General features: G+C 55.2%; 449 protein-coding genes, 9 tRNA genes, 1 other RNA gene, 2 pseudogenes and 1 other annotated feature (2 of these 462 only partly in view). Of the genes and pseudogenes, 307 read left to right on the forward strand and 154 right to left on the reverse strand.

What is annotated here, in order from left to right:
- Positions 1-610 carry the 3' portion of a DNA helicase IV gene (helD, locus tag FA92_RS05295; protein WP_033782545.1) on the forward strand. Its footprint begins 1,445 nt before the window's first position, so only the last 610 of its 2,055 coding nucleotides appear in the window; its start codon lies beyond the left edge, outside the window; it ends in the stop codon at positions 608-610.
- 1 nt (position 611) lies between these two features.
- Here helD and mgsA read toward each other — a convergent pair whose 3' ends face one another.
- Both mgsA and FA92_RS05305 read right to left on the reverse strand, forming a co-directional pair.
- Positions 612-1,070, reverse strand: coding sequence for a methylglyoxal synthase (mgsA, locus tag FA92_RS05300; protein ID WP_033782546.1), 459 nt, complete (start codon positions 1,068-1,070; stop codon positions 612-614).
- Positions 1,071-1,139: 69 nt separating this feature from the next.
- A complete protein-coding gene (locus FA92_RS05305) occupies positions 1,140-1,781 on the reverse strand; it encodes a DUF2057 family protein (RefSeq protein ID WP_033782547.1) in 642 nt (213 codons plus the stop codon).
- 176 nt (positions 1,782-1,957) lie between these two features.
- Between FA92_RS05305 and FA92_RS05310 the strand changes: the two genes are divergently transcribed.
- Positions 1,958-2,371, forward strand: coding sequence for a CoA-binding protein (locus FA92_RS05310; protein WP_033782548.1), 414 nt, complete (start codon positions 1,958-1,960; stop codon positions 2,369-2,371).
- A 34-nt stretch (positions 2,372-2,405) separates the two neighbouring features.
- Here FA92_RS05310 and hspQ read toward each other — a convergent pair whose 3' ends face one another.
- Positions 2,406-2,723 (reverse strand): heat shock protein HspQ, encoded by a 318-nt coding sequence (gene hspQ, locus FA92_RS05315; protein WP_013357363.1) that lies wholly within the window; start codon positions 2,721-2,723, stop codon positions 2,406-2,408.
- A 58-nt stretch (positions 2,724-2,781) separates the two neighbouring features.
- On the reverse strand, positions 2,782-3,972 hold the full coding sequence (gene rlmI / locus FA92_RS05320) for a 23S rRNA (cytosine(1962)-C(5))-methyltransferase RlmI (protein ID WP_033782549.1): 1,191 nt from the start codon (positions 3,970-3,972) through the stop codon (positions 2,782-2,784).
- Positions 3,973-4,057: 85 nt separating this feature from the next.
- Between rlmI and yccX the strand changes: the two genes are divergently transcribed.
- Positions 4,058-4,336 carry an acylphosphatase gene (gene yccX / locus FA92_RS05325; RefSeq protein WP_013357365.1) on the forward strand — a complete coding sequence of 93 codons (279 nt, stop codon included), beginning with the start codon at positions 4,058-4,060 and terminating at the stop codon, positions 4,334-4,336.
- Here yccX and tusE read toward each other — a convergent pair whose 3' ends face one another.
- Both tusE and yccA read right to left on the reverse strand, forming a co-directional pair.
- Positions 4,337-4,663, reverse strand: a complete 327-nt coding sequence (gene tusE, locus FA92_RS05330; RefSeq protein ID WP_033732189.1) for a sulfurtransferase TusE — start codon at positions 4,661-4,663, stop codon at positions 4,337-4,339.
- Between the two features lie 105 nt (positions 4,664-4,768).
- Positions 4,769-5,422: an FtsH protease modulator YccA gene (yccA, locus tag FA92_RS05335; RefSeq protein ID WP_003850014.1), complete on the reverse strand. Its 654-nt coding sequence runs from the start codon at positions 5,420-5,422 to the stop codon at positions 4,769-4,771.
- 235 nt (positions 5,423-5,657) lie between these two features.
- On the opposite strand from yccA, the gene FA92_RS05340 reads away from it, so the two are divergent.
- From FA92_RS05340 to agp, 3 genes are all read left to right on the forward strand, one after another.
- Positions 5,658-5,745 (forward strand) — tRNA-Ser (locus tag FA92_RS05340).
- 67 nt (positions 5,746-5,812) lie between these two features.
- Positions 5,813-5,900: transfer RNA gene (locus FA92_RS05345), tRNA-Ser, on the forward strand.
- 271 nt (positions 5,901-6,171) lie between these two features.
- On the forward strand, positions 6,172-7,890 hold the full coding sequence (agp, locus tag FA92_RS05350) for a bifunctional glucose-1-phosphatase/inositol phosphatase (RefSeq protein WP_187266173.1): 1,719 nt from the start codon (positions 6,172-6,174) through the stop codon (positions 7,888-7,890).
- Positions 7,891-7,955: 65 nt separating this feature from the next.
- Here agp and FA92_RS05355 read toward each other — a convergent pair whose 3' ends face one another.
- The 3 genes from FA92_RS05355 to wrbA are packed head-to-tail and all read right to left on the reverse strand — an operon-like array spanning position 7,956 to position 10,232.
- Positions 7,956-9,329, reverse strand: coding sequence for an NAD-dependent succinate-semialdehyde dehydrogenase (locus FA92_RS05355; protein WP_033782551.1), 1,374 nt, complete (start codon positions 9,327-9,329; stop codon positions 7,956-7,958).
- 52 nt (positions 9,330-9,381) lie between these two features.
- On the reverse strand, positions 9,382-9,612 hold the full coding sequence (locus tag FA92_RS05360) for a YccJ family protein (RefSeq protein WP_003850006.1): 231 nt from the start codon (positions 9,610-9,612) through the stop codon (positions 9,382-9,384).
- A 20-nt stretch (positions 9,613-9,632) separates the two neighbouring features.
- Positions 9,633-10,232 (reverse strand): NAD(P)H:quinone oxidoreductase, encoded by a 600-nt coding sequence (gene wrbA, locus FA92_RS05365; RefSeq protein WP_013357369.1) that lies wholly within the window; start codon positions 10,230-10,232, stop codon positions 9,633-9,635.
- A 301-nt stretch (positions 10,233-10,533) separates the two neighbouring features.
- Here wrbA and FA92_RS05370 point away from each other — a divergent pair, with 301 nt between their 5' ends.
- Together FA92_RS05370 and FA92_RS05375 are read left to right on the forward strand one after the other, a co-directional pair.
- Positions 10,534-10,707: a general stress protein gene (locus FA92_RS05370; protein WP_013357370.1), complete on the forward strand. Its 174-nt coding sequence runs from the start codon at positions 10,534-10,536 to the stop codon at positions 10,705-10,707.
- Between the two features lie 96 nt (positions 10,708-10,803).
- Positions 10,804-11,718: a DMT family transporter gene (locus FA92_RS05375; protein WP_033782553.1), complete on the forward strand. Its 915-nt coding sequence runs from the start codon at positions 10,804-10,806 to the stop codon at positions 11,716-11,718.
- Here FA92_RS05375 and rutG read toward each other — a convergent pair whose 3' ends face one another.
- The 6 genes from rutG to rutA are packed head-to-tail and all read right to left on the reverse strand — an operon-like array spanning position 11,719 to position 16,655.
- Positions 11,719-13,044, reverse strand: a complete 1,326-nt coding sequence (gene rutG / locus FA92_RS05380) for a pyrimidine utilization transport protein G (protein ID WP_033782554.1) — start codon at positions 13,042-13,044, stop codon at positions 11,719-11,721.
- Between the two features lie 49 nt (positions 13,045-13,093).
- Entirely contained in the window at positions 13,094-13,606 is a 513-nt protein-coding gene (gene rutF, locus FA92_RS05385) for an NADH-dependent FMN reductase RutF (protein ID WP_033782556.1), read from the reverse strand.
- A gap of 19 nt (positions 13,607-13,625) precedes the next feature.
- On the reverse strand, positions 13,626-14,435 hold the full coding sequence (gene rutD, locus FA92_RS05390) for a pyrimidine utilization protein D (RefSeq protein WP_033782558.1): 810 nt from the start codon (positions 14,433-14,435) through the stop codon (positions 13,626-13,628).
- Positions 14,435-14,830 carry a pyrimidine utilization protein C gene (gene rutC, locus FA92_RS05395; protein WP_013357374.1) on the reverse strand — a complete coding sequence of 132 codons (396 nt, stop codon included), beginning with the start codon at positions 14,828-14,830 and terminating at the stop codon, positions 14,435-14,437. Before rutC ends, rutD begins: the two co-directional genes overlap by 1 nt.
- 20 nt (positions 14,831-14,850) lie before the next feature.
- Positions 14,851-15,564, reverse strand: a complete 714-nt coding sequence (gene rutB / locus FA92_RS05400; protein WP_033732201.1) for a pyrimidine utilization protein B — start codon at positions 15,562-15,564, stop codon at positions 14,851-14,853.
- A complete protein-coding gene (rutA, locus tag FA92_RS05405) occupies positions 15,564-16,655 on the reverse strand; it encodes a pyrimidine utilization protein A (protein ID WP_033782560.1) in 1,092 nt (363 codons plus the stop codon). Before rutA ends, rutB begins: the two co-directional genes overlap by 1 nt.
- A 306-nt stretch (positions 16,656-16,961) precedes the next feature.
- On the opposite strand from rutA, the gene rutR reads away from it, so the two are divergent.
- Both rutR and FA92_RS05415 read left to right on the forward strand, forming a co-directional pair.
- Positions 16,962-17,597 (forward strand): HTH-type transcriptional regulator RutR, encoded by a 636-nt coding sequence (gene rutR, locus FA92_RS05410; protein WP_013357377.1) that lies wholly within the window; start codon positions 16,962-16,964, stop codon positions 17,595-17,597.
- Between the two features lie 38 nt (positions 17,598-17,635).
- Positions 17,636-18,610, forward strand: coding sequence for a metal-dependent hydrolase (locus FA92_RS05415; protein ID WP_033782562.1), 975 nt, complete (start codon positions 17,636-17,638; stop codon positions 18,608-18,610).
- Positions 18,611-18,656: 46 nt separating this feature from the next.
- Here FA92_RS05415 and cycA read toward each other — a convergent pair whose 3' ends face one another.
- A complete protein-coding gene (cycA, locus tag FA92_RS05420) occupies positions 18,657-20,051 on the reverse strand; it encodes a D-serine/D-alanine/glycine transporter (protein WP_013357379.1) in 1,395 nt (464 codons plus the stop codon).
- Between the two features lie 286 nt (positions 20,052-20,337).
- Between cycA and FA92_RS05425 the strand changes: the two genes are divergently transcribed.
- From FA92_RS05425 to FA92_RS05435, 3 genes are all read left to right on the forward strand, one after another.
- Positions 20,338-21,033 carry an extensin family protein gene (locus FA92_RS05425; protein WP_013357380.1) on the forward strand — a complete coding sequence of 232 codons (696 nt, stop codon included), beginning with the start codon at positions 20,338-20,340 and terminating at the stop codon, positions 21,031-21,033.
- Positions 21,034-22,218: 1,185 nt separating this feature from the next.
- A complete protein-coding gene (gene sdiA, locus FA92_RS05430) occupies positions 22,219-22,941 on the forward strand; it encodes a transcriptional regulator SdiA (protein ID WP_033782564.1) in 723 nt (240 codons plus the stop codon).
- 122 nt (positions 22,942-23,063) lie between these two features.
- On the forward strand, positions 23,064-23,675 hold the full coding sequence (locus FA92_RS05435; RefSeq protein WP_033782566.1) for an acyl-homoserine-lactone synthase: 612 nt from the start codon (positions 23,064-23,066) through the stop codon (positions 23,673-23,675).
- 33 nt (positions 23,676-23,708) lie between these two features.
- Here the strand turns inward: FA92_RS05435 and FA92_RS05440 are convergent, their stop codons facing one another.
- Positions 23,709-23,933, reverse strand: a complete 225-nt coding sequence (locus tag FA92_RS05440) for a DUF2594 family protein (protein WP_003849983.1) — start codon at positions 23,931-23,933, stop codon at positions 23,709-23,711.
- A gap of 431 nt (positions 23,934-24,364) precedes the next feature.
- Here FA92_RS05440 and uvrY point away from each other — a divergent pair, with 431 nt between their 5' ends.
- From uvrY to FA92_RS05470, 6 genes are all read left to right on the forward strand, one after another.
- Positions 24,365-25,024: a UvrY/SirA/GacA family response regulator transcription factor gene (gene uvrY, locus FA92_RS05445; protein WP_013357383.1), complete on the forward strand. Its 660-nt coding sequence runs from the start codon at positions 24,365-24,367 to the stop codon at positions 25,022-25,024.
- Positions 25,017-26,849 carry an excinuclease ABC subunit UvrC gene (uvrC, locus tag FA92_RS05450; protein WP_033782567.1) on the forward strand — a complete coding sequence of 611 codons (1,833 nt, stop codon included), beginning with the start codon at positions 25,017-25,019 and terminating at the stop codon, positions 26,847-26,849. Before uvrY ends, uvrC begins: the two co-directional genes overlap by 8 nt.
- A 69-nt stretch (positions 26,850-26,918) precedes the next feature.
- Entirely contained in the window at positions 26,919-27,467 is a 549-nt protein-coding gene (gene pgsA, locus FA92_RS05455; protein WP_013357385.1) for a CDP-diacylglycerol--glycerol-3-phosphate 3-phosphatidyltransferase, read from the forward strand.
- Positions 27,468-27,618: 151 nt separating this feature from the next.
- Positions 27,619-27,694: transfer RNA gene (locus FA92_RS05460), tRNA-Gly, on the forward strand.
- Between the two features lie 40 nt (positions 27,695-27,734).
- A tRNA-Cys gene (locus FA92_RS05465) sits at positions 27,735-27,808 on the forward strand.
- Between the two features lie 10 nt (positions 27,809-27,818).
- Positions 27,819-27,905: transfer RNA gene (locus FA92_RS05470), tRNA-Leu, on the forward strand.
- Positions 27,906-28,036: 131 nt separating this feature from the next.
- On the opposite strand, the gene FA92_RS05475 is transcribed toward FA92_RS05470, so the two are convergent.
- Positions 28,037-28,294, reverse strand: coding sequence for a hypothetical protein (locus FA92_RS05475; protein WP_013357386.1), 258 nt, complete (start codon positions 28,292-28,294; stop codon positions 28,037-28,039).
- Positions 28,295-28,511: 217 nt separating this feature from the next.
- On the opposite strand from FA92_RS05475, the gene FA92_RS23220 reads away from it, so the two are divergent.
- Both FA92_RS23220 and FA92_RS05480 read left to right on the forward strand, forming a co-directional pair.
- Positions 28,512-28,584: transfer RNA gene (locus tag FA92_RS23220), tRNA-Lys, on the forward strand.
- A 164-nt stretch (positions 28,585-28,748) separates the two neighbouring features.
- Positions 28,749-29,594: a substrate-binding domain-containing protein gene (locus FA92_RS05480; protein WP_033782568.1), complete on the forward strand. Its 846-nt coding sequence runs from the start codon at positions 28,749-28,751 to the stop codon at positions 29,592-29,594.
- A gap of 32 nt (positions 29,595-29,626) precedes the next feature.
- On the opposite strand, the gene FA92_RS23420 is transcribed toward FA92_RS05480, so the two are convergent.
- Complete coding sequence (locus FA92_RS23420; protein WP_197061484.1) at positions 29,627-29,788, reverse strand: hypothetical protein; 162 nt, start codon at positions 29,786-29,788, stop codon at positions 29,627-29,629.
- A gap of 193 nt (positions 29,789-29,981) precedes the next feature.
- Between FA92_RS23420 and FA92_RS05485 the strand changes: the two genes are divergently transcribed.
- The gene (locus FA92_RS05485) at positions 29,982-30,182 is read left to right on the forward strand and encodes a DUF6404 family protein (protein ID WP_013357389.1); all 201 of its coding nucleotides are present in this window, start codon (positions 29,982-29,984) and stop codon (positions 30,180-30,182) included.
- Positions 30,183-30,217: 35 nt separating this feature from the next.
- Here the strand turns inward: FA92_RS05485 and FA92_RS05490 are convergent, their stop codons facing one another.
- From FA92_RS05490 to FA92_RS05505, 4 genes are all read right to left on the reverse strand, one after another.
- The gene (locus FA92_RS05490; protein WP_033782570.1) at positions 30,218-31,723 is read right to left on the reverse strand and encodes a SulP family inorganic anion transporter; all 1,506 of its coding nucleotides are present in this window, start codon (positions 31,721-31,723) and stop codon (positions 30,218-30,220) included.
- Between the two features lie 138 nt (positions 31,724-31,861).
- On the reverse strand, positions 31,862-32,122 hold the full coding sequence (locus FA92_RS05495) for a biofilm/acid-resistance regulator YmgB/AriR (RefSeq protein WP_033782572.1): 261 nt from the start codon (positions 32,120-32,122) through the stop codon (positions 31,862-31,864).
- Positions 32,123-32,514: 392 nt separating this feature from the next.
- Positions 32,515-32,922, reverse strand: coding sequence for a DUF2000 domain-containing protein (locus FA92_RS05500; protein ID WP_033782574.1), 408 nt, complete (start codon positions 32,920-32,922; stop codon positions 32,515-32,517).
- Between the two features lie 41 nt (positions 32,923-32,963).
- On the reverse strand, positions 32,964-33,812 hold the full coding sequence (locus FA92_RS05505; RefSeq protein ID WP_033782575.1) for an AraC family transcriptional regulator: 849 nt from the start codon (positions 33,810-33,812) through the stop codon (positions 32,964-32,966).
- Between the two features lie 145 nt (positions 33,813-33,957).
- Between FA92_RS05505 and FA92_RS05510 the strand changes: the two genes are divergently transcribed.
- From FA92_RS05510 to FA92_RS23430, 23 genes are all read left to right on the forward strand, one after another.
- Positions 33,958-34,389, forward strand: coding sequence for a MarR family transcriptional regulator (locus tag FA92_RS05510; protein ID WP_013357394.1), 432 nt, complete (start codon positions 33,958-33,960; stop codon positions 34,387-34,389).
- Positions 34,390-34,391: 2 nt separating this feature from the next.
- Entirely contained in the window at positions 34,392-36,077 is a 1,686-nt protein-coding gene (locus FA92_RS05515; RefSeq protein WP_033732217.1) for an MFS transporter, read from the forward strand.
- Complete coding sequence (locus FA92_RS05520) at positions 36,074-37,168, forward strand: HlyD family secretion protein (RefSeq protein WP_033782577.1); 1,095 nt, start codon at positions 36,074-36,076, stop codon at positions 37,166-37,168. The genes FA92_RS05515 and FA92_RS05520 overlap by 4 nt, the downstream gene beginning before the upstream one ends.
- Positions 37,165-38,547, forward strand: coding sequence for an efflux transporter outer membrane subunit (locus FA92_RS05525; protein WP_033782579.1), 1,383 nt, complete (start codon positions 37,165-37,167; stop codon positions 38,545-38,547). The genes FA92_RS05520 and FA92_RS05525 overlap by 4 nt, the downstream gene beginning before the upstream one ends.
- A gap of 269 nt (positions 38,548-38,816) precedes the next feature.
- On the forward strand, positions 38,817-39,203 hold the full coding sequence (locus FA92_RS05530) for a hypothetical protein (RefSeq protein ID WP_033782581.1): 387 nt from the start codon (positions 38,817-38,819) through the stop codon (positions 39,201-39,203).
- A 229-nt stretch (positions 39,204-39,432) separates the two neighbouring features.
- The gene (locus tag FA92_RS05535) at positions 39,433-40,164 is read left to right on the forward strand and encodes a beta-ketoacyl synthase chain length factor (protein ID WP_033782582.1); all 732 of its coding nucleotides are present in this window, start codon (positions 39,433-39,435) and stop codon (positions 40,162-40,164) included.
- Complete coding sequence (locus tag FA92_RS05540) at positions 40,157-40,957, forward strand: lysophospholipid acyltransferase family protein (protein WP_033782583.1); 801 nt, start codon at positions 40,157-40,159, stop codon at positions 40,955-40,957. Before FA92_RS05535 ends, FA92_RS05540 begins: the two co-directional genes overlap by 8 nt.
- 13 nt (positions 40,958-40,970) lie before the next feature.
- On the forward strand, positions 40,971-41,228 hold the full coding sequence (locus FA92_RS05545; protein WP_033782584.1) for a phosphopantetheine-binding protein: 258 nt from the start codon (positions 40,971-40,973) through the stop codon (positions 41,226-41,228).
- Positions 41,229-41,244: 16 nt separating this feature from the next.
- The gene (locus tag FA92_RS05550; protein WP_033782585.1) at positions 41,245-41,499 is read left to right on the forward strand and encodes an acyl carrier protein; all 255 of its coding nucleotides are present in this window, start codon (positions 41,245-41,247) and stop codon (positions 41,497-41,499) included.
- 6 nt (positions 41,500-41,505) lie between these two features.
- Entirely contained in the window at positions 41,506-42,069 is a 564-nt protein-coding gene (locus tag FA92_RS05555; RefSeq protein WP_033782586.1) for a hypothetical protein, read from the forward strand.
- Positions 42,066-43,385, forward strand: coding sequence for an AMP-binding protein (locus FA92_RS05560; protein WP_033782587.1), 1,320 nt, complete (start codon positions 42,066-42,068; stop codon positions 43,383-43,385). Before FA92_RS05555 ends, FA92_RS05560 begins: the two co-directional genes overlap by 4 nt.
- On the forward strand, positions 43,372-43,719 hold the full coding sequence (locus FA92_RS05565) for a hydroxymyristoyl-ACP dehydratase (RefSeq protein ID WP_033782588.1): 348 nt from the start codon (positions 43,372-43,374) through the stop codon (positions 43,717-43,719). Before FA92_RS05560 ends, FA92_RS05565 begins: the two co-directional genes overlap by 14 nt.
- A complete protein-coding gene (locus FA92_RS05570) occupies positions 43,713-45,422 on the forward strand; it encodes a glycosyltransferase family 2 protein (RefSeq protein ID WP_033782590.1) in 1,710 nt (569 codons plus the stop codon). The genes FA92_RS05565 and FA92_RS05570 overlap by 7 nt, the downstream gene beginning before the upstream one ends.
- Positions 45,415-45,828, forward strand: coding sequence for a thioesterase family protein (locus tag FA92_RS05575; RefSeq protein WP_013357406.1), 414 nt, complete (start codon positions 45,415-45,417; stop codon positions 45,826-45,828). The genes FA92_RS05570 and FA92_RS05575 overlap by 8 nt, the downstream gene beginning before the upstream one ends.
- Positions 45,822-46,430 carry an outer membrane lipoprotein carrier protein LolA gene (locus FA92_RS05580; RefSeq protein ID WP_033782592.1) on the forward strand — a complete coding sequence of 203 codons (609 nt, stop codon included), beginning with the start codon at positions 45,822-45,824 and terminating at the stop codon, positions 46,428-46,430. Before FA92_RS05575 ends, FA92_RS05580 begins: the two co-directional genes overlap by 7 nt.
- The gene (locus FA92_RS05585; protein ID WP_033782594.1) at positions 46,417-48,723 is read left to right on the forward strand and encodes an MMPL family transporter; all 2,307 of its coding nucleotides are present in this window, start codon (positions 46,417-46,419) and stop codon (positions 48,721-48,723) included. Before FA92_RS05580 ends, FA92_RS05585 begins: the two co-directional genes overlap by 14 nt.
- Complete coding sequence (locus FA92_RS05590) at positions 48,720-49,292, forward strand: DUF3261 domain-containing protein (RefSeq protein WP_033782596.1); 573 nt, start codon at positions 48,720-48,722, stop codon at positions 49,290-49,292. The genes FA92_RS05585 and FA92_RS05590 overlap by 4 nt, the downstream gene beginning before the upstream one ends.
- Positions 49,289-50,449: a beta-ketoacyl-[acyl-carrier-protein] synthase family protein gene (locus tag FA92_RS05595; protein ID WP_033782598.1), complete on the forward strand. Its 1,161-nt coding sequence runs from the start codon at positions 49,289-49,291 to the stop codon at positions 50,447-50,449. Before FA92_RS05590 ends, FA92_RS05595 begins: the two co-directional genes overlap by 4 nt.
- Positions 50,439-50,915, forward strand: a complete 477-nt coding sequence (locus FA92_RS05600) for a hotdog family protein (RefSeq protein ID WP_033782599.1) — start codon at positions 50,439-50,441, stop codon at positions 50,913-50,915. The genes FA92_RS05595 and FA92_RS05600 overlap by 11 nt, the downstream gene beginning before the upstream one ends.
- The gene (locus FA92_RS05605; RefSeq protein WP_033782600.1) at positions 50,912-51,643 is read left to right on the forward strand and encodes a 3-ketoacyl-ACP reductase FabG2; all 732 of its coding nucleotides are present in this window, start codon (positions 50,912-50,914) and stop codon (positions 51,641-51,643) included. Before FA92_RS05600 ends, FA92_RS05605 begins: the two co-directional genes overlap by 4 nt.
- The gene (locus FA92_RS05610; protein ID WP_197061485.1) at positions 51,640-52,875 is read left to right on the forward strand and encodes a beta-ketoacyl-ACP synthase; all 1,236 of its coding nucleotides are present in this window, start codon (positions 51,640-51,642) and stop codon (positions 52,873-52,875) included. Before FA92_RS05605 ends, FA92_RS05610 begins: the two co-directional genes overlap by 4 nt.
- A gap of 132 nt (positions 52,876-53,007) precedes the next feature.
- Positions 53,008-53,151 carry a hypothetical protein gene (locus tag FA92_RS23425; protein WP_010246429.1) on the forward strand — a complete coding sequence of 48 codons (144 nt, stop codon included), beginning with the start codon at positions 53,008-53,010 and terminating at the stop codon, positions 53,149-53,151.
- Positions 53,152-53,191: 40 nt separating this feature from the next.
- Positions 53,192-53,365 (forward strand): hypothetical protein, encoded by a 174-nt coding sequence (locus FA92_RS23430; RefSeq protein WP_197061486.1) that lies wholly within the window; start codon positions 53,192-53,194, stop codon positions 53,363-53,365.
- Here FA92_RS23430 and FA92_RS05615 read toward each other — a convergent pair.
- A complete protein-coding gene (locus FA92_RS05615; protein WP_033782602.1) occupies positions 53,353-54,516 on the reverse strand; it encodes a hypothetical protein in 1,164 nt (387 codons plus the stop codon). The genes FA92_RS23430 and FA92_RS05615 overlap by 13 nt on opposite strands.
- A 155-nt stretch (positions 54,517-54,671) precedes the next feature.
- Between FA92_RS05615 and FA92_RS05620 the strand changes: the two genes are divergently transcribed.
- Complete coding sequence (locus tag FA92_RS05620) at positions 54,672-56,132, forward strand: phospholipase D family protein (protein ID WP_033782605.1); 1,461 nt, start codon at positions 54,672-54,674, stop codon at positions 56,130-56,132.
- A gap of 168 nt (positions 56,133-56,300) precedes the next feature.
- Here FA92_RS05620 and mdoC read toward each other — a convergent pair whose 3' ends face one another.
- Positions 56,301-57,443: a glucans biosynthesis protein MdoC gene (mdoC, locus tag FA92_RS05625; protein ID WP_013357417.1), complete on the reverse strand. Its 1,143-nt coding sequence runs from the start codon at positions 57,441-57,443 to the stop codon at positions 56,301-56,303.
- Positions 57,444-57,711: 268 nt separating this feature from the next.
- On the opposite strand from mdoC, the gene FA92_RS05630 reads away from it, so the two are divergent.
- From FA92_RS05630 to FA92_RS05640, 3 genes are all read left to right on the forward strand, one after another.
- The gene (locus FA92_RS05630) at positions 57,712-59,247 is read left to right on the forward strand and encodes a glucan biosynthesis protein G (RefSeq protein WP_179291200.1); all 1,536 of its coding nucleotides are present in this window, start codon (positions 57,712-57,714) and stop codon (positions 59,245-59,247) included.
- Complete coding sequence (gene mdoH, locus FA92_RS05635; RefSeq protein ID WP_033782607.1) at positions 59,240-61,792, forward strand: glucans biosynthesis glucosyltransferase MdoH; 2,553 nt, start codon at positions 59,240-59,242, stop codon at positions 61,790-61,792. Before FA92_RS05630 ends, mdoH begins: the two co-directional genes overlap by 8 nt.
- Positions 61,793-61,922: 130 nt before the next feature.
- The gene (locus tag FA92_RS05640; protein ID WP_033782609.1) at positions 61,923-62,162 is read left to right on the forward strand and encodes a YceK/YidQ family lipoprotein; all 240 of its coding nucleotides are present in this window, start codon (positions 61,923-61,925) and stop codon (positions 62,160-62,162) included.
- Here FA92_RS05640 and FA92_RS05645 read toward each other — a convergent pair.
- The 3 genes from FA92_RS05645 to FA92_RS05655 all read right to left on the reverse strand — a co-directional run bounded on the left by FA92_RS05645 (position 62,153) and on the right by FA92_RS05655 (position 64,414).
- Complete coding sequence (locus FA92_RS05645; protein WP_013357421.1) at positions 62,153-62,554, reverse strand: MysB family protein; 402 nt, start codon at positions 62,552-62,554, stop codon at positions 62,153-62,155. The two genes, FA92_RS05640 and FA92_RS05645, sit on opposite strands and share 10 nt — an antisense overlap.
- Positions 62,555-62,684: 130 nt before the next feature.
- A complete protein-coding gene (locus FA92_RS23555) occupies positions 62,685-62,951 on the reverse strand; it encodes a hypothetical protein (RefSeq protein WP_033784541.1) in 267 nt (88 codons plus the stop codon).
- A 539-nt stretch (positions 62,952-63,490) separates the two neighbouring features.
- Positions 63,491-64,414 (reverse strand): Kdo(2)-lipid IV(A) acyltransferase, encoded by a 924-nt coding sequence (locus FA92_RS05655; RefSeq protein ID WP_013357422.1) that lies wholly within the window; start codon positions 64,412-64,414, stop codon positions 63,491-63,493.
- Positions 64,415-64,667: 253 nt separating this feature from the next.
- Between FA92_RS05655 and FA92_RS05660 the strand changes: the two genes are divergently transcribed.
- Positions 64,668-65,717, forward strand: coding sequence for a rhodanese-related sulfurtransferase (locus tag FA92_RS05660; protein WP_033782611.1), 1,050 nt, complete (start codon positions 64,668-64,670; stop codon positions 65,715-65,717).
- A gap of 39 nt (positions 65,718-65,756) precedes the next feature.
- Here the strand turns inward: FA92_RS05660 and FA92_RS05665 are convergent, their stop codons facing one another.
- From FA92_RS05665 to grxB, 9 genes are all read right to left on the reverse strand, one after another.
- Positions 65,757-66,332 (reverse strand): YceI family protein, encoded by a 576-nt coding sequence (locus FA92_RS05665; RefSeq protein ID WP_033782612.1) that lies wholly within the window; start codon positions 66,330-66,332, stop codon positions 65,757-65,759.
- A gap of 1 nt (position 66,333) precedes the next feature.
- On the reverse strand, positions 66,334-66,909 hold the full coding sequence (locus FA92_RS05670) for a cytochrome b (protein WP_033782613.1): 576 nt from the start codon (positions 66,907-66,909) through the stop codon (positions 66,334-66,336).
- Positions 66,910-67,204: 295 nt separating this feature from the next.
- The gene (gene solA / locus FA92_RS05675; protein WP_033782614.1) at positions 67,205-68,317 is read right to left on the reverse strand and encodes an N-methyl-L-tryptophan oxidase; all 1,113 of its coding nucleotides are present in this window, start codon (positions 68,315-68,317) and stop codon (positions 67,205-67,207) included.
- A 94-nt stretch (positions 68,318-68,411) separates the two neighbouring features.
- Entirely contained in the window at positions 68,412-68,666 is a 255-nt protein-coding gene (bssS, locus tag FA92_RS05680; RefSeq protein WP_013357427.1) for a biofilm formation regulator BssS, read from the reverse strand.
- A 246-nt stretch (positions 68,667-68,912) separates the two neighbouring features.
- A complete protein-coding gene (locus FA92_RS05685; protein WP_013357428.1) occupies positions 68,913-69,185 on the reverse strand; it encodes a hypothetical protein in 273 nt (90 codons plus the stop codon).
- Positions 69,186-69,330: 145 nt separating this feature from the next.
- Positions 69,331-69,576 carry a DNA damage-inducible protein I gene (gene dinI / locus FA92_RS05690; RefSeq protein ID WP_003849907.1) on the reverse strand — a complete coding sequence of 82 codons (246 nt, stop codon included), beginning with the start codon at positions 69,574-69,576 and terminating at the stop codon, positions 69,331-69,333.
- A 62-nt stretch (positions 69,577-69,638) separates the two neighbouring features.
- On the reverse strand, positions 69,639-70,682 hold the full coding sequence (gene pyrC, locus FA92_RS05695) for a dihydroorotase (RefSeq protein ID WP_013357429.1): 1,044 nt from the start codon (positions 70,680-70,682) through the stop codon (positions 69,639-69,641).
- Positions 70,683-70,816: 134 nt separating this feature from the next.
- The gene (locus FA92_RS05700) at positions 70,817-71,380 is read right to left on the reverse strand and encodes a lipoprotein (RefSeq protein ID WP_033782615.1); all 564 of its coding nucleotides are present in this window, start codon (positions 71,378-71,380) and stop codon (positions 70,817-70,819) included.
- Positions 71,381-71,495: 115 nt separating this feature from the next.
- Positions 71,496-72,143: a glutaredoxin 2 gene (grxB, locus tag FA92_RS05705; protein ID WP_013357431.1), complete on the reverse strand. Its 648-nt coding sequence runs from the start codon at positions 72,141-72,143 to the stop codon at positions 71,496-71,498.
- 288 nt (positions 72,144-72,431) lie between these two features.
- Here grxB and rimJ point away from each other — a divergent pair, with 288 nt between their 5' ends.
- The 4 genes from rimJ to murJ all read left to right on the forward strand — a co-directional run bounded on the left by rimJ (position 72,432) and on the right by murJ (position 76,259).
- On the forward strand, positions 72,432-73,025 hold the full coding sequence (gene rimJ / locus FA92_RS05710) for a ribosomal protein S5-alanine N-acetyltransferase (protein WP_013357432.1): 594 nt from the start codon (positions 72,432-72,434) through the stop codon (positions 73,023-73,025).
- A 13-nt stretch (positions 73,026-73,038) separates the two neighbouring features.
- Complete coding sequence (locus FA92_RS05715; RefSeq protein WP_013357433.1) at positions 73,039-73,677, forward strand: DUF480 domain-containing protein; 639 nt, start codon at positions 73,039-73,041, stop codon at positions 73,675-73,677.
- Position 73,678: 1 nt separating this feature from the next.
- Positions 73,679-74,599, forward strand: a complete 921-nt coding sequence (locus FA92_RS05720) for a Gfo/Idh/MocA family oxidoreductase (protein WP_033782616.1) — start codon at positions 73,679-73,681, stop codon at positions 74,597-74,599.
- Positions 74,600-74,720: 121 nt separating this feature from the next.
- The gene (murJ, locus tag FA92_RS05725) at positions 74,721-76,259 is read left to right on the forward strand and encodes a murein biosynthesis integral membrane protein MurJ (RefSeq protein ID WP_033782617.1); all 1,539 of its coding nucleotides are present in this window, start codon (positions 74,721-74,723) and stop codon (positions 76,257-76,259) included.
- Between the two features lie 305 nt (positions 76,260-76,564).
- Here murJ and flgN read toward each other — a convergent pair whose 3' ends face one another.
- The 3 genes from flgN to flgA all read right to left on the reverse strand — a co-directional run bounded on the left by flgN (position 76,565) and on the right by flgA (position 78,071).
- Entirely contained in the window at positions 76,565-76,996 is a 432-nt protein-coding gene (gene flgN, locus FA92_RS05730) for a flagellar export chaperone FlgN (RefSeq protein ID WP_033732237.1), read from the reverse strand.
- Positions 76,997-77,001: 5 nt separating this feature from the next.
- Positions 77,002-77,307: a flagellar biosynthesis anti-sigma factor FlgM gene (gene flgM / locus FA92_RS05735; protein ID WP_033732238.1), complete on the reverse strand. Its 306-nt coding sequence runs from the start codon at positions 77,305-77,307 to the stop codon at positions 77,002-77,004.
- 104 nt (positions 77,308-77,411) lie between these two features.
- Positions 77,412-78,071, reverse strand: coding sequence for a flagellar basal body P-ring formation chaperone FlgA (flgA, locus tag FA92_RS05740; protein WP_033782620.1), 660 nt, complete (start codon positions 78,069-78,071; stop codon positions 77,412-77,414).
- Between the two features lie 154 nt (positions 78,072-78,225).
- On the opposite strand from flgA, the gene flgB reads away from it, so the two are divergent.
- The 11 genes from flgB to flgL all read left to right on the forward strand — a co-directional run bounded on the left by flgB (position 78,226) and on the right by flgL (position 88,196).
- Positions 78,226-78,639 carry a flagellar basal body rod protein FlgB gene (gene flgB / locus FA92_RS05745; RefSeq protein ID WP_013357439.1) on the forward strand — a complete coding sequence of 138 codons (414 nt, stop codon included), beginning with the start codon at positions 78,226-78,228 and terminating at the stop codon, positions 78,637-78,639.
- A 2-nt stretch (positions 78,640-78,641) separates the two neighbouring features.
- Positions 78,642-79,046, forward strand: a complete 405-nt coding sequence (flgC, locus tag FA92_RS05750) for a flagellar basal body rod protein FlgC (RefSeq protein ID WP_010246371.1) — start codon at positions 78,642-78,644, stop codon at positions 79,044-79,046.
- Positions 79,047-79,058: 12 nt separating this feature from the next.
- Positions 79,059-79,733, forward strand: coding sequence for a flagellar hook assembly protein FlgD (flgD, locus tag FA92_RS05755; protein WP_033782622.1), 675 nt, complete (start codon positions 79,059-79,061; stop codon positions 79,731-79,733).
- Between the two features lie 26 nt (positions 79,734-79,759).
- A complete protein-coding gene (gene flgE, locus FA92_RS05760; RefSeq protein ID WP_033782624.1) occupies positions 79,760-81,016 on the forward strand; it encodes a flagellar hook protein FlgE in 1,257 nt (418 codons plus the stop codon).
- A gap of 20 nt (positions 81,017-81,036) precedes the next feature.
- Entirely contained in the window at positions 81,037-81,792 is a 756-nt protein-coding gene (locus FA92_RS05765) for a flagellar basal body rod protein FlgF (RefSeq protein ID WP_033782626.1), read from the forward strand.
- A gap of 17 nt (positions 81,793-81,809) precedes the next feature.
- The gene (gene flgG, locus FA92_RS05770; protein ID WP_003849881.1) at positions 81,810-82,592 is read left to right on the forward strand and encodes a flagellar basal-body rod protein FlgG; all 783 of its coding nucleotides are present in this window, start codon (positions 81,810-81,812) and stop codon (positions 82,590-82,592) included.
- A 60-nt stretch (positions 82,593-82,652) separates the two neighbouring features.
- Positions 82,653-83,363, forward strand: a complete 711-nt coding sequence (locus tag FA92_RS05775) for a flagellar basal body L-ring protein FlgH (RefSeq protein WP_033782628.1) — start codon at positions 82,653-82,655, stop codon at positions 83,361-83,363.
- 9 nt (positions 83,364-83,372) lie between these two features.
- Positions 83,373-84,482, forward strand: a complete 1,110-nt coding sequence (locus FA92_RS05780; RefSeq protein ID WP_033782629.1) for a flagellar basal body P-ring protein FlgI — start codon at positions 83,373-83,375, stop codon at positions 84,480-84,482.
- Complete coding sequence (gene flgJ, locus FA92_RS05785; RefSeq protein ID WP_033782630.1) at positions 84,482-85,444, forward strand: flagellar assembly peptidoglycan hydrolase FlgJ; 963 nt, start codon at positions 84,482-84,484, stop codon at positions 85,442-85,444. The genes FA92_RS05780 and flgJ overlap by 1 nt, the downstream gene beginning before the upstream one ends.
- Before the next feature lie 122 nt (positions 85,445-85,566).
- A complete protein-coding gene (flgK, locus tag FA92_RS05790; protein ID WP_033782631.1) occupies positions 85,567-87,216 on the forward strand; it encodes a flagellar hook-associated protein FlgK in 1,650 nt (549 codons plus the stop codon).
- A 14-nt stretch (positions 87,217-87,230) separates the two neighbouring features.
- Positions 87,231-88,196, forward strand: coding sequence for a flagellar hook-associated protein FlgL (gene flgL, locus FA92_RS05795; RefSeq protein WP_033782633.1), 966 nt, complete (start codon positions 87,231-87,233; stop codon positions 88,194-88,196).
- Positions 88,197-88,558: 362 nt separating this feature from the next.
- Here the strand turns inward: flgL and rne are convergent, their stop codons facing one another.
- Entirely contained in the window at positions 88,559-91,987 is a 3,429-nt protein-coding gene (gene rne, locus FA92_RS05800; RefSeq protein ID WP_033782635.1) for a ribonuclease E, read from the reverse strand.
- Positions 91,988-92,560: 573 nt separating this feature from the next.
- Here rne and rluC point away from each other — a divergent pair.
- A complete protein-coding gene (rluC, locus tag FA92_RS05805; protein ID WP_033782637.1) occupies positions 92,561-93,517 on the forward strand; it encodes a 23S rRNA pseudouridine(955/2504/2580) synthase RluC in 957 nt (318 codons plus the stop codon).
- 13 nt (positions 93,518-93,530) lie between these two features.
- Here the strand turns inward: rluC and FA92_RS05810 are convergent, their stop codons facing one another.
- Positions 93,531-94,118, reverse strand: a complete 588-nt coding sequence (locus FA92_RS05810; RefSeq protein ID WP_033782639.1) for a nucleoside triphosphate pyrophosphatase — start codon at positions 94,116-94,118, stop codon at positions 93,531-93,533.
- Positions 94,119-94,258: 140 nt separating this feature from the next.
- Between FA92_RS05810 and yceD the strand changes: the two genes are divergently transcribed.
- The 14 genes from yceD (at position 94,259) to ptsG (ending at position 106,467) form a co-directional block, all read left to right on the forward strand.
- Positions 94,259-94,780, forward strand: a complete 522-nt coding sequence (yceD, locus tag FA92_RS05815) for a 23S rRNA accumulation protein YceD (protein WP_008925931.1) — start codon at positions 94,259-94,261, stop codon at positions 94,778-94,780.
- Positions 94,781-94,794: 14 nt separating this feature from the next.
- Positions 94,795-94,965: a 50S ribosomal protein L32 gene (rpmF, locus tag FA92_RS05820; protein WP_003849870.1), complete on the forward strand. Its 171-nt coding sequence runs from the start codon at positions 94,795-94,797 to the stop codon at positions 94,963-94,965.
- A 25-nt stretch (positions 94,966-94,990) separates the two neighbouring features.
- Positions 94,991-96,031, forward strand: a complete 1,041-nt coding sequence (plsX, locus tag FA92_RS05825) for a phosphate acyltransferase PlsX (RefSeq protein ID WP_033782640.1) — start codon at positions 94,991-94,993, stop codon at positions 96,029-96,031.
- A complete protein-coding gene (locus tag FA92_RS05830; protein ID WP_031376570.1) occupies positions 96,032-96,985 on the forward strand; it encodes a beta-ketoacyl-ACP synthase III in 954 nt (317 codons plus the stop codon).
- 16 nt (positions 96,986-97,001) lie between these two features.
- Positions 97,002-97,934, forward strand: coding sequence for an ACP S-malonyltransferase (gene fabD, locus FA92_RS05835; protein WP_033782641.1), 933 nt, complete (start codon positions 97,002-97,004; stop codon positions 97,932-97,934).
- A gap of 10 nt (positions 97,935-97,944) precedes the next feature.
- On the forward strand, positions 97,945-98,679 hold the full coding sequence (fabG, locus tag FA92_RS05840; protein WP_013357455.1) for a 3-oxoacyl-ACP reductase FabG: 735 nt from the start codon (positions 97,945-97,947) through the stop codon (positions 98,677-98,679).
- Between the two features lie 154 nt (positions 98,680-98,833).
- Positions 98,834-99,070, forward strand: a complete 237-nt coding sequence (acpP, locus tag FA92_RS05845; protein ID WP_003849865.1) for an acyl carrier protein — start codon at positions 98,834-98,836, stop codon at positions 99,068-99,070.
- 85 nt (positions 99,071-99,155) lie between these two features.
- Positions 99,156-100,397, forward strand: coding sequence for a beta-ketoacyl-ACP synthase II (gene fabF / locus FA92_RS05850; protein ID WP_033782642.1), 1,242 nt, complete (start codon positions 99,156-99,158; stop codon positions 100,395-100,397).
- A 91-nt stretch (positions 100,398-100,488) separates the two neighbouring features.
- Positions 100,489-101,304: an aminodeoxychorismate lyase gene (gene pabC, locus FA92_RS05855; protein WP_033782643.1), complete on the forward strand. Its 816-nt coding sequence runs from the start codon at positions 100,489-100,491 to the stop codon at positions 101,302-101,304.
- The gene (yceG, locus tag FA92_RS05860; RefSeq protein ID WP_033782645.1) at positions 101,301-102,320 is read left to right on the forward strand and encodes a cell division protein YceG; all 1,020 of its coding nucleotides are present in this window, start codon (positions 101,301-101,303) and stop codon (positions 102,318-102,320) included. The genes pabC and yceG overlap by 4 nt, the downstream gene beginning before the upstream one ends.
- Entirely contained in the window at positions 102,310-102,942 is a 633-nt protein-coding gene (gene tmk / locus FA92_RS05865) for a dTMP kinase (protein ID WP_033782646.1), read from the forward strand. The genes yceG and tmk overlap by 11 nt, the downstream gene beginning before the upstream one ends.
- The gene (gene holB, locus FA92_RS05870; RefSeq protein WP_033782647.1) at positions 102,942-103,931 is read left to right on the forward strand and encodes a DNA polymerase III subunit delta'; all 990 of its coding nucleotides are present in this window, start codon (positions 102,942-102,944) and stop codon (positions 103,929-103,931) included. Before tmk ends, holB begins: the two co-directional genes overlap by 1 nt.
- Positions 103,932-103,949: 18 nt before the next feature.
- Positions 103,950-104,741, forward strand: a complete 792-nt coding sequence (locus FA92_RS05875; protein WP_013357461.1) for a metal-dependent hydrolase — start codon at positions 103,950-103,952, stop codon at positions 104,739-104,741.
- Positions 104,742-105,030: 289 nt separating this feature from the next.
- Positions 105,031-106,467 carry a PTS glucose transporter subunit IIBC gene (gene ptsG / locus FA92_RS05880; RefSeq protein WP_013357462.1) on the forward strand — a complete coding sequence of 479 codons (1,437 nt, stop codon included), beginning with the start codon at positions 105,031-105,033 and terminating at the stop codon, positions 106,465-106,467.
- Positions 106,468-106,522: 55 nt separating this feature from the next.
- Here the strand turns inward: ptsG and FA92_RS05885 are convergent, their stop codons facing one another.
- Together FA92_RS05885 and FA92_RS05890 are read right to left on the reverse strand one after the other, a co-directional pair.
- The gene (locus tag FA92_RS05885; protein WP_033782648.1) at positions 106,523-107,662 is read right to left on the reverse strand and encodes a glycoside hydrolase family 88 protein; all 1,140 of its coding nucleotides are present in this window, start codon (positions 107,660-107,662) and stop codon (positions 106,523-106,525) included.
- 3 nt (positions 107,663-107,665) lie between these two features.
- On the reverse strand, positions 107,666-109,264 hold the full coding sequence (locus FA92_RS05890; protein WP_033782649.1) for an MFS transporter: 1,599 nt from the start codon (positions 109,262-109,264) through the stop codon (positions 107,666-107,668).
- 360 nt (positions 109,265-109,624) lie between these two features.
- Here FA92_RS05890 and hinT point away from each other — a divergent pair, with 360 nt between their 5' ends.
- The 10 genes from hinT (at position 109,625) to imm45 (ending at position 128,060) form a co-directional block, all read left to right on the forward strand.
- The gene (hinT, locus tag FA92_RS05895; protein ID WP_013357465.1) at positions 109,625-109,975 is read left to right on the forward strand and encodes a purine nucleoside phosphoramidase; all 351 of its coding nucleotides are present in this window, start codon (positions 109,625-109,627) and stop codon (positions 109,973-109,975) included.
- Between the two features lie 20 nt (positions 109,976-109,995).
- Positions 109,996-110,364, forward strand: coding sequence for a DUF1425 domain-containing protein (locus tag FA92_RS05900; RefSeq protein ID WP_033782650.1), 369 nt, complete (start codon positions 109,996-109,998; stop codon positions 110,362-110,364).
- 11 nt (positions 110,365-110,375) lie between these two features.
- A complete protein-coding gene (gene lpoB / locus FA92_RS05905; protein WP_033782651.1) occupies positions 110,376-110,975 on the forward strand; it encodes a penicillin-binding protein activator LpoB in 600 nt (199 codons plus the stop codon).
- A 16-nt stretch (positions 110,976-110,991) separates the two neighbouring features.
- A complete protein-coding gene (gene thiK / locus FA92_RS05910; protein ID WP_081917177.1) occupies positions 110,992-111,774 on the forward strand; it encodes a thiamine kinase in 783 nt (260 codons plus the stop codon).
- A gap of 39 nt (positions 111,775-111,813) precedes the next feature.
- Positions 111,814-112,854, forward strand: a complete 1,041-nt coding sequence (nagZ, locus tag FA92_RS05915; protein WP_013357469.1) for a beta-N-acetylhexosaminidase — start codon at positions 111,814-111,816, stop codon at positions 112,852-112,854.
- Between the two features lie 40 nt (positions 112,855-112,894).
- The gene (ycfP, locus tag FA92_RS05920) at positions 112,895-113,437 is read left to right on the forward strand and encodes an alpha/beta hydrolase YcfP (protein WP_013357470.1); all 543 of its coding nucleotides are present in this window, start codon (positions 112,895-112,897) and stop codon (positions 113,435-113,437) included.
- Between the two features lie 212 nt (positions 113,438-113,649).
- Entirely contained in the window at positions 113,650-114,954 is a 1,305-nt protein-coding gene (locus tag FA92_RS05925; RefSeq protein ID WP_033782655.1) for an NAD(P)/FAD-dependent oxidoreductase, read from the forward strand.
- Between the two features lie 549 nt (positions 114,955-115,503).
- Positions 115,504-117,222: a ShlB/FhaC/HecB family hemolysin secretion/activation protein gene (locus FA92_RS05930; protein ID WP_033782657.1), complete on the forward strand. Its 1,719-nt coding sequence runs from the start codon at positions 115,504-115,506 to the stop codon at positions 117,220-117,222.
- A gap of 39 nt (positions 117,223-117,261) precedes the next feature.
- The gene (locus FA92_RS23225) at positions 117,262-127,737 is read left to right on the forward strand and encodes a hemagglutinin repeat-containing protein (RefSeq protein ID WP_072008948.1); all 10,476 of its coding nucleotides are present in this window, start codon (positions 117,262-117,264) and stop codon (positions 127,735-127,737) included.
- Positions 127,737-128,060, forward strand: a complete 324-nt coding sequence (gene imm45, locus FA92_RS22495; protein WP_081917103.1) for an Imm45 family immunity protein — start codon at positions 127,737-127,739, stop codon at positions 128,058-128,060. Before FA92_RS23225 ends, imm45 begins: the two co-directional genes overlap by 1 nt.
- A 57-nt stretch (positions 128,061-128,117) precedes the next feature.
- Here imm45 and FA92_RS05940 read toward each other — a convergent pair whose 3' ends face one another.
- Complete coding sequence (locus FA92_RS05940; protein ID WP_033782658.1) at positions 128,118-128,348, reverse strand: SymE family type I addiction module toxin; 231 nt, start codon at positions 128,346-128,348, stop codon at positions 128,118-128,120.
- 1,114 nt (positions 128,349-129,462) lie between these two features.
- Between FA92_RS05940 and FA92_RS05945 the strand changes: the two genes are divergently transcribed.
- The 3 genes from FA92_RS05945 (at position 129,463) to FA92_RS05955 (ending at position 131,801) form a co-directional block, all read left to right on the forward strand.
- Positions 129,463-130,026, forward strand: a complete 564-nt coding sequence (locus FA92_RS05945) for an Ail/Lom family outer membrane beta-barrel protein (RefSeq protein WP_033782659.1) — start codon at positions 129,463-129,465, stop codon at positions 130,024-130,026.
- 285 nt (positions 130,027-130,311) lie between these two features.
- Positions 130,312-130,851 (forward strand): hypothetical protein, encoded by a 540-nt coding sequence (locus FA92_RS05950; RefSeq protein WP_033782661.1) that lies wholly within the window; start codon positions 130,312-130,314, stop codon positions 130,849-130,851.
- A 407-nt stretch (positions 130,852-131,258) separates the two neighbouring features.
- On the forward strand, positions 131,259-131,801 hold the full coding sequence (locus FA92_RS05955; RefSeq protein WP_033732285.1) for a glycine zipper 2TM domain-containing protein: 543 nt from the start codon (positions 131,259-131,261) through the stop codon (positions 131,799-131,801).
- A 132-nt stretch (positions 131,802-131,933) separates the two neighbouring features.
- On the opposite strand, the gene mfd is transcribed toward FA92_RS05955, so the two are convergent.
- The gene (gene mfd / locus FA92_RS05960) at positions 131,934-135,377 is read right to left on the reverse strand and encodes a transcription-repair coupling factor (RefSeq protein WP_033782663.1); all 3,444 of its coding nucleotides are present in this window, start codon (positions 135,375-135,377) and stop codon (positions 131,934-131,936) included.
- Between the two features lie 227 nt (positions 135,378-135,604).
- The gene (locus FA92_RS05965; protein ID WP_013357479.1) at positions 135,605-135,814 is read right to left on the reverse strand and encodes a hypothetical protein; all 210 of its coding nucleotides are present in this window, start codon (positions 135,812-135,814) and stop codon (positions 135,605-135,607) included.
- Between the two features lie 247 nt (positions 135,815-136,061).
- Between FA92_RS05965 and lolC the strand changes: the two genes are divergently transcribed.
- From lolC to cobB, 4 genes are all read left to right on the forward strand, one after another.
- Positions 136,062-137,261 (forward strand): lipoprotein-releasing ABC transporter permease subunit LolC, encoded by a 1,200-nt coding sequence (gene lolC, locus FA92_RS05970; protein WP_013357480.1) that lies wholly within the window; start codon positions 136,062-136,064, stop codon positions 137,259-137,261.
- Positions 137,254-137,958, forward strand: a complete 705-nt coding sequence (gene lolD / locus FA92_RS05975; RefSeq protein ID WP_013357481.1) for a lipoprotein-releasing ABC transporter ATP-binding protein LolD — start codon at positions 137,254-137,256, stop codon at positions 137,956-137,958. Before lolC ends, lolD begins: the two co-directional genes overlap by 8 nt.
- Positions 137,958-139,202, forward strand: coding sequence for a lipoprotein-releasing ABC transporter permease subunit LolE (lolE, locus tag FA92_RS05980; protein WP_033782665.1), 1,245 nt, complete (start codon positions 137,958-137,960; stop codon positions 139,200-139,202). Before lolD ends, lolE begins: the two co-directional genes overlap by 1 nt.
- A 146-nt stretch (positions 139,203-139,348) precedes the next feature.
- Entirely contained in the window at positions 139,349-140,182 is an 834-nt protein-coding gene (gene cobB, locus FA92_RS05985) for a Sir2 family NAD+-dependent deacetylase (RefSeq protein ID WP_033782666.1), read from the forward strand.
- A 342-nt stretch (positions 140,183-140,524) separates the two neighbouring features.
- On the opposite strand, the gene potD is transcribed toward cobB, so the two are convergent.
- Genes potD through potA form a run of 4 tightly spaced genes read right to left on the reverse strand, consistent with a single transcriptional unit; the run spans position 140,525 to position 144,309 of the window.
- A complete protein-coding gene (potD, locus tag FA92_RS05990; RefSeq protein WP_033782667.1) occupies positions 140,525-141,568 on the reverse strand; it encodes a spermidine/putrescine ABC transporter substrate-binding protein PotD in 1,044 nt (347 codons plus the stop codon).
- Positions 141,569-141,579: 11 nt separating this feature from the next.
- Positions 141,580-142,353 (reverse strand): spermidine/putrescine ABC transporter permease PotC, encoded by a 774-nt coding sequence (gene potC, locus FA92_RS05995; protein WP_033782668.1) that lies wholly within the window; start codon positions 142,351-142,353, stop codon positions 141,580-141,582.
- The gene (gene potB / locus FA92_RS06000) at positions 142,350-143,201 is read right to left on the reverse strand and encodes a spermidine/putrescine ABC transporter permease PotB (RefSeq protein WP_107320173.1); all 852 of its coding nucleotides are present in this window, start codon (positions 143,199-143,201) and stop codon (positions 142,350-142,352) included. The genes potC and potB overlap by 4 nt, the downstream gene beginning before the upstream one ends.
- Entirely contained in the window at positions 143,194-144,309 is a 1,116-nt protein-coding gene (gene potA / locus FA92_RS06005; protein ID WP_033782670.1) for a spermidine/putrescine ABC transporter ATP-binding protein PotA, read from the reverse strand. The genes potB and potA overlap by 8 nt, the downstream gene beginning before the upstream one ends.
- Positions 144,310-144,622: 313 nt before the next feature.
- Here potA and pepT point away from each other — a divergent pair, with 313 nt between their 5' ends.
- On the forward strand, positions 144,623-145,852 hold the full coding sequence (gene pepT, locus FA92_RS06010; RefSeq protein WP_033782671.1) for a peptidase T: 1,230 nt from the start codon (positions 144,623-144,625) through the stop codon (positions 145,850-145,852).
- Positions 145,853-145,925: 73 nt separating this feature from the next.
- On the opposite strand, the gene FA92_RS06015 is transcribed toward pepT, so the two are convergent.
- The 8 genes from FA92_RS06015 to rluE all read right to left on the reverse strand — a co-directional run bounded on the left by FA92_RS06015 (position 145,926) and on the right by rluE (position 153,778).
- Positions 145,926-147,050 carry a cupin domain-containing protein gene (locus tag FA92_RS06015; RefSeq protein WP_013357489.1) on the reverse strand — a complete coding sequence of 375 codons (1,125 nt, stop codon included), beginning with the start codon at positions 147,048-147,050 and terminating at the stop codon, positions 145,926-145,928.
- Between the two features lie 57 nt (positions 147,051-147,107).
- Entirely contained in the window at positions 147,108-148,568 is a 1,461-nt protein-coding gene (phoQ, locus tag FA92_RS06020; protein WP_013357490.1) for a two-component system sensor histidine kinase PhoQ, read from the reverse strand.
- 2 nt (positions 148,569-148,570) lie between these two features.
- Positions 148,571-149,239, reverse strand: coding sequence for a two-component system response regulator PhoP (phoP, locus tag FA92_RS06025; RefSeq protein ID WP_003849836.1), 669 nt, complete (start codon positions 149,237-149,239; stop codon positions 148,571-148,573).
- Positions 149,240-149,343: 104 nt separating this feature from the next.
- Positions 149,344-150,714 (reverse strand): adenylosuccinate lyase, encoded by a 1,371-nt coding sequence (gene purB, locus FA92_RS06030; protein WP_033782673.1) that lies wholly within the window; start codon positions 150,712-150,714, stop codon positions 149,344-149,346.
- A gap of 44 nt (positions 150,715-150,758) precedes the next feature.
- Positions 150,759-151,400 carry a high frequency lysogenization protein HflD gene (hflD, locus tag FA92_RS06035; protein ID WP_033732295.1) on the reverse strand — a complete coding sequence of 214 codons (642 nt, stop codon included), beginning with the start codon at positions 151,398-151,400 and terminating at the stop codon, positions 150,759-150,761.
- A 42-nt stretch (positions 151,401-151,442) separates the two neighbouring features.
- Entirely contained in the window at positions 151,443-152,555 is a 1,113-nt protein-coding gene (gene mnmA / locus FA92_RS06040) for a tRNA 2-thiouridine(34) synthase MnmA (RefSeq protein WP_033782675.1), read from the reverse strand.
- Positions 152,556-152,597: 42 nt separating this feature from the next.
- Positions 152,598-153,071, reverse strand: coding sequence for an NUDIX hydrolase (locus FA92_RS06045; protein WP_033782677.1), 474 nt, complete (start codon positions 153,069-153,071; stop codon positions 152,598-152,600).
- A 44-nt stretch (positions 153,072-153,115) separates the two neighbouring features.
- Positions 153,116-153,778: a 23S rRNA pseudouridine(2457) synthase RluE gene (gene rluE, locus FA92_RS06050; RefSeq protein ID WP_033782679.1), complete on the reverse strand. Its 663-nt coding sequence runs from the start codon at positions 153,776-153,778 to the stop codon at positions 153,116-153,118.
- A 104-nt stretch (positions 153,779-153,882) separates the two neighbouring features.
- Here rluE and icd point away from each other — a divergent pair, with 104 nt between their 5' ends.
- Positions 153,883-155,133 carry an NADP-dependent isocitrate dehydrogenase gene (gene icd, locus FA92_RS06055; protein WP_033782681.1) on the forward strand — a complete coding sequence of 417 codons (1,251 nt, stop codon included), beginning with the start codon at positions 153,883-153,885 and terminating at the stop codon, positions 155,131-155,133.
- Between the two features lie 120 nt (positions 155,134-155,253).
- On the opposite strand, the gene FA92_RS06060 is transcribed toward icd, so the two are convergent.
- The 5 genes from FA92_RS06060 to FA92_RS06085 all read right to left on the reverse strand — a co-directional run bounded on the left by FA92_RS06060 (position 155,254) and on the right by FA92_RS06085 (position 159,492).
- Complete coding sequence (locus FA92_RS06060; RefSeq protein WP_033782682.1) at positions 155,254-156,387, reverse strand: phage integrase Arm DNA-binding domain-containing protein; 1,134 nt, start codon at positions 156,385-156,387, stop codon at positions 155,254-155,256.
- On the reverse strand, positions 156,362-156,613 hold the full coding sequence (locus FA92_RS06065; RefSeq protein WP_033782683.1) for an excisionase: 252 nt from the start codon (positions 156,611-156,613) through the stop codon (positions 156,362-156,364). The genes FA92_RS06060 and FA92_RS06065 overlap by 26 nt, the downstream gene beginning before the upstream one ends.
- A 117-nt stretch (positions 156,614-156,730) precedes the next feature.
- Positions 156,731-157,960 carry a phosphoadenosine phosphosulfate reductase family protein gene (locus FA92_RS06070; protein WP_072008950.1) on the reverse strand — a complete coding sequence of 410 codons (1,230 nt, stop codon included), beginning with the start codon at positions 157,958-157,960 and terminating at the stop codon, positions 156,731-156,733.
- Positions 157,960-158,358 carry a hypothetical protein gene (locus tag FA92_RS06075; protein WP_033782685.1) on the reverse strand — a complete coding sequence of 133 codons (399 nt, stop codon included), beginning with the start codon at positions 158,356-158,358 and terminating at the stop codon, positions 157,960-157,962. Before FA92_RS06075 ends, FA92_RS06070 begins: the two co-directional genes overlap by 1 nt.
- Positions 158,359-158,856: 498 nt before the next feature.
- Positions 158,857-159,492, reverse strand: a complete 636-nt coding sequence (locus FA92_RS06085; RefSeq protein ID WP_051926463.1) for a S24 family peptidase — start codon at positions 159,490-159,492, stop codon at positions 158,857-158,859.
- Positions 159,493-159,578: 86 nt separating this feature from the next.
- Here FA92_RS06085 and FA92_RS06090 point away from each other — a divergent pair, with 86 nt between their 5' ends.
- The 8 genes from FA92_RS06090 to FA92_RS06125 all read left to right on the forward strand — a co-directional run bounded on the left by FA92_RS06090 (position 159,579) and on the right by FA92_RS06125 (position 165,744).
- A complete protein-coding gene (locus FA92_RS06090) occupies positions 159,579-159,803 on the forward strand; it encodes a Cro/CI family transcriptional regulator (protein ID WP_051926465.1) in 225 nt (74 codons plus the stop codon).
- Positions 159,796-160,284 (forward strand): YmfL family putative regulatory protein, encoded by a 489-nt coding sequence (locus tag FA92_RS06095; RefSeq protein ID WP_033782688.1) that lies wholly within the window; start codon positions 159,796-159,798, stop codon positions 160,282-160,284. Before FA92_RS06090 ends, FA92_RS06095 begins: the two co-directional genes overlap by 8 nt.
- Positions 160,285-160,533: 249 nt before the next feature.
- The gene (locus tag FA92_RS06100) at positions 160,534-160,731 is read left to right on the forward strand and encodes a DUF4222 domain-containing protein (RefSeq protein WP_033782690.1); all 198 of its coding nucleotides are present in this window, start codon (positions 160,534-160,536) and stop codon (positions 160,729-160,731) included.
- A complete protein-coding gene (locus tag FA92_RS06105; RefSeq protein WP_033782692.1) occupies positions 160,721-161,674 on the forward strand; it encodes a helix-turn-helix domain-containing protein in 954 nt (317 codons plus the stop codon). Before FA92_RS06100 ends, FA92_RS06105 begins: the two co-directional genes overlap by 11 nt.
- 13 nt (positions 161,675-161,687) lie before the next feature.
- On the forward strand, positions 161,688-162,533 hold the full coding sequence (locus FA92_RS06110) for a DNA-binding protein (protein ID WP_033782694.1): 846 nt from the start codon (positions 161,688-161,690) through the stop codon (positions 162,531-162,533).
- A gap of 251 nt (positions 162,534-162,784) precedes the next feature.
- Positions 162,785-164,242: an AAA family ATPase gene (locus FA92_RS06115; RefSeq protein ID WP_033782696.1), complete on the forward strand. Its 1,458-nt coding sequence runs from the start codon at positions 162,785-162,787 to the stop codon at positions 164,240-164,242.
- Entirely contained in the window at positions 164,242-165,168 is a 927-nt protein-coding gene (locus FA92_RS23230) for a hypothetical protein (protein ID WP_156105672.1), read from the forward strand. The genes FA92_RS06115 and FA92_RS23230 overlap by 1 nt, the downstream gene beginning before the upstream one ends.
- Before the next feature lie 213 nt (positions 165,169-165,381).
- Positions 165,382-165,744 (forward strand): antiterminator Q family protein, encoded by a 363-nt coding sequence (locus FA92_RS06125; protein ID WP_033782698.1) that lies wholly within the window; start codon positions 165,382-165,384, stop codon positions 165,742-165,744.
- A gap of 23 nt (positions 165,745-165,767) precedes the next feature.
- Here the strand turns inward: FA92_RS06125 and FA92_RS06130 are convergent, their stop codons facing one another.
- Entirely contained in the window at positions 165,768-166,784 is a 1,017-nt protein-coding gene (locus FA92_RS06130) for a hypothetical protein (protein WP_239780513.1), read from the reverse strand.
- Positions 166,785-167,169: 385 nt separating this feature from the next.
- Between FA92_RS06130 and FA92_RS06135 the strand changes: the two genes are divergently transcribed.
- The 6 genes from FA92_RS06135 to FA92_RS06160 are packed head-to-tail and all read left to right on the forward strand — an operon-like array spanning position 167,170 to position 169,841.
- A complete protein-coding gene (locus FA92_RS06135; RefSeq protein WP_033782700.1) occupies positions 167,170-167,556 on the forward strand; it encodes a putative holin in 387 nt (128 codons plus the stop codon).
- Positions 167,553-167,849, forward strand: coding sequence for a phage holin family protein (locus FA92_RS06140; RefSeq protein WP_033782701.1), 297 nt, complete (start codon positions 167,553-167,555; stop codon positions 167,847-167,849). The genes FA92_RS06135 and FA92_RS06140 overlap by 4 nt, the downstream gene beginning before the upstream one ends.
- The gene (locus FA92_RS06145) at positions 167,846-168,268 is read left to right on the forward strand and encodes a structural protein (RefSeq protein ID WP_033782702.1); all 423 of its coding nucleotides are present in this window, start codon (positions 167,846-167,848) and stop codon (positions 168,266-168,268) included. Before FA92_RS06140 ends, FA92_RS06145 begins: the two co-directional genes overlap by 4 nt.
- Before the next feature lie 14 nt (positions 168,269-168,282).
- Complete coding sequence (locus tag FA92_RS23760; RefSeq protein WP_033782703.1) at positions 168,283-168,735, forward strand: lysis protein; 453 nt, start codon at positions 168,283-168,285, stop codon at positions 168,733-168,735.
- 57 nt (positions 168,736-168,792) lie between these two features.
- A complete protein-coding gene (locus tag FA92_RS06155; RefSeq protein WP_033782705.1) occupies positions 168,793-169,377 on the forward strand; it encodes a hypothetical protein in 585 nt (194 codons plus the stop codon).
- A gap of 32 nt (positions 169,378-169,409) precedes the next feature.
- Positions 169,410-169,841 carry a hypothetical protein gene (locus FA92_RS06160; RefSeq protein WP_033782707.1) on the forward strand — a complete coding sequence of 144 codons (432 nt, stop codon included), beginning with the start codon at positions 169,410-169,412 and terminating at the stop codon, positions 169,839-169,841.
- Positions 169,842-170,119: 278 nt separating this feature from the next.
- Here the strand turns inward: FA92_RS06160 and FA92_RS06170 are convergent, their stop codons facing one another.
- Positions 170,120-170,548, reverse strand: coding sequence for a hypothetical protein (locus FA92_RS06170; protein WP_033782710.1), 429 nt, complete (start codon positions 170,546-170,548; stop codon positions 170,120-170,122).
- A 93-nt stretch (positions 170,549-170,641) separates the two neighbouring features.
- On the opposite strand from FA92_RS06170, the gene FA92_RS06175 reads away from it, so the two are divergent.
- The 24 genes from FA92_RS06175 (at position 170,642) to FA92_RS06295 (ending at position 193,424) form a co-directional block, all read left to right on the forward strand.
- Positions 170,642-171,079 carry a ubiquitin carboxyl-hydrolase gene (locus FA92_RS06175; protein WP_033782711.1) on the forward strand — a complete coding sequence of 146 codons (438 nt, stop codon included), beginning with the start codon at positions 170,642-170,644 and terminating at the stop codon, positions 171,077-171,079.
- A complete protein-coding gene (locus FA92_RS06180) occupies positions 171,072-172,325 on the forward strand; it encodes a phage terminase large subunit (RefSeq protein WP_033782712.1) in 1,254 nt (417 codons plus the stop codon). Before FA92_RS06175 ends, FA92_RS06180 begins: the two co-directional genes overlap by 8 nt.
- A 274-nt stretch (positions 172,326-172,599) precedes the next feature.
- Complete coding sequence (locus FA92_RS06185) at positions 172,600-173,907, forward strand: anti-CBASS Acb1 family protein (RefSeq protein ID WP_033782717.1); 1,308 nt, start codon at positions 172,600-172,602, stop codon at positions 173,905-173,907.
- Positions 173,891-174,850: a phage minor head protein gene (locus FA92_RS06190; protein ID WP_033782718.1), complete on the forward strand. Its 960-nt coding sequence runs from the start codon at positions 173,891-173,893 to the stop codon at positions 174,848-174,850. Before FA92_RS06185 ends, FA92_RS06190 begins: the two co-directional genes overlap by 17 nt.
- Before the next feature lie 13 nt (positions 174,851-174,863).
- A complete protein-coding gene (locus FA92_RS06195) occupies positions 174,864-176,141 on the forward strand; it encodes a hypothetical protein (RefSeq protein WP_033782719.1) in 1,278 nt (425 codons plus the stop codon).
- Entirely contained in the window at positions 176,141-176,587 is a 447-nt protein-coding gene (locus FA92_RS06200; protein WP_033782720.1) for a hypothetical protein, read from the forward strand. The genes FA92_RS06195 and FA92_RS06200 overlap by 1 nt, the downstream gene beginning before the upstream one ends.
- A 12-nt stretch (positions 176,588-176,599) precedes the next feature.
- On the forward strand, positions 176,600-177,697 hold the full coding sequence (locus FA92_RS06205) for a major capsid protein (protein WP_033782721.1): 1,098 nt from the start codon (positions 176,600-176,602) through the stop codon (positions 177,695-177,697).
- A gap of 9 nt (positions 177,698-177,706) precedes the next feature.
- Entirely contained in the window at positions 177,707-178,003 is a 297-nt protein-coding gene (locus FA92_RS06210; protein WP_033782722.1) for a hypothetical protein, read from the forward strand.
- 60 nt (positions 178,004-178,063) lie between these two features.
- Positions 178,064-178,465 carry a hypothetical protein gene (locus FA92_RS06215; RefSeq protein ID WP_033782724.1) on the forward strand — a complete coding sequence of 134 codons (402 nt, stop codon included), beginning with the start codon at positions 178,064-178,066 and terminating at the stop codon, positions 178,463-178,465.
- Positions 178,466-178,631: 166 nt separating this feature from the next.
- Entirely contained in the window at positions 178,632-178,982 is a 351-nt protein-coding gene (locus FA92_RS06225) for a hypothetical protein (protein ID WP_033782728.1), read from the forward strand.
- A gap of 1 nt (position 178,983) precedes the next feature.
- Positions 178,984-179,352, forward strand: a complete 369-nt coding sequence (locus FA92_RS06230; RefSeq protein WP_033782729.1) for a hypothetical protein — start codon at positions 178,984-178,986, stop codon at positions 179,350-179,352.
- The gene (locus tag FA92_RS06235; protein WP_033782731.1) at positions 179,349-179,732 is read left to right on the forward strand and encodes a hypothetical protein; all 384 of its coding nucleotides are present in this window, start codon (positions 179,349-179,351) and stop codon (positions 179,730-179,732) included. The genes FA92_RS06230 and FA92_RS06235 overlap by 4 nt, the downstream gene beginning before the upstream one ends.
- Before the next feature lie 59 nt (positions 179,733-179,791).
- Positions 179,792-180,547: an Ig-like domain-containing protein gene (locus FA92_RS06240; protein WP_033782733.1), complete on the forward strand. Its 756-nt coding sequence runs from the start codon at positions 179,792-179,794 to the stop codon at positions 180,545-180,547.
- A 57-nt stretch (positions 180,548-180,604) separates the two neighbouring features.
- Entirely contained in the window at positions 180,605-181,291 is a 687-nt protein-coding gene (locus tag FA92_RS06245) for a DUF6246 family protein (protein ID WP_033782735.1), read from the forward strand.
- A 90-nt stretch (positions 181,292-181,381) separates the two neighbouring features.
- Positions 181,382-182,119: a hypothetical protein gene (locus FA92_RS06250; protein ID WP_033782737.1), complete on the forward strand. Its 738-nt coding sequence runs from the start codon at positions 181,382-181,384 to the stop codon at positions 182,117-182,119.
- A 60-nt stretch (positions 182,120-182,179) separates the two neighbouring features.
- Positions 182,180-185,638 carry a tape measure protein gene (locus tag FA92_RS06255; protein WP_033782739.1) on the forward strand — a complete coding sequence of 1,153 codons (3,459 nt, stop codon included), beginning with the start codon at positions 182,180-182,182 and terminating at the stop codon, positions 185,636-185,638.
- Positions 185,639-185,727: 89 nt separating this feature from the next.
- Complete coding sequence (locus FA92_RS06260) at positions 185,728-186,225, forward strand: hypothetical protein (RefSeq protein WP_033782740.1); 498 nt, start codon at positions 185,728-185,730, stop codon at positions 186,223-186,225.
- The gene (locus tag FA92_RS06265; RefSeq protein WP_033782742.1) at positions 186,225-186,695 is read left to right on the forward strand and encodes a DUF1833 family protein; all 471 of its coding nucleotides are present in this window, start codon (positions 186,225-186,227) and stop codon (positions 186,693-186,695) included. Before FA92_RS06260 ends, FA92_RS06265 begins: the two co-directional genes overlap by 1 nt.
- Positions 186,688-187,107: an NlpC/P60 family protein gene (locus tag FA92_RS06270; RefSeq protein ID WP_033782744.1), complete on the forward strand. Its 420-nt coding sequence runs from the start codon at positions 186,688-186,690 to the stop codon at positions 187,105-187,107. Before FA92_RS06265 ends, FA92_RS06270 begins: the two co-directional genes overlap by 8 nt.
- Complete coding sequence (locus tag FA92_RS06275; RefSeq protein ID WP_033782746.1) at positions 187,067-189,550, forward strand: host specificity factor TipJ family phage tail protein; 2,484 nt, start codon at positions 187,067-187,069, stop codon at positions 189,548-189,550. Before FA92_RS06270 ends, FA92_RS06275 begins: the two co-directional genes overlap by 41 nt.
- A 75-nt stretch (positions 189,551-189,625) precedes the next feature.
- Positions 189,626-189,979, forward strand: a complete 354-nt coding sequence (locus FA92_RS22310; protein ID WP_051926469.1) for a hypothetical protein — start codon at positions 189,626-189,628, stop codon at positions 189,977-189,979.
- Positions 189,980-190,132: 153 nt separating this feature from the next.
- The gene (locus FA92_RS22315) at positions 190,133-192,565 is read left to right on the forward strand and encodes a hypothetical protein (protein ID WP_051926471.1); all 2,433 of its coding nucleotides are present in this window, start codon (positions 190,133-190,135) and stop codon (positions 192,563-192,565) included.
- Complete coding sequence (locus FA92_RS06290; RefSeq protein ID WP_051926473.1) at positions 192,566-192,871, forward strand: hypothetical protein; 306 nt, start codon at positions 192,566-192,568, stop codon at positions 192,869-192,871.
- A 364-nt stretch (positions 192,872-193,235) separates the two neighbouring features.
- On the forward strand, positions 193,236-193,424 hold the full coding sequence (locus FA92_RS06295; protein WP_033782747.1) for a DUF2767 family protein: 189 nt from the start codon (positions 193,236-193,238) through the stop codon (positions 193,422-193,424).
- Between the two features lie 114 nt (positions 193,425-193,538).
- Here FA92_RS06295 and FA92_RS06300 read toward each other — a convergent pair whose 3' ends face one another.
- Complete coding sequence (locus FA92_RS06300) at positions 193,539-194,303, reverse strand: DUF4145 domain-containing protein (RefSeq protein WP_081917107.1); 765 nt, start codon at positions 194,301-194,303, stop codon at positions 193,539-193,541.
- Positions 194,304-194,396: 93 nt separating this feature from the next.
- Positions 194,397-195,362: a hypothetical protein gene (locus tag FA92_RS06305; protein WP_239780514.1), complete on the reverse strand. Its 966-nt coding sequence runs from the start codon at positions 195,360-195,362 to the stop codon at positions 194,397-194,399.
- 860 nt (positions 195,363-196,222) lie between these two features.
- Here FA92_RS06305 and FA92_RS06315 point away from each other — a divergent pair.
- The 9 genes and pseudogenes from FA92_RS06315 (at position 196,223) to FA92_RS06345 (ending at position 201,636) form a co-directional block, all read left to right on the forward strand.
- Positions 196,223-196,579 (forward strand): DUF1778 domain-containing protein, encoded by a 357-nt coding sequence (locus FA92_RS06315; RefSeq protein ID WP_033782749.1) that lies wholly within the window; start codon positions 196,223-196,225, stop codon positions 196,577-196,579.
- On the forward strand, positions 196,566-197,168 hold the full coding sequence (locus tag FA92_RS06320) for a GNAT family N-acetyltransferase (RefSeq protein ID WP_033782750.1): 603 nt from the start codon (positions 196,566-196,568) through the stop codon (positions 197,166-197,168). The genes FA92_RS06315 and FA92_RS06320 overlap by 14 nt, the downstream gene beginning before the upstream one ends.
- A 31-nt stretch (positions 197,169-197,199) precedes the next feature.
- A complete protein-coding gene (locus tag FA92_RS23235; RefSeq protein ID WP_156105674.1) occupies positions 197,200-197,364 on the forward strand; it encodes a hypothetical protein in 165 nt (54 codons plus the stop codon).
- A 185-nt stretch (positions 197,365-197,549) separates the two neighbouring features.
- Positions 197,550-197,789 carry a hypothetical protein gene (locus tag FA92_RS06325; protein WP_033782751.1) on the forward strand — a complete coding sequence of 80 codons (240 nt, stop codon included), beginning with the start codon at positions 197,550-197,552 and terminating at the stop codon, positions 197,787-197,789.
- Positions 197,789-199,051: a translesion error-prone DNA polymerase V subunit UmuC gene (gene umuC, locus FA92_RS06330; RefSeq protein WP_033782753.1), complete on the forward strand. Its 1,263-nt coding sequence runs from the start codon at positions 197,789-197,791 to the stop codon at positions 199,049-199,051. The genes FA92_RS06325 and umuC overlap by 1 nt, the downstream gene beginning before the upstream one ends.
- A gap of 206 nt (positions 199,052-199,257) precedes the next feature.
- A pseudogene (locus FA92_RS22505) lies at positions 199,258-199,425 on the forward strand (isocitrate/isopropylmalate family dehydrogenase); the annotation flags it as partial.
- Between the two features lie 341 nt (positions 199,426-199,766).
- Entirely contained in the window at positions 199,767-199,964 is a 198-nt protein-coding gene (locus tag FA92_RS06335) for a hypothetical protein (protein ID WP_013357527.1), read from the forward strand.
- Positions 199,965-200,127: 163 nt separating this feature from the next.
- A complete protein-coding gene (locus tag FA92_RS06340) occupies positions 200,128-200,328 on the forward strand; it encodes a hypothetical protein (RefSeq protein WP_013357528.1) in 201 nt (66 codons plus the stop codon).
- Positions 200,329-200,625: 297 nt separating this feature from the next.
- Entirely contained in the window at positions 200,626-201,636 is a 1,011-nt protein-coding gene (locus FA92_RS06345) for a glycosyltransferase family 9 protein (RefSeq protein WP_033782755.1), read from the forward strand.
- Here the strand turns inward: FA92_RS06345 and FA92_RS06350 are convergent.
- The 4 genes from FA92_RS06350 to FA92_RS06365 form a co-directional block, all read right to left on the reverse strand.
- Entirely contained in the window at positions 201,630-201,959 is a 330-nt protein-coding gene (locus tag FA92_RS06350) for a DUF1493 family protein (protein ID WP_033782756.1), read from the reverse strand. The two genes, FA92_RS06345 and FA92_RS06350, sit on opposite strands and share 7 nt — an antisense overlap.
- A complete protein-coding gene (locus FA92_RS06355; protein WP_033782757.1) occupies positions 201,959-203,020 on the reverse strand; it encodes a glycosyltransferase family 9 protein in 1,062 nt (353 codons plus the stop codon). Before FA92_RS06355 ends, FA92_RS06350 begins: the two co-directional genes overlap by 1 nt.
- Before the next feature lie 356 nt (positions 203,021-203,376).
- The gene (locus FA92_RS23435) at positions 203,377-203,547 is read right to left on the reverse strand and encodes a hypothetical protein (RefSeq protein ID WP_013357533.1); all 171 of its coding nucleotides are present in this window, start codon (positions 203,545-203,547) and stop codon (positions 203,377-203,379) included.
- Between the two features lie 163 nt (positions 203,548-203,710).
- Positions 203,711-203,959 carry a DUF883 family protein gene (locus FA92_RS06365; protein WP_013357534.1) on the reverse strand — a complete coding sequence of 83 codons (249 nt, stop codon included), beginning with the start codon at positions 203,957-203,959 and terminating at the stop codon, positions 203,711-203,713.
- Positions 203,960-204,139: 180 nt separating this feature from the next.
- On the opposite strand from FA92_RS06365, the gene FA92_RS06370 reads away from it, so the two are divergent.
- Positions 204,140-204,352, forward strand: a complete 213-nt coding sequence (locus FA92_RS06370; RefSeq protein WP_013357535.1) for a DUF2767 family protein — start codon at positions 204,140-204,142, stop codon at positions 204,350-204,352.
- 19 nt (positions 204,353-204,371) lie between these two features.
- On the opposite strand, the gene FA92_RS06375 is transcribed toward FA92_RS06370, so the two are convergent.
- From FA92_RS06375 to FA92_RS06385, 3 genes are all read right to left on the reverse strand, one after another.
- Positions 204,372-205,382, reverse strand: coding sequence for a phosphatase (locus FA92_RS06375; RefSeq protein ID WP_033782758.1), 1,011 nt, complete (start codon positions 205,380-205,382; stop codon positions 204,372-204,374).
- Between the two features lie 23 nt (positions 205,383-205,405).
- Positions 205,406-205,963, reverse strand: coding sequence for a hypothetical protein (locus FA92_RS06380; protein WP_013357537.1), 558 nt, complete (start codon positions 205,961-205,963; stop codon positions 205,406-205,408).
- 61 nt (positions 205,964-206,024) lie between these two features.
- On the reverse strand, positions 206,025-206,354 hold the full coding sequence (locus FA92_RS06385; protein WP_033782759.1) for a hypothetical protein: 330 nt from the start codon (positions 206,352-206,354) through the stop codon (positions 206,025-206,027).
- Positions 206,355-206,568: 214 nt separating this feature from the next.
- Here FA92_RS06385 and FA92_RS06390 point away from each other — a divergent pair, with 214 nt between their 5' ends.
- The 3 genes from FA92_RS06390 to FA92_RS06400 all read left to right on the forward strand — a co-directional run bounded on the left by FA92_RS06390 (position 206,569) and on the right by FA92_RS06400 (position 207,746).
- The gene (locus tag FA92_RS06390; RefSeq protein ID WP_013357539.1) at positions 206,569-206,748 is read left to right on the forward strand and encodes a hypothetical protein; all 180 of its coding nucleotides are present in this window, start codon (positions 206,569-206,571) and stop codon (positions 206,746-206,748) included.
- 186 nt (positions 206,749-206,934) lie between these two features.
- Entirely contained in the window at positions 206,935-207,318 is a 384-nt protein-coding gene (locus FA92_RS06395; RefSeq protein WP_013357540.1) for a hypothetical protein, read from the forward strand.
- A gap of 14 nt (positions 207,319-207,332) precedes the next feature.
- Positions 207,333-207,746 carry a GNAT family N-acetyltransferase gene (locus tag FA92_RS06400; RefSeq protein ID WP_033782761.1) on the forward strand — a complete coding sequence of 138 codons (414 nt, stop codon included), beginning with the start codon at positions 207,333-207,335 and terminating at the stop codon, positions 207,744-207,746.
- Here the strand turns inward: FA92_RS06400 and FA92_RS06405 are convergent, their stop codons facing one another.
- Entirely contained in the window at positions 207,747-208,409 is a 663-nt protein-coding gene (locus FA92_RS06405) for an MBL fold metallo-hydrolase (protein ID WP_033782762.1), read from the reverse strand.
- A 22-nt stretch (positions 208,410-208,431) separates the two neighbouring features.
- Positions 208,432-209,355: a muramoyltetrapeptide carboxypeptidase gene (gene ldcA, locus FA92_RS06410; RefSeq protein ID WP_197061487.1), complete on the reverse strand. Its 924-nt coding sequence runs from the start codon at positions 209,353-209,355 to the stop codon at positions 208,432-208,434.
- A 166-nt stretch (positions 209,356-209,521) separates the two neighbouring features.
- Here ldcA and emtA point away from each other — a divergent pair, with 166 nt between their 5' ends.
- Positions 209,522-210,151, forward strand: a complete 630-nt coding sequence (gene emtA / locus FA92_RS06415) for a membrane-bound lytic murein transglycosylase EmtA (protein WP_081093833.1) — start codon at positions 209,522-209,524, stop codon at positions 210,149-210,151.
- Positions 210,152-210,161: 10 nt separating this feature from the next.
- Here emtA and FA92_RS06420 read toward each other — a convergent pair whose 3' ends face one another.
- On the reverse strand, positions 210,162-211,118 hold the full coding sequence (locus tag FA92_RS06420) for a sugar-binding transcriptional regulator (RefSeq protein ID WP_033782764.1): 957 nt from the start codon (positions 211,116-211,118) through the stop codon (positions 210,162-210,164).
- Positions 211,119-211,301: 183 nt separating this feature from the next.
- Here FA92_RS06420 and FA92_RS06425 point away from each other — a divergent pair, with 183 nt between their 5' ends.
- The 8 genes from FA92_RS06425 to FA92_RS06460 all read left to right on the forward strand — a co-directional run bounded on the left by FA92_RS06425 (position 211,302) and on the right by FA92_RS06460 (position 220,348).
- Entirely contained in the window at positions 211,302-212,243 is a 942-nt protein-coding gene (locus FA92_RS06425) for a D-ribose ABC transporter substrate-binding protein (RefSeq protein WP_033782765.1), read from the forward strand.
- Positions 212,244-212,245: 2 nt separating this feature from the next.
- A complete protein-coding gene (locus tag FA92_RS06430) occupies positions 212,246-212,845 on the forward strand; it encodes a DUF2291 family protein (protein ID WP_033782766.1) in 600 nt (199 codons plus the stop codon).
- Positions 212,845-214,359 (forward strand): sugar ABC transporter ATP-binding protein, encoded by a 1,515-nt coding sequence (locus FA92_RS06435; protein WP_033782768.1) that lies wholly within the window; start codon positions 212,845-212,847, stop codon positions 214,357-214,359. The genes FA92_RS06430 and FA92_RS06435 overlap by 1 nt, the downstream gene beginning before the upstream one ends.
- A 2-nt stretch (positions 214,360-214,361) precedes the next feature.
- Positions 214,362-215,468, forward strand: coding sequence for an ABC transporter permease (locus FA92_RS06440; protein ID WP_033782769.1), 1,107 nt, complete (start codon positions 214,362-214,364; stop codon positions 215,466-215,468).
- A 183-nt stretch (positions 215,469-215,651) separates the two neighbouring features.
- Positions 215,652-216,482: a transketolase gene (locus tag FA92_RS06445; RefSeq protein WP_033782770.1), complete on the forward strand. Its 831-nt coding sequence runs from the start codon at positions 215,652-215,654 to the stop codon at positions 216,480-216,482.
- On the forward strand, positions 216,475-217,419 hold the full coding sequence (locus FA92_RS06450; protein ID WP_013357551.1) for a transketolase C-terminal domain-containing protein: 945 nt from the start codon (positions 216,475-216,477) through the stop codon (positions 217,417-217,419). Before FA92_RS06445 ends, FA92_RS06450 begins: the two co-directional genes overlap by 8 nt.
- A 2-nt stretch (positions 217,420-217,421) precedes the next feature.
- Positions 217,422-218,909 carry an FGGY-family carbohydrate kinase gene (locus FA92_RS06455; protein ID WP_033782772.1) on the forward strand — a complete coding sequence of 496 codons (1,488 nt, stop codon included), beginning with the start codon at positions 217,422-217,424 and terminating at the stop codon, positions 218,907-218,909.
- 20 nt (positions 218,910-218,929) lie between these two features.
- Positions 218,930-220,348 carry an L-fucose/L-arabinose isomerase family protein gene (locus tag FA92_RS06460; protein WP_033782774.1) on the forward strand — a complete coding sequence of 473 codons (1,419 nt, stop codon included), beginning with the start codon at positions 218,930-218,932 and terminating at the stop codon, positions 220,346-220,348.
- Between the two features lie 119 nt (positions 220,349-220,467).
- On the opposite strand, the gene FA92_RS06465 is transcribed toward FA92_RS06460, so the two are convergent.
- Positions 220,468-221,598 (reverse strand): mechanosensitive ion channel family protein, encoded by a 1,131-nt coding sequence (locus tag FA92_RS06465; protein WP_033782776.1) that lies wholly within the window; start codon positions 221,596-221,598, stop codon positions 220,468-220,470.
- Between the two features lie 96 nt (positions 221,599-221,694).
- The gene (locus tag FA92_RS06470; protein ID WP_033782778.1) at positions 221,695-222,429 is read right to left on the reverse strand and encodes a flagellar brake protein; all 735 of its coding nucleotides are present in this window, start codon (positions 222,427-222,429) and stop codon (positions 221,695-221,697) included.
- 209 nt (positions 222,430-222,638) lie between these two features.
- On the opposite strand from FA92_RS06470, the gene FA92_RS06475 reads away from it, so the two are divergent.
- On the forward strand, positions 222,639-222,887 hold the full coding sequence (locus FA92_RS06475; RefSeq protein ID WP_013357556.1) for a GlsB/YeaQ/YmgE family stress response membrane protein: 249 nt from the start codon (positions 222,639-222,641) through the stop codon (positions 222,885-222,887).
- A 66-nt stretch (positions 222,888-222,953) separates the two neighbouring features.
- Here the strand turns inward: FA92_RS06475 and FA92_RS06480 are convergent, their stop codons facing one another.
- Together FA92_RS06480 and treA are read right to left on the reverse strand one after the other, a co-directional pair.
- Complete coding sequence (locus tag FA92_RS06480) at positions 222,954-225,053, reverse strand: TonB-dependent siderophore receptor (RefSeq protein ID WP_033782780.1); 2,100 nt, start codon at positions 225,051-225,053, stop codon at positions 222,954-222,956.
- Positions 225,054-225,244: 191 nt separating this feature from the next.
- Positions 225,245-226,930 (reverse strand): alpha,alpha-trehalase TreA, encoded by a 1,686-nt coding sequence (treA, locus tag FA92_RS06485; protein WP_033782781.1) that lies wholly within the window; start codon positions 226,928-226,930, stop codon positions 225,245-225,247.
- Between the two features lie 210 nt (positions 226,931-227,140).
- Here treA and ghrA point away from each other — a divergent pair, with 210 nt between their 5' ends.
- From ghrA to FA92_RS22510, 5 genes and pseudogenes are all read left to right on the forward strand, one after another.
- Positions 227,141-228,082 (forward strand): glyoxylate/hydroxypyruvate reductase GhrA, encoded by a 942-nt coding sequence (gene ghrA / locus FA92_RS06490; RefSeq protein ID WP_033782782.1) that lies wholly within the window; start codon positions 227,141-227,143, stop codon positions 228,080-228,082.
- A gap of 39 nt (positions 228,083-228,121) precedes the next feature.
- Positions 228,122-228,859, forward strand: a complete 738-nt coding sequence (locus FA92_RS06495) for a phosphatase (protein ID WP_033732325.1) — start codon at positions 228,122-228,124, stop codon at positions 228,857-228,859.
- 28 nt (positions 228,860-228,887) lie between these two features.
- Positions 228,888-229,454: a molecular chaperone gene (locus FA92_RS06500; protein ID WP_033782783.1), complete on the forward strand. Its 567-nt coding sequence runs from the start codon at positions 228,888-228,890 to the stop codon at positions 229,452-229,454.
- A 671-nt stretch (positions 229,455-230,125) separates the two neighbouring features.
- Positions 230,126-230,485 (forward strand): hypothetical protein, encoded by a 360-nt coding sequence (locus tag FA92_RS06505; RefSeq protein ID WP_033784552.1) that lies wholly within the window; start codon positions 230,126-230,128, stop codon positions 230,483-230,485.
- Positions 230,486-230,519: 34 nt separating this feature from the next.
- A pseudogene (locus FA92_RS22510) lies at positions 230,520-230,687 on the forward strand (molecular chaperone); the annotation flags it as partial.
- Position 230,688: 1 nt separating this feature from the next.
- Here the strand turns inward: FA92_RS22510 and FA92_RS06510 are convergent.
- On the reverse strand, positions 230,689-232,068 hold the full coding sequence (locus FA92_RS06510) for a CoA transferase (RefSeq protein WP_033782784.1): 1,380 nt from the start codon (positions 232,066-232,068) through the stop codon (positions 230,689-230,691).
- A 46-nt stretch (positions 232,069-232,114) separates the two neighbouring features.
- Entirely contained in the window at positions 232,115-232,999 is an 885-nt protein-coding gene (locus FA92_RS06515; protein WP_013357563.1) for an EamA family transporter, read from the reverse strand.
- Between the two features lie 172 nt (positions 233,000-233,171).
- Between FA92_RS06515 and FA92_RS06520 the strand changes: the two genes are divergently transcribed.
- Positions 233,172-233,897 (forward strand): glutamine amidotransferase, encoded by a 726-nt coding sequence (locus tag FA92_RS06520; protein ID WP_033782786.1) that lies wholly within the window; start codon positions 233,172-233,174, stop codon positions 233,895-233,897.
- Here the strand turns inward: FA92_RS06520 and FA92_RS06525 are convergent.
- Positions 233,885-234,448 (reverse strand): methyltransferase, encoded by a 564-nt coding sequence (locus FA92_RS06525; protein WP_033782788.1) that lies wholly within the window; start codon positions 234,446-234,448, stop codon positions 233,885-233,887. The genes FA92_RS06520 and FA92_RS06525 overlap by 13 nt on opposite strands.
- Before the next feature lie 233 nt (positions 234,449-234,681).
- Between FA92_RS06525 and FA92_RS06530 the strand changes: the two genes are divergently transcribed.
- The 28 genes from FA92_RS06530 to tssC all read left to right on the forward strand — a co-directional run bounded on the left by FA92_RS06530 (position 234,682) and on the right by tssC (position 267,120).
- Positions 234,682-236,202 carry an aldehyde dehydrogenase family protein gene (locus FA92_RS06530; RefSeq protein ID WP_033782790.1) on the forward strand — a complete coding sequence of 507 codons (1,521 nt, stop codon included), beginning with the start codon at positions 234,682-234,684 and terminating at the stop codon, positions 236,200-236,202.
- 303 nt (positions 236,203-236,505) lie between these two features.
- Positions 236,506-237,075 carry an isoprenylcysteine carboxylmethyltransferase family protein gene (locus FA92_RS06535; protein ID WP_051926476.1) on the forward strand — a complete coding sequence of 190 codons (570 nt, stop codon included), beginning with the start codon at positions 236,506-236,508 and terminating at the stop codon, positions 237,073-237,075.
- Positions 237,076-237,382: 307 nt separating this feature from the next.
- Entirely contained in the window at positions 237,383-237,625 is a 243-nt protein-coding gene (locus tag FA92_RS06545) for an acyl carrier protein (protein WP_033782792.1), read from the forward strand.
- Positions 237,626-237,641: 16 nt separating this feature from the next.
- Entirely contained in the window at positions 237,642-238,394 is a 753-nt protein-coding gene (locus tag FA92_RS06550) for a hypothetical protein (protein ID WP_156105678.1), read from the forward strand.
- Positions 238,387-239,073 carry an ABC transporter ATP-binding protein gene (locus tag FA92_RS06555; RefSeq protein WP_033782797.1) on the forward strand — a complete coding sequence of 229 codons (687 nt, stop codon included), beginning with the start codon at positions 238,387-238,389 and terminating at the stop codon, positions 239,071-239,073. The genes FA92_RS06550 and FA92_RS06555 overlap by 8 nt, the downstream gene beginning before the upstream one ends.
- Positions 239,066-239,743 carry a hypothetical protein gene (locus tag FA92_RS06560; RefSeq protein WP_033782798.1) on the forward strand — a complete coding sequence of 226 codons (678 nt, stop codon included), beginning with the start codon at positions 239,066-239,068 and terminating at the stop codon, positions 239,741-239,743. The genes FA92_RS06555 and FA92_RS06560 overlap by 8 nt, the downstream gene beginning before the upstream one ends.
- A 50-nt stretch (positions 239,744-239,793) precedes the next feature.
- The gene (locus FA92_RS06565) at positions 239,794-240,696 is read left to right on the forward strand and encodes an alpha/beta fold hydrolase (RefSeq protein WP_033782799.1); all 903 of its coding nucleotides are present in this window, start codon (positions 239,794-239,796) and stop codon (positions 240,694-240,696) included.
- Entirely contained in the window at positions 240,693-241,919 is a 1,227-nt protein-coding gene (locus FA92_RS06570) for an FtsX-like permease family protein (protein ID WP_033782801.1), read from the forward strand. The genes FA92_RS06565 and FA92_RS06570 overlap by 4 nt, the downstream gene beginning before the upstream one ends.
- The gene (locus FA92_RS22320; RefSeq protein ID WP_081917111.1) at positions 241,912-242,688 is read left to right on the forward strand and encodes an outer membrane lipoprotein-sorting protein; all 777 of its coding nucleotides are present in this window, start codon (positions 241,912-241,914) and stop codon (positions 242,686-242,688) included. Before FA92_RS06570 ends, FA92_RS22320 begins: the two co-directional genes overlap by 8 nt.
- Positions 242,689-242,693: 5 nt before the next feature.
- Positions 242,694-243,605 (forward strand): alpha/beta fold hydrolase, encoded by a 912-nt coding sequence (locus FA92_RS22325; RefSeq protein WP_197061488.1) that lies wholly within the window; start codon positions 242,694-242,696, stop codon positions 243,603-243,605.
- Between the two features lie 330 nt (positions 243,606-243,935).
- Entirely contained in the window at positions 243,936-244,778 is an 843-nt protein-coding gene (locus FA92_RS06585) for a hypothetical protein (protein WP_156105680.1), read from the forward strand.
- A 120-nt stretch (positions 244,779-244,898) separates the two neighbouring features.
- Positions 244,899-246,296, forward strand: a complete 1,398-nt coding sequence (locus FA92_RS06590) for a class I adenylate-forming enzyme family protein (RefSeq protein ID WP_197061489.1) — start codon at positions 244,899-244,901, stop codon at positions 246,294-246,296.
- A 25-nt stretch (positions 246,297-246,321) separates the two neighbouring features.
- The gene (locus FA92_RS06595; protein WP_051926485.1) at positions 246,322-247,470 is read left to right on the forward strand and encodes a hypothetical protein; all 1,149 of its coding nucleotides are present in this window, start codon (positions 246,322-246,324) and stop codon (positions 247,468-247,470) included.
- Positions 247,457-248,521: a hypothetical protein gene (locus FA92_RS06600; protein ID WP_033782805.1), complete on the forward strand. Its 1,065-nt coding sequence runs from the start codon at positions 247,457-247,459 to the stop codon at positions 248,519-248,521. Before FA92_RS06595 ends, FA92_RS06600 begins: the two co-directional genes overlap by 14 nt.
- Entirely contained in the window at positions 248,514-249,341 is an 828-nt protein-coding gene (locus FA92_RS06605; protein ID WP_033782807.1) for a hypothetical protein, read from the forward strand. The genes FA92_RS06600 and FA92_RS06605 overlap by 8 nt, the downstream gene beginning before the upstream one ends.
- Entirely contained in the window at positions 249,338-249,859 is a 522-nt protein-coding gene (locus FA92_RS06610; protein ID WP_156105682.1) for a hypothetical protein, read from the forward strand. Before FA92_RS06605 ends, FA92_RS06610 begins: the two co-directional genes overlap by 4 nt.
- Positions 249,852-250,832 (forward strand): hypothetical protein, encoded by a 981-nt coding sequence (locus FA92_RS06615; protein ID WP_033782812.1) that lies wholly within the window; start codon positions 249,852-249,854, stop codon positions 250,830-250,832. Before FA92_RS06610 ends, FA92_RS06615 begins: the two co-directional genes overlap by 8 nt.
- Positions 250,825-252,627: an acyl-CoA dehydrogenase gene (locus tag FA92_RS06620; protein ID WP_051926486.1), complete on the forward strand. Its 1,803-nt coding sequence runs from the start codon at positions 250,825-250,827 to the stop codon at positions 252,625-252,627. Before FA92_RS06615 ends, FA92_RS06620 begins: the two co-directional genes overlap by 8 nt.
- Complete coding sequence (locus FA92_RS06625; protein WP_033782814.1) at positions 252,620-253,939, forward strand: hypothetical protein; 1,320 nt, start codon at positions 252,620-252,622, stop codon at positions 253,937-253,939. The genes FA92_RS06620 and FA92_RS06625 overlap by 8 nt, the downstream gene beginning before the upstream one ends.
- Positions 253,940-255,894: 1,955 nt before the next feature.
- The gene (locus tag FA92_RS06635) at positions 255,895-256,491 is read left to right on the forward strand and encodes a hypothetical protein (RefSeq protein ID WP_013357567.1); all 597 of its coding nucleotides are present in this window, start codon (positions 255,895-255,897) and stop codon (positions 256,489-256,491) included.
- A gap of 23 nt (positions 256,492-256,514) precedes the next feature.
- A complete protein-coding gene (gene tssJ / locus FA92_RS06640) occupies positions 256,515-257,012 on the forward strand; it encodes a type VI secretion system lipoprotein TssJ (protein ID WP_013357568.1) in 498 nt (165 codons plus the stop codon).
- A gap of 5 nt (positions 257,013-257,017) precedes the next feature.
- Positions 257,018-258,358 carry a type VI secretion system baseplate subunit TssK gene (gene tssK, locus FA92_RS06645; RefSeq protein ID WP_013357569.1) on the forward strand — a complete coding sequence of 447 codons (1,341 nt, stop codon included), beginning with the start codon at positions 257,018-257,020 and terminating at the stop codon, positions 258,356-258,358.
- Positions 258,359-258,378: 20 nt separating this feature from the next.
- The gene (locus tag FA92_RS06650) at positions 258,379-259,614 is read left to right on the forward strand and encodes a DotU family type VI secretion system protein (protein WP_197061509.1); all 1,236 of its coding nucleotides are present in this window, start codon (positions 258,379-258,381) and stop codon (positions 259,612-259,614) included.
- Between the two features lie 3 nt (positions 259,615-259,617).
- The gene (tssM, locus tag FA92_RS06655) at positions 259,618-263,247 is read left to right on the forward strand and encodes a type VI secretion system membrane subunit TssM (protein WP_033782821.1); all 3,630 of its coding nucleotides are present in this window, start codon (positions 259,618-259,620) and stop codon (positions 263,245-263,247) included.
- A 14-nt stretch (positions 263,248-263,261) separates the two neighbouring features.
- Positions 263,262-263,978 carry a type VI secretion system-associated protein TagF gene (gene tagF, locus FA92_RS06660; RefSeq protein WP_013357572.1) on the forward strand — a complete coding sequence of 239 codons (717 nt, stop codon included), beginning with the start codon at positions 263,262-263,264 and terminating at the stop codon, positions 263,976-263,978.
- A 16-nt stretch (positions 263,979-263,994) separates the two neighbouring features.
- Positions 263,995-265,011, forward strand: a complete 1,017-nt coding sequence (gene tssA / locus FA92_RS06665) for a type VI secretion system protein TssA (protein WP_033784560.1) — start codon at positions 263,995-263,997, stop codon at positions 265,009-265,011.
- A gap of 79 nt (positions 265,012-265,090) precedes the next feature.
- Positions 265,091-265,624: a type VI secretion system contractile sheath small subunit gene (gene tssB, locus FA92_RS06670; RefSeq protein WP_013357574.1), complete on the forward strand. Its 534-nt coding sequence runs from the start codon at positions 265,091-265,093 to the stop codon at positions 265,622-265,624.
- Entirely contained in the window at positions 265,621-267,120 is a 1,500-nt protein-coding gene (gene tssC / locus FA92_RS06675) for a type VI secretion system contractile sheath large subunit (protein WP_013357575.1), read from the forward strand. Before tssB ends, tssC begins: the two co-directional genes overlap by 4 nt.
- Positions 267,121-267,233: 113 nt before the next feature.
- On the opposite strand, the gene FA92_RS06680 is transcribed toward tssC, so the two are convergent.
- A complete protein-coding gene (locus tag FA92_RS06680; RefSeq protein ID WP_033782822.1) occupies positions 267,234-267,467 on the reverse strand; it encodes a hypothetical protein in 234 nt (77 codons plus the stop codon).
- A gap of 328 nt (positions 267,468-267,795) precedes the next feature.
- On the opposite strand from FA92_RS06680, the gene FA92_RS06685 reads away from it, so the two are divergent.
- The 42 genes from FA92_RS06685 (at position 267,796) to FA92_RS06890 (ending at position 315,612) form a co-directional block, all read left to right on the forward strand.
- A complete protein-coding gene (locus tag FA92_RS06685) occupies positions 267,796-268,278 on the forward strand; it encodes a type VI secretion system tube protein Hcp (protein WP_010246100.1) in 483 nt (160 codons plus the stop codon).
- 104 nt (positions 268,279-268,382) lie between these two features.
- On the forward strand, positions 268,383-269,375 hold the full coding sequence (locus FA92_RS06690) for a hypothetical protein (RefSeq protein WP_033782823.1): 993 nt from the start codon (positions 268,383-268,385) through the stop codon (positions 269,373-269,375).
- On the forward strand, positions 269,372-269,785 hold the full coding sequence (locus tag FA92_RS06695) for a hypothetical protein (protein ID WP_033782825.1): 414 nt from the start codon (positions 269,372-269,374) through the stop codon (positions 269,783-269,785). The genes FA92_RS06690 and FA92_RS06695 overlap by 4 nt, the downstream gene beginning before the upstream one ends.
- A 154-nt stretch (positions 269,786-269,939) precedes the next feature.
- Complete coding sequence (locus FA92_RS06700; protein WP_033782826.1) at positions 269,940-270,305, forward strand: T6SS amidase immunity protein Tai4 family protein; 366 nt, start codon at positions 269,940-269,942, stop codon at positions 270,303-270,305.
- Between the two features lie 19 nt (positions 270,306-270,324).
- Positions 270,325-270,717, forward strand: a complete 393-nt coding sequence (locus FA92_RS06705) for a lysozyme inhibitor LprI family protein (protein WP_033782827.1) — start codon at positions 270,325-270,327, stop codon at positions 270,715-270,717.
- A 297-nt stretch (positions 270,718-271,014) separates the two neighbouring features.
- Positions 271,015-272,874, forward strand: a complete 1,860-nt coding sequence (tagH, locus tag FA92_RS06710) for a type VI secretion system-associated FHA domain protein TagH (protein WP_033782828.1) — start codon at positions 271,015-271,017, stop codon at positions 272,872-272,874.
- On the forward strand, positions 272,871-273,662 hold the full coding sequence (locus FA92_RS06715; RefSeq protein WP_013357582.1) for a protein phosphatase 2C domain-containing protein: 792 nt from the start codon (positions 272,871-272,873) through the stop codon (positions 273,660-273,662). The genes tagH (FA92_RS06710) and FA92_RS06715 overlap by 4 nt, the downstream gene beginning before the upstream one ends.
- 10 nt (positions 273,663-273,672) lie before the next feature.
- Positions 273,673-274,650, forward strand: a complete 978-nt coding sequence (locus FA92_RS06720; RefSeq protein WP_033782829.1) for a hypothetical protein — start codon at positions 273,673-273,675, stop codon at positions 274,648-274,650.
- A gap of 16 nt (positions 274,651-274,666) precedes the next feature.
- The gene (locus tag FA92_RS06725; RefSeq protein ID WP_033782830.1) at positions 274,667-275,494 is read left to right on the forward strand and encodes a type VI secretion system accessory protein TagJ; all 828 of its coding nucleotides are present in this window, start codon (positions 274,667-274,669) and stop codon (positions 275,492-275,494) included.
- Entirely contained in the window at positions 275,484-276,059 is a 576-nt protein-coding gene (gene tssE / locus FA92_RS06730; RefSeq protein WP_033782831.1) for a type VI secretion system baseplate subunit TssE, read from the forward strand. The genes FA92_RS06725 and tssE overlap by 11 nt, the downstream gene beginning before the upstream one ends.
- Before the next feature lie 2 nt (positions 276,060-276,061).
- The gene (gene tssF / locus FA92_RS06735; RefSeq protein ID WP_033782832.1) at positions 276,062-277,933 is read left to right on the forward strand and encodes a type VI secretion system baseplate subunit TssF; all 1,872 of its coding nucleotides are present in this window, start codon (positions 276,062-276,064) and stop codon (positions 277,931-277,933) included.
- Positions 277,930-278,976 (forward strand): type VI secretion system baseplate subunit TssG, encoded by a 1,047-nt coding sequence (gene tssG / locus FA92_RS06740; RefSeq protein WP_033782833.1) that lies wholly within the window; start codon positions 277,930-277,932, stop codon positions 278,974-278,976. Before tssF ends, tssG begins: the two co-directional genes overlap by 4 nt.
- Before the next feature lie 54 nt (positions 278,977-279,030).
- Complete coding sequence (tssH, locus tag FA92_RS06745) at positions 279,031-281,640, forward strand: type VI secretion system ATPase TssH (protein ID WP_033782835.1); 2,610 nt, start codon at positions 279,031-279,033, stop codon at positions 281,638-281,640.
- A gap of 27 nt (positions 281,641-281,667) precedes the next feature.
- Positions 281,668-283,170, forward strand: a complete 1,503-nt coding sequence (locus FA92_RS06750) for a serine/threonine-protein kinase (RefSeq protein ID WP_033782837.1) — start codon at positions 281,668-281,670, stop codon at positions 283,168-283,170.
- Positions 283,171-283,186: 16 nt separating this feature from the next.
- Complete coding sequence (gene tssI, locus FA92_RS06755) at positions 283,187-285,772, forward strand: type VI secretion system tip protein TssI/VgrG (protein WP_033782838.1); 2,586 nt, start codon at positions 283,187-283,189, stop codon at positions 285,770-285,772.
- A 1-nt stretch (position 285,773) separates the two neighbouring features.
- Positions 285,774-286,553: a hypothetical protein gene (locus tag FA92_RS06760; protein ID WP_033782839.1), complete on the forward strand. Its 780-nt coding sequence runs from the start codon at positions 285,774-285,776 to the stop codon at positions 286,551-286,553.
- Positions 286,554-286,771: 218 nt separating this feature from the next.
- Entirely contained in the window at positions 286,772-287,188 is a 417-nt protein-coding gene (locus tag FA92_RS23570; protein ID WP_072008954.1) for a hypothetical protein, read from the forward strand.
- An 18-nt stretch (positions 287,189-287,206) separates the two neighbouring features.
- Positions 287,207-287,491 (forward strand): hypothetical protein, encoded by a 285-nt coding sequence (locus FA92_RS23575; RefSeq protein WP_072008955.1) that lies wholly within the window; start codon positions 287,207-287,209, stop codon positions 287,489-287,491.
- 211 nt (positions 287,492-287,702) lie between these two features.
- Entirely contained in the window at positions 287,703-288,548 is an 846-nt protein-coding gene (locus FA92_RS06770) for a hypothetical protein (RefSeq protein ID WP_033782840.1), read from the forward strand.
- 17 nt (positions 288,549-288,565) lie between these two features.
- Positions 288,566-289,006, forward strand: coding sequence for a DcrB-related protein (locus FA92_RS06775; protein ID WP_033782841.1), 441 nt, complete (start codon positions 288,566-288,568; stop codon positions 289,004-289,006).
- A gap of 3 nt (positions 289,007-289,009) precedes the next feature.
- Positions 289,010-293,398 carry an RHS repeat-associated core domain-containing protein gene (locus tag FA92_RS06780; RefSeq protein ID WP_033782842.1) on the forward strand — a complete coding sequence of 1,463 codons (4,389 nt, stop codon included), beginning with the start codon at positions 289,010-289,012 and terminating at the stop codon, positions 293,396-293,398.
- On the forward strand, positions 293,395-293,865 hold the full coding sequence (locus FA92_RS06785; protein ID WP_033782843.1) for a hypothetical protein: 471 nt from the start codon (positions 293,395-293,397) through the stop codon (positions 293,863-293,865). The genes FA92_RS06780 and FA92_RS06785 overlap by 4 nt, the downstream gene beginning before the upstream one ends.
- A 445-nt stretch (positions 293,866-294,310) precedes the next feature.
- Positions 294,311-295,273 carry a hypothetical protein gene (locus FA92_RS06790; protein ID WP_033782844.1) on the forward strand — a complete coding sequence of 321 codons (963 nt, stop codon included), beginning with the start codon at positions 294,311-294,313 and terminating at the stop codon, positions 295,271-295,273.
- Positions 295,273-295,854 carry a hypothetical protein gene (locus tag FA92_RS06795; RefSeq protein ID WP_033782845.1) on the forward strand — a complete coding sequence of 194 codons (582 nt, stop codon included), beginning with the start codon at positions 295,273-295,275 and terminating at the stop codon, positions 295,852-295,854. The genes FA92_RS06790 and FA92_RS06795 overlap by 1 nt, the downstream gene beginning before the upstream one ends.
- 205 nt (positions 295,855-296,059) lie before the next feature.
- Positions 296,060-296,578, forward strand: coding sequence for a hypothetical protein (locus tag FA92_RS06800; RefSeq protein WP_033782847.1), 519 nt, complete (start codon positions 296,060-296,062; stop codon positions 296,576-296,578).
- 226 nt (positions 296,579-296,804) lie between these two features.
- Positions 296,805-297,020, forward strand: a complete 216-nt coding sequence (locus tag FA92_RS06805) for a hypothetical protein (protein WP_033782849.1) — start codon at positions 296,805-296,807, stop codon at positions 297,018-297,020.
- Positions 297,021-297,193: 173 nt separating this feature from the next.
- On the forward strand, positions 297,194-297,433 hold the full coding sequence (locus FA92_RS06810; RefSeq protein WP_239780515.1) for a hypothetical protein: 240 nt from the start codon (positions 297,194-297,196) through the stop codon (positions 297,431-297,433).
- Positions 297,434-297,695: 262 nt separating this feature from the next.
- Positions 297,696-298,133 carry a hypothetical protein gene (locus FA92_RS23240; protein ID WP_156105684.1) on the forward strand — a complete coding sequence of 146 codons (438 nt, stop codon included), beginning with the start codon at positions 297,696-297,698 and terminating at the stop codon, positions 298,131-298,133.
- A 246-nt stretch (positions 298,134-298,379) separates the two neighbouring features.
- Positions 298,380-299,465, forward strand: coding sequence for an ADP-ribosylarginine hydrolase Tri1 (tri1, locus tag FA92_RS06820; RefSeq protein WP_033782850.1), 1,086 nt, complete (start codon positions 298,380-298,382; stop codon positions 299,463-299,465).
- Positions 299,466-299,822: 357 nt separating this feature from the next.
- On the forward strand, positions 299,823-300,830 hold the full coding sequence (gene dgcN / locus FA92_RS06825) for an N-acetyltransferase DgcN (protein ID WP_033782851.1): 1,008 nt from the start codon (positions 299,823-299,825) through the stop codon (positions 300,828-300,830).
- A 1-nt stretch (position 300,831) separates the two neighbouring features.
- Entirely contained in the window at positions 300,832-301,797 is a 966-nt protein-coding gene (gene dgcA / locus FA92_RS06830; RefSeq protein ID WP_033782853.1) for an N-acetyl-D-Glu racemase DgcA, read from the forward strand.
- A gap of 14 nt (positions 301,798-301,811) precedes the next feature.
- On the forward strand, positions 301,812-303,674 hold the full coding sequence (locus tag FA92_RS06835; RefSeq protein WP_033782855.1) for an ABC transporter ATP-binding protein: 1,863 nt from the start codon (positions 301,812-301,814) through the stop codon (positions 303,672-303,674).
- 25 nt (positions 303,675-303,699) lie between these two features.
- The gene (locus tag FA92_RS06840; protein ID WP_033782857.1) at positions 303,700-305,241 is read left to right on the forward strand and encodes a glutathione ABC transporter substrate-binding protein; all 1,542 of its coding nucleotides are present in this window, start codon (positions 303,700-303,702) and stop codon (positions 305,239-305,241) included.
- 82 nt (positions 305,242-305,323) lie between these two features.
- A complete protein-coding gene (locus FA92_RS06845; protein WP_033782858.1) occupies positions 305,324-306,256 on the forward strand; it encodes an ABC transporter permease subunit in 933 nt (310 codons plus the stop codon).
- Positions 306,253-307,137, forward strand: coding sequence for an ABC transporter permease subunit (locus FA92_RS06850; protein ID WP_033782859.1), 885 nt, complete (start codon positions 306,253-306,255; stop codon positions 307,135-307,137). The genes FA92_RS06845 and FA92_RS06850 overlap by 4 nt, the downstream gene beginning before the upstream one ends.
- Before the next feature lie 2 nt (positions 307,138-307,139).
- A complete protein-coding gene (locus FA92_RS06855) occupies positions 307,140-308,183 on the forward strand; it encodes a P1 family peptidase (protein WP_033782860.1) in 1,044 nt (347 codons plus the stop codon).
- Positions 308,180-309,001: a M55 family metallopeptidase gene (locus tag FA92_RS06860; protein ID WP_033782862.1), complete on the forward strand. Its 822-nt coding sequence runs from the start codon at positions 308,180-308,182 to the stop codon at positions 308,999-309,001. The genes FA92_RS06855 and FA92_RS06860 overlap by 4 nt, the downstream gene beginning before the upstream one ends.
- 360 nt (positions 309,002-309,361) lie before the next feature.
- Positions 309,362-310,270 carry a LysR family transcriptional regulator gene (locus tag FA92_RS06870; RefSeq protein WP_033782866.1) on the forward strand — a complete coding sequence of 303 codons (909 nt, stop codon included), beginning with the start codon at positions 309,362-309,364 and terminating at the stop codon, positions 310,268-310,270.
- A 336-nt stretch (positions 310,271-310,606) separates the two neighbouring features.
- Positions 310,607-312,100, forward strand: a complete 1,494-nt coding sequence (locus tag FA92_RS06875; protein WP_033782867.1) for a cytosine permease — start codon at positions 310,607-310,609, stop codon at positions 312,098-312,100.
- Entirely contained in the window at positions 312,100-313,806 is a 1,707-nt protein-coding gene (locus FA92_RS06880) for a nitrilase-related carbon-nitrogen hydrolase (protein WP_033782868.1), read from the forward strand. The genes FA92_RS06875 and FA92_RS06880 overlap by 1 nt, the downstream gene beginning before the upstream one ends.
- Positions 313,807-313,849: 43 nt before the next feature.
- The gene (locus tag FA92_RS06885) at positions 313,850-315,007 is read left to right on the forward strand and encodes a transporter substrate-binding domain-containing protein (protein ID WP_051926487.1); all 1,158 of its coding nucleotides are present in this window, start codon (positions 313,850-313,852) and stop codon (positions 315,005-315,007) included.
- Positions 315,004-315,612 carry an ANTAR domain-containing protein gene (locus FA92_RS06890; RefSeq protein WP_013357611.1) on the forward strand — a complete coding sequence of 203 codons (609 nt, stop codon included), beginning with the start codon at positions 315,004-315,006 and terminating at the stop codon, positions 315,610-315,612. Before FA92_RS06885 ends, FA92_RS06890 begins: the two co-directional genes overlap by 4 nt.
- Positions 315,613-315,783: 171 nt before the next feature.
- Here the strand turns inward: FA92_RS06890 and ychF are convergent, their stop codons facing one another.
- Both ychF and pth read right to left on the reverse strand, forming a co-directional pair.
- Positions 315,784-316,875, reverse strand: coding sequence for a redox-regulated ATPase YchF (ychF, locus tag FA92_RS06895; protein ID WP_013357612.1), 1,092 nt, complete (start codon positions 316,873-316,875; stop codon positions 315,784-315,786).
- Between the two features lie 108 nt (positions 316,876-316,983).
- Positions 316,984-317,571: an aminoacyl-tRNA hydrolase gene (gene pth / locus FA92_RS06900; RefSeq protein ID WP_033782869.1), complete on the reverse strand. Its 588-nt coding sequence runs from the start codon at positions 317,569-317,571 to the stop codon at positions 316,984-316,986.
- A gap of 255 nt (positions 317,572-317,826) precedes the next feature.
- On the opposite strand from pth, the gene ychH reads away from it, so the two are divergent.
- Positions 317,827-318,102, forward strand: coding sequence for a stress-induced protein YchH (gene ychH / locus FA92_RS06905; RefSeq protein WP_033782870.1), 276 nt, complete (start codon positions 317,827-317,829; stop codon positions 318,100-318,102).
- On the opposite strand, the gene FA92_RS06910 is transcribed toward ychH, so the two are convergent.
- From FA92_RS06910 to lolB, 4 genes are all read right to left on the reverse strand, one after another.
- Entirely contained in the window at positions 318,099-319,250 is a 1,152-nt protein-coding gene (locus tag FA92_RS06910; RefSeq protein ID WP_033782871.1) for a GGDEF domain-containing protein, read from the reverse strand. The two genes, ychH and FA92_RS06910, sit on opposite strands and share 4 nt — an antisense overlap.
- 211 nt (positions 319,251-319,461) lie before the next feature.
- Complete coding sequence (gene prs / locus FA92_RS06915) at positions 319,462-320,409, reverse strand: ribose-phosphate diphosphokinase (RefSeq protein ID WP_003850825.1); 948 nt, start codon at positions 320,407-320,409, stop codon at positions 319,462-319,464.
- 136 nt (positions 320,410-320,545) lie between these two features.
- Complete coding sequence (gene ispE / locus FA92_RS06920) at positions 320,546-321,403, reverse strand: 4-(cytidine 5'-diphospho)-2-C-methyl-D-erythritol kinase (RefSeq protein ID WP_033782872.1); 858 nt, start codon at positions 321,401-321,403, stop codon at positions 320,546-320,548.
- Positions 321,400-322,023, reverse strand: a complete 624-nt coding sequence (gene lolB / locus FA92_RS06925) for a lipoprotein insertase outer membrane protein LolB (protein WP_033782873.1) — start codon at positions 322,021-322,023, stop codon at positions 321,400-321,402. Before lolB ends, ispE begins: the two co-directional genes overlap by 4 nt.
- Positions 322,024-322,239: 216 nt before the next feature.
- On the opposite strand from lolB, the gene hemA reads away from it, so the two are divergent.
- Genes hemA through kdsA form a run of 6 tightly spaced genes read left to right on the forward strand, consistent with a single transcriptional unit; the run spans position 322,240 to position 327,562 of the window.
- A complete protein-coding gene (gene hemA, locus FA92_RS06930) occupies positions 322,240-323,496 on the forward strand; it encodes a glutamyl-tRNA reductase (protein WP_013357619.1) in 1,257 nt (418 codons plus the stop codon).
- Positions 323,497-323,539: 43 nt separating this feature from the next.
- Positions 323,540-324,622: a peptide chain release factor 1 gene (prfA, locus tag FA92_RS06935; protein ID WP_033782874.1), complete on the forward strand. Its 1,083-nt coding sequence runs from the start codon at positions 323,540-323,542 to the stop codon at positions 324,620-324,622.
- Positions 324,622-325,455 (forward strand): peptide chain release factor N(5)-glutamine methyltransferase, encoded by an 834-nt coding sequence (gene prmC, locus FA92_RS06940; protein WP_013357621.1) that lies wholly within the window; start codon positions 324,622-324,624, stop codon positions 325,453-325,455. Before prfA ends, prmC begins: the two co-directional genes overlap by 1 nt.
- Before the next feature lie 23 nt (positions 325,456-325,478).
- Positions 325,479-325,871 carry a SirB2 family protein gene (locus tag FA92_RS06945; protein ID WP_013357622.1) on the forward strand — a complete coding sequence of 131 codons (393 nt, stop codon included), beginning with the start codon at positions 325,479-325,481 and terminating at the stop codon, positions 325,869-325,871.
- A 1-nt stretch (position 325,872) separates the two neighbouring features.
- Positions 325,873-326,682 (forward strand): invasion regulator SirB1, encoded by an 810-nt coding sequence (gene sirB1 / locus FA92_RS06950; RefSeq protein WP_033782875.1) that lies wholly within the window; start codon positions 325,873-325,875, stop codon positions 326,680-326,682.
- Positions 326,683-326,707: 25 nt separating this feature from the next.
- Positions 326,708-327,562 carry a 3-deoxy-8-phosphooctulonate synthase gene (kdsA, locus tag FA92_RS06955; RefSeq protein ID WP_013357624.1) on the forward strand — a complete coding sequence of 285 codons (855 nt, stop codon included), beginning with the start codon at positions 326,708-326,710 and terminating at the stop codon, positions 327,560-327,562.
- Positions 327,563-327,622: 60 nt separating this feature from the next.
- On the opposite strand, the gene chaA is transcribed toward kdsA, so the two are convergent.
- Positions 327,623-328,714: a sodium-potassium/proton antiporter ChaA gene (gene chaA, locus FA92_RS06960; RefSeq protein ID WP_013357625.1), complete on the reverse strand. Its 1,092-nt coding sequence runs from the start codon at positions 328,712-328,714 to the stop codon at positions 327,623-327,625.
- A gap of 373 nt (positions 328,715-329,087) precedes the next feature.
- Between chaA and chaB the strand changes: the two genes are divergently transcribed.
- A complete protein-coding gene (chaB, locus tag FA92_RS06965) occupies positions 329,088-329,318 on the forward strand; it encodes a putative cation transport regulator ChaB (protein ID WP_013357627.1) in 231 nt (76 codons plus the stop codon).
- Positions 329,319-329,543: 225 nt separating this feature from the next.
- Entirely contained in the window at positions 329,544-330,218 is a 675-nt protein-coding gene (locus FA92_RS06970; RefSeq protein WP_167493432.1) for a gamma-glutamylcyclotransferase, read from the forward strand.
- A gap of 63 nt (positions 330,219-330,281) precedes the next feature.
- Here the strand turns inward: FA92_RS06970 and FA92_RS06975 are convergent, their stop codons facing one another.
- From FA92_RS06975 to FA92_RS07010, 8 genes are all read right to left on the reverse strand, one after another.
- Complete coding sequence (locus FA92_RS06975; protein WP_033782877.1) at positions 330,282-331,709, reverse strand: serine/threonine-protein kinase; 1,428 nt, start codon at positions 331,707-331,709, stop codon at positions 330,282-330,284.
- Positions 331,710-331,753: 44 nt separating this feature from the next.
- Positions 331,754-332,707 carry a hypothetical protein gene (locus FA92_RS06980; RefSeq protein WP_013357630.1) on the reverse strand — a complete coding sequence of 318 codons (954 nt, stop codon included), beginning with the start codon at positions 332,705-332,707 and terminating at the stop codon, positions 331,754-331,756.
- Between the two features lie 14 nt (positions 332,708-332,721).
- Positions 332,722-333,498, reverse strand: a complete 777-nt coding sequence (locus tag FA92_RS06985) for a PP2C family serine/threonine-protein phosphatase (RefSeq protein ID WP_013357631.1) — start codon at positions 333,496-333,498, stop codon at positions 332,722-332,724.
- The gene (gene tagH / locus FA92_RS06990; RefSeq protein WP_033782880.1) at positions 333,495-334,631 is read right to left on the reverse strand and encodes a type VI secretion system-associated FHA domain protein TagH; all 1,137 of its coding nucleotides are present in this window, start codon (positions 334,629-334,631) and stop codon (positions 333,495-333,497) included. Before tagH (FA92_RS06990) ends, FA92_RS06985 begins: the two co-directional genes overlap by 4 nt.
- A gap of 36 nt (positions 334,632-334,667) precedes the next feature.
- A complete protein-coding gene (gene tagF / locus FA92_RS06995; protein WP_033782882.1) occupies positions 334,668-335,366 on the reverse strand; it encodes a type VI secretion system-associated protein TagF in 699 nt (232 codons plus the stop codon).
- A 13-nt stretch (positions 335,367-335,379) separates the two neighbouring features.
- The gene (gene tssM, locus FA92_RS07000) at positions 335,380-337,494 is read right to left on the reverse strand and encodes a type VI secretion system membrane subunit TssM (RefSeq protein WP_013357634.1); all 2,115 of its coding nucleotides are present in this window, start codon (positions 337,492-337,494) and stop codon (positions 335,380-335,382) included.
- Positions 337,494-338,711, reverse strand: a complete 1,218-nt coding sequence (gene icmH / locus FA92_RS07005) for a type IVB secretion system protein IcmH/DotU (RefSeq protein WP_033782884.1) — start codon at positions 338,709-338,711, stop codon at positions 337,494-337,496. The genes tssM (FA92_RS07000) and icmH overlap by 1 nt, the downstream gene beginning before the upstream one ends.
- An 85-nt stretch (positions 338,712-338,796) precedes the next feature.
- Positions 338,797-339,288 carry a hypothetical protein gene (locus tag FA92_RS07010; RefSeq protein WP_013357636.1) on the reverse strand — a complete coding sequence of 164 codons (492 nt, stop codon included), beginning with the start codon at positions 339,286-339,288 and terminating at the stop codon, positions 338,797-338,799.
- A gap of 487 nt (positions 339,289-339,775) precedes the next feature.
- On the opposite strand from FA92_RS07010, the gene FA92_RS07015 reads away from it, so the two are divergent.
- From FA92_RS07015 to cobA, 7 genes are all read left to right on the forward strand, one after another.
- Positions 339,776-340,987 (forward strand): nitrate regulatory protein, encoded by a 1,212-nt coding sequence (locus FA92_RS07015; RefSeq protein WP_033782886.1) that lies wholly within the window; start codon positions 339,776-339,778, stop codon positions 340,985-340,987.
- A 262-nt stretch (positions 340,988-341,249) separates the two neighbouring features.
- A complete protein-coding gene (locus FA92_RS07020; RefSeq protein WP_081917117.1) occupies positions 341,250-342,500 on the forward strand; it encodes a CmpA/NrtA family ABC transporter substrate-binding protein in 1,251 nt (416 codons plus the stop codon).
- A gap of 11 nt (positions 342,501-342,511) precedes the next feature.
- Positions 342,512-343,384, forward strand: coding sequence for a nitrate ABC transporter permease (gene ntrB / locus FA92_RS07025; protein ID WP_033782889.1), 873 nt, complete (start codon positions 342,512-342,514; stop codon positions 343,382-343,384).
- A gap of 10 nt (positions 343,385-343,394) precedes the next feature.
- Complete coding sequence (locus FA92_RS07030; RefSeq protein WP_033782890.1) at positions 343,395-344,183, forward strand: ABC transporter ATP-binding protein; 789 nt, start codon at positions 343,395-343,397, stop codon at positions 344,181-344,183.
- 10 nt (positions 344,184-344,193) lie between these two features.
- Complete coding sequence (nirB, locus tag FA92_RS07035; protein ID WP_081917119.1) at positions 344,194-348,258, forward strand: nitrite reductase large subunit NirB; 4,065 nt, start codon at positions 344,194-344,196, stop codon at positions 348,256-348,258.
- The gene (locus FA92_RS07040; protein WP_033782892.1) at positions 348,255-350,873 is read left to right on the forward strand and encodes a nitrate reductase; all 2,619 of its coding nucleotides are present in this window, start codon (positions 348,255-348,257) and stop codon (positions 350,871-350,873) included. Before nirB ends, FA92_RS07040 begins: the two co-directional genes overlap by 4 nt.
- Positions 350,873-351,754 carry a uroporphyrinogen-III C-methyltransferase gene (gene cobA / locus FA92_RS07045; protein ID WP_051926489.1) on the forward strand — a complete coding sequence of 294 codons (882 nt, stop codon included), beginning with the start codon at positions 350,873-350,875 and terminating at the stop codon, positions 351,752-351,754. The genes FA92_RS07040 and cobA overlap by 1 nt, the downstream gene beginning before the upstream one ends.
- 877 nt (positions 351,755-352,631) lie before the next feature.
- Here cobA and mazF read toward each other — a convergent pair.
- The 3 genes from mazF to FA92_RS07060 form a co-directional block, all read right to left on the reverse strand.
- Positions 352,632-352,967: an endoribonuclease MazF gene (gene mazF, locus FA92_RS07050; protein WP_033782894.1), complete on the reverse strand. Its 336-nt coding sequence runs from the start codon at positions 352,965-352,967 to the stop codon at positions 352,632-352,634.
- Complete coding sequence (gene mazE, locus FA92_RS07055) at positions 352,968-353,216, reverse strand: type II toxin-antitoxin system antitoxin MazE (RefSeq protein WP_033782896.1); 249 nt, start codon at positions 353,214-353,216, stop codon at positions 352,968-352,970.
- A gap of 148 nt (positions 353,217-353,364) precedes the next feature.
- Positions 353,365-354,177, reverse strand: coding sequence for a DeoR/GlpR family DNA-binding transcription regulator (locus FA92_RS07060; RefSeq protein WP_033782898.1), 813 nt, complete (start codon positions 354,175-354,177; stop codon positions 353,365-353,367).
- Between the two features lie 352 nt (positions 354,178-354,529).
- Here FA92_RS07060 and FA92_RS07065 point away from each other — a divergent pair, with 352 nt between their 5' ends.
- The 8 genes from FA92_RS07065 to FA92_RS07100 all read left to right on the forward strand — a co-directional run bounded on the left by FA92_RS07065 (position 354,530) and on the right by FA92_RS07100 (position 363,592).
- Positions 354,530-355,327, forward strand: coding sequence for a GolD/DthD family dehydrogenase (locus FA92_RS07065; RefSeq protein WP_033782900.1), 798 nt, complete (start codon positions 354,530-354,532; stop codon positions 355,325-355,327).
- A 55-nt stretch (positions 355,328-355,382) separates the two neighbouring features.
- On the forward strand, positions 355,383-356,318 hold the full coding sequence (locus FA92_RS07070; RefSeq protein WP_033732417.1) for a D-ribose ABC transporter substrate-binding protein: 936 nt from the start codon (positions 355,383-355,385) through the stop codon (positions 356,316-356,318).
- 45 nt (positions 356,319-356,363) lie between these two features.
- The gene (locus FA92_RS07075) at positions 356,364-356,975 is read left to right on the forward strand and encodes a DUF2291 domain-containing protein (protein ID WP_033732419.1); all 612 of its coding nucleotides are present in this window, start codon (positions 356,364-356,366) and stop codon (positions 356,973-356,975) included.
- Between the two features lie 10 nt (positions 356,976-356,985).
- Positions 356,986-358,518, forward strand: a complete 1,533-nt coding sequence (locus FA92_RS07080) for a sugar ABC transporter ATP-binding protein (RefSeq protein WP_033782901.1) — start codon at positions 356,986-356,988, stop codon at positions 358,516-358,518.
- Positions 358,519-358,556: 38 nt separating this feature from the next.
- Positions 358,557-359,624: an ABC transporter permease gene (locus tag FA92_RS07085; protein ID WP_013357650.1), complete on the forward strand. Its 1,068-nt coding sequence runs from the start codon at positions 358,557-358,559 to the stop codon at positions 359,622-359,624.
- Positions 359,625-359,635: 11 nt separating this feature from the next.
- Positions 359,636-360,433 (forward strand): glucose 1-dehydrogenase, encoded by a 798-nt coding sequence (locus FA92_RS07090; RefSeq protein ID WP_033732425.1) that lies wholly within the window; start codon positions 359,636-359,638, stop codon positions 360,431-360,433.
- Positions 360,434-360,608: 175 nt separating this feature from the next.
- Complete coding sequence (locus tag FA92_RS07095) at positions 360,609-362,042, forward strand: YchO/YchP family invasin (protein ID WP_051926492.1); 1,434 nt, start codon at positions 360,609-360,611, stop codon at positions 362,040-362,042.
- Positions 362,043-362,269: 227 nt separating this feature from the next.
- Positions 362,270-363,592 (forward strand): PAS domain-containing methyl-accepting chemotaxis protein, encoded by a 1,323-nt coding sequence (locus tag FA92_RS07100; protein ID WP_197061490.1) that lies wholly within the window; start codon positions 362,270-362,272, stop codon positions 363,590-363,592.
- Positions 363,593-363,746: 154 nt separating this feature from the next.
- Here FA92_RS07100 and FA92_RS07105 read toward each other — a convergent pair whose 3' ends face one another.
- The 4 genes from FA92_RS07105 to FA92_RS07120 all read right to left on the reverse strand — a co-directional run bounded on the left by FA92_RS07105 (position 363,747) and on the right by FA92_RS07120 (position 366,723).
- Positions 363,747-363,947 (reverse strand): hypothetical protein, encoded by a 201-nt coding sequence (locus FA92_RS07105; protein WP_230299964.1) that lies wholly within the window; start codon positions 363,945-363,947, stop codon positions 363,747-363,749.
- A gap of 93 nt (positions 363,948-364,040) precedes the next feature.
- Entirely contained in the window at positions 364,041-364,523 is a 483-nt protein-coding gene (locus tag FA92_RS07110) for a MarR family transcriptional regulator (RefSeq protein WP_239780516.1), read from the reverse strand.
- A 347-nt stretch (positions 364,524-364,870) separates the two neighbouring features.
- On the reverse strand, positions 364,871-365,182 hold the full coding sequence (locus tag FA92_RS07115; protein ID WP_013357656.1) for a hypothetical protein: 312 nt from the start codon (positions 365,180-365,182) through the stop codon (positions 364,871-364,873).
- A complete protein-coding gene (locus FA92_RS07120; RefSeq protein WP_033782908.1) occupies positions 365,179-366,723 on the reverse strand; it encodes a methyl-accepting chemotaxis protein in 1,545 nt (514 codons plus the stop codon). The genes FA92_RS07115 and FA92_RS07120 overlap by 4 nt, the downstream gene beginning before the upstream one ends.
- Positions 366,724-367,328: 605 nt before the next feature.
- Here FA92_RS07120 and FA92_RS07125 point away from each other — a divergent pair.
- The gene (locus FA92_RS07125) at positions 367,329-368,885 is read left to right on the forward strand and encodes a bifunctional diguanylate cyclase/phosphodiesterase (protein ID WP_013357658.1); all 1,557 of its coding nucleotides are present in this window, start codon (positions 367,329-367,331) and stop codon (positions 368,883-368,885) included.
- A gap of 76 nt (positions 368,886-368,961) precedes the next feature.
- Here FA92_RS07125 and FA92_RS07130 read toward each other — a convergent pair whose 3' ends face one another.
- Positions 368,962-370,035 (reverse strand): porin, encoded by a 1,074-nt coding sequence (locus FA92_RS07130; protein WP_033782909.1) that lies wholly within the window; start codon positions 370,033-370,035, stop codon positions 368,962-368,964.
- 929 nt (positions 370,036-370,964) lie between these two features.
- Here FA92_RS07130 and FA92_RS07135 point away from each other — a divergent pair.
- The 6 genes from FA92_RS07135 (at position 370,965) to spy (ending at position 377,853) form a co-directional block, all read left to right on the forward strand.
- The gene (locus FA92_RS07135) at positions 370,965-372,185 is read left to right on the forward strand and encodes an aspartate aminotransferase family protein (protein WP_033782910.1); all 1,221 of its coding nucleotides are present in this window, start codon (positions 370,965-370,967) and stop codon (positions 372,183-372,185) included.
- Positions 372,182-373,213, forward strand: coding sequence for an arginine N-succinyltransferase (gene astA, locus FA92_RS07140; protein ID WP_033782911.1), 1,032 nt, complete (start codon positions 372,182-372,184; stop codon positions 373,211-373,213). Before FA92_RS07135 ends, astA begins: the two co-directional genes overlap by 4 nt.
- On the forward strand, positions 373,210-374,679 hold the full coding sequence (astD, locus tag FA92_RS07145) for a succinylglutamate-semialdehyde dehydrogenase (RefSeq protein WP_033782912.1): 1,470 nt from the start codon (positions 373,210-373,212) through the stop codon (positions 374,677-374,679). Before astA ends, astD begins: the two co-directional genes overlap by 4 nt.
- Positions 374,676-376,004 carry an N-succinylarginine dihydrolase gene (gene astB, locus FA92_RS07150; protein ID WP_033782913.1) on the forward strand — a complete coding sequence of 443 codons (1,329 nt, stop codon included), beginning with the start codon at positions 374,676-374,678 and terminating at the stop codon, positions 376,002-376,004. Before astD ends, astB begins: the two co-directional genes overlap by 4 nt.
- Before the next feature lie 50 nt (positions 376,005-376,054).
- Positions 376,055-377,050 carry a succinylglutamate desuccinylase gene (gene astE, locus FA92_RS07155; RefSeq protein WP_033782914.1) on the forward strand — a complete coding sequence of 332 codons (996 nt, stop codon included), beginning with the start codon at positions 376,055-376,057 and terminating at the stop codon, positions 377,048-377,050.
- Positions 377,051-377,358: 308 nt separating this feature from the next.
- Positions 377,359-377,853, forward strand: coding sequence for an ATP-independent periplasmic protein-refolding chaperone Spy (gene spy, locus FA92_RS07160; protein ID WP_033732453.1), 495 nt, complete (start codon positions 377,359-377,361; stop codon positions 377,851-377,853).
- 72 nt (positions 377,854-377,925) lie between these two features.
- Here the strand turns inward: spy and cho are convergent, their stop codons facing one another.
- The 4 genes from cho to FA92_RS07180 all read right to left on the reverse strand — a co-directional run bounded on the left by cho (position 377,926) and on the right by FA92_RS07180 (position 381,950).
- Positions 377,926-378,786, reverse strand: a complete 861-nt coding sequence (cho, locus tag FA92_RS07165) for an excinuclease Cho (RefSeq protein WP_033782915.1) — start codon at positions 378,784-378,786, stop codon at positions 377,926-377,928.
- Between the two features lie 67 nt (positions 378,787-378,853).
- Complete coding sequence (yddG, locus tag FA92_RS07170; RefSeq protein WP_033782916.1) at positions 378,854-379,744, reverse strand: aromatic amino acid DMT transporter YddG; 891 nt, start codon at positions 379,742-379,744, stop codon at positions 378,854-378,856.
- Positions 379,745-379,804: 60 nt separating this feature from the next.
- Entirely contained in the window at positions 379,805-380,629 is an 825-nt protein-coding gene (nadE, locus tag FA92_RS07175; protein WP_013357668.1) for an ammonia-dependent NAD(+) synthetase, read from the reverse strand.
- 118 nt (positions 380,630-380,747) lie between these two features.
- Positions 380,748-381,950, reverse strand: a complete 1,203-nt coding sequence (locus FA92_RS07180; protein ID WP_033782917.1) for a multidrug effflux MFS transporter — start codon at positions 381,948-381,950, stop codon at positions 380,748-380,750.
- 303 nt (positions 381,951-382,253) lie between these two features.
- On the opposite strand from FA92_RS07180, the gene osmE reads away from it, so the two are divergent.
- Positions 382,254-382,589: an osmotically-inducible lipoprotein OsmE gene (gene osmE / locus FA92_RS07185; RefSeq protein ID WP_010245718.1), complete on the forward strand. Its 336-nt coding sequence runs from the start codon at positions 382,254-382,256 to the stop codon at positions 382,587-382,589.
- 66 nt (positions 382,590-382,655) lie between these two features.
- On the opposite strand, the gene FA92_RS07190 is transcribed toward osmE, so the two are convergent.
- The 6 genes from FA92_RS07190 to hxpB all read right to left on the reverse strand — a co-directional run bounded on the left by FA92_RS07190 (position 382,656) and on the right by hxpB (position 387,975).
- A complete protein-coding gene (locus FA92_RS07190; RefSeq protein ID WP_013357670.1) occupies positions 382,656-383,045 on the reverse strand; it encodes a DUF6515 family protein in 390 nt (129 codons plus the stop codon).
- Positions 383,046-383,233: 188 nt separating this feature from the next.
- A complete protein-coding gene (locus tag FA92_RS07195; RefSeq protein ID WP_013357671.1) occupies positions 383,234-384,625 on the reverse strand; it encodes an L-cystine transporter in 1,392 nt (463 codons plus the stop codon).
- A 151-nt stretch (positions 384,626-384,776) separates the two neighbouring features.
- Complete coding sequence (locus tag FA92_RS07200) at positions 384,777-385,367, reverse strand: metal-dependent hydrolase (protein ID WP_033782918.1); 591 nt, start codon at positions 385,365-385,367, stop codon at positions 384,777-384,779.
- Positions 385,368-385,516: 149 nt separating this feature from the next.
- The gene (kduD, locus tag FA92_RS07205; RefSeq protein ID WP_033782919.1) at positions 385,517-386,278 is read right to left on the reverse strand and encodes a 2-dehydro-3-deoxy-D-gluconate 5-dehydrogenase KduD; all 762 of its coding nucleotides are present in this window, start codon (positions 386,276-386,278) and stop codon (positions 385,517-385,519) included.
- A gap of 17 nt (positions 386,279-386,295) precedes the next feature.
- The gene (gene kduI / locus FA92_RS07210) at positions 386,296-387,132 is read right to left on the reverse strand and encodes a 5-dehydro-4-deoxy-D-glucuronate isomerase (RefSeq protein ID WP_033782920.1); all 837 of its coding nucleotides are present in this window, start codon (positions 387,130-387,132) and stop codon (positions 386,296-386,298) included.
- A 174-nt stretch (positions 387,133-387,306) separates the two neighbouring features.
- Positions 387,307-387,975, reverse strand: a complete 669-nt coding sequence (gene hxpB, locus FA92_RS07215) for a hexitol phosphatase HxpB (RefSeq protein ID WP_013357675.1) — start codon at positions 387,973-387,975, stop codon at positions 387,307-387,309.
- Between the two features lie 149 nt (positions 387,976-388,124).
- Between hxpB and FA92_RS07220 the strand changes: the two genes are divergently transcribed.
- On the forward strand, positions 388,125-388,661 hold the full coding sequence (locus FA92_RS07220; RefSeq protein ID WP_013357676.1) for a YniB family protein: 537 nt from the start codon (positions 388,125-388,127) through the stop codon (positions 388,659-388,661).
- A gap of 12 nt (positions 388,662-388,673) precedes the next feature.
- Here FA92_RS07220 and FA92_RS07225 read toward each other — a convergent pair whose 3' ends face one another.
- Positions 388,674-389,567: a fructosamine kinase family protein gene (locus FA92_RS07225; RefSeq protein WP_033782921.1), complete on the reverse strand. Its 894-nt coding sequence runs from the start codon at positions 389,565-389,567 to the stop codon at positions 388,674-388,676.
- Between the two features lie 79 nt (positions 389,568-389,646).
- Positions 389,647-389,967, reverse strand: coding sequence for a type V toxin-antitoxin system endoribonuclease antitoxin GhoS (gene ghoS / locus FA92_RS07230; protein WP_013357678.1), 321 nt, complete (start codon positions 389,965-389,967; stop codon positions 389,647-389,649).
- A 351-nt stretch (positions 389,968-390,318) separates the two neighbouring features.
- On the opposite strand from ghoS, the gene FA92_RS07235 reads away from it, so the two are divergent.
- The 15 genes from FA92_RS07235 to FA92_RS07300 all read left to right on the forward strand — a co-directional run bounded on the left by FA92_RS07235 (position 390,319) and on the right by FA92_RS07300 (position 404,125).
- Complete coding sequence (locus FA92_RS07235) at positions 390,319-391,080, forward strand: DUF481 domain-containing protein (protein WP_013357679.1); 762 nt, start codon at positions 390,319-390,321, stop codon at positions 391,078-391,080.
- A 248-nt stretch (positions 391,081-391,328) separates the two neighbouring features.
- Positions 391,329-393,257, forward strand: a complete 1,929-nt coding sequence (thrS, locus tag FA92_RS07240) for a threonine--tRNA ligase (RefSeq protein ID WP_013357680.1) — start codon at positions 391,329-391,331, stop codon at positions 393,255-393,257.
- Between the two features lie 3 nt (positions 393,258-393,260).
- Positions 393,261-393,812, forward strand: coding sequence for a translation initiation factor IF-3 (gene infC, locus FA92_RS07245; protein ID WP_033732471.1), 552 nt, complete (start codon positions 393,261-393,263; stop codon positions 393,810-393,812).
- A gap of 99 nt (positions 393,813-393,911) precedes the next feature.
- The gene (gene rpmI, locus FA92_RS07250; RefSeq protein ID WP_004157374.1) at positions 393,912-394,109 is read left to right on the forward strand and encodes a 50S ribosomal protein L35; all 198 of its coding nucleotides are present in this window, start codon (positions 393,912-393,914) and stop codon (positions 394,107-394,109) included.
- 44 nt (positions 394,110-394,153) lie between these two features.
- Entirely contained in the window at positions 394,154-394,510 is a 357-nt protein-coding gene (gene rplT, locus FA92_RS07255) for a 50S ribosomal protein L20 (RefSeq protein WP_003853267.1), read from the forward strand.
- Positions 394,511-394,627: 117 nt separating this feature from the next.
- Positions 394,628-394,753, forward strand: a sequence feature (Phe leader region).
- Positions 394,633-394,677, forward strand: a complete 45-nt coding sequence (gene pheM, locus FA92_RS23245; protein WP_106120997.1) for a pheST operon leader peptide PheM — start codon at positions 394,633-394,635, stop codon at positions 394,675-394,677. It overlaps the preceding feature by 45 nt.
- 71 nt (positions 394,754-394,824) lie before the next feature.
- The gene (pheS, locus tag FA92_RS07260) at positions 394,825-395,808 is read left to right on the forward strand and encodes a phenylalanine--tRNA ligase subunit alpha (protein ID WP_013357682.1); all 984 of its coding nucleotides are present in this window, start codon (positions 394,825-394,827) and stop codon (positions 395,806-395,808) included.
- Between the two features lie 14 nt (positions 395,809-395,822).
- A complete protein-coding gene (gene pheT / locus FA92_RS07265) occupies positions 395,823-398,210 on the forward strand; it encodes a phenylalanine--tRNA ligase subunit beta (RefSeq protein WP_033782926.1) in 2,388 nt (795 codons plus the stop codon).
- 4 nt (positions 398,211-398,214) lie between these two features.
- Positions 398,215-398,517 (forward strand): integration host factor subunit alpha, encoded by a 303-nt coding sequence (gene ihfA, locus FA92_RS07270; protein ID WP_003853259.1) that lies wholly within the window; start codon positions 398,215-398,217, stop codon positions 398,515-398,517.
- A 179-nt stretch (positions 398,518-398,696) separates the two neighbouring features.
- Entirely contained in the window at positions 398,697-399,680 is a 984-nt protein-coding gene (gene btuC / locus FA92_RS07275; protein ID WP_013357684.1) for a vitamin B12 ABC transporter permease BtuC, read from the forward strand.
- Positions 399,681-399,730: 50 nt separating this feature from the next.
- Positions 399,731-400,276, forward strand: a complete 546-nt coding sequence (locus FA92_RS07280; RefSeq protein ID WP_013357685.1) for a glutathione peroxidase — start codon at positions 399,731-399,733, stop codon at positions 400,274-400,276.
- Positions 400,277-401,026, forward strand: coding sequence for a vitamin B12 ABC transporter ATP-binding protein BtuD (btuD, locus tag FA92_RS07285; RefSeq protein WP_033782929.1), 750 nt, complete (start codon positions 400,277-400,279; stop codon positions 401,024-401,026).
- Positions 401,027-401,094: 68 nt separating this feature from the next.
- Positions 401,095-401,553 (forward strand): NlpC/P60 family protein, encoded by a 459-nt coding sequence (locus tag FA92_RS07290; RefSeq protein ID WP_013357687.1) that lies wholly within the window; start codon positions 401,095-401,097, stop codon positions 401,551-401,553.
- A 294-nt stretch (positions 401,554-401,847) separates the two neighbouring features.
- Positions 401,848-402,594 (forward strand): EAL domain-containing protein, encoded by a 747-nt coding sequence (locus FA92_RS07295; RefSeq protein WP_033782932.1) that lies wholly within the window; start codon positions 401,848-401,850, stop codon positions 402,592-402,594.
- A gap of 79 nt (positions 402,595-402,673) precedes the next feature.
- Positions 402,674-404,125 carry a YdiU family protein gene (locus FA92_RS07300; RefSeq protein WP_033782935.1) on the forward strand — a complete coding sequence of 484 codons (1,452 nt, stop codon included), beginning with the start codon at positions 402,674-402,676 and terminating at the stop codon, positions 404,123-404,125.
- A 7-nt stretch (positions 404,126-404,132) separates the two neighbouring features.
- Here the strand turns inward: FA92_RS07300 and FA92_RS07305 are convergent, their stop codons facing one another.
- Positions 404,133-405,179 carry a 3-deoxy-7-phosphoheptulonate synthase gene (locus FA92_RS07305; protein WP_033782937.1) on the reverse strand — a complete coding sequence of 349 codons (1,047 nt, stop codon included), beginning with the start codon at positions 405,177-405,179 and terminating at the stop codon, positions 404,133-404,135.
- A gap of 151 nt (positions 405,180-405,330) precedes the next feature.
- Positions 405,331-406,158 (reverse strand): pyruvate, water dikinase regulatory protein, encoded by an 828-nt coding sequence (locus FA92_RS07310; protein ID WP_013357691.1) that lies wholly within the window; start codon positions 406,156-406,158, stop codon positions 405,331-405,333.
- A gap of 437 nt (positions 406,159-406,595) precedes the next feature.
- Between FA92_RS07310 and ppsA the strand changes: the two genes are divergently transcribed.
- The gene (gene ppsA / locus FA92_RS07315; protein WP_033782939.1) at positions 406,596-408,977 is read left to right on the forward strand and encodes a phosphoenolpyruvate synthase; all 2,382 of its coding nucleotides are present in this window, start codon (positions 406,596-406,598) and stop codon (positions 408,975-408,977) included.
- A 69-nt stretch (positions 408,978-409,046) separates the two neighbouring features.
- Here the strand turns inward: ppsA and rprA are convergent.
- An RNA gene (rprA, locus tag FA92_RS22530) (antisense sRNA RprA) lies at positions 409,047-409,154 on the reverse strand.
- Between the two features lie 292 nt (positions 409,155-409,446).
- The gene (gene ydiK / locus FA92_RS07320) at positions 409,447-410,562 is read right to left on the reverse strand and encodes an AI-2E family transporter YdiK (RefSeq protein WP_110331963.1); all 1,116 of its coding nucleotides are present in this window, start codon (positions 410,560-410,562) and stop codon (positions 409,447-409,449) included.
- Between the two features lie 208 nt (positions 410,563-410,770).
- Between ydiK and FA92_RS07325 the strand changes: the two genes are divergently transcribed.
- Complete coding sequence (locus FA92_RS07325) at positions 410,771-413,824, forward strand: FAD-binding and (Fe-S)-binding domain-containing protein (protein ID WP_033784570.1); 3,054 nt, start codon at positions 410,771-410,773, stop codon at positions 413,822-413,824.
- Positions 413,825-413,857: 33 nt separating this feature from the next.
- On the opposite strand, the gene FA92_RS07330 is transcribed toward FA92_RS07325, so the two are convergent.
- Positions 413,858-414,262: a hypothetical protein gene (locus FA92_RS07330; RefSeq protein WP_013357695.1), complete on the reverse strand. Its 405-nt coding sequence runs from the start codon at positions 414,260-414,262 to the stop codon at positions 413,858-413,860.
- A gap of 388 nt (positions 414,263-414,650) precedes the next feature.
- Here FA92_RS07330 and sufA point away from each other — a divergent pair, with 388 nt between their 5' ends.
- Genes sufA through FA92_RS07365 form a run of 7 tightly spaced genes read left to right on the forward strand, consistent with a single transcriptional unit; the run spans position 414,651 to position 421,313 of the window.
- The gene (gene sufA / locus FA92_RS07335; protein ID WP_033782940.1) at positions 414,651-415,025 is read left to right on the forward strand and encodes a Fe-S cluster assembly scaffold SufA; all 375 of its coding nucleotides are present in this window, start codon (positions 414,651-414,653) and stop codon (positions 415,023-415,025) included.
- A gap of 7 nt (positions 415,026-415,032) precedes the next feature.
- Entirely contained in the window at positions 415,033-416,526 is a 1,494-nt protein-coding gene (gene sufB, locus FA92_RS07340) for a Fe-S cluster assembly protein SufB (protein WP_013357696.1), read from the forward strand.
- A 42-nt stretch (positions 416,527-416,568) separates the two neighbouring features.
- Positions 416,569-417,315 (forward strand): Fe-S cluster assembly ATPase SufC, encoded by a 747-nt coding sequence (gene sufC / locus FA92_RS07345; protein ID WP_013357697.1) that lies wholly within the window; start codon positions 416,569-416,571, stop codon positions 417,313-417,315.
- The gene (gene sufD / locus FA92_RS07350; RefSeq protein ID WP_013357698.1) at positions 417,290-418,570 is read left to right on the forward strand and encodes a Fe-S cluster assembly protein SufD; all 1,281 of its coding nucleotides are present in this window, start codon (positions 417,290-417,292) and stop codon (positions 418,568-418,570) included. The genes sufC and sufD overlap by 26 nt, the downstream gene beginning before the upstream one ends.
- Positions 418,570-419,793 carry a cysteine desulfurase SufS gene (sufS, locus tag FA92_RS07355; protein WP_033784571.1) on the forward strand — a complete coding sequence of 408 codons (1,224 nt, stop codon included), beginning with the start codon at positions 418,570-418,572 and terminating at the stop codon, positions 419,791-419,793. The genes sufD and sufS overlap by 1 nt, the downstream gene beginning before the upstream one ends.
- Before the next feature lie 21 nt (positions 419,794-419,814).
- Positions 419,815-420,231 (forward strand): cysteine desulfuration protein SufE, encoded by a 417-nt coding sequence (gene sufE / locus FA92_RS07360; protein WP_033732484.1) that lies wholly within the window; start codon positions 419,815-419,817, stop codon positions 420,229-420,231.
- A 56-nt stretch (positions 420,232-420,287) separates the two neighbouring features.
- On the forward strand, positions 420,288-421,313 hold the full coding sequence (locus tag FA92_RS07365) for a L,D-transpeptidase family protein (RefSeq protein WP_013357701.1): 1,026 nt from the start codon (positions 420,288-420,290) through the stop codon (positions 421,311-421,313).
- 80 nt (positions 421,314-421,393) lie between these two features.
- On the opposite strand, the gene FA92_RS07370 is transcribed toward FA92_RS07365, so the two are convergent.
- The 6 genes from FA92_RS07370 to FA92_RS07395 all read right to left on the reverse strand — a co-directional run bounded on the left by FA92_RS07370 (position 421,394) and on the right by FA92_RS07395 (position 425,461).
- Positions 421,394-421,630 (reverse strand): major outer membrane lipoprotein, encoded by a 237-nt coding sequence (locus FA92_RS07370; protein WP_009090492.1) that lies wholly within the window; start codon positions 421,628-421,630, stop codon positions 421,394-421,396.
- 303 nt (positions 421,631-421,933) lie between these two features.
- The gene (pykF, locus tag FA92_RS07375) at positions 421,934-423,346 is read right to left on the reverse strand and encodes a pyruvate kinase PykF (RefSeq protein ID WP_013357702.1); all 1,413 of its coding nucleotides are present in this window, start codon (positions 423,344-423,346) and stop codon (positions 421,934-421,936) included.
- A 344-nt stretch (positions 423,347-423,690) separates the two neighbouring features.
- Positions 423,691-423,767: transfer RNA gene (locus FA92_RS07380), tRNA-Val, on the reverse strand.
- Positions 423,768-423,778: 11 nt separating this feature from the next.
- Positions 423,779-423,855 (reverse strand) — tRNA-Val (locus FA92_RS07385).
- Between the two features lie 3 nt (positions 423,856-423,858).
- Positions 423,859-423,935: transfer RNA gene (locus tag FA92_RS07390), tRNA-Val, on the reverse strand.
- A 152-nt stretch (positions 423,936-424,087) separates the two neighbouring features.
- A complete protein-coding gene (locus FA92_RS07395) occupies positions 424,088-425,461 on the reverse strand; it encodes an MATE family efflux transporter (RefSeq protein ID WP_013357703.1) in 1,374 nt (457 codons plus the stop codon).
- A 202-nt stretch (positions 425,462-425,663) separates the two neighbouring features.
- On the opposite strand from FA92_RS07395, the gene FA92_RS07400 reads away from it, so the two are divergent.
- Positions 425,664-426,323 carry a riboflavin synthase gene (locus tag FA92_RS07400; RefSeq protein ID WP_033782941.1) on the forward strand — a complete coding sequence of 220 codons (660 nt, stop codon included), beginning with the start codon at positions 425,664-425,666 and terminating at the stop codon, positions 426,321-426,323.
- Between the two features lie 328 nt (positions 426,324-426,651).
- Here FA92_RS07400 and cfa read toward each other — a convergent pair whose 3' ends face one another.
- Positions 426,652-427,800 carry a cyclopropane fatty acyl phospholipid synthase gene (gene cfa, locus FA92_RS07405; RefSeq protein ID WP_033782942.1) on the reverse strand — a complete coding sequence of 383 codons (1,149 nt, stop codon included), beginning with the start codon at positions 427,798-427,800 and terminating at the stop codon, positions 426,652-426,654.
- Positions 427,801-428,110: 310 nt separating this feature from the next.
- A complete protein-coding gene (punC, locus tag FA92_RS07410; RefSeq protein ID WP_033782943.1) occupies positions 428,111-429,313 on the reverse strand; it encodes a purine nucleoside transporter PunC in 1,203 nt (400 codons plus the stop codon).
- A gap of 107 nt (positions 429,314-429,420) precedes the next feature.
- Between punC and punR the strand changes: the two genes are divergently transcribed.
- A complete protein-coding gene (gene punR, locus FA92_RS07415) occupies positions 429,421-430,326 on the forward strand; it encodes a DNA-binding transcriptional activator PunR (protein ID WP_033782944.1) in 906 nt (301 codons plus the stop codon).
- On the opposite strand, the gene purR is transcribed toward punR, so the two are convergent.
- Complete coding sequence (gene purR, locus FA92_RS07420; protein WP_033782945.1) at positions 430,323-431,348, reverse strand: HTH-type transcriptional repressor PurR; 1,026 nt, start codon at positions 431,346-431,348, stop codon at positions 430,323-430,325. The genes punR and purR overlap by 4 nt on opposite strands.
- Before the next feature lie 281 nt (positions 431,349-431,629).
- Between purR and FA92_RS23250 the strand changes: the two genes are divergently transcribed.
- Positions 431,630-431,719 carry a YnhF family membrane protein gene (locus FA92_RS23250; protein WP_095707274.1) on the forward strand — a complete coding sequence of 30 codons (90 nt, stop codon included), beginning with the start codon at positions 431,630-431,632 and terminating at the stop codon, positions 431,717-431,719.
- A 47-nt stretch (positions 431,720-431,766) separates the two neighbouring features.
- Here the strand turns inward: FA92_RS23250 and FA92_RS07425 are convergent, their stop codons facing one another.
- Positions 431,767-432,576 carry a C40 family peptidase gene (locus FA92_RS07425; RefSeq protein WP_013357710.1) on the reverse strand — a complete coding sequence of 270 codons (810 nt, stop codon included), beginning with the start codon at positions 432,574-432,576 and terminating at the stop codon, positions 431,767-431,769.
- Positions 432,577-432,940: 364 nt separating this feature from the next.
- Here FA92_RS07425 and FA92_RS07430 point away from each other — a divergent pair, with 364 nt between their 5' ends.
- The gene (locus FA92_RS07430; protein WP_170933470.1) at positions 432,941-433,276 is read left to right on the forward strand and encodes a Grx4 family monothiol glutaredoxin; all 336 of its coding nucleotides are present in this window, start codon (positions 432,941-432,943) and stop codon (positions 433,274-433,276) included.
- A 43-nt stretch (positions 433,277-433,319) separates the two neighbouring features.
- Here the strand turns inward: FA92_RS07430 and rnt are convergent, their stop codons facing one another.
- The 4 genes from rnt to FA92_RS07450 all read right to left on the reverse strand — a co-directional run bounded on the left by rnt (position 433,320) and on the right by FA92_RS07450 (position 436,377).
- The gene (gene rnt, locus FA92_RS07435; RefSeq protein ID WP_013357711.1) at positions 433,320-433,988 is read right to left on the reverse strand and encodes a ribonuclease T; all 669 of its coding nucleotides are present in this window, start codon (positions 433,986-433,988) and stop codon (positions 433,320-433,322) included.
- 120 nt (positions 433,989-434,108) lie between these two features.
- Complete coding sequence (gloA, locus tag FA92_RS07440; RefSeq protein WP_010245580.1) at positions 434,109-434,516, reverse strand: lactoylglutathione lyase; 408 nt, start codon at positions 434,514-434,516, stop codon at positions 434,109-434,111.
- A gap of 116 nt (positions 434,517-434,632) precedes the next feature.
- Positions 434,633-435,730, reverse strand: coding sequence for an alkene reductase (locus tag FA92_RS07445; protein ID WP_033782946.1), 1,098 nt, complete (start codon positions 435,728-435,730; stop codon positions 434,633-434,635).
- Between the two features lie 50 nt (positions 435,731-435,780).
- The gene (locus FA92_RS07450; protein ID WP_033782948.1) at positions 435,781-436,377 is read right to left on the reverse strand and encodes a TetR/AcrR family transcriptional regulator; all 597 of its coding nucleotides are present in this window, start codon (positions 436,375-436,377) and stop codon (positions 435,781-435,783) included.
- Positions 436,378-436,551: 174 nt separating this feature from the next.
- Between FA92_RS07450 and FA92_RS07455 the strand changes: the two genes are divergently transcribed.
- The 4 genes from FA92_RS07455 to FA92_RS07470 all read left to right on the forward strand — a co-directional run bounded on the left by FA92_RS07455 (position 436,552) and on the right by FA92_RS07470 (position 438,956).
- Positions 436,552-436,791, forward strand: coding sequence for a DUF1289 domain-containing protein (locus FA92_RS07455; protein WP_033784573.1), 240 nt, complete (start codon positions 436,552-436,554; stop codon positions 436,789-436,791).
- 68 nt (positions 436,792-436,859) lie between these two features.
- On the forward strand, positions 436,860-437,756 hold the full coding sequence (locus FA92_RS07460; protein ID WP_013357716.1) for an aldo/keto reductase family oxidoreductase: 897 nt from the start codon (positions 436,860-436,862) through the stop codon (positions 437,754-437,756).
- Between the two features lie 84 nt (positions 437,757-437,840).
- Positions 437,841-438,359 carry a superoxide dismutase family protein gene (gene sodC, locus FA92_RS07465; protein WP_033782950.1) on the forward strand — a complete coding sequence of 173 codons (519 nt, stop codon included), beginning with the start codon at positions 437,841-437,843 and terminating at the stop codon, positions 438,357-438,359.
- 129 nt (positions 438,360-438,488) lie between these two features.
- Positions 438,489-438,956 carry a hypothetical protein gene (locus FA92_RS07470; protein ID WP_013357718.1) on the forward strand — a complete coding sequence of 156 codons (468 nt, stop codon included), beginning with the start codon at positions 438,489-438,491 and terminating at the stop codon, positions 438,954-438,956.
- On the opposite strand, the gene FA92_RS07475 is transcribed toward FA92_RS07470, so the two are convergent.
- Genes FA92_RS07475 through FA92_RS07485 form a run of 3 tightly spaced genes read right to left on the reverse strand, consistent with a single transcriptional unit; the run spans position 438,957 to position 442,053 of the window.
- The gene (locus tag FA92_RS07475; protein WP_033782952.1) at positions 438,957-440,957 is read right to left on the reverse strand and encodes an FUSC family protein; all 2,001 of its coding nucleotides are present in this window, start codon (positions 440,955-440,957) and stop codon (positions 438,957-438,959) included.
- Complete coding sequence (locus FA92_RS07480) at positions 440,954-441,811, reverse strand: HlyD family secretion protein (RefSeq protein ID WP_033782953.1); 858 nt, start codon at positions 441,809-441,811, stop codon at positions 440,954-440,956. The genes FA92_RS07475 and FA92_RS07480 overlap by 4 nt, the downstream gene beginning before the upstream one ends.
- Before the next feature lie 5 nt (positions 441,812-441,816).
- Positions 441,817-442,053 (reverse strand): DUF1656 domain-containing protein, encoded by a 237-nt coding sequence (locus FA92_RS07485; protein WP_013357721.1) that lies wholly within the window; start codon positions 442,051-442,053, stop codon positions 441,817-441,819.
- A 150-nt stretch (positions 442,054-442,203) separates the two neighbouring features.
- Between FA92_RS07485 and slyA the strand changes: the two genes are divergently transcribed.
- Positions 442,204-442,641 carry a transcriptional regulator SlyA gene (slyA, locus tag FA92_RS07490; protein WP_010245551.1) on the forward strand — a complete coding sequence of 146 codons (438 nt, stop codon included), beginning with the start codon at positions 442,204-442,206 and terminating at the stop codon, positions 442,639-442,641.
- Between the two features lie 40 nt (positions 442,642-442,681).
- Here slyA and slyB read toward each other — a convergent pair whose 3' ends face one another.
- On the reverse strand, positions 442,682-443,149 hold the full coding sequence (gene slyB / locus FA92_RS07495; RefSeq protein WP_013357722.1) for an outer membrane lipoprotein SlyB: 468 nt from the start codon (positions 443,147-443,149) through the stop codon (positions 442,682-442,684).
- A gap of 282 nt (positions 443,150-443,431) precedes the next feature.
- Between slyB and anmK the strand changes: the two genes are divergently transcribed.
- Positions 443,432-444,553, forward strand: a complete 1,122-nt coding sequence (gene anmK, locus FA92_RS07500) for an anhydro-N-acetylmuramic acid kinase (RefSeq protein WP_033782955.1) — start codon at positions 443,432-443,434, stop codon at positions 444,551-444,553.
- 48 nt (positions 444,554-444,601) lie between these two features.
- Here the strand turns inward: anmK and FA92_RS07505 are convergent, their stop codons facing one another.
- The 3 genes from FA92_RS07505 to FA92_RS07515 all read right to left on the reverse strand — a co-directional run bounded on the left by FA92_RS07505 (position 444,602) and on the right by FA92_RS07515 (position 446,899).
- A complete protein-coding gene (locus FA92_RS07505; protein ID WP_013357724.1) occupies positions 444,602-444,835 on the reverse strand; it encodes a DUF4060 family protein in 234 nt (77 codons plus the stop codon).
- A gap of 227 nt (positions 444,836-445,062) precedes the next feature.
- A complete protein-coding gene (locus tag FA92_RS07510; RefSeq protein ID WP_013357725.1) occupies positions 445,063-446,274 on the reverse strand; it encodes a diguanylate phosphodiesterase in 1,212 nt (403 codons plus the stop codon).
- Between the two features lie 103 nt (positions 446,275-446,377).
- Positions 446,378-446,899 carry a GNAT family N-acetyltransferase gene (locus FA92_RS07515; RefSeq protein ID WP_033784574.1) on the reverse strand — a complete coding sequence of 174 codons (522 nt, stop codon included), beginning with the start codon at positions 446,897-446,899 and terminating at the stop codon, positions 446,378-446,380.
- Positions 446,900-447,185: 286 nt separating this feature from the next.
- Here FA92_RS07515 and FA92_RS07520 point away from each other — a divergent pair, with 286 nt between their 5' ends.
- Positions 447,186-447,419, forward strand: a complete 234-nt coding sequence (locus FA92_RS07520; protein ID WP_033782957.1) for a hypothetical protein — start codon at positions 447,186-447,188, stop codon at positions 447,417-447,419.
- A gap of 148 nt (positions 447,420-447,567) precedes the next feature.
- Here the strand turns inward: FA92_RS07520 and FA92_RS07525 are convergent, their stop codons facing one another.
- Positions 447,568-448,716 carry an MFS transporter gene (locus tag FA92_RS07525; RefSeq protein WP_033782959.1) on the reverse strand — a complete coding sequence of 383 codons (1,149 nt, stop codon included), beginning with the start codon at positions 448,714-448,716 and terminating at the stop codon, positions 447,568-447,570.
- Entirely contained in the window at positions 448,713-449,252 is a 540-nt protein-coding gene (locus tag FA92_RS07530; RefSeq protein WP_013357729.1) for a TetR/AcrR family transcriptional regulator, read from the reverse strand. The genes FA92_RS07525 and FA92_RS07530 overlap by 4 nt, the downstream gene beginning before the upstream one ends.
- A 544-nt stretch (positions 449,253-449,796) precedes the next feature.
- Between FA92_RS07530 and FA92_RS07535 the strand changes: the two genes are divergently transcribed.
- On the forward strand, positions 449,797-450,072 hold the full coding sequence (locus FA92_RS07535) for a hypothetical protein (RefSeq protein ID WP_033732518.1): 276 nt from the start codon (positions 449,797-449,799) through the stop codon (positions 450,070-450,072).
- 99 nt (positions 450,073-450,171) lie between these two features.
- On the opposite strand, the gene FA92_RS07540 is transcribed toward FA92_RS07535, so the two are convergent.
- From FA92_RS07540 to treZ, 4 genes are all read right to left on the reverse strand, one after another.
- Positions 450,172-450,936: an SDR family oxidoreductase gene (locus FA92_RS07540; protein ID WP_033782960.1), complete on the reverse strand. Its 765-nt coding sequence runs from the start codon at positions 450,934-450,936 to the stop codon at positions 450,172-450,174.
- A 126-nt stretch (positions 450,937-451,062) separates the two neighbouring features.
- Positions 451,063-453,138 (reverse strand): glycogen debranching protein GlgX, encoded by a 2,076-nt coding sequence (glgX, locus tag FA92_RS07545; RefSeq protein ID WP_033782962.1) that lies wholly within the window; start codon positions 453,136-453,138, stop codon positions 451,063-451,065.
- A gap of 59 nt (positions 453,139-453,197) precedes the next feature.
- A complete protein-coding gene (gene treY / locus FA92_RS07550; RefSeq protein WP_033782964.1) occupies positions 453,198-455,726 on the reverse strand; it encodes a malto-oligosyltrehalose synthase in 2,529 nt (842 codons plus the stop codon).
- Positions 455,723-457,507: a malto-oligosyltrehalose trehalohydrolase gene (treZ, locus tag FA92_RS07555; RefSeq protein ID WP_033782965.1), complete on the reverse strand. Its 1,785-nt coding sequence runs from the start codon at positions 457,505-457,507 to the stop codon at positions 455,723-455,725. Before treZ ends, treY begins: the two co-directional genes overlap by 4 nt.
- Before the next feature lie 428 nt (positions 457,508-457,935).
- Between treZ and FA92_RS07560 the strand changes: the two genes are divergently transcribed.
- Positions 457,936-458,232, forward strand: coding sequence for a hypothetical protein (locus tag FA92_RS07560; protein ID WP_033784576.1), 297 nt, complete (start codon positions 457,936-457,938; stop codon positions 458,230-458,232).
- A gap of 48 nt (positions 458,233-458,280) precedes the next feature.
- On the opposite strand, the gene FA92_RS07565 is transcribed toward FA92_RS07560, so the two are convergent.
- Positions 458,281-459,537, reverse strand: coding sequence for a mechanosensitive ion channel domain-containing protein (locus FA92_RS07565; protein WP_033782967.1), 1,257 nt, complete (start codon positions 459,535-459,537; stop codon positions 458,281-458,283).
- A 224-nt stretch (positions 459,538-459,761) separates the two neighbouring features.
- Here FA92_RS07565 and FA92_RS07570 point away from each other — a divergent pair, with 224 nt between their 5' ends.
- Positions 459,762-461,373, forward strand: partial view of a methyl-accepting chemotaxis protein gene (locus FA92_RS07570; RefSeq protein WP_033782969.1) — the 5' portion only. 47 nt of this gene lie beyond the right edge of the window; the window shows 1,612 of its 1,659 coding nt (coding positions 1-1,612); the start codon lies at positions 459,762-459,764; its stop codon lies beyond the right edge, outside the window.

Below are 461,373 nucleotides of genomic sequence, written 5' to 3' on the forward strand. Positions count from 1 at the left end.
GACAACCGCATTTCATCACTACTTTGGTGAGGGCGATCGGTGCGTGCTGGACACCACCTATCGCTTTAACGATCGCATTGGTGACATTGCAAACCGGTTTATCCAGCAGAATCCGCAGCAGCTGGCAAAACCGCTGAACAGCGTCACCAAAGGCAATAAAAAGTCGATTTCGCTGCTGGCGGAGGATCAGCTGGAAGCCCTGCTGAACAAACTCAGCGGTTATGCGAAGCCTGAAGAGCGCATTCTGCTACTGGCGCGCTATCACTATCTGCGACCAGAACTGCTCGATAAAGCCAGAACCCGCTGGCCGAAACTTAATCTGGAATTTATGACAATCCATGCCAGCAAAGGTCAGCAGGCGGATTACGTTATTCTGCTGGGATTGCAACAGGGTAAAGAGGGCTTCCCGGCGGAAGTACGCGAGTCGATTATCGAACAGGGCCTGTTACCACAGCCCGAAGCATTTCCGGATGCGGAAGAGCGCCGTCTGGCCTATGTGGCGCTGACGCGCGCGCGTCAGCAGGTCTTTCTGATGTTTGATAAGGCCGCGCCGTCCTCGTTTGTCGATCACTTCCGCGAACTGGGCGTATCCGTACTGCGTAAAGCCTGAGTTATTTCAGACGATCGGCCAGATAGCGCTGATAGTCGGGGATCATAATCTCAACGTTTTGCGCAAACAGTGGCGACTGAATAATAAAATCCGCTGTGGAGCGGTTCGTGGCGACCGGGATATTCCAGACGGTCGCCAGACGCAGCAGAGCTTTCACATCCGGATCGTGCGGCACGGCGTTGAGCGGATCCCAGAAAAAAATCAGCACATCAATTTTTCCTTCCGAGATCAGCGCGCCGACCTGCTGATCGCCACCCATCGGGCCGCTCAGCATGGCTGTCACATTCAGACCGGTATGACGATTGATCAGATTTCCGGTGGTGCCGGTCGCATAGAGGATGTGTGGTTCAAGTGCGGGCTGGTTTTGTTTAACCCAGTCAAGCAGGGCAGTTTTGCAGTGGTCATGGGCGACCAGCGCAATATGTTTTGTGGTGCCAAGGGTACGAAAAGTCTGTTCCATAAAAGCATCCTGATAAGGCTCATGCGCAAGGAGAGAAAGCACGAGTTTACCTCTGGCACTTTAATGCTATCAACTCGTACGCAGCATTTTGACCAGTGTCAGAAATTGCTGACGCGTAGCTTCATCGAAGCGGTGAAACCAGCGATGCAGTGAAGGCAGTTCGGCCTGCGTTGTCCAGTCCAGATCGGCGGTAAGGCGGGAAGAAGAGGGCGTAGCAGAAGCGGAATTGGCAAACCGGGGTACAGAGGCAATCTGATGGGTGCGGTTGTAATTCAGCATCGCTTTTTCCATATCCGCTGTCGCGGTGGCCGGCAGGTGGTCACGCACGCTGGTGATCTCATTGCCTTTCTCATCCACCAGCTGAAAATTCAGACTGCGGTCAAAATGATAACGCTCACGTTTTGTCTCCAGCGCCGGCAACCGGATGGTGATGGTTTTGGCCACGGCAGTAAAGGTGACGATCATCGGCGCAGACTGATAAGCGATCACACTCTCTTTCTGCCCTTTGCGCTGCTGCTCTACCCGAAACAGAAACTGATGCTGACCGCGATCCAGCTCTAAGCTATCTGCTCCTTTGAGGAGCGAGCCTGAAATTTTTCGACCATCCAGCACCAGCAGATCGATTTGGGGATCGAGCTTTAATGTGATGGCAGAACAGGACGCCGAAACAAGGAGTGTAAGTAACCCCGTTACGGCCAGCGACAGCTTCATTTCAACTCCGGTAAGTGGTGACGCAAAGGATGACGTGTAGCAAATTCTTACATTATGGCAGTTAATTTACATTTAAACATATTTATTCGTGCGCGGGTTCAATTAATTTCGTCAGGGACTTAACTGTTGAAGCATGCGCCAGACTACACTCAACACTGACCTGAAAGGAGATAAAGATGAACGACCAGACAATTCGCGATGTGCTGACGCGTACACAACGTATCGCCTTAGTGGGGGCTAGCGATCGTCCCGACCGTCCCAGTTATGGTGTGATGAAATATCTGCTCGATCAGGGCTATGAGGTGATCCCGGTCAGCCCGAAACTGGCCGGTCAAACCCTGCTGGGGCAGCAGGCTTACGCCAGCCTGGTGGAAGTACCGGGCGAGATTGATATGGTAGATGTCTTTCGCAATTCAGAAGCCGCGTGGGGCGTAGCGCAGGAAGCCATTGCCGCAGGGGCAAAAACATTGTGGCTGCAGCTGGGTGTGATTAATGAGCAGGCGGCGGTACTGGCACAGGATGCAGGCATGACGGTGATTATGGATCGCTGTCCGAAGATTGAGATTCTGCGTCTGGGGATAACGCGTTAAAAATTAGCGTGGCGGCAGAGCGTGCCGCCACAGTTTAATGCCGCAGATGAGGTGCCTGTAATTGCTGACGTACTGACGCTGCCAGCTCATCCATTGACGGCTGCTCTGGATGTTCAATGCTGGTTTCACCGGAAAGCTGAATTTCGGCAACATAGGTGTGCACCTGATCGCCTTCCTCATCTTCCATCACCACATGATACCAGGGCGCGGTGCGCATCTTCTCTTCCGCGCCAACCTCTTCAATTTTAGGCTCATCTAACGAGTATTCAGGATCGACATCCACAATAACGCCCAGAACGCCGGACAAACGATGACGAACCTGCTGACCAATACCAAATTTACTGGCAATCATAGTGACCTCCGAAAAAAAGCTCTCTTTTCAATATGGGGGCAGGAGCTGATTTTTCAAGTCACATCACGCGGCAGGCGAAACCTTTCAGATAGAGACCTTCCGGATAGCTGGCGATGACCGGATGATCCGCTGCCTGCCGGAACTGCTCAATAAACTGCACTTCGCGGCCCGCATCCAGCGCCGCATCGGCGATGATCTTCTGGAACAGATCGGTGGCCATCAGACCGGAACAGGAGAAAGTCAGCAGCACGCCACCTGGGTTCAGTAGCTGAATGGCAAGCATATTAATGTCTTTATAGCCGCGGCAGGCACCCATTAACTGGCTTTTGTTTTCGACAAACTTTGGCGGATCCATAATGATCAGATCAAATTTCTCACCGCTGTCACGATAACGACGCAGCAGTTTGAACACATCATCACGCTCAAAGCGGGCGCGGGAGAGATCCAGCTCATTCAGTTCCACGTTCTGACGGGCAACGTCCAGCGCTTCCTGTGAGGTATCCACGCTGATCACTTCTTTACAGCCGCCCATTAGTGCAGAAACCGCGAAACCGCCCGTATAAGAGAAGCAGTTAAGCACGCGGGCATCCTGCGCGTAACGACGCGTGGCAAGACGACTGTCACGCTGATCGAGGTAATAGCCGGTTTTGTGGCCGCCCTGGATATCAACCAGCAGCTTCATGCCATGCTCGGTAATCGGCAGCAGTGGCGGGGGCAGTTCACCGGTGACGGTGCCCTGCGTCAGCTCCAGCCCCTCTTTCTTACGCACAGCGACGTCAGACCGGTCATAGATGGCACAGTCAGGGAAGCACTGTTGCAGGGCAGTGATGATCGCCGCGCGCTGATATTCCGCGCCTGCCGAAAGCAGCTGAAGCACTAAAAAGTTGCCAAAGCGATCGATGGTGACGCCCGGTAAACCATCTGATTCACCGGCGATCAGGCGATAGCTATCCAGACCATCGCGGGCCGCCAGCCATTTGCGCCACTGTTGCGCCTGTTCAAAACGGCGCACAAAGAAGGCGATATCGATGGATTCATCGGCCTGCCAGCTCCAGACGCGGGCGCGGATCTGCGACTCGGGCGAATAAGCGGCACGCGCCAGCCATTTACCGTTGCTGTCACACACGTCAATGGTTTCACCCAGTAGCGCTTTACCTTCCAGACGTGCAACGGCACCTGAAAAGACCCATGGATGGCGACGGAGCAGGGACTTTTCACGTCCCTTTGCGAGAATCAATCTGACTGTCATAGTTTGCTATGCTTACCTGAAAAAATGAGGCGCCATTGTCCGGTGGATAACGGGAAATTGCAACGAACAGCAGCAGGAGAGAATAATGTCAGCAGCCTGTTTTAAAGCATGGGTTCATGGCCGCGTCCAGGGCGTCGGGTTTCGTTACAGTACGCAGGCCGAAGCCAGAACCCTGGGCGTACTGGGCTACGCGCGAAATCTGGATGACGGCAGCGTTGAGGTGCTGGCCTGGGGCGAGGCGGAGCAGGTTGAAGCGCTGATTGCCTGGCTTAAAGCGGGCGGACCACACAGCGCACGCGTTGATAAGGTGCTGGTGGAGCCACACCAGCCCGCAGAACCGCCCCGCGATTTTAAAACCGGTTAACTACAGGCATTTCGCCGGTTTAGGCAGACCGGCGATTTTCGTCGCCTGTTTAGCGGGGCCTTCCGGGAAGAGGCGAAACAGGTAGCGGCTGTTGCCTTTCTCTTCCCCATACTTCTGCGCCATTGCCTTTACCAGCATCCGCACGGCAGGTGAGGTGTTAAATTCCAGATAAAAGGCGCGCACGAAATGGACCACTTCCCAGTGTGCTTCAGTCATGGTAAGCCCTTCCTGTTCCGCGATGTGCGCCGCCAGCGCCTCACTCCAGTCGTCGATACTCTTCAGATAGCCTTCGGCATCGACGGCGATTTCGTTACCGTTAAAATTCACGTGACGTCCTCTCTATAAATGACGGCGCAGTTTAGCAAACCTGGCGGACAGTAAAAGCAAAAACCCCGCCGAAGCGGGGTTTTACAGGCTGACTGTCACTGCTGGTTAGTTGCTGCGGGCAAAACCCAGCAGGCTCAGCAGGCTGACGAAGATGTTATAGAGCGAAACATAGAGGCTGACCGTCGCCCGAATGTAGTTGGTTTCGCCACCATGAATGATGTTGCTGGTTTCCCACAAAATGGCACCTGCGGAGAACAGGATGAACAGGGCGCTGATAGCCAGATGCAGCGCAGGCAGCTGCAGGAAGATATTCGCGACCACCGCCACCAGCAGCACCACAAAGCCAGCCATCATCATGCCGCCCAGGAAGGACATGTCACGACGGGTCGTCAGCACGTAGGCAGAACAGCAGAAGAACACCAGCGCCGTACCGCCCAACGCCAGCGCTATCACGTCGCCCATGCCTGCGGTCAGGAATGAACTCAGGATAGGACCCAGGCAATATCCCAGGAAGCCGGTAAACGCAAACGCGGCCAGAATACCCATCGGGCTGTTCGCCAGACGGTAGGTTAAAAACATCAAGCCATAAAAGCCGACCAGCATCAGAATCAGACCCGGCGCAGGCAGGGCCAGCAGGGTGCTGGCTGTCGCCGTTACCGCGGAAAAGGCCAGGGTCAGTCCCAGCAAAAAATAGGTATTACGCAGAACTCTGTGCGTTGACAGCAGTGACGACTGCGATGAGGTGACAATTCTTTCCATGTTGCGCTCCTTTAAGCAGAACACTAATCAGCAGAACACTAAATATGTGCCGAGAATACGCAGGCCATTAGAGAGGGAAAAGGCGTTTTACCCTTCTTTACGCGCTATTCTGCTAATTGTTTGAGCAGAGTGGCGATTTTCACAGCGAAAAATCACAATCTGGCTGTTTTTCAGGCGAATAGACAGATAGACGCTTTACATCGCTAAACGGGATGTTTATAGTGCGCGTCATTGCGGAGGGGTGGCCGAGCGGCTTAAGGCAGCGGTCTTGAAAACCGCCGATGGGAAACCATCCGAGAGTTCGAATCTCTCCTCCTCCGCCACTTTATCTGCCACGGGCAATAAAGCGGTAAAATCAGTAAGTTTACCGAAGCAGTACCGTTTCAAAACGGAGGGGTGGCCGAGCGGCTTAAGGCAGCGGTCTTGAAAACCGCCGATGGGAAACCATCCGAGAGTTCGAATCTCTCCTCCTCCGCCACATTTTACAGGCCAGCACATCGTGCTGGCCTGTTTCGTTTCTGCCATTCCGGTTTTTTCCTCCAGTCAGAAAAAAGCACGCCTCTTCCGATGACGCGCGGCTGCGCATTCATCTGCCCGATGCATCTCTGCTATAGTCCACTCACTGTTTTTGCAAACATCTGGCGCTTTTCTGAGGCGAGCTGAGTTACACTGTTAAATACATCGCTCTGAGGCGAGCTAATCGGTTGATAGCCAGAGTGTTTCTTTACTGAATGAATGGAATAGGCACAATGATCAAGAAACTGAGTCTTTGCGCATTGTCAGTGCTCGCTGCATTGCCGGTCGGAACGGTAGCATTTGCTGCTGATGGCGATATGCAGCTGCAACAGGTGCTGATGTTAAGCCGTCACAATCTGCGTGCGCCGCTGGCCGATAATGGCAGCGTGCTGGAGCAGTCGACCAAAAAGAGCTGGCCGCAGTGGGATGTTCCCGGCGGACAGCTGACCACCAAAGGTGGCGTGCTGGAAGTCTACATGGGTAACTACACCCGTCAGTGGCTGGCACAGCAGGGCCTGGTGAAGAACGGCAGCTGCCCTGACAGCAATAACGTCTTTGTTTACGCGAACAGCCTGCAGCGCACTGTCGCTACCGCGCAGTTCTTCGTGAATGGTGCCTTCCCTGGCTGTGACGTTGCCGTCACGCATCAGGATGAAATGGGCGCCATGGATCCCGTATTCAATCCCGTCATCACCGATGACAGTGAAGCCTTCAATAAAAAAGCGCTGGCCGCCATGGCCGCCGCCAATGAGAAACTGTCACTGAAGCCCGCCTTCCAGCGGCTGGAAAAGATTGTCGACTACAAAGCTTCGCCTGCCTGTAACAATAAAAAGCAGTGCGACCTCAGCAGTGGTCAGAACACCTTCAGCGCTGAAAACGGTAAAGAGCCAACGGTCAGTGGCCCGCTGAAAGTGGGTAATTCGCTGATGGATGCCTTTACGCTGCAATATTACGAAGGTTTCCCGCTGGACCAGGTTGCCTGGGGCCAGATCAAAACGCCTGAACAGTGGAAAGAGCTGTCAGCGATTAAAAATGGTTATCAGGACACGCTGTTTACCAGTCCGGACGTTTCCCGTGAAGTGGCAGCACCGCTGGTGGATTACATCCGCAGTCAGTTAGTGGATCAGGACAAAGCCAACGCGCCGAAAATTACGCTGATGGTCGGCCATGACTCGAACATCGCCTCGCTGCTGAGTGCGTTACAGGTCAAGCCTTATGAGCTGCCTGACACCTATGAAAAAACGCCAATTGGCGGTCAGGTTGTTTTCGAACGCTGGCATGATGCGAAAAACGATAAAGACCTGCTCAAGGTGGAGTATGTTTATCAGACCGCCGATCAGCTGCGCAATGCGGATGTACTGAGCCTGAAGAACCCACCGAAGCGCGTGACGCTGCAGCTGGCGGGTTGTGAGGCCGATGCGAATGGCTATTGCAGCTGGGATCAGTTCTCTCAGGTGCTGAATGCGGCACTGCAGGGTACACCGATGCAGCCTGCTGCGGCACCACAACCGGCAGCTCAGGCTGACGATGACAGTGCGAAAGCCGCCGCGACGCAGGATGCTGCAGCCGATAAAGCTGAAGCGGACAAAGCGACCGCAGCCAAAGAGAAATCTGACGCAGATAAAGCTGCCGCTGAGAAGTCAGAGGCGGACAAAGCCGCGGCTGAAAAAGCGAAAGCGGACAAAGCCGCAGCCGATAAAGCTGCTGCAGAAAAAGCAAAAGCAGAAAAGGCAAAAGCGGATAAGGCTGCAGCTGATAAAGCCGCGGCTGAAAAGGCAAAAGCTGACAAAGCAGCAGCAGAAGAAAAAGCCGCCGCTGAGAAAGCAAAAGCCGACAATGCAGCAGAATCAGCCAGTGACAATAAAGCCACGACTGACAAAGCTGACGCCGCGAACGCGCCTGCAACGGCACACAATGACAATTCAACGTCAGCAGCTGTGGCCACACAGTAATTACGCTTTCCGGCCGATAATAAAAAACCCCGTCGCGACGGGGTTTTTTTATGGCTGCAGGACGATTAACCCGCCACGACCACCAGCTTCTGGTTAGCAAACTCTTTGATGCCAAGATCAGAAAGCTCACGGCCATAGCCTGAACGTTTCACACCACCAAATGGCAGCTCAGCAGAGGTATCGCTCTGGGAGTTGATAAACACCATGCCGGTTTCAATGGCAGACGCCAGTTTACGACCGCGTGCAATATCACGAGTCCAGACCGATCCACCCAGACCATAGTGCGAGTCGTTCGCCAGCGCCACAGCCGCCTGATCATCACCCACGACATAAACCTGCGCCACCGGGCCGAAGAACTCCTGATAATAGGCAGGATTATCCGGGGTAATGCCGGTCAGAATGGTGGGCTGATAGAAGCAACCTTCACCGTCAACGGCTTTACCGCCTGTCACCAGTTTTGCGCCATTAGCCACCGCTTCGTCTACCTGTTTCAACAGACGGTCGCGTGCGTCAGCGGAAGAGAGCGGGCCAAGCGTGGTTTTCTCATCCAGCGGATCGCCCAGCGTGGCAGCACTCAGCGCGGCACTGAACTGGCTGATAAAGCGATCGGCAATCTTCTCATGCAGAATAAAACGTTTTGCGGCGGTACAGACCTGGCCGCAGTTGCTGAGACGCGCCTGCACGCCCTGGCGGACGGCTTCGTCAAGATCGGCATCGTCCAGCACCACAAACACGTCATTGCCGCCCAGTTCCAGCGTCGATTTCTTCAGATGCTTACCGGCCTGCTCAGCCACAGCGCTGCCTGCGCGCTCGGAACCGGTCAGAGCAACACCCTGAACCCGGTCGTCAGCAATCAGATCGGCGACCTGATCGGTTGAGATGAACAGGTTAGTCCAGGCACCTTCAGGTGCACCCGCTTCACGCACCAGCTTTTCAAAGACATCGGCACAGTGCGGCACGATATTGGCATGTTTCGCCAGCACCGGGTTACCCAGCGCCAGGTTAGGGGCCAGCACGCGCATCAGCTGATAGTAAGGGAAGTTCCACGGCTCGACGGCGACTAACACGCCAATCGGATGATACTCAACCCAGGCTTCGCCCAGCTCGCTGGGATAGGACTGCGGCTGAAGAATACGTTCTGCATTCTCTGCGTAGTAGCGGGCAATCTGTGAACAGATTTTCACTTCGCTACGGCTCTGACCAATCAGTTTCCCCATCTCTTTACTGGCGATGGTGGCCAGTTCTTCCGCGCGGCTATCAATCAGGTCAGCCAGTTTTTTCAGTACCTGCAGACGGGGCTGGATCTCACCTTTGCTCCATGATGAGTGAAACAGGCGATCGGCAACGTCCAGGGCTTGGCTGACAGCGGCCTCATCATGCGACGGCCAGCTTTTCAGCAACTGGTTATTGGCGGGATTAATGCTTTGATAGGAAGACATAGCGTACTCCTTGGTGAGCTAAAAATGAGGGCGGGAAGGTCCCGCCCCTGAATCAGACGTTCTTACGTTCTACGGGCTTGTCATCCCAGGTCAGGAGATCTTTATCGGTTTTTTCAAAGGCACGAATCAGCACGTCATCGCTGCCTTGCTGACGCCAGATCTCTTCTGCCAGTCTCTCATCGTAATTCGCCACTTCGAAAATGGCCTCGGCAATTTCAGGGGAGGTATGACGCAGACTGGCCCATTCGCCAACGTGGTGTGCTTTCGATTGTTCAGTAGACATACTTTTCTCCTTTGTTTAAATCAGTCCTGCAGTTTCACTGTCAGTCCGGCAACATGTTCACCCTGGAAACGGGCAATATTCAGTTCCGCTTCTGTCGGCTGACGCGAACCATCGCCGCCCGCCAGCGTGGTCGCACCATAAGGCGTGCCACCGCGAACCTGAGAAATATCGAACAACTCTTTGGTGCCGTAGCCGATAGGCACAATTACCATGCCGTGATGCGCCAGCGTGGTCCAGACTGAGGTAATGGTCTGTTCCTGACCGCCGCCGGTGCCGGTTGAGGTAAAGACGCTGGCAACCTTGCCAAACAACGCGCCTGACGCCCAGAGACCGCCGGTGCGGTCCCAGAATGTCCGCATCTGTCCGGACATGTTGCCAAAGCGGGTCGGGGTGCCGACGATAATCGCGTCATAATGCGGCAGTACCTCAGGCGTCGCTTCTGCTGCCTGCTGATTGGTTTTGCCGCCCACCTGTGCAAAGCGATCGGCCTCCATCGTTTCTGGTACCCGCAGGATATCCACTTCCGCGCCGGGAACCCGACGAGCGCCTTCTGCAACTGCGTTCGCCATCGTTTCAATATGTCCGTACATCGAGTAATAGAGCACCAGAATCTTGGCCATAAATCTCTCCAGGTGGTTTTGACGTCCAGAAAAAGTATAGAAGAGCTTTCGTTTTACGCAGGCGATACGGAAACGGAGGCGAACGAGTCGGGCAATAAATCCGCAGCTAGTCGGTTGTAAGTCGGCAGAATGTTCGTTGTTTAATCAAATTGCTGGTGATTACTCTGTTGCTAAATGTGACTGTCGGGCGAGTAAAAGAAGAATCTGGCTATTATTTAAGCATGAGTTGAATTCTGGCTTCATGCCGTCAGCTCTCTGCTATTTCATTCTTATTTATCGCACTACGCGACAGGAGCAAATCATGACAACACATCGTGGAGGTTCAGGAAATTTTGCTGAGAACCGTGAACGTGCCGCAGAAGCGGGACGTAAAGGGGGAAAAAACAGCGGCGGTAATTTCAAAAACGATCCGCAGCGCGCCGCGCGCGCCGGTGAGAAGGGCGGGCGCAGCAGTCCTAAAAAAGCGGACGCATAATCCCACTCTGCCGCCGGTTAAGGCCGGCGGTTAACGTCGTTGCTTTTCCCCCTCGCTCTCCCCACAATATCGTCCGGACACATCATCAGGTGAATTATGTCGGACACATCCCGCGGTTTAACCCTGCGCCTGACGCGGCAGGAGCTGGTATTACTTTTTATCACCATGATCTGGGGCGGCACCTTCCTGGTGGTGCATCGTGCGATGCAGCATTCCGGCCCGTTCTTTTTTGTCGGACTGCGTTTCGCCACCGCCGCGCTGCTGCTGGCACTGCTTTTCCGCCGTTATCTGGCCGGCATGACCTGGCTGGAAATAAAAGCGGGCACGCTGATCGGCCTGTCGATTGCCGGGGGTTATGGTCTTCAGACCTGGGGCATGCAGACTATCTCCAGCAGCCAGTCTGCGTTTCTTACTGCGCTTTATGTTCCGGTGGTGCCGCTGCTGCAGTGGCTGTTTTTACGCCGTCCGCCGGGATTGATGTCGTGGCTGGGGATTGTGCTGGCATTTACCGGCTTGTTGCTGGTGGCCGGACCGCAGGATGGCCGCATCAACCTGAATGCAGGTGAAATAGCCACGCTGCTCAGCACCCTGGCGATTGCCGCCGAGATCATCTTAATCAGCCGCTATGCCGGTCAGGTTGATGTACGCCGCGTGACGCTAATCCAGCTGGCGGTGGCGTCGCTGTGTGCCTTTGTGCTGATGATCCCCAATGGGGAAACGGTGCCTGTAATCTCAACGCCGCTGCTGCTCAGTGCGCTGGGGCTGGGCGCGGCCAGCGCACTGATTCAGGTCACCATGAACTGGGCGCAACGCAGCGTTTCGCCAACCCGCGCCACGGTAATCTATGCCGGAGAACCTGTCTGGGCGGGCGTCGTGGGGCGTATTGCCGGTGAGCGCCTGCCTGCGCTGGGGTTGCTGGGTGGGGCGCTGATCGTCTGCGGCGTGATCGTCAGTGAGCTGCGACTGAAACGGAAAAAAGCGGTGCAGCCAGCTGCCACACCGCTGGAGTAATTAACCCTGCTGTCGCGCCAGCGGTTTGTCCTGCTGCGCGCTGCGACGGCGCAGAATGGCATTGAGGATAATCGCGCCAAAGGTGGCAGTACCGATCCCGCCCAGCGTGAAAGAGCCGATCTTCAGCGCGAAATCCCCTGCGCCGAGCACCAGCGTGGTGGCGACCATAATCAGATTACTGTTCTGACCTAAATCGACATGGTTCTGCACCCAGATGCGTGCGCCCGCCACCGCAATCAGCCCGAAGACCACAATGGATGCGCCGCCAATCACCGGAGCCGGAATGGTGTGGATCAGCGCACCAAACTTCGGTGAGAAACCGGCGAGGATGGCAATGATGGCTGCAGCGACAAACGCCAGCGTGGAGTAGACCTTAGTCACGGCCATCACCCCAATATTCTCGGCATAGGTGGTTACGCCACTGCCGCCCATCGAGCCGGAAAGCATCGTGGCCAGTCCATCGCCCACAAAGGCACGTCCCATGTAAGGATCGAGGTTACGGCCGGTCATGCCCGCCACGGCTTTCAGGTGTCCCAGATTTTCCGCCACCAGAATGATCGCCACCGGGGCGATCAGTACCATTGCCTGCAGATCAAAGGTCGGTGCGGTGGTGTGCGGCAGGCCAAACCAGGCTGCCTGTGACAGCAGGGTAAAATCGACCGGCTTGCCCAGTCCCAGAACATTGGTCAGCAGCGCATAGATCGCCCAGGCCAGAATCAGGCCGACCAGAATCAGCAGGCGCTGTACCATCCCGCGGGTAAACACGGCAACCAGACCGATACAGAGCACGGTCATCACCGCAACCCAGCTGTCGAAGGAAGAGGCGGAGACGCTATGAACCGCAATCGGTGCCAGATTCAGCCCGATCGCCATCACCACCGCACCGGTCACTACCGGCGGCATCAAATTTTCAATCCAGCGCGTGCCTGACTTCATGACCACCAGCCCAATCAGCGTGTAGAGCAGGCCGCAGGCGATCACGCCGCCCAGCGCCACGCTGAGGTTGGGATTCAGTCCCTGACCACTGAAGCCGGTCACCGCAATCACTACGCCAACAAAGGCGGCGCTCGACCCGAGATAGCTGGGCACGCGACCACCGGTGATAAAGAAGAACAGCAGGGTGCCAATACCCGAGACCAGAATCGTCAGATTGGGATCCAGCCCCATCAGCAGCGGCATCAGCACCGTTGCGCCAAACATCGCCACCGCATGCTGCAAACCCAGCACCAGCGTCTGCCCCAGCGGCAGTGTTTCATCCGGGGCGATAATGCCGTTTTCTGTCAGTGCCGACTTCTTTTGCCATTGCGGAAACCAGGATCGTGCCATCGTCTACTCCAGAGCGTGATGAATGCCGGTAAGTTTCAGGGAAGAGTGATCAGGCATCCTGCCGCAACAGGGGATGGTAGCCCCGGTCAAACCACATAAGGCCATGGGTATCATCATTTCGCACTATGCCCACGACTTCGCAGAACAGGGTGTCATGCGTACCGACGCTGACAGTCTGCGTAATGCGGCAGTCAAAGGAGGCAACCGCGCCGCTCAGTACCGGCGAGCCGGTGACGGCCGTCGACCACTCAGCGGCACTAAACCGCTCGGCCATCGTCGTTTTCCCGCCGAACAGAGTAGAGAGCGCTTCGTGTCCCGCCGCCAGCGTATTGACGCAAAGCTGCATGTTGTCGCGAAACACCGGATAAACTGAGGCAGAACGGTTAAGGCAGACCAGCAGCGTCGGCGGCGAATCGGTGACGCTGCACACCGCCGAGGCGGTAAAGCCTGCACGTCCGGCCGGACCTTCTGTGGTGATGATGTTGACCGCCGCACCCAGCCGCGACATCGCATGACGAAATTCAGTTTTCTCAACGGCTGGGGTAAGGGTTTCCAGGCTCATAGTGTTCTCCACGAAAGGGTTATCCTGCGACGCGCTGCAGCGGCTGCACGTCATCCGTCTGATCCAGCCACTGCAGCAGCAGGGCATTAAATTTTTCGGGGTCGGTGACGCTCATGGCGTGGCCACCCCAGGCCATCATCTTTTCAGTGGCGTTCGGAAGCGCCCCGGCCAGCGCCACTGAGCAGCTCCATGGCACCAGCAGATCGTCCTGGCTGGCGATGACCAGCACCGGTTGTGGAATGGCGGCAGCCCGTGCGCTGAAGTCAGCGCTCATCAGGGCGTGCAGTCGTCGCATCAGGTTTTCCATCCCCTGAAAATGCGTCACATGATGGCTATCTTCCTGCTCCAGCCGTATCTGATGCTCTGCCATCCATTCAGCAGGATAGAGAAACAGCGGCTGAGCACGGACGAAGGCCTCGACGCCGACATTGAGCAGCAGATCCTGCCGGACCTGAAAGCAGCGACGGGTATGCTGATGCAGCGTCAGCCAGCCGTTGATCACCACGATCCGTTCGATCCGATCCGGATAATCCAGCGCCAGCTGCATCCCCATCAGACCGCCCAGCGCGTGACCGATCACGCTGAAGCGCAGGATGCCGTGTTGCGCCAGCGCGTCGGCCAGCTCTGCCGCCATCATCGCCATGCTATAGCCTTCCGGTAAGCTGTCCGCGCTGCGACCGGTGCCGCGCTGGTCATAGCGCACGACCCGATAGCGTGCCGTCAGCGTCGCCAGCTGTGGCTGCCAGAAACCCGCCACGCCGCCCAGACCGGAAGAGAGCACCAGCGTCGGTGCCTCAGGATTCTGAAGACCCAGAATATCGAGCTGCATCAGACCTCCGGCTTGCCGATATGCGCCACGCTGGCGATTTCAATCAGCGCGTCAGGCTTGACCAGGCCGCACTGAATGCAGAAACGGGCGGGCTTTTCACCGGGGAAGTATTCGGCGTAAACCTGATTCACCGCGGCGTAATTCGACCAGTCGGTGATAAAGATCGAGTTAAATGTCACATCGGCCATCGTGCCACCGGCGGTCTCAATCACCTTTTTAATCGTTTCCAGCACGTGACGGGTCTGCGCGGCGGCATCACCGACATGAACCACATTGTTGTCGCCATCAAACGGCAGCGTACCCGAGACATAGACCACACCATCCGACAGCGTGCCAGGGACAAACGGGGCGATGGGTGTGGTGGTGCCTGGCGGCACAATAATACTTTTCGGCATAGCGACGTCCTCTTCGTGGGTTAGCGGGCATTCAGGCTTTCGCAGAAGGTATCGACATCCGATACCCAGCCAAAAAAGGTTTCGATATTGAACAGCGCCGCCTGCTGAGCAAAGGGCGGGCCAGCCTGATAAGTGGCGTCTTCCAGCACCACGCCGAAGTACTCCAGAAAGAAGCCGTCACGCAGCGTCGATTCCACACAGACGTTGGTGGCGATGCCGGTGAAAATCAGATGACGGATCCCGCGACTGCGCAGCATGCTGTCGAGCGGGGTGTTATAGAAGCCGCTGTAACGCGATTTTGGCAGTACGATGTCACCGGCCTGTGGCACCAGCTCATCGACCAGCGCGTAATCCCAGCCGCCTTTCGACAGCAGCGAGCCCTGCAGTTCGGGCCGTTTACGCATGGTTTTCAGCGCATTCGATTTGTGGAAGTTGGGGGAACCGGCATCACCGGCTTCAACGTAGTCACTGTCCCAGCCATTCTGGAACCAGATGATCTGCACGCCGGCCGCACGCGCCGCCGTTACCGCCTGATGGATCTTTGCAATCACCGGTTTCGTCGCGGAAACATCGAAGCCCGCCAGGTCGAGGTAACCCCCTTCGGTGGCGTAGGCGTTCTGCATATCCACGACAATCAGCGCCGTCTGGCCTGGCGGAAAGGCGATCGGCTCAGGACGAGCAGGCAGTTCAACCTGTGGAACATCCGGCGTGTGGGCACAATAAACGGTATTCATCATGCCACCTCCTGCTGTGCGTCGAGCAGGGTGCTGCGACAGGCCATCAGCGGCTGAATGTGCTGACCGAAGTTCTCAATACCTTCCAGGAAATCATCAAAGGTCAGCAGCACGCCGTGCGTGCCTTCGACCTGCGCCACTTCATCCAGCATCCGCGCTACATTGGCGTACGAACCTACCAGGGTGCCCATATTGATATTGACGGCTGAGGTCGGATCCGCCATCTGACGCACATTGGTGTCGCTGCCTGATTTAGTGTCCTGCTGACTCTGGGTAGTGAGCCACGAGAGCGCCTCTTCATCCGCACCGGCTTTGTAGTGTTCCCACTTAGCCCGTGCCTCTTCATCTGTTTCGGCGGCAATGATCATAAACAGCACATAGGAGCCGACATCACGGCCCGCTTTTTCGGCGGCCTGCTTCATGCGAATTGAAGTCGAACTGAACGCAGCAGGCGTATTCACCCCTTTACCGAAGCAGAAGTTGTAATCGGCGTGCTGAGCGGAGAAGGCCATACCGGCATCGCTCTGTCCGGCGCAGATCACCTTCATCGGACGCTGCGGCTGTGGACTGACGCGGCAGTCATTCATCGTGAAGAACTCACCTTTGAAATCTGATTTTCCGGTGCCCCACAGGTCGCGCAGCACGGTAACGTACTCGGTCAGATAAGAATAACGGCTGCCGAAGTACTCATCGCCTGGCCACATTCCCATCTGCTCATATTCGGGTTTCTGCCAGCCGGTCACCAGATTAACGCCGAAACGACCGCCTGAAATGGAATCAATCGTGGATGCCATGCGCGCCACAATCGCCGGAGGGAGCGTCAGGGTGGCCGCGGTGGCGTAGATTTCGATGCGTGAGGTCACGGCCGCCAGGCCCGCCATCAGGGTGAATGACTCCAGGTTATGATCCCAGAACTCTGTTTTACCGCCGAAGCCGCGCAGTTTGATCATCGAGAGCGCAAAGTCGAAGTGGTAATGCTCTGCTTTCAGCACGATGGCTTTGTTCAGTTCAAAGGTCGGCATGTACTGCGGCGCATTGGATGAAATCAGCCAGCCATTGTTACCAATCGGAATAAAGACGCCTATCTTCATGTGAAACCTCGTTGCGATGGGGGAAATGTGTTTCACGCGCTGCACTGCATCCTGCTACGTCCGTATAAGCTGCGCTCAGTCACAAGTTTGCAAATGATGTGCCACATTTCTTATTGTTATAAATAACAAACAGTTAAAATTAACCCATAAGAGGTAAGTGGAGTAACTGGTCCATTTCGGACCATCTGGTCAAAATTCACTGCACATTTTGCATGCAGAATGAGCAAAAAAGGTGCAGGGCGCGGATTGGGCAGCGACTCATCCCTTTGCTATGATGCGCTGACACCAGAAGGATGAGGTAAACGTGTGAATAGCGATGAAAAAAAGCCAACGCGTCGTTCGCGTGCGGTGGCAGCGAAGCGGGCTGCCATACTGGAAGCGGCGTTAACCTTCTTCTCACAGTTTGGTATTCACGGCACCAGCCTTGATAAGGTGGCCGAGCTGGCCGATGTCTCTAAAACCAACCTGCTCTACTATTTTCCCTCTAAAGAAGTGCTCTACGTGGCGGTGCTGAAACAGATTCTGGATGTCTGGCTGGCACCATTGCGCGCGCTGGCGCACGATCAGGATCCGCTGGTGGCCATCCGGCGTTACATCCGGCTAAAGCTGGAAGTGTCACGCGATCATCCTCAGGCTTCCCGGCTGTTCTGCCTGGAGATGCTGCAGGGCGCACCCTTGCTGAAAGGAGAACTGGCGGGTGATCTCAAACAACTGGTGGATGACAAAGCGGCTATTATTGAACGCTGGATTGATGAAGGACGGCTGGCGGGCGTACAGCCACAGCACCTGATCTTTATGCTGTGGGCCACCACGCAGCATTACGCCGACTTTGCCACCCAGGTTGAGGCCGTGACTGGTCAGACGCTCAGCGATCCGGCGTTTTTCGATCAGACCGTCGAAAACGTCCAGCGCATGATCATTGAAGGGATTCGCGTACGCTAATTCAGGACACATTCACAATACGGTGACGGAGTGAATCAATGGATTCTGTTTCGCAGTTGGTGTTGGGTGCTTCGGTCAGTGTAGCGGTGATGGGACGTCGGGTGCCGATCTGGCAGGCTGCGCTGGTAGGTAGCGTCTGCGGTACCTTACCCGATCTGGATGTATTTATTGACCATGGTGATGCGATACGCAACATGACGCTGCATCGCACGGAAACACATGCGCTGCTCTGGCTTACGCTGATCTCACCTCTGATGGCGTGGGGGATTGCAGAACTCTTTCGTCAGCGGGTGAAGTGGGCGGTGTGGTGGCCCGCGATCTGGCTGGCGCTGATTACCCATCCGCTGCTTGATTTAATGACGGTGTACGGCACCCAGCTTGGTCTGCCAGTCACCGATTATCCCTATGCCATTGGCAGTATTTATATCGTCGATCCCCTCTATACGCTGCCGTTGCTGATAGGGCTGGGTGTCGCGTTGTGGCGTCGTGGTGACAAAGGCATGCGTGGGAACCGGATCGGCCTGGCACTGAGTACGCTTTATCTGGTCTGGAGTGTGGTGATTCAGGGCGTCGCAGGCTGGCAGATTCGTGATTCGCTGACGGCGCAGGGCCTTGCGGCCAATAAAGTTCTGGTGACGCCCACTGCCTTTAATACGCTGGTCTGGCGCAGTGTGATCATCACGCCGGATCGCTACGGCGAAGCCTACTGGTCGCTGTTGTCGCCCTCGCGTCCGCTGCATGTGGCGTGGTATCCGCGACATCCTGAACTGTTCGACGCCTTCCGGGGCAGCTGGTATGCAGAACGTGTCGCCTGGTTCAGCCACGGCTTCTACGCTTTGCGCGAGCAGGATGGGCAGACCACGATAGCCGACCTGCGCATGGGCGAAGGCGATAACTATACCTTCACTTTTGGCCTGGGCACGCCTCAGCAGCCCGATTCGCGGCCGCAGCGCTTACCTTATGAACGCCCCACGTTGTCCGCCATTTTCTCTGCGCTGGGTGAACGGCTGTAAAAAAAAGCCCGGTCAGGTGACCGGGCTTTTTACATGCCGTCAGCGATTAGCGGCTGCGGCGATGACGCAACGTCCAGCCCACACCCAACAGCGCAAACCAGAGTGGCGTGACCATCAGCGCCTGGCGTGTATCTTCCTGCAGCGTCAGCAGCACCAGCACAAACGCAAAGAATGCCATGCAGACCCAGCACATGAATTTGCCCAGTGGCATCTTAAAGGCCGATTTGGCATGGCGCTCAGGATGCTTTTTACGGTAAGCCAGATAGCTGCACAGAATGATGGTCCAGACGAACATAAACAGAATGGCTGAAACGGTAGTCACCAGCGTAAAGACCTTCATCACATCCGGGATCAGGTAGATCAACGCCACACCGAGCAGCAGACACAGGCAGGAGAAGAACAGGCCGGTAGTCGGGACCGCTCGGGCAGAGAGACGACCAAACGCACGGCTCGCGACGCCCTGCTGCGACAGGCCATAGAGCATACGGCTGGTGGAGAAGATGCCGCTGTTGGCTGAAGAGGCAGCAGAGGTCAGCACCACAAAGTTAACGATACTCGCCGCAGCAGGCAGGCCAATCAGCACGAACATCTCAACAAACGGGCTGCGGTCGGCCATGACCTGGGTCCACGGCGTCACCGCCATAATCACCATCAGCGCCAGCACATAAAACATAATGACGCGCAGCGGAATCGCGTTAATCGCGCGCGGTAAGACTTTATGTGGATCGTGGGTTTCAGCCGCTGCCGTTCCGACCAGTTCAATGCCGACAAAGGCAAACACCGCAATCTGGAATCCGGCAAAGAAGCCGCTGAGTCCTTTCGGGAACATTCCGCCGTGATCCCAGATGTTGCTCAGCGCCGCGGTGCCACCGCCGGGTGAAGGGTAGTGAATCGAGACCAGTACAATCCCGGTGACGATCAGCGCGACAATGGCGACGATTTTGATTATCGCGAACCAGAACTCCATCTCACCAAACAGCTTAACCGTGGCGATGTTCAGTGCCAGAAAAACCACCACGCAGAGCAGGGCGCTCATCCAGATCGAGAAGCCCGGAAACCAGAGCTGGAAATAGGCGCTGATGGCCACGACGTCAGCGATGCCGGTTACCACCCAGCAGAACCAGTAAGTCCAGCCCGTAAAATAGCCTGCCCACGGCCCAAGCAGATCCGCGGCAAAATCGCTGAAAGACTTGTACTCAAGGTTAGAGAGCAGCAACTCGCCCATGGCGCGCATCACGAAGAACAGCATAAAGCCGATGATCATATAGACGAAAATGATCGAGGGCCCGGCCAGACTGATGGTTTTACCGGAACCCATAAAGAGGCCGGTACCGATAGCACCCCCTATGGCGATCAGCTGAATATGGCGATTATGCAGGTTGCGCTGTAGCTTGTCGGGCGCGTCGTGGGCGCGTGCGGTTTCTTTAGATTGATCAACCATAGAATTGTCTTTCCTGTCTTGATGTTGTGTCAGCTCTGCTGGCTGTTAGTAAACGCGTCTGCCCAGAGGGCGAGTGGGCATAAGATAGAGGAAGAGGGCCGGAATCGGGTAACGCTTTTTTATCAATTGTGAAGCCTGACGCTCCGTAAGCCGTTATAACGGACGGTTTCGTTCAATCCTGCGTCAGTCTGGGTAATTATTCATCACGTTTTGTCAGGCAGACGGCATGAAGCGGAATGTGCTTCTACACTTTTTATTTATTAATCATTATGCTGCAAAGGGAATTATGCGTACGCTTATCCTGTTTCTGCTGTTAATTGCGCTGGGATGGGTCAGCTTACCCTGGCTTAAGCAGCATCTCCCGCCGCAGTTCAATCCCTTTACACCACTCTCCGTCACCGATCCCCCTGGCTGGATGACGCAGATAAAGATGAAAAGGCTGACCCAGGATCCCGACGCATGTCTGGCGGTGATGCGTCGTGCCCAACAGGCGGGCTGGGTGAGTTTCAGCGAGCGTCCGGCCGTCACAGGCAACTGTCCGATCGGCCATCCGCTGCGAATTCAGAAATTTGGCCCGGTCAGCCTCAGCAGCAGTTTTCTCGCCAGCTGTCCAATGGCGGTCGCCAGCACCATGTATGCCCTGCGCAGTCGGGACCAGATCGCCCGGGATATGCATAGTCCACTGGTACGAATTACTCATGTTGGCAGCTATGCCTGTCGTAATATTTATCACCGCGCAGAGGGGCGGCTCAGTGAGCATGCCACCGCCGATGCCTGGGATGTGACCGGCTTCCAGCTGGATGATGGCCAGCGGCTTGAGGTCAGTCGTCACTGGCAACAGCCAGAAGAGAAAGCGGCTATGCTGCACACGCTATGGCGGGGTGGCTGTGACGTATTCGGCAATGCGCTGGGGCCGGACTACAACGCCGCGCACGCCTCACATTTTCATCTGGGTATGCGTGGCGCCGGCTACTGCCGATAAATCATCAGGCAGGATCAATACCGTGTTTGATTAAGAATTAAACAGCCGGTAAGGGAAAAACCAATCCAGTTATCATTGCCAGCGCGGCCACACCTGACAATGAACCAGCAGCAAATCAGGAGGCTGATCAGGCAGCCTTTTTCAGGTCCATAAATTACAAAAGAAAAGTGCTCATCAATGCAGTCAGAATTAAAATTTCGTCGTCTCATCTGAACAGTGCCAGCAACGTCAGGATGAAATTAATTCACGATACTAAAAAGTGAATTAAGAGAAATTAATTGCATCCATAAAGCATGCAGCATCAAATAACAATCGGGAATTTACCCGTTGCAATTTTTTTCAGTGATTTAGTTGCGTGACTATCGGCAAAGTGATTTTCATGACTAAAATAGAGTCAGGGTTGAGCGTATTGCTGCCATAACGTACTGTCAGCATAAATAGTGATCTAAGCCACGTATTGCGTTCAGGCAGAAGATAAATAAAGCTGATTTTTTAATGCACCGCTTTTGGTTCAGATTATTCGCAGTCTAGAAAACTGCTTAAAGGCTGAGCGGGTCCACTCGTCCGCTAGTCGACGCAGTCGGGCAGGATTTTCGCAGAATATTGTTATTACACAGCCCTTCGTTACGCCTATCGGGCAGCAACGGCAAGAGGAGCAGAATCAGCATTGAGAGGTCGCAGGTACAGTCCGTGAACCCGTTAGCTTTTCCGGATTGGGAGGCGCGTGCTGCAGTGTAGGGGGACTCATCACAGGAATGCGGCATCGCCTGAAGAGCAGAGCTTATTTCCTGATAAAAAATATGTCAGCAGTTTTCCGCTGCCGCTTCGCTTATTGAGATGTAATTAACGCTTTGTTTACGCATTATTTACTCAATGCCTTGTAGACGATTTAATATTTCCAGCAGCTCTCCAGTTACTGAGATGAAATTCAATTCATCGGCAGGGATTGAATTTCTATCAGAAAAATCTTATTCTCCTGGGGTGATTGAAATTGCTGTGGCCGGCCTCACGTTACAGGGGCAGGGGCATTTTTTTACTCCGTCATAACGGTGAAGGACTTTATGCGCTGCAGAGGGTGAGGGATTCACCTCAACGATAAATTAATTTTCTGCTGTTAATTTAATTTATCCGATGAATCCGAATGAATAATACCGGAAGGGCGAGTGAAATTAACGCTGAGGTAATATGAGTACTGAAAACTATTTCGCCTGGCGAAGTGAGGTGAAAGAGAAATTTCAGGCATTAACGGCTTCTTTTGAGTTGAAGACGTTATTGCAACAGTTTACTGAATCACTGGGCTTCGATTATTTTGCCTTTTTGATTCAGCATCCGGTGCCATTTACCTGGCCGCGTATTCATTTACATAGCACTTATCCCAAATTATGGGTTAAACGTTATGAGAAGCAGAATTATTACGCTGTCGATCCGGTGCTTACATTGTGTCAGCGACCGGGAAGAGGGATGGCCTGGATTGAGGAACAGTTCACTGACGCCGGCAATCTTTGGCATGAGGCGAGAGAATATGGGCTGCAGAGCGGATTTTCTTGCTCCGCAATGGCACCAAATCGCGTCATTGGTATATTATCTATATCATCGCAACAGCCCATTTCTGTCCAGCTCCGCCATGCTGAGCTGGAGGTGAAACTACACCTTTTAGCGGAACTAAGCCTGGATACGCTGGAGCGCTTTAGCGATGATGCAATGATGGTACTAAAAAAAGCGTTTAGTCAGCGCGAGCTGGAAATTCTGAAATGGACAGCCGAAGGAAAAACGGCGGTCGAAATTTCACTTATTTTATCCATCTCTGAACATACCGTTAACTTTCACCAAAAAAATATGCAAAAGCGTTTCAATGTTTCCAATAAAACGCAGATTGCCTGCTACGCAGCGGCAATCGGACTGATTTGAACATAACACAACTGCTACATTTGGCAGTTCCTTTGTACAGGTCTGTTGTCTACCCTGCGCCGGGGCTTTGCCAGGCTGGCGCAAAGAAATCATTGCAAACATGGGGATGTCAGAGGCGCATGATGAAAATAGTGCAAACGCAATTAAAGGATATGCCATCCTCTTTGCTTGCCGAACTCGGCAGCTACCGTTATAGCGTTTTTGCGCGTGGCGAAGGGTGGTCAATCCCTCCGCGCCTGAGCACGCCAGGACAGGAGTATGATCGCTACGATCGATCAGATGTCACCTGGCTAATCGCATGGAATGCACGTGAGGGCATTAGTGGCTGCGCGCGTCTGATGCCTTGGTTCGAACCTGAGCAGAGTGAAGGCATTGTGTTGCCTTTCAGCCATGAGAAAGTGTGGGAGATGTCGCGCTTCTCGGCACGGCTGGAAGTCGACGCGGAACTGCCGCTGAACATTCTCTGGCACGCGGTACAGCTGGCAGAGCTGAACGGCATGGAATACATCATCAGTTCGGCAACGCCGATGCTGGAGAAGATGTTTGAAGAGCATGGCGTGGTGTATGAGCCGCTGACGCCGGGACTCATTCTGTCAGAAGATAATCTGTTTGCGATCCGTATTCCGGTCGTTCAGCCCGCTCTGGCAGAGAAATATCGGGGAACACGTCGTTTCAGCCCGGAAGAGGTGTTGCCAACGCTGGGCGTGTCGGTTAACTGGCAGGCGCACAGTTAGCGTATTTGCCCCCGCTGCTGGGGGCAAAAAAGCTTACTGACGGTAGGCTGTTTTGATCTGTTTGATGGTATTGCTGAACACTTCCGCCTGAGGCTTATCGCCCAGCGTCTGCACATAGCGTTCCATGTTAATAATCACTTTTCCGGCATCAGCCTGTCCCATACCTTTAAGAATCAGGGTGATCATCATCTTCAGGCCTGCGATTTCATCCGCTAATTTCCGGGCTTCTTGGGAAGTTGCAAAATCTTCATCGCTCATGCGTTTCTCCTTGGTGAATGACAACGTGTCGGCAATTTGTCCGAACAGCAGTGCGTGAGTATATCACAGGGGCAGTAAGTTGCTGAGACGGGCGCTTCGCTTCGCCTTCAAAGGCTGGTTTGTCCAGTACAACTAATCAATCTCTGAAAGTAATCACAGGCTTCATCAACTCAGCCGTGGCGAGGATGTACAGCACTAAACCTTAAAGTGAGACGGTGTTAATCCACTGAAAATAATAACATTTATTTATTTTTTCGCGATCCGATCTTTTATCATCACCGCCGGTTAATCTCTTCCGGACGGGCCTGACAGCAATCATGTAATGCTTACACTGTTTTGCTTTGTTGATGTGCTTTTGAGGTAAAAGCGGGTATGATTGATGCCTGAAATCGTGAATTACTTCTTCTTTTTTAGCCTCTGGAGTTTCCCCGTTGATCAGTGTGCTTCTTGTTGATGACCATGAACTTGTCCGCGCGGGTATCCGTCGCATCCTGGAGGATGTGAAAGGTCTGGCCGTGGTCGGAGAGGTCAACTGTGGCGAGGATGCAGCCAGATGGTGCCGTGCCAATCAGGTTGATGTGATCCTCATGGATATGAACATGCCGGGGATCGGCGGACTGGAGGCGACGCGCAAAATCGTGCGTTATAATCCTGATATCAAAATTATCATGCTGACCATTCACACGGAAAATCCGCTGCCTGCGAAGGTTATGCAGGCGGGTGCAGCAGGCTACCTCAGTAAAGGGGCGGCGCCACAGGAAGTGATTAATGCGATTCGCTCGGTAAATGCCGGTCAGCGCTACATCGCGTCAGACATTGCTCAACAGATGGCGCTGAGCCAGATTGAGCCGCAAAAAGCGGAATCGCCTTTCAGCTGTTTGTCGGAAAGGGAATTGCAGATTATGCTGATGATCACCCGGGGACAAAAGGTGACGGAAATTTCCGAGCAGTTAAATCTCAGTCCTAAAACCGTTAACAGTTACCGCTACCGGATGTTCAGTAAGCTGAATATCAGTGGCGACGTAGAGTTAACGCATCTGGCCATTCGACATGGCCTCTATAATGCGGAGCCGTTAATCAGTAGTGAATGACGTTTTTGATTCCAAAGCCTTTCTGAGTACGGTAACCAGCAAACCCGGTGTTTACCGCATGTATGACGCTTCAGGCACCGTCATCTATGTGGGCAAAGCCAAAGACCTGAAGAAGCGTCTCACCAGCTACTTCCGCACTCAGGTCGGCAGCCGCAAAACCGAAGCGCTGGTCAGCAATATCCAGCACATCGATGTCACCGTTACCCACACCGAAACCGAAGCGCTGCTGCTTGAGCATAACTACATTAAGCTCTATCAGCCGCGCTATAACGTACTGCTGCGCGACGATAAATCATATCCCTACATTTTTCTCAGCAGCGATACCCATCCGCGGCTGGCAATGCACCGTGGTGCAAAGCATGCCAAAGGCGAATACTTTGGCCCGTTCCCCAACGGCTATGCGGTGCGCGAGACGCTGGGCCTGCTGCAAAAAGTCTTTCCTGTCCGCCAGTGTGAAAACAGCGTCTACCGCAATCGCTCCCGGCCCTGTCTGCAATATCAGATCGGTCGCTGTCTTGGACCCTGTGTCGCGGGCCTGGTCAGTGAAGAGGAGTATGCGCAGCAGACGGATTACGTACGCCTGTTTTTAGCCGGTAAAGACGATCAGGTTCTCAATCAGCTGGTCAAACGTATGGAAGAGGCGAGCATTGGCCTGCGCTTCGAAGAAGCGGCACGACTGCGCGATCAGATTCAGGCTGTGCGCCGTATCACCGAAAAGCAGTTTGTCTCCAATCAGGGTGATGACCTGGATGTGATGGGTGTGGCATATGAAGCAGGCATGGCCTGTCTTCACGTGCTGTTTATCCGTCAGGGCAAAGTGTTGGGCAGCCGCAGCTATTTCCCGAAAGTGCCGGTGGATACCGACCTGGCCGAAGTGGTTCAGACCTTTGTCGGGCAGTTCTATCTGCAGGGCAGCGAGGCACGCACGCTGCCGGGTGATATTCTGCTGGACTTTACCCTGCCGGAGCGTGAGCTGCTGGCGGAGTCGCTCAGTGCACTGGCAGGACGCCGGGTGAATATCCAGAGCAAGCCGCGCGGCGATCGCGCCCGTTATCTTAAGCTGGCGCGCACTAACGCCGCGACGGCATTAACCACACGTCTGTCGCAGCACTCCACGATTCATCAGCGGCTGATGGCCCTGGCAGAGTTTCTTGAGCTCGACCGGATCACGCGCATGGAGTGTTTCGATATCAGCCACACCATGGGTGAGCAGACCATCGCCTCCTGTGTGGTGTTCGACCAGAATGGTCCGCTGCGTGCTGACTATCGTCGCTATAACATCACCGGCATTACGCCGGGCGATGATTATGCTGCCATGAATCAGGTGTTACGACGCCGGTATGGTAAAGCGATTGAAGAAGATAAAATCCCGGATGTGATTCTGATCGATGGCGGTAAAGGCCAGCTCTCTCAGGCGAAGCAGGTTTTCGCGGAGCTGGATGTGCCCTGGGACAAAAAACGGCCCATTTTACTCGGTGTCGCCAAAGGCAGCGACCGTAAAGCCGGATTGGAAACGCTGTTCTTTGAGGCGGAAGGTGAGGGTGTTTCGCTGCCACCGGATGCGCCAGCACTGCATGTAATTCAGCACATTCGTGATGACGCTCACAATCATGCCATTTCAGGTCATCGTAAAAAACGAGCCAAAGTAAAGAACACCAGCGCACTGGAAAGCATCGAAGGCGTAGGGCCGAAACGGCGTCAGCAACTGCTTAAGTACATGGGGGGCCTGCAGCCGCTGATGAATGCGTCAGTGGAGGAGATCGCCAATGTACCTGGCATCTCACGCGCGCTGGCAGAAAAAATATACTACTCGTTGAAACACTAGCATTGAAACAGGGGGGGCAATGTAGGAACATAGGCTAAATTTTACCTATATCCAGACAGTTACCGGCATATGCAATTAAACATCCCGACGTGTCTCACCCTGTTTCGAGTCGTGCTCATTCCGTTCTTTGTGCTGGCTTTCTATCTGCCGTTCACCTGGGCGCCGCTGGCTACCGCACTGATTTTCGTTTTTGCTGCCATCACCGACTGGTTTGATGGCTTTCTGGCGCGCCGCTGGAAGCAGACGACGCGCTTTGGTGCGTTTCTCGATCCGGTAGCGGATAAAGTGATGGTGGCGATTGCGCTGGTGCTGGTGGCGGAATATTTCCACGCCTGGTGGATTACGCTGCCTGCAGCCACTATGATTGCCCGCGAGATCATTATCTCTGCGCTGCGTGAATGGATGGCGGAGATTGGCAAACGCAGCAGCGTGTCGGTTTCCTGGATTGGTAAAGTGAAAACCACCGCTCAGATGTTCTCCCTGTTTGCCTTACTGTGGCGTCCTGATGCTACCGTTGTGGCGGTTGGCGTAGTCGCGTTATACATTGCTGCAGTGCTGACTTTCTGGTCTATGTTCCAGTATTTAAGCGCTGCGCGCGGCGATCTGCTCGAACCGTGATCGATACGATTTAAAAAGCAGCAAACGGACACGCTGTGAGGATAATTTTATTGACTCATTGCGTCATCTAAGTAGAATGCAACGCATCGAACGGCAGCCAGGCTGCCAGAAGATAAATAAAATCAGCAGGTTCGACGAAGTTGCTGAAATTGCGGGAATAGCTCAGTTGGTAGAGCACGACCTTGCCAAGGTCGGGGTCGCGAGTTCGAGTCTCGTTTCCCGCTCCAGATTCGCAGGTCAGGTTAGCCTGACGGCACATCAGTTTAAGGCGCGTTGGCAGAGTGGCTATGCAGCGGATTGCAAATCCGTGTACCTCGGTTCGACTCCGGGACGCGCCTCCAGTTACACCCTGCCCGGGTGGTGAAATCGGTAGACACAAGGGATTTAAAATCCCTCGGCTGTAAGGCTGTGCGGGTTCAAGTCCCGCCCCGGGCACCATATTTCTGCCGCAGAAAAAGAATAAAACAAAGTAATATGCAGTAATGTCGTAACCGCCCAAGGGCGGTTTTTTTGTGTCTGTTATCTGGCGCGACGGTGACGAAACATCCGACTGGTGGTATCAGCCGCCGTCAGCCGCGGGAGCTGAACACCAGCTCATCAGCTGTATCACTTACCAGCACCATTCTTTGCGCCTCTCCACTGGATGAAACAAAGGTCACTTCATGCCCGATGCTGATAGCATCGAATGCATCTGTTGGCTGCGACTGCTTCTGAATCTCCAGAACCATCCGCGAGGCAAAGGGTTTGTCATTGACCTTATCCAGACGATAGTTGGCGGTAAAACTCAGTTCGGGCTGATCAACCACGTAGAATTGTCCTGAAGGCATAGTCTTGACCTCTATATAAGTTTGGCCATACGTCCCGGGCGGGACAGGCTGCCTGAAATTTAAGGTTAGCGGAATAATCAATGTCTGCAGGTGCCCGCGCCTGGTTTATGGGTTTAAGCAGCGATTGCTGAATAAACACGCCGCTTGCGCTTGTCAGTTCTGAAAGGAGCACTAACCTTGTCTACAGTCTACACAGTGTGCTTTCCAGGCAAACTTTTCGGGCATGGTATAAAGGTATTACTGCAACTCTTAATGGGTTGACGATGCGGGTTCAATTCCTGCTGCCCGGTCCTTCTCTCGCCTCTTCTTAACGCCTGCTGCTCTGCCACCGCAAACTCAGTTACATCTGATTTCACTCATTTTTGCGGCCCACATCGAACTCTGTAACCTGTTGAAACACCCTGGCTTATCGTAAAGTGGAGGATTGTTTGCCGTCTCAGAGAAGCTAACGCCAATGAGTACACCGTCTATTCCTGACTTAACGGAACCGGCTTTACCCCCGATTATCGGCGTTGTCGCCAGCCAGCTGCGCAATCCCTCTCAACAGAAAATACTGGATGAGGTCACGCGCCAGCTCAATGCGCGCGGGGTTATCACGGTGCTGCTGAATGCCGAAACTGACGTGGCACTGACAGCTCTCATCCAGCAGGCGACGCCCCTTGCGCTGCGGGGTCTGCTGCTGTTGCCCGGAAACAAGGCCATCAGTGCCTGTAATCTGCCGGTGCTGGAGATTGACGCAGAGCCTGAATGGCAGGCGGATGCGCTGCGGGCGGGCGAAGTGACAGCAGCGTTACTGCTCGCACAGGGGCATCAGCGGTTTGGCTTTTTGCAGATCCAGCCCGGTGACGTGGCGCAGAAGCAGAGCTACTGCACCACATTACAGGCGGCAGGCATGACGCTGGATGCAGAACTCACTGCTGCCGCTGACGACCGTGACGGCGCTTATCAGGCGATGATGCAGTATCTGAAAAAGACCCGTGCCGCTGAGCGCATTCAGGCACTTTTCTGTGAAAGCGATCTGCTGGCGTTTGGTGCGATACAGGCAGTACGAGATTTTGGTCAGGGTATGCATCTGGCGGTGGCAGGGTTTGGTGACACTGAGGAAGCCCGCAGTCCGACCTGGCATCTTACCAGCTGGTCACCGGACGTCAGACAAATCATCGGCCGCGCATTAGATCGCTGGCTGGGTCAGCAGGCAGAAAACAGCGATGAAGAGGGGCAATTACAGCAGCGTCACTCTCATTCTGGCAAAGTCATTCCGGGTGAGATGTCAGCCTGCGGCTGCGCCTTTCGGCACTAGCCAGCCTGCGAGACAGGCTGGCCTGAAATACATTATCCCTGCGGTTGTCCTGCCGGACCGACACCACCCGGTGCGCCAACCGGCTGCTGTCCGCCTGGCGGTGGTGGGGCATCTCTGCCCGGCGGTGGCGGTGCACAGGCGGTGAGGCTAGCAAGAATAGCCAGCGTCGATAACAGATAAGCCGTACGTTTCATCGTAATTCCCTGATCAGGTAAGCGGAACGTAAAGTATAGAGAATCGACAAAAAATCGCGCAGTCAGCGTCGGGCGTCCGCTGCATAACGTAAATTAATGGCGATTATTTGAGACGCCTCTCAACTCCTGCAAGGCGGGAATGCGTTGCGGGCAGGAGCACGCTAAGGTAGCGCTTCATTTAAGAGGAGTTGTTATGAATGGCATGATGAAGTTCGTCCGCGGCTGGCTGGTATTCTCTGTTCTGTGGGGCGTATTCATGTGGTTTATGTCATGGCAGCAGCAGGGCAAGGAGCCTGGACTGGCGGTTCTGACAAGTCTCTACGCCGGTTTAATCTATCAGGCGCTGATTACGATGGTGGGCCGTTACCGGGCGCGCCGACAACAGGCTGAGTAAATTCTGCTGCCGGAGAGGCAGCAGAACGCACCCTCTTAGCCGAAATTACCGGTCAGGCGCTGATGGAAATCAGTACTGCGTGGATCCAGCCCCTCAATGGTCACCTCTGCACCATAACGCTGATAGCGATACTCAATGCCATCCAGTGCCGCGACGCTGGATGCATCCCAGATTTGTGCGTGGGTTAAATCGATCGTCACTTTTTTCGGGTCATGGGCATAATCGAAATGCTCAAACAGATCGTTGCTGCTGGCAAAGAACAGCGGACCACGCACCACATAGCGCACTGAGCTGCCATCGGCGCTCAGCTGGCGTTCCGCATGGATAACGTGCGCAATACGACGGGCAAACAGCAGCATCGCGAGGATCACCCCAGCCAGCACGCCCAGCGCCAGATTACCTGTCCAGACCGTCACAGCCACCGTCAGCACCATAATCAGCGTTTCTGACCACGGCATACGTTTCAGGGTAGCTGGCTGCAGGCTATGCCAGTTAACGGTTTTCACCGCCACCACCATCATGATCCCGGCCAGCACCACCATCGGGATTTGCGCCATAATCCGGCTGAGTCCGGTCACCAGCAACAGCAGCACCAGACCGGCGGCCAGGGTGGAGACACGGCTGCGTGCCCGGCCCAGCTCAACGTTAACAATCGTCTGACCTATCATCGCGCACCCGGCGATGCCGCCATAAAAACCGGCAAAAATATTTGCTACCCCAAGGCCCCACGCTTCACGTCGCTTACTGGAGGGAGTATCGGTCAGGTCATCAACCAGTTTGGCGGTAAGCAGTGACTCCATCAGCCCGACAAAAGCGATGCTGAGTGCGGTGGGCCAGATAATCTGCAGGGTCTGCAGGTTAAGCGGCACCAGCAGACTGTTAAAACCGGGCAGGCCGGGACTCATTGGCCCTTCATCGCCCACGTTCGGCATGCGATAACCCATTAACAGTGCGACCGCAGTCACCACCACAATGGCGACCAGAGGTGAAGGAACACTCTTTAACAGGCGCGGCAACAACAGCACGATAGCCAGGGTGACGGCAAAGAAGATCCACACCAGGGATGACTGACCCCAGACGTGCGGCACCTGAGCAAAGAAAATCAGCACGCCAAGTGCATTCACAAATCCCAGCATGACCGAGCGGGGGATATAGCGCATCATGCGCGCCAGCCCGGCGACGCCAAACAGAATCTGAATCACACCGCCCATCACCACTGCCGGCAGAATATATTCGACACCGTGCAGATGGACCATCGGCCCGATCACCAGCGCCACGGAACCCGCTGCTGCTGTGACCATTGCCGGACGACCGCCCAGTATCGACAGCGTCAGGCAGAGTACCACCGAGGCGACCAGACTGACTTTCGGATCGACACCGGCAATAACGGAAAAAGAGATCACTTCAGGGATCAGCGCCAGCGCGGTAATCACACCGGCCAGGCATTCACGGGTCAGCAGCGCAGGCGAACGCAGAACGCGCCCCACACTGATATCGCCCGCCACAACGTCGGTTGCAGCAACATCATTGGTCTGAGTCATAAAGTCTTGCAGGCTCTTTAGTTGTTTTGCTCCCGCGCGAGGGGCGGGAAGATTGGGACAATGGTGAGGGGCAGATAGTACCGGGCGACTGGCGAAGTTGCCAGAAAAAGACGGGTGACTCCCTCCGTGGAGTCGCGATTACAGTGAAAAATCGTCCGGGGTTTTATGTACCACCAGGTCAAGCAGCTGCCGGTGGATGTCCAGCATCTCCCTGTCGCTTTCCAGTTCCAGCCGGTGAATAAGCTTTGAGATAATGGCTTTATTATTCACTGGCATGCCTGATTGCAGGATTTCTGCAACAAGGATACCCAGCATTTCCATCTCGCTGGCTGGCTTATTGGCGGCAGGATTAAAGTAATCAGCAATTTCCTGATTGGTCCGGGGAAGAATATATTGCATGTGTAAGCCCTTCAAAACAGCCCGATTCCGGTTCGGATGTCAGGACAAAATCGATCAAAAAACCATCACATGGACAGATGCGATGGTGCCAGCTGCAAAAACTGAGCAGATAAAAAATAACCTCTGAAGGTGGAAATCCACTGACACCTTCAGAGGCGACGCAAGTGCATCATTCGTTACAGAGTCGCATGACAACTCATGGCAGTAAACTTATACAATGAAGGGCAATCTGTACAATCAGATCCTTTGACAAAATGTGCTATTAATAACTTATCAGCAACTTATAAGGATTAATCCGAACCCAAATCTGTACAAATAACCTATACAAACGATGGGTTCGGCTGATGAAACGGAGGAGTAAGGGAAGTTTTAGCCTGCTTCCCGCTGAAAAACTAACTGAAAAGCGCCAGTTTTGCCGTCAGCTTACGCAGCGCTTTCTTATCGCCGACGATAGCCAGCCCCAGCAGACGCCACTGCTGTCGGGGTTGTTGCCGCAGTACCTCACACAGCGCCTGATAATCGGTAGTACTCTGGCCTGCTTCCGGAAACAGCACCAGATCGTACTCTGCCTGTTCGCACTGTTCCCGCAAAGCATTAAGCTCCTGGTCGGAGGCAGCCAGCACCGGAATGCCGGTAGTAATCAAACCGGGTGAGGGGTGTTTCTCTGCATCCTCCAGCGCGTCACCAACCAATGTCGGATGGCGCTGTCCCAGGGTTAAGGCGATCACGGCGGCGGCGTTGGTCGCTTTGCCTGGCGGCAGAGCGGCATTAAGTATCATCACACATCGTTTGTCCTGCATTGCGCTTCTCCTGACGAAAAAAACGCATTGTGGCAAGTGACTCAGCCCGGGTCTGGAAGATTTGTGCAGGCGTGCTGATAACGGGCGGGGGAAAGCTGGCAGGCGCGCTTAAACCAGCGGCCCAGATGACTCTGATCGGCGAAACCCAGCGCAGCGGCCACATCGGCGACAGGCTGGCCCTGCGCCAGCTGGCGTCGTGCCTGGCTCAGTCGCCACTGCACCAGCCAGGCGTGGGGCGGCAAACCCCAGTGCGTCTGAAACAGGCGCGACAGCCGGAAGCGATCTGTCTGAAGATGCTGTGCCATCTGTGCCAGACCGGGATTATCCGCATGATGGGCAATCAGCCAGTCACGCGCCTGCAGCGCCAGCCGGGCATCTCTGTCTGTGTGCTGCGCGGGCAGGGACCACTGCTGGTGCGGGGTGAGCTGTCTCAGCATCCTATCCATCGCTGCCTCTTTGATGATGGCAGGATGGTTGTGCCACAGCGCATCAAATGCGTGCCAGACGGCATACGCCAGCGGGCGGTCATCGCGCAGCGTGGCGGCAAACCGCAGCTCACGCGGTGAGGGTGCATCTGTCTGCTCAGGGGCGCGGTGGCGGGCAATCTGCTGTGGCGTAAGATAGAGCATCCGATAGGTAAAACCGCTGTCGTTGATGGCATCACCATCATGCAGCTCCTCCGGCTCAAGCATAAAGACCGTTCCGGGACGACTCTGATGCTGTTTGCGTCGCGAATGAAACTGCTGTACACCTTGCTCGGTCACGCCAATCAGATAACTGTCGTGCCAGTGCGGGTCATAGGCGTGGCCGGTAAAATGGGCGCGCAGGGCCTCGATACCACTCACGGCGTCGCGACGCAGATCGACCCAGTTTGGTGATGCCTGTTTCATGTTATCCGGCTCCCGGTTACGGCCTCTGGACATTCTGACGTGTTCCACTAATTTTTAACAGACCGGACGCTTTTCAATCGTGTTTCGCTTTGCGTATAATAACGCTTCCACTCAATTAGATGTCTTACTATTAGGCTGCTAACATTTGTCTCAGCATACGCGTACCTTTACCCATTTATTGCATCTGACCGCCCACGCCTGGCGGCTGGCGGTGGATCGTCACCTCAAAGATAGCGGCTTAAGCATGAGCAGCTGGATGGCCATCGGGCTGATTGCCAGTGAACCGCAACGCATGACTCAGACCGAACTGGCGCAGCTGCTGGGACTGGAAGATGCCAGCATGGTGCCGCTGGTGGATCGGCTGGTCAAACAGTCACTGCTGACGCGGGTACAGCCGCCGGAAGATCGCCGCAAACGTCACCTGGTGCTGACAGAAAAGGGCAACGAAGCGTTTGCTAAAGTGAAAACCGAAGCTGATGCACTCCGTACTGAAATGCTGGCCGATATCGATCCGCAGGATCTGGCCGTCACCGAGCGCGTACTGCAACAACTGCTGAGCCGCATGGGAAGTATGTAGCAGTGGCAAAGCGAAATCCCTACGCTGCACGCGAGTGGTTGCCGCATGAAAAACCGATGCTGCCGGGTTCGCCCTCGACCCCGCTGCATCCGATGCCAAAACGTCTGGCGTTTGGCCTGATCGGCTTACTGATTTCGCTGACCGGTGCGCTGAGTAATGCGCTGGTTACGGCGAACCTGGTTAATCTGCAGGGCACCTTTGGGGCCTGGTCAAATGAAATTGCCTGGCTGCCTGCGGTTTACGTGATGGGCAATATCTCCATTAACCTGCTGCTGGTGAAGTTCCGTCAGCAGTTTGGTCTGCGTGTCTTTACCGAAGCGTTTCTGGTGCTCTATGTGCTGGTGGCGTTCTTTCATCTGTTCGCCAACGATTTAAGTTCTGCGATCGTTGTGCGCACGGCCCACGGCATGGTAGCTGCGGCGCTCAGCTCGCTGGGTATCTACTATCAGGTACAGGCGTGGCCTGCGAAACACAGGCTGAAAGCGCTGGTGATAGGCCTGACGGTCTCGCAACTGGCTATCCCGCTGGCCCGCTTATTCTCGTCGGAATTACTGCAGCTCAATGAGTGGCGCGGTCTCTATCTGTTTGAACTCGGTCTGGCGCTGATTGCGCTCGGTGGAGTTCTGCTGGTGAAACTGCCTCCGGGCGATCGCATCAAAACGTTTGAGAAGATGGACTTCGTCACCTTTATCCTGCTGGCGCCCGGCATGGCGCTGTTGTGCGGTGTACTGACGCTGGGCCGTATTGAGTGGTGGTTTACCACGCCCTGGCTCGGTATCTGTACTGCGATTGCCCTGACGCTGATTGTCGCGGCTATCGTCATTGAACATAACCGGCGCAACCCGCTGATTAATACCCGCTGGCTCAGCAGCGGCATGATGGTGCGGCTGGGCATTGTGATGATCATGATCCGTATTGTGCTGGCGGAGCAGAACACCGGTGCGGTCGGCTTTTTGCAGCAGATCGGTCTGCAGAACGATCAGATGCGCGGTCTGGCGCTGGCGATCATGGCCGGGGTTATCGTGGGCATCGCTGCCAGTGCGCTGACCATCAAGCCTGCGCATCTTAACTGGCCGATTGTCGCGTCGCTGGTGGTGATGATTATCGCCTCGCTGATGGATGCGCAATCCAGTCCACTGACCCGTGGCCCCGAGATGTATTTCAGCCAGTTTCTGCTGGGCTTCAGCAGCGCATTTTTCATGGCTCCCGCCATGCTGATGGGCATTGGCAGCGTGGTCACGCAGCCGAAAAATCTGGTGAGCTTTGTGGTGCTGTTTGGCATGAGTCAGAACCTGGGCGGGCTGATTGGCTCGGCGATTCTGGGCACGTTTCAGGTCTGGCGGGAAAAATATCACTCCAGCCTGCTGGGCGATCAGCTCTCACTGCTCGATCCCAACGTTACCGAGCGGCTCAGCCAGTACAATGCGCTGTTTAATTCGCTGGTGGGTGACGACGTTCTGCGCGGCGCGCAGAGCACCAGCCAGCTACAGACAGTTGCCACACTGCAGGCCAACGTGCTCGCTTATAACGACACCTACCTGTTAACTGCCGCGCTGGCCCTGGTCACGCTGATGTGGGTGATCTGGCGTTTAACACGACGCCGCTATCTTGACTGGCGTCAGGCGCAATTTAACCTGCGCGAGCAGCAACAGCTGGCCGCGTTACAGGAATCAACGGAGAAACAATGAGTCAGCAGGATGAGCTTCAGGCGGCGGAACGTGAGCGCGCGAATCGCCGCCGTATTCTTTCTATTGCCGCAGGCAGCGGCATTGTGGTGATTGGCGTACTGGTTATTCTCTACGCCTGGCAACTCTGGCCCTTCACCAGCGCCATACAAAGTACCGAAAACGCCTATGTGCGCGGTCAGGTAACCTTTATCAGTCCGCAGGTTAATGGCTATCTCACTTCGGTAGAAGTGATTGACCTGCAGCCGGTGAAAAAAGGGCAACTGCTGATGACGATTGACGACCGTATCTATCGCCAGCGGGTGCATCAGGCGCAGGCGCAGCTGGCGATGAAGCAGGCTGCACTCAACAATAATCTGCAGCAGCGGCGCAGCGCTGAAGCGACGATTCAGAGCAATAAAGCGGCGCTGGAGAATGCCAAAGCCCAGGCGCTGAAAAGCGGCTTTGATCTGAAGCGCGTTGAAAATCTTACGGCGGATGGATCGCTGTCGGTGCGCGAGCGTGACGCCGCCCGCGCTGCAAACGCCCAGGCCCAGGCGCAGGTGCGTCAGGCGGCGGCGCAGATCGCTGTCGCCGAACAGAATCTGCAAACCGTCATCGTTAACCGCGACGCGCTGGAAGGCGATGTCGACAGCGCCCGCGCTGCGCTGGAGCTGGCAGAGATCGATCTGGCGAATACCCGGATTACTGCGCCCGACGATGGCCAGCTTGGTCAACTGTCGGTTCGCACCGGTGCTTATGTCACGGCCGGTACGCGCCTGACCTCGGTGGTACCCAATCACAAATGGATCATCGCGAACCTGAAAGAGACCCAGCTGGCCAATATTCGTCCCGGCCTGCCCGCAACAATTCGGGTCGATGCGCTGGATGGCAAACGCTTTAACGGGCAGGTGGAATTTATCTCACCAGCCGCAGGCTCGGAGTTCAGCGCCATTTCGCCTGATAACGCTACCGGCAACTTCGTTAAAATCGCACAGCGTATTCCGGTTCGCATCCGCATCAACGATCAGGATATGCATCAGTTGCGTCCGGGTATGTCGGTCGAAGTAAATATCGACACCGCCGCCCAGCCCGCTCCTGAGGGCGCACCATGAGGGTTCGCTTACTGATCGGTGTGATGGCGCTGCTGCTGACAGGCTGTGCCACCCAGGTTGAAAAGGCACCGTCCTCTCTGCCGATCCCCGACGCGTGGCGTAATAGTGTCGGTCCTTCTGCCGCACCGGAGGCGGCGTGGTGGCGCGCGTTTCATGATGAATATCTCAACCGGCTGGTGACCCAGGCGCTACGCAATAATCCCGATATTCTCACGGCACGATCCCGGGTCGATCAGTATCGCGCCCAGCTGCGCGCCACGCAGGGCGATAACTTTCCGACGCTGAGCGCCGGGGTGGCTGCGACCCGCGAGCGCACGCTCTCTTCAGTGACGGGCCAGCCGTATGAAACCGATGTTTTCCAGGGCTTACTACAGGCGAACTATGAGGTCGATCTCTGGGGAGCGCGCAGCAGTAGCATTTCGGCGGCACAGGCGACCTTAGCGGCGCAGCAGGCTGCCGCGTCTGCCGCCGAGCTGACCATCGCCAGTTCGGTGGCGTCAGGATATCTCAACCTCTGCGCGCTGGATGAACAGCTGCGGGTGACGGAGGCGACACTGGCGACCCGCAACAACTCCCTGAAGCTGGCACAGCGTCAGTTTGAAACCGGCTACACCTCCAGACTGGAGTGGATGCAGGCGGCCTCGGAATATCAGTCAGCCAGAGCGCAGATGCCGCAGCTGCAGCATCAAATCACCCAGCAGGAAAATGCGCTGAGCATTCTGGTGGGCATGAATCCGCGCAGCATCGCCCGTCATCAGCAGTTCGACCAGATCTTACCGCAGCAGATGCCGTCACTGTTACCCTCAGAGCTGCTCAATCGCCGTCCGGACATTGTGCAGGCACAGCGTCAGTTACTGGCCGCAGATGCGAGCCTGGCATCGTCGCGGGCGAAGCTGTTGCCAGGGCTGAATCTCACCGCCACCGGCACCCTGCAGAGTTCGGTGTTGCATCAGCTGGCGGATGACCCGTTCCGGCTGTGGAGCGTCGGCGGCAGCATTCTGGCGCCGCTGCTGAACCGTGAAGCGCTGACGGCGCAGGTGGATGTCTCCATGGCGACGCGCAATCAGGCACTCTATGGCTATGAAAAAGTGGTACGCAACGCCTTCGCGGAAGTCAGCGATGCCATCGATGCCATCAGACGGGGTGAGGAACAGCTCCAGGAGCTGCAAAAGCAGGAAGCCTATGTAACGGAGGCGCTGCGCATTGCCCGCAATCGCTATCAGAACGGCTACGCTTCTTATCTGGATGAACTGGATGCGCAGCGAACCCTGTTCTCAACTCAGCTCAATCGGGTGACGGTCAAAAATAACCTGCTGCTGGCGCAAATCGATCTCTACCGCGCGCTGGGCGGTGGCTGGACACCGGCCTCCACACCGTAATTGCCTGGTCCGATCCAGCCGCAGCCAGAGTTTCTGCGGCCAGGATCGGCCTCTGCGCTGTGGCTATGACTGCGCATCTTACCCCGCTTTAATCCCCCAAATAACCACTAAAAACCCATGCATACTTCTGCTTACCTGTCTTTACATTCGATGGTATCATGCGCGGGTTTTAAGCCAGCCAGACGGAAAAGCGCACGAAAAGTTCAGGCTGCGCACGGCAAGTTATTCACATAACTAATTAATATAAATAATAAAAGAAGGGATTCATCATGAATAAAAATACATTTTTTACATTAGTCGTCGCTGCTGTGTTATTAACCGGCTGCGCGCGTACGGCACCGATTCATAACGTGAATCAGACCCTGACTCAGCGCTACACCGATAACCAGATGAAACTGGCGATCATTGAAGCGGGCATTGGCCGTAAATGGGTGATGACGCCTGTTTCTCCTGGCGTGATCAATGGCCGTCTGGCCCAGCGTGATTTCGTGGCGACCATTCGCATCACCTATACCAGCCAGAACTACCGCATCGATTATGTCAGCAGTGAAAACCTGAAAGCGGGACAGGGTGAGATCCACAATAACTACAACCGCTGGATTGCCAATCTCGATCAGGATATTCAGTTACGACTCTCGGCCATGGCCGCTCAGTAATGCGTGCGCTGTCGCAATGATTTGCCAACAGACGATCGGAGCATAAAGATCGCCGGCATCCGGCCGACAAATCAGATGAGCTGCTATTGCTGAACCACCAAATAAACCTCTACCGTGAATCCCCGATGCGGGATCGGCAGAGGATTTCCGGTACGCACTTTTTTGCTGAGGGTAGGGGTGACGATCCGATGAACGCCGACTCCACACGTATGACGAAAAGAGTGTTGAGATGAAACTCACTTACTCACTGGTCGACTGGCAGGCTCTGGCTCCGGGATTACACGGACGCGAGGCCTGGCAGAACTGGGCACAACAGGGCATGGCTATCGACCCGACTGAGGTGATGGCAAAGCCGCAATTTTTACCGATGATGACAGCACGTCGTCTGAGCGGGGGCAGTCGTGCGGCAGTAGAGTGCGGGCTGGCGCTGCTGGCGCGTCAGCAGGTTGACGCGATCGTGTTTACCAGTCGTCACGGTGAACTGGAGCGTAATCTGCGTATTCTCACCACCCTGGCGGATCAGCAGGCCATGTCCCCCACGGATTTCGCCATGTCGGTTCACAACTCGGCGGTCGGCAGTCTGACCATTGCGGCAAAAGCGCCACTAGTCTCCACCTCTATTGCGGCAGGCATGGACTCTTTTCAGCAGGGGCTGATTGAAGTCAGTGCTCTGCATCAGTCGGGTTATCAGCAGGTACTGCTGGTCGATTTTGACGGTATCGTGCCTGATTATTATCTGCCGTGGCTGTCGGAACAGTGCGTGAATGTCCCCTATGCGGTGGCGCTGCTGCTGCGTGCGGGCGAAGAGCTGTACTGTACGGGCCGCGCCGGAAAAGAGGAGCGCGCAGAACCGCGGTTGCCGCAGAGCCTGCATTTTCTGCAGCAGTGGCTGGCGGAATCGACCACCTTCAGCCTGCCAGGCGAACGCCTGACATGGCACTGGGAGAGAAATCATGGCTGATTGTTCACAACCGGCGTTGTTCGCGGGCAGTCGCGTTAACTACTGCTGGCGGCTAATGATGACGGCGGTGAGTTTTACGCTATTTGGCCTTGGTGGGTTGCTGCTGTCACTGGTCGGCTTCAATCTGCTGCTGCTGGTGCAGCGCGACTCTCTGCGCCGCCGCCTGCTGGCCAGACGCGCTATCGCTTTGAGTTTCCGCTGCTTTCTGCGGTTCTGCCGGATGACCGGGGTCTACGACTACCGGATTGAAGGGGCAGATCTGCTGCTGCAGGATCGCGGTTGCCTGATTGTCGCTAATCATCCGTCACTGATCGACTACGTGATGATCGCCTCGGTACTGCCGGAGATGGATTGTCTGGTTAAGGCCGATTTGCAAAAGAACCCCTTTATGCGTGGGGTGATCCGCGCCGCCGACTATCTGATCAATAGTGAAGCAGAGACGCTGCTGCCGGACAGTCAGCAGCGACTGGCGCGCGGCGACAACATCCTGATCTTTCCGGAAGGTACCCGTACCCGCTATGGTCAGCCGCTGACGCTGCAGCGTGGGGCCGCCAATATCGCGGTGCGTGCCGGATGTGATCTGCGCGTGGTTCACATCACCTGCAGCCAGCGGATGCTCGATAAACAGAGCCGCTGGTATCAGATTCCGCCGGTTAAACCGCTGTTTACCGTGCGAGTACAAACGCGAATCGACAGTCAGTCGTTTTGTGAAAGCAATCCCGATGCGCAGCCGCTGGCCGCGCGTCGCCTGACCCGCCATTTAGAGCAGGCGCTGGTCCCCCAGAACAGGTAAGACGAAAACCGGTATGGATTTATTAATTAACGATATCAAACAGATGATTATCGACACGCTGAACCTTGAAGACCTTAGCTCCGATGATATAGAGACCGACGCGGCGCTGTTTGGCGACGGACTGGGGCTGGACTCCATTGATGCACTGGAACTTGGCCTGGCAGTGAAAAATCGCTATGGCGTGGCACTTTCTGCGGAGAGTGAAACCCTGCGTGCCCACTTCTTCTCTGTTGCGACGCTGGCAGCGTTCGTCAACCAACAGCGCGGCTGAAAGCGGAGACAACCTTATGATGAACAAACAAGAGATTTATCAGGAAGTGGCTTCGCTGCTCACCAGCCTGTTCGAAATTGCCGCTGAGGATATCCATCCTGAGGCACGTCTCTATGAAGATCTTGAACTCGACAGCATTGATGCCGTCGATATGGTGGTTCACCTGCAAAAACGTACCGGCCGTAAAATTAAGCCGGAAACCTTCCGCACGGTGCGTACCGTCCAGGATGTGGTGGATGCAGTAGAACAACTGATGCGCGAAGACGCCTGATCCCCTGTGCCTGCTGCCACTCTTCGTCTGCTCAATCTGCTTGCGCTGCTGACCTGGCCACTGCTGGTCTGGCTGGCACTGACTCAGTCGCACTGGCAGGGGCTGTTCTGGCTGCTGGCGCTGCTGTTTAGTCTGCGCTGGCTGCAGCTGCGTCGTCAGCAGAATGCTATGGGCGCGGTCATGGGCTGGCTGGCGCTACTCGGCGCGCTGCTCTGTGTCAGCAGCCAGCTGTTACGCGCTCAGCATCTGCTGCTCTGGTATCCGGTGGCGGTTAATCTGGCGATGCTGCTGGTGTTTGGCGCCTCACTCTGGAGTGCGATGCCGCTGGTGGAACGCATTGCCCGGCTACGTGAGCCTGAGCTGCCTGCTGCCGCGATACTTTATACCCGCCGCGTGACTCAAATATGGTGTCTGTTTTTCATCGGCAACGGCAGCATGGCGCTGTTTACCTGTCTGAATGGCGATCTGCGGCTCTGGACGCTGTGGAACGGCGGCATCAGCTATCTGCTCATCGCCGCGCTGATGGGGGCTGAATGGCTGATTCGTCAGCGCGTGAGGCGGAAAGCATGAGGGTGGCTGACTGGCTGACAGGAGATGAGCGCGAGGTCGCCTGGCGCGGCGATCAACCGCTGATGCTCAGCACGATGTATCGTCAGGTGCTGGCACTCAGCCAACTCTTAACGGCACAGCCGGGCAGGCACTGGGCGCTCTGTTTCGATGACAGTTACCGATTTTGTGTCGCGCTACTGGCATGCTGGTACGCCGGTAAAACGCCGGTGATGCCGGGACACAGCCGTGCCGCGCTGCTGGATGAGATGGCTGATCGGCTGGATGGCGTACTGTGTGACATGCCGCTGGCGGTCAGTCTTCCGCTGCTGGCGAGTGACGACGCAGAAGCGCAGGGGCAGTTACCGCCGCTGCCGGCACGTTCAGCGCTGGTGCTCTTCACTTCGGGATCCACCGGCGCGCCGCGTCAGGTGGTGAAGTCGCTGGCGGTGATGGAGCAGGAGAGCCAGTGGCTGCGCAACCTGTGGGGCGAGCAGTTGCGAGGGTGCCGGTTCATCGCTTCGGTCAGCCATCAGCATCTCTACGGTCTATCGTTCCGGATTTTTTTGCCGATGATGCTCAGGCTGCCGTTTTCCGCCCAGCCACTGTTTTACGGTGAACAGCTGGCTCAGCTCCTGCACGACTGTCGTTATGCGTTTATCAGCAGCCCGGCCTTTTTATCGCGGCTGGACAGCGGGCTTGTCGCGCCCGCCTGTGAACTGATTGTCTCTGCCGGTGGCGCACTGCGCGGTACCGATGCGGAACGGGTGTGGCAGTGCTTTGGCTGTCCGGTCAGTGAGATCTATGGCAGCACCGAAACCGGCACGCTGGCCTGGCGTCAGTGTGATAGAACCAACGCGCCGTGGCGCTGCTTCCCGGCAGTCAGGCTGGAGCAGGTGACGCCCGATCGCTGGCAGGTCTGGTCGCCACTGATTGCGGGTGAATGCGGCCTTCCGCTTGACGATCGGTTGAATATGCAGCCGGACGGCGGATTCCAGCTGGCAGGACGTCACGATCGCATCGTGAAAATCGGCGATAAGCGCATCTCGTTAAGTGAAGTGGAGCGACGTCTGACCGACCTGCCGGAGATAGACGATGCCGTGGCGCTGCTGGTCACGCGTCATGAGCGTCAGGCAATTGGCGTCGTGTTGTCGCTGAACAGCACGCTGGACGAATCAGCACTGCATCAGCGCAGACAGCAATGGAAGCGCCAGCTGCAGCGCTGGCTGGAACCGCTGGCGATGCCGCGCTACTGGCGCGTTGTCGCCACCATTCCGGTCACCACCCAAAGTAAACGCGCCTGGCCGCAAATAGAGGAACTTTTTCATGTTGCCGATTGAACGCAGCCGGGAGCAACAGGCTGACGGTGTGACGCTGATCCTGGAGGTTGAGTCCGGACTGTTCTGGTTCCAGGGCCATTTCCCGGATCTGCCGATTCTGCCCGGTGTAGCGCAGCTCGACTGGGTCATGCACTACGGGATAATGCTGCTTGCGCCCGGAAAACAGTTTGCCGCCATTGAAAACATCAAATTTCAGCAGCCGGTCACACCCGACTCCCTGTTACAGCTCCATCTTGACTGGGACGCTGAAAAGTCGCGTCTGAGCTTCCGTTACAGCCTGCTGAGTGACAACGGCGAGCAGAGTGCCAGCAGCGGGAAGATTGCACTGTGTTAAACACCGCATTTTCGCCCTGCGTGGTGATCCCCTGCTACAACCACGGCGCAATGATGGCGTCGGTGCTGGCGCGGCTGGCGCCGTTTAATCTGCCGGTGATCGTGGTGGATGACGGCAGCGATGCCGCCACCCAGCTTCAGCTGGCGACGCTGCACGCTCCGCAACTCAGCCTGCTGCGGCTCGACAGTAATCAGGGCAAAGGCGCGGCGGTGATCCACGGTCTGCGGGCCGCGGCGGCACGTGGTTTCACTCATGCAGTGCAGCTCGACGCGGACGGCCAGCATCAGGCAGAAGATCTGCCGCTGATGCTGGCAGAAGCTGAACGTTATCCCGATGCGCTGATTTCCGGTCAGCCGCTGTATGACGACTCGATCCCCAAATCACGCCTTTATGGTCGCTACATCACGCATTTCTGGGTCTGGATTGAAACGCTGTCGCTGTCGATCCGTGACAGCATGTGCGGCTTCCGCGTCTATCCGCTGGCCGCGACGCTGGCGCTGTGCGATCGCTGTGCGATCGGCCAGCGCATGGATTTCGACACCGAAATTATGGTGCGACTCTACTGGCAGGGCATCCACAGTCGCTTTATCCCGACCCGCGTTACCTATCCCGCCAGCGGGCTGTCTCACTTTGATGCATTCTATGACAACCTGCGCATCTCCTGGATGCATACCCGACTCTTCTTTGGCATGCTGCCGCGCATTCCCCGGCTGCTGGCGATGCGTAAACCGCCAGCGCACTGGTCAGTGGAAACAGAACGGCGCGGACAGTGGGGATTACGCTTTATGCTGGCGGTCTATCGTTATGGCGGCCGACTGCCTTTTACGCTGCTGCTCTGGCCGGTGGTGGCGATTTACTGGCTGAGCGGTCAGCGCGCACGCACGGCCTCCCGGCAGTGGCTGGCGCAGGTGACGGCCGCCGCACAGCAGCGGCAGGTAGCGTTACCGCCCCGGCTTAACAGCTATCGCCATTTCCTGCGCTTTGCCGGGGCGATGCTGGATAAAGTGGCCAGCTGGCGCGGCGATCTGCGCTGGGGACGAGATATCGATTTTGCGCCGGGCGCGGAAGCGGTAATCCGCGCGCCTGCCGGTCAGGGCAAGCTGATTCTTGCTTCTCATCTTGGCGACATTGAAGCCTGTCGCGCCATGGCGCAGCAGGTTAGCGGGCTGGTGATTAACGCGCTGGTGTTTACCGACAACGCCCGGCGTTTTCGGGCGGTGCTGGAAACCATCGCCCCACAGGCGGGCGTCAATCTGATGCCGGTCAGCGATATCGGCCCGGAGACGGCGATCCTGCTGCAGCAGAAGCTGGATGCAGGCGAATGGGTGGCGATTGTCGGGGATCGTACGGCGGTGAATCCGCAGCGCGGTGGCGAGCGACGGGTGATCTGGAGTGAGTTTCTGGGCCGCCCTGCACCGTTTCCTCAGGGCCCCTTTGTGCTGGCGGCGGCGTTGCGCTGCCCGGTGCTGCTGATGTTCGCCCTGCAGCAACAGGGTAAACTGCGTATTCACTGTGAGCCGTATGCCGATCCGCTGCTGTTGCCTCGGGCGCAGCGTCAGCAGGCGCTGCAACAGGCGGTTGATCGCTACGCGGAACGGCTGGCCCATTATGCGCTGCTGGCACCGCTCGACTGGTTCAACTTTTTCGATTTCTGGACGCTGCCTGATCAACAGGCGCACCACAAGGAGTCTGACCATGACTGAACATCATGCTGAAGTCGTGCTGACCGTCTCATTCCACGACTGCGACCCGATGGGCGTGGTCTGGCACGGTAACTATTTCCGCTTTTTCGAAGTGGCGCGCGAAGCCCTGCTGCGCAGCATTAATTACAGCTATGCCGAAATGGCCGCCAGCGGCTACGTCTGGCCGGTGGTCGATACCCGGGTCAAATATCGTCAGCCCCTGCGCTGCGAAGAGACGATTCGCGTCAGCGCACGGATTACTGAATATGAGAACCGCCTGCGCATCGACTATGAAGTGCGCAACGCTGCCGATCTGATCACGACCAAAGCGCATACCCTGCAGGTAGCGGTGGAGAAGGAAAGTCAGGCGTTATGCTTTGTATCGCCCGACATTTTACTGGAACGTTTAGGAGTGAAAGGATGCTGATAATAGTGCTTACCAGCCTGTTGCTGTGGGCCGGTGCCGCCAGTGCGGTCACACTGGATCAGCTTCAACAGCGTTTTTCCAGCCAGCCGGTGATCCGGGCAGACTTCACCCAGACGCGCACCATCGCAGGCATGCGTCAGCCGCTGGTGTCGCACGGAGAGATGCTAATCGCCCGCGAACAGGGATTGTGGTGGCATCAACAGACGCCGTTTGTGATGACCCTGCTGCTGGATGATAAACGAATGGTGCAGAGCCTCAGCGGTCAGAAGCCGCAGGTGATCACCGCCGACAGTAATCCGCAGATGTTCCAGTTCAACCATCTGCTGCGGGCGCTGTTCCAGGCCGATCAGAAGGTGCTGAATGAGAACTTCAGCGTGGCCTTCAGCGATCGTGGCAATGGCGCCTGGACGCTGGAACTGACGCCGAAAGCCGCGCCGCTCAACAAAATCTTCAACCGTATCTCGCTGGCGGGCAGCGCCTTCCTGGATAGTATCAACCTGGATGATAAGCAGGGCGATAAGACGCAGATTCAGCTCAGCAACACCCGTATTGAACCGCCACAGTTAAGCGACGAGGAGCAGGCGCGTTTTGCGGGGCCGTAACGATCGGCTGCTGGCCATTCTGTGGCTGGCCCTCTGCCTGCTGCTTGCTGCCGCGCTCGCTTTTCTGTTGCCGCGCAGTCAGCTCAACAGCAGCGTGCTGGCGCTTCTGCCGCAGCAGAATCTGGGCGCGGCACCGCCTGCGCTGCAGCAGGGCTTTATGCAGCGGCTGGATCGCCAGATGGTGTGGCTGGTTTCACCCGGTGAGCAGGACGATCCCCAGGTCGCCGCCTGGTGGCTGGCTCAGCTGCGCGCGTTGCCTGATCTGAAACAGGTGCAGGGCGATCTTGATGGACAACAGCAGCAGCAGTGGGGCCGCTTTGCCTGGCAACACCGTAACGGCCTGATGGATGAGGCGACGCGCAGCCGGTTGCAGAACGGCGGCGAAGCGCAGGCCGACTGGCTGCTGGCGCAGCTCTTCTCAGCCTTCTCGGGCGTCAGCAGCAAAGAGTTGCAAGGCGATCCTTTGATGCTGGTGCGCGGTTCGCAGCTGGCGCTGGCGCAAAACGCCGGGCGGATGACATTGCATGATGGCTGGCTGACCGTAAAAGATGAGCAGGGTCAGCAGTGGTATTTTCTGCATGGCGAGCTGGCAAATAACGCCTTCAGTATGCAGCAAAGTCATGCGCTGGTGACCCGGCTCAGCGCGCTGGAACAGCAGCTTAAAAGCCGCTGGCCGCAGGCGAAACTGCTGACGCGGGGCACGGTGCTGTTCAGCGACAACGCCAGTCAGCGTGCTCAGCATGATGTCAAAACGCTGGGCAGTGTGACGCTGGCTGGCGTCGTTCTGCTGGTGCTGCTGGTCTTCCGCTCACTGCGTCCGCTGCTGCTGACGGTGACCTCCGTGGCCATTGGCGCAATGGCGGGCACGGTGATGACGCTGCTTTGCTTCGGCGAGCTACATCTGATGACGCTGGTGATGAGCCTGAGTATTGTCGGCATCTCGGCAGATTACACACTCTATTATCTTACCGAGCGCATGGTGCACGGCGATCAGCAGACACCGTGGCAGAGTCTGCGTAAAGTGCGCGGCACGCTGCTGCTGGCGCTCGCGACCACGGCCATTGCCTGGTTGCTGATGCTGCTGGCGCCGTTTCCGGGGCTGCGTCAGCTGGCGGTGTTTGCCGCCAGCGGCTTAACCGCCTCCTGCCTGACGGTGATTCTGATCTACCCGTGGCTGGTGCGCGGATTACCGGTGCGTCCGGTGCCGCTGATGGTGCCACTGGCGCGCTGGCTTGCTGCCTGGCGTCGCCAGCGCGGGCTGCGCATCGGGCTACCCGTAACGATGGCGATCTTCGCCCTGGCCGGGATCGCCCAGCTGAAGGTAGATGATGACATCGCGCATCTGCAAAGTGCGCCTGCGCAGCTGCTGGAGCAGGATCGCCAGCTGGCAACCCTGACCGGCCAGCGCGCCGATCAGACCTGGTTTGTGGTCTGGGGCGATGATGCACAGCAGACGCTGCAGCGGCTGGAAAAAGTGGCACCGGACCTGCACCAGGCGCAGCAGCAGGGCTGGTTGCAGCGCTATCGTCTGCTGCCGCTGTCGTCACTGGCGCAGCAACAGCAGGATCTGCAGTTGCTGCAGCAGGCCGCTCCAACGATTACGGCTCGCGTGCAGCAGGCGGGGATAGCGCTGGCCGCGCCGGATCTGACCCCGATGCCGGTGACGCCAGAGGCCTGGCTGGCGAGTCCGCTGAGTGAAGGCTGGCGACTGTTGTGGCTGACGCTGCCGGACGGGCAGAGTGGCGTTCTGATCCCCACCAGCGGCGTCAAAAACAGCGCCGCACTCGCAGAGCTGGCTAAGCAGCATCCGGGCGTCAGCTGGATCGATCGCAAATCCAGTTACGATTCGCTGTTCAGCTTCTGGCGGACGTTACTGAGCGGATTACTGGCGCTGGCGCTGCTGCTGATTACCCTGAGTTTTGTCGTGCGGCTGGGATTAAAGGCGGGCTTACGCAGTGCGCTGCCGTCGCTGCTGTCGCTGGCGATGGCGATGGCCACGCTGGGCTGGATCGGTGCATCGCTCAATCTGTTTGCGCTGCTGGCGCTGATTCTGGTGCTGGGCATCGGCATTAACTACACGCTATTTTTCAGCAACCCACAGGGTACGCCGCTGACCTCGCTGCTGGCGGTATCGCTGGCGATGATCACTACCTTACTGACGCTGGGAATGCTGGTATTCAGCAGCACCAGCGCGATTGCCAGTTTTGGCACCGTATTATGCAGCGGCATCTTCAGCGCGTTCCTGCTGTCGCCGCTGGCGATGCGACCCACCCGATCAAGGAGTAAACGATGATCCGCGCCGCCTTTATTCTGCTGACGGCTCTGCTGCTCAGCGCCTGTGCCGGCCATGCACCCGACAGCAGCCGACCCTCTGCCTGGCTGAAACCAGGCGTGAAAGTGACGCTGCCACCGCCGGGCATCCGTCCCGCCTTCCAGCAGCAGCAGTTGCTGACCGGGCAGGTTAAAGGTCAGAGTCAGTCACTGCTGGTACTGCTCAGCGCCGATGAACAGCAAATCGATCTGGCCGGGCTCTCTTCAGTGGGTATCCGCCTGTTCAGCCTGCGCTACGATGCCAGCGGTATTCACACTCAGCAGCTGATGCCGCTGCCGCACATGCCACCCGCCAGTCAGGTGCTGGCGGACATCATGCTCAGCTACTGGCCGCTGGATGTGTGGCAAAAACAGCTGCCGCCAGGCTGGACGCTGCAGGATCAGGGGTTAAAGCGCCTGCTGATCGATGCCGATAACCAGCTGGTGACCGAAATTGATTATCTGCAATGCGGTAATCAGCGCCAGCCGATTAGCATTCAGCAGCATGCCTTTGGCTATCAGATCCGCATTCAACATCTGGACGCCTCATGATTTATATCTCTGCCATCGGCATGCTGAATGCCCTGGGTAATGACAGTCAGCAGATTGCAGCCAGCCTGAAAAAAGGTGAGGCACCGGGCATGCAGCTGCGCCATGGCTGGCTGAGCGGTGACCGCGCCTGCTGGCTCGGCAGGGTTGAAGGCGAGCTGCCACCCATTCCTGCAGCCCTGAGCGCGCACAATACCCGCAATAACCAGCTGCTGCTGGCCGCGCTGGCGCAGATCCGTCCGGCGCTTGATGCGGCGATTACGCGCTATGGTGCCAGCAGAGTGGCGATTGTGCTGGGGACCAGCACCTCGGGCGTGGATGAGGGCGATCAGCAGATTTGCGGTAGCCAGCCGGATTATCACTACCAGATGCAGGAGCTGGGCGATCCTTCCCGTTTTCTGGCTCACTATCTGCATCTGCATGGCCCGGCCTATACCATTTCCACCGCCTGTTCCTCCAGTGCACGCGCCATTATCAGCGGCCAGCGGCTGATCGCGGCAGGGCTGGTGGATGTGGCGCTGGTGGGCGGTGCGGACTCGCTGAGCCGGATGCCGATTAACGGCTTCGACAGTCTGGAATCGCTGTCGGAACGCCGCTGCGCCCCGTTCAGCCGCGATCGCGACGGCATCTCGATTGGCGAAGGGGCCGCGCTAATGCTGCTGACGCGCGAACCGCAGCCGCTGGCGCTGCTGGGCGTCGGCGAATCTTCTGACGCCTGGCACATGTCTGCGCCCCATCCGCAGGGTGAGGGCGCTGAACGGGCGATGCGCATGGCGCTGCAACAGGCGAATCTGTTGCCGCAGCAGGTGGGTTATATCAATCTGCACGGCACAGCGACGCCGCTGAACGATCAAATGGAAGCCGCCGTGATAGCGCGTCTGTCTGGCAATGCAGTGCCGTGCAGTTCGACCAAACATCTGACCGGCCATACGCTCGGTGCGGCGGGCGTATGCGAAGCCGCACTCAGTGCGCTGATCCTGCAGGAAAATCTGCCGCTGCCCGCGCAGGATTTCAGTGAGGCGGCGCAGGATGAGACACTGCCGGATTGCGGCTTGCTGTTACAGCCACAGGCGCTGCAACGGCCGGTCATCGCCTCTAATTCATTCGCCTTTGGCGGTAACAACACCTGTCTGATTCTGGGGCGGCCTGATAATGATTAACTCTCCCGCGGCGCTCTGGCTGCCGCACGCTGCACCGATGCTGCTGCTTGATCAACTGATTGCCGTCGATGATGAGCAGGTTCACTGTCAGGTTTCGACCTGCGCTGGTGGCTTACTGGCACCGTTCCTGACGCCACAGGGTGAACTGCCCGCCTGGTTTGGCGTGGAGATGATGGCGCAAACTGTGGGCGTCTGGTCGGGCTGGCATGCAAAGCAGGGCGGTGCAACCCTGATCCCACCCGGTATGCTGCTGGGCGGACGCGGCTGGCGGGCAGAGCATCCCCGATTTCCCGCTAATGTCACGCTGGATATCCGGATGACGCTGCTGATGCGCGACGACCGCATGGGCAGCTTTGAAGGCGACATTCGTTATGGCACGCAGCGGCTTGCCAGCGGCCGTCTGAATACTTATCAACCCAATGAAGCAGAGTTACAGCAATTAATGTCACAAGGAAATCAGCCATGACAGATTCAGTATTGGTCACGGGCGCCAGTAAAGGCATAGGCCGCGCAATAGCGCTGCGTCTCGCTCAGGATGGCTATCAGGTTATCGTACATTTCAACCGCGATCGCGATGGTGCTGAGCAGTGCCTCCAACAGATCGAGACTGCAGGCGGCAGTGGACGGGTGCTGGGATTTGATGTTGCTGACCGGACGGCAACCCGCGCCGCGCTGGAGGCGGACATTGCGCAACACGGTGCCTACTATGGCGTGGTGAGCAATGCCGGTATCAGCCGTGATGCAGCCTTTCCCGCGCTGACGGATCAGGAGTGGGACAGCGTGATCCATACCAATCTCGACAGCTTTTACAACGTGATCCAGCCTTGCGTGATGCCGATGATCGGCCTGCGACGCGGTGGCCGCATTATCACGCTCTCTTCGGTATCCGGAATGATGGGCAATCGCGGCCAGGTCAACTACAGTGCGGCGAAAGCAGGCATTATTGGTGCCACCAAGGCGCTGGCGATTGAACTGGCTAAACGTAAAATCACGGTTAACTGCATCGCGCCGGGGCTGATCGACACCGGCATGGAAGGGCTGGAGCCGCAGGTGATTGAAGAGGCGATGAAGATCGTGCCGATGAAGCGCATGGGTGCGGCTGAAGAGGTTGCCGGGCTGGCGAGCTATCTGATGTCCGATATCGCCGGTTACGTGACGCGTCAGGTGATTTCGATTAATGGAGGCATGCTGTGATCCAGCGGGTCGTCGTAACCGGCATGGGCGGCGTGACCGCCTTTGGGGAGTCCTGGGCTGAGATCTCGGCACGCATCCGTGCTGGCCGCAATGCGGTACGTTTTATGCCGGAGTGGCAGGTTTATGACGGACTGCATACTCTGCTGGCCGCGCCCGTGGATGATTTTGTGCTGCCTGCGCACTACACCCGCAAGCGTATCCGCGCCATGGGCCGTGTTTCGCTGCTGGCAACGCGCGCGACCGAGCTGGCACTGACTCAGGCGGGCCTGATTGATCATCCGGTGCTGACCAGTGGAGAAACGGGTATCGCCTACGGTTCGTCGACCGGCAGCACCGGGCCGGTCAGCGAGTTCGCCACCATGCTGACGGAAAAGCACACTAACAATATTACCGGCACTACCTATGTGCAGATGATGCCGCATACCGCTGCCGTTAATGCCGGGCTGTTTTTCGGCCTGCGCGGCCGGGTGATCCCGACCTCCAGCGCCTGCACCTCTGGCAGTCAGGCGATTGGCTATGCCTGGGAAGCGATTCGTCACGGCTATCAGACGGTGATGGTGGCGGGGGGAGCCGAAGAACTCTGTCCGTCGGAAGCCGCAGTGTTCGATACGCTGTTTGCCACCAGCCAGCGTAACGACGCTCCCCATACCACACCCGCGCCTTTTGATCAGCAGCGCGATGGTCTGGTGATTGGTGAAGGGGCAGGCACGCTGATTCTGGAGTCGCTGGAACATGCTCAGGCGCGCGGCGCCACCATTTACGCCGAGCTCACCGGTTTTCACACCAACTGTGACGCGGCCCATATCACGCAGCCGCAGCGGGAAACCATGCAGATTTGCATCGAGCGGGCATTACAGAGTGCAGGAATTACAGCGTCAGAGGTGGGCTACGTGAATGCGCACGGCACAGCCACTGAGCGCGGTGATATGGCCGAAAGTCTGGCGACTGCGGCGGTTTTTGGCGAAACCACGCCCATTTCTTCATTGAAATCCTATTTTGGTCATACGCTGGGTGCCTGTGGGGCGCTGGAAGCCTGGATGAGCATTGAGATGATGCGCGAAGGCTGGTTTGCACCCACCCTGAATCTGACACAACCTGCCGCCGACGGTGGTCAGCTGGATTACATCATGGGTAAGCCTCGAGAGCTGGAGACCGACTATATCCAGAGCAACAATTTTGCCTTTGGTGGAATTAATACCTCACTGATCTTCAGGCGCTGGCGCGGCGTCTGATCTCAGGCCCGTGCTGCACTGGCACGGGCCGGTTTATCTTTCAGAAGAAAAAACCGGACGATAATCAGCCTTTGATTTACACTGTCACCCGCCGCATCACTGTCGGCGATCCCTATTTTTCACAGGATAGTTATGTCTTTGCCCTTGCCGCCCGACGATCACGATGAGCCGATTCGCCAGTCACTTGACGATGCGCACTTTGCGATAGTGGTGCTTGCGGTGACCTCGGTAACGCTTATAATCTTTGTGCTGATGATTACGCTCTGGATGAGCTGACGCAGACAGGGGATCCAACGGACTGAATAAGGAGAAGGCGATGGACTCCGGAGATGATAAATTAATCGCAATTATCGGTTTACTGGCTGCCTGCCTGATCGGGGTGACCTTCCTGTTTACGATGGTCTGGCTGACCGACGTTCGTCATCCTGCCGACCCCACGCTCGACGTTCAGTCCTGTCACCCCAAAAAAGTACCGTCTCAGCCTGTCTGATTACGCGTCGCAAACTTAATCTGCTGACTGCGCAACACCAGCGCTAACGCCTCATGCAGGTTCCGGTTGCCATTGGGATCGGCTAATCCCAGCAGCGGACCTGGCGAACGTCGGTCATCGGCCCAGGCGGGATATTCCACCACCGGATAGAGCGATATCCCCTCCACCGCAATGCCCTGATCCAGCGCCACCGCCACATTTTCACTGATCTCCTGTAGCCAGGGCGCACGTGCATCACCTTCTGCGCCGGTTTCGGCAATCAGCATCGGACGCCGGAAGCGTTGCCAGCACTGCGCCAGCAGAATATGCAGCGGCTCGCGCACCGGATCATCCTGTGACATCGGCTGATTGGGGAAAAACCAGTGGTTGTCGGGATAGTAGTTCAGGCCCAGAATATCCAGGCAATCTTCACTGCCGCCTAACTCCTTATCAACGCGGCCAGCCAGCATATCCCAGGCTTCAAACTGCGCCTGGTGATGCGCATCGGCATAAGGCTTGCTGTCCGGGTTATCAGGATGATGGGCAATCTGAACCAGCGGGTCGGTCAGCACAAAGCGTGCCTCCGGATAGACGTCGCGAATCGCATGAATCGCCGCCAGCGAGGCGCGGACCAGCTGGCGCTTCAGCTCTTTACCACGCTGTTCGGCATGGGGATTAAACCAGGCGACATCCGCACCGGCCCACGACCAGAATGAGATTTGATTCACCGGTGTAAAAAAGGGGCGCTCAATGCCCTGGTCGCGCATCAGTTGCGCCATCGCGCGGGCGAACCGGCTAAAATGATCAACAAATTCGGCTTTCCAGATATTAAGATGATCGGGATAACCAAAGTGCGCCAGCTCCCAGATGATCTCCATCTGCTGACGTCGTGCGGCGTCAACCATGGGCAGAAAGCTCTGCCAGTCATACTGACCGGGAATCTTTTCAATCAGATGCCAGCGCGCACCGTCGCGGGCGGTGAGCAGATGCTGCTCAGCCAGCGCGGCATAATCTTTTTCCAGCAGCATATCGTGTCCGCTGCTGATCACCATATCCAGACGTTTCCCTGGCGTACGGCAGGCGGTGGAGCAGGGGAAACTTCCCTGGAAAAAGCTGCGAAACAGGCTGGGATGGTAGCGCTGGCGGGCATCTGTAAGGGATTGATGAGACATATTCCTCTCCTGCCGGACAAATGCCGGTCACAGATCGTCCGGTTAAGTCTAGACTAAAAAACGCCCGTGACCGCTCACTCAATCGGAGCAGAGGTATGGCGTCAGACACCAGGCCGGGGAATAATAAAAATAACTGCATTTTACAGGGAATTTACATGACCGAAGCGTTTGAGCTCTCGCAGCCATCAGAACAGACCAGCTGGCTGGAAACACGGCTTGAGCCCCAGTGCCAGCGCCATCCGGGGCTGAGCGGTGTCCATCAGCTCAGCGACGGGCTGGATGCCTTTGCTGCCCGCTATTTGCTGATACAGAAAGCGGAGCGTTCACTCGATATTCAGTATTACATCTGGCAAAACGATCTCTCTGGCCGGCTGCTGTTCAGCGCTGTACTGGAAGCAGCCCGGCGCGGCGTGAAGGTACGGCTGTTGCTGGATGACAATAATACGCCGGGTCTGGACGAGACGCTGGCCCAGCTTAATCGCCATCCCAATATTGAGGTCCGGCTGTTCAACCCATTTTCGTTTCGCACCCTGCGAGCGCTGGGCTATCTCACCGATTTTGCCCGTCTGAACCGCCGCATGCACAACAAAAGCTTTACGGTGGATGGCGTGACGACCGTGGTCGGCGGGCGCAATATCGGCGACGAATATTTCGGCACCGGTAATGAACCGCTATTTGCCGATCTCGATGTGATGGCGATTGGCCCGGTGGTGAAAGAGGTTGCAGAGGATTTTGAGCGCTACTGGCACAGTAAGCCGGTGTCGCCGCTGCAGAAGGTGCTGGATGACGAGGCGCCGGAAGAGGACAGTGTGAGTCTGCCAGCAGAATGGCGTCACAGTGAACCGGTGCAGCGCTACCTGCAGCGGCTGGAAAATTCATCGCTGCTGCAGGAGCTGGAAGAGGGGACGCTGGCGCTGACCTGGGCAAAAGCGCACCTGCTGAGTGACGATCCGCGTAAAGGGCTGGGTAAAGCACGCGCCAGAAGCCTGCTGCCGCAGCGGATGCTGGAGGTGATTGGCACGCCACAACAGCAGTTCGACATCATCTCGGCCTACTTTGTGCCAACCCGCGCAGGTGTCGCCCAGCTGTTGGCGCTGAAGCGCAAAGGGGTGAAAATTGCCATTCTGACCAACTCGCTGGCGGCCAACGATGTGTCGATTGTTCATGCCGGTTACGCTAAATGGCGCAAAAAGCTGCTGCGCCACGGCATTGCGCTTTATGAGCTGAAACCGCAGGCGGGCGTCCCTGAAGCCCCGCACGACCGGGGCTTAACCGGTAATTCTGGCTCCAGCCTGCATGCCAAAACCTTTTCGGTGGACCAAAAAACGTTGTTTATCGGCTCGTTTAACTTCGATCCCCGTTCAGCCGTGCTGAATACCGAGATGGGACTGGTTATCGAGAGTGCGGCGCTGGCCGGAGAAACGCATCAGCGTTTCAGCCAGTCGATGCGCGATCGGGCATGGACACTGCGGCTGGATAAGTGGGGACGGGTAAACTGGCTGGAGTATCCGGACGAGCCGCAGCAGATCGTGCACAAGCACGAGCCGGGCTGCTCCTGGTGGCAACGGCTTCAGGTGCGGTTAGTGTGGCGACTGCCGATTGAGTGGCTGCTGTAAGATCCAGGATGGACCCTGCGCGGGCTCAGGGAGCATACGCCCTTCGCAAAGACGCAAAACCCGCCATCCATGGCGGGCTCAGCGCGGGCCATCCCTGGCCCGCTATGCTTTGCTACTGGCGTTTGCTCCCATCGCTTTAAGTTTTTGTGCTGTCTGTATATAACACCATCAATTCCCTTGTCCGGCCTGTTTGCGCTCAAACTTCCCGGAGAACAGGAACCGCAGCAGCGGGATGCGCAGGTGAATCTCATACAGCAGAAACGCGATGCCAAACACCATCAACAGGCCAACGAAGAAGCCCAGCGTGTTATTTTCGATGCGCGGCGTGACATAAATGCCATATAGCAGCGTCAGCGGATGGTGCACCAGGTAGATAAACAGCGATGCATTGACCAGATACATGATGCGCGGTGAATGCGCGTTCAGCAGTTTGTGACCAAAGCAGAAGCAGACGTTCAGCATGCAGAGGCCCATCAGCGTCGTGATGATCGCATCCAGCTCATATAACCAGCCATCGCCGCTGCTCAGTCGCTGATTGGTACAGTAGGCGACAAACATCAACACCGCGCCAATCCACATCACCGGATTAAACCGTACAAACAGCTGCTTCAGCGGTGGATGCTTCCACGCCAGCGCCCCGAGCATAAAGAATGGCAGATAGAAAAGTGTCTGCATCACAACAATGCTGAACAAACCATCCATCAGCCAGGCGGGCTGAAACATAAACACCAGACGGCGGAACACGCACCACACCAGCGCCCACGCCAGCATGCCAGCGGTCAGTGCACCCCAGCCAACCCGTGTGTAATCAATGGTGCGATGCTGATCGCGCAACCAGCGGAACGTCACCATGCCCAGCGTAGTCAGCATCACCAGCACCACCAGGAACCACAGGTGTGAAATCAGCTCCCACATCAGGTTATTAAACTTCTGATACGGCGTGAAACGCGGCCAGTCAGCCAGTTTATCTGTCCACGCTTTCAGCATGAAAAATTGCGGCAGCGTGAGCAGCGGAACGGCGGTGAGAAGCGGTATCCCCACGCGTTCCAGTCGCACCTTCAGGAAACGGCGTGGCTGATAGCGCAGATACAGCATGTAGGAGAAATAGCCCGAGATGACAAAAAAGACCTGCATGCGAAACGCATGGATAAAATCATTCAGCAGCGTCAGCCATAACGAGGCCTCCTGGCTGTTTACTGCCCATTTCTGTGCTGAGTAGATGAGGGAAACGTGAAACGGCACCCCCAGTAACATCAGATATGCGCGGATGGAGTCGAGGAAGTATTCACGTTCAGGTTTTACAGTACTCATAAAGTTCCAGTTCGTTAGTACGTTTGGCCAGTTTCACCCTGAAACCGGATTATGCTCGGGCAAAATTCTACCTGGGATAAACCGGGTATACTATCAGTGGAATCCGTAGTGTCTAATTGTCCTAAAAGTAGCGTTAAGCCTGACGAAATGCGGGAACAATGTTGCGCATAAGCTGTCGGAAAACCGAATAATCCTTTAAGATAAACGGGTTTGATTTAAGCACACGAAAGGGGGGGATGTGCTGACTAAAGAAAAAAATAAAGCCGGACTGATGAAGGTACGCTGGATTGGTACTGCGGTTCTGCTGGCGTTGTACGCTAATAACAGTTGGGCGTTTAACATCGATGATGTTGCAAAACAAGCCAAAGCGTTGGCAGGGAAAAGCTTCGAAGCGCCTAAAAGCAATTTACCCTCTCAATTTCGTGAAATGAAATTTGCTGATTATCAGCAGATCCAGTTTAACCACGATAAAGCGTATTGGGGCAAACTGCGCACGCCATTCAAGCTGGAATTCTATCATCAGGGTATGTACTTCGATACCCCGGTGCAGATTAACGAAGTGACCGCCAGCGCGGTGCGCGAGATTAAATACAACCCCGATTATTTTAATTTCGGTAATGTAAAACATGACGCGGATGCGGTGAAAAACCTCGGTTTTGCCGGTTTCAAAGTGCTTTACCCTCTTAACAACAAGGGTAAAAACGATGAGATCGCCAGCTTCCTTGGTGCCAGCTACTTCCGGGTGATCGGTGCCGGTCAGGTTTATGGCCTGTCGGCGCGTGGACTCGCCATCGATACGGCACTGCCGTCCGGTGAAGAGTTCCCGCGTTTCAAAGAGTTCTGGATTCAGCGTCCTAAACCACAGGACAAACAGCTGGTGATCTATGCACTGCTCGATTCGCCGCGCGCGGCGGGTGCGTATCGCTTTGTGCTGCATCCGGGTGAGGCGTCAACCGTTGATGTGCAGTCAAAAGTTTACCTGCGTGATAACGTCGGCAAACTGGGTATTGCGCCGCTGACCAGTATGTTCCTGTTTGGTCAGAATCAGCCATCCACGGTGAACAACTTCCGTCCGGCACTGCACGACTCGGACGGTCTCTCCATCCACAATGGCAACGGGGAGTGGATTTGGCGTCCGCTGAATAACCCGCGTCATCTGGCGGTGAGCACTTACACCATCGAAAATCCAAAAGGTTTTGGTCTGCTGCAGCGCGGGCGTGACTTTAACAACTATCAGGATCTTGATGACCGCTATGACCTGCGTCCAAGCGGCTGGGTTGAGCCAATCGGCGACTGGGGTAAAGGCCGGGTTGAACTGGTTGAAATCCCGACGGCAGACGAAACCAACGACAACATCGTTGCGTTCTGGACGCCAGAGACACTGCCAGAGCCTGGCAAAGAGATGAACTTCAAATACCGTCTGCATTTCTCGCGCGACGAAAACCAGCTGCACTCCGATGATACGGCCTGGGTCAAAAATACCCTCCGTTCAGCGGGTGACGTGAAGCAGTCTAATCTCGTGCGTCAGCCGGATGGCACCGTGGCTTTCACCATCGACTTCGTGGGTAAAGACATGAGTAAGATGGCGGAAAACAGCCAGGTGGCCCCGCAGGTCAGCGTCGGCAAAAATGCCGATGTGGTTGAGCAGAGCGTACGTTATAACCCGGTCACCAAAGGCTGGCGTCTGGTGTTGCGTCTGCGTGTGAAAGATACCAAGCAGTCCACCGAAATGCGTGCGGCCCTGGTAAGCGGCGACAAGACATTGACGGAAACCTGGAGCTATCAGTTACCTGCCAATGAATAAATCCACTTTTACACCTCAACGTTATGTGGAATCTCTGCCGCTGGATGCGGCAGGGAAGGCCCGCCTGAGCGTCTCATTGCAGAATGCCGGCGAGTTCCACTTCATCCATGATGCGCTGGGCAGGGATGTCGCAGCCAGTGATCGTCCCGACGATGCGCCGTTAAAATCGGTCTCATCGCGGGTCGAAATGGCCTGGCCCGATTCGCTGGCTGACGGCCAGCAGTTAGGTAAAGATTATCTCGACCGCACCACGCTGAAAGCGATGCCGAAGGTCAAACGCTCACTGATGTTCCCGGAAGCCTGGCGTACCAACCCGGTTGCCCGTGCCTGGGACTCATTGCGTGGACACAAATCGGTGCCGCGTTATGCCAATGCGGAAGAGCAGCGTGCCGAAGAGAAGTGGCGTCATGTCGGTTCGATTCGCCGCTACATCCTGCTGATCCTGACCATTTTCCAGACCGTGGTTGCCACCTGGTACATGAAGAGCATTCTGCCCTATCAGGGCTGGACGCTGCTGGACCCGATGGAGATGATCAATCAGAACTGGCAGCAGTCGGTGATGCAGATCCTGCCCTATGTGTTGCAGACCGGCATCCTGTTCCTGTTCGCTATCCTGTTCTGCTGGGTTTCAGCCGGTTTCTGGACTGCCCTGATGGGCTTCCTGCAGCTGTTGATTGGCCGTGACAAATACAGTATCTCGTATTCAACGGTCGGAGATGAGCCGCTGAATCCGGAACATCGTACCGCGCTGATTATGCCGATTTGTAATGAAGACGTTGAACGTGTCTATGCGGGTCTGCGTGCAACCTGGGAATCCGTGGTTCGCACCGGGAACGCTGAACATTTTGACGTCTACATTCTCAGCGACAGTTACGATGCGGATATCGCCATTGCCGAGCAGAAAGCCTGGATGGAACTGGTGCGGGATGTTGGCGGGGCGGGCAAGATCTTCTATCGCCGCCGTCGTCGTCGTGTGAAGCGTAAAAGCGGTAACATCGATGACTTCTGCCGTCGCTGGGGTAGCAACTACAGCTACATGGTCGTACTGGATGCCGATAGCGTCATGAGCGGTGAGTGTCTGACCGGTCTGGTGCGCATGATGGATGCGAATCCGAATGCCGGTATCATCCAGTCGTCGCCGAAAGCTTCGGGTATGGATACGCTCTATGCACGCTGTCAGCAGTTCGCAACCCGCGTCTACGGTCCGTTGTTTACTGCCGGTCTGCACTTCTGGCAGCTGGGCGAGTCTCACTACTGGGGCCATAACGCCATTATCCGCGTGAAACCCTTTATTGAGCACTGTGCGCTGGCCCCGTTACCGGGTGAAGGCTCTTTTGCCGGTTCGATCATGTCGCATGACTTCGTTGAAGCCGCGCTGATGCGTCGTGCAGGCTGGGGCGTCTGGATTGCCTATGACCTGCCGGGCTCATATGAAGAGCTGCCACCAAACCTGCTGGATGAGCTGAAGCGTGACCGCCGCTGGTGTCATGGTAACCTGATGAACTTCCGCCTGTTCCTGGTAAAAGGGATGCACCCGGTTCACCGTGCGGTGTTCCTGACCGGTGTCATGTCCTATCTGTCGGCTCCGCTGTGGTTCATGTTTCTGGCGCTCTCCACTGCCTTACAGGTGGTGCATACGCTGATGGAACCGACCTACTTCCTGCAACCCAGACAGCTGTTCCCGGTCTGGCCGCAGTGGCGTCCTGAGCTGGCGATAGCGCTGTTCTCAACTACGATGGTGCTGCTGTTCCTGCCGAAGATGCTGAGTGTGGTGTTGATCTGGTTTAAAGGATCGAAGGCCTACGGTGGTCCGCTGCGCCTGCTGGCATCACTGGTGCTGGAAACGCTGTTCTCGGTGCTGCTGGCACCAGTGCGCATGCTGTTCCATACGGTGTTTGTGGTCAGTGCTTTCCTCGGCTGGGAAGTGGTGTGGAACTCACCGCAGCGTGATGACGATGCCACTCCATGGAGCGAGGCGTTTAAACGTCACGGCTCGCAGATGGCATTGGGTCTGGTGTGGGCAATTGGTATGGGACTGCTGGATCTTAACTTCCTGTGGTGGCTGGCTCCGATTGTCTTCTCACTGATCCTGTCGCCGTTTGTTTCGGTGATGTCGAGCCGCGCAACATTAGGCCTTAAGAGCAAGCGAGCGAAGCTGTTCCTGATTCCGGAAGAGTACTCGCCGCCGCAGGAGCTGGTCGATACCGATCGCTATGTGCTGCTGAATCGTGAGCGCGCGCTGGAAAATGGCTTTATGCATGCCCTGTTCCATCCCGCCTTCAACGCGCTGGCAACGGCACTGGCGACATCGCGTCATAAGCAGAGTCAGTTACTGGACTATGCGCGTGACCGCCGTGTAGATCAGGCGCTGAGCGATGCTCCGGATAAACTGGGTCGTGAACAGCGTCTGCAGTTGATCAGCGATCCGGTAGTGCTGGCCCGTGTTCACACCCGACTGTGGGAAAACGCGGACAAGTATCATCAGTGGGTAGAGAGTTATCAGAAACTCACGCTCAACCCTCACGCGCTGGCAAAAAACGCGTAATCTGAAAAAGCGGCAGCGATGCCGCTTTTTTTATCGGATTAAAACAGCGTCAGGATGATAAATTGAGTGCTGGACGTTACCGCAGGTAGCGCGTGACGACTTCAACGGCTGTTCAGGGCGGATATTAGTGGTGAAAGGGTTATTAAAAACAGGCGTTATCGTTGCGGCTGTGCTCTGTTTAAGCGGATGCGGCAGTATTATCAGCCGTACCGTGCCCGGACAGGGGCACGGTAATCAATATTATCCTGGCGTGCAGTGGGATGTGCGTGACAGCGGGTGGCGGGTACTGACCATCCTTGATCTGCCGCTGTCCCTGGTGATGGACACCCTGTTATTACCGGTGGATGCCAGTCACGGTCCTTACGAATAACTGCGATCGGAGTCGCTGTTATCATCCTCCCACTCTTGTGCCGCTGCTTCACCCTCTTCGGTGTCAAGCGGCGGCTCCAGCTGGAATTCACCATCATCCCATTCATGCAGCGTATTTTCCGCCAGCCACTCCTGGCGCAGCTCCACTTCATCAAAGTCAGCATCAAAAATAGCCTGTGCGCCTTCACCGCTGCGGAAAGGCAGACATTCACCCGCATCACCTTCATCTGCCAGGAACTCAGCCTGCCACATGATATCACCGTCCTGCATCACATATTTCTGCAGACCAAACTGACCGATTGAGGCTTCTTCTTCATCCACTTCAGGGTTGTTAGCGAGAAACTCCTCACGTGCAGCATCAATCGCTTCCTCTAACGTACTGTACATGCTCATCGCTCTTCTCCTTACGGTTTCGTTAACTACGGATTGTTTTGATTTCAGTGAAGGATAGACGAAATCTGAGGGAGGGAAAGGGCAGGACGGTGCAACCGGCGGGAAATAAGGCATTTCCCGCCAGCCAGGGTCAGATCATCTTTTGCGGAAAGTGCAGGACGGGCTGAACGGACTCATGAATCACCGGTGCGGAGTAGCGGATACAACATTTTATACACGGCTTCACTTTCTTAAAATTAATTCTGGCGATCGAAAGTGCCTGACTCAGATTATATAATGTGCCGATAAATATCAGCTCTTCTTTATCAGGCAGGCGTTTGCACCCCTTTCGATGGAGAAAATGATAATTGTCCTGATCGGTGCCGATAGTAACGTAATAGTAGAGACCTTTGTTCATATAATCTGTCCCGTTAGAGGTTGCTGTGTATTGTCTTTTTATAATTTTGGTCAGGTCCATTAAAGGTCTGACTGTTACAAATGAAATTACCGATAAGGATAAACGACTTCAAATTCCATAAGCATCTATAAGCACATCAAAAAAGCATAAAATGGAATATAAGCCAAATTATCCGGGTAATTAGTTGTAAAATAAGTTAATTTTTATCGATTCATTAGCGCAGAGATACCATTAAGGCTGGCTAAATAGGATTAGGCCTGGAATATGGAATAAATAGCGCCAGATAAAATTAAACAGAGATCGCTGCAATATTAATTAATAATAAGCTAAAGTACGTGTGCAGCGCTTTCCGGTAAAGGAATAGGTTAGCGAGTTTAACGGTAAACAGAAAGAAATTATATTCCGGCTATAGTCCAATACTCATCACTGGCACTGAAATATGTCAGAAAGGATTTTTCTGTGATGAGCGACTGATTTATTTAGCTGGATGTCGGGTCAGAAACGCGCTAAATGCCTGGCGGACATTTAGCGCGAACTGATTAATAACGTGAAGGCTCGCCTTCGGGGCGCGTTTTAAAGCGGCGGTGGAGCCACATGTACTGTTCGGGGGCCAGCAGGACGCCCTCTTCGACCACTTTATTCATTCTGGCGGCGGTCACTTCATCGCTTTCCAGCGTAAATTCGGCGCTGATGTCAGGCAGTATCATCAGTTCATAACCACGTCCGCCGGGCAGACGACGTGGCACGAAGGGGATAACCGCCGGTTTGCCGGTGCGGATTAGCAGATGAGTGCCCACCGTCGTGGCTGCTTTTTCCACGGCAAAAAAGGGCACAAAGACGCTGCTACGCGGGCCATAATCGTGATCGGGTGCGTACCAGATGATGTCACCGTTCTTCAGTGCGCGGATCATGCCTTTGAGATCTTTGCGGTCGATCATGCTTTTATTCGACCGCATCCGGCCTTTTACCTGCAGCCAGTCGATCAGTTTGTTGTCATTAGGACGATAGACGCCAATGCCAGGATTATGGATGCCAAACATGCGTGCACCAATCTCCAGTGTCAGAAAGTGCATACCAATGAGCAGTACGCCACGCTGACTATCGCGCGCCTGCTGGATATGCTCCAGTCCCGAAGGCTTATGCCATTTGTTGATGCGCCAGTCCGGCCAGAACCACGCCATACCGGTCTCAATCAATCCCATGCCGACTGATTCGAAATTGTGCTTAACCATCGCTTCGCGTTCATTAACCGGCATATCCGGAAATGTTAATTCCAGATTACGTCGGGCTATATTGACGCGGCGCTTCATAAAACGCATCCCAATACGACCAATATTGCAGCCGAGCACATAAAGCAGGGGATAAGGAAGTAGCACCAAAAGATAAAGAGAAGCGACACCCAGCCAGGTCAGCCAATAGCGCGGGTGAAGCAGTTCTCGTGAAAACTGAGGCAACTGAGTCATGTGAAGGTTAATTTTCCTGCGTCGCGCACCATTCAGTGCTGATATCTCATTGATTTGCGCCATTGTGCCAGTTTTTATCGTGCGTATAAATATCACTGACAGACCAGGCTACTGCAGGCTGATGTTAAATAACCAGATAGTGCCGGAAAAAACAGCAATCCGCGCATAATTCCGAGACTGGCCTTTGCATCCCGGTGAAATCAGGTATCATGTGCCCGCTAAATTTCTCCTATTGATAACAGGAAAGAACACCATGCCAGTGTTACATAACCTCGTTTCCAATAAAGAGCTAAAGGCGCGCATGCTGGCTGAAACCGAGCCGCGCACTACTGTCTCTTTTTATAAATATTTCCAGATTGCCGACCCTAAAGCCGTCCGCGATGCGCTCTACCTTGGCCTGACGTCACTCAAAGTCTTTGGCCGCGTCTATGTCGCACATGAAGGCATCAATGCGCAGATCAGCGTGCCCGCCAGCCAGTATGAAAAGATGAAAGCGTGGCTGTATGGCTTTGACCCGGCGCTGAACAACCTGCGAATGAACATTGCGCTGGATGACGATGGAAAATCATTCTGGGTGCTGCGTCTTAAAGTGCGCGATCGCATTGTCGCGGACGGTATTGATGACGCCAGTTTTGATGCCAGCGACGTAGGTCAGTATCTCAAAGCGGCGGAGGTTAACGCCATGCTGGACGATCCTGATGCCCTGTTCGTCGATATGCGTAACCATTATGAATATGAAGTGGGCCGCTTCGATAATGCGCTGGAAGTGCCTGCTGATACCTTTCGCGATCAGCTGCCGATGGCGGTTGATATGTTGCAGGATCAAAAAGACAAAAAGATCGTCATGTACTGCACCGGCGGGATCCGCTGTGAAAAGGCGAGCGCCTGGATGCGGCATAACGGCTTCGAGGATGTCTACCACATTGAAGGCGGCATCATCGAGTATGCCCGACGCGCCCGTGAACAGGGATTACCGGTTCGCTTCAAAGGCAAAAACTTTGTGTTTGATGAGCGAATGGGTGAGCGGATCTCTGACGACGTGCTGTCGAACTGTCATCAGTGCGGCGAACCCTGTGATACCCATGTCAATTGCGTGAATGACGGCTGTCATCTGCTGTTTATCCAGTGCAAAAGCTGCGCAGAGAAGTTTGAGAACTGCTGTAGCCCGATCTGTCAGGAAGAAGCAAAACTTTCACCGGAGGAGCAGCGCGCTCGCCGGGCGGGACGTGAGAATGGTAACAAGATCTTTAACAAGTCGCGTGGCCTGTTAAACATGACTATTCCGTCGCCAGTGAAGAAATAAGCGTGGCCGCCTGAAATGAGCTTCAGGCGGCTTGCTGTTTTACTGGCGCACACCTTCAACCGAGATCATCAGCTCAACCTTCTGCGAAGCTGGTCCCAGATCTTTGGTAATATTAAAATCTTTCAGTGTAATTTCGCCTTCGGCTTCAAAGCCAGCGCGGTAACCGCCCCACGGATCTTTACCTTCACCCAGCATTTTCGCCGCCAGCGTCACCGGTTTAGTCACGCCATTCAGCGTGAGATCGCCGGTAATCTTCAGCTCGTCACCCTCTTTTTTCACTGCTGTGGATTTGAACGTTGCCTGCGGGTTTTTGCTGCTGTTCAGGAAGTCAGCACTACGCAGGTGCTTGTCACGCTCCGCATGATTGGTGTCAACGCTGCTGGTATTAATGGTCACGTCAACTTTATCTGCGGCCGGATTCTTTTCATCGAAGGTGAAGCTGCCGTCAAAATCTTTGAAGGTGCCGTAGAGCCAGCTGTAACCCAGATGCTGAATGCGGAACTGGATAAAGGCGTGCTGACCCTCTTTATCAATCTTATAGTCCGCGGCACCGGCAGTCATCGAGCCGAGCAGCAGGCCGGCACCGGTCATCGCCAGTAAAGTCTTCTTAAACATATTATTTATCCTTTTCAGAGGGTAAGGGGAGACGTAAACCTGACATCCGTTTTAGGGTGATATCGCGATCGATAACGTGATGCTTTAGCGCAGCCAGACCATGCAGTACCGACAGGACCACAACCGTCCAGGCCAGCCAGAGATGAATGTCGCCTGCCAGATCTGCCTGTTCGCCTGCGCCGCTGAACAGTGCGGGCAGCGTAAACCAGTTAAATACGGCGATCGGTTTGCCATCGGCGGTGGAGATCAGATAGCCACTGATCAGAATGGCCAGCAGCAGGGTATAAAGGAGCAGGTGCGCCACTACCGAACTGATGCGTACCAGCGGGGAATAGCTGCTTAGCGGCTTTGGCGGCGGGGAAATAACGCGCCATAGCAGACGAATGATCAGCGTCAGCAACAGGATGACGCCAATACTTTTGTGGATTTCCGGTGCGTCGTGATACCAACTGTCGTAATAGCCGAGACCCACCATCCAGAGTCCCAGTGCAAACATGGCATAAATTGCCAGCGCCATTGACCAGTGCAGTAGTACAGCAACCAGCCCAAACTGATGAGGTGTATTACGTAATAACATAATATGGGTTTCATGAAGAAATAATCTGAAATAAGCATCCACATTATGAAATATAAAAGCAATCGACCTTACGCTTCTATAAATTTTAATTTTCGGGGTGAAAAGGTTGAATAAAACTGTGGCGAGATGACCAGTATTACTGAATGAGATATTTCTGGCGGGATAGTCGTCAACGTTAAATGACGGTAATTAACGATATGGGCGAAATATAAGTCACCGTTATGTCATTAAGGTTCAGTTTTCGTCAGTTTATGTCAGCAGGGCAGCATCATACTGATGCCACCCGTTTTCAGAGTCAGAAACGCGAGAGACGGAAGGGGGACAAATCAAAGGAGAACGGTTTTTGCTGTGCGAATTCCGCAGCAAGCTCGCCTAACACGCTGGCAAATTTAAACCCATGTCCGCTGAGTCCGGTGATCAACAGGCGGTCAGGTTCACCCGGCAGGGTATCGATAATAAAGTCTTCGTCCGGGCTGAAATCGTAGCTGCAGGCTTCGCCATGCAGACAGACGCCGACGCCAGGTAAAAACTGACGGAGAAAACCAAAGGCCTCACTGCCGTCCGCCGCTACCGCGCCAAAAGGTTTACGATCTTCAGGCTGCTGCATCAGCTGGCCGCCATCATGGCGACCTACCTTCAGTGCGTTATTATCCGCCGGGAAGCCGTAAAACTGGCTGCCATCTGTCATCTCAACCGTGAAGCCGGGGAACTTATTATTCTCGCTGTAGCGGCCATCTGCCTGATACCAGGCAAATACCTTGCGGGTAGGGGCGACCGGCAGGCCAGGGATTAATTTGCCGACCCAGGTGCCAGCGCTTATCAGCATTTTGCGGCCCCGATAGATGCCATCCAGAGTGGTGACCTGCTGCAGGTCGCCATCACGACCAATCTCTGAGACCGGGCAGTTAAACAGCTGCGCACAGCCCGCCTGTTCCGCCAGCTGGATCCAGCTCCGAACCGCCTGTTCACATTTCAGAAAGCCGGACTGCGGCTCAAAGACGCCCAGATAACCCTCTGGCACGTTGATTTGCGGCCAGCGCTTACGCACGTCATCGGGCTGCATCACTTCGATATTGAGCTGCCAGCGGCTCGCGCTGTCGATAACGTTCCGGATAAAGGGGGAGTGGTCAGGTGCAAGGTTAAGTACGCCGCTGCGGTGCATGATGCGCTCACCGGCGCGCTGTTCCAGCTCATCCCACAGCGTCTGCGCCCGCAGAACCAGCGGAACATAACGTTCGCCTTCACCATACGCGTGACGAATCAGCCGGCTCTCGCCATGATGCGTTCCCTGATTGTGGGGAGGATGGGCGCTGTCGATCATTAATACCGATAAACCCGCCTGGGTAGCATAGTAGCCAGCCGCCGCGCCCACTGAGCCGCTGCCGACGACGATAAGATCATAAATCATGATAACGACACTCTAAGAGTCACATAATCAAAAGCATACCAGAAACAGAAACGAAAAAGGCACCCCTGAGGGCGCCTCTTTGATGCGGCAGAAATTAATGCTTATTGAGGAGTCGTTCTGGTTGCTCGGCTGATTCTATCTTGGCGATGCCTGCCTCGAGGATCGAGATAAACTGCCTTGCCACATCCGTTGTCAGCCAGTAGGTCGGGCCAACATCCGCTTCTTCTTCTTTTTGATCCTGCGACGACAGCGAGTGCAGGCGGATCATCATGGCGTCATAGCTATCAACGGTACTGATGTCCCAGCCCACCAGTGGATGGGTCTGGATAACGTCTTTTCTTCTGTCCATTATAACCTCCTTATTACTCGTTAAACGAAGTGCATGATGAGGTTCAATGCGGCTTTTTTATTCCGATAGCGAAACAATTATAACAGTAAACCCGGGTATCACTGTTTAAAAAATGCCGTGAGCCAGCTTCTCACAGAATATTTGCGTTTGAAAGGAGGGCGTTGAAAAATAAAATGCCTGACGGGCAGGCATTTTTATCACTGTTCAATGAGCATGCAAAAAGCGGGTTAAGCCGCGTGAACGGGCTTAAAGTGCCGGGGTTTCCGGCACGATGCCGCCGCCACGTTTTTGCAGTGTTTCTGCCAGACGGGCAAAGTGCTGCTGAAGCTGCTCATCATGGTTTTGATTTTGGGCTTCCAGCGACAGATTGTGCACCAGCAACTGACTGGCACGATCGTCAAGACAGAAAATCAGACTGGAAAAGGCATTTTCCAGCACCGTTAAACGACGCTGCTGATCACCAATCAGTGCTAACAACTCACCAAAGGTCATCGCCTCTTCCGGTTTATCAGTAGTCATGGTGTAGCACCTCCTGTTATGCGTGACGAGCGCAAGGATAGGGCATTGATCATTAAGAGTCTAGATGCAGAGAGGGGGAAGTGCGAGAGGGGAGAAAAGATAAAAAAACCGGGTGGCGACACCCGGAAAAAAAGCACAGTGGCGGTTAATCAGTAATGAACCAGTCGTCAGCGCTTTCCCACGTCTGCTGCAGGATTTCGCTGATCTGGTCGCGCGTCTCTTTTCCACCGCCCAGCACGCTGAGATTGTTAGCACTGGCGTAACGTACCTTGACGTGATTGGTCGAGTCAGGGAACTGTTCGTCGATGCGGCGCGATAATTCATCGCTTAACGCTTCTATCGCGCCAGCAGGAAGAGGTCGGGTATTGGATACGGTAATTTCAACGCGCATAATAGCCTCCGGTTAAGATACTGTATATATTTACAGTATTGATGGTCCGGAGGCAAGTAAAATTATGCGATGCGCCAGTTCAGCGTTTCACCGGCCAGGAACGGCACCAGTGAGTGGCTGCCGAGCGCAATTGACTCCGGCACCTGCCACGGCTCACGCACCAGCGTGATCGTCCCCTCATTCAGTGGCAGACCGTAAAAACGCGGGCCATTTTCAGAACAGAACGCTTCAAAATGTTCCAGCGCATTCAGCTCTTCAAAAACGGTGGCGTAGGCGGGCAACGACGTCGGCGCATTAAAAACGCCCGCACAGCCGCAGCTGGCCTCTTTAAGATGACGCAGATGCGGCGCGGTATCGGTGCCAAGGAAGAAGCGTGGATTCCCGCTCGCTACCACTTTACGCAGCGCTTCCTGATGCACGTTGCGCTTAAGGATGGGCAGGCAGTAGAGGTGCGGGCGAATTCCGCCCACCAGCATATGGTTGCGGTTAAACATCAGATGCTGCGGGGTAATGGTTGCGCCCAGTGTCTCACCGGCATCAGCAACATATTCAGCGGCGTCCTGCGTCGTAATGTGCTCCATCACCACTTTCAGTGCCGGAAACTGGCTGCGTAGCGGCACCATCACGGTTTCAATAAAGCGGGCTTCGCGGTCAAAAATGTCGATATGTGCATCAGTCACTTCACCATGGATCAGCAGTGGCATACCGAGCGTCTGCATCCGATCCAGCACGCGGGCAATCGACGCGATATTGGTCACGCCATGACTGGAGTTGGTGGTAGCGTGCGCCGGATAGAGCTTCGCCGCGGTGAACAGACCGGCGGTGAAACCGCGCTCAAGCTCATCAGGATCCAGCGAGTCGGTCAGGTAGCAGGTCATCAGCGGCGTAAAGGCGTGATCGGCGGGCAGTGCCGCCAGAATGCGATCGCGGTACGCTTCACCGGCCGCCACGCTGGTTACCGGCGGCACCAGGTTTGGCATCACAATGGCACGACCATTCACTGCGCTGGTATAAGGCAGGACCGTTTTAAGCATCTCATCATCACGCAGATGAATATGCCAGTCGTCAGGGCGACGCAGGGTAAGTTGCTGAGGTTGTGCTGTCATCAGTGAAGCTCCGGCAGAAAGGAAACAAAAGGCGTGTTTTGGCCGGGGTCTAAGCATAAGGATTCAGGCAACCGTTTGCACCTGCTTTTTATGCCGCCAGAGAAAATCCGCGCCAGTAGGCGCGGAAATCGGGATTACTGCGTAAAGGGAATGACCAGTTCGCCGGGCTTCACTTCCAGTCCTTTGGCAAATTTTTTCGCCAGCGATTCGCCTTTGCTGCGGTCAGCGCTGAGCACATAGGCGGGTTTTTGATCAAAATAGCTTTTCAGCGACTGATTCAGATAAGGCGTCAGCGTCTTCATGATTGAGGCCATTTTTTCCGGGGCAACCTGGGCATCGACAATCTCCAGATCGCGCAGATAAATGGCGCCCTGCTGCTGATCATAAACCGGCTGAGCACGCATCTTCAGTTGCATATCGGCCTGCTGCGGGCCAAACAATGAGGTCACATTAATTTTAGCGTTGCCGGAGAGCGTCACTTTACCCGTCTCTTCGCGGCCAATCTGACTGGTCAGGTTGTTCAGCACGATGTGTGCGTTAACCAATCCGGAAACGCCAATATTCTTCTCGTAGTTGTTGTGCTTCTGCAGCGCCTGGTTTACTTCCTGTTCGCTGATGGTGTATTGCGTCAGTTGATTACAGCCGCTGACCAGCAGCGCCATCAACAGGGCAGTCAGCCCGAAAAAAGCCTTTTTCATCGATCTTTATCCTGAATATCAGAGCCAGTAAACAGGCCATAGCCTGCCTGAATGCGTGACGGGTGTCATCAGGAAAGGGATGAGAAACGCCGCAGCGTCTCTCATCAGGGCGGGACTAATGCGCTATCGAAGAGAGCAGATTAACCTGGGTCTGTTTGGCCATGTTATCGCGGTAGTCCGCCACCCGGCTCGGCCAGTCGATACCGGCGACCAGCGTCAGGGAGCGCAGTAGCGGGAAGAGATTAAAATCATCTTCCGACAGTTCGCCGTTTACCGCATTAGGCTGAACGATGAGTTTGTCCAGTTTGCGCAGATCCTCACTCACATTCTTAATCAGCCCGGCAGAGTGACTCTTCAGCGTTTCAAAATCACCGAGGCTCGCCTGTTTTTTGCTGCGGAAATAGGCACGCGCCTCAGGCGTCGCGAATTCGGCAAAGGCCGCTTCGGCAATGCGCGGCAGCAGCAGTTTATTGACATAGCTGTTCATGTGGCGCAGCCAGTCGCCAATCGCCGGGTTCAGCGCGCCGGTGATCAGCGGCGCGCCATCCTGCTGATCGACATAATGCACGATCTCCATGCTCTCAGGCATTGCGCTGCCATCCTGCTTTTGCAGAATCGGTGCCATTTTTTGCCCGATCAGTCGTTTTGGCGTCTCTTCATCGTCGTTGAGCATCACCACCAGCTCAACCGGCTTATTCTTCAGACCGAAAATCATTCGCGCCTTAACGCAGAAAGGACAGTGGTCATAGATATAGAGTTTCATCCTGATCTCCCGGATTTTTACAGGTTTAGTGTTTAACAGAGTGAATCAATTCATCCTGTTTTCGGGCGCTCAAAAAGTATGGAAGAGATTACCCTGCAGGGCAAACCTGCCAGTTAGGATTGGTGGCTGTAGCCGGGCGAACCGACGGGTCATCGCTGTGATAACAGAGCAAAATCAACCTCTTTAAAGCTAAACCGCTGTAACGTTTTACCGCAGCCCAGGCGGCGGTTATAGTGAAAGCCGGGTAATGACGGCTTTCACTCACAGCCATTGATTTCAGGAGTCAGGATGTTTGGCTATCGTTCTGCCGCGCCCAGGGTGCGATTAACCACCGATCGACTGGTGGTCCGTCTGGTTCACGAACGTGATGCCTGGCGAATGGCAGATTACTATTCGGAAAACCGCCTGTTTTTAAAACCGTGGGAGCCGGTGCGCGATGACAGCCACTGCTACCCGTCGGGCTGGCAGGCGCGCCTCGGGCTGATTTCCGACATGCATAAGCAGGGGTCGGCCTTCTATTTCATTTTAATGGACAGCGATGAAACCGAAGTGCGGGGCGTGGCGAACTTCAGCAACGTGCTGCGTGGTTCCTTTCACGCCTGTTATCTCGGCTATTCACTGGGTGAAAAGTGGCAGGGGCAGGGGCTGATGTTTGAAGCCTTGCAGTCGGCTATCCGCTATATGCAGCGCCAGCAGCATATTCACCGCATCATGGCGAACTACATGCCGCACAACCAGCGCAGCGGCGATCTGCTGGCGCGACTCGGTTTTGAAAAAGAGGGTTACGCGAAAGATTATCTGCTGATCGACGGACGCTGGCAGGATCACGTGCTGACGGCCTTAACCCTGCGGGAATGGACGCCTGACCGGCGTGGACAATAATGAGGACGCGAGCATGAAGATGGCTTTATCCGCGCAGGCATTGCGAGTGCTGGGCTGCCTGCTGGAGAAGCAGGTCACCACGCCAGAGCAGTATCCGCTGTCACTGAATGGCGTAGTGGTGGCCTGTAATCAGAAATCGAATCGCGAGCCGGTGATGGAGCTGAGTGAAAGCGAGGTACAGAATCAGCTCGATCAGCTCGAAAAGCGTCATCTGGTCACCGGCAGCAGCGCCGCCGGACAGCGGGTGGTGAAATATGAGCAGCGTTTCTGTAATTCCGCGTTTGGTACACTGAAACTCAATAGTGCGGAAGTCGCTCTTCTCACCCTGCTGCTGTTGCGTGGGCCGCAGACGCCAGGTGAACTGCGTACCCGCAGCGGTCGTCTGCACGAGTTCAGTGATGTCGGCGAAGTGGAGCAGACGCTGGAAGGCTTGATGCAGCGCGAAGACAGTGCACAGGTCATCCGCCTGGCGCGTGAGCCAGGCAAGCGTGAAAGCCGCTTTATGCATCTGCTGGGCGATGAAGATGACGCGCATCAGGCTGCCGACGCGCCGGAGGAGCAGGGCGACCTGGCGGCGCGCGTCACTACGCTGGAACAGCAGGTCGCAGCACTTCAGGCACAACTCACCCAATTGCTGCAACCGGAGAGCTGAGATGACATTACGTATTGGCGTGGTGGGATTGGGCGGTATCGCACAGAAAGCCTGGCTGCCGGTGCTGTCGGCCGCAACAGACTGGACGCTGGTGGGGGCGTTTTCCCCGAATCAGGCCAAAGCCCGCCCGATCTGTGACAGCTATCGCATGCAGTGCTTTGGCTCATTGAATGAATTAGCCGCAGCCTGCGACGCGGTGTTTGTTCACAGCAGCACCGCCACCCACTATGAGGTGGTCAGGGCGCTGCTGCTGGCAGGAAAAGATGTCTGCGTCGACAAGCCGCTGGCTGAAACCCTGGAGCAGGCTGAAGCGCTGGTGGCGCTGGCGGAAAAACGCCAGCGTAAACTGATGGTGGCATTTAACCGCCGGTTCGCCCCGCGCTATCAGCAGCTGCGGGCGGAGATGGATGGCGCGGCTTCTCTGCGGATTGAAAAGCACCGCAGCGACAGTGTCGGACCATGGGATCTTCGCTTTACCCTGCTTGATGACTACCTGCATGTGGTGGACACCGCGCTCTGGCTGGGCGGCAAGCCGTTTCGCCAGGTTCACGGACGCATTGATACCAACGAGCAGGGGCAGATGCTCTATGCCGAACACCATTTCGCGGTTGAAGGCCTGGCGATCACCACCAGCATGCACCGGCGCGCAGGCAGTCAGCGCGAGCGGGTCAGCGCAGTGTGTGACGGTAAGTGCATCGACATCAGCGAGATGCGCGACTGGCAGGAAGAGCGCAGTGATGGCCTGCTAATCACTCCGCCGCCTGCCTGGCAGAGTCATCTGACGCAACGCGGCTTCAGCGGTGCCGCACGCCATTTTATTGACTGCGTACAAAATCAGACGAAGCCTGAAACCAGCGGTGAGCAGGCGCTGATGGCGCAGCGTGTGGTGGAAAAACTGTGGCGTGAGGCGACGCAGGAATAACGCCTTGTAACACTCCGTGCTGGTCATTTCCCTCCGTGGCAGTAGACTGTCGCCGGGCATCCTCGGGTGCCCGCGCTAATTCTCCTTTTTTGCCGATTCTTTTCAGGATGCGCCGTCAATTATGAATTTGTTGAAATCGCTGGCAGCGGTCAGTTCTATGACCCTGTTTTCCCGCGTACTGGGCTTTGCCCGTGATGCCATCGTGGCGCGGGTGTTTGGTGCCGGAATGGCGACCGATGCCTTCTTTGTTGCGTTTAAACTGCCCAATCTGCTGCGCCGTATTTTTGCTGAAGGCGCATTCTCTCAGGCGTTCGTGCCGATTCTGGCTGAATATAAAAGCAAGCAGGGTGAAGAGGCGACGAAACTGTTCCTGGCGTACGTCTCAGGCCTGCTGACGCTGGCACTGGCGCTGGTCACGGTGGCAGGGATGATCGCTGCGCCCTGGGTCATCATGGTCACGGCCCCCGGCTTTGCCGACAGTGCCGATAAGTTTGCCCTGACCAGCTCGCTGCTGCGGGTGACGTTCCCCTACATTATGCTGATTTCGCTGGCCTCGCTGGCGGGGGCGGTGCTGAACACCTGGAACCGCTTCTCGGTGCCGGCGTTTGCGCCAACCCTGCTGAATGTCAGCATGATTGGTTTTGCGCTGTTTGCTGCGCCGCACTTTCATCCACCGGTAATGGCGCTGGCCTGGGCGGTAGTCGCGGGCGGCGTGTTGCAGCTCGGCTATCAGCTTCCTCACCTGAAAAAGCTGGGAATGCTGGTGCTGCCGCGTCTTAATCTGCGCGACGCGGGCGTGTGGCGAGTGATGCGTCAGATGGGACCGGCCATTCTGGGCGTTTCCGTCAGTCAGATCTCGCTGATCATCAACACCATCTTCGCCTCGTTTCTGGTTTCGGGTTCGGTCTCCTGGATGTACTACGCGGATCGCCTGATGGAGTTTCCTTCGGGTGTGCTGGGCGTGGCGCTGGGTACCATTCTGCTGCCGTCGCTGGCTAAAAGTTTTGCCAGCGGCAACCATGATGAATATTCCCGACTGATGGACTGGGGTCTGCGCCTCTGCTTCCTGCTGGCGCTGCCAAGTGCCGTGGCGCTGGGCATGCTCTCCGGTCCGCTGACCGTGGCACTGTTCCAGTACGGTAAGTTCACCGCCTTTGATGCATTGATGACGCAGCGTGCGCTGATCGCCTACTCCGTCGGACTGATGGGCCTGATTGTGGTTAAGGTGCTGGCGCCGGGCTTCTATTCCCGTCAGGACATCAAAACGCCGGTGAAAATCGCGATTATCACGCTGATCATGACGCAGCTAATGAACCTGGCGTTTATTGGCCCGCTGAAACATGCCGGTCTGTCACTGTCGATTGGTCTGGCGGCCTGTCTGAATGCGTCGCTGCTCTACTGGCAGCTGCGTAAGAAGAATATCTTTATGCCGCAGCCGGGCTGGAGCAGCTTCCTGCTCCGCCTGCTGATCGCTGTAGTGGTGATGGCCGGCGCGCTGTTTGCCATGCTGCAGTGGATGCCGGCCTGGGAACAGGGCGCCATGCTGTGGCGACTGCTGCGTCTGGCGGCGGTTTGTGCAGTGGGTGGCGGGGCTTATTTCCTGGCGCTGGGGCTGCTGGGCTTCCGGCTGCGTGACTATGCGCGGCGCACGGCTGTGTAAAGCTTGCCGCAATAAATAAACTCAACGCGCAGGGAACAGGGGCAGAGGAGGAAAGCGTCCCGCGCCCTGGACAAAAACGCCGGGAGCGTTTTTGAACAATGCGAAGCGTTGGCCCGGCAACGGGCGCACCTCAGGGATGAGGTGCGTAATCGCGCGGGCCGAGCGGCCAGGGATTGGCTTTAGCGTCTTTCCGATCTGCCCCTGTTCCCTGTGCAGGCTCAATTTCAAAGCTAATCATGGTGAAGGAAAAAACGCACCAATAAAAAATCCCGCACCAGGCGGGATTTTTTTCGCTACTTTTCGGCTCAGGCTTTACGACTTAACGTCGCCTGGCCTTTACCCATCCCATCCGGGCCATAGAAGGCCTGAGTCTGATGCGGCTTCAGCACTTCAAGTGCATTTTCCGTGTAGCGAATCTGATGCTGCAGCAGCATGCCATTATGAACATTGGCATCCTGCAGACGACGGGTATGCTGCTGAATGCTGTCCCAGCGGCGCGCCATGTCGTTCTGACCACGATAAGGTGCCGATGTCGCCTGACTCTGTTCAGCGGTGCGGCGCATCTCATCCAGATAGTTCAGCGTACTGAGCAGCGCACTTTTATCTTCGGTGATGCGCTGTAACAGGTTGCTGTTAATGCTGCCCGCTGCCAGTTGCTGCTGCTCTTCTTCCAGCACCGCTGAAAGCGACGCCAGCACGTCCTGCATCTTATCTAATGTGGTCTGCAAATTACTCATGGGAATTAATTACCCTCTAAATACGCCTTAGTGTCGGCAATCAGCGCATCGGCGATTTTGCCGGTATCCATCTTCAGTTCGCCATTACGAATGGCGGTTTTCAGTTGTTCAACGCGCTCGACGTTAATATCTTTGCTGCTCGGCTGCATCAGCTGCGACTGCGCGCTGCTCAGGCTGACCTGGGCTGCAGCGGGGGTCGTGGCTGCTACCGGGCTGGCACTCTGACGCACTTTGCTGCTGCCAGACTCACTGCTGTCGCGGCTCTGGACGGTGCTGGCGGGTTTCAGAGGTTGCGTTCTGTCAATGCTCATATTCGGGCTCCTGTACGGTCAGGGGAAGTCTGCCACCTGAATCATAATAGCGTTATCGCTTTGTTGATTCTTCTATCGGCAGCACTGCGGGCTTCTTTAACACTTTACAGCGTTATAAGAATATTCCCATCGTCGCGCACCTTACCGCTGACAATCTGGCCATTTCCCATCCTCACCCGAACCGACTGCGAGCGGGCGGCGTTGTTCAGCGCCTTGCCTTCACCGCTGGCGTCAAAGCCGTCGCCACTGGCAATTACCATCACATTCTGACCCGCCTTAACACGCCATGGCTGACGCAGCGTGGAGGGATTAATCGGCTGTCCTGGCTGGATATCACGCAGCACTACGGCGTCTGCGACTGCGTCCGCATTCAGCAGGGCGCGGGCAGGCAGGGTATCAAGGCGGCCGGTCTGCAGCGTGAAATCACTTTCGCTGACGCTGCTGCCCTGGCTCAGCAGCCGGGTCGCCACCAGATAAGACCCGGTGACCTGAACCTGTACCTGGATATAACGGCGATTCTCATCGCAGTTTGCCGCCACGCTCATGTTGCCCCATAACCGGCTATTGCCTGGCAGGGTGAACTTAGGCGTCTCACAGGCTGGCCATTGCTCTTTCGGCGTGCGCACCACTACCACCATGCCTTCAGCATGCTGAGCGTCACGCGCTTTAAAAAATTGATTCAGTTGTGCATTGAGATCCCCGGCAGAAGCCGGCAGGGCGATCACGACCAGCAGGCTGGTCAGCAGAGTCAGATATCGACGCATTGTGCAGTTCCTCACTGATGATGGCGACGAGTGTACTCGTTAAGAAAAATCCTCAATTGTCAAAATAGCGGTCATTTAAGGCGTTATTCAGACGATGACGGCTTGCTTTTTCAAATTAAGCTGCGAGCTCGAAATTCTCATACGCGGAGGAAACATGCTCGACAAACTGGATGCGGCGCTGAAATTTGGAACGGAGGCCCTCAACCTGCGTGCTCAACGTCAGGAGATCCTGGCGTCAAATATTGCCAACGCCGATACCCCTGGTTATCAGGCCCGGGATATCGACTTTGCCAGCGAGCTGAGTCGGGTGATGTCCAATGGTCGTGCGGAAGGCAGCAGCATGGCGTTAAAAGTCACGTCAGCTCGCCACATTGAAGCACAGACAAACGGGGCGCCATCAATGGATATGCTTTATCGCATTCCTGACCAGCCGGCTGCCGACGGCAACACCGTAGATATGGACCGTGAGCGTACACAGTTCGCGGATAACAGCCTGAAATATCAAACCGACCTCACCCTCATCAGTAGCCAGATCAAAGGCATGATGAGCGTGTTACAAGGGCAATAATTATGGCCTTGCTGAATATTTTTGACATTGCCGGCTCAGCGATGACCGCGCAATCACAGCGATTAAACGTCAGTGCCAGTAACCTGGCAAACGCCGACAGCGTCACCGGCCCCGATGGCAAGCCTTACGTGGCAAAGCAGGTGGTCTTCCAGACTGATGCGGCACCGGGTTCAGCGACCGGCGGTGTGAAAGTGGCACGCGTCGTGGACGATCCTACCCCTGCGAAGCTGGTCTATGACCCGGGCAACCCGATGGCCGATGCCAAAGGCTACGTGAAGATGCCGAACGTGGATGTGGTTTCTGAGAGCGTCAACACGATGTCGGCGTCACGCAGCTACCAGGCCAACGTTGAAGTGCTCAACACAGTGAAGTCGATGATGATGAAAACCCTGACGCTCGGGCAATAACGGAGAAAAAACATGACCATCGCAGTAGGCGTTAATGAAAAGCTGGACCCCACCGTCCTCAGCTCATCCAGCACCAGCGGCACCGGTAACAGTGCGCAGGATCTGCAGAATCAGTTCCTGACTATGCTGGTGACGCAGTTACAAAACCAGGACCCAACCAATCCAATGGATAACAGCCAGCTCACTACTCAGCTGGCACAAATTAATACCCTGAGCGGCATTGAAAAACTCAATACCACACTGGGATCGATCTCCGGCCAGATTAGCACCAGCCAGTCACTGCAAAGCTCTACGCTGATTGGGCATGGCGTCATGATCAATGGCGGGCAGATTCTGGTAGGCAGCGGTACGACAACGCCATTTGGCGTAGAGCTGACTTCCGCCTCTACCGCCTCCACTGCCACAATCAAAGATGCCAATGGCACGGTAGTCGACACCGTTGATCTGGGCGCGCTGAGCGCTGGCGTCCACACCTTCTCATGGGATGGCAAGCTGAGTGATGGCTCAACTGCCCCGGATGGCAAATACAGTGTTGCGATTGCTGCAAGTAATGGCAGCACACAACTGGTAGCACAACCGCTTAACTACGCCTACGTGAATGGGGTGAGTACGGCGGACGAGACCACAAAACTGGATCTCGGCACGATGGGCTCCGCCACCCTTGACGACGTACGTCAGATTCTCTGATTAACCAGTAAACAGGAAACATACACATGTCATTTTCTCAAGCGGTCAGCGGCCTTGGTGCTGCTTCAAGTAACCTTGATGTCATTGGTAATAACATCGCCAACTCCGCCACTGCGGGCTTCAAATCCAGCACTATTGCATTCGCAGATATGTTTGCCGGTTCAAACGTCGGCCTCGGCACTAAAGTGGCCGCGGTTATCCAGAACTTTAACGACGGTGCAACCACCACAACCAGCCGTGGTCTGGACGTGGCGCTGAGCGGTAATGGTTTCTTTCGTATGACCGACAGCAGCGGTGGCGTCTTCTATTCCCGTAATGGTCAGTTCACGCTGGATGCCAACCGTAATCTGGTCAACACTCAGGGACTGAACGTGACCGGCTATCCGGCAAGCGGTTCACCGGCCACTATTCAGACGGGTGCTAACCCGGTGGCGATCACGATTCCGACTACTCAGATGTCAGCGCGTGCTACGACTACCGCCAGTCTGGTTGCCAACCTGAATTCAACGGATACCACCCCCTCCGTGACGACCTTCTCGACGGCTAACACAGACAGCTACAACAAAAAAACCACGGCAACCGTGTACGATTCGCAGGGTAACGATCATGCGCTCGACATGTATTTCGTGAAAGACACTACCAGCAACAGCTGGACAGTTCATACCATTGATGGCACCACCGGCACATCAGCGGGCGACTTCACCATGACGTTTGACACCAGCGGAAAGCTGACCAGCGTGTCTAAACTGGATACCAGCGGCGCAGTCGTCAGTACTACCACGGATGGCACCGTCGGCCTGACGCTGAACGTGGGCGGCGCCAATGGCGCAGTCGCGAATCAGCCAATCACCCTGAGCATGCTGGGCAGCCTGCAGCAGAACACCGGCACTACCACCTTTGGTAGCCCGACACAGGATGGCTATGCGCCAGGCGATCTGACCAGCTACGCGATTAATGATGACGGCACCATTACCGGTAGCTACTCAAACCAGAAAACCCAGCTGCTGGGTCAGATTGTCCTGTCGAGCTTCTCAAACCCGGAAGGTCTGGAATCGAAAGGCGACAATGTCTGGCAGGCTTCGAGTGCATCCGGTCAGGCAGCAACGGGTCTGGCTAACACCGGCACCTTCGGCTCACTGACGGCGGGCGCACTCGAATCGTCCAACGTCGACATGAGTAAAGAGCTGGTGAACATGATCGTCGCGCAGCGTAACTATCAGGCGAATGCGCAGACCATCAAAACTCAGGACCAGATTCTCAACACGCTGGTTAACTTACGTTAATTCGCTAACAGGATTGCCATATGGATCACGCGATATATACCGCGATGGGCGCGGCCAGCCAGACGCTGGATCAGCAGGCGGTTACCGCCAGCAACCTCGCCAACGCCTCAACACCGGGTTTTCGTGCACAGCTGAATGCGCTGCGCGCGGTGCCGGTGAGTGGCTGGTCGCTGCCGACCCGTACGCTGGTCGCCGCCTCTACACCCGGCGCCGACATGAGCCAGGGCGCGATGGATTACACCGAGCGTCCGCTCGATGTGGCGGTGCAGCAGGATGGCTGGCTGGCGGTGCGTACCGCTGATGGCAGCGAAGCCTATACCCGCAACGGTAATATGCAAATCAGTCCGACCGGTACGCTGACGGTTCAGGGCAATCCTGTGATGGGCGATGGCGGTCCGATTGTGATCCCGCAGGGCACGCAAATCACCATTGCCGCAGACGGCTCCATCACCGGGCTGAACGCCGGTGATTCGCCGAACGCCACGGTTCAGCTGGGCAAGCTGAAGCTGGTCAGGGCAACCGGACAGGAGCTGCAGCGCAGTGATGACGGCATGTTCCGTCCGACTGCATCGACGCAGGCGACTCGCGGTGCTGCACTGCAGGCTGACGCCACCATGCAGGTAATGCCTGGCGTGCTGGAAGGCAGCAACGTTAAACCAGTGGAAACCATGGTCGATATGATCGCCAACGCCCGACGTTTTGAGATGCAGATGAAAGTCATCACCAACGTCGACGAAAATGAACAAAAAGCCAATCAGCTCCTGAACATGAGCTAAGGCGCGAGGATAACAACATGATTCGTTCTTTATGGATCGCTAAGACCGGTCTTGATGCGCAGCAGATGAACATGGACGTCATTGCCAACAACCTGGCAAACGTCAGCACCAACGGCTTTAAACGTTCACGTGCCGTGTTCGAAGATCTGATGTACCAGACTATGCGCCAGCCGGGCACGCAGTCATCAGAACAGACAACGCTGCCATCGGGCCTGCAGATCGGTACTGGTGTGCGTCCGGTGACCACTGAGCGTCTGCACACCCAGGGCAACCTGTCGCAGACCAGTAACTCAAAAGATATCGCTATTAACGGTCAGGGTTATTTCCAGATTCAGATGCCGGACGGCACCTCTGCGTATACCCGTGATGGCGCGTTTCAGGTTGATCAGAACGGCCAGCTGGTGACCAACTCCGGTTTCCCGGTGCAGCCAGGCATTACCATTCCGGCCAACGCCACCAGCATTACGGTGTCGCGTGACGGTGTGGTCAGCGTGACGCAGCAGGGGCAGGCTCAGGCCGCGCAGGTCGGTCAGTTAACGCTGAGCACCTTTATGAACGACGCCGGTCTCGATAGCGTGGGTGAAAACCTCTACAAGGAAACCCAGGCATCGGGCGCACCGACGGACAGTACCCCAGGCCAGAACGGCGCGGGTCTGCTCTATCAGGGCTATACCGAAACCTCGAACGTTAACGTAGCGGAAGAGCTGGTCACCATGATTCAGACGCAGCGTGCTTACGAAATCAACAGCAAGGCGATCAGCACCTCTGATCAGATGCTGGCGAAATTAACCCAGCTTTAATCCCGAACAGGGCCAGCCTGTGCTGGCCTGAGAGACAGACATTAATAAGGTCGTGACACCGTGGAGAAGCAACAGATTCTCAAGCCTGGACATTGGTTAGTCGCCTCGTTGCTGCTAACTCTTAACGGATGTGCCCTGGTCCCGCGTACCCCGCTGGTCGAAGGGGCAACTACGGCGCAGCCGATGCCGTCCGCGCCACCGGTGGTAAACGGCTCTATATTCCAGGGCGTCGCGCCACTTAACTACGGCTATCAGCCGCTGTTTGAAGATCGCCGTCCACGCAACATTGGCGATACCCTGACCATCACGCTGCAGGAAAACGTCAGCGCCAGCAAAAGCTCCTCAGCCAGTGCCAGTCGCGATGGCAGCAACAGCTTTGGTGTGAGCGGTGTGCCGACGGGCCTGGCAGGCCTGGTGGGTGCAGGGGGTGAAAAAGCCAATCTCAGCGCCGAAGGCAAAAACGACTTCGCAGGTAAAGGCGGCGCATCCGCCAATAACACCTTTACCGGCACCATTACCGTCACCGTGGACCAGGTGTTGTCAAACGGCAACCTGCACGTAGTCGGTGAAAAACAGATCGCCATTAATCAGGGCACGGAATTCATTCGCTTCTCGGGCGTGGTCAACCCACGCACCATCAGCGCCAGTAACGCCGTGTTATCTACCGCTGTCGCCGATGCACGTATTGAGTACGTCGGAAATGGTTACATCAATGAGGCGCAGACCATGGGCTGGTTCCAGCGTTTCTTCCTGAACATCTCGCCGATGTAAGAGGTTTCAATGAAAAAGTTAACGCTGTTACGCGCCGGGCTGGCGCTGCTGCTGGGCGTCAGCCTGCTGGCCAAAGCCGATTTGATTCGTGATTTAACCACTGTACAGGGCGTACGTGATAACCAGCTACTAGGCTACGGCCTGGTGGTGGGTCTGGATGGCACCGGTGACCAGACCACGCAGACGCCATTTACTACCCAGACAGTCAGCAACATGCTGTCACAGCTTGGCATCACCGTGCCTGCGGGTACCAACATGCAGCTGAAAAACGTGGCAGCCGTTATGGTGACCGCTAAGCTGCCGTCGTTTGCCCGTCAGGGACAGAACCTGGATGTGGTGGTCTCATCGCTGGGTAACGCCAAAAGCCTGCGCGGCGGCACGCTATTAATGACGCCGATGAAAGGGGTTGATAACCAGGTCTACGCGCTGGCTCAGGGCAACATCCTGGTTGGTGGTGCAGGCGCCTCTGCGGGCGGCAGCAGCGTTCAGGTTAACCAGCTGAACGGTGGCCGTATCACCGGCGGCGCAACGGTTGAACGTGAACTGCAGAGCAACTTTGGCTCGCAGAATACCCTTAACCTGCAGCTTAACAATGAAGACTTCTCGATGGCGCAGCGTATTGCTGATGCGATCAACGCCCGTGGCGGTTATGGCGCAGCGCAGCCGCTGGATGCCCGTACTGTCCAGATCCGCGTGTCACCCAATAATGGTGCGCAGGTGCGTCTGCTGGCCGAGATCCAGAACATTGATGTCTCGATTCCGGTTGAAGATGCCAAAGTGATCATCAACTCCCGTACCGGCTCGGTAGTCATGAACCGCGAAGTCACGCTGAATCAGTGTGCAGTGGCGCAGGGCAACCTGTCAGTGACGGTTAACCAGCAGCAGAACGTCAGTCAGCCTGATACACCGCTGGCCGGTGGTCAGACCGTGGCGACGACGCAGACCCAGATCGATCTACGCCAGAGCGGCGGTGCGCTGCAGCGCGTCAATGCCAGTGCCAACCTGAACAATGTGGTGCGTGCTCTGAATGCGCTGGGTGCGTCGCCTATCGAACTGATGTCAATTCTGCAGTCGATGCAGAGTGCCGGCTGTCTGCGTGCCAAACTGGAAATTATCTGATGGCTGATATGCAATCTGTGACGAGCCCGGCTTTCGACAGCCGCTCCCTGAATGAACTGAAACACCAGGCCAGCACCGATCCGAAAGGACATGCGTTGCAGGTGGCGCGTCAGGTTGAAGGGATGTTTGTACAGATGATGCTAAAGAGTATGCGAGATGCGTTGCCGCAGGACGGCATTATGGGCAACGAGCAGACCAAACTCTTTACCTCTATGTATGACCAGCAGATTGCACAGGAGATGGGCAAGCGTGGCCTCGGCCTGGCGGAAACCATCGTCAAACAGATGCAGCCCGCGACCGCGCCGGATGAAAAAGCCGGTACGGTGCCGATGAAGCTGGATAACAGCTTTATTCTCAGTACCAGCGCGGCTATACCATTGCCCATGCAGCAGCTGGAGCAGATGGTGCGTAAGGCGATGCCACGTCTGCCGCCAGTCGCGTCGCCAACGGGTCTGCCGAGTGACAGTCGCGATTTTATCGCTCAGCTGACGCAACCAGCGCAGGCGGCCAGTCAGCAGAGTGGTATTCCGCATCACCTGATTCTGGCGCAGGCTGCGCTGGAGTCGGGCTGGGGCCAGCGGCAGATCCTGACCCGCGACGGCAAGCCGAGCTATAACGTGTTCGGGATTAAAGCCAGCGGTGACTGGAAAGGTGAGACTACCGATATTATGACCACCGAATATGAGCAGGGTGCAGCGAAGAAAGTCCGTGCCAGCTTCAGGGTATACAACTCCTATTTCGAAGCGCTGACGGACTACGTCAAACTTCTGACTAAAAACCCTCGCTATGCGGCGGTGACCAACGCCTCAAGCGCAGAGCAGGGCGCGCAGGCGTTACAGGCGGCAGGCTATGCCACCGACCCGAAATATGCGCAAAAGCTGGTGGGAATGATTCAGCAGTTCAAGAGTATGGGCGACAAAGTCGTCAAAGCGTACAGCCAGGATATGGGCGACCTGTTCTGATCATTACGCCTCAAGTTTCACTTAAGCAAGCCGATAACATCCCTATAGCCAGCAGCGTTTCGCCTGCTGGCGCCCACTTTGATTTCTGCCAGCCCGGTTGACGGGGAACGTAAGGAACTGAGATGTCCAGCATAATTAACTCCGCGATGAGCGGATTGAGTGCCGCGCAGGCTGCCCTGAGCACCACCAGTAACAACATTACCAATTATACGGTGGCGGGTTATTCACGTCAGACCACGGTGCTGGCACAGTCGAATAGCACGTTGCAGGGCAATAGCTATTATGGGAATGGGGTAAACATTAGTGGTGTGCAGCGTGAATATGATGCATTTATTGCCACCCAGCTGCGCGGTGCTAGCGCTAACTACAGCGCGGTAGACACTCAGCACAGCCAGATCTCTAACATTGACGATCTGCTGTCGACCTCGACCACCAGCCTCTCGACCTCGCTGCAGGGCTTTTTTACCAATCTGCAGAACGTTGTCAGCAATGCCAACGATCCATCAGCGCGGCAGTCGATACTCAGCAACGCGCAGGGACTGGTCAGCCAGTTCCAGACGTCGGCACAATACCTGAACAGTATGCAGAACAGCGTCAATGCTGACATCGATTCCAATGTGAAACAGATCAATACCTTCAGTACTCAGATTGCTGATCTCAACAAGCAGATTGCCAAACTGACTACAGGCAACGGTACCGCACCCAACGAACTTCTGGATAAGCGTGATCAGCTGGTCAATGACCTAAACAATGTGGTTGGCGTGACGGTATCTCAACAGGATGGCGGCTACACGGTGTCGATGGCCAATGGCCTGACGCTGGTGAATGGCAACAACTCAAATGATCTGGTGGCAATGGCTTCCAGCAGCGATCCGACACGCACCACGATTGGCTATATCGATAAGCAGGCAGGCAACGTCGAAATCCCGGAAAAGCTGATCACCACCGGCTCGCTGGGCGGTCTGCTGGCGTTCCGCACCCAGGATCTGGATCTGGCGCAGAACCAGCTGGGTCAGTTAGCGGCCGCGTTTACCACCAGCTTCAACGATGTCCATAAGCAGGGCTTTGACAGCAATGGCGACCAGGGCGTCGATTTCTTTAATATTGGCAGCCCGCTAGTGGTAAGCAACAGCAAAAACAGCACAGCCGCATCCGTGACCGCTGAATGGACGGATACCAGTGCGCTGAAAGCCTCCAACTACAATGTCAGTTATGACGGCACGAACTGGAGCGCGACACGCGCTTCAGACGGTACGGCTGTCACCATGACTAAGGCAACTGATGCCAGTGGCAACACCACACTGAGCTTTGACGGCCTGAAGCTGACCGTCGCCGCGACGCCGGCGCCCGCGGCCAAAGACAGCTTCCTGGTGAAGCCAGTACAGAATGTCATCAACGATATGTCCGTGGCGATTACCAGTGAATCTCAGGTGGCCGCAGCAGGTGCCGTTGGCGGTGAGAGTGATAACCGCAATGCACAAAAGTTGCTGGATCTGCAGGACGCGAAACTGGTAAGCGGCAACGCCACGCTGTCACAGGCCTACGCCACCATCGTCAGCAGCGTGGGTAACAAAACCAGTTCCCTGGAAACCACCAGTGATACACAGAAAAGTGTAGTTAGTCAGCTGACCGAACGCCAGCAATCGGTCTCTGGCGTAAATCTTGATGAAGAATATGCCAACCTGACGAAATATCAGCAATATTATATGGCCAATGCGCAGGTGCTTCAGACTGCCAGCACTATATTTGATGCATTAATCAATATTCGCTAAAGGCGGGAGAAAACATGCGAATCAGTACAAATATGATTTTTGACCAGCAGGTGCGCGGAATTACCGATTCTCAGGCCTCCTGGCTAAAAGTGGGTGAGCAGCTCTCCAGCGGTCGCCGCGTGACCAACCCTTCGGACGATCCAATTGCCGCGTCCCGGGCTGTAGTGCTCTCTCAAACCCAGCAGCAGGGAAGTCAGTATGCGCTGGCACGTACTTTTGCCGAACAGGGATTGTCACTGGAAGAAAATACGCTGAACAACGTCACCAGTGCGATTCAGGATGCACAAACGCTGATCGTTAACGGTTCAACCGGCACGCTGAGTGACGACGATCGGGGTTCAATTGCCACTCAGCTGGAAGGCATTCGCGCCCAACTGCTGAACCAGGCAAACAGCCAGGATGCCAATGGACGCTACATCTTTGCCGGCTATAAAACTGACAGCGCGCCGTTTGTCGATACGGCAGGTACTGGCGTCAGTTATGCTGGCGGCACCGAAGCGATTACTCAGAAGGTCGATACCAGCCGCACCATGACCGTCGCGCATACCGGTGATGATGTTTTTATGGCGATCACCAGCAACGCCACTAAAGAACCGGATGGCAGCGCCAGTGAAACCAATCTGTTTACAATGCTGGACAGCGCGATTGCGGCGCTGAAAGTCCCGCAGGATGATGCGGACGCCGCCACCAAAGCAACCTTTCAGGCAGCGATGGATAAAACGAACCGCGGCCTGGGTAATGCCCTGAATAATGTTTTGACCGTGCGTTCTGAGATTGGTACCCAGCTGTCAGAGATTGATACGCTAAATGCGCAGGGCGACGATCGCTCGGTCATCTACAGTTCACAGATGAGTGACCTCGTTGACGCGGATTATACGAAAACAGTTTCCAGCTACACCATGCAGCAGACGGCTCTGCAGGCTTCATATAAGACTTTTACTGATATGTCAAAAATGTCACTGTTCCAGTTAAATTCGTAGTATGACCTGAAATTTTGAGCGTACTTTAACCGGATGCGATTACTTTCCCCCCTCCTGCTAAAGAAGGGGGGATTTTTTTGCTGGTGATTCAGCCGTTTTTCATAAAGCCAGGCTGCCTGATAGCGAAAGGCTGCTCGCATAGCTTTCTTGCTGTCCCACTTCACACGTCACGCCACTTCGCACTCACGCACGCTTGATGCTTTCCCACACGTTACAACAGCCGACGTGCCTGACGCCGTCTTGACGGATGGCTGATGACGTAAACGGGGCGGTATTAATTCTTTATTTGCCTGGTGACTGAATCGACGCCATAAAAAAACCCCGGCTTTCAGACCGGGGTTCAGTTCATAACAGCTTAAGCGTCAGGGCTTTGTGGCTGGCGCGGTAGCCTGATGGGTGGCGCTATGACCACCCGCAGAACCGCGACCGTCGAACTCATACGGCGCACGGACCCAGTCACTGTGCGGAGCGGGTTCTGACTGCCAGACCGGCGCAGGCGCTTTGGTCATCGGCGCAGAGGCATAATGCTTCCAGCGCGTACCGTCATTCGATACCGCTTCAGCAGCCGGCGCTGATGAGACAGGCTCGACCGCGGTTACCGGTGCTGCAGGCGCGATATCGCGAGCGGCAACCGGGGCATGAGGTTCACTGACGGGCGCGATTTCAGCGTGAGCAGTAACCGGCGCGTTCAGCACTTCTTCCACCTCTGCTGCGATCGCTGCGCTGACATCAATAGCTGACTGCTCAGCCACGTCGGCAGGCTGTGAGATCTCAGCAGCTGGCGTTACCTCCGCTATTTCGGTGACCGGCTCAGCAGGCTGCGACACGGGCGTTTCAGCGACGGGCTTAGCAGGCACGGCTTCAGCCGCTACAGCTTCCGCTTTGGCTTCATCAGCAGCCGGAACAACAGAAGGCTGCTCGTCAACCGGAGCGTCGATAGCACGGGTATCGTCAGTGTTGACGATCGCCACTGGCGTTTCTGCCTGCGGCTCGGCCTGTTGCACTGGCGCGTCCTGAGCAACCGATTCAACGGCGGCAGCAACCGGCAGCGCAGGGGTCGCGTCTTCGGTCTCTTCGCTGTTATAAGCTGGCGTCTCATGCGTTACATTCTGAACCTGCTCTTCGCTGGCCTGGCTCACCGGATAACGAATCCAGACTTTGCCGGATGCCATTTCAGGTGAAGCCGCGGCAGCGGCCAGAGGCATAGCTGACTGCGTCGGGTAACGCTCATCACGGTAACGACGACGACGCTGTCCGCTGACGCGCAGATGACGTGGCGAACGACGTGAACGACGCGGCATATTGGCGTTATCACGGCTGTCGTTGTCATCCTGCTCGTCACTCTGCGAAGCCTGGAACTCAGGCTGTGTCTGAGCAACGTCAGCTGGCTGTGACTGACGCACTTCAGCAGGCTGGGCAATGTCGCTGGCTTCGGCTGGCATAGGCGGACGGTTATCATCCACACGCACCTTCTGGTTCAGCTGACGCGGCTTACGACGCGGCATAACCTGAACGCGTTCATCATCCTGCGCCTCAGTGACGTCCAGGGCTTCAGCAACGACGGCTGGCTGCTCAGCGGCTTTGGCCGCTTCTTCACCGGCACGTTTCTCTTCCTGACGACGACGCTGACGTTCAGCACGCTGTTCACGACGCTGTTGCTGCTGCTCATCACGCTGCTGACGCGCTTCTTCGCTCAGTGCCGGACGCTCTTCGCGCACTTCACCCGTCTGAGACTGACGCTTGTTGCGACGGTTGTCGTTGCCATCGCGCGGCTCGCGGCTTTCACGTGGCTCACGACTTTCGCGCGGTTCACGGCTTTCACGCGGCTCGCGACTTTCGCGTGGTTCACGGCCTTCACGGGACTGTGCATTATCACCGTTACGCGGCGTACGTTCACGGCGATTGTTGTTACGACGGTTGTTATTGTTGCTGCGGCGCTCGCCACGGCCACTGTTGCTTTCCTGCTCTTCAGTCGCTTTCTGCGGTTCAGCAACCTCAGTGGCCACTGGTGCAGCAGCAGGCGCTTCTTCGCCAGCGAACATTTTTTTCAGGCCGCCAAGCAGACGCCCGAAGAAACCGGTGCTGACGGTCGCTGGTGCAGCAACAGCCGGGGCTGATTTTGCTGCTGGCTGAGCTTCAGTGCGCTTCACTTCAGGCTCAACTTCTACCGGCGCAGGAGGCGCATCAGGCATTACAAAGGCGGCCAGAGCAGGCTGCTCAGGACGACGGCGCTCAGCATGTTCCTCTTCCGATGGCATAGCCATTTCGGCTTCATGCAGCTTCGGCAGATGATAACTCAGGGTCTGCGTCTCTTCGCCTTTACGTACGCGCAGCACGGAGTAGTGCGGGGTCTGCATCTTGTCATCAGGAACGATGATTGCCCGAACGCCACCCTGGCGTTTTTCGATCGCGTTAACCGCTTCACGTTTTTCATTCAGCAGGTAAGAAGCAACCTGAACCGGAACAATGGCGTGAACTTCTTTGGTGTTGTCTTTCAGCGCTTCTTCTTCAATCAGACGCAGAATGGACAGCGCCAGTGACTCGTTATCACGGATGGTGCCGGTGCCGCTACAGCGTGGGCAGACGTGATGACTGGATTCACCTAATGACGGGCTCAGACGCTGACGGGACATCTCCAGCAGGCCGAAACGTGAAATGTGGCTGATCTGAATACGGGCGCGGTCCTGACGGACAGCTTCACGCAGACGGTTCTCAACGGCGCGCTGATGGCGTACCGGCGTCATATCGATGTAATCGATAACGATCAGGCCGCCCAGGTCACGCAGGCGCAGCTGACGGGCAATCTCATCGGCCGCTTCAAGGTTGGTGTTGAAGGCCGTCTCTTCGATGTCACCGCCACGCGTGGCGCGTGCTGAGTTGATATCGATAGCGGTCAGCGCTTCGGTACTGTCGATCACAATCGAACCACCGGAAGGCAGGCGGACTTCACGCTGGAAGGCGGATTCGATTTGCGATTCGATCTGATAGTGGCTGAACAGCGGGATTTCACCGGTGTAGAGCTTAATTTTGCTGCTGAAGTCCGGACGACCCAGCGCAGCGATATGCTGACGAGCGAGTTCCAGCACTTTCGGGTTATCGATAAGGATTTCACCGATGTCCTGACGCAGATAGTCGCGGAAGGCACGCACAATCACGTTGCTCTCCTGATGGATCAGGAACGGAGCAGGGCGGTTTTCAGCGGCTTTCTTAATCGCTTCCCAGTGCTTGAGACGGAAGCTTAAGTCCCACTGCAGCGACTCGGCAGATTTACCAACGCCCGCAGTGCGCACAATCAGGCCCATGCCTTCCGGCAGATCCAGCGCTGACAGGGCTTCTTTCAGTTCGGTACGATCGTCACCTTCGATGCGGCGAGAGATACCGCCTGCACGTGGGTTATTCGGCATCAGTACCAGGTAGCTGCCCGCCAGAGAGATAAAGGTTGTCAGCGCAGCGCCTTTATTGCCGCGTTCTTCTTTGTCGATCTGAACAATGACTTCCTGGCCTTCACGCAGCACGTCTTTAATATTCGGACGACCATGTGCGTTATAGCTGGAGGGGAAATATTCGCGGGAAATTTCTTTTAACGGGAGGAAACCGTGACGCTCTGCGCCATAATCGACAAACGCAGCTTCAAGGCTGGGTTCGATGCGAGTGATTTTACCTTTGTAGATGTTGGCTTTTTTCTGTTCGTGTCCAGGACTTTCGATATCCAGATCGTACAGACGCTGACCGTCAACCAGGGCAACGCGCAACTCCTCCTGCTGAGTTGCGTTTATTAACATTCTTTTCATCGTGACTTACTCGTTATTCTTTCATGAGTGATTACAGCTGCGGGCATAGTTACCCTGGACGAGTATCAACCGATGGCCCCGTGACTTAGTGCAATGTCGTCAGCCTCACGGCTGTCGACCGCGCGAGGGGCGCAAATAACGTCGGTGGCCTGTTTTTCATAAGGGAAAACAGCACCAGATAGTGGAAATGCCTGAGAGAATAATGAAAACCCGTGCATCCCATACTGTTGTCCAGGCCGCAACCCGCAGCCCGCTAAGTGCCTGATTTCGCATTACGTCTTACGCCATTGCTGCGTGTCTGCTCAATCCGGCAAAATGACAATTTCGCTCGGTTTCTGCTCTGAAATGCTTCAGTTAAGAAACTCAGGCATTATTCCATTGCTAACCTTCATATAGCAAGGCGACTTTAGCCAGCTTGTGAAGTTTCTTTACATTTAACTTGCTAATGTGTCGGACAAAGCAGCGGTTTGCTGAAAAAGCCAGCAGAGAAGCGACCTGCCATCACATCAACCCCAGAGTTAAGCACAGAAAAAGGGGTGGCGCTATCAGGGGACACTATTTAGAATCGCCGCCATGAAAACAGAGAATCCCGGCGTACATTTTGTCGCCATCACGGCTGAAAATGCCGGACAACGTATTGATAACTTTTTGCGCACCCAGCTCAAGGGTGTGCCAAAGAGCATGATTTATCGCATCGTACGCAAGGGCGAGGTGCGGGTGAATAAAAAGCGCGTCAAGCCAGAGTATAAGCTGGAGGAAGGGGATGAGGTTCGCATTCCGCCGGTCCGGGTCGCGGAGCGCGATGAAGACGCCGTATCACCTAAGCTGGCGAAGGTCGCTTCGCTGGCGGACGCTATCCTCTTCGAGGATGAGTCGCTGCTGGTGATGAACAAGCCCTCTGGCACGGCCGTGCATGGCGGCAGCGGACTCAGTTTCGGGGTGATTGAAGGGCTGCGTGCGCTGCGCCCGGAAGCGCGCTTCCTGGAACTGGTGCATCGCCTGGATCGTGATACCTCCGGCATTCTGCTGGTCGCAAAAAAACGCTCGGCGCTGCGTTCCCTGCACGAGCAACTGCGTGAAAAGGGGATGCAGAAAGATTATCTGGCCCTGGTACGCGGCAGCTGGCCGTCGCATCTGAAGGTCGTTCAGGCTCCTCTGCTGAAAAATATTCTCCAGAGTGGTGAGCGTGTCGTGCGCGTCAGCAGCGAAGGTAAAGCCTCTGAAACCCGCTTTAAAGTGGAAGAGCGGTTTGAGTTTGCCACACTGGTGAAAGCCAGTCCGGTCACCGGACGCACCCACCAGATTCGTGTACATACGCTGCATGCTGGCCATCCCATCGCCTTCGACGATCGCTATGGCGAACGTGACTTTGACAGTCAGCTGGCATCAACCGGTCTGAAACGCCTGTTCCTGCACGCGGCGGCACTGACCTTTACCCATCCCGCCACTGGCGAAGTCATGCGTGTCGAAGCACCACTGGATGAGGGCCTGAAGCAGTGCCTGAATAAGCTGCGTCAGCTGAAAGCATAACGGTTCCCCGGCATCACTCCGTTAAAGGATTGATGCCGGCCTGCTGCAACATCCCGTTGAGCGCAATCAGCGGCAGCCCGACCAGCGTATTAGGATCGCGCCCCTCCAGCCGGTCAAACAGACAAATTCCCAGACCTTCACTTTTAAAACTGCCTGCACACTGCAGCGGCTGCTCCTTTTCCACATATCCGGCGATTTCAGCGTCGGTCAAGGTGCGGAAATGCACCACGAAGGGTTCGCAATACTGCAGCAGCCTGCCACTGGCCGGATGAAACAGCGCCAGTCCGGTGTAAAAGGTAATCGCCTGACCGCTGGCGGCACGCAGTTGCGCCCGCGCACTCTCAGCCGTGTGTGGTTTACCGGCGATCGCGCCATCCAGCACGCAGACCTGATCTGAGCCGATTATCCAGTGGCGGGGATAGGTTCCAGCCAGCGCCTGCGCTTTCGCCACGGCAAGACGAATCACCAGTGCTTCGGCATTTTCACCGGGCTGCGGTGACTCATCTACATCAGGCGCAGCGGTAATAAAAGGCAGGCCCAGCTTACGCAGTAATGCCTGCCGGAAGGGCGAGGTTGAAGCTAAAAGAATCGATGGCGTCATTTTTTTTCAATAGTGATAGCGAATTGGTGACAGTCATTTTAAACTGTGCGCCGCACTGGATGCGAATAGTGGTTGAAAGATGCTGTTTAACGGCCTTTTTCTTTGACTCTATGACATTACAAAGTTAATATGCGCGCCCTATGCAAAAGGTAAAATTACCCCTAACGCTGGACCCTGTCCGCACCGCTCAGAAGCGCCTTGATTATCAGGGTGTCTACACATCTGTTCAGGTGGAGCGTGTGGCCGAGTCGGTCGTTAGTGTGGACAGTGATGTGGATTGTGCCATGTCGTTTGCGGTTGATAACCAACGTCTGGCGGTACTGACGGGTACTGCTGAAGTTCAGGTGACGTTACGTTGTCAGCGCTGCAACCAGACCTTTCCCCATCACGTAAAAGTGAGTTATTGCTTCAGCCCTGTCTCTTCTGAAGAGCAGGCCGAAGCATTACCGGAAGCGTACGAGCCGGTCGATGTCAACGAGTTTGGTGAAATCGATCTGCTGGCGGTTGTCGAGGATGAACTGATTCTCGCGCTGCCGGTCGTTCCGGTGCACGATTCTGAACACTGTGAAGTGTCCGAGGCGGACATGGTCTTTGGCAAACTGCCTGCAGAGGCGGAGAAACCAAATCCATTTGCCGTATTAGCCAGTTTAAAGCGTAAGTAATAGGAGTAAGGTCCATGGCCGTACAACAGAATAAACCCACCCGTTCTAAGCGTGGTATGCGTCGTTCACACGATGCGCTGACCACTGCTGCTCTGTCAGTAGATAAAGTTTCTGGCGAAACTCATCTGCGTCACCACATCACTGCGGACGGTTACTACCGCGGTCGCAAGGTTATCGTTAAGTAAGTTTCTTGCTTAGCAAGGCGATACCTTGACACGTTTGACCCTGGCGATTGATGCCATGGGCGGGGACTTCGGTCCCTGCGTGACAGTGCCTGCAGCATTGCAGGCACTGGCCTCTCATTCGGAACTATTCCTTCTTCTGGTCGGACATCCCGACACTCTCACGCCATTGCTTGCCAAAGCGGATTCCTCCCTGACGGGGCGTTTGCAGGTGATCCCTGCCGAATCGGTTATTGCAAGTGATGCGCGGCCCGCTCAGGCCATCCGGAACAGTCGCGGCAGTTCAATGCGCGTGGCACTGGAGATGGTGAAAGAGGGACGTGCAGAGGCCTGCATCAGCGCCGGCAATACCGGTGCGCTGATGGGGCTGTCGACACTCTTATTAAAACCGCTGGATGGAATTAAGCGTCCGGCGCTGATGTCCGTTTTACCGCATCAGCAACAGGGTAAAACCGTGGTGCTGGATCTGGGTGCGAATGTGGGCTCAGACAGTGCGATGCTGGTGCAGTTTGCTGTGATGGGGTCGGTGATGGCTGAGCATGTGCTTGGTATTCCACGGCCCCGTGTCGCGTTGCTCAACATTGGTCATGAAGAGACCAAAGGGCTGGAAACCATCCGCGATGCCGCAGTAGTGCTGCGAGAATCACCGCAAATCAACTATATTGGTTACCTCGAAGGTAACGAGCTGCTCACCGGCAAAACGGATGTGATGGTCTGTGACGGTTTTGTCGGAAACGTCACGCTGAAGACGATGGAAGGCGTGGTAAGAATGTTTCTTTCTCTGCTGAAGTCATCAGGGGAAGGTAAAAAACGGTCATGGTGGCTTCAGTTGCTGGGGCGCTTAATCCAGAAACGTCTGGCGAAACGCTTCGGGCAACTCAACCCTGACCAGTACAATGGCGCTTGTCTGTTAGGATTGCGCGGAACAGTGATCAAGAGTCACGGCGCAGCAAATCAACACGCCTTCGCCGTGGCGATAGAACAGGCAGAGCAGGCGGTGAGGCAGCAAATTCCCAAGCGAATTGCTGCGCGCCTTGATGCTGTATTAGCCAGGAGTGACAAAGCCTAGATGTATACCAAAATTATCGGTACGGGCAGTTATCTGCCCAGCCAGGTTCGCACCAATGCCGATCTGGAAAAAATGGTGGAGACGTCGGACGAGTGGATTGTTACACGTACCGGCATCCGTGAGCGTCGCATTGCTGCGCCTGACGAAACCGTCGCCACCATGGGATTCAGCGCGGCGCAACGCGCGCTTGAAATGGCAGGCATTGAGGCGAACGATGTTGGGCTGATTATTGTCGCCACAACCTCGTCCAGCCATGCTTTCCCCAGCTCCGCCTGCATGATCCAGCAAATGCTGGAGATTAAAGATTGCGCGGCATTTGACCTTGCTGCCGCCTGTGCGGGTTTCACCTATGCACTGAGCGTAGCCGATCAATACATCAAAAATGGCGCAGTTAAGCATGCTCTGGTTATCGGCGCTGATGTCCTGGCGCGTGCGCTGGATCCGGAAGATCGCGGCACCATCATCCTGTTTGGTGATGGCGCGGGTGCGGTCGTGCTGGGCCAGAGTGAAGAGCAGGGGATTATCTCTACTCACCTTCATGCTGATGGTCGCTATGCGCAGCTTCTGACGCTGCCTTATCAGGATCGTGCCCATCAGGATCAGCCCGCCTATGTCACCATGGCAGGTAACGAAGTCTTCAAGGTCGCCGTCACCGAACTGGCCCACATCGTTGATGAAACGCTGCAGGCTAATAATCTCGATCGTGAAATGCTGGACTGGCTGGTTCCGCATCAGGCGAACCTGCGCATTATCAGCGCTACCGCGAAAAAACTCGGTATGACCATGGACAAAGTGGTCGTCACACTGGATCGCCATGGCAATACCTCTGCTGCATCGGTGCCAAGCGCACTGGATGAAGCGGTTCGTGATGGCCGCATCAAACCCGGACACCTTATTCTGCTGGAAGCCTTTGGTGGTGGATTCACCTGGGGTTCTGCGCTGGTTCGCTTTTGATTGACAGGAACAGAAGATGACGCAATTTGCATTTGTTTTTCCAGGTCAGGGTTCACAGACCGTGGGCATGCTGACTGAATTAGCGGCGACGTATCCGCTGGTAGAAGAGACCTTCCGTGAAGCCTCTGACGCGCTGGGTTATGACCTGTGGCAGTTAGTGAGTCAGGGTCCGGCTGAAGAGCTGAACAAAACCTGGCAGACTCAGCCTGCACTGTTAGCTGCCTCTGTGGCCATCTACCGCGTCTGGCAGCAGCAGGGCGGTGAACAGCCTGTCCTGATGGCCGGTCACAGCCTGGGCGAATATTCGGCGCTGGTTTGTGCGGGTGTGCTTAACTTTGCTGACGCAGTGAAGCTGGTAGAACTGCGTGGCAAACTGATGCAGGAAGCGGTGCCAGAAGGCACCGGCGCAATGCAGGCGATTATTGGCCTGGATGACGCGGCTATTCGCAAAGCCTGTGAAGAGAGCGCGCAGGGCCAGGTTGTCTCACCGGTTAACTTCAACTCGCCAGGCCAGGTGGTTATTGCGGGTAACAAAGAAGCCGTTGAGCGTGCAGGCGCTGCCTGTAAAGCTGCGGGCGCTAAGCGTGCCCTGCCACTGCCGGTCAGCGTGCCTTCTCACTGTGCACTGATGAAGCCTGCCGCTGATAAACTGGCGGTTGCGCTGGAGAGCATTACGTTTAATGCACCAGCGGTGCCGGTGATCAATAACGTCGATGTGAAAGCGGAAACTGACGCTGCGGCCATCCGTCATGCGCTGGTTCGTCAGCTCTACAGCCCGGTTCGCTGGACCGAGAGCGTGGAAGTGATGGCGGCACAGGGCGTGACACAGCTGCTGGAGATGGGTCCAGGTAAAGTCCTGACCGGTCTGACCAAACGTATTGTCGATACCCTGACAGCGGCTGCCGTTAACGATACGGCATCCCTGGCGGCTGCACTCGGTAAGGAATAAGAGGAAAATCATGAGCTTTGAAGGTAAAGTTGCGCTGGTTACCGGCGCGAGTCGCGGTATTGGTCGTGCGATTGCAGAAACCCTGGCGGCACGTGGTGCCAAAGTGGTAGGAACTGCAACCAGCCAGAGTGGCGCCGACGCCATCAGTGCTTACCTTGGCGACAAGGGTAAAGGCCTGTTACTGAACGTGACTGACGCTGATTCAATTAACAGCGTTTTAGAGAATATTCGCGCTGAATTTGGCGAAGTGGATATTTTAGTCAATAATGCAGGCATTACGCGTGATAATCTTCTCATGCGCATGAAGGACGATGAGTGGCAGGATATCCTGGATACTAACCTCACATCGGTATTCCGCCTTTCTAAGGCGGTCCTGCGTGCCATGATGAAAAAGCGCGTGGGCCGTATCATCACCATTGGTTCCGTTGTTGGCACCATGGGTAACGCGGGCCAGGCAAACTACGCAGCAGCAAAAGCGGGTTTGATTGGCTTTAGCAAATCACTGGCGCGCGAAATCGCGTCACGTGGCATTACCGTCAACGTCGTGGCTCCAGGCTTTATTGAGACTGACATGACGCGGGCACTGAACGAAGATCAACGTTCCGGTATTTTGGCGGAAGTCCCTGCGGGTCGCTTAGGCGACGCACAGGAAATCGCCAATGCTGTAGCATTTTTAGCCTCTGACGAAGCAGCCTACATCACAGGTGAAACGCTGCACGTCAATGGCGGAATGTACATGGTCTGATAAATCACGAAATCATTTGCTTTATTTGCGGTTAAAACCGCAAAATAACGCAAAATCGTGGTTCGACCAGCCGGGATTTTGTTGCATCTTTTTCACCATTTTATACACTACGAAAACCATCGCGTAAGCGAGTTTTGATAGGAAATTAAATAGTATGAGCGATATCGAACAACGCGTTAAGAAAATCATCAGTGAGCAGCTGGGTGTGAAAGAGGAAGAAGTCACCAACTCTGCATCTTTCGTAGAAGACCTGGGTGCCGATTCTCTTGATACCGTTGAGCTGGTGATGGCTCTGGAAGAAGAGTTTGATACTGAGATTCCAGACGAAGAAGCTGAGAAAATCACTACCGTTCAGGCAGCGATCGACTACATCAATAGCCATAAAGGCTAATGAATATCTTCAGGCGGTCGCTCGACCGCCTGATTTTTTTGTTTGTCCCACATAGTTCCCTATTTCCCCTCCCTGGAGGACGAACGTGTCTAAGCGTCGTGTAGTTGTGACTGGTCTTGGCATGTTGTCTCCTGTCGGCAATACCGTAGAGTCTACCTGGAGTGCTCTCCTTGCCGGTCAGAGCGGCATTACCCTGATCGACCATTTTGATACCAGTGCTTATGCAACCCGTTTTGCAGGTCTGGTAAGAGATTTTAATTGTGATGACTACATCTCGCGCAAAGATCAGCGCAAGATGGATGCCTTCATCCAGTACGGCATTGTGGCCGGTATGCAGGCCATGCAGGACAGCGGTCTGGTTATTACCGATGAAAATGCAAGCCGTATGGGCGCAGCAATTGGCTCCGGCATCGGTGGCTTAGGTCTGATTGAAGAGAATCATACCTCACTGGTCAACGGCGGCCCGCGTAAAATCAGCCCATTCTTTGTGCCTTCAACCATCGTTAACATGGTGGCGGGTCATCTCAGCATCATGTATGGCCTGAAAGGTCCAAGCATCTCTATCGCGACAGCCTGTACCTCTGGTGTGCATAACATCGGTCATGCCGCACGTATCATCGCCTATAACGATGCTGACGTGATGCTGGCGGGTGGCACAGAGAAAGCCAGCACGCCATTAGGCGTCGGTGGTTTTGGTGCAGCACGCGCCCTCTCAACCCGTAACGACAACCCGCAAGCGGCCAGCCGCCCGTGGGATAAAGATCGTGATGGTTTTGTGCTGGGTGACGGCGCTGGCATTGTGGTGCTCGAAGAGTACGAACATGCGAAGAAACGTGGTGCGAAAATCTACGCAGAAATCGTAGGTTTCGGTATGAGCAGCGATGCCTACCACATGACGTCACCACCAGAAGATGGTTCGGGTGCCGCGGCGGCAATGATCAATGCGCTGCGTGATGCTCAGCTTACGCCAGAGCAGATCGGCTATGTCAACGCGCACGGCACCTCCACGCCAGCCGGTGATAAAGCTGAAGCGCAGGCGGTGAAATCGGTCTTCGGGGCAGCAGCCAGCAGTGTGATGGTGAGCTCAACCAAATCAATGACCGGACACTTACTGGGTGCCGCAGGCGCTGTTGAATCGATTTACTCGATTCTGGCACTGCGCGACCAGGCCGTTCCACCGACCATTAACCTGGACAATCCGGATGAAGGCTGCGATCTCGACTTCGTGCCTCACACCGCGCGTCAGGTTCCTGGACTGGAGTACACGCTGTGTAACTCCTTCGGTTTCGGCGGAACCAACGGTTCGTTGATCTTCCGTAAAGTGTAATCGTTGCAGATTGCTAAAAAGGCCCGCGATGCGGGCCTTTTTTTATCCTGCAAAATGCGCTGAAATCACGTCTCACGCTCAGGAGAGAACGATGTGGATTAACGGAGTCAAACAATCGACGCTGGCTGCCAGCGACCGCGGCATGCAGTTCGGCGATGGCTGCTTTACCACCGCCGCCGTCCTTCAGGGTAAAATCCTGCTGCTGGAGAGCCATCTGCTGCGCCTTAAAGCAGGCTGCGAGCGGTTATGGATCGGCGGCGTCGACTGGGATCAGCTGGAGGCTGAGATGAGACAGGCCGCACAGGAGCAGGCGCAGGCAGTGCTGAAAGTCATCATCAGCGCGGGCAGCGGCGGACGGGGTTATAGCCGCCTGGGCTGTGGTGAACCCACGCGCATCGTCTCATTAGCGCCCTGGCCGCAACACTACGCCGGGTTACAGCAGCATGGTGCTTCACTCCGGCTGAGTCCGGTTCGTCTGGCGCGAAACCCGCAGTTTGCCGGTATCAAGCACCTTAACCGTCTGGAGCAGGTGATGATTCGGGCTCATCTTGACCAGACAGACGCTGACGAGGCGCTGGTGCTTGACACTGAAGGTTGGGTGGTGGAATGCTGTGCGGCCAATTTATTCTGGCGGCAGGGCAGACAAATTTTTACGCCCGATGTATCCGCGTCAGGCGTGGACGGCATTATGCGGCGAAGTCTGATGGCGCAACTTGCAGCAGCAGGTCACGCTTGTCAGGTGATAAAAAGCGAACCGGCACAGCTGCTGGATGCTGATGAAGTGGTGATATGTAACGCGCTGATGCCGGTTCTGCCGGTCCGACAGATAGAAGCCGTACAGTTTACTGAGCGCTCGCTGTTTAATCAGTTGCACGCTAGCAGTAAAAAGATAATGGATGCATCATGATTCGAAGCAAAAAAATTCTCGTCAGCCTGCTGGCGATTGTGGGTCTCGCGGCTGTGCTGAGTTACTGGCAGGTTAAGCAGTTTGCGGCCACCCCGTTGACCATTAAGCAGGAAACAATCTACACATTGCCAGCCGGTACAGGCCGGGTTGCACTCCAGGCGCAGCTGGAAGAGAAAAACATCATTCCGCACAGTATCTGGTTTGGCGCTCTGCTGCGTCTGGAGCCGGAGCTGGCGACCTTTAAGGCGGGCACCTATCGCCTTGAACCGACCATGACGGTGCGCGCGCTGTTACAGCTGCTGGCCAGTGGTAAAGAGGCGCAGTTCCCGGTGCGGTTTGTGGAGGGGCAGAGGCTGAAAGAGTGGCTCAGCGAGCTGCGTAAAGCGCCCTATATCCGCCACACTCTGAAAGATGATCAGTTCGCCACCCTTGCCAGCGCACTCAACGTGGAGCCAGAGCAACTGGAGGGCAACTTCTTTCCGGACACGTATCTCTACACCGCCAACACGACCGATATGGCGCTGCTGCAACGCGCGCATGATCGGATGAAGAAAACCATCGATGAGGTGTGGCAGGGACGGGCGGATAATCTGCCTTACAAAACGCCACAGGATCTGGTGACCATGGCCTCGATCATTGAGAAAGAGACCGGCGTCAGCGAAGAGCGCGCGCGCGTGGCCTCGGTGTTTATTAATCGCCTGCGCACAGGTATGCGTTTGCAGACCGATCCCACGGTGATCTATGGCATGGGTGACAGCTACAACGGTACACTGACCCGCAAAGATCTTGAGACGGCCAGCGCGTACAATACCTATATTATTAATGGCCTGCCGCCTGGACCGATCGCGATGCCGGGCAAAGCCTCACTGCAGGCAGCGGCCCATCCCGAGAAAACGAACTATCTCTACTTTGTTGCAGACGGCAAGGGTGGACATACGTTTACCACCAATCTCGCCAGCCATAACAAGGCGGTGCAGGTCTACCGGCAGACGCTGAAGGAAAAAAATGAACAGTAAGTTTATCGTCATTGAAGGCCTGGAAGGCGCCGGAAAAACCACCGCGCGCGACGCCATTGTCGCTACGCTGCATGCCCGTGGTATCAGTGATCTGGTCTTTACCCGCGAGCCTGGCGGTACGCCGCTGGCAGAACAGCTTCGGGTTTTGGTTAAGCAGGGTATTGAAGGTGAGCAGGTGACGGATAAAGCCGAACTGCTGATGCTCTATGCCGCGCGGGTTCAGCTGGTAGAGACCGTAATCAAACCGGCGCTGGCTCGCGGTGCCTGGGTAATCGGCGATCGTCACGATCTCTCCTCGCAGGCTTATCAGGGTGGCGGTCGGGGTCTTGACAGCGGACTGATGCAGACGCTGCGCGATGCGGTATTAGGCGATTTTCGTCCCGATCTGACGCTCTATCTTGATGTCACGCCTGAGATCGGTCTGCAGCGCGCCCGTGCGCGTGGTGAGCTGGATCGTATTGAGCAGGAGTCGCTGCGCTTCTTTGAACGTACCCGAGCGCGCTATCTGGCCCTTGCTGCAGAAGATCCCACTATCCTGACCATCGACGCCACTCAGTCGCTGACCGAGGTGACAGTGTCACTTCAGCTGGCGCTGGCGAGCTGGCTGGCGGAGCAGGCGTGATGAACTGGTATCCGTGGCTGAATCAGCCTTATCGCCAGGTGATTGGCCAGCATCAGGAGAATCGCGCGCATCATGCGCTGTTGATCCAGGCGATGGCTGGCATGGGCGATGACGCGCTGGTCTGGGGGATGAGCCGCTGGCTGATGTGCCAGCAGCCGGATGGACTGAAAAGTTGTGGAGCGTGCCACGGTTGCCAGCTGATGCAGGCTAATACTCACCCTGACTGGTATCGGTTAGAGGCGGAGAAGGGCAAAAGTACCCTGGGCATCGATGCGGTGCGGCAGGTGACAGAAAAAATGTATCACTTTGGCCAGCAGGGCGGCGCGAAAGTGGTCTGGCTGCCGGATGCTGCACAGCTTTCAGAAGCGGCCGCTAACGCCCTGCTGAAAACGCTGGAAGAGCCGCCAGCCAACAGCTGGTTCTTCCTCAGCAGCCGCGATCCGTCACGTCTGCTGGCCACACTGCGCAGTCGCTGCATGACGCTGCATCTGACGCCGCCCGATGAAGGACAAAGCCTGCTCTGGCTGAAGAAACAGTCCTCGCACGATGAACAGATGCTGCTGGCGGCGCTACGCCTGAGCGCAGGCGCGCCGGGCGCGGCGCTGAGCCTGCTGGAAAACGGGCCGTGGCAGGCGCGGCAAAAGCTTTGCGATGCGCTGCCCGCGGCATTGCAGCAGGACATCCTGCAACTGTTACCTGCGCTGAATGCTGACGATGCGGCAGCACGTATCGGCTGGCTGCTCTCTTTGCTGCTGGATGCGATGAAATGGCAGCAAAATGCAGGTCAGTGGCTGAGTAATATTGACCGCCAGGATGTGGTGCAGTTGCTGGCCGGATACTTTTCAGCCAGCGCACTCAACAGCAGTACCCTGGCATGGATGCGCTGTCGCGAGCAGTTACTGCATGTGGCGTCAGTGAATCGCGAATTATTGCTGACCGATCAGCTTCTGAGCTGGGCGGACCAACAGAAGCCTGCGCTGGTCGGCTAAACCTATCTGAGAGTAATTATGTTTATTGTGGATTCCCATTGCCATCTCGATGGCCTGGATTATGAAAAGAACCATCGTGACCTTGATGATGTGATCGCTAAAGCGGCGGCACGTGATGTGAAATTTATGCTGGCTATCGCCACTACGCTGCCGGGTTTCCATACCCTGAAGAGCCTGGTCGGCGAGCGGAAAAATATTGCGCTCTCCTGCGGCGTGCATCCGCTGAATCAGGAAGAGGCTTATGACGTTGAAGAGTTTCGCCGGCTCTCTGCCGATCCTCAGGTGGTAGCGCTCGGTGAAACCGGGCTGGATTATCACTATCAGCCAGAGACCAAAGATCAGCAGCAGCGCTCATTCCGGGAACATATCCGAACCGGGATCGCGCTGAATAAGCCGATCATCGTCCACACCCGTGATGCGCGCGAAGATACGCTGGCGATTCTGCGTGAAGAGCAGGTTGAGCGCTGCGGCGGCGTGCTGCACTGTTTCACTGAGGATCAGCCTACCGCCGCTAAGCTGCTCGATATGGGCTTTTATATCTCCTTTTCCGGGATCGTCACCTTCCGTAATGCTGAACAGCTACGCGAAGCCGCGCGTTATGTGCCGCTGGACCGGATGCTGGTGGAAACGGATTCACCTTATCTGGCACCCGTGCCGTATCGTGGCAAAGAGAATCAGCCTGCTTATACGCGCGATGTTGCCGATTACCTGGCGGTACTGAAAGGTGTCGATGTGGAAACGCTGGCTGCCGCCACCACGCAAAATTTCTCAACGCTGTTCCATATTCCGATGAGCCAGCTCGGCGCCTGATCGGCTTTTATTTCAGCCTCTGTAATTAATCTGTAACCTGCCTATATGACCCTATTTTTTCAGACAGGGTCAGCTTTTTATCGTCAATTACCGATGCACGTCAGTGAGAAATTTCGTAAAGTGCGCCCCTGTGATTGTCGAAACGTGATAGCCATCAAAGTAACAAAAGGGGATTTATTTTACCCTTCGTAATAAATCAAAAGGCGGTCACCGCCAGCCCGGCAAAGAATCCTCCCTCTTTGCCATGCGCATTGCGCAAATATGCACTCATACTCAGGAGCTTCACGCTATGTTCAAAAATGCTTTTGCCAACCTTCAAAAGGTCGGTAAATCGCTGATGCTGCCGGTATCGGTTCTGCCGATAGCCGGTATTTTGTTAGGGGTCGGTTCAGCCAATTTTAGCTGGTTACCTGCAGTGGTTTCGCATGTAATGGCAGAAGCGGGTGGATCGGTGTTCGCCAACATGCCGCTGATTTTTGCTATCGGTGTGGCGCTGGGCTTTACCAATAACGATGGCGTTTCGGCGCTGGCAGCAGTTGTTGCCTATGGCATCATGGTGAAAACCATGGCGGTGGTTGCGCCGCTGGTGCTGCATATGCCTGCGGCAGAGATCGAGGCTAAACACCTCGCCGACACCGGGGTACTGGGCGGTATTATCGCGGGTTCCATCGCCGCCTATATGTTCAACCGCTTCTATCGCATTAAACTGCCGGAATATCTGGGCTTCTTTGCCGGTAAACGTTTTGTGCCGATTATTTCCGGTCTGGCCGCTATCATTCTCGGCGTGCTGCTCTCCTTTATCTGGCCACCGATTGGTTCCGCGATTCAGGAATTCTCGCAGTGGGCGGCCTATCAGAACCCGGTTGTCGCCTTTGGTATTTATGGCGTAATCGAACGCGCACTGGTGCCGTTTGGTCTGCATCATATCTGGAACGTTCCTTTCCAGATGCAGATTGGTGAATACACCAATGCGGCAGGTCAGGTGTTCCACGGTGATATCCCACGCTATATGGCGGGTGACCCGACCGCAGGTAAACTCTCTGGCGGCTTCCTGTTCAAAATGTACGGTCTGCCAGCGGCAGCGATTGCTATCTGGCATTCAGCGAAGCCTGAAAATCGCGCTAAAGTGGGCGGTATTATGATCTCCGCTGCGCTGACCGCATTCCTGACCGGTATCACCGAACCGATTGAATTCTCATTCATGTTCGTCGCACCGATCCTGTATGTGATCCATGCGCTGCTGGCAGGTCTGGCATTCCCAATCTGTATCCTGCTCGGTATGCGTGATGGTACCAGCTTCTCACACGGTCTTATCGACTTTATCGTGCTGAGCGGCAACAGCAGCAAAATCTGGCTGTTCCCGATTATCGGTATCATCTACGGCCTGATTTACTACACCATATTCCGCGTGCTGATCGCCAAACTGGATCTGAAAACGCCTGGCCGTGAAGAGAGCAGCAACAGCGAGCAATCTACCGCGACCGGTACAGAGATGGCGGGCAAACTGGTGGCGGCGTTTGGTGGTAAAGAGAACATCACTAACCTGGATGCCTGTATCACCCGTTTACGCGTCAGCGTCGCTGATGTGGCTAAAGTGGATCAGACTGAACTGAAAAACCTCGGCGCCCGTGGCGTGGTGGTAGCCGGTTCCGGTGTGCAGGCAATTTTCGGGACTAAATCCGATAACCTGAAAACCGATATGGATGATTACATCCGCAGCATGTAATGATTCAGCGAAATGAAAAAGCCCCGCTAAGCGGGGCTTTTTTTTGGGGCGCGTGTTACAGGTAAACGCGCAAGTACTCAGTCAGGCAGAGCAGGGCCATCGCCTGACCGTAAGGCATTGAGGTGAGAGGAACAGTGCGGTAGTAGTCCAGGTCACTGCCCATCGCGGTTCCAAAGGAAACCTGTTTCAGCTCGCCATCGTCATCGATATTCGCAATCACGCCGCGCAGCGCTTTTTCTGCTACCTCCAGATACTCCGCGGGGAGATAGCGCTTGCGAACCCCTTTCAGAATGCCATAGGCAAATCCTGCCGTGGCAGAGGCTTCCGGGTAGCTGTTCGGGTCATCAAGCAGAGTGTGCCACAAGCCGCTGCTGTGCTGACAGGCCTTAAGCGCTTTGACCTGGGTCTCCAGAACCTGCTGCAGGAAGCGGCGGGTCGCGTGATGCTCAGGCCAGTTCATCATCTCCAGGAAGTCAGGAATCACAATCGTCACCCAGCTGTTGCCACGCGCCCAGCGTGCATCAGCAAAGTTATGGCGACCGTCGAAGTTCCAGCCGTGGAACCATAAGCCGGTTTCACGATCCATCAGATACTGGGTGTGCAGCAGGAACTGATAGCTCGCTTCTTCCACCCACTCATCGCGTTTCAGCAACTGGCCGATTTTGGCCAGCGCCATGACGCTCATCATCAGCGTATCGTCCCAGAGCTGCTGGGTGTTTTCATTGTTATAGACGATGTGCTGCAGGCCGCCCTGTTCGGTGCGCGGCATTTCATACATGACCCACTCAGCCCAGCGCTCAAGTACCGGCACCCAGGCCGGGTTACCGGTCTCTTGATAACGGTAAGCCAGCGTCAGAAAAGGACAAACGGTATTCACATTTTTGGTCGGCGTTCCTTCCGCCAGATGCTCAGTGAACCATTCATCAATGATCGCCAGCGTCTGCTGGTCGCCGGTTTGCTGATAGTAGTGCAACATGCCATACAGACCGATGCCATGTGTCCATTCCCAACCCGCCCAGCCTTTGGTATCAATCACCCGGCCATCGTCCAGCCGCAATAAAAATTCGCCTGTCTCATCGGTGATGTTAACCAGATTTTGTGTCAGCTTTTGAATCAGCTGTACCAGTTCGCTGCGTGGCAGCAGATGCTCAGGTTGGCACAATAATTTGCTGTGTTTAACGGGAAATACAGTCATGGTTTATTCCTGTCGTTTTAAGGTCGAGTTTATAGAAGGGTGTAAAGAGGGATGCGCGGACAATTTTTCCGGCGCTGGCTTATTCCGATTAAGAAAGCCAATGTTATTGTTGCCCCACAGATTTTCGTAAGGCATGCCAGCCAGTGTTTCAACTATCCCGCGTGCTTCCGGGGTGATGCTTTCCGGCACGATGCGGTTCGCTTCACGCATTTTCAGCGTTTCCTGGCGCAGGACAGTATGGGTCTGCAGATTAAGTTTAAAGCGCAGTGACACGATAAAGCCGCAGGCCAGAACGGCCACTGTACCGATACTCAGGATCGCCAGGATGGTGTGGCTGACGCCGGGTACCTGGGTTGCCTGGCCAGAGACAAAACCAGAGAGCTGCAGTACGATACCGACCAGCATGACGGCACCCGCCTGCGACGCTTTACGCGTCAGGGTCATAATGCCGGCAAAAATGCCTTCACGGCGCTGACCGGTGATGGCCTCATCGACATCCGCGATATAGGTGTAGGTGTTCCATGGCACATAGTTAATGCCGCCACGTCCCAGACCTGCCAGGGCAGAGATCACTAACAGCAGTGACATGTTGTCGTTCATGCCGGCATACCACAATCCGGCATAGGAGAGCGACGCCAGGCCAAACAGGATGGCCACCAGACGGTAGGCAGGTGCAGGCCCCATGCGGATACAGAGCGGGATCATCGCCATCACAGCAATAAACTGCAGCACTGCCATGGTGCCCATCAGGCTGGAGGCAACCTGAGCACTCTGCATCAGCACAAACACCACATACCAGGTAAAGACGGCATTAAACACATCCTGGGCGATATAGCCGCCGAGGTACATGCCAAGGTGCTGGCGGAAGATGCGAATACGTAAAGTTGAGGCCAGTTCAACATAGAGCCGTTTAAGATTCTGCATCAGCGTCAGCTGCTGTTTTTCCTGTTCAGCACGCCGCGACTCGGCAGAGAAATCATCCGGGTGACGTTCCCAGGTAAAGCACCACACCAGCGTCAGCACCAGTGCGCAGATTACCGAGAACACCAGGCTGGCGTAGAAAAAGGAGTCGGGATTATCTTTGCCCAGCATACCCAGTAAAATACCGGGTAGAAATGCGGCCAGAATGGCTGAGAGCTGCGCCAGACCAATACGCGCGCCGGAGAACCGGGTTTTCTGTTTGAAATCGTCAGTCATTTCCGGGACCAGCGTTTCATAAGGTACCAGGATCATGGTGTAGACGATATCAAACAGCAGGTAAGTGCAGAGATACCACCAGAAGCTCATGTCGCTGACCCACATCAGGCTATAACTGAATACACAGGGTATGCCTGACAGGATAAAGAATTTGCGGCGGCCAAAGCGTTTGCCCAGCCAGGTTGAGCCAAAGTTGTCGGTAATAAAGCCCATGAGCGGGCTGACCACGGCATCCAGCACGCGAGCGGTAGCAAAGATTAAGGTGGCCTGAATCGGGGTTAATCCACAGAAGGTGGTATAAAAATAGAGCAACCAGGCGGCTGTAAGCGCCGTGGTGCCTGCTCCGAGAAAATCTCCGGAACCATAGGCCAGATAGTGGCCAAGACCAATTTTACGTGAGCGCATGGCTAATGCTCCTTGATGTTATATGGCGGTATATCCCTGGTGACGCCGGACTTCTCACCCGGACTGGTTAGCAAAGTAGAGCTGACCGGGCGGCTAAACCTTCGCAATTTGGCTAACGCGTTGGCTGAAGTGGCAGCCATATAAAGAAAAGGGTGGCGAAATTCTAATTTATAAAACAGCGTTTCATTTTAATGGTATGGCAGGCAGCTTGCGAGCATCTGGAATGCTGTTCAGGTGACAGAGGAGAGGAGCTGCTGCAAAGGCAGGCGAACAATGCAAGAAAAGTGGTACTGAGGTTGAAAGAAAACAAATTTCTCCCGCATACTGATTGATTACGACTCAGGCTCAAGGAATTGCACCATGGCTGAAGAAACCATTTTTAGTAAAATTATCCGCCGCGAAATCCCCGCTGATGTGGTTTATCAGGATGAACTGGTTACGGCTTTCCGCGACATTTCGCCTAAAGCACCGACCCATATTTTAATCGTGCCAAATGTGCTGATCCCAACGGTCAACGAGGCGGAAGCGGCCCATGAGCATGCGCTGGGACGTATGTTTACCACCGCAGCGAAAATCGCCCGTCAGGAAGGGATCGATCAGAATGGTTATCGGCTGATTGTGAATTGCAATCAACATGGTGGTCAGGAGGTCTATCACATCCATATGCATCTGCTGGGCGGCGAACCGCTGGGCCCGATGCTCTCAGACTGACCTGATAACGGAAAAAAGCTATGCGATCCTGGCTGACTGGCCTGCCGATCCTGCTCTGCCTGACGGCCTGCAGCAGTGAAAAACCGATGATCAATACTTCACAATCGCTGGTGATGGAGTCTTCTGTGCTGTCAGCAGGGATCATTACCGATGAACCGACGCTGGATGATAACGATGGACTGAAACGAGCCACCAGCGTGCTCTATAATCAGCGCGAAACACCGGTCGTTGTGCACTATCGTTATTACTGGTATGACGACAAAGGTCTGGAAATCACCCCGCAGGAACCGGCGCAGACCGTTACCGTTCCGGCGCAGGGCAGTATTGTCGCCACCTCGCAACTGGGTAACCTGACTGCCAGCAAGGTTCGTCTTTATCTCTATCTTTAAGGATTTTCTACGTGATACGCAGTGTTAATCGTACCGGAGCGCTCCTGATGGCGCTCATTCTGACCGGCTGTGTAGTGAAACAGCAGCAGCCCGCCACGGTTGAACCGACCCAGCCAGCCGAGCCGGTGCAGCCTGTTCCGCAACCTGAGCCGGTGCCACAACCGCAGCCTCAGCCTGTGCCACAGCCACCGAAGCTGGTCACTATCAACTGGGATGCCAGCGTACAGCCGCTGGTGGCGCAGATGTTGCAGGCCGCCAGCGCCGAGCCGGGTAGCGTGTTGCTGGTCGACCGCATCAAAAACAGCACCAATGGCGCGCTGCAAAGCGAGAAAGCAACAGCGGCTATCCAGAATGCGCTGAACAACAATGGCAAATTCACGCTGGTTTCTGCCGATCAGTTGGCGCAGGCCAAGCAGACGCTGGGATTATCGCCGGAGGACAGCCTGAACTCGCGCAGCAAAGCGATTGGTCTGGCACGCAACGTTAATGCCCAGTATGTGCTCTACAGTAACGCACGCGGCGATGTTAAAGCGCCAGCTCTGCAGATGCAGCTGATGCTGGTTCAGACTGGTGAGATCATCTGGTCCGGCAACGGCATTGCACAGAATTAATCCCGTCTTTCAACGGATAATTCAGCAGGCGACCGGCGAGCCAGGAAAGGTATCAACTATCCCGCTGGCCGGTCTGACCGGTCACAGTCAGAAGATTGTCAGCTCGCGCGGTACCTTCATCGCGCGGGCTGCGCCACAACCGGCAATTCCATTTGTGGATCGCCAGCGCGAATTCCGGCTGTTGCGAAAAATGCGAGCCAGCGGACTGGCACCGCAGCCCGTTGCTGGTCATCGTCAGGGTATTGTGCTGACCTGGTGCGCAGGCGACGCGCTGGATGAACAAGGCTTCAGCCAGCAGCGTCCGCAGATTGTGGCATTGCTGCGGCAGCTGCATCAGCAGCCGTTAACCGGCTATCGCCTGCAGTTGTTGCCGCTGTTATGGCGCTACTGGCAGCTCTCGCCACAGCGGCATCACCGCTGGCTGTGGGCGCTCAGACGTCTGACGCAGCAGGGCGAACCTCAGCCATTAAGGCTGGCACCGCTGCACATGGATCTGCATGCCGGAAATATCATACAGGGCCCGGAGGGCCTGCGTCTGATCGACTGGGAATATGCCGCCGATGGCGATGTGGCGCTGGAGCTGGCGGCCGTCTGTGCCAGCGATCCGCAGCATCAGACCGACTGGCTGGCAGAGTACGCCGCAGCGATGCAGCTGCCGCTTCCGGTGCTGGTGCAGCAGGTCAGACGCTGGCAGCCGTGGCTGCGTCTGCTGATGGCCAGCTGGTATCAGCTGCGTGCCGGTCAGGGTGACGACGACACATTACACCAGCTGGCCCGACAGAGCTGGGAACAGATTTAATCGCGTTATGCAGATGCGTAACGCTACAGGATTCAGGTTATGAGATCACATTTACCCGGCCCGCTGATGCTCGACGTTGAGGGCTATGAACTGGATGGCGAAGAGCGCGAGATCCTTAAGCATCCACTGGTAGGCGGCTTAATTTTATTTGCCCGAAACTATCACGACCCGGCCCAGCTGGCAGAGCTGGTGCGGCAGATCCGCGCGGCCTCTCACGCCCGGCTGGTGATTGCGGTGGACCAGGAGGGCGGTCGCGTGCAGCGTTTCCGTGACGGCTTTACCCAACTGCCTGCCATGCAATCTTTTGCGGCGCTTCACGATGCAGAAACCGCCGGTGAAATGGCGCAGCAGGCGGGCTGGCAGATGGCAGCCGAGATGATTGCCATGGATATCGATATCAGCTTCGCGCCGGTGCTCGACATTGGTCATATCAGTGCTGCGATTGGCGATCGTTCTTTCCATGCCGATCCGGCCATCGCGCTTGCCGTTGCCCGCCGCTTTATTGCGGGGATGCATGAGGCAGGCATGAAAACGACCGGCAAACATTTTCCGGGACATGGCGCGGTCAGCGCTGATTCGCATAAAGAGACGCCACGCGATCCGCGCGACGAAAAGACGCTGCGTGAGCACGACATGGCGATTTTCAGCAAGCTGATTACCGAGCAGGCACTGGATGCCATTATGCCTGCACATGTCATCTACACCGACGTTGATCCGCTGCCCGCCAGTGGTTCGCCCTACTGGCTTAAAACCGTGCTGCGCGAGCAACTGGGCTTCGACGGTGTGATTTTCTCCGACGATCTCTCAATGGAGGGCGCCGCCGTGATGGGCAGCTATCCTGAGCGCGCGCAGCAATCCCTTTCTGCCGGTTGTGACATGATTCTGGTCTGCAATCAGCGTCAGGGTGCCATTAGCGTGCTGGATAACCTGATCCCGGTCGGGTCAGAGCGGGTTACGCAGCTGTATCATCAGGGCAGGTTCACCCGCGATGAGCTGCAGGCAACGCATCGCTGGAAAAACAATGCCCAGCAACTGAGTGCACTTCAGGAACGCTGGCTGGCTCACAAAGCGTCGTGGTAAGCAGTGACTGCCCGGCGCTATCACTAACCTGAGGATTATCATGATCATCTATCTGCACGGTTTTGATTCCAGTAGTCCGGGCAATCACGAAAAGGTGCTGCAACTGCAATTTATCGATCCTGATGTCAGGTTGCTCAGTTACAGCACCCTCCATCCTAAACATGACATGCAGTTTCTGCTGAAAGAGACCGATAAAATGCTGACGCTGTCCGACGACGATCGTCCGCTGATTTGCGGCGTCGGGCTGGGCGGCTTCTGGTCAGAGCGCATCGGTTTTCTGTGTGGTATCCGGCAGGCAATCTTCAATCCCAACCTTTTTCCGCAGGAGAACATGGAAGGGAAGATTGACCGGCCAGAAGAGTATCAGGACATCGCCACCAAATGCGTCAGCGATTTTCGCGAACGCAATCGTGACCGCTGTCTGACCTTTCTCTCCCGTCAGGATGAGGCGCTGGACAGCCAGCGCACCGCCGGGCAGCTGCATCCTTTCTATGAAATTGTCTGGGACGAGACAGAAGGGCATAAATTCAAAAACATATCCCCACATCTTCAGCGGATAAAAGCTTTCAAAACATTAGGTTAAGCAGGACAGGCACCGCAAGGTGCCTGTTTTCATTACGTAATTATCCGAGTTTTATTTCCCCGCTTTGATGTATATCAATATTCTTATGTTCTCCTCTTCCCGCCATGCTATTCTGCGAGCAGATAGCGATTTTAACTTCGCCAACCCTATGTTTCTTAAGGTTTAATTTAACCTTTGGTTAACTTTTGGTTCACAATTTGAGGGGGTCTTTGTTGACTACGTCTGTTAAGAGAATTGTTATTGTCGGAGGGGGAGCGGGCGGCCTGGAAATGGCGACGCAGCTGGGTCATAAACTGGGTCGTAAAAAGAAGGCCGAGATTATCCTGGTGGATCGTAACCATAGCCATCTGTGGAAGCCGTTGCTGCACGAAGTTGCTACCGGTTCGATGGATGAAGGCATTGATTCGCTGAGCTATCTTGCCCATGCACGCAATCACGGTTTCGAGTTTCAGTTGGGTTCGCTTACCGACATCGATCGCAGCCGCAAAGTGATCCGTCTGGCCGAAGTGCTGAACGCACAGGGCGAAGTGCTGGTGCCACAGCGTGAAGTGGCCTATGACCAGCTGGTGATGGCGCTGGGCAGCACCTCAAATGATTTCGGCACGCCGGGCGTCAAAGATCACTGCATCTTCCTGGACAACCCACATCAGGCACGCCGTTTCCACAACGAAATGCTCAACCTGTTCCTGAAATTCTCTGCCAGCGAAGGCAAGGTCGAGAAAGTTAACATCGCCATCGTAGGCGGCGGTGCAACGGGCGTTGAGCTGTCAGCGGAGCTGCACAATGCGGTCAAACAGCTGCACAGTTACGGTTTTAAAGGGCTGGGACGCGAAGCGCTGAACGTAACGCTGGTCGAAGCGGGCGAACGTATTCTGCCTGCACTGCCACCGCGCATCTCTGCTGCAGCGCATCAGGAGCTGACCAAACTGGGCGTGCGCGTTCTGACGCAGACCATGGTTACCAGCGCTGAGCAGAATGGCCTGAATACCAAAGGCGGTGAGTTTATTGAAGCCGATCTGATGGTCTGGGCGGCGGGCATCAAAGCGCCGGACTTCCTGAAAGAGATTGGCGGACTGGAAACCAATCGCATCAATCAGCTGGTGGTAAAAGAGACGCTGCAGACTACGCTGGATGATGACATCTACGCCATTGGCGACTGCGCCTCCTGCGCATTGCCGGGCGGCGGCTTTGTGCCGCCTCGTGCCCAGTCAGCGCACCAGATGGCCTCACGCGCAATGGACAACATCCTGGCGCAGCGCCACGGCAAACCGCTGAAGGCTTATGTCTACAAAGATCATGGTTCGCTGGTGTCGCTCTCCCGCTTCAGTACGGTCGGCAGCCTGATGGGCAACCTGATGCGCGGTTCAATGATGGTGGAAGGGCGCATTGCGCGCTTTGTCTACATCTCTCTTTATCGTATGCACCAGATCGCACTGCACGGCTATTTCAAAACCGGCCTGATGATGCTGGTCGGCAGCATCAACCGGGTTATCCGCCCGCGGCTTAAGCTGCACTAAGCAACTGCGCTTAATCTGGTAAAGGCTGAGCCTCCTCCATTCTGAGGGGGCTTTTTTATGCCCTGAAAAGTGGCTGAAACCGATTCCGGCAGCAGAAAAAGACCTTAATCTCGCCAGCATTAATACATTGATTAACACGGCTTAATGAATTGCCTGTAGCGATCGCCAGCTGACAGGGAAGGGGGACTGGAATTACGTGCCATCTTAAATAAGAGGTAAGTCCGGGTGGTCAGATTTAATCGTGGACCCTCTTTCCAGCGTGTCCGACATCCACTTAAGTCGGAACATCCGTGCTGCAGATTTTACCCAGCTTGCTGCGTCGACGATTCAACACGAGCTGATGCACGGCTGAACAGGCTTCTGTCCCTGCTATGAGCGGATTTCTGGTCAGGGATGGTACGTTTTTTAAATGGGGCGCGCAGTTTGCTATTGTAAGTTTTATGTAAGTTTTTCTGCATTTTTTCTTGAGATTTAAGATTGCGGCGGCATAATGTGCGCAGAGTAAGCAGCTATATACATTTTGTAACATCTTAACCACATGGACAGGTTATGCGGCCCGATAAAAATGGACTTCTCGCAGCGCTGGCACTTCTGCCCGGCGCGCTGCTGATCAATGCCCTGGCAGTGCACACGGTGCAGGCGGCACCCGGTGATGAGCAATTGCAGCATCAGCAGGCGCAACAGAAAGCGCGTCAGCAGCGGCTGATGCCGCAGGTGCCTGATGTGCGTCTCTCAGAAACGGTTCCGTCACCTTCCCGTCTTAAGTTTCCGCAGGAAACCCCCTGCTTTGTTATTCAGAAGGTCAGCCTGTCCGGGCAGGAAGCGCTGCCACACTGGGTGCCTCTGCAACGTCTCGCCAGTCAGGCGAATGGCCACTGTCTCGGCGTAAAAGGGATTAGCCAGTTAATGGGCACGCTGCAAAACCGGGTGATTAATCACGGCTGGGTGACAACGCGCGTACTGGCTCCGCAGCAGGATCTGCGTCAGGGCGTGCTGCAGCTGCTGATTGTGCCCGGCCGGATCCGCAATGTGGAACTGTCACCCGCCTCATCACGCTACGTCAGCCTGTGGCCGACATTACCCGCTCATGCCGGCAATCTGCTGGATTTGCGGGATATTGAACAGGGGCTGGAGAACCTGCAGCGTCTGCCGACGGTAGAGGCGCACATGGCGCTGCGCCCTGGCCTCAATCCGGGGGAAAGTGACATTGTGATTGAACGCACGCAGCGTCGTTTCTGGCGACTCGGCGCATGGCTGGATGACTCGGGCACCGAAAGTACCGGGCGTTACCAGAGCGGGATCATGCTGGCGCTGGATAATCCCACCTCCCTCAGCGATCTCTTCTACCTGACCGCCAGCCGCGACCTGGGATTTGCGGGCAGAAAAAGCAGCAAAAGCCTGTCAGGACACTACTCGGTACCTCTGGGCTACTGGCTGTTTGGCGTTACCGCCAGCGACTACGATTATCATCAGACGGTTGCCGGTTACAGCCGCGACTTTCTCTACGCCGGTAAGAGCCGATCGCTGGATGTTCAGGCCAGTCGGGTGATCTACCGCAATGCGACCGCCAGAACCACCGTCAGCGCTGATGTGCTGGTCAAAGCGTCACGCAACTTCATCAACGACACCGAAATTACCAGCCAGCAGCGCCGTACCAGCGCATGGCGACTCGGCCTGTCGCACCGGCACTATATCGGCGCCGCCACGCTGGACGCCGGTGTCAGTTATCAGCGCGGCACGCGCTGGTTCGGCGCGCTGCCCGCCTGGGAGGAGTCCTATCAGGATTCCACCTATGCCACCGCGCTATCAAAAATTCTGACCTGGCAGGCGGGACTCACCACGCCGTTCGCACTGGGTAATCAGCATTTAAGTTACAACATCCAATACCGTCGCCAGATGAGCAACACCCCGCTGACAGCGCAGGATGAGTTTGCGATTGGCAACCGCTGGACCGTGCGCGGTTTTGATGGTGAACGCACCCTGAGTGCCAGCCGGGGCTGGACCGTTCAGAACACGCTGGCCTGGCAGACACCGCTGCCTGCGCAGGAACTCTACCTGGGTGCCGACTATGGCGAGGTAGGGGGCAACAGTGCCTCACAGGGTGGGCCACTGGGACGTCATCTGGCGGGTGGCGTCATCGGGCTGCGCGGTGGCATCACGCCCGCCGGTGTCAGTTACGACTTGTTTGCCGGAATGCCTCTGTCGAAACCGGACGGCTTCAAAACCGATCCTGTAACGTTTGGTTTCAGCGTGAACTGGAACTACTAAATCCTTTATCAATATTGCTGACAATGGACTGTGCGCATTATGAATAAACTTTGCTATCGCCTTATCTTCAACCGGGTTCGCGGCATGTTAATGGTGGTGTCCGACATCACCCGCAGCGGCTATTCGCGCGTTGCCCGCAGCCCGAAACGCACCTCACTGTCAGAGACACGGGTAAAGATCTCACCGCTCAGCTTTGCACTCTGGCTGGTGGCTGGGTTAATCAGCCTGCCAGCGCAGGCTAACATTGTGGCCGACAGCAGCGCGCCGGGCAGCCAGCAGCCTACCGTTATGGCCACTGCCAACGGTCTGCCGCAAATTAACATTCAGACGCCCAACAGCCAGGGCGTTTCCCGCAATCAGTACAGCCAGCTCGACGTCGATGCGCGTGGCGCAATCCTCAACAACAGTCATCAGAACACCGCGACTCAGCTGGGCGGTATGGTGGCGGCAAACCCCTGGCTGTCAAAGCAGGAAGCGACGGTCATCCTCAATGAGGTGAACAGCCGTAACCCGAGCCAGCTGAACGGCTTTATCGAAGTGGCGGGTAAACGGGCGGCGGTAGTGATTGCTAACCCTTCAGGCATCACCTGTAACGGCTGCGGATTTATCAATGCCAGCCGCAATACGCTCACCACCGGGCAGGCGCTGATCGAAAATGGTCAGCTTAAAGGCTTCGATGTGAATGGCGGCCGCATCAATATCGAAGGTAAAGGCCTGAATGACAGCGATGCGGACTACACCCAGATCATTGCGCAGTCGGTAGCGGTGAACGCCAGAGTGCATGCCCGTGAACTTAATGTGGTCACGGGCAGGAACCAGGTCGCGACTGAAAGTAACGTCACGACGGTTAAAGCGGATGATGGGGCGACACGGCCTGAGTTTGCGCTTGATGTGGCGGCAATTGGCGGCATGTATGCCAATAAAATTACCCTGACCGGGACTGAAAAGGGCGTTGGCGTGCGGAATGCCGGTGAACTGGGGGCCAGCGCCGGTGAGCTGCATCTGACGGTGGATGGCCGGCTGGAGAACAGCGGCACGCTGCAAAGTCAGGCCGCACTGCAGATAGCCAGCAATGGCGACCAGGATAACCGCGGGAATATCGTCTCACAGCAGGATGTTACGCTGACGTCCGGCGGTACGCTGCGCAACAGCGGTCTGGTGAGCGCGGGCAGAAACGCCACGCTCTCTGCCGGCACCCTGCAGAGTAGCGCTGAAAGCACGCTGGCGGCAGGCGTTGACGGCAACGGTACACTGAGTCAGCCCGGCAATCTGCTGCTGAACAGTCAGGGCGAGCTGAAAGCTCAGGGTAAAAATCTGGCGCATGACCAGATTCAGGCGCGGGGCAGCCGGGTCGATCTGGCCGGCAGTCAGACCTCAGCCGATGCGATTGCGCTGACCTCCATCCAGGCGGATATCAGTACCCAGGGTGCAACGGTAGCGGGCCGCACGCTCGGGATCCAGGCCGCAACAGCGCTTAACAATGATGATGGCAAACTGTCTGCTGGCAGCCTGGCCATCACAGCCCAAAACGTCAGTAACAATCGCGGTCTGCTGCGCCAGCAGAACCGTGAAGCGCTGACTCTCTCCACCGGTTCATTACTCAACAATCAGGGTACGCTGAGCAATGAAGGCGATACCCGGCTGCAGGCACAGCACATTGAAAATCGCGGTGGACTCATCGCAGGCAACGGTGATTCGCTGCAGCTTGATACGCCATGGCTGGATAATCAGGGCGGCACGGTGCAGCTGGCGGGCAACGGCGCGCTGACCCTTAATGCAACCCGGCTTGAAGGCAATAAGGGCAATCTGCTGTCAGCGGGTGCGTTAACGCTCAGCGGTAACAGGATAGATCTCTCAGAGGGACATACCCAGGCAGAGGCGCTGACGCTGACGGCGGGCACGCTGGATCACCATCAGGGTCTGCTGTCGCAGCGTGGCACAGGCGAGATGGCGATTGCGGTTTCAGGTGATGCAGACAACCGTGGTGGACGGATAGAGAGCGGCGGTAATCTGCGCGTCACATCAGCCAGCCTGGATAACAGTGGCGGGACGCTACTGGCGGCGGGCAGCGGCGATCTGCAACTGCAGGTTCAGGAAACCCTGACGAACGTACAGGGGGCGCTGCAGGCCAGCCACAATCTGCAACTTAATAGTGCTGGCCTGAGTAACCAGCAAGGTCGCATCACTGCCATCAGCGGCGATGCCACATTAACGACCAGTCAGGCTATCGATAATGAGCAGGGCCGCATCGAAGCGGGCCAGCAACTCACCCTGCGCAGCCAGGGAGTAGATAACCACAGCGGAACCGTGCTCGGTGATGGGGTAACCCTCGATACCCAACAGGGCCAGATCGGTAACACCGGTGGAAATCTGGTGGCCCGGCGCGATTTGAAGATCTCCAGCGGTAAAACGGACAATAGCACCGGCCTGATACAGTCCGGCGGCGATCTGGCGATCAATACTCACGACCAGGCCCTGATCAATCGTGACAGCGGTAAAGCCGGAATAGTCAGCGGCGGCGCACTTGCCATCACCAGCGGCGACTTTGATAACCAGAACGGCGTAATAGCAGCGGCCTCGGCAGCGACGATCAGTAGTGCAGGTGTGACCAACGGTGACGGCACGCTGCTGTCGGATGGCGCACTCACGCTGAACAGTGGCGCGTTCGATAATCAGCGCGGCCTGATCCAGTCCGGTGCATCGCTGTCGCTGGACACCCACGGCGCGCAGCTGACCAACACGGCCAGTGGCGACCGCGGCGGCATTGTGGCGCGCGGTGATCTGCAACTTTTAACCGGAACGATTGCGGGCGACCACGGCGTCATTCAGGGACAAAACCTGTTCATTGATAGCCGGGGCCAGGCTGTCGATATTGAAGCGGGGCTGGTCAGTGCCAGAGGGGAAGTGCAGCTGAGTAGCGGTGCGCTGAATAATCGCGCCGGACGGCTCCAGGCTGGCGGTGATATGCAGCTGGATACGCAGGGAGAGGCGCTGAATAACGCGGCATCCGGCGTTATGGTGGCGGGCGGCAATCTGCGCGTGAGCAGCGGTGTTATCAACAACAGCGGCGGTTCACTGGTCTCGGCGGGCAACGCCCAGCTCAACAGCGGTGCATTGAATAATGCAGATGGCACCCTCACTGCCGATCGTACGCTGACGCTGGAGAGCGGCAGCGTGGATAACCAGCATGGCCTGCTGCAGGCGGGTGAAGCGCTGTCGCTGAACACCCATGGCGCGCAACTGACCAATACCGCCAGCGGTGAACAAGGGGGGATCGTTGCGGGTGGCGATCTGCTCCTCTCCACGGGCCAGATCGATGGCCAGAACGGGGTGATGCTGGGCCAGAATGTCCGCATCAACACCCATCAGCAGACCTTCGATCATCAGCAGGGGCAACTGGGCGCTAAAGGTACACTGCAACTGGACAGCGGGCTGCTCAACAACCGTGCAGGCAGGATTGAGTCGGGTGGCGATCTCAATCTGGATACCCATGGCAACGATCTCATTAACCGTGACAGTGGAGCGGCAGGCGGCCTGTTCAGTGCGGGTATCCTGAAGCTCTACAGCGGCACGCTGGATAACCTGCGCGGCTTTATCACCGGCAGCAAAGGGGCACAGATTGCGGCAGGCGACATTCACAACCAGTCCGGCACGCTGACGGGCGGTAAAGGACGGCTTGATCTCACCAGTGGCGAGCTGCAAAACCAGGGCGGTCTGTTACAGGCCGGCAGCGACATGACGCTGGACACCCAGGGCCACGCCCTGATCAATCGCGACAGTGGCAGTCAGCGCGGCATCGTTGCCCTGAACAGTCTGGATTTGCGCAGCGGTGCGATTGATAACCAGACGGGCTTTATTGCCGCCGGAAACCAGGCCACGATCGGTGCCTCTGAGCTGAACAACAGTCAGGGACAAATCGCAGGTAATGGCGGGCTGTTGTTCAGCGGTCAGGCACTGAACAACAGTGACGGTAAACTACAGTCGGCGGGGGATATCACCCTTAACACATCCGGCCAGACGCTGGCTAACCAGCGCGGACTGATTGCCAGTGGCGGTAACCTTCACATCGACAGTGGCGCGCTGGATAACCAGCAGGGGCAGATACAGGGCGGCACCGATCTGACGCTCAATGCGGGACAAAATGCGCTGTTTAATCAGACAGGCAAACTCCTCTCGGCAGGCACGCTATCACTGACGGCAGGTCAGCTCACCAACAGCGACGGGCTGGTGCAAAGCGTCGGTGACGGCATACTGTCGCTGAGCCAGCAACTGGATAACCGCAGCGGGCTGATTCAGGGCGGCCAGCAGATGACGATTACCACGCCATCGCTGATCAACCGCGATACCCGACAGAGCGGCAAAGGAATCGAAGCGGGCAGCTTAACCCTCGAAGCCGATACCCTGGATAACAGCCAGGGTGCGTTACGTGCAAACCAGCGGCTGGCATTAATCGTGCAGCAGGCGCTGGACAACGTCAGCGGGCTGATCTCTTCCGCCGATACCCTGACCATCCAGCAGAGTGCGCCAGCCCGGTCTGCGGCCTCTAAAATCCAGCAGCGTCGGATGCTGGCTATCAATAATGCGCCGGGTCAGACGCTGATTATCAACAACCAGCAGGGCACCCTGATCGCCGATCACGACGCGCAGATCAACGCGGCTGCACTCAGCGGCGACGGGCAGGTGTTATCGCAGGGCGATCTTGGCATCACCCTGGCGGGTGATTTCCACAATACCTCGTCGGTCAAAGCCAACGGCATACTGCGCCTGACGACAGGGGGTGACGTCACCAACGACGGCACCCTCGCGGCCCAGCAATCGCTGTACCTGACTGCACAGAATGTCAATAACCAGGCTGGTGGTGAGATCAGCGGCGGACAGACTGACATCACGGCAGCGGATACCCTGAATAATCGTGGTCTGATTGACGGTGGCCTGACGCATCTGGTGGCGGGCGTTCTGAATAACAGCGGCACTGGTCGCATCTTTGGTGATCACATTGCCATTGCGGCTTCGTTGCTCAATAACCTCAGTGAAGAGGGCAAAGCGGCGGTGATTGCTGCCCGACAGCGACTGGATATCGGGGCGGGCACCCTGAATAATCGTGACCATGCGCTGATTTACAGTGATGGCGATCTGCATATTGGCGGCCAGCTGGAAGCGAATTATCAGGCCACCGGACAGGGGCAGCAGCTCAACAATGACGGGGCAACCATTGAGGCCGGGCAGGATGCCACGATCAGCATGGCGGAAATCAACAATACCAACCGTCATCTGACCACGCAGGTCGTTACGACTGAAGATAGCCAGCACCATGACGCGGTGCTAAAAGGCCATACTGACCGCTTCGACTGGGCCAAAGTGGACACCAGCAAAAAAAATAAATATGGCGTGCACACGGCAAAAATGCCGGACGGCACCAGCGGCAGCGAGTTTTATGAGTATGACTACCGAAGGGTAGTGAAAGAAACCCAGATCCAGGAGAGCGATCCGGGCAAAATTCTGTCGGGCGGAAATATGACCTTTAGCGCCGGCCGTCTCAATAATCAGGACAGTCAGATTGTCGCAGGAGCCGTACTGGGCGGTCAGATAGGTGAGCTGAATAATCAGGCGACGAAAGGAACGCGCGTCACCACGGACGACGGGAAATCGGTGCGCTGGTACGCGAAAAAGAAGAAAAAGAAATTTGGCGGGACCGAAACTTCGCAGGGCAAGGATCGGAAAACCTATCGCCCGGCCCCTGTAACGGAAACCATCGATCTGCAGACGCTGAGCTGGCAGGCGAATGCCGCGCCGCAGGGCAATGGCTACCAGACCGGCAACCGACAGCAGCAGGGTGTCACTGCGCAGGCCGACAGTATTGGCTCGCCTTCTCTTCAGCAGGCGGTTACCGCCGTGGCGCTGAGTGCCACGGATAGCGGCAGTACCTTACTGCCCGCCGGATTGCGCTATGACAGCGCACTGACGCTGGACAAACTCGGCAGCCTCAAAGACCGGCCGCTGCTGTTACCTGCCGGGCAGCAGTTCTCGCTGACGCTGCCCGCGAAGGTGGTCGATGGACAGACGATTACGCCGGTGATCCGCGCCGTCTCACCGGACATCCGTCTGCCGGATAACAGCCTCTACCAGTTGCAACCCGGCAGTGACAGCCTCTACCTGGTTGAGACCGATCCGCGCTTTGTGAATCAGAAACAGTGGCTCAGCAGCGACTATATGCAGAATGCCCTGACCACCGACAGCAGCCTGATTCTGAAGCGGCTGGGTGATGGTTATTACGAGCAGCGGCTGGTGCGTGATCAGATTATTCAGCTGACCGGCAACCGCTATATCAGCGGATATGGCAGCGATGAAGATCAGTATCGCGGGCTGATGAATAATGGGGTAGCCTTTGGCAAAGCCTACAACCTGGAACTCGGCGTGGCGCTGACCCCGGCACAGATGGCACTGCTCACCAGCGACATCGTCTGGCTGGTGAACCAGACCGTAACGCTGCCGGATGGCACACAGCAGAACGTACTGGTGCCGCAGGTTTATGCGAAGGTAAAACAGGGTGACTTAACCGGCGACGGCGCGTTGATCGGGGGCGGTAGCGTGGCGCTGAATGCCCGCGACGACATCACCAACAGCGGGACCATTCAGGGACGTGATGTGACGCAGCTGACGGCGCAGTCGCTGACTAACAGCGGTTACATCAGCGGCAACACCGTTAATCTTACCGCCCGCCAGGATATCACTAACCTCGGCGGTACCCTGCGTGGCGACAGTCAGCTTACGCTGCTGGCGGGGCGCGACATCACCAGCCAGTCCACGCTGCGCGGCGACGGCACCGACCGCTGGATCGATCGTCCGGCCGGTATCTACGTGCAGGGCAGTGACGGTGCGCTGACGCTGAGTGCACTGAACAATATCACTCTGGCCGCCAGCGATATCGGCAACGCCGGAGAGAAGAGCACCACGAACATTCAGGCGGGCAATGACCTGACGCTCGGCACCCTCAGCACGCAGCACAGTGAAGACGATAGCTGGAACAGCAGCAACTACCGTCGCCTGTCACAGCAGAGTGATGTCGGAACACGCATCAGCGCCGGTGGCGCACTGCAGCTGAGTGCCGGACAGGATATCCGCGCGACCGCCGCTGACGTCACGGCGGGCGGTGCACTGACCGCCAGTGCCGGACGCGACATCGTGCTCAGCGCGGGCAACAGCCGGACCGATCTCACCGAACACAGTAAGCAGACCAGCAAAGGACTGCTGTCGGGCAGCAGTCTGGAAACTCACGACGAGCTGCACAGCAGTCAGGCGCTCAGCACCACGCTGAGCGGCGACAGCGTCCGGCTTCAGGCGGGCCGCGATATTGCCGTGACCGGCAGCAACGTCGCTGGTACGCAGGATGTGGCGCTGACGGCGGGCCGCGATCTCAGCATCACGACCGCCACAGAAACGAATAATGAAGTGCATCAGCGCGAGGAGAAAAAATCGGGCCTGATGGGCAGCGGCGGCATCGGTTTCACCGTGGGTCAGGCAATGCAGAAGAGCAGCACCGACGCCAGCGGCGCACTTAACCGGGGCAGCACGGTGGGCAGCAGCGACGGGAGCGTGACTCTCAGCGCCGGTAATCAGCTTACCGTGCACGGCAGCGACGTGATCGCCGGTAAAGATCTCTCCCTGAGCGGCAGCGACGTGACCGTCAGCGCAGCCGAAAACAGCCACACCGCGCTGACGAAGACCGAGCAGAAACAGAGCGGTCTGACGCTTGCGCTGTCCGGCACGGTGGGCGCGGCGCTGAACACGGCGGTGCAGACCGCCCGCACCGCCGATGAGAGCGATGATGGCCGGCTGAAGGCACTGCAGGGCACCAAAGCGGCGCTGACTGCAGCGCAGGCCGCGCAGGCTTACCAGATGGACGGCGCGCAGACCGACGCGGCGAACGCTAGAAACACCGCTTCGGGCCTGAAGCCGGGCCAGGAAGGTTATGAAGAAGGCTCGACCAGCTCGGTCGGCATCAGCCTCTCGTACGGCAGCCAGTCGTCGAAAAGCGAGACCCGCTCCGAAAGCCGCGAGGCGCAGGGCAGTACGCTGGGCGCGGGCGGTAACCTGAACATCACCGCCACCGGCGCGCAGCCGGGCAGCGCGGGCGATATCCTCGTGCAGGGCAGTCAGCTGCAGGCGGTGGGCGACCTCGCGCTGACGGCGAAAAACGACATCAGCCTGCTCTCTGCGCAGAACAGCGAGCGCACCGACAGCACTAACAGCAGCAAGGGCGGCAGCGTCGGCATCGGGCTGACTGCCGGATCGGGCGGCTACGGCATCAGCGTGTCGGCCAGCGTCAACGCGGGCAAAGGCCGCGCAAACGGCAACGGGCTGACCCACACCGAGACCACGCTCACGGCGGGCAACGGGCTGAGCCTGAACGCCGGGCGCGACACCACGCTGACCGGGGCACAGGTGCGCGGCGACAGCGTTAAGGTCGACACCGGCCGCAACCTGACGCTGACCTCAGAGCAGGACAGCGACCGCTACGACAGTAAGCAGCAGAACGCCAGCGCGGGCGGCAGCTTCACCTTCGGCTCGATGACCGGGTCGGCGAGCGTGAACCTCAGCCAGGACAAAATGCACAGCAACTGGCAGAGCGTGGCCGAACAGACCGGCATCTTTGCCGGTAAGGGCGGCTTTGACGTGACGGCCGGTGAGCACACCCAGCTCAACGGTGCGGTCATCAGCTCTGCGGCGACCGCCGATAAAAACCGGCTCGACACCGGCACGCTGGGCTTCAGCAACATTGAGAACCACGCAGACTACAAAACCGAACACCAGAGCGTGGGGATGAGCACCGGCGGCAGCATCGGCAGCCAGTTTGAGGGCAACATGGCGAACGGCCTGCTGGCGGGGCTGAACGGCAGCGGGAGCGCCTCGTCGGTGACGAAGGCGGCGGTAAGCGACGGCACGATTGTTATCCGGGATAAGGCGAATCAGACGCAGGACGTGTCGGCGCTGAGCCGCGACGCAGAGGGGGCGAATCCGGGGCTGGATAAAATCTTCGATAAGGATAGAGAGCAGCGCCGGATGGAGACGGCGCAGCTGCTGGCGGAAATCGGCAGCCAGGCGGGCGACATCGCGCGGACGCAGGGCGAGATAGCGGCGACAAAGGCCGCTACTGAGAAGATGAAAAACATCTCGCCGGACCAGAGAAAGGACGCCGAAGCGCAGTGGCGGAAGGCGAATCCGGGTCATGAACCCACCACGGCCGACATCACCGGTCAGGTGTATCAGACGCTGTACAACCGGGCGATGCTGGACAGCGGAATGGGAACCGGCGGGGCAGTGCAGCAGGGTATCAGCGCGGCGACGGCGGCGATACAGGGGCTGGCGGGAGGCAACATCGCCCAGGCCGTGAGCGGGGCGGCGGCACCGTACCTGGCGGAGCAGATACATACGCTGACGACCACGAAAGGCCCGGACGGTAAGGATGTGGTGAACGTTCAGGCGAACCTGATAGCGCACGCGGTGGTGGGTGCGGTGACGGCATACGCATCGGGCAACGCGGCACTGGCGGGTGCCTCGGGCGCGGCGATGGGCGAGTACATCGCGCAGCAGATGTATCCGGGTGTTAAGCGCGAGGACCTGAGTGAGGAGCAGCGCCAGACGATAAGCGCGCTGGGAACGCTGGCGGCGGGCCTTGCGGGCGGCATTGCCGGCGACAGCGTCGGCAATGCGGTGGCGGGCGCGCAGGCGGGTAAAAATGCGGTTGAGAATAACTCACTGTCCGGTGATCAGGCTCGTGCTACAGCTAAGCAGGCTGCCGAATCTATGAAGGATCAGGTCAGGGAAACGCTGGGTGAAGGTACAACCTCTTCTATTGCCAATGGCATTATCAACGCTCTTGCGGATACCGGCGATGCGGCATTAGGTGGAGCGGATTACGTAGCGGATGCGGCAATGGCGCTGGCATCATGTGCAACCAGGGACGGTTACTGTGATACGGCGCTTAATGACCTGTCCGGTAAGAATCAGGCGGTGGCAGACAGCGTTAAGGCGCTAATGAGCAGTGATACCTGGTCTGCGGTAGCTGATACTATTAAGCAGGCATCCGAAGGAAACCAGGTGGCGCTGGAAGCGACGGGCGGGATGCTGGCCGGGATTATATTGCCGGGCAAGAAAGTGCCAGGTACCCTGAAGACTGTTGATCCGACGATTAAGATAGCTACGGGCGCAACTGTTGGTGATTTTGAGGCCAGTTTATTTAAATTACCCCCAGGAGAGCGAGTTGCTATAGTCAAGCAAACGGCAGCTAAAGTTGTTGCAGAACATGGACTGATTAAAGACAGCAAGCTGACTAAAATTAATAACCGCGATGTATATCGTGGGACGGATGGAAATCTTTATGCGCTTGATACACAACATGGACGTTTTGAAGTAGTTACCCCACAGGGGAAACATGTCATGGAAGTTAACTTCGCCATGAAAGAAATTCCTGATAGCAAAGATAAATCTGGCGGACATAACTTGAGGGTTAAATGATGGAGCATACTAAGCTATTAAATTATCCAGAGAAGTCTATCCGGCGAGGAAGGGTTTTTAGATTGCCAGCGGTGTGGCCTTATGAAGATATTGTAGATTTTATGGTAATTGACTTAGCACACACTCATGGCTTAGTTGTATCCTCTGGATTTAAAGCAGGTTCAATCTTAGTGGAATTACCATCAGAAAGTGCTTCTTCAGAAGGCCATGCTTTAAGTACTGAATGGGTGATTAAAAATTGGGCTAAGTGGATATATCCCGAATGTGCTGTTGAAGACGTTTATATCATTGACCAATATACAGTAACGGCCTTTAGAAAATAATGTAAACCATCCTGTATTAATCCCGGCCTGCCGAGCCGGGATTTTTTTATCTGCCTGTCACTCTTCAGCCAGCCGGAGAATCAGCTGCCCCGGCCCAGTGATCACCTCGATCTTCTGCCCGGTCGTAAATCCCAGCGTTTCCAGCCAGCGACCTTTAATGGTCAGTTGTGGCAGCGGGTTCGGCTGGCCTTTATTAGGCCGGTACCCCACTTTGTAATAATGCACCTGCGATTCGCTGGCGGTAGTTGTGGGCATGTGCGTCTCTGGCTTATGATGCGTATCAGCCATGATCAACTCCTTATCAGTTGGTTGTGGTCAGCGGGCTGTTGGTGTTCCACCACCTTCAGTCCGCGCTAAAATCTCTCGTTACGCTCTTCCTCTCCTGTTTTCTCCTGTTCAAATATACACCTTCCGTCGGGTAAACTCGCTGAAAGCGAAGTAGTAAATTGCGAGCCGTCTCTGATAAACGGATTCTTTTTTCCGGTCTGCATTTCGCTTATCCCTTCTTCATATCGCCTTACGGAATATTCTTTCCCGGCTGAATATCACACTATGATTCCGCATTAACCAGCCTTCATTCTGTCTTACTGATTACGCCTTGCCTCCACTAAAGTCGGTAATAAAGGCTGCGACGTGACGCAGCTGTAACATGACTGCGGATGAGCACATCCGGCAGAAGGGAGCATTGACAGCCTCCATAGCTACAGTAAATAAAAATCGTTCCGGCATCAGATTGCAGAACTCCGGCAACATTGCGAAATATGTGCACTGCACAACAGAGCACACTGGTGGGAGCATAAGCATTGGCAGTCAGTTTCAGGTCAGCATTTTTGAATAAGTGCAGGTGTAACTCGCCAATTGCTATTTTCCATACAGGTCAATTTAAATAGATCTGTAACTCAGAGTCTGAATAAAGGGGAATCTTGCGGTCAGATTGAGAATCCGTGTTAATAGACGGTATAAAACCGTGTGGTTTTTTGGATGTATTAGGGATAATATTTCGGTGATTTTTCTTTTTTTTTGTGGCGATGCGGTCTTGATACCTCTGATTATTTTTGGTCTAATAATGCCCTGAAAATGGATTAATAAATAAAGTACATTAGTTATTCAGGTGGTGAAATTCCTGACTTAACTCAAATTAAATGGACGAAATGCCATTGTGAACGAGTGGGATTTAAATCCCAGATTTCCACAGGTCAGCCTGTTTTAAAACACCCGGGTATAAACAGATGCACTCCGACCCTGTCTGAGCATAAGGCGCGGAGCGCTAAAGGAAATTCCTGGCCGGTACAGGCGGATTGATAAAACGATAACCAGTCCGTCGGGTATGGGTGATTCAGGGAACGAAGTCCTGCGATAAGCGCAGGGAAATAATGTTAAATTATGAAAAGGAATTAACCAGATGACCTCTAAGTTAACGATGCTGGCATTACTGTGTGGCGGTTTGTTCGTGGGCAGCAATGCGCTGGCTGACAATCACACTGTCTCGATCGGCTATGCTCAAAGCAAAGTTGATGACTTCAAAAACATTCGCGGTGTCAATGTTCAGTATCGCTATGAGTGGGACTCTCCTCTCAGCGTTATTGGTTCGTTCAGCTATCTGAAAGGCGATCAAAGTTTTTCTGAGCGCGAAGATTTTTATGGCGATGTCAGCGGGTATGACGGCAAAACTAAAGTGAAATATTACTCACTGATGGCTGGTCCGGCATATCGTATCAATGACTATGTCAGCTTCTATGGATTGGTCGGTGTTGCCCATACCAAAGTGGATGAGAACGTGACTTATCTCGGAGCGTATTCCGAAGATTATAGCGAAAATAAATCCTCTTTTGTCTATGGCGCAGGTATTGTCGTGAATCCAGTCAGCAACCTCTCTGTGAGCGTTGGCTATGAAGGTACTCGCGTGAAATATAACGAAGATGTTGCTATCAATGGTTTCAACATTGGTATCGGCTACCGTTTCTGATTTAACGCTAAAATCTGCAACCCTGATCATCTGGTCAGGGTTGTTTTTTTGCGGCCTGTGAAGGGTAAGATTTAATGAATCTCAGGTCTTAGTTAGTTGTCAGATATAGATACCTTATTTTATTTTCCTCGCAGGATTAATAAAGTCTTTGCACAATGATTTGGCCAGCCATTTTGTTTAATAGTTGCATCGCCCCATAAAGACTGTGCAACGCAACAGGCACCCGGCTCCGACATCATTAAAATAATCCCATTTTTATTTCAGTTAAATTAAGGACAATAAACAATGGCGGCAAAAATCATCATCTCCGGATTGATAGCACTATTATTGAGTGGCTGCACCGCAGGTTTCAGACCTTCTCTGGATGATTATAAAGGACAGGATGCGGCCCGGATTCGCGTCGCCTCAGAGGGCAATACGGCTCTTCAGTTCTTTGAAAAGCAGGGTTCAGGTTGCTATAAAAAAGTACTGGAACGCCGTATTACTTCTGGCTTTGCCATTCTGGGTATCCCTGTCACAGGGAATAAACGAATAGGTATGCCAGCCTCATCTGATAATAATGGTGTTTTCATCAATGAGTTCACCCTGAAGCCGGGACAAATGATTCGGATCATCCACTACTGGACTGAGACTGGGTACTACCAGAACACTCAAAAATCTGCCACTGCTGAATTTATTCCTCAGGCTAACCATGACTACGATATCGTGGTCAGAGGCTCTGAATATTCAGGCGATAGCGTGTCCATCAAAAATCTCACTCCAGACGGCGCCGTAGTGGGCTGGAGCGACGTGAAGGAATGCCCGTCAGAGAGTATTTTTGATTAGTTTTCTCTTCCTTCATTCCTGAAGCCTGGTTGCTTCAGCAATAAATGTCCACGTTTACGGCATAGTCAGTAACCTGCTTACAGGTAGCGATGGAAATGCCGTTACCAGAACAGGCAGTCAGCGTCTTTATAACGCTTTGTAAAGGCTTATCACATTGATTTAAATACTTAAATTTCTGGCTTAAATCGGTACCAGTAATAATTCGCTGTACCTCAGAACTCTCCTAAAAACTGGCCCTGATAGCAAAGTGACCAATTTCCTCCATTTATCTGATGTTGCATTTTCGGTCCATCTGTAAAACTTCATCTCAACAAACACGGCGCGTCGCGCACGCCGGTTATACCTCAGTTACTGAGGATGCTTTAACAGCAGGATTGCGCGGTAACACTTTTCAGGAGGAACTTCCTGTGAATAAATCAATGTTAGCGGGTATCGGTATTGGTGTGGCAGCAGCGCTGGGTGTTGCCGCCGTAGCAGGCATGAACGTGTTTGATCGCGGTCCTCAATACGCTCAGGTACTGGCTGCAACGCCAATCAAAGAGAGCATCAGACAGCCACGTCAGGAGTGCCGTAATGTCACACTGACGCATCGTCGGGCCGTACAGGATGAAAACCGTCTTGCTGGCTCTGTATTAGGTGCAGTGGCAGGTGGAGTGCTGGGTCACCAGTTCGGTGGCGGTCGTGGTAAGGATGTTGCGACGGTAGCAGGTGCATTGGCAGGCGGTTATGCGGGTAATCAGGTCCAGGGCGGACTGCAGGATCGTGATACCTACACGACAACCGAACAGCGCTGTAAAACAGTGTATGACAAACAAGAGAAAAAACTGGGATATGACGTGACCTATAAAATAGGCGATCAGCAGGGTAAAATCCGTATGGAAAATGACCCCGGCACGCGTATTCCACTGGATCGCAATGGTCAGCTGATTCTCAACGGTGACCAGGCGTAATTGGGCAAAGCTTTGCCGCACTCGCGGCCACACAGCACGACGTAATGAAAAAGGCGCATCTCAAAGATGCGCCTTTTTTATCGCCATTTTCCCGCACTTTACCGATTAGCTCAGCAAAGCGCGGGCAGAGGGTTACGCCTGATGCTCAGCCAGTTGTGAAACGAAGCCCTGCACCCAATCCATACGGATTTTTCTTTCCGACAGCTCGCGGGTAAATCGCAGGCGTGTTGGCCCATCCAGTTTCCACTGCTGCGGCTCTTTCTGCAGCAGACTAATCAGCCATGCCGGATCGACCTTGTTCTGCGGCGCAAAATCGAAATAGCCACCTTTGTCGCTGGCTTCAATCTTACGCAGACCGACCGCGCGGGCTTTCAGGCGAATAATCGCCACGTCCAGCAGATTACGCGCAGGGTCAGGCAGCAGGCCGAAGCGGTCGATCATCTCAACTTTCAGCTCCTGCAACTCCTCTTCAACCTCCGCGCTGGCAATGCGCTTATAAAGTGAAAGACGGGTGCTGACATCCGGGATAAAGATCTCGGGCAGCAGCGCTGGCATGCGAAGTTCCACCTCGGTCTGGTTGCTGGTGAGATCCTCCAGTGATGGCTCGCGACCCTCTTTCAGCGCATCCACGGCATTCTCCAGCAGCTCCATGTAGAGCGTGAAGCCCAGCGTCTCCATCTGTCCGCTCTGCTCATCACCCAGCAGTTCGCCCGCTCCGCGAATTTCCAGGTCATGGGTTGCCAGCGCAAAGCCGGCGCCCAGATCTTCAAGTGAGGCGATCGCCTCCAGGCGTTTATGCGCGTCCGTGGTCATAGACTTCGGATGCGGCGTCAACAGCCAGGCGTAAGCCTGATGATGCGAACGACCGACGCGACCACGCAGCTGATGCAGCTGCGCCAGACCAAAGTGATCGGCCCGCTCAATGATGATGGTGTTCGCGGTCGGAATGTCGATCCCGGTTTCGATGATGGTGGTACAGACCAGCACGTTGAAACGCTGATGATGGAAATCGTTCATCACCCGCTCCAGCTCACGCTCACGCATCTGTCCATGACCAATCGCTACCCGCGCTTCCGGCACCAGATCGCTGAGACGCTGCGCCGCTTTCTCAATATTTTCGACGTCGTTGTAGAGGTAGTAAACCTGGCCGCCACGCAGAACTTCACGCAGAATCGCTTCACGGATCACCAGATCGTCGTATTCACGGACAAAGGTTTTCACCGCTAAACGGCGGGCAGGCGGGGTAGCGATAATCGAGAGATCGCGCATGCCGCTCATAGCCATATTCAGGGTGCGCGGGATCGGTGTGGCGGTAAGGGTGAGGATGTCCACATCCGCACGCATCGCCTTGATGCGCTCTTTGTGACGCACTCCGAACCGGTGCTCTTCATCGACAATCAGCAGGCCGAGATCGTGCCACTTGAGGTCACTCATCAGTAGTTTGTGGGTGCCGATCAAAATGTCGATCTTGCCATCGCTGGCCTGTTCCAGCACCTGCGCCTGCTCTTTGGCGGTACGGAAGCGGGAAAGCATCTCAATGCGAACCGGCCAGTTGGCGAAGCGATCGCGGAAGTTATCGTAGTGCTGCTGTGCCAGCAGGGTTGTCGGCACCAGTACGGCCACCTGTTTATGGTTCTCGATGGCGAGAAACGCGGCGCGCATCGCCACTTCGGTTTTACCGAAGCCCACGTCGCCGCACACCAGTCGATCCATCGCCAGCGGCTGACACATATCGCTCAATACGGCGTTGATCGCCTGCGCCTGATCGGGTGTGGTCTCAAACGGGAAACTTTCGCAGAACAGCTGATACTGCTCACGGTCATGCTTAAAGGCAAAACCGGTTTTAGCGGCGCGCTGGGCATAGATGTCCAGCAGCTCAGCTGCTACATCGCGTACTTTCTCCGCCGCTTTCTGCCGCGCGCGTGACCAGGCGTCACTGCCCAGCTTGTGCAGCGGCGCGTTATCGTCAGCCCCGCCCGCATAGCGGCTGATCAGGTGCAGCGATGAAACCGGCACATAGAGTTTGGCGTCGTTGGCATAGGAGAGCATCAGGTATTCCGCCTCAATGCCGCCTGCTTCCAGCGTAGTCAGGCCGATATAGCGGCCCACGCCGTGCTCCAGATGCACTACCGGCTGGCCGGGATGCAGCTCCGCCAGGTTACGGATCAGAATGTCCGGGTTAATGGTGCGACGGGTATCCTGACGGCGACGGCTGACGCGTTCGCCCAGCAGATCGCTTTCGCAAATCAGGGCACGGTTGCCCTGGGTATCGATAAAACCGCGCTCGCTGGCGCCGATCATCAGCGAAAAACGATCGCCGACGGTTTCATCAAAACGGTGCACCGGCTGAGGACGCAGTTTAATCCGTGCCAGCAGCTCCTGCAGGCTCTCGCGACGGCCTTCACTTTCTACCGAGAAGACCACGGCGCCGCTGAAGGTCTCAATAAACTGCCGCAGATGATCGAGCGGCGCTTTCGCCTGCGCCTGAACGGTGAGGTCTGGCAGCGGGGTATAGCCGAGATTGGTGTTGGCGGCTTTAGCGGGCAGCACCTCATTGGTCATCTGGATACGCGGCCAGGCTTTCAGTTCACCCATTAATGCATCGGGACGCAGCCACAGTGTAACCGGCTCCAGCAGCGGACGCATCGGGTCCACGCGACGGTTCTCATAGCGCGCCTCAGCATCCTGCCAGAAGCGGCTGGCGCTGCCTTCAAGGTCGCCACAGTTCACAATCAGGGTGTTGTCAGGCAGATAGCTGAACAGGCTGGGTAACGGCTGTTCAAAGAACAGCGGCTGCCAGTATTCGATGCCCGCGGGTAGCGTGCCTTTGCTGACCTGCTGATAGATATGCTCCGACTCGCGGCGCACATCAAAAATTTCACGCCAGCGGCTGCGGAACAGCTCAATGGCGGCTTTGTCGCTGGGAAATTCATGCGCAGGCAGCAGGTTAATTTCCGGGACCGCTTCCAGCGTGCGCTGATTATCGACGTCGAACAGGCGCAGACTGTCGATCTCATCATCGAAAAAGTCAATGCGATAGGGCTGATCGCTGCCCATCGGGAACAGGTCGAGCAGGGCGCCGCGCGTGGCGTATTCGCCGTGCTCCATGACCTGATCGACATGACGATAACCCGCCTGCTCAAGCTGATCGCGCAGCCGGTCGCGTGAGAGCTTTTGTCCCTGCTTCATCACCAGCGCATGACCGTGCAGGAAACTGTGCGGACAGACGCGCTGCATCAGGGTGTTGACCGGCATGATCAGCATGCCGCTCTGCATCACCGGCAGCTGATAGAGGGTCGAGAGGCGCGCGGAGATAATATCCTGATGCGGCGAGAAGCTGTCATACGGCAGCGTCTCCCAGTCGGCGAGGTGCACCACCGGCAGATCGGTAAACTGACGGATTTCATCCAGCAGACGCAGGGCGGTTTGGGTATCGGGGGTAATCATCAATACCGGGCCAGCATGACGTTCGGTAATGCTGGCACACTCTACCGCATGTGCAGCGCCGATGAGCTGGCCGAGCTGGCGGTGATCGCCGGATTTAACGGGCAGGGTATAACGAGTCTGTTCGGGCATGGGATCTCGGGGTTGCTCCATTTTTCCAGGACGTAATCATTCCATATTATGTCAGGGGGATCACCTTTGCGGCACAATTTTCCTGCCGCGCCGCGCTGAACACGGGGATCGGTCAGCCATTACCGGGCGTCGGCGATAATACAGCGGATAGAGAGAGGATAGACGAGTCTGGAGCGGGATCAGAAAAAACCGCCGTCGCTCTGCAGCGACGGGGTTAAACGGGCATTCTATTTTATGGATTGCTGTGTGTAATACATGCGTGGGCGGTCGATATTTGCCCAGGATAACTCCTGCTCAGGATGATAGCTGAGGTTGCCGTCGTCCCACTTTACGTAGTAGCCGGCTGGTGCGCTTCCCTGCTCAAAGACGTTGATGATTTCGCCTCTGATTTCCCCGGATTGATGTTTAACAATACTGCCTTTGGGAAATTTCAACATGGTCGCTACCTCTATCGCTGTGCGATAAATACCCTCTTATCCTGTTACAGATTGTAGTCTACGCGCCAGGGCGCTGGATAATCAGCCAATAAGCGATGGCTTTATCGTCTATTCTGCGGCTTTGGTCGTGAATGTGACGTATCCTGACGCAACTTTGCTGCCGACTCAGAGGGTTAGAGGTTTCATAAAGCGAGCCGCTCCTTTATCATCCCCCTACCTATTTTCAGGCAACGGCTTACTGGATTCCATGTATCAACCTGTCGCGCTATTTATCGGTCTGCGTTACATGCGCGGACGAGCATCGGATCGCTTCGGTCGCTTTGTCTCCTGGCTCTCAACGATTGGCATTACGCTCGGCGTGCTGGCGATGGTCACTGTCTTATCGGTGATGAATGGTTTTGAGCGTGAACTCGAAGGCAATATTCTTGGGCTAATGCCTCAGGCGCTGATCACCAGCGATAAAGGCAGTCTCAATCCTCAACAGCAACCCGCTGACTCGCTGAATCTGCAGGGTGTCAGCCGCATCGCGCCGCTGACCACCGCCAGTGTGGTATTGCAAAGCCCGCACAGCGTCTCGGTTGGCGTAATGCTGGGCATTGAGCCGGATGAAAAGGATCCGCTGACGCCGTTCCTGGTGAACACCCAGCAGAGCGTGCTGCAGGCCGGGCAGTACAATGTGATCCTCGGTGAACAGCTGGCGTCACAGCTTGGCGTAAAACGTGGCGATCAGCTGCGTCTGATGGTGCCGTCGGTCAGCCAGTTTACCCCGATGGGACGCGTGCCGAGCCAGCGTCTGTTTACGGTGGCAGGCACCTATGCCGCCAACAGCGAAGTCGATGGTTATCAGATTCTGGTCAATCTTCAGGATGCGTCGCGCGTAATGCGCTATCCGGCCGGGAACATTACCGGCTGGCGGCTGTGGCTGGATAAACCGTTGTCGGTTGACAGCCTCAGCCAGCAGACACTGCCCCAGGGTCTTGTCTGGAAAGACTGGCGTGAGCGCAAAGGTGATCTCTTCCAGGCGGTGCGCATGGAGAAGAACATGATGGGCCTGCTGCTGAGCCTGATTATCGCTGTGGCCGCCTTTAACATCATCACCTCATTAGGCCTGCTGATCATGGAGAAGCAGGGCGAAGTGGCGATCCTGCAAACCCAGGGCCTGACGCGCCGGCAAATCGTGGCGGTGTTTATGGTGCAGGGTGCCAGCGCCGGGATTATCGGCACGCTGCTCGGCACGCTGCTCGGTGTGCTGCTCGCCAGCCAGCTCAACAATTTAATGCCGGTGATTGGCCTGTTCCTCGATGGTGCCGCGTTGCCGGTTGATATCAATGTGTGGCAGGTGGTCACCATCGCCCTCAGCGCGATGATTGTGGCGCTGCTGTCTACGCTCTATCCTTCGTGGCGCGCTGCCGCCGTTCAACCTGCTGAGGCTTTACGTTATGAGTAACACTCCTTTGTTGCAGTGCCGCGACCTGTGCAAACGCTATCAGGAAGGCAGCGTGCAGACCGATGTGCTGCGCAATGTGGCTTTCAGCCTCCAGCCCGGTGAACTGACGGCGATTGTCGGCAGCTCCGGTTCCGGTAAAAGTACGCTGCTGCATCTGCTCGGTGGTCTGGATGCGCCGACGTCGGGCGATGTGGTGTTTGATGGTCAGTCGCTGAACGCCATGTCCTCGTCGGCCAAAGCCGAGCTGCGTAACCGCGAGCTGGGCTTCATCTATCAGTTCCACCATCTGCTGCCAGACTTCAGCGCGCTGGAGAACGTGGCGATGCCGCTGCTGATTGGCAAAATCGCGAAAGCGGAAGCGCAGGAACGCGCCCGCGAGATGCTGGCCGCCGTTGGGCTGGACCACCGTGCCGCGCACCGGCCGTCTGAACTGTCCGGCGGCGAGCGTCAGCGCGTGGCGATCGCCCGTGCGCTGGTCAACCGACCACGGCTGGTGATGGCGGATGAGCCCACCGGTAACCTGGATGCGCGCAACGCCGACGCCATTTTTGAACTGTTGGGCGAGCTGAACGTCCGTCAGGGCACCGCCTTTCTGGTGGTGACGCACGATCTGATGCTGGCAAAACGCATGACGCGTCAGATGGAGATGCGTGATGGTCAGTTAAGCGATCAGCTCACTCTGGCAGGAGCGCTGTAATGGGTTCGTCGTTATCCCTGTTGCTGGGCCTGCGCTTCAGCCGTGGACGCCGTCGAGGCGGCATGGTTTCGCTGATTTCGGTGATCTCCACCATCGGGATTGCGCTGGGCGTGGCGGTGCTGATTATCGGCCTCAGCGCCATGAACGGTTTTGAGCGTGAGCTGAATAACCGCATTCTGGCGGTGGTGCCGCACGGTGAAATCGAGGCGGTTAATCAGCCGTTCCAGCACTGGCAGTCGATGATTGCGCCGATTGAAAAGGTGCCCGGCATTGCGGCGGCAGCCCCCTATGTCAACTTCACTGGCCTGATTGAGAGCGGTGCCCGGCTGGAAGCGCTGCAGGTGAAGGGCGTTGATCCTGCCCAGGAGCCGCGCCTCAGCGCACTGCCACAGTTTGTCGCCGGTAACGCCTGGTCCTCTTTTGCCGCCGGTAAGCAGCAGATCATTCTGGGCGGCGGCATTGCTGAATCGCTGAAGGTGAAGCAGGGCGACTGGATCACCATCATGATCCCGAATAACGATGGTGATAACAAACTGCTTCAGCCAAAACGCATTCGGCTGCAGGTCAGCGGTATCCTGCAACTCAGCGGCATGCTTGATCACAGTCTGGCGCTGGTGCCGCTGGCCGATGCGCAGCACTATCTGGATATGGGTGACAGCGTCTCTGGTATCGCGCTGAAGATGACCGACCCGTTCCAGGCCGTCAAACTGGTGCGCGATGCCGGTGAAGCAACCCGTTCTTACGTCTACATTAAGAGCTGGATTGGCACCTACGGCTATATGTACCGCGACATTCAGATGATCCGCGCCATCATGTATCTGGCGATGGTGCTGGTGATTGGTGTCGCCTGCTTTAACATCGTCTCCACGCTGGTGATGGCGGTGAAGGACAAGAGCAGCGATATCGCGGTGCTGCGTACCCTCGGCGCGAAAGACCGGCTGATCCGCGCCATCTTTATCTGGTACGGTTTGCTGGCGGGCCTGCTGGGCAGCGTCAGCGGCGTGGTCGCGGGCGTGCTGGTGGCGCTGAATCTGACCTCACTGGTGCGCGGGCTGGAGTCAATCACCGGTCATCATCTGCTGGCAGGAGATATCTACTTTATTGATTTCCTGCCCTCGGAACTGCACTGGATTGACGTGTTCTCAGTACTGATTACCGCCATTCTGCTGAGCCTGCTGGCGAGCTGGTATCCGGCCAGACGCGCCAGCCGCATTGACCCGGCTCGGGTATTAAGCGGTCAGTGATAAAAATGCGGCGCGAGTGATTTCGCGCCGCATCTGTTTAAGACCTTTGCTGTTGGGTCATGCCCTCAGCAACCGTTACTATCGGGTGATGTTAACCCGGAATCTGTTTAGAGCGGCTCGCCGCAGCTGCTACGCCAGGAGATTTTATGCGTACACCACGTCGCCGCATACGACTTGCCCGCCTGAAGAAAACCCGGAGAAAAGTGCATCAGCGCTTTCGCCAGCGCATTTTTGAGCGCGATCGTCAGGCCGAACTGGCCGCCCATCCCCAGCCGCATGTTGTGGTGCTGACCGGCGCAGGCATTTCCGCGGAGTCCGGCATCCGGACCTTCCGCGCGGCTGATGGCCTGTGGGAAGAGCACCACGTTGAAGACGTTGCCACGCCCGAAGGCTTTCAGCGCGATCCCGCGCTGGTGCAGCGTTTCTACAATGCGCGTCGTCAGCAGCTGCAGGAAGCCGACATCCAGCCTAATGCCGCCCATCTGGCGCTGGCGGAGCTGGAGCAGGTGTTAGGCGATAATTTCCTGCTGGTCACGCAAAACATCGACAACCTGCATGAGCGTGCCGGAAACAGCCGGGTGCTGCATATGCACGGTGAGCTGTTAAAGGTGCGCTGTGTCACCAGCGGTCAGGTGATTGAGTGGACCGGCGATATCACGCCGGACGATCGCTGCACCTGCTGTCAGTTCCCCTCTGCGCTGCGACCGCACGTGGTCTGGTTTGGCGAGATGCCGCTGGGTATGGAGCAGATTTACCAGGCGCTGGAACAGGCCGATTACTTTATCGCAATTGGCACGTCAGGCCATGTTTATCCGGCCGCGGGCTTTGTGCATGAGGCCAAACTGCAGGGCGCGCACACCGTTGAGCTGAACCTGGAGCCGAGCCAGGTGGGTAACGAGTTTGCCGAACGGCATTATGGCCTGGCGAGCAAAGTGGTGCCGGAGTTTGTTCATACCCTGCTGCGCGGGCTGTATAAGTAGGCGGGGCGGCGATGGCCGCCCGAGGTTGCTGACAAAGTCTGCCACGGCCAGCTGTAAGACCGTGTATGCACAGAGAACAAGGTCAGATCAGAAAGTCGCTTAAACCATTCATGGCCGCTCGTCCCGCGCGATGACGCACCTCATCCTTGAGGTGCGCCCGTTACCGGGCCAACGCGTTGCGTTGTTCAAAAACGCTCCCGGCGTTTTTATCCGGGCGGCGGGACGCTTTCCTCTTCTGACCGTGTTCCCTGCGCTTTATGCTAATGCGTTGCAGCCAGGGTCACCCAGCTTTGGCTTTGCCAGCAGTCTGCGGAGCGGCTAATGCCGCCCCTTTAATCAATTTTAACGGCCCGCTTTAAGCTGCTGGAACAGGGTTTCGTACTGAAGGCTGGCGTCGCCCACATCATCCTGCCATTCACCGTGCTTAATTACGTCAGCAGGTGGATAGAGTGACGGATCGTTCGCCACGGCGGGTGGCAGCAATGCCTTTGCCGCGAGGTTCGGTGTAGGATAGCCGATAGTTTCCGCCACTTTCGCCGCGACGTCAGGACGCAGCAGGAAGTTAATCAGCTTCAGCGCGCCCGCCTTGTTCTTCGCGTTAGCCGGTATCGCGAGGTTATCCATCCAGAAAATGCCGCCCTCTTCAGGCCAGACGATCGCTAACGGCGTGCCAGACTGACGTGCGACATACGCTGAGCCATTCCAGAGCATGCCCAGATTCACTTCGCCTTCCATAAAGGGATTACCCGGATTATCAGAGTTGAAGGCCAGCACATTGGGCATCAGCTTTTTCAGCTCAGAATAAGCGGCTTTGATCTGCTCAGGATCGCGGGTATTGCCGGAGTATCCCAGCTTGCGCAGCGCCATCTGGAACACTTCGCGCGCGTCGTCGGTCAGCAGCAGGCTTTGCTTATATTCCGGCTTCCACAGATCGGCCCAGCGGGTCACGCTTTTCACGTCGATCTCATCGGTATTGACACCGATTGCTGTCGCGCCCCAGATATAGGGAATCGAGTAGTTATTGTCAGGATCGAAGGGTTTATTCAGCAGGTCGGGATCAAGGTTGCTGAAGTTGCTGAGCTGGCTTTTGTCGATCTTCTGCAGCATCCCTTCGTTACGCATTTTTGCCACGAAGTAGGTTGACGGCACGACCAGATCGTAAGCGCCATCTTTCCAGGTTTTCAGTTTGGCGTACATGCTCTCATTGGATTCATAGGTCGAATAGATCACTTTAATGCCGGTCTCTTTCGTGAACTGCTCCAGCAGCCCCGGCGGCACATATTCGGTCCAGTTGTAAAAATAGAGGGTATTACTGTTGTCTGCCTGCGCCACGTTCATACCCAGCAACAGCGCACCTGCCGCCAGCCAGTGAGATCTCTTTTTCATCCTCAATCCTCTTATTTATTTCTGTCACGCAGCAGCCACTGACTGGCCGCGACCAGCAGCAGTGACAGCAGCATTAAAATAGTGGCCAGCGCATTCACCTCCGGAGAGACGCCAACTTTTACCATCGAGTAGATCTTCAGCGGTAAAATCTCAAACGTCGGACCGCTGACAAAGGAAGAGACCACTACATCATCTATCGACAGGGTAAAGCTCAGTAACCATCCGGCGGCAACGGCTGGCATCGCCAGCGGCAGAATGATTTTGCGCAGAATGGTGGTTTCGCTGGCCCCCAGATCTTTGGCTGCTTCCAGCATGCGCACATCAAAGCCTTTCAGGCGTGAGTAGACGGTAATCACCACAAACGGCAGGCAAAATGTAATGTGGGAAAAGAGCAGTGACCAGAAGCCCAGCGACATGCCCAGCAGCATAAACAGCACCAGCAGGGAGATAGCCATCACAATGTCCGGCGACATCATCACCACGAACAGCATGCCACTGACAAAGGGCTTGCCGCGAAAACGGTAGCGAAAGAGTGCGACAGCGGTGAGTGCGCCAATCAGTGTGGCACAGCTGGCTGAGAGCACGCCCATGATTAGGGAGTGCTGCGCCGCTTGAATCAGACTGTCATTGTTCAGCAGCAGGCTGTACCAGCGGGTCGTGAAACCCTGCCAGTTAATGCCAAAGCGGGAGGCGTTAAACGAATTCACGATCAGGATAACAATCGGTATATAGAACCAGGCGTAAATAATCGCCATAAAACTGCCGCGTAACAGGCGTGCCATCATCCTAAATCCACCCGGTTATTCAGCAGTCGCGCCGCGCGCCAGTAAATCAGCAACAGCAATCCCATCAACAGCGTCATCACAATGCTGGTAGCCGCGCCAAATGGCCAGTCGCGGATGTTGAGGAACTGACTTTTGATGACGTTGCCAATCAGCAGATTCTTTGCGCCGCCCATCAGGTCGGCGACGTAGAACAGCCCCATCGCCGGGATCAACACCAGCAGACAGCCCGCAATAATGCCCGGCATGGTCAGCGGTAGAATGATACGGAAAAAGGTCTGCAGCTTACCGGCACCGAGGTCGCGCGCCGCTTCCAGCAGCGGTTTATCCAGCTTCTCCAGGCTGGAGTAGAGCGGCAGCACCATAAACGGCAGCAGAATGTAGATCAGCCCGAGGATCACCGCTTCCGGGGTATACATGATGCGAAACGGCTTATCGATCAGCCCCAGCGACAGCAGGAAATCATTCAGCCAGCCACGGGTGCTGAGGAAAATTTTCAGGCCGTAAATACGGATCAGCGAGTTGGTCCAGAAAGGCACAATCAACAGAAACAGCATCAGCGGACGCAGGCGCGGTGTGAGTTTTGTCAGACACCATGCAAAGGGATAGCCCAGCAACAGACAGCCAATTGTGGCAATCAGCGCCATGCTCAGCGAGTGCAGCAGCACCTGCGCATAGAGCGGGTCGAGCAGCCGGGTGTAATTACTGAAGGTCAACACCGCGCTGACGAAGTGTGCATCATCGCGCGTCAGAAAACTGGTGACAAAAATCATCAGGTTGGGCACAAAGACGAACAGTGTCAGCCAGCCGACAATCAGTGCGATGACCCCCTTCTGAAAACCATTACGCATCCGCTTCATAGGGCAGTACCACCTCCCATCCCGGCACCCAGCTCACGGCCATCTTCTGATTAAGCGAGTGATCAACGTCCGGGTCATCTTCATTAAAGAACTCGCTGACCGTAATCAGCTTACCGTTCTCCAGCTCTACCGAAGACTCCAGCGTCATGCCTTTGTAATTACGTTCGCGCACATAGCCAATCAGGCCATCTGATGCGCTGTCACCGTGGATCTCCTGCACCCGCAGATCTTCCGGACGCAGCAGCACATGAAGCCGGTCACCCACGCTGACCGGGAAAGTACAGTGGAGCGCGCACTCGCGTCCCTCGACCCGGGCCCGCACGTCTGGCGCGCCGTCGCTGGCGAGCACTTCAGCATCAAAGACATTAATTTCGCCGATAAAGCGGGCAACAAACAGGTTTTCGGGCTCTTCGTAGATTTCGCGTGGCGTACCGTCCTGCACGACCTTGCCGTCGCGCATGACCACGATGCGATCGGACATGGTCAGCGCCTCTTCCTGATCGTGGGTGACAAAGACAAAGGTGATGTCGAGCTTACGCTGCAGGGCTTTCAGCTCGTTCTGCATCTGACGGCGCAGCTTATAGTCCAGCGCAGAGAGGGATTCGTCCAGCAGCAGCACTTCAGGACGATTGACTACTGCGCGGGCAATCGCCACACGCTGTTGCTGGCCGCCGGAAAGCTGATGCGGGCGGCGGTCGGCAAAGCTTTCCAGCTGCACCATTGCCAGCGCGTCATTGACTCTGGTCGTTATCTCCGCCGCCGGGGTTTTCTGCATCCGCAGGCCAAAGGCGACGTTTTCATATACCGTCATATGCGGAAACAGCGCATAGCTCTGAAACACGGTATTGACGTGACGGTGTTCGGCCGGCGTATCAGTAATGTCCTGATCATCGAGCGAAATACGGCCGCGATCTGCCGCTTCCAGTCCGGCAATCAGGCGCAGAATGGTGGTTTTGCCACAGCCCGACGGGCCGAGCAGGGTGATGAACTCACCGTGATGGATGGTCAGGTTAAAATCATCAATAATGGTCTTACCATCAAAAGCTTTACTGATGCCAGAAAGCGTAACCAGCGCCTGCTGTGCGCGTGTTTGCGTCATTTTAGTCTCAGTCTGTCTAGGGTCGAACAGGTAATAGCATAGCCGCTCAGCGCAGCCAGCCAGCAAAGAGGGGCGGATGATACCTGAAAAATAAGGCATTGCCATGTTTTGCCCGCCTGGCCGCGGCAATTTGACCGGCTGTTAACAACATTGCGAGGTTTGCCGCAACAATCACGTAATCAGGCGTTTTTTTCGGGCTTATTACTTTCACAAAGGTCACTGACAGCGCTAACCTGTCTGCGAATGATTTTACGCAACGTTGTGACCGGCGGGTCTGTGAATAATACCGGACGGCACTTTTAAAGGATGGGATATGGAACAGTTACTTGAGCGCTTTTTAAGTTATGTGGCAGTTGAGACACAGGCTAAGCCGCAGGCGCGCCAGGTGCCCAGCAGTGAAGGGCAGTGGACGCTGGCGCGTCAGCTGCAGGAGGAGCTGCTGGCCCTGGGGTTTGTTGATGTCACCCTGAGCGATCACTGTTGCGTCATGGGCACGCTGCCCGCCAATGTTGACTGGCCGACGCCAGTTATCGGTTTCATCTCCCACATGGATACGTCGCCTGATTTCACAGCGAAACATGTGAATCCGCAGATCATCGAAGATTATCGCGGTGGCGACATTGCGCTGGGAAATGGCAATGAGGTTCTGTCACCCGTGATGTTCCCGGTGCTGCACAAGCTGATTGGACATACGCTGATTACCACCGATGGCAAAACTCTGCTGGGCGCGGATGATAAAGCGGGTATCGCCGAGATCATGACGGCGATGGCGCAGCTGGCTAGCAGCCATACACCACATGGCGCGATCCGCGTCGCCTTCACGCCCGATGAAGAGATCGGCCGCGGCACCTCACACTTTGATGTAGAGGCGTTTGCCGCCGACTGGGCCTACACCATTGATGGCAGCGATCTGGGCGAGTTCGAGTATGAAAACTTCAATGCCGCCTCGGCTACGGTCAAAATCGTCGGTAACAACGTGCATCCAGGCTCCGCCAAAGGCGTGATGGTTAATGCGCTGGAGCTGGCTAACCAGTTTCATGCGGCCGTACCGGCCGGTGAAAAGCCGCAGTACACCGACGGCTATCAGGGCTTCTATCATCTGCATCAGATTAAAGGTAGCGTTGAGCACGCCGAGATGCTCTACATCATTCGTGACTTTGAAACCGGGAGTTTCGAACAGCGTAAACAGACGCTGCTGCAGATCGCCGCGGAGATCAACAAAACCCTGCACCCGGACTGCTCAGTCACGGTTGAGATCACCAATAGCTATCGCAACATGCGTGAAAAAGTCGAGCCGTTCCCGCATATCATTGATCTGGCTTTGCAGGCGATGCGTGACTGCGGCATTGAACCGGTGGTGAAACCGATTCGTGGCGGCACCGATGGGTCGTCACTGTCGTGGAAAGGGTTGCCTTGCCCGAACATCTTTACCGGGGGCTATAACTATCACGGCAAGCATGAGTTCGCGTCGCTGAATATCATGGCGAAGTCAGTGGAAGTCATTGTGCGTCTGTCCGAACTGGCAGCACAGAAGAAGGATTAAATGAAAAAAGGCTCTCTGCCAGTAAAAGCCAGAGAGCCTGTTTCAGCCGCAGCGCACGGTTCCGCGCTGCGGGTTATTCCTCGCCGAAGTACCAATAACCAGCATTCACCAGACCGGCGATCTGCGCCAGCACGGCCGGATCATCCAGCGCATCTCCCAGGTCGTCGAGCGTGATGCGATAGTGATTCGCCAGAACCGCCATGACATCGGGGCGTGAACACTCAACCCGCTCACCATTGATATAAACAGCATCACCAATCGTCAGGACACGCAGGCCACCCAACCGGCTCAGGGCATCGCCCTGTTGCAGCGCATCATAAATCTCATCAGGCTGATAAGGCGGTTCCGGCGGCGCGACGTCGAGCTCGTGGCGTGACTGCGAAATGAATTCGCCGAACCACTGCTCAAACTGCTCCGGCTGATTGACCACATCCAGCATCAGCTGGCGCACGCCTTCAATCTCCTGCGGCAGGATCTGTGACGGGCAATCGCGTGCAGGCACATCCGGATCGCTGAAGCGCAGGCTGCCCAGCTCGTTGGCCAGGGCGTAGTCGGCAAAGCCGCTGATTAACTCACGACCGCTGGGGGCGCGGAAACCAACGGAGTAGTTCAGGGCGTTTTCCAGCGAGTAGCCTTCATGCGGGAATCCTGGCGGAATGTAGAGAATATCGCCCGGCTCCAGCTCTTCATCAATGATGGCATCGAACGGTTCAACCTGCAGCAGGTCCGGATGCGGGCAGTGCTGCTTCAGCGCCACTTTTTCACCGACGCGCCAGCGACGGCGGCCCGTACCCTGAATAATGAAGACATCATACTGATCAAAATGGGGACCGACGCCGCCGCCAGGCACGGCAAACGACACCATCAGGTCATCGACACGCCAGTCCGGCAGGAAGCGGAAAGGGCGCATCAGCGCGGCAGAGGGTTCATGCCAGTGATTGACTGCCTGGACCAGCAGCGACCAGTTGTTCTCTCCCAGGTGATCATAGCTCTCAAACGGGCCGTGGCTGACCTGCCATTTGCCGTCCTGATGGCTGACCAGGCGGCTGTCCACCTCGTTTTCCATTGCCAGTCCGGCCAGTTCATCCGGTGAAAGGGGATCAACGAAGTTTTTAAAACCACGCTTCAGCACGACCGGGCGTTTCTGCCAGTAGCGCTGAATAAAATCGGGCCAGTTAATATCGAGCTGATAGTCCATACAAGGGTTCCGCTTAGGGCTGTAAATGCCAGCTAGTATAACAGCCCGGACGGTTTTCTACTCGCGACGATGTTCGACTTCCTGGCGCTGAAAAACCACTTCCATACGTGTTCCGCCAAGCGCACTGCTGGTGGCGATGACGTTACCCTCATACTGTTCCAGAATATCGCGCACCACCGCCAGACCTAATCCCTGGCCCGGACGCAGCGTATCGGCACGCTGCCCCCGCACAAACACTAAATCGCGCTTGCTCTCAGGAATACCCGGGCCATCGTCGTCGATATAGAGATGCAGCGCCTTTTCGCTCTGATAAGCACTGACTTCGATAAATTCCAGGCAATACTTGCAGGCGTTATCGAGTACGTTGCCCAGCACTTCCATAAAGTCATTCTGGTCGCCTACAAAGGTCAGCTCCGGTGAGATATCCAGCGTTATCGCCACGCCTTTGCGCTGATAAACTTTATTCAGTGCCGAGCAGAGACTGTCGAGCAGACCGGAAACGGAATGGAGATCGCGCTGCAGCGGATTATGATCGGCCTGCATACTGGCGCGATGCAGATAGTATCCCACCTGCTGTGAGATGCGGCTTATCTGCTCCAGCATTACCGGCTCCGCCTGTTCCACCGTCAGCTCTTTGCCATTGCGCAGCGATCGCAGGGTACTCTGCAACACGGCCAGCGGCGTTTTCAGGCTATGGGTCAGATCCGAAAGGGTGGTGCGATAGCGGGTGTAGCGCTGCCGTTCATTGGTCAGCAGCAGATTGAGGTTGCGCACCAGACTGCGCAGCTCCTGCGGCGGATTATCCGCCAGATTCTCACGCTGACTGGTCTCCAGTTCGCGCACTTGTTGTGTCAGCGCACCTATTGGCCGCAGACTCCAGTGCGCCGCCAGCCACAGCAGCGGAATAATCAGTATCAGGTTAGCCGCCAGCACATAGCTGAACCACGACCAGACTACATCAGAATGCTGCAACTCCTGCGGAATAGAGTCGACCACTACGATGGTGAGCGCGGGCAGATTCGTCGTGGCATCGTAACGGTTAACGGCCACCGAGTGGGTAAAGGTGTCGTTACTGTCGGTGTCCCAGTCATTAAGCCGTTGCTTAGCATTGAGATTATTGCCCATCGCGACCATGCTGGTGCGGTTGCTGGTATCGATCTCGTAGAAGTCGGGCTTCAGCAGCCATTCGCGGCGGATCTTTTTGCGAATATCCGGCACGTCGCGTTGCTGCCACAGCAGCTTGCCGTGCTCATCGTAGATGAAGACCAGCGTCGGAAAATTCAGCGTCATCCGTTCCGGCTGCGCGATGGTGAGCTTGTTGTCATGCCATTGCGCCAGCGTAAAGAACAGATTGCTCTCGCCGCGCATCACCCGGTAGGTATTTTTATCGAAACTCACCACATAGCCAATGACTGCGACCATGCCGTAAGAGAGTGAGAGGAACAGAACTATCGCTGCGGAGGCAAGCAGAAAGCGGGCGCGCAGCGAAATAGGGCGGTAACGATTAAACCAGGACATGGTCAGAGATCAAAGCGGTAACCCTGGCCACGCACGGTGGCGATGACATCAGTGGGGTGCAACGCCAGAATCTTTTTGCGCAGACGACCCATCAGAACGTCGATGGTGTGGCTTTCGCGTAGTTCAGCGTCAGGGTAGAGCTGCAGCATCAGCGAGTCTTTGCTTACCACTTTGCCCGCGTTACGGATCAGCGTCTCGACAATGGTGTACTCAAAGGCGGTGAGCTTCACAGGTTCTTCATTCACCGTCAGCTCACGGCGTGAGAGATCAACCTGAAACGGGGCCATATCGATGATTTGCGACGCATGACCGCTGTTGCGGCGCATCAGCGCCTGCAGGCGTGCCGCGACCTCTTCAATGTGAAACGGTTTGGTGACGTAGTCATCCGCACCGGCTTCCAGCGCTTCGACTTTCGCCTGCCAGCCCTCACGGGCGGTCAGCACCAGAATGGGCTGACGCACGGCATCACTGCGCCAGCGGCGAATCAGCGACATGCCATCTTCATCCGGCAGGCCGAGATCCACCAGCGCGATATCGGGCAGATGTTCGCGGAGAAAATAGTCAGCTTCTTTGGCGTCTTCGGCGGCATCGACCTGATGGCCCATGTCACGTAACTGGACGGCGAGATGATGGCGCAGCAGGGCATTGTCTTCAACAACCAGAACACGCATAGAAATTCCTTACACTCTGTTTGAGTCAACCTGCAGAAAGTATACGCGAAATGTATTAAACAAGATGTTAACGCAGACCGGACTGGGCCGGTCTGCGGCGGGCATTATTTCAGATCGTCAACCATCTGGATAGCGCGACCAATATAGTTTGCAGGCGTCATCTGCTTCAGACGCACTTTTTCCTCTTCCGGCAGCGCCAGGCTGTCGATAAAGGCCTGCATGCCAGCAGCGTCTACGCGTTTGCCGCGCGTCAGCTCTTTCAGCTTCTCATACGGCTTCTCAATGCCGTAACGACGCATCACTGTCTGGATCGGCTCTGCCAGCACTTCCCAGTTATGATCCAGCTCGTCCAGCAGACGATCGCGGTTCACTTCCAGCTTGGAGATACCTTTCAGCGTCGCCTGATAGGCGATCAGCGCATAGCCCACGCCCACGCCGAGATTACGCAGCACGGTGGAGTCGGTCAGGTCACGCTGCCAGCGTGAGACCGGCAGTTTGCTGGCCAGATGCTGCATCACGGCGTTCGCCAGGCCCAGATTGCCTTCGGAGTTTTCGAAGTCGATCGGGTTTACCTTGTGCGGCATGGTTGAGGAGCCGATCTCGCCCGCGATGGTTTTCTGTTTGAAGTGGTTCAGCGCCACATAACCCCAGATATCGCGATCGAAATCGATCAGGATGGTGTTAAAGCGGGCAATGCAGTCGAACATCTCGGCGATATAGTCGTGCGGTTCAATCTGCGTGGTGTACGGGTTCCAGGTAATCCCCAGCGAAGTGACGAAGTTCTCGCTCAGTTCATGCCAGTCCACTTCGGGATAGGCGGCAATGTGGGCATTGTAGTTACCGACTGCGCCATTGATTTTACCCAGCACTTCAATCTGCTTCAGCTGACGTAACTGACGCTCCAGACGGTAGGCGACGTTGGCCATCTCTTTACCCATGGTCGATGGCGTCGCCGGCTGGCCGTGGGTGCGTGAGAGCAGCGGAATGTCACGGTATTCGCTGGCAAGACCTTTCACGGCGCTGATCAGCTGGTCCCAGTAAGGCAGGATCACGTCACGGCGGGCCGTTTCCAGCATCAGGGCGTGCGACAGGTTGTTGATATCTTCAGAGGTGCAGGCGAAGTGGATAAATTCAGAGACGGCATGCAGGGCAGGGATATCGGCCACTTTCTCTTTCAGGAAATACTCAACCGCTTTCACATCGTGGTTGGTGGTGCGCTCAATCGTTTTGATGCGGGCGGCATCGTCTTCTGAAAAACCGGCGACAATTGCATCAAGGAAAGCGTTTGCGTCGGCATCAAATGCAGGAACTTCCTTGATCTCTGCGGTCGCGGCCAGTTTTTGTAACCAGCGAACTTCAACCTCAACGCGGAATTTCAGCAAACCGAACTCGCTGAAAATCGCACGCAGCGGGCTGACTTTATCGCCGTAACGACCATCGACAGGTGAGACGGCGGTCAGAGAGGATAATTCCATCAGTGCAACTCCTGAATCATTTAGCAGTGTTTTGCCGCACCGACTTAGTAAGTCAGTGGCAGCCGGGATAAGAGGGTTTTCGCTTCACGCAGCAAACGCTGGCGCGAGAACATCAGTTGCAGTCGGCCACCGCCGACCTGCTGCCACAATACGGCAGCGCGGATACCGGCTAACAGAGTGGCACGCACTTTACTCTGAACCTGCGTATTCTGCAGCACCGCAGGCGAACCGGTAACCTGGATACGCGGGCCAAGCGGGCTGATCACATCCACATAGATGCCAGCCATCGCGCTGAGGATGGTGTCTGACTCCAGTTCATAATGTGCCAGCTGGCGATCCAGCTGCGTAATGCGCTGTGCCAGCGTCGCCATAGCGGATTTACTGGCGCTGAGCTTGCGCTCCAGCACCATCATGCTCAGGGTGTAACGCGTCAGTTCAGCGCCTGCGCCCTGGCGACTGCTGCTGTTCAGCACCGCCATCAGGGTTTCAAGTCCGAGGCGCAGGTTGGCTTCATTGTTGCCGAATACCGCCAGCGTGGAGCCAGGATTCAGGTCCAGTACGCTGCGCAGCGACACGGTCAGCGCTTCGGGCTGGCAGTGACCCTGCTGAGCCAGCTGCTGCACCAGATGAGCGGACTGACAGATGCCCGCCAGCGCCAGCGTGATTTCCTGATAATTTTTCGCCACGGTTACTCCTGTTTACGCGTCATCAACGCGGGCTAAGCCCGTTTACTCCGCCACTAACGGCAGGCGCTGTTCGATAATACCGCCACCGAGGCAGACATCGCCAAGGTAAAAGACCGCAGACTGACCTGGCGTGACCGCAGCAACCGGCTCGTCAAAGCGCACCTCAATCCGATCGTCGCCCTGCGGAATAATCTCACAGGGAATGTCGGTCTGACGATAGCGGGTTTTCACAGAGCAGCGCAGTGGGACGGTAATCGGCTGACGATTAACCCAGTGCAGCTGCTGCGCAATCAGGCCAACGGACATCAGACGCGGATGATCGCCGCCCTGGGCGACAATCAAACGGTTACGCGCCACATCTTTGTCAACCACATACCAGGGATCATCTTTGCTCTCTTTCAGGCCGCCGATACCCAGACCTTTACGCTGTCCCAGAGTATGGTACATCAGCCCCTGATGTTCACCGACGATCTGGCCTTCCGTGGTTTCTATTTCGCCAGGCTGAGCCGGGAGATAGCGTGCAAGGAAGTCGCGGAATTTGCGCTCGCCGATAAAGCAGATGCCGGTCGAGTCTTTTTTCTTCGCGGTGATCAGGTCCAGCTGTTCCGCAATGCGGCGCACTTCCGGTTTTTCCAGCTCGCCGACCGGGAACAGACTCTGGGCAATCTGCTCGTGGCTCAGGGTATAGAGGAAGTAGCTCTGGTCTTTGTTACCATCCAGTCCGCGTAACAGCTGGCTCTGACCATCGACGTCCTTGCGGCGCACGTAGTGACCCGTGGCGATGAAATCTGCGCCCAGGTCTTCCGCTGCGAACTCCAGGAACGCTTTGAATTTGATCTCTTTATTGCAGAGGATATCGGGGTTAGGCGTGCGGCCCGCTTTGTACTCTTCGAGGAAATGCTCAAAGACGTTATCCCAGTACTCTGCGGCAAAGTTAACTTTATGCAGCTTCATACCGAGCTTGTCGCACACAGCCTGCGCATCCGCCAGATCGTCCGCGGCGGTACAATACTCCTCGCCATCGTCCTCCTCCCAGTTCTTCATGAACAGGCCTTCAACCTGGTAGCCCTGCTGCTGCAGTAACCAGGCGGAAACGGAAGAATCAACGCCGCCGGACATACCGACGATCACTTTTTTCTGGCTGTTGTCAGACATGACACGCTCGCATTACGATAAAAAATCAGGCGGCGCATTCTATCATGCAGAAGGCAGGCGCGCACCCTCGTGAAACGGCCACTGGAAAGGGCTGACCAGATGTAGCGGGTAGCGCGTGCCCTGTTGCCACAGGCGTACGCTTTCCGCGACCAGCGGTGAACGCAGGTTAGATGCAGTGAGAATCTGCGCTGGCGGCAGCCACCAGCAGCAATCGATGTCGCTGTCCTGCGGCTGGGTTGGCGCTTTTTTGGCCAGATCCACGCCAAACAGAAAACGCACAAAAGGCGTACTGTCGGGCGCGATCCACTGGTTTATCCCGATGAAATAGTGCATCGATGCCGCGATGCCGGTCTCTTCATAGAGTTCGCGTTCGGCGGCTTCCAGCAGCGTTTCATCCGCTTCGAGATGTCCGGCAGGCTGGTTCCAGGTGGCACGACCGTTGATCGTCTCTTCCACCACCAGCAGTTCACCTTCGGCCTGAACCAGACAGGCGACAGTAACATGAGGTTTAAACATCACTTCTCCGCAATTGTTAACCTGAGGTTATAAAAAATCGGTTTTCAGGTGGGGCTCTCGCTGATTTCACGCCACGTACCTGAAGCCAGATCGTCGAGTGAATAGCTCCCCATGGCGTAGCGAATTAACCTTAAGGTGGGAAAGCCAATATGGGCTGTCATGCGGCGCACCTGACGATTACGGCCTTCATACAGTGTGATTTTCAGCCACTGCGTCGGGATATTTTTGCGCTCGCGGATTGGCGGCTGACGCGGCCAGAGCCACTGAGGCTCAGCCACTTTTTCCACGCCAGCGGGCAGCGTCATGCCATCTTTCAGATTAACCCCAGCCCGCAGAGGCTGAAGATCCGACTCATGGGGCTCGCCTTCCACCTGCACATAGTAGACCTTGCCGGTGCGTTTGCCGGGCTGCGTCAGCGCGGCCTGCAGGGCACCGTCGTTGGTCAGTACCATCAGGCCTTCGCTGTCGCGGTCAAGGCGGCCCGCGGCATAAACGTCTGCGACGCTGACAAAATCTTTCAGGGTGCGGCGACCCGCTTCATCGGTGAATTGCGGCAAAACGTCGAACGGTTTGTTAAACAAAATCACGCGGCGCGGAGCCGCAGGGCGGGCAGGGGCATGCCGGGCATCACGCGTCGGGCGGCTGAATCGTTTATCCTGGTGAATTCGTTGAGTTGTTTTTCGCATGGGCTTTGCAGTCAGAAACATTCGGCGCATTATAACGTGAAATTGCGGTGATTGGCGTGACGGAAATATTCAAGTAGTATTGACGCGCATCTTACAAATCATTAACAAACGCCCAGGAGAGGTTAATGGAAAGCAAAGTAGTAGTTCCGGCGGAAGGTCAGAAAATCACCCTGAATCAGGGCAAGCTTACAGTGCCAAACAATCCGGTCATTCCTTACATTGAGGGTGACGGTATCGGTGTTGATGTTTCCCCGGTGATGCTGAAAGTCGTCGACGCGGCGGTGAAGAAAGCCTACAACGGCGAGCGTAAGATCTCCTGGATGGAGATTTACACGGGTGAGAAGTCAGTTGAACTCTACGGTCAGGACGTCTGGCTGCCACAGGAAACGCTCGACTTAATCAAGGAATATCGCGTGGCTATCAAAGGCCCACTGACCACCCCGGTCGGCGGCGGTATTCGTTCACTGAACGTAGCACTGCGTCAGGAGCTTGACCTCTACGTCTGCCTGCGTCCGGTACGTTACTACAAAGGCACGCCAAGCCCGGTTAAACGCCCTGAAGAGACCGACATGGTGATCTTCCGTGAAAACTCCGAAGATATCTATGCGGGTATCGAGTGGAAAGCGGGCTCTGCCGAAGCGGACAAAGTGATCAAGTTCCTGCGCGAAGAGATGGGCGTGAAGAAAATTCGCTTCCCTGAGCAGTGTGGTATCGGCGTTAAGCCGTGTTCAGAAGCGGGTACCAAACGTCTGGTACGCGCGGCAGTAGAATACACCATCACCAACGATCGTGATTCACTGACCCTGGTTCACAAAGGCAACATCATGAAGTTCACCGAAGGCTCTTTCAAAGACTGGGGATACCAGTTAGTGAAAGACGAGTTCGGCGGCGAACTGATCGACGGCGGCCCGTGGATGAAGTTCAAAAACCCGAACACCGGCAAAGAGATCATCGTTAAAGATGTGATTGCTGATGCGTTCCTGCAACAGATCCTGCTGCGTCCGGCAGAATATGACGTTATCGCCTGTATGAACCTGAACGGTGACTACATCTCTGACGCCCTGGCGGCGCAGGTTGGCGGTATCGGTATCGCACCAGGCGCTAACATCGGTGATGAGTGTGCACTGTTCGAAGCAACCCACGGTACTGCGCCTAAGTATGCCGGTCAGGATAAAGTGAACCCAGGTTCAGTGATTCTGTCAGCAGAAATGATGCTGCGTCACATGGAGTGGTTCGAAGCGGCTGACCTGATTGTTAAAGGTGTTGAAGGCGCTATCGCTAACAAGACTGTGACTTACGATTTCGAACGCCTGATGGATGGCGCTAAGCTGCTGAAATGTTCAGAGTTTGGTGACGCGATCATCGAAAATATGTAATCCGCATTACGTAACATACAGCCAACACGAATGTAAAAATCGTGTTGGCTTTTTGTTTCCTACTATTCTTCGCCAAAACCCCACCAAAACTCTTCACCAAAACTGTTCAAAAAACGAACTTCATACGGCCACGATAATCCAATCTTTACCCCGGTCATCGTTGTACCGATCTGTCATTTTTTTAGATTTATGGCCTAACAATTTTTGAGTGTCTACACCCTGTTCACGATACAGACGTTCCGATAGCGAACGCTGCTCATGAAACGTTGGCGCTGCGCCTTCAGCCCAACTTATGCCGCAGTGGTTCCGAGCTTTTTTGAACGTCGTAGTTATAGAGCTGGCAGAAACCTTATCACCCCGGATGGCCTGCGAGGTTGAGTGACGGAAATGGACCAGGTATTTACTCACAACAGCGTCCCGGCATTGAGCGATTACCTCTCTGAGTGAGATATCAATGGCCATGCACCTCAAGCTCAGAGGGATGGCAACACGGCAGCCGGTTTTCTCTTGGGTAACATGCAGCATGTCGTCCCAGATGTCCGAAAATTGCATATTAGAGATATCCCCAATGCGCTGGCCAGTGACCAAAGCCAAAAGCATTGCGCACTGGAGATAGGGCGGGTGATCCTCTGCAGCGCTGAATATGGCCTGCCACTCATCCAGTGAAAGACGCTGACGTACAACCCGGTTGCGTGGCTGTTTAGTGGCCTGTGCGGGGTTGTAGCCGGGGGGAACGTGCCCTGCGTGCTGTGCCTCTTTGAACACATCAATGATCGCCATCCTGACCACTTGGGCCATTCGGTTATGGCCTTCGGCTTTAACAGCATCGACAATCTCCGCGATCTGCAGCGCACCTACATCTTTTAAATACATCATCCCGCAATTCTGACGTAATAATTCGACAGGCTTCTTTTTCTGCTTCACCGAATTTAATTTTATCTCGCCTGACTCAAGACGCTCCTGCTGTATTTCAAGATAACGATCAAGCCAGGTTGTGACGTTTATAAATTCCCGCGACTCCCGCAATTTTGCAATTTTCTCATTAACGCTGAGAATCTGACGAGTGCGTTGCTCAGCGATAATGTCATTCGCTTCATTGGCAACTTGTTTAGCTTCATCAGCATTGGTTCCCAGGCTGTGAAATTTGCCAGTGATAGGGTGCTTATATTGCCAATACACACGACCAGTGCGTTTATCCAACCTGGAATACAGATTGGGTATTGTAATGTTATGGGTGCGCGGTCTTGCAGCCATCCTCGATAATCCTTCTCAATTTTGGGTTTGCTGTTGGTGCTAATTTGGGTGCAGCGAGAATCCCGGTAAACCGCGCCTCACGATCAATCATCCATTTCCGGCCAACCTTTACTGCTGGTGGGGCCATCATCTTTCCTTTAGCGTACGCTTTTAAAGTACGGGCGCTTGGCGCTTCATCCCCAAACTCATCTTTAGCCCAATCCTCAAGGCTAACCATTCTGGACATAATCAAACCTCATGACCGGCCAACCTCATTTCAGGTTGGCCGGGGAAATGTTTTATTCTTAAAATTAGTAAAACTTACGAGTAGGAATGCCTGTTTATTATGTGATCGGAAGTTCTCTCACTCGCATATCCCCGCATAAACGCTATTACAGACAGAATGGTCATCGACGTTAGCCAGCAGATCAAACTGCGTGCCGCCACGTGTGGTTAGCGCCCAGTCGCGATAGGTTTCTATGCCGTGTGAATCGAGCGACACAAAATCAATCCTCTTTTCTGCCTTACGCGGGTCTTGAGTAGATGGGAAAAATGTCGAGTTACCACGGCGAGAACAGCGGGCGACCAACTTTTCCCACTCCGCCACACGTGCAATCTCTTCTGGCCAGCGGCTGAAAATCTCAGCCAGTTCAGATTTACGCGCATGAATGCAGGGCATACAACCAACGCGACTGCATCCCTGCTGATAAAGTGGGTTCGGCTTGATACCATGGCGGCGGGCCAGCGCGAAAACGTCATCATGCGTCCATTTCAGGATTGGCCGATAGATTGCGAGGCGTGGGCCTATATCGAAACCTTCCTCCCAAGGTTCCAGTAGGGCGCGCTGGGGAGATTCCTGCGCCCGCACACCCTGCCATGAAATGACCTTCGTCCCTGCCATAATAAGTGGATCAACTACCTGAACTTTGATGGGTTCGTGTTTAAGCTCAAACGTACAGAAACGCGCTTTGGTAGAGGGGAACCGGCCCTTCCACATGCATAAATCAAGAAAAGGGATGCCGGTAGGGCGTAGGCTATTTAAGGCTGATTCAACCCGTGATTTGGCTTCAATTTCCGCTTCCTGCTGATTAAGCCCCTTGATAGCGGGTTTCCACTGAAACCCGTTTACGGTAACAACCTGATAGCGGTCATCAGGCTCAGCCTCAGGCCATATCAGGCGCTCTCGTCTGCCATTGGGGTAAAGTAGATACTCATCGACGTTAATCTCATCGCCATCATGCTGTGGAATTTCCTGGATGCGATACCCAGGAGCTAGTGCCCAGCAACCCTCAAATCTGTCAGCCATCAGATCAGGTATCAGCCCCTGATACCAGTTGTTAGCTATAAAGTTTCTCTTTTTCTCGATCTTTCGGGTGAAGTCGGCCCGTACACGCGTAACAGGCCCCAGCTTGCTTTCAAGGTAATCCAGATACTCCATTGTTTGGGGGTGCTCATGTCCTGTATCTGCGAAAACAGGCATGAAATTCACCCCAGCCTCAATAGCTAACAGCCATTGCGCGAGGCTGTCTTTACCGCCCGAGATACTGACAATGTTTTTCACGTTCTGCTCGAAACAGCGAGGATCGATAATCATCACTCTCCATCCTTACCGGCGCGGAGTTGGGCTGCAATTTCTTCGCAGATATGCGTGAGTGAGCAGAGACTTATCGCAGGATGTAACTTAACCATCTCCACACCCTCGGCCCGTACTGAATTGAGGTAGGTGTCGGTAGCTGGCTGTTTCATCGCCTGCATTGCCTCGTATAGCAGTGACTGTGCTGGATTAAGTGAATTCTGTACGGCGTGATAACCCGCCGCACTGTATTGACCAATCAGGCGCTCAATTATTTCTCCACGAACTGCATTCTCAGCCATCAACGCGTCACGCTCTGCATTAAGAGCAGCGTAGCGTTCATAACTTACATAACGACCGGCTTTGTGCTCTAACATTCCCCGCAGCCCATTATGGGAATAACGTTTAACTTCACTCATCCCTGACTCCTTAACCTATACATTCCATGTAAATCCCACTGGCAATCAGTCGGGCGCGCCTCTTGCTGAACAGGGCAGGTACATACATGCGAGCGGGGTGGGGTCAGTTTGGTGCGCGTGGTGCGCTTCAGGTTGAGCTGCGAAACCAGCCTCGATGTGTAATCGCCAGGGGTATTACAGATGAGGCGTGGTCGGGGGTATTCGTCGAAAATTTCAGTAATCAGGTCGTCGATGTCCTGGATCATAATCGTTTCCTCGATTATGGCTGGTGGGCTACTGCAATAGCCCTCAGCCGTTTCTCCACACTAAAAAAGTTTTACAGTGCATCCATCATTACTTCATTAAAAATGGGCATGCTTCACTGTTGGTTTGGAGTTTACTCATCAAAACAATCAAGTCAATAGAAAAAGTTTTGATATCAAAACCATCATCGCAGGAGAGGACAAAAGGCCCGGTGTAGCGGGCGGTTGGCATACTGAGGGGGTTTAGGATGTGGATTTATGGCAGTTTGGTCTGAACGGAAACACCTGTAGCAATAACACTGTCGATCGATTCAAGCTCAATCGTTTTATAGCCAGGTTTTATAGGTGCAAGGTAAGCACTAGGCCCATCGATAACCAATTTTTTGATTACTGTCGATTCGCCCACGCGAGCTAAAACTATCTTGCCCGATTGAGGTTTAACATCGGGGTCAAAAATTATCGTAGAGCCTTCAGGAATGCTGATGGAGCCATCCCCTGTCATTGAGTCATTATCCATCTTTACAGAAAATGCACGGGGGGAAACATCGTCTGTCACATTGGTCCAATCAGGAAAGTTATTATCAAGGTTCATGAGGTTTCTCCAGTCCCCCGCCTGCGCCAGGGAGATTAGAGGGATCTTTTGCAGTGGCCTTTGATCCACCTCACCTGAGTTACTCCTTTGTGAGTATGCCCCGCCATTTATTAACCAAGTTTCAGTGACGTTTAGTATCTTGGCTAGTTTGGGAATATGTGTTGCAGAAGGGTTATTGTTTCCGTTAACCCATTGGCTAACTGTCCCCTTTGATACACCTGTCGCTGCAACCAGATCCCTGCTACGCAGGTTCAAGTCTCTCATTCGCTTATTAATGCGGTCACTAACTGATTCAATCATATGTTTGGTTTCTTAAACTGGAAAGTTTTTTATTATTGACGCTTTTGAGTTTTGTTGTTTAAACTAAATTTGTTTAAGGAGGAACCATGCTTAAAACAACAGTCATCAAGCATTTCAGGGGAACAGTAGCGACAGCTACAGCCCTAAACATCTCAAAATCAACGGTAAGTTTGTGGGGGGATGTAATCCCTTGGAAGTACGCATTATTGATTGCAGCAGCTACGGCAGGCTCTGTGCCGTTTAACTGGGAAGATTATCCAGAACTTTTTCCAGTCTTCAAACCACAGCCGGAGGGATTGGACCGTGGGTAATGAACCGAAATGGAAAGCAGAGCGCCAGCCAGCGTGGCTGATTAAAGCCATCCGCAAAACAATTGCCGGTCTGGCTGGTGGATATTCCGAGGCCGCTGAGATTCTGGATGTTACCGAGGACGCTGTTCATAACAGGCTGCGCAGCGGTGGCGATCAGTTGTTTCCAATTGGCTGGTCGCTGGTTTTGCAGCAGGCAGTTGGTAGTCATCACATCGTAACAGCCATAGCGAAAACCTCTGGCGGCGTGTTCATGCCATTACCGGATGTCGAGCTGGTGGATTACGGCGATATCAATCAGCGTCTGTTAGAGGCCATCGAACAGATCACCCGGTATTCACAGCAGGTCAGGGCAGCTATTGAGGATGGAGTGGTGGAACCGCACGAACGCGAGATTATCGACGAGGAACTACATCGTGCCATTACCAAATTACAGGAGCACACGACACTCGTTTACAGGGTTTTTTGTGCCCCAGAAAAGTGAGAACGCCGGGTTGCAGCCCAGCGTTCTCGGCGACTACATCAATAAGTGTGGAGAAATAATCGCGTGAATAATTTAAACAGATCCCCGGATTTTCCGCAATTCCGGTGCCTGCCCATGACAGGCGGGACTAGCCAGCAGCCATTCCGTTATTCGCTCAATTTACCTGATGGTCCTCAAACCGTTAACCACAGTTTCGTTGAGTGGGCTGTGGGTAACGCCAATGAAAAACATCGCAAATCAGGGGGCTAAATGCCCCAGCAAACAGAAGAGATTATCCAGCCGTGGGTTGCGCGCTATGCCGATCCACGCGGTGTGATTGTTGAAACTATCGGCGTTGACGTAACGAATAACCGGGTGCTGTTCAGGCGTCCAGGCTATCCGTACGTCTGCGTCCAGCCCCGTAACATATGGGGCCAGAAGTTCAGGAGAGTTAGTGATGAGCGTTAAATTGTCTGCATACGTCTGGGACGGTTGCGCGGCGTCAGGTATGAAAATCACCAGCGTGGCCATCATGGCGCGTCTGGCTGACTTCTCAAGCGATGAGGGCATCTGCTGGCCGTCAATCGCCACCATAGCCCGTCAGATTGGAGCAGGCTCCAGCACTGTGCGCACCTCGATACGCAAACTGGAAGCAGATGGCTGGCTGACCAGCACCACACGGCGCAAGGGAAACCGTAACACGTCGAACATGTACCAGCTGAACGTCAGGAAACTGCGTGAGGCTGCCTATGCTCACCAGTCAGATTCTGACGTGTCAGAACCTGACACATCAAAATCTGATGCATCAAAAACTGACCCATCAAAATCTGATGCACCAAATTCTGACCCCTCAAATTTTGACCCGTCAGAATCTGGCAAAAATCCGGGTTTTCACCCGTCAGAATCTGGCGACGATCCGTCAGTAAATTCAAAACATGATCCATCAGATAAAAACCCTATATGTCCTGGAGCTACGCCCCCGGACGTTCTGACTGTGGATAAACACCTCTATGGTGATTCAGACGCGGTGGTGTACAGCCCCAAAAGAACCATCTGGGGCAGCGAGGAGGATTTGAAATGTGCGCAGTGGATATGGGAGCAGATCATCCACCTCTACGAAAAAGCCGCCGAGACTGATGGCGAGCTGGCAAGACCAAGAGAACCCAACTGGACAGCGTGGGCAAATGACGTGCGCCTGATGTGCTCACAGGACCAGCGAACTCACTACCAGATTTGCAAGATGTTCAAACGTGTTCAGAGCGATCCGTTCTGGTGTCGGAACATCCTCAGCCCGTCAAAGCTCCGCGATAAATGGGATGAGCTGGTACTCAGGCTCGGCCCGCTTCAGCGGTCAATTACAGACATTTCACCAGTGGATTACGCCACCCCAGAAGGGTTTCGCGGTTATTAATGGATATCAAAAAATGACTACGCTATCGAAAATTTACGACAACAAATCTAAAACAGAAACGAACATCACGACCCGCAAAACCTACCTGCTGGGGGTTAATGAACTCTATGTCGAGCTTGGTTACAACATTCGGGAAATCGACCAGACCCACGTCGAGGAATTCCGCGATGCATACATCGCTGGTGAGCATGTGCCTCCGCTCGCTGTGCAGGTAACAGAGCAGGGCATAAAAGTCATCGATGGCCACCACCGTTACTACGGTGCAAAACTGGCGAAAGAGGCCGGTTATGACATACGTCTGGAATGCAAAGATTTCGTGGGCAATGAGGCTGACCGTATCGCCTTCATGGTCACATCCAGTCAGGGGCGCGCACTGGAACCACTGGAACGAGCAACCGCCTATCTGCGCCTGGTTAATCAGGGCTGGGAACCGGCGCAAATTTCCAAAAAAGTTAAACGGTCGATCACTGACGTTGAAAATCACCTGGCGCTACTGACGTCTGGCGATGAGCTAATCGCGTTGGTCAAAAACAAGGAAGTTGCCGCAACCACTGCGGTCGCCCTGGTCCGTGAGCATGGTGCGTCGGCTGGCAGAGTGGCAAAAACGGAGCTGGAAAAGGCAAAAGCAGCGGGCAAGAAAAAGCTGACCAAAGCCGCCGCCATGACGCAATTCAGTGCCAAACAGGCTCGCCAGCTGGTGGAGCTGTTAGTCAAGCATTGCCAGGCAGAGCAGGGAGAGGAGGGCGCACGCGTTACTCTGACGCTTGAGACTGACCTGCAGGTGGCTGAGTTAATGGATATAATTCAGGCCGCCAAAGATTATTACTGCCATGTGACTTCCAAAAGTGCGGTTTTGTAACGAAATGAATTTATTTACGGTAAAAACTAATTAATAGTATTGATAAATTTACTTGAATGTTAAAAAATAGATAAGAGGATGTGAGAGCGAAACTTCATTAACAAACCTCAAGGAGTTTCTTTGTATACAAGTTAAAAAACAAAGATGTTTATTGAGGTTTTGATTCTTGTGATTTAATTTTTTTGTGGTTTGTTTTCATCAGCGTAGGAAATGTATTCCGCTTTGTTGATTAACTGAAAAAGATGGATTAAATGAAAATATTATCTGCTAGAATTTATGATAAATACCTAGAGCTTGTTCCAAAGGATGCAGGGCGATATGGTGATTTATTTGAAATAGATAGTGTTAGCTTACTCTTAGGGACTAACGGATCTGGTAAAACAAGAATGCTAGTTTCTCTAGCGAATGCTATAAATGCCCCTGGCGATAATTCTCTTAAATTATATGTCCAAGATGATCACGAGAGACTAGTCGAAAGTGCAGATTCATACAAAAATGAAATTTGTTCAATTTATTATTCTGCCTTACCCTATCGACGGAAGCTTAGTCGCCGAAAGGGGATATTTAACGCGTCTCCTACCAAAGCAAATTCAAAAGATAATAAAAGACTTGAGAATTTTGGTAAAGTTTCTAAGATGTTAGGGGTGAAAACACAACTTGAAGGGATTGTTAGATACACATCTTTAGTATTTAGATCTTTGCTTATACCTATACTTTCCAAGTCAAAAATAATAGGGAATAGAGAGCTAGTTATTTTAATTAAGGAGTTAGCCTTACTTAAAGATGGTGAATACCTTAGTAGAAATGAAAAAAAATCCGTTTTTGATTTAGATAAAAATAGAGAGGATGTGTTAAACAAAATCGAATCAATTCTTGAGGAAGTTGTCATAAAGGATTTTGGTAAGACTAAAGGGATGTGTTATTTTTCAGCCCTTGAATATTTATATTTGATGATGGATAAAAAGTCTGCTGTAACTATAGCAACTCAGTTTCTTGAGAGTATGGATATTATAAATGGAAAGTTGGATTCGGTTGATAAAAAACACATTAATAAACTAAAAATTTTAGCAGCTAATACCCTTGCATTAATCAAAAATAATAGCGAAATTAGCGCTAAAAGTTATAGCCATCGCAGATTAACATTAAAAATTGATAATTATGATAATCTTATAAATATAAAAGGAGCTGATACGTCTATTTTAATCGAGTGGTCAAATCAAAGCTCTGGTATCCAAGCTTTAGTTGAGCAGTTTTCATTAATAGATGACTCAGTCAGCAAAGCCACAAGAGAAGGTTACAGTTCTATACTGTTATTAATTGATGAGGGCGATGCATACTTGCACTTGGACTGGCAAAGGAAATATATTTCTTTAATTAATAATTTTTTGGGTGGTATTAAGAAAAAATATTCTTTGAAAACTTTGCAGCTTGTTTTAGCAACACATTCACCTTTGTTAGCTGCCGACATTCCAGGGGATTTTGTTATTAGTTTAGACTCCAATAATTTTACAGTCACATTTGCTGCTCCGATCGAGGAGATTATTTCCAGCGCCTTCTCTTCGAGTTCATTGGGAGAATTCGCCGCTTACAATATCAATGACATTTACAAAAGAGCTTTGAGCAATAATACTACGCAGCATGACCTTAATTTAGTGGAGTCTATTGGTGATATTTCTATAAAGGCCGCACTCAAGAAGGAAATATTGTAATGATAATAAATATTTCAGATATATGGGAAGACGCTTCAGCTCAACATTATTTATTTTTAGAAACAATCATAGAGGAGGGGCTAAAAGAGCTCACTAATTCTTACATTCATAATTCTATTAGAGATTTTATCCACGCCAATAGAAAATCAATAATTACAGGTAGTCCTAATGACTTATATAATTGTATATTAGATTATAGAAATCGCTTCGGTAATGGTTTGATACATGGTTGTGTATCAGAAAAATTAGAAAAAATTTTCAACTTCGGAAAGTTCTCAACAAAATCTAATGATCCATGGACAGCTTACCATCTTTGCGATTTAGCCAGATACGAAATATGTAGTTATTGCCAAATGGTTAGCACTGCCACCAGTCTCCCTAGCGAAGATGGAACGGGATTTAGGCCACATATTGACCATTACTATTCTAAATCTGATTACCCTTATCTTTCATTAACATTATCCAATTTTATACCTTGCTGTGAAAAATGTAATGGGCCTCAGATGAAACATGCAAAAGATTTTGCAAAAATACATCATCTAAACCCCTTAGTTGATGAAGAATCTATTGAGTTTAGGCTTAGTCCTGTAAATATTAACGGTGACTTTGCGGAATTTTATGCTCTACAACTTGCACCTGATAAATACTTTTTAGAGCTCGTGGTAACTAAAAATATTAATAATTCGAGAAATTCTATTAAGACATTTCAGTTAAAGCGGCGATATGCTGGTTATTCTAACAGGGCATTTTATTTGGCAAGAAAATCAAAAGGTTTTGCTGCACGGAAAAAAAGTGTAGATGATAACTTAGATTTTGAAATTGAACTTGCCGATTTATTAGAGTTTACACCAGATAAATACAAAGAGTGTGAATATGGTAAAGCTAGGATTTGTGTAGCTAAACAATTTGGTGTGGATATTGATTAGAATAGGATGGTGCTCATAATAAGTTGATAGTTCTGTTAATAGTAAAAGAGCGTTTAAAATTAAAAATATACTTTTTATCATTCTGTTTTGCAGGACAGACTTGATGATCAACCATCAGAATAGAATGTAAAAAATAGGCGAAGTTAATAAATTATAAAGCGTATTAAATTTTTACGCAGTGGGTGGGTAAAATAAAAAAGTGTGGAGAACAATATGCGTGATATGCCTGAATTATTGGAGCGCTGGGCGGGATGGGCAAAAACAGAATCTAACAATATTGACTATTCGTCAATTGCCGCCGGTTTTAAAGGACTGTTACCACAAATATCTAAGATGGGACCGATATGCAGCGATGATGATGGACTGATAATTGAATCATGCTTAGCAAAACTTAAGTTAAAGCGTCCTGATGAGCATAAATTGATCGTGCTTTATTACTTTTATAAAGTCTCGAAACGAAAATTAGCTAAACGCGCACATTGCGACGAAAAAATGATCCGTATACAAATACAAATGGCTGAAGGTTTTATTGACGGCTGTCTTTCAATGCTTGACGTTAAACTTGATATGGATTAGAGATAGTAGAGCTTTGAGCCCGATTATTCGGGCTTTTTCTCACCTTCAACATCTTTAACATACAAAATTATTGCGGATTTAATTTCACCATCCACATGTCTTGCATTTATGCTCAAGTGAACAGGCTTGCGTTCCCACTCAGCTTGCTGCAGCGCTTCTTTGTTGCCTGTTTCGTCGAGGAAAATATCTTGAACTAAACAGGTAAGTCGCTGGTCGGTGCGTACATTCCTGACTTTCACCTTGAAGGCTTCAGGATCAGTATTATTAACTTCCTCAATTCTGTAAACACCATCGATTCGCATCTCGGAAGAACGTCGGCGTGCGTTAGTAGTCAGTTCGCGTGCCATTTCCGAATCTAGCGTAATGCCGTCAATTACTGCTTTGTCGGCTCTCACAAAGGATTTGACCATTTCACTTTTTGCATCGTAGGCCATGCGATCCATGTTATCGAGTAATGGTTGCTGTTTCATGAATCTTGCCATTATCTCTGTACGCTTTGTCTCTTCCTGACTCATAGTTTGCATGGTTTTGAGGTGTTCTTTATCACCATCTTTATTGATCTCAGCAAGCCTGACCTCTTTGCGATTATCGAGGTAGCGGCGGAAAATGGAAACTCCACCCCAGATCAAACCGGCGCTGATTACTGTAATCATTATTTCTTGAGCGCTCATTTTCCCCACAAGTTCTTGAGAAAGCTTTGTTAAAAAACCATTCATATCAACCGTTAAGATTGAAGATCCCTGCTTAACTTCCACCGAGATTTCAAGTTCTTCGCGGTCTTCTTTCGTGAGACGCCTAGGATCAGGAGTACCGAACTTTGCCAAAGCAAAAGCTCGATTGATCTGACTTTGCATCTCAACAAAACCTTTCATGACAGAAGGAGTCAAGCTTTGGTTAAAGTTATTACCCTCTAGCTTAAACGAAAGGTTGGGCCATCCGTCAAACGAAATATGCTCTGGTAATTGGTGCCCAGACAAGTAACTTTCAATCAGTTGATATGCTTGTTCTTCTGTAGAAATGAGGAGTTCTTCCTGAGCCAAAATGGCGTCCTCTTGTGCTGTAAATGTTAGTTATACCGAACAGTTAGACATTTTTATGAGTTCGGGTCGTATAGGAATACCAAAGTAAAACATTTTTCTGAAAAAATCATTAGTGCGGTCCGCAAAAAGATGCGTATTGTGATAAGAGTAGCTTCCTCGCATTACCGCTTACCACCCAGAAAACGCTTCAAGTACGTATGCTGAATTGCCTAGTTTTTTTCTTGTAAGAGTCATTTTTACTTCTCACTTGACGATAAATCCCTAACCAATTGCATACAAACTATGGCTAATGCTGATGCAGAGAAATGATACAGGCAGTCGAATAGCGTGCTAAATCAGCTATCAGAGAAAATCTGAGTTTATTAATCATTAAGAGGGACCGCTAATGGCTGAGCCATTAAGCACCGGCGCTACGGCAACCGTAGCTGGCTGGGGCATTGTCACGTCTGCGCTGGTGGGATTTATCACCTCTGTAGATTACTCAATCGCGTTTGGGGCGTTTGCCGGTTCGATGTGCTTTATCGTCACCGCCAGCGACCTGACGCGACGACAGATATTTGGTTATTTCCTGTTTGGTTATGCCGCTGGGGTATTTGGGGCGGGATTTGTAGCGGACAAAGTAGAGGACTATTTCGATTATCGGGAAAAACCACTTGATGCACTTGCGGCTGTCGTAATTTCCGCCGCTGCGGTGCAAGGCTATTTCTGGCTGAAAAATGGTGGCGTTTCAAAATTGCCATTCGTTAAAAAATGGCTGGGGGAGAAATCATGATTAGTAGCGATTTCCTGACAGTTATTGATGTCGCCATATGCGCGGCTATTGCGCTGCGCCTGATGGTGTTCAGCAAAACAGGGCGAACACATAAACGCGGTATCGCATGGATAGCTGCGGGTCTGATTCTGTTTTATGGCAATTTCGCATTGCTATGGCTGTTCGGGCAATACCACGCCAGCGGCTGGCCGGTAGTTGTAGCAAACGCACTGATATGCATCGCGGTGTTTGCGGCGCGTGGAAACGTTGCGCGCATTGTTTCTTATCCAACGGAAGGAAGTAGTAAAAAATGACGGGCAATAAAAAACCACGCGGCATCCGCAACAAAAATCCAGGAAACATTCGCTGGGGCGATGAATGGCAGGGGCTGGTGCCAAAATCCCAGCGCACTGATAAATCGTTCTGCCAGTTCATCTCGCCAGAGTACGGCATCCGCGCAATGATCGTCATACTGCGCAATTATCAGAGCAAATACGGGCTGCGGACGATCACAAGCATCATCAAGCGCTGGGCACCACCTAACGAGAACAATACGCAGGCATACATTGACAGTGTGGTGCAGGCCACCAGTAGCGGAGCAAATGAGCCGATTGATCTGGCTGACAGCCTTATACTGTTTTCGCTGATGCAAGCCATCATCCAACACGAAAACGGCTCCCAACCTTACGGATTAGATGTATTCGTCAGCGCTCTTGATTTGGCTGGTTCGTAAGAGGCGCAGAATCGATGAGTAAATTCTGGCTGTATGGAGTTCTTATTGCTGCCATCCTGGCGCTCGGCTGGGCTGCTAACCACTATTATTATAAAGCTGTAGTTTGGAGAACGGTTGCACAGCATACGCAGGAACTGACAAGGCAGCAGGCGGCCACTATAACCGATATGCAGACGCGCCAACGCAGTTTGGCTGCACTTGATGAGAAATACACAAAGGAATTAGCTGATGCTAAAGCCACTATCAATCAGCTGCATGATGATGTTGCTACTGGCAAGCGTCGGTTGCAGCTCAACGCCATCTGTGAGAAGCAATCCGCCTCCCGCACCACCAGGATGGATGATGCAGCCAGTGCCCGACTTACTGACTCCGCTCAGCAGGATTATTTCACCCTCAGAAAGCGAATCGAAGTAGCTGGAAAGCAAATAGCCGGTTTGCAGCACTACATAAAAGAACAATGCCTTTAGCTTAATTTACTTTAAAAAAAGTAGTAAAATCCCTCCCTATAAAAAAGGAGAAGCAGCATGGCAGTTGATTATATTTCATATGAAACAATGAAGGCGGCGAGGGATACGGCAGATTTTACATTTTGGATCATGATTGGTACTTGGGTCGCGGGAATCGCTACTTCTTTTGCTGTTATCATCACCCTTTATGTAACGGTTAATCAAAAAAGAGTTAGGTTGAGTTGTGTTGTAGGCGAGAAAATCATTATAAGTCCTCTAGATTCCTTTGGTGATGCTGAATCCAGAGGGATATCATTCATGATAACAAATAAGTCGAACTTTCCTGTTCAAATTAATCATTTAGGGCTTAGGTGTAAGTCTTATCCATGGCAAGAAAAAAAATATTGGTTCTTGAAAATAGATAAACATCCATACGGTGATTCATTACCAAAAAAGATAGAGCAAGGGGAGCAATGTCATCTTTGGATCCCGTTAGATGAACGAGAAGATGATTGGTATAAATATCTTTCTGGAGTCATTTCTAAAGCAGGAGAGAAGCCTGAAAGAATGCGAATAGTTGTAACAACAAGTTTTGGTAAGTCCCCAAGCTTTAAGTTGCAAAAAAAAATGTTAGAAAGTCTAAATGCTGCACAAGCATCTTAACCGCCTACGGGCGGTTTTTATTGGAGCAACCAATGATTTTAACGCCCAATGCCACTGTCATTGGTGGCACCGGTATGTCGGGGATATCAATACCCGGCGCTATCGTTATTGGTGGTCAGGAAAAACTACCAGCCGACACGATATTTATCCAGAACGATAGCAACAAAACGCCCACATCCCCATGGTATGTCACTCAGGTAGACAGCACGCATTACACGATGCTGAACGCGACCGCCCCTAAAGGCTGGCAATACCTTGGCGCGTTCCTCGTCAGTGGTGAAACCGGTGCTCAAATCGGGCGTGCGGAGGGTGCTGTCTGGACGATATCTAACCCCAGTATGGTGCAGCATATCAGCACATCCTCCGGTGGTCAGGCTGCCGTGAGCATACTTAAAGCGGGAACCTGTACGCTGACGGTGTCGCTGCGTGGCTTGGTTTCGACACTAGTGATAACCGCCGTCTAACAACTAGGCCAATGAAATAAGAGGTAACTATGTCTGAGCCATTAACCGTAACGAGAACGCCCGTCCAGATTACGGACGGTAATAACAGCGCACATGTGACAGTTGCTGAAGGGTTTATTGAGTATGCCGACAGCGCAGACTCAGCTGCCTGGCATAGAGCTGACCGCGTAATAAGTATATTTTCGCCATGGATAATCTGGTTAAGAGTATCATCAGGCACAAAAGCCACAGTGGTTATGTCAAAACATGTAAGCTAATTGAGTATCTTAAAAACTGCTTTATTTTTTAATTCTTTGGTAAGCGCCCAATGCTCCACCTATAGCACTTAAAGCTAAAAATGCAGCGCCAATGACGCCTTTTTTGGAACTTTTAGACTCCTTAAGTAATGACTGCTGACCTGCAATAGTCATCCTTTCTATGGCTTGAATGGATTCGGAGGCTTTTGATTCGTGAGCTATCCCAATATTGGCGATTGCCTCAATGCTTTTAGCCGTCATGCCAGCTGTATTTTCTATGGTGATTTTATGGATGCTGGATATTGAATCTTGAGTGGACTTAACAACAGTTGTTTTGCCTTTTTCCGACAAGGCGGGGATTAGTTCATTATCTTTTACTAATTTCCCAATAGACTCAAGGGCAGATCCCTTTCTATCTGAATCATCCATGCTATGTAACACCCGTTCAGAAAGGGTCATTTTATCGCTCATAGTCATACCTTCTAATCAGTCTTTTTATCTTTAACGGCAATAAAATTCATAACTTGAGTTAGTTAGTTGATTTCAACTTCCCCGGAAATGACTATGACGACCAAAACTAGAACTGGCCGTCCTTCTGTTTATCTACCAGAGGTGGCTGCAAACATCTGTTCACTGCTTGCTGATGGTGAAAGTTTGCGCAAGATATGTAAGCGTCGAGGCATGCCTAATAAGTCGACTGTATTCCGTTGGCTGGCTAAGCATGCGGAGTTTCGCGACCAATACGCGAAAGCTACTGAGACTCGCGCTGACGCAATTTTCGAGGAGATATTCGATATTGCTGATGATGCTGCTGAGGAGTCTGCAGCTGTGGCGAAAGCGCGGCTGCGAATTGATACCCGTAAATGGGCGCTGGCAAGGATGAACCCGAAAAAGTACGGTGACAAAGTGAGTCAGGAAATCGACCATAAATCATCTGATGGCAGCATGGCACCAAAACCAACTGTGATTCAGCTTTTACCAGTTGAGCCTAAACATGACTGATGCCGTACAACTTCCAATTCCCGCTAAACTTGCTCCCCTGTTTACTGCGGTAGGTAAACGCTATCGCTGTTCACATGGTGGGCGCGGCAGTGCAAAGACACGCACATTTGCCTTGATGACAGCGGTCAGGGCTTATCAGGCGATGATGAACCGTGAGAGTGGGGTGATCCTTTGTGCGCGTGAGTTCATGAACTCACTGGAGGAGTCGAGCATGCAGGAGGTTAAGCAGGCGATCCTTTCCGTGCCTTGGCTGGCGTCCAACTTTGACATTGGTGATAAATACATCCGCACCATCGACAAAACGGTGACATACGTTTTCTCTGGTCTGCGGCACAACCTGGACAGTATAAAGTCAAAGGCGCGCATCCTGCTTTGCTGGGTAGATGAAGCTGAGTCAGTCAGTGAAATCGCCTGGCAGAAGCTTAGCCCGACAGTCCGTGAAGAAGGTTCGGAGATTTGGGTCACGTGGAACCCAGAGCGCGACGGCAGTGCTACCGATAAGAGGTTCCGCAAAGAGGCTGGTGACGACTGCATAACCGTAGAGATGAATTACACGGATAACCCCTGGTTTCCTGACGTGTTGGAGGGCGAGCGCCAGAACGATGAGCGCCGTCTCGATCCGGCAACTTATGCCTGGGTATGGGAGGGCGCATACCTCGAAAACTCAGACAAACAGGTGCTGGCTGGCAAATACCGTGTTGCTGAGTTCTCAGACAATTTGTGGAAAGAGGCGGAGCGGCTTTTCTTTGGTGCGGACTTTGGTTTTGCCAAAGACCCCAATACGCTCACCCGATCATTCATTCTGCATAACCGGCTCTATGTTGAATACGAGGCATATGGGCAGCAAACCGAACTCGACTACATGCCCGCTCTATATGACACGATCCCCGGCGCACGCGATTGGCCCATCAAGGCTGACTCAGCGCGCCCGGAGACAATCAGCTATCTCAGGCGTCAGGGGTTCAATATCTCCGCAGCTGAGAAGTGGCAGGGCAGTGTAGAGGATGGTATCGCTCACTTGCGCGGCTTTGATGAAATCATTATCCACCCGCGCTGTAAGAATGTGGCACGCGAAGCCAGAATGTGGTCGTACAAAACTGATCGCATTACAGGGGAAGTATTGCCAAAACTGGCTGATGGTAATGAACACTGCTGGGATGGCATTAGGTACGGTCTTGATGGCCACATCAAACGCAAGGGTCAGACGATGGGTATGATGATTCCTAAGCGCCTGCAGGGAAGATAAAACTTTTTTTGTAGTAAGTCCCGAAAATACCCTTTTCGCTATGATTTAAGGCTATGCATTTTCGGGCTGGTTTTATGCACGTTTTATGCAGCCCGATTTCAACTATGCCGTGAGGAAATCATAGAGAAATAACCCGTTCATGATGAATTGCGCGCGAGTGCCTTTTCAGCATGGCGGGTAAGACCCATTATGTTAAATAGGGCTAAAATCAGTTTTTTTAACAGGTCGCTCAGGCGGCCTTTTTTATTGCCTGAAATCCACCAGCAGGAAAATCATGACTGATAAATTAACACTCGCCGTCAATCACGCGCTGAATGACGTCAGGATGGCCCGTGCGCGTGCAATGGCTTTCAATCCCGGCATGGGGCTGGACGTAAAGCGCGAAAGCGCATGGTGTGAATACGGCTTTAAAGAAAACCTGACATTTGATGATCTGTACAAACTTTACCGGCGTGGCGGCATTGCGAACGGCGCAGTAAATAAGCTGGCTTCCAATTGCTGGAAAACAAACCCGCAGGTCATTGAGGGCGAGCCGTCCGATGAGTCGCGAGAGATGACTGCGTGGGAGCGTGCAAGCAATCAGGTATTCAGCCACCGATTCTGGCGCGCAATTGCCAGGGCGGATGTAAGGCGGCTGGTGGGGCGCTGGGCTGGCATCCTGCTGCACGTTAAAGACAGCAAGGAGTGGGTTGAGCCGGTTATTAAAGGCAAAGCGCTGCAGAAAATCACGCCTGTATGGGCAAGCGCCTTGAAGGTTGCCACCCGCGACAGCAATGGCGCTATCACGATGTGGCAGTACACAGAGACGCTATCGGACGGCAGCACTGCACAGCGTAAGATTCACCCTGACCGCGTTCTGATCATCGGCGATATGTCAGATGACGAGATCGGTTTTCTGGAGCCAGGCTATAACGCTTGCGTCAGCCTGGAGAAAGTCGAAGGCGGCTCTGGTGAGTCGTTTCTGAAGAATGCAGCGCGCCAGCAGAGCATCAACTTCGACAAGGAGGTCGATTTCAAAAATCTGGCCTCATTGTATGGCGTCACTGTGGATGAACTGCAGGAGCGTTTTAACGAAGCCGCACGCGAGCTAAATCGTGGTAATGACACGCTACTGATTACTCAGGGCGCACAGGTCACATCGATGGTTAATGCCGTCTCTGACCCGGAACCCACCTATGAGGTGAACCTGAAAACGTTTTGCGCCTCGGTTGATATTCCTTCACGCATCATCGTTGGCAACCAGTCAGGTGAGCGGGCCAGCGCTGAGGACCAGATTTATTTTAATGGTCGCTGCCAGTCGCGCCGGGGTGATCTGTCGTTCGATATTGAGGATATGGTCGATAAGTTGCTCTATCTGCAAATCATCAAACCAGTAGCAAAATTTAGCATCGTCTGGGATGAGCTAAATGAGCAATCACCTTCTGACAAACTCGAAAGCGCCAGCAAAATGAGCAGCATCAACCAGGCAGCGCTAGCCTCCGGGGAGCAGGTATTCACGGTTGATGAAATCCGTGTTGCAGCAGGTTATGAGCCTGGTGGGGGTAAACCGCTGCCGGAGGATGACGATGACGAAGAGGAATAAGACGCCCAGGTTCGCAATCCTACCCAGCAACAAACAAGACCCGACCGGCATTGACCAGTTAGAGCGTAAGGCGATGAAGGATTTCGCCAGACGCATTAAGAAGGTCAGTAAAATCTATAAAGACACCCTTGAGCGATTCCCGGCATCCCTCGCCATTAACGCCCGTTATGAATACCAGCTCGATCCGGTTCTGCTGAACATGGTTCTCAACGACGCCAGCATTCTGACCGATGCCGTGCTGGTGGAGGGAGACCAGAACAATAACTGGTTCACTGAAAATTACGTTGAGGTTGCCGTTGTACGCGGGACCGCCCAGACATTTGCCAACCTGTCCCAGCAGTCAGCAACCTACCTGGCTGACAGGCATTCCCTCCAATCCCTGCTAATGAGCGAACCCTATCAGCGCCGAATGACGCTGGTATACACACGCGTGTTTGAGGAGATGAAGGGGCTATCAGCAGAGGTTAAGCGGAACATGGCGCGGGTGTTAACTGAGGGCATCGGGCGCGGGCTTCACCCCTCAGTGGTGGCTAAAAACCTGACCGCGCAGGCAGGTATTGAAAAACGTCGTGTTAACAGAATAGCCAGAACAGAGCTGACTACCGCACTGCGGCGCGCCCGCTGGGATGAGGCTGACGAAGCAAGCCGAGACCTGGGGTTAAACATCCGGTTACTACATTACTCAGCACTCAGTCCCACAACGCGCCAGTCGCATGCCATCCGGCACGCGCACCTTTATACGACGGAGGAGGTGAGGCGGTGGTATGCCATCGGAGCCAATGCGATCAACTGCAAATGCTCACAGGTTGAGGTGCTGGTGGACGCTAAAGGTAACCCACTCAACTCAAAAATTATTGAGATGGCTCAGGGGGAATACAAACGATACATGGCACTCGCCGCCAACCATTCACATCAATGCTGCGGCCACCAGCACGCAGCCTAATCGAGACATAACCATGCCTATGCAGATTAACGTCACCACCAGGGTGAACAATCAGTCTATACGCCGCGAAACGCATAACGGTCGCCCGCATCTGGTACTTCCGAGTTACACGTTACCGGCAAACGTTGTGATGAACGGCGGCCTGTATCCGGCCTCTGAAATTGACGCTCATTATCAGGGGCTGGAGGGAACGCTTGCACCGCTCGGTCATCCGACCGTTAACGGGCAGTTTGTCTCTGCGTTCTCACCAGAGGGCATCAATGTCGGTCACATCGGCGCGTGGAATCGCAACGTGAAGAAGTCTGGCAACCGCGTTTATGCAGAGAAATGGGTCGATACCACTGTTGCCAATCAGAGCGAGGGCGGGCGTGAGCTGCTGGAGCGCGTAGCAGCCATTGAGCGCGGCGAGGATGTGCCGCCAATCCACACCAGCGTTGCCGTGTTTCTCGACCAGCTGGAGGCTAACGAAAAGCAAAAAGCCCAGGGCATCGAATGGGTGGCAAAAATCAACGCCATGGACCACGACGCCATCCTGCTGCATGAGGTTGGCGCGGCACAGCCAGAGCAGGGCGTTGGCCTGATGGTTAATGCCGATCAGGCCAGAACACTCAAACCTAATTCCGGCGCGCTGGTGGGGGAAAGCTACCGCGAGCGCGAGCGCCGTCTGGAACAGGCTGCCCGCGATAAATTTGTGAAAGGGCCGGATGATTACGCCTGGATTGCCGATTTCACTGACTCACAGGCCATTGTCATCCGTAACGGGAGTGACGCTCAGGTTTACGGCTACACCAATGAAGGCGGGAAAATCACCTTTGACGATACCGGCTCAAAAGTTACCCGCCAGGAGTCTTGGGTGGCAATCGTAGCCAACAAGGTCAAATCCATTTTCACACCGCAGGATGCTCCTGCAACGAACAATCACCATAAGGAGGGCGAAATGCCTTTAACCAAAGAAGATGTCGAGCAAATCGGCAACATCGTCAGCGGCGCTATCACTGCGAACAACGAGACCACACTGAAACCCATCGTAGAGGCGCTGGCAGGTATTCAGGCAAACCAGAAGACGCTCTCTGACACCCTGACCGCCAATGCCCGCGCTGAAGAGAAAACCATGCGTGACGCGGTGGCTGCCGTTCATGGCGAGGTCATTGCCAACGCACTCACAGGTGAAGCCCTGAAAGAGATGTTTAGCAAGATGGGAGAGGCTACCCAGCTCGGGGCCAACAGCGCTAAAAACCCACCCGTTAACGGAGCACCAGACCCTGCTACCTATTTCGGAGGTGCTGCGTAATGGCTCGTTATCGTCGCGTCAATATCGACGGGAAATCACTCTATAAGACCGAAACCCGCGTGGCAGCTACAGACCTGCTGCCCGGAAGCGCCGCAGTCATCAACGCCGATGATGAATTTGTGCAGGCTACGTCATTACGTGGCCGCATCTACATCATTGACGTCGCACATCATCAGGGGCTGTCAATTACTGACGCGGTTCCTGGCGGTGATTCAGCGGTGGGCAATTACGTGGAAGAGGGCCGCGAGCTGGCATTGCGCTGTGGTCCGGGGACATATGCCAAAGACACCCCGATCAAACTCGGCACCAATGGCAATTTCACACCGGCAACCGCTGACACTGACTCGGTGATCGGCTATAGCCAGGACGAGGCCACGATTGCGACCGGTACAGCCGATTTCATTCGTGTGCGCATGCGTGTTGGCACCATTGCCGCTGGCGCATAATCAGGAGAAAAAATGTATTTTACCGCTGAAACACTGGCAACAAACAGTCGCCTCCAAGGGCACTGGAATCAACTATGGGCCAACCGCAACATCTTTAACCATCATAACGACATCATGGTGAACGCCTATCGCAGCGTGATGGATGCGGAAATGCTGGCTGTGAACACCATCGGCGGCCTTACTCGCGAGTTCTGGGCAGAGATTGACCGACAGGTTATCCAGTTGCGCGATCAGGAAACCGGCATGGAAATTGTCAACGACCTGATGAGCGTTCAGACGGTCCTCAACATCGGCAAAACTGCAAAACTTTATACCGTCGTTGGCGATATCGCTGATGATGTTTCAGTGAGCATCGATGGTCAGGCTCCATATTCGTTCGATCACACTGAGTACGACAGCGATGGTGACCCGATTCCGGTATTCACTGCAGGTTACGGTGTTAACTGGCGTCACGCTGCTGGATTGAGCACAGTGGGAATTGATCTGGCGCTGGATTCGCAGGCAGCAAAAATGCGCAAATTCCACAAACGCCGCGTTAAAGCCTACCTCAACGGCAATGACAACATCTCCGTGGATGGGTTGAAATCGCAGGGCATCAAAAACCATCGTAACACGCAGAAAATTAATCTGGGCAGTGGTGCTGGTGGTGCAAACATCGACCTTACCAAAGCCACCCCAGCGCAGTTACTCGAATTTTTTGGTACTACTGGTGCGTTCGGACTGACTGCCCAGGCCAATAAAGTCACCGCCTATGACGTGCTCTGGGTTAGCTCCCAAATCTGGGCAAACATGGGTAAACCGTACCTTATCGACATCAATAGCGGCACTAATGCTCTGGTGAGTGGCACCGTCCTTGATGCCATTAAAAAGTTCATGCCTGTGAAAGACGTGCGGATGACTTTTGCGCTCAAGGGCAACGAGTTCATTGCATACGAGCGCCGCAAGGACGTTATCTCCCCGCTGGTGGGGATGGCTGTTGGTGTTGTTCCTCTGCCGCGCCTTATGCCGCAGAGCAATTTCAACTTCCAGATCATGTCTGCGGAAGGCTTGCAGATTAAACGCGATGATGAAGGCCTCTCAGGTGTACTTTACGGCGCAAATCTCGACTAAGGAAAAATAATGGCTGACAAATACGAAGTGATCAGGCCCTGGTACGGTGTGGAGACTGGTGATGTTGTGGAACTTGAAACCGTACATCCTTCTTTAAAACCTCATGTTCGCAAGCTGTCTGATAAGGCATCGGCTGAGCTGGTCCCGGCTACCCCGGAAGCCAGTACCGAAAACAAGACGCGCAAAGAGATCATTACTGCCCGGCTTGATGAACTCGGTATTGAGTACAAAGGCAATCTTGGTGCTGACAAGCTTTCAGCGCTGTTGCCGGATGGCGAGTTGGAAAAGCTTTTCCCCGCTGAATAACAGCCGCCGCTCAGGCGGTTTTTTTATGCCCTCTGCGGAGGGCTTTTTGCAGAGGTGCGCATGATTACTACGGCACAGGCAAAAGAGTATCTAACCAACCTAGGCATTACGTTACCTGATTTTATCCTGGAGGCGCTGGTGGAGCAGGCAAACAGTATTCAGGCGTGTCTGGATGCCAACTATCCACCAGCGACCGCACTGCTAATCCAGATGTATCTGTTAGGGCTAATGGGGCTGGGTCAGGGAGACAAATACATCAGCTCGCAGTCAGCGCCTTCCGGCGCGTCACGGTCATTCCGCTATCAGTCGTTCTCTGACCGCTGGAAAGGCGCTCTGGCGCTTTTGCAGGGGCTGGACAAAAACGGTTGTGCCACGGATTTGATCCCCGCCGATCCGACACAACAGGCATTTGCAGGTATCTGGATTGGTAAAAGCGGGTGCATGTCAGGTGGCACTCGATGAACTGGCAGCCTGCGGCGCAACCACCCAAACCGTTCCGGCGCGTATGGGTTAAAACGGATAGCGGTGTTCAGACAACGGGCTACGTTAACGAGGCGGGCGACTGGCGGATTAACTGCCCGCGCATAGCTGCACTAAAACCCGTTGTAATGAGCTGGAGGGAATAACCATGTCTGAGATTGCCCGATGGTCATACACCGGCAAGGCGACGTTCTGGAAGCGGTTAGCGGGGCAGGATGAATATGGCGACCCGCTGGGATTTGCTGAGCCTGTAGTCATCGACTGCGGCTATCAGGGTGGGTTGAGTAAGCGGATTGGTAATCTCGGTTCGGAGCTGGTAGTTAAAAACACAATCTGGACTGAGTTTGCTGACGCCGATACAGGCGATTACATCCTGATTGGCATCTCTGCTGAGCCGGACCCGTTGAAAGCTGGCGCTGACCAGATAATGCAGTCGGTCCGCTTTGAGGACACGTTTGATCGCCTTGTCGATGATTGGGCGATTATTACAGGAGGTTAATGTGGGCGTTAAAGTCAGGGGGATTAAGGAGGTCAGGCGCAACGTTAATAGCATTGTCGATAACATTCAGGATCGGCGCATAGTTCGGGCGCTGACCGGCGCAATGATTGTTGGGGCAGCGCAGGCATCCATCTATACGCCAATCGACACCTCATACCTGCTGAACAGCCAGTTCCGTGAAATTGTGGTCAATGGCACCCGCATTACCGGTCGCGTGGGCTACACGGCCAGCTATGCGGCCTATGTTCACGATCCGGCAATCCGGCAGCAATTCCGACGCTCTACGGCAGAGAAAAAGTTCCTGACCAAAGGGTTTGAGGAAAGTCGCGACGTTATTGATCGCGTCGTGCAAAAGGAAATGTCGTTGTGACCCCCCCAATGCACACCCGCGTGCGCAACCATTTTGTTGATGCGGGGCTAACCATAGGGTTTACCACACAGCTGCTGATGTGGAATGACACCGGCAATCAGGGCGAGGCATTTATGGTTTTCCGTCCGGCTGGTGGCACGCCAGTCGATGCTGTGATCAGCGCTGAATATTATGTGATGGTCGATGTGGTTGGCGCTAAAGGGGGGAATGGCCGGGTAGACGCCGCCGTGCAGGACATTATCGAGCACGTTAAATCCAACCCGACAGGCAATCCCTGCCTGGGGCAGATAACCAATATGGGCGGAATACCTGCGCCAATCCCCACTACTGAGGGACGTCTGGTTTACCGCCTGATGTTTTCCTGCCTCTACGGCGAATAAAAAACTTTTTGAAATCACAGGTCGCTCAGGCGGCCTTTTTTTATGAAATGAGGAATTATATGAAGGGTTGCAAAAGCACGTTTGACCGCCTGATTGGCCGCGCCAAAACGCTGGAACTGGCCTACGGTTGCCCGGATGCTCGTCCGGGTGAGGCAGAGTGGAAATTACTTGGGCTACCGACATCGGCAACATGGGATATGAGCCCCGAATCACTGACGTCAGACGCAGATGATGGCGGGTTCACGTCAACCATGATTGCCAGCCTGGACCCAACCTACTCTATTGAGGGTGAGGTCCGCGTTAACGATCGTTCTGATGAGTTTGGCATTCAGCAATTCACCAAATATTTCGTTGATGAAGTTAAAGCGCGCCGCAATCCAACGGTCTGGATGCGTTTCCATTGGGGTAACTACTATCACATCGGTTACATGGTGGCATCTGGTCTCAGTGACGGCGGTAGTGTTAAAGAGATTGTTACTTACAGTCTTGAGCTGAAGCTTAATGAAGGCACGACCTTCGAAATTGAGCCAGATGGCGAAGACGAGGCCGTGACCGGCGTAACGGTCACACCCACCAGCGCCAGCATTGCCGCAGGGGCATCCTCCAGCTTCACCGTAAACGTTGCGCCAGCTGATGCGTCAGATACAACGTTTACCGTTGCCTCATCTGTACCAGCGCGCGCTACTGCAACCATCAAAGGCAACACCGTGACGGTCAGCGCTCCATCTGGAGCGACGGCAGGCACTGCAAACATCACCGTAACCACTACCGATGGATCATTTACAGCCGTTTTCGCTGTAACCGTGACCGCGTAGTGATCATTCCCTGGGTCTCCTGTGAGGCCCACACAATGATTACTGAGGAGAAAAGCCATGGTCCCAATGAAAGAGATCGGCGAGTGCCTGATTAGCACGCCGGACGCCGATTATCTGTTTCGCCCCTCGTTCATCAACATGATGCGTATTGGTGAGCCACAGGAAATCGTTCAGGTATTCGCGGACCTGCACAGCGACGAAATCACCCCACTGACAGAGCGTGCGCTGGCTGCATATGGACGCATCCCATTGTGGTTGATTGATCACATTCGCACCAGCACCTACGGCAAACACGCGCTGGTGGCTGCAATAACCGTGCTGGAGGCATGCAGCAGTGATGATTTGACCCCACTGATTGGCGAGCTCCGACCGGCTAAATCTAAAGGCAAGACATTCAAGCGTCGCAAGGGGTTGATGGATGATTGCGATATGGTCCTGATCGCCCAATCGCTTATCACGCACGGCATCATTGGAAAAGCCAAAGTGCGCCAGTTGCAACGGAATGAGAGCGGCACAGCCACAAATGAATTTAATGCGTTTGAGTATATCAGCGCCGCCCGTACCCATTTTGGCATCAGCCGGGACGAGGCGCAGCAGCTGACGATGACAGAGTTTCAGCTGATGCTGGCCGCTAAATACCCCGCTCAGAAAGGGTATACCAAAGAGGAGTACGACCATGCAGCAGATGATTATTTTGCTCGTCGCGAGAAGCGGCGCGCTAAAGCTGCCAGAACATCACAATAGCAAATAAGCATGATTTAGTATGGCTATTGCTTTCCAACGGCTGAGGCAGGATTTAGGATTGTTGCCACACTTACATGTGGAGATAGGGACATGAATAAATTTTTTTCGTTATGTTTATGCGTATTGCTTTTGCCTTCAATAACGTCTGCCAGTGAAAAAATGAAGCTAAAGGATATAAAGTGGCTGCAAGGGATTTCTGAGGTTAAAGCTATAGGTTGTGATTCCTACGAGGATAGCACTTACTCATCAACAGGTCGTGATGAGTTAGAGATTACCGAATCTTCTTTTAGAGAAAAAAGATTGAACCCTGACAGTAAGATTACTTGTGATCTATGGGCTAAGACCGATGACATTAAAAAACCAGTATTACAGGTTCTAGAAGAATTCAAAATTGACGGAGTAAACGTCCACATTTATCACTCTGATGCATCTGGCACCATAGGTAAGGATTACAGTGACAATAGCGCCTGGAACAGCGCTTGTAAAAGCGACACAATGACAGATGAAGTGACGTGCTACGTAAGCCATAAAAGTTTTTATATGTTCAAAAATAAAACAGGCTACTACTTGCTAGTAGGAAGTGATCATTTCCCTCAGACAGTTGCTTATATTAGGCTCGGAAAGGATAAACCAATTTCCTCTGGCAAGGATGGCGTTTTTTCTTCTGCTGACTCGTTAAAAATAATCGAGTCAATAAATAATCAAACCACATTGTCTACGCGATACACAAAATGGCCTTACGAGACACCAGTGGATGAAAAACTGGATACAAAATATTTTGAACAGGCGAAAAAAGTCTTAGATCTTATCTTTGATAATCATGTTTGAACAAACGAAAAACACACAACCTCGCTCAGGCGGGGTTTTTTTATGCCTGGAGAATAGTGAATGGCAGGTTCAGTAAATGCTGGCAGCATCATCTACGAGGTGGACATGGATACCGCCCGCCTGCTGGCGGCCCGCCGCGAAGTAGATGCCGCCCTCAGTGACATGAGCGGGACTGTTGGACGTCTTGATACGTCGGTGACCCGTGCAGAGCGCTCAGTAGCAACGTTGCAACGCACTATGTCACGCCTGAGCGCCGTAGCCAGTAGTGTAATGGCGGCTATTTCGGTGCAGCAGATTGCGCAGTACGGCAATGAGTGGGTGACGGTTAATAACAAACTGGTTAACTCCGTCCGTGCCAGTGAATCCCTGGCCGATGTTACTCAGCGCGTATTCGATATTTCGCAGGATACACGTTCCGAACTGGAGGCTACATCAACACTCTATGGTCGGCTTGAACGCTCAACACGCAGCGCGGGGACGAGTACCAAAGACCTGATCACGCTCACCTCGACGATAAACAAAGGCCTAGCGGTTTCTGGCGCAACCACGGAGGAGGCCAGTTCCACCATGACGCAACTGTCTCAGGCGCTGGCGTCAGGCGTTCTGCGCGGGGAGGAGTTCAACTCCATCTCTGAGAACGGTAGCCGCCTTGCCATGGCGCTGGCTGATTCTCTTGGCGTAACTATAGGCCAGCTCCGCAACATGGCGGCAGAAGGTAAGCTGACCACCGAAGTTGTTGTGAATGGACTGCTTAAGCAAAGTGATGCGATTGCTAAAGAGTTTGCCAATACAGCACTGACAATGGGCCAGGCGTTCACTGTAGCCAGCAATAACATCACCAAATTTGTCGGTGAAAGCACTACCGTCTCCACATCTATTCGTGTGTTTAACGATGCGGTGATTTCACTCAGCCAGAATCTTGATCTGGTCGCTAATGCGATTGGTGTAGCCGCTGTGATATTTGGTGCGCGCTTTACCGGCGCACTGGCGCTGGCAACGAAAGCGCGCATCGATGACGCACTTGCGGCAAAAGCGCAGGCCACCGCCACCGCTCAATCCACTGCGGCTACCGCTAACGCTGCTCGCGTGACTGCGCTGAAAGCAAGCCTCGATAAGGAGCAGGCATTATCGAATCTTGCCCTGGCTCAGGCTGAGTACAACGTCGCCAGAGGATCGGCGGCGGAGGCGTTCGCACTTGAAAACCTCATCGCCATTAAATCTGTGGCCATCCAGCGTTCTGCCACCTATGCAGAGGCTCAGATAGCCGAGGCGGCTGCCACCAGAACGGCAGCGGCTGCTGCCGCAGCGGCAACCACGACCATTGGCGGGCTTGCAAAAGGAGCGCTTGCCCTGATTGGTGGTCCCGCTGGCGTGGCAATGATAGCGGCTGCCGGGATTTTCTACTTCTATCAGAAAATGCAGCAGGCCCGACAGGAAAGCATCGATTTTGCTGACAAGCTGGATGGCGTCATTGCCAAAATGAAAAACATGAGTCAGGTACAGCTCGCCGCTCAGATTGATAATGCCACCCGGTCCATAAAAGCCCAGGCTGATGCAATCGAGGACAACCAGGCGACATTGGAGGCTAATGAGCTGCAGCAGGCCCGTCTGCGCCGCACTCTGAGCTATTTGCAGGAGGGCAGTCTTTTATACAGGATGACCCTCTCAGAGCTAACAGACGCCCAGAGTGAGCACACTCAACTACTCGCCGCCAATGAAACTGCACAGACCAAACTGAGTCAGACGGTCAGCAAAACAGGCATGCTGCGCGCCCAGATGAACGGGACGTTTGTACAGGGCATTGACCTGCTGAAACGTGACGGACATGAGGCCAGTTTAACATCTGGCCTGATGAGGCAGCTCGGAACAGCTATTGATATCGCCAGCCGGGCAAAGGAAAAATTCAACGCCACCAGCCTGCAGGTACCCCGCAGTGAAAAAGCTGACGCCTATAACAAAGCGTTAGAGGATGAAAATGCACTTCTGGCCATCACCGATAAGCGTCTTCGTGCGGTCACTAAGGCGAGGATGGAGGCGACTGAAAGGGGAGGGAACCAGAATCAGATCAACGCTGCAGGCCAGTTGGCTGGTGCTCAGTACGACCTGCAGCTCGCGGAGAAGGCCCGCAATAAAGAAACCCGCGATGGGGTGTCAGCAGGTAAGAAAGCAGAGACCCAAGCCGAGAGCGTTGCAAGCAAGCTGGCTAACCTGAAGCAACAATCAGAGCTGGTGGCTGATTCAACCCGCCAACTCAGCCGAGAACAGGCGATTCTGGCTGCTCAGCAGTCCCTTGGCAGCGCTGCCACTCAGGCAGATATCAAACAGGCCGGCGAGTATGCCGCCGCCAAATGGGACGCCAGCAACGCCATCCGCGCTCAGGCAGCAGCCGAAAAACTCCTGCCCGAGACTAAAGAGAATGCCAGCTATAAGCAGGATGTTAGCGATCTGAATGCTGCACTGGCGGCAAAAAAAATCAGTCAGGCGCAATTCAATGCCTACTCAGAACGGCTTGAGCAGGAGCATCAGGTTAACCTCGCTAAAATTCGCGCTGACCAGGTAGTTACGCCACAGCAGTCTGCTGCCGGTACAGTTGATCCGGTTCAGCAACTGGCAAACGATAACGCCCAGAAACTGGCATTAATTCAGCAGTTTGAGGCCAATAAAACCATCACCGAGCAGCAGGGGCTTGCACTACGCAAGGCGGCCAATACGGAGTACGAGCAACAGCGTACAGCAGCTATGTGGCAGTTATGGCGCAATCAGAGCGCAGGTAATGAAGCCCTGGCTGCTTCGTTTGATTCTATTGCCGGGAGTGCATCTAACGCATTCACAGGGATGATTACGGGGAGCATGACAGCCGGGGAGGCGGTGTCCTCTCTTGCCAGCAATGCCCTGAATACGCTGATCAATTCCTTCGTTCAAATGGGCGCTGAATGGGTCCGATCTTCAGTAATGGGGGCCGCAGCTCAAACAACAGCCATCACAACCACAACGGCAGCATCCGTAGCCGGGACGGCAACCACGACAGCAGCGAGCACGGCAGCAGCGGGTACAACGCTGGCTGCATGGTTGCCCGCCGCTCTGGTCGCTTCTATCGGTTCATTTGGTGCAGCGGCTGTAGTAGGTGGCGCGGCGCTTCTGGCGTCATTCGGGCTGATCACTGCATTGTCAGGAAAGCGCAAAAATGGCGGGCCGGTGTCAGCGGGCTCTATGTATCAGGTAGGCGAAGGCGGCATGCCGGAAATCTATCAGGCCAGCAGTGGCAAGCAGTACATGATCCCCGGTGATAATGGCAAGGTGATCAGCAATAAGGACATCAACTCTGGCAGCAGCGGGCAAATTCAGGTCTCTATTGAGTTCAATGATTACACCTCTGGCTCGCATACCTATGACGCACAGGCAACACAGAGCGGTAACACGCTAACCGTTCAGGCGTTCATCATGGATATGGACCAGGGCGGGCCAATGAGTGCCTCAATTACCAGTAATCTGCAAACGCAGAGGAGGGCGAGGGAATAACGGTCACAGACTCATCAACTACCCACAAGCACCCATAAGATTGTTTAACAGATCCGCTACGGCGGGTTTTTTGTTTGCTGAGGAATGATATGGCAATTGATTATCCCGAGTGGCTTCCACTGGCTCAGAAATCCAGTAAAAACCCCACCAGCGATACAGGGTTTCGCACTGACCAGCCACAGGTTGGTGCGCCCATTTTCCAGAAATTAACTGACGATCTGAAAACGTCTTTCAACCTGACATGGATATTCACCGCAGCTCAGCACAGAGCGTTCACTCAGTGGTTACGCAGCCCTAATTATCTGGATAACTGTAATCAGTGGTTCAACATGCGCGTTTCGACCGGTACGGGGGATACAGGTACTGAGGTTCAGGAGCTGCATTTCACAGCTTTTCCGACATGGAACCAGAAAGGATCAACATTCACCTGGACCGGAAACGTGGTTGCCAGAGAGCTGAAAAACTCTGATGACGAGTTCGATGACTATCTGATCGAGTTTCCGCCGCCATGGGCGAGCTGGCTGGACATTATCGTTACTGGCTATCCCGATGGCCGGGATAAAGAGTCACTACCAAAGGTGGAATAATGCCGACGTTTCGTGAGTTCAAAAGCCGCCGCCCTAACAGGATTCTCTACGACACCATAACCTTTTATAACCCGGCGTTTGGCTACCTCCGGCTGGTGGATAAACAGATATTCCCCAAAACATTTGCAGGTGTGGTTTATACGCCCTGCAGGATGGAGATTACTGAGAGTCAGCAAAGCAGCACACCGGTAATCAACAGCACGCTTAAATTTGCTCGCATGGCTCAGGATTTTAAGCAGCAGCTCAAATTATGGCGTGGTACAGGCCGGATCACACCCATCTCAGCAACCTACACGCGGTTTGATGCCTCCGACATGAACACGCCGCTGAAGCCCTGGACGCTGTACGTGAGCGACGTGAGCATGGACGCCTCAGACGTTACTGTCAGCCTGACGCTAAAAAACCCACTGAACAACAACATCGCCCAGCTCTACACCCCAGAAGAATTTCCAGGACTTCAGAATGCGTAAATCAGAATTCATTGAGAAGGTCACAGGTGTGCCGTGGGCAGATCGTGCCTGCACATTTGAGGCTATGGACTGCTGGGGGCTGGTGGTTCTGTACTACCGGCATGTGCTGGGTATCGAGATTCATCACTCTCAGGACTACAAATCAGGGCGCGACTTTATGACCTGTTTTGAGGAGGAGGTGATTTTCTGGGATGACACGGAGATTTTCCAGGATGGCGGCATATTCATTGCCTACTACGGCGCTCAGCCCGTTCATGTCGGTCTCACGTTTAATGGTATGGCACTGCATAGCCGGGGCGAGTGCGGACATGTCAGGGCCGACAGCATCCGCACCATAAAAAAACTTTTTACCAGAGTGGAGTTTAAAACTTATGCCGGTCATTCAGATTCAGCGCGTACCGGGGCTGCCTAAAGAACGCGTCAATGTAGAGGCCGGGCAGCTTTTCAGTGAGTGGCTGGAACAGCAGCAGCTTCACCGGGATGTACGGATAAACCGGAATGGGGTTGAGCTGAGAGACGATGATGAGATTGGTTTTGCACTGGAGGAAAACGACCAGATTATTATTTTTGATCAGCCGCGTTCAGGCGGCCTCGCCAAAACACTTTTAAACCCCTTCGAACACTTCAACCCCATCAAATTTACTAAAAAGGTGTTGGCCAGTCTGATAAAAATGCCTGGTGTTGGTAATACTGGTCAGACGAAAACCTCCTCAAATAACAGCCTCAAGGGGCAGACAAACCTGGCGCGCAACGGCGAAGCCAAACCTGACAATTTTGGACTCATCCGGGCGTTTCCTGACCTCATTCAGGAGTCTCTTTTTGAGTACTCGGGCAACCTGAAATATCTGACTGAGCTTATGAATTTTGGCCTGGGCCGGTATACGGTCAGCTCCGTGCGATTCTCTGAATCGAATCTGGGCTCGATGGCCGGGGCGTCATTTACCATCTACAACCCCGGCGACATCATCGGTACTATCCAGGAGGGCTATCAGTTTGATGATGTGGATGGTCAGGATGTGCCGGGTAAAAACGAATCTGACGATTTTCCGATTGAGTCTGCATCAGCCACCAGCGTGATCAGTGGTAACTATGCTGGTGGACAGATTCTGATGAAAATCGCCAAAGAGGCGACTTTTGATTACTTTATGGGGCTGGCTCTGCCCCATGCTGTGGAGTTTACGATCAACGCGACGTACCCCACAGCCAGGGGGAGCGTAACGCAGGATTTTACTCTCTCTGGAAACCTGATATCTGCAGACGAGACGAGAGAGGGGCCAGAGACGGAGCCGGTTTATTATTATAATTTCGTGTTGAGTGAGATTGAGGGGTCTAATGTCTCATACATTTCAACGGCCACTATCAACACCTCCAAATTTGTTCTCAATGATAATCAGGCGCTCGTGATAGGACCGTTTTTCTCGCCGGTTGAATCATCGCAATTGTGGATTCATACACAGTCTGCGCTGGGTGGTAAATCAGAAACTAACTGGCAGCTGACGATCTGGAAGGTGGATGCAAACAACGCTCAGATTCCTGGCACTTCTGAGACGTTCACCTACAGGCAGACTACCCCGCACCGATCCACCTCGGAGACGTTTTACCGGACTGACAAAATTACCCCCATCGGCGGGTATGGGCGCTACTCTGTTAGTTTTCAGAGGACTGATAACAGCGGTGACAACAGTAAACTGAAAGTCGAAGCTATCCACGGCGTCAATATCCGTAACAACGTGAGCTACCCGAACGATACGCTGGTCAGGGTCACGGTGCGACAGACGAAAAATGCCACCAGCGCCCGCGACCGGAAATATAACGCGCTGATCAATCGCCATGTGATCAGCTACAACATGACCACACAGTCTGTTGATTACAGGCTGCGGGCATCCCGTAAATTCTCAGATATTGCGCTGCATAACTGGCTGGTGGTAGGCGGGCAGGCTGAGAACATCATTGATATACATGGGCTGTACTTGATTCAGTCCGAGCTGGACGCTATTGATCCGCGTCTGTCATATTTTGACTACACCTTTGACGATGAGGATGTTTCCCTCGGACAGAGGATGGAGACAATTTGTGATGCTGCCGGGGTCACTGTGTTCTGGGATGACGGGATATTGTCTTTCACCCTGGACAAGAGGCGGAGTACGCCAGCAACCGTGTTTAACCGTTCCAATACCACGGACGCGGGCTATTCGCTGAGTTATGAAATGACGTTGCCAGGAGGGTATGACGGAGTTGAGGTGCAGTACCGCAACCCATCTACCAATAAACAGGCGTTCATCCGCTACCGTGTTCGCAACAATCAGATCGAGCTGGGAACGCCAGCCAAGGCCAAAAAGTTCGAGATGATGTATGTCCGCGATGATTTTCAGGCCGACTACCGCGCGCAGAAAGAGTGTCGCCGCCTCATTTACTCGCGGATGAGCATGGCTATCACAGCACTCGCGGATGGTGAGTGGTGCAACGTAGGGGATATGGTCCAGGTGCCGGACACCTACGACACAAATCATCAGGCGGGCTATATCGTTCATCGCTCGGGCAACGATTTCGAAACGAATGAGCGGATCACATTCACTGGCTTAATGTTCGTCATGATTACCGACAGCATGGGAAACACAACCGCCCGCTATCTGGCTACGCCGCGCAGTGATACTGATTATGGGTTTACTGCTGCCATCCCTGCTATCGACCTGAACATTTATGACGGGTATCAGGTGCAATCCCCATCGAGATATGTGATTGCCACGACTGAGGAACTCGACGCCACGCGCTGGATAATCACTGAAAAACAACCTAGCAGTGATGGCACTACAGCTCTGAGCCTCGCAGAGTACAGCGACTTAATTTATCCCTAAGACTACTCTTGAATTTACTTTTAATTTTATAAGATTACCTTTAGTATTAACTTCCACCCATCAATGGAATTGAAAATGAAAAATTTGTTAATTGCCTTATCTATCATGATGTTGGTTTCAGGTTGCGTGCATAAGAACTCTGTGGAAAACGGTAGGAATTTTGATGAGTTGAAAGTCAATGAGATTGTTGCTGGTAAAACCACTGAGAATCAGCTGCTTTCAATGTTTGGAGAGCCATCCCAGAAAGAAGTGATTAATGACCATGAAGTTAAATGGGTTTATGAATACGAAACTTCAAAAGAAGTCCCAGCAAGTCCCGGCGTTAAATCTGCAACACGACCAGATATTAAGTTGCTGAATATTTGGGTCAAAGATGGGATAGCATATAACCACGTGTTATCAAATCAAGCACCGCTGAAGCTTCCGTAAAAAAAAGCCCACCAAATGGTGGGCTTTTTTGTATATGAAAGCATGATGTGGCCCAAACATTATCTAAAAAACATTTTCTATATAAAATTGGTCATAACAGACATTTTAAAATTGACAACGAACCCGCTACGGCGGGTTTTTTAATGGAAAAATATGGATACCCAACCAACCAACAATCCAGTACCCAGCGAATCGCCCCGCGACCTGAAATTTAACGCCGGTAAAATCGATGAGTTCGTCACATCACCGTCGGGCGAATATATAGACCGCCTTGGTGGCAAACATAAAACCATACGCGGAATGGAGGCTGATTTTGAAAACCAGCTCAGCAGCCAATCTGACCGGTTTAAAACCCAGCTCAGCGGGCAGGATAAAAAGTTCACCGACCAGATCACCAGCCAATCCGATCAGTTTAATTATTTCATTCAAAACTCGGGCTATGAGGTGGTCGGCGACTATGAGAATGGTCCGCTCACAATCAATTCGTACAACCAGATTATTCGTTATCAGGGGGAGTTCTATAAACTCACTGGCGCAACAGAAATTCCCTGGACGACTACCGGCAATGATACCACCAGCTGGGCCATTGACTCTGCCCAGCTGGTGGGCGTTGCAGATGCCGCGCTACGTCAGGAGCTGGCCGGTAACGATGGGCTAAAACAGATAGGTCAGTGTCCCGATATCATAACGCTGCGGTCTACAGAGCCCGAAATGGATGGGCAGCGAATCGTTGTTCGTGAATACACCATCGGCACGGGTCACGGCGGTGGCACGTTTGTCTATTGGAAGAAAGACACCACATCAGCAGACGATGGTGGCTACATTATCGTGACCAAGGGGGGCAAGCGCTGGAAGCGCGATTGTGACCCCAAAGATCTGCATATCGAGCATTTTGGTGCAATACCGGATGGGAGAACAGATTGCATTAAAGCTATCAAAATGATGGACTCATGGAGTCAATCGCAGACCGATAACTGCAGCCTTATTGGTGTCCAGTTCCCTGGCGGCGATTTCGCTGTATCATCATGGGACACTAGCAACACATACCACAGCCTGTTCAGGCTGGCCGGGGCTGGGGGGCAGTTTTATGGATACAATAACCCGACAAAGCTGATTCTTATCGGTGACGCAGGCTCGGTTGCATTTTCAGTGCAGTCCCGCCGCGTGGAAATCATTAACCTCGAAATTTATGCCCAATATGATATTGACGGCAAGGTCAGGCATTTTTTCAAAAATATCTGTCCTGCAGGGCAGTATATTCGCGTCTCAAATTTTAGAGCATCCTATGTTGGGGGGCGGACATTCCAGTTAATGGACACGCTGGATGCGAAATTTGACCAGTTTTATACGAGCTACACATATGACAATATTTTCAGGGTTCTGGCCTCTGGGACAACGTCGGGCGGCTGGAATCACTCAACAGCAGTTGAACTAACGAATTTTAATATCCAGCACCATCTGTGTGAGGAGAGCCAGCAGGGGGCATTATTTATACCTAACTGCGGTCAGTCACTGATATGGAATGGATGGATTGAGCATTGCACATATCCGGGTAATCTGACTCTGGGGCAGTGGAATATTTTTTCCCTCTCGCTGGAGACAAATACCAATCCCCTTTATATGTCACAAAGTCGCTTCATGAATTACCTGTTCAGTAATCCTTCTGGAAAGGGAATTGATGTTGAAACGCAAATGACAGTCGCTTATGACACAGGAGAATACACTTCACGATCAGTATCCACCTATGAAAAGGGCTATGGAGAATGGAATACTCACGGCCTATATCTAAACTCTCCGATTCGTTACGACTTCAACGCAACTCAGAAATATTTTTCTAATATAACAGCTGCACCCATTTGGGTATATGTGGGGCATTTTTTCCTGCCTACATTAGCGCAAACGATGAATCTCAGAGTCATCGGCAGGGCAGGCTATAGCTCAGCATCAGCGGAGGCGGGGATAGATGGCAGTGCAGTCATTTCAGTTCAGAACAGGAGTTCGGCAAGTTCAACCGTATCATGGCATGCGCCCCGCAACGGGGGCATTCTTGATGTCGTCTATACACAGCCCTATGATCGTGACACTCACATTTACGTGAAAATTCCGGCCTATTCTCGTGTTGGTTTCTTTGCAGAAACAAATGGCCTTTTGAGAAAGGATACTGGCACGCCCACTTACATACAGTGGGATATGTCAACAGTAGCGGATATTTCCACACTGACTACACAGGATGCTATATCAACATGCAGTCTGGGTACTACAAGCGCTGGCCTAATCGCTGATGGCGAAAACAATCTGCTCCATCTCTATTCTGCTGCTGATACGGTCGGGGAGCTTGACGTGCTCAAGCTGGGCGTAAACGACAAGATAAAGAATCTCCCATTAATGTCTGGAGGTGCATGGAAACTTCCTGTCTATTACTTCGAAGATCTTCCTGCGGCGGCCAGTAGCTGGTGGTCAATTTGTATATGCAGAGCGTTTATCTGCGCAGATAACGTCGTTTATAAAACACAGGTCGTACACAGTGACGGAACCTACTGGCGACCACAGCAAAATCCATCAACTTATATCATAGGGTCTGCATAAATGAGTATTACCGTACAACAGCAGGTACAGACGACCACAAGTTATGACAATTTTGGTGTTAGCGTTGAGGGGCTGCTGGCCACTACAGATGTGACCTACACAATCGAAAGAATTGATAATTTTGACGGTAATTTAGCTACCGGCGTTTTCAGGGTCCAAATAGGTGAAACTTACTCAACCGAAAGATTTCGGTTCATGTTTAAGTATAGCGGGCAGGGTAATCCAATGGACCAGGCTGAAAATGCACTCCAGGCTTGGTTTGATAAGCAGGCGGAAAGCGCGGTAAGTAACAGTGCATCTGCTTAACGTGATTGATCAATCATACCGATCAATCTGGCGAAATTGATCGGTACAATGTCTTAGGAGTGTTGAGAACCTGAGGTTATATTTGAGTGCGGTTAGATGGAGCTAATTGCATGAAGATTAAAACAGTATGGAGGTTAGTATTAGTAGGGTGTGTAATAGCGTGGTTAATAATTTTAGTAGAAACGCTAAATCTATATAAAAGATATTTTATTTACTTTTGATCTGCCAACACCAGACCCGGCCTTCGCCGGGTTTTTTACGTTTAATAAAAATTTATGGAACCCGCCTCGCATGACTGAGCCTTAGTCATGTATTTTCTGATGGGCATGTTTACTATGGCGCTTCCCACATAACAGGAGGCACTATGGAACATGAATTTGAGGCCCAGGCCTATGACGCTGCATGCAGGGCTATGGGTGAGGCCGTCTGGCATTTAGTCTCAACAGAGCAGCAGGTGACGCATGATGCCATTGCTGACATGATTATGGTGCTCTCTGAGCGTCGTGATGATCTTGGGGCTAGTATTGCACTTTCAGTCCTGCTGCAGGGATAAAAAGCCCCGGCGACAGGACTTTTTAAGTCCATCTTAACAAGCTAGGGATATGAATCATTTGAACATTGCGCCGCGTAATATTAACTTTTCGAGTTAGATCAACCGGCAAAGTGCTCATAAGTCACTTTCTTTAAGTGGCTTAACTACTTCGCCTAAAAAGACATTGACTGCATTGGCGTCATTTCTGACAGGTTTTTTTTGTTTCGCGGGGATCTTTCCGGCGATTTTTATAATGCTGTCATCACGAAGTACGGATCGGCGAATAAAGTCTTCTGTAATTGTTAATAAAGAACTGAACTCACTTTTCGTTGGCGACCAAGCACGATGTGCGGCGGCATTTCCTGCATCAGTGACTATAAGTAGCTGGCTTTTTTCCGTTTCACCAATATAACCATCCTCTGCAAGTTTTTCGACTTTCTTACCCAATGATAAGGTGGGTAATATTTTCAAAACTTCAGAAGTGCGTTCAAACGCTGTTCTTAAACCAATGGAAGCCAAAATATATGATTCATCATGATAGGCCTGATATACTTCATTAAGTAATAGAAATAGCTGGTAATCAATGGCAGCTATATTTTCAATCCATTGAGGGCGATGTTCAAGAGACCTCGGATAAGTTTCATATTTATAATTTTGAGAGATAACAGTTTTACCCTCATCATCGTAATCATAATCTAAGTCTTCGCTGTCCCAAGATTTAGTATGATAGAAAACCGTATCACATCCTTTACATTGCAATAGGCGATATTGAGTTCCCCATTGCATAGAATTTCGTCGGTCGCCACTATCCCAGCTCCGCTCTGTTTCTCCAATAATTATGCAGTTTCTTTCTCCTTCGCATTCAGGACATCCGGCACGGAACGTTGCCATGTTAGTCATTCTCACCTCCCAAAATGATTACCCTTTTAGTTTGCTAAATTCACAAAGTAGCGTTTCGCATGCTTAATAAACTACAAAAAAACTATATCCACGCTATTCCAAGCCATAGTATTTTTTAAATGCGGAAGTCAAGGTTGAGCTAGCTACTGCTACACCTACGCCCCAACTCGAATCGGCCGCTTTACTTATCATTTCAGAAAACCATCCACTTACCGCGCTTCCATATGAATCATTTTTAGATGCTATAGGACCGTCATCGGCTATAGCAATTTTTAACGTATCAATGTCTTCTTTTTCAATACCTTGTGACTGTAAGAATTTTTTCAAAGATTCAAAATCGTTTTCAGTGATATTTTTAGTCGAATTAATTATATTTGAATTTCCATGATTTATTACGTTATTGTCTCCGTAAATTGCATAGGTAAATAATGGTGCGGCGTCGACTTTTTTAAGCTTTTCATCTTCGTTCTCTTCTCCAATAATTTCACTTGCTTTATCTGAATATTCGAGTAAGAAATCAAGAAGCCTTGAGCGAACTTGAGTTAATATTCCATAAAAGCTATGAACTTGAATCTCTTTGAAGCATTTCGTAATTTCGTAACTAGGGTCGATTGATTTTCCATAAAAAGCATAAGCCAGATCTGTTGGTATAGGTTGCTCGAATCTTCCGCTGTCACCAGCATTAAAGGTCATTTGTTCAATCTGACTTATAGACATTTTTACTCGTGCTATTAGAGTATCTTCATATTCCGTTTGAGATAAATGATGTAAAGGAACAGCTAAAGACGTGTAGCTTCTGGCTCCATTGTTTGCATTAACTAAAATTCTTGATGGTACAATTCTATATTCTGGGACCGATTTTTTATCGCTATATCCATTTATTTCATTATTTACCCATTCCACCAAATCTTTATTGCCTGTAGAATATAAAAAAACCTTTGTTTTTATTAAAGCATTTGTTAGACCTTCATTTCCTGAACTAAGAATATTTATGATTTCTTGTAATTGATTCATTTTGAAAAATTCTCCAGAGAGTATGATGTCATTAAGTTTAGTCAATAAAACTCCCTTTTTAAATTGCTATTAAAGCTTTTGATAAGGGTTGCTGAAAAAACGCGTACCATAATGCTGGCTAAATAAAGCGAAAGTATTTTAATTTTCTTTTAATTCAATTGCTTATTTCCTTATTCATGTGATCGTGGAAGCTGTATATCAGTAGATGACCACCGGGCAGCAATTGACGCCGGAGGAAATCGCCAGAATGATTGTTGAGCTATCTGAGAGCCGACCAGACCTAGCTAGCTATATTGCGATATCAGTGCTGTGGCAGGCATAAAAAAAACCCGACGACGGGGCATACATGTCCCCGTCCTAACCTCGAAAGTTTTTCAGTGTCCGCTTTCTACCATTACTAAGCATTTTAAGATGGTATTCAACCGATCCGAGCCTTAGGTAAAGTCACGTCTCGTCTGTTGAAGTGAGGTAAATCACTATGCAGATGAGCAAATTTTCACATCACAATTGGCGAAATAATGGATAAAAATACTATATTTCAATACATTAGCAGGGATTCTTTAAGTACGGACAATGTCCGGGCGGACTTGACGCACTAGATAAAAGGAGATAACATCTCACCCGTACATTGTACGTACTATGACATACGAACATACGAACATACGAACATACGAACATACGAACATACGAACATACGAACATACGAACATACGAACATACGAACATACGAACATACGAACATACGAACATGAACTCACTATTAATGGAAAAACCTATGGAAACCAAAACAAAACATTCATTTCTTCAATATATAAACCTTTTGCTTTCAGGAAGATGCAGATTGCGAAGACAAAACATAAGGGGGTAGAAAATACAAAATTCATTTATTACGAAGGATTAAAACTATGAGAAACACCCAATTGCGTGGTGGTTCTACTGATTTCGGTGTAACCACCGCAGCTGACGTTGGGGTTATTCCCACAACGGCAGATATAAAGAATACGCGTCTGGAGTTGAGAGTAACTTCAGAATTTAAAGAGAAAGTCCGCTCCGCATCATCTTTTCTTGGGGTTGACATGAGTTCATTCATTGCGATGGCAGCAAATGAGTTAGCTGAACAGACGCTTGAAAAACAGCGACTGCGCATGCTTTCTGAAACTGCCTGGAAGCGACTAAACGAACTCATGACTGCACCGGCTAAAGACATTGATGATGACTTAACGGAGCTTGTCATGAGGAAAAGGAAATATGTCAGAGAGTAAAGAAGATGCTCAGTTCATTCTGAGTGATTATAAAAAAGGTGAGACCTATCAAGGTCTTAAGAATTTCGATTGTGGCGATGAAACATTAAATCGCTATGCGCGGGAATCATTGAAGAGGAACGGCGAACGTGATAATCGCAAGCAGTTTCTATTACTTGACCCACTTAATGGTCGTAAGGTGGTTGGATTTGTAAGTCTGCACCTTGATCTTTTTGGGCGTGAAAATATTCCTGCTGGAACCTTTCTTTATCAGGTTCCGCCCGTAGTCCCCGTGATGAAATTATCAATGTTAGCCGTTACGAATGAGTATCAAAAAAACGGCTGGGGCTCGGAAATGCTGTTTGCTGCGCTCGAGCATGCCTACAAGGTCGCGAAGGTGGCCAATGATTTGAAGGGTGTGATTTTGGACGCGAAAGACTCTGCCGTAGATTTTTATAAGCGGCATCGTTTTTCAGTAATCGAAACATCCAAATCGGAAAACGGGGAATCATCAACCCTTATGTATCTCTCCATGCAAGATCTGGAGCAGGTCATGAAAAAACTTGCTGATGCCGAAGCCAGTAACGCTGGCGATGTTAACCTCGGATAACATTCTTCTCTATCCGTGTACAGCAGCAGTCATGCTGTTTGAAGTTACCTACGAAAATGCCACCACTATTGGTGGCATTTTTGTTATGAATAGTCGGTACTTGTTAAAAGGCTCAAATCCTGTCGGTTACATCACACAAATGTCAGTTATGCGAGCATTAAAAGCGTCTCCTGCTGAAGCTGCGCGACTTTTGTGACCTATCGCAAATATGTGTTCTCATTCTTATGAGATTGCGAATAAGAACCTGAATTTTATTCGTCAAACAAAAAATGTTCTTAGATACAATACCTTTACAATTTTGCGGACTAACTCTGCTTGATTAAACTCCTTGTTAGATATTACTGTTTATATGTACAGTATTTATTGTAGGGGAGATTCATTATGCCGCGCGACTACGAAATCATGATGGCTTTCAGGCAAGCGATTAAGCGCGATGCTGAAGGCCGATTCACCATCAGTACACTCGACTTTGTAAAAGAGCTAGGCCAGATGAACTGGCATTACACTCTCAACTCTGCGAATAAGTGGATAGAGACACATACGACTACATTCCGTGATATCTCACCTACAGACGGTGATGAGCGAGTGTTTCAGGTGTTCAATCCAAACGGCGGTATGTGATGTTCGCATTGGTTGATGTGAACTCATTCTATGCAAGCTGCGAAACGGTCTTTCGTCCTGACTTGCGCGGTAAACCGGTGGTCGTCTTATCGAATAACGATGGATGTGTCATTGCGCGTTCCGCAGAAGCTAAAAAGTTGCAGGTGCCGATGGGCGCGCCTTACTTCAAGCTTAAAGACGAATTTAGAAAGCATGGCGTTCACATCTTCAGCTCGAACTATTCGCTCTATGCAGACATGTCAAACAGGGTAATGACCACGCTTGAGGGTATGGCCCCAGCTGTGGAAATTTATTCAATCGACGAAGCGTTTATAAATCTCGAAGGCATGAGCCGTATTGAACCACTGGAAGAATTCGGACGCCGGGTTAGGGCGCGTATCAAGCAAGAAACGCATCTCATTGTAGGGGTTGGCATTGCGCCAACCAAGACCCTGGCGAAGTTGGCAAATCACGCTGCAAAAAAGTGGTCAAAGACAGGCGGCGTACTAGACCTGTCGAACACTGAACGTCAAAAGAAGCTGATGGCACTGGTGCCCGTTGAGGATGTCTGGGGTGTTGGCCGCCGCATCAGCAAGAAACTGAATGCCATGGGCGTCATTACCGCGAAAGATCTGTCGGAGCAAAGCACTTACATCATCCGTAAGCATTTTAACGTGGTGCTGGAGCGCACAGTAAGAGAGTTGCGCGGTGAGCCATGCCTGGAGCTCGAAGAATTTGCACCAGTAAAACAGCAGATAGTGTGCTCGCGTTCATTCAGTTCACGCATCACTGAATACATTTACATGCGTCAGGCTGTTTGCTCTTTCGCAGAGCGGGCAGCCGAAAAGCTGAGAAAAGAAAGGCAGTTCTGTAAGCAGATAGCAGTATTTGTCAGAACCAGTCCGCACGCAGAGGGAGAGATCTTTTATGGCAATCAGGCCTCGCGAAAGCTGCTTACACCTTCTAACGATACCCGCGATATCATCCGTGTTGCTATGGACGCACTTGATGACATATGGGTAGACGGACACCGTTATATGAAAGCCGGTGTGATGTTAGGCGACTTTTTCAGCCAAGGTGTGTCTCAGCTCAATCTATTTGATGAGTACCGGCCACAGCCCAATAGCGAAGCTCTGATGCGAGTAATAGATGGGCTAAATCAGAGCGGGAAGGCCAATTTATTTTTTGCCGGGCAGGGGATTGAAAGGTCATGGGCCATGAAGCGAGAAATGCTTTCACCAGCTTACACGACCCGTTTTGCAGACCTGCCGGTCGCAAAATGAGCGTAGCTGTTATTAACCTGTTACCACTGCCAATCTGAGATTGTAATGAATGAAATTCATACAGAGTTGCGATAAAAGTCTTCCCCAAAACTCAATGCAACCTATTAGATTTCATAGCGTTTATTTCCGTTGGTAAAGTACATGAAAAGCAATATTTTCTTGCTTTTTATTCAAAAAAATCAGTCGGATAACATTGTTTTGCAAGAATAATGCTGCGTCATCTGGAGTGGTTCGAAGCGGCTGACCTGATTGTTAAAGGTGTTGAAGGCGCTATCGCTAACAAGACCGTGACTTACGATTTCGAACGCCTGATGGATGGCGCTAAACTGCTGAAATGCTCAGAGTTTGGTGACGCGATCATCGAAAATATGTAATGTCTGCTTAAGCCCACATCGCGTTAAACGCGATGTGGGCTTTTTTATGCCTGCTCTTTCACGCTTTTCCCTTCTCTTCGCATCCTCTCCTCAGTCATAACGTATTCAGCATTGATGCTCTTACTAAGGCAATTAACAGGTATTCAGTATCCCCTTCAACGTATGAATGAATGACTTTTCATTATCAACATCCTGATAAATGCTTACCTGCGACTGAATATTTTAATATTTCTGCAAATTGCATTATCTGATGCCACTACAAAAGAAACTGTGAACGCAAAACTGGCATCTGTTTGTGACTGAATATCGTTACTGTAATACCTCACTCATAAGGAGGATTTATGGACGCTAATTATACAAAAGACGCGATTTATATCTGTCGCCTGATGTTTGGGCAGGCTGTGCTGGAATTATTAGCAGATAATCAGCCGGTCACTAACCGCGCTCTGGAAGCAAAAATAAAGGTGATGTTACCTGATGCGCAGCCTGCGCTGATTTACAATGTCGCTCTTGATCTGTTAAATGAAACGCTAAGTTAATCTTATGCCTGTCTGATAAGCGCCCGGCATTTAATATGTCGGGCCTGGCTATCAGCACGTGACAGCTGATTCATTTTTGTAACGCGTGCCGCAAAAAAAAGAGTTGAACAGGATCCCGTTGTCACAGAGGTGTACGCTTCTGCGAATACACAGGGAGAATATTATGGACGATGAAGCTTTAAGTGATGCGATTGCGGCATGCCGACTACTATTTGGTCAGGCTGTTATGGAAATTGTGGCTGAGGATAAGCTGGTAACCCGCGAAGCCATTACTGAAAAAATTCATCAAATGTTTACCGGTATTGAGCCTGAACCTGTTATGAGACTGGCTATCAACCTGCTGTCAAATAACGTCCACTGCTGATACCGCTGAATGCAGTGATGACACTGGCCGCCGTAGGTGGCCTTTTATCTCTTCCTCACGCTGACGCCCCGCGCAAGTTTTTCTTAATCATTCACCCGGCTAATGAGCCCGGCATAACGCTTGCCTGAAAAGCGCCCATCGCCTTTCAACAACATGGCGATCATTGAACCAACCTCGATCTGCGCTGACTAATTTGCTGACTTATGCCGTTACGTTAACGCTTCAGAGACGTTAATTGTGCGAGTCTCACTTTTATTCAGCCAGAACGGCGTAGCCAGTGCGCAGAGGATGTCAGACATGCGGGTTTTAATTATTTGTCGGGATAATATTGGCGATACCTTGCTGACCACGCCACTCATCAGTGCGCTGGCGCAGTCGGGCCAGTATCAGGTCGATGTACTGACCAACAACTACGCTGCGCCCGTGTTGCAGCATAATCCCGATATCCGGCAGCTCTTCTATTACACTAAGTTGCATCACCGTGAGGCAGGGCAGGGACGACTAGCCTGTGTGTTACAGCGACTGAAGCTGATGCTGAATCTGAAAAAGCAGCGTTACGACATAGTGATTCTGGCCAAAAGCCGCTGGGATCAGCATGGCCTGAAGTGGGTTAAAATCGTGCGTCCCGCCAGAGTGATCGCGCTGGGGCAGCAGCCGCATCCGCTGATCAGCGATTTACTGCCGCCGCCCGGCCAGTCACCCTGTCATATCAGCGAAACCCTGTTTAGCCTGGGACGGGATTTGCGTCTCAGCGCCACCGTGCCAGGTAAACTGACGCTGCGGCCGGATGCGGCTATAGCGGCCAGCCTGCGAGACAGCTGCGCGATTGATCCCACTCTTCCGGTCTATGCACTCCAGATCAGCGCCCGCAAGCCGAGCCAGCAGTGGGACGCCGCCCGATTTGCCGGGCTGGCTGAGAAAATTTCGGCGCATCATCCCTGCCAGATCATGCTGCTCTGGTCACCTGGCAGCCGCGATAATCCGCGTCATCCGGGGGATGATGAAAAAGCGCGTGAAATCATGGCGCTCTGCCCGCACCTGCCGATAAAGGCGGTGGCGACTACCAGCCTGCCGCAGCTGATTGCGGCTATGTCGTTATGTCAGGGGCTGGTGAGTAGTGATGGCGGGGCAATGCACATCGGTGCCGCACTGGGCTTACCGGTGGTGGCGCTGTTTGGTGACAGCGATCCGGCGTGCTGGCATCCGTGGCAGGTTAACTATCAGTTGCTGCAACCGGCGTCACGTGAGGTCAACGCGCTGAGCAGCCGCGAGGTTTATGACGCCTTCGTCCAAACGATTATTCAGTAATCTGCTTCAGGCCAGCGTCCACGGCTGGCCGCTTCACACAGCATCGCGATCGTTACGGGAGAATATCCGCCAGATGTAAACCACTTCATCGGTGTCATATGCCGCGGGTGCGCTGCCGGAAAATAGCGGGCATCATCATAATGCTCAGAGCAGACGTTGAACGTGGCAAAAAAATCATTCATCAGAATCGCGAACTCCACCTCATTCAGCGGCAGCTGCTGCAGATGAAAACCCGCCCGATCCACTTTCCGGAACCGGCCCAGGGCGGTTGGCTGATTGTGGTATTCAATCAGCGCAATAATAGCGTGAGAGAGATCGTTCATTACCCCACCAGTTTGGCCACAGCCTGCTCGACTTCTTCGGCCTTAATCGACGCCATCGGATGCTGTGATGCCGTTTTATCCGGGCGATGAATAACAATATGGCGATCGCTGTCCTGGCAGGGGCCGGTATAGCGTGGATTGGCGGTAGAGAACAGGCTGACCGTTGGCGTCTGTGCCGCCACCGCGATGTGCAGTGGGCCGGTATCGCCGGTGACCAGCAGGTCCAGCGTGCGGATCAGGGTAATCAGGCCGCTGAGATTCGTTTTGCCTGCCATTGGCGTCACACGCTTACGGCAGTGCGGCGGCAGGCTTTCGATAAATTGTTTCTCAAGAGACTGCTCAGCAGCTGTACCGGTGACAATAATTTCAGCGTCAGGCCAGCGTTCGAGCAACGCGGTCGCCAGCTGGCTGAATGAAGCCAGCGGCCAGCGGCGAATATCTTTAGATGCCCCTAACTGAAAACCGATACGGCGATGGCTGGCCGTTGCAGCAGGGCGGCTACTTACCTCGGGCAGATGCATCCGGGTCTGTTCTGTCTCTGCGCCCAGCGCTTCGATCAGCTTCAGCTTGCGCTTGATGGTGTGATCGTCGAAATAGCCTGAATAGTGATCAAGATATTTATTCAGCACCGGGGATTCGCTGCCGTAATGATCGCGCACAATCGCCTTACTGCCGGTCAGTACTGAGCTCATAATATCGTAGGGAAAATGGGCGTGTAATATCACTGACAAATCCGGTTTCTGGCGACGCAGTTTGAAAAATAGCGGCAGGAAATTAGCCACTTTGTTATCCCAGATATAGATCTTATCGAACCAGTTATAACGGCTGACCAGGTCCTTATTTTTCTTACTGGAAACCAGAATAAATTTGCTGGTGGGAAAGCGATTCTTCAGGCTCCAGATAGCCGGTGTATTCATCAGAAAATCGCCCAGTGCCGTAGTGGAATAAATCACTACCGTGCCGGGTGTTAGCGCCTGCAGGGCCTGCGGTTTTGTTCTGCCTGAAAATCGAGAATAAAGCGTTAAAAGTCGGTCTATCAGATAAATCTTTTTTTTCTTCACGTCTGAATTCTCTTGAACGTATCAATAATATTAAACAAAAGGTGTTGTGCATTATTAGAGAATATTCTTACGTCTAAAGTTCAGCAGGGGGAAATCTTTTTTATTGGTCGTAGAATATTTGTTTAAACTTTTTCCACAATTTTAGTGTTGTTTATTCAGGGTATATATACAGAATTGTGTAAAAGAGGTAGGCAATTTTCGAAAAGAGTTGGGATGATTCTTATAATAAGAATAATATTTCAGGATTTTTTAATCCCGCCCTTAATTACTAGCAGGTTAACTATTAGCAAATTTATTTTACGGGAGCTATTGAATATAAAAAAAACAAACCCCGGCATGCGTGCCGGGGCAGGGTATTACGACTGAGGCTGACCCACCGGGCCTGATCCCAGGGTGCCGCCCGGAGAAGACTGGCCACTTGGCGCATGGGGACGGCCATCTTCTTTAATGGCGTCGCTCTTATGCGAGCAGCCCGCCAGAGAGGTTAAGGTCGCTGCCACCAGCAGCAAAGCAGGAATCGTTTTCATGAGGTCACCTTGATGTTGTCAGAAAGAGAATGTAATTAAGACTGAAGACTCACCGTGCGCTGGCCTGTAAAGGCTTATCATTCAGATGTTTCTCAGCATGCGGTCAGCTAAAGCCAAAAAAAACGGAAGCCAGTGGCTCCCGTTCTGTGGACGTATGGCGGTATTACTTGCGACCCAGCAGGAAGCCGATAAACACGCCAACGCCTGCAGCAATGGCCAGACCGGCAGCAGGATTAGACTGAACCTGATCGCGAATGGTCTCAGCAGCATCACGTGCAGCATAGCTTGCCTGGTTGGTGTAACGACGCGCTGCGCCCTTAGCCTGATGCTCGGATGAACCGGTTGCAGCACCCCATTGTTCCTGAACTGCGCCAGCGGCTTCTTTTACTTTATCTTCGATTTTTCCTGACATTTAAATGCTCCTTGGTTTTGAGTAAGACTCTCAAAGCGTAGCAAAGATAGAGAGTTCTGCTCCGCTAGCGCCCGATAAGGCGTTAAAAAATCATTTCTGGCTGTTAATAGCGCTGCGTTTGCGGGCCAGCCATTTCCTGTCTAGCCTTTTGAGAAGAGAGTCACAGCCGGAGGAGAAACGATGAAACGTGATGCACTGAATGATGATGACTATGATGAAGTCTGCCGCGTTATTGGCGATGCAGTCATTGTGCTGATGGAGCGCGGTCATGATACCCGGCGTGGCGAAATCTATGACCTGCTTAAACGAACCCGGCAGCAGCGCGCCCACAGTGAACGGGATGAGCAGCGAATGCTGGATCACGCTATCCGGCTGGTTAAGCCCGACGTTTAGCGAATGTGGAAGCGTTGCGCTACTGCAGCAGCACGCCCTGAATCAGGCTGGTTTCAACAATCTCCACCTCATTGATTTTCAGCGCCTGCATATATCCTTCCACCAGTAACAGATTACTCACGTCCGTGGCGCGATAGTCGCCAGACAGTTCACTGTCGCCTTTCCAGACCTGCTGCTGCGAGAGCTGGCTCAGGGCCGCCAGCGTATAGCGGTCGGGTTTGCCCGGTAACTGATTGCGAATCGAAAAACCGTGTACGCCTCCGATGCCAATTACCCGACGACCGGCCACATCCTGTTTGATCTGCGGGCTGACTTCGTTAGTCGCGTAAAACTGCACAAAGCGCAGCACCGACTGCCGCCAGGAACCAATAGGATTGGGGGATCCCGCCTTCGGGCTGTTCTTGAGCACCGTCAGAATAAAGTTTTTCAGCGTCACCGAAGCCAGTCTGCCCTGATAGATATCGGCTACCGGCTTGCCCGCCTGCTGCCGCCATGCAGTCATCTGCATTGACCCGCCGCCAATATCCCAGACCAGTAACTGCTCATCCCGGACCATTGGATCGTTAAGCGCGGCTCTGGCAGAGAGAAAGCCAAGCGTCGCCTCCTGCTGCTGCGAAATAATGCTGATTTGCGCACCGCTCTGGCGCTGCAACTGTTCAATGACGGCCTGACCGTTGCTGGCGTTGCGAAATACCGCCGTCGCCACGCCGCTGATTCGCTGCGGATGAAAGCGCTGTGCGTGCGCCACCAGCTGCTGCAGTGCGGCGGCACCTTCATGAGTCACTGACGGACTCAGCTGGTTATCCGCTGAATGGGCTAATGCGTCGTTCCAGGCCACGGCGCGCTGATCCTGATACAGCACTTTTTCAATGCGCTGCTGGCAGACATTGACGCGCGCCACCGCAATTTTGGTAGTACCGGAACCGATATCCAGACCGGCGCGGATTTGCTGGCAGCGATCGGCCTGGGCCGATGCGACAAAAAACAGCGAGCAGAAAAGCGTAAAAACAGACAGCGCAGCAGAACGCATAGCGACTCCGGGGGCAGGGGGGATCAGAGTGAACGGGTGGCGATGCAGGTCGGGTAGACGCTCACCAGGAAATGACGCAGATGGTCAAAGCACCATTCGGCGTCATCAGCCTGCGGACAATAGAACTGGATGGTAATTTTTTCGTAATCGCGCTGACGCTGACGCAGCGGCGACCAGCTCCAGTCGAGCACTGAACGGGCATAGTTAACCAGTGTCCCGGCGGGCAGCTGATGTTGCTGCTCCTGTCCGGTCAGGTAACGATGAAAACTCGCTTCCAGCTGCAGGGCTTCCTCAAAGTCGTGCTGCGGCAGGTCAGGACGAAAAGCCACATCGATAAAACCACAGACCGCCTTTTCCTGCTGCTGCCAGTCACAGGCCAGAGTCATAAACAACCCCTCCTGCAGGTTAACCTCCTCGACCAGTCGCCGCAGATTCGCTGAGCGATTCAGCACGACAATCTCTTCAAGGCGACCGGTTTCCAGCGTCAGATCAAAGCCACAGGGATTAACAGAGCCATCCGCATTGCGCGTCGCGGGGAAGGGGAAGTCGATATAACCGTTGTTATCCAGACGCTTTTCCATCGGGGAGCCCTGCTGCTTGACGTTTCCTGACAATAAACCATCTGGCAGTAGGATTCATCCCTTATGGACAGGTCCAGGTGATTTGGGTGTCCTGGTAAGGATTAATCAGGCGGAACTGCTTATCTGACAGGCGCTGCGCATAGTAGCCGTCACGCGTTACGGCGGAGGGGACATATCTGAATCGATCCAGCGACTGTAGCGGGCCACTGTTTACGCTGACATTGTCCCGTGTCACGGTGAAGCTGTTAACCAGATCAAAAATCACACCCTGAGTCTGTCCCATCGACTGACCATAAATTGTCGAGACCTCACCCGGACATTCCACCCCTTTCGGGCCAGATGAACATCCAGTCACCATCGCGATGAGGATTAAAATGCTGAGTCGCATCATGATTTTCTACCTGCTTCAATCCCTGGGAGTGTTGTGGCGCAGAGTCTATCCTGTTGCACCACCAATCACTTAATTATAGCAGTTTCCGCTACGCTTCCTGTTTGTGATTTGTTTAATCGTTAAGCAACAGGAATGTAAAGGGGTGACTTTGCTTATCAATAAACGTTATTCTTGGCTCCTTTGCGCACCACTTAGGCAAATCCAGGGATAAATGATGAAAGAAGAAGAAGCAAGTCTAATGATTATTCGCCACGCGATTGACGAGCTGGAAGCCGATAAGAAGCAACAGGTGCTCGCCTGCTCAGCGAATATTCGTGCAGCCATGCAGGCTTATGATAGCGAAAATGCCGGGCTGGCGCTGATGTTAGTGGCCGCCGAGGTGGCAGCCGAATAGTCACTATCCGGCCAGGCAGGCACGCTGTCAGGCTGGCCGGATTACTTTATCTTTTCTCAACTTTCAGGTTTTTTCGCACACCGATTCCACCTTTTAATGGTCTCAGTCACGCTCGCCTCACGGCTCTCCTCTGGTTTTTATATGTTAAGCTAAGAAAATTCTCAATAAAATCAGTGGAGACACAGCATGAAGGCAACGTTAATTGCCCTGGGCCTGCTGGCCTGTCACATTGCACCCGCCTGGAGTGAAACCGAATTTCAGCTTAACTGTCCCGGCCGGCCGACCATGACGGTTTCGCGTGCCGAATATGGTTTAACCACCCTGATGTGGCCGGATAATCACTTCCAGATTGCCGCCGGTCAGCAGCGAACCCGCTTAGAAGCGGGCGATCAGGTGGCGATTACCCGCTTTCGCAATGGCGATCAGCTGATTGTGAACCAGCGCAGCCAGGCAACCTTCTTTGTTTACCGCGACAGCGATAAACTGCTGCCCTGCAGCCGCAGCGAAAAACGCGATGTCGATGCGCTGACCCTGGAGCGCTACGACGATCGTCAGCGTTCCGACAGTTAACCCCGGGAGCCACTATGCAACCTGAGATTACCGACAACGTTACCGCGCAGGATCTGGATGAGGTCAGGCTGGGCCTCAATGCCTTCAACAGCAAATTTATTGATGTGAATACGATCAGGTCAATTGGGGTGTTTATCCGTGATGAGCAGGGCAAAAAGCTGGCCGGGCTGACCGGCTCAACCACCGGTAACTGGCTGCGGATTGATATGCTCTGGGTGAGTGAGGCGCTTCGCGGGCAGGGGGCAGGGAGTAAGCTGATACAGGCTGCCGAGCGGGAGGCGCGGAATCGCGGCTGCCGCTATGCACAGGTGGATACCGCCAGTTTTCAGGCGCGGCCGTTTTATGAAAAATTTGGCTACACCCTGCGGCTTACGCTGGCGAACTACATAGATGATTATCAGCGGCACTATCTGACCAAAGAACTGTGATCAGAACAGCGGATTTTCACGCAGATCCAGGGGATGTTGTTCAGCTTCATCAATGGCAGCCAGCCAGCTTTGCAGCGTCACTTTTTTCCAGGAAAGATGCCCGCGCGTGGTGCTCATCAGCACCACGTCGGGGCGCAGCGAGCGGTAAAATTCCAGCGTCTGACTCAGCTCAGCTGGATTACTGTCCGGCACCAGTACCGTGATCCAGTTGTCATGAGAACGGGTCACGGTATCGCCGACAAACAGATAGGTCAGCCCCAGCGGCGAGGTATAGAGAAAGCTGCAACTGCCCGGCGTGTGCCCGGGCGTCGGCAGCAGATGGAAATCGCCGAAGTGCGTCTCCGGCTGCGAAAAGGTGTCATCAGGCTCCGCAAAACGGCTGATGGGGCCTAATGAGCGGCTGTGGCAGTAAAGCGCGCTGCTGAAACGCTGCTGGATCACCGCCGCACCAGGCGCGGACTCGTGCCAGTGGGTCAGATAGTGACGGATCACGCCGCCGGTATCGGCAATCACTTCATGATCGAGCGGATTTTCTACGCGGCCAATCAGCAGATTACCGCGCGGGTGACGCAGCATAAAGCCATGCATCATCAGGTCATTAACGGCATCTTCCACCGGGAATTCCGGGGTTGAGATCCACAAATCGTCATACAACGGCTTCAATGTCGATCTCCTGAAACGCTCTCTAATCCCGCAGGACGGAATGCCCGGTCGCCTGCAAATGGGCGTTGCCCTGGCTGACCGCTAATCGTGCGCTGGCACCCAGCGGCAGTGTGACGGTATCAGCGGCATGACCAAAATCTAATCCACAGATCACTGGCAGACCGGTAGTATCACGCACGCGCTGCCAGACGGTACTGAAATCAAACCCATTGTCATAGTCCGACAGGGCCGTGCTGGTGAAGCTGCCGGTGACGATTGCCCGCTGTCGCGCCAGAATGCCGCTCTGCTCCAGCTGAATCAGCATGCGTTCAATGCGGAACGGATGCTCATTCACATCTTCTATCACCAGAATGCCGTTCTCAATCTGCGGCATCCACGGCGTGCCGATCAGCGAGCAGATCATCGCCAGGTTTCCGCCCCACAGCGTACCCTGCCAGTCGCCCTGGTCTGGGGTTTCGCTCTGCCATTTCACCTCTACTGTAGGTGATGTCAGTGCCTGCCAGAAGTGGTGCAGGGTAAATTCAGATAAGGTCGCGGCACCGAAGTTACCGGCCAGCATCGGTGCACTGAAGGTAATCAGGCCAACCTGTGCCAGCAGCGCCAGCTGAATCGCGGTGAAGTCGCTGTGGCCGCACAGCGCCAGCGGCTGATTCAGCAGGCGGCGTTGCAGGCCAACATAGTCGATGGATTCCAGTAACCGGCTGGCTCCGTAACCGCCGCGCACCGCCAGCACCACGTCGGGCAGCGTAGTGAGGCTGGCAAGCTGGTTGATATCCGCAAGGCGTTCCGCGTCGGTGCCGGCGAAGCGCTGAAAACGGCGGGTGATCACCTGCTCGTTCTCCACCTGATGGCCCGCCGCGCGCAGTCGTGCAATGCCCTGCAGCGCCGCAGGCTGATTATGACAGTAACCGGAGGGGGAGATAAGACGAACTGAACGTGAAATCATCATACTTTCCTGCTGTTAGCGCTCATGACTGACGGCGATGATGGCGAAAAGCCCCGCTGAAGTCACGGTGCACGCCGCATAATCGTGTATTTAGGATAAACGGTAATTTTGCTCTCAGGCTGCCTGGGTATGATAGCATTCGCCACAACCGCGATGAGACGAAAAATTGCTGAAAATCCGACACCTTATACTCTCGGCTTTACTCCTGACTGGCTGTGCCAGCGAGCCACCGCACCATGCCGTTAAGCAGCGCAACACGCCGTTAACGCAGGCACCGCCTTCCAGCGTCAATGGAACCTGGGCCATGTTTACCGAAGATGCCGCCAGTCATTATGGCGTTGATGAGAAGTTGATCAGCGCCATTATCAGTGTCGAATCGGGTGGAAATCCGGGCGTAGTGAGCCGTTCCAATGCGGTAGGGCTGATGCAGATTAAAGCGTCGACCGCGGGGCGCGAAGTCTATCGCACGCTGGGCCGCCGGGGTCAGCCGTCGAATGCTGAGTTGCGCGATCCGGCCAAAAATATTGATATCGGCACCGCCTATATCCGCATCCTGCAGGACTCTGCGCTGTCGGGCATCCGCGATCCGCTGACCCTGCGCTACGCCACCATCGTCTCTTATGCCAATGGTGCCGGTGCGCTGCTGCGAACATTTTCCCGCGATCGCGATCGGGCTATTGCGATGATCAATGCCATGTCACCGGATGAGTTCTATCAGCATGTGCAGAACAGGCATCCGGCGGCGCAGGCACCGCGCTACCTCTGGAAAGTCACCACCGCTTACCGCACCATCTGACCTGTTTTGACTACGCCTGCGGCGTGAGCAGCAGCCGCGCCGTGGGATAGTCGATGATCAGTACCTTGATGTAGCCACCCAGCAGCGCACCCCGAATCGCCTGCGCTTTCTCGCGTCCACCTGCCAGCCCGACGACCTGTTTACACTTTTTCACCTGCGCCAGCTCCATTCCGATCACCGGATCTTCTTCCGCTTTCAACACTGGCTGGCCGCAGGCGTCAAAATAGTGCAGGCAGATATCACCGACCGCACCGCGTGCCGCCAGCGTCTGCAGCATTTTGCCATCGTAGTAGTTGCCAGAATTGCGCAGCAGCGCCGACGGCTCCAGATCGCCGATGCCGACAATCGCCAGATCGACCTGCTCAAATTTACTCAGCACCTCGGCAACCTCGGCATTGGCCGACAGCCGCTGGCGATCGCTGACCGAATGCTCAATCGACTGCGACGGCAGCAGCCAGGCGGGGCAGTTCAGCAGCGCCGCCAGATTCTGGGTCAGAATGGTGGCCTGCACGTTGCCGTTTGCTCCGACGCCGCCCAGCAGCTGGATCACGCCCTTACAGGCGCTGTTAAGCGGATGCAGCGCATCCACCATCGCCCGGATAGTGCCGCTCCACGACGAAATACCAATCAGCTCATCGTTGCGCAGCCGGGTCTCCAGATAGTGAGCGGCCGCCGATCCAATCGCCTGCTTAATCTGCAGTGACGACGCCTGATCCGGCACATCCACCACAATCGCCTGCGGCAGGTTGTAGGTCTGCTCAATCGCCTTTTCCAGTTCCGGATAGACGTTGGCCGGTGGCACCACACTGATCTTGACCACACCCTCTTTCACGCTGCGATTAAGAATGCGTGAGACAAACGACTGCGATAGGGTCAGCGACTGCGCGATCTCTGACTGCTTCAGCCCTTCGACATAGTAAAGCGTGGCAATCTTCACCATCAGTCGCTGTTCATCCTGTTTTGCCATCGGTTTTTCCCTCTCTGAATCTGCCCGGTATTGTTAACCAGGATGATCAAAATCACAACGCAGGCTAATTTGTGATCGTTTTCGCTTTTTAACGATCGCGCATTGGACGGCGCGTCAGCGCAGGCGCATAGTCATTATGCATATAAAATCGCGTATGAATATATATTCAAGCGGAGAAAAATAATGACTCGTCCTCTGATTAAACTGACCCTGCTGGCTTCGATGTTCGCTTTTTCTGCAACGGCGCTGGCGGCAGAGCAAGGCCTGCTGGCGATTATTACCCCATCCCATGACAACCCGTTTTTCAAAGCCGAGGCAGAAGGCGCGTTAGCCAAAGCCAAAGAGCTGGGTTACGCCACGCTGGTGGCGTCGCACGACGATGACGTTAACAAGCAAAACCAGCTGATTGAGACCGCGATTGCGCGCAAAGCGAAAGCGATCATTCTGGATAACGCCGGCGCGGACGCCACCGTCGGGCCGGTGCAGAAAGCCAAAGATGCCGGTATCCCGACCTTTCTGATTGACCGTGAGATCAACAAAACCGGTATCGCCGTGGCGCAGATCGTCTCCAATAACTATCAGGGTGCGCAGCTGGGTGCAGAGAAATTTGCAAAGTTGCTGGGCGGCAAAGGCGAGTACGTTGAACTGCTGGGCAAGGAGTCTGACACCAACGCGGGCGTGCGGTCGCAGGGCTATCACGACGTGCTGGATGACTACACCGACCTGAAAATGGTGGCGCAGCAGAGCGCGAACTGGAGCCAGACTGAAGCCTTCAGCCGCATGGAAACCCTGCTGCAGAAGCACCCCAACATCGTTGGTGTGATCTCCGGTAACGACACTATGGCGCTGGGCGCGGAAGCCGCGCTGAAAGCCGCCGGAAAAACCTCGGTGATCGTGGTGGGCTTTGACGGCAGCGACTACACCCGCGATTCGATCCTCAACAAAGGCAACATCAAAGCGACGGTACTCCAGCCGGGCTGGGATCAGGCGCAGATGGCGGTCATGCAGGCGGACTACTACCTGAAGAACGGCAAAGCGCAGAAACAGGAGAAGCAACTGATGGACTGTGTGCTGATTGACGACAGCAACGCCGCTAAGCTGAAAAACTTCAACCTGGCGAAATAACCATGAAACGGATACTGGCGGTATTGACCGGTATGGCGCTGCTCAGCGCCTGCACCGTGGTGGATCTGGATGCGGACGGTAACCCGATTCTGCCGAAAGATCCGCACGCGAAGCCCAGTTATACCACCCAGACGCCGCAGCAGATTGCGGAGGAGACCTGGCAGCCGCGGGTCATGACCACCGCGAACAGCCACGCGCTGAGCTGGGCCGACATGGAGGCGAAAAGTCAGACGGTTAAACCCGGCGGGCGTGAAAGCGTCTTCGTACGGGCCAGCGGGACGGCCAGCGCCCTGGATGAGAGTAATCCGCGTGAACGCACGCTGACGCTGACGATCAACGGCAAACCGGTGGCAGTCAGCGTCGGGCCGGTGCTGCGCAGCAACGCTATTCGCGACGCCGCCGGATTCCGTTTCGAGGAGTTTACAAATCAGGTGCAGTACGCCCAGCTGACGCGGGCGCTTAATCGTCATGCGGTGAAGCAGCTGCCGCCGCTGGATGCCAGCTGGGTCAACCAGCCGGTGCAGGCGCTGCTGGCGGTGAGCATCGGTCACAACAGCGTTGAAGAGGTGGTGGCGGTGGAGCTGAAGCGGGGGACGCCCTGATGAACGATGAGATCATTCTGCGGGCCGAACAGATATCGATGCTGTTTCCCGGCACGCTGGCGCTGGATCGCGTCGACTACCGGGTCTGGCGCGGCAAAGTTAACGTCATCATCGGTGAAAACGGGGCGGGGAAATCAACCCTGATGAAGATTCTGGCCGGGGTGCAGCAGCCCACCGCCGGTTCGCTGTTCCTGAATGGCGAGCCTCTGACGCTGAGCAGCACCCGCGACGCCGCCCGACACGGTATCGGCATGGTGCACCAGGAGCTGAACCTGTTTGAAAACCTCACGGTGGCGGAGAACCTCTTTCTGGGCCGGGAGATCCAGCGCGGCCTGTCACCCATCAATGAGGCGGAGCAGGCACGCCGCACCGCCGCACTGATGGCGCGGCTCGATCAGCCGATCTCGCCCACTGAGCGGGTCGGCAATCTCAAAGTGGGTCAGCAGCAGCTGGTGGAGATCGCCAAAGCGCTGGCAGAAGATGCAGACATTCTGATCCTCGACGAGCCGACCTCCGCGCTGAGCAAAACCGAAGTGGAGATTCTGTTCCGGGTGATCCGCGACCTGACGCAGCAGGGCGTGACCCTCATCTATATCTCCCACCGGCTGGAGGAGCTGATGGCGATTGGTGATGTGATTACCATTCTGCGTGACGGACGTTTCCAGGCGGAAGCCCCGGTCAGCACCATTGATGTGCCGTGGATCGTGCGCGAGATGCTGGGCAGTGAGCCGGTCACGACCTTTTTGCCGGATCGGCGTGAATTTGGCGCGCCGGTGCTGGAGGCGCAGCACATTACCTGCGTCAGCCCCAACGGCAATACGCTGGTGGATGACGTCAGTTTTCAGGTGCGGGCCGGCGAAATTGTCGGGATCTACGGACTGATGGGCGCGGGTCGCACCGAACTGTTTGAGTGTCTGCTCGGCAGCCAGCGCCACTATCTCGGCAGGCTGTGGCTCGACAGTAAACCGCTGCCAACCCGTCTGCCGACCGCCGATCGCATCCGTATGGGCATGAGCCTGGTGCCGGAGGATCGCAAACGCGCCGGGATTTTCCCGGTCTCGTCGGTCGCCAGTAATCTCACCATCGCCAGCCTGTGGCGGCGGCTGTCGCACCGTTTTGCCATTGCGCATCAGGCGGAGCAGCAGGCGGTGAACCAGACGGTGGGCAACCTGGCGATTAAAATCTCGTCGCCGGACGTCGCCATCAGTGCACTCAGCGGTGGCAATCAGCAGAAAGTGGTGATTGGCCGTGCGCTGCTGACCAATCCACGTCTGCTGCTGCTGGATGAGCCGAGCCGCGGTATTGACGTCGGGGCCAAAGCCGAGGTGTTTCGCACCATGGTGACGCTTTCGCAGCAGGGCATCGCCGTGCTGTTCTCCACCTCAGACCTGAAAGAAATTATGGCGGTAGCCGATCGCATCCTGGTGATGTCGGGCGGCAAACTTACGGCTGATCTTCCCCGCGACCAGGCGGAAGAGGCAGCGCTGGTGAAAGCAAGTGCGCAGGGGTTCTGAGCATGAAAAGCAATAACAGCGTCGCGCTGAACACACTTTCGGCTAAAGCGTTCAGTTCACGCGAAAGCATTCTGCTGCTGCTTCTGAAACTGCGCACCTTTATTGCGCTGATTCTGATTGTCGGCTTCTTCGCCATCACCGTGCCGGACTTTCTCGCCACCGGCAGCCTGGTGATCATGGTGAAACATATCGCCATCAACGCCTTTCTGGCGCTGGGCATCACCTTTGTCATTATCACCGCAGGCATTGACCTGTCGATTGGGGCCACCTTAGGGCTATGCGGCATGATCGCCGGCTGGCTGATCACTAAAGGGATTGTGCTGCCGATGTTTGGCATCGCTATCTTTCCCAGCGTCTGGGTCATTGTGCCGGTGGTGCTGTTGGTCGGCGCGCTGATTGGCGCGGGCAACGGCTGGATCATTACCCGCTACAATGTGGCCCCCTTTATCTGCACCCTCGGCACCATGTACATCCTGCGCGGGGCGGCAATGCTTACCTCTGGCGGCGAGACCTTTCCCGGTTTGCAGGGTAATCCGCTACTGGGCAATACCGGTTTCGACAGGATTGGTGCGGGGACGTTTCTCGGGCTGCCGTATGCCATCTGGATGATGGTGCTGCTGGCGCTGGTCATCGCCTATATCGCCCGTCGTCTGCCGTTTGGCCGTCAGGTCTATGCCATCGGCGACAACGAGCGTGCCGCTGAACTGTCGGGGGTGAAAACCCGGCAGGTGAAAATTCTGGTCTACACCCTGTCGGGCTTCTGTGCAGCCATTGCCGGCATCGTGGTCTCATCGCAGCTGGTCGCCAGCCATCCGGCGAACGGCACCGCGTTTGAGATGAACGCGATTGCCGCCGTGGTGCTGGGCGGCACCTCGCTGGCGGGCGGACGCGGCACCATTGTTGGCACACTGATCGGGGCGTTTGTCATCGGCTTTCTGGCGGATGGCCTGATCATGATGGGTGTCAGCGAATTCTGGCAGATGGTCATTAAGGGCATTGTCATCATCATTGCGGTCATTATCGACCAGACTCAAAGCCGGATGCAGCAGAAGGCGGCGGTGGTGGCACAGAAAGCATTAATTGAGGAGGGCTCACCGGCAAAATCCTGAACGCGCTGAGCCAGGCAGGCGGGACTGCTGCATGTTTCTGCTCACGGGGATGGCCTGCCCGGATTAACGGGCAGAGTGGCAGACAAAGGGGAGTGCCAGTGTAAGGCACGCCTTTTCTGGCAGAAATTTTTTTAACCGACGTGAATATATATTCATAACCGATTTAAAATTCAGAGGTAGTGTATGAATCCTTTCAATCTTCCGGTCGAAGACCTTGAGCGTCGGGCGCGTGCTATCCGTCGTCGCATTATCCAGCTGAATGCGGGCAGCCCGGCAGGTGGTCATACCGGTGCCGATCTGTCGCAGGTGGAGATCCTCACCGCGCTTTACTTCCGCATTCTGAACTGCGCCCCGGATCGCACTGACGACGATCAGCGTGACATCTACATCCAGTCTAAAGGACACGCGGTGGGCGGTTATTACTGCGTGCTGGCGGAAGCGGGCTACTTTCCGACCGACTGGCTGGCAACTTATCAGCATGCCGACTCACATCTGCCCGGCCATCCGGTGCGGCAGAAAACGCCTGGCGTTGAGCTGAATACCGGCGCACTGGGACACGGACTGCCGGTGGCGGTGGGCATCGCTATCGCAGCGAAAAAAGATAACAGCTCGCGCCGCATCTTTGTGGTGACCGGCGACGGGGAACTGGCCGAAGGCAGCAACTGGGAGGCAGCACTGGTCGCAGCGCATTACGGCCTCGACAACCTGATCATCATTAATGACAAGAACAAGCTGCAACTGGCGGGCTCGACCCGCGACATCATGAACACCGATCCGCTGCCGGAAAAATGGCGCGCCTTCGGGCTGGAGGTCACCGAATGCAACGGCAATGAGATGGCGGCGGTCGTCGACACTATTGAAAATCTGCCGAAGAACGGCAAGCCGCAGGTGATCGTGGCACATACCGAAAAGGGATTTGGTATCTCCTTTATTCAGAGCAAAGCCGAATGGCATCACCGGGTGCCGAAAGGCGAAGAGATCGCGCTGGCACTGGAGGAACTGAAAGATGAGTAATGCACAACATTTAGCAAGCGTCATGGTAACGGCCTTTATCGACGCGGTGAATCGCGGCGTGGATCTTGTGCCGGTGGTGGCTGACTCCACCTCAACCGCCAAAATCGCCCCCTTTATCAAAGCGTTTCCCGACCGGCTGATCAATGTCGGCATCGCCGAGCAGACGCTGGTGGGCACAGCGGCCGGGCTGGCGCTGGGCGGCAAAGTTGCGGTGACCTGTAACGCCGCGCCGTTTCTGGTATCACGCGCCAATGAGCAGGTGAAAGTGGACGTCTGTTACAACAATACCAACGTCAAACTGTTCGGGCTGAATGCCGGGGCCAGCTATGGCCCATTAGCCAGCACCCACCACAGCATTGATGATATCGCGGTGATGCGCGGTTTCGGCAATATCGAGATCTATGCGCCTTCCTGCCCGCTGGAGTGCCGCCAGATCATCGACTACGCCCTTGAGCATGTTGGCCCGGTCTATATCCGTCTGGACGGCAAAGATCTGCCGCAGCTGCACGACGAAAGCTACCGGTTCAGTCCGGGTGCGATCGACCTGTTGCGGGAAGGCAGCGACATCGCGCTGGTGGCGATGGGCTCAACGGTTCACGAGGTGGTTCACGCCGCTGAGCAACTGGCTGAACAGGGCATTTCAGCCGGTGTGATCGCGGTTCCATCGATTCGTCCCTGTGATACCCAACAGCTGCGCAACCTGTTAAATCACTACCCAGCGGTGATTACCGTAGAAGAGCACAACGTCAATGGTGGTGTCGGCAGCCTGGTGGCCGAAGTACTGGCGGAAGGCGGCTGCGGCATCCCGCTGTTACGGCTCGGCATTCCGGATGGCGAATATGCGATTGCCGGCGATCGCGCCTCGACCCGTGCCCGTCATGGCATTGATGCCAGCAGCGTAGTCAACAGTGCAGCACGCATCTGCGCAGGAGCATAAACATGGTGGGACCCCTGATTCTGGCGATCGACGAAGGCACCACCAACGCCAAGGCGATTGCGGTTGATCGCAGTGGCCGCGTCGTGGCGCGCGGCAGCCAGAGTTTAACCCTGCAACATCCGCAGCCCGGACTGGCGGAGCAGGACCCTATGGCAATCTGGCAGGCGGTAAAGCAGGCAATCATCCAGTGTCTGTCAGCCTGTGATGGCGCGCCTGTTGCGGCCGTGGCGATCAGCAATCAGCGCGAGTCGGTGCTGATCTGGCAGCGGCGTGATGGTCAGCCGCTGACGCCACTGGTGAGCTGGCAGGATCGACGCTCAGAGGTATTCTGTCGCGATCTGCACCAGGCGGGCAAAGCGCCACGTATTACCGGCTTAACCGGGCTGGCCGTTGATCCGATGTTTCCGGCCGCCAAGCTGACCGGGATGCTGGCCGCGATTCCCGACGGCGCGGCGCGGGCCGCAGCCGGTGAGCTTTGCATCGGCACCGTCGACAGCTGGCTCAGCTGGCAGCTCAGCGCAGGTGAGGTATTCGTTACCGATCACGCCAACGCCGCCCGCACTCAACTTTATAGTCTGCATCTTAATGACTGGGACGACGAGCTGCTGTCGCTGTTTCAGCTACCGCGCGCCGCGCTGCCACGTATTACCTCCTCCGCCAGCGAACAGGGCGTGGTCGCGGTGCGTGACATTCCCGGCTTAGCGCCCGGCACGCCCATTCTGGCGCGCATCGGTGACTCCCATGCTGCGCTGCAGGCACAGCGGCGCGGCGAGTCAGAAGTGGTGAAAGCCACCTACGGCACCGGCTCCTCACTGATGATGTCGATGGCGACGCCGCTACTGACGGAAAATGGCCTCAGCACCACCGTGGCCTGGCACGACGGCACGCTGCGTTATGCGTTTGAAGGCAACATCACCCACACCGGTTCTGGTGCCGCCTGGCTGGGCAAACTGCTCGGCGTGCAGGATCCGCGTGTGCTGACCGCCATGGCGCAGCGCTGCGACGACAATCAGGGCATCTATTTTGTCCCGGCGCTCTCCGGCCTGGGCGCGCCCTGGTGGGATCTGCAGGCGCGCGGCATGGTATGCGGACTGACGGACGCCGCCACTCCCGACGTACTGGCGCGTGTCGCGCTGGAGTCGATCGTCTGGCAAATCGCCGACGTCTTTTTTGCGATGGAACAGGCCAGCGGCCAGCAGCTCCCGGCCCTCTGTGTGGATGGCAGCGCCACTGAAAACAGCTGGCTGATGCAGTTACAGGCGGATGTGTTACAGCGGCCGCTGCAGCGGGTGCCGACCGCCGAAGTTTCCGCGCTGGGCGCGGCGCTGCTGGCGGGCAAAGTACTGGGATGGTGGCAGCAGGGCAGTGATATGCAGGCGCTGCAGGGCGGCAGCGTCATTATGCCGCGTGAAGAGCACGCGCAGCGTATGCAGGAAAACTATAAAGGCTGGATCGACGCCGTTGCACGCTGTCGTTATCAGCCACATTAATCCTTAACCGGAGCAGAGCCATGTCAACACTTCCTCAGCAGTTAACCTTCGGTGTCATCATTGGCAACCGGGGATTTTTTCCCAGCTATCTGGTGGGCGAGGCGCGCCAGCAGGCGGTTGCGCTGTTTGAAAAGATGAACATCAATACGGTGATGCTGGATGAAACCCAGACCAATCTGGGCGGCGTCGAGACGCGGCAGGAGGCCAAAACCTGTGCTGCGCTGTTTCGTCAGCATCGCGAAGCGATTCACGGCATTGTGGTGCTGCTGCCTAACTTTGGAGATGAAAAGGCCATTGCCGAAGCGCTGCGTCTTGCCGGGCTGAATGTGCCGGTGCTGGTGCAGGCGGAAGAGGACAACCTGGATAAAATGGGGCTGGCGACCCGACGCGACAGCTTCTGCGGCAAAATTTCGCTCTGCAACAACCTGCGACAGTATGGCATTCCGTTTACCCTGACCCGCCAGCACGTCTGCGCCCTGAGCGGCGAGGTTTTTCAGCAGGATTTACAGCGCTTCAGCCAGCTCTGCCGGGTAGTGAATGCGATGCGGCGGGTTCGCGTTGGCGCGATTGGTGCGCGGCCCGCCGGATTCAACACGGTGCGCTACAGCGAAAAGCTGCTGGAGAAGATGGGCATCGCGGTAGAAACCCTGGATCTCTCGGAGATTTTTACCCGCACAAACCGGCTGCGTGATGACGATATCCGCGTGGCAGAGAAGCGCGAGATCCTGGAAGCCAACGCCGATGCGCGCGGCATTCCGGGCGACAAACTGGTGACTATGGCCAAACTGTTTGTGGTGATAAGCGAGTGGATCAGTGACAACGATATCGACACGACTGCTATTCAGTGCTGGACGTCGCTGCAGGAAAACCTGGGCATCAACGTCTGCTCTATCATGAGCGTGATGTCGGGACAGCTGATGCCCAGCGCCTGTGAAGTGGACGTGATGGGCGCGCTGTCGATGTATGCGCTCTCCAGCTGTTCGCTGAGTCCTGCTTCACTGGCGGACTGGAACAACAATTTTGGCGATGAGCGGGACAAATGCGTGCTGTTTCACTGCGGGAATTTTGCCAGCGCCAGCCTGGAGTCACCGACCATGGGCACGGCGGATATTATTGGCACCACCGTGGGCAAAGAGAACACCTGCGGTGCGGTGCATGGCCGGATGAAGCAGGGCGACCTCACCTATTTCCGCCTCTCGACCGACGACTTCAGCGGCGAAATTAAAGCCTATGTGGGCGAAGGCATGTCGGTCACCGATCTGCTGGACACGGTCGGCTGTCGCGCGGTCATTCAGGTGCCGCAGCTGGAGACGCTGCTGGCGTGGATCTGCCGCAATGGCTTTGAGCATCACGTGGCGATGAACCACTCTGCTACGGCCGGTGTGCTGCAGGAAGCATTCAGTGAGTATCTCGGCGTGAGTTGTTACCGGCATCAGTAAGCGATGAGAGTGAATCGCAGAACGCGATAAGGGCAATGCGGGGCAGCCGATGTGACCACGGTTCTGGCCACATCTGCTTCATGGCCCGCACTCTTCAGGACAGGAGGGCGGGCATGGACTTAGCGCGCCATTCTGCGCACTTCGCCATCGTCACTTTCCACGGCAACCAGATCCACCGGCGGCAGATTACCCCCGCTGAACTCAACCTGACGGATCGGGAAGGCGAAGCGGATATTGCGCTCTTCAAGAGCCGCCATGAGCTGCAGGTTAATCTCCTGCTGTATATCCATGTACTTGTTGTAATCCGCATCCAGCACAAAATAGACCACTTCAAAGGTCAGCTTTGAGTCCTCAAAAGCCAGGAAGTGGGCGCGGTCAAAACGGGTGGTCTCAACGCCCTCGATAATCTCTTTCACCAGCGGGCTGATCTGGCGCACCTGCTCAGAAGGCGTGGCATAGCTGATGCCAAACTTAAACACGATGCGGCGCTGCTGCATACGCTTGTAGTTGTGGATGGTCTGCTGCAATAGAATGGTGTTTGAGCAGACGATCTGCTCACCACTCAGGCTGCGCAGTCGGGTAGTTTTCAGGCCGATATGCTCAATGGAACCGGCAATATCACCAAAGACAATAAAATCGCCATGCTCGAACGGCTTATCGAAGCCTATCGCCAGCGACGCAAACACATCGCTCAGCACGGTCTGAATCGCCAGCGCAATCGCGATACCGCCAACGCCCAGGCTGGCGACCAGCGCGGTAATGTTGATGCCCATGTTCGACAGAATGGCCAGGAACATCATGATCCAGACCACGACCCGCAGCAGAATCCCGAGGATCACCGTCGTCACCGGATTCCGAACGTGCAGCGGGTCGCGCAGCAGGCTTTTCAGCCAGAGCCGGATGCCGCAGTCGATCCACAGCGCGAGCTGTACGATCAGCGCCAGGAACCAGCCGTGTGCGATGGTCACGCTCCAGGATTCGGGCAGGTCCACAAACTTCAGGGCAATCAGCAGTGAAAAGATCAGCAGCAGGGTCTGGCTGGTGCTGCGCAGTATCTCCACCAGAATCGCGGTCGCGCGGACATGACGATGTTCGCTGTAAAGCGCAATCCGGTTGGAGATAAAGCGAATCAGGGTACGTAATACCCAGTAAATCACCAGCGTGGAAACCACCACGATGGCGCTGTTGAGCCAGAGTTCCTGATTAAAAAAGAGGGCGTGAAAACGACGTGAAGAGAGCCAGTTTTCCATTGGGGAGGGTCTCCTTGCTGGGTTCCGGTTCAAAAGAAAACAAGCAAGAAGCATAGCCTGGATGCGGCCCACCGGTGTGGCGCATCCCTGAAGACGTTACTGGAAACGGGTCGATTTATCGCGAGCCAGTCGCTCAAGAGCAAAAATAATCTGCTGAAGCTGCCGCTCCTGCGCCGGGTTCAGCGTGGCAAAGCGAAAGCTCAGTCGGGGCGTAATGCGGGTTTCATTCTTGCGGGTCACCACGCAACGCTCGCCAATGTGCAGCAGCTTCACCGGCACGTCAAAAATGCCATACTCGCCCAGCTCGACCCGGAACGAATTGAAGCTGTCGCCGTTCTGTAACCCGTCCGGCAGAGGTTCATCCACCAGCACGCCGATGCCGCCCAGTGACAGATCCTGTAAACGCAGGCGCGTTTTACTGCCATCCGGCCACAGGGTATGACACCAGAACTGCGGCTCCAGCGGTGCGCAGACGCGGAAAAACTCACGTCGCTGAATCTGCCACAGCAGCTCCGGCAACGGTGCGCTGAAGGCGGGTAATCCTTCAAACTCCACCCTCTCCAGCGAGGCAAGGCTGAACTCTACCTTCGCGCCATAGGTTTCAGCGGTAATGCTGAGATCGTCGCTGGTCAGGGCGTATTCGTTATCCAGATTATTACTGCCCAGGTCAAACAGCAGGCGATCTTCATCGGCAGCCAGCATCCGGCTGATAAACTGCCCGCGCGCGAAGCGCACCAGTAGTGGCGTCTGCAGGTGCAGCAGATCTTTCATTACGCCCAGAACCGCCAGCGTGCCACGTTTTAAATATTGTTCCTGGTCGGCTTCTTTCACGTCCTGCTCCGCAAGGGGTTACTGTATTGATGCTGTTTTTTTGCCTCATCCCGGTTATCGGCGCGGCAAAAAAAAGCTTTAGCCGGTGAATTCTTAAAAAATAGTGTGACCCGTGAGGCGTTTTTCAAAAAGCTGGCTATACTTATCGCGGTAAACCGCTTGATAAATCAGGCGTTCACGCTTTAATCATAAAAAGGAAGGAGCAACAGATGGGTATTATTTCCTGGATCGTCTTTGGCTTAATCGCGGGTATTCTGGCGAAGTGGATTATGCCGGGTAAAGACGGTGGCGGTTTCATTCTGACTATCGTTCTGGGTATTATCGGTGCCGTAGTGGGTGGCTGGATCAGTACGCTGTTTGGCTTCGGCCGCGTCGACGGGTTTAACTTCGGAAGCTTTGTGGTCGCTGTTATCGGTGCCATCGTGGTGCTGTTCGTATACCGCAAAGTACGCAGTTAACCGTAACGGTTTCAACAAAAAAGGGGACGAAGCGATTCGTCCCCTTTTTTTATCTTTTACTTTTAATCAGAAGTCGTAACCAACGGTCGCCATCACGCTGCGTTCCGCACCCCAGTAGCAGTAGCCTGTGCCGTAGCAGCCCGCCACATAAGTACGATCGGTCAGGTTGTTGGCGTTGACCTGAACCCAGGCCCCTTTCAGGCTGCTGTTCCAGACGCCAAGATCGGCCCGCACCGACGCATCAAACAGCGTCACCGACGGCACGCGCGTGGTGTTTTCATTGTCCGCCCACTGTTTGCCGATGTAACGCACGCCTGCACCTGCACTCAGACCGTAATCAAACTGATAGTGACCCCAGAGTGCCGCCATGCTGTTGGGGGTGACGTATGGCGTATGTCCGCTGTTGCCATCCACCGAATCTTTGAAGCGCAGATGATTCAGCGTATAGCTCGCCACGGTGCTCAGACGCGGGGTGAGCTGGTTACGCGCTTCAAGCTCGATACCCTGTGAGTGAACTTTGCCTGAGGGCGAATAGGTCGCCGTCAGCACGTTGCGGTTCGCCACATCTTTCTGCGTCAGGTCATAGACCGCCACGCTATAGAGATCGCGGGTGCCATTGGGCTGATATTTCACCCCGGCTTCATACTGCTCGGCGGTGGTCGGCTTCAGCAGATTATTGTTGGGATCGGTGAGCGCGGTCGGAGTAATCGCCTGGCTCCAGCTCACGTAAGGTGAGATACCGTTGTCGAAGGCATAGAGCAGTGCCGCGCGTCCGCTGATGTGATCATCCTGACGGCGATCGCTGCCGCTATTATTGGCGACGATGCGATCGTAACGGCCGGAGAGATCCAGATGCCAGCGATCCAGCTTCATCTCATCCTGCAGATAGAGGCCGGTCTGGTAGTAGCGACGGGTTTTATCCGCCCAGGTGTAATCCGGCATGTCGCCCACCTGTTCGCCGGTCAGGGCATTGAGCTGGTTAGCCGAACCGCCCGCCGCGCTGATCTCATTTTTATAGCGATGATACTCGGCACCCAGCGTGACGCGGTGCTCCAGCTCACCCGTGGCAAACTCCGCCTGTAAACGGTTATCCGTGGACCAGGCGGAGAGCGACGAGCGCTCGCCAGAGTAGTAGCGGTTCAGCAGATCGGGATTCACGCTGTCCCAGCCAATCTGATAGACCTGATCGAGATCGACATTGGAGTGGCTGTAGCTGCCGGTTGAGGAGAATGACCAGACATCGTTAAAGCGATGGGCGAAATCGAAGCTGTAGATCTGCTCGCGACGCTTGAACTGATCGAGGTCGCTGTTGCCCTCATAAAAGCCATTGCTCAGCTTGTAGCCGTTGTGTTCGGTGAGGCTGCCGTCGCCCGGCACGGAACCGTGATAACCACCTGACGGATCTTTCTGCAGATAGGCTTTCAGGATCAGATGGGTATCTTCATCCGGCTGCCACATCAGTTGCGGCATCAGTGCATATTTCTCTTCGCGGGTGTGATCGTACTGCGTATCACTGTTGCGGGTCACGCCGGTCAGGCGAAACGCCCACTGGTCGTTGATCGCATTGGTATAGTCAAACATCGTGCCGGTGGTGGCATTACTGCCTGCCTGCAGCTGGATGTGCCCCTCCTCGGCGAACTGCGGACGTTTGGTCACCATATTGACCAGGCCGCCTGGCACCGTCTGACCATAGAGTGCAGAAGAGGGGCCTTTGATCACGTCGATGCGCTCAAGGAAGGCGTTATCCACCTGCAATACGTTGAAACTGCCGCCGTCGCTCATCAGCCGCATGCCGTCGAGGAAGGTGTTATCGACATCGCCGCCGTGGAAGCCTCGCAGCGCAATGGTGTCGTAACGGGTCGCGGCACCGCCAAAGTTGGTGAAGACGCCGGAGCTGTAGCCGAGTGCCTGGTTCAGGGTCAGCGCGCCCTGATCCTGCATCTGCTGGCGGGTGACCACGGATATCGACTGCGGCGTGGTGATCAGCGGACGATCGCTTTTGGTTGCGCCCTGGCTGGTCGTCGCCAGATAGCCCTGGGTCGGTGAAGTCGAGTCTTCCTGCGGTTGTGCAGTCACCACCATATCGGCAGCGAAACTCAGAGCAGGCGCGGTCAGCGCCAGGGTGCAGAGGCGAATATACCCTCTCAGCGACAGTGACAGTTTCATCGGAGTTCCTTTCATAGCAAAGATTAAGGCAGGTGAGTAAAGTTGTTAATAGGTAATCTCATTATCATAATGAGAATTATTACCTTTTGTAAATTGGCTGCAATTTTGCCTGTTGACGTAAGAAGGTCAAGTAAAATTCGCTGAAAAGGGGTGCGGATACCTCCGGTGAGGCCAGAGGTATCCAGAGAGGGTTAAGGTTGTGAGGCAGATGCCTGCGGAATATCGTGGGCGCTGTTACAGGTCTTATCTTTCGGACAGTACTTATCGAGCAGTTTCAGCGTGACGCCGTTGGTCCAGCCAAAGCCGTCCTGCAGCGGATACTCACCGCCGCCACCGCCGCCGAGATTTTTGCCGTCGACGACATATTTCTCCACCAGCTTATGCTCACGGTCATAGGTTGTCTGGACGTTTTGCAGGAAGCGTAAGCCTACCTCTTTCGCCAGTTTTGGCTGGTTGTAATGCTCCAGACCTTCCACGGCAACCCACTGCAGCGGTGCCCAGCCATTTGGTGCATCCCACTGCTGGCCGTTGTTCACGGTGGTGGTTACCAGACCACCGGGCTTCAGCAGCTGCTTCTCAACTGCGCTGGCGGTGCTTTCAGCCTGCTTGTCGCTGGCGACCTGCAGATAGAGCGGGAACAGCGCGGCAGCCGTCAGCTGCGGATGAACCTGCTTTTTCTGCCAGTCATAGTCGGCATACCAGTTCTGTTTACTGTCCCACAGATAGCGGTTGATCGCCGCCTGGCGCTTCTCCGCGCGATCGGCGTACTGCTTCGCCAGATCGCTCTGTTTGTTCATCTGGTAGCCTTTCGACAGGGTCTGCTCCAGATGGAACAGCAGGCTGTTCAGGTCAACCGGCGCCAGCTGGGTGGTGCGGATTGTCGACAGGTTGTGCGCGTCGGTAAACCAGCGTGAGCTGAAATCCCAGCCCGATGCGGCACCGGAACGCAGCTCGCGATAGAGTTCAGCTTTATTGCGCTGCGGCGCTTTCTGCGCGGTGGCGATATCGTCCATCCAGGATTCGGTGCGTGGTACATCGCGCGCATCCCAGTAGCGGTTGAGCAGGGTGCCATCTGCCAGCTTAATCACCCGCTTGCTGGCTGCGCCCGCCGCGACGTTATCGCTGTCGGCCATCCAGTAGTCGTACTCTTTCTGCAACTGCGGCAGATAGTGGGTATAAGCTTTGCCGTCATCGTGCGTCGCCAGCAGGTCGACCATCAGGCTGAAGAACGGCGGCTGTGAACGGCTCAGGTAGTAGCTGCGGTTGCCGTTGGGGATGTGGCCATAACGGTCAAGCAGCGAGGCGAAGTTATCCGTCATATCCTGGACTTTATCCCAGTGTCCGCTCTCGGCCAGCCCCAGCATGGTGAAGTAGCTGTCCCAGTAATAGACTTCGCGGAAACGCCCGCCCGGCACCACATAGGGCTTAGGCAACGGCAGCAGCGAGTCATACTGACCGGCGCTGCTGGTGGTGCGCGTCAGCACCGGCCACAGGCCATCAATGTGCTCACGCAGATTTTGTCCGGCGGGCGGCACATATTTGTCGCCCGCAGCTGGCAGGGTAAAGTTAGCGTCAACAAAACGTTTGAGATCGAAATTGCGCTGTTTCTTCTGCATCTGCCAGTCGGCAAGAATCGAAGCGGGATCAAATTTCGGCACCGCATCGGCAAAGGTCTTCTGATCGGGATAGAACTTCGCCTGCTGCACGGCATTAAACAGCGGCCCTAAACGAACGTCCGGCGGCTGCGGCTGATTATTCAGCATGCGGCTGTTGTCGTCGGCATGGGCGGTGAAAGCAGGTACGCTCAGCAGCAACGTGAGCAGAAAGGGCGCATAACGCTGACGCCGTGAGTCGGCGTTTACCTCAATTTTTGTCATCGGTTTTTCTCCTTGTCCGAAATGCGGCCGCGCGTAACGCATTGACCACAGGACCAACTTTAGACCTTATCTGCCCACTTCACCCTGAAGCGAGCCGGAAATGTGAAGCCACGGGAATTATTTTTATGGAAAAAACCGCTTTTTCACGCGGGTTTTTTCTTGCTCTCACCTCACTTTTCCCCGACGCTGAAAGAAAAAAAGGAGAGCAGGATGGAGATCATCTGGTATCACCCGTCGCAGTCTGCAGCGGCCTGGATTAACGGTTTGCAACAGCGTCTGCCACATGCGCGTGTGCGTGCCTGGCAACCAGGCGACAACGGACCAGCAGATTATGCGCTGGTCCGTTCACCCCCCGCAGAGATGCTGCAGGGACGTGCCACACTGCGCGGCGTCTTTGCGCTGGGTGCAGGCGTTGACGAGATTCTGAAACAGCTGCAGCAGCACCCTGAGATGCTGCCCGACAGCGTGCCGCTCTACCGGCTGGAAGATACCGGGATGGCGCGCCAGATGCAGGAATATGCCGTCCATAGCGTACTGAACTGGTTCCGTCGTTTTGACGACTACCGTCTTCAGCAGCAGCAACAGTGCTGGCAGCCGCTGCCTGTTTACCCGCGTGAAAGCTTCACCGTCGGGATTCTGGGCGCGGGCGTGCTGGGACAGAGCGTGGCAGAGAGCCTGAAACCCTGGGGATTCCCGCTACGCGTCTGGAGCCGTTCACCAAAAGCCATCGACGGCGTGACCAGCTATGCCGGACGCGATGCGCTACCTGCGTTTTTGCAGGAGACGCGTGTGGTGATCAACCTGCTGCCGAGCACGCACGAGACCATAAATCTTATCGATCACGCCTTTTTAGAGCAGTTGCCGCACGGCGCGTTCTTCCTCAACATCGCGCGTGGCGCACAGGTGGTGGAAGCGGATCTGCTGGCCGCGCTCAATAGCGGTCAGCTGAAAGCGGCGGCGCTGGATGTGTTTCAGGTTGAACCGCTGCCCGAAGCGCATCCGCTCTGGTCACATCCGCGCGTCACGATCACGCCTCATAATGCGGCGGTAACCTTGATCGACGAAGCTATCGATTACATCGCCCGCGCCATCACCCAGGATCAGGCAGGCGAGCCGCCGCAGGGCAGGGTAGATCGTCAGCGCGGCTATTAATGAACCGGCCCCGGCAGGGGCACTCAGCAGGAGAAGAGGATGTATCCGGTAGATCTGCATATGCACACCATCGCCAGCACGCATGCTTACAGCACGCTGCACGACTACGTGACCCAGGCGAAACAAACCGGCATGAAGCTGTTTGCCATTACTGACCACGGCCCCGACATGGCTGATGCGCCGCACTACTGGCACTTCATTAACATGCGCGTCTGGCCGCGCGTCATCGATGGCGTAGGGATTCTGCGCGGTATCGAAGCCAACATTAAAAACCAGCAGGGTGAGATCGACTGTTCCGGCCCGATGCTCGATGCGCTGGATTTAATCGTCGCCGGTTTTCACGAGCCGGTTTATGCCCCGCGTGACAGAAAGCATCACACAGACGCGATGATCGCCGCCATGGCGGGCGGGCTGGTTCATATCATCAGCCATCCGGGCAACCCGAAATTCCCGGTTGATATCCCGGCGATTGCCGAGGCCGCAGCGCACTACGACGTGGCGCTGGAGCTGAACAACTCCTCATTTACCCACTCGCGTCCGGGTAGTGAACCTAACTGCCGCGCTATCGCCGCTGCCGTGCGTGATGCGGGTGGACGGCTGGCATTCGGCTCCGATTCCCACACCGCGTTTACGCTGGGCCATTTCGATCACTGTCTGCGGATTGCCCGCGAAGTAGATTTTCCCGAGGATCGGGTGTTAAATGTCACGCCGCGTCGCCTGCTCGACTTTCTGGAAATGCGTAGCGGCAAACATATTGCTGAACTGGCTGACTTTTAATTTATTTTGCCTCAAGGAAATCTGACTCATGAATGAGTTTTCCATTCTGTGCCGTGTGATCGGCTCACTGTTTAATCGTCAGCCGCAGGACCCGCTGCTGGTGCCACTGTTCACGCTGCTGCGTGAAGGCAAACTGCAGTCGCAGTGGCCGCTGGAGCAGGATGAGCTGCTGACGCGTCTGCAACAGAACAGCGATCCGCAGGCGCTGGCCGCCGATTACAACGCGCTGTTTGTCGGCAGCGACTGTAATGTGCCGCCTTACGCCTCACGGTGGCCGGAAGGCAAAACGGAGCCGGAAGTACGTGCGTTCTTAACCTCACGCGGCATGCCGCTGAGCGATGCGCCTGCTGACCATTTTGGCGTGCTGCTGCTGGCCGCATCCTGGCTGGAAGATCAGTCAGCGGAAGATGAGAGCGCGGCGCAGCTGGCACTGTTTGAGGAGTACCTGCTGCCGTGGTGCGGAACGTTCCTGGGTAAAGTGGAAGCACATGCAACCACGGCGTTTTATCGCACGCTGGCGATGCTGAGCCGCGAAGCAATTCAGGCGATGTATAACGAACTGCTTGAGAGCAGCGAAGAAGCGCCAGACGCCTGATTCAATACTGCGCCGGGTGTGAACCTGGCGCACATAATTAAATCATCTTAAAGGCAGGGTTCTGAAAGCATTTAACTGGTCAGGCGTAATATTGCTGCTGCTTATGGATTAGCTTTATTCAGGCGGCTTAAAGATTAACTACTCGGGCCAACAGTCTGCTCCAGGTCCAGTCTTATTCGTCGGTTACGGCAGTTCATTTCTTTAAGCGGTGTCGGAATTGTTCAGTCGAGAAAATAAGGTAAAAATTAAGTCTTAACGTAACTTTTATAGTTGAATAAATAAATGAAGTTGCGTGAGGGCTGCATTTGGATTATGCCGAATGCGAATGCTGGATTTCGTAAATGGGTAGCGTGAGTGATCAGCATGAATAAGATATTCTATTTATCGGTTTGATGACAAGCTTAGTTATTTTATTACATGTATATTTTGGTTGCTGCGCACATCGGCGAGTTGACGGTGCCAGGTCCACGCTGGACTTGGCGCTGTTTATATATTTCTCTGGCAGTATTGTTGGGTACATAAAAAAGAGTGACTAAAGAACCAGAAGATAATGCCGATATAACTCCTATCTATCTTTTGGGAAAGGGTAACCTGTGAAAAAAGGTCACGTATTGTTCATTGCCATTGCAGGAATTACTGCTTATTTTCATCTTACAGGAAACAGTAACCTCCTGCAGGAAGCACAGGCTGCGAAAGCAGATGTGAATCCGCAGTTAGGCCAGATATGTAAAGCTACCGCTGCAATGAGTTTTGGACGTGATTATAAAATCATGAAGTTGGATAAGGTAGATGCTAATGGAGTAGCATACGTACATTACATTCGATCATTAGACAATACACGTTGGGCTATAAAGTGCCGACTTGAAGGCGATCGTGTAATTTGGGCATCTAATAACCCTGATAGCACAGAAAGGTGGCGTAATGATCCAGCCGATGAAACTATTACTTATAGTATTAATGGAAAAAAACTAAATCTTAAGCAAGTTTACAGTGATGGTTCAGGCGATAACGCAACATATGACCTTAAATAAGCCCAAAGCCACCCTGAACAATGGCCTTTAAAAGGCACTGTTTGAAGAGTACCTGCTGCCGTGGTGCGGAACGTTCCTGGGTAAAGTGGAAGCACATGCAACCACGGCGTTTTATCGCACGCTGGCGATGCTGAGCCGCGAAGCAATTCAGGCGATGTATAACGAACTGCTTGAGAGCAGCGAAGAAGCGCCAGACGCCTGATTTACCACCTCGCCGGGTGCGAACCCGGCGCACAGCCCGGTGTTGCGCAGAGCTGCGGGGTGCCGGGTAGCCAGGCGGCTGCCCTGAGCCTGACCCCAAACCCCCACGGCGTTAACTCGTAACAGGGCAGGTTGTCTTTAACCCGCGGCATAATGCCGGAACCCGAGCACTGCCCGGTGGGATGCTGCTGCAACAGCCACGCGGTGCGTGCCAGCGACAGCCGCACCTGGCTGCCATCTCCTTGCGTCACGCGTCGCCGTAATCCTTCCAGCACCGCGGCCGCCAGCAGATAGCCGGTAGCATGGTCCAGCGCCTGTACCGGCAGCGGAACCGGTTTGTCGCTCTGCTGCCACTGCATGCCCCGTTCGGCAATGCCGCATCCCATCTGCACCAGACTGTCAAAGCCCCGGCGGTTGCGCCACGGCCCCTGCCAGCCCCAGGCATTCAGACCGGCATCGACCAGTCCGGGCGAAAGTGACTGAAGGGTCTCTGCATCAAACCCCAGCCGTTCCAGCGCATCCGCCCGGTAGCCATGCACCAGCACGTCCGCTTCACGCAGCAGATGGATAAACTGCTCGCGATCGGCGGGTTGTGTCAGGTCGAGCACCGCCCGACGTTTGCCGCAGCTCATCTCCTCATCCAGCGTCGGCTCCTGCCAGCCTGGCGGATCGATGCGCAGCACACTGGCCCCCAGGCTGGCCAGAAAGCGCGTGGCGACCGGCCCGGCAATAATCCGTGTCAGATCCAGTACCCTGATGCCCAGTAACGGGCGCGCTTCGGCCAGCGGCCACGCCGGAGCGGGTGCCGCGAGTGTTGTTTTCCAGCTAAACAGCGGCTCATGCTGCACGGCCTGGCCCTGGGGATGCAGCTGCCAGGCGGCGGCGCTGCGCATTTCAGCGGCGCAGCCACCGGCATCAATAATCGCCTGCTCCAGTTCGCTGGCCTGCCACTGTTGCACCTGCTGTGCCAGCGCCGCGCGATCGGCGTGCGCGCCCAGCACCTGTTCCATCGCCAGCCGGTGATGCGCGGCGTTGGTGTGCAGGCGGATCCAGCCATCGCGGCTGCGATAGTCACCGGCAAACGCATCCCACATCGCGGGCGCAGCACGGTTCAGCGGGATAAAGCTCTGCTGAAACCAGCGCGACGCCAGGCGCACATTGACAGCGACGGGTGGAGAGAGATATTCAGGGTGGGAGGCGGCGATCAGTGCGGCGGTGGCCTGGGTTGCCAGACCGATGCTGGTGGCCGCCAGTTCACTGACGGCAAAAGCAGAAGCGAAGGTGGCGCGCTCAAGGAAGGCAGGAAGAGGCAAGGCGTCATCGCGACCCCGCAATCCCTGCTGCATCTGCTGCCAGAGCGCGGCGGCAAGCTGTGAGTCCATATTGTGCATCCTGAGAGGGGAGATTTCTCAAGCATAGCACGCAGGATTAACGCCGCCGCAGGCGCGGGAAGCGCGCATGCATCCGCAGGTTACGCAGGTTGAGCACCGCGATAGCCGTGCCCAGGATCACCAGCGAGGCGCCGATAATCTTGAAGCTGTTGAGGCTGTCACCCAGCACGATAATCCCCATCACCACCGATAAAACCGGCGTCAGCAGCGAGTAGGGCATGATCAGATTGACGTTATATTTCTTCAGCAGCATATACCACAGCGTATAGGCCACAATCGATGAGGCGATGGCGCTATAAAGAATGGCAAACCAGCCGCGCCAGCCCGCATGCTGCAGCGCATAGAGCTGATGGGATTCCATCACCAGACTGGAGCCGCCCACGATGGGAATCGCCAGAAACGCAATCCAGCCGGTCATGGTCAGCGGTTTAATCGGCGGCGACTTTTTCACTATCAGGTTACTGACGGCCCAGCCGGTGGCGCTGCACAACAGCAGACAGAGCACCCACCACGAGGGAATCGTCGGACTGCCAGAGAGCACCACCACGCCGCTCAGCGAAATCATAATGCCCAGCAGCTGCACCAGCTTTAGCTTCTCTTTCAGCACCACCATTGCCAGCAACATCGCAATCGGCGTGCCCAGCTGTACCACAATCGCGCCGGTACCGGCATCGGTGTAACGCAGGCCGACAAACAGCAGCGAGAAGTGCATAAAGCCGAAGGTAAAAGCCAGCAACAGCAGCCAGGGCAACTGCTGACGGTTAATACGGCAGAACGGCACCAGCACGATGGCGACGACCACAAAGCGCATAAACGTCAGAAACAGCGGCGGCAACTCCAGCAGCCCCCATTTCACCGCCACGTTGTTGAAGGCCCAGATGGAAACCACCATCAGAATCAGAAAAAAATGCCGCACAGCCACGATAATATCCTTTCGATGATTTTTGCTTAGCTCGCTAATGATGGCACGAACTGCGGCACTCCAGCCAATCGCAGTGAGAAATTTTCTGCAATTGCGGTGCAGCCCGATGAGACTTTCGGGCGTGATGCTGGCAGACTGATTTGAAACGACTTCTTAAAGGAACCGATTCGGTATGACCTATACGTCCGCCTTACCCCTTGCGTTGATTCAGCTTGAAGTCCCACCCGCAAACGTCGTTTCAGAGATTGGTGAACAGCCGCGCTGGTTTATTGATGCGCTGAATCTGCAACCCGATGAGTACCTGATTGTGCGGCCTCATCTGGGCGAAGCCTTACCCGATTTTGATCAGATTTCCGGCGCGATCCTCAGCGGTTCATGGGCGATGGTCACCGATCACGCCGACTGGAGTGAGCGCAGCGCCGCCTGGGTCAGAGCGGCGATTGATCAGGGTCTGCCGCTGCTCGGTGTCTGTTACGGCCATCAGCTGATGGCGTATGCGCTGGGCGGTGAGGTGGCAGACAATCCCAACGGCTGGGAACGCGGTCTGTTACCCATTCGCTGCTCCGATCAGACCCAGCGCGATCCGCTGCTGCAGAAGCTGCCCGCCGACTTCAGCGTCTGGTTGTCGCATCGTCAGTCGGTCGTCAGTGCGCCGTCCGGGGCGCAGGTGCTGGCCGCTTCTGCGCGCGATGGCTGTCAGATTGTGCGTTATTCACCGCAGGCACTCTCGGTACAGTTCCATCCCGAATTTTCACGGCACATTATGAGTGTCTGTACGCCGCCGGGCTGCACAGAGGATGGGGCTAACGAGATTGAGGGCAAAGACTGGGCGCGCGAGTTGCTGGTGACGTTCTGGCAACAGACGCGCCCGGCAGTGGAGCGTGCTCAGGGCGCGTAGTGACGCGTGCAGCGATAGACCCACGCGGGTGGCACGTTTTTCAGCACCCGCTGGCGCTCCCAGGTGAAGTAACGCGACAGATCGGGCTGGGTCAGTGAGGTGTACTGGAACTGCACAAAAACACCGTCCGGGCCAAGGGCGTTATAGACCGCTCGCAGAATGGCTTCACGCAGTTCGGGCGGTAATGAGAGCAGCGGCAGGCCGGAGAAGATCACGTCATAGTTGCCGTTCAGATACTCCGCAGAACAGGTGCGCACGGTCATGCGCGGGTCCTCCAGTGCGGTTAGCTTGTCTGCCAGCGTAGTGCAGATTTCAAAGGCATCCAGTGTTGAGTCGGGTGCCATCTGTGCCAGTATCTGTCGGGTCAGTACGCCATCACCCGCGCCAAGTTCCGCTATGCGCGCCGCTTCAGGCCATTTCACCGACGTAATCATCGTCCGGCACAACGCCTCTGACGAGGGGGTAATGCTGCCCATCTTGCGCGGATTGCGTATAAACTGATGCACGAAATTGGCTTTAGCGCGCATCTGGGTAAAAGCTGAAGCCAGCATGCTTATCTCCGGAATGAATTCATCCTCAGGTTGACCCCCTTTGTGCCGCACAAGTTTCTCTCTGACTACGCTTTCGGGTAAAAGTCGGAATTTTCTCTAAGCGCAGCGTAAACGCCTATTCCTTCGAGGCGGTCACAGTTTCCGGTTAACAGACCTGACAGGCTCACAATGATCCTTCATGTTAATAATAAGTTTCATCATTGTTACGTCAGTCACCTGTCAGGAGAATGATCATGCGTTACGCTGCCCCCGGAGAACAGGGTTCTCTGATTACGCTACAGAAGAAGTATGGCAACTTCATTAATGGTGAATTCGTCGCGCCGGTGAAGGGTAAATACTTTACTAACACCTCGCCGGTAAACGGCTCTGCGGCCGGTGAGTTCCCGCGCTCAGACGCGGCCGATGTGGATAACGCGGTGGCCGCCGCGGCAGCGGCTGCGGACGCCTGGGGCAAGACCTCACCGCAACAACGCGCGCTGCTGCTACTGAAAATTGCCGATCGGCTGGAACAGCATCTGGAGACCATGGCGGTCTATGAAACCTGGGATAACGGTAAACCAGTGCGCGAAACGCTGGCGGCCGATATGCCGCTGGCGGTCGATCACTTCCGCTACTTTGCCGGTTGTGTCCGGGCGCAGGAGGGCAGTGCGGCAGAGATTGATGAGTTCACCGCTGCCTACCATTTCCATGAGCCGCTGGGCGTGGTGGCGCAGATTATCCCATGGAACTTCCCGCTGTTGATGGCGGCCTGGAAACTGGCTCCGGCGCTGGGTGCAGGGAACTGCGTGGTGCTGAAACCGGCTGAACAGACGCCGCTGTCGATCACCATCTTTGTCGATCTGATTAAAGATTTGCTGCCGCCGGGCGTGCTGAATGTGGTGCACGGCTTTGGTAAAGAGGCGGGTGAGGCGCTGGCGTCCCATCCCGGTATCGCCAAGGTCGCCTTTACCGGCTCTACCGCTACCGGCGGGCACATTCTGGAGCTGGCCGCCAAAAGTCTGATCCCCTCGACGGTCGAACTGGGCGGCAAGTCACCGAACATCTTCTTTGAAGACATCATGCAGGCGGAGGAGAGCTTTATTGAGAAAGCGGCCGAAGGCGTGGTGCTGGGCTTTCTGAATCAGGGTGAAGTCTGCACCTGTCCATCGCGTGCGCTGGTGCAGGAGTCGATCTACGAGCCGTTTATGGCGGCGGTGATGAAGCGGGTGAAAACCATCAAACGTGGTGACCCGCTGGACACCGATACCATGGTAGGCGCGCAGGCGTCGCAGCAGCAGTTCGATAAAATCCTCTCTTATCTTGAGGTGGCACGGCAGGAGGGCGCAGAAGTGCTGGTGGGCGGCGGCGTAGAGAAGCTGGATGACTCACTCAACAGCGGCTATTACATCCAGCCAACCCTGCTGAAAGGTAACAACAGCATGCGGGTGTTCCAGGAGGAGATCTTTGGCCCGGTGATCGGCATCACCACTTTTAAAGATGAGGCGGAAGCGATCAGCATCGCCAACGACTCGATTTATGGCCTGGGTGCCGGCGTCTGGACCCGCGATATCAACCGTGCCTATCGGGTGGGCAGGGCGATCAAAGCGGGGCGCGTCTGGACAAACTGTTATCACCTCTATCCGGCGCACGCTGCCTTTGGCGGCTACAAGAAGTCGGGCATCGGGCGTGAAACCCACAAAATGATGCTCGATCACTATCAGCAGACGAAAAACCTGCTGGTCAGCTACAGTATTGAGCCGCTGGGCTTTTTCTAGTCTGCCGTGCGTCAGAGCCACCACTTATGAGCCACGCTACGGCGTGGTTTTTTGTGCTTTTGATTGGGCTGAAAAGTAGCAGACGTGACCACTTACATGATTCTCAGTTAAAAGTGTGATGTTCATCACATAGTGAGGTAATTGTAAGAAAAATTAATACTTTCGGTGCTACTTCCTGTTAAAAAACATCGCAAATTTTAACGTTTCAATGTATTTTACATTTCATCACTGCCTGACATCTTTTTACGCCTTTCAGGGAATTTATTATTATTTCAGCAGGACGCTTATTTCACGAGGTAAAAAATGTGGTTCGGCTATTTATTTATTGCTGTTGGGCTTTCCTGGGTTATTTGTGAATCGATTATTGCTTCGGTAAAACGAGCGAATAAGAAATCATCAGATATAGTGGATCGTCATTCTGAGATGATATTGAATTTTGTCACCTACTCATCTCTTATTATTGGGTTCGCTGTTGCGCAGTCAAAATATTTACGCTTTGCCCGGCAGGGAGATGTTATCACCTGGGCTGGTCTGGTGATTGTATTAACAGGGATCGCTATTCGCTTGCATGCAATATATCGGCTGAAGAAGTTCTTTACGGTTAATATCGCTATCCTAAACGATCATCAGTTGATGACCACCGGCATCTATCGTTTTATTCGTCATCCTGCCTATCTGGGGGTGATTATTGCTTTTGCTGGCATGGGGCTGGCATTAGGTAACTTATTGTCATGTCTGATTATGGTAATGCCGGTGCTGCTTGTCTTTATGTGGCGTATCCGCCTCGAAGAGAAGATGCTGAGTCACGCATTTCCGCATGAATACCCGGCTTATCAGAAAAAAAGCTGGCGGTTGCTGCCCTTCCTTATATAGATAACAGGATGAAAATTGCACGCTGACAGGGATTACCGGAGTGCGTCAAGGCGAGTCAGAAAGAAAATTTCCTTCTGGTTCCATTGTATCATTTACGTGATGGTGAATAGCTTATTATTTGCTATCAATATGCTTAATCATAATAAATACTGGTTCTATTATCCTTTGCTGGGGTGGCTTGTCGGGCTGCTTATCCATGCATTGATAACCTATTCTCAGTGGCCTGATACTCTGCGGAATAAGATGTTCCAGCGAGAATTAGAGTTAATTAAACGAAGTAATAAAAAAAGATAAGGATATACCTGTTATGACATCAGTATCACTTGAACAATTGTGTGAAGAAGTGGCTAAAATTCTTAAAACCGACAGCGTAGATGCCGATTGCCCGCTGGGGCAGTTAGGCATTGATTCATTGAATGTGGTTGAATTAATTCTGGCCTGTCAGATGATTTACCCGAATGTGATGGATTTTGATGACTTGATCTTTGATGAAAACTCTACGCTGCGTGAGATTGATGTGTGCATGCTGGAAAGTAGTCTGCAGGTATAGCCATCCCATGACTATCATGAATAAGAAACCGCTTTTTATCGCACTGCGCGTAACATTAATCACCTTTGTGATTGGCAACGTTATTGCCTGGATTTCCGGTGCTGCGCCCATAAAATTTTCTGAAATTCCGTTTAGTGCCACAGAACAGTCGGTGATCGCGCAGCACTCCGCCGCAACGTCCAGCGCGACGGAGAGCGACGCCCAGAGCGTTGCGATGATCTACTTCCTGCACAATCGCCTCGATGAGGCGGCTGCAACGGTTAAGCAGGCCCGCGCAGAACAGGGCAATAGTGACTCCCTTAGCGCGCTGTCGGCAGCGATTGAAGTGAAACAGGCCGGCGCGCGTCTCGATCTGTTGTTTGGTCAGCGAAAGCTTTGGCAGTTAAAACAGGCGCTGGCACAGTTAAAGAGCGTGTCAGATAAGGTGCCAGAACAGTTCGACGTTCAGCTTCTGGCCCTGTGGGCATTTGCTTCAGTTCCCGACATCAGCGATAGCGCAGCCCATGCACAGATCATTTCACAACGCATAACGCCGGTTCTTAACCGTCACGTTATCCCGCAGCCGTTGGCCGCTTCTGCCTGGCTCGGACTGACGCGTCTCTATCTGTATCTTGCTGATGAAGACGATAAAGAAAGTCAGACCACAGCCCGGGCTAACGCCAGAATGGCCTGGCAGGCGTATCAGCAGATCGATTTCCATCCAGCATGGCTTGAACCGGAAAGCGCGACCCTGCAACAGGCGATGAAAGAGTTGCCTGAGCATGACTGATATCAATGAGATCATCTGTGCGAAGGCGGCAGGAAAATCTTACCTGCGTGGGAAGCAGTCTGTTCAGGCGCTGAAATCGGTCTCATTTACGCTCAATCGCGGTGAGTTTTTGATTATCACCGGTGAAAGCGGAAGCGGAAAAAGTACGTTGCTGAATCTGTGTGGCGCGCTGGATATCCCCGATGCAGGCCAGTTGACGCTGTTTGGCGCGGATGTCAGTCAGCTGAGTGACGGCCAACTGTCAGCGCTGCGTAAGCAACATATCGGCTTTATTTTCCAGGACTTCCACCTTATTCCGGTGCTGACCGCCATCGAAAACGTGCGCTATGCCCTTGATCTGCGCAAGGTGGCGCAGGCTACCGAAAAAGCCGGGGCGCTCTTAGCGGCTGTAGGCCTGGCCGATCAGCGTGATGCCAGAGTGAATGAATTATCAGGTGGTCAGATGCAGCGGGTGGCGATCGCCCGTGCTCTGGCCGGTAATCCCGCGCTGATTGTGGCGGATGAACCTACGGCCAATCTTGATAGCAAAAATAAAGAGAGCGTGATGGCACTGCTGAAAAACCTTTGCCAGCAGCATCAGGTGGCGGTGGTGCTGGTGACGCACGATCGGTCGCTGACGCCGTGGGCGGATAAACTGCTGGTGATGCAGGACGGCAAAGAGCAGGTGACGCATGAATAATATCATTGCCGGCTTACTCTTTCTTCTGACGTCCCTGTCTGCCCCTGCCCAGCCTGCGTTGCACTATCCTCCTGCGATACCGGCTGGCGCCAGTGAGCAACAGGCGATGCAGCAGCAGCTGGCACAGATACCGGTTGAACAACGCAGCGAGGAGCAGTGGCGTCAGCTGTCGCTGGTCAGCGTCGCACTGGCCACGTCGGCAGACGCTCCACCGCTGGAACAGACCGCATTGACGATCGAACAGGCCCGACACGCGTTGCCGGACGATGCATTGCTGATGGCGATTGAGGGCAGCCTTTACTGTATTCAGGCGGGCAGCAGCAAAATCGATGGCATGCAGGCAATGGCGCTGGTCAATCGCGGATTCCGCCAGCTCGACCGCGCCGTGCTGAAAGAGCCTGAGAATATCGGGCCGCGTTTACAGCGTGCGATTACCGCCAGCCGCACCCCGGCTTTTTTAGGCAAAGGCGCGCTGGCACGGCAGGACTATCGCTGGCTGATAGAGACCATCCCGGCAACTGAAGAGACGCAGTCGCTGCGCGCCATGGTTTTTTATCAGTTGGGCGGTGTCGTGGCTTCAGATGATCCCGCCCAGGCGACCTCATTGTGGCAGCGTGCTGCTGCCCTGTCGGGAGGAGAATGGAGTGAACGGGCGAAAAAGCATTTGTAACTGCCGCAGAGCGCTTTACCGGCAGACATTCTTCACAGGGAACGTTTATCGTGATTGATTTTGACCAGTTCAACCAGCAGGCGGATCGGCTGGACGCGACGGTACCCCAGCCAGAACGCGTGAATACGGCGCAGATGGATGGGCTACGCTACCGGCTTTACCCACCCCGGCATGCTACGCAGGACGTGATTATCGTTTATCACGGTGGTGGCGTTCATCTGGATGCCGGATATGACATTCTTGCCCGCCAGTTAAGCCAGGGTGACACCACGGCTGTCTGCCTGGTGGATATTCGCGGGCACGGCGGCTCCCCCGGCGCTAAAGGTCAGGTTGCCAGGCCTGACCTGGTCTGGCTTGATGTGGATACCGTGCTGGCTGGCCTGCGCGCCTTTTTTCCTCAGGCACGACTTCACCTGCTGGGTCATTCCAGCGGTGGCGGGATGTTAATTAACTATTTTACCCGCCATCACCCGCAGTATCCCGCGGATAGCCTGATATTAATGGCACCGGAGCTTGGGCCTTTCGCCAGGGAAGTCCGGCGGAGCGGGGTGGCGGTTCCTTTTGCCAGGGTGAGGCAGTGGCCTTTCGTCATTAATGCGTTAAGCGGTGGCTTGCTGTTTGGCAACTATCCGGCCGTGACGTTGAATTTTCCGCCAGAGGTTAAAGCCACTGAGCCAGATTTTGTTCAGCATTACAGTGTGAACATGGCCAATGCGCTGACGCCACGCTATCCGGCAAAACAGCTGGCGGCCCTGCCGCTGCCCGTTTTACTGCTTGCTGCCGAAAACGATGAGTTATTCAGCGCGGATGCGATGCGTGAGTTCGCCGAAAAACATGGCAATCCAGCGCTGCGCTTCGGTGTGATTGCGAACAGCACGCATCTCGATTGCCTGTTTTTTGCCAGTCAGGCTATCCGTCAGCATCTGTCGCTGACAAGGCAGGCGGCACGATGATCCGCTGCAAACTCGCCGTGCGTAATCTGCTGCGTAACAAAAGACGCACCACGGTCTCTGTCACCAATCTGGCCCTGGCGCTGGCGGCTATTTTACTCTTTTCCGGCTTTTGTGAATCGATGTATCAGGGGCTGCGGGAAAGCATGATCCGTTCGCAACTGGGACACATTCAGTTCTTCAGTAAGGGATTTAATCAATTTGGTGCGTTAAGTGACGCCAGCATGCTGCTGCCTGAATCGCTGAAGAAACAGATCATGGTGCAGGCGGCACGGCAGCCGGAAGCGGCGATTGTGACGGAACGGCTGGAAACTGACATTTTGATCACCAATGGCGATGCGCAGATGTCATCACACCTTATTGGCATCGATCCTGATAAAGAAGCGACGCTCAGCTCAGCCATTCAGTTGCAGTCAGGCAGCAATCTGTTCCCTGAACAGCGTGACGGTATTCTGCTGGGTGGCGCACTGGCAAAAGCGCTCAACCTGCATCCGGGCGACTCACTGACGCTGTTAGGCACCGCATCTAATCAGACCATCAACGCCATCGATGTCACCGTGGCCGGTATTGTCACCACCGGCGTTGAAGAGCGGGATCTGCGGACGGCATACGCCAACCTTGCCCTGGTGCAGGACTTTCTGCTGACACGGGGGGCCACGCGTATCGTGGTGTTATTAAAAGATACGCAGCAAACCGATCGGGTCATACAGCAGCTAACTCGTGAGCTGACAGCGGATGCCAATCGGATAGAAGTACGCAGCTGGTCTCAGCTGGCGACCTACTATCACCAGGTTGTCGCCCTGTTTAGCGCCATTTTCACCTTTGTGAATGTCATTTTGCTGGCAGTCGCGGCCTTTGCTATTTCCCACGTTTTATCCATGAACGTGGTGGAACGAACCCGCGAAATCGGGGTTATCCGGGCAATTGGCGCCAGCAGAGGCGAGGTGGTGGCCCTGTTCGTGATGGAAGGCGGACTGTTGGGGATCATCGGGGGCATCGCGGGATTATTGTTAGCGTGGATCCTCACCCTGCTGCTCAACCACTCCGGTCTGATGATGCCCACGCCGCCCGGCAATACGGTGACTTATCCCTTGCGCATTCTGCTGACAGCCCATCAGTGCCTGACAGCCTTTGCGGCCAGTGTGCTGCTCTCCCTGCTTTGCAGTCTGTTACCTGCGCTGCGGGCGGGCAGACTCGTTATTACAAGAGCACTTAATCATGCATAACCTTTTATTCGCGTCCTCATCTTTATTACGCAAGGGGCTGGCGTGCCTTATTGCACTGATGCTGGTCAGCACCCCGGCTATGGCGGTGCAGAAAGATGCCAGCGAATGGTTCAGAGAGATTAGCGACCTGCGCGGCCTGTCTGGCAGCTTCAGCTTTTCATTACAGGTGACATCCTACCGTAATGACGTTGAAGAGGCGCAGAGTCAGCTTGAAGTGCTGTTTCAGTCGCATCAGCAGATCCTGATTTTGTTCCGCCAGCCGCAAAATTCTGCCGGTCGCCGTATCCTGGTCGAGGGTGAGAATATGTGGTTAACGCTGCCCTCATCAAAACGTGTGCTACGTGTCTCGCCGAGCCAGCGATTACTGGGCGAAGCCAGTAACGGTGATGTGATTAATACCAATTTTGATGACTACCAGCTGCAACAGCAGCAGAACGTCGAGCGGGATGGACAACGCTATCTCGCGCTGACGCTGGTGGCGACTAACAGCCGGCAAAACTATCAGCGCGTGGTGTACCTGATCGATCCGGTGAGTTCGCTGCCCCGTATCAGTCTTCACTACACGGCATCGCAAAAGCTAATCAAAGAAATCCATTATGAAAATTATGTCACTACTGTGGGCAAACCGCGCGTAGAGCGACTGCGGCTGATCAACCCGGTGCAGCCAGAACGTTACACCATTATGCAGTTAAGCCAGTTTACCGCCAGAACCTTCCCGGCAGGGATCTTCAAAAAAGAAAACCTGCTTAATGCCGTTATCCGGGAGTGATGGCGATGAAACATGAGGTTCAGAACACGGCTTTTCTGATGCGTGATGGTTGCAGGCTCCATTACCGTCACTACAGCATGGCCACGGCGCAAAGCGTGATGCTGCTGCTGCCCGGATTTGGCTTAACCAGTGAAGATTATGTCTCATGCTGTCAGCACTTGGCGAAATCGAGTGCGGTGACAGTTTACAGCCCGGATCTGCGTGGGCAGGGACAGTCTCAGGGGGTGGAGGGCGATGTGGCGTATATCGGCCAGTTGCAGGACGACCTGAGCGATATGATCGCTGCGTTGCAGCAGAATCATCCGGGTTTGCCGGTGGTACTGGCCGCCCACTCGGGCAGCAGTTCTCTGGCGATCAGCCACCTCGCAACACGGCCCGATCCGGGGGTGGTGGCGTTATATCTGCTGGCGCCGGTGTTTTTTGGTCATATGGAGTATGACCGCGAGATCCAGCGCGCGTATCCGTTTATCTATTACGGTCGATATCACCGTAAACCTGCGGCGCATCCGGCTTCGCAGCTCAGCGTGAATCAGGAGTTTCGCTACTCTCTGCTGCGTCATGGCCTGGGAAAAATGTTTAGCGGATTGCAAAACATCCGGGTTCTGCAGGTACGGCGCGATGCCGGACAGCCCTGGCGCAACTATAGCTTTCGTTTTCTGCAAAGCTATCGCTGTCGTGACCTGACACAGAGCCTGGAGCTAATCAGGGTGCCGGTGTGGCTGATGGCCGGGCAGGAAGATGAAGTGATGCTGCCGGATGCGGTATTCACGCTGCTGAACTGGCATCTGGCGCCGGGCTTGCTGCGGGAAAGCCGTTGTCTGGCACGGATGGGGCATTTCAGTATCCTCGCGATGGCGGCAACGCTGATGGGACACTGGCTTCGGGCTACGGTTACGCAGCAAGCCGGAACGCAATAAGGGAATAATATGGGTATTGAGAGCGGCGGCTGTGGCGATCTTTCTTTTGCCTTTCCAGAGACGGCAACAAAATTACGCTGGGGTGATGGAACACCTGCCGGGGGTATTATCGCGGCATCTTCTGCGGGTGAAAACAGCCCTGAACTGACGGTGCAGTGGAATGCTGAAGAGAAAACACTCACTCTGCGGCGGGCGGCGGGCAGCCGAAAATCGTTGTATTACGCCGCAGATGAGCAGCGCATTCTTTTCTCTACGCTTCTGCCACAGCTGCTCAAACTGTGCGGAACGGACGAGACCCGGTTTGACCAGCGTTGCGTTGCCGATCTTATCGTGGTCGGTTTTATTGCTGCGCCACGCACGCCTTATCAGGGAATTTATCAGTTAGCACCCGGAGCCACTATTGTCTGGCGTTATGGTGACGCTGAGCCGGAATATACCTTGTCCGCCTCTGCCGCGCCCTCTCCGGAGACAATCGGCGTCAGCTTCAGCGGTCGGGCGGGTAACATGCCCGCGCAGCCGCAGCTTTCCGATAATGTCATGCTGATCAATGTCATTCCGCAGCTTGCGGCTTTAACGGGCGAAGCCCACGGTGATCCGGGATTGCTCAGATTACTGCTTCGTTTAGGTTGCCAGCGCTCAGCGTCCTGCCATGTTCATCTCGGCTGCGACCTTGACCCGGAAACGTTGCGGGTGACAACGCGTTTTAAACAGCCATGGATCAGACGTGCGGCTCAGCGATCGTTGCAACACTACTGGAACGAGGTTCGTTACCCGGAAATTGCCAGCTGGTTTTCACCGCCACAGACAACTTTTGATGGCAAATGGATCAGGCACCTGATGATCGCTGAGAGGCAGCGTATTATTCAGCAGGTGGTAACAGCCTATCAGCAGACCGCCGACTATTATTATCGCTCCCGCGATGATGAAGAAAATATGGACGTAAAATTAAATAACGAAAAATTCTCAGCAGACTCACCGGAAATTGGGAATCTTTATTGTCGCGCCGTGCAATTAAACCAGAGTACGACGTTTATTAATCAGTTTATCGATTTTTCACCCGCAAAAATATTCCGGCGCGACGAAAAACAACCGAATGATGCGCTGAGTAGCCTGATTTGCGCGATGACATCACTGAATTATCTTGAGCGATTTCATCATCGCCTATCACAGTAGTCCATTTGCCCGTTTTTAATACGCTAAATAGTAGAGGGAACTATGAACGGATATATGCTGCATTCACTTGCGGATATTTATGCTGAATTATCGGCAGGGCATGCCATTCCTGATATCAGGATGGCAGGGGGAGAACCCTTAACCCGGGTGCGCATTGAGTACTGGTGCGATCTTCTGAGAAATAAGGGATTGCAGCACGGCGATCGTTTGCTGCTGCTGACGACCCCCTGTGCTGAGAGCATCGCTGTGATGGTCGCGGCCTGGCATCTCGGCATCGTCATCTGCCCGCTGCCACCGCAGACCCGCGGAGCGCCGTTGCGCATTATCGCAGAAGATTGCGGCGCAAAAGCGATCCTCTATGCGGCCACGCAGCGCTGGCAGTCGGGCGTGGCACCGGCTAAGCCCGCCTCGTTTATCTACCTGACGGCGCCGCGCGTCACCGGAAGCGATCTGGCGCTGATTATTTACAGTTCAGGCAGCACCGGCGTGCCCAAAGGGATCATGCTGTCTCATGCCAATGTGTTGTCGGCGCTGCGCTCCGTAACCGGTTATCTGCAACTGCGGCCGCAGGATACGCTGCTGTCCGTTCCACCGCTGCACTTCGACTATGGGCTCTATCAGGTGTTGTTCGGATTTTATGTGGGTTGCCGCGTCATCCTTGCGCCTCCTGCCTGTAATCCCATGCAGTTGTTGAAGCTCATCTCACAGGAGCAGCCCACTGTGCTACCACTGGTTCCGGCGCTGGGGGCGGGCCTGGCGAAACTGGGTAAGGCCCTGAAACGTCAGGCGGATTGCGTGCGATTGATCACCAATACTGGCGGCCATATGCCGGAAAAAGTGGTACGAGATCTGAAATCTCTGTTCCCGGCGGCGGGCGTGATGCTGATGTATGGGCTGACGGAGTCCAAACGGGCGATGTTTTTGCCTGTCAGTCAGGCAGAACTCAAGCCGGACTCTGTCGGCAAACCCATGCCAGGCTTGGAAGCCAAAGTGTTTATTGCCTCAGGCGATCGCGAGAGGCCGGTATTTCGCGAATGTAAACCGGGTGAAATCGGCGAGTTGTATGTGCGGGGCGCGTCCGTGATGCAGGGATATACCCGTCCGGAGAGCAGTGCAGGGGCGGAGATTATCGCCGGAAACTATCGCGATGATAACTGGCTGGCAACCGGCGATCTCTTCAGCTACGACGAGGAGGGTGATTTCTACTTCCGGGGACGAGAAAAAGAGTTAATCAAGCAGGCGGGGTTTTGTCTCTATCCACGCACTATCGAAGCGATCGTCGAAAAGCATCCGCAGGTGACAGATTGTGCCGTCATTGGTATTCACGATGAGGAAGGCAATGAACAGGCCTGCCTGTTTGTCAGATCCGTTACCACGCTGGATAAACCGTCGCTGGTCACCTGGCTCAGTGAGCACTTTGATTCGCCCTGGCTGCCTGCGCGTATTGAATTCATTGACAACTGGCCGGTGAATCAGAATGGAAAAATTAATAAAAAAGAGCTGGTGAACTTCCTTTAACCTTTGATCATAATTTGAGACTGACATGACAACTATTATTAGCAGAATTGAAGAGGGACTGGTGACAGGGAAATTCGTCTTTGACTCTCCCTGCTATATTTACGATCCTGTGCAGCTAAGAAATAATATTCATGCGCTGGAAGAAAGTATTGGAACGCCGGTTATTCTTTCTATTAAAGCGAATCCCGGCACCACTCTTAATCTGCGCCTGACCGATCGTAACGCCGGGGTTGAAGTCGCTTCGCTGAATGAGCTAAATCTGGTGGCAAACAGCGATAAAATATATATTAATAATCCGTCAATGGATAAAAACCTGATGCGTGCCGGTATTGCCGCTAAAGCTGTTTTTATTATTGACAGCCAGCAACAGCTTCAGCAGCTGATTGAGCTTTCCGGAAATCGTCCGCTTCAGCCGGTCATTTTACGTTGTAATGTCGGCGTCGTGGCAGCGCTGCTGCCCGATGCGCCGGCCATCCGTAAAGATCATTTTGGCATGGATCTGGATAGTCTGATCGCGACGGCTCATTTCATCCGGGACCATGAAAAAGTTCAGCTTAAAGGGTTTCATCTGTTTGGCGGTTCCCATACCTTTCATCGCTTCGCCAATGTGATTGCCGAGGCTGCACTGGCGTTACTGCCCTCTATTGAAGCGGCTTACGGCGGCCCCATCGAGCTGGTGAACCTTGGCGGCGGTTTTAGCGAACAGTGGTGGCAACATCAATCTCTGTTCCCTGCTTACCGTGAGTGGCTGGCGCGTTTCCCGGCACATATCTCTCTGGTGCATGAAGCCGGTCGTGCAGCGTTCTCCTCCTGCGGCGTCTTTATGACCACGGTGGTAGCAACCAAACGCGTTGCCGATCAACATTACGCCATCTGTAACGGCGGCATGAATCAGAGCTTCCTGTTGTGCCAGACCGAAAACAGCTTCCGCAAAATGCGCCAGCCTTATCGGGTGCGACTTAAAGATCGGCCTCTGCCGGACGCGGAGAGCCAGCAGAAGACGATTTTAGTCGGCTCAACCTGCAGTCGGGACGACGTGATTGGCCACTATGCAGGTGAAGATATTCAGCCGGGCGATATCCTGCTGTTTGATTATTGCGGCGCTTACTACAGCACCTATACCGTGAATCGCTTCCTCGGATTAAAGGAGGCGGCTCAGTATGTTATCTCCTGAAACTGTTCCTGACATGTTGCAGCTTGGCGAGCTAATTACCCGCCATCTTGAAGGCTATCAACCGGTGCCGGAATCGGTACGCCGGATGATTTTCCGCAGCGTTTTGCGTCATCTTGACTCACGCATGATTATCGAGGATCCGCTGACGGCCCTGAAACCGCTGGCGGCGTCTGCCACCTCATTCCCGTTACCGGCTATAGACTGCCTGCCTTTGCTTGATCACTACGTGGCGGCGGTGCGCGAGGAGGGGCTGGGGCCTTACTTCAACCGCATTATCGGCCTTTTTGGCCATATTATGCTGCAGCTTTCCGGCAGCGATCGGCAGCAGGAACAGGTAGCACAGTGGGTGAGTACCGGCGGCACGGGGGCATTCCTGATGACCGATAGCGGTGGGCCATCGCTGCATCAGTGGCGTTCTCAGGTGGTGAGTGATGCGCAGGGCGCGTTGCAGATAACGCTCAATAAAGAGTGGGGCATTGGAGCATTAACCTGCGCGTTCGCCATTGTTATCCTTTCACGCCCGGGCCAGATGGTGCCTCAGGCCTGGCTGATACCCCCTGAGGCCTGCGCGCAGTGGCAGCGCACGCCAGTGGGGTCCGCCTGGCTGGATGGCCATGTTCAGCTGGGCAACTGTCACAGCACCTTTCAGGGTGACAGCGACTGGGCATTGCGCCGTGGCGGATTAATCGCGGTTAAACAGTTTCTGACCTATGTCCGTCCGCGTTTTGTCGCCTCACTGATGCAGCATCTGCACTGGCTGACGCAGCAAAAGCGTCTGACGCCTGACAGCCAGCAAAATGAAGTGCGTGAATATCTGCTCAGCGTCACGCGCAGGCTCTCTGCTCAGCCGGTGTTTAATCGCTATTCAGAAGATGAGGTGATGGCGCTAAAATTTGCCTCTAATGCCTTGCTATTTGATCTGGTTGAACAGCAGCGCATGCCCGCGCTGAGCGATCAACGCGATCTGCTGGGATTCACCAAAATGGAAGGCAGTTCTTATCGTTGCCTGATGGAAATTTGCCAGCGGCATCGGGCAGGTCACTATGTCTGAGCTTGAGCTGGTTCGCGCTGAATTTACCCGCTATCCGCAATCGCTGCTGTCGGTGGACGACCGGCTGGAAAATCTCTCCCCGGCACTGGCAAAAGCGGTGGGTGAGCAGATCGCGCATGCTTTGCAGGGGTGGCAGGGGCCATTACCCGATCGCCATTTTATCTGTTCGACCATTATGGATTTGGCTTTTTCCCGCCAGCTGGTGGACTGGCCGACGCTGGTGGCGCAGATCGCGCAATACACCGATGCCGTGCCGGATATGCTGATCAATGCCTATGAGTGTGCCAGCTGGGGTTACAGTTTGCGGCAGGCGTTAAGTCATCCGCGTAGGTCGCCATATGTCATGTGCACAATTGTCGATCTCAACCTGATGGATCTCGCCTTCTGGCGTGCCAATCCCAACTGGGGCAACTCGGGTTTCGGCATCGCCACGCTGCTGTTTCGTGCGGATGAAAACGCGCAGCAATGTGTCACCGTCAATGTGGCGAAAACCAGCAACTTTATCGCTGAATTCAGCATTGCCGTGCGCAACGCGCTGGCTGATAAGCCTGACTACAAGCTGGCGCTGCCCTTTTTCCCTCAGGCCGTCACCCAGCTATTTCAGCGTCTGTTACCGGATGCTGACATGCTACCGGATCTGCATCCACGCTTTGGTCACTGTTTTGGTGCCGATCCGTGGATTTCTCTGGTAGAGCAGGCGCCCCATGCCTCACCCGGCCAGCGTTTCCTGGCGACGTCGGTGGCTCTGAACGGCTACTGGACAATGGCCGATATCACGCTGGCTGCCGATGGTATCTTTAACTGGCGGGAGGCGAAATGATGCAATGCAATCATCTTTTTAACGGGCGTCTGACCCGCTCGCCTTTTGCCTTTCGCGCTTATCGTGCCAATGACCGGGTGCTGCCGCTGACTACACCCGAGGATTACGCCTCACTGGGGCGTATTAAAAAACCGGCAGTTCAGTCCCCGGTATTGTGTGGTTTTCAGGAAAAATATGACCTGCTGGAAGAGATCGTTAATGCGGCCTTTTCACATCTCCAACCTCTTGACCGCTGTGTTATGACGGCGATGATGCCGGGGGGACTGCGTCTTCCTGCGCGACTGTTGCAGGATGATATTTTCCTGCTTCATCAGGTTGAGCAGGAAGCAAAACGGCTCTTTCTTGATGGCTATAGCGTGCTGGCTATTGAAGAGTCGATGATTCGCCACCCGCTTGAAAGTGGCAGTAATCACCTTCTGCTTCGCTGGTTTCCACAGCATTCACCCCAGCGCCAGGATGGGTGGGACGAACTGGTCAGATTTCTTCATCAGTTGAACATTGTGGCAATCGATGCGTGACATGGTGCTGCGCGGTTTACACCTTTTTCCGCTCTCTTCGCAGGGTACGCTGCCGAAAACGCTGCCCGCGCCGGGAGAAGGCGCAGAGGGGCTGGATCTCATCCTTTTTTGCAGCTCAGGCGAGCTGGGCGTCATGCAGCAGCAGGATATTGCAGCCTGGTCGCGTCAACAGGCGTTCTGCCAGCTGTCACCGCGTCGGGCCTTTGTCTCACTGGCCTGTGCGAGCTGGTATGCCGCGCTGCTTGAGTTTGAGCGCAGTCCCTGCCGTCACGCTGAAATCTGGGTGATTGAAAGCCCGGCTTCCTTTATTCAGGAACGGCTTGACTGTGCAGGGCTGGGTCACGGTGGAGCGGGACTGACTGTCCAGCCGGGCATCGCCAGAATGGTGCTGCAAAAGTGCCAGGCAAAGCACGGCGAGCTGGTGCTGGAGGCCTGTGCGCTGTTCGCCAAACCTGCGGGACTTAGAGGGACTGAACAGTTGATCAAACGCTACGGTGCCTGGCTGGCCGCCGGTCTGGGCGATGATCATGCCGCAGGCTGGGTCTCCTTCGCCATTGCCACGGGCTGGTCAGATCAGCTGCTGGCCGGTTTATCGCACTGGTTCCCGCAGTTGATGGAGCGGCTGACGCGGTTGCCAAGTATGGAAACTGACACCGTTCATCTGCTGGCCATTAAGCCGCTGCATGAACTGCATCGGGAAATTGCGCAGCGCCATTCTGGCACGCTGTTTATCACGACCCTGGCGGCAGGCGGGCGCATTGGCTGCGTGGTGGTGCGAACCGCTGAACGCGCTCTGCCCGGTGCGGTGCAGCGCGACAAGCCTCATGCAGTGCCGGTTCCTGCAGGCAGTATGCTGCCCGGCATGCCTCCCGACTACTGCGATCCCCAATACCGTTATGTCGATAATCAATACTTTCTCACTGAAATGACTCTGTGTTCTCAGTGTTCACGTACATGGAATGACTATGAATAATTTACCGATTTATCTGGCGCCGCTGGACGATATTCGCTTTGTGATATGGCAGCAAAATCAGGCAGAAGCCTGCCTGAAAAGTGACTACCCCTGGTTAACCCGTGAGCGGGTAGACACGCTGTTAGAAGAGGCGGCGCATTTCGCCAGCAGCGTGTTGTCTGCCAGCTATCAGGAAGCCGATCGCCAGGAGTGCTTCCTGGACGCGGCGGGGGAGGTACAGGTGCCTGAATGCTATCAGGCGCTGCTGGAAAGGTTTCGCAAAGAGTGGGGCGTGCGTCTCAAGCCTTATGAGCAGGGCGGCCTGGGGCTACCCCCGCTGATCCAGTATGCGGTGCTGGAAATGTTTATGGGCGCGCATCCGGCCTTTATGACCTATGTCGGTTTCAATGGGCCAGCCCTGCAACTGCTCACGCGTTTCGGGACGGCGCAGCAGCTGGAACGCTTTGGGCCACCCCTGGCTGAATACCGCTGGACGTCTTCACTCTGCATTACTGAAGCGGAGGCGGGCAGCGATCTTAGCCGTATTGCAACCCAGGCAGAACGGCAGGAGGATGAGCGTTATCTGATCAGCGGAGAAAAACGCTTTATCTCTGCCGGTATGCACTCACTCACTGAGAATATGGTCTGGTTTGTGCTGGCTCGCATTAAAGATGGCCCATCCGGCGTGCTGGGGCTCTCCTGTTTTATTGTTCCGCGTTTTGACGACGGGAAAGATAATCAGGTGCGTTGCAGTGAGGTGGTGCGAAAGATGGGGTTAAAAGGGTGCGCCAATACGCACCTCCAGTTTGGTGAGCAGGGACCCTGTTACGGTTATCTGATGGGTGAGCGGGAGAATATCGGACTGGTGCAGCTGCTGAGCATGATGACGCCAGCGCGTATCAGCACCGGAATCTACGCGCTCGGAATGGCATCCAGTGCCTATCTTAACGCACTTAATTATGCCTGCCGGCGCATCCAGGGCAAACAGTTTGATCGGGCCATGAGTGCCCAGGCACCTTCATTGCCCATTGTTTCTCATCCGGATGTGCAGCGTATGCTGAGTGAAATGAAGATGCTCACGGAAGGCTGCCGTGCTCTGCTTGGCAAATTAGGCATGGCGGAGACTCGTTATCTGATAGCGAAAGTGCATAAAGAAGAGCAGGTAGCCCGGCAGGAGCTGGCCTTTTTTGAACTACTGACACCGCTGGTGAAAGCCTATTGTTCCAATAACGCCTGGACGGTTGCTGAAAATGCCATTCAGGTGCTGGGCGGCAACGGTTATCTTTCCGCATTTCCGGTTGAGCAGTATGCGCGGGACTGCAAAATTTTGTCGATATGGGAAGGGACTAACCACATTCAGGCGCAGTTTTTGTTGCGGGACAAGCTCGGAATGGGACTACGTGACACGCACGGACTCCAGGAGCTGAACCAGCGGCTTTCCGTGTTTATCGCCCAGGCCAGAAAACAACCGGTATTGTCTGCGATGGCCGAGCAGCTGGCGCAGACGCAATCCGTCATGCAGTCAACGCTGCTGGAGATGGGCGACTATGTTCGCAAGGGGCAGATGCTCGCCGTGCCTGCCTGCGCCAATATCATGATGGAGATTGTCGCTGAAGTGATTATCGGCTGGTGCCTGATGGAAGCGGCGGACGTCGCGCAGAGAACAGATAATCAGATCCTTCGGGAAGGGAAGTATGCCACAGCGCAATATTTCGCTGGCGTCACGCTGCCGTTGACGGTGGCAAAAGCGGCAAAGGTGCGTTATCTGATGCAGTCCGGAAGTGTGGCCAATCCGGTGTTTACTGCGGATGCGTAAAGCGGGAATTTATCAGACGGCGTTTGCATTCTGCCTGTCGTCTGTCTGTGCTGCCAGTGAGACGACCGACTGGCAGTCGCACTTTTCTGCGCAGGGACGCTATGGGGTAAAGGAATATAACGACGCATCTCCGCTCTCACCTGACCGCTACAGCCCCGCGACGCGGGCAAGCGTTGATACGGATGTGATGTTTTCCTCTCAGTTCTTTTATCAGGATAATTTACAGGGATTTATCGGCGTTGCCTCAGGCTGGGAGCATGAAAACCACATGGATAACACGCTCACCCGGCTGCTGGAAGGGGGCGTCACCCTTATGAACACCGAACAGACTCAGCGCCTCACGGCGGGTAAAGTCTATCTGCGCTGGAGCCAGGACAGCGTTTACCATCCGATCGATATTTTTGGTCGCTATACGCAGCCGAAAAGTACATTGGGCGTTAACCGCATGGATGATTTTCAGCGTGAGGGCGCACCGATGGTACGCTGGCAGGCCAGTGGTGACAGCGGGGCTTACGACCTCGTTCTGGCCAAAGTGGAAAATGAGCAGGGATGGGATAACGCTCAACAGGCCGTCCTGCGCGGTCTGTGGCAGTTCGATGACATTGAAGGCAGCCTGCTCGCAGAAAAAACCAGCAGTAAACGACCGCGCTGGGGAGCGACCCTGAGCCAGGGCATCGGAGAGCAGTGGACGCTTTATAGTGAATACCTGCTCAGTGGCGATCGTGATGTTCCTCAACTGACACAGGACAGCCCGGCGATTCCGATTGACGAAGATGCGCAATTACCCGCGTTATATCGTTACCGTCAGGATCCCCGGCAGCGTAACTGGCAAAAGATGTTGTTAACGCTGCGCTATGCGTTGCAGAAAGGGGGCAGTCTGGAGAGCAGCTTTTATTATAACGGACATGGGATGAATCGTGATGAATGGCATCAATGGGTTGATGTTCAGCATTCATCCGTCCGGACGCTGACCGATCCGCGTTTGCAGCAGTTGCTGGGGCAGGGTAATCCGTGGGTGGGCACCTTAGGTGGTTCAGCACGGTTGATGCAGGACTTTTACCTGCGCCGTTACTATGCGTCATTGCGTTTCGATAGCATCGATCGGTTTACCCAAGGCGGCGTTGAAGTTAACCTGATTTATGGTCTTGAGGATAATAGCTTGTCGCTCTGGACTGAAGGTCGTTATCCGCTGAGTACGCACATCACCGTGAAACCGTTTATTTTGCTACAAACCACCTCTCAGGGAGAGGGCGCGATCTCGCCTGTGAGTTCGATGGTCGGCATTAACATTAGTTATGATTTTGATTTTTAGGGGAGCCTTGCTGGATTGGCCTGCGACTGCTCATCCGCACTGACATCACCCGGTTCGGGGGTTGGCACGGTATAAAAATAAAAATCCACGCCGTTGCGTAATGCTTGTCAGTTAAGCTTTCAAAGGAGGCCGCAACGGATAACGTTGTGGCCTCTTTTTTTACCGCCCTGAGGTAATGTCGCGGTATTTTTCCCGGTGAGACGCCCGGTAGCAGGCTCAGATGACTTCTCAGATACAGGGCGGACTGCTTAAAACTTATCTGATAAGGTTCCACGCCTTGCAGGCTGTACGCCATTTGCCCCATTATGAACCTCAAAAGGTTACAAGCCAGGACCGCGCCCCACAGCTCATGACGCACAAGTTCTGTCTTTTTGCTTATCAGCGTCAGCTCATTATTCAGTGCTGTTTCCTCTCGCGGAACCCATGCTCTATTTCCCTGCGATGGCTGTATAAATCCACGACCTCTGCTTTGGGATACGTCAGCGGATCGCACATGGGTGTCAGGATTTGAACCCTTTTCCGTTGAGTTCTTTGCTGATAAGCCTTGCTGTCAGCGTGTCTGCAGCACCCTGCCGCTTTTTCTTCGCCTGAGGCAATAACTGTAATTCTACCCACTCCTTGTCCGGTACCTAAGCTACAGATAACACGGTACTGCGCCCCTTTACGCAGTTGCAGCCTCCAGTGTCTATCCGTTCCCGCCGACTGTCAGGCAGACCCAGCGTATAAGAATCTTTATCTAAGAGGGTCAGAGAGTGGTCGGGTGGCCTGTGGGATAAGCTGAGCAGCAAGATCGGCTTCAACGCATGCGGAGACGCTGTCGAACGCAGCCGCTGACTGGTGAGTCCCCTCTGACAGACAGTGCGCACCTGCGCCATTCAGAGCACGTATTCATATTGGCCGTTCGCCCGAAGGCGGCATCATTTTCTGGCATATCCGGTGTGCGCCATGACCGGCATTACGCTACGGCGTGGTTTTTTTATGCTCTGTCCGCCGTAACCTGCTGACGAAGCGAACCGGTAAAGCACAATTAATCAGTCTGTTCATAAAGCGGGCCTGAAATGGTTCACGCTTCGCTTATTGCGTCTCAATCGCTATCCCTTCTCTGTTTACCCCACGTCAGGCGTATAGCTGCTTAATGATCTGATAAACAGGCCTTTATCGCGCTTATGGCTGACGGGAAGTGCTGCAAATTGCTGCCTGCGCAACAGGAATCCTCTCTGATTTGCCTTAAATCAGAACCATTAAAAACATGAGTGCTTTTAATGACATTCTCAGAACAAACTTATTTATGTGCAAAAAAACTTCATATTTTCGTATGTTGTTAAGATTAGTCCTAACCGCATGCTAAAAAGTAACACCTATTTGTATTAACTTAATTAGTTAAACTTTACTTAAGTAAATTCTTCTGAAAGTGGGCCGTTGAAATTTTGTCAATCTTCTGTAAACTCGCAGCTAATATTTACACATGGATTGTAATTTCAGACCTACGGGCAGGATCTACCTGACTCGTGCGGTAGCTATGAAATTTCGCTAAAGTTATAAAGCATTGAAAATAAACCAATATAATGAAAATTATTCGGGCGTAATGTGTCATTTCTTACTGCCGGATAATTAAATCACTGTTATCGGCTTAATTCAATCCGACGGTTTTTCGACCAGGGATGGCATAAGGAAAGCTTGGGTTTACCCCACCTTCTTAAATTTGCCGGGAAAAAATTGGTCATGTTTCTGATCGTTGTTTGCCAGGTCAGATTCCTCCCTTTTCCCGTTTACGTCCCCGATGTTGCTTTTTTATACTTAACTTTTGCTGATCGGTTAACGTTTCGCAGCAAGACGCTTAGGCGCTTTTTGTTTAAGGATTATTTTTTAATCTGGCACTAAGTGGCTTCCTGTGCAGATGACATCTCCGATTTTCATTACTGACACCCGGCCTCTGGCCACTCTCCAAGGTATGAATGGAACACAACATGAAAAAAATGGTGAAGCTCCGCGTTGCGTTAGGCCTGATGTTTGTTTTTTCAGTCGCCGGTTGTAAAACCCCGCCAAAAATGACCGATGACACCCTGGTCACCAGCACGGTGGACGGTGTGGCGATCAGTCACCGTTATGCCGTAAAACCGCCAGCGCAGTTCAGTCCGGTCAATGAAACCTATCGCGCGCTCTATCCCGGTTCGGTAATGAGCCAGCCAGGCTACGGCGGCAAGGTAGTGGAGACGCTGAAAACCGGCGAAACCTACACCGTGATTGGTCAGGTCGAGAACAACTGGCTGGCGCTGGGTGAACCGGCTCAGGCAGCAGAGCCTCAACCAGACAATGCTACCGCCAGTGTCAAAGATGCACCTCAGTCTGCCGCGCCGCAGTCAACCGTCCAGCTGACAGGCTATGTGCCATTCCGCGCCGTGGTGAAAAGCGCACTCTACGATCAGACCGTCAAAGCCGATCAGCCGAAACGCCGCGTGCGCAGTAGTAGCAAGAAGAAAACCTGCGTCGCGGTTAACGGTGACAGCACTGCCTGTCAGAACAGCACTAACGGAACCTGGATCATTAACTAATCGCACTGAGCAGGGAGGGCTGGATGATGAGAACAACACAACTGCGCGGTGGGCTGATCGTGCTGCTGATGTGGCTGCTGACGGCCTGCAGCAGTAGCAGTACGCCGCCGGTGGCTTACTACAACCTGGACGTTCAGGGGCAGAATCAGCTTAACGGCGGTGCGCCGCTGAAGGTCCGTGTGGTGTTACTAAGCTCCGATGCGGAGTTCATGTCAGCAGACTTCTTCTCCCTGCAAAACCAGTCCGCAACGGTGCTGGGCAGTGCGCAGCTTAACACCCAGCAATTCTTCCTGACGCCAGAGCAGCGCAGCAAAACGCTGCGGATTAAGAGCCTGCCTGAGGCGCGCTTCATCGGCATCATGGCGGAATATCAGGCGCTGGATGGCAAGGTGTGGCGACTGTCGCTGCCGGTTCCCGAAGGGGAGTCACCCTCATTCTGGGCATTCTGGAAACGTGACGATAGCGAGCTGAATGCGCGCATCGTGGCGGGAATTAATGGCCTTCACGTGGAAAAACAGTGATGTCGATGAACAGAGCCGAAAAGGTCGTCTGGACCGAGGGGATGTTTCTGCGTCCTCACCATTTCCAGCAGTCAGAAAATTATCTTCTCAGCACCCTGCGTGAATGGGGTCAGTCACAGCGCGTCTACACCTGGGGCTTTTACGATCTGGAGTTTGATGAAGCGCTGCTGCGTCAGGGGAAACTGGCGCTGAGTGCGGCCAGCGGCTGTCTGCCAGACGGCACGTTTTTCGCCTTCAGCCAGCCGCAACATGGCCCGGCACCGCTTGATCTGCCAGCTTCTGTTGACCGCAGCAAAGTGGTGCTGGCGATACCGACCCGTCGCAATGGCCGCGAAGCCGTCGCTTTCCAGGAGTCGCAGGATTCTCTGGCGCGCTATCTGGCCTGGGAAGCGGAAGTGGAAGATGACAACGCCCAGGCCGTAGGCAGCGCGACGGTACAGTTCGGCAAGCTGCGCCTGCGGCTGATGCTGGAGCAGGATCTGACCGCCGAGTGGACCGCGATGGGCGTTGCGCAGGTCATTGAAAAACGCAGCGACAACCATATCCGGCTCGACAGCGATTACATCCCGCCGATGCTGACTCTGAACAGCAGCCGTCCGCTGCAAAACATGTTTAACGACCTGCACGGGCTTATCCAGCAGCGCAGCCAGCAGCTGAGTCAGCGTGCACCCGGCACCGGCCGCTTCAACAGCGCCGATATGGTCGATTTTATGCTGCTGGCGCTGCTCAATCGTCAGCTTGGCCTGCACAGCCATCTGCAACATCTGCCGCTGCTGCATCCTGAAACCCTCTACAGCCACTGGCTGCAACTGGCCGCAGAGCTGAGTACCTGGACGCCCGCGCGCGCGCCGGAAGGACTGCCGCTCTACGATCATGATGACCTGCATAACTGCTTCAGCCGTCTGTCGCTGCTGCTGCGTCAGGGTCTGTCGCAGGTGATGGAGGAGAGCGCCATTCAGCTGCCACTGACGCAGCGTTCGCACGGCCTTAACGTCGCTACCGTGCCGGAGAGCAGCATGGTGCATGAGTTCGGCTTTGTGCTGGCGGTGAAAGCCAGCGTGCCGGCCGACACCCTGAAAACCCATTTCCCGGCACAGATGAAAGTCGCGCCGGTCAGCAAAATCCGCGATCTGGTGCAGCTGCAGCTGCCGGGTCTGGCACTTCGGGCGATGCCCGGCGCGCCGCCGCAGATCCCGTGGCATGCCGGATACAGCTATTTCGAACTGGATAAGAACAGCGAGCTATGGAAAGAGATGGAGCGCTCGGGCGCTTTTGCGCTGCATCTTGCCGGTGAGTTTCCGGGCCTGAACATGGAGTTCTGGGCCATCCGCAGTCAGTCAGAATAATAAACTGAGCACGCAGCATGATGCAGGAACAACAATATTCACACAGCGATCTTGCGCCGGATGCCAGCCACCAGAATGTGCTGGTTGCGGCGGCCAACCCCCTGATTAACGCGATTCCACAGATCCGCCATTCGGTGTCGCATGAAGACCCGGCGCAACTGCGTCAGCAGCTGATCGACCAGATCCGCCGCTTTGAGCTGAGCTGCCAGCAGTCGGGCCTCGGCTACGAAGTGATCATCGGCGCGCGCTACTGTCTCTGTACCGCGCTGGATGAGGCGGCGGCGCTGACGCCGTGGGGCAGTCGTGGCGTCTGGACCAGCAACGGTCTGCTGGTCACCTTTCATAACGAAACCTGGGGCGGCGAGAAGTTTTTCCAGCTGCTGGCGAAGCTGTCGCAGAACCCCAGACGTCACATTCTGATGCTGGAGCTGATCTACTTCTGCCTGCTGCTGGGGTTCGAAGGACGCTACCGGGTGCTGGACAATGGCCGCTCGCAGCTGGAGACCATCAAACAGCGCCTGCTGCAGATGATCAAAAGCGTACGCGGCAGTTACGCCGCGGCGCTGTCACCGCATCCCACCGATCAGCCGGTGCTGCGCAAGCTATGGCGGCCGATGATCCCGCTGTGGGCCTGTGCGGCCGTGGCTGGGCTGGCCGCCTGTCTGTTCTACATCGTGCTCAACTGGCGTCTGGGTGATTACACCTCGCCGGTGCTGGCCCGCATCTATCAGACGGCGCTGCCGGAAGTGAAGATTGGCAACCCGGCGCCGCCTCCGCCTGCCACGCTGAATCTGCGCGCCTTCCTGAAGCCGGAAATTGATGCCGGGCTGGTGGCGGTGCGTGATGAAGCGGACCGCAGCGTGGTGACGCTGAAAGGGGATGGGCTATTTGCTTCAGCGGCGACCGAAGTGCGCGGCAGCTACATTGACGTGATCCGGCGTATCGCGGCGGCCATGAACAACGTCAGCGGCCAGATTCAGGTGATTGGCTACAGCGATAACGTGCCGATCCGCAGCGCGCGCTTCGCCTCCAACTTTGAGCTGTCGCTGGCGCGCGCCCGTTCAGTGCAGACCCTGCTGCAACAGCAGCTGGCGCAGCCGTCGCGGGTGAAAGCGGAAGGGCGCGGCGAAAGCAATCCGCTGGTGCCGAACACCAGCGCAGAAAATCGCGCGCGTAACCGTCGTGTTGAAATCACACTGCTGGTGGCGCCGGATGCGACGCATGCCGAACTCAACGGCCTGGCGAGAGGGAACTGATCCATGCTGAATATTCTGTTTGCGGTGCTGACCAGCCGCCTTGCGTGGGGCTTTGTCGGCATCACCGCGCTCTCTTTTATCATCTGGGTGATTGGCCCGGTCTTCTCTATCGTTGATTCGCGGCCACTTGAGCCAGAGCAGAACCGCATGATCAGTATCGCGCTGCTCTATCTGGTCTGGGGACTGGGGCAGGCGATTCCACGGCTATACAATTACTGGCTTAACCGCAAGCTGATGTCGAGTCTGGAAACCGGCAAAAGCGATGCGCCGGAAGCCGATCGTCAGCGTCTGACCAGTGAAGAGCAGGTGCTGGCGGGCCGTTTCTCCGAAGCTACTGAAATGCTGAGAAAGGCGCACTTCCAGCGCCACAGCAGCAAAGGCACGCCGTTCTGGGCGCAGCGCTTTGGTCGGCAGTATCTCTATCAGCTGCCGTGGTACATGATTATCGGTGCACCCGGTGCCGGTAAAACCACCGCGCTGGTCAACTCCGGCCTGCAGTTCCCGCTGGCGGATAAGTTTGGCAAGTCGGCCCTGCGCGGCATTGGCGGCACCCGCAATTGCGACTGGTGGTTTACTAACGACGCCGTGCTGCTCGATACCGCCGGGCGTTACAGCACCCAGGAGAGTCAGCAGGAGCGGGATGCCAGCGAATGGCACCATTTCCTCGATCTGCTGCGTAAATATCGCGGACGTCAGCCGATCAACGGCGTCATCGTCACGCTGAGCGTCTCCGATCTGCTGAGTCAGTCGCCCGAGGCACTGCGCAACCAGGCGCTGGCGCTGCGTCAGCGTCTGATGGAGTTGCACGATCGTCTCGGCATCCGTTTCCCGGTTTATGTGCTGGTCACTAAAGCGGACCTGCTCAAAGGTTTCCGCAGCTACTTCACCTCGCTGGATAAAGCGCAGCGTGAACAGATCTGGGGATTCACCTTTCCGTGGGCGAAGGCATCCGCCGCCGATTTCGAGCTGAACAGCCAGTTTCAGCAGGAGTATTCCCTGCTGCAACAGCGGCTCGATGCCGGACTGGCCGATCGGCTGCTGACGGAGAGCGACGCGCAGGCGCGTGCCGAAAGCTATCTCTTCCCGCAGGAGTTTGCTGCGCTGCGTCCGTTGCTGGCCGACGCGCTCGACACGCTGTTCGCCCGCTCCGATTTTGAAACCCAGTTCGCGCCACGCGGCATCTACTTTGCCAGCGGCACCCAGGAAGGTCTGCCGTTTGACCGGGTAATGGGCGAGCTGAACCGCGCCCTGAATCTGCCAGGCCAGCAGGCGGGCGAATCAGGCAGCTGGGATCAGGTTGATAAGGACGCCCCGATTCCGCAGAACAAAGGGCAGAGTTTCTTCCTCAAAGGCGTGCTGGAAAATGTGATTTTCCAGGAGTCGGGTCTGGCGGGCAGCAACCGCTGGTGGGAGCTGCGCAACCGCGCCGGACTCTGGTCAGGCTATCTGGCGCTGCTGTTGCTGCTACTGGTCGCGGGCGGTCTGTGGCTCACCAGCTACAGCAAGAACAAAGCCTATCTGCAGGAGATGGCCGCTAAAGCGCCGCAGGTGGAGCAGCTGGGTGACCAGCTTCAGAAGCAGGTCAACGGCGATCTCTTTGCGCTGGTGCCTTATCTCAACACCCTGTTGCACTTGCCGGAAAGCGCCGACTTCTCGCTGGAATCGCCGCCGCTGACGCGTCGTATGGGCCTTTATCGTGGCACCGAGGTCAGCGATGCGACGCGTGCGCTTTACGACAAAGCGCTGAAGCAGCTGCTGTTGCCGCAGGTGGCGCAGAATATCACCCGCTGGCTGCGCAATGACAACGGCAGCGACGCTGACTACAGCTATGAAGCGCTGAAGGCGTATCAGATGCTCTATCAGCCGAAGCACTACGATGGCAAGTTCCTGCAGGCGTGGCTGATGCTTAACCTGTCGCGCGAGCTGCCGCAGAACGTGACGCAGCAGCAGGTAAAACAGCTGGCGTGGCATCTGCAACAGCTGCTGGAGACGCAGATTCACTCGTCGCCGTATGCGAAGGATGACGCGCTGGTAAAGCGCGAGCAGGCGCTGATTAATCAGATGCCGCTGTCACAGCGCGTCTATGGACGGCTGAAGCGCCTGCTGCAACGTGATGACAGCCTGCAACCGGTGACGCTGGCGGCGCTGGGCGGTCCCCAGAGCGAGCTGGTGTTTTCCCGTAAAAGCGGTAAATCGGTTAATGACGGTGTGGCAGGTCTCTATACGCCGGACGGCTACTGGCAGCATGTGGACAAGCAGATTGGTCCGGTGACCCAGGCGCTCTATCAGGACGATCTCTGGGTGCTGGATGGCGCTGCGCCGCAGCAGAAAAGTGAGCAGACCGATCTCGCGGTGCGCCAGCTCTATGTGCAGGACTACATCCGCCAGTGGGAGCAGTTCCTGAGCGATATCCAGCTCAACAGCAGCGCCGATCTCTCGCAGCGTATTAACACCGCGCGTTTGCTGTCGGGCAACCACTCGCCGCTGCGCCAGCTGGTCATCAACCTCAGTAACCTGCTGACGCTGAACCGGGCGCAGCCCGATGAGAAAACCGCGCAGGCGGCAAAGCCGTCGGATAACAGCGCTACCCGCACCCTTGAAGCGCTGTTTACCTCGCCCGAAGCGGCTGCGGCGCGTGGACAGGCAGCAGCGCAGGCGTCACCGGAGCAGGCGGTTGCCGTGCATTTTGCGCCTGTGCTTGAGCTGGCTCAGCCATTACAGCAGGGCAGCAAGGTGCTGGCGGTGGATGATTTCCTGCACCAGATTGACGATCTCTATCGTTACCTCACGGCGGTGCAGGATGCCGCCAACAGCGGGATGCCGCCACCGGCCAGCGATGCGATCAGTCGTTTGCAGGCCAGCGCCGGACGTCTGCCCGGTTCGCTGCAGAATATGGTCTCCAGCATGGCGGTCGGGGCCAGCAGCGATGCACAGCGCCGCGACATGGATAACGTCCGTAAACGCATCACCATGGAAGTGGGCAGTTTCTGTCGTCAGGCGATCGCCGGACGTTATCCGCTGGTGCGCTCCGCGCGCAGTGAGGTGACACCCGACGATCTGGCGCGGATGTTCGCCCCCGGCAGCGGCATGATGGACAGCTTCTTCCGCGACAACCTGGCCAGCAAAGTCGACACTACCAACGCCTCATGGCGCTTTACGCCGGGTATCGACGGCAAAACGCTGCCGGGCGGCGAAGCGCTGCTGCGTCCTTTCCAGCAGGCGCAGTCAATCCGCGATGCGTTCTTTGCTAACGGTGCGACCACGCCAGGCTTCCGCGTCACGCTGCGCACCGTAAAAATGGACAATGACATTCTTAACCTGACGCTGGATGTGGATGGACAGCAATTGCGTTACAGCCACGGGCCGCAGGCAGTACAGATGGTCAGCTGGCCTGGCCCTGGCGGCACCAGCCAGGTGCGCATGCAGCTGGGCCTGACCAACGGCACGACGTCGACGCTTGTCACCAGTGGCCCCTGGGCGCTCAATCGCTTCTTTGACCGCGCCCGGGTTACCGCGGCTGGCGGCCTGACCCGCGAAGCCACGTTCAGCGTGGAGGGTCATCAGGTCACGCTGTCGTTCACCCCTGGCAGCATTCGTAACCCGTTCCAGCTTCCCGGCTTTAGCTGCCCCTGAAACAGGACCCGACAATGACTCATTACGCTGCACCCTGCTGGTACGGCAAATTGCCCAGCGCGGGTGACTTTGTGAAGCGCCGCTTTCCTGATGTCCTCTATCGCCAATGGTCCAGCTGGTTTCAGGTGGGCCTGCATCACTGGCAGAGCAGTCAGGAGGGGGATAACGCGCCGTCGCGCCCGTTCCTCAACGCGCCGGTCTGGAATTTTGTGGTGCCGCCGATGCTGGGCAGTCAGCTGATCCAGATGGGCTGCCTGATTGCGGCACGGGACAGCGTGGGACGTAACTACCCGCTCTGCGCGCTGCGTCACTTCACCCCCGCCGAGTGGTCGCCAGCGCTGCTGGCACGCTCCGGCGAGTGGTATCAGCAGGTGGGCAATACGCTGCTGCGGGTGGTGCAGGGCGGCGGATCGCCGGAGCAGCTGGATCAGGCGCTGATCAGCATTCCGCAGCCGCAACCGCCGCAGGAGACGGGTGAGCCGTCAGATATCCTCAACGTTATCGGGCATGGCGACACGCCTTCAACGCTGAACTGGACGCTGCCGGGTGAGAACTTCGACCCGCAGTTTTACACCAGTTTCTGGTGGACCAATCAGAGCGACGGGTTTCCGCTTTATACCCAGGTCCACAGCGGTAACTTCACCGCCCAGCTTTTTTCATTGCTGTTTGATCCGGCCGGTGGGGCAAAGCCGGGACGAAACGGACTTTATCCCCCGATGTTTGAATCCTGAGGCAACACCCATGACGATGAATACAGAGGCTTTGCTGGCTCCGGTCAGTGATGACAATCCCGGTGGCGACAACCTGGAGTACGACGCCGATTTTCAGGCGATGGAGCAGGCCAGTGCCGGTAAAGCGGAACAGCAGTTCGGCAACACCATCATTCCGGCAGAACCCGCCGACTGGAACAAAGTTGAGAAGCTGGCGATAGCGCTGCTGGCCCGCAGTAAAGATTTACGCGTGATGCTGGCGCTGACCCATGCCTGGACGGAGCTGAAAGGGCTGCCGGGCTATGCGCAGGGCCTGAAGCTGATTGAACAGGCGCTGCTGCTTTACTGGGAGCCGCTGTGGCCCCGGCTGGAAGAGTACGGCGAGCAGGACCCGTTCTACCGCATCAATGCCCTGGCGCTGCTGGGTGACAAGACTGAACTCAGTGGTGCGGTACGTCAGTGCTGGCTGCTGCGCTATCCGTCCGACGGTATTACGCTGCGTGATGCAGCCGCCCTGTGCGACGGCAGCAAAACCGAGGTGGCAGACTATCCCGGCGGCCTGCCGCGTCTGATCGATGAACTGGCACGCGGCGACCAGCCCGGCATTGAGGCGGTGCTGCAGATTCATGAGCGGCTGCAGACCATCTGCGAAACCGTGGCCGAACGGCTGGGCGACGCGGCGGTGCCTGAACTGGCCCTGCTGCGCCGACAGATTGCGCTGATCGCCGAACGCTGCCAGGCCACCGATATCAGCCAGCTGATACCCACCGCAGCGGCGGAACAACCCGCAGAAGCGGCGGCCCCGGCGGCGGTCGCAACGGCGCCGCGCGCGGCCGCGGACTGGCGCACGGTACAGATCAGTTCCCGCGCCGATGCCCAGCTGATGCTGGAGAAAGTGAAGCTCTACTTCACCCAGCATGAGCCGAGCCATCCGGCTCCGCTGATGATCGACCGGGTACAGCGCTTAATCGAGCGCGACTTCCTGGAAATCATCCGCGAGCTGGCACCCGATGGCGTGCATCAGCTGGAAACCATTTTCGGACGTCGCGACTAAGCAGGCGTGACCCACTCACACAGCGGGACCTGCGCGCCTGCTGTGACACATTATCCGCGCATCATTGATGGAGAAAACCATGGCAACAAGCAAATCCAGTGGGCAGAAGTTCATTGCCCGCAATCGCGCGCCTCGCGTTCAGATTGAATATGACGTGGAAATTTATGGCGCGGAACGCAAAATCCAGCTGCCGTTTGTGATGGGCGTGCTGGCGGATCTGGTGGGTAAACCGCTGGAGCCGCAGCCGGGCATCGACGACCGCAAATTCCTTGAGATCGACATCGACAACTTCGATGAGCGCATGAAAGCGCTGAAGCCACGCGCCGCGTTCCAGGTAGACAACACCCTGAACGGCGAAGGCAAGCTCAACATCGATCTCACTTTCGACAGCATGGACGACTTTTCGCCGGATGCCGTGGCCCGCAACGTCGAGCCGCTGAGCAAGCTGCTGGAAGCGCGTACCCAGCTGGCAAATCTGCTGACCTATATGGACGGCAAAAACGGTGCGGAAGAGCTGATTGGTAAAGTGCTGCAGGACCCAACGCTGCTGCAGGCTCTGACCCATCTGCCTAAGCAGGATGAGGCCACTGAAGGTAAGGAGCCGCAGGCATGACGCAGACTTCACAACAACCCCAGTCGCAGGGCGCGGCAAGCTTCAGCCAGGATGAGTTCAGCGCGCTGCTGAACAAAGAGTTCCGGCCGAAAAGCGATCAGGCACGTGCCGCGGTCGAGAGCGCGGTAAAAACTCTGGCGCAGCAGGCGCTGGAGAACACCGTCACCGTTTCCAGCGACGCCTATCGCACCATTCAGGCGCTGATCGCGGAGATCGACGAAAAGCTGTCGCAGCAGGTTAACCAGATTATTCACCATCCGGAGTTCCAGTCGCTGGAGAGCGCCTGGCGCGGCCTGAGCTATCTGGTGAATAACACTGAAACGGACGAGATGCTGAAAATCCGTTTTATGAGCATCTCCAAGCAGGAGCTGGGTCGTACGCTTAAGCGTTATAAAGGTGCTGGCTGGGACCAAAGCCCGCTGTTCAAGAAGATCTATGAGCAGGAGTATGGTCAGTTCGGCGGCGAGCCGTTTGGCTGTCTGGTGGGCGACTACTACTTCGACCACAGCCCGCAGGATGTTGAGCTGCTGGGTGAGATGGCACGCATCGGTTCGGCGGCACACTGTCCGTTTATCACCGGCACCGCGCCGGAAGTGATGCAGATGGAGTCCTGGCAGGAGCTGGCAAATCCACGCGATCTGACCAAAATCTTCCAGAACACCGAATATGCCGCCTGGCGCAGCCTGCGTGAGTCGGAAGATGCACGCTATCTGGGCCTGGTGATGCCGCGTTTCCTGGCGCGTCTGCCATATGGCATTCGTACCAACCCGGTCGACAGCTTCGATTTTGAAGAGCAGACCGACGGTTCCGATCACGGCAACTACACCTGGAGCAATGCGGCGTACGCGATGGCCGCCAACATCAACCGCTCGTTTAAAGAGTATGGCTGGTGTACCGCAATCCGCGGCGTGGAGTCGGGCGGGGCCGTTGAAAACCTGCCGTGCCACACCTTCCCGAGCGATGACGGCGGCGTGGACATGAAGTGTCCGACCGAAATCGCCATCAGCGATCGCCGCGAAGCCGAACTGGCGAAAAACGGCTTTATGCCGCTGGTGCATCGCAAAAACTCTGACTTTGCCGCCTTTATCGGTGCGCAGTCACTGCAGAAGCCGACGGAATATCACGATGCCGATGCCACCGCCAATGCCCGTCTGGCCGCGCGTCTGCCTTATCTGTTCGCCTGCTGCCGCTTCGCGCATTACCTGAAGTGCATCGTGCGTGACAAGATCGGCTCCTTCCGCGAGCGCGATGAGATGGAACGCTGGCTGAACGACTGGGTGATGAACTACGTCGATGGCGATCCGGCTAACTCCTCGCAGGAGACCAAGTCTCGCAAGCCGCTGGCCGCTGCAGAGGTGAATGTGGAAGAGCAGGAAGATAATCCGGGCTATTACGCCGCGAAGTTCTTCCTGCGTCCGCACTACCAGCTGGAAGGTTTAACCGTTTCGCTGCGTCTGGTCTCTAAGCTGCCGTCACTGAAAAATGACAATGCATAAGGGCTGACGGAGGCGTGATGCCGGAATCTGAAACTGCATCGCGCCTCTCCCTGTTGTAACGGCTTTAACCCATTTATTCGCCTGAACGTGTCTGAGCAGAGTGGTGTGCAATGCTATACCCGGTCTTTATCAGACTGAGTGTGTTTGCGTATTCTTTTCACAAGAATAAAAATCACAACTAAGCAAACTGTGGTAAAAAGCGTTTTACCGGCAATAAAGCCGAGTGAAGAGAGAGTGAAATTTTCATAGCGAGAGATAAGGTATATAGACTCGATAATATCGACGATCGCATAAAGTGAAAGTAGTGAAAATATTACGGCCAGAAAAATTGAGAGGGTTTTTTTCATGCTCCTTCCTTTTTTGAGCTATTGAAACTTTCCGCTAATGTAAACTTTTCGTCAGGTTGCTGTCTATTGAATGATGACCTGCAATCTTAGACAAATCGAAGGTCATCGGTTTTGCATATTAAGTTCCGCTATAAATAAGCGTTAACTAAAAGTATTTGTCCGATTTAAAAACGGGCAGCAAGAAGTCTGAAATATCGTTAAGCACGATATTTCAGAAGCAAGGCAAAGGTAAAATATGGACTGTTTTATTCAGCCCCATGCTTTTCTTTTTGCCATATCCTTGCTTTTTTTGAAAGCAATAATCTCAACCAATAAAGAGTGAAAGATAATGGCTATTGATATGTTTATGAAGGTTGACGGAGTCACCGGCGAGTCTAAAGACTCTAACCACACTGGCTGGACCGATATTACCTCTTTCTCATGGGGTGCCTCTCAGCCAGGCAACATGTCTGTTGGCGGCGGCGGCGGTGCCGGTAAAGTCAACTTCAACGACCTGCACGTGAATGCACTGATCGACAAATCGACCACGGCGTTGCTGAAGAACTGCGCAAGCGGTAAACATCTCGCTAAAGTCGAACTCTCTATCTGTAAAGCGGGTGGCTCTCAGGTTGAGTATGCGCGCATCACCCTGGAAGACGTTCTGGTGACCGCTGTGAATTACAATGGCTCCGACAACGGCGATACCCTGGGGATGACCTACTCCTTCCAGGCTTCTAAAGTGAAGCAGCAGTACTGGGAGCAGAGCTCTTCCGGTGGCAAAGGCGCAGAGAGCAGCGCAGGCTGGGACATCAAAGGCAATAAAGAAGCGTAATAAAATACGCCTCCGAAAAGGGGGCGTATTTTCATTGAAATTCAATGAATTAGAGGTGGTAGTAATTATACGTTTCGAACATTTAATTGCAAAAGGAGGTTGTTATGGCAGAGAAAAATTCAATTGAGCCGGGATTTTGTGTTGTTCAGCGTCCAGGAAGACTGACTGAGCAGGCAATGTGGCTTTATGGCACGCGCAATATGTCTGCCGCGAACTATTTTTTGCAATTAAATGCTGATGTTGCATGGGCTAAACCCGGCCAGATTTTGATCGTTGCCGCTCCTAACGGCAATAATCATCCGGCAGCCATGCGCACGCTGGAAGAGGCTAAATCCAGAATCAATAATAGTGTCACTCATCTGACCGTTGATGAGGCTGATTTCTTCAACCGCCATTATGCTTCCATTGCTGCTATTACCAATTTTATGGATAAAGCATCAGGTATCATCGGCGATGCGGGAGAGCGCTATTTCAATGAAATTGGCAAGAAACTTGTCGCTATTGAGAATGCCTACCGTAACCAATATCTGACGTCAGGAACATTGTTCGGGCAGCAGTTTTTTATCGAGCGGAAACGCGTGTTTGGTGAACTTGAAGTATTACTGAATCGTTTATCCCGATTTATGTTGAATTTGCGCCCCTATGAAAAGATTAAGCATGCTTTAAACCTTTCCAGTTCCTCTATTATCCATGACTGGCAAACTGCTGGCACAGGAGTAATACGCGGTTATTCGACCTATGTAGATAGTGCAGCCAAAGCAGCGAAATTTATGAAAATGGGTGGGCTGGTATCCATAGGGTTCGGTGCTGCAAATACTTCTAACGACGTTTATCAGGCTTGTACTGTAGACCGGCAGAGTGAATGTGTTAAAGTTGCCGTAACTAAGTATGCTCAATTTGCCAGTAGCACCGCTGCAAGTATCTATGGTGGTACGTTAGGCTCGGCTTTGGGGCCGGGAGTTTGTCTTGCTGTAGGGGTGGGAACTGGTCCCGTAGGCTATCTGACCTGTAGTCTCGTCGGGGCAGCTGTAGGGGGCTATATTTCTGGTGAAATTGCCAGCTGGTTTACGGGATTAACAATGGATAAAATTTTATGACCTGGCCTTGCATTTTGATCTCTGTTTCAGTGATTTCATTTTTGATTTCCATTGTTTTGCAGGTTATTGGCTACATAATATTCAGAAAAAACGTTCGCAACTATGAATCATTAATTAGCGAGTTTCGTAAAAGAAGATTGGATCTTGATTTCAGCACTCAGGTTAGCTCCTTTTTCAGTCCATCGTTCCATCCTGTAAAAATTTCCTGGTTTGCACGCTTATATAAAGGTGTAAAACTTCAGAGCAGAGGTAACGAAAGCGTTAGCCAGGAAACTTATGATTTTATTCAATCGTTACCTGAAAAAGAAATAGGCTGGCTAATTCGCCTTCATACCTTAAATATGGTGACTGCAGTAATGATGATTGGCGGAGGTTTAGGTTTTATTATCTGGCGTCATTTTTATAACTAGTATGTGCTTAACAATGATCATGGAGATGGCTGCATCGATATCCGAGTGAATGTGACACCCTGAAAAAAGCAACATCTGTTCTGATACTTGTCACTTCCTGAATGCGCAGATTATGGCAGTGTGTCCCTGATGCTGCCTCCCTGTGGATACTGAAATGAAAAAATTACTGATGTTACTGGCTCTGACGTTATCTCCTGCAGTGCTGGCGATAACGCCTCCGGCGCCAGACGCCTTTAGGCAACCGCAGATTTTCAGCAACTGGCTTCTGAATCGTTGTGCAGGTAAAGCTTCGACTGACAAGGCCTTCACCGATGATGCCTTTAAAAGCGCGTCAGCCTGGTTAGAGGTAAGCCATCTCCCTGTTGAAGCCTTCAGTGATGGCGATAAATTGATTAATGCGTATCTAAAGATGAACCTGGCCGGATCGGTATCAGGTAACTTCAATATGATGAAATGCACGTTGCTTTCGCAAAGCCAGGATGCAACAGTGCTTTACGAAAAATATAAAAATAAAAGTTAACATCAATGGTGAGTTTCTGATGAAATGTTATTATTTACTGTTATGTTTTTTAGCTTCTTATGTCTCCTCCGTCCAGGCGATGAGTGATTGTTCGAACGGGAATAACACTCAGGAAGTTAACGAATGTGCAGAAAAAAATAAAACAGAGTCAGAGCTGAATTTAAATAAAGAGTATAAAGCGGCGAAAATCCGAATCGAGCACCTTTATAAAGGCCATGATCAGGAGTCCAGTCAGTACCGAAGCGCCTTCGTTGATACTCAGCGCAACTGGCTTAAATACCGTGATAGCCAGTGCAGGCTGGAAGCTTATGCCGCTGAAGAGGGCAGCGATGCTTATGTGAGCGTCATGAATTTCTGTATTGACCGTCTCGATAAGGAACGCACTGCAATTCTGAAGCAACTGCCTTATTGATTACCCAGAAAGACTTATGTCTGTTTAAAATTCAAAAAAAGTCACTCTTATTCGTCTCTGATATGCTGTCTTTTCGGGTTCGGAATTATGCTGCGCGCTTCTTTAATTAAGAATTAATTCCCATCGCAGTGGATTTAATTTATTAACCAGTAAATCTGTCAATTTAAGTAACGTATCCGGCATCACTAATTTAAATAAACCCCAACCCCACAATAAACTCTCCGCTCCCTATACCCCGCGCCTTTCCCCGAGAGGTGCGCGGTATAGATGCCGAACCGCTAACCGCAGGAATCCGTTATGCGCTTTACGATAATAACGACTAAACCCGGCCAACAGCCGCCGCAAACTCATTGTGATTTCTTTCCGCCCGGCGGCACCATTGGTCGCGGCGTGGATAACAATCTGGTGCTGCCGGATGACGACCGAACGCTCTCCCGGCTGCAGGCCATTGTGCACATCACCGCGAACGGTGAATGTCGTCTGACTAACCGTGGCAATGTGACGCGCGTGCTGCTCAACGATATTCCGCTGGAACGCGGTCGTCAGGTTGAGCTGCAGGATGGGGACATTCTGGGCATCGATGATTATCAGCTGCTGGTCAGCGATCTCAATAGTGCGCAGCAGCCGCAGGCTGAAAGGGCGGTTCCGCGTCCGGAGCCGGTCCAGCCCGCCGCGGCTCCTCGTGAACCGGTAGCCGAAAAAGCCAGTACCACCGCCGCTATCCCCAGCGAAATCTGGGACAGCCTGGCGAAAGAGTTCTCGATTTCCGACGATCTCTCTAAACGCAAAGCCGCGCCAGAGATGCCGGATGCCCATCCGCTGACCGCGCCCGCCATGCCAGATCGGAATCCGGAAGATCCACTGGCACAGCTAATCAATGATGCGCCGCTGGATTATGGTCAGCAGCCCAAAAGCAGCAGCCTGTTTGATGACGGCGATGCGCTCTTTGCGCAGCAGAGCATTTTTGACGACCGCACGCCGAGCACGCTGGCGGCACAGCAGCACACTACGCCGAAGCAGGCTGAAACGCCCACTGCGGAACTGGATCCACTGAGCCTGTTCGACGGCGAGAGCAGTGCGGATGTGCGCAACCATGATGATCCATTAGGACTGATGATGGGGAACGCGGTGCCGCTGGCGCAGCCGGAGCCAGCGAAACCGGCGGCGCTGCATGTGCCGCCTCAGCCAGAGACAAAGCCTGAGCCGGTTGCCCCACGCTCACCTGAGCAGGCTTCCGTCAGCCTGAACGAAATGGATCACTCTCCGCTATTTAGCGGCATCGACTTACCCGTTGATGACCATCCTCATAGTGAATCCCCGCGCCAGACGTTGCTGGCGGATGAGGCGGAATCCGGTCAGACAGACGCGGTCAATCCGCAAAACGACTATGGCGGCATTACGCTGCCGACTCCCCAGACGGTGCAGCGTGCTCCCTCACCGACGCCGAAAGGGCGGCTGCGCATTGATCCGGTTGCCTCGGGTCATCAGCATGCCGCCGCCGTGCAGCCCTCCACATCCAGCCAGAGCAGCGGCGATGCGCTGAAAGGCGAACTGCTGGACGCGCTGCTGGAAGGCATGGGTCTGCGCGATCTGCAGCCGACGCCGCAGTTTGACCGCGAGCAGATGCTGCAGTTTGGTCAGATGCTCAGCATGTTCTCGCAGGGCACGGTCGCGCTGCTGTCATCGCGCTCGATCCTTAAGCGCGGCGTTAAGGCCGACATGACGGTGATCCTCGACGACGCCAACAACCCTTTCAAGCTGCTGCCATCGGGCAAAACCGTCCTGATGCAGATGTTCGGCAGCCGGATGCCGGGCTTTATGCCACCGCGTCAGGCGGTGCGGGATGCGCTGATTGATTTGCAGGCGCACCAGCTGGGCATGATCGCTGGTATCCGCGCCATTATCGCCTCGATGCTGCAATCCTTTAATCCGGAACAGCTGGAAGAGGAGGCGCGTCAGGCAGGATCGGTTTCCCGTATCGGCCTGCCGGGCAGCCGTAAAGCGGCGCTGTGGGAGCATTTTGTTGAGCGCTACGGCGAGACAGCGGGCGAGATCGAAGACGATTTCCACACCCTGTTTGGCGAAGCGTTTCTGCACGCCTATGACCTGGAAGTTAATCAGTACAAAGACTCACAAACCCACACGGATGACGCATGAATATCACTATTGCCTCGACGTCGAATCAGGGCGATCGCGCCAGTAATCAGGATCAGATCGGTGATGTCATCGGTAAGCGCTCCGCCTGCTTTGTGGTGTGCGACGGTGTGGCTGGGTTTCCCGGCGGTGACAGGGCGGCCGCCATCGCCCGCAGCAGCCTGCTGGAAGCGTTCGATGGCGATGCGCACCTCAATGCGCAGTCGATTCGCAACTACGTTAATCACGCGAATCACGCTATCCGGCAGCAGCAGAAAGCCAGCAGCGAGCACAGCCGGATGGGCACCACGCTGGTCAGCCTGTTCATCGACCGCGACTACCACCTTGCCTGCTGGGCGCATGCCGGTGACAGCCGCCTCTATCTGTTCCGCCGCGGCTATCTCTATCTGGTCACCACCGACCACAGCCTGGTGCAGCAGATGAAAGATGCCGGACATCGCACCGAAGGCATCAACAGCAACCTGCTCTATTTTGCGCTGGGGATGGGTGATGAGCAGCGCGACGCCAGCTACAGCGACGTGGTCGGGATTGAGGATGGCGATGCCTTTCTGCTCTGCACCGATGGTTTCTGGCACGGCGTGACGCTGGAGCAGATGCAGCAGTCACTGCACATGGTGAATACGCCGGAAGAGTGGCTGACGCTGATGCAGCAAATCATCAAAAACGATCAGTCAGATCAGGGGCAGCAGGATAATTTCAGCGCACTGGCCGTCTGGATTGGATCGCCCCAGGACACCACTTTGCTGCACTCGCTCTCTGAAGCGGCGCAGTTCTTCCCTCTGCGAGATTGAGAACGCCAACATGAAATATGGATTACTGGGTCTGGCTGCGCTGCTGCTCAGCACGCACGCTTATGCTGAAAATTATCGCATCGTACAGTCCCCGGCACAGAAACTGGATGTCTGGATTGATGACGTCAAAAACAATCAGCTGTCGAGCTGGTGTAACAGCACCATAAACCTGCGCATCGTCACCCTGGGTGAGAAAAACGCGTCGGTGCTGAAAGAGTTTCTGCCACGGGTAGCTGGCCTGATGGCGTCGCAGTGTAAACCGCTGCAGCAGCTGCACTGGCAGCTGACCGATACAGAGGGCAGTGAAATCGCCACCGGCAGTGCCGCCCGGGCGCAGCAGTGGAAGACCGTGGTGACGCCACCCGCACCGCCTGCACAACAACAGCCAGCCACGGCTGCCGTGCCCGCGGACCCATTGGTCAATGCCGTCCAGGCGGATACCTCGCCATGGCTGCAGTTCAGCCTGCTCGACGGCTGCCATTTCCGCACCTGGTGGCAGCATCCGGCGCAGGGTAGCGCGCTATTTGTACCGGCTAAGCAGGGGCTGGTCTGCGGTTCCGATGGCTGGCTCAGCGGACACAGTCGTCTGACGCAGCAGGGTAACGGCGCACCGGCAGCCGTCGGCGTGACCTTCCTGCAGGGCTTCCCGGTGATGGGGCTGAACAGTCAGTCGCCCACCGCCGAACTGCACATCACCACGGTTAACAGCGAGCGCATGGTGCTGAGTAACGAGAAATCCCCGGACAGCTGGCTGGTTCTGCCCTTCAGCAACCGCTTTAACGGCTGGCAGGCGGCCCGTCAGGTGGTGGTGCTGATGCCCGCCAGTGAAGCTGCTGATGAGAGTGCTTTGCAGGCACGTCTGCAGGAAGTCCGTAAAGTCTGGTCACCGTGGGTCAGCGGCAATACCACACTGAGCGTACAGCTGGTGGAAAAACTGCACCCTGAACTGAAAGATCCCGCCGCTGCGGTTTATCGCACCCTTAACTGACGCAAAAGGAGTTTGCATGGAATCCTTACAACATCATCTTGCGAACGCCACGCTCAGCGAGACGCTGGCTGACGTTACCCGCCAGATTCAGGCCAGTCCGGCGAACGCCGATCTGCGGGCTGCCTTTGTGCAGCTGCTCTGCCTGGCGGGCAACTGGACGCGTGCACAGACGCAGCTGCAATCCTGGCTGGCGTTGAGCCCGCAGGCGCAACCAACGGTTAATCTGTTGCAGCAGGCGATTGCCGGTGAGCGGCAGCGTGATGCCGTGCTGCGTGGCGAGGCACAACCCGTGCTGCCGGGCAGCGCGTGGCACTGGTGCGACACACTGCTGGCCGCATTACAGGCCGAAACCGCGGGTGATGTCGCGCGCAGCAGCGCACTGCGTGCCGACGCGCTGGAGCTTGCTGCCGCCAATCCCGGCACCGCGACCGGGCAGGATCAGCCGACCGCCTTCAGCTGGCTGATGGATGGCGACAGCCGTTTCGGGCCGGTGTGTGAAGTGATCAATCAGGGCCGTTATTACTGGATCCCGTTCGCCGCTATTCGTGAGATGCAGTTCCAGGCACCCGCCAGCGTCACCGATCTGGTGTGGCGTCATACGCGGGTGCAGCTGGTGGATGGCAGCGAACAGGTGTGTCAGATCCCGGCGCGCTATCCGCTGCTGGCGGGTGCGGACGAGCGTTTTCTGCGCGCCAGCGTCACCGAATGGCAGCCGCTGGGCGACGATCCGGACCAGTTTATCGGCCAGGGACAAAAAATGTGGCTCAGCGACAGCGCGGAGTTCTCGCTGCTGAGCCTGCAGCAGGTCGCGTTTGACAACGTTGAGTCCGCCGATGAGTCATGATTCAGGCGCGCACAATGATGGCTATGCCCAGCTGCATGGCGGCTTTCGCGCGCGTAAAAAGCGCGATGCGCTGACCGCCCGCGACAAGCTGCAATCCTCGCTGCTGGACCGCCTGACCGATAACGCGCCGGACAGGCAGCAGGAGCCGGAGAACAGCATGCTGATCAGCCACAGCACGCTGCGCCGCCACGTGCTGCGCGATCTGCAATGGCTGTTTAACACCATCAACAACGAAGCGCAGCAGGATTTGGGCAGTTTCGATCAGGTGCAGCGCTCTGTCTGGAACTTCGGCGTAGCGCCGCTGGCCGGGCAGAACGTCTCCGATATCGAATGGCAGGATATGCAGCGCAAAATGACCAACGCCATTCTGCACTTTGAGCCGCGCATTCTGCCGCAGGGACTCCAGGTGCGCTGCGTCAGCGATCTCGGCTCGCTTAGTCTGCACAACGTACTGTCGATTGAGATCAAAGGACGGCTCTGGTGCGTGCCTTATCCGCTGGCGTTTCTGTTCCGCACTCAGGTTGATCTGGAGAGCGGCCATTTCGAACTTCAGGATGCAGGGTAATCATGGACAGCAATCTGCTCGACTATTACAACCGTGAACTGGCTTACCTGCGCGAGATGGGGGTGGAGTTCGCGACGCGTTACCCGAAAGTGGCGGGACGTCTTGGCATGCATGGCATCGACGTGGCGGACCCCTATGTCGAGCGGCTGATGGAGGGATTCGCCTTCCTGACGTCGCGCGTGCAGCTGAAGATGGATGCGGAGTTTCCGCGCTTCTCGCAGCGCCTGCTGGAGATGATTGCGCCATCCTATCTCTCGCCAACGCCATCAATGGCGATCGCGCAGCTGACGCCGGACAGCCGCAAGGGTGATATCACCCAGGGCTTTCGCGTGCCGCGCGGCACCATGATGGAGAGCCAGAACCTGAAAAAAACCGGGGTGACCTGCAGCTACACCACCGCACACGATGTGGTGCTGCATCCGCTGCGCATCAGCGAAGTCACTCTCGGCGGCGTGCCCGGCGATCTGCCCTCTGGCGAGCTGAAACTGGGTGGTCTGGGCGCGGCCAGTGCGCTGCGCATCCGCATCAGCTGCGAGGGGATCTCCTCACTGAGTCAGCTCAGTGTGGATGACCTGATGCTGTTCCTCAGCGGCCCCGATATCCAGGCGCTGAAGCTGCTTGAGCTGCTGATGCAGCACCGGGTCGGCATCGTCCTGCAGTCCGCAGAGCAGCGGCCGCAGCGTCAGGTGCTGACGGATGAAGCCCTGCAGCAGGAAGGATTTGCGCCGGAGCAGGCGCTGCTGCCGGACGATCTGCGCAACTTCGACGGCTATCGCCTGTTGCAGGAGTATTTTGCGTTTCCGGCGCGCTTCCAGTTTATCAGCCTGAGTCAGCTCGGCCCGTTCCTGCGTCGCTGCGACAACGCCACGGCGTTCGACATCATTATCCTGCTCGACAAAGCGGACAGCGCGCTGGAAAGCGTGGTCGATCATAGCCATCTGGCATTGCACTGCACGCCGGTCATCAACCTGTTCCCGAAAACCGCCGAGCGTCTGAAGGTCAGCGACAGCCAGCATGAATATCATCTGGTGGTGGATAACATCCGGCCGCTGGATTATGAGGTGCATTCGGTGCAGCGGCTGTTCGCCACCGTAGAAGGCCAGCGGGAAGAGCAGGTTTTCCGTCCGTTCTGGAGCACCTTCAGCGGTGACCAGGGTGATTACGGTGCTTACTTCTCGCTGCGCCGCGAACAGCGCACTCTGTCCGAACAGGCGCAGCGCTACGGCACGCGCACCGGCTATATTGGTTCCGAAGTCTTTCTGTCGCTGGTGGATGAGCATCACGCGCCGTGGCGCGATGACGTGCGTTATCTCTCCGCCGAGGTGATGTGTACCAGCCGCGATCTGCCGCTGATGCTGCAGCAGGATCAGGGCAACTTCGTGATGCCGGACTCCATTCCGGTGTCGGAGCTGAAACTTTGCAAAGGGCCAACTCCACCGCGTCCGGCACTGGCCGAAGGCCTTTCTGCGTGGCGACTGATCAGCCATCTGCAGATGAACTACCTCAGCCTTATGGACAGCAGCGACGGGGAAGGTGCTGCGGCGCTGCGTCAGCTGCTGAGTCTCTACGCTAACCTGGCGGAAGCGCCGGTTGCCCGCCAGATTGACGGCATCCGCCACTGTACGCTCAGCGCGGTCAACCGCCGCGTGCCGGAACCGGGCCCGGTAGTGTTTGCGCGCGGCGTCAGCATCACGCTGGAGGTGGATGAGCAGGCGTTTTCGGGTGCCAGTCCGTGGCTGTTCGGCAGCGTGCTGGAGCGGGTCTGTGGCCGCCTCGTAGCGCTCAACAGCTTCACGGAGTTCACCCTGAATAGCCAGCAGCGTGGCGAAGTGGGCTACTGGCCACCGCGCATGGGCCGGAAAGCGCTGATATGAGTGGCGAAAAAGTCATTACGCTGCCGCGGCTGACCCGACTGCCGGATGATTTCTGGCAAAAAGTGATGGCCGCGCCGTGGCGCTACGATCTGTTCCAGCTGCTGCGGCGGCTGGATGCGCAGGGCGGTCAGCGTTATCCGCTGGGCCGTGCGCCGCTGCCGAAGTTCGAATCGGTGCGCATCGGTCAGACGCCGTCACTGGCGTTTGCGCCTGCCACCGTCGCCAGTGCCACGCCACGTGAAGAGTCCGGACGTCATGAGCTGTCGATCTACAGCTTTGGCCTGTTTGGCCCCAACGGGCCGCTGCCGACCCATCTGACTGAATATGTGCATGAACGCATCGTGCATCATCAGGATCACAGCCTGTCGGCGTTTACTGACCTGTTCCATCACCGCGCCACGCTGCTGTTTTATCGCGCCTGGGCGGATGCGCAGCCGACCGTATCGCTGGATCGCCCCGACGACAGCCGCTTTCTGAACTATCTCGCCTGCCTGGCGGGCATCGGTTTACCGGCCCAGCAGCAGGCCAGTTCGCTGAGTCTTCATGCCCGCCTGATGCTGGTGGGTCATCTCAGCCGTCACGGTCACGATGCCGAAGGGCTGGTGCGCATCCTGCGCCACTACTTTGGCGTGCCGGTCCGGCTGACGCAGAACCTGCCGCACTGGCTGACGCTGGACAGCCGCGATCAGGCCCGGCTCGGCGCGGGACGTCACATGCCCCGGCTCGGTGCCTCCGCGTTTCTCGGCGTGGCGGTGCGCGACGTGCAGCACCGTTTTCGCCTGCACCTGGGCCCGCTCAGCGCCGCGCAGTATGCCCGTTTTCTGCCGGATGCTCCCGGCGCGCAGGAAGTGCGCGACTGGGTGCGTCACTACCTTGGCATCGAAATGCAGTGGGATCTCAGCCTGATCCTGGCCGCAGACGCGGTGCAGGGTGTGGCGCTGGGCGGCGCTGCCCGGCTCGGTTACACCAGCTGGCTGGGGCAGATGCCGCAGCCGCAGGATCGAGAAGATTTTATGTTTGAGGTTGAGGCAGCTTCGCGCTAGCCCAGCCGCTTTCCCTGTTACACAGCCTGCGTCTTTCATTGAAGAGAGCCCCCTATGTCAGAAATCAGCCGTGCCGTGCTATTCGGCAAACTGGATACGCTGTTATTTACCTCGCTGGAAAGCGCCACCGCCTTTTGCAAACTGCGCGGCAATCCCTATGTTGAACTGGTGCACTGGCTGCATCAGCTGATGCAGCAGCAGGATGGCGACTTACAGCAGGTCATCACACATTTTTCACTGGATGAAAAGGCCCTGACTCAGGACATCGTTGCTGCGCTGGATCGTCTGCCGCGCGGTGCCAGTGCGGTCTCCGACCTCTCTGAGCATATCGACAGCGCCGTCGAGCGGGCATGGGTTTACGCCTCGCTGAAATATGGCGCGACCCGCATTCGCGGCGGTCATCTGCTGATTGGCATGCTGAAAACCTTCAACCTGGCCAGCGTACTGAAAGGCATCTCCGGCCAGTTCAGCCGCGTCAACGCCGATGCGCTGCTGGAGCAGTTCGACACGCTGCTCAGCAACAGCAAAGAAGCGCAGCAGGCGCTGAGCGCACCGGCGGATGCCGCTGGCGCACCGCCTGCGGCCAGCGGCAGCACGCTGGAGCAGTACGGGCAGGACCTGACCGCGCGCGCCCGTGAAGGCCGCATCGATCCGGTGACCGGACGTGACGATGAGATCCGCCAGATGGTCGATATCCTGATGCGTCGTCGTCAGAATAACCCGCTGCTGACCGGTGAAGCGGGTGTCGGCAAAACCGCGGTGGTCGAAGGCCTCGCGCTTCGTATTGCCGCGGGGGATGTGCCTGCGCCGCTGCGCGATGTGCAGCTCTGGCTGCTGGATATCGGCCTGCTTCAGGCCGGTGCCGGAATGAAAGGGGAGTTTGAAGCGCGACTGCAGGCGCTGATCAATGAGGTGCAGTCCAGCCCGACGCCGATTGTGCTGTTTGTGGATGAGATCCACACCCTGGTCGGCGCGGGCGGTCAGCAGGGCACCGGCGATGCCGCCAACCTGCTGAAACCGGCGCTGGCGCGCGGCCAGCTGCGCACCATCGGCGCGACTACCTGGGCCGAATATAAAAAGTACATCGAGAAAGACCCGGCGCTGACCCGTCGCTTCCAGACCGTGCAGGTGCAGGAGCCGGATGAAGCCAAAGCGATTCTGATGCTGCGCAGCACCGTCAGCGCGCTGGAGAAACACCACCGGGTGCTGCTGCTGGATGATGCGGTCAGTGCGGCGGTGAAACTGTCGCATCGCTACATTCCGGCGCGTCAGTTGCCGGACAAAGCGGTAGCGCTGCTGGATACCGCCTGCGCCCGCGTGGCGGTCAGTCAGGGCGCACAGCCTGCGGCGCTGGAGGATTGCCTGCACCGTCTGGCCGCGCTGGAGATTGAAGCGGAGATCATTGAACGCGAAATTAAGGTCGGCCTCGGTGACGTCACCCGCCAGCAGGCGATTGCCGCAGAGCGCACTGCCCTGGAAGCTGAACGCGATGCGCTGCAACAGCGCTGGCTGAAGGAGCGCGAACTGGTCGAGACCCTGATTGCGCTGCGTGCCCGCTGTGTTACCGAAGAGGATGCGGCGCTGCGTGAACAGCGTGATGCAACGCAGCAGCAACTCACTGCGCTGCAGGGCGACACGCCGCTACTGTTTGCCGCCGTCGATGCGGGCGTGGTAGCGGCCGTGGTGTCGGACTGGACCGGTATTCCGCTGGGCCGTATGGTGAAGAATGAGATCGACGCCGTCCTGAATCTGGCTGACACCCTGAACCAGCGCGTCATCGGTCAGCGTCACGGTCTGGAGCTGATCGCGAAGCGGGTTCGCACCACACGCGCGCGCCTCGATAACCCCAACAAGCCCGCAGGCGTCTTTATGCTGTGCGGCCCGTCCGGTGTCGGTAAAACCGAGACCGCGCTGGCGCTGGCCGAGTCGCTGTATGGCGGCGAGCAGAACATCATCACCATTAACATGAGCGAGTTTCAGGAGGCGCACACCGTCTCGACGCTGAAAGGGGCCCCGCCGGGCTACGTCGGCTACGGCGAGGGTGGCGTGCTGACCGAAGCCGTTCGCCGTCGTCCCTACAGCGTGGTGCTGCTGGATGAGATTGAGAAAGCGCATCCGGATGTGCATGAGCTGTTCTTCCAGGTATTCGACAAAGGCTGGATGGAGGATGGCGAAGGCCGCCACATCGATTTCCGCAACACCATCATCATTCTGACCTCGAACGTCGGCACGCAGTTGATCAGCGCCATGTGCGCCGATCCCGAACTGATGCCGGATCCCGATGCCCTGAGTACCGCACTGCGTAAGCCGCTGCTGGAGGTATTCCCGCCTGCGCTGCTGGGCCGTCTGCTGGTGGTGCCCTATTACCCGCTCAGCGATGACATGCTGGCGGAGATCGTGCGGCTGCAGATGGCGCGCATCGTGCGTCGTCTGGCCGACAACCACGGCATTGAGGCGCAGATCGACGAGTCGGTGGTCAGCCAGATCGTACAGCGCTGCACCGAGGTGGAGTCGGGCGGTCGCATGGTCGATGCCATCCTCACCAACACGCTGTTGCCGCAGATGAGCCAGATACTGCTGAGCGCCCACGCCCGCGATGAACGCTATCGCCGCGTTGAGGTGCGTTGTGAGCAGGGCGAATTTGTCTGCCAGTTCGCTGTTTAAAGCCTAGTCATCAGAGAGTTTTCGAATATGTCGGAACATGATCAACCCCTGAATGTCCCCAACGCCCTGCCGCTGGGTTACCGCTTCAATGAGTTTGAAATCAAAGAGGTCATCGGCGGTGGCGGCTTTGGCATCGTCTATCGCGCCTGGGATCACCAGCTTGAGCGTGATATCGCCATCAAAGAGTTCATGCCTGCCTCACTGGCAGTGCGCAGCGATGACCTGAATCTGGTGCTGCGCAGCGAGCGGTTCAGCAAAACCTTTCACGCCGGACTGAACAGCTTTATTCAGGAGGCGCGGCTGCTGGCGCGCTTCAACCATCCGAACCTGCTGCACGTGCTGCGTTTCTGGGTGCAGAACGACACCGCCTACATGGGCACGGTGTTCTACAGCGGCACCACGCTCTCGAACTTCCGCGAACGTAATCCGCAGTCGGTGAATGAGGCGTGGATCCGTCGCATGCTGCCGCCGCTGCTGGGCGCGATTAAAACCATCCATGAAGCGGGCTATCTGCATCGCGATATCTCGCTGGATAACATCCAGATCCAGAGCAGCGGCGAGCCCATCCTGCTGGACTTCGGGTCGGCGCGTAAAACCATCGGCAACCTGTCGGATGAGAGCGAGACCATGCTGCGCCCCGGCTATGCGCCGATTGAGCAGTACAGCGACAACGACGAGAGTGAGCAGGGCGCGTGGACCGATATCTACGCACTGGGCGCGGTGCTGCACACGCTGATTACCGGTGCGCCGCCGCCGGTCAGCGTGGTGCGCAGCATTGAAGATAACTACCAGCCGCTGGTGCAGCGTCATCTGGCGGGCTACTCCACCGCGCTGCTCAGCGCCATCGATCACGCGCTGGCGCTGAAACCGGAAGACCGTCCGCAGAGTATTGATGATTTTGCGGTGCTGATGGCGCTGCCGGAGCGCGAGCCTGAACCGCTGCTCAGCGCAAAAATGAGCGGGCCGGGCACCATGCTGGTGCCGATTGAAGAAGAAGAGGTCGTCACACCCGCCTCGCCGCTGAAAACGCTGCTGGGGCATCGCTTTGCGCTGCCGGGTCTGGTGGCCGCAGGCTTGCTGGTCGGCCTGTGCGCCGGTCTGCTGATGTCGCGTGGTGAGGACCAGACGGCACCGGCTGAGACCGCGCAAAACAGCGCGCCTGCCGTCACCGTTGCGCCGGTTAACCAGCCGGTGACTGCGCCACCGACGCAGCCTGAGACCCCGCCGGATACCGTTGCCAGCGCGCCGACTCAGTCTGCTGAGCCTGAGCAGACCGCCGCACGCGAACCCGATCCTCAACCGGCACCGCCACCTGCGCCGGTCGCTCAGGTCTATATCCGTCTGCAGCAGGGTGAACGTGTTCAGGTCAACGGTCAGCCGCAGGCGCTGGTCCCTGCGGTGAATGGCTTCGCCACGCTGCAGCTGGCACCGGGTAACTACACCTTTGCCATTAGTGGCCAGAGTGGCACCCGCCAGCAGACGCTGACCATCAGCGAAGAAGGCGTCTGGTTGCTCGATCCACACAGTTAATAGTCAGGGATTACTTATGTTCTCACGCATTACTGCACAGCTGCCGGCGGACGGCCTGCTGTTCCATACGCTCACGGGCACCGAGACGCTGTCCCGTCCATTTGTGCTCACTGCCGAACTGCTGGCCACCGACGCGCGCATCGATCGTCACGCCCTGCTGGGCAAGCCGGTCACCTTTTCGCTGCCGACCGATGGCCTGATGAGCGCGCTGAGTCCGCGCTACCTCAACGGCAAAATCACCCGGGTAGCCGTGCGCAGCCAGGAGCTGAGCGGCACGCGCTACGCGGTCTACCAGCTGACGGTCGAGCCGGACCTGTGGCCGATGCGGCGCGACCGCAACCTGCGCATCTTCCAGAGCCAGACGGTGCCGCAGATTGTGCAGACGCTGCTGAAGGAGTACGCGGTCAACGTTGAGACGCGGCTGGCGGGCAACTACCGGGTGTGGGAGTACTGCGTGCAGTATCAGGAGAGCAGCCTGGACTTTATCAGCCGCCTGATGGAGCTGGAGGGGATTTACTACTTCTTCCGCCACGAGGCGGACAAACATACGCTGGTGCTGTGCGACGCGCCGGACCAGCATCAGGCGTTTCCGGGCTATGAGACCATTGCTTATCACGTCACCCCGTCGGGCGGCGTGGTCACGGAAGAGGGCATCAGCCAGTGGTCGCTGGCGGAGAGCGTGACGCCGGGCATCTACAGTACCGACGACTACGACTTCCGCAAGCCGAACGCGTGGATGCTGCAGGCCCGCCAGAACCCGGCGTCGCCGGTGCCGGGCTCGGTGGATGTCTACGACTGGCCGGGTCACTTTGTCGACCACAGCCACGGTGAGTCCTATGCGCGCATCCGCCAGGAGGTGTGGCAGGCCGAGCACCACAGCGTCAGCGGGTCGGGCACGGCCACCGGCATCGCGCCGGGCTTTACCTTCTCCATCATCAACGCGCCGCACTTCAGCGACAACGGCGAGTATCTGGTGACCTCGGCGACCTATGACTTTGCCGAGAACAGTTACGCCAGCGGCGACACCGGTGACAGCCGCCACAACATCCACTTCACGGTGCTGCCGTCGTCGGTGACGTACCGCACGCCGCCGGAGACGCCGTGGCCGAAAACGCACGGCCCGCAGACCGCGAAGGTGGTCGGGCCGAAAGGCGAGTCCATCTGGACCGACCGCTATGGCCGGGTAAAGGTGAAGTTTCACTGGGACCGGCTGGCGAAGGGCGACGACACCAGCTCCTGCTGGGTGCGCGTCTCCAGCGCCTGGGCCGGTCAGGGATTCGGCGGGGTGCAGATCCCGCGAGTCAACGATGAAGTGGTGGTGGACTTCATCAACGGCGATCCGGATCGTCCGCTGATCATCGGCCGCGTGTATAACGAGGCGAGTATGCCGCCGTGGGCGCTGCCGGCGGCAGCGACGCAGATGGGTTTTCTGAGCCGGTCGAAGGATGGCACGGCGGACACCGCGAACGCGCTGAGATTTGAGGATAAGGCGGGTGAGGAACACCTGTGGATTCAGGCGCAGAAGAACATGGATACGCATGTTAAAAATGACGCCAGCCATTCAGTTGCCAACAATCACAGCCATTACGCGGGCGGCAATGAGCTCTACCGTGTCGAAACTAACCGCGTCCACGGAGTGAAAGGGGGCGAAGAGCGGCTGACCGGTAAGGGCAAACTCGATGCGGTAGTCGATACCTATGTTGTAGGGTCGGGCACCAAACTTCGCCTTGAATGCGGAGAGAGTGCTATCGAACTCAATGCGAATGGTCAGATAAATATAGTCGGTAAAGGATTCAATATTTTCGTGCAGGGCGATGGTCATATCACCACCTCTGGCGGCAAACTGAACCTGAACACGGATGGTGCGAAACCGGGCACGAGTGCTCCGGGATCCAGTCATAAACAGAACATCAGTCAGGCCGTAGATAACCTGTTCCCGCCGAAGCAGAAAGGGCAGGCTGCATCCGCTGCACCAAAGGCTGCGGCGGCCCCGGCGAAAGGTGCGGCTGCGCCGTTAAAACAAAATACAAATGCGGGTGATCCGAAGAAACTTGATGATAGTGTCGTCCGGTCAATTATGAAGTCAGAAGGTGCGGGTGGTGAACAGGGGGGTGTACCGGAAATGTATGGTTTCAGAAAAGGATTTGGGCCTGCATATAAAGATATCGCTGCCGCCAGGAAACAGTATGGACAGGGTAGTGATGAAGAATTCGCAGTGGTTTCAAAATATATGAACCAGACAGCCCAAAAAGCCGGGGCGCTTAATTTTAGTGATCCAGGAAAACAAGCGGCCGTTATGTCATTAGCTCATATGAGAGGAGTGGGTGGCGCTCAGGCTATACTCAATTCTATGAGTGGTGATGATATCGTCAAATCTTCACAACTCACTGAAAAATCTATTGACTATGTTGAAAAAATGGGTTCTTCTGAATTCCAAAATGACCTTGTCAGCGCCAGATTGAATTATGACAAGGCTATATATGGTTCAACGACTACGGTGAAAAACGGTGTTTCATATAACTGGTGGGATCATTATTCAAACGGTTTGACCAAGCGCTATACCAATGAAGCTGCTGAATTTTTAAAGTTTTCAGGTGAATAAAATGAATTTATTTATTAATTTAATTTTTCTGGTTTTTTTTACAAGTGGCACAATAGGTATTGCAACAGCATCGGATACCCAGGCGGCTTATTCTCAGTATAATAACCTGAATAGTGTTTCAACTATTTTTAATGACCAGAAAGTCGTTTCCAATTTGAAATCTGTTTTAGGTAGCGAGTACAATGACTTTAGCCAGAATTTTGATGTTTTTGGCCAGCCTCACAAAACAGCGAACGGTGGTATATTCGTTGAGGGCTGGTTAAAAGATCTTTATCTTGAGCAGGCTTCAGCATTTGTTATACAGCCTGACGGTAAAGTCTATGCTGCATGGATGCTGCCTGAAGATGATAAGATACACTATGTAAGCAATGATCGTGCAAATAATAAGATGCAGGAAGATATTGCGAGTTGGGCAAAACGTTTTGATAAAAAACAGTCAGATACTCCCGCTAAAAACCAAAAAGAAATGCAAAGCAATGGCGAGAAGTTTTTCGAGACGGCGAAATTTAAAATCAGAATAACGTCGCTCTGCGCTGTGGGTTCGGAGTGTAATGACGTTAGTTATGAGGGTGTAAGAAAATCAGATGGGGCTGTTGTCAGATTAAAAGGCAAAGCCATGAAAAGTGATTGTGGTGAAGCTTCCTGCCCGGTTCTGAGTTATAAATTCCGCAATCATGATGCAACCTATATCATTAACAATGTAATTAGTAATCTTACGGTTGTCGTTAATAATAAAATCGTGCTATCTGAAGACGGAAAGTGGAAGAATGATTCCAAGTAATTAAATCTTTGCGTGATGGTGCGTCATGTATGCGCGCCATCACAGATGAAGTTTGCAAACCATCTGCAAATGGTATCTTTTAAAATGGCAAATCTTGAAATAATGTTACTTTTTGTTAAAGCTTGCTGCTTTCAATTATAGTCCATAATTAAATGAATCTTAATCTTAACGGCTGACTTAATAGCGTTAAAAATCCTTAGGTTGTAAAAGTTAATTAAATGAATAAAGTTGGATTTAGCTTAGCTGTTTTGCTGTCAATCTCTTCATTATCCTTGTTCGCTTCTGATGACTTTACTGGTCAGTGGAGTGGTCAAGAAAAAAATGATAATGGATCGTTATACTCCACTCTGACATTAAAATTAAAGCAGGATAATAATAAAATAACGGGTAGTTATTGTTATGTAACACGGGGTGGAAACAAAATAGATTGTCCTGAGGGTAATGGCAGCAATCTCAAAGGCACTGCAAATGGTAAAAAAGCTTTAATTGAATTTGATTCTTCATTTGGCGGAGTCAAGGGTAAAGCAAATTTAGAACTTAAAGATAATAAAGTTTTATGGAAGTTAATAAAAGACCCTGAGAATGGCGAGTTTTACGCTCCAAAAACTTACTCGCTCGATAAAGAAGTGAACTAGGGGGATTTAAAATCGGGCATGAAGATTTTCTCGACAGCTGATTTTACCATTACTTTAGTGAATGGTTGCGGAGAGTTTTATACTGTATGTAATAAAGTTAAATACTTAGGTCTCAGAAATAAAGATGGGAAACAAATCACTCTTGAAGGTAAAACCACGCAGCCTGTCAACTCAAATAAAGCTGATGGAATGATTTTCAATAATAGCGGCGTAGATTATATTGTGAGCTTTAATCCGCTTGCGTTAAAAGTAACGCAGGGGAATAAAACGCTTGTAGAGCAAAGTGGTAAGTGGGAGGGATGATTTTTATTATTATCAAGTGAGAGTTTTTTGCGCTTCAGATGATAATAATAACGTTGATTAATGTTGTGATATTTTATTGAGGTGGTGATGTTTTGTCTCCACCTCGTGCATATTATTGATCTGTATATTTTTTATTGAGTTAATTTAATCGCGTTACATTAGTGAATGAATGTTTTTTATTATTTTCAATTGCTAACCTCGATAAAAGACAATGATTGTAAATCGTTTTTTTACCAGCCTTTTATTTGTGCCTGTCCTCCTGTTTTTATCCTGTATTGCCAGGGCTGAATCCGCCGTGGAATCGTCTGTTCCTGCTCTTAACGAAGGCGATTTTTCCGTTCTGCTGAACGACTATGCTTTCACTCCTGGTGACACCTGGAGCAACGAAAGTTTCGTACGCGCGGGCAGGGCCCTCAGTTCAGTTCTGGCCGGAGAAGTGGACATCAACAACCAGCAGTACAACTACTTTCAGCATACCTATGATGGCTTTGAGTTATTTAGCGCGGCAGCGGTTGGAGATGCCAGCCACACGGTTCTGGCTGAGATCCTTCTGAGAAATGCCAGCGTGCCGACGACCCGAAATATAAAGGCAGGCGATAGTCTGGAACAGGTTCAGCAAGCCTATGGACCCGGAAAAGAAGACAACAGTGATAATCAGCAATGGCTTGTCTACCAGTCGGGGGGGAAACAGTTAATGTTCCAGATTGACCAGGGGAAGGTCAGCTCCATCATGTTGAAAACAGATCTGGGTGCAGAGCAAAGCGAAATCAGCGCTGACCAGGCTATCAGTGCCGCAACGGAAGCGATTCACACCTGGCACCTGACCAGCCTCGATGATAAATGCCTGCGGTACGATCTCGATGACAGCAGTGATAAACGTTTCTTTGTCATCACGGTTCGTGAAGATCATCACGACACCAGTTGCGGTGGGGATCCTGATATTACGCATCGACTTTTCGACATTAAAGTTGCTCGAGATAATACACAGCTACTCACTAATGCCGACAACGTTGATGGCGAATACCATAGCCTGATTCCACCCGCTACAAACCATTAATAAAACGGAAATCTATTATGAATTACCAATTCAATGAGGGCGCCTTTGCGCTTTTTCCTGCTGCCTGGCAGGACACCACCATGAATATTCTCCGCGACGAAGCCAGTGGCCTGGCTTTGGTTGTAAGCCGTGGTGTTATTTCTGAGGGCAGTGATGCGGAAAAAGAATTCCAGCGTCAGTGGGACACGTTGCGGAGTCAGATGGGGCACATCCAGCAGAGTGAGTTTGTACGCGTGATGGCGGGTGTAGATAACACCCTACACGCAATTGAAGTTGAAACTATGTTTGACCGTAACGGGCAGGCCGTGTGGCAGAAACAGCTGGCTACGCAGGTGCCGGACTCGAACACCTTAATGATTTTTACGCTCTCCGCGATGCGTCCATTCAATGAAGAAGACGGACAGCGCTGGAGTGCTTTTAAACAAAGCCTGACTCTGAACACGCCACGGAAAGCATAACTTATGGATAATCCTGCGGCCCGCGTGGGCGATGAGATCATTCACTCCAGCATTTTTGCTGATATCACCAGCATTGTGGCAGAAGGTGCGGCGTATGCCGTCATTGGTGCCGCAGTGGGTGCTGCTATCGTCTCGGCAGCGCCCCTGCTGGGTACAGGGGCGGCAGCGGCGAGTGTAGCTGCCGTGGGTAACAGTTGCCTGCTCAGCGGTATTCTTGGCGGTATACTGGCCAATGCCGTGGGTCTGTCACAGGAGATCAGCAAAGCGGCCGATGGGCTGGGAAACATGATATTCCCGCCGTCACCCGCCGGTGTGATATCCAGCGGTTCAGACAACGTTTACGTAAATGGTCTTTTAGCCGTGCGCGCGGCCGGGATGCTCACGCCCGGCGAGACACCACCACCGGAACCGCAATCACCGAAGAGCTTTGCCGACTACGGCGGCATGCTGCTCTCTGCGGTGGGCCAGTTTGGGAGTGCAATGTGGCAACCTACGGTCGCCTCCGCCGATGCGGGCACCTCTCCGCTGGAGCATGACAAAGTGGCCTGTGAAAAACACAGTGCACCGCAATATCTGGCGCAGGGATCGAAAAGCGTCTTTATCAATGGCCAGCCAGCGGTGCGCGCAAAGGATAAAACCACCTGTGATGCCACCGTGAGTGACGATGTGTCCCCCAATGTCATTATTGGTGGTGAAACGGTCACGGTCAGGGAGATCAAAAGCGGCAAGGTGCCAGGCCTGGCTGTGATGATGATCGGCCTTTCTCTAATCCGTGGTCGCCCCAGTCAGATCCTCAAAAACATGCCCTGCGCGCTGGCCGGTGCCGTGGGCGGTATGGCAGCGGACATGGCCATCAACGCGGCTTTCTCGTCGCTGTTCCCGGTTCATGCGGCGACCGGCGTCAAAGTCCTGAATGATGATGCCGAGCGCGATTTTTCCCTTCCCGGACGTTTCCCGCTTAGTTTTCAGCGCAGCTATAACAGCCTGACTCAGCGTGCTGGCCTGTTTGGTCAGGGCTGGGCCACGGTGTTTGACAGTTACCTGACGCTGGAAGGGAATCGGGCGACCTGGTTTGATGACAACGGACGCGAACTAAGCTTTGACGTGCCCGGTGAAAAAGAGGTGCTCTACAGCATCAGCGAAGGGTTGATGGTGCGGCGCAACGAGTCAGGCGATATCGCCATTGCCGATGACGACGGTGCGGTCTGGCGTCTATACCGACGCACGGCTGCTGATCCGCAGGTGCTTCGGCTGGCTTCACTGAGTGATGAGTACGGCAACGCCCTGGAGATGGGCTGGGATGAACAGGCTCGTCTGGTGCGTATTCATGACGCGCCGCTGGCGATTGACGTTACGCTGCACTACGACGACAAACAGCACGCGCGGCGCCCGACATCAGCCAGCCATTTTGATGGCGATCAGCACTGGCCTCTGACGCGCTGGACATACACTGAACAGGGCCAGCTTGCCAGCGTTACTGATGCGGCTGGCGTTGTGTCGCGGCGTTTCCGGTACAACGACGACGGGTTAATGGTCTGGCATCAGCTGCCCGGCGGGCTCGAAAGCGAATATCGCTGGCAGAAGCTGGATCACTGGCGCGTAGTTGAGAACCGCACCAATACCGGTGATGGCTGCCACATGCATTACGATCTCGAGGCGGGCATCACGCGTGTTTCAACCTATGACGGTCAGCAGCGCGAACATCACTGGAATGCTGCGGGCCTCATCACCTGTTTTATCGACGAGCGGGGCGAGAAGTGGCGCTACGAGTGGGATGAAAACGAACTCCTGACGCGCCGCATCGATCCGCTGGGCAACGCGGTGAGCTTCGCCTATGACGATCTGGGTAACCGCGTTGAAGAGAAAGATGCTGACGGCGGTGTGCAGGCTGTGCAATGGCTGTCCCACCGTTCGCTGCCGACAGTGGTTGCCGGAGCAGATGGTTCCACCACGAAGTACTATTACGATCCCCATCATGGCCTTGAGCGCGTCGTTGATGCGCTCGGGCAAAGCACGCTCTATAAACGGGATGAATTCGGACTGGTTGTCGAGGAGATCGACGCAGCGGGTAACAGCTACCGCCGGGAGTTTAACGATGCCGGCCAGGTTATCCGTGAAACCGACTGCTCAGGGCTGACCACGCGCTACCGTTATCATCCGCTGGGCTGGCTCAGTTGTGTCATCGCGCCGGATGGTGAAGAAACCCGTTATCACTATGACGCAGCAGGCCGTCCTCTTCAGCTGGAACGTGCAGAAGGATGGGAAGAGCGGTTGCACTGGAGTGAAAACGGACTGCCGCTGGCCTATGAATCGGCTGATGGCAAGCGCAGTGAATTCCGTTACGACAACGTCGGGCGATTGATTGCCAACCGCAATGCAGAGGGTGAGACGGTTCAGCGAAGCTGGGACAGCCGTGGCCGGTTGACGGCGCTGCAAAACGAGAACGGCGAGCAGTATCAGTTCGAGTGGGGCGCAGATTCTCTGTTGCTGGCTCAGGTCGGGCTGGATGGCGTTGCCACTCGATATGATTATGATGCAGCGGGCCGCACGGTATCACGTACCTTTGCCGCCGGGCATCCTCAGTCCATCACCCATCGCTATCACTGGAGCCGTGCGGGACAACTGCTGGCGCGGACCACGCCGGAAGGCCAGACGCGCTATCACTACAGCGGTGGCGGCCAGCTGGGTAAGGTGTCGCAGCATCTGCCGCTGTCTGACACTGAGTGGAGCCAGCAGGCCGAGCAGGAGATCACCTTTAAATATGATGCGCTGGACCGCATCGTTGCTGAACAGGGAGAGCAGGGAGAACTGGCGTGGGAGTATGACGCGCTGGGTAACTGCACAGCCTTAACACTGCCGGATGGTCGTAATCTCAAGCAGCTTTACTACGGCAGCGGCCATTTACTGAGCATCGCATTAGACAACCTGCCGGTCACCGAGTTTACCCGTGACACGCTGCACCGGGAACTGAGCCGGACCCAGGGCGGCCTGACCATGCGCAGTGAATATGACCGGTTAGGCAGACTGCGCCGTCGTGACGTGTTCAAAGGCGACTCGCAGCGTCCTGCACCGCGCGTCTGGTCCCGCCGACGCGACTTCGATTACGGCAACAACCTGATCCGTGAAGAGCGTGACGATAATCCGTTCAGCCAGACATTATGGAACTACGATAACGCCGGCCGGCTGTTGTCTCAGGACGGTGCGCAGCCGGGTAATGAACAGTGGCGCTGGGATGGCGCAGGCAACCCGCTGGATCGCCATACTGCCGCCCATATTATGCATAACCGCGTCACTGAACTGAACGGTATCCGCTGGCAGTACGATATTCATGGCCGCACCACTGAGAAAGATGACGGGCACACCCGCTGGCGCTACCGTTACGATGGTGAGCATCGCCTGATGGACGTCATCAGCGAGCCGCGGGACCGTAACAAGCCGCGCACAAAGGTGAGTTTCCGCTACGATCCGCTGGGACGCCGCATCAGTAAAACCAGCCAGCAGCTGTTACAGGGAAGACCATCTGGCAACGCCGTCACGACGCGCTTCGTGTGGGAAGGTTACCGTCTGCTGCAGGAGATCCACGACGGCACTCCCCTGACCTACGTTTATAGTGACAGCCAGAGCTATGAACCGCTGGCGCGTATTGATGGCTTGGAAAGCCCGGAGATTTACTGGTTCCATAATGCAGCCAACGGAATGCCGGAGCTGTTGACTGACAGTGAAGGGCAAAAAGCCTGGGAAGGGATCAACAGCCCGTGGGGCAAACTGCTGCGCGAGTCCAGCCAGCGGATGCCTGTCGTTCAGCAGAACCTGCGTATGCAGGGCCAGTACCTGGACCGGGAAACCGGACTGCACTACAATCTGTTTCGTTATTATGATCCGGACAGCGGACGGTTTACTCAGCAGGACCCGATAGGGCTGGCGGGCGGGATCAACCTTTACCAGTATGCGCCGAATGCGCTGGGTTGGGTGGATCCGTGGGGGTTGATGAAGTGTAAGAACCCTGCGAAAGAAGCGACGAAGTGGCAGGGGCCAAGTAATAAAGATTATCCTGGCATCGATGTTTATGAGAATACGGTTATAAAAAAAGGGACGATTCTTTATGCTCTTCATCCTAATGGAGACCGGTTACCTGCTTATACAGTAAGCCATCCTACAGTCAGACAGTATAAAGGTGATCCACTTGGTTATCATAGAGCTTTGCAAGTTATGCTAGACCCAGCATTTACAATGCGTTCAAAGGTGAGAGCTTACTACGTTACCGAAGATATACATGTAGCCAGAGGACGTGCTGAAGCTAATGCTCAGTATGGTCGAGGAGGAGGGCTACAGTTTTATATACCGGAAGAGGCTCGGCTTAAACTGAAACCTGGAAAAGTAATTGATATATGAAAAAAATGATTTTAGAAGAGAATGGTGCTTTGCTTGTGGATGGAAGTAAAATAGAACTTTCTTCTTACGAACAATTTATTAATTCTTCGTTTTTTAAATCTTCTGATGACCTTATAACTGTAGGTGAGTATTATTTTTCAGCAAAAAATGTCATATGGCATAATGAACCGTTCCATGTACAATTTAGGCCCGCTATTTTTTCTGTTAATAAGAGCGTGTTCCTAATCAGTAAAACTGGTGAGTTTTATAAAAACATTAACGATTGGGGAAAAAGAGCAAATGTAAACGTTTTAATTTCTGAAGAGAAAAGATTGTATGAGTGGATGATGGAAAAGTATCCAGGTAATTATAAGGGTGAATTAAAAGATCCTCCATATGGTCATGTTTGGGGGTTTTCATGGGGTGAGATAACGGTACAGTCTAATGAAAAATCATTTACGTGCGGGATATATATTGAGTGGAGATAAATTTAAAATTAACCAACCTGTCATTATATTAATATGTTGTGCTGCTGCAGAAAATTATAATGAAGGTTGTTAATATTCAACTATTAACATTGGTAAGTATTATTACTGTCTGCAGGCACTGCGATATTGAAGGCCGAACAGTTGATAAATATGATGGACATACCTACTACCTACATTGCTACCATGGTGAGCGTCGCCTAAAGAAATTTATTTATTCTGCCAATTGATCTTAAAACTTTTCCGATGAAGTGTAGCTAGGTTGTTATATTTTCTTAGTGAAGGGTTTATTAGAATAACTATTTATCTCTTTTAATTAAAAATAACATTTTTAGCTTATTTTATGGTTATAGATATGTAATCTGTTGCGGTAATGACCGGCTCTCTATTCCGAATTTCAATGCTTAAAAACTCTATCTTCATATGTTCAAACTTATAAGGAGATAAAATGAACCTGCCAGGAATGAATCCCGAAAATAACTTACCGGGTTATGACATCGCGAGAATGACCGGTTATGGGGCACCAGATTTTGATTTCAAAGCGCTGGGTGCAGCAATGGATTGCACTCGAGAGTTTTATCAGGCTGGCATTATCTATGCAGATGGCGCACAGCGTTTTCTTGTTCGATCTGGTCAGCGTCATCCTAATGGCCAAAGTGGTATCGTCACACATCTTATTGTGACCAAAACGCCTAAGCAAGCCACAGCGTCTGATACGGGTAAGTCACTTAGTGAAGCAGTAAGCGCAACCTCAATGGGAACGGAGATTGCCTCGACCGTGCTTTCCTGTGGTGCAATGATTATCACAGCTGGCGTGGCGGTTATCGGCGCTTCAGCATCGCCTATAACCGCTGGCAGTAGCGGCGTGCTTGTTGCTATTGGCTATGCTGGCGCTGCCGCAACAGGCGTGCAATGTGTCAATGGTATCTACCGGGTTTATGATCTCGTCGAAAACGGTGGTCAAAACGTCGCGTGGCTGGACTCTCAGGATTGGTACGTTGCCACTTCAACGTCCCTTGACCTTATTTCACTAGCCAGCGTGGGCGGAGCGTTAAAAGAAGCCCTGGCAACATGGCGAGCGATGAAATCAGTCTCTTCTTTAAAAGCAACGGAGTGGCTCAGGAACTATCCAAGGCAGGACCGGGCACGCCTGACCGAATTAATCATTAAGGCACAAAACCCTGGTATTAGTAATAAAGAGCTTAAAGCCGCCATCCGTGCAGGACTTTATCCAAAGCGTTTCCCTGTAGAGCCAGTGCAAAAAGAACTTGTTAAGCAACTCGCGCAGGTCGTCACGAGTGCAGCTGCTGTGGCTGGCAGTGCTGTCAGTGGTATTATTGCTGCTCCGGGTAACGTGCCGCGCACCGGGCGTTATGTAGTAGGAACAATCCAGTCACTGGCGGTATTTTAATGCAATTTTTATCATGGCTTATTGGGCGTAATCTCACTGAACTGTTGCAACAGGGTCGCGAAATAGATCAGCTGATTGCACGGCAGGATAATTCCGTACTTGCCCGTTCCACCACAGAGCTTGAGCGTTATTTTAAACAGCCTTCTGAGTCGCTTCCCCGGCAAAACGGCTTCCCGGTTGCACTAGTGCTGATGCTGTTACTGGTCGCATTTGCATTTAACTTGCTGACGTTTCTGCATGCTTTACCTCTGCTTACGCCACAGATACACGCGTTAAGTTTTTTTGTTCCCTCAATTGTCGTTCTTGGCGCGATACTCACCGCCAGTTATCTGCTTGCGCGAGGGCATACATCCGGTGTTCAGGGGCTGGCTTACGTCTGGGCGGTGTTGCTCATATCGACCGTGTTACTCCTGATCTACAGCGTTGTTACGGGTAGCCACTCGGGTCTGTGGCTACTTCTGGCACTCGCTGCTTTGGTGGGTGCTCGCTGGTTACTGAATGGGCAGGCTTTCATCCTGTTTGCCATTTACTGCCGGACACAACGCCTCGCCAGTGTCGCCCGGCAGCGTCGCATGAAATAATCGACACTCGTCCTTAGCGCTGTCAACGCGGAACAACCGTTCCGCGACTCTCGTCATACACTCCACTTTCCTCTCAAACCGATGATCCTCCGCTAGCCCGGTTAACCCCATTAAGATGGTAATAACGTGAAGAGGTATCAATCCCTTATCCTTTCCGGAGAGTGTTACACTGGGGTCTATTACGATAAGGAATACACGGATTTTTATGAAAAAAACGACACATCAAAGAAAAAGTGTTCTGTTAATAGTGAGTTTCTTTTTGTTTAGCGGGTTCGCAGAAGCGAAGATGCAAAATAAAGATATGTGGAGCTTTATCCCTCAGTTGAGTGCTTCACTTAAATCTCTCTCTGTGAAAGATCTTACTCAGTTTCCGCTGGCACTGACATTAGAAACCCAAAATGATTACATCAACATTTATCAGGCTAATTCGATAAAACTGGAAGATGATGCGAAAATTACTGATATTGAGTTGCGTGTCAGTAAATCATCCGGCGACGTCGCCCCTTTTCTGAGCTTTTCTCCCGATGGTAAATGCACAACCCTTGATGATGTCAGAAAACACTATCCGGGGGTTAAGTTGAGTGACTATCCTCGTGGCCAATCTGAAAATGAAGTAACTAGCTACTCATCTCCCCCGGATATGGATGGTCAGGTAATCACATTTTCTTTTGCTGTCAAAAATCCGGATTGCCTGAGTAAAGTGATCATCACGGCTAAAGAGTGAAGCTGGTGATGTTGAACATATTTCCGATTCAGCACGATAGTAATTGCAGCATAGTGACGCTTAGCACCATACGTTCCAGATGCGTACAGCCTCACAGCGGCTACACCGGGTAATGGCTCGGTCTCGTCCAGTCCAAAACCTCTAAGGCAGCGCGGTTTGTTTCTAATGCCTGGGCTGGATGCGGCATTTCCTAATTCTTCGAACATAAATATTTTAAGAGAACTATATGACCGAGATGCTATTTAGTGACTATGGGATTGATATCGTAGTAAGAGATGGATTTTTCTATATTCAATATGATGATGGCGGTTTAGTCAGTAAAGAGATTGAGTCTGAAATAAGTAAGGACGAAGCACTCAAAGCTCAACGTAGCCCGGCTGATGCTAATGAAATCATTTTGTTAACCCAGGTCAGAGATGGAATTAACATTGCTAAATTTTAAGCGTACTATACGGGCCTGATTATGTGAGTTTTGCCAGGAACATTTTATGTGCTTCTGCTCTTAATTAATCCGCCAAAACCTCTTTCAGCAATCAATGCTTATAAATGTTCAACGCCATAGAAAATGATGCTTACAAGGTCAGATAAAGAATCAGACAGGCCGTATTTATCATTATGAATTTCATTTATCACTTAGGTGTAGATACGATAACTCAGCAAGCGTTAAGGGAGCATCTGTTTTATTTAATTAATAAATATGTTCCGGAAAGCAATAGAAGTGATTTCTTCGAAAGTATTCTAAAAGATGATCTTCCTGTAAAAGGGATTCTTGCAGACCTGAACAGGGTAAAAGATGTCACTATGGATGAAAAAGATGGAGATTTATTAAGAGAGATTTATTTTAATTTTTGCTAAAAAGCGGCAAAGATCGTGCGTTTCAGCGACTTATTTTTTTATAGACGTATTGGAGCGAAATCGGCTGCATGATGATGACCGGATTCCACACCAACACCAGGTCAGTGAGGGAAGACTGTCTGGTCCTGCTGCAACTGGAGCTGGTTCATTTAAAACGGAGAGTGATTTTATGATGGATCTCTTTAGTGGACTGTCGTTGAAGAGGTAAGGGCAGAGTTATGATCGTGTCTCAATCTGTAATAACAAGGACGATCTTTTAAATATGAGATTAAAATACGCAGCGGGAGAACTGGTTTTTAATGACTCGTTGATTGTAACCCCAAAAATAACTAAGCATGAGTTAATGGTAATTCCTGGGTTTATCTGGGAGCCATGGCCAGATAATGGCGGGGACACAGTTTCATATAGAAGTATTTTCCCACTTAAGAGCAATAACAGTGGCGATATTTATTTGGTTGTCAATTTTATTGAACCCGGGAACTCAGCCGCTTTAATATCGCACTGGAGTTTTGCACCAGAAAAATTGTTGATGGGTGAGCAGAAAAGCCTGACTGGGGACGTAACTCAAAGATTAAAACGTTGGTTTAAGGAACAGGCGAGAACTTCATTACCTTTAAGCGGGGCCTGGGGCAGCATTGATGTAGCTTATGATGTTTATAACAGAACGGCTACAATCAATTGTCACTATCGTTCAGGCTGAGCTTAATATGAAGGATGATATATTCTTGTTAATGGATTTAGCAACAAAAAATGAGTACTCAATTCCAATGAAGGGCATCAGGTACAAATTTGACAGCATGGAGAAACAGCCACTTACACAAGATGACTGGCATGATATGGATACGTTAATGCACTATTTTGGTCCTTAGCGTTTGCTAAGCAACGAAGAGACACGACTAAGAAATGTTGTAGCGCTTTACCACCACGCAATTGAAAAGGAATTTATATGATAGATCTAAGATTATCAGATTCTGAACTCAGAACATACGCCAGGAAATATGCGCATCTACTTCCTGAGCTATCGCCTCAACTCATCAACCGGATGGCTTACGAACATCAGCCAATGCCTGATGAAAAACCAGTGAAACCTGAGTGGATGTATACGCTGAAACAACACATTTCTGACGTTGAAGCCTTAGATAAAGCCAAAGGTTTACTCATGGGACTGGCTGTTGGTGATGCAGTGGGGACCACTCTGGAATTCCAGACTCGCGACAGTTCTCACATTTACGATATGGTGGGCGGTGGTCCTTTCAATCTCAAGGCCGGAGAGTGGACCGATGACACCTCAATGGCAATGTGTCTGGCAGAAACGTATATTGAAAAGGAAAGTTGTGACACTGCTTTATTCAGGAAAAAGTTAATTCAGTGGTACAAAACGGGGCATAATAGCGCGAATGGAGTTTGTTTCGATATCGGTAATGCGACCCGCTATGCTCTCGAACAAGTAATTAAACATGGTACTGATTGGATTGGTAACACCGCCCCTGATACAGCAGGGAACGCCTCGTTGATTCGTCATGCACCCGTAGCAATTTTTAGGCGAAAATCATTCATTGATGGCTGGCGTGATGCCAAAAGACAAAGTACAGCAACACATCGAGCACCAGAGTCAATAAATAGCTGTCAGTACTTAAACTCTATTTTACATTACCTTTTAAATGGTTTAGGTAAAAATGAAGCCTTCGCGCCTCATAAGATGTCTTTACTGGTAAGGCTGTTAATCATCAATGCCGGTGAATATAAAGAAAAGCATCGTGACCAAATTCGCTCCTCCGGTTACGTTATCGACACACTGGAAGCCGCCTTATGGGCTGTCTGGCATACAGACAATTTCAAAGATGCCATTTTGCTGGCGGCAAATCTTGCTGATGACGCTGATAGCGTGGCAGCCACCGCAGGCCAGTTAGCAGGCGCATTGTATGGACTGTCAGGCATTCCTGCACAGTGGGTTGATAAAATAGTCGATAAAGACAGAATCCTTTCGATGGCAGAAGAGCTGTTTCACCTCGCACCGGAAGAAACGGATTAATTTCGACATCCTGTTTCAGGCAGGGGATTCTTTTGTTGCCATGATATAACCGGGCAGGGTCGCTGGCATTTTTTATGAATGCTTTCACCAGCGGCCCGGCGTTAGTTATTCCGTAAGCCATTTCCTCCCCTTTCCCATATCCATCCTTTCTCCCCGAACACAATCTTTTTCCTATGACCCACCCCTCCATTTACTCCATTCCTTGTCCCAACCTCCTGAAAAACCCACCCATCATCACTATTACCTCTGGCTATAACCTGCCGTTATACCCTCCTGCTAAACAAGCATTCGTCACCTTTCAGAACGCATGAAATAGTGGTTTCAGAACCTGATCTTTTGGCTGAAACGAGAGACAACATGCTAATCCCACAACCCTATTTACTCTTTCTTGGCGATGTTACCGATCCCCTCGCGGCAAAAACGGCGCGCGGTATTCATATCTGGCGGCCGGAGCAGTGCGTTGGCGAAATTAAACTGCCGGGCTGCACGGTCAGTCTGGGTCTGGATGAACTGGATATTCCCGGTGCTAAAGCACGCGGTGCGAAAACGCTGGTGCTGGGCACGGCCAATGCCGGCGGCTATCTGCCAGCGCACTGGCTGGAAACAATTAAAAGTGCCATCCAGGCAGGCATGAATGTTGCCAGTGGTCTGCACCACCGACTGGTGGATGAGCCGGAACTGGTCGCGCTTGCGCAGGCTTCTGGCGTTGAGCTGTTTGACCTGCGTCATATGCGTCCGGCGCTTAATGTTGGCAGCGGCAAGAAGCGTTCAGGTAAGCGGATACTGACGGTGGGTACGGACTGCTCAGTGGGCAAGATGTATACCTCACTGGCGCTGGAGGCGGCGATGCGTGCGCGCGGCCTGAAAGCCGATTTTCGCGCCACGGGGCAGACCGGCATTCTGGTGGCGGGAGAGGGTATTGCTGTGGATGCGGTCATCGCTGATTTTATTGCCGGAGCAGCAGAAGCGCTGTCACCGGCGAATGACGCGGATCACTGGGATATCGTCGAAGGTCAGGGCTCACTATTCCATCCCTCTTATGCGGGCGTGAGTATGGGGCTGATGCACGGTGCGCAGCCACACTGGCTGGTGATGTGCCATGAAATGGGACGCCCCCATATGCGTCATTTGCCGCACCAGCCGATGGTCAGCCTGCAGGCGTGCGTGGAAGCCAATCTGCGTGCCGCGCAGGTGACCAGTGAGTCGGTTCAGCTGGCGGGCTTTGCGATCAACACCTCCAATTACAGTGAAGAAGAGGCGCTCGCTTATTGCGCCGAAATCAGCGCTGAGTTCGGCTTACCGGCTACGGATCCGGTGCGTTTTGGTATTGATGAGATCGCCGCACTGCTTCAGGAGCGTGGCTGAAATGCGACAGTTGCAGATTGAGGTGGTGGAATTGCCGCTGGCGCGACCTTTCGCTATCGCACGCGGTACCCGTACTGCCGTGACGGTCATCCGGGTCACGCTGGAGCAGGAGGGTTTCATCGGGCAGGGAGAATGTACCCCGACGGCCCGCTACGATGAGACGCCCGACAGTGTTCAGGCCGTGCTCGAAGCGATACGGACTGAGGTGGAGTCGGGCCTGAGCCGTCACGATCTGCAGCACCGGTTACCTGCCGGTTCAGCGCGCAACGTGCTGGACTGTGCGCTATGGCGACTTGACGCGGCACGGGCAAATCAGACGCTGTGGCAAAAGAGCACGTGCTCTCAGCCACCGTCGGTGGTGACGGCAGAGACCCTTAGCCTCGATACGCTGGAATTCATGGCTCTCGCGGCGGCAGATGCGGTCTCACGTGGTGCCATCCTGCTCAAAATTAAGCTCGACCGCAGTGAGATTCTGGAAAAGGTGGCGGCAATCCGCGCGGCGGCACCGCATGCCACGCTCATTATCGATGCCAATGAAGCCTGGTCGGGGCTGGAACTGGAAAGCCTGCTGGTGGCACTGAAAACCTTCAACATCGCGATGGTGGAGCAACCCCTTCCCGCCGGGCAGGATCATGACCTGCAACGTTTTAAACATCCCATACCGGTCTGTGCCGATGAGAGTTGCCATACGCGGGCGGATATTGCCGGATTACGCGACCGCTACGAGATGATCAACATCAAACTGGATAAGTGCGGTGGCCTGACGGAAGCGCTGGCGATGGTGGAGGAAGCCCGCGCGCGCAAAATGCGCATCATGGTCGGTTGCATGCTGGGTTCGTCACTGGCCATGGAGGCGGCATTGCCCGTCGCGGTTAACGCGGAATTCGTCGATCTGGATGGCCCCATCTGGCTTGCCGCCGACAGTTCTCCTTTTCTGAGCTACTCCCAGGGCCGTATCTGGCTATAACGCTTGAGGCGACGATGACAGACACACAACGTACTTCTCCTGCTACCCGCGCGGCCTCGCCATCTCCGGTGCTGGCGATTCAGGATCTCAGCGTCACATTTCATGGACGCAGCGGTGAGAATCAGGCACTCAAAGGCATCAGTTTTGCCATTCATCCGGGTGAAATTGTCGCCGTGGTGGGTGAAAGCGGTTCAGGTAAATCGGTTACGTCGCTGGCGGTAATGGGCCTGCTGTCCGGCAATGGACGTGTCGATCGCGGCAGCATGCAGTTTCGTGATCGCAGCGGAAACCTGCACGCGTTAGAAACCCTGAACGAAGCACAGCGCCGCACGTTGCGTGGCAATGAAATGGCAATGATCTTTCAGGAGCCGATGACCTCGCTGAATCCGGTGCTGCGCATTGACGATCAACTTACCGAGGCATTACGCGATCATCAGCAGTGTGACAGAAAGCAGGCCCATGCCCGCGTGCGTGAGCTGCTGCGACAGGTGCGTATCGCGGATGTGGATCGCGTGATGAAAAGCTATCCGCACTCGCTGTCCGGCGGCATGCGGCAGCGTGTGATGATTGCGCAGGCGCTGGCCTGTGATCCGCAGCTCCTGATTGCCGACGAACCGACCACTGCGCTGGATGTCACCGTGCAGGCGCGCATTCTCCATATTCTGCGTGAGCTGCAACGTGAGAAACAGATGGCGGTACTGTTTATCACCCATGATATGGGCGTGGTCGCGGAAATCGCCGATCGCGTGGTGGTCATGCTGCGTGGCGAAGTGGTCGAGCAGGGAACCGTGTCTGAGATTTTTGCCGCCCCGCAGCACGCTTATACCAAAGCGTTACTGGCGGCCGTGCCCAGACTCGGCGATATGCGGGAGCACGCATGGCCGCAACGCTTTCCTCTGCCGGGTGCGCGGGATGCTGCGCAAAGCGAGCAGAAAACCGCTCGCTATGATGAGTCGCCGCTGCTGGATGTGCGTGGGCTGAAAGTCTATTACCCGATTCGCAGCGGCATTTTATCGGGCCTGACGCATCATGTGCACGCGGTTGAGCAGATTGATTTCACGCTGTGGCCGGGTGAAACCCTGGCCATCGTGGGTGAAAGCGGCTGCGGCAAATCGACAACCGGACGGGCGCTGATGCGCCTCATCAACAGTGACGCTGAAAGCATTCATTTTGAAGGAAAGGAGATCTCTGACCTGAAAGAGGCAGAGTTTCAGCCGCTGCGCCGTGAAATCCAGATGGTGTTTCAGGATCCCTATGCGTCTCTGAATCCCCGTCTGACAGTGGGGTTCACCATTGCCGAGCCGTTGCTGCTACATGGCATGGTCTCTTCGCTTGAACAGGCTTCTCCACAGATCGATGCGCTGCTCAAGAGCGTCGGCCTCCTGCCCGAACACGCGCGTCGTTATCCGCACGAATTTTCTGGCGGTCAGCGTCAGCGTATTGCCATCGCCCGCGCCATGGCGCTGAAACCGAAAGTGATTATTGCGGATGAAGCGGTATCAGCCCTGGACGTCTCGATTCAGGCACAGGTAGTGAATCTGATGATGGACCTGCAGCAGCAGACGGGCGTGGCATGGATCTTCATCTCTCACGACATGGCGGTCGTCGAGCGGATTGCGAATCGCGTCGCGGTGATGTACCTCGGCCAGATAGTCGAGCTTGGTCCGCGCCAGTCGGTCTTTAATCAGCCGCAACACCCCTATACCCGGCGTCTGCTGGCCTCCGTGCCGGTCGCCGATCCTGAGAATCGTCAGCCCCGTCTTTTCGATGACAGCGAAATTCCTTCGCCGTTATGTAAGGTGGGCGAAACGGTCACTAAACCCCGTTATCGCCAGGTTGCGCCCCAGCACTGGGTCGCTGACGGCATTGCATTGTAATTATCCTCAACGCCCAGGAGAATATATGAAAACGCTGTTTCGCCGTACTTCGCTGGCCCTCGCATTGACGACGACGCTGGTCATGACTGCGCAGGCACAGGATCTGCGCATCTCTATGTATGCCGATATTACGGGACTGGATCCGCACGATACCTCGGATAATGTCAGCTACTCGGTGCAGAGCGGCATCTTTGAGCGCCTGTTCCAGTTTGATCCTCAGATGAAGCTGCAGCCCTGGCTGGCGACCGGTTATACCTCCAATGACAGTGCCACCGAATTTACGCTGACGCTGCGCAAAGGCGTCACCTTTCAGGACGGTACCCCGTTTGATGCGAACGCTGTCAAAGCTAACCTTGATCGGCTGGCAGACCAGAAAAAAGGGCTGAAGCGTAACAGTCTCTACAAGATGATCGATAAGGTCACGGTGCTGGCACCTGACCAGGTAAAAATCGATCTCAATCAGTCGTTCGGGGCCTTTATCAACACGCTGGCGCATCCTTCGGCGGTGATGTGGAGCCCGTCCGTTCTTAAGCAATATCCGGACGAAGCGCAGTTGCGGCTGCATCCGGTGGGAACCGGTCCGTTTAAGTTCGTCAACTGGACACCGGGCAAAGCGGTCACGCTGGCGAAGTATGACGGTTACTGGCAGCAGGGATGGCCTAAAGTCGACCATGTGATCTTCTCGCCGAGTCCGGAAGATGCGACCCGCGTCGCCGCATTAAAATCGGGGCAGGTGGATGCCATCTGGCCATTGCCGTCAGACCTGATCGCGGCGGTGAAGCAGGACAGCCACCTTTCGATTCAGCGTGACCCCAGCATCTATCTCTATTACATGGCGATCAACACGCAGCACAAGCCGCTGGCCGATGTGCGGGTGCGTCAGGCCATCAACTATGCGATTGACCGCAATCTATGGCTGAAAGTGGCCTTTGCCGGAATGGGCAAACCGGCCACCTCCGCGATGCCGGAAGGGGTGCAGTTTTATCAGAAACAAACCGACCCTGACTATCGCTATGCACCGGACGAGGCTAAAGCGTTGCTCAAAGCCGCGGGCTATCCGAATGGTCTGGATCTTAAGCTCTGGGTGACCAATGCCACGGCCAGCGTCCGTGCCGCACAGGTGCTGAAAGCGCAGCTGGCCACCGTGGGCATCCGTGCCACCGTGACACCGATGGATTCCGGCACGCGCAACGCCAAATTGTGGGGCGTAAAGGATCCGAAAATGGCGGAGTTTGACCTCTATTATGGCGGCTGGTCGACCTCAACCGGCGACGCCGACTGGGCGCTGCGTCCGCTGTTTGCCACCGAATCCTGGGTGCCGACCTCCTACAACGTCTCCTACTTCAGCAATCCGGATGCAGACAAAGCGATTGCGGCCGGACTGGCGACCGCCGATCCGGCAAAGCGTGGCATCGCCTATGCGCAGGCGCAAAAGGTGCTCTGGAAAGAGGCACCAGTAGCGTTCCTTGGCACGCCAGACAATCTGGTGGGCAAGCGCAACACGCTGAGCGGCGTTTCGATGCTGCCTGATGGCAATTTGCTGTTCACTCAGGCGTCCTTTAAATAAGACGGTTTCTTCTTTCTCGTCCCCTGTCCGGAACGGGTCGGGGACGTGAGAAGGCCCGTCGCACCTCATTTCAGGGAATGGCATGATTGCATACATCCTTCGCCGATTGCTGGAGATGATCCCGGTTTTGCTGGTGGTCTCGCTGCTGGTTTTCGGTTTTATCAAGCTCATGCCGGGCGATCCGGCGCGCATTTATGCCGGACCGGATGCGCCCATTGAGGCGGTCGAGGCGGCGCGTCAGCATCTCGGGCTGAACGATCCGCTGCCGCAGCAGTATCTGCACTGGATCGGAAGCCTGTTGCAGGGCGATCTGGGCATCACCTATCGCACCCAGCAACCGGTGCGGGAGGTAATTGGGCAGGGCTTTATGCCGACACTGTGGCTCGCCTTAGCGGGTTTTACCTGGTCCGTTATTCTCGGATTGTTGTTTGGCGTGATGGCGGCCCTGAAACGGGGACGCTGGCAGGACTGGACGCTGATGAGCGTGGCGGTAGGCGGCATTTCGATGCCGGCCTTTTGGCTGGGGCTGCTACTGATCCAGTTCGTCGCGATGCCATTTGGGCTGTTTTCGGTCAGCGGCTTTAACAGGGCCAGCGATATTGTCCTGCCCGCCATCACGCTGGGTTCGTCGGTGGCGGCGGTCATGGCGCGCTTTACCCGTTCGGCCTTCCTGGAGGTGGCGCAGGAAGATTACGTGCGTACCGCAAAAGCTAAAGGGCTGCGCAACCGCCTGGTGACGTGGAAACATGTGATGCGCAATGCGCTTATCCCGGTGATCACCATGCTGGGTCTGCAGTTCGGTTTTCTGCTGGGCGGATCCATCGTTGTGGAGAGTGTTTTCAACTGGCCGGGATTAGGCTGGTTACTGATTGAGTCGATCAAAGCGCAGGATCAGCCGGTGATTCAGGCGCTGGTGATGCTGTTCGTGTTTGAGTTTATTGTGATTAACCTGCTGGTCGATCTGCTTTACGCGGTGGTCAATCCGGCCATTCGTCTGCGACAGGAGCCGAAATGAGTAGTCAATCGCTGACCGAAAATCCGCCTCAGATCATTCGTTCGCCGTGGCGTGATTTCCTGCATGCCTTTGTGCGTAACCCGCTGGCGCTGGTCTCTGGCGGATTTGTGCTGCTGCTAATTGTGGTGGCGATTTTTGCCCCCTGGCTGGCACCCTGGGATCCCATGGTCCCGGACTGGATGGCGCTGTCGTCGCCGCCTTCTACGGCACACTGGATGGGGACCGACGAGCTGGGGCGCGACCTGCTGAGTCGCATCATCTATGGCGCGCGTATCTCGCTCTATATCGGCGTGCTGTCGGTGACCATCGGCATGCTGGTCGGTGTCATACTGGGCTTACTGGCGGGCTATTACGGCGGTTGGGTCGATATGCTGATCATGCGCGGTGCCGACGTCCTATTCGCGTTTCCCGGCATGTTGCTGGCCATTGCGGTAGTGGCGCTGCTGGGAACGGGTCTGAACAACGTCATTATCGCGGTTGCGGTCTTCAGCGTACCGGTATTTGCCCGTATCGTGCGGGCGTCGACGCTCTCTCTGAAGCAGGCTGCCTATGTTGAAGCCGTGCGCTGTGCCGGTGCGCCAGACCGCGTGATTATTCTGCGGCATATTCTGCCCGGCACGCTCTCCAGCGTGATTGTCTATTTCACTATGCGCATTGGCACCAGTATTCTGACGGCGGCAGGTCTGAGCTTTATCGGACTGGGCCCGGAGCCAGACGTGCCGGAATGGGGCAATATTCTGGCGATGAGCCGCAGCATGATGATGGCCGGAGCCTGGCATATGAGCGTATTTCCGGGGCTGGCGATTTTTATCACCGTGCTGGCATTTAATCTGCTTGGCGACGCGCTGCGTGACACGCTCGATCCCAAACTCAAGGGCTGAAGATGGATTATCAACAACTGCAGCGCGACCTGCTGCTGGATCGCTGGCGTGACAGGCGTCAGCTCGGGCAGCCGCGCAGCGCATGCGGACCCACGAATCGCATCAGCGATGTCCCGGGCGTGCGTGTCGGACATGACACGCTGAGTGAAGGCGAAAAGCAGACTGGCGTCACCGCTATCGTTCCGCCGGGCGACAATCTGTTTCTCACGCCGCTGCCGTGTGGAGCTGAGGTGCTGAACGGCTTTGCGAAACCCGTCGGACTGGTGCAGATAGAGGAACTTGGCGTGCTTCAGACGCCGATTCTGCTCAGTAATACGCTGGCAGTTGGCACGCTGTTTACCGCGCTGGTGCGAAATGCTATCCGTCGTAACCCGGAACTGGGACGAACGTTGCCCACGGTCAACCCGCTGGTGCTGGAGTGCAACGATGGCTGGCTGAATGATATCCAGGCGCTAGCTGTCAGTGAGGCGATGGCGCAGGCGGCGCTGCAGACGGCCTCCGCTGACTTCGCGCGCGGCAGCGTCGGCGCGGGACGCGGGATGAGCTGTTTCAGCCTGAAAGGGGGCATCGGAACCGCTTCACGGCTGATACCCTCCCTCAACGCCACGCTTGGCGTGCTGGTGCTGGCCAATTTCGGCGCACTGGAGGCCTTAACGATCGATGGCGTGCGGGCGGGTGAGATGATTGCGCCGCTGCTGGCGGGGAATGCGCCGCAGCGGGATGCCGGTTCTGTCATCATCATTATGGCCACAGATGCACCGCTGGATGCCCGTCAGCTGAAGCGCATCGCGAAGCGAGCCGGAGCTGGCCTGGGGCGGCTGGGCAGTTACTGGGGCCACGGCTCGGGCGATATTGCGGTGGCGTTTTCCACGCAACCGCTGCCGCAACCGCCGCAGGACGACACGCTGGAGCCGCTGCTTGCCGCGGCAGCCGATGCCACTGAACAGGCGGTACTGGATGCCTTGCTGAGCGCCGAGGCTGTTACCGGCTTTCGCGGTCACCATCGACCCTCACTGACGCAGATTCTGGACAGGTTAACCTCATGAAAATTTTTATCTCAGCCGACATTGAAGGCATCGCGGGCGTCATGCGTCCGGAGCAGTGTACACCTGGTCACCCGGAGCATCAGATCGCCCGTGGTCTGATGGAACAGGAAGTGAATGCCGCGATTGAGGGGGCGTTCGCCGGCGGCGCAATGGAAGTAGTTGTTGCCGATAGCCATGCGCAGATGACCAATTTACGTGCGGAAAATATCGATCCCCGCGCCCGACTGGTGCAGGGCAAACCTCGCTGCCTGTCGATGGTGGAAGGGATAGAACAGCAGACGTTCGACGGACTGTTTCTGGTGGGGTTTCACAGTGCAGCGGGTGAATCCGGCGTACTGGCGCATACCATCAATGGGCGTGCGTTCTGGCGTATACACATCAATGGCCTGGTGATGGGCGAAACCGATATTTATGCCGCCGCCGCCGCTGAACAGGGTACGCCATTGCTGCTGGTCACCGGCGACGATCAGTTACAGAGCTGGATAGCGGAACACTACCCCTCAGTCGATTATGTCTGTGTAAAACGCGCCATTTCGCACACCAGCGCGGAATCCATTAGTCCACAGACGGCCCAACGTGCGATCGCGGCCGCAGCGAGCGCTGCACTGCACCATCCTTCTCAGGTGAACACGACCCGCCTTACAGCGCCTTACGCTATGCGGCTTCAGGCCACAAAACCGGTGCTGGCTGATCTGTTCAGCCTGATCCCTGGCGTCACGCGCCTTGATGCCGTTACCGTGGGTTATCAGGCGGAGAAGATGGAGACGTTAATCAGCTTACTCAGTGCCTTCTCCTATCTGGCGAGTACCCAGTCGTAGCAGCATTATCCCAGGGCTGCCTGCAACGTCAGCCCGTTTATCCTGCCTTTCTTTTCGCCTTACACCGCGCTACCGGATGTACATATGCCTCATCCCCCGGACGAGACAGGATCGCTGCTGGCTTCAGCCTGATGAACCCACACTTCTGAACCAAAGCTGCACCACGGCAGCGCGAGCCCTGCTCCCTGCAGAGGCTTCAGACGGGACTGCCGGATGCGAAAAGGTGCGTGACAGGTCGCTGAGCCTGCGCTGGTTTTGCGGTACAGTTTTTGCAACAGGGGAATAATTACTTTCACTCTCCGCCGGTGCGGCCTGTCGGAGAGGCCTCCGGGTCCGGTATTCCATCCAGGATAAATCATCATGCGGCTCCGCCATATAGAGGTCTTTCAGGCCATCGTACAGACCGGCAGCATCAGCGCAGCGGCGCGCCTGCTGAATGTGTCGCAACCGAATATCAGCCGTGTGCTGAATCACGCTGAACAGCAACTGGGATTTGCGCTGTTTGAGCGACGTATCCAGGGTATGAGTGTGACGGCAGAAGGGCGACGCCTGTTGCCTGAAATCGACGATCTCTGCCAGCGTCTGCAATCCATTACCCAGCTCACCGAACAGCTGCGGCGTGGTGAAGGGCAGTTAGTCCGCGTTGGCGCGGCTCACGCGTTTGGTCAGATGGTGATGGCCACGGCGCTGGTCACCTGGCGGCAACAGATGGCTTCGGTCAGTGTCGAACTGGTCACCGAGCACTTCAGTACCTTATGCCAGATGATTCTGGAAAATCAGCTCGATTTCGCGCTGGTCTTCGGTCAGCAGGTCGATGCGGATCTGCTGGCTGAACCTCTTTTTCAGTCTTCCATGGTGGCGCTGTTACCGCGCCATCATCCCCGCCATGAACCCGTTACGCTGCAATGGTTATGCGACAATAATTTACTGATGATGCAGGCGCAGGATCCTCTTGGACGCGTCCTGCATCGTGCGCTGCGTGATAAGAAACTGAATCCCGCCGTTTCGTTGTCGATCAAAACCTATTCGGTCATTGCAGATATGGTGCTGGCAGGCGGTGGCGTGGGCGTCGTGGATCTCTTCACCGCCTGTCGCTATGCCGATCAGCTAAAGCTGCTGCCCGTCGCCCAGCCCCTGCCGTTTGAAGTGATGCTGATCAGCCGTCGTGACCAGCCACAGTCGCAGTCCACGCTGCAACTCAAGCAGGTGATTCGTAACAGACTGTGGGAGATAGCCCGGCAGTGTGAGGCGCAGTTTATGGAGGGCTGAACCCGCGTCTGCATTGTCAGGTTGCCTGAGATTTTATTCATTCTTAACCCGGATACGTCATGAAATAACGCGCAGTGCGTCTGTTTCACAATGGTGCACGCTGCACTGACTTCAAGCGTGTTAATCCCCTCACCACGCCGGTTTACCGCCTTCCTCCGCTGTTTTAACAGTTGGCGCAGTAATTGCTTTCTCATCGTTACCGCATCCTGCAGCGCAGGAACAGGCACCGTAGCCTGGTAAGCGGCCTGTGGCGACACGCCACTCCACGACATCGATTTCAGGCGAAGAAGCCCTACCGGCAATGCTGTCGGCGGGGCTTTTTTTTGGAGTAAATCTATGAATAAGTTGAAAGCATGGTTTCAGGGGCCACAGGATATTACCGAAGCAGAGGCCGTTGAGGATTACGCGGTTGGCCGCGTGCCGTCGCACTATCGCTGGCCCATTCCGGCCATTATTCTGGTGTTGCTTGGCAACTCTACCGCCATGTTCTGGTTCAGCCTTGGCGCGGACATGAGCTACCAGGTCGGCTGGCCAATGCTGCTGCTGCCGATAGGTTATATGGTGGTGTTCGCCACCCTGATTGGCTCGTGCATCATGAAGATGGCGAGCAAAGAGGGCCTTTCACTCAATCTGATGACGCGCGGTCTGGGGTTTGGCTATATGGGCTCCGCCGTCACCTCGCTGATTTACGCGGTAAACTTCATCTTCTATTTCCTGTTCGAAGGCACCATTGTTTCCCACGCCATCGCCAACTATGCGGGCGTGCCGGTCAACTCCCCGACCGGTATCGCCATCTTTGCGCTGATGGGGCTGGCCGCCATCTGGTTTGTCTGGAAAGGCATGTCATCAATGCAGTTTCTGCAAACCTGGGGTGTCCCCATTTTCATTGTGCTGTTTGGCTTTTGTATCTGGCAGTTAACGCACCACTATCCGGCCGTCAGCTTCAGCGGCTGGCAGCCAAAAGGGGAGGTGGACAGTAACGCCCTGTGGCTGGTCATGAATATGGCCAACGGGCAGATTGTTTTTCAGGGCCTGATGGCCACCGATTACGGTCGTTTTGCCCGCCCGGGTATCAGTCATAAAGGCACCGCAACGATCATGCTGGGGATGCTGATCCCGATTGTCGTAGTCATGCTGTTTGGCGCCTTTATAGCCTATACCCTGATGCCGCATATTCAGGGCGGAGATGTCTGGTCGCTGGCGCTGGATCCGGGCTTTGTCTTTCCGCTGATCATTGGGCTGACCGGCGTGTTATTTGCGGTGATTACCCAGATCCGCATTAATGTGCTGAATCTCTACTCAGGTTCGATTGCACTGTCGAATACCATGGATATGGCCTTTAACTATCGGCCGGGACGTCAGTGGTGGATGTTGCTGGTCTGGCTGCTGGGCGTGGTGTTCTATATCTGCAATATCCTGCAGTACACCGGCACTTTCCTGTCTATTACCGGCATTCTCACCAACACCTGGGTATTTATAATCCTTGCGGATTACTTTATCTGCCGCAAAGTGCTGCACCTTGCCCCCTCTGATTTTGTGGAGTTTCGCAAAGCGTATCTGCGTATGTGGAACCCGTCCGGCGTCATTGCGTTGTGCGTCGCTGTTGCCATCGGCGCGGCGGGCGTGCTGGGCCTCTATCCGATGGTGTACGCCTCGTTTATTGCCATGCTGGTTGGCCCTGTGCTGCATGTTGCGATCAGCGTGGCAACGCGCGGCAGCTATTACTTCAAAACGTTCCCTGAGGATATGCAAACCAACTGGAAACCCTCTGATGCTTACCAGGGACCGAAACCGGTGTTTAATCCGTTACTGAGCAAGGAGGCAGAATAATGCGCATCAATGTGGCAACCATTCAGTTTGAACCCACGCAGTTCAGAAAAGAGGAGAACGTCACTCGCCTGTTGGCATTGGTAACCCAGGCCGCGCGGGATGGCGCACGTTTGATCGTAATGCCGGAAATGGCCACCACCGGTTACTGCTGGCTGGATCGCGCGGAAGTCGCCCCCTATGTCGAAACGGCAGACGGCGCCACCAGCCAGGCATTTGCTGCTATTGCGCGTGAGTTTAACTGCTTTCTGGTCTTCGGCATGCCGGAGCGGGACAGGGTCACAGACCTCTACTATAACAGCGCCATCCTGGTCGGACCACAGGGCGTAATCGGCGTTCACCGTAAAACCCACCCCTATATTTCGGAACCGAAATGGGCGGCGAATGGTGATAGCGGTCATCAGGTCTTTCAGACGGAGATTGGCAATATCGCGATGTTGGTCTGTATGGATATTCACTTTATTGAAACCGCCCGGCTGGCCGCGCTGGGCTGCGCGCACATTATCTGCCACATCAGCAACTGGCTGGCTGAACGTACACCTGCGCCTTACTGGCTCACGCGCGCCTGGGAGAATGGCTGTGCGCTGATTGAAAGTAACCGCTGGGGATGGGAGCGGGGTGTGCAGTTCAGCGGCGGCAGTTGCATTGTGGATAGCCAGGGCAATGTGCTGGCCAGTTGCGATAGCGGCGATCGGATACTCCGCGCTGAATTACCCCTTCCGGAGGAAAATTCGCAACTGAAAAAGCGCCGGCCTGAGCTGTATCAGCGTTTGATGACCAATACGTTCTTCTGGAATCCAAAGGACTTTTTTGGCTTGTACGGACGTCATCCACTGCCCGATGGCAAAGCGTCCCGGATTGCGGTGGCGCAGTTTCGCCCGCAAAACGATGTAAGTACTAATCTGAAACAGATTCGGCACCAGGCCGAACAGGCAAAATCGGGCGGCGCAGAACTGCTGGTGTTGCCGGAGCGGGCGCTGACCGGGAGTGACGGTAGCCGCTTCGCGCTAACGCTGGATGATGCACCTCTGCAGGCGCTGATTGCGCTGGCGATAGAGCTGGATATCGCGCTGCTCGCGGGATTCGCCGAGCGGGAAGGGGAGCAGTACTTTAACAGCGCGGTACTGGTGAGCAGTAGCGGATTGAGTGCGCACTATCGGCAGATTCACGTCAGCGACCAGGATCGGCAGTGGGCCAGCGCAGGCAATCAGTGGGTGACATGCGATCTGCCGTGCGGGCGCGTCGGTATTTTGCTGGGCGAAGATTTGCTGGTGCCGGAAGCCGCACGGATTCTGGCGCTGGAAGGCTGTGACATCATCGCCTGTCCGGCGCAGCTTCATTCCCCCGTTCCCATGGCGCACGCGGGCACGGCGATCCCCCATGTCTGGCCGATTCCGCGCGGTGCCGATCCTTACCACTGGCTTCTGCCGCGCGTTCGGGCGGGTGAGAATAATGTCTGGCTGGCGTTCGCTAACTGGCCAGCCGCTGAGGGTGAAAGCTTTGGCCTGAGCGGGATATTTGGCCCAGACACGTTTGCTTTTCCGCGTCAGGAAGCGAAAGCTCTCGGTGAGAAAGGGCTGGCCGTACTGGAGATATCCACGGGTTCAGCCGGCACTCCTTACCCGGATCATGTTGTAAGACGTAAAGATCTGGTGCTGATGCGTCAGCCGCATTACTACACTGCGCTGATTACTCTACCACCGCGCTGAGAAACAGACGCGGCCTGCGGGCCGCGTTGATTCAGGAGCTATTATGACTGCCACTCCGCTGCTGCCTAAACGCGTTATTCCGGTTGGTATTCTCTATTCTGTTTCAGGCGATTATGCGGTGATCGGGCGCGAGATGCTTAATGGCATCCTGCTGGCAATCGAGGAGATAAACGCTAATCCCGCCCATCCGTTTACCCTTGCGCCTGTGATCCGCGATCCGCAGGGTTCGCTGGATCTCTACTATGAATATTGTCACGACTTACTCTATCGCCACGGCGTGCGTCATGTGATCGGCTGCTACACGTCCGCGGCGCGAAAGACCATTCTGCCGTTGATCGAGGGTGCCAACGCGCTGCTGTGGCATTCCGCGCGCTATGAGGGGTTTGAGAGCAGCAATAGCGTGATTTACCTGGGCGCCACCCCTAATCAGCATATTTTGCCGATGCTGAGCTGGCTTTTACAGCAGCAGGCGGCAGAGATCTATCACATCGGTTCGAACTATGTCTGGTCCTGGGAGATGGATCGCATCACCCGTGAAGCCATGATCCCCGCGGGCGGCAGCGTGCTGCAAAGCAAATTACTGGCGATGGGCGAAGAAAATGTCGAGACGATAATCGCGGATATTATCGCCTGCCGCCCGAAAGTCCTCCTGAATACCCTGGTCGGTAAAAGCGCTTACAGTTTTTACCGCGCCTGGCATCAGGCCTGCCAGCAGCAGCCCTGGTTAAATGAGGTGCTAAAGCTAAGCCTGACCTTGTGTGAACCGGAAGTTCAGTTGATTGGCGCAGAGGCGTTAGAGGGATACCTGGTTTCTGCCAGCTGGTTTCAGTCGATAGACAACACCGCCAACCGGCGTTTTCTCAGCAGCTATCACCAGCGCTTTGGTGAGCATGTTTCGCCATCAGTGGACAGCGAGAGTGCCTGGCTGGCCGGGCATTTGCTGGCGAGAGCCATTGCGCGCCACGGCAATGATGACGTTGAAGGTGTACGCGATGCGGTATTGCTGGATGAAATGGATTCGCCAGCCGGGCGGATCCGCCTTAACGCCGGAAATAATCACTGCTGGCTGACCCCGCATCTGGCGCGTTGCCACAACGGCAGGCTGGAGAGTTTCTGGCAGGCTGATGCGCCGGTGGAACCCGATCCCTGGCTGGCCTGGGTGGACCTCGCGAGTCTTACGCCGCATGGAGGTGGCGAATGAGCCGAAAAAACGTGCAGATGCGCGGATTAAAGGTGTGTGTGATCGGCTGTTCTGACCGTGATAACCACCATCTGGCGCAGCAGTTTAGCCGCATAGGGATAGAAGGCCTGTTCTGTGCAGTGTTTCCGGATGAGAACCAGCTGGCTGACCAGCAGCTGCTGGTGTTCGATGGCGATAACTCTACCCTGTTTCACCCCACAAACCCGCTCCCCTGGCCCGCGCTGCCAAAGATTGCGCTGACTGCCATTGAAACGCCATCACGACTACAGTGGATTGCCGAACAGAAGATCGACAGCTACATGCGCAAACCCGTGCGCTTTGACGGTGTGATGACTGCGTTTACCCTGGCGCTTACTCATGCCGCACAGATCCACCAGCTCGAAGCGCAGCTCCGGCGGCAGGAGGAGCGTCTTAGGGCTCGCCGGTTTCTGTTTTCCGCGCAACTCCGGGTAATGTCTGCGCTACGGCTTGAGGAGGACGATGCTTACAGCCTGCTGCGCCGCGCTTCAATGGCGCAACACATGACCATTGAAAATCTCAGTTGTGCGTTGCTGAACGATACGGAGTCCTGGATCAACCGGCTGAGGTCAATGCTGACGGAGTAATGGGCATTGTTTAACCGGAGGCTGTACTGTTTTTCATACGCATCTTTGAGTGCGTTGTTGCGAGAGATATTGGGACGCTGTGAAATAAAAAATCCACGCAATTGCGTGGATTTTTATAGGGTTTTTGCGTTGTTATGAGATTCAGCGAAACCTCATGAGACAATCAGCAAATCAGACGTTAAACAGGAAGTTCATCACATCACCATCTTTCACGATGTACTCTTTACCTTCTGAACGCATCTTGCCGGCTTCTTTCGCGCCTTGCTCGCCTTTGTAGGCGATAAAGTCTTCAAACGCGATGGTCTGGGCGCGGATAAAGCCTTTCTCGAAATCGGTGTGGATTTTACCGGCTGCCTGTGGAGCAGTGGCGCCAACCGGGATGGTCCAGGCACGCACTTCTTTCACGCCAGCGGTGAAGTAGGTCTGCAGGTTCAGCAGCGAGTAACCGGCGCGGATAACGCGGTTCAGGCCAGGCTCTTCCAGTCCCAGCTCCGCCATGAACTCTTCACGATCTTCATCTTCCAGCTCGGCAATGTCCGACTCAACGGCGGCGCACACCGGCACGACGACTGAACCTTCTGCTTCAGCAATCGCACGCACCTGATCCAGATACGGGTTGTTCTCGAAACCATCTTCATTGACGTTGGCAATGTACATCGTTGGTTTCAGGGTCAGGAAGCTCAGGTAGCGGATGGCCGCTTTGTCGTCGGCATCCAGATCCAGTGAACGCAGCATGCCCGCTTCAGAAAGATGCGGCAGGCACTTCTCCAGCGCAGCCAGCTCGGCTTTGGCATCTTTATCGCCGCCTTTGGCTTTCTTCTGCACACGCTGAATCGCACGTTCACAGGTTTCAAGATCGGACAGTGCTAGTTCGGTGTTGATGACGTCAATATCTTCCGCCGGGTTCACTTTACCCGCCACGTGGATGATGTTGTCGTTTTCAAAGCAGCGCACCACGTGGCCGATCGCTTCGGTTTCGCGGATGTTGGTCAGGAACTGGTTACCCAGGCCTTCACCTTTGGACGCCCCTTTTACCAGGCCCGCGATATCGACGAATTCCATGGTAGTCGGTACCACGCGCTGTGGTTTAACAATCTCAGAAAGCTGGTCGAGACGCAGGTCAGGCATGGGTACCACGCCGGTGTTTGGCTCAATGGTACAGAACGGGAAGTTAGCCGCTTCGATGCCCGCTTTAGTCAGCGCGTTAAACAGAGTGGATTTACCGACGTTCGGCAGGCCCACGATACCGCATTTGAATCCCATGGTTTGATACCCTTTATAACTGGATGGACAGCGCGCCAGTGGGCGGACTGTCGGAGACGAATGGAAAAATTTCGCGCATTATACACGGAATCACGACGATTCGGGCGTTTAAGCAGGCCTGAAGGCGTGCAGCCGGTTCATTGCCTTGATGCGATCCTCTTTCAGCCACAGTTCGGTGCAGCGCGCCGCCTCATCAATGGCATCATCAATCAGCTTCTGCTCGCTGGCGGGCGGCTTGCCCAGCACAAATCCGGTCACCTTGTTGCGATCGCCGGGATGCCCGATACCGATGCGCAGCCGATGGAAATTATTGTTGTTGCCCAGCTTGCTGATGATGTCTTTCAGGCCGTTATGGCCGCCATGGCCGCCGCCCTGCTTGAACTTCGCCACACCGGGCGGCAAATCGAGTTCATCGTGCGCCACCAGAATCTCTTCTGGCGTGATGCGATAAAAGGTCGCCATTGCCGCCACCGCTTTACCGCTCAGGTTCATAAAGGTGGTCGGCACCAGCAGGCGTACATCCTCGCCGGCTATCGCCATGCGTGCAGTGTAGCCATAGAATTTGCTTTCCTCTTTCAGTGACTGATTGTGGCGTTCAGCCAGTAGATCCAGATACCAGGCACCCGCATTGTGGCGTGTGGCGGCATATTCAGCGCCCGGATTGGCCAGTCCCACAATCAGTTTAATGCTGCTCACAATGATTATCCTGCTGTTATCGCGAAAGGGCGTTAGTTTACTTCGCCACAGGCGAGATGACAAAGCACAAGCATTGAAATGGTTCAGAACGGTGATTAATCATTTTCTATCTAAATCAACAGGCTGCATTCAGGGCCAGGTCATTCTTTATAGCTGATGTGTGATCCAGTCCGCAACGTGGACCCCAGCCATTGCCTAAACTTATGGCACTTAACATTGTGTGCGGTTATTAACTCATATGGATGGAGGTGCAGCATGAAACATCAACACTGCCGCGTAGCGGGTAACAGCTTGATGGTACTGGGATTAGTCACAATGGTGCTGGGTGTTGGGTTTTCAATCATGAACCAGCTGCCGTCACTCGATTTGCCGCAGTTTCTGGCGCAGGGTGCCATTCTAAGCATCTTTATTGGCGCACTGATGTGGCTGGTGGGCGCGCGTATCAGTGGCCGTGAAAAAATTGAAGATCGCTATTACTGGCTGCGTCACTATGACAAGCGCTGCCACCGGTCACACAATTCCCACCACTAACTGATGGCTGCCGGGACCGGATGCTGCGCTGTGCAGTTCCGGCCACTGGCTTTGGCGTGATAGAGCGCCGCATCAGCAAGCGCCAGTAAACTCTCAAAATCCTGCTGGCCGTGCGTGACCGTGGCAAAGCCAATGCTGACCGACCAGGCAATTTCATTGGGTTGCGACGCACAGACTGCCAGCCGGATCGCCTCACACCACGTTTCTGCATCCCGTGCTCCAGCCGGAATGATGGCCGCAAACTCTTCGCCGCCCAGTCGTGCAAAACGCCCCTCAGCCGGTATCAATCCTCTGACAATTTCGCAAAAGTGAATCAAAATCTGGTCGCCCTGATGATGGCCATACCGATCGTTGATGCTTTTAAAATGATCGAGGTCGAACAGTATCGCGCTGAACGGCCGGTTCTGACGGCGGCAGCGCGCCACAATTTTCTCCGCTTCAGCAAATAGGGCGCGGCGATTCCAGACGCTGGTCAGCGGATCGTGCAGGGAAGTGTGTTTTAACGCGATCTGCATCCGCTCATTTACCATGGCCAGAATGGTAAACGTCAGGCCGATGACAAACAGAATGGATTCCAGAATCACGTAAACCGAGAAGTCCGATCCGCCAATCGCCCCAGGTTGTGTACTGGGAATGGCGCTATCCAGAAACAGGCGCGCCAGATGAAACAGCAGGTGGATCCACAACAGCAACTGGGCAGGCCAGAATGTGGCTTTCAGCGTGTCTCGCGCCTGCCAGACCAGCTGGATCAGTGCGGCAGTATAAGCAACGCAGGCGATACACAATACCAGTACCCGTTTGGGTAAGCTGTAATAAAACGCCGGAAAGCAGCAGAGGAGTGCCCAGAGCAGAGCACCCAGTAGCCAGTGCGTGCCGATAGGTTTACCGCAGAAGCGCCGGAACGCATTTAATAATCCGCCATAAGCGAGCATCACTAACACATTGCCCACTGCAACCGGCAGAAAATGCAGGCCGCTGCTGCGCAGACTGCTTAAGAATACGGCAATCAGGGTGAAAATCAGTGACAGGCAGGTGAAGCCTAGAACGCGGTCATAGTGCGACCCCACCCAGGCAAAAACCATAATGATGCTCAGAAACCCCAGTACATAGAGCTCGCAGACAAACAATGTGTAGATATCGAGGCTCATGGTGGCTGAATTCTGATGGGAAATGCGCAGCAAATTACCACTTAACGCTTAACGGCAGAAGCAGGGGAGCATCGCGTTTTAGTAAAAGAGTGGGAGGCGTTGAAAATAGGGGATTAAAAGGAAATTTATCGGGGAAAAGTCAGAAAAAAAAGCGCGTTAATCCATACGGCAGAGATAAAAAAACCGGGCACAGGGCCCGGTTCCGCGAAGATTAATGCTCGAACATCGCCGAGATCGATTCTTCGTTACTGATGCGGCGAATCGCTTCGGCCAGCATGCCAGATAAGGTCAGCGTGCGCACATTCGGCAGTGACTTAATCTCGTCAGAAAGCGGGATGGTATCGCAGACGATGACCTGGTCGAGTACAGATTTACGCAGGTTTTCAACCGCATTGCCGGAGAAGATCGGGTGCGTCGCGTAAGCAAATACGCGTTTGGCACCACGTTCTTTCAGCGCTTCAGCCGCTTTGCACAGCGTGCCGCCGGTGTCGATCATATCGTCGACCAGCACGCAGTCGCGGCCAGCAACGTCACCGATAATGTGCATCACCTGAGAAACGTTCGCGCGAGGGCGGCGTTTATCGATGATAGCCATATCGGTGTCGTTCAGCAGTTTAGCGATAGCACGGGCACGTACTACGCCACCAATATCGGGAGAAACAACAATCGGGTTTTCCAGACCGATCTGCATCATATCTTCCAGCAGGATCGGGCTGCCAAATACGTTATCAACCGGGACGTCGAAGAAGCCCTGGATCTGCTCGGCGTGCAGGTCAACCGTAAGAACACGGTCAACACCGACGCTGGAAAGGAAGTCTGCCACTACTTTAGCGGTGATAGGCACACGCGCGGAACGCACGCGGCGGTCCTGACGTGCATAACCAAAGTAGGGGATGACTGCGGTAATACGACCAGCAGAAGCACGACGCAGCGCGTCGACCATCACAACCAGTTCCATCAGATTATCGTTGGTGGGAGCACAGGTGGACTGGATGATGAAAATATCACCACCGCGTACATTTTCATTAATCTGTACGCTCACTTCACCATCACTGAAACGGCCTACAGCGGCGTCTCCCAGGCTGGTGTAAAGGCGATTGGCAATACGTTGTGCTAGTTCCGGGGTGGCGTTACCAGCAAATAGCTTCATATCAGGCACGAGAAGAACCTCAGGCTTTGCGTCCAGAGAATGAACGGCATGACTGTAACCGGCGCGTACGGTCATAGACGTTCACACGGGTGTGTTAATGCGAAACGTGCAGTGTCTGGAACGGGGTGACACTGTCACGCATTCGCTAATCGCCTCGCAGGGTACGCTGTAGCGGCGAGACATTAACGCCTCGGGCTACAAATCCGCGCACCCCATTCGGGGCAAGCTCCAGCACCTGGCGGGCGGCGGACTCGGTGTCAAATTCAGCAAACACACAAGCGCCTGTGCCAGTCAGGCGTGACGGCGCGTATTCTAGCAGCCAGGAAACAAGCGCATCAACCTCACGAAAACGTTTTCTTACCACTGCTTCACAATCATTGGTGAAGGGTAAGGCTAAAAGCGTCGATAAACTGCGCGATGGCGTATCCCGCGTCAGCCCGGGGTCGTTGAATACCACGGGAGTACTGATGTTCACACCGGGATGGGCGACAAGATACCACTTTTCTTCCGGCGATGCGGGCTGAAGTTTTTCACCCACACCCTCTGCAAAGGCCGCAAAGCCATGCACAAAGACCGGTACATCCGCGCCCAGCTGCACGCCGATTGCCGCCAGCTCACCCGGTGTGAAGCCGGTTTGCCACAGATGATTCAGCGCCACCAGCACAGTCGCCGCATCAGAAGAGCCGCCACCGATGCCGCCGCCCATAGGCAGCCTTTTCTCAATAGCAATCTGCGCGCCCGCGCGTGCGGGCAGGCGATGGTTATCCTGTGCCGCCTGTTTCAGCATGTTCGCAGCGCGCACAATCAGGTTGTCCGCATCCGCCACGCCCGGCACCGGCGTTAACAGCTGAACAGAATCGCTGTGATCGACACTAATCTGCAGTTCATCACCGTAGTCGAGAAACTGAAACAGCGTCTGCAGGTTGTGGTAGCCGTCGGGACGACGGCCAGTGATGTAGAGAAAAAGATTCAGTTTTGCCGGGGCAGGCCAGTGGGTGATCATTGAACGGTCCAGCCGTCCATACGCAGTTTAATCCGCTGGTCACCCTCTTTCAGCTCCAGGCTGGACGGCAGCGGCGGGGTAACCTTGCTGTCGTAGCCCGCAATCGAAACCTGCCAGTTCTGACCGTCGCGGCTGTAGTTGAGGCTGCTCAGCTGATAGCTATCGTTAAGCTTATAATCCGTGGCATCGCCCGGCAGACCCATCATCCACTGACGCAGATTCGCCAAAGGAATGTTCATGCCGGTCAGCTGTGAGATCATTTTCTGCGCATCGTTGCTGACGTAGCGCTTGCCTTTGTTATCGACGATCTGCACCACTGAGCCCTGCGCATCAAGCTGCAGTTCGGTGCTGCCGAGCGGATTGGTCAGCAGCAGGCGATAGCGATCGGGCGCGGTCTGTTGCCAGTTGAAGCGGGCGTAGACTTTCTGCTTGTCAGAGAGGTAGGCAAAGGCGCCGCGGGTCTGGTAGTGCGTGACCTTTGAGACCGCCTGCTGATGCTGTTGCCACTGTGGCGCGGTAACGCTGGGGCCGGGACCTTGCGGTTTGTTGACGCTACAGGCCGCCAGCAGCACGCTGGCAAGGGGCAAAAGGCGCAACAGATTGCGTGGTGAATTAAGCATCAAGTGGTCATCTCCTCGGACACATTTATTATTCGTAACGGATAACGCTAACCGTCCCGGTTTTAACCGTCAATGCTGTTATGCAGCAAATTGAGCACGAACAGGTTAATCTTATTACAGTCATAGCCTTTGTATGGCTTTTCTTGATCTGCCGCATCTTGTAGAATGCGCCTCACAAAACCCTGACATTATTGGGACATCCCAACCAAAATCGCCATGACGCTGCTCGCTCTCGGAATCAACCACAAGACTGCCCCCATTGCTCTGCGTGAACGCGTTTCGTTCGGGCCGGAGACGCTTGAGCAGGCGCTGAACAGCCTGTTATCACAGCCAATGGTGCAGAGCGGCGTGGTGTTGTCCACCTGTAACCGGACGGAACTCTACCTGAGTGTAGAGCAGCAGGCCGATTTACAGGCGCGTCTGGTGAGCTGGTTATGCAATTATCATCAGCTGGATGAAGAGGATGTACGCAACAGCCTCTACTGGCATCAGGATAACGAGGCGGTCAGCCACCTGATGCGCGTCGCCAGCGGACTTGATTCACTGGTGCTGGGCGAACCTCAGATCCTCGGTCAGGTAAAAAAAGCGTTTGCCGACTCCTCACGTGGTCATGCGCTGAGCAGTGAACTGGAACGCATGTTCCAGAAAACCTTCTCTGTCGCCAAACGCGTGCGCACGGAAACCGATATCGGTGCCAACGCGGTGTCAGTGGCCTTTGCCGCCTGTACGCTGGCCCGTCAGATCTTCGAATCCCTCTCCTCCGTTAATGTGCTGCTGGTTGGCGCGGGTGAAACCATTGAGCTGGTGGCACGTCATCTGCGTGAACATCAGGTCAAAAATCTGATCATTGCCAACCGCACCCGCGAGCGTGCCGAAGCGCTGGCGTCGGAAGTTGGGGCAGAGGTGATTACGCTGGCGGAGATCGATGCCCGCCTGGCCGAAGCCGACATTATTATCTCCTCAACCTCCAGTCCGCTACCGATTATCGGCAAGGGGATGATGGAACGCGCTCTGAAAGCGCGACGTAACAAACCCATGCTGCTGGTCGATATTGCGGTGCCACGCGACGTGGAGCCGGAAGTCGGCGATCTGCCTAACGCCTATCTCTACAGCGTGGATGACCTGCAGGCGATCATCGAGCAGAACCTGGCACAGCGCAAAGCGGCCGCGGTTCAGGCCGAAAGCATCGTGGTTCAGGAAAGCAGCGAGTTCATGGCGTGGCTGCGCTCACAGGGCGCGGTGAATACCATCCGTGAATATCGTTCTCAGGCGGAGGATATCCGTGCTGAGCTGGAAGGCCGTGCGCTGCAGGCGCTGCAGCAGGGTGCCGATCCGCAAAAAGTCATGCAGGAACTGGCGCACAAGCTGACCAACCGTTTAATACACGCTCCAACCAAATCACTTCAGCAGGCCGCCCGCGATGGCGATAATGAACGCCTGCAGATTTTACGCGACAGCCTGGGTCTCGATTAGGCGCACCGCTGTCGCCACCTGTTTACGGGAATCCCACATTTAAATGAAAACCTCTATAGTTGCCAAACTGGAAGCCCTGCAGGAGCGCCACGAAGAAGTGGAAGCGATGCTGGGCGATGCTGGCGTGATCGCCGATCAGGAGCGTTTCCGTGCGCTGTCACGCGAATATGCTCAACTGACCGATGTGACCCGTTGCTTCCGCGACTGGCAGCAGGTTCAGGAAGATATCGAAACGGCGCAGCAGATGCTCGACGATCCTGAAATGCGCGATATGGCGCAGGAAGAGTTGCAGGAAGCGCGTGAGAAGAGTGAAGTGCTGGAACAGCAGTTACAGGTGCTGTTACTGCCGAAAGATCCCGACGATGAGCGCGCCTGTTTTATTGAAGTGCGCGCCGGAACGGGCGGTGATGAAGCCGCGATCTTCGCCGGCGATCTGTTCCGCATGTACAGCCGCTATGCCGAAGCGCGTCGCTGGCGGGTGGAGATCGTCAGCGCCAACGAAGGCGAGCATGGCGGTTACAAAGAAGTGATTGCCCGCGTCACCGGCGACGGTGCCTATGGCCGCATGAAGTTCGAATCAGGCGGACACCGCGTGCAGCGCGTGCCGGAGACCGAATCACAGGGCCGTATTCATACTTCAGCCTGCACCGTTGCCGTGATGCCGGAAATTCCGGAAGCGGAACTGCCGGAAATCAACGCTGGCGATCTGAAGATCGACACCTTCCGCTCATCCGGCGCAGGCGGTCAGCACGTAAACACCACCGACTCCGCGATCCGTATTACCCACCTGCCAACCGGCATCGTGGTGGAGTGTCAGGACGAACGTTCACAGCATAAAAACAAAGCCAAAGCGCTGGCGGTGCTGGGTTCCCGTATTCACGCGGCAGAGATGGCCCGCCGTCACGCCGCCGAAGCCAGTACCCGCCGCAACCTGCTGGGCAGCGGCGATCGTTCTGACCGTAACCGTACCTATAACTTCCCGCAGGGCCGCGTGACTGACCACCGCATCAACCTGACAATCTACCGTCTGGACGAAGTGATGGAAGGCAAACTCGACAGCCTGATTGAGCCGATTGTGCAGGAGTACCAGGCGGATCAGCTGGCAGCGCTGGCTGGTCAGGACTAATGGATATTCGTCACTGGCTGAAACAGGCTGTCGCCACGTTGTGCGGGGGTGACAGTCCGAAGCGTGACGCAGAGATCCTGTTGGGTTTCGTGACCGGCAAATCGCGCAGCTGGTTAATTGCCTTTGATGAAACGGCGCTCAGCGATGCGCAACTCGCCCAGCTGGACAGCCTGCTGGCGCGACGTGCCCGGGGTGAACCGGTGGCGCATCTGGTAGGCGAGCGTGAGTTCTGGTCGCTGCCGTTACGTGTCAGTGACGCCACGCTGATCCCGCGCCCGGATACCGAACTGCTGGTTGAGCAGGCGCTGGCGCATCTGCCCGCGACTCCCTCGACCATTCTGGATATGGGCACCGGCACCGGGGCGATTGCGCTGGCGCTGGCCAGCGAGCGGCCCGACTGTCAGGTGACCGGCGTGGATCGCATTGAAGCCGCCGTTGAGCTGGCAGGCAGCAATGCAGAACAGCTCAACCTCTCTAATACCACCTTTCTGCTCAGTCACTGGTTTCAGGCGCTGACGCCGCAGCACTTTACGCTCATCGTCAGCAATCCACCCTATATTGATGCCAGCGACACGCATCTGGAGCAGGGCGACGTGCGTTTCGAACCGCGCAGCGCACTGGTGGCGGATGAAGCGGGGCTGGCCGATCTGCGCACGCTGATTGAGCAGGCGCCCGCGTGGCTGCTGCCGGGTGGCTGGCTGCTGCTGGAACATGGCTGGCAGCAGGGTGAGGCGGTGGCCACGCTGATGCAGAATAATGGCTATCACGCCGTTGAAACCGTCAGGGATTACGGCGGTAATCCGCGTGTGACGCTGGGTCAGTTCCCTTCATAAAAGCGCTTTGAAAAGGATTCATGATGTTTGCTTTTTATCCCCTGATTAAAAATCTGCATATCTTAACGGTCGTGCTTACCGTGACGCTGTTCCTGCTGCGGTTTTACTGGCTGCGCCGTGGTTCGGCGATGATGACAAAACGCTGGGTCCGCATTCTGCCGCACGTTAACGATACCCTGTTACTGGTGACCGGCGTCCTGCTGGTGGTGATTACCCACTTCTATCCCTTCACGCCACAAGGAAGCTGGCTGACGGAGAAGCTTTTAGCGGTTATCATCTACATCGCCTTAGGATTTGTGGCATTGAGTCGCCGTCCACGCACTGATCGCACCCGCTGGATCGCTTTTCTGGTGGCGTTAATCGCCCTGGTGACCATCATTACGCTGGCGCTGACCAAAATGCCGTTATGGGGATAGCATGACCTCGACCGAACAATTAGATTTCAGCCAGACACCGCTGTGTGAAGCGGTGATTGGTGCCACGCTTGCCATCCGCGCCGATTTCCCGGCGGTGTCGGTGGAAGCGCAGCTTGCGGCGTTAGTCGCCGAAGCGCGTGACTATGTCAGCGACATCGAAGATGCTGACATGCAGCTGGAAAAGCTGCTGGAGCTGTTTTATCGCCAGTGGGGATTTTGCGGCGCCAGCGGCGTCTATAAACTTTCTGATGCGCTCTGGATCGACAATGTCTTAAAGACCCGTCAGGGCACCGCCGTGTCACTGGGCGTGATTCTGCTGCACATCGCCGCCGAGCTGGAACTGCCGCTGATGCCGGTGATCTTCCCGACGCAGCTGATTCTGCGCGCCGACTGGATTGATGGCGATAAGTGGATAATCAACCCGTTCAATGGTGAAACCCTTGACCGGCATACGCTGGAAGTGTGGCTGAAAGGCAATATCAGCCCCACCGCGCGTCTGTATGACGATGATCTCGACGAAGCCAAAACCGTCACCGTGATGCGCAAGATGCTCGACACGCTGAAAGCGGCGTTGATGGAAGAGCAGAAGATGGAGCTGGCGCTGAACGTCAGTCAGGTGCTGTTGCGTATCGATCCGGATGATCCCTATGAAATCCGCGATCGCGGTTTGATCTACGCGCAGCTGGAGTGCGAACATATCGCCCTGAGTGATTTAAACTATTTCGTTGAGCAGTGTCCTGAAGACCCGGTCAGCGAAATGATCAAAGTTCAGATTCACGCAATCGAACAAAAACAGGTCACGCTGCACTAAGCGGACCCACTGAAAAGGAAAGGGCATGACACAGAAAGTCGTGAGTATTGGCGATATCAACGTTGCAAACGATCTGCCATTTGTTCTGTTTGGCGGGATGAACGTGCTGGAGTCGCGCGAGCTGGCGATGCGCATCTGCGAGCACTACGTCACCGTGACAAATAAACTCGGTATTCCTTACGTGTTTAAGGCGTCGTTTGATAAAGCGAACCGCTCCTCTATTCACTCTTACCGTGGCCCAGGCCTGGAAGAGGGGATGAAGATTTTCCAGGAGCTGAAGCAGACGTTTGGCGTGAAGATTATCACTGATGTCCATGAAGCGGCACAGGCGCAGCCCGTCTCCGAAGTGGTTGATGTGATCCAGCTGCCGGCCTTCCTGGCGCGTCAGACTGACCTGGTGGAAGCGATGGCGAAAACCGGTGCGGTCATCAACGTGAAGAAGCCACAGTTCGTCAGCCCGGGTCAGATGGGTAACATCGTGGATAAGTTCGCGGAAGGCGGCAACGAGCAGGTTATCCTGTGCGATCGCGGCAGCAACTTTGGCTACGACAATCTGGTTGTCGACATGCTCGGCTTTAACGTGATGAAAAAAGTCACCAAAAACAGCCCGGTAATTTTCGACGTGACCCATGCGCTGCAGACGCGCGATCCGTTTGGCGCAGCATCCGGCGGTCGTCGTGCGCAGGTGGCAGAGCTGGCGCGTGCCGGTATGGCGGTCGGCATTGCCGGTCTGTTTATCGAAGCGCACCCGGATCCGGAGCATGCCCTGTGTGATGGCCCATCCGCGCTGCCGCTGGATAAGCTTGAGCCGTTCCTGGTGCAGATGAAAGCGATTGACGATCTGGTGAAGAGCTTCCCGGAACTCGATACCAGCAAGTAAGTTTTCTGCAAAAAAAAGAGCGAATAATCGCTCTTTTTTTTCGCCTGAAATTCGGTGACGTTACAGCATGATTGTCATCAGATAGCCAATAAACAGCGCCAGATGCGCAGCACCGTTCAGAACATTGGTGCGGCCGGTTGAGAAGGAAATCTGACAGAGGATCAGCGATGCCATCATAATCACCATCTGCGGCGGCTCCAGCCCGAATATCAGCTCCTGTCCGGTCAGCGTGGCGATAATGGTCACCGCAGGCACCGTCAGGGAGATGGTCGCCAGCACCGAACCAAAGAACAGGTTCATGGCGCGCTGCACCTGATTCATCAGTACCGCCTTAATCGCGCCCAGGCCTTCAGGGGAGAGGATCAGCAGGGCCACCAGGAAACCGGTGAACTGTGCCGGTGCATTCATCTCCGTCAGCAGGCTTTCCAGCGTGTTGGCGTTCATTTTGGTCACCGCAATAACGGCAATCAGATGCACAATCAGCCAGACGGTGTGCCAGACGCTGCTGTGCGCCGACGGCTTACCATGGTGCGGATCACCATCATCGCTATCATCTTCATGCTCATAGACAAACAGGCTCTGATGCGTTTTGGTCTGAATCAGCAGGAAAACGCCATACATCGCCGCGGAAATTGCCGCAATCAGCAGCGCCTGAGTTACCGAGAAGTTTCCGCCCGGCAGCGCGTTGGGAAACACCAGCACCAGAATCGCCAGCGGAAAGATAGCGATGAGATATTGCTTCACGCCCGCCAGATTAACGTACTGCGTCGCAAATTTGTTACCGCCCAGCAGCAGCGCAAAACCCACCAGACCGCCGGTCACAATCATCACTATCGAATAAAGCGTATCGCGCATCAGTCCCGGTGCGGCATCGCCGGTCGCCATCAGCGCTGAGATCAGGCTCACTTCCAGAATCACCACTGACAGACTCAGGATCAGCGAGCCATAAGGCTCACCCAGTCGGTGCGCCAGCACGTCAGCGTGACGCACAACGCTGAATGCGCTGCTCAGAATGGCAACCAGCGCCAGTAAGTTAATACCGACTACGACCGGAAATGAAGTATTTGCACCAAAAAAATAGAGTATACCCAGCGTGATAATGGGAAATATCAGCGAGAATTCCTTGTGACGTGTTTTTTCATGTGAAGGCATTCACCATCCTCTCTGGTTAATGATTATCCGGACGCAGCAGATGCTGCTGTTAGAAATATAATCAGTTTTAAGGCAGGGCGCAGTTTATCTTTTCACCGGCCCGGGTGGGAAAAATTTACTGCTTTTTACTTAAATGCAATAAAGTGCCGAAGGGGTATTAACCTGATATTATCTCAAATATTGCAATAGTAATCAGTCTACAACAATTATGACTTATGCACCTATGTGGTCTCATTCTGCCGGGAAATCGGCTTATCATTATGATTTGCAGGGTCAGCACCTGATTTTTCATCTGAAGCGCTAATAAGTCGCTGTTTGTATTTTTGCTGGCCTGCGCCAGGCTTAGTGTGAATCCATAAACTGAGGAGCCGTTATGCCTTACGCTAACCGAGCCGACTTACCTGACAATGTAAAACATGTGCTTCCTGCGCACGCGCAGGATATCTATCAGCAGGCCTTTAACAGCGCATGGGATCAGTATAAAGAAGCTAAAGATCGCCGCGGCGATGATTCACGGGAAGAGGTCGCGCATAAAGTCGCCTGGGCCGCCGTGAAGAAAGAGTACGAAAAAGGCGACGATGATAAGTGGCACCCTAAACGTTAACCCGGCGGCTAGCCGGTTTGCAGTAAAGGGCCAGGAGTATCGGGTCCTTTTTTTTGCCTGTGCTATCAGGTTTATCTGGTTTTTTTTAACCTGCGACCGGAATCACGCTTGAAACCCCGCGCGTAAATAGATTAATGTCAATTTGATGATCGAAACGCAGTGCTGTTTTGGCGTCATGTTACAGGAGCCATTCTGCAGGACGCTGTTGAAGTCGAGGAGGTCGCATTGCTTACCCGGGAATTTCTGTTAAAAGCGGATTGTAAGACGTCATTCGGGGATATCGATGAGACGCTGCTCTGGAGTTGCGAGCAGCGCGCGGCTTCGCTGGCAGCCACGCTGGCCTGCCGTCCCGATCACAGCCCGGTCTGGATCTTTGGCTACGGCTCGCTGATGTGGAACCCGATTTTTGAGGCGGACGAAGTCGCGTCCGGTTCGCTGGAAGGCTGGCATCGCGCTTTCTGTCTGCGGCTGATTGCCGGACGTGGCACCGCCACGCATCCTGGCCGCATGCTGGCGCTGAAGCAGGGTGGCCGCACGACGGGACTGGCATTTCGTCTGCCGGAAGCGCGGTTACATGAAGAGTTGGCGCTGCTGTGGAAGCGGGAGATGATCACCGGCTGTTATTTACCGACATGGTGTGAGTTACAGCTGGAGGATGGCCGCAGCGTCACTGCGCTGACCTTTATTATGGACCCGCGCCATCCGCTCTATGAATCGGACTCCTGCCCGGAGGCGATTGCGCCTTTAATTGCCGCAGCAAGTGGCCCGCTGGGATCGAATGCACAGTATCTGTTTGCGCTGGAAGAAGAACTGACCCGGCGCGGCATGGAAGAAGAGAGTCTGAGCCGGCTGGCGCATCAGGTGAGGACGTTACAGCAATCCTGCCTCAGGCAGGCCTGAGCAGGGTCAGCCGCAAAGAAAAGGGCGCGACAATGCTGCGCCCTTTTACGATCGATCCGGGGATTAGTTACCCGGATTAATCAGCCAGGTGCCGGGCTTATCGATCGTCAGAGACTGGCTGTGCATCTCACTGCCATTCTTCACGTCAATTTTATACTGTCCTGCCGCCAGATTCAGCGCGGCAAATCCGCTGCTGCCGGGTTTGACCTCAACCGGCTGTCCATTCAGCACCACGCTTTCACCGCTTTCCAGCTTAAGATAAACCGTCGCCAGGGCAGCAGGCACGGCGGCTGGCGGCGGAGCTGATGCGGGTGCCTGCGTCGCGGCTGCCAGGTTGTTAACGACATCCGGTGTGGCACTGTGGCGATTAGCCAGCCAGACGGTGACGACCACGGCCAGAAGCGCCACGGCAGCCAGCCCTGGTAAGCCTGGCGACAGCCGCCGCACCGTGCGCGGCGTTACCGGCTCCGCTGACGCCGCAGCGTGATTCATCGCCATCACGACCGGCGGGGCCGCTTCAACCGGCTCCTCGACGGGCAGCGCAGGCGACTCGCCCGGTACCGGGAAGCTGTTGACCACGGCTTCCACATCACTGACCGGCAGATCAATCAGCGCCGCAAAGGCGTCAATCGTTTGCGGACGATCGCCGGGTTTCATAGCCAGCGCGCAGTCAATGGCATGCAGCAGCGGCAGCGAGTAGCCTTCAGGCTGACGTTCCACCAGCGGCTGATAATTATCTTCAATACAGCGCACCACACTGACTGGCGGTGGATTACCGGTAATCAGGCTGTGCAGCACCGCGCCCAGCGCGTAAATATCGGTCCACGGTCCCTGTTCGACTTCGCCTTCTTCGCTGTACTGCTCAATCGGCGCAAAGCCCGGTTTAAGCATGATTTCGGTTTCGTCAGAGAGGTTGCCAATCTCTTTACGCGCCGAGCCGAAGTCCAGCAGCACCGGCAGCTGGTTTTCCTGAATCTGGATATTGTCGAGCGAGATGTCGCGATGCAGATAGCCGGCCTGATGGATGGTGCTGATGGCTCCCAGCAGGGGCGGCAGCAGGCGGCGGATCCAGGCTTCAGAGATCGAGGCCGGGCTGGTGAGCTGCCACTCTTTCAGCGTCATTCCGCTGTAGTAAAGCGTGCCCATATAGGCGGTGCCGTTCTGCTCCCAGAAGCGCAGCACGTGCAGCAGACCGGGATGATTGAAGCGGGCCAGCAGACGCGCTTCCTGAATAAAGCTGGTCAGCCCGGCATTAAACAGCTTCTGGAAACGTTCACCGCGCAGCTCCAGCGTTAAGTCGGCGGCACGGACAGCCAGCGACACGGGCATATACTCTTTAATGGCAATAGTACGTTCAAGCTGGTGATCCCACGCGCGATAGACGATGCCGAAGCCGCCGCCTCCGATCACTTCCTTGATCTCAAATTCATTAAAACGGTATCCGTCAGGCAGGGCATTCGGAACGGTTTTCGGATTATCATTTGCCGACATAGTGAACTCTCTGTACACGGCCTGGTTGTCAGGCTGCGCGGTAATTAATTGATGTTACGCCAGGCACCAATGGCAGGATCAACCAGATCCGCGTGCAGGGTGTCGATGAGTAACACATTCACTTTTTGCTGTGGCATGAAATAGGGCGCCCACTGGCTGCGCAATGTATCGACTCGCGATTTCACAGCGTCAGCGTCCTGCTGCGCAGCATTCTTATCCATCTTTATTAACAGCGCACCATTGAAGCGCCAGACATGCTGCCTGGCATCAAAGGGCAGCACCAGCCAGCTATCTGGCGTATCCGGGCGTGTCACAATCATGCGCTGATTATTCGCGGCAATGACTTCCAGCTTGCTGTCCGGAATAGTCAGATTGGCGATGGGGTAACCCTGATAAAAGGTGACCGCAACCGGCGTCGGGTGATCCGCTGTCGCCAGCGTCAGTTCACTTTTGCCTTCTGCCCAGCCGTCAGGCGAGCACTGCTGCTTGCTGACATCCGGGATGAACAGGGTCCGCGCATTCTCATCCCAGGCGGTGCGGAAATGGCAGCCGCTGGGGAGATCAAAATGTTGCAGCGGCGTGCTGTTGGCGGGCCGGGACAGGTCGAGCGGGGCGGCATTGCTGTCACTCGCGCTGGCGGTTGCATCCGCCATCACAATCGGGCGCCAGTTCTGCAACTTGCTGGCGCTGCCGCTGGCCAGGACGCCACCCTCTTTATTGGTCATCTGCCACGGCAGTTCATCCAGTAAGCCGCACTGATTCGCGAGCAGGGTGCCCACGCGCGGTAAAAAGGTGGTCAGCACGGCCGAATCCTTGCTTTTGCCAGAGACGATACGCAGCGGCAGCGTCTCTTTACACCAGTCGTCAGGCGCTTTACTCACCACATTATCGATATAAACCTCCAGCGCCAGGCTGGGGGAGTAGACCACACGATAATTTTCAGCCTGGGCGTTAAAGGCAATCAGCAGAGTGATGATGCCGGGCAACCACAGTTTCATAAGGATCCTTGGAATCAAAAACGAGGCGGCAGAAAGCGCGCCGAATCAGCCAGTGAATAGAGCAGTGTTGCCTCCTCCGGCTCACCAATCCAGACCGCCAGTGCGCTGAGATTATCTTTCTTAACGTTGCGGCTTACCGCCTGTTCCATCAGAGCCAGCCACTCTTCGCAGGCATTCACCATGCGCAGCGCCTGTTCCATTTCACTACTGTTCAGATTCAGCCAGAAGCCATCGGTGCAGACCAGAAAAGCGTCCCCATCCTCCAGCGCAATCTCCTGCGAAAAGCTGACTAAGCGAGGCGGCTCAGCGCCGAGCGCATTATAGAGTAAATTACTGTTAATGCCGGTATTTTCATAGCCCGCTTCTTTCAGCTGCTGGGCCAGACTGTGGTCCCGGGTCACCTCGTGAAGCACGCCTCGCCGGAAGTGGTAAACCCGGCTGTCACCGGCATGCGCCCACCATGCACGCTGTTTCTGGCGGTCAATAAACAGGGCTGCCAGCGTGGTGCTCATGCGGGAATATTTCGGATTTTTACCCTGTGCCTCATGCAGCGCTAAGCGGCACTGTTCGATCGCCTGGTGGGTGATTTCCGGCGTAAAGTCGGTGTTCGCCTGTATCTGGCTTAGAAGCGTGTCGCGCACCAGCTGTGCCGCCATCTCGCCGCCGGGCAGCCCGGCCACGCCATCGCAGACCACAAAACAGGCTTTTCGCTCATCCAGCTCGGCACCTGTGCGATCCTGATTCTCATCGCGTAGCCCCTGCTGGCAGCGGCTGGCAAAAACGATTTTCATGCGTCGTCCACCCGCGTCTGAGAATCTTTATACTGATTCACTTCCATGTCGTAGGCATGAAGGAAAGCTTCGCCAAACAGCGTATGGAAATCATCTTCTATCTCACCGGCCGTACGCTGGTAATTACGCATGAAGTAGTCCCAGAGCGCCGCTTTCTTCGCGGTGGAAAATGGCAGTTTTGACACCAGGCCATCGGCGCGCGCCTGCTCTTCCAGCCGCTGCGGATTAAAGGATTGCAGCATCGCCGCAATAATGGCGCGAATTCCGGCAATCATGCCCAGCTGGTGGGCCTGCAGATCGACCAGCGCATCGCGCACTGCCTGCTCCGGCGGCATAAATCCGGGCATCTGGCTCTGATACATCTGCATCAGCACGGTTTTGCCGGAGGGCAGGATCTTGAACGGGTTGTTGGCCTCATTCAGAATCATGGTCATGTCCGCTTTCACGCCCCGTTTGAGAATGGAACGTGATGAGAGCAGCGCCACGGTGCCCTGAGAAAAGAGGCTCAGCATCCGGCCGGTAATGCGCATCTGCTCTTCGTCAACCGGCGTGGCGTGACCGTTGCTCAGTCCCATGCCGTCCAGCAGGGCGGCGATGAGCCGATCCTGATCCACCGGCTGTGCTGTCAGCGCCCGGCGCGGCTCACTGGCCTGCGGATCGATCGCCAGCCGCGCATCACTGTGCCGCTCATGACGTGAAGGCGGCACGTCGTTGACCAGCAGCCGATCCTCAATCTCATGATGTTCGTGAATGCCCAAAGGATTCGCGGGCCGGGCGCTGTCACCCGCAAACAGGGCCAGCGGATCGCTCTGCGCGTTCTGGCAGGCGGGATCGCGCACTTCCAGCGCATAATCACCGATGCGCAAGGCGTCGCCGTGCTTCAGCAGCACCTGCATGCCGCGACCCAGCGTAATGCCGTTATGCTCGACCGGCGTTACGCTGCCCTGGTTGGTCAGCCGGCACTCCCCGTCATGCGACAGGTGAACCAGCGCCTGCAGGCGCGAAATAGCCCGCGTCTCATCCGGCAGCACCAGATCGTTGTCCTGACTGCGGCCAATGGTGCCGCCAGGCGGTTGAAACGCGACGCTTCTGACCGGAACATCCGTAGTGCATTGCACGATGGTAAATTGCATGAGTTATCCCAGATTGAACGGCAAACGCATCCGGCCTCACTCGAACATCGGAGGATAGAGGCCATTACGTCCCGGCTGTGCACCTGCCGCCGGGTTAAACAGTAACGAAAACAGTTGCGCCGTGAGGTTGCCGCTGTGCTTGTGGGTCGCATGGGCAAAACCATCACTGCGATTACTCCACCAGTAGCTCATATGCTGCTGAGGGTCGAAACGTTCGGCCACTTCACGCCAGCTCAGCGTGCAGGGCAGATCCTGAAAACCGATCACATCCATAATCTCTGAGGGCTTCCTGGCGGGCACCAGCAGCGGCGGCAGCGCCTGTATCTGCTGCTCTAACTGCTCGCCGTCCAGCGGCGTCTGAACCGCCCGTAACAGGGTTGCGCCCAGATCATGAAACCAGTCACCGGAGATGGTCAGCTGAGCCGGATGCCACTGCGCCAGCGGAAAGCTGTGCAGTGCCAGCAGCGGCCAGGCGCGGCCGACGCGGTCACAGGAGGGCAGCAGACAGCCCATCTGTACGTGTGGCCGGGTCGCGGTCACCGGCAGGACAAAGTTCCATACTGGCGCGTGAAGAAAGTTCGCGCTGTATGACCAGGCCTGCTGATGCCAGTGCATTAATCCCTGCTGGAACCAGTGATTCCACGGGCTAATCTGTTGCTCACTCAGACGACGGTGCAGAAAGTCACCGGTCGACGGCAGCTTGCCGTACCAGCCGGGGGCGGTGTAAGCAGCCATGTTCACCTCACCATTACTCGCTTAGCGAGTGTGATCGCGCGGCCGGGTGCAGCGGTGCTGCCGCCAGCACGCTGCCTGCCTGGCCCGCGATTTTAAGATTGTCTGCCAGCTTGCGCATCATCAGTGCATTGTCACGCGCATAAGGCGATGACTGAATCTGCTGATCCAGCAGCTGGCTCAGGTGCCAGTCGAGCTGCTGCAGATCGCGGGCACTGACCGTATCGGGCAGCGAGCGCTGTAAGTTTTGCAGCAGCCAGGCCCGTAAAAATTCGCCATCGTAATTGCGCGGCTGATAGAGCATCTGATAGGCGCGCAGCGCATTGCGGCTGTAGGCGTTATCATCACCCGGATCGTTGCGCAGAATGTTGGTGATCTGCTGCGCCACGCGCGGCAGCAGCAAAGACTTAAGCGCATTTTGATAAAGCACCCAGGCGGCGTCGCTGACCTGACTGCCGCGATATAAGCCAGCCCGCATAGTAAGCGGCGGATTATCGAGAGAAAAACGTTCCGACAGCGGCAGCTTCACCAGGTTGTTCAGAAAGGGTAGCAGATCAAAAATATTATCAGCAGGCTGATGAATCACCTGCTGACTCTGCTCACGAATGGCCGGCACCCGTGCGGCCACCTGCTGCAGATAGTGCTGATTCTGGTAGTAGCTGATGCTCCACAGGCTGGAGGCAATCAGCAGCGCGCCTGCCAGCACGCCGTAGCCAATCCAGTGGAACAGCTGATTGCGATACTCCCAGCGGCGATTACTGCCCGCCAGTCCGCTCTCTTTAAAGATCAGATCGCTCAGCAGGTCACGAATAAAGAAGCTCTGGCCTTTGTTGCCGGGAATCGGACTGTTGCGGTTAACGCTGTCCCAGGCGGCAATCGAATGTTCGCCCGCCTGACGTAACTGCAGTTTACGGCTCAGTTCACCCATCACCCGATCAAACGGCAGGCCTTCCTGCGTACCGCTGGTAAAGAAGAGGCCGCGGGGGCTCCAGGCGACGGCATCCTGATGATCAGAGAAGACGATATCGAGATACTCGTTCAGCAGCGGGCGCAGTGAGGCGAACTCCTGCGGGAAGAGGAAGCATTCAGCGCGCTCATTCAGATCGCGCTCCTGGGTCATCTGCTCCGCCAGCTGCTGCTGTAGCTGCTCTTCCAGCCGCTGGAACTGCTGGCCAAAATGACGATGCCAGTCATCTTTGTGCGGCTTACCCGTCTCACGGTTAAACGTAAAGCCCCAGATAGCGTCACGCCGCGCTTTATCGATGTTGCCAAAGTAGCTCATGAAGCCTTTCAGCAAATCGGTTTTGGTGACCATCACATAGACCGGGAAGTGAATACCGGTCTGCTGATGCAGTTCCGCCATACGCTCACGCAGCGCGCTGGCCTGGGCAAAACGCGCTTCGGCAGAATCGCTCAGCAGATCGGCCACGCTGATCGTCATGATGACACCGTTAATCGGCTGGCGGGTGCGATAGCGTTTCAGCAGATTGATAAAACTGTGCCACTCCGCGGCATCGCGCACGCGCTGGCTCTCCTGCAGCGCATACCGCCCCGCGGTATCAATCAGCACTGCGCTGTCGGTAAACCACCAGTCGCAGTTGCGGGTGCCGCCGACGCCACGAATCGCCTGTTTACCCAGCGTATCGGTCAGCGGGAAATCGAGGCCCGCATTAAACAGCGCGGTGGTTTTACCGGCACCGGGCGCACCCATCACCAGATACCAGGGCAACTGGTAGAGATAATTGGCATTAAAGCGCGAGAGCAAATTGCCGCTGTGACGACGGCCAAACTGGGTGCGTTTTAGCTGCATCGCCGCGTCACTGAAGCGCTGATTAAGCCGCTCCTCAGTCATCTGACGTTCCGCCGGATCGTCGTTGCCCGCCAGCTGAAGCTGGGTCAGTAAGCGGCTGTTAAACCAGGCACGATAAAGCGACGGGATCAGCTGGAACAGGATCCAGAGAAAATAGAGAGCGCTCACGGTGAGCTGGCGAGGCAGCACCGGTTCCAGAGGACGCGACTCGCCCCATGTCCAGAACGGGCCCAGCATCCAGACCAGACAGCTCAGCGCCGTGACGCCAATAAAGCTCCACAGCAGGCGATGCGTTAACAGCAGGCGAAGGGAAGCGCGCATTATTGTGCTCCTTGATGATTACTGAGCGTTTCAGGCGCGGCAAACAGGGTGATCTCAACGCGGCGGTTGCGGGTCCGGTTTTCGCTGCTGTCGTTGGGCAGCAGCGGGTCGCTGTCACCACGGCCTTCAGAGCGTACCGTATGACCGTCCTCCAGCTGCAGCTGCAACAGCTGGGTGATGGCACGGGCGCGGGCGAATGAGAACTCATAGCTGGAGGCAAAACGGCTGTTATCCACCGGATGATCGTCGGTAAACACGGACACCAGAATGGTGCCTTTGACATCTTTCATCGCGGTTGAGACGCGGGCCAGCAGCGCGCGGCCCACCGGGTTAATCACCGTGCCTTGCTCGGCAAACAGTTTGTCTGCGGGAATAATCACTTTACTGCCAAAGGCACCATCGCTGACTTCGAGCTGTCCGGCAGCGATCACATCGTTCAGTCGCTGACGCAGATCGAGCAGCGCCTGCGGAGAAGAGGGACGGCGGCCCGCAGTAATCTGCGGCAGCGGGGTCTGATAGATGGTGCGCAGCAGCGGTTCGGCAGCGTTGCCGAGCCGCCAGTTCAGGCCGCTGTAGATCAGGCAGCCGATGAGCGCGACCAGCATGGCGCAGGCCCAGAGCGGCACCATCGGGCGGGCGAGGGTACTGACCAGCGGATGCACCTCGACCAGCGGGGGTTGCGGCGTCTGACGCTGGGTGCGCGTCTCGTCAATCAGGCTTTTCAGGCGCTTACGGATACCGTCGCACTGGGCGCGGCCATTTTCACTGCCGCGATAGCGGCCTTCATAGCCCAGCAGCAGGCAATATTGCACCACTTCCAGCAGCCAGAGATGTTGTTGCGGACTTTGTGAAATGCGCGACAGCAACTGAAAGAATTTCTCGCCGCCCCAGCTTTCATTGTGAAAGGTCACCAGCATGCCGTTGCCTGACCAGACGCCACGCGTGCCCCAGGGGGTTTGCGCTGCGGCTTCGTCCAGCGCGCTGCAGATGCAGTAACGCGCGCCGATAATCATCTCAAACGGCAGCCCTGCCTGTTTACAGCGTTGTTCAAACTGGCGGATTTCATCGATCAGGGACTGGCGCAGACCCGCAGGGTCGTCATGGGTGGCTGCCCGACGAATCTGCACCACCGCATTCAGCAGTGGCGCCGCAGCCTGAAGTAATAGATTCTCATTGCCTGAGGGGGTCGCCTCACGCGCAGGGGATTCCACAGTCATTAATTCGTGATCTTCCAGCCAATGGCAAATCCCTGTACCCGCAGCACAGGACGGTGCTGCGGGCAATATGCGCCGGATTTCATATTCAGTCTAAGATCCAGGTCGCGGTATCGTTAGTCCGACAGGCTTTACTCGCGCCGCCGACGGCCACACAGACCTGTTTCGCTTTCCGCGGACGGGGACGATCGCTCTGCAGCGTGGCATCGTAACGACTGCTCTCTACGCCCGCTTTTAACGGTACATAACCAATTAACGGGCCATCAGCCTGGTCAGCAATCGCCAGCCAGCTGTGCTCCACATTACCTAATACTTCAAACGGTTTACCCGTTTCGAGATAGCGAACGACTTTGCCGCCGTAATCCGGCGAGGTCATGACCGAGGCACCATAGAGCGCCCGCCAGGTCTGATTGACCGGCTCAAATTCAGTCGGTGCCGCGACAGCGTGTCGATGGACCAGTTTGACGCCGTTAATTTCGCTGGTGACCAGCGTATCGTCAGTGACGGGCGGCGGCGGGGCCTTACAGCCTGCCAGGGTAAGCACCGCCAGCAGCGTTAACGCAAGACTCTTTTTCACCATGTTCCTCGTGATCTCATCAAAGTATCTGCATATTGCCAGGCCCGATGCAGGAGGCGCTGTTTTTCGCGCCGCATCGTGCCGAAAGTCTGTTTTTCAAAAAAAGTTCAGATTACATCAGGATAGTTACGCGTTTAGTCTACCTAAGACTTTTGAGAATTCAAACCATTGCACCCACTGGCGATGCGTGATAGCAGGCGCTTTCGGGGCAGGCTGCGATATAAGAAAAGCGCCAGACAATGTGATAGTTAAAGCGAACTGAATTATCGCAGAGACAAACTGGTTGAGAATATTGCCGCGCATTCTGACATGCAATGGATCCGATTGGAAACTATTAAGCGTTTCTAATCGTTCGTTACCGATAAAATTTATCTCTTCACCCAAAGAATCTTATCAAAATCAGAATTTACGCGCCGGCTATGCCCGCCTTTTTTCCGGAAAGCGGCACGCCTTTTGCTTCAGAAAAGTTTTAACGGCGGAGAGGTGAACCATGGATGCCCTGATCTGGCTGCAGGCATCGCGTGACAGCGATATTGCCAGCCTGCAACGGCTGCTTAAGACCGGCGAACTGATGGCTGCCGTCAGTGAGCTGGTTCATCGACTGCAGCGGGAACGCGGCGCAAACAATCTCTGGATCTGCTCCGGTGGCGCGCTGTTCAGCGCCGAGCGTCACGCCCGTCAGCAGGAAGTCAGCGCCGGCCTGCACCATTTCTATCAGGCGCTGCCGCCCGCCACCGCACAACCCGGCTTCAGTCGTTTCTGCAACCTGATTGCGGCTGCCCTGCAGGCGCTGGCGGGATTACCGCTGCTGCGTCAGCAAATCAGCCTGCATGAGCGGGATCAGGCTGCGGCGATGGCGGCGTTTAATCAGGTTATCCGCACCTTACTTAATCTGGTTTTTGAGGCAGCCGACACCGCCAGCGATCCCGATATCTCGCGTGCACTGATCGCGCTGTTCAGTTTTATGCAGGGCAAAGAGCTGGCAGGACAGGAGCGGGCCATCGGTTCAGCCGGCTTTGCGGCGCGGCAGTTCACGCCTGAGCAGCGCAGCCAGATGGTGGCGCTGATTGCGGCTCAGGAGCAGAGCTTTACCACCTTCCGGGAATTTGCCGACAGTGCCGCCTGTGAAAGCTGGCAGCCATTGTCTCAGGCCAGCCGGGATATCGAACGGCTGCGGCGCATCGCCTGCACCGGTAGCCAGTATGATGAAACCGGCGCGCTGGAGTGGTTTTCCCTGCTCTCCGAGCGTCTGGACCAGATGAAAACGCTGGAGGATGCCCTGACGGCCACGCTGATGCAGCGCTGTCGTGAGGCAATTGAGCAGGCGCAGCAACAGGCGGCATCGCCGGTCGTGCAGGGTGACAGCAACTTCTCGCTCTACTTCTGCGGAGCTGACTGGCTGCCCGGCGCGTCAACGCTCAGCAGTGACGGGCTGGCCCCGCAGCTCGGGCGCTCGGTGCTGTCGCTGATTGGTGAGCAGTCACAGCGCCTGCAGCAGCAGGCGGATGAGCTGGCATCGATGCGCGCTTCACTCGACGAGCGACGGGTAATCGATCAGGCCAAACACTGGCTGATGCAGCAGCAGGGATTCACCGAAGAGGCCGCCTGGCAGGCGCTGCGCAAAAGTGCGATGAATCAGAATAAGCGCGTAATGGAGATCGCGCAGGCAGTGCTGGCCGTCGCGAAGACCCTGAGCAACTAACCCGGACGAGGTAGCTGCACAACCTTTGTGCGTGATCTGCGTCAGAAACGTGCAAAAAAGGTTAATTATTCAGCAGCGCATCATCGCACGTCGGCTTTAACGCGGCTTCAGCGATCTGGCACACCCTTTGCTTCAACCCTACAGAGAGTACGCATTGCTCCCGCCAATGGCGGTGGGGTCAGTGCTTTGGATAAAGGCGTCCATCCGCAGGCTTCGGCTTGTCGGAGGACGCCTTTTTTTATTTCTGTTCAGGGGCAACATGATGAGAAAAACGCCATTTTCACTGACACGACGTCAGGCGCTGATCTCCGGTGCAGCGCTGGGTGCGGCCTGGATCGTGCCGGGATTACGAAATGCAGTCTGGGCAGCAGGCTCCGATGCGCCAGAAAAGGCGCAGGCGCGGGTCGGCTTTATCCCGCTTACCGACTGCGCGCCGGTCGTCATGGCGTCGGTAAAAGGCTTCGACAAAAAGTATGGCCTGACATTGCAGGTCAGCAAAGAGGCGAGCTGGGCGGCGGTGCGCGACAAACTGACCTCCGGCGAGCTGGATGCGGCCCATGTGCTTTACGGCATGATCTACGCGCTGCAGCTTGGCGTAGCGGGGCCGCAGCACGACATGGCGAACCTGATGACGCTCAATCACAACGGCCAGGCGATCACTCTGTCGAACCAGCTGAAAGCCAGTGGCGTTACCGATGCGGCCAGCCTGAAAAAAGCCGTTGATGGCAGTCCGAAAGGCAGTCTGACCTTCGCCCACACCTTTCCCACCAGTACGCACGCCATGTGGCTCTACTACTGGCTGGCCAATGCCGGCATTCATCCGTTTGACGATGTGCGCACCGTGGTCGTGCCGCCGCCGCAAATGGTGATGAACATGAAGATTGGCAACATGAGCGGCTACTGCGTCGGCGAGCCGTGGAACCAGCGTGCCATCAGCGACAACATCGGCTTTACTGCCGCTACCAGCCAGCAGATCTGGCCGGAGCATCCGGAAAAGGTGCTTGGCACCCGTGCACAGTGGGTGAAAGAGAATCCCAATACGGCCCGCGCGATGACTGCCGCGGTGCTGGAGGCGGCGCGTTGGATCGATGCCTCAGACGATAACCGCCGTGAAACCGCACAGGTGTTAGCCGGTCGAGCCTGGATCAACACCAAAGTGGAGACGCTGCAGGGGCGGATGCTCGGCCAGTACGAGAACGGGCTGGGACAGTCGTGGCAGGACGCGCATCCGATGCGCTTCTTCGACAACGGCAACGTCAGTTTTCCGTGGCTCTCGGATGGCATGTGGTTTCTGACCCAGATGAAACGCTGGGGACTGCTCACCAGCGATCCCGATTACCTCGCCGTGGCCCACCAGATCAACCGCATCGACATCTATAAACAGGCCGCCAGCGCCGTCGGGCAGATTGCCTTGCCCGCCAGTGAGATGCGCAGCAGCACCCTGATCGACGGCAAAGTCTGGGATGGCAGCAATCCTGCTGCCTACGCCGCCAGTTTCGCTATCAAACGTTAAGAGAGGTTGCTATGAAAACTGACGCGCGCGCCCTGGCGCAGCCGGAGCAAACCCCCGGCAGTGCCACCGTTATTCCGCTACAGATCACCCCGAAAGCCGCAGTTCGTCCGGCGCGGCTGCGTCCGCTGTTGCAGCGCGCCATTCCCGCCGCGGGCGGCCTGCTGCTGATGTGGCTGGTGTGGCAGCTCGCGGCGCTGTCCGAACCCTCGTTTCCCTCGCCTTATGCCACCTGGCAGGCCGCGCAGGTGCTGTTTGCTGACCCGTTCTACAGCAATGGCCCCAACGATCAGGGCATCGGCTGGAACGTGCTGGCCTCGCTGCAGCGCGTCGCCATCGGCTTCGGCCTTGCCGCGCTGGTGGGCATCCCGGCGGGTTTTCTGCTGGGGCGCTTTACCTTTATGGCGCGCATGTTCAATCCGATTATCGCCCTGCTGCGGCCGGTCAGCCCGCTGGCCTGGCTGCCGATTGGACTGCTGCTGTTTCAGCGCGCCGAGCCTGCCGCCAGCTGGACCATTTTCATCTGTTCCATCTGGCCGATGATCATCAATACCGCTGAAGGGGTGCAGCGTATTCCGCAGGATTACCTCAACGTGGCGCGGGTGCTACAGCTCTCTGAGTGGACGGTGATGCGCCGGATCCTGCTGCCCGCCGTGCTGCCTGCGGTGCTCACCGGGGTACGTCTCTCTATCGGCATCGCATGGCTGGTGATTGTTGCCGCCGAAATGCTGACCGGCGGGCTGGGGATTGGCTTCTGGATCTGGAACGAGTGGAACAACCTCAACGTGGCAAACATTCTGATTGCCATCCTGATTATCGGCGTCGTCGGGCTGCTGCTGGAGCAGGCGCTGATGCTGCTGGTCCGTCGTTTCAGCTGGGAAAAATAAGGAGAACACCATGCAACACATTATTCGCGTTCAGCAGGTGAGCCAGCGTTTCAACACTGCCAGCGGCGAGTTTCTGGCGCTGGACAACGTCAGTTTTGATATTCACGAAGGGGAAACCCTGAGCCTGATCGGCCACTCCGGCTGCGGCAAATCGACGCTGCTCAACCTGATTGCCGGATTAACCCGTCCCAGCAGCGGCGTGCTGCTGTGTGATAACCGCGAAATCACCGGACCGGGTCCCGAGCGTGCGGTGGTGTTTCAGAACCATTCGCTGCTGCCGTGGCTGACGGCATTTCAGAACGTCGAACTGGCGGTGCAGCAGGTGTTTAAAGGGCGCTTCAGCAAAGCGGAGATGCGCGACTGGATCGAGCACAACCTTAATCGGGTGCAGATGAGCCACGCCATGCACAAGCGGCCTGGCGAAATCTCCGGCGGCATGAAGCAGCGCGTCGGCATTGCCCGGGCGCTGGCGATGAAGCCACGCGTGCTGCTGCTGGATGAGCCATTCGGCGCGCTGGATGCCTTAACCCGCGCCCACCTGCAGGACAGCGTGATGCGCATTCAGCAGGAGCTGAATACCACCATTGTGCTGATCACCCATGACGTGGATGAAGCGGTGCTGCTCTCCGATCGGGTGCTGATGATGACCAACGGCCCGGCGGCACAGGTCGGGGAGATCCTCACCGTCGATCTGCAGCGACCGCGCTCGCGGGTGGCGCTGGCGGATGAGCCGCGCTATCACCAGCTGCGCCAGAAAGTGCTGCATTTCCTCTATGAAAAACAGACCACGGCAGCGTAAGGAGCAGACCATGAGGCAACGGTTGCTGGTGATAGGCAATGGCATGGCGGGGATGCAGATGGTGGAGAGCCTGCTGCAGCGTGCGCCTCAGCGTTACGCCATTACGGTCATTGGCCGCGAGCCGCACGGCAACTACAACCGCGTGCTGCTGTCGCCGGTGCTGGCGGGTGAAAAGTCCTTCACTGACACCCTGATCCACGATCGCGACTGGTATCAGCGGCACGGCGTGACGCTGCTGAACGGTGAAACCGTGCAGCAGGTCGATCTGGCGGCGCGGACGGTGCAGACCGATCAGCGCCAGCTCGGCTGGGATCGGCTGGTGTTTGCCACCGGATCGCAGCCCCGTCTGCCCGCGATTCCCGGCATCGACGCAGAGTGCGTCATGGGTTTTCGCAGCATCGCCGACGTCCGGCGACTGCTGGCGGGCCAGGGACCGGTAGTGATCCTGGGCGGCGGCTTTCTCGGCATTGAAGCGGCGGCGGCACTCCGCGCCCGTGGCCGTGAGGTGACGCTGGTGCACCATAAACCCTGGCTGCTGGATCGCCAGCTGGATGCAAAAGCGGGTGAGCTGCTGCTGGCGGCCTTAGCGCAACGCGGTATCCACTGCGAACTGAACAGCGGACTCACGGCGATTGACGAGGCGGGCGTGACGCTGACCTGCGGGCGTCACTGCGCCGCCACGCAGGTGGTGATTGCCATCGGTGTTCAGCCAGAGGTCACGCTGGCGCAGGCGGCAGGGCTACCGTGTCAGCGCGGCATTCTGGCCGATGGTCAGCTGCGCAGCGCCATTCCCGATGTTTACGCCGTGGGCGAGTGCTGCGAAATCGCGGGCGAAACCTTTGGCCTGGTCGCGCCCTGCCTGGCGCAGGCACAGATTCTGGCGGCGCAGCTGGCGGGATCGCCGCTGGCCGATTTCGTCAGTGAGCCGCTGGCGACGCGGCTCAAAGTCAGCGGCATTTCGCTGTTCAGCGCCGGGGATGTCAGCGAGGCGCTGTCCATCAGCAGTTTTGATCCCCTCTCCGGCGACTACCGCCGTCTTTTTCTCCGTCAGGGCCGCCTCTGTGGCGTGCTGCTCTCCGGCGACACCCGGCAGGGCGCGTCGCTGCTGGAACGTCTGCAGCGCGCCGACTCTGTCACGCTCGATGCCCTGTTCGATCACGATCAACCTGAACCGCAGCCACAGGCTGCAGAGAGTCCTGAGATGAGTAAACCGGTTTTAGCCGTCATTGGTCACGGCATGGTCAGTCACCACTTTCTTGAACAGCTGGTTGCCCGTGAACTGCATCAGCACTATCACATCGTGGTTTATGGCGAGGAACGCCAGCAGGCTTACGATCGGGTGCATCTGTCAGACTATTTCAACGGTAAAACGGCCGGCGATCTGTCGCTGGTCGGCGCGGACTTCTTTGCCCTGCACGGTATTGAACTGCGCAGCAGCTGCACAGTGGTGGCCATCGATCGCCAGCAGCGCAGCCTGCGTGACAGCGCGGGCAATGAGCTGGCGTGGGATAAGCTGGTGCTGGCGACCGGCTCTCGTGCTTTTGTGCCGCCGGTGCCGGGCCACGACGGCGAACGCTGCTTTGTCTATCGCACGCTGGACGACCTGGATGCCATTGCCGCCTGCGCCCGTCATAGCCAGCGCGGTATCGTCATTGGCGGCGGCCTGCTGGGTCTGGAGGCGGCGAATGCGCTGCGGCAGCTCGGGCTGGAGACGCATGTGGTGGAGTTTGCACCACGCCTGATGGCGGTGCAGCTCGATGAGGGTGGGGCGCTGATGCTGCGTCAGAAGATCGATGCGCTGGGCGTGACGGTTCATACCTCAAAACAGACCGAGCTGATTGAGCAGCAGCCCGACGGCAGCGTGGTGCTGCGTTTTGCTGACGGCAGCCATTTACCCGGCGACCTGGTGCTGTTCTCCGCCGGTATCCGTCCGCGCGATGAGCTGGCGCGCGAGGCGGGCCTGACGCTCGGGCCGCGCGGCGGCATTGAGATTAACGATCGCTGTCAGACCAGTGATAACGACGTGTTTGCCATTGGTGAATGCGCGCTGTGGAACGGTCAGATCTTTGGCCTGGTCGCGCCGGGCTATCAGATGGCGCGTGTGCTGGCCGGACATCTGGCGGCTGAACCGGCTGCCTTCAGCGGCGCGGACATGAGCACCAAACTGAAACTGCTGGGCGTGGAAGTGGCGTCGTTCGGTGATGCCCATGGCCGCACGGCGGGCAGTCAGCACTATCACTGGACCGACGGGCCAAAAGGCATCTACAAGAAAATCGTGGTCTCTGCGGAGGGCACCCGACTGCTGGGCGGCGTGCTGGTCGGGGACAGCAGCGATTACGCCACGCTGCTGCAGATGATGCTCAACGCTTTACCCTTGCCTGCCGCGCCGGAGAGCCTGATCCTGCCTGCGCTGGCCGGTGCGCCGAAAGCGTCAGGGGTCGCGGCGTTGCCCGACAGCGCCCAGGTTTGCTCCTGTTACAACGTCAGCAAGGGCGATATCTGCGCGGCGGTGAAAGGCGGATGCGGTGAGATGAGCAGCATCAAAAGCTGCACCAGAGCGGCCACCGGCTGCGGCGGCTGTGCGGCTCTGGTGAAGCAGGTGATGGAGTTTCAGCTGGAAACTCTCGGCGTCGAGGTGAAAAAAGATGTCTGCGACCACTTCAGTTATTCACGGCAGGAGCTTTATCACCTGGTACGGGCCGGTGAGTTCAGAACCTTTGATGCGCTGCTGGCCTCACACGGCAGGGGTCAGGGCTGTGAAGTGTGCAAGCCGCTGGTGGGGTCGATTCTTGCCTCCTGCTGGAACGACTATCTGCTGAAACCGGCGCACCTGCCGCTACAGGATACCAACGACCGCTACTTCGCCAACATCCAGAAAGATGGCACCTATTCGGTGGTGCCGCGTGTCCCGGCAGGCGAAATCACGCCACAGGGGCTGATCGCCATCGGTGAAGTGGCGGCGCGTTATGACCTTTACACCAAAATCACCGGCGGGCAGCGTATCGACCTGTTTGGCGCGCGCCTTGATCAGCTGCCTGCTATCTGGCAGACGCTGCTTGAGGCCGGTTTTGAAACCGGTCACGCCTACGGCAAGTCGCTGCGCACCGTGAAGTCCTGTGTCGGATCGACCTGGTGCCGCTACGGCGTGCAGGATTCGACCGCCTTCGCCATCGCGCTGGAGAACCGTTACAAGGGACTACGCGCCCCACACAAAATCAAAATGGCGGTTTCGGGCTGTACCCGCGAGTGTGCGGAAGCGCAGAGCAAAGATATCGGTGTGATCGCCACCGAAAAGGGCTGGAACCTCTATGTGTGCGGCAATGGCGGCATGAAGCCGCGCCATGCCGACCTGTTCGCCAGCGACCTCGACGATGCCACGCTGCTGCGCTATGTCGATCGCCTGCTGATGTTCTATATCCGTACGGCTAATCGTCTGCAGCGCACCAGCGTCTGGCTGGACAATCTGGAAGGCGGTCTGGATTACCTGCGCCAGGTGGTGATTGAGGACAGCCTTGGGCTGGGCGAGACGCTGGAGCAGGAGATGCAGCGGGTGGTTGACGCCTGGCAATGCGAGTGGCAGACCACGCTGGCGGACCCGTCGCGGCTCGCACTGTTTACGCCGACGATCAACAGCGAGCAGCCCGATGAAACCCTGCACTACAGCCGGGTACGCGGCCAGCGGCAGCCTGAAGCCGTGGCTGCGCGCCCGCTGCTGCAGATGCCCGCCGAGCCGTGGAGCGCCGTCTGCGCACTGGAGGCGATTCCGCCAGAAGCGGGGATCGGGGCGCGACTCGGCAGCGAGCGTGTTGCGCTGTTCCGCTTTGGCGACGCGTTCTATGCGCTGGAGGATCGTGAACCCGGCAGCGATGCCAGCGTGCTGTCGCGCGGGATTCTGGGTGACGTCGGCGGCGAGCCGGTGGTGATCTCTCCGCTCTACAAGCAGCGGGTGAGGCTGCGTGACGGGCAGAGTCTGGATAATCCGCAGCACCAACTGCGCTGCTGGCCGGTGAAGCTGGAAGCGGGGCAGATCTGGCTGGCAAACCGCCCGCAAAATCCGCTGGCGCAGGCATCATGAACAGCACCTGTCCCTATTGCGGCGTCGGCTGTGGCGTCTGCGTCACGCCGCAGGGCAATCATCAGGCAACGGTGATCGGCGATCCGCACCATCCCGCTAACGCAGGCCGGTTGTGCGTTAAGGGCGCGGCGCTGGGCGAGACGCTGACGCCACAGGGGCGTCTTCTTACCGCTCAGGTTAACGGCCAGCCGGTCAGCCTGGATGCGGCGCTGGATGCGGCAGCGGCAGGATTGCGCGCGGTGATCGATCAGCATGGTCCGCAGGCGGTGGCGTTTTACGGCTCCGGCCAGTTGCTGACTGAGGATTACTACGTCGCCAATAAGCTGATGAAGGGCTATATCGGTGCCGCCAATATCGATACCAATTCGCGGCTCTGTATGGCATCAGCCGTGGTCGGCTATAAGCGGGCACTAGGGGCCGATGCGGTGCCCTGCTGTTATGAGGATCTGGAGCAGGCCGATCTGGTTTTGCTGGTGGGGTCCAATGCTGCCTGGGCGCATCCGGTGGTCTGGCAGCGGCTGATGCAGGCGAAGCTGCAGCGACCGGCGATGCGCATAGTTGTTATCGATCCGCGCCGCACGGCCAGTTGTGATCAGGCCGATCTGCATCTGCCACTGCGTCCCGGCAGCGATTCGGCGTTGTTTTCCGGTCTGCTGCACTGGCTGGCGCAGAACGATGGTCTTGATGCCAGCATGCTGCCGCACCTGAATGGCGTGAGTGAAACCCTGGCCGCCGCCGCGCAGTGGGATGTCGCGCGGGTCGCAGAGACCTGTGATTTAACGGAACAGCAGGTGACGCATTTTTTCCGGCTGTTCAGCCAGCACGATCGGGTGCTGACGCTGTGGTGCATGGGGATTAATCAGTCCGCCACTGGCAGCGACAATAACCAGGCGATTCTTAACCTGCATCTGCTGACAGGTAAAATAGGCCGTGCGGGCTGCGGGCCTTTTTCGCTGACCGGACAGCCAAATGCCATGGGCGGTCGCGAAGTGGGCGGTCTGGCGAACCAGCTGGCGGCGCACATGAGTTTTACTGACGAGGATTGCGACCGGGTGCAGCGTTTCTGGCGCAGCCCGGCGATGGCCCGCCAGCCGGGGCTGATGGCGCTGGATCTCTTCAGGGCGATTGCCGAAGGCGAGGTGAAGGCGGTGTGGATTATGGGCACCAATCCGGCGGTGTCGATGCCGGAGGGCAATCGCGTGGCGCAGGCGCTGGCGGCCTGTCCGCTGGTCATTGTCTCAGATGTGATGGCGCAGACCGATACCAGCGCCTTTGCCGATATTCTGCTGCCCGCCCAGGGCTGGGGCGAGAAGAACGGCACGGTCACCAATTCAGAGCGACGTATTTCGCGGCAGCGCGCCTTTGCCGCCGCACCGGGGGATGCCCGGCCTGACTGGTGGCTGCTGGCGCAGGTGGCGCAGCGGTTGGGGTTCCGTGAGGGATTTAACTGGCAGCATCCGGCTGAGATTTTCTGCGAGCACGCGGCGCTGTCGGGTTTTGAGAATGACGGTCAGCGGGCATTTGATATCAGCGGCCTGTCGCAATTGAGCCAGGCCGAATGGGATGCGCTGCGTCCGGTCCAGTGGCCGGTAAATGCTGCTCATCCGCAGGGCTGTGCACGGTTGTTTGGCGATCGCCGCTTTTTTCACCCTGACGGCAAAGCCCGGCTGCTTGTCCCGGCCACGCCCGCCTTAACCCCGCGTGATGCGGCTTATCCGCTATTGATGAACAGCGGTCGGGTGCGCGATCAGTGGCATACCATGACGCGCACCGGGCTGGTGCCGCGTCTGATGCAGCATTGTGATGAGCCGTTTGTGGCGCTTCATCCGGCTGACGCCGCGCAGTATGGCGTGACGGCAGGCGGTCTGGCGCGGGTGCAGTCAGTACAGGGCTGGATTAGCGCGCGGGTGCGCGCTGATGCCGGGATGCGGCGCGGCGAGCTGTTTGTGCCGATGCACTGGAACCGGCAGTTCAGTCAGCAGAGTCACGTCGATATGCTGGTCGCCGCCCGCGCCTGTCCGTTTTCAGGGCAGCCTGCGCTGAAGCAGACGCCGGTCCGGATTCTGCCGCTGGCGGTGAGCTGGCAGGGCTGGTTGTGGCAGCGCGGGATTACGCAGCCCGCAGGATTGCGTTACTGGTCGCGTGCGCCCTATGCGGCGGTGCAGCGTTATGCGGTAGCAGGCGAGGGATCGCCGCAGGCGTGGCTGGCCGGGCAGGTTGATGTGTCAGGCTGTGACCTGCAGCTCGCCACCGGCAGCGGCAATGATTACCGGCTGCTGGCATGGCATGACGGCGAGTTACAGCTGGCGTTTTATGCCGGATCTATGTTGCCGTCGATTGATAGTGCATTTGTCGCGACGGCCTTTGCGGATGCGCCGCAGGACGCTGCCGGGCGGCACAGCGTGCTGGCGGGCCAGTCGGCGCAGCGCAGCGCGGCAGGCCGGATTATCTGTAGCTGTATGGCGGTGGGTGAACAGACGATTTTGCAGGCGATAGCGCAGGGGTGTCGAACCACTCAGGCATTGGGCCGGAAGCTGAAGTGCGGCACGCAGTGTGGCTCCTGTATTCCGGAGCTGAAGCAGCTTTTGTTGTCCGACGTGGTTGTGGAGGAATGATGACGCGAGCAATTGATTCTCTGGATAAGTTACTGGCCCCTGCCGGGGTGGCAAAGCCGCAGGGTGTGGTGTGGCTGGTGGGCGCAGGCCCTGGCGATGTGGAGTTGCTGACGGTGAAGGCGTTACGGTTGCTACAGCGGGCTGAAGTAGTGGTGTATGACCGGCTGGTGAGTGAAGCGGTGATGGCGGAAGTATCGGAGAGCGCGTTATGCGTTGACGTAGGTAAGCAGCCGGGGCAGCACGGATTGAAGCAGGCGCAGATTAATCAGCTGCTGGTGGATCTGGCGCGCAGCGGGCGCGATGTGATCCGGCTGAAGGGGGGCGATCCGTTTATTTTTGGGCGCGGTGGCGAGGAGATGGTGAGTCTGCAGGAGGCCGGGATTCGCTGTGAGGTGGTGCCGGGGATTACGGCGGCGGTGGGCTGTGCGGCGGCCAGCGGAATTCCGCTGACGCATCGGGATTGTGCGCAGTCGCTGCGGTTGATTACCGGCCATGGCCGGAGCGGCGAGCCGCAGCTGGATGCAGCCGCGCTGTCGGCGGTGAATCAGACGCTGGTGTTTTATATGGGATTGAGCTGGAGTGCGTCGATCAGTGCGCAGTTGCAGGCGCAGGGGCGTGATCCGGAGACGCCGGTAGCGATTATTGAGAATGGAACCCGGCCGGATCAGCGGGTGTTGATTACCACGCTGGGTGGCCTGGCGGAGACGGTAGCGCAGGAGAAGCCGGTGTCGCCGTCGCTGCTGGTGGTGGGTGAGGTCGTGCGGTTTTATCGGGCAGATTTGCAGGTGCGGGGGGATGCGACGGTGAGCCGGTGCGACGTGCAGGAAGTCGGGTGCCTTGAGCAGGAAGTACGGTGCGTCGTGCAGGAAAAGCCTGTCTGATCGCAAAGGGATCCCGCATCCCTGCGGACTGGGCTCGCCCTCCCTGGCTCGCACACTTTGCTCTTCAGGCAGGCCATTCCTGCACGGCTGGCGATGGTGCGGAGGTTTTGCGGAAGCGGATCGCGATTAGGTGCAGGTAGGTTTGGGTGAGAAAGCAGGAATGATTTGAAGAGCCGGTGTGTCGTGCAGGAAGTACGGTGCGTCGTGCAGGAAAAGCCTTCCTGATCTCAAAGGGATCCCGCATCCCTGCGGACTGGGCTCGCCATCCCTGGCTCGCACACTTTGCTCTTCAGGCAGGCCATTCCTGCACGGTTGGCATTGGTGCGGAGGTTTTGCGGAAGCGGATCGCGATTAGGTGCAGGTAGGTTTGGGTGAGAAAGCAGGAATGATTTGAAGAGCCGGTGTGTCGTGCAGGAAGTACGGTGCGTCGTGCAGGAAAGGCCTGCCTGATCGCAAAGGGATCCCGCATCCCTGCGGACTGGGCTCGCCATCCCTGGCTCGCACACTTTGCTCTTCAGGCAGGCCATTCCTGCACGGTTGGCATTGGTGCGGGGTTTTGCTGGTTTGCTGAAATGGAGTGGAAATAGGGTGCGTCGTGCAGGAAAGGCCTGCCTGATCGCAAAGGGATCCCGCCTCCCTGCGGATTGGGCTCGCCCTCCCTGGCTCGCACACTTTGCTTTTCAGGCAGGCCATTCCTGCACGGTTAGCATTGGTGCGGGGTTTTGCGGGAACGGGTCTGAATTAGGTGCGGATGGTGAGCGCGCACGTGCCGGGATGTGGGGGCAGACCGGTGCGGTTTGCTTAGGCAGAAAAGGCCTGCCTTGAAGAATCATTTTCGGAAAGACCGATGTGTCTGATTGTTCAGAAACTACTGAGGCTATAAACCGATGATGACTTTTATCTTTCCACGAATTTGCTGAAGTTCGCTTGCGGAAACGACACCTTTTTTGATGGCCCCCCTGACTTTCCAGGCGATGCTTTTTACCTGGTCGGATAGGGCAACGCTATCTTTCTCAGCGCTTATGGGAACTTCGAACGGATATCCCTTTGAATGCGTTGTGCAGGGTACACAGACACACATGCCGGTTTTATTGTTGTAAGCAAACGGGCTAAGAACAACAGCTGGCCTGTGACCTGCCTGCTCACTTCCTTTGATCGGATCAAAATCCACCCAGATGATATCTCCGGCTTCAGGCACAAAACGGCTTACCATTTACCAAATCTCCTTCCCGACAGGCTCACCCCATTCAACCGGATCGTGCAGATTTTCTTCTGTCACGCCTTCAAGCAGTTCTGCAAGAGAGTAACCAACTTCCTGCTTTACAGGTTCAATAATGAGTTTTCCTTCAACCAAATCGATTTTTATTTCGTCATCAATATTAAGATTGAGTGCCTGCATCAATGTCGCCGGGATACGTATTGCTGGAGAGTTACCCCAGCGTTTAACATTTCCATGAATCATTTAACATGCCTCCAATACACAATGTAGATACATGCTAGCGCAATATACATTGTATACACAAGTGGTGTGAGCCTGAACGTTGGGTATTGTCGTGTTTCGTCAGGTGCAGTGCACGTGCCAGGCTTCCTGCATAAAAAAAGCAGGAGCATTACATCGCCCGCTTCAGCGGCAGCGGGGCCACCAGCACTTTCACGCCTAAGGCTTCAAACGCTTTAACCTGCGCGGTGCTGATGCCGCTGTCGGTAATCAGGTAGTGGATGTTGCTCCAGTCACAGGGCAGCGCGAACATCGACACCTTGTCGATTTTGCTGGAGTCCGCCACCACGTAAACCGTGCTGGCTGATTTGATCATCGCCAGTTTGACCTTAATGTCCGTTTCGCTGGGGAAGCTCAGGCCCAGACGCGGTGAAATGCAGGCGGTGGCAAGAAAGAGTTTTTCGGCCAGCACATTTTCGAAAAAACTGGCCGCCTTCTCGCCCGAGGTGGAAAGCGTCGGAAATTTAAAAGTACCGCCGGTCAGCAGGATATTGATGCCCGGCTCGCCGCCCAGTTTCAGGGCGATGTTCACCGCGGTGGTGACCACTGATAAACGGCGGATATGGCTGATGGCGTCGGTAATCGCGGTGGTGGTGGTACCGGAATCGAAAATCACCGTGTCGCCATTTTCGATATGCTGCGCCGCCAGTCGGCCAATCGCCTCTTTCTCCTCCAGATGGGTCTGCCGCTCCAGCAGCATCGCGCCGGTATTCTGCTTGCCCGTCATCAGCGTTGCGCCACCGTGGTAGCGCTGCACAAACCCCTGTTTTTGCAGCATGCGCAGGTCGCTGCGTAATGTGGCTTCAGTCAGTCCAAAGGTCTCGGTCAGCGCTTTGACCGTGACCGTACCATCTTCACGGATCATCTCCAGAATTTTCTCGCGGCGTTGCTGCATGTCAGCGAACTGCTCACTTTTGCTTTTCAATCGAAATGCTCCCTTTTCCAGTAACCTGATGGCTCGGGCGAACAAGGTCTCTGTCGCTGAGTTTAACGCGCCATTTTTATGAATGCGAGATGACCTGAATTACCTTTTATTTTCGAACGAAAACAAATAATCCGCAGGTTATTGAATCTATCAGGGTTTCCGGATTGCAGGCAGCAGGCTTTATTTCGGGACTGGAAGCCAGATCACGTCTTTTCAATCAGATAAGCCGCTTTAAACGGCAGATGGTCGAAATTTGATCTGCCCCACATATCATTTCTTTTCGATAGCTTATATTTTTGTTCGAAAATGATTGAGTCAGCGGCATCAGCAAAAATATGAGGGGAAGAGTGGGATGAGTGGTGAATATGACGTAAACCTGCGCTACGGCGTGGATACCGCAATGAACCTGGCCGGTAAGGTGGCGGTGGTGACTGGCGGGCTGGGCGGCATCGCGATGGCGACTAATGGCATGCTGCTGGAGAAGGGCGCGCGTCTGGCACTGCTCTATCCGCCGTTTGAAGCGGAGAAAGTTGCCAGTCTGCAGGCTGACTTCCCGGCCGATCGGGTGCAGTTTGTCTGCTGTGATGTCACCGCTCCCGCGTCGGTGGAAGAGGCGTTTGACGCGGTGGTTTCCCACTATGGCCGGATCGATATCCTGGTCAACTGCGCAGGCTACGTGATGCTGCAGCCGGTGATTGAGACTGATTTTGCCGAGTGGCAGAAGCAGATCGCGGTGAATCTCACCGGACCTTTCCTTTGCTCGCAGGCGGCCGCACGGCTGATGATCCGTGCTGGCGCAGGCGGCAAAATTATCAATATCGCCTCCCAGGCGGCGTCCATCGCGATCGACAACCATGTCGCCTACACCTCCGCCAAAGCGGGCCTGCTGGGCATGACCAAAGTGATGGCCAAAGAGTTTTCTCCGCACCGCATCAACGTGAATACCCTGTCGCCCACCGTGGTACTGACGCCGATGGGCGAGAAAGCCTGGCGCGGCGAGAAAGGCGAGCAGATGAAAAAGCTGATTCCGCTCGGTCGCTTTGCCTATACCGATGAGATCGCCGCCGCCGTGCTGTTCTTCGCCAGCAACGGCAGCGACATGATTACCGGCGCAGATTTGATGATCGATGGTGGCTTCACCATCTGGTAAGGCCAACCCAACACCCGGGACTTCATACCCTGCCATAACGATAAGAGAGAACATCATGAAAAACCGTACCCTGCTGTGCACTGCCGTGGCTGCCTGTCTGGTTTCTCAGGCGGCGTTGGCCGCCGAAAAAGGCACCATTATGATTCTGGTTAACTCACTCGATAATCCTTACTACGCCTCTGAAGCCAAAGGCGCCAATCTCAAAGCACAGGCGCTAGGGTACAAAACCACGGTGCTGTCGCACGGCGAAGATGTGAAGAAGCAGAGCGAACTGATCGACGCCGCTATCGGTAAGAAAGTGCAGGGTATCGTGCTGGATAACGCCGACTCCACCGCCAGCGTGGCGGCGATCAAAAAAGCCAAAGATGCCGGGATCCCTGTCGTGCTGATCAACCGTGAAATTCCGGTGGATGACGTGGCGCTGGCGCAGATCACCCACAACAACTTTCAGGCGGGTTCAGATGTGGCCAACGTCTTTGTCGAGAAGATGGGTGAAAAGGGCAAATACGCCGAACTCGCCTGTAACCTGGCCGACAATAACTGTGTGACCCGCTCAAAATCGTTCCATCAGGTGCTGGATCAATATCCCGATATGCAGAGTGTGGCGCGTCAGGATGCCAAAGGCACCCTGATCGATGGCAAGCGCATCATGGACAGCATCCTGCAGGCGCACCCGGATGTGAAAGGGGTGATCTGCGGTAACGGTCCGGTCGCGCTGGGCGCGATTGCGGCACTCAAAGCAGCCGGTCGCAACGATGTGATCGTGGTAGGGATTGATGGCAGCAACGATGAACGCGATGCGGTGAAAGCAGGCACGCTGAAAGCCACGGTGATGCTGCAGGCCCAGGCGATCGCCGCCGAAGGCGTGACCGATCTCGATAACTTCATTCAGAAAGGCGTGAAGCCGGAAAAACAGCGGGTGATGTTCCGCGGCATTCTGATTACCCCGGAAAACGCCAAAGGCGTCCAGGACTTTAACTACAAGTCGTAATTAACCGCTGCCGCGCCTGCGAAAGCGGGCGCCAGGGAGAAGAAGATGTCCCGAAGAGTCTGGCTGACGCTGGTGGTCATGCTGTCAGGTGGCTGCAAAATTGTGTCGCAGCAGGAGCTGGCTGACCTGAAGAATCCCCCCAATCCGAAGATGGCCAACATCGACCAGCTCTGGCAGCAGAAGCTGGTGCCGCAGGTCCAGGCCGAGGCGAAACCGCTGGCGACGCTGATGTCGTCGCTGCAATCTGCCAAAGACTTTGACAGCGCCTGCCAGACCTACGGTTATCGCAGTCAGGCTGAGAATCCCTGTGTTTTCAGCGTTTCCGTTCGCGGCGAGGTAACGGCTGTCAATACCACTTCCCGCAGCGGAAAGATGACCGTGAAGGATGAATCAGGTGACAGTGTCACTATACAGGTCGGGCCAATCATTCGTGGCACGGCGTTGCGCGATGTCTATAAAGGCGCGAGCTATCAGGACTTCAACGATCAGGTGCTGTTTGGTGATTACGGCAAGGCGATCAACCAGCACGCCTCAACCCTGATGCAGCAGTTCGCGCCGAAGGTGGGCGACAAAGTGAGTGTTACTGGCGTGTTCAGCAGCTGGGACATTCCGCAACAGCTGCCGGATATCACTCCGGCTGCCATCACCCGGCAATAAGGAGCGGCAGATGCAAAATCCGCAACCGCAAACGTCCGGCGACGTGATTATCGAAACGCGCAACGTGTCGCGTCTCTATCCTGGTGTGACCGCGCTCGATCAGGTCAGCTATCGCGTTTATCGCAACAAAGTGAATGTCCTGATCGGGGAGAACGGGGCCGGCAAGTCCACCATGATGAAGATGCTGGCCGGGGTGGAAACGCCGTCGTCGGGCGAGATTCTACTGGATGGCCAGGTGGTATCGCTGAACTCCACCCATCAGGCGGAGAAGCAGGGGATCAGTATCATTTTCCAGGAGCTGAATCTGTTTCCCAACATGAACGTGATGGACAACATTTTTATCGCCAACGAGTTTTTCCAGCGCGGCGTCATCAATGAAAAGTATCAGTACGCGCTGGCGAAGTCGCTACTGCAGCGGCTGCAGCTCGATGTCGATCCCTATGCGCCGCTGGGCGAGCTGGGCATCGGGCATCAGCAACTGGTGGAGATTGCCAGGGCGCTGTCGAAGGATACCCGGGTGTTGATCATGGATGAACCCACCAGCGCCCTGAGCCAGTCGGAAGTGAAAGTGCTGTTCAATGTCATCGATCAGCTGAAGCGGCGCGGCGTCACCATTATCTATATCTCACACCGGCTGGAAGAGCTGATGGAGATAGGCGATCACATCACCATTTTTCGCGATGGGCGCTTTATCAGTGAGCGCGAGGTGCGCGACGCCAGCGTGCCGTGGATTATCGCCCAGATGGTGGGCGATAAGAAAAAACAGTTCGACTATCAGCCTGCGCCACAAGGGGAAACGGTGCTGGAGGTTGAGGGGCTGACCGCGCTGCATCAGAACGGCGGCTACAAGCTTAATGAGGTCAGTTTCAGCCTGCGTAAAGGCGAGGTGATCGGCATTTATGGACTGCTGGGCGCGGGACGCACGGAGCTGTTTAAGGGGCTGATTGGGCTGATGCCCTGTCAGTCGGGCCGGGTCCGGCTGTCAGGTAAGGATCTGGCGAAACGCAGTTTTCAGCAGCGGCTGAAAAGCGGCATCGCGCTGGTGCCCGGAGATCGTAAAGGCGAAGGGGTGATTGAACTGATGTCGGTTACTGCCAATATGACGCTTTCTGACTTCAGCCTACGCGGTTTTCGTCGGGCGCTGGGGCTGCTGAATCCGGGCCGGGAGCAGCAGCGGGTCAGTGAGATGATCGGCCATCTGGCGATTAAAGTCAGCGATCCCGATCTGCCGGTCACGGCGCTGAGTGGCGGTAATCAGCAGAAGGTGGTGCTGGGTAAGGCGCTGATGACCGGGCCGCAGGTGGTATTGCTGGATGAGCCGACGCGCGGCATCGATGTCGGTGCCAAAACCGACGTTTATTACCTGATTGGCAATCTGGCGCAACAGGGGCTGGCCGTGATGTTTTCGTCGTCCGAGCTGGATGAGGTGATGGCGCTGGCGGACCGCATTTTAGTGATGGCCGATGGCCGGATAACGGCCGATCTGCCCCGCGCGGCGGCAACGAGAGAACATCTGATCGCGGCATCAACCCCGCAGGATTAAGCACCTGGCCCATTGGGCTAAGCTGGCCGGAGAACGTCATGAACCAAAAATATCTGCTCTATATGTACCTGCTCAAGGCGCGCACCTTTATTGCGTTGCTGATTGTGGTCGGCTTCTTCAGCGTGATGGTGCCGAACTTTCTGACCCCCTCTAACCTGCTGATTATGACGCAGCACGTCGCCATTACCGGGCTGCTGGCGATAGGGATGACGCTGGTGATCCTCACCGGCGGTATCGATCTCTCTGTAGGCGCGGTCGCCGGGATTTGCGGCATGGTGGCGGGTGCGCTGCTGACCAGTGGCATTCCGTTATGGGGCGGCAATACGCTGTTTCTCAACGTGCCTGAAGTGATTCTGGTGGTGGCGATCTTTGGCGTGCTGGTGGGGCTTATTAACGGTACGGTGATCACCCGGCTGGGCGTGGCTCCCTTTATCTGCACCCTGGGCATGATGTATGTGGCGCGCGGTGCGGCACTGCTGTTCAACGATGGCGGCACCTACGCCAATCTGGTCGGGATGCCCGCGCTGGGCAACACCGGTTTTGCCCTGCTGGGTTCCGGTACCGTGCTGGGGGTGTATCTGCCGATCTGGCTGATGCTCGGCTTCTTGCTGCTCGGCCTCTACCTGACGCGCAAAACCCCGCTGGGCCGTTACATCTACGCCATTGGCGGCAATGAGTCCGCCGCGCGGCTGGCGGGCGTGCCGATTATCAAAGTGAAAATTTTTGTTTACGCCTTTTCCGGCCTCTGCGCCGGTCTGGTCGGGCTGGTGGTGGCGTCTCAGTTGCAGACCGCGCATCCGATGACCGGCAACATGTTTGAGATGGACGCCATTGGTGCCACCGTGCTGGGCGGCACGGCGCTGGCGGGCGGACGTGGCCGGGTGTCCGGCTCAATTATTGGCGCGTTCGTTATCGTCTTCCTGGCGGATGGCATGGTGATGATGGGCGTCAGCGATTTCTGGCAGATGGTGATTAAAGGTCTGGTGATTGTCACAGCCGTCGTGATCGACCAGTTCCAGCAACGTCTGCAAAGCAAAGTGGTGCTGCTGCGTCGCCATGAAAAAAAGCAGCAGGCAGTGCCTCTCACTGATATCCGTCACAGTTAACAGGAGCGATTATGAGCCGCGAGCAACGTGGAAAAACAGTGGTGATTACCGGTGCCTGTCGCGGCATCGGTGCCGGGATCGCGGCGCGTTTCGCCCGCGATGGGGCCAGGCTGGTGATGGTGTCGAATGCCGATCGGGTCTTTGCCACCGCTGACCAGCTTTCGCAGCAGTATGGCAGTGAGATTCTGGCGCTGCAGGTCGACGTCACAGATGAAGCGGCGGTGCAGCAGCTCTATCAGCAGGCCTTTGAACGCTTTGGTCAGATTGACGTCTCGATTCAGAATGCGGGCGTGATTACCATTGACCGCTTCGACACCATGCCGAAAAGCGACTTTGAACGGATTCTGGCCGTGAACACCACTGCCGTCTGGCTCTGCTGTCGTGAAGCGGCGAAATATATGGTGAAGCAGGGCAGCGGCAGTCTGATTAACACCTCATCTGGGCAGGGACGACAGGGCTTTATTTACACGCCGCACTATGCCGCCAGCAAAATGGGGGTCATCGGCATTACGCAGAGTCTGGCGCTGGAGCTGGCACCGTGGAACATTACGGTCAACGCCTTCTGTCCCGGCATCATTGAGAGTGAGATGTGGGATTACAACGATCGCGTCTGGGGCGAGATCCTCAGCAGCGAGGAAAAAACCTACGGCAAAGGTGAGCTGATGGCGGAGTGGGTGAAAAACATTCCGCTGAAGCGTGCCGGTCAGCCGGAGGATGTGGCCGGGCTGGTGGCGTTTCTGGCTTCAGACGATGCGCGCTATATCACCGGACAGACCATTAACGTGGATGGCGGCTTAATCTTCTCCTGAAGACGCCAGAGATAACCCCGGGCCTGCTGCACAGCAGGCCTTTTTTTGTGCCAGACTTTTCTGGTATATGCACAATTTGCCTCTGCTGTCCTGCATCGCCGTCACAATATGTTAAGGTAACTGTCAATGAATTTGACTTTATCGCAGCAACAAATCAATCAACGTGCCGGGTGACATGATACGGAAAACAGGGGTTCTCTCTTTGATTGCGCTGTCGCTCTCTGCCTTGCAGAGCGCCCGTGCGTTTCAGACTGAAACGGCAGTGTCAGAAACGCCATTCGACAATCCTGCGCGCTACAGTGAGTCGCTGCCGACGCTTGGCAGCACCCGCGACGAGGATGAAGCGTGGAGCAAAAAGCTGGCAGCCGTGGCGAAAAGCATCGGTGAAGCGAGTAACAACAGCGACAGCAATGTGACGTTTGGCCAGCAGGCGGGCGTCTGGGCCTTCAATCATCTGCGCGATGAAGTGGCCGACCGGGTCGAGAGTGAAGGGCAGTCACTGCTTTCCCCTTACGGCACCGCGCAGCTCGATCTGAAAGTCGACATGAACGGTAACTTTGCCGGCACGGGCGGCGATCTCTTCAGCGCACTGGCCGACGAGAACAGCCTGCTTACCTTCAGCCAGCTTGGCCTGCATGATACCGGCGAGGGTCTGGTCGGCAATGCGGGACTGGGACAACGCTGGGACGCCGGTAACTGGCTGCTGGGCTACAACGGCTTTGTCGATCATGTCTTCAGCAGCGGCCTGCAGCGCGCCTCGGTGGGGACTGAGGCCTGGAGTGATTCGATGCGTTTCTCTGCCAACTACTATCAGCCGCTTTCCGGCTGGAAAAATCTGGGCAACTCGCAGCAGCAGCGCATGGCGCGCGGCTATGACATCACCAGCCAGAGCTATCTGCCCTTTTATCGTCAACTGGGCGTCTCGGTGAGCTATCAGCAATATCTGGGTGAGAATGTCGATCTGTTTAACAGCGGCAACCGCTATCACAATCCCTCCGCCATGTCGTTTGGCCTCTCTTACACGCCGGTGCCGCTGGTAACGCTGTCAGCCACCCACAAAACCAGCAGTGCCGGTGAAAGCCAGGATCAGCTGGGGCTGAAACTGAACTACCGCTTTGGCGTAGCGCTGAGCCGTCAGCTTGATGCCGGTAACGTCGCCGAAGCGCGCTCCCTGCGCGGCAGCCGTTACGATACCGTGACCCGCAGCGATACGCCGGTGCTCGCATTCCGTCAGCGCAAAACGCTGTCGGTGTTCCTGGCGACACCCCCCTGGCAGTTAAGCAGTGGCGAGAGCCTGCCGCTGAAGCTGCAGGTGCGGGCCAGCAATGACATCAAGGCAGTGAGCTGGCAGGGTGACACGCAGGCGCTGAGCCTGACGCCACCGGCCAATAATGCGGATCCGCAGGGCTGGAGTGTGATCCTACCGCAATGGGATCCGTCGCCAGACGCCAGCAACGAATACCGGCTGTCGGTGACGCTGGAGGACAGCAAGCAGCAGCGTGTCACCTCTAACTGGATCACCCTGAAAATTGAGCCGCCGATGGCCATGGACGCATCCCCGCAGAACGATCGTTACGATTTAATGGCACCCACCGGCACGGCGCTCTAACGGAAACCTGCCAGCACGGCGCTGGCAGGTAAATCCGGCCGGCGTGGTGCATGGCACGTCCAGCCGGGTTCATCACAGAGTCGTGCTGATGACAGGCTAACGTCAGGCTTATGTGTCAGTAGTAACATCGTGTTGCAATCATCAGCCGCAACTATCGCAGCGATGCGTAAGGGACGCCGGCAATATGCCGATAACAAAAGCAATTCCACCGCTTACTGGTCCTGCTGATGCGCCTGAGTTTACTGAAATATCTTGTCCCTTCTTTTATCCGTCAGCGTGGCCTGCACGCCACCGCGTCATTCCGATCTCTGGGGCGCGCTATGCCCGTGATTGAGTTCACGCCTGAGGGCATTATTCAGAAAGCCAGCCCGCTATTTCTGGCGGCCATGGGATACCGGGCGGACGAAACTGTTGGTCAGCATCACAGCATGTTCTGTCCACCCGCGCTGGTGAACTCGCCAGAATATCGCCGTTTCTGGCAGCGTCTGGCGGCAGGTGAAAGCTTCAGTGATAAATATCTGCGGCTGGCTAAAGGCATGCGACCAGTCTGGCTGGAGGCAAGCTATATTCCGGTGACTGACCGGCGCGGACGGGTTTTCAAAATCGTGAAAATAGCCGCGGATATTTCAGAGAGAATGCAGTCATCACTGGAGCAGGAGTCGATTATCAATGCGATCAGCCGCTCCATGGCCGTAATCGCCTTTCGTCCTGACGGCCACGTGCTGGAGGCAAATGATAACTTCCTGAAGGCTACCGGCTATCAGGCTGCCGAAGTCACAGGAAAGCATCACCGGCTTTTCTGTTCGGATGCGCTCTCTCAGAGTGAGGAGTACCGGCAGTTCTGGTTGAGGCTGAATCAGGGCGAGTTCTTTTCGGGCCAGTTTCCCCGTCTTAACCGGCGTGGCGAACCGCTCTGGCTCAGGGCCACTTACAATCCGGTATTCAACAGCGATGGACAGCTTACTAAAATTGTTAAATTCGCCACCGATGTGACGGAACAGGTGCTGCGTAATCAGCAGGAGTATGACGCGGCGTTAAATGCCTGGAACATGGCTGTCCAGACGCGGGGAAGTGCACAGGCGGGCGCGGATGTTATCGACAACAGCATTCAGATGATCAGCCGGATTGCTGAAGAGATGAGTGTGGTGTCGGCAGACGTCACACGCCTGAACAGCCAGTCTGACAGCATTGATGGCATGGTTGAAACCATCCGGCGCTTTGCCATGCAGACCCGCCTTATTGCACTGAATGCCGCCATTGAAGCGGCGCGCGCAGGCACGTCGGGCCGCAGCTTTGCCGTCGTGGCGGCAGAGGTCCGCAGCCTGGCGGCCAGCGTCAGCAGTGCGACCGAAGAAATTGAGCGGGTGGTAGCAGGGAATAATCAACTTGCCAGAGAGGTGCTGCGGGGAATTGAAACTTCGCTGGCGAACACCGGTCAGGGGGTACTGTTGATGCGTGAGGCGGGGGAAGTGATAGCCAGCATTCAGAAAGATTCAGAGCGGGTTGAAAGCGCCGTCAGAGACGTTGCCCGTGCAGCGCATAGCGAATAACGACGTCTGAACCGGCCGGATAAACAGGGCCGGTGAAGGCGTGCCCCTGAAGAACAGGGATTCATTGGGCCAGGTCCGGCGTTGTTACGAACAGGAGAATGAGGAATGGCGATTGTGACGCTTACCTTAAAAGCGTCGCTCAGCCCGGCAGGGGTCAGTTAACCAGTTTCGTCACGACACGAACGGCTCTGGCGTAAACTTCTCTCTGGCCGTTGACCGATCGCGCTTCCTGTTGTTTCAGGAACGCGATGATTTCCTGTATGCCTGCCGTCTTGCCTGACTTCAGCAGGCTGGAAACAGCCTGTCCTACCACGGCATAGACATCATCCATATCCGCTGGTTTATCGGTACTCAAAAGAAACTCCAGTGCAGCAATTCTGCTGAAAAGCATCTGATCGGACAACGCTTCGGTGATTCAGCCTGCCCGCACGTTTATCGAAAGCCAGCATCATGGCAGGGCCTTAAGCAGTTTTTCCCGCAGCGTGGCAACCTGGGTCGTCAGTTCACCAAGCTCACTGCAGGCGGTATCCATTACGGAGACCATATCGGCCGGGACGCCCGCCGCCGCGACTTTGAGCTGGTGGCCCTGTTCCGTCAGGGAGACCACAACCCGGCGCTCATCCTTCCCGGTGTCACGCTGCCTACAGATGATGCCTGCGCTCTCCAGCCGCTTCAGAAGCTGACTGAGTGTGCCGGAATCCAGCCGCACGCGTGCGCCAATATCGGAGACGGTCAGGCCATCTTTTTCCCACAGCACCAGCAGTACCAGATACTGCGGATAGGTCAGCCCCAGCGGTTTCAGCCGCGACTGATAGAGCTTTGTCATGGCGAGCGATGCGGAGTAGAGCGCAAAGCAGAGAAACTGGTCGATGGTTTCAGGCGCTGCACTGGCGGGAGAGGTATCAGCGATCCCCGCGGTTTCATCATTCATATCTTTACTCATTCTCAGTCCGGGGCAGGAGAGCCAGACCACCGGTGGCTTGTCAGCCCTGAAGTCTTGCTAAGCGTGTATCGGGAAGATGCGGACTGCGGCAGCATCTTTTGTCGGGTGTCAGACACCTAACTTTCAGGCGCTTTCGCGGCGAGAGGAAAAGCCGTTGGCTGCGCCTCCGTGTGAAAGGTGGCTCAGTATTGAGTCAAATTAAATTGAAGTCAACATAACCGGGCGTAGCCCCTGGCACACAACGTGCGCCAGGGGCAAATCGGCTGAAATTTGCCGCATCATTTCAGCGTTTAACGCAGAAGCGAATGTCGCACACTGTCAGCGCCACGATCCGGTCATCGGGTAATGACCGCGCAGCGCAGAAAGTTATCCATGACCGCAATCATTCTTCCCACCGCCAGCAGGTCAGCGGCCAGTAGCAGGTCGCTACGCACCAGTTTATCCATCAGGGCGCGGTCACTCATGTGCGCCTGAATCCGGCTGTAAAGCTCGGTCAGATGTATCCAGTTATTGGCGAAGGTATCCACGCTCAGATACTCCCCTTCGCTGAGCTGCTGCAGCAGAATATCCACGTCCTGTTTTAGCCCGCCGATACGGCTGATAAGATCAGCCGTATCGGCGGAACGGTGTCCGCCGGAAGGGTTCATACGGTGAAGGTCCCGACCATGCCACGCAGGTCGCGCGCCTGCGCCAGCAGGGACTGTGACGCAGAAGAGGACTCTTGTACCAGCGCGGCGTTATTCTGCGTGACGCCATCCATCTGACTCACCGCAATGCTGACCTGGGAGATGCCCTGCATCTGCTCACCGGAGGAGAGTGAAAGGTTGTCCATGGCATCGGCCAGTTCACCTACGCGGCTGACAATTTTCAGGATGCGCTCACCCGTTCCTGCGGCCACCGTGACACCTTCCTCGACCTGCGTCACCGCCTGCTCAATCAGCTGCTTGATGTCGCGTGCCGCAGTGGCGCTGCGCTGGGCCAGCGATCGGACCTCACCCGCGACCACGGCAAATCCGCGACCGTCTTCCCCGGCACGTGCTGCTTCTACTGCGGCGTTAAGCGCCAGAATATTGGTCTGGAAAGCGATGCCCTCAATCACCGACGTAATGTCACGCACCCGCACGGCACTTAGCGAAATGTCATGCATGGTTTCTGACAGGCGCTGAACATCCGCTTCGCCTGCATGAGCCAGTGTGGCAGCCTCGCGTGCTGAACCCGCCGTCTGATGCGCGCCCGCCGCATTGCTTTTTACCGTGGCGGTGAGCTGCTCCATGCTCGCTGCGGTTTCCTGCAGCGCAGCAGCCTGCTGCTCGGTACGGGATGACAGCTCACTGTTGCCCTGGGAAATCTCATCGGCCGCCAGCGCCACCGAAGCGGAAGCATCCTTGATTTGCGTTACCAGCCCGCGCAGATTGGTCTGCATACCGCTTAACGAAGCAAGCAGGCTGGTGCTGTCGCCACCGCGCAGCGTAACCGCGGAGGTGAGATCACCAGCCGCGATCGCGGCAGCCAGCGCCTGTGCCTGAACAGGTTCGCCGCCCAGCTGACGCATCAGCATACGCACAATAAACGCGCAGGTGGCGACCGCAGCCAGCACGGAGATCGCTGCCAGGATGATCAGTATCCAGGTGGTACGGGCGATAGCGTTCCCGTTTTCCACCACCGCATCCCGACTGTTGCGCATCTCCAGCTCAGTCAGATCGTTGATCGCTTTAAGCAGAGTCTGCTGCGCAGGACGCGCTACGGTTAATAGATAGTCGGTAACCTCCTGCTGACGGTTTTCCAGCCCGAGTTTTCCGGCGTTCATCAGGGTGGATAGCGCGGCCTCTTCGGCAGATTCAATTCTGCTCATCGCCTCGCGTCCCGCGGGGCCGGCGTCAGTCTGCATCATGCGCGACAGCGCTTCACGATTGCTGATGTAAAGCGCCCGCTGTTTTTGCAGACGTTCCCATTCTGGCTTCATCGCAACAGGATCGGTCATCAGGGCCAGGTTACGCACTGCAATGGCCATATCCCGCACGCCGCCACGCATATCCAGCACGGTCTGGTACTTTTTCAGCCGGACATTGACCACCTCGTCCATGCTATTACGGGCGCTGTTCAGCGCCTGAATCGCGGTACCGGCACAAATAATAAACAGCAAAATCAGCAGGCCAAAACCTGCGCTAAGGCGCGTTGAGATTTTCATCGATCTTCCAGAAGAGTTCGTTGGGTAACTCGGTATCGGCAGCCGGAGAGGGTTCTGTAGGGTTGTACTTAACTAAATTGAGTGCTATTTAGTTTTGTGCGATAAAAGTACGATATGCCGGAATGTCTACCATGCAATCAGACCACCGGTAATAAATAAAAAAGCGTCGTGCTTCCAGGCTTTGTCACGCAAATTTGCGCAACGACTGACGGTAGCGATAACAGGGCAAGTTCTTGTTAATTCGTAAGTTAATGTCCCTTTCACAGTACATCCTGACGCGCTGTGTAGTGTCCCGCCTTTTCGGTCGTATAACCCGTCGAAACCGTCGTAATGCATAAATATAACCGGACCGGCCTGTTAATCTGGTCGCCGCTGCCGATAGAACACTCATCGATATTGATGACGTCACCGGCACGCGCCGCGCAGAGCAGGTCTTCTGTTGTGCTGGCGCGAGGCGGGTGAGAACGCGTGATTTCTATGAGCAGAAATAGCGGAGGGGTGATTATCGTCGGCAGTTAAGCTGACAGGCTATGAGAAATCCACCCCGGGTTTTTACAGATAATTAAAACAACACTCTGACACTCTCCATCACCGGGAATGAACGCATGCGCCTGAAACTTTTCTGGCTCGCAGTGCTGAATATTGCGACCATCATTTTACTCTCCATACTGTGGGAATTCGGGCTTGAGGCGCGGATTTCCAGCCTGCTGGGCCTGGGCTACGATCCCGGTTTCGAAACCAGCGAGCGGGTGCGTTTTATCCTGACTGCGACTGCATTTGCCGGGCTGGCAATGATTATTCCGGCGCTGTTTATCGTGAATCTGGTCCGCAGATCGCTGAGTGCAGAAAAAAACGCACTCAGGCTGGCCGGCACGGATGCGCTGACCGGCGTGATGAATCGCCGATCATTCACCGCACACCTTGCTGCGCTGAATACCGGCGAGGTGCCTTATACCCTGACGCTGCTCGACATCAATGATTTCAAGAGTATCAATGACCTGAACGGTCATCGTCAGGGCGACGCCACGCTGGTTGCGCTGGCCGGACTGCTGACCACCTCGGCGGGCACGCAGAGCCAGGTGTTTCGCATTGGTGGGGATGAGTTTGCTATCGTAACCGCGGCGTCGCAGGCTGAGCAGGCGCTGGCCGCCGCTGAAAGTCTCTGTCAGCATGCAGCATCCATCCGGACCGGCCCGCATACCTTCCTCAGTCTCTCTGCAGGCATTGCCAGTTCAGCCTGCACCGGGCAGGCCGATGTGGTGCGGGCGGCGGATCTGGCGCTGTACGAAGCTAAACAGAACACGCGTTCTCATCTGGCGCGATTCACACCAGACATGGAGCTGCGCTTTCGCCAGCGGGAAAGGCTGGAGCAGGAGGTCGTTGCTGCCGTCAGCGGCCACGCCATCGTTCCCTTTCTGCAGCCGCTGGTGTCGCTGCGAAGCGGAAACATTACCGGCTTTGAAATACTGGCACGCTGGATCACCGCGTCGGGGCAGACGGTTTCACCCGCTGAGTTTCTGCCGGTGGTGGAACGGCTTGGGCTGATGGACAGCATGACGGTGGCGCTGCTGCAGGATGCGGTCAGTGCAACACGGGCATGGCCTGCCGGGCTCTGCCTGTCGCTGAACATTACCCCGGAGCAGCTGCTGAGACCGTCGCTGACCACCTGTCTGTCCCGCATCATGCAGCATGCCGGACCGGTCATGCTGGAACTGGAGATCACGGAACAGAACGTCATGGCTATCTCTGATGATGCCCGTGAAGCGATCCGCCTGCTGAAAGAGGCCGGTATCGGCGTGGTACTGGACGATTTCGGCACTGGCTATTCCAACCTCTCCGTACTGCTGGGGCTGGGGATTACCAAAATCAAAATTGATCAGACGTTTATTGCCGGAATTGTGACCGGGTCGGAGCAGCGTAAAGTCGTGGAAACGCTGCTGGCGCTCTGTCAGGGGCTGAATGTGGTGATTACGGCAGAGGGCATCGAGGATGTCGCTACACTGCGGTGGCTGAGAAAACGCGGCTGTGATTATGGTCAGGGGTATCTTTTCAGCCGTCCGGTGCCTGCCGGGCAGGCAACCACGCTGCTGGCATCGGCCAACGTAGAAGAGCTGATGCAGGAAGAGGCTGTGGCGGTTAATTTAGTCAGGGCGCTGGGCTAAACTGGCGTGAGAACGGATTATGGCTGGCATGAGTCAGTAAACAGGCCCGGCAGGAAGCGCCGGGCCTGCTGTCTCATCAGAACTGGTAAATCAGACCCAGCGCGGTGATGTCGTCGGTCGCCAGACCGAGCGGGTTATTATCTTTCAACAGGTTGATGCGGTATTCACCATAGACCGACATGTTCTTGTTGAAGTAGTAAGTGGCACCCACGGCGGTGTACTTAATAATGTCGGCATCGCCGATATTTTCAATCTCTTTGCCCTTCGATGAGACGTAACCCACGGATGGACGGAAGCCGTTCAGGAACTGATACTGCGCCACGGCTTCAAAGTTTTGCGCTTTGTTGGCGAAGCCGCCGCTGATCGGCGTGGCGTTCAGGGTTTCGCCGTACATTGCGGCCAGATAAACCTGGTTCGCATCATATTTGACTGAGGTTGCCCAGTGCTGGGCTTTTTCGCCTTCACCGCGTGCGGCTGCGTTCTGCGCCGTGGTGCGATCCAGGCTGGCAAACGCGCCAGCGAAGCTCAGGCCGAAATCGAAGTCATAAGACGCGGAGAGGGCAAAACCATCGCCATTCGAACGACGCACGCCGTCGATGTTACTGCTGCGGTCGTTTTTACCCTGATACTGTGCAGCAAGGTTTAACCCGTCTACCAGACCAAAGAAATCACTGTTACGCCAGGTCAGCACGCCGGTTGAGCGGCCAGAGAGGAAGGCGTCGGTATAACCGGAATCGCCGCCGAAGAACGGCAGCATATCGGTGTAACTCAGCGCGTCATAGACCAGGCCATAGTTACGTCCGTAATCCAGCGCACCGGCCTTACCAAATTTCAGGCCAGCATAGCCCAGACGGGTACGGTTGGTGGCCTGTGCGTCACTGCCTTCAGAGTTGTGAAGGCTGTACTGGTACTGCCAGAAGCCATAACCGGTGAGCTGATCGGTAATCTTCGTCTCACCCTTGAAACCAAAACGGGCATAAGAAGAGGTATCACCGTTGTTGTTATCGTCGTCAGAAAAGAGGTGTGACACGTTAATCTTGCCGACCAGGTCCAGCTTATTGCCATCCTTGTTATAAATTTCTGCGGCCTGTGCGGAAGAAAGACCGATCAGTAACGGCATAATAGCCGTCAGTAAAGTGCGCTTCATCATTTAATTATTACCCTGTATTCATTAATTATTATTCCCCTGTTTCGGGGTGAAATGAAAATGACACAAAAAGTTAAAATTACAAAGCGTAATAAAAGTAACAAAATGTGATGTCTATATTCAGCTAATGAATAACAGCAGGGGACAGAAGATTAAATGACAAGGTAATAAGATTTTCTTCTAATAAAACCTTAAGGGGGGTATGGTGTAAAACTGCATTATAATCAATAAATTAGTTAAAAAAAACACACTATAATCCATAAGTTAACTGTATATAATTGAATCACATCACTCCCTGTATTAATTATAGTGAGTTTTATGAAAGTGATAATTTCACAAGGATTCCCTTCTAATCATTAGTCTGCATATTAATATCTGTTCATCTTTTCAGAAATATTATTTCCCGCCCGATAATCACGTCAGAAATAATCTGCACGACACTGATTAAAGTGTCATCACATTGCTCATTAATTAATCGATGACAGGCGGTAAAATTAATCCGCCAGGCGTGATAAATGAAAATAGTTTGTTAATTTTCGCTATTTAGCGCTCTTAGTTCAGGCGAAATCCGGCGACCACCGCTGCACCAGTGAGAGGCAAACTGCGCTAAAACAGGGCAGGAAATGGGTTTTTATGGAGAGCTAATTTATCAGCGATCACAAAAGCGATATTTCATCCCGCGAATGCATAATTCCGCTGTTTAAAACCCGGCTTTGCCGCTGCAATCAGACAATTATTCACTATATATGCAAATTAAGTGAATATTGTCAGCATCTAACTCATTGATATTCCGTTGTGATGACCATTTTATGCATTAATTATCTGGCTGGCACGTTAACTGCACTCTACAGTAGGGCTGCACTACAACATCCTTTAACAATTTTAAAACATAAGCTTTACCTGGCCGGTAAAGTAAAGCAGGAGAGTGGGTTATGGCACTGCACGTTTCACGTCACGATTTCGATCAATGGATGATGCCGGTTTATGCACCTGCGACCTTTATACCGGTTCGCGCAGAAGGCTCCACCGTCTGGGATCAAAACGGTAAAGACTATATCGACTTTGCCGGTGGCATCGCTGTTAATGCGTTAGGGCATGCGCATCCGGCATTGCAGCAGGCGTTGCAGGAACAGGCCGCACGGTTATGGCACACCGGTAATGGCTACACCAACGAACCGATCCTGCGACTGGCGAAGCAGTTGATCGACGCCACCTTCGCTGACCGGGTGTTCTTCTGTAACTCCGGGGCGGAAGCGAACGAAGCGGCGCTGAAGCTGGCCCGTAAAGTGGCACATGACCGTGTCGGCCCGCATAAAAGTGGCATTGTGGCGTTTAAGAATGCGTTTCACGGTCGCACCCTGTTTACCGTGTCAGCCGGTGGTCAGCCCGCCTACTCAAAAGATTTTGCGCCGTTGCCGCCTGAGATCCAGCATGCACCGTTTAACGATCTGGCTTCAGCCGCTGAACTGATTAATGACCATACCTGCGCCGTCATTGTTGAACCGATCCAGGGTGAGGGCGGCGTGCTGCCTGCCGATCCAGCGTTCCTGCGTGGACTGCGTGGACTCTGTGATAAGCATCAGGCCGTGCTGATTTTTGATGAAGTGCAGAGCGGCGTGGGTCGTACCGGTTCGCTCTACGCCTATATGCATTATGGCGTCACGCCGGATGTCCTCACCAGCGCAAAAGCGCTGGGCGGCGGCTTCCCGATAGGTGCGATGCTGACCCGGGACGATCTGGCGCGGGTGATGGGCGTCGGCACCCATGGCACCACCTATGGCGGCAATCCGCTGGCGGGCGCGGTCGCCGGTAAAGTGATGGAGCTGATCAACCAGCCTGACATGATGACGGGTGTCACGCAGCGTCACGAGTGGATTGTCGCGGCCCTGGATGAGATCAATCAGCGCCTGCATCTGTTTAAAGAGGTGCGCGGTCTGGGTCTGCTGATTGGCGCAGTGCTGAGCGACGACTTTGCCGGTAAAGCCAAAGAGATCAATCTGGCCGCCGCTGAGATGGGCGTGATGGTGCTGATTGCCGGGGCTAACGTGGTCCGTTTTGCCCCCGCGCTGAATATCAGTGAGCAAGAAGTGAAGCTCGGTATGGCACGCTTTGCTGAGGTGTGTGAACGCCTGGTTCGAGGGTCCGCATCATGATGGTAATCCGTCCGGTTGAACGCGATGATTTAAGCCAGCTGATGGCGCTGGCCGGTAAAACCGGCGGCGGGCTGACCTCGCTGCCCGTCGATAGCGCCACGTTACAGGCGCGTATCGATCGATCGCTGCAGACCTGGGAGGATACGCTGCCGCGCGCAGAGCAGGGCTATGTCTTTGTGCTGGCCGACAGTGAAGATAACCGCGCCGTGGGCATCTGCGCCATTGAGGTAGCGGTCGGCCTGCAGGATCCCTGGTACAACTTTCGCGTCGGCACCCAGGTGCACGCTTCGAAAGAGCTGAATGTCTATGCCGCGCTGCCCACCCTGTCGCTGAGTAACGATCACACCGGCAGCAGTGAGCTCTGCACGCTGTTCCTCGATCCTGACTACCGTGACGGCAAAAATGGCTATCTGCTGTCGAAGTCCCGTTTCCTGTTTATGGCCAGTTTTCGTGAACGCTTCACCAATCGGGTGGTGGCTGAGATGCGTGGCGTCAGCGATGAGCAGGGCCATTCACCGTTCTGGGAGAGCGTCGGCAGCCGTTTCTTCTCAATGGAGTTCAGTAAGGCCGATTTCCTCAGCGGCACCGGCCAGAAGTCCTTTATCGCGGAGCTGATGCCGAAGCATCCGCTCTATATCGACTACCTGATGCCAGAGGCGCAGGCGGTCATCGGGCAGGTGCATCCACACACTGCACCGGCCCGTGCCGTGCTGGAGGCGGAAGGATTCCGCTACCTTAACTATGTCGACATTTTTGATGGCGGCCCGACGCTGGAGTGCGATATCGACCACATTCGCGCCGTGCGCAAAAGCCGTCTGCGCAGCGCAGAGCCGGGCGAAAATCCGGCTGATGCGCCGCTTTGCCTGGTTGCCAATAACTATTACCGCCAGTTCCGTGTAGCGCTGATCCCGGCCCATGCCGACGGCGACAGCGTGCAACTCACGGATGAACAGATGCGGGCGCTCCACTGCCAGCCGGGCGACAGCCTGCGCGTGGTGACGCTTTGCAAAGAGGAGAAAACAGCATGACGCACCTGATAAAGGGAGAATGGCTGAGCGGCGACGCGGAGATCCTGACCAAAGCGGATCCGGTCAGCGGCGAGACGCTATGGCAGGGCCAGGCAGCATCGGCCGCGCAGGTCACGGCGGCCTGTGACGCGGCGCGCGCCGCCTTTCCGGCCTGGGCCAGACGCCCGCTGGCGGAACGGCAGGCGATCATAGAGAAATTTGCCGCCGGGCTCGAAGCGCACAAAACAGACATGGCAGAAACTATCGCCCGTGAAACCGGCAAACCGCGCTGGGAAGCGCTGACTGAAGTCGGCGCGATGATCAATAAAATCGGCTTTTCGGTGAAGGCGTACCATAGCCGCACCGGTGAGCAGCATGAAGGCGAAAGCTCGCTGCGCCATCGTCCGCACGGGGTACTGGCGGTATTTGGCCCCTATAACTTCCCCGGTCATCTGCCAAACGGGCATATCGTTCCGGCGCTGCTGGCGGGTAACTGCGTGGTCTTTAAACCCAGTGAACTGACGCCGCTGACCGCCGAGAAAACGGCTGAGATCTGGCTGGCCGCGGGCCTGCCAGCTGGCGTGCTGGCGCTGTTGCAGGGCGGACGTGAAACCGGTCAGGCGCTGGCCACCTGTAGCCAGATTGATGGCCTGCTGTTTACCGGCAGCGCCCATACCGGCTATCAGCTGCATCGCCAGTTTGCCGGTCAGCCTGAGAAGATGCTGGCGCTGGAGATGGGCGGCAATAACGCTCTGATTGTAGAAGATCCGGCTGACCTGGATGCGGCCGTCAACATCACGTTGCAGTCCGCCTTTATTACCGCCGGTCAGCGCTGCACCTGCGCCCGGCGTCTGCTGGTTAAACGTGGCGAGGCGGGTGATGCCTTTCTGCAGCGGCTGGCTGAAGTGGCGGGGCGACTGCAACCGGCCGCCTGGAATGCTGAGCCGCAACCCTTTATGGGCAGTGTGATCTCTACCGGCGCGGCAGAAAAGATTATGGGTGAGTGGCAACGTCGGGTGGAGGCGGGTGGCGAAGTGCTGCTGGCGATGCGCTGGCCGGATCGCCACAGCGCCATACTGACGCCAGGCATAATCGATTTAACCGATGTGCAGGGCATCCCGGATGAAGAGGTCTTTGGCCCGCTGCTGGGCGTCGTCCGCTATGACACCTTTGATGAGGCGATTATGCTGGCGAACCAGACCCGTTACGGCTTGTCGTGCGGATTAATCTCGCCTTCGCGCCAGCAGTTTGATCAGCTGCTGCTGGAAGCGCGTGCCGGTATCGTCAACTGGAACAAACCGCTGACGGGCGCAGCCAGTACGGCACCGTTTGGCGGCATTGGGGCGTCGGGTAACCATCGCGCCAGCGCCTGGTATGCGGCGGATTACTGCGCCTGGCCGATGGCCTCACTGGAGACGCCGGACCTGACGCTGCCCGCCACGCTGTCGCCGGGCCTGGATTTCTCCGCGCCGGAGAAAACATCATGAAGGCAACCGAAGCCAACTTTGATGGACTGGTGGGATTAACGCACCACTATGCCGGGCTGTCGTTTGGTAACGAAGCTTCAACCCGCAACCAGCTGCAGCCCTCGAATCCCCGTCTGGCGGCAAAGCAGGGGCTGCTGAAGATGAAAGCGCTGGCCGATATGGGCTACGTGCAGGGAGTGATCCCGCCACATGAGCGGCCCAATATTGCGGCGCTGCGTCAGCTCGGATTCAGCGGCAACGATGAGCATGTGCTGGCGGCAGCCGGCAAAACCGCGCCGGGATTACTCTCCGCCTGCAGCTCCGCGTCGGCGATGTGGGTTGCCAATGCCGCTACGGTTTCGCCGTCCGCGGACAGCGTGGATGGCCGGGTTCACCTGACGGTGGCAAACCTTAACAACAAATTCCACCGGGCGATGGAAGCGCCGGAAACGGCCTGGCTGCTGCGTTCCATCTTCCGCGACGATCGCCATTTTGCGGTGCACGATGCGCTACCGCAGGTGGCGATGTTTGGTGATGAAGGGGCGGCTAACCACAACCGGCTCGGCGGCGCTTATGGCGAGCGCGGCGTGCAGCTGTTTGTCTATGGCCGCGACAGCAGCCATGAGGGCAACGCTCCGCAGCGTTATCCGGCGCGGCAGACCCGTGAGGCCAGCGAGGCAGTGGCCCGTCTGCATCAGCTTTCACCCGAAAGCGTGCTGTTCGCGCAGCAGAATCCTGCGGTGATCGATCAGGGCGTGTTTCATAACGATGTGATTGCGGTCAGCAACCAGCAGATGCTGTTCTGTCATCAGCACGCCTTTGTTAATCAGCCTGAGCTGCTGGCGCAGCTTCGGGCGCGCGTACCCGGCTTTGTGACACTGGAAGTACCAGTAGATCGGGTCTCGGTAAAAGAGGCGGTAGAGACCTATCTGTTTAACAGCCAGCTGCTCAGCCGTCCTGACGGTAGCATGATGCTGGTGCTGCCGGAAGAGTCACGTCAGCATCCGGGTGTCTGGCGCTATCTGTGTGAACAGGTCGAAGGTGATACGCCACTGAAAGCCCTGAAGGTGTTTGATCTGCGCGAAAGCATGTATAACGGGGGAGGCCCGGCCTGCCTGCGTTTGCGGGTGGTGCTGACGCCTCAGGAGCAGCAGGCAGTCAATCCGGCGGTGCTGATGAACGACAGGCTCTTCAATACGCTGAATCACTGGGTTGACCGTCACTACCGCGATCGCCTGACCCAGGCCGACCTGGTCGACCCGCAGTTGCTGCGTGAGGGACGTGACGCGCTGGATGAACTGACGAAGCTGCTAGACTTAGGAAATGTATATGCATTTCAGCAGTGAAGGAGGCGGCAGCTCAGGCTGCCGCCTGCTCAGGGCGAAAAGGAGGAACGATGCAGGACTTTTTACAGCAAACGCTCTCCGGCGAAGTACCGCGTAAGCGTAGTGGTGAAACGGCGCATCTTCGCTGGCAGTGGTTGTATCACGGCATACTGTTAATGGAGCCAACTGTGCCGGTTAAACAGGCGCTGGTGCTTTCCGCCGGGATCCACGGTAATGAAACCGCTCCGGTTGAAATCGTGAACCAGCTGATTAATCCCCTGCTGCGCGGCGAAAAACCGTTGCAGCAGCGCATGCTGGTGATTCTGGGTAACCCGTCAGCGTTGCGGGCTGGCAAGCGCTATGTGCGCTATGACATCAACCGGCTGTTTGGCGGACGCTGGCAGCAGATTGACGATAGCGATGAGGCCCGCCGCGTGCTGCGGCTGGAGCAGACGCTGGAAACGTTCTGGCAGCTGGGTGAGTGCGATGAGACGCGCTGGCATCTCGACATGCACACCGCGATTCGCGGCTCTTACCATCCTCAGTTCGGCGTGATGCCGCACAACGAGCGCCCCTGGCCGCCCGGGTTTCTCGACTGGCTGGCCGCAGCCGGTCTGGAAGCGCTGGTATTTCATCGTGCGCCGGGCGGCACCTTTACTCATTTCAGCTGCGAGCACTTCGGTGCGGCCAGCTGCACCCTGGAGCTGGGCAAAGCGTTGCCGTTTGGCGAGAACGATCTCAGTCAGTTCAGTGCGGCACAGCAGGCGCTGGCATCGTTACTCTATGGTGAAGCCATGCCCGTCACTACGGTTAAGCCGCGCCATTATCGGGTCGCGCAGCAGATCACCCGGCTGAGTGAGCACTTTACGCTGCATATGTCACCGGAAACGCTGAACTTTACCGCCTTTCCACAGGGGACGTTGCTGGCGGAAGATGGCAACACCCGCTATTACGTGCAGCAGGCACGGGAATATGTGCTATTCCCGAATCCCAACGTAGCCGCCGGGTTGCGTGCCGGGCTGATGCTGATAGAAGAGGGCGAACAGACCCAGGCACTGCCGGTCTGAGGCCTGAAGTTACCGGCGCCATTCATCGGTGCTAAAAAATCGGCAGGAAAAGCGGGAGAGAGCCTTCCGCTTTCCTGTCGTAACCATTACACTCCTCCATGATTTCTGCGAAATTCGCTGTAAATTCATAAACGTTTTCAATTCCTCACGCCTTTCTTCTTATTCTCTTCATGATTGCCCGATTTTTATCTTTTATGCTTTCACGGCTTTACTCAGGCTCTGAGTAGTTGACGTTCAGCGTCGTATGCTTGTTTCCGAAGACGCGACAGAGTGCTGTCGTCATTATCATGAATTATAAGGACACGATTATGCGCAAACTGACTTCCCTTTTACTGGCTTCTTCGCTGGCGTTTGGTGCAGCCACCGCCGTCCATGCAGCAGCAGATAACCTGACTCCACCGCCAGCGGGCAGCGAAAAAGCGATGCACAAACCGCCAATGCGCCATGGCCCGGAGATGATGTTTAAAGGTCTGAACCTGACCGACGCGCAGAAAACGCAGATGCGCGACATCATGAAAGAGAGCCACAAAGATATGCAGCGTCCGTCGCTGGATGAGCGTCGCGCAGCCCACAGCATCATTGCCTCTGACAGCTTTGATCAGAGCAAAGCAGAAGCGCAGGCAGAAAAAATGTCTGCCAATGCAAAAGAGCATGCGCTGAAGATGCTGGAAACGCAGAACAAGCTCTATAACGTGCTGACGCCTGAGCAGAAAAAACAGTACAACGCGAACTTTGAAAAGCGTCTGACTGAGAAAGGCCCGCACGAAGGAAAAATGGCACCGCCAGCAGAACCGGCTGAATAACCTTAATTAAGCCAACGGTCTGAGACCGCCGACGCTGTCCACTGAAATGAGTGGGCAGCATCGGCGGTTTTTTTATAGCGGAAGAATAGGGTAGGCACCCGACAGAATCGGGCGGCAGAGAATTTTGTAGCCGTCGTGGTCAAAACCGCCTTTGGGCCGCTGCAGTTTTCTGGCTTCATCCATGCTGCTGACCGAACCGAGATAGAACCAGTGGTCGATGACGTGGATCTGCGTCATCTCTTTGCCTTCCTCCACCAGACCTACGGCACCCTGCCACGGCCAGCAAAAGACCCGCACATTTTCCAGCGCTTCCAGCAGACGATCCTGATGATCGCTGACCGGCTCTTTACCGCAGCAGGCACCGGCGCAGCGGCGCAGTGCCGAACGGAAGCAGCCTCGTCCCGCACTCAGCGCTTCCAGACCCAGCAGGCCATGACAGAGCTGATACTCATCCGCAAGCTGCTTCAGTCGTTCAAGGGCGGCAAAGCGACTGCGATAGAGGCCAAACAGGTTGGGAGACTGGCTGAAATCGAGATCTTTTGCGTAAACCACGTTTGGTTTGCCATCGGTAATCTGCAGCGAACAGAGCTGCCGGTTTTTGCGCAGTCGCTTATTAAACAGCGGTTGCTGGGTTTTGATCATCTGCGCTTCCAGCAGCAGTGCGCCGAGATCGCCTGCGGTAGGGATCCAGCTGACTCGCCGCGACTGACGCAGCATTTTCGCCTCATCAGGGGTGCGAAAATGGGACATTACCCGCGAACGCAGATTCACGCTTTTACCGATATAGAGCGGCAGCGACTCACTCTCGCCGTGAAAGGTATAGACGCCAGGGTGATTCGGCAGACCTTCCAGCCATTCACGCAGGTGTTCAGGATATTGATAAATTGTATTCGCGTCGGGTTCGGGGCGAAGAATGGCAGCACGTCTGGCCAAAATGGACTCCACTTACTGGTTGTCCATACAGCATAACAGGCAGGCGAAATGATCGCCAGCCGTCTGGTTAAAGACGCCGTGTCGCCAGCCAGCAGATCAGCGAACCCAACGTAATCATCGCGACCCCCTGCCAGAAGGCCAGCGGTGGCGTCAGGCCGAGCCATAGCGATCCCAGCAGGGCCGACAGCACCGGCGTAAAGTAGGAGGCAGTGGCCAGCAGCGTCAGGTTGCCCTGCTGAATCCCGTGGTTCCAGGCGGAGTAGGCGATGGCGGTAGAGAGGCCGACAAACAGCACCTCCAGCAGCGGGACCAGCGCAAAGGTCATCGGCGCAGAACGATCGCTGATGGCATATTTGATCCACAGTGCCAGCGCGGTCAGGATAAAAAACAGCGTAACGCCGTTCGAAGCCCGGGCAAAGCGGCGGGTAACGTTGTTGAAGAGCGCCCAGGTCAGGGCGGCGATAAAGGCGAGTGCGTAGGCGACAGGATTGCGCAGCATGTTCTGCCATAGCAGCGCAGGCGAGCTGCTGCCGCTGCCTTTCATCACCCAGACGATACCCAGCAGCGACAGCAGCAGTCCGGGCCAGAGCCAGACGCGGAAACGTTGCTGATTAAACGGGATCGCCAGTACAATGGTGAGGCAGGGCCAGAGATAGTTAATCATCCCCAGCTCCAGCGACTGACTGCGATCACTGGCCAGCCCGATAGCCAGCGCCAGAGAAATTTCGTAGCCCACGAAGAGGATGCCGCCCAGCCATAAATAGATTGCAGGCATTGCGCCGGGCTTTGGCAGGCCGCGGGTCAGGCAGAGCAGCATGGCGGTAGTGCTGTAGATCAGCGCCGCGCCGCCGGTAGCGCCAAAGGCTTCACTGACGCTGCGCAGCAGGCCAACGGTGGTGCTCCAGAGCAGAATGGCGATAAGCCCGATAAGGGTGGCGCGCGAAACGGTGGCAGGCATACAGCGATCAACAAGGTGAGTGAGAGAAGCCTCCCTTGCCGGGGCAAAGGAGGCGCGGGATTACTTCCAGAAGTCGTCAAATACCGTGATCGGCGGGCGACGTTTGTGCTCGGTTTTCAGATACCAGCCTTCGATGATGCGGGCGTTATCAGGATTGATGGTTTTCCCTTCCAGATAATCATCGATCATCTCGTAGGTGACACCCAGCGCCACTTCATCCTGCAGGCCTGGACGATCATCTTCCAGATCGGCAGTCGGCTTCTTCAGATAGAGATGTTCCGGGCAGCCAAGATGCTTCAGCAGCTGTTTGCCCTGACGCTTGTTCAGGCGGAACAGCGGGTTGATGTCAGTGCCGCCATCGCCATACTTGGTGAAGAATCCGGTGACCGCTTCCGCCGCGTGATCGGTGCCGACCACTACCCCTTTGGTCATGCCGGCAATGCTGTATTGCGCTTTCATTCGCTCGCGCGCTTTTTCGTTGCCGCGCACGAAGTCAGAAAGCGTGATACCTGCGTCTTTCAGCGCGCGCTCACTGGCGAGCACTGACTCTTTGATATTGACCACCAGCGAACGGTCAGGCTTGATGAAAGCCAGCGCGTCCTGGCAATCCTGCTCATCCGCCTGCACACCATAGGGCAGACGCACGGCAATGAAGGTATAGTCGTTGTCACCACTCTCCTGACGCAACTCGCTGATCGCCGTTTGCGCCAGCTTACCCGCCAGCGTTGAATCCTGACCGCCGCTGATCCCCAGCACCAGCGTTTTCAGTCCGCTGTGACGTTTCAGGTAGGCTTTTAGAAAATCGACGCTGACGCGCACTTCCTGGTCGGCGTCGATAGCGGGTTTCACACCCAGTGCTTCAATAATTTCCTGCTGCAGTGACATGAACTTCTCCTCAGGTCAGTGGCCTGTCGGCTCGATGCGAACGTTTTAATAAAGCTAACGTGCCTTCGCCAAAACAACAAGCTTAAGCGGCAACTGATTACGCCTTAACATTGCGAAATCAGTGAGTTTTTACCTGCGGCAGCGGTTTTTTCGCCAGCACGCTGAACATCAGAATTGCCATCATAAAGCAGCCGAAAATGGTGGCACACATGCTCAGTACCGAGGTGCCGCCGATGCCGGTGATCGGCACAGTAATTGCGCCCAGCGTGAACATGGTGACGCCAATCACGGCAGAGGCGCTGCCCGCGCGGTGGCCCTGACTCTGCATCGCCAGTGATGAGGCGGTGGTGGCGATCACGCCATTACTGGCGATGGTAAAGAACAGTGCGACCAGCAGCAGTGCCAGCGGTGCATGGAGCAGCGCAGTCAACAGCAGCAGGCTGGAGGCGACAAAGGCCAGCGTCAGCCCGCCTTTCAGCACCCGATACTCGCCCCAAAGCGGACAGAGACGGGCGCTGGTCTGCGAGGCAATGATCAGACCAAAACCGTTGGCCGCAAAGCAAAAGCTGAAGGCCTGAGGCGACAGGCCACAAATCTGCTGCAGCACAAACGGTGAGGCACCAATGTAGGCGAACATCCCGGACATCATAAAGCCCTGCGTCAGGCAGAAGCCCATAAAGGGGCGATGGGTTATCACCTGACCCAGCGCGGCGTAAGCGGAGAAAATCGATCCTTTACTGCGCCGTTCTTCTGGCAGTGTTTCATGCAGCTTCCAGCGTGCCAGCAGGATCAGCAGAATGGCAATGCCGCCCAGCACCATAAAGATGCCGCGCCAGTTGACTATCGTCATTAGCACACCGCCCAGTACCGGTGCACCAATCGGCGCCAGACCGTTAACCAGCATCAGCAGCGCGAAGAAGCGCGTCAGCTCATGACCGCTATACATGTCACGCGCAATCGCCCGTGACAGCACGGCGCCGCCCGCACCTGCTAACCCTTCGAACAGTCGTGCCAGCAGCAGCTGGTTAATATCCTGCGCCAGCGCACAGCCCATCGAGGCGATAAACAGCAGCACCAGTGACAGGGTCAGCGGGCGCAGGCGACCAAACTTATCGCTCATCGGGCCAAACAGCAGCTGGCCAACGCCCAGACCCAGCAGGCCGGCGGTCAGACTCAGCTGCGCGGTTGCGGTTTCAGTGTGCAGATCCTGTGCCATTTGTGGCAGTGCAGGCAGATAGAGGTCAATGCAGAGCGGGCCAAGTGCGGCCAGCAGGCCGAGCGTAATGGCGTAAACCAGGCGGTTAGAATGTACAGGGGTCATTTATCCTCGGAGTCGTCAGCGGTGGGGTGAACAGAAAGCGGGCAAGGCAGTAAATTGCAGATACCCGTAACGCCGCTATCACACTGATCAACGCCCTCACTGATGATGGCCGATGAGTCTGAAAATGAATCGTTACAGGGTGTCTGTTTTGCGGGGAAGTATACGTCTGCGTTGACAGCAAAACAGCCTTCTTTACGATATCCTGACATTTGCTATGCGATGAATTGTTGCTCATAAACTTGATAAATCAGCATTTATGTTCCAGGCTTGTTTCCACATGGACAATCAATGAGGAACAACAAGATGAATAAAGTGATGGGATGTATCGCTGCGGCGCTGACGCTGGCTGCACTGTCTGGTTGTACGACTTACGATCGTGCTGAAAGCTACGTGACTAAGCCAGTCGTTAAGGATGTTAAAAAAGGTATGACCCGCGATCAGGTTCGTCAGATCGCTGGTACGCCGTCTACTGAAATCACCATGGTTCACGCGCGCGGCACCTGCCAGACTTACGTATTGGGTCAGCGCGACGGTAAAGCACAGACTTACTTCGTGAGCTATAACGACACTGGCCGTGTGATGAACTACGGCTTCCAGAGCTGCGCGGAATATGACACCGATCCGCAGGTTCAGCAGTAATACGTAGCACCCCTGAATAGCAAACGGCCCGTCGTCATGACGGGCCGTTTTTCGTTACGGCGCGGACTACAATCCCGCCGGCCGCGGCACCTCAACATAATCACCGTCTATCTGCCGCTGGTAATAGTGGCCGTCCTGCACATAGAAACGTTTACCATTAAAGTCGAGTACCCGCATTTCACTGCTGACCCGCGACTCTGCTGGCGGCTCGACCACCACATACTCTTCGCCATGACGCTGATAATAACTGCCGTTCAGCAGGTAGTAGGTCAGTCCGCCAATCAGCACCGCGGTAGCGGCTTCAGGTAAAAAACGCACCGGGCCAGGACCGCCCCAGTGGGGGCCGGGTCCGCCATGTCGGCCCCATCCACCCGGGCCCCAGTCGCCAGGGTGGGCGAAAGCCAGCGCGGGCGTCAACAGCGCCAGCGTCAGAAGCGAGGCAATAATTTTTTTCATCGGATGTCCTCCTCATAAGACTGGATGCAGAATTCGCTTTTTACCGGGTAAAGACAAGCACTAAAGCGGCGATTTTTCGCCTGTTTACCATGCTTAACGCTTTCTTAACGACGTCGCCATCAATGGGGAGGATTATGGAGAGGAAGGGCAGAAATAACCTGGCGCGGGCGCGCCAGGCTTACAGCAGATTAACGGTGCGCCAGCTCGGCGTTGTCGTCACTTTCCAGTACGCGCTTATCGGTCAGACCTAACCAGCGGCTGGTCAGGGAACCGGCGGTCATCGAACCATTGACGTTCAGTGCCGTACGACCCATATCAATCAGCGGCTCAATGGAGATTAGCAGCGCCACCAGGGTGACAGGCAGGCCCATCGCAGGCAGAACAATCAGGGCGGCAAAGGTGGCACCGCCGCCGACGCCCGCCACACCTGCAGAGCTCAGCGTGACGATCCCGACCAGGGTTGCAATCCACAGCGGGTCAAACGGGTTGATCCCGACAGTTGGCGCAACCATTACGGCCAGCATGGTCGGATAGAGACCGGCACAGCCGTTCTGGCCGATAGTGGCACCGAAGGATGCCGCGAAGCTGGCAATCGACTCCGGCACGCCAAGACGACGGGTCTGCGTCTCTACGCTCAGCGGAATGCTCGCTGCGCTGGAGCGGCTGGTGAAGGCGAAGGTGATCACCGGCCACACTTTACGGAAGAAGCGCAGCGGGTTGATGCCATTCACCGACAGCAGCAGAGCATGAACACCAAACATGATGGCCAGACCGAGGTAAGAGGCGACCACAAAGCTGCCCAGCTTGATGATGTCCTGCAGGTTTGAACCGGCAACCACTTTGGTCATCAGCGCCAGCACACCATATGGCGTCAGTTTCATCACTAAACGCACCAGCTTCATAACCCATGACTGCAGCGTGTCGATTGCGACCAGCACGCGCTGACCTTTCACTTCATCATCTTTCAGCAACTGCAGGGCAGCCACACCCAGGAATGCGGCAAAGATGACGACGCTGATAATTGACGTTGGATTAGCGCCGGTCAGATCGGCAAACGGGTTTTTCGGGATAAAGGAGAGCACCAGCTGTGGCACGCTCAGGTCAGAGACTTTGCCGACATAGTTGCTCTGGATCGCACTCAGCCGCGCGGTTTCCTGCACACCCTGAACCAGACCTTCTGCGCTCAGACCAAACAGACCGGTGACGAAGACGCCTACCAGCGCCGAAATCGCGGTGGTAAACAGCAGTACGCCAATGGTCAGTACGCTGATTTTCCCCAGCGACGAGGCGTTATGCAGACGGGCCACCGCACTCAGAATAGAAACGAACACCAGCGGCATCACCACCATCTGCAGCAACTGGACATAGCCATTACCGACGATGTTAAACCAGCTGATAGACTCTTTTACCACTGCGCTGTTTTCGCCGTAGATCAACTGCAAAACCAGGCCGAACAGCACGCCGATCACCAGACCGGTCAACACTTTTTTCGACAGGCTCCAGTTCTGACGGCTGAAGTGGGAGAGCAATACCAGCAGCACCACAAAGGCCACGATATTGAGCGTAAGAGGAAGGTCCATACTGAAACTCCAGAGTAATGCGGCTCTCCCACCCGGGAAAGCCGCATAATGTTAATCACGAATTAAGACAGCGGGAATGGTAACAGCAGGCGGAGAGGGCACCTTATATCCAAATGGCATGGTTTATAACTTAATGACGTTTTGTGCGGCTTTATTGCGCAGTATGACTCGAAATTAACCGTCCGACGCCATTTTGTAGCGTATCAAACAGCTGAGCCGGCCAGCCGTTTGCACCAAAAGATGGCATGCCGACCGGGAACCACAGCGCATAGCCTACCAGTCCCAGACATAACGCCCGCTCAAGCTGATTTCCTTTCTGACTGCGCAGAATCGGCAGACGGAAGCGCCAGCGGCAGGGCCACAGCAGCGGAACCCCGGCGGGCGTCAGCATATCAGCCACAATATGGCTGAGGTAGCCCAGCGTCAGACCCTGTAGTACGTCTGCCGGTATCGGCGACGACTGGGGCAGGTTTATCTGAAAAAGCCATAAACCGGCCGCCACCGCCAGCAAACTATGGGTAAAGCCCCGATGGCCGAACGCGCGCGCAATAGGATGAGAAAGCCAGCGTAGTCGCTGTCCCAGCAGAGATTTGGGGTGATCGATATCGGGCAGGAGGCATGTCAGCAGGGCTGAAGGAACGAGATGCCACCAGTCGGCCTGCGCCAGTACGGGTGTCAGCTCAGCACGTTTGGCAAAAATAGCGCTGGCAATGGCAAAAATGATGTGGCCTTCGCCCGTCATGATAGAACCTGGTTGCAAAGAAAGCTGTCGATGCATCCAGTATAGGGATTTATCCAGTAAATGAGAACATGTGACGCTGTAACGAAGCATGAATATTTTTAACAAGGCGGACAGTGATGAAACACTGTCCGCCCGCTCTGCCAGAAAGATTAACGAGCCAGCCAGCCGCCATCTACCGCCAGTGTATAGCCATTAACGTAGTCAGACGCGGAAGAGGCCAGGAAAACTACCGGGCCCATCATGTCATCAGGCACGCCCCAGCGTCCTGCCGGGATACGCCCCAGAATCTCATCGCTTCGGGCCTGGTCTTTACGCAGCTGTTCAGTGTTATCGGTAGCCATATAGCCTGGGGCAATCGCATTAACATTAACGCCATGCTTCGCCCACTCGTTCGCCATCAGACGCGTTAAACCCATGACTGCGCTTTTCGACGCTGTATAGGAAGGCACGCGGATGCCGCCCTGGAACGACAGCATAGAGGCGATATTGATAATCTTGCCGCCGTTACCCTGAGCAATAAACTGCCGGGCTACCTGCTGTGACAGGAAAAAGACCGTTTTACTGTTGATGTTCATCACATCATCCCAGTCCTGCTCGCTGAAGTTCAGTGCATCTTCACGACGGATAATCCCGGCGTTGTTGACCAGAATATCAATTCTGCCCGCGGCTGCGACCGCCTGCTCAACAACCTGCGACGCAACATCAGATTTCATCAGGTCAGCCGATATCGACCAGAAACGGCGGCCAAGTGCTTCAACTTTACGCTGCGTTTCGTCAGGTTCGAAACGGTTAACGCCGACAATGTCGCAGCCAGCCTGAGCCAGCCCCAGAGCCATACCCTGACCCAGACCGGTATTACAACCGGTCACCATTGCCACTTTGCCTTTTAAATCAAACGTATTCAGTACCATTTATGCTTCTCCTCTGCTTAACGCAGTTCGCTGATTTTGACGTGGTCCATGTCATCAAAGACCTGATTCTCACCCACCATGCCCCAGATAAATGTGTAACGCTGGGTGCCGACGCCGGCATGAATTGACCAACTGGGTGAGATGACCGCCTGCTCGTTATGTACCAGCAGATGGCGGGTTTGCTGGGGTTCTCCCATCATGTGGAAGACCGCGCTCTCTTCGCTCATATCGAAGTAGAAATAGACTTCCATGCGCCGTTCATGGGTGTGACAGGGCATGGTGTTCCACAGGCTGCCTTCATCCAGTCGGGTTAAGCCCATGGTGAGCTGGCAGGTGGGCAGCACATCCGGCACGATAAATTTGTTAATGGTGCGACGATTGGCAGTAGCAGCATCACCCAGCGTGGCAGTTGCGGCTTCCTGTAGCGTAATCTTCTTATCCGGGAAGGTGCAGTGTGCGGGTGCGCTGTTGTAATAGAATTTAGCGGGCTGGGCCGGGTTCAGGCTGCGGAACAGCAGGTTGCGCGCACCTTTACCAATGTAAAGCGCCTCTTCATGACCGATCTCCCAGGCTTTATCGTCGACCTCAACCAGACCCGGTCCACCAATGTTGATCATGCCCAGCTCGCGGCGTTCAAGAAAGTAACTGACGCCCAGCTGCTTTCCCATCTCATTACCGATAGTGACTGGGTTATTAACCGGCATCACGCCCCCAATGATGATGCGGTCGATGTGACTGTAGGTCAGGGTGTAATTGTCAGCGGAAAAAATCGTCTCAATCAGAAACTCGCGGCGTAGCGCGTCAGTGTCGAGCTGTTTAGCGTGATCGCTGTGAATGCTTTGGCGAACGTCCATCTCAGGCCTCTCTGCAGGTCAGGTTATTCATGCCCCGAATGGGGACGCTTCGGGCATCTTAGGCAGAGTGAGATGGGAATTCAATAAAAATGAAACGTTGTTTTATTTTTTGCGGAGCAGATCAACCGGCAGGCGCAGCGGGCAAAAAAAAGCCCGCTATGCGCGGGCTGTTTATCATCCCTGCAGATGCTGCAGGCTAAGCTGGGTCAGATTGTCCAGCCGGACATCCGCCAGCGCCCAGCGGGGGTCTTCGCGGTGTTCAGCGGCAGGCACCACAATCGACCGCATGCGGGCCGCTTTGGTGGCGATCATGCCATTGAACGAGTCTTCCAGCGTGACGCAGTTGAGTGGATCAATTGCCAGGCTGGCGGCGGCGTTAAGGTAGACCTGCGGATGGGGCTTGCTGTAGGGCAGTGCTTCTGCTGAAGCCAGCACATCGAAATAGTGGCGCAGGTTGAAGATCTCCAGTACCTGTTCCAGCATCATGAGCGGCGATGCTGAGGCCAGGCCGATTTTCATTCCCTGCTCCTGGCACAGCTGCAGCGCCGTTTCCACGCCAGGCAGAAGCGGCCGCGTCTGATCCACCAGCGTCATGGCGCGCGCAATAATACGGTCAGTAACCTCCTGCTGAGAGGGGCCCTGCCAGGGCAGCGTTTCGTACCACATCCGCACAGTCTGGTCGATACGCAGGCCAAGGGTATCGGGCATTTCACTGCGTCGTGACAGGTCGACGTCCAGCGTTGAAAAGATATCCAGTTCAGCCTGATCCCACAGCGGTTCAGAATCGATCAGTAAGCCATCCATATCAAACAGGGCAGCAAGGACAGGGCGGTGCCAGGTCATCAGCGGTCTCCTTATAAATAAAGTCGGTTTAACCATAACATCATTCTCTGCTGACGCATGCTTCATCCGATTGACCACGCTTTATTTGGGAAATTTCTTCGTTGGCAGGTAGACTGACGGCAAATTGGATTCCAGGTTCAGGAGATATTATGACCTATCAACAGGCTGGCCGTATCGCCATCCTTAAGCGCGTGGTGGGCTGGGTGCTCTTTTTAGTGGCACTGTTGTCGACCATTATTTCGGTATTGAGCTTTATGTTTAAGCACAGCGAGAAGCAGCCGGGCATTGACGCCGTTATGCTTGATTTCGTCCATGTCATTGTCGATATGCTGCGCTTCAACACGCCATTCCTGAACGTTTTCTGGCATAACTCGCCGGTACCGGAATTTAACGGTCAGATGAATCTGGGTTTCTGGCTGATCTACATTCTGATTTTTGTCGGGCTGGCGCTGGAATCATCAGGCGCGCGGATGGGACGGCAGGCACGTCACGTCAAAGAGGGCATTGAAGATCAGATGATTCTGGAGCAGGCAAAGGGCAGTGAAGGACGCAGCCGTCAGCAACTGGAAGAGAAGGTGCGCGTTCCTCGTCACACCATCTTCCTGCAGATCTTCCCGCTTTATGTCCTGCCAGTGGTGATTGCGATAGCCGGATATTTTGCGCTGTCGCTGCTGGGCTTTATCTGACCGTGAACGCCGTCAGGCCGGTCTGGCCTGACGGGTGCCGAGCGCATCCTCATCCAGCAACTGGCCAATGGCGAACTGTGCATCGCCGGGCCAGTGCCCGCCAAACACGTTAGCCCGGTTCAGCAGATAGTAGAGCTGGTAGACCGGCAGACGCTGCGAAAAACCATCCGGCAGGGGCCACACAGCCTGATAACCGTCATAAATCTGGCGGGGCAGGTCAGGGTACCAGCTCAGCATGGCTAAATCGCACTCACGGTCGCCCCAGTAGCAGGCGGGATCGAACAGCCAGGGGCCATTGCCGCTGCTGGCGCAGTTAGCAGGCCAGAGATCGCCATGCAGCAGCGACGGCTGCGGATGATGTGACGCAAGCACCCGCTGCACGGAGGCGATAATCAGCTCGGTATCCCCGTACTGAATTCCCTTTTCGGCCGCCAGTTGCAGCTGCCAGCCAATGCGCTGTTCGGCAAAAAAGACCGACCAACGCCGCAGCCAGCTATTGGGCTGGGGCGTGGTGGTGATGTTGTTGTCGAAATCGAGGCCGAACTGCGTCTGTTCGCTCCACTGGTGCAGGTGCGCCAGCTGCTGACCCAGCTGATATGCACTCTGCTCATTAAGCGGCTGTGGCCTGATGTATTCCAGCAACAGAAAGCTCTCCTCGCGATGATGACCCACACCATACACTTCTGGCACCCGAACCGTGCCGGTGCGCGCCAGCAAGGCAAGCTGGTCGGCTTCCCAGGTAAAAAGCGACAGCATCTCGCGGCTGTTACTTTTGACAAAGACATCGTGATCACCGTAGCGAATATGCCAGGTGGGATGGATATCACCACCCGCAAGGGCGTGACGTTGAGTGATTTCGGCGTTGCCTAACTGCTCGCTTAACAGACGACTGATGGCTGACCACATAGGGCTATCCTCGTTGTTCGCTGCGTAAGTCCGATGCTGATGCCTGAATATTCACCAAAACCAGCGTGATTGCACCTTTTTATTCCGGCGCTGAGGTGGCGGGGCGATGACTGGCAGTGTCCCGCAGATACTCTTCAAAGGTGATGACAGTCACATCCGGTTTCTGACCCAGGGCGTTTTCACCGGCAGCCGCAACCTGCTGTCGCAGATCCTCAGCGTCCAGCGTACTGACAATGCCATAACTGTTCGTGCCCAGCTCATGGGGATGGCCATTTTCATCGGCCAGTGTGGTGGTGAAACCGGCGGCGGTCATCGCGCTGGTCAGCTCCAGGATGTCACTTAATCCCGACTCCTGATAATGAAAGGTCACGATATAGCGGGTCAGGGCAGTGTTGCTCATAAGGCACCTCCGGGAAAGAGAAACTGAACTGAGCGTAGACTATGGTGAAAATTCAGGCGAATTATGAAAGAGATGCTGGGTGTCTGTCGTGACGCATAGCGTAAATCAGTGTCAGGAGTACTGCCCATGACGTAAAAATCTTTCTGCCGTTACGTCTGGCTTTTCATTTGGGCAGCACTATAATGCGCGACGTTAATAAGATGAGTCCCAATTAACATGGGTTGTCAGGGTGATTCCAGGCATTTTGTGTAAGTTAATAATTTTTTACAAAACTTACCGTAAATTGCATTGAATGCCCGGCAAAACGCTTCAGACTCTCCGTTTTTTAAACAGTCGCACGGATCACATTTAATGAAAGCCTATAACAAGCTGTCTGCTGTTCTTTTGCTCTCCGCCGGAGCGTTTTGTCACCAGGCACTGGCCGATAACGCCGTATTCACCTCAATGGATGACCCTTCCACGGCTAAAAAGCCATTTGAAGGTTCTGCTTCTGCGGGATACCTGGCGCAAACCGGTAACACCACCAGTTCATCGCTGACTGCTCAGACCAATATGACCTGGTATCAGTCATCTATGGCCTACAGCTTGTGGGGTAACGCAGCGAACACCTCGTCAAATGATGAACGCTCTTCAGAGACGTACAACATCGGTGGTCGTTCACGCTATAACCTCAACTCCTATGACTACCTGTTTGGCCAGGCGAGCTGGTTAAGCGATCGTTTCAATGGTTACGATTCACGTGACGTGCTGACTGCCGGTTACGGTCGTCAGATCCTGAACGGTCCAGTGCACTCGCTGCGTGCGGAATTTGGTCCGGGTGTACGTTATGACGATTACCACGCTGGCGGTCATCAGACCAAGGCGCTGGGCTATGGCGCTGTGAGCTATCAGTGGCAGCTGACCGATACCACCAAATTTATTCAGGGCGTATCCGTGCTGAGCAGCTTCGGTGAAGACACCACGGTGAACTCTGAAACCGGCCTGCAGGTCGCTATCAATAGCCACTTCGCGCTGAAGCTGGCTTACAACGTCACCTGGAACAACAATCCGGCTGAGTCTGCGCCAGATCGCACCGACACCAAAACCTCAATCATGCTCTCTTACGCGATGTAAGCGCATTTTTGCCTGCGGCAAGCCCGGCGGCCTGACACTGTGTGTCAGGCCGCTTTTTTTTGTTCACTCCATGGCTTAGCGAAAAGGGGATGGTTTTTCTCGTCGGCGAAAACTGCTATCATCTGCTCCGCACTGCAATCCTGGCGACATTCCGACAATGTGGGTCTGATATCACGCCAGGTCACTCATTTTACATTACGTTGCATGTAAGCTTTCGTGTGGCTTACCACTGCAAATAAGGACATGAAATGCCTGTAATTACGCTTCCTGATGGCAGCCAGCGCGTGTTTGACCGCCCTGTCAGTGTCATGGATATTGCGCTGGACATCGGTCCAGGTCTGGCGAAAGCCTGTATCGCTGGCCGCGTTAACGGTGAACTGGTTGATGCTGCTGATCCCATCACCGACGATGCCGCTGTTGCGATCATTACCGCAAAAGATGAAGCGGGTCTGGAAATTATCCGTCACTCCTGTGCGCACCTGTTAGGGCACGCAATTAAACAGCTGTGGCCGGATACCAAAATGGCGATCGGCCCGGTCATTGATAACGGCTTCTATTATGATGTCGACATCGATCGTACCCTGACCCAGGAAGATATCGACCTGCTGGAAAAACGCATGCATCAGTTGGCTGAAACCAACTACGATGTGGTGAAGAAAAAGGTCAGCTGGCAGGAAGCACGCGACGTCTTTGCGGCGCGCGGCGAAATCTACAAGACCACTATTCTTGATGAAAACATCAGCCATGACGATAAGCCTGGCCTGTATCATCACGAAGAATATGTCGACATGTGCCGCGGTCCGCACGTGCCGAACATGCGGTTCTGCCATCATTTTAAACTGCAGAAGATCTCCGGTGCCTACTGGCGCGGCGACAGCAGCAACAAAATGCTGCAGCGTATTTATGGCACCGCATGGGCAGACAAAAAGCAGCTGGCAGCCTATCTGCAGCGTCTGGAAGAGGCGGCGAAGCGTGACCATCGTAAGATTGGTAAGCAGCTGGATCTCTACCACATGCAGGAAGAAGCACCCGGTATGGTCTTCTGGCATAATGACGGCTGGACCATCTTCCGTGAGCTGGAAGTGTTTGTCCGCAGCAAATTAAAAGAGTACCAGTACCAGGAAGTGAAAGGTCCGTTCATGATGGACCGCGTCCTGTGGGAAAAAACCGGGCACTGGGAAAACTATAAAGAAGCAATGTTCACCACCTCATCTGAGAACCGTGAATACTGCATCAAACCGATGAACTGTCCTGGACACGTTCAGATCTTTAATCAGGGTCTGAAATCCTACCGTGACCTGCCGCTGCGTATGGCAGAGTTTGGTAGCTGTCACCGTAATGAGCCATCAGGTGCGCTGCACGGTCTGATGCGCGTTCGCGGCTTTACCCAGGATGATGCACACGTCTTCTGTACAGAAGAGCAGGTGCGTGACGAAGTGAACAGCTGTATCCGCATGGTTTATGACATGTACAGCACCTTCGGCTTTGAAAAGATTGTGGTGAAGTTATCCACCCGTCCTGAGAAGCGCATCGGTACAGATGAGATGTGGGATCGTGCCGAGGAAGACCTGGCCGCTGCGCTGAACGAAAACAACATTGAGTTTGAGTTCCAGCCAGGTGAAGGCGCGTTCTACGGCCCTAAAATTGAGTTCACTTTGTACGATTGTCTTGATCGCGCCTGGCAGTGCGGAACAGTTCAGCTAGACTTCTCCCTGCCAAAACGCCTTGAAGCAACCTACGTGGGTGAAAACAACGACCGTCAGACGCCAGTGATGATTCACCGTGCGATTCTGGGATCGATGGAGCGCTTCATCGGTATTCTTACCGAAGAATTCGCCGGTTTCTTCCCAACCTGGCTGGCACCGCTGCAAGTTGTGGTAATGAATATTACCGACGGACAAGCGGAATATGTTGAGTCTTTGACGCGTAAGCTGCAGAATGCTGGCATTCGTGTGAAGGCAGACTTGAGAAATGAGAAGATAGGCTTTAAAATCCGCGAGCACACATTACGTCGCGTCCCTTATATGTTGGTCTGCGGTGATAAAGAGGTGGAATCTGGCAAAGTTGCCGTTCGCACCCGCCGTGGTAAAGACCTGGGATCGATGGATGTCGATCTGTTTGTTGAGAAACTTCAACAAGAGATTCGCAGCCGAAATCTTCACCAATTGGAGGAATAAAGTATTAAAGGCGGAAAACGAGTACTACCGACGCGTCCGAACAAAATTAACAGTGAAATCCGCGCAACTGAAGTGCGCTTAACGGGCATGGATGGCGAGCCGATTGGCATTGTCACATTACGCGAAGCTCTGGAAAAAGCCGAGGAAGCGGGCGGCGACTTAGTCGAAATCAGCCCGAATGCCGAACCGCCGGTCTGCCGTATTATGGATTACGGCAAGTTCCTCTATGAAAAAAGCAAATCTTCTAAGGAACAGAAGAAGAAGCAAAAAGTTATTCAGGTTAAGGAAATCAAATTCCGTCCTGGAACCGATGATGGCGACTATCAGGTCAAACTACGCAACCTGATTCGCTTTCTGGAAGATGGCGATAAAGCCAAAATCACGCTCCGCTTCCGCGGTCGTGAGATGGCGCACCAGCAGATCGGTATGGAAGTGCTTAACCGCGTCCGTAAAGACCTGTGTGAAGATCTGGATTTGGCCATTGTCGAATCCTTCCCTTCGAAGATCGAAGGCCGCCAGATGATCATGGTGCTCGCTCCTAAGAAGAAACAGTAGGCTTTCAAGTAGCAATGACCGCGCAGCGTTCGCGCTGTGCGGTTATCTGTTCGCCTGTCTGGGTCATGTTATTAACAATGCGAAGTGGATATTTTTAAAATGCCAAAGATTAAAACTGTACGTGGCGCGGCTAAGCGCTTCAAGAAGACCGCTTCTGGCGGCTTCAAGCGTAAACACGCAAACCTGCGTCATATTCTGACTAAAAAATCTACTAAGCGTAAACGTCACCTGCGCCCTAAAGGCATGGTGTCAAAAGGCGATCTGGGTCTGGTTATTGCCTGCCTGCCGTACGCATAAGTAAATTTTTTTCATTAATTCAGAATATTAAACAGGAGAGCTAAATGGCTCGTGTAAAACGTGGTGTAGTTGCTCGCGCACGTCACAAAAAAATCTTAAAACAAGCTAAAGGCTATTACGGTGCACGTTCACGTGTTTACCGTGTTGCTTTCCAGGCTGTTATCAAAGCTGGTCAGTATGCTTACCGTGACCGTCGTCAGCGTAAGCGTCAGTTCCGTCAGCTGTGGATCGCGCGTATCAACGCAGCGGCGCGTCAGAACGGCATGTCTTACAGCCGTTTCATCAATGGTCTGAAAAAAGCAGCCATTGAGATTGACCGTAAGATCCTGGCCGACATCGCAGTATTCGACAAAGTGGCATTCTCTGCACTGGTCGAAAAAGCGAAATCAGCCCTGGCGTAAGTCAGATGGAAAAGGGAGCTTGCTCCCTTTTTTATTGCCTGTAACTTACGCAAAAGATTGACATTTTCGTCGCTGAGCTTTTCAATAGACCCCCTGTATCGCATGACAAGGTAACCGCAAGCATGAATGCTGCTATTTTCCGTTTCTTTTTTTACTTTAGCGCCTGACATTCGGGGGCTTTTGCGCATAAGAGAAGAAACGAAAAATCGCGCTAAAAGCCTCCCTCGTGGAGGCTTTTTTGTTTCTGGCGCTAGCATATTGGACCGGCAGGTCCCAACGAGAACTGACCAGCCTGACTGGAAAAAGAGGAAACTATGTCCCAACTCGCAGAACTGGTGGCCAGCGCCACGGCGGCCATCGACGGGGCGACGGATATCGCCGCCCTTGACGCGGTGCGCGTCGAATACCTGGGTAAGAAAGGACATCTCACACTGCAGATGACGACGCTACGCGAGCTGCCAGCAGAAGAGCGTCCTGCAGCGGGTGCGGTAATCAATGAAGCGAAGCAGCAGGTCACCGATCGACTGAATGCCCGTAAAGATGCACTGGAAACCGCGGTGCTGAATGCCCGTCTGGCTGAAGAGACCATTGATGTCTCTCTGCCGGGTCGTCGTATCGAGAATGGCGGTCTGCATCCGGTCACCCGCACCATGGATCGCATTGAGACCTTCTTTGGCGAGTTAGGCTTTGGCGTGGTAACAGGGCCCGAAATTGAAGATGATTATCATAACTTCGATGCGCTGAATATTCCTGCGCACCACCCGGCGCGTGCCGATCACGATACCTTCTGGTTCGACGCCACGCGTCTGCTGCGTACGCAGACCTCTGGCGTGCAGATCCGCACCATGCAGGCTCAGCAGCCGCCTATCCGTATTATTGCGCCAGGCCGCGTCTACCGTAACGATTATGACCAGACGCACACGCCGATGTTCCATCAGATGGAAGGGCTGATCGTGGATAAAAACATCAGCTTTACCAACCTGAAAGGCACGCTGCACGATTTCCTGAACAACTTCTTCGAAGAAGATTTGCAGATTCGCTTCCGTCCTTCTTATTTCCCGTTCACTGAGCCATCGGCAGAAGTGGATGTTATGGGTAAAAACGGTAAGTGGCTGGAAGTGCTGGGTTGCGGCATGGTGCACCCTAACGTGCTGCGCAACGTCGGCATCGATCCGGAAGTTTATTCCGGTTTCGCCTTTGGTATGGGCATGGAGCGTCTGACCATGTTGCGCTATGGCGTGACCGATCTGCGTGCTTTCTTCGAAAATGATTTACGTTTCCTCAAACAATTTAAGTAAGGGCAGGATATCCAATGAAATTCAGTGAACTCTGGTTACGCGAATGGGTAAATCCAGCCCTGGACAGCGCTGCGCTGTCTGAACAAATCACCATGGCCGGTCTGGAAGTGGACGGCGTTGATGCCGTCGCCGGTGTGTTCCACGGCGTTGTGGTTGGTGAAGTCGTGGAGTGCGGTCAGCACCCCAATGCCGACAAGCTGCGTGTCACCAAAATCAACGTCGGTGGCGATCGCCTGCTGGATATCGTCTGTGGCGCGCCGAACTGCCGTCAGGGACTGAAAGTTGCTGTCGCGACCGTCGGCGCTGTGCTGCCAGGTGATTTCAAAATCAAAGCGGCTAAACTGCGTGGCGAGCCCTCTGAAGGGATGCTCTGCTCGTTCTCCGAGCTGGGTATTTCCGATGATCACAACGGTATCATCGAACTGCCTTCTGACGCGCCAGTTGGCACCGACATCCGCGCGTACCTGCAGCTGGATGACAACACCATTGAAATCAGCGTCACGCCTAACCGCGCCGACTGTCTGGGTCTGATCGGTATCGCCCGTGATGTCGCGGTGCTCAACGGTTTACCGCTGAACGTGCCGGAGATGCAGCCGGTCGCGGCGACGCTTAACGACACGTTCCCGATTCAGGTTGACGCGCCAGAAGCCTGTCCGCGCTATCTGGGCCGTGTCGTGAAAGGAATTAACGTTAAGGCAGCTACGCCACTGTGGATGAAAGAGAAGCTGCGTCGCTGCGGCATTCGCTCTATCGATCCTGTCGTCGATATCACCAACTACGTTCTGCTGGAGCTGGGTCAGCCAATGCACGCCTTCGACCTTGACCGTATTGATGGCGGTATCGTGGTGCGCATGGCGAAAGAGGGCGAAAAGCTGACGCTGCTGGATGGCACTGAAGCCACCCTGCAGAGTGATACTTTAGTGATCGCCGATCATCAGAAAGCGCTGGCGATGGCCGGAATCTTTGGTGGCGAACATTCGGGTGTGAACGGCGAAACGCAGAACATCCTGTTCGAGTGTGCGTACTTTGATCCGCTCTCTATCACTGGCCGCGCCCGTCGTCACGGTCTGCATACCGACGCGTCTCATCGCTACGAGCGTGGCGTTGACCCGGCGCTGCAACATACCGCGCTGGAGCGTGCTACCCAACTGCTGCTGTCCATCTGCGGCGGTGAAGCAGGCCCGATCATCGATCAGACCCATCAGGCAGCCCTGCCTGTACCCGCCACGATCACGCTGCGTCGCGAAAAGCTGGACCGTCTGATTGGTCACGTGATTGCGGATGAGCAGGTTACCGACATTCTGACGCGTCTCGGCTGTGACGTGACGGCAGGTGAAGGGCAGTGGCAGGCCGTCGCGCCGAGCTGGCGCTTCGATATGGCCATTGAAGAAGATCTGGTCGAAGAAGTGGCCCGTATTTATGGCTACAACAATATTCCTGATGTACCTGTTCAGGCCGGTCTGGTCATGACCCGTCACCGTGAAGCGAATCTGTCGCTGAAACGCGCGAAAAACCTGCTGGTGGATAAAGGTTATCAGGAAGCGATTACCTATAGCTTCGTCGATCCGAAAATCCAGCAGCTGCTGCATCCGGGTGAAGAGGCGCTGTTACTGCCAAGCCCGATCTCCAGTGATATGTCGACCATGCGTCTGTCACTCTGGACCGGTCTGCTCAGTGCGGTGGTCTATAACCAGAACCGTCAGCAGAGCCGTGTACGTCTGTTCGAGAGCGGCTTACGCTTTGTGCCAGATACGCAGGCGGATTTAGGCATCCGTCAGGATCTTATGCTGGCTGGCGTCATCAGCGGCAACCGTGTTGAAGAGCACTGGGATCTGGCGCGTCAGACAGTTGACTTCTATGATTTGAAAGGCGATTTAGAGTCGCTGCTCGATTTAACCGGCAAACTGGATGAGATTAGCTTCCGGGCTGAGGCGAATCCGGCGTTGCATCCAGGACAGAGCGCGGCGATTTATTTGCATGATGAACATATCGGATTTATCGGCGTTGTACATCCTGAGCTGGAACGTAAGCTTGATCTCAATGGCCGCACCTTAGTCTTTGAACTGCTTTGGAATAAGGTCGCAGACCGCGTCCTGCCTGACGCGCGCGAGATTTCTCGCTTCCCGGCGAACCGCCGTGATATTGCCGTTGTAGTGGCTGAAAACGTCCCTGCAGCAGATATCATTGCGGAGTGTAAGAAAGTTGGCGTAAATCAGGTAGTTGGCGTAAACTTGTTTGACGTGTACCGCGGTAAGGGCGTTTCTGAGGGCTACAAGAGCCTCGCAATCAGCCTGATTTTGCAGGATACCAGCCGGACACTCGAAGAAGAGGAGATTGCCGCGACCGTTGGCAAATGCGTTGCGGCATTAAAAGAGCGATTCCAGGCAACCTTGAGGGATTGAACCTATGGCGCTTACAAAAGCTGAGATGTCAGAGTACCTGTTTGAGAAACTCGGGCTGAGCAAACGCGATGCCAAAGAGTTAGTAGAGCTGTTTTTCGAAGAGGTACGTCGCGCTTTGGAAAATGGAGAACAGGTAAAACTGTCTGGGTTTGGTAATTTTGACCTGCGTGACAAGAACCAGCGTCCTGGCAGAAACCCGAAAACGGGTGAAGATATTCCGATTACTGCGCGTCGCGTAGTAACGTTCCGTCCAGGACAGAAGTTGAAAAGCCGCGTAGAGAACGCTACACCCAAAGAGACTGACTGAATTTCAGCGTTTCAAAAAGGCCGCGAAAGCGGCCTTTTTTCATAATGACAGCATGCAGCATTGCCGCTCATCCTATCCTTTAGAGTCCAGGCCATCCCGGCGCAGACCGCCTCATCAGCCTTTCTTTTTTCACCAATCCCTCTACAATCAAATCACTGTTTTCTCAGCTAATCCCGCTTATGTCTCTGCTCGATACGTTCGCGCGCCAGGCCGATCAACGCGGCCAGAAATGGCTGATTGCGCTCGCCCTTATGCTCTCTGCACTGCTCTGTCTCAGCCTCTGTGCCGGGGACAGCTGGATCGCGCCCTCTGCGTGGTTCAGCGATAGCGGACAGCTCTTTGTCTGGCAGTTGCGGCTGCCCCGCAGTCTGGCGGTCGTCCTGGTGGGGGCGTCGCTGGCAGTATGCGGCGTGGTGATGCAGGCGCTGTTTACCAATCCGCTGGCGGAGCCAGGCCTGCTCGGCGTTTCGAACGGCGCAGGTATCGGTCTGGTGCTCGGCGTGCTGCTGGGCAGCGGCTCGCTGTGGAGTCTGGGGCTGGCGGCGATGGCCGGTGCGCTGATAATTACGCTAATCCTGCTGCATTTTGCCCATCGTCAGCTCTCGGTCACCCGGCTGTTGCTGACCGGCGTGGCGCTGGGGATTATCTGCAGTGCCATCATGACCTGGGCGGTCTACTTCAGCACCAGTCTCGATCTGCGTCAGCTGATGTACTGGATGATGGGCGGATTCAGCGGCATTGACTGGCGCTATGGCTGGATGATGCTGGCACTGCTGCCGGTGATGCTCGCGCTGGGGGCGACCGGGCCGATTCTCAATCTGCTGGCCCTGGGCGAGACGTCCGCCCGTCAGCTCGGGCTGTCACTTTTCTACTGGCGTAACCTGCTGGTACTGGCGATGGGCTGGCTGGTGGGCATCAGCGTCGCGATGGCCGGCGCCATTGGCTTTGTCGGGCTTGTTATCCCGCATCTGCTGCGTCTGAGCGGCATCAGCGATCACCGCTATCTGCTGCCAGCATCGGCGCTGGCGGGCGCGGCGGTGCTTCTGGCCGCCGATATCGTGGCGCGGCTGGCACTGACTTCAGCGGAGTTGCCGATAGGCGTCGTGACGGCGACACTGGGCGCGCCACTGTTTATTATTTTACTGGTGAAATCTTCGCGCTAGCTTCGGCTGGCTACTCTGCATCCACAACCGCATCCATTACAGGAAAAAGCATGAATATTTATGAGACTGAACTGGTTACGCTCGACGGGGAAAAAACCACGCTGTCACAGTGGCAGGGCAAAGTCCTGCTGGTCGTCAACGTTGCCTCGAAATGTGGCCTGACGCCGCAATACGAAGAGCTGGAGAATCTGCAGAAAGCCTGGCAGGATCAGGGCTTCAGCGTCCTCGGTTTCCCCTGCAATCAGTTTCTGGAGCAGGAACCGGGCAGCAGTGAGGAGATCAAAACTTTCTGCAGCACCACCTATGGCGTAACGTTCCCGCTGTTTGCCAAAACCGAGGTTAATGGCCCGGCGCGTCATCCGCTCTATGCGCAGCTGATTGCGGCCCGGCCTGACGCGGTGCGTCCGGAAGGCAGCGGTTTTTACGAACGTATGGAGAGTAAAGGGCGCGCGCCGAAAGAGCAGGGCGACATCCTGTGGAACTTTGAAAAGTTCCTGATTGGCCGTGACGGTAGTGTGATTCAGCGTTTTGCACCTGACATGACCCCGGAAGATCCCATCATTCTGGAAACGATTAAACAGGCGCTGGCAAAATAGATGCTGTTGCGCCTGCAACAGGCTGCCGTCCCCGGACGGCTGCTGCCACTGACCGGCGAGCTTGCCGCCGGTCAGTTGCTGCACATTGCAGGCCCGAACGGAGCCGGTAAAAGCACCTTACTGAGTGTCATTGCGGGGCTGCAACCCGCCTCCGGCAGGGTGTTACTGGATGAACAGCCGCTGAGTAACTGGAACGGCGCGGCACTGTCCAGGGTGCGCGGCTGGCTGCCACAGCAGCAGGCCCCACTGAGTCAGATGCCGGTCTGGCACTATCTGCGTCTGCACCTGAAACCGGCGGGGCCACAGGCCGATACCCGTCTCAGCATGCTGCTGCAGCGGCTTCAGCTGCAGGATAAGTTATCGCGTTCACTGACCCGGCTCTCCGGCGGGGAATGGCAGCGCGTCCGGCTGGCAGCCGTCTGTGCCCAGATCGATCCTCACATCAACCCCTGCGGGCGGCTGCTGATTCTTGATGAGCCGTTGACGGCGCTGGATATCGGCCAGCAAAAAGCGGTGGACGATCTGATTGCGGCGCTGTGCGCGTCGGGTGTTAGTGTTGTCGCCAGCAGTCACGATCTTAACCACAGCCTGCAGCAGGCAGACAGGGTCTGGCTGATGGATAGCGGGCAGGTGATCGCGCAGGGCGAACCTTCAGAGGTTCTGACGCCGCAGCGCCTGACACTGCTCTACCAGATTGCTTTCCGGCAGATTGAACTTGAAGGACGCACGCTGCTGACCGTTCTGCCCTGACACTTGCTACCTGGCGGGCTTTACCGCTACATTATGCCGGTTGCAACTTCTGATAAGGACATTTGGCGATGCGCCTGGGTTTGCTGATTTTAGTTCTGCTGCTGACGGGATGCAGTCATCACGCCCCGCCGATTAATGGCCGTCTTTCCGATTCAATCACCGTGATAGCGGAACTGAACGATCAGCTCGGTCACTGGCGCGGTACGCCTTATCGTTATGGCGGCATGAGTCGTAACGGCGTTGACTGCTCCGGCTTTGTCTATCTGACCTTCCGCGATAAATTTGCATTGCAACTGCCGCGCACCACCTCAGCCCAAAGCGATATTGGCACCCGCATCAGCAAAGATGAACTGCTGCCAGGCGATCTGGTCTTTTTCAAAACCGGACGCGGTGAAAATGGCCTGCATGTGGGCATCTATGATACCGATAACGCTTTTATCCACGCCTCGACCAGTCAGGGCGTCATTCGCTCCTCACTCGACAATGTCTACTGGCGAAAAGTGTTCTGGCAGGCTCGCCGTATTTAACAGCACCTTCGCGAAATCAGACTTAAGTCCAATTTTAAATAGAGTTAAAACAACGAGTAAAAGTTTTATTTTAAATGAACGTTTAGGACGAGTATTTTAATAAACAGAATAATGGCTGATTTAATTCCACTAATAACCGGTGTTTTATCACTACTATTTGGCTTAAGCGTGATCGGTTGTTGCCAAACGGAAATGGAAGGGTAAAGAAGTTCGTCTCTTCAATGATTTGGCACTATTGCCTGCGGCTGACCATTCCTATACGATATCCCTATCGCCGCATATTCTGGCATTAAAATGAAAATTCATCTCTCGGCCGACTATCAGTCGGAAATCTGGTTTTATCCTGTCTGTGATGTTGATGGACGGTTGACCGCTGTCGAGCTGGTAACACAGTTTGTGCATGAAAGTGCGCCCATCACCCTGCCTCAGGATCTGCTGCTTCCCCAGCTTGATGAGTCGCAGCAGTTACGTCTGCTGCAAAGCCAGATTGGATTGCTGGAGCAGAATCGCGGATTATTTGAAGCGCATTCCGTGTCAGCTTTTATCCGTATTGATGAAGGCATGGCCCGGACGCTGCTTGCCAGTGAATTAGTCATGCGCAAAATAAAACAGCTGCCTTTCATTCTATTGAATATCACTGAAACGTTTCCGCAACTCAAGCTGGGCAAAAATAATCCGCTGCTGGCGAGCCTGCATGCTGAGTTTAATTTAGCGCTTTCACATTTTGGCGCGGGCAAAACACCCTCTAATGCGGTCTACGATAATTTATTCAGCTGCATCTGTCTCGACAAAGAATTTATTCAATCGCTGGCAAAACGCGCTTCATTTGTGCCATTTATTCAGAGCATTATTGATAATTTCCGCGCCCATTGTGACCGGCTGATTATTTGCGGCATTGATGACGAAGTGCTGTTCGATAAAGTCAGCCAGCTGAATGGTGCCGATTTTCAGGGTGCGCTCTTCCCGGTGGTAAAATCTGACGCACTGCGTTCACTGCTCTGTGCCGACGAGCGCATGCCTTCCTCTCAGCATCCCGGCTGACAGAACCTGTTAATCCCTGCTATCAGCGTTACACTAAAGGACTAACCTACGTATCGCTGAGTATCGCATGGGAGAAACAATGTCTGCAGGCAAGGCCTCTTTTGACAACACCTGGTTCCGTGAGCTGACCGGATGTTATACCGCGCTGAACCCCACGCCGCTGGCAGGCGGACGTCTGCTGTATCACAACGCACCGCTTGCAACCTCAATGGGGCTGGATAGCGCGCTCTTTGAAGGTCACGGTCACGATGTCTGGCACGGTGCGGCACTGCTGCCCGGCATGCAGCCGCTGGCGCAGGTCTACAGTGGCCATCAGTTTGGTGTCTGGGCGGGTCAGCTCGGTGACGGGCGCGGTATCCTGCTGGGTGAACAGCGTCTGGATGATGGCAGCAAACTTGACTGGCATCTCAAGGGGGCAGGCCTGACGCCTTATTCCCGCATGGGCGATGGTCGTGCCGTGATCCGTTCCAGCGTCCGTGAGTTTCTCGCCTCGGAAGCGCTGCACCATCTGGGTATCCCCACCACGCGCGCACTCACTCTGTCGATAGGCGATGAGCCGGTCTACCGCGAAACCACTGAGCGTGGCGCGATGCTGATGCGCATTTCACCGAGCCACCTGCGTTTCGGTCATTTCGAGCATTTCTTTTACAGTCAGCAGCAGGAGAAAGTGCAGCAACTGGCTGACTACGCCATTCGTCATCACTGGCCGCATCTGGAAGAGGAAGCGGACCGCTATCAACAGTGGTTTACCGACATTGTGTTACGCACCGCGCGCCTGATTGCGTTGTGGCAGAGTGTGGGTTTTGCGCATGGCGTCATGAATACTGACAATATGTCGATCCTTGGCCTGACCATCGACTATGGCCCGTTTGGTTTTCTGGATGATTATCAGCCTGACTTTATCTGTAATCACAGCGACTATCAGGGGCGCTACAGCTTTGAAAATCAGCCGATGATTGGCATGTGGAATCTCAACCGTCTGGCACATGCGCTGTCGGGTCTGCTGACCACTGAGCAGTTGCGGACGGCGCTGAGCGCCTATGAACCTGAACTGATGCGGGTCTGGGGTGAGAGGATGCGGGCAAAACTCGGCCTGCTGACACAACAGAGCAATGACAATCAGATTCTGACCGATCTACTGGCGCTGATGACGCAGGAGCACACTGATTACACCCTGACGTTCCGGCTGCTGAGTGAAACCCAACAGGCTGAAAGCCGTTCAGCGCTGCGCGACGAGTTCATCGATCGTGAGGCGTTTGATGGCTGGTATCAGCGCTACCGCAACCGTCTCGTGGATGAGCAGGTTAGTGATGAAGAACGACAGGCTGTGATGAAGGCGGCTAATCCGGCTGTCATTTTGCGCAACTATCTGGCGCAGCAGGCGATTGAAGAGGCGGAGCGGGGAGAGCAGGTGGCGCTGGCCCGTCTGCATCAGGCGTTACAGCAGCCCTTCAGTGATGAGACAGCCGCTGAGTATCGTCAGCGGCCGCCAGACTGGGGCAAAACCTTAGAGGTGAGCTGCTCCAGCTGATTCAGACTCAGAAGCGGTGAGAAACCGCCTCGGCCAGCAGGGCGAGCACCTGTTCACTCTCCTGCCAGCCGAGACAGGGATCGGTTATCGACTGGCCATAAACCAGCGGTTCACCGCTTACCACTTTCTGATTGCCTTCTTCCAGGAAGCTTTCAATCATCACACCGGCAACGGCCCGCGATCCTGATTTAATCTGCTCTGCTACCTCTGCCGCCACATCCATCTGACGACGATGCTGCTTCAGACAGTTGCCGTGACTGAAATCGATCACCAGCTGCTCTGGCAGATTAAAGGCCGCCAGACGCTCCGCGGCGGCGGCGACATCGCTGGCATGATAGTTAGGCTGTTTACCGCCTCGCAGGATCACATGACCATGCGGGTTGCCACTGGTCTGGTAGATAGTCATCTGGCCCAGTTTATCCGGCGACAGGAACATGTGGCTGGCGCGTGCGGCGCGAATCGCATCCACCGCGATCTGCACGTTTCCATCGGTGCCGTTTTTAAAGCCAACCGGGCAGGAGAGGGCAGAGGCCATTTCGCGGTGGATCTGGCTTTCGGTGGTACGTGCGCCAATCGCGCCCCAGCTGATGAGGTCAGCAATAAACTGGCCGATCACCATATCCAGAAATTCTGTGGCGGTGGGCAGGCCCAGCGCGTTGATATCAATCAGCAGCTTGCGGGCGATGCCGATACCCCGGTTCACATCGTAACTGCCATCCAGGTCCGGATCGGAGATTAACCCTTTCCAGCCTACGACGGTACGAGGCTTCTCGAAGTAGGCACGCATCACAATCTCCAGCCGATCTTCATAGCGGATGCGTAACGCGTTCAGACGCGCAGCATACTCCAGGGCTGCTTTCGGGTCGTGCAGCGAACAGGGCCCGATCACTACCAGCAGGCGCGGATCGTCACCCGTCAATATACGGGCGATACGTTTACGGGCAACGGTGACGTTGTCGGCAATCGCCGCGGAGACAGGATGTTCAGCCGCCAGACTGGCGGGGGTAATCAGACTACCAATGCGTGCGGTACGCAGTTCGTCGGTTTTTTTCATGAGTTTCTCGAAAACGGTTCTTCGCAGCGGTGAAATACCGGGAAGTGATGGTGGTCACAATAAACCATTAGTCTGCGAATTCAACCCGTGATTTGACAATGAAATCAAAACCCACGGCAGCGGCGCTTTACATCTTTGACCCGATTCCCTTTCAGTACATACGGCGCGTCAGGCCCATGATGTCGAGAATTTTGGTGGCAATCTCTTCGACCGAGTAGTTAGTGCTGTTGAGATAGCGGATCTGATGGGTGCGAAACAGCGCTTCGACTTCGCCTACTTCCAGCCGGCACTGGCGCATTGAGGCGTAGCGGGTATTTTCCGCCCGCTCCTGCCGTATCGCTGCCAGCCGTTCCGGATCGATGGTCAGCCCGAACAGTTTATTCTGATGGGCGCGCAGCGCGGGCGGCAGTTTGAGATTATCCATATCGTCGGCAATAAAGGGGTAGTTGGCGGCACGAATACCAAACTGCATCGCCAGATAGAGGCTGGTGGGTGTTTTGCCACAGCGCGAAACGCCTAACAGGATAACCTGCGCATCTTCCAGCCCGCGCAGCGAGATGCCGTCATCATGCGCCAGGGCGTAATCGATCGCCGCAATACGTGCGTCATATTTCCCCAGATTACTGGCGTCCAGTCCGTGGGTGCGGTGTGCCACCGGCGCAGGCGATAAGCCCAGCTCCTGCTGAAGGGGAGCCACCAGCGCCTGCACGATATCCTGACAAAACCCCTCACTCTGCACGATAATGTCGCGCACCTCTGGCGTGACAATGGAGAAGAACACTAGCGGCCGCACGCCGCTCTGCTGATAGAGCGCGTTAATCTGGGCTTTAACCGCCAGCGCCCGCTGGACATTTTCCACAAATGGCAACGTCAGGCTGGTGATATTAACCGGAAACTGCGACAGCACCGCATGGCCCAGGACTTCAGCTGTTATCGCTGTACCATCGGAGATATAAAAAACGCTTCTGTCAGTTGTCATAATGAATTCAGCCTCAGCCAGGAGTGAGCCATCAGCATGAGTGATGCGACTTAATAAATCATCTCTGATTTTAATTTCTGGAAGGTCTGTCCGGATTATTTGTCTGCAGTTTCATCACGCTAACAAAAATGAAAAGGCGTTTCGAGTCGCCGGAATTCTTTTCAAAACGTGGACGGGCCACGAATAATCCTGCGTCTGTTGCGCAACAAAACAGAATGCTTAAGTGGATGAAAATCTGCCATTTCCTGTCACATCAATAAGTTAGCGAAAAATAGCGACTTTGCGCAACAGCAAAATAATCCGCTCACAATTCCGAAACTGCGGCTGAAATTCTGCTTTAACGATTCAACAGATCGTTATTGATGGGGTGATATGCCAGGCTGAAAACAGCTCACTCTCTGTGTCCATTCATTGATAATTGATAAAGGATAAGCGCGATGTCCACTCAGGAACAGCCATTGGTGCTCTGGTATAACCAGCTTGGTATGCATGATGTTGATCGGGTAGGCGGTAAAAACGCCTCTTTAGGTGAAATGATAACGAATCTGTCGTCGCTGGGCGTTTCCGTGCCCAATGGTTTTGCAACCACGTCGTACGCCTTTAACCTGTTCCTCGATCAAAGCGGGCTGAACCAGCGAATTTATGCGCTGCTGGATGAGACGGATATTGATGATGTTGATGCGCTGGCAAAAGCGGGTAAACAGATTCGTCAGTGGGTGGTGGAAACGCCGTTTCTGCCGGAACTGGAGTCTGCCATTCTGGACGCTTATCAGCAACTCTCTGCCGATGATGCGGCCGCGTCGTTTGCCGTCCGCTCCTCTGCCACCGCCGAAGATATGCCCGACGCCTCCTTTGCCGGCCAGCAGGAAACCTTCCTGAATGTGCAGGGCATCGACGCCGTTATGGTGGCGGTCAAGCATGTCTTTGCTTCACTGTTTAATGACCGTGCTATCTCCTACCGCGTGCATCAGGGCTACGACCATCGTGGCGTGGCGCTCTCTGCCGGCATACAGCGCATGGTGCGTTCGGACCTGGCCTCGTCAGGTGTGATGTTCACCATTGATACCGAATCCGGCTTTGATCAGGTGGTCTTCATCACTGCCGCCCTGGGACTGGGTGAGATGGTGGTGCAGGGCGCTGTTAACCCGGATGAGTTCTATGTTCACAAGCCAACGCTGGCGGCGGATCGCCCGTCGATCGTGCGTCGCAATATGGGCTCGAAAAAGGTGCGCATGGTGTATGCCGATTCTCAGGCGCATGGCGAACAGGTACGCATTGAAGATGTGCCTGAGGCCGAACGCGACCGATTCTGCCTGAACGATGAGGAAGTGCAGGCGCTGGCGAAGCAGGCAGTGCTGATTGAACAGCACTATCAGCGGCCGATGGATATTGAGTGGGCCAAAGATGGACACACCGGCAAGCTATTTATTGTTCAGGCGCGTCCTGAAACCGTGCGCTCAAATGGCCAGGTAATGGAGCGTTATACGCTGCAGGGTCAGGGCAGCGTCGTCGTTGAAGGGCGAGCCATCGGTCATCGTATCGGCGCAGGCGTGGTGAAGGTCATCCACGATATCAGCGAAATGAACCGCATTGAAAAAGGCGATGTGCTGGTGACGGACATGACCGACCCGGACTGGGAGCCGATCATGAAAAAGGCGTCAGCCATTGTCACTAACCGTGGCGGACGAACCTGCCATGCGGCGATCATCGCGCGTGAGCTGGGTATTCCAGCGGTAGTAGGCTGTGGCGACGCGACCGATCGGCTGAGAGAGGGCCATCAGGTCACTGTCTCCTGCGCCGAGGGCGACACCGGCTACGTCTATGATCAGCTGCTCGACTTCGACGTCACCAGTTCGCAGGTCGATTCACTGCCTGCGCTGCCGCTGAAGATTATGATGAACGTAGGTAACCCCGATCGTGCTTTCGATTTCGCCTGTCTGCCGAACGAAGGTGTTGGCCTGGCGCGGCTGGAATTTATTATTAACCGAATGATTGGCGTCCACCCGAAAGCGCTGCTTGAATTTGATCAGCAGACGCCGGAACTGCAGCAGCAGATCCGTAAAATGATGAAAGGATTTGATAATCCGGTGGAGTTTTACATCGCTCGCCTGACGGAGGGAATTGCCACGCTTGGTGCGGCATTTGCACCGAAACGCGTAATTGTCCGACTTTCCGATTTTAAAACCAATGAATATGCCAACCTCGTTGGCGGCGAACGCTATGAGCCGGAAGAAGAAAACCCGATGCTCGGATTCCGTGGCGCAGGTCGCTATGTGGCGGATAACTTCCGCGACTGCTTTGCGCTGGAGTGTGAAGCGGTAAAGCGCGTTCGCAACGAGATGGGTCTTACTAACGTCGAAATCATGGTTCCGTTTGTGCGCACGGTGGATCAGGCGCAGGCCGTGGTGGAAGAGCTGGCCCGTCAGGGGCTGAAGCGCGGTGAGAACGGGCTGAAGATCATCATGATGTGCGAGATCCCGTCAAATGCGCTGCTGGCAGAGCAGTTCCTGCAGCACTTTGATGGCTTCTCAATCGGCTCCAACGACATGACCCAGCTGACGCTGGGGCTGGATCGCGATTCCGGCGTCGTCTCCGCGCTGTTTGACGAACGTAACGAAGCCGTTAAAGCCCTGCTTTCCATGGCGATCAGGGCCGCGAAGCAGCAGGGTAAATATGTCGGCATCTGCGGGCAGGGACCGTCCGACCATCAGGATTTTGCCGCATGGCTGATGGAAGAGGGCATTGACAGCCTGTCGCTGAACCCGGACACCGTAGTGGAAACATGGGTGAGTCTGGCACAGTTAAACAAAACCGCCTGACAAAGCTTACAGAAATGATGAAAGGCCCGCACTGCGGGCCTTTTTCTGTTTATAGCTGGTCATATTCAGGCAAAAAAAAGCCCATCACAGGGGATGGGCAAAGACTACACACAGCAATTCTTTACTCTACTCAGGGGAATCAGGTTGTCTGAAAATCAATAGCTTGATTTCGAACATAGGAAACATGTTATTCATACCGCTGGCTGGCGTCTTTAAGAATCCTCTTATTAGTTTAAAGCCGATAATCTTTTGTCACCTTTACTTCGCCGTTTGACTTAAGAAACAGTGCAGAAAGTAATCTTTTTTAGGCCAGAAAGGTCAAATAAAGGCCAAAGATGGCTTTTTTCTTAAAAATCGCTAATGGAAAACAAAATCTCGCGAGTTTCTGAGAAGGGGTGCGGTTAATCATCATTAACCGCACTAATCAATGCAGACAGGATAGAATGGCACAGTGTGTCATTGCTGTGAATCAGACGGCTGGCGGGGTACCCTCATGATCGGCCAGGGCTTCAGCCACGGCCAGCGGGTCATTGTCTGGCGCTGGTGCTTCATGAACCCAGACGGAAACCAGACGGTAGGAAACAGCCAGAACTACCGGGCCGATAAACAGACCAATCATGCCGAAGGCAAACAGGCCACCTATTACGCCAGAGAGGATCAGGATCATCGGCAGGTCCGCACCCATCCGGATTAACATCGGACGCAGGACGTTATCCATCGTGCCCACCACACAACTCCAGACCAGCAGCACGGTTCCCCAGGTGGTATCGCCGCTCCAGTAGAGATAGATGATGGCGGGGACCAGCACCAGAAGCGGGCCGAGCTGAACCAGACAGCAGAGGATCATCAGCACCGTTAACAGCGTGGCATAGGGGATACCGGAGATCGCCAGACCGATACCGCCCAGCACGCCTTGCACCAGCGCCGTCACCACCACGCCAAGCGCCACGGCACGAATGGACTGTGCCGCCAGCAGCACGGCGGCATCACCGCGTCGTCCCGCCATGCGGAAAGCAAAGTGACGGATGCCCTGGGCAGCCTGTTCGCCGCGCCAGTAAAGCAGCACACTGAACAGCAACATCACGCCCAGGTGGATCATAAAGCGGCCGAAATGACCGGCCTGTGCGACAAAAAAGCCGGTAGTACGGCCAATGTAGGGCTGGATTTTAGCCATGATGCCGGCCCCGCCGCTCGCCACCAGCGTGTCATAACTGACATAAAGCTTTTTGCCGACCATCGGCACATCCCTAAGCCACAGCAACTGCGGCATCGTATGCCCCTGGGTAACCCAGGCGATGACCGGGGCACTGTTATCGATCAGGCTGCTGACCAGCAGTGCGATAGGGATGATAAACAGCAGCAACAGCAGCATGGTCATCACGATCACCGCCAGCGAACGGCGTCCCCACAACAGGCGCTGGAATTTCAGCATCAATGGCCAGGTCGCAATTACCACCATGCTGGCCCAGGCAAAGCCCAGAATAAACGGCTGCACCACCCATAAACAGGCGACAATCAGCAGCAGAATGAACATCAGGGTAAAGAGTATTTGCGGTAAATCCATATCCCGGTACTGGCTTTTCATCATTGACTCATAACCTCGTCTTAATCCTTCATTTCAGGGCATTCGGATGCCCGTTTTTATCATGATCTATTTGCCAGGGTTTAAACAGCGTCGCGGAGAAAGGTTTTTGTCTTTTCTGAAAAAAGGGCAGCCGCAGAAAAAATATGATAAAACGAGAAATCGCTCACGTATAAACGCAAACGTTTACAACACCTTCGGTCAGACAATCATGATCCCACAGATTTCGCAGGCACCGGGCCTCGTTCAACTGGTGCTGACGTTCCTTGAGTCGCTGAAAGAGCAGGGTTTTACCGGCGACATGGCTACCAGCTATGCCGATCGTCTTTCACTCTCCACCGATAACAGCATCTATCAATTGTTGCCCGACGCGGCGCTCTTTCCGCGTTCGACGGCGGACGTTGCGCTGCTCGCCCGCGTGGCCGGAGAAGCACGCTTTGCCAGCCTGGTATTTACCCCGCGCGGCGGCGGCACTGGCACTAACGGTCAGTCACTGAATCAGGGCATTGTGGTGGACATGTCGCGCTACATGAACCGCATCCTGGAGATCAATACCGATGAGGGCTGGGTGCGGGTCGAAGCTGGCGTCATCAAAGATCAGCTGAATGCCTGGCTGAAGCCTTTCGGCTTTTTCTTTTCGCCTGAACTGTCCACCAGTAACCGCGCCACGCTGGGCGGCATGATCAATACCGACGCGTCGGGTCAGGGTTCGCTGGTCTATGGTAAAACCTCAGACCATGTACTGGGCCTGCGCGCCGTGCTGCTGGGCGGCGATATTCTTGATACGCGACCAATGGCCACCGCGCTGGCTGAAACGCTGGCGCAGACGGCAACCCCCGAAGGCCGTATTTATCAGCAGGTGCTGACGCGCTGCCGCGAGCACCGGGATCTGATTCTGGAAAAGTTTCCCAGGCTGAATCGCTTCCTGACCGGGTACGACCTGCGCCACGTCTTCAGCGACGATATGCAAACCTTCGACCTGACGCGCCTGCTCTGTGGTGCCGAGGGCACGCTGGCTTTTGTTACTGAGGCACGTCTCGATATCACCCCGCTGCCGAAAGTGCGGCGGCTGGTAAACATTAAATATGACTCCTTCGATTCCGCCCTGCGTAACGCACCCTTTATGGTGGACGCGCAGGCGCTGTCAGTTGAGACCGTTGACTCCAAAGTGCTGAACCTGGCGCGGGAAGATATCGTGTGGCACTCGGTGCGTGAATTGATTGCTGACGTACCCGATAAAGAGATGCTGGGTCTGAACATCGTTGAGTTCGCCGGTGATAACGCCGCACTCATCGATCAGCAGATCGAAAAACTCTGTGCCCGGCTTGATGCGCTGATGCAGCAGCAGCAGGGCGGCGTGATTGGCTATCAGTTCTGTAACGATCTGGCGGGCATTGAGCGCATCTATAACATGCGTAAAAAAGCGGTGGGCCTGCTGGGAAATGCTAAAGGCCGGGCTAAGCCGATTCCGTTTGTCGAAGATACCGCCGTTCCGCCGGAAAAACTGGCTGACTACATTGTCGAGTTTCGCGCGCTGCTCGACAGCCACGGCCTGAGCTACGGCATGTTTGGTCACGTCGATGCAGGCGTACTGCACGTGCGTCCGGCGCTGGATATGTGCGATCCGCAGCAGGAGATGATGATGAAACAGATCTCCGACGAAGTGGTGGCGCTGACCGCGCGCTATGGCGGCCTGCTGTGGGGCGAACATGGTAAAGGGTTCCGCGCCCAGTACAGTCCGGCATTCTTCGGCGAGACGCTTTTTAATGAGTTGCGCCGCATCAAAGCGGCCTTTGACCCGCTTAACCGCCTGAATCCGGGTAAAATCTGTACGCCCTTTAACAGCAACGACGAAATGATGCAGGTCGATGCGGTGAAGCGCGGAACATACGATCGGCAGATTCCGTTAACGGTCCGGGATGAATGGCGTGGAGCGATGGAGTGTAACGGCAACGGGTTATGTTTCAATTTTGATGCCCGCAGCCCGATGTGCCCGTCAATGAAGATCACCCGCAACCGTATTCACTCGCCAAAAGGGCGGGCAACGCTGACGCGGGAGTGGCTGCGACTTCTGGCCGGGCAGGGCGTCGATCCGCTGGCACTGGAAAAGCAGCTGCCGGAAAACAGCCTGTCGCTACGCGGGCTGATCGCCCGTACCCGCAACAGCTGGCACGCCAGTAAAGGGGAGTATGACTTCTCGCACGAGGTGAAAGAGGCGATGTCCGGCTGTCTGGCCTGTAAAGCCTGCTCCACCCAGTGTCCGATTAAAATTGACGTGCCCGCATTCCGCTCGCGCTTTCTGCAGCTCTATCACACCCGTTATCTGCGCCCGGTCAGCGATCACCTGGTGGCGGCGGTCGAAGGCTATGCGCCTCTGATGGCGAAGGCGCCAAAAGTATTTAACTTCTTCCTGCGCCAGCCGTGGATGAAAGAGTTAAGCAAAACGCATATCGGCATGGTCGATCTGCCGCTGCTTTCGTCTCCTAACCTGAAACAGCAGCTCAGTGGCCATCCCGCTATGAACATGACGCTGGAACAGTTGGAAGGACTGTCAGCCACGGAGCGCGCCAGCTGTGTGCTGGTGGTACAGGATCCCTTTACCAGCTTCTATGAGGCACAGCTGGTTAACGATTTTGTCAGGCTGATTGAGAAGCTGGGGCATCGCCCGGTGCTGCTGCCTTTCTCGCCAAACGGTAAAGCGCAGCACGTGAAAGGCTTCCTGCAACGTTTCGCCCGCACGGCAGCCCGTACCGCCGATTTTCTTAATCGGGTCGCAAAACTGGAACTGCCGATGGTGGGCGTCGATCCGGCTACCGTGCTCTGCTATCGCGATGAGTATCGTCAGACGCTGGGTGAATCGCGCGGCGACTTCAGCGTATTGCTGGTGCATGAATGGTTAGAGCGTGCCCTGGCAGAACGTGAAGTGCAGGCCACGGGCGGGGAGTCCTGGTATCTGTTTGCGCACTGCACCGAAGTAACCGCGCTGCCTTCAGCGCCCACTCAGTGGCAGGCGATTTTCTCCCGTTTTGGCGCAAAGCTGGAGAACATCAATGTAGGTTGCTGCGGCATGGCGGGCACGTATGGGCACGAAAGTCAGAACCTCGAAAACTCGCTGGGGATCTATGCGCTCTCCTGGCATCCGCAGCTTCAGCGACTGCCGCGCCAGCGCTGTCTGGCCACCGGCTATTCATGCCGCAGCCAGGTCAAGCGTGTGGAAGGCAACGGCATGCGCCATCCGCTTCAGGCATTGTTAACGCTAATGTAAAAAAATTGTGCGCGACGTCACGCCGTGGCTGGATTAGAATATCCAGCCTGCGTGACGCACGAAGTCACTTTGCAGCACGGTGGCTTTGTTCCACTCTCCGACCATAGCCAGTTGATGGCAGAGGCGGGTCAGGGACAATCGCGCCAGTTGATAGGCCTGAAGGCGAAACAGGCGATCGCGATCGTTGTTTCCCATCTCCTGCACCAGCCGGTGATGCAGTTTACCCATCGCATGAAGGTAACTCTGGTCGTCACCGTTCAACTGGCAGACTTCTGCCATATCCTGACAGGCATCGTTAAACTGACGCAGCTGATGAATCGTGCAGTCGGCCCGGTCGAGTTTTGCCTGCGCCATATAAAAGTCGACGGTGATATCACGCACCGAAAACTGGTATTCGTCGATTTTATGCTGCAGCCAGGCGGAGACAGAAAGCATCATGGCGTTACCCTGAATGTTAATGATAATAATTATCATATTCATCCATGCCGGGATTGCAATTGCAGGACAGAAAAATTTATCGATTTATCCTGCCTGTCGGTATAATCGGAAATAACAATCTGTTTACATCGGAGAAAGGCGTAACCTATCAATAAGCATTTTTATCAAAAATGGTTATTTCAAATAGAGTGATTTATTAATAGGTTATCACTGGCTTATTGAGGCTGACTCTGTTTACACAGGATGAACGGAAGCAGCTATGCTTAATAATTGAGCAAATAAAACAGCACAAGATGATTATCCCTGCAAAACAAGAGGTTGAAGTGATTGGTCAGATCACTACCATAGGGGGATAGCCTGAAAAGGTCCGGACTCAAGAGGTATCAACATGGCATCTGTTAATACAGACTCTTTCTCACCCGACGATTTTGTCTGGAAAGGTCTGACGCTGACTGAAACCGCAGCGCAACAAATTCTCAATCTGGCGGCTCAGGACCCTGACGTCAAGGGTCTGCGTCTGGGCGTAAAACAATCCGGCTGTGCCGGGTTCGGCTACGTCATGGATCTGGTGAAAGAACTCGTCGAAGACGATCTGCAGTTCTCATTCCACGGCGCAACGCTGTTTGTGCCGCTACAGGCGATGCCATTCGTTGATGGCACTGAACTGGATTATGTTCGTGAAGGCCTGAATCAGATTTTTAAATTCAATAACCCTAAAGCTCAGCACGCCTGCGGGTGCGGTGAGAGCTTTGGCGTCGAGTAAGTGAAATATGTCACGACACAGCGAAACATCTGACGATGTACAAATCTGGGAAGGCAAGCTCAACTACAAAGAGGGCTTCTTTACCCAACTGCAGACCGAAGAATTTGCCAACGGCATCAATGAAGATGTGGTGCGGGCGATCTCGGCCAAGCGTAACGAGCCAGAGTGGATGCTGGAGTTTCGTCTTAAAGCGTTTCGTGCCTGGCTTGAAATGGAAGAGCCACACTGGCTGAAAGCCCACTACGAAAAACTTGACTATCAGGATTACAGCTACTACTCCGCGCCCTCCTGCGGTAACTGCGATGACACCTGTGCCTCAGAGCCGGGTGTGACCCAGGCTTCCGGCAGCGCGCCAGCCAGCGACTACCTGACGCAGGAAGTGGAGAACGCCTTTAATCAGCTGGGTGTGCCGGTGCGTGAAGGGCGGGAAGTGGCGGTTGACGCCATTTTTGACTCCGTTTCTGTGGCAACCACCTATCGCGGCAAGCTGGCGGAGCAGGGGATTATCTTCTGTTCATTCGGCGAAGCGATTCAGGAACACCCGGAGCTGGTGAAGCAGTATCTCGGTACGGTGGTTCCGGCTAACGATAACTTCTTTGCGGCACTGAACTCGGCGGTCGCCTCTGACGGCACCTTCGTTTATATCCCGAAAGGGGTTCGCTGCCCGATGGAGCTGTCGACCTATTTCCGCATCAACGCGGCGAAAACCGGTCAGTTTGAACGCACCATCCTGATTGCCGATGAAGACAGCTACGTCAGCTATATCGAAGGTTGTTCAGCCCCCGTGCGTGACAGCTATCAGCTGCATGCCGCCGTGGTGGAAGTGATCATCCATAAAAATGCTGAAGTGAAATATTCGACCGTTCAGAACTGGTTCCCTGGCGGCGAAGGCGAGGGCGGTATCCTCAACTTCGTGACCAAGCGTGCGCTGTGTGAAGGTGACCACAGCAAGATGTCATGGACCCAGTCTGAAACCGGTTCAGCGATCACCTGGAAATACCCGAGCTGCATTCTGCGCGGGGACTACTCGGTAGGTGAGTTCTATTCGGTGGCACTGACCAGCGGTCGTCAGCAGGCCGATACCGGCACCAAGATGATCCATATTGGTAAAAACACCAAATCGACCATTATCTCTAAAGGGATTTCGGCCGGTAAAAGTCAGAACACTTATCGTGGTCTGGTGAAAATCATGCCAACTGCCACCAATGCCCGTAACTTTACGCAGTGTGACTCAATGCTGATTGGCCCTGATTGCGGCGCACATACCTTCCCGTATGTCGAAACCCGCAACAATACCGCCCAGCTTGAGCATGAAGCCACGACCTCACGTATCGGCGAAGATCAGATGTTCTACTGTCTGCAACGCGGTATCAGTGAAGAAGACGCCATCTCGATGATCGTGAACGGCTTCTGTAAAGACGTATTCTCGGAGCTGCCACTGGAATTTGCTGTGGAAGCCCAGAAATTGTTAGCCATCAGCCTTGAGCACAGTGTGGGCTGATGCCGTCACACGCCTTGCCGGAAGCAATGTGAAGGAATAAGAATGTTAAGCATTAAAGATTTGCAGGTCAGTGTTGAAGATAAAGCCATTCTGCGTGGCCTGAATCTCGAAATTAAACCGGGCGAAGTGCATGCCATCATGGGGCCGAACGGCTCCGGTAAAAGTACGCTGTCAGCGACGCTGGCAGGCCGTGAAGATTATGAAGTGACCGGCGGTTCAGTCAGCTTCAAAGGTAAAGATCTGCTGGAACTGGCTCCTGAAGAGCGTGCCGGTGAAGGCATCTTTATGGCCTTCCAGTATCCGGTAGAGATTCCGGGCGTCAGCAACCAGTTCTTCCTGCAAACCTCGGTTAACGCGGTGCGTAAATATCGTCAGCAGGACGAGCTGGATCGCTTTGATTTCCAGGACTTCATTGAAGAGAAAATTCATCTGCTGAAGATGCCGGAAGATCTGCTGACCCGTTCTGTTAACGTTGGCTTCTCCGGTGGTGAGAAGAAGCGTAACGACATTCTGCAGATGGCGGCGCTTGAACCTGAGCTTTGCATCCTGGATGAAACTGACTCTGGTCTGGATATCGATGCGCTGAAAATCGTCGCGAATGGCGTAAACAGCCTGCGTGATGAGAAGCGTGCCTTTATCATCGTGACCCACTACCAGCGTATTCTGGATTACATCAAGCCAGACTTCGTTCATGTTCTGTATCAGGGCAAAATCGTGAAATCTGGCGACTTCTCGCTGGTGAAACAGCTGGAGGAGCAAGGTTATGGCTGGCTTACCGACGAAGAGTGATTCTGCGCTGCAACAGTGGCATCACCTGTTTGAATCGCGCGGCGACGTGCGTTCTCTGCAGGCACAGCAGCACTGGCAGCAACTGATGCGTGTTGGTCTGCCAACCCGCAAGCATGAAAACTGGAAGTACACGCCGCTGGACACCCTGCTGTCCCAGCAGTTTGTGCTGCCCGATGCGCCGCAGACCCTGAGCGCTGAACAGGTTGATGCACTGGCGCTGCCGCTGGATGCCATCCGTCTGGTGTATGTGGATGGTCAGTTCCAGCCCGCCTTCAGCAGCCGCGACGTCGAACTGTTTGAGGTTCAGCACAGCGTGGCCGCCGAGCGCCGTCCGCTGCCCGCTGCGGTTCAGCCGGAAGTCTTCCTGCATCTGACCGAGAGCCTGGCAGAGGAGGTGACGACCCTGCGTCTGGCACGCGGTAAAGCCGCTGCCCGTCCGGTCTATCTGCTGCATATCACCAGCGGTCAGCAGACGGGCATGAACACCGTTCATTATCGCCATCATCTGCAGCTGGAAGAGAGTGCCGAAGCGGAAGTCATTGAGCACTACGTCTCTCTGGATGAGCGCGCCCATTTCACCGGCACGCGCTTTACCTTTGCGATTGGTGACAATGCGAAACTGACTCACACCAAGCTCGCCTTTGAAAGCAGCGCCAGCTATCACTTTGCGCATAACGATCTGGTGATTGGCAACGATGGACAGGTCAGCAGCACCAGCTTCCTGCTGGGTGCGGGCCTGTCGCGTCACAACACCAGTACTCAGCTGAATGGCGAAAATACCACGCTGGCAATTAACAGCCTTGTACTGCCGGTGAAACAGGAAGTGGCGGATACCCGTACTTACCTGGAGCACAACAAAGGCCACTGTGTCAGCCGCCAGATGCATAAAACCATCGTGCGTGACAAAGGGCGTGCGGTGTTTAACGGTCACATCAAAGTGGCACAGCATGCGCTGAAGACCGACGGGCAGATGACCAATAACAACCTGTTACTGGGCAAGCTTTCTGAAGTCGACACCAAACCGCAGCTCGAAATTTACGCGGATGACGTTAAATGCAGCCACGGTGCTACCATTGGTCGTATCGACGATGAGCAGATGTTCTATCTGCGTTCTCGCGGTATTGAGCAGGATGCGGCGCAGACCATGATTATTCATGCGTTTGCAGCCGAACTCACCGAGACACTTGAAAATGAAGTGATGCGTCAGGCCGTACTGCAGCGTATCGCACAACGTTTTCCCGGAGGCGACGTATGATGAACTTCGATCTCGAACGCATCAGGGCTGATTTTCCTATCCTGAAGCGTGAGGTCAACGGTCATCCGCTGGCCTATCTTGACAGTGCAGCCAGCGCACAGCGTCCCCTGTCGGTGATTAACGCCGAGAGTCATTTCTATCAGCACGGCTATGCGGCCGTGCATCGTGGTATCCATACGCTGAGCCAGCAGGCGACCAGCGATATGGAGAACGTGCGCGATCAGGCTGCCCGTTTCATTAATGCCGGGTCCCAGGAAGAGATTATCTTCGTTAAAGGCACCACCGAAGGCATCAACCTGGTGGCGAATACCTGGGGCAGCAGTAACCTCAGGTCTGGCGACAACCTGATCATCACGGAGATGGAGCATCACGCCAACATCGTGCCGTGGCAGATGCTGGCGCAGCGTACCGGCGCAGAAGTGCGTGTGCTGCCCTTAGATGACAACGGTGAACTGGCGCTGGAGCAACTGGCGGGGCTGATCGACAGCCGCACGCGGTTGCTGGCCGTGACGCACGTGTCAAACGTGCTCGGCACCGTTAACCCGGTTAAAGCCATCGTTGCCCAGGCAAAAGCCGCTGGCGTGATTACGCTGGTGGATGGCGCGCAGGCCGTGATGCATGACAAAGTGGATGTGCAGGATATCGGCTGCGACTTCTACGTCTTCTCCAGCCATAAACTCTACGGTCCGAATGGCGTCGGTATTCTCTATGGGCGCAAAGCGCTGCTGGATGAGATGCCACCGTGGGAAGGCGGCGGTTCGATGATCGGTCAGGTCATGCTGCCCACCGGCACCACCTGGAACAGTGCGCCGTGGCGTTTTGAAGCAGGCACACCGAACACCGGGGGCATTATCGGCTTTGGCGCGGCGATGGCCTATGTGCAGGCGCTGGGACTGGATACCATTCATCAGCGCGAGACGGCACTGATGAACTATGCGCTCGATAAGCTGGGCACCGTTCCGGATATTCAGATCTACGGTCCGCAGTCACGTGCCGGTGTTATTGCCTTCAACCTGGGCAAACATCATGCCTTCGATGTCGGCAGTTTCCTGGATCAATACGGTATTGCCATCCGCACCGGACATCACTGTGCGATGCCGCTGATGCAGCACTACAATGTCCCGGCGATGTGCCGTGCCTCCTTCACCTTCTACAACAGTGAAGAGGAAGTGGATCGTCTGGCTGCCGGTTTGACGCGCATTCATCGTCTGCTGGGCGGCTGAACAGTTTTAACGGAGTCACTGATGGCGAATTTGCCTGAAAAAGAGAAACTGGTTCGCAACTTCAACCGTTGCGCTAACTGGGAAGAGAAGTACCTCTACATTATCGAACTGGGTTCAAAGCTTCCGGAATCTTCTGAAACATTACACCAGCCGGAAAACGCGATTTCGGGTTGTCAGAGTCAGGTATGGATCAGAATGACCCCGCAGGCAGATGGCACCATCGCATTTGAAGGTGACAGCGATGCCGCTATCGTTAAAGGTCTGATTGCTATTGTATTTAGTCTGTATCAGAACCTGCCACCCGCTGAAATTCTGGCGCTGGATGTGCGCCACTGGTTTGGCGAACTGGCCCTGGTGCAGCACCTGACGCCCACCCGGTCGCAGGGGCTGGAGGCGATGATTCGGTCTATTCGCCATACCGCTCAGAACCTCAGCTAAGTTACACTCGACAGACGCCATCCGGCGTCTGTTTTTTTATCTGACGAGAAAATTGCATGAAACCTGCTTTACGTTTAGCCGGTGCATTGCTGCTGACCTGCTTTGGGCTCTCTGCACCCGCATTCGCCACCGAATACCCGCTGCCACCGCCTGACAGTCGCCTGATTGGCGAAAACGTTCTGACTCAGGTTCCTGATGATAAACAACCCCTGGAATCAATCGCGGCCCGCTACCAGGTCGGGCTACTGGGCATGCTGGAGGCGAATCCCGGGACCGATCCCTGGTTGCCCAAAGCGGGTACCCAGCTGACGGTGCCGCTGCAGATGATCCTGCCTGATACGCCGCGCGAAGGGATTGTGGTGAATCTGGCCGAACTGCGTCTCTACTACTATCCCAAAGGGGAAGATAAGGTCATCGTCTATCCTATCGGCATTGGTCAGCTGGGGGCGGCAACACCAGTCATGGTGACGCAGATCAGCCAGAAAATCCCGAATCCCACCTGGACGCCCACCCCGAACATCCGCAAGCGTTACGCCAAAGAGGGCATTACATTACCTGGCGTGGTACCCGCTGGACCGGATAACCCGATGGGGCAGTTTGCCATGCGTCTGGCGCGTGGCACCGGCCAGTATCTGATCCACGGTACCAATGCGAAGTTTGGCATCGGCATGCGGGTCAGTTCAGGCTGCATCCGTCTGCGTTCTGAGGACATAGAAGCGCTGTTTAACGCAGCCCCAAAAGGGACGCGGGTTCAGATCATCAATCAGCCGGTGAAGTATGCTGTGGAGCCGGATGGGAAACGCTACGTGGAAGTGCATCAGCCGCTGTCCCGTAATGATAAAGACGATCCGCAGACTATGCCCATTGCGATCGGCAGTGACCTGAAGAAATTCATGAAGAGTGAGAAGAGTGATAGCGCGCTGATTAAAGCCAGCTTAACGCGACGCTCAGGCATGCCTGTACTGGTCAGCAGTGGCGAACCGGTGCAGAGTGATACCGTGCCGCCTGCGGGGCTGGAGAGTGCCTCTGCGGGCGCGAATAGCCCGGATGGGCAGGCCGAAGGTAAAGCTGCGCAGCCCTGAAAGGATGAGTGCCTGAAAGGGCACTGAATTTTGGGCAAAAAAAATGGCGCCTTAAAGGCGCCATTTTTAAACCAGAACTCTTACTTACGGTAAGAGTGAGCCTGGTTGTCCAGACGCTGGTTAGCGCGAGCTGCGTCATCTTTAGCAGCCTGAACGTCTGAACGCACTGCGTTCACGTCGTTGCTCAGCTGGTCAACTTTAGCGTTCAGAGTCTGAACGTCTGAAGACAGCTGGTCGATTTTAGCGTTGCTTGAGCAACCAGCCAGCAGAGTTGAAGCCAGAACTACCGCGCCCAGTACCAGTTTAGTACGATTCATTATTTATACCCTCTAGATTGAGTTAATCTCCATGTAGCGTTACAAGTATTACACAAAGCTTTTTAAGTTGAGAATAAATTTTTGATGAGAAGATGCTTAAATTTGATCGTTCGCTCAAAGAAGCAGCGAATCCCAGAATATGATAAAAAAATTTAGCGAAAACAGAGAGATTTAATCGGATTAACCTTAATATTAAGAGTATTTGAATAGTTATTTTCGATTGGAATTTTCCGGGATTTGGTTTAAGCAGAAATAAAAAAAGCGCCTCGTTAAGGCGCTTTAAAATAATGGCAAAAAAGAGTTTTACAGTACGTGTACAGAGGCGGTGTTGGTAGTTCCGCTTGGTACTAATGCACCTGATACCAGCACAACAACATCCCCTTTCTGACCATAACCACTTTCCAGCGCCGCTTCTTTACCCAGACGATAGAAATCATCGGTTGAGGCGATTTCAGTGACCAGACGCGTCTCAATCCCTTTGCTCAGGATCAGCTGACGTGCGGTGGTCTGATTGGTCGTCAGTGCCAGAATGGTGGCGTTCGGGAAATATTTACGTACGGCTTTAGCAGACTTACCGCCTTCGGTCGCGACCACAATCAGTGGTGCTTCCAGCTTCTCAGCTGTCTCTACCGCACCACGGCAGACTGCTTCAGTGATACGCAGTTTGCGGGTGTCGCTCTGGCTGTCGATGCGTGACTTCATGACGCGGTCGGTACGCTCACAGATGGTCGCCATGATGGTGACCGACTCCAGCGGATAACGACCCTTAGCGCTCTCACCAGACAGCATGACTGCATCGGTACCGTCGAGGATGGCGTTCGCCACATCACCGGCTTCTGCGCGGGTAGGGCGCGGGTTCTTGATCATTGAATCAAGCATCTGCGTCGCGGTGATTACCACTTTGCGTGCTTTATTACATTTTTTGATCATCATCTTCTGCGCGAAGATCACTTCTTCAACCGGGATCTCAACACCCAGGTCACCACGCGCAACCATGATGCCGTCAGACGCTTCGAGGATTTCGTCGAAGTTATTCAGGCCTTCCTGGTTTTCGATTTTAGAGATGATCTGGATATGCTCGCCGCCGTGCTGTTTCAGGTGCTCACGAATTTCCAGCACGTCTGAACGCTTGCGGATGAACGAGGCGGCAACAAAGTCTACGCCCTGCTCACAACCAAAAATCAGGTCGCGCTTGTCTTTTTCAGCCAGTGCAGGCAGCTGGATGGAGACGCCTGGCAGGTTAACGCCTTTGTTCTCACCCAGATCGCCATTGTTCAGGACTTTACACACGACGGTATTTTCGGTGACTTCGGTCACTTCCATGCCAATCAGGCCATCATCGACCAGCACGGTGTTACCAATTTTCAGGTCGGCTGTGAAACCCGGGTAGGTCACCGCAACGCGCTCGCTGTTGCCGATCACACTCTGGTCGGTGGTGAAGGTAAAGGTCTGGCCTGCTTTCAGCGCCGCATCGTTGCCGCCTTCCAGCTTCATGGTGCGGATTTCAGGGCCTTTGGTGTCCAGCAGGATAGCCGCCTGACGACCGGTTTTTTGCATGACAGCACGCATATTAGTAATGCGTTGACCATGCTCGGCGTAGTCGCCGTGAGAGAAGTTAAGACGCATAACATTCATGCCCGCTTCAAGCAGTTGAGTCAGCATCTCTTCGGATTCGGTTTTCGGGCCGATTGTACAAACGATTTTAGTCTTTTTCATGACGGATTTTCTGTAAGTTGTGATGGATGAATAAGGGCGAAATCCGATGGCAGCGCATCGAAGTGAAAATTCTGATTGAGACTGAAATGGGCAGTACTGAGTAAGAATAGGTGACGAAGGCCAGGCGTGCAGGGAAGTTGTGCGGTTACGGTTGGTAACCACCACGCTGTTGTTGCGCAAATCATTTGAGTTATCGCAGTAAGCACGTGATCGCTGAAACCTTTCAAGTAAGCAACGCGGGACAGTATAGACGCTAAGTATGCGAAAACCAATCAAAAAGCAGAGGGGGAAGCGATGCAGATCAATAAAAGGGAGAGTTGCGCAAGCTGAAGAAATTCTGAAAGTGGTGCGCTCTAATGGACTCGAACCATCGACCCCCACCATGTCAAGGTGGTGCTCTAACCAACTGAGCTAAGAGCGCATACTGAATATTGGTGCGTCCGAGTGGACTCGAACCACCGACCCCCACCATGTCAAGGTGGTGCTCTAACCAACTGAGCTACGGACGCACTTGGTGCGCTCTAATGGACTCGAACCATCGACCCCCACCATGTCAAGGTGGTGCTCTAACCAACTGAGCTAAGAGCGCAACATGCTGTCAGGGCGACAGCGGGGACGAATATTAACGGCAGCGCAGAAGCCTGGCAAGGGGAAAATAGTTTTTTCGCCATGACTGAGCAGCAACTGTGCTAACCGTCGTTTTTTTCGTCATTGCGGGCTATAAATAACCCGCTTTTACGGTTATCGCGCCGCGCGCGCCAGGATGATTTCCGCAGGTGACCGCTGTAAGCGTCTGATGCGCCAGATCATCATGACCGCCGCCGAGGTCAGACCGATAATAAAGCCGCACCAGAAGCCCGCTGGGCCCATCCGGGGCACCAGCCAGTCGGTCAGCGCCAGCAGATAGCCGGCGGGCAGTCCCAGCAGCCAGTAAGCGATAAAGGTAATAAAGAAAATGGACCTTGTGTCTTTATATCCACGCAGAATCCCGCTGCCAATCACCTGTATCGAGTCTGAGAACTGATAAATCGCTGCCAGCAGCATCAGTTGCGCTGCCAGTGTGACCACTTCGGGGTTGTCGTTATAGAGCAGGGCAATCTGATGACGAAACGTGACGGTAAAAATGGCGGTCAGCGCTGCCATGCTGATGCCCACACCCTGGGCGGTCCAGGCGGCGACTCTTGCCTGCTCGGTAGAGCCCTGGCCCAGACGATAACCGACGCGGATGGTGGTTGCGACGCCCAGCGACAGCGGCATCACAAACATCAGGGAACTGAAGTTCAGCGCAATCTGGTGGCCAGCCACGTCAACGATGCCCAGTGGCGACACCAGCAGAGCCACAACGGCAAACAGCGTGACTTCAAAGAACAACGCCAGTGCTACCGGCAATCCCAGCGTCATGAGACGGCTCAGAATCGGACGCGAAGGCGGCGACCAACGACTCTCCATCCGGATATCGCGCATGCTGCCCATCCGGCGTACCCAGAAGCGCATGCAGATAAACATCACCCAGTAGACCGATGCCGTTGCCACGCCGCAGCCGACGCCACCCAACGCGGGCATGCCGAAGTGGCCGTAGATAAAGACATAGTTCAGCGGGATGTTAAACATCAGGCCCAGAAAGCCCAGCACCATGCCGGGTTTGGTTTTCGACAGCCCCTCGCACTGATTTCGCAGCACCTGAAAGAAGAGATAGCCTGGCGCGCCGAACAGCAGGGCGTGCAGATAGCCCTCGGCTTTAAGCGCCAGCGCGGGATCGATGTCATGCATCGCCCGGATAAGATAACCGGCGTGCCACAGCAGCACCATAATCAGCAGCGAGACAAAAAAGGCGAGCCAGTAGCCCTGGCGGATCTGTTCGCCGATGCGTTCGCGGCGGCCTGAACCGTTGAGTTGCGCAACGGTGGGCGTCAATGCAAGCAGAAGACCATGACCAAACAGGATGGCCGGAAGCCAGACAGAGGTGCCGACAGCAACGGCGGCCATATCCGTGGCGCTGACTGCGCCGGCCATAATGGTATCCACAAATCCCATTGCGGTTTGGGCCACCTGAGCAAGGATGACCGGAATCGCAAGGGCCAGCAATTGACGCGCTTCTGTTAAATACTTCTGCACGTTAACACCTGACTTATTAAATGAATTAAAAGGGCAGAAAAGCCCGGGGAATAGCGCGAACCAGTGTAACCGGGGTAACAGAATTCGCCAATCTTTGTCACACAATGCGTTTTGAACCCCATTAATGGGGTGAGGTGGGGTGAAATCTATCAGCCGACCGGAGCTGTGATAAACTAGCGTAAACTTCGCAGAGGCAAAGACTATGTTTACCGGTATTGTGCAGGGCACCGCAGAAATCGTGTCCATTGAAGAAAAAGAACTGTTTCGTACTCACACTGTCCGACTGCCGGAAGAGCTCCTGCCGGGACTGGCGCTGGGCGCATCCGTAGCCCATAACGGGTGCTGCCTGACCGTGACGGCAATCGAAGGTGACCGCGTCAGTTTTGATTTAATTAAAGAGACATTGCGCGTGACTAACCTTGGCGATTTACGCCAGGGCGATGTGGTGAATATTGAGCGTGCAGCGAAATTCAGCGACGAAATAGGCGGTCATCTGATGTCAGGTCATATTATGACCACCGCTGAAATCTGCAGGATTATCCAGTCAGAACACAATCGCGAAGTCTGGTTTAAAATCCAGGATCCGATGCAGATGAAATATATTCTGCATAAAGGTTTCGTCGGCATCGACGGTATCAGTCTGACGGTAGGTGATGTGAAGAAGACCAAATTCTGCGTCTATCTGATTCCGGAAACGCTGGAGCGCACGACTCTGGGCGCGAAGACCTTTGGCGACCGGGTCAACATTGAGATCGATCCGCATACACAGGCAATCGTAGAGACCGTTGAGCGGGTGTTAGCCCAGCGCGATGCCGCGGCGGCAATGAGTATGCTGACCGGCCAGCCTGCCGCCGAGAGTTAATAACCCGCAAAGACTGCTGGAAAGCCAAATCGTGTGATTCTGGCAGCGGTATAATAGCCCGAAGCGCAGGGAACACAGTCAGAAGAGGAAAGCGTTCCGCAACTGGGACAAAAACGCCGGGAGCGTTTTTGAACAACGCAACGCGTTGGCCCGGCAACGGGCGCACCTCAGGGATGAGGTGCGTAATCGCGCGGGCCGAGCATGTCAGGGATGACGGGTTTTGCGACTTTCCGATCTGACTGTGTTCCCTGTGCAGTTCCATTCTCAAAACAGGCCAGTTTTTTAAAACCTTCAGCACGGGATCACCCTCTTAACAAACTGACACTCCCTACCGCGCCACCCGTAATCCACCCTCAACACCGCGACTGAACACAATCTGCCACAGCTGAATATCACGCGCGCGGAAGGCACCCGCACAGGCATTGAGATAATAGGAGAACATCCGCTTAAAGCGTTCGCCATAGTTATCGGCCAGCTCCGGCCAGGCCTGCAAAAAGCGCTCATGCCAGGCCATCAGCGTTTTGTCGTAATCAGCCCCAAAGTTATGCCAGTCTTCCAGAATAAAATGCGGCTCGCTGGCATCCGCCACGTGACGCACTGAAGGCAGGCAGCCGTTGGGGAAGATATATTTGTCGATCCAGGGATCGACGCTCATATCGGTTTTAATCGCGCCAATGGTGTGAAGCAAAAAAATTCCGTCAGGCTTTAAATTACGATCAACCACATCAAAATAGGTGGCGTAATTCTTCGGCCCGACATGCTCGAACATGCCTACTGAAACGATGCGATCAAACTGCTCATTCAGATCGCGATAATCCTGCAACAGAATCGTGACGTCTAATCCGCTACAGCGCTGCTGCGCCAGTTTCTGTTGTTCGGCGGAAATCGTGACGCCATGCACGTTGACGCCATAATGACGTGCGGCAAATTCCGCGAGTCCGCCCCAGCCACAGCCGATATCCAGCAGCGACATTCCGGGTTCCAGCGCTAATTTACGGCAAATCATATCCAGCTTGGCTTCCTGCGCCGTCGCCAGGGTCGTAGCTTCTTTCCAGTAGCCACAGGAATATTGCATATAGGGGTCGAGCATCAGTGAAAAGAGATCGTTACCCAGGTCGTAATGCTCTTTACCGACAATCCAGGCCCGCTTTTTTGACTGCAGATTGGTTAAGCGGGCAGCGGCAATGCGCAGCGTATCTTTAAAGTGATGCGGGAGTTGCTGATCGAGTTTATGTTTCAGCACCTGATGGAAGAAAATATCCAGCCGATCGCACTCCCACCATCCATCCATATAGCTCTCACCGAGCCCAAGCGATCCCTCCTGCAGAACACGCTTAAAAAAGCCGGGATGATTAATATGAATATCCCAGGGACGTGAACCATTAATTTCAATATCCGCTTTTTCCAGCATCTCGTGGACGATGCGATACCAATGGTTTTCTTCAGGGCTCACTGCTTCTGCATAAGATGAACTCATAGCTTTTCCACCACCTGTCCAATCTGAACCTGAACAAAGAGTAGTCAATTTCGTCAGGCATTGAGAAACGGTACGGATGACTCCGCACACCGGTTGACTGTGTGATACAGAGGACTGGACTAGCCTGCAGCAGGTCGGTCTGGGTAAGAATAACGCGCGCGAATACCGTCCCGGCAACAGGGTGCCAATCAGATTATTACGTTATTATATTGTTGATTTATTACAGATTTGTTGACCCGGATGAGTATATGCTCACGCGGGTCAATATTCAATGACTTATTGTTAGGAGGCTAACGAAAAAGTCAGTGTGTCACTGATTATCCTGGCAGGCAGGTTGCGCGGAGGCAACAACAGTTTGTGCGCTTGCGGTACGCTGCATGGCGTAACCCACCAGCGCCAGCAGAATCGTCACCGTCATCATCAGCGTAGTGGTAAACAGTGCATGCGTTAATCCGGCAGAGACTGCCAGGCTTGCAGCGAAGCAGAGTCCTAGCTGTAAAGTGTTCTGCAATGCGGCCGCTTTACCGGTGGCGTGCGGGAAGGGCGTCAGCGCACTGGAAACCACAATTGGATAGATCGCACCGTTAGCCAGCGCCATACCGCAGAACGGCACCATCAGGCTCACCAGCGTGCTGCCGCCTGACAGCGCGACGGCAAACAGCGCCAGAATGCTCAGGCTGTAAATGCCCAGCAGCCACGGTAACAGCTGAGCGCCATTAAAGCGGTTGAGCAGGGCGCGACAGCCGAATCCACCAATCAAAAAGGCGAGCGTCTGGGGCACATAACTCAGACCGATATCGGCGGGTGAAAGGCCCAGATCCGCCAGAATAAACGGCGAGCCGGTCAGCCAGGCAAAAAAACTGGCTGAACAGGCGGAGTAGATCAGCACGTTGCCGCTGTAAACCCGTGATTTCAGCAGGGTGAAAAATCCGGGCTGGGTGCCTTTCTCGCGTGCTTCCTGGCGTACGGTGGGCAGGCGCAGCGTGGTCAGAATTAATGCCACCGCAATCAGCGTCAGCACCAGGAAAATCGAACGCCAGTGGAAATGGCCTATGAGCCAGGCACCCAGCAACGGAGCCAGCGCCGGGGAGAGCGCAACCAGTGGCATAATCGTGGCAAAGACTTTGTTAGCGCGCGCGGCAGGATAGCGATCCACTACCAGCGCCTGCCAGCTCACGGCCGCAGCACAGACGCCAATCGCCTGCACAAAGCGCAGCGCCAGCATCAGAGTGATATCATTGACCCACAACATGCCCGCACAGCCAATGCCAAACATGGCCAGTCCGGCCAGCAGCACCGGTTTACGGCCAATGCGATCGGAAAGCGGTCCCCAGAAGAGCTGTCCACAGGCGAAACCCGCCAGGAAGAGACTCATACTGGCGCTGATCAGGCCCGGCGAGGTATTAAACGTTTGCTGCATCGCACCAAAGGCGGGCAGATACATATCAGTGGCTAAAAAGCCGAGCATGCTCAGCAGGGCAAGATAGGGCATAAATCCTTTATTAGACAGCATCTCATTCTCATTTTTGCAGGATAAACGCGGCAGAGTGTAAAAGGTGCGTTTGCCGCTGTGAAACGGTAATATTTGCCGATTGCTGTTAAAATTTTTGAAGGCAGATTATGTGGTCAGAATATGTATTAGAGGTCGTTGACGCGGTTGCCCGCGGGGGCAGTTTCAGCGCCGCTGCGCAGGAGCTGCATCGGGTGCCCTCTGCCATCAGCTACACGGTGCGTCAGCTGGAGAACTGGCTGGCAGTGCCACTGTTCGAACGCCAGCATCGCGAAGTGGTGCTGACGCCAGCAGGCGAACATTTTGTCCGGGAAGGGCGCAGCGTCATCAAAAAAATGCTTGCCACCCGGCGTCAGTGTCAGCAGCTGGCCAACGGCTGGCGCGGGCAGCTCAGCATTGCCGTTGACCGCATCGCCAAACCTCAACGCACCCGGCAGCTGGTCAAAGACTTCTATCGCCACTTCCCCGATATGGAACTGATCATCAGCTATGAAGTCTTTAACGGCGTCTGGGATGCACTGGCCGACGGTCGGGTGGAAGTTGCGATTGGGGCCACCCAGGCGATTCCGGTAGGCGGACGGTTTGCATTTCGAGATATGGGTACGCTCAACTGGCGCTGCGTGGTCGCGCCCGATCATCCTCTGACTCAGGCGAACCAGATCGATGATGACACGCTGCGTAGCTGGCCGTCACTGGTGCTGGAAGATACATCACGCGCACTGCCGCGTCGTATGACATGGACGCTGGATAACCAGCGCAGGCTGGTGGTGCCGGAGTGGCAAACCGGACTGGAGTGCGTGCAGGCAGGCTTGTGTGTGGCGATGGTGCCGGGTCATCTGGCCAGACCACTGCTCGACAGCGGCGAGCTGGTCGAACTGACGCTGCCGGTAGCATTTCCGGATAGCCCCTGTTGCGTCAGCTGGGCAGAAGATCGCGCATCACCGGCGACAGGCTGGTTGCTCAGCTATCTGGGTGATGCGCAAACGCTTAATCAGGAGTGGTTAAGCGAGGATTAGCGGCGATAGTCGCGGAACGGACCATCTGCCACTGAACGGCGCTCAATCAGCGTCGGATGGACTTCAATCGTTTGTGACACTTCGCGCTTACTGGTGATGCGGTCAAGCAGCATATCCAGCGCTTTCTCACCCAGCTGGGCTTTTGGCTGATGCACCGTGGTCAGGGCAGGGGCGAAATAGCGGGCGTTGCGCACATTGTCATAGCCGATGATCGAAATATCCTGCGGTACGCGCAAACCCATCTCGTCGGCGGCGCAAATGGCCCCCATCGCCATGATGTCACCGCCGCAGAACACCGCCGTAGGGCGTTGTTTCTGTGACAGGATCTGCTGCATCGCCTGATAGCCTGACTCCGGCTCAAAGTCACCCTGTACAATCCACTCGGCACGCGGCTGAATACCCGCTTCTTCCAGCGCCTTCAGAAAACCGGCATGGCGTCCGCCGCCGGTATTGCGCTCCATCTGACCGGGGATAGCACCAATATCACGGTGTCCGCGTTCAATCAGATAACGTCCCGCCAGATAGCCGCCCTGGAAGGCGTTATCGAGAACTGTATCAGTAAAGTCGGCGCGCGATTCGCCCCAGTCCATCACCACCATCGGGATATTGCGGTTCTCTTCCAGCATCTGCAGCAGATCGTCCGGATACTCAGAGCACATCACCAGCAGACCATCGACGCGCTTCTGCGCCATCATGCTGAGGTAGGCGCGCTGTTTTTGCAGATCGTTATGCGCATTACCCAGAATCAGCGTATAGCCTTTGTCAAAACAGTGGTTTTCAACCGCTTCAATAATTTCAGCGAAATAGGGCGCTTCGCTGGAGGTGGCAAGCAGACCCAGCGTTTTGGTGTGGTTTACTTTCAGGCTGCGCGCCACAGCACTTGGCGAGTAGTGCAGTTCCTTAATTGCCTGCCAGACCGCCTCGCGTGTTTCTTCAGCGACAAAGCGGGTTTTATTGATGACGTGCGAAACGGTGGTCGTTGAGACGCCAGCGCGTTTCGCCACATCTTTAATTGTTGCCATGAAAATCGGACTCCAGTGCTTACCTAACTCTATGATAAGCGTAATGTTAAACGTTTGCGTCTGCTCAGGTTTTTTTCCGCAAAAATGCGGCTTTTCTGGCCGGTAAACAGGCCGCTGGCGGAGAAAAAACGCCAGAAAAGATGCGCAAACGGAATCAGGGTTGCGCGCGTTGCGCAACAAAGGCGGGATTCTAACAAGGCTGAACGGATAAAACGAGATTTTTACCGGACCCTGTGGGAAAATGCCATATCCCTGCAAAGTGTGTGACTAAGGAGCAAGCAATGAGTACCGATTTGAAACTGGCTTTGATGACCACTGTCGGCTGTCTGCTGATGATTGTGGCCTTTAGTTTTACTGCCATTCTGCATTAATAAAAAAAGCCGGGATTATCCCGGCTTTTTTCTGACTGTTCTGCTGCTCAGCGTATCGTTTTCGGCGTCATTACCCGACGGGCACCAATATAGTGGCGCTGCCAGTAATCTTCCCCTAATGCACTGATCTGAATATCTTTGCCGGTACGTGGCGACTGAATAAACTTGCCATCGCCCAAATAAACGCCGACGTGGTCCGCTGTGCCGCGGCCATTAATACGGAAGAAGACCAGATCGCCTTTCTCCAGCGACTCACGCTTGATCGGCGCGGCGTCACGCAGGTGATACATCTCGTTAGCGGTACGCGGGATCTTAAATTTCACCAGATCTTTATAGGCATACCAGACCAGACCGCTGCAATCGAAACCGGTATGTGGAGAGGTGCCGCCCCACTGATAGGGTTTACCCAACTGCCCCATCAGCTTGGTCATTGCAGTCTCACGCGCCTTCTGATAGCGCTGGCGGTGGGATTTGCTCATTTTAATCGTGCCTGGCTCGCGAGTGGTGACCTCAGCGGTTTTCAGCTGGCGCTGATGCCCATAGCGTTTCTTCTCTTTATTTTTTTCTTTGCTTTTGCTGATACGGGCGGTTTTGAGCGAGGTCTTCTTAGCAGGCGTCTGTTTAGCAGTGAGTTCGACTTTTTTCTGTTTTTTCGTTTTAAGTTTTTGGTCAGGGCTGAGACGAGTTTTTTTCGTCACCGTTTTTACCGGGCGACGCTTGCGGCGTTCATCGTCGCGCGCACTCTTTTTCTCTGCTTTATGCGTATTGACGTTCACCGGCGCGTGAGGCGACGCAGCGGCGATGTTGAAAAACAGTTGCGCAAAGGCCAGCATAAAAAGCGTAATGATTAAACGCATAGTCCATTAATTAGTTAAGTTGTCAGGGCCACTACGCACCGCGACAAAGTTGAGATTAATCTGATCCAGGATCAGTGCCCAGGCCATTCTAGTCCAGTTCGCTTAAAAACTGTAATGCCTTTTAATGTTAATCTTTGCAGCCCACGTGATTGCACTGAAAATGAACATTTTCAGCATGTTATACCAACGGAATTATTACGAATTATTAAACTGTTACCAGCTGTTAATACCTGAAGTTAAATGTCCTGTGCACGGGACTTAACAATGATGGTCATTTAATCGGGCAGGGAGCAAAATCTCATTTTCAGTCACGCTGCGAAGTCGCTACAATAAACAAACACGAAGTAACGAATTAAGGAAGGCAATTATGAGTACTGTAGAAAAAATTCAGCGCCAGATCGCAGAAAACCCGATCCTGCTGTACATGAAAGGTTCCCCGAAACTGCCAAGCTGCGGTTTCTCTGCACAGGCGGTGCAGGCGCTGTCAGCCTGCGGTGAGCGCTTTGCTTACGTGGATATTCTGCAGAACCCGGACATTCGTGCCGAAATGCCGAAATTCGCCAACTGGCCGACCTTCCCGCAGCTATGGGTGGATGGCGAGCTGGTCGGTGGATGTGACATTATCGTTGAGATGTTACAGCGTGGTGAACTGCAGACGCTAATCAAAGAGACTGCAGAAAAGTTTAAAGAAGCAGAATAAAAAAAGGCCGACATTATGTCGGCCTTTTTCATTGTGGCATCCCTTATGCGGATGTCGTGGCGTCTGCGTCGCCCCCGGCGAAGGGCAGAGGCCAGCCACCTAACCGTTTCCAGCGGTTCACCAGCTCGCAGAACAGTGTCGCCGTCTGCTGAGTGTCATAGAGCGCTGAATGCGCCTGGGTACTGTCAAACTCCATTCCCGCCGCAATACAGGCTTTCGCCAGCACCGTCTGACCCAGCACCAGTCCGCTCAGCGCTGCGGTATCAAAGGTGGCAAACGGGTGAAACGGATTGCGCTTCAGGCTGGCACGTTCTGCTGCCGCTGACATAAAGTTCAGATCAAACGTGGCATTGTGCGCCACCATAATGGCGCGATTGCAGCCGCTATCTTTAATGCCCTTGCGCACCATTTTGAAAATGGCGTGCAGCGCCTCATATTCACTCACCGCGCCGCGCAGCGGATTACTCGGATCGATACCGGTAAAGGCCAGCGCTTCCGGATGCAGCAGCGAGCCGACAAAGGGTTCGACGTTGAAATGCAGCGTCTGGTCAATCTGAATCCATCCCTCTTCATCCATTTTCAGCGTGATAGCGGCAATCTCCAGTAACGCATCGGTTTGCGCGTTGAAACCAGCGGTTTCAACGTCGATCACCACCGGATAGAAGCCACGGAAACGTTGATTGAGTGCATTAGGGGAATTCGATTCAGACATCAGGATCTCGTTGCAGAAAAAGGGCAGCGCGTATTATGGCAAAAAACGGTGCCGGGTGCAGCAGATGAAGCGCAGAGAAGGGGATTCAGCCCACCGGGTCAGGCGGGCTGAGGGGCAGGTTTAGTTGCCCAGGCCGTTACCGGCATCTTTGTTCTCGATCAGCTCGATTTTGTAGCCATCGGGATCTTCAACAAAGGCAATAATGGTGGAGCCGCCTTTAACCGGGCCCGCTTCACGGGTCACGTTGCCGCCATCTTTGCGGATACGTTCGCAGGCTGCTGCTGCGTCATCGACGCCCAGCGCGATGTGACCATAAGCATCACCGAGGTCATATTTATCAACGCCCCAGTTGTAGGTCAGCTCGATCACCGCACCTTCGCTTTCGTCGGTGTAGCCTACGAACGCCAGGGTATATTTATATTCGGTGTTTTCGCTCTGACGTAGCACGCGCATGCCCAGCACACGGGTGTAGAAATCGATTGAACGTTGCAGATCGCCAACGCGCAGCATGGTATGAAGTAAACGCATAACATCCTCTTTTAAATAAAACGCCATCGCCGGATGACCCAGGCGCTAAGTATAGCGATGAAAATCGCCATTGAATAATGGCTGCCGTCATCGTCCCGGACGGCAGCCCAAACAGATTACAGTGTCGGGTAGTCGATATAACCTTCCGCGCCGCCGCCGTAGAAGCTTTCCGGGCGCTGTGGGTTAAGTGGGGCATCCTGCTGCAGACGCTCAACCAGATCCGGGTTAGCAATGTAATCACGACCAAATGCAACCGCATCGATCAGACCGCGACCAATCAGATCATCCGCTTTCTCTACGGTGTAAGCACCGGCACCAATGATGGCGCCCGGGAAGAGATCGCGCACTTTCTGACGGAAGGCGTCGGTGTAAGGCTTGCCGCCGGCCCAGTCTGGTTCAGAGAGGTGCAGATAGGCGATGTTGCGTTTTGCCAGCTCACCGATGTACCACAGCGCCGCTTCTTCTTCATCCGGACCGTTGTCCAGATTCTGGAAGCTGCCGATAGGCGAGACGCGGATACCAATGCGATCGGCTGACCAGTTGGCGATCACCGCATCGACCACTTCCAGCGCAAAGCGACCGCGTTTTTCGATGCTGCCACCATATTCATCGGTACGCTGGTTTGAACCCGGTGCCAGGAACTGGTGAATCAGGTAGCCGTGCGCGGAATGCAGCTCAAGCAGGTCGAAGTCTGCTTCACGTGCGTTCGCCGCAGCCTGACCAAAATCGGCCACAATCTGCTGGATCTCTGGCACCGTCAGTTCGCGCGGTACAGAGGTGTCTTCGCGATAGACGCTGCCATCTTCAGCACGCAGTGACGTACGCGTACCCGCTGCAATGGCGGATGGCGCTACCGGTGCTTTGCCTTCCGGCTGCACGCTGTTATGCGAGATACGACCGGTGTGCCATAACTGTACGGCGGTATGACCGCCTGCCTGATGGACACCTTCGTTAATCACTTTCCACGCGGCAATCTGTGGCTGCGTATGTAAGCCTGGCGCACCGGCATAGCCTTTTGCCTGGAAAGAGATCTGGGTTGCTTCGGTGATAATCAGACCGGCGCTGGCGCGCTGACGGTAATACTCCGCCATCATCGGGGTAGGGATGTCGCCTGGCTCAATGCTGCGCAGACGGGTCAGCGGTGCCATAAATACGCGGTTTGGGACGGTAATTGCGCCGACTTTCAGCGGACGAAACAGCTGGGTACTCGCCATAATAGCTCCTGATTAGTAGACCAGTCGTCTACAAACACGTTTTTTAAAAATCAGTGGCTTTTAAGCCACTGTTCGATGGTACTCAGTGCCAGACGCAGTGGCTGCGCCTCGCGGGAAATTTTGCTCTGCAGACTGGCGCCCAGCCACAGCAGCGACAGCAACTCTGCCATCTGCGCGGGGGGCTGCGGCAGGCTCAGCGACTCCTGCTGCTCTGCGGCAATCAGCGTCCGGGCATAGAGCGCGGTGATATTTCCTGCACCCTGCTGCAGTGCGTCTCGCATCGGCTCTGAAAGATCGCAGACCTCAGCAGAAACTTTCACGCCCAGACAACCGACAATGTGTCCCTGCTGCACAAACAGCTCAACCGCAGCACGAAAATGATTTAGCAGACGTTCACGCGGTGTGCCGTCTGTCTGGTTGAGCTGTAACTCAACATCCTGCAGATAACGCGCAAAGTAGCGTTGCAGTAACGCCACGCCAAACGCCTCTTTAGAGCGGAAATAGTAGTAGAAGGAGCCTTTCGGCACCGCCGCCTGCGTCAGCAGTTCGCTGAGGCCCATTCCGGTAAAGCCGCGTTGCAGACAGAGCTGTTCACCTGTCTGGAGCAGGTGTTCGCGGGTTTCATTGCGTTGTAGCGTCTTATTCATGGCAGAGAGAGTAGTAGACCGGTTGGTCTAATGCAACGCTGCACCGTGCATTTGGCACAGAGTGTTAACTCACCCGTGAGAGAAAAGGATAATTCTGACGGGGCAAAGCTTAATTCCTGTGCATCCAGGCTACGCTTTTTACTGGACTGTTTATTCTGTTAATCCGGAGTCATGGTGGCCGAGCAGCTTGAGTTTTTCCCGGTTCCCAGCCCCTGTCGCGGCATCTGCCAGACCGATGCACGTGGCTACTGCCTGGGATGTTTACGCAGCCGCGATGAGCGGTTCAACTGGCTGCGCTTCAGCGATGCGCAAAAGCGGGAAGTCATTCGTCTCTGTCATCAGCGTCGTCTGCGCCTGCAGCGGCAGCAGAAAGGCGAAGAGCCACCCGAGCCACAACAGCCGGAGTTATTCTGACGACTTTCCGCTTTCCGTTATACTCTCTGACACACTAATTACAGCCAACGCGCAACAGGGAGAACGTCATGTTAGAACCGCAGGCCATCGCTTTACAGGGCCCCGATTTTTCACCGCTGGTTATGGGGTACTGGCGTCTGATGGAGTGGGGCATGTCGCCGCAGGAGCGGGTTGCGTTTATTGAGCACCATCTGAGGCTCGGCATTACCACCGTTGATCATGCGGACATTTACGGCGACTACCAGTGTGAGGCGGCCTTTGGCGAGGCGCTGAAGCTGGCTCCCGGACTGCGCGATCAGCTTCAGATTGTGACCAAGTGCGGCATTGCCACCCGCGCCCGACCTGAACATCAGATTGGCCACTACATTACCGACAAAAATCATATCCTGCAGAGTGCTGAAAACTCGCTGCGCCATTTCCACACCGATCGTCTTGACCTGCTGCTGATCCATCGTCCCGATCCGCTGATGGCGGCTGACGAAGTGGCTGAAGCCTTTATGGCACTTCATCAAAGCGGCAAGGTCCTGAATTTTGGCGTCTCGAATTTCACACCATCCCAGTTTTCACTGCTGCAATCCCGTCTGCCGTTCTCGCTGGTCACAAATCAGCTGGAGATTTCACCCGTGCAGCAAAGCGTATTACTGGATGGATCGCTGGATCAGTGCCAGCAACTGCGCATTCGTCCGATGGCCTGGTCCTGTCTCGGCGGCGGACGTCTGTTCAACGATCCTCACTTCCAGCCCCTGCGTAATGAACTGGAGGTGGTGCGGCAGGAAACCGGTGCCACCAGTCTGGAGCAGGTGGTCTATGCCTGGATACTGATGCTGCCGTCGCGGCCTCTGCCGATCATCGGCTCAGGCAAAGCGGCGCGCGTCAGCGAAGCCGCCGGGGCACTGGATTTATCCCTGTCGCGGCAGCAGTGGTTCCGTATTCGCAAAGCGGCGCTGGGATTTGATGTGCCCTGAAGCGTAAAACTGCGTCAATCTTCGGCAAAATAGTGCAACAGCGACCAGACTTATCTCAAACCCTGGGATACAAATGGAGTCAACATGAAAATGAAAGCAGTTGCGCTTTTTGCGCTGATCGCCTGCGGCTCAGCACAGGCTGCCAGCGAGCAGGTTACGATCCATCAGGTTACCGCTGAAGGGATTGGCAAATCGCTCGGCACCGTTAAGATTGACGAGACCCAGTATGGTCTGCAGTTTTCGCCGGACCTGCAGGGACTTAAGCCGGGCATTCACGGTTTTCATGTCCATGCTAAAGGCAGCTGTGAGCCGGGTGAATCCGAGGGCAAAGTGGTCGCCGCCGGTGCGGCTGGCGGTCACCTGGACCCGACTAACAGCGGTAAACATCTGGGGCCGTATGCTGAAGGTCACCTGGGCGACCTGCCCGCGATCTATGTCGATGAGAAAGGCAACGCCACCTATCCGGTGCTGGCGCCACGGCTGAAGTCGTTAAAAGAGATCAAAGGCAAAGCACTGATGGTGCATGCCGGCGGGGATAATCATGCCGATCATCCTGCACCGCTGGGCGGCGGCGGGGCGCGTTATGCCTGCGGCGTTATCTGAATTTCCGGGCGGCAGGCGATAGCCGCCCTTTTTATCCCGCCTGTTTATGAATTGTTATACCATCCCCGTCATTTCCCCCCTATGATATTGATTCAGGTAAGAAAGCGCGATGAGGAAAGGAGCGGGAAAATGAAATTCAAGGGTGCATTACTGCTGTGTCTGCTGCTGGTGGGATGCGATAAACCCAATGATACGCAGCTGGTCACTGAAACCGGACGCGAGCTTCAGCGCACCATTGATACCAGCAAGATGCGTGTCACCTGTGAAAAGATCGCCAAAGGTCGTGAATGGCTCAGTCGCAACATGGTGCGCAAGCTGGAAGCGCAGGGGTGCGATCAGGTTTTTCGCAGCGCCACTGAAACCAATTTCACTGACACCACAATTTATCGCCGCACCATGACCATGGTGTGCGGTGGCATTCACGGTCAGAGTTTTACCGGCACCGAACTGACGCGTCGCTTTATCTTCTCACCTGATGAGAAAGCGCTGGTGATTGAACCGATGACCGAGATGGATAAAACCCGCTTCGAGGGCCATAAAACGCTGCAACAGCTGCAGGATGATTTTAACCGTCAACAGCAGCAGTATTGCCAGTAATCACTCCGGCACAGCCTGCTTCAGCTGTGCCAGCGAACAGCGTAATCGCCAGATAATCCCTGCCAGTTCGCTGGCCTCATTGTTTTCCAGCGCCAGTAACGCGGTAATGGTCACTTCCAGTTCCGTCAGCATCTGATCCAGCGAACTGTGCCGTACGCCGCGGCTGCTGATAATCTGCTGTAAATTTTGCAGGCTGTTATCGCGAAACGCCATCAGCGTTGCTGAACCGGCGCGCCATTCACGCAGCTGCCAGACGATATGCGAACAGTTGAGCAGCACCACGCCCCAGCGCAGAAGCCAGACGCGCGCCTGCTCATCGCGGCTATGGCTGAGCTGGCTGATGCGATGATAAATCTGCGATTCAAAGCGGCTCTCGCTGAGCCGGGGCCGTTGCCGCAGCTGATCGAGAAACGCCAGCCGCAGTGCCCGGATATGCCGCCGGCTGCGTCGCGCATCGGAGCTGGGCCGCAAAATCTGAAACGCCAGCCAGGCGAGCAGCACTCCGCAGACTTTGGCGATGTTATCGTTAAAAAAGTCCTGATAATCCCAGGCGGGCGGGTTAGTCACCGCGATAAACGAGCCCATAAAGACGATGAACTGCCCCCACATCCCGGCGCGCTGTTTCTGCTGCAGCTTGAAGAGTTGCAGCGTCACCAGCAGCGGAAACAGAAACAGTAAAAACGGCCATAGCTGACCGATTTGCACCATCAGGCCAAACTTCATCACAAAACTAAATGCAAACAGCCACAGCAGCGTTTTCAGCAGCAGCGTGACGCTGCCGCCGGGTGAAGGGGCAGAGGCATAAAGCACGCAGGCAATGGCGGTCAGGGTGAGCGCCGAGGCCCCGGAAGACCATTGCGTATTAATCCAGAAGGCGCAGCCCAGTACGATCACGCAGAAGGTGCGCAGGGCGCTCCAGCCCGCTTCAGCACTGTCACTGTCACGCGCCAGCGCCGGAACTGGCGGCGGCTGAAAGCGGGTATCGGCATCGGCGCGATCCAGCAGACGGATCCAGCGCAGCACGTTGAGGTACATCCAGCAGAAGTAGCGCAGCCGCTGACAAAAGGCGCGCTGCCGGTAGTCGCCATCCGCTGCGGGTGTCACGCTGCGCAGGATGTGCGCCAGACGATATTTATCACACGCCGGTTTTGCCAGCTCCGCCAGCAGTTGCTGCAGCGCCTCAAACAGCGCCTCTGGCGCGTCAGGCCAGTTGAGCAGCATGCGGCGCAGGCTGGAGAGCACGCTGGTAAGTCGCAGTTGCTGGTGCAGCACATAGTTAAGGACGTTGTTCTGTCGGCGAAAACGGTAGTGGCTCCAGAATGCCTGAATGCGCAGCAGATTCATGGTGAGGATCTGGCTGATGACGTTTTCATGTGCGGTGCGAATGGTGTCGCTGGCCGAGGGCTGCAGCAGTAATACCGCATGTTCCAGCAATCGCGCATGCATCTGTTTCAGGGAGGTAATCAGCGTTTCGCCATCGGAGGTGCTTGGCAGCACCATCATCATCAACCCGGCGCACAGAATACCGGAGATCACCTCACAGACGCGTGCCTGGGCGATCGTCCACAGTGAGGTGATATCAGTGATGTTGACGCTGCTGAAGGCAATAATAGCGGCGGTGTAACCCGCCAGCGAAAAGGCGTAGGCGACATTGTTCTGGTAGTGGTTTGCAATGCCGGTGCAGAGCGCCAGCCAGCCGGCAATCGCAAAGGTAAACAGCCAGGGCTCATTCAGAGTATGTCCGGCAATGAGCAGCGCGGCGGTTGCCCCGAGCAGACTGCCGACGATGCGGCCCAGACTTTTACCGATCGCGCCGCCCACGGTAGGAAAGCTGATCACGGCAGCGGAGGTCATCGCCCAGTAAGGCTCATCAAGATCCAGGCCATAGGCGATGCTCAGCGCCAGACACATTGCGATAGCATTCCGCAACGCATAGCGCCACTGACCGCCGTTCGCCTTAATCCAGGGCAGTTGATCCCAGGCCAGCCACTGAACATTCATGGCTGGATGGTGATGGTGCAGCTGGTGCCAGCAACCAGACTGGCATCAGCCGGGAGCGGTTCGAGACGAATGCGCACCGGCACCCGCTGCGCCAGCCGTACCCAGGGCACGTTGGGTTTGATATCGGGCACCAGACCGCTGTCGGTCTCAATGCTCTGGTCATAGATAGCGCGGCCAATGCTATCCACCTGGCCCTGCAGCCGCATGCCATTGCTGTAAAGCACCACCTGAGCCGCCGCACCAGCGTGAATATGGCGCAGCTTGGTCTCTTCAAAATAGCCTAAGACGTAATAAGAGTGGCTGTCGACCAGCGCAAACAGGGGCGACCCCGCTGTCGCATAGTTGCCGGGACGAAGCGTCAGATTCGTGATCCAGCCATCTGTCGGTGCGGTCAGCGTCGTCTGCTGCAGATTCCAGCGCGCCCGCTCCAGTTCCGCCTGCGCGGCTTTGGCACTGGCGGCGGTGGCTTCCGCGCTTAAGCGTGCCGCATCCAGATCCTCGGCGGAGATGATGTTACGCGGCAGACTGCTGCGCCGGTGATATTCATGCTGCGCTTTCGCCAGGTCCGCCTGCGCTTTGCTGAGCTGGGCGGCAGCGTTGTCGAGTGCAATCTGCCATGGCACCGGGTCCAGTGTTAACAGCAGCTGGCCCTGATGCACGAACTGATTGTCTCTGACCTTCAGTTGCGTAATCCGGCCCGACACCTGAGGCGTAATATCCACCAGTTCTGCCCGCACTTTTCCGTCACGCGTCCAGGGCGACTGCATGTAGTAGTTCCACAGCCAGCCACCGGCCAGCAGCGCCAGCGCAAACACAATCAGCGTTGAAAAGTATTTTACCGCGTTAAATTTCATATCGATTATCCGTGACCGATGAGCCAGAGTGCGGCGGTAACGCACAGCACAAACAGGGAGAGATCAAACAGGGTGGGATGCCAGACGTCGCCGGAGTAGATCCAGCCGCGCACCAGCGGGTGAATCAGCAGCCAGAAAAAGAAGCCGAGCAGCACCGCTTTGAATATCGGCGGGAAAAAAAGCGAGGCACCCACGACCAGATCGGTTAGCGGTTTCGCACCTGAAAAAGCAGGAGTGAGCACGTGATAACATCCTTCGTTAACCCAGACGGCAGACTGAACGCGCTGCCGCGTAATCGTAGCCTGGTCCGGGATTTGTAATTTGTCCTGTAAACTCGCAGAATAGTGTAAAATCTGGCTTGATAGCTAGCAAGCTAATTATAAGGAGATGAAATGGATACGCCCCTCGGAACGGATTTATCTCGCCTGGTGCGCATCTGGCGCGCGTTGATTGATCAGCGGCTCAAGCCGCTTGAGCTGACTCAGACTCACTGGGTGACGTTGCACAATATTCATCAACTGCCGCCCGAACAGTCACAGATTCAGTTAGCCAAGGCGATTGGTATTGAACAGCCTTCGCTGGTACGGACGCTGGATCAACTGGAAGAGAAAGGATTGATTACCCGTTCGACCTGCGCCAACGATCGTCGCGCCAAACGCATTAAGCTGACGCAGCAGGCGGAGCCGATTATCGAACAGGTTGAGAGTGTGATTGATGAGACGCGGGATGACATTCTGTCTGGCATCAGTCGGGAAGAGATTAGTCAGATGGTGACGCTGATCGCCCGGCTTGAGAAAAATATTCTCGAACTTCAGCACAAAGAGAAATAAAAAAACCGACGCCCGGGCGTCGGTTTTTTGTTTTGCAGCATTAGCGAGGTGAAACCGTCACCTGGCTGCCGTTGGACGCCATGACAACACGCTGGCCAACGGAGTAACGCGAGGCGGCCTGTTTCTGAACCACCATGATGGTGTTGCCATCATCCTTACGGATTTCCAGCTCAACGCCATCGGTTTTATTGATTGCGCCCTGAACACCCTGGCCTGCTACGCCACCCAGAACCGCACCACCGGCTGTTGCCAGGCTACGTCCGGTGCCGCCACCAATGGTGTTACCCAGAAAGCCACCCAGCACCGCACCACCGATTGCACCGATGACGTTGCTCTCATCACCGCCCTGGATTTTCACCGGACGCACAGAGACTAACGTACCGTACGACACGCTCTGCACCTGCTTGGCTTCGCTGGCACTGTAGGTGTCACCCGACAGCGTACTGGTATTGCTACAACCTGCCAGCATCGCACCGGCCAGAGCGACCACAATTACACGCTTAATCATTTGAAACTCCTTTAGTCGAGAAGGCGCCACGTTTATCGCTATATCCTGCACACAGTATAAGACACAAAACTGGCAAATTAATCCCTGTCCGAATAAAACACGGTTGGACGAAGCATAGACTATGTAAGATCAACAATAATTCAATCGTCGTTTAAAAATAGTCCCGTAACGTTACTGGTCAGCACGATCGGATAAAAAGAATTTAATCATAGAATTAGCGATCATTATTTGTCAGGCTAACCGCAGATGAATTGCACTTCCCGCCGGAAGTAAGGAATGGTTATGAAATCAGGACGCTATATCGGGGTAATGTCAGGCACCAGCCTGGATGGCGTGGATGTGGTGCTGGCCGCCATTGATGAGAATATGGTGGCGCAGCAGGCGAGTTACTGCCATCCGATGCCACCTGCGCTGCGTCAGGCCATTCTGACGATTTGCCAGGGTCAGTCCCTGACCCTGTCACAGCTCGGTCAGCTTGATACCCGCCTCGGCCAGCTCTTCGCTGAAGCCGTCGTGACATTAATGAAGCGCGAATCGCTGGAGGCCAGCGATATCACGGCGATTGGCTGTCATGGTCAGACCGTCTGGCATGAGCCCCAGAGTGACGCGCCAAATACGCTGCAGATTGGTGACAATAACCAGATCGTCGCGGCAACCGGCGTCACCGTGGTGGGCGATTTTCGCCGCCGTGACATGGCGCTGGGCGGGCAGGGCGCGCCGCTGGTGCCTGCTTTTCATCAGGCGCTGCTGATGGATGCCGCAGAACGCCGCATGGTGCTGAATATTGGTGGCATCGCCAATCTCTCGCTGCTGATCCCGGGACAGGCGGTGCGCGGCTTCGATACCGGTCCCGGCAATATGCTGATGGACGCCTGGATATGGCGCAATCAGGGTCAGCCTTATGACAAAGATGCGCAGTGGGCGCGCAGCGGCTCGGTGATCCCGGCTCTGCTGGAGGCGCTGTTGCGCGAACCCTGGTTTGCGTTGCCGCCGCCGAAGAGCACCGGGCGCGAACACTTCAATCTGGGCTGGCTGGAGCAGCATCTGCGCTATTTCCCGGGTCTGGCACCGCAGGATGTGCAGGCCACGCTGGTGGAGCTGACCGCCATCACCATTACACAGCAGGTGTTACTCAATGATGGCTGCGATCGTCTGCTGGTGTGTGGCGGTGGCAGTCGCAATCCGCTGCTGATGGCGCGGCTGGCAGCACACCTTCCGGGAACGGAAGTGGCGACCACCGATGCGGCGGGTATCAGTGGTGATGACATGGAGGCGCTGGCGTTTGCCTGGCTGGCGTTCCGAACGCTCTCCGGTCTGCCGGGCAATCTGCCTGCGGTGACGGGCGCACGAGAGAAAAGCGTGATAGGCGCAATTTATCCGGCCAATTCCCTCTACCGGCGTTAAGCGGGGGATGCGGGGGCCAGTTTGCCCCCGCAGGCGAGCAGGCGGCCGTCAGGCGGCGCCGGAGAGATGCGTCAGATTACGAACCCCGGTAATCACCGTGGCTACCATGGTTTCACGTCGGGTAATGACCTCAACCTGATAAAACCGGCTGCGGTATGCGATGGAATAGATGATGGGATGGTACTTATTACCTTCTCCGTAGCGGGCGTAGTGCGCTTCGAGCGCACGGGTCGCTGCCAGAATATGGGAGGGTTCTTTATCACCGCGGATGATTTGCTTCATTCAGTTCCTCAAATGCTGTCCCTGGAGTCACGTCGCACGCATGGCGCGTAGCGCTGGCCTAAACACTGAACATCTGACTGCTAAACATTTAATCACTGATGGGGTCATGACTGACTGTGACGCGGGAAGATGACAGAAAGATGATCCTCCGGCGCTGTTAATTATTTAGCAGCCGCCGGGTGATCCAGCAAGGCAGGGAGACGTAAAATCATCCAAATCGCAGGAGGTTAAATCAGCTCCGGCCAGGCCACGGCCGCAACGCCATTCAGTTCAGGCTCCGAGAACAGGAACCCCTGGAACTGGGTCACGCCCGCGGCTTCCAGCCACATCCACTCTTCCGGTTGTTCAATGCCTTCGGCGATCACACCGATCTCCAGTGAGGCGCAGCATTTCAGAATGGCGTGGATGATCGCCTGTTTCGGCCCACTTTTATGCACGTCAGAGATGATGGCGCGATCGATCTTAATTTTGTCGGGCTGAATGCGGGTCAGTAGCGACAGCCCGGCAAAACCGGCACCGAAATCATCCAGCGCCAGGCTGATACCGGCCGCTTTCAACTGCCTGATGGCGGCTTCAAACGCTTCCGGCTGCGAGATGATTTCATTCTCGGTGAACTCAACCATGACCTGCTCGGGCACCAGCCCATGGGCCGCAATCTCATCCAGCAAAAAGGGGACGGCGTCGGGCACTTCTACCAGCGTCATCGGCAGCAGATTGATCGACAGGGTCATCCCCTCAATCCCCAGCTTCTTCGCCTGCGCAAAGGCGATCTTTTTCGACTGCAGATCGACCTGATAAAGCTGCTCGCGTGTCAGTCGGGCAAAGTAGTCGAGCGGCGATTCTCCCTGCGGACCGCGCAGCAGTGCTTCCAGTGAAACGATCTCGCAGGCGAAGGGATCAACAATAGGCTGAAACGCAAAGCTGACTTCATCCGTAGCCAACAGCGCCGCATCGCCTTCGCGCTGCTCTGTCTCATTACGAATAAACGTCCAGCCGCTGGCGGCAGGGATCTCGAAATAGTTCTCTTTTTCGCGCGCTTCAACAAAGGTGCGCAGGAACTGCAGTGCACGATCGGCATAGGTCATCTGATATTTCGTCGTGCATTTTTCCAGCACTGACTCCAGCACGGTTTCCTGATCGTGCAGCCGCAGATCAAAGAGCTCCATACCAACATGACCAAAACGTCGCGCCGGAGCGTAATCGCGCAGCAGTTCGACCAGATTGTGGTGGCGCGGATCCTGGCAAATCCGGCTATAGACCGCCTTAACCGCCGCCTCCGGGCCTTCCAGAAGCTGGAAAAAATGCGTGCCATTGAACAGTAAAATTCCGGTGACACTGGACGATTTGTTGATTTTATTCGCTTTCCGCGCCAAATCATTCAGGGTCTCGAGCTGCACATGTTCAGTGATGTGGCTGCGATAGATGATTGTCGACAACATAAAGGTTTCCGGAATTTTTTATTTTTTGTTAAGGCACCTTACCAGAAGCTTCTCCTTGGGAAAACGAGGGCCAGTATGACTTTCTTATTCTGACGCTAATATTTTAGTCAACTGGCGGCGTGGTATCGCCTGTTCCCAGAGAACGTTGCATAAAAACGGTATCCAGCCAGCGGCCCTGTTTAAACCCCACCGAGCGCAGAATGCCGGTCATTTCAAATCCTGCTGCCTGATGCACGGCAATCGACCCCCGGTTCTCGCTGTCGCCGACGTTGGCGATCAACTGGCGGTAGCCTTTCTGCTCCGCCCACTGGATGGTATGCTCCAGCAGACGTGAACCGGCACCGCGCTTCTGAAAGCCGGGGTCGATATAAATCGAGTCTTCCAGCGTATGGCGGTAGGCGTGGCGCGGGCGGTAAGGTGCCAGATAGCAAAATCCACGTACGTCGCCTTCGCTGACAGCGATGAACCACGGCAGCCCCGCCTGCTGTATCTTACGCATTCGCTCGCCCATCTCTGCAGCGTCAGGGGGCACGGTCTCAAATGAGCCGGTGCCGTTAAGGACATGCCAGGCGTAAATCTGCTGAATCGCCGGGATGTGGCGTTCATCTGCATCAAAAATTTCCATCATGAGGTTTGCCCTGATCGTCTGCACCTGTTGAAAAACAACGGTATAGCGGGTGCTCATAGCGCGCAATATAAATCTCGTGCGCGTCAGCAATTTTAATACGGGCGCTTCCCCCAGGACTATGCCTGGCGAAAAGGGAATACTCATCTCTGCCGGTGAACCCCGCTTCTGAATGGCGGTTAAGCCTATTCTGAAAACAGCGTCAGCCGGATGATCCGCAACGGGGTTAAGGCTATTATCTGTGCCGTTCCGATAGGGTGAATTAATTGACGGGAGGCGCAGCGTGATGCGATTTGTTGATTTTCTGAATAGTAAGCAGGGGCTGCGTGCAGCACGAAATCACTGCTTCGAATTAAATGGGGTCGTGCTGGGCCATTTTACGGCGTTATTCCTGCAGGATAACCAGATTATTTTTACCAAAGATGGTAAGCAGTGTGCGGTGCCTTATTATCTGGGGCCCGCTGAAGATTTACTTCAGCAAAAGGTGAATCCACGGATTAAAAATATCCGCGTGATCTGAAAAACTTCGGGGCTGCCTTTATCCGTTTAATTATAAAAGTGACATTATTATTTCTGATGAGCCGGGTAGTTCTGTTTTACGCTGTCTGGTAAATAACATTATCAGTTAATTCCCGCCACGATTTATGACGCTGTTTGTAATTTACGGCTTATTTATCTGATGCGTCACTATTCTGCGATGGTGTAATAAACAGCAGGAGCAGGGCGCTGAGCGCAAACAGCGTTAATGCCGTACCGGCACCCAGCGCGGCGTAAAGCTGACCAAACAGCAGCGATCCCGCAACCTGACCGACTGCCAGCATAAAAAACAGGATACCGACGCCTGTCGCGGGCTCTTCAGCCGTGGCCTGTGCCCCCCATACCAGCAACACGCCCGACAGCGTCACGTATCCTGCGCCGCAGCAGGCTACCGCAACCAGTAAGCCGGTAGATTCACCGTGACTGAAGGCCAGAACCAGCAGTGGCAATGCCATTCCGTAGAGTGACAGCCGGTAAACCGCGTTCAGCCCGATACGGGCAGCGACCGGGCCGGTTGCTGCACCCACAATGCCTGCACCTCCGGCAACCAGCCAGAGTAAACGGGCGGTCTCTGCATCAACGCCGACATGCTGGCGCAGCAGCGCCGACCCAAAGCTCCACCAGGCCGCACTGATCAGACCTGAAACCAGCGCTATGCCCATCAGCCGGCGCATAGCGCGACGGTACAGACGCTGGTGCCAGCGTCGCGCTTTAGTAGCGCTGCCGACAGCATGAACCGACAGCACGCGGATTACCGGCAGCATACAGGCCAGTGACAGCAGGGCGAACAGCATGCAGGCGGCCCGCCATCCGCCTGGCAGCACGCTCAGGATCACCACGGTCAGAATGATACCGGCGCTGGTGCCGGTGTTAATCAGGGTATTGATGCGCGGCTGATCTACAGCCGCAATCCTGTTACTGACAGCCGCGGCCAGTGCAGGCGAGGCCAGCCCTGAACTCAATCCGGCAACAAACAGTCCTGTCGCCAGCAGTAGCGGTGAGGAGGCGCAGGCAAGCAGCAGCAACCCCGATGCGGCACTCAGGGCCGCCAGCAGCGCGGTCAGTCGGGCACCATAACGGTCTGCCAGTGCGGCTGCGGTGAGAATAGTGAGGCAGTAGGCCACAAAGCTGCAGGCTGACAGCAAGCCTGCCTGCTGCGGGCTGAACGGGATATCGGCTGAGATCGAAGGCAGCATCAATCCCCACGAGAAGCGCGCCATGCCGTAAGTCACAGCAATCAGGCTAAAGCCGGTCAGCGCCAGCGCGGCGGGTGACCTCATCTGACCTCACCACGCTGCAATAACTGGCTGGCGACCTGTGCCGCCTGCCGTACAGCGGCAGGACCGGTAATCAGCGCGGTGGTAATCGCTCCCTCAAAGAGTATCCAGATGGCATCACTCAGCTGCTGATTAACTTCGCCGCGCAGATGCGTCACGCATTGCGTAATGTAAGCGCGCATCGTGGCGCGAAAGGCCAGTGCCTGAGATGCCAGCCCGCTATCCCGCTCGGCATATTCCCCCCAGGCTTTCAGAAAGAAGCAGCCTCGCGCGCCATTTAACGTCGTCCACTCACCCAGTACCGTAAACAGATGCGCGATTGCCTCAGGCTGTTGCGCTGGCAGCAGCGCCGCCATAAAGCGCTGTTCGCGGGCGTCAAGCACCGCGGCGGTAAGTGCTTCGCGGGAGGCGAAATGATGATAAAGCGTGCGTGTCGAAACGCCCGCTTCGCGACAGAGTTGATCGGTACTGGTGGCGTGAAAGCCGTGGGTATAGAAGAGCCGCTCGGCGGCCTGAAGGATATCATCTCTCTTTTTCATTCTTTAAAAGTAAACCGATCGTTTTACTTTTTCAAGCCAGTCGCCGTTAATTACGCCCGCCGTTATTGATAAACCCCCGACTCTGCATGGCCCAGCGCTTCGCTAAAAGAGAGGCGCTCTGCCGCTTTCACACTTTTTCAGTCTCAGTTTATCAATACTCATAAGTACCCCTGCGGCGGTTAATGTCGTTTGTTGCGGCTCTAATCATAACTGCCGTAACCTATCTGGCCGTTTGCAGTAGTAGTCTAATTAACCTTCTGTTTTGTAAAGATTAATCTGAATTTCAGTTTTTTACTGATGCATTAAGACTTTAAATGAAAGCGGGGCTGCAAAGCGGGACGGGAACGTTAAGCGCGCTGAATGACTGAAGCGATAATAGAGACCGAAAAGGGCATATTCTCAAAGTCGGTTTGCGTTACGCAATAAAGTGGTTTTAGGGATAATTCTCAGTTAGTTTAATAAAGCTTCAGATTACAAATAAAACCTCTTACGAATTTTGGTTCGTTTTTTTACGACACATACAGCAACTATCAGGATGACTACCATGCTCAAAGCCAGCTATTATTATCTGTGCCCGCGTCCCATGGGTGGATGGATTTTACACAAAGAAGGTTGCGTTAATCTGTCAAAGAACGATAAACGCGTTTTTATTGGTTCGCTTTATACCCGACAGCAGGCGCTGGCGGTGGCGAAAGTCCATCACGCTAATGCCATATTGTGTAATGCCTGCCTGAGCACCTTTATTTGCCCGACCACGACCAGCACGGCAATTAAACCAGCGCGCGCGGCAACGCCAACCCGCCATACGCCAAAGCATTAATTCACTGAAATTAAATGGCAGCAGTAAAAGAGAATAAAGGGAATTAACAGGGCGGGGCGTTCAGAATAAAAAAGGCAGCGTAATACGCTGCCCTGATACTTATGCCTGTTTAGGCTGGCCATTTGAGGCGGTAAGTCCGCCATCAACCGGCAGATTGACGCCGGTAATATAACTGGCTTCATCGCTGGCAATAAAGAGAATTGCAAGAGCGATATCATCCGCTTCACCGGCACGACGCAGCGGAATGCGATCGTAAAAACGCTCCAGCAGTTCCTGATCCTTTTTCGCATCTTCGGTCAGATCGGTAAAGGTGAAGCCGGGGCAGATGGCATTGACCCGCACGCCATCCGCACCGTAATCCATCGCCAGCGCACGGGTGAAGTTAGTAATTGCCCCTTTAGCGGCGTTATAGATGCTCATACCCCAGTCACCGCCTAAGCCGGAAACGGAGGAAATGTTGACGACGTTACCTTTGCTCTTCAGCAGCGCTGGCATGAAGTAGTGAACACCGTGGAAAACGCCATCAAGGTCAGTTTTCATCAGGGTTTTCCATGCGTCGAGGTCGACTTCATGGATGCGGCCCTGCACGATAACGCCCGCATTATTTACCAGCACATCTACACGTCCATACTTCTTCAGCACCGTTTCTGACAGCTGTTTAACCTGTCCGGCTTCTGAGACGTCGCAGGCCGCCACCAGATGATCACCCGCCGTCATTTCAGCCAGTGTCTCTTCCAGTTTCTGTCGGGTGCGTCCTACCAGCACCACGGATGCCCCTTCTTCAGCAAAGCGCTTTGCGCTGGCTTCGCCAATGCCGGATCCGGCACCTGTCACAACCACAACCTTCTGTGTAAATCTGGACATTATGCCTCCTTATCAGCATCAATTCTTACTGTTAACAACCGGTTAAGCCTGGCAGCGATTTGCAAAAAAACAAGCGCAGCGCGAAATGCGCTACGCCTGTTGCCTGATTGTTAACCTGTTCAGTGACTAGGGACGTCTGAACAGAGCGAAGCTGCGTCCTTCCAGCTCGAAATCTTTTTCTTTGGTGATTACCAGACCCCGCTTCGCCACATCGCTGGTGGTCAGCTCCAGCACCCAGCCACCTTCGCCAAACTGCGGAATGCGGAACGGCACATTGCCTTCGAACGGGTTAAGCAGCATCAGCACGTCATGCCAGATGCCTTCCTCGGTCTGCAGATCCGGCCGGCCGATATAGACGCCCAGCGTTGAGCCTTCATCCCACTGCTCACTCTGCTGGAAGCCGCCACCGGCGTTAAACCATTTGATATCCATGCCGTCGCGCCAGTTTTCACGACGCAGCAACGGCTGCTGAGCACGCAATGTCAGGATCTGACGGGTGAACTCGCGCAGCGCCTCCGCGGACTCTGGCAGGTTATCCCAGTGTACCCAGGAGATTTCGCTGTCCTGGCAGTAGCCGTTGTTGTTGCCCATCTGGCTGCGGCCAAACTCGTCACCTGCCAGCAGCATTGGCGTGCCGTGAGAGAAGATCAGCGTGGCGAGGAAGTTGCGTTTCTGTCGCTCGCGCACCGCGTTAATGCCTTCGTCATCGGTCGGGCCTTCAACGCCGTAGTTATAGGAGCGGTTGTCGTTGTGACCGTCGTTGTTGTCTTCGCCATTCTCATCGTTATGTTTGTCGTTGTACGACACCAGATCGTTGAGCGTGAAGCCATCGTGGGCGGTGATGAAGTTGACGCTGGCCCACGGACGACGACCGTGCTGGTCGTAGAGATCGCCGGAACCCAGCAGGCGGGCGGCGAAGTCGGTGGAGACGTTGTTGCCTTTCCAGTAGTCACGCACTGTGTCACGGTACTGATCGTTCCATTCTGCCCAGCCTGGCGGGAAGCTACCCACCTGATAGCCACCCGGACCGATATCCCAGGGTTCACCAATCAGCTTTTTCTGCGACAGGATCGGGTCCTGCATCACGGCATCGAAGAAGCCGCCGCGCGGGTCAAAACCATCTGGTTCGCGGCCCAGAATCGTGCCGAGATCGAAACGGAAACCGTCGATATGCATCGACTCAGACCAGTAGCGCAGCGAATCGAGCACCATCTGCAGCACGCGCGGATGTGAAGTATTCACGGTGTTGCCGGTGCCGGTATCGTTGATGTAGTAACGATGCTGGTCGGGCATCGTGCGGTAATAGGAGAAGTTATCGATGCCTTTAAACGACAGCGTCGGACCCAGCTCATTACCCTCGGCGGTGTGGTTGTAGACCACGTCGAGGATGACCTCAATACCGGCGTCGTGGAAGGCGCGCACCATGTCACGGAAGCCCTGAATGCCGCGTGGCCCGAAGTAGCGGGTCGCGGGCGCAAAGAAGCCCAGCGTGTTGTAGCCCCAGAAGTTTTTCAGTCCCTTATCCAGCAGATGCTGATCGTCCGGGAACCAGTGCACCGGCAGCAGCTCGACGGAGGTAATGCCCAGGCTTTTGATATAGTCGACGGTTGCTTTGTGACCCATACCATCAAAGGTGCCGCGCAGTTCCGGCGGCAGTGCGGTGTTGAGCTGCGTAAAGCCTTTCACATGGGTTTCATAAATGACGGTTTTAGGCCACGGCACATTCGGGCGGTTTTTATCCTGCCAGTCGAATTCATTCGGGTCGATCACCCGGCACTTAGGCGTAAACGGGGCGCTGTCACGAGTGTCGAACGTCAGATCTTTATCGTCATGGTAGAGATCGTACGCGAAGTGCGCCTCGTTCCACGCGATGTCGCCCGCCAGTTCACGGGCGTACGGGTCGAGCAGCAACTTGTTCGGGTTAAAGCGATGACCATTTTCCGGGTCATAAGGGCCATAGACGCGGTAACCATAGAGCGCGCCGGGCTTCAGGCCCGGAATATAGCCGTGCCACACTTCGTGTGTATATTCCGGCAGCTCCAGCCGGGCAATTTCCGTTTTACCGCTGGGATCGTACAGACAGAGTTCAACCCGCTCGGCGTGGGCGCTGAACAGGGCAAAGTTCACGCCCTGGCCATCAAAATTGGCCCCCAGCAAATGGCTGTAACCCGCCGTAATTTCAAAACGCTGACTGTTTGACATTTATGCCTCGTTATTCAGTGAACAGATTGACGCGTAATAAACTAAATTCTTCCCGACACTCACTGTGCCACCAGCACGGCGCACCACTGCGATGCCAGTTCTGTCAGCGGCAGCTTGTCGCCTGCATCAAAGGTTTTACCGCTCAGCACATCCTGATAGCGGCGCTGGCCGAGTGCGGCGGGCAGGGCGATATGGGTATCAGCCCAGCGCGCCTCGGGCGGCTGATCGAGATTCTCCGGCAGTGAGTTAAAGACCCGCCGTGAGACAATCACGATGACCGCCTGATCCTCGCGAGTACGGGCAAAGGCGAGCACCTTGTCCTGATGCTCACCCTCTGTCGACAGCGCCAGATAATCACCGTGGCGGAACAGCTCTGGCTGCTGCTGACGCAGCGTTAACAGCTTCACAATCGCCTGTTGATTGACCTGACCGCGCAGCCAGTGCGCCTCACTGCCGTCCTGCTGCGGCGCGTTAAGCATCGCCGCCAGCGCATCAAAATCGGGTTCGCGGCGGTTATCGGGATCGACCAGGCTGAAGTCCAGCGCCTCGCTGCCCTGATAAATGTCGGGTACGCCTGGTGCGGTAAGCTTCACCACGGTCTGGGTCAGGCTGTTGACCAGGCCGGCGCGCATAAAGGGTTGCAGTGACTGGCAGAAATCATTGAGGAAGGCGCTGTTGCCAGGCGCAAGCAGATGACGGGCATAGCTCAGCACCGCCTCTTCATAGTCATCGTTATTGTCGGCCCAGTCGGTGCGCAGTTTGGCTTCACGCATCGCTTTCTCAACATAGACCACAAAGCGGGCTTCCAGCGCCGCCAGACCTTCCGCATCCTGTGGCTGCAGGGTGGTCGGCCAGACGCCGGCCAGCGCTTCATACAGCATCCACTCCACGGCCGGTTCCGGTGCCGGGCCATCTTTCAGGCGTACGACGTGATCCTTGTTCATCTCCCGCCAGCGGCTGACGCACTCCGCCCAGCGCTGTGGCGCTTCGGTCAGGGTATAGAGCCGCGCACGGGCATCTTCGCCGCGCTTAGTGTCGTGCGTTGAGGTGCCCGACAGTGCATCGGGCTGATGTTCGCGCCGCGCCTGCATCTCTGCATGGAACTGATCCAGCGAGAAGTGACGCGCCAGCGGTTCAGCGCCGACTTCATTCAGTGCCAGCGCCATGTGCTGCCGGAAGAAGAGGGTGTCCTCGACCGATTTCGCCATCAGCGGGCCGGTCAGCTGCTGGAAGCGGGTGCGGAACTGCGTGGCATCGTCGCGGGCGGAGTCGGCAATCTCTGCACGCAGAATGCGGGCCAGGAAATCCAGCGCCTGGGTGTCGGGCGCATGATCGCTCGTTTTAACTTCACTGACGACCTGTTGCAGCAGCGCCGTGTCGGCGGATGTCAGGCCCTGCGGCGTTCCGTAGGTGCGGTAAACCGGGAAGGCCACCAGCAGCTCACGCAGCGCATTTTTCAGTTCCGCTTCCGGCTGAGTCGCGCCGTCGGCATCAGCAATCTTCAGTGCCAGCTGCAGTAAACGGTTAAATTCACCGGCAAAATTGCGGTTCGCCATCAGCAGCTTAGCGGCACGCAGCTCCGCTTTCATGTCGACGGTTTTGCCAATTACCGCCTGATAGGCTTTACGCAGTCCGCTCAGGCGATCGCTGTCAACCAGCAGATTGGCGAGCGCGGCCATAAACTCATAGCCGGTGGTGCCGGAAACCGGCCACTCATCAGGCAGCTGTTCATTGTCGCCGAGGATCTTCTCTACGGTGAGATAGCAGTCGGGACCGGCCGCCTGGCGCAACTGCTCCAGATAGCCGTGCGGATCGGCCAGGCCATCCACGTGGTCGACGCGCAATCCCTGCACCGCGCCGCTGTGAACCAGTTCGAGGATCAGCTGATGTGCGGCATCAAAGACGGCCTTGTCTTCCACGCGCACGCCGACCAGACCGGTCACTTCAAAGAAGCGGCGGTAGGAGAGATCGTTGGGTGCGTCGCGCCAGGACATCAGTCGCCATGGCTGCTGGTCATGCAGCTCGGCGATCTCTGCGGCATCGCGCAGGGCGAGCACCGCCTCTTCGCGATCCTGCCAGGTCTCAGGTTTCAGCGGATAGAAATTGTCGAAGTAGGCCAGCGCCGGTTTGCCGGTCTGCGGATCGCGCTGCACGCTGATATCACCGTTTTCCAGCACCGCCTCAAAGGTGTCACCGAGGAACGGCAGCGTCAGGCGGCGAGACCAGTCGATATCGAAATAAGTGGCATAGCGACTCTGTTCGCCGTGTTCAATGACGTCGCGCCACCAGGGGTTCTCCAGCGAGGCGGCCATATGATTCGGCACGATGTCGAGGATCAGCTCCAGCCCGGCCGCTTTCAGCGCGGCCACCATGCGGTCAAAACCTTCCCGGCCACCAATCGACGGCTCAATCTGGTTAACGTCGGTCACGTCATAGCCGTGGGTTGATTCAGCGGTGGCGCTGAAGATCGGCGAGGCGTAAAGATGGCTGATGCCCAGCTGTTTCAGGTAGGGCACCAGCGCCGCCGCGCGGTCAAAGGTCATGCCGTTGCGGAACTGGATGCGGTACGTTGCGGTTGGAATAGTCATTCTGCTTCTCTCTTAGCCAGACGCACCACGATAGCGTTGGGAATCAGTTCGGTTGCGGTCTGCGGCCAGGCAAACAGCGTTTCACCCGGCAAATCGGGAATCGGCTGCGTGCTGTCGCCGACGTTCAGCGCCAGTGACAGCGTGCCCTGCGGGAAGTCCCAGCGCACCGCCAGGAAACCGTCTGCGGTTTTCACCACCTGACCGGCATCACCGCCGGCGGTCTGCAGCAGCGGCACGATATGTTCCTGACGCAGCGCCAGCAGATGACGCGTCAGCGCCAGCCACTGCTGACCTTCCGGCGTTTCTGTGCGCTGCCAGTCGAGTTTCGACTGTTCAAAGGTGGTGACATCGTTAGGATCCGGCACCGTTTCGCCGTGACCGGCATGGCCTTCAAACTCCCGGGCGCGACCTTCACGCACCGCTTTAGCCAGATCGCCGTGGAAATCGGTGAAGAACAGGAATGGTCGGGTTTCGCCATACTCTTCGCCCATAAACAGCAGCGGAATGTGTGGCGAGACCAGCAGCATGGCCAGCAGCACCTGTGTCCGCTCTGCACCTGCCAGCGAGACCAGCCTTTCGCCCTGCGCGCGGTTGCCCGTCTGGTCATGGTTCTGGATGAAGTCGACAAAGGCGACTGGCGGCTGGCTGCTGCTCTTCACACCGCGTGCCTCGCCCGACTGTGCTGAGACTTCGCCCTGATAGACAAAGCCTTCTGCCAGCGCCCGCGCTACCCGCTGCGCCGGCTGGTCAGCGAAGTCCTGGTAGTAGGCGTGGGTTTCACCGGTTGCCAGCACATGTACGGCGTTATGAAAGTCATCGTTCCATTCGCCGGTAAACAGCGGAGCATCTCCGTTCTCGTCGCGCGGATGCAGGAAGGTGACGTTTCGGCAATCTTCGGTAGTGAGGTGAATGGGGCGATCGGTAATGGTGGCGCGGATGCGCTCGGCAATCTCAACCAGCACATGCTTTTCGCTCGGGTCATCAATCTGATCGATGGCGTCAAAGCGCAGGCCATCCAGATTAAACTCCTGCAGCCAGTAGAGCGGTGCTTCCACGATATAGCGGCGCACCGCATCAACGTCATAGGCGATACCGACGCCCCACGGCGTCTGGCGCTCTTTATGGAAGAAGTCCGGCGCGAGCAGCGGCAGATAGTTGCCCTCCGGGCCGAAGTGGTTCAGCACGATATCCAGCACCACCGACAGGCCGAGACCGTGCGCCGCATCGATAAAGGCTTTAAAATCATCCGGCGAACCGTAAGCCGCATGCGGTGCATAGAGCAGCACGCCATCGTAGCCCCAGCCACGATTGCCGCCAAACTGCGACACCGGCAGCACTTCAATCATGGTAATGCCGGTTTCGGCCAGCATCGGCAGCTTCTCTATTGCTGCCCGGAAGGTGCCTTCCTGGGTAAAGGTGCCGATGTGCAGTTCATAGACCACTGACTCCGTCCACGGACGACCCTTCCAGCCGGTGTTCTGCCACTGATACGCGTCAGGATCGATCACCAGGGAGGGTCCATTGACCTCCGCTTTCTGGGCACGGGCAGCGGGATCGGGCACGGCCGTGCCATCCGCCAGCACAAAATCATATTCGGCATTCGCAGCCACACCGGCGACCTGGGTTTCAAACCAGCCGTCCGCCTGCGGTGTCATCTCAATGTCTTTACCGGCGAGACGCAGCGTCACGCTTTGCTGACCGGTTGCCCAGAGGCGGAAACGCACCTCGTCACTGGCAACCCGTTCAGCGCCCCAACTTTTAGAAAAAGATTTGGATTCCATTCAGTTGCCTCATTTAGCCTGGAAATACGCGATGGTGACCACCGCGCGAATAGGATGTCGATGACGTAAGCGTCAAAAAATCGTAAAACTATCAGTGAGACCCGGATGCCAGGTGGGCTGGCGCGCCTCTTCAGCCAGGAAGCTGGACTGGTATTCAGCGTGATGCGGCGGGAAGGGAAAAGTGAGACCGCTTCCACGCGGCATACAGAGAGTAATCATAGACTAAGATGTTGCAGTCGCAGGGCGGCAGGCGGTTCAGGCGCATTAATTTGCGTTAATTGCTCTGAATCGGCCTCTGGCAGGGGAAAATCATGGGGAACAGGCCCAGAAAACCCTGCCGGATGGCGTGGATTCGCTATAAGCTTATGCGCGATCGCGCAGGTCACGCTGGAGGATCTGCGGCGCTGAACATTTCAAAAGGATATTACGTGAGGAAACGCGTTCTGTTAGTCACGCTGCTGCTGTTGATTTCCGCCTGTTCTAACCGGGTCGGACACCGGCTGGACAACCGTAATCTGCAGCACATTCATGCCGGTCAGACGACCAAAACCCAGCTGATTGCGCTGTTTGGTCAGCCTGACAGTGAGACGCCTTACCCGGACGGTCAGCGGTTGCTGAAGTGGACCTACAGTGAGGCGCGCACCCTGAACACCACCGAAGGGCAGACGCTGACCGTGCAGATGAAGAATGACAAAGTGCTGAACTATGCGCTGAGTAAGAGTTAATGACCTGAGCTACCGTGGCGGTGCGGGACCGCCACAGCAGGTCACGGGTTACGGCATGCCGTTTGGCTCTGCATCCCCGCTGACGGGACGCGGCTGCGCCAGACGGGCGAAATCAGACCCGGCCGGATGCTGGTAAATCTGCAGTTCAAAGAACCGGGCCATGGCATAGATATACTCAAAAATCGCCGCCTGGGTATTCTCATAATCGGCCCAGAAAATGGATGAGGTGAAGCAGTAGATCTCCACCGGCAGCCCATCCGGCGACGGCTTCAGCGGCCGCACCACGATATACATCTCTTTCATAATGTCATCGCGCTGGGCCAGCCAGGCACTCAGGAATTTACGGAACACCATCAGATTGGTGATGCCGTTCTCCATAAACCAGCGGTCGCCGACAGCATTGATATCCCGTCCATCCAGCAGCTCAGTGATCGTTTCACCCGCGAGGCGGATCTGGCTCATCGCCTGCAGCATCTCCTGATTCACAAAGGTGATCGACTTCTGATCAAGATAAAAGCTGCGCATGATGCGGCGCGCGCCCGAGGAGAACATCGCCTGCCAGTTGGTGTAGGTTTCGGTCAGGAAGTTCTTGGTCGGGATGCGCGAAATGGTGTTGTCCCAGTTGCGGATGGTGATGGTATGCAGCGCAATATCGATCACCTCGCCGCTGATATTCCTGTCCGGCATCTCAATCCAGTCGCCCAGTTGCAGGACATCGTTGGAGGAGAGCTGAATATTCGCCACCAGCGACAGCAGCGTATGCTGGAAGATCAGCATCAGTACCGCGGCGACCGCACCCAGCGAGGAGATAATAATCGCGGGTGACTTGTTGGACATAATCGCCAGAATCATGATCGCGGCGATAATATGCACCAGGATCTTACCAATCTGGATATAGCCCTTGATCGAGTGATTCTTGCGCTTGGATTTGCGCGAGTAGGAGTTGTTAACAATCTCCAGCACTTCGTTGAAGAAGATCGACAGATAGACAAAAAACAGAATGCCGCAGATGGTCTGAATCGCCACTTTCAGATTTTCAGGCAGGCCGGGCATGAATTGCAGGAAATTGTAGACCACAATCACCGGCACAAAATTTGACAGCTTCTGAGAGAGGCGGACATCTTTATCCAGCGGAACGTCTTTTTTATGACTGCTGAAAAAGACCTTCCTGATCACTTTGACGATGAAAAATTTGCAGATCAGGTGAGTGACCATCCCGGCCATAATCAGCAGCAGCAGGCTGAAGCCAATCGACAGCACCCGGTTCCCCTCAATAAAACTCATCAGACTCTGAATGTAATGCATGTTAACCACGTGCTAAAAATGTAAGGGGCGAATTCAACCACAGCACGGGGGCGCTTGTTAAGCGCCGAATGCGTTCAGGCGGCGTCACACTCTTTTTTCAGCGCAGTACGACGTGCTGGCTGCATCCGGCGTGGTGCGGAGAGCAGGCTTCTCTGCGACTGCGCTCAGATAAATCCCTCGCTGGCCGATAACAGCTTTATCTTCTCTGATATGAGTCTGCGGACATGCTTAAAAATCTTAAAATAACTCACGGTATTCTGGCGGTGCTGGCCGTCTTTATTACGTTACTGACCCTGACCGGATTTCTGTTCTACAACGGCGTGTCAAAAGCCGACAAAAACTTCGTGGCGGCCGAGCAGCTGACGCTGCAGCAGCAGCACCTGAGTGATGCGGTGAAAACCCTGATTAAAACCCGCGTCACCATCAACCGCGTGGCGATCCGTTTCCTGAAAAATCAGCAGGACCCTAAATCGCTGGCGGCGATGGCGGCGCTGCTGGAGCAGGCGGGTCAGTCAGCGGAAAAGGCGGATGCAGATTTTAAAGCGTGGCAGGCGATGCCGCGTAAAGCAGGACAGAGTGAAGCCCAGTCGACGCAGGTTCAGACTGCTTATCAGCAGATGCGTGACACCATGCTGGCCTCTGTCACCTTTCTGAAGCAGGGCAACTACCCGGCCTATGGCAACCTTGAAGCGCAGGCGGCACAGGATCAGCTCGACACGGCCTATGAGGCCTGGCGTGCAGTGAACATCCAGCTGATGAAAGATACCTCTCTGCACAACCAGCGCAGCCTGACAGATGCACTCTGGGCGCTGCTGGCCATCGGCCTGATCACCGGCGTGATTGGGGTGGCAGTCTGGATGGGGCTGCAGAAGCTGCTGATTAACCCGCTGGCCAGACTGACCGCTCATATGCGCGCTATCTCGGCCGGTGATTTAACCTCTGCGATTCAGCATGAGGGCCGCAACGAGATGGGCCAGCTGATTCAGGAGTTGCAGCAGATGCGTGATGCGCTGGTGGTAACCATTACATCGGTCGATGACGCCACTCGCTCAATCTTCACCGGTGCCGCGGAAATTTCTGCCGGCAGCACCGATCTCTCTTCCCGTACCGAGCAGCAGGCAGCCGCGCTGGAACAGACCGCCGCCAGCATGGAGCAGCTCACCTCGACGGTGAAGCTCAACGCAGACAATGCCCAGCAGGCGACCACGGTGTCGAAAGAGGCGTCAGCTACGGCCCTGCAGGGCGGTGAGACCGTTGCCCGGGTGATTGCCAACATGGATCAGATCAGCGAAAGCTCGAATCAGATCGCCGGTATTATCGCCATTATCGACAGCATCGCCTTCCAGACCAATATTCTGGCGCTGAATGCTGCGGTTGAAGCCGCGCGTGCCGGTGAACAGGGGCGTGGATTTGCGGTGGTGGCGGGTGAGGTGCGCTCGCTGGCCGGACGCAGCGCCAGCGCCGCGCAGGAAATTCGTGGACTGATCGACCGCTCAGCAGAGCGCATCAAAACCGGTGCCGGTCATGCTGCGCAGGCGGGCACCGCGATGGAGAGTATTGTGAAGTCGGTGAGTCGTGTGACGCAGCTGATTGAAGAGATTGCGGCATCCTCGACCGAACAGACGCGGGGCATTGAGCAGGTCTGCATTGCAGTCTCAGAAATGGATGGGGTGACGCAGCAGAACGCCGCGCTGGTGGAGGAGTCCGCCACTGCCGCCGCCTCGCTGGAAGAGCAGGCGAGCTACCTGCGTAAAACGGTGTCGGTATTCAAAACCGGCACGCTGCACGCAGCGTTCTCTGCCGCACCGGTTGCGAAGGCGATTGCTGTGCCAAAAC

The sequence above is a fragment of the Pantoea sp. 9140 genome (assembly GCF_000745295.1).
Taxonomy (GTDB): Bacteria; Pseudomonadota; Gammaproteobacteria; order Enterobacterales; family Enterobacteriaceae; genus Pantoea; species Pantoea vagans.

Excerpts from the sequence above, each read along its gene's own strand:
- FA92_RS05520 (WP_033782577.1), top strand. The coding sequence starts at position 36,074 with ATGAGTCAGCAGGATGAGCTTCAGGCGGCGGAACGTGAGCGCGCGAAT.
- lolD (WP_013357481.1), top strand. The coding sequence starts at position 137,254 with ATGAGTAACACTCCTTTGTTGCAGTGCCGCGACCTGTGCAAACGCTAT.
- rluC (WP_033782637.1), top strand. The coding sequence starts at position 92,561 with ATGAAAACAGAGAATCCCGGCGTACATTTTGTCGCCATCACGGCTGAA.
- FA92_RS06725 (WP_033782830.1), top strand. The coding sequence starts at position 274,667 with ATGGAATCCTTACAACATCATCTTGCGAACGCCACGCTCAGCGAGACG.
- FA92_RS07365 (WP_013357701.1), top strand. The coding sequence starts at position 420,288 with ATGAAACCTGCTTTACGTTTAGCCGGTGCATTGCTGCTGACCTGCTTT.
- FA92_RS05490 (WP_033782570.1), bottom strand. The coding sequence starts at position 31,723 with ATGACTCAGACCAATGATGTTGCTGCAACCGACGTTGTGGCGGGCGAT.
- FA92_RS05780 (WP_033782629.1), top strand. The coding sequence starts at position 83,373 with ATGAAAAAGTTAACGCTGTTACGCGCCGGGCTGGCGCTGCTGCTGGGC.
- FA92_RS07090 (WP_033732425.1), top strand. The coding sequence starts at position 359,636 with ATGAGCCGCGAGCAACGTGGAAAAACAGTGGTGATTACCGGTGCCTGT.
- FA92_RS23570 (WP_072008954.1), top strand. The coding sequence starts at position 286,772 with ATGAATAAAGTTGGATTTAGCTTAGCTGTTTTGCTGTCAATCTCTTCA.
- mdoH (WP_033782607.1), top strand. The coding sequence starts at position 59,240 with ATGAATAAATCCACTTTTACACCTCAACGTTATGTGGAATCTCTGCCG.
- FA92_RS06760 (WP_033782839.1), top strand. The coding sequence starts at position 285,774 with ATGAATTTATTTATTAATTTAATTTTTCTGGTTTTTTTTACAAGTGGC.
- ydiK (WP_110331963.1), bottom strand. The coding sequence starts at position 410,562 with ATGAAAAGCCAGTACCGGGATATGGATTTACCGCAAATACTCTTTACC.
- flgM (WP_033732238.1), bottom strand. The coding sequence starts at position 77,307 with ATGAGCATTGACAGAACGCAACCTCTGAAACCCGCCAGCACCGTCCAG.
- hemA (WP_013357619.1), top strand. The coding sequence starts at position 322,240 with ATGACGCTGCTCGCTCTCGGAATCAACCACAAGACTGCCCCCATTGCT.
- FA92_RS06265 (WP_033782742.1), top strand. The coding sequence starts at position 186,225 with ATGCCGACGTTTCGTGAGTTCAAAAGCCGCCGCCCTAACAGGATTCTC.
- FA92_RS07070 (WP_033732417.1), top strand. The coding sequence starts at position 355,383 with ATGAAAAACCGTACCCTGCTGTGCACTGCCGTGGCTGCCTGTCTGGTT.
- FA92_RS06465 (WP_033782776.1), bottom strand. The coding sequence starts at position 221,598 with ATGGAAAACTGGCTCTCTTCACGTCGTTTTCACGCCCTCTTTTTTAAT.
- chaA (WP_013357625.1), bottom strand. The coding sequence starts at position 328,714 with ATGCCTTCACATGAAAAAACACGTCACAAGGAATTCTCGCTGATATTT.
- flgL (WP_033782633.1), top strand. The coding sequence starts at position 87,231 with ATGCGAATCAGTACAAATATGATTTTTGACCAGCAGGTGCGCGGAATT.
- FA92_RS07525 (WP_033782959.1), bottom strand. The coding sequence starts at position 448,716 with ATGAGGTCACCCGCCGCGCTGGCGCTGACCGGCTTTAGCCTGATTGCT.
- pabC (WP_033782643.1), top strand. The coding sequence starts at position 100,489 with ATGTGGATTAACGGAGTCAAACAATCGACGCTGGCTGCCAGCGACCGC.
- rlmI (WP_033782549.1), bottom strand. The coding sequence starts at position 3,972 with ATGACAGTCAGATTGATTCTCGCAAAGGGACGTGAAAAGTCCCTGCTC.
- FA92_RS07065 (WP_033782900.1), top strand. The coding sequence starts at position 354,530 with ATGAGTGGTGAATATGACGTAAACCTGCGCTACGGCGTGGATACCGCA.
- astE (WP_033782914.1), top strand. The coding sequence starts at position 376,055 with ATGCAGGACTTTTTACAGCAAACGCTCTCCGGCGAAGTACCGCGTAAG.
- nirB (WP_081917119.1), top strand. The coding sequence starts at position 344,194 with ATGAGGCAACGGTTGCTGGTGATAGGCAATGGCATGGCGGGGATGCAG.
- rutB (WP_033732201.1), bottom strand. The coding sequence starts at position 15,564 with ATGAATACCGTTTATTGTGCCCACACGCCGGATGTTCCACAGGTTGAA.
- FA92_RS05580 (WP_033782592.1), top strand. The coding sequence starts at position 45,822 with ATGCTGATAATAGTGCTTACCAGCCTGTTGCTGTGGGCCGGTGCCGCC.
- tssJ (WP_013357568.1), top strand. The coding sequence starts at position 256,515 with ATGATGAGAACAACACAACTGCGCGGTGGGCTGATCGTGCTGCTGATG.
- FA92_RS06770 (WP_033782840.1), top strand. The coding sequence starts at position 287,703 with ATGATTGTAAATCGTTTTTTTACCAGCCTTTTATTTGTGCCTGTCCTC.
- FA92_RS05370 (WP_013357370.1), top strand. The coding sequence starts at position 10,534 with ATGACAACACATCGTGGAGGTTCAGGAAATTTTGCTGAGAACCGTGAA.
- FA92_RS06705 (WP_033782827.1), top strand. The coding sequence starts at position 270,325 with ATGAAATGTTATTATTTACTGTTATGTTTTTTAGCTTCTTATGTCTCC.
- FA92_RS07515 (WP_033784574.1), bottom strand. The coding sequence starts at position 446,899 with ATGGAAATTTTTGATGCAGATGAACGCCACATCCCGGCGATTCAGCAG.
- FA92_RS06125 (WP_033782698.1), top strand. The coding sequence starts at position 165,382 with ATGCGTGATATGCCTGAATTATTGGAGCGCTGGGCGGGATGGGCAAAA.
- FA92_RS07220 (WP_013357676.1), top strand. The coding sequence starts at position 388,125 with ATGACCTATCAACAGGCTGGCCGTATCGCCATCCTTAAGCGCGTGGTG.
- FA92_RS06635 (WP_013357567.1), top strand. The coding sequence starts at position 255,895 with ATGGAACACAACATGAAAAAAATGGTGAAGCTCCGCGTTGCGTTAGGC.
- phoQ (WP_013357490.1), bottom strand. The coding sequence starts at position 148,568 with ATGTCCTGGTTTAATCGTTACCGCCCTATTTCGCTGCGCGCCCGCTTT.
- acpP (WP_003849865.1), top strand. The coding sequence starts at position 98,834 with ATGAGCGATATCGAACAACGCGTTAAGAAAATCATCAGTGAGCAGCTG.
- FA92_RS07125 (WP_013357658.1), top strand. The coding sequence starts at position 367,329 with ATGCGCCTGAAACTTTTCTGGCTCGCAGTGCTGAATATTGCGACCATC.
- prmC (WP_013357621.1), top strand. The coding sequence starts at position 324,622 with ATGGATATTCGTCACTGGCTGAAACAGGCTGTCGCCACGTTGTGCGGG.
- FA92_RS05885 (WP_033782648.1), bottom strand. The coding sequence starts at position 107,662 with ATGACTGTATTTCCCGTTAAACACAGCAAATTATTGTGCCAACCTGAG.
- tagF (WP_013357572.1), top strand. The coding sequence starts at position 263,262 with ATGACTCATTACGCTGCACCCTGCTGGTACGGCAAATTGCCCAGCGCG.
- FA92_RS06200 (WP_033782720.1), top strand. The coding sequence starts at position 176,141 with ATGGCTCGTTATCGTCGCGTCAATATCGACGGGAAATCACTCTATAAG.
- FA92_RS05875 (WP_013357461.1), top strand. The coding sequence starts at position 103,950 with ATGTTTATTGTGGATTCCCATTGCCATCTCGATGGCCTGGATTATGAA.
- yddG (WP_033782916.1), bottom strand. The coding sequence starts at position 379,744 with ATGCCTGCCACCGTTTCGCGCGCCACCCTTATCGGGCTTATCGCCATT.
- FA92_RS05890 (WP_033782649.1), bottom strand. The coding sequence starts at position 109,264 with ATGCGCTCACGTAAAATTGGTCTTGGCCACTATCTGGCCTATGGTTCC.
- mgsA (WP_033782546.1), bottom strand. The coding sequence starts at position 1,070 with ATGGAACAGACTTTTCGTACCCTTGGCACCACAAAACATATTGCGCTG.
- tssM (WP_013357634.1), bottom strand. The coding sequence starts at position 337,494 with ATGCGCGCTTCCCTTCGCCTGCTGTTAACGCATCGCCTGCTGTGGAGC.
- FA92_RS06715 (WP_013357582.1), top strand. The coding sequence starts at position 272,871 with ATGAATATCACTATTGCCTCGACGTCGAATCAGGGCGATCGCGCCAGT.
- FA92_RS07190 (WP_013357670.1), bottom strand. The coding sequence starts at position 383,045 with ATGAAAAAAATTATTGCCTCGCTTCTGACGCTGGCGCTGTTGACGCCC.
- pgsA (WP_013357385.1), top strand. The coding sequence starts at position 26,919 with ATGCAATTAAACATCCCGACGTGTCTCACCCTGTTTCGAGTCGTGCTC.
- FA92_RS05375 (WP_033782553.1), top strand. The coding sequence starts at position 10,804 with ATGTCGGACACATCCCGCGGTTTAACCCTGCGCCTGACGCGGCAGGAG.
- ptsG (WP_013357462.1), top strand. The coding sequence starts at position 105,031 with ATGTTCAAAAATGCTTTTGCCAACCTTCAAAAGGTCGGTAAATCGCTG.
- ghrA (WP_033782782.1), top strand. The coding sequence starts at position 227,141 with ATGGAGATCATCTGGTATCACCCGTCGCAGTCTGCAGCGGCCTGGATT.
- cobB (WP_033782666.1), top strand. The coding sequence starts at position 139,349 with ATGCGTACACCACGTCGCCGCATACGACTTGCCCGCCTGAAGAAAACC.
- tssK (WP_013357569.1), top strand. The coding sequence starts at position 257,018 with ATGAACAGAGCCGAAAAGGTCGTCTGGACCGAGGGGATGTTTCTGCGT.
- FA92_RS07100 (WP_197061490.1), top strand. The coding sequence starts at position 362,270 with ATGCGCCTGAGTTTACTGAAATATCTTGTCCCTTCTTTTATCCGTCAG.
- FA92_RS05435 (WP_033782566.1), top strand. The coding sequence starts at position 23,064 with ATGAAAATAGTGCAAACGCAATTAAAGGATATGCCATCCTCTTTGCTT.
- FA92_RS06975 (WP_033782877.1), bottom strand. The coding sequence starts at position 331,709 with ATGTCGGCAAATGATAATCCGAAAACCGTTCCGAATGCCCTGCCTGAC.
- purB (WP_033782673.1), bottom strand. The coding sequence starts at position 150,714 with ATGGAATTATCCTCTCTGACCGCCGTCTCACCTGTCGATGGTCGTTAC.
- FA92_RS06365 (WP_013357534.1), bottom strand. The coding sequence starts at position 203,959 with ATGTCAGGAAAAATCGAAGATAAAGTAAAAGAAGCCGCTGGCGCAGTT.
- FA92_RS06845 (WP_033782858.1), top strand. The coding sequence starts at position 305,324 with ATGATTGCATACATCCTTCGCCGATTGCTGGAGATGATCCCGGTTTTG.
- treA (WP_033782781.1), bottom strand. The coding sequence starts at position 226,930 with ATGACAAAAATTGAGGTAAACGCCGACTCACGGCGTCAGCGTTATGCG.
- purR (WP_033782945.1), bottom strand. The coding sequence starts at position 431,348 with ATGGCAACAATTAAAGATGTGGCGAAACGCGCTGGCGTCTCAACGACC.
- FA92_RS06140 (WP_033782701.1), top strand. The coding sequence starts at position 167,553 with ATGATTAGTAGCGATTTCCTGACAGTTATTGATGTCGCCATATGCGCG.
- FA92_RS07520 (WP_033782957.1), top strand. The coding sequence starts at position 447,186 with ATGCGATTTGTTGATTTTCTGAATAGTAAGCAGGGGCTGCGTGCAGCA.
- FA92_RS05660 (WP_033782611.1), top strand. The coding sequence starts at position 64,668 with ATGCCAGTGTTACATAACCTCGTTTCCAATAAAGAGCTAAAGGCGCGC.
- btuD (WP_033782929.1), top strand. The coding sequence starts at position 400,277 with ATGCTGTTGCGCCTGCAACAGGCTGCCGTCCCCGGACGGCTGCTGCCA.
- sirB1 (WP_033782875.1), top strand. The coding sequence starts at position 325,873 with ATGACCTCGACCGAACAATTAGATTTCAGCCAGACACCGCTGTGTGAA.
- FA92_RS23225 (WP_072008948.1), top strand. The coding sequence starts at position 117,262 with ATGAATAAACTTTGCTATCGCCTTATCTTCAACCGGGTTCGCGGCATG.
- FA92_RS05535 (WP_033782582.1), top strand. The coding sequence starts at position 39,433 with ATGAAACTCACTTACTCACTGGTCGACTGGCAGGCTCTGGCTCCGGGA.
- FA92_RS06810 (WP_239780515.1), top strand. The coding sequence starts at position 297,194 with ATGAATTTCATTTATCACTTAGGTGTAGATACGATAACTCAGCAAGCG.
- yceD (WP_008925931.1), top strand. The coding sequence starts at position 94,259 with ATGCAAAAGGTAAAATTACCCCTAACGCTGGACCCTGTCCGCACCGCT.
- FA92_RS06860 (WP_033782862.1), top strand. The coding sequence starts at position 308,180 with ATGAAAATTTTTATCTCAGCCGACATTGAAGGCATCGCGGGCGTCATG.
- ldcA (WP_197061487.1), bottom strand. The coding sequence starts at position 209,355 with ATGATTTCACGTTCAGTTCGTCTTATCTCCCCCTCCGGTTACTGTCAT.
- FA92_RS05485 (WP_013357389.1), top strand. The coding sequence starts at position 29,982 with ATGAATGGCATGATGAAGTTCGTCCGCGGCTGGCTGGTATTCTCTGTT.
- FA92_RS07330 (WP_013357695.1), bottom strand. The coding sequence starts at position 414,262 with ATGATGCTTTCTGTCTCCGCCTGGCTGCAGCATAAAATCGACGAATAC.
- FA92_RS05655 (WP_013357422.1), bottom strand. The coding sequence starts at position 64,414 with ATGACTCAGTTGCCTCAGTTTTCACGAGAACTGCTTCACCCGCGCTAT.
- tagH (WP_033782828.1), top strand. The coding sequence starts at position 271,015 with ATGCGCTTTACGATAATAACGACTAAACCCGGCCAACAGCCGCCGCAA.
- FA92_RS06170 (WP_033782710.1), bottom strand. The coding sequence starts at position 170,548 with ATGAGCGATAAAATGACCCTTTCTGAACGGGTGTTACATAGCATGGAT.
- FA92_RS05765 (WP_033782626.1), top strand. The coding sequence starts at position 81,037 with ATGGATCACGCGATATATACCGCGATGGGCGCGGCCAGCCAGACGCTG.
- FA92_RS06700 (WP_033782826.1), top strand. The coding sequence starts at position 269,940 with ATGAAAAAATTACTGATGTTACTGGCTCTGACGTTATCTCCTGCAGTG.
- FA92_RS05615 (WP_033782602.1), bottom strand. The coding sequence starts at position 54,516 with ATGTCTCATCAATCCCTTACAGATGCCCGCCAGCGCTACCATCCCAGC.
- FA92_RS06800 (WP_033782847.1), top strand. The coding sequence starts at position 296,060 with ATGAAAAAAACGACACATCAAAGAAAAAGTGTTCTGTTAATAGTGAGT.
- FA92_RS07075 (WP_033732419.1), top strand. The coding sequence starts at position 356,364 with ATGTCCCGAAGAGTCTGGCTGACGCTGGTGGTCATGCTGTCAGGTGGC.
- FA92_RS07370 (WP_009090492.1), bottom strand. The coding sequence starts at position 421,630 with ATGAATCGTACTAAACTGGTACTGGGCGCGGTAGTTCTGGCTTCAACT.
- pykF (WP_013357702.1), bottom strand. The coding sequence starts at position 423,346 with ATGAAAAAGACTAAAATCGTTTGTACAATCGGCCCGAAAACCGAATCC.
- FA92_RS06885 (WP_051926487.1), top strand. The coding sequence starts at position 313,850 with ATGACTGCCACTCCGCTGCTGCCTAAACGCGTTATTCCGGTTGGTATT.
- FA92_RS23250 (WP_095707274.1), top strand. The coding sequence starts at position 431,630 with ATGAGTACCGATTTGAAACTGGCTTTGATGACCACTGTCGGCTGTCTG.
- mnmA (WP_033782675.1), bottom strand. The coding sequence starts at position 152,555 with ATGTCTGACAACAGCCAGAAAAAAGTGATCGTCGGTATGTCCGGCGGC.
- FA92_RS06595 (WP_051926485.1), top strand. The coding sequence starts at position 246,322 with ATGACAACTATTATTAGCAGAATTGAAGAGGGACTGGTGACAGGGAAA.
- FA92_RS07535 (WP_033732518.1), top strand. The coding sequence starts at position 449,797 with ATGCTCAAAGCCAGCTATTATTATCTGTGCCCGCGTCCCATGGGTGGA.
- mazE (WP_033782896.1), bottom strand. The coding sequence starts at position 353,216 with ATGATTCATGGAAATGTTAAACGCTGGGGTAACTCTCCAGCAATACGT.
- sufD (WP_013357698.1), top strand. The coding sequence starts at position 417,290 with ATGGCTGGCTTACCGACGAAGAGTGATTCTGCGCTGCAACAGTGGCAT.
- FA92_RS06240 (WP_033782733.1), top strand. The coding sequence starts at position 179,792 with ATGAAGGGTTGCAAAAGCACGTTTGACCGCCTGATTGGCCGCGCCAAA.
- tssE (WP_033782831.1), top strand. The coding sequence starts at position 275,484 with ATGAGTCATGATTCAGGCGCGCACAATGATGGCTATGCCCAGCTGCAT.
- ychH (WP_033782870.1), top strand. The coding sequence starts at position 317,827 with ATGAAACATCAACACTGCCGCGTAGCGGGTAACAGCTTGATGGTACTG.
- FA92_RS05305 (WP_033782547.1), bottom strand. The coding sequence starts at position 1,781 with ATGAAGCTGTCGCTGGCCGTAACGGGGTTACTTACACTCCTTGTTTCG.
- FA92_RS05595 (WP_033782598.1), top strand. The coding sequence starts at position 49,289 with ATGATTTATATCTCTGCCATCGGCATGCTGAATGCCCTGGGTAATGAC.
- sodC (WP_033782950.1), top strand. The coding sequence starts at position 437,841 with ATGAAAATGAAAGCAGTTGCGCTTTTTGCGCTGATCGCCTGCGGCTCA.
- rplT (WP_003853267.1), top strand. The coding sequence starts at position 394,154 with ATGGCTCGTGTAAAACGTGGTGTAGTTGCTCGCGCACGTCACAAAAAA.
- FA92_RS05540 (WP_033782583.1), top strand. The coding sequence starts at position 40,157 with ATGGCTGATTGTTCACAACCGGCGTTGTTCGCGGGCAGTCGCGTTAAC.
- sdiA (WP_033782564.1), top strand. The coding sequence starts at position 22,219 with ATGAGTACTGAAAACTATTTCGCCTGGCGAAGTGAGGTGAAAGAGAAA.
- FA92_RS05575 (WP_013357406.1), top strand. The coding sequence starts at position 45,415 with ATGACTGAACATCATGCTGAAGTCGTGCTGACCGTCTCATTCCACGAC.
- yccX (WP_013357365.1), top strand. The coding sequence starts at position 4,058 with ATGTCAGCAGCCTGTTTTAAAGCATGGGTTCATGGCCGCGTCCAGGGC.
- flgA (WP_033782620.1), bottom strand. The coding sequence starts at position 78,071 with ATGCGTCGATATCTGACTCTGCTGACCAGCCTGCTGGTCGTGATCGCC.
- thrS (WP_013357680.1), top strand. The coding sequence starts at position 391,329 with ATGCCTGTAATTACGCTTCCTGATGGCAGCCAGCGCGTGTTTGACCGC.
- nadE (WP_013357668.1), bottom strand. The coding sequence starts at position 380,629 with ATGTCACTGCAGCAGGAAATTATTGAAGCACTGGGTGTGAAACCCGCT.
- icd (WP_033782681.1), top strand. The coding sequence starts at position 153,883 with ATGGAAAGCAAAGTAGTAGTTCCGGCGGAAGGTCAGAAAATCACCCTG.
- flgK (WP_033782631.1), top strand. The coding sequence starts at position 85,567 with ATGTCCAGCATAATTAACTCCGCGATGAGCGGATTGAGTGCCGCGCAG.
- FA92_RS06695 (WP_033782825.1), top strand. The coding sequence starts at position 269,372 with ATGACCTGGCCTTGCATTTTGATCTCTGTTTCAGTGATTTCATTTTTG.
- FA92_RS06560 (WP_033782798.1), top strand. The coding sequence starts at position 239,066 with ATGAATAATATCATTGCCGGCTTACTCTTTCTTCTGACGTCCCTGTCT.
- FA92_RS06115 (WP_033782696.1), top strand. The coding sequence starts at position 162,785 with ATGAAAATATTATCTGCTAGAATTTATGATAAATACCTAGAGCTTGTT.
- FA92_RS06750 (WP_033782837.1), top strand. The coding sequence starts at position 281,668 with ATGTCGGAACATGATCAACCCCTGAATGTCCCCAACGCCCTGCCGCTG.
- FA92_RS06065 (WP_033782683.1), bottom strand. The coding sequence starts at position 156,613 with ATGTCCAGAATGGTTAGCCTTGAGGATTGGGCTAAAGATGAGTTTGGG.
- FA92_RS06790 (WP_033782844.1), top strand. The coding sequence starts at position 294,311 with ATGAACCTGCCAGGAATGAATCCCGAAAATAACTTACCGGGTTATGAC.
- potC (WP_033782668.1), bottom strand. The coding sequence starts at position 142,353 with ATGATGGCACGCCTGTTACGCGGCAGTTTTATGGCGATTATTTACGCC.
- osmE (WP_010245718.1), top strand. The coding sequence starts at position 382,254 with ATGAATAAAGTGATGGGATGTATCGCTGCGGCGCTGACGCTGGCTGCA.
- FA92_RS05940 (WP_033782658.1), bottom strand. The coding sequence starts at position 128,348 with ATGGCTGATACGCATCATAAGCCAGAGACGCACATGCCCACAACTACC.
- FA92_RS06145 (WP_033782702.1), top strand. The coding sequence starts at position 167,846 with ATGACGGGCAATAAAAAACCACGCGGCATCCGCAACAAAAATCCAGGA.
- pyrC (WP_013357429.1), bottom strand. The coding sequence starts at position 70,682 with ATGACAGCACAACCTCAGCAACTTACCCTGCGTCGCCCTGACGACTGG.
- FA92_RS07110 (WP_239780516.1), bottom strand. The coding sequence starts at position 364,523 with ATGAATGATGAAACCGCGGGGATCGCTGATACCTCTCCCGCCAGTGCA.
- rpmI (WP_004157374.1), top strand. The coding sequence starts at position 393,912 with ATGCCAAAGATTAAAACTGTACGTGGCGCGGCTAAGCGCTTCAAGAAG.
- flgG (WP_003849881.1), top strand. The coding sequence starts at position 81,810 with ATGATTCGTTCTTTATGGATCGCTAAGACCGGTCTTGATGCGCAGCAG.
- FA92_RS07030 (WP_033782890.1), top strand. The coding sequence starts at position 343,395 with ATGCAACACATTATTCGCGTTCAGCAGGTGAGCCAGCGTTTCAACACT.
- FA92_RS05560 (WP_033782587.1), top strand. The coding sequence starts at position 42,066 with ATGAGGGTGGCTGACTGGCTGACAGGAGATGAGCGCGAGGTCGCCTGG.
- FA92_RS05900 (WP_033782650.1), top strand. The coding sequence starts at position 109,996 with ATGCGATCCTGGCTGACTGGCCTGCCGATCCTGCTCTGCCTGACGGCC.
- FA92_RS06045 (WP_033782677.1), bottom strand. The coding sequence starts at position 153,071 with ATGTTTAAACCTCATGTTACTGTCGCCTGTCTGGTTCAGGCCGAAGGT.
- FA92_RS06275 (WP_033782746.1), top strand. The coding sequence starts at position 187,067 with ATGCCGGTCATTCAGATTCAGCGCGTACCGGGGCTGCCTAAAGAACGC.
- FA92_RS23420 (WP_197061484.1), bottom strand. The coding sequence starts at position 29,788 with ATGAAACGTACGGCTTATCTGTTATCGACGCTGGCTATTCTTGCTAGC.
- FA92_RS06155 (WP_033782705.1), top strand. The coding sequence starts at position 168,793 with ATGGCAGTTGATTATATTTCATATGAAACAATGAAGGCGGCGAGGGAT.
- FA92_RS06180 (WP_033782712.1), top strand. The coding sequence starts at position 171,072 with ATGACTGATGCCGTACAACTTCCAATTCCCGCTAAACTTGCTCCCCTG.
- rutC (WP_013357374.1), bottom strand. The coding sequence starts at position 14,830 with ATGCCGAAAAGTATTATTGTGCCGCCAGGCACCACCACACCCATCGCC.
- FA92_RS07310 (WP_013357691.1), bottom strand. The coding sequence starts at position 406,158 with ATGACAACTGACAGAAGCGTTTTTTATATCTCCGATGGTACAGCGATA.
- FA92_RS06785 (WP_033782843.1), top strand. The coding sequence starts at position 293,395 with ATGAAAAAAATGATTTTAGAAGAGAATGGTGCTTTGCTTGTGGATGGA.
- FA92_RS06160 (WP_033782707.1), top strand. The coding sequence starts at position 169,410 with ATGATTTTAACGCCCAATGCCACTGTCATTGGTGGCACCGGTATGTCG.
- FA92_RS06350 (WP_033782756.1), bottom strand. The coding sequence starts at position 201,959 with ATGAACGATCTCTCTCACGCTATTATTGCGCTGATTGAATACCACAAT.
- FA92_RS06530 (WP_033782790.1), top strand. The coding sequence starts at position 234,682 with ATGCGTTACGCTGCCCCCGGAGAACAGGGTTCTCTGATTACGCTACAG.
- FA92_RS07290 (WP_013357687.1), top strand. The coding sequence starts at position 401,095 with ATGCGCCTGGGTTTGCTGATTTTAGTTCTGCTGCTGACGGGATGCAGT.
- pheS (WP_013357682.1), top strand. The coding sequence starts at position 394,825 with ATGTCCCAACTCGCAGAACTGGTGGCCAGCGCCACGGCGGCCATCGAC.
- FA92_RS06425 (WP_033782765.1), top strand. The coding sequence starts at position 211,302 with ATGACTCGTCCTCTGATTAAACTGACCCTGCTGGCTTCGATGTTCGCT.
- fabD (WP_033782641.1), top strand. The coding sequence starts at position 97,002 with ATGACGCAATTTGCATTTGTTTTTCCAGGTCAGGGTTCACAGACCGTG.
- FA92_RS06460 (WP_033782774.1), top strand. The coding sequence starts at position 218,930 with ATGTCAACACTTCCTCAGCAGTTAACCTTCGGTGTCATCATTGGCAAC.
- FA92_RS05700 (WP_033782615.1), bottom strand. The coding sequence starts at position 71,380 with ATGAAAAAGGCTTTTTTCGGGCTGACTGCCCTGTTGATGGCGCTGCTG.
- FA92_RS07235 (WP_013357679.1), top strand. The coding sequence starts at position 390,319 with ATGAAAGCCTATAACAAGCTGTCTGCTGTTCTTTTGCTCTCCGCCGGA.
- FA92_RS07095 (WP_051926492.1), top strand. The coding sequence starts at position 360,609 with ATGATACGGAAAACAGGGGTTCTCTCTTTGATTGCGCTGTCGCTCTCT.
- FA92_RS06605 (WP_033782807.1), top strand. The coding sequence starts at position 248,514 with ATGTCTGAGCTTGAGCTGGTTCGCGCTGAATTTACCCGCTATCCGCAA.
- lolB (WP_033782873.1), bottom strand. The coding sequence starts at position 322,023 with ATGCTTAATTCACCACGCAATCTGTTGCGCCTTTTGCCCCTTGCCAGC.
- FA92_RS06210 (WP_033782722.1), top strand. The coding sequence starts at position 177,707 with ATGGCTGACAAATACGAAGTGATCAGGCCCTGGTACGGTGTGGAGACT.
- rutD (WP_033782558.1), bottom strand. The coding sequence starts at position 14,435 with ATGCAGCTCGATATTCTGGGTCTTCAGAATCCTGAGGCACCGACGCTG.
- ihfA (WP_003853259.1), top strand. The coding sequence starts at position 398,215 with ATGGCGCTTACAAAAGCTGAGATGTCAGAGTACCTGTTTGAGAAACTC.
- rne (WP_033782635.1), bottom strand. The coding sequence starts at position 91,987 with ATGAAAAGAATGTTAATAAACGCAACTCAGCAGGAGGAGTTGCGCGTT.
- FA92_RS23430 (WP_197061486.1), top strand. The coding sequence starts at position 53,192 with ATGGACTCCGGAGATGATAAATTAATCGCAATTATCGGTTTACTGGCT.
- FA92_RS07280 (WP_013357685.1), top strand. The coding sequence starts at position 399,731 with ATGAATATTTATGAGACTGAACTGGTTACGCTCGACGGGGAAAAAACC.
- bssS (WP_013357427.1), bottom strand. The coding sequence starts at position 68,666 with ATGGACAGAAGAAAAGACGTTATCCAGACCCATCCACTGGTGGGCTGG.
- sufC (WP_013357697.1), top strand. The coding sequence starts at position 416,569 with ATGTTAAGCATTAAAGATTTGCAGGTCAGTGTTGAAGATAAAGCCATT.
- flgJ (WP_033782630.1), top strand. The coding sequence starts at position 84,482 with ATGGCTGATATGCAATCTGTGACGAGCCCGGCTTTCGACAGCCGCTCC.
- FA92_RS06420 (WP_033782764.1), bottom strand. The coding sequence starts at position 211,118 with ATGGCAAAACAGGATGAACAGCGACTGATGGTGAAGATTGCCACGCTT.
- FA92_RS06440 (WP_033782769.1), top strand. The coding sequence starts at position 214,362 with ATGAAAAGCAATAACAGCGTCGCGCTGAACACACTTTCGGCTAAAGCG.
- slyB (WP_013357722.1), bottom strand. The coding sequence starts at position 443,149 with ATGATTAAGCGTGTAATTGTGGTCGCTCTGGCCGGTGCGATGCTGGCA.
- FA92_RS06455 (WP_033782772.1), top strand. The coding sequence starts at position 217,422 with ATGGTGGGACCCCTGATTCTGGCGATCGACGAAGGCACCACCAACGCC.
- FA92_RS06295 (WP_033782747.1), top strand. The coding sequence starts at position 193,236 with ATGGAACATGAATTTGAGGCCCAGGCCTATGACGCTGCATGCAGGGCT.
- FA92_RS06475 (WP_013357556.1), top strand. The coding sequence starts at position 222,639 with ATGGGTATTATTTCCTGGATCGTCTTTGGCTTAATCGCGGGTATTCTG.
- yceG (WP_033782645.1), top strand. The coding sequence starts at position 101,301 with ATGATTCGAAGCAAAAAAATTCTCGTCAGCCTGCTGGCGATTGTGGGT.
- FA92_RS07195 (WP_013357671.1), bottom strand. The coding sequence starts at position 384,625 with ATGGACCTTCCTCTTACGCTCAATATCGTGGCCTTTGTGGTGCTGCTG.
- FA92_RS07015 (WP_033782886.1), top strand. The coding sequence starts at position 339,776 with ATGGATGCCCTGATCTGGCTGCAGGCATCGCGTGACAGCGATATTGCC.
- FA92_RS05830 (WP_031376570.1), top strand. The coding sequence starts at position 96,032 with ATGTATACCAAAATTATCGGTACGGGCAGTTATCTGCCCAGCCAGGTT.
- FA92_RS06590 (WP_197061489.1), top strand. The coding sequence starts at position 244,899 with ATGGCAGGGGGAGAACCCTTAACCCGGGTGCGCATTGAGTACTGGTGC.
- FA92_RS06855 (WP_033782860.1), top strand. The coding sequence starts at position 307,140 with ATGGATTATCAACAACTGCAGCGCGACCTGCTGCTGGATCGCTGGCGT.
- FA92_RS06320 (WP_033782750.1), top strand. The coding sequence starts at position 196,566 with ATGTCAGAGAGTAAAGAAGATGCTCAGTTCATTCTGAGTGATTATAAA.
- FA92_RS07200 (WP_033782918.1), bottom strand. The coding sequence starts at position 385,367 with ATGACGGGCGAAGGCCACATCATTTTTGCCATTGCCAGCGCTATTTTT.
- FA92_RS07475 (WP_033782952.1), bottom strand. The coding sequence starts at position 440,957 with ATGAATGTTCAGTGGCTGGCCTGGGATCAACTGCCCTGGATTAAGGCG.
- FA92_RS05310 (WP_033782548.1), top strand. The coding sequence starts at position 1,958 with ATGAACGACCAGACAATTCGCGATGTGCTGACGCGTACACAACGTATC.
- FA92_RS07130 (WP_033782909.1), bottom strand. The coding sequence starts at position 370,035 with ATGATGAAGCGCACTTTACTGACGGCTATTATGCCGTTACTGATCGGT.
- FA92_RS06625 (WP_033782814.1), top strand. The coding sequence starts at position 252,620 with ATGCGTAAAGCGGGAATTTATCAGACGGCGTTTGCATTCTGCCTGTCG.
- rutA (WP_033782560.1), bottom strand. The coding sequence starts at position 16,655 with ATGAAGATAGGCGTCTTTATTCCGATTGGTAACAATGGCTGGCTGATT.
- FA92_RS07300 (WP_033782935.1), top strand. The coding sequence starts at position 402,674 with ATGTCTGCAGGCAAGGCCTCTTTTGACAACACCTGGTTCCGTGAGCTG.
- FA92_RS07325 (WP_033784570.1), top strand. The coding sequence starts at position 410,771 with ATGATCCCACAGATTTCGCAGGCACCGGGCCTCGTTCAACTGGTGCTG.
- lolE (WP_033782665.1), top strand. The coding sequence starts at position 137,958 with ATGGGTTCGTCGTTATCCCTGTTGCTGGGCCTGCGCTTCAGCCGTGGA.
- FA92_RS06370 (WP_013357535.1), top strand. The coding sequence starts at position 204,140 with ATGAAACGTGATGCACTGAATGATGATGACTATGATGAAGTCTGCCGC.
- flgD (WP_033782622.1), top strand. The coding sequence starts at position 79,059 with ATGACCATCGCAGTAGGCGTTAATGAAAAGCTGGACCCCACCGTCCTC.
- FA92_RS06570 (WP_033782801.1), top strand. The coding sequence starts at position 240,693 with ATGATCCGCTGCAAACTCGCCGTGCGTAATCTGCTGCGTAACAAAAGA.
- FA92_RS06620 (WP_051926486.1), top strand. The coding sequence starts at position 250,825 with ATGAATAATTTACCGATTTATCTGGCGCCGCTGGACGATATTCGCTTT.
- FA92_RS05945 (WP_033782659.1), top strand. The coding sequence starts at position 129,463 with ATGACCTCTAAGTTAACGATGCTGGCATTACTGTGTGGCGGTTTGTTC.
- FA92_RS06245 (WP_033782735.1), top strand. The coding sequence starts at position 180,605 with ATGGTCCCAATGAAAGAGATCGGCGAGTGCCTGATTAGCACGCCGGAC.
- rutF (WP_033782556.1), bottom strand. The coding sequence starts at position 13,606 with ATGAGCCTGGAAACCCTTACCCCAGCCGTTGAGAAAACTGAATTTCGT.
- FA92_RS06805 (WP_033782849.1), top strand. The coding sequence starts at position 296,805 with ATGACCGAGATGCTATTTAGTGACTATGGGATTGATATCGTAGTAAGA.
- FA92_RS23240 (WP_156105684.1), top strand. The coding sequence starts at position 297,696 with ATGAGATTAAAATACGCAGCGGGAGAACTGGTTTTTAATGACTCGTTG.
- flgB (WP_013357439.1), top strand. The coding sequence starts at position 78,226 with ATGCTCGACAAACTGGATGCGGCGCTGAAATTTGGAACGGAGGCCCTC.
- FA92_RS07135 (WP_033782910.1), top strand. The coding sequence starts at position 370,965 with ATGGCACTGCACGTTTCACGTCACGATTTCGATCAATGGATGATGCCG.
- FA92_RS06480 (WP_033782780.1), bottom strand. The coding sequence starts at position 225,053 with ATGAAACTGTCACTGTCGCTGAGAGGGTATATTCGCCTCTGCACCCTG.
- tssC (WP_013357575.1), top strand. The coding sequence starts at position 265,621 with ATGACGCAGACTTCACAACAACCCCAGTCGCAGGGCGCGGCAAGCTTC.
- FA92_RS05355 (WP_033782551.1), bottom strand. The coding sequence starts at position 9,329 with ATGTCTTCCTATCAAAGCATTAATCCCGCCAATAACCAGTTGCTGAAA.
- icmH (WP_033782884.1), bottom strand. The coding sequence starts at position 338,711 with ATGACTGTGGAATCCCCTGCGCGTGAGGCGACCCCCTCAGGCAATGAG.
- solA (WP_033782614.1), bottom strand. The coding sequence starts at position 68,317 with ATGATTTATGATCTTATCGTCGTCGGCAGCGGCTCAGTGGGCGCGGCG.
- FA92_RS05665 (WP_033782612.1), bottom strand. The coding sequence starts at position 66,332 with ATGTTTAAGAAGACTTTACTGGCGATGACCGGTGCCGGCCTGCTGCTC.
- tssB (WP_013357574.1), top strand. The coding sequence starts at position 265,091 with ATGGCAACAAGCAAATCCAGTGGGCAGAAGTTCATTGCCCGCAATCGC.
- ppsA (WP_033782939.1), top strand. The coding sequence starts at position 406,596 with ATGTCCACTCAGGAACAGCCATTGGTGCTCTGGTATAACCAGCTTGGT.
- spy (WP_033732453.1), top strand. The coding sequence starts at position 377,359 with ATGCGCAAACTGACTTCCCTTTTACTGGCTTCTTCGCTGGCGTTTGGT.
- FA92_RS06325 (WP_033782751.1), top strand. The coding sequence starts at position 197,550 with ATGCCGCGCGACTACGAAATCATGATGGCTTTCAGGCAAGCGATTAAG.
- pepT (WP_033782671.1), top strand. The coding sequence starts at position 144,623 with ATGGAACAGTTACTTGAGCGCTTTTTAAGTTATGTGGCAGTTGAGACA.
- flgE (WP_033782624.1), top strand. The coding sequence starts at position 79,760 with ATGTCATTTTCTCAAGCGGTCAGCGGCCTTGGTGCTGCTTCAAGTAAC.
- FA92_RS06650 (WP_197061509.1), top strand. The coding sequence starts at position 258,379 with ATGCAGGAACAACAATATTCACACAGCGATCTTGCGCCGGATGCCAGC.
- FA92_RS07445 (WP_033782946.1), bottom strand. The coding sequence starts at position 435,730 with ATGGCGAGTACCCAGCTGTTTCGTCCGCTGAAAGTCGGCGCAATTACC.
- FA92_RS06720 (WP_033782829.1), top strand. The coding sequence starts at position 273,673 with ATGAAATATGGATTACTGGGTCTGGCTGCGCTGCTGCTCAGCACGCAC.
- FA92_RS05605 (WP_033782600.1), top strand. The coding sequence starts at position 50,912 with ATGACAGATTCAGTATTGGTCACGGGCGCCAGTAAAGGCATAGGCCGC.
- FA92_RS06985 (WP_013357631.1), bottom strand. The coding sequence starts at position 333,498 with ATGAAAATCGTTTTTGCCAGCCGCTGCCAGCAGGGGCTACGCGATGAG.
- dinI (WP_003849907.1), bottom strand. The coding sequence starts at position 69,576 with ATGCGCGTTGAAATTACCGTATCCAATACCCGACCTCTTCCTGCTGGC.
- FA92_RS05475 (WP_013357386.1), bottom strand. The coding sequence starts at position 28,294 with ATGCCTTCAGGACAATTCTACGTGGTTGATCAGCCCGAACTGAGTTTT.
- FA92_RS06300 (WP_081917107.1), bottom strand. The coding sequence starts at position 194,303 with ATGACTAACATGGCAACGTTCCGTGCCGGATGTCCTGAATGCGAAGGA.
- FA92_RS06945 (WP_013357622.1), top strand. The coding sequence starts at position 325,479 with ATGTTTGCTTTTTATCCCCTGATTAAAAATCTGCATATCTTAACGGTC.
- FA92_RS23555 (WP_033784541.1), bottom strand. The coding sequence starts at position 62,951 with ATGAACAAAGGTCTCTACTATTACGTTACTATCGGCACCGATCAGGAC.
- FA92_RS06795 (WP_033782845.1), top strand. The coding sequence starts at position 295,273 with ATGCAATTTTTATCATGGCTTATTGGGCGTAATCTCACTGAACTGTTG.
- FA92_RS06445 (WP_033782770.1), top strand. The coding sequence starts at position 215,652 with ATGAATCCTTTCAATCTTCCGGTCGAAGACCTTGAGCGTCGGGCGCGT.
- FA92_RS07120 (WP_033782908.1), bottom strand. The coding sequence starts at position 366,723 with ATGAAAATCTCAACGCGCCTTAGCGCAGGTTTTGGCCTGCTGATTTTG.
- FA92_RS05620 (WP_033782605.1), top strand. The coding sequence starts at position 54,672 with ATGACCGAAGCGTTTGAGCTCTCGCAGCCATCAGAACAGACCAGCTGG.
- hxpB (WP_013357675.1), bottom strand. The coding sequence starts at position 387,975 with ATGACCTGGCACCGCCCTGTCCTTGCTGCCCTGTTTGATATGGATGGC.
- FA92_RS06875 (WP_033782867.1), top strand. The coding sequence starts at position 310,607 with ATGAATAAGTTGAAAGCATGGTTTCAGGGGCCACAGGATATTACCGAA.
- FA92_RS05565 (WP_033782588.1), top strand. The coding sequence starts at position 43,372 with ATGTTGCCGATTGAACGCAGCCGGGAGCAACAGGCTGACGGTGTGACG.
- FA92_RS06610 (WP_156105682.1), top strand. The coding sequence starts at position 249,338 with ATGATGCAATGCAATCATCTTTTTAACGGGCGTCTGACCCGCTCGCCT.
- FA92_RS05550 (WP_033782585.1), top strand. The coding sequence starts at position 41,245 with ATGATGAACAAACAAGAGATTTATCAGGAAGTGGCTTCGCTGCTCACC.
- FA92_RS23435 (WP_013357533.1), bottom strand. The coding sequence starts at position 203,547 with ATGAAAACGATTCCTGCTTTGCTGCTGGTGGCAGCGACCTTAACCTCT.
- FA92_RS06400 (WP_033782761.1), top strand. The coding sequence starts at position 207,333 with ATGCAACCTGAGATTACCGACAACGTTACCGCGCAGGATCTGGATGAG.
- rnt (WP_013357711.1), bottom strand. The coding sequence starts at position 433,988 with ATGTCTGAATCGAATTCCCCTAATGCACTCAATCAACGTTTCCGTGGC.
- tagH (WP_033782880.1), bottom strand. The coding sequence starts at position 334,631 with ATGCAATTTACCATCGTGCAATGCACTACGGATGTTCCGGTCAGAAGC.
- rutG (WP_033782554.1), bottom strand. The coding sequence starts at position 13,044 with ATGGCACGATCCTGGTTTCCGCAATGGCAAAAGAAGTCGGCACTGACA.
- murJ (WP_033782617.1), top strand. The coding sequence starts at position 74,721 with ATGAATTTGTTGAAATCGCTGGCAGCGGTCAGTTCTATGACCCTGTTT.
- FA92_RS05810 (WP_033782639.1), bottom strand. The coding sequence starts at position 94,118 with ATGACGCCATCGATTCTTTTAGCTTCAACCTCGCCCTTCCGGCAGGCA.
- FA92_RS06835 (WP_033782855.1), top strand. The coding sequence starts at position 301,812 with ATGACAGACACACAACGTACTTCTCCTGCTACCCGCGCGGCCTCGCCA.
- FA92_RS06105 (WP_033782692.1), top strand. The coding sequence starts at position 160,721 with ATGAGCGTTAAATTGTCTGCATACGTCTGGGACGGTTGCGCGGCGTCA.
- FA92_RS05670 (WP_033782613.1), bottom strand. The coding sequence starts at position 66,909 with ATGTTATTACGTAATACACCTCATCAGTTTGGGCTGGTTGCTGTACTA.
- FA92_RS06225 (WP_033782728.1), top strand. The coding sequence starts at position 178,632 with ATGTCTGAGATTGCCCGATGGTCATACACCGGCAAGGCGACGTTCTGG.
- ispE (WP_033782872.1), bottom strand. The coding sequence starts at position 321,403 with ATGATCACCCACTGGCCTGCCCCGGCAAAACTGAATCTTTTTCTCTAC.
- FA92_RS05415 (WP_033782562.1), top strand. The coding sequence starts at position 17,636 with ATGGATTCTGTTTCGCAGTTGGTGTTGGGTGCTTCGGTCAGTGTAGCG.
- FA92_RS06190 (WP_033782718.1), top strand. The coding sequence starts at position 173,891 with ATGACGAAGAGGAATAAGACGCCCAGGTTCGCAATCCTACCCAGCAAC.
- umuC (WP_033782753.1), top strand. The coding sequence starts at position 197,789 with ATGTTCGCATTGGTTGATGTGAACTCATTCTATGCAAGCTGCGAAACG.
- FA92_RS06085 (WP_051926463.1), bottom strand. The coding sequence starts at position 159,492 with ATGATTGAATCAGTTAGTGACCGCATTAATAAGCGAATGAGAGACTTG.
- FA92_RS05950 (WP_033782661.1), top strand. The coding sequence starts at position 130,312 with ATGGCGGCAAAAATCATCATCTCCGGATTGATAGCACTATTATTGAGT.
- FA92_RS07400 (WP_033782941.1), top strand. The coding sequence starts at position 425,664 with ATGTTTACCGGTATTGTGCAGGGCACCGCAGAAATCGTGTCCATTGAA.
- FA92_RS22310 (WP_051926469.1), top strand. The coding sequence starts at position 189,626 with ATGAAAAATTTGTTAATTGCCTTATCTATCATGATGTTGGTTTCAGGT.
- FA92_RS07510 (WP_013357725.1), bottom strand. The coding sequence starts at position 446,274 with ATGTTGTCGACAATCATCTATCGCAGCCACATCACTGAACATGTGCAG.
- ghoS (WP_013357678.1), bottom strand. The coding sequence starts at position 389,967 with ATGAGCAACACTGCCCTGACCCGCTATATCGTGACCTTTCATTATCAG.
- punC (WP_033782943.1), bottom strand. The coding sequence starts at position 429,313 with ATGCTGTCTAATAAAGGATTTATGCCCTATCTTGCCCTGCTGAGCATG.
- FA92_RS22320 (WP_081917111.1), top strand. The coding sequence starts at position 241,912 with ATGCATAACCTTTTATTCGCGTCCTCATCTTTATTACGCAAGGGGCTG.
- FA92_RS05685 (WP_013357428.1), bottom strand. The coding sequence starts at position 69,185 with ATGACTACTGATAAACCGGAAGAGGCGATGACCTTTGGTGAGTTGTTA.
- FA92_RS05545 (WP_033782584.1), top strand. The coding sequence starts at position 40,971 with ATGGATTTATTAATTAACGATATCAAACAGATGATTATCGACACGCTG.
- FA92_RS06780 (WP_033782842.1), top strand. The coding sequence starts at position 289,010 with ATGGATAATCCTGCGGCCCGCGTGGGCGATGAGATCATTCACTCCAGC.
- tssH (WP_033782835.1), top strand. The coding sequence starts at position 279,031 with ATGTCAGAAATCAGCCGTGCCGTGCTATTCGGCAAACTGGATACGCTG.
- FA92_RS06290 (WP_051926473.1), top strand. The coding sequence starts at position 192,566 with ATGAGTATTACCGTACAACAGCAGGTACAGACGACCACAAGTTATGAC.
- treZ (WP_033782965.1), bottom strand. The coding sequence starts at position 457,507 with ATGGAATCCAAATCTTTTTCTAAAAGTTGGGGCGCTGAACGGGTTGCC.
- FA92_RS07295 (WP_033782932.1), top strand. The coding sequence starts at position 401,848 with ATGAAAATTCATCTCTCGGCCGACTATCAGTCGGAAATCTGGTTTTAT.
- FA92_RS07080 (WP_033782901.1), top strand. The coding sequence starts at position 356,986 with ATGCAAAATCCGCAACCGCAAACGTCCGGCGACGTGATTATCGAAACG.
- FA92_RS05645 (WP_013357421.1), bottom strand. The coding sequence starts at position 62,554 with ATGAGCATGTACAGTACGTTAGAGGAAGCGATTGATGCTGCACGTGAG.
- FA92_RS06495 (WP_033732325.1), top strand. The coding sequence starts at position 228,122 with ATGTATCCGGTAGATCTGCATATGCACACCATCGCCAGCACGCATGCT.
- FA92_RS06070 (WP_072008950.1), bottom strand. The coding sequence starts at position 157,960 with ATGATTATCGATCCTCGCTGTTTCGAGCAGAACGTGAAAAACATTGTC.
- FA92_RS06600 (WP_033782805.1), top strand. The coding sequence starts at position 247,457 with ATGTTATCTCCTGAAACTGTTCCTGACATGTTGCAGCTTGGCGAGCTA.
- FA92_RS05505 (WP_033782575.1), bottom strand. The coding sequence starts at position 33,812 with ATGAAACAGGCATCACCAAACTGGGTCGATCTGCGTCGCGACGCCGTG.
- hinT (WP_013357465.1), top strand. The coding sequence starts at position 109,625 with ATGGCTGAAGAAACCATTTTTAGTAAAATTATCCGCCGCGAAATCCCC.
- FA92_RS06075 (WP_033782685.1), bottom strand. The coding sequence starts at position 158,358 with ATGAGTGAAGTTAAACGTTATTCCCATAATGGGCTGCGGGGAATGTTA.
- FA92_RS07450 (WP_033782948.1), bottom strand. The coding sequence starts at position 436,377 with ATGAATAAGACGCTACAACGCAATGAAACCCGCGAACACCTGCTCCAG.
- astB (WP_033782913.1), top strand. The coding sequence starts at position 374,676 with ATGAAGGCAACCGAAGCCAACTTTGATGGACTGGTGGGATTAACGCAC.
- FA92_RS22315 (WP_051926471.1), top strand. The coding sequence starts at position 190,133 with ATGGATACCCAACCAACCAACAATCCAGTACCCAGCGAATCGCCCCGC.
- FA92_RS07305 (WP_033782937.1), bottom strand. The coding sequence starts at position 405,179 with ATGAAAAAAACCGACGAACTGCGTACCGCACGCATTGGTAGTCTGATT.
- FA92_RS06525 (WP_033782788.1), bottom strand. The coding sequence starts at position 234,448 with ATGCTGGCTTCAGCTTTTACCCAGATGCGCGCTAAAGCCAATTTCGTG.
- FA92_RS07460 (WP_013357716.1), top strand. The coding sequence starts at position 436,860 with ATGTTAGAACCGCAGGCCATCGCTTTACAGGGCCCCGATTTTTCACCG.
- ychF (WP_013357612.1), bottom strand. The coding sequence starts at position 316,875 with ATGGGATTCAAATGCGGTATCGTGGGCCTGCCGAACGTCGGTAAATCC.
- FA92_RS06395 (WP_013357540.1), top strand. The coding sequence starts at position 206,935 with ATGAAGGCAACGTTAATTGCCCTGGGCCTGCTGGCCTGTCACATTGCA.
- FA92_RS05930 (WP_033782657.1), top strand. The coding sequence starts at position 115,504 with ATGCGGCCCGATAAAAATGGACTTCTCGCAGCGCTGGCACTTCTGCCC.
- FA92_RS06215 (WP_033782724.1), top strand. The coding sequence starts at position 178,064 with ATGATTACTACGGCACAGGCAAAAGAGTATCTAACCAACCTAGGCATT.
- FA92_RS07085 (WP_013357650.1), top strand. The coding sequence starts at position 358,557 with ATGAACCAAAAATATCTGCTCTATATGTACCTGCTCAAGGCGCGCACC.
- tssA (WP_033784560.1), top strand. The coding sequence starts at position 263,995 with ATGAATACAGAGGCTTTGCTGGCTCCGGTCAGTGATGACAATCCCGGT.
- FA92_RS06450 (WP_013357551.1), top strand. The coding sequence starts at position 216,475 with ATGAGTAATGCACAACATTTAGCAAGCGTCATGGTAACGGCCTTTATC.
- cfa (WP_033782942.1), bottom strand. The coding sequence starts at position 427,800 with ATGAGTTCATCTTATGCAGAAGCAGTGAGCCCTGAAGAAAACCATTGG.
- FA92_RS07480 (WP_033782953.1), bottom strand. The coding sequence starts at position 441,811 with ATGAAATTTAACGCGGTAAAATACTTTTCAACGCTGATTGTGTTTGCG.
- FA92_RS06195 (WP_033782719.1), top strand. The coding sequence starts at position 174,864 with ATGCCTATGCAGATTAACGTCACCACCAGGGTGAACAATCAGTCTATA.
- FA92_RS06870 (WP_033782866.1), top strand. The coding sequence starts at position 309,362 with ATGCGGCTCCGCCATATAGAGGTCTTTCAGGCCATCGTACAGACCGGC.
- chaB (WP_013357627.1), top strand. The coding sequence starts at position 329,088 with ATGCCTTACGCTAACCGAGCCGACTTACCTGACAATGTAAAACATGTG.
- dgcA (WP_033782853.1), top strand. The coding sequence starts at position 300,832 with ATGCGACAGTTGCAGATTGAGGTGGTGGAATTGCCGCTGGCGCGACCT.
- FA92_RS07565 (WP_033782967.1), bottom strand. The coding sequence starts at position 459,537 with ATGCATTACATTCAGAGTCTGATGAGTTTTATTGAGGGGAACCGGGTG.
- FA92_RS06435 (WP_033782768.1), top strand. The coding sequence starts at position 212,845 with ATGAACGATGAGATCATTCTGCGGGCCGAACAGATATCGATGCTGTTT.
- punR (WP_033782944.1), top strand. The coding sequence starts at position 429,421 with ATGTGGTCAGAATATGTATTAGAGGTCGTTGACGCGGTTGCCCGCGGG.
- FA92_RS06690 (WP_033782823.1), top strand. The coding sequence starts at position 268,383 with ATGGCAGAGAAAAATTCAATTGAGCCGGGATTTTGTGTTGTTCAGCGT.
- FA92_RS06430 (WP_033782766.1), top strand. The coding sequence starts at position 212,246 with ATGAAACGGATACTGGCGGTATTGACCGGTATGGCGCTGCTCAGCGCC.
- pheT (WP_033782926.1), top strand. The coding sequence starts at position 395,823 with ATGAAATTCAGTGAACTCTGGTTACGCGAATGGGTAAATCCAGCCCTG.
- FA92_RS06315 (WP_033782749.1), top strand. The coding sequence starts at position 196,223 with ATGAGAAACACCCAATTGCGTGGTGGTTCTACTGATTTCGGTGTAACC.
- FA92_RS06100 (WP_033782690.1), top strand. The coding sequence starts at position 160,534 with ATGCCCCAGCAAACAGAAGAGATTATCCAGCCGTGGGTTGCGCGCTAT.
- grxB (WP_013357431.1), bottom strand. The coding sequence starts at position 72,143 with ATGAAACTCTATATCTATGACCACTGTCCTTTCTGCGTTAAGGCGCGA.
- FA92_RS05715 (WP_013357433.1), top strand. The coding sequence starts at position 73,039 with ATGAAGATGGCTTTATCCGCGCAGGCATTGCGAGTGCTGGGCTGCCTG.
- FA92_RS06175 (WP_033782711.1), top strand. The coding sequence starts at position 170,642 with ATGACGACCAAAACTAGAACTGGCCGTCCTTCTGTTTATCTACCAGAG.
- rimJ (WP_013357432.1), top strand. The coding sequence starts at position 72,432 with ATGTTTGGCTATCGTTCTGCCGCGCCCAGGGTGCGATTAACCACCGAT.
- FA92_RS06185 (WP_033782717.1), top strand. The coding sequence starts at position 172,600 with ATGACTGATAAATTAACACTCGCCGTCAATCACGCGCTGAATGACGTC.
- flgN (WP_033732237.1), bottom strand. The coding sequence starts at position 76,996 with ATGAGTAATTTGCAGACCACATTAGATAAGATGCAGGACGTGCTGGCG.
- FA92_RS06135 (WP_033782700.1), top strand. The coding sequence starts at position 167,170 with ATGGCTGAGCCATTAAGCACCGGCGCTACGGCAACCGTAGCTGGCTGG.
- FA92_RS06890 (WP_013357611.1), top strand. The coding sequence starts at position 315,004 with ATGAGCCGAAAAAACGTGCAGATGCGCGGATTAAAGGTGTGTGTGATC.
- rluE (WP_033782679.1), bottom strand. The coding sequence starts at position 153,778 with ATGTTTCTGACTGCAAAGCCCATGCGAAAAACAACTCAACGAATTCAC.
- FA92_RS06110 (WP_033782694.1), top strand. The coding sequence starts at position 161,688 with ATGACTACGCTATCGAAAATTTACGACAACAAATCTAAAACAGAAACG.
- potD (WP_033782667.1), bottom strand. The coding sequence starts at position 141,568 with ATGAAAAAGAGATCTCACTGGCTGGCGGCAGGTGCGCTGTTGCTGGGT.
- sufE (WP_033732484.1), top strand. The coding sequence starts at position 419,815 with ATGGCGAATTTGCCTGAAAAAGAGAAACTGGTTCGCAACTTCAACCGT.
- tssI (WP_033782838.1), top strand. The coding sequence starts at position 283,187 with ATGTTCTCACGCATTACTGCACAGCTGCCGGCGGACGGCCTGCTGTTC.
- sufS (WP_033784571.1), top strand. The coding sequence starts at position 418,570 with ATGAACTTCGATCTCGAACGCATCAGGGCTGATTTTCCTATCCTGAAG.
- FA92_RS05440 (WP_003849983.1), bottom strand. The coding sequence starts at position 23,933 with ATGAGCGATGAAGATTTTGCAACTTCCCAAGAAGCCCGGAAATTAGCG.
- FA92_RS05530 (WP_033782581.1), top strand. The coding sequence starts at position 38,817 with ATGAATAAAAATACATTTTTTACATTAGTCGTCGCTGCTGTGTTATTA.
- tssG (WP_033782833.1), top strand. The coding sequence starts at position 277,930 with ATGAGTGGCGAAAAAGTCATTACGCTGCCGCGGCTGACCCGACTGCCG.
- FA92_RS06385 (WP_033782759.1), bottom strand. The coding sequence starts at position 206,354 with ATGATGCGACTCAGCATTTTAATCCTCATCGCGATGGTGACTGGATGT.
- fabG (WP_013357455.1), top strand. The coding sequence starts at position 97,945 with ATGAGCTTTGAAGGTAAAGTTGCGCTGGTTACCGGCGCGAGTCGCGGT.
- FA92_RS06260 (WP_033782740.1), top strand. The coding sequence starts at position 185,728 with ATGGCAATTGATTATCCCGAGTGGCTTCCACTGGCTCAGAAATCCAGT.
- sufA (WP_033782940.1), top strand. The coding sequence starts at position 414,651 with ATGGCATCTGTTAATACAGACTCTTTCTCACCCGACGATTTTGTCTGG.
- nagZ (WP_013357469.1), top strand. The coding sequence starts at position 111,814 with ATGAGATCACATTTACCCGGCCCGCTGATGCTCGACGTTGAGGGCTAT.
- agp (WP_187266173.1), top strand. The coding sequence starts at position 6,172 with ATGATCAAGAAACTGAGTCTTTGCGCATTGTCAGTGCTCGCTGCATTG.
- gloA (WP_010245580.1), bottom strand. The coding sequence starts at position 434,516 with ATGCGTTTACTTCATACCATGCTGCGCGTTGGCGATCTGCAACGTTCA.
- FA92_RS07225 (WP_033782921.1), bottom strand. The coding sequence starts at position 389,567 with ATGTGGTCAGCCATCAGTCGTCTGTTAAGCGAGCAGTTAGGCAACGCC.
- dgcN (WP_033782851.1), top strand. The coding sequence starts at position 299,823 with ATGCTAATCCCACAACCCTATTTACTCTTTCTTGGCGATGTTACCGAT.
- FA92_RS06205 (WP_033782721.1), top strand. The coding sequence starts at position 176,600 with ATGTATTTTACCGCTGAAACACTGGCAACAAACAGTCGCCTCCAAGGG.
- FA92_RS06775 (WP_033782841.1), top strand. The coding sequence starts at position 288,566 with ATGAATTACCAATTCAATGAGGGCGCCTTTGCGCTTTTTCCTGCTGCC.
- glgX (WP_033782962.1), bottom strand. The coding sequence starts at position 453,138 with ATGTCAAACAGTCAGCGTTTTGAAATTACGGCGGGTTACAGCCATTTG.
- FA92_RS07180 (WP_033782917.1), bottom strand. The coding sequence starts at position 381,950 with ATGACCCCTGTACATTCTAACCGCCTGGTTTACGCCATTACGCTCGGC.
- FA92_RS23575 (WP_072008955.1), top strand. The coding sequence starts at position 287,207 with ATGAAGATTTTCTCGACAGCTGATTTTACCATTACTTTAGTGAATGGT.
- FA92_RS06015 (WP_013357489.1), bottom strand. The coding sequence starts at position 147,050 with ATGGACTATCAGCTCGATATTAACTGGCCCGATTTTATTCAGCGCTAC.
- FA92_RS23230 (WP_156105672.1), top strand. The coding sequence starts at position 164,242 with ATGATAATAAATATTTCAGATATATGGGAAGACGCTTCAGCTCAACAT.
- FA92_RS06060 (WP_033782682.1), bottom strand. The coding sequence starts at position 156,387 with ATGGCTGCAAGACCGCGCACCCATAACATTACAATACCCAATCTGTAT.
- treY (WP_033782964.1), bottom strand. The coding sequence starts at position 455,726 with ATGACTATTCCAACCGCAACGTACCGCATCCAGTTCCGCAACGGCATG.
- FA92_RS06335 (WP_013357527.1), top strand. The coding sequence starts at position 199,767 with ATGGACGCTAATTATACAAAAGACGCGATTTATATCTGTCGCCTGATG.
- FA92_RS05525 (WP_033782579.1), top strand. The coding sequence starts at position 37,165 with ATGAGGGTTCGCTTACTGATCGGTGTGATGGCGCTGCTGCTGACAGGC.
- FA92_RS05425 (WP_013357380.1), top strand. The coding sequence starts at position 20,338 with ATGCGTACGCTTATCCTGTTTCTGCTGTTAATTGCGCTGGGATGGGTC.
- FA92_RS06535 (WP_051926476.1), top strand. The coding sequence starts at position 236,506 with ATGTGGTTCGGCTATTTATTTATTGCTGTTGGGCTTTCCTGGGTTATT.
- FA92_RS06090 (WP_051926465.1), top strand. The coding sequence starts at position 159,579 with ATGCTTAAAACAACAGTCATCAAGCATTTCAGGGGAACAGTAGCGACA.
- rpmF (WP_003849870.1), top strand. The coding sequence starts at position 94,795 with ATGGCCGTACAACAGAATAAACCCACCCGTTCTAAGCGTGGTATGCGT.
- FA92_RS05500 (WP_033782574.1), bottom strand. The coding sequence starts at position 32,922 with ATGCAGGACAAACGATGTGTGATGATACTTAATGCCGCTCTGCCGCCA.
- FA92_RS06520 (WP_033782786.1), top strand. The coding sequence starts at position 233,172 with ATGACCTATACGTCCGCCTTACCCCTTGCGTTGATTCAGCTTGAAGTC.
- anmK (WP_033782955.1), top strand. The coding sequence starts at position 443,432 with ATGAAATCAGGACGCTATATCGGGGTAATGTCAGGCACCAGCCTGGAT.
- FA92_RS07020 (WP_081917117.1), top strand. The coding sequence starts at position 341,250 with ATGAGAAAAACGCCATTTTCACTGACACGACGTCAGGCGCTGATCTCC.
- tri1 (WP_033782850.1), top strand. The coding sequence starts at position 298,380 with ATGATAGATCTAAGATTATCAGATTCTGAACTCAGAACATACGCCAGG.
- wrbA (WP_013357369.1), bottom strand. The coding sequence starts at position 10,232 with ATGGCCAAGATTCTGGTGCTCTATTACTCGATGTACGGACATATTGAA.
- FA92_RS23425 (WP_010246429.1), top strand. The coding sequence starts at position 53,008 with ATGTCTTTGCCCTTGCCGCCCGACGATCACGATGAGCCGATTCGCCAG.
- FA92_RS06500 (WP_033782783.1), top strand. The coding sequence starts at position 228,888 with ATGAATGAGTTTTCCATTCTGTGCCGTGTGATCGGCTCACTGTTTAAT.
- tagF (WP_033782882.1), bottom strand. The coding sequence starts at position 335,366 with ATGGCTGCTTACACCGCCCCCGGCTGGTACGGCAAGCTGCCGTCGACC.
- FA92_RS22325 (WP_197061488.1), top strand. The coding sequence starts at position 242,694 with ATGAAACATGAGGTTCAGAACACGGCTTTTCTGATGCGTGATGGTTGC.
- phoP (WP_003849836.1), bottom strand. The coding sequence starts at position 149,239 with ATGCGTGTTCTGGTTGTTGAAGACAATGCCCTGCTGCGCCATCATCTC.
- tssF (WP_033782832.1), top strand. The coding sequence starts at position 276,062 with ATGGACAGCAATCTGCTCGACTATTACAACCGTGAACTGGCTTACCTG.
- FA92_RS07505 (WP_013357724.1), bottom strand. The coding sequence starts at position 444,835 with ATGAAGCAAATCATCCGCGGTGATAAAGAACCCTCCCATATTCTGGCA.
- FA92_RS23760 (WP_033782703.1), top strand. The coding sequence starts at position 168,283 with ATGAGTAAATTCTGGCTGTATGGAGTTCTTATTGCTGCCATCCTGGCG.
- FA92_RS07530 (WP_013357729.1), bottom strand. The coding sequence starts at position 449,252 with ATGAAAAAGAGAGATGATATCCTTCAGGCCGCCGAGCGGCTCTTCTAT.
- FA92_RS07425 (WP_013357710.1), bottom strand. The coding sequence starts at position 432,576 with ATGCGTTTAATCATTACGCTTTTTATGCTGGCCTTTGCGCAACTGTTT.
- FA92_RS06680 (WP_033782822.1), bottom strand. The coding sequence starts at position 267,467 with ATGAAAAAAACCCTCTCAATTTTTCTGGCCGTAATATTTTCACTACTT.
- ycfP (WP_013357470.1), top strand. The coding sequence starts at position 112,895 with ATGATCATCTATCTGCACGGTTTTGATTCCAGTAGTCCGGGCAATCAC.
- FA92_RS06850 (WP_033782859.1), top strand. The coding sequence starts at position 306,253 with ATGAGTAGTCAATCGCTGACCGAAAATCCGCCTCAGATCATTCGTTCG.
- FA92_RS05590 (WP_033782596.1), top strand. The coding sequence starts at position 48,720 with ATGATCCGCGCCGCCTTTATTCTGCTGACGGCTCTGCTGCTCAGCGCC.
- FA92_RS23235 (WP_156105674.1), top strand. The coding sequence starts at position 197,200 with ATGCTGTTTGAAGTTACCTACGAAAATGCCACCACTATTGGTGGCATT.
- FA92_RS05495 (WP_033782572.1), bottom strand. The coding sequence starts at position 32,122 with ATGCAATATATTCTTCCCCGGACCAATCAGGAAATTGCTGATTACTTT.
- lolC (WP_013357480.1), top strand. The coding sequence starts at position 136,062 with ATGTATCAACCTGTCGCGCTATTTATCGGTCTGCGTTACATGCGCGGA.
- FA92_RS06550 (WP_156105678.1), top strand. The coding sequence starts at position 237,642 with ATGAATAAGAAACCGCTTTTTATCGCACTGCGCGTAACATTAATCACC.
- imm45 (WP_081917103.1), top strand. The coding sequence starts at position 127,737 with ATGGAGCATACTAAGCTATTAAATTATCCAGAGAAGTCTATCCGGCGA.
- FA92_RS05480 (WP_033782568.1), top strand. The coding sequence starts at position 28,749 with ATGAGTACACCGTCTATTCCTGACTTAACGGAACCGGCTTTACCCCCG.
- FA92_RS07040 (WP_033782892.1), top strand. The coding sequence starts at position 348,255 with ATGAACAGCACCTGTCCCTATTGCGGCGTCGGCTGTGGCGTCTGCGTC.
- btuC (WP_013357684.1), top strand. The coding sequence starts at position 398,697 with ATGTCTCTGCTCGATACGTTCGCGCGCCAGGCCGATCAACGCGGCCAG.
- FA92_RS06545 (WP_033782792.1), top strand. The coding sequence starts at position 237,383 with ATGACATCAGTATCACTTGAACAATTGTGTGAAGAAGTGGCTAAAATT.
- tssM (WP_033782821.1), top strand. The coding sequence starts at position 259,618 with ATGCTGAATATTCTGTTTGCGGTGCTGACCAGCCGCCTTGCGTGGGGC.
- tmk (WP_033782646.1), top strand. The coding sequence starts at position 102,310 with ATGAACAGTAAGTTTATCGTCATTGAAGGCCTGGAAGGCGCCGGAAAA.
- FA92_RS06340 (WP_013357528.1), top strand. The coding sequence starts at position 200,128 with ATGGACGATGAAGCTTTAAGTGATGCGATTGCGGCATGCCGACTACTA.
- FA92_RS06250 (WP_033782737.1), top strand. The coding sequence starts at position 181,382 with ATGAATAAATTTTTTTCGTTATGTTTATGCGTATTGCTTTTGCCTTCA.
- FA92_RS06375 (WP_033782758.1), bottom strand. The coding sequence starts at position 205,382 with ATGCGTTCTGCTGCGCTGTCTGTTTTTACGCTTTTCTGCTCGCTGTTT.
- astD (WP_033782912.1), top strand. The coding sequence starts at position 373,210 with ATGACGCACCTGATAAAGGGAGAATGGCTGAGCGGCGACGCGGAGATC.
- FA92_RS05360 (WP_003850006.1), bottom strand. The coding sequence starts at position 9,612 with ATGTCTACTGAACAATCGAAAGCACACCACGTTGGCGAATGGGCCAGT.
- FA92_RS06840 (WP_033782857.1), top strand. The coding sequence starts at position 303,700 with ATGAAAACGCTGTTTCGCCGTACTTCGCTGGCCCTCGCATTGACGACG.
- flgC (WP_010246371.1), top strand. The coding sequence starts at position 78,642 with ATGGCCTTGCTGAATATTTTTGACATTGCCGGCTCAGCGATGACCGCG.
- FA92_RS05965 (WP_013357479.1), bottom strand. The coding sequence starts at position 135,814 with ATGTTGAAATTTCCCAAAGGCAGTATTGTTAAACATCAATCCGGGGAA.
- FA92_RS07010 (WP_013357636.1), bottom strand. The coding sequence starts at position 339,288 with ATGGTGAAAAAGAGTCTTGCGTTAACGCTGCTGGCGGTGCTTACCCTG.
- mdoC (WP_013357417.1), bottom strand. The coding sequence starts at position 57,443 with ATGAGTACTGTAAAACCTGAACGTGAATACTTCCTCGACTCCATCCGC.
- astA (WP_033782911.1), top strand. The coding sequence starts at position 372,182 with ATGATGGTAATCCGTCCGGTTGAACGCGATGATTTAAGCCAGCTGATG.
- ntrB (WP_033782889.1), top strand. The coding sequence starts at position 342,512 with ATGAAAACTGACGCGCGCGCCCTGGCGCAGCCGGAGCAAACCCCCGGC.
- slyA (WP_010245551.1), top strand. The coding sequence starts at position 442,204 with ATGGATACGCCCCTCGGAACGGATTTATCTCGCCTGGTGCGCATCTGG.
- FA92_RS07540 (WP_033782960.1), bottom strand. The coding sequence starts at position 450,936 with ATGTCCAGATTTACACAGAAGGTTGTGGTTGTGACAGGTGCCGGATCC.
- FA92_RS06380 (WP_013357537.1), bottom strand. The coding sequence starts at position 205,963 with ATGGAAAAGCGTCTGGATAACAACGGTTATATCGACTTCCCCTTCCCC.
- cycA (WP_013357379.1), bottom strand. The coding sequence starts at position 20,051 with ATGGTTGATCAATCTAAAGAAACCGCACGCGCCCACGACGCGCCCGAC.
- kduD (WP_033782919.1), bottom strand. The coding sequence starts at position 386,278 with ATGGTACTGAATACGTTTGATTTAAAAGGCAAAGTGGCAATGGTGACC.
- cobA (WP_051926489.1), top strand. The coding sequence starts at position 350,873 with ATGACGCGAGCAATTGATTCTCTGGATAAGTTACTGGCCCCTGCCGGG.
- FA92_RS06555 (WP_033782797.1), top strand. The coding sequence starts at position 238,387 with ATGACTGATATCAATGAGATCATCTGTGCGAAGGCGGCAGGAAAATCT.
- FA92_RS06390 (WP_013357539.1), top strand. The coding sequence starts at position 206,569 with ATGAAAGAAGAAGAAGCAAGTCTAATGATTATTCGCCACGCGATTGAC.
- FA92_RS06615 (WP_033782812.1), top strand. The coding sequence starts at position 249,852 with ATGCGTGACATGGTGCTGCGCGGTTTACACCTTTTTCCGCTCTCTTCG.
- potA (WP_033782670.1), bottom strand. The coding sequence starts at position 144,309 with ATGACGCAAACACGCGCACAGCAGGCGCTGGTTACGCTTTCTGGCATC.
- kdsA (WP_013357624.1), top strand. The coding sequence starts at position 326,708 with ATGACACAGAAAGTCGTGAGTATTGGCGATATCAACGTTGCAAACGAT.
- kduI (WP_033782920.1), bottom strand. The coding sequence starts at position 387,132 with ATGGACGTTCGCCAAAGCATTCACAGCGATCACGCTAAACAGCTCGAC.
- FA92_RS06345 (WP_033782755.1), top strand. The coding sequence starts at position 200,626 with ATGCGGGTTTTAATTATTTGTCGGGATAATATTGGCGATACCTTGCTG.
- FA92_RS06980 (WP_013357630.1), bottom strand. The coding sequence starts at position 332,707 with ATGAAACTGTGGTTGCCCGGCATCATCACTCTGCTGATTGCCTTTAAC.
- FA92_RS06270 (WP_033782744.1), top strand. The coding sequence starts at position 186,688 with ATGCGTAAATCAGAATTCATTGAGAAGGTCACAGGTGTGCCGTGGGCA.
- FA92_RS07115 (WP_013357656.1), bottom strand. The coding sequence starts at position 365,182 with ATGAACCCTTCCGGCGGACACCGTTCCGCCGATACGGCTGATCTTATC.
- FA92_RS06880 (WP_033782868.1), top strand. The coding sequence starts at position 312,100 with ATGCGCATCAATGTGGCAACCATTCAGTTTGAACCCACGCAGTTCAGA.
- mazF (WP_033782894.1), bottom strand. The coding sequence starts at position 352,967 with ATGGTAAGCCGTTTTGTGCCTGAAGCCGGAGATATCATCTGGGTGGAT.
- FA92_RS06910 (WP_033782871.1), bottom strand. The coding sequence starts at position 319,250 with ATGAGCCTCGATATCTACACATTGTTTGTCTGCGAGCTCTATGTACTG.
- holB (WP_033782647.1), top strand. The coding sequence starts at position 102,942 with ATGAACTGGTATCCGTGGCTGAATCAGCCTTATCGCCAGGTGATTGGC.
- prfA (WP_033782874.1), top strand. The coding sequence starts at position 323,540 with ATGAAAACCTCTATAGTTGCCAAACTGGAAGCCCTGCAGGAGCGCCAC.
- potB (WP_107320173.1), bottom strand. The coding sequence starts at position 143,201 with ATGCGTAATGGTTTTCAGAAGGGGGTCATCGCACTGATTGTCGGCTGG.
- yccA (WP_003850014.1), bottom strand. The coding sequence starts at position 5,422 with ATGGAAAGAATTGTCACCTCATCGCAGTCGTCACTGCTGTCAACGCAC.
- sufB (WP_013357696.1), top strand. The coding sequence starts at position 415,033 with ATGTCACGACACAGCGAAACATCTGACGATGTACAAATCTGGGAAGGC.
- FA92_RS07470 (WP_013357718.1), top strand. The coding sequence starts at position 438,489 with ATGAAATTCAAGGGTGCATTACTGCTGTGTCTGCTGCTGGTGGGATGC.
- FA92_RS06685 (WP_010246100.1), top strand. The coding sequence starts at position 267,796 with ATGGCTATTGATATGTTTATGAAGGTTGACGGAGTCACCGGCGAGTCT.
- mfd (WP_033782663.1), bottom strand. The coding sequence starts at position 135,377 with ATGCCCGAACAGACTCGTTATACCCTGCCCGTTAAATCCGGCGATCAC.
- hspQ (WP_013357363.1), bottom strand. The coding sequence starts at position 2,723 with ATGATTGCCAGTAAATTTGGTATTGGTCAGCAGGTTCGTCATCGTTTG.
- FA92_RS06510 (WP_033782784.1), bottom strand. The coding sequence starts at position 232,068 with ATGGACTCACAGCTTGCCGCCGCGCTCTGGCAGCAGATGCAGCAGGGA.
- FA92_RS06255 (WP_033782739.1), top strand. The coding sequence starts at position 182,180 with ATGGCAGGTTCAGTAAATGCTGGCAGCATCATCTACGAGGTGGACATG.
- FA92_RS05720 (WP_033782616.1), top strand. The coding sequence starts at position 73,679 with ATGACATTACGTATTGGCGTGGTGGGATTGGGCGGTATCGCACAGAAA.